418 protein-coding genes, 4 tRNA genes, 3 rRNA genes, 5 pseudogenes and 1 riboswitch (2 of these 431 running past the window's edge) are annotated in these 447778 nt (G+C 73.4%); of the genes and pseudogenes, 277 read left to right on the top strand and 153 right to left on the bottom strand.

The window, feature by feature from the left end; translation table 11 throughout:
* The 3 genes from pta to ACQP12_RS28260 form a co-directional block, all read right to left on the bottom strand.
* Positions 1 to 293, bottom strand: partial view of a phosphate acetyltransferase gene (gene pta, locus ACQP12_RS28270; RefSeq protein WP_433283260.1) — the beginning only. Its footprint begins 1774 nt before the window's first position; only the first 293 of its 2067 coding nucleotides appear in the window; it begins with the start codon at positions 291 to 293; its stop codon lies beyond the left edge, outside the window.
* Positions 294 to 364: 71 nt separating this feature from the next.
* Positions 365 to 529 (bottom strand): hypothetical protein, encoded by a 165-nt coding sequence (locus tag ACQP12_RS28265; protein WP_433283259.1) that lies wholly within the window; start codon positions 527 to 529, stop codon positions 365 to 367.
* Between the two features lie 153 nt (positions 530 to 682).
* Positions 683 to 1186 (bottom strand): GNAT family N-acetyltransferase, encoded by a 504-nt coding sequence (locus ACQP12_RS28260; RefSeq protein ID WP_433283258.1) that lies wholly within the window; start codon positions 1184 to 1186, stop codon positions 683 to 685.
* Positions 1187 to 1235: 49 nt separating this feature from the next.
* On the opposite strand from ACQP12_RS28260, the gene ACQP12_RS28255 reads away from it, so the two are divergent.
* From ACQP12_RS28255 to ACQP12_RS28245, 3 genes are all read left to right on the top strand, one after another.
* Complete coding sequence (locus ACQP12_RS28255; protein ID WP_433283257.1) at positions 1236 to 1811, top strand: TetR/AcrR family transcriptional regulator; 576 nt, start codon at positions 1236 to 1238, stop codon at positions 1809 to 1811.
* Positions 1812 to 1977: 166 nt separating this feature from the next.
* On the top strand, positions 1978 to 2403 hold the full coding sequence (locus ACQP12_RS28250; RefSeq protein WP_433283255.1) for a hypothetical protein: 426 nt from the start codon (positions 1978 to 1980) through the stop codon (positions 2401 to 2403).
* On the top strand, positions 2400 to 2918 hold the full coding sequence (locus ACQP12_RS28245) for a TetR/AcrR family transcriptional regulator (RefSeq protein ID WP_433283254.1): 519 nt from the start codon (positions 2400 to 2402) through the stop codon (positions 2916 to 2918). The genes ACQP12_RS28250 and ACQP12_RS28245 overlap by 4 nt, the downstream gene beginning before the upstream one ends.
* Positions 2919 to 2977: 59 nt before the next feature.
* On the opposite strand, the gene ACQP12_RS28240 is transcribed toward ACQP12_RS28245, so the two are convergent.
* The 5 genes from ACQP12_RS28240 to ACQP12_RS28220 all read right to left on the bottom strand — a co-directional run bounded on the left by ACQP12_RS28240 (position 2978) and on the right by ACQP12_RS28220 (position 9825).
* The gene (locus tag ACQP12_RS28240) at positions 2978 to 3157 is read right to left on the bottom strand and encodes a DUF6104 family protein (RefSeq protein ID WP_091124467.1); all 180 of its coding nucleotides are present in this window, start codon (positions 3155 to 3157) and stop codon (positions 2978 to 2980) included.
* Positions 3158 to 3247: 90 nt separating this feature from the next.
* Positions 3248 to 6985 (bottom strand): multifunctional oxoglutarate decarboxylase/oxoglutarate dehydrogenase thiamine pyrophosphate-binding subunit/dihydrolipoyllysine-residue succinyltransferase subunit, encoded by a 3738-nt coding sequence (locus ACQP12_RS28235; protein WP_433283253.1) that lies wholly within the window; start codon positions 6983 to 6985, stop codon positions 3248 to 3250.
* Positions 6986 to 7240: 255 nt separating this feature from the next.
* On the bottom strand, positions 7241 to 8068 hold the full coding sequence (locus tag ACQP12_RS28230; RefSeq protein WP_357938298.1) for an ABC transporter permease: 828 nt from the start codon (positions 8066 to 8068) through the stop codon (positions 7241 to 7243).
* Positions 8065 to 9003 (bottom strand): ABC transporter ATP-binding protein, encoded by a 939-nt coding sequence (locus ACQP12_RS28225; protein WP_357938296.1) that lies wholly within the window; start codon positions 9001 to 9003, stop codon positions 8065 to 8067. Before ACQP12_RS28225 ends, ACQP12_RS28230 begins: the two co-directional genes overlap by 4 nt.
* A 165-nt stretch (positions 9004 to 9168) precedes the next feature.
* Positions 9169 to 9825 (bottom strand): hypothetical protein, encoded by a 657-nt coding sequence (locus ACQP12_RS28220; protein ID WP_433283252.1) that lies wholly within the window; start codon positions 9823 to 9825, stop codon positions 9169 to 9171.
* 176 nt (positions 9826 to 10001) lie between these two features.
* Here ACQP12_RS28220 and ACQP12_RS28215 point away from each other — a divergent pair, with 176 nt between their 5' ends.
* The 9 genes from ACQP12_RS28215 to ACQP12_RS28175 all read left to right on the top strand — a co-directional run bounded on the left by ACQP12_RS28215 (position 10002) and on the right by ACQP12_RS28175 (position 19212).
* Entirely contained in the window at positions 10002 to 10781 is a 780-nt protein-coding gene (locus tag ACQP12_RS28215) for a GNAT family N-acetyltransferase (protein WP_357938292.1), read from the top strand.
* Positions 10778 to 11689 (top strand): lysophospholipid acyltransferase family protein, encoded by a 912-nt coding sequence (locus ACQP12_RS28210; protein WP_433283250.1) that lies wholly within the window; start codon positions 10778 to 10780, stop codon positions 11687 to 11689. Before ACQP12_RS28215 ends, ACQP12_RS28210 begins: the two co-directional genes overlap by 4 nt.
* A 110-nt stretch (positions 11690 to 11799) precedes the next feature.
* Positions 11800 to 12639, top strand: a complete 840-nt coding sequence (locus ACQP12_RS28205; RefSeq protein WP_433283248.1) for a DUF4097 family beta strand repeat-containing protein — start codon at positions 11800 to 11802, stop codon at positions 12637 to 12639.
* Positions 12636 to 13259 carry a PadR family transcriptional regulator gene (locus tag ACQP12_RS28200; protein ID WP_433283247.1) on the top strand — a complete coding sequence of 208 codons (624 nt, stop codon included), beginning with the start codon at positions 12636 to 12638 and terminating at the stop codon, positions 13257 to 13259. Before ACQP12_RS28205 ends, ACQP12_RS28200 begins: the two co-directional genes overlap by 4 nt.
* A gap of 108 nt (positions 13260 to 13367) precedes the next feature.
* Positions 13368 to 14069 carry a response regulator transcription factor gene (locus ACQP12_RS28195; RefSeq protein WP_151463625.1) on the top strand — a complete coding sequence of 234 codons (702 nt, stop codon included), beginning with the start codon at positions 13368 to 13370 and terminating at the stop codon, positions 14067 to 14069.
* Complete coding sequence (locus tag ACQP12_RS28190) at positions 14066 to 15622, top strand: sensor histidine kinase (RefSeq protein ID WP_433283244.1); 1557 nt, start codon at positions 14066 to 14068, stop codon at positions 15620 to 15622. Before ACQP12_RS28195 ends, ACQP12_RS28190 begins: the two co-directional genes overlap by 4 nt.
* A 62-nt stretch (positions 15623 to 15684) precedes the next feature.
* A complete protein-coding gene (locus ACQP12_RS28185) occupies positions 15685 to 17211 on the top strand; it encodes a trypsin-like peptidase domain-containing protein (protein WP_433283243.1) in 1527 nt (508 codons plus the stop codon).
* Between the two features lie 134 nt (positions 17212 to 17345).
* Positions 17346 to 18017 (top strand): BON domain-containing protein, encoded by a 672-nt coding sequence (locus ACQP12_RS28180; protein ID WP_433283241.1) that lies wholly within the window; start codon positions 17346 to 17348, stop codon positions 18015 to 18017.
* Positions 18018 to 18093: 76 nt separating this feature from the next.
* Entirely contained in the window at positions 18094 to 19212 is a 1119-nt protein-coding gene (locus tag ACQP12_RS28175) for a glycosyltransferase family 4 protein (protein WP_433283240.1), read from the top strand.
* Positions 19213 to 19216: 4 nt separating this feature from the next.
* Here ACQP12_RS28175 and ACQP12_RS28170 read toward each other — a convergent pair whose 3' ends face one another.
* Positions 19217 to 20671: a serine/threonine-protein kinase gene (locus tag ACQP12_RS28170; protein WP_433283239.1), complete on the bottom strand. Its 1455-nt coding sequence runs from the start codon at positions 20669 to 20671 to the stop codon at positions 19217 to 19219.
* Positions 20672 to 20847: 176 nt separating this feature from the next.
* Between ACQP12_RS28170 and ACQP12_RS28165 the strand changes: the two genes are divergently transcribed.
* The 6 genes from ACQP12_RS28165 to ACQP12_RS28140 all read left to right on the top strand — a co-directional run bounded on the left by ACQP12_RS28165 (position 20848) and on the right by ACQP12_RS28140 (position 29318).
* The gene (locus ACQP12_RS28165) at positions 20848 to 21681 is read left to right on the top strand and encodes a patatin-like phospholipase family protein (RefSeq protein WP_357938274.1); all 834 of its coding nucleotides are present in this window, start codon (positions 20848 to 20850) and stop codon (positions 21679 to 21681) included.
* Positions 21681 to 22703 (top strand): 1-acyl-sn-glycerol-3-phosphate acyltransferase, encoded by a 1023-nt coding sequence (locus ACQP12_RS28160; RefSeq protein WP_357938272.1) that lies wholly within the window; start codon positions 21681 to 21683, stop codon positions 22701 to 22703. The genes ACQP12_RS28165 and ACQP12_RS28160 overlap by 1 nt, the downstream gene beginning before the upstream one ends.
* Before the next feature lie 55 nt (positions 22704 to 22758).
* The gene (cutA, locus tag ACQP12_RS28155; protein ID WP_433283237.1) at positions 22759 to 23079 is read left to right on the top strand and encodes a divalent-cation tolerance protein CutA; all 321 of its coding nucleotides are present in this window, start codon (positions 22759 to 22761) and stop codon (positions 23077 to 23079) included.
* Positions 23080 to 23126: 47 nt separating this feature from the next.
* The gene (locus tag ACQP12_RS28150) at positions 23127 to 26840 is read left to right on the top strand and encodes an SCO7613 C-terminal domain-containing membrane protein (protein ID WP_433283235.1); all 3714 of its coding nucleotides are present in this window, start codon (positions 23127 to 23129) and stop codon (positions 26838 to 26840) included.
* A gap of 121 nt (positions 26841 to 26961) precedes the next feature.
* Positions 26962 to 28011, top strand: coding sequence for a fatty acid desaturase family protein (locus ACQP12_RS28145; protein ID WP_433283234.1), 1050 nt, complete (start codon positions 26962 to 26964; stop codon positions 28009 to 28011).
* 158 nt (positions 28012 to 28169) lie between these two features.
* Entirely contained in the window at positions 28170 to 29318 is a 1149-nt protein-coding gene (locus ACQP12_RS28140) for an FHA domain-containing protein (protein WP_357938264.1), read from the top strand.
* A gap of 61 nt (positions 29319 to 29379) precedes the next feature.
* On the opposite strand, the gene rocD is transcribed toward ACQP12_RS28140, so the two are convergent.
* The 3 genes from rocD to ACQP12_RS28125 all read right to left on the bottom strand — a co-directional run bounded on the left by rocD (position 29380) and on the right by ACQP12_RS28125 (position 32503).
* On the bottom strand, positions 29380 to 30594 hold the full coding sequence (gene rocD / locus ACQP12_RS28135; protein ID WP_357939063.1) for an ornithine--oxo-acid transaminase: 1215 nt from the start codon (positions 30592 to 30594) through the stop codon (positions 29380 to 29382).
* Positions 30594 to 31409: a dimethylargininase gene (gene ddaH, locus ACQP12_RS28130; protein ID WP_262284897.1), complete on the bottom strand. Its 816-nt coding sequence runs from the start codon at positions 31407 to 31409 to the stop codon at positions 30594 to 30596. Before ddaH ends, rocD begins: the two co-directional genes overlap by 1 nt.
* 329 nt (positions 31410 to 31738) lie before the next feature.
* Positions 31739 to 32503 (bottom strand): thrombospondin, encoded by a 765-nt coding sequence (locus tag ACQP12_RS28125; protein WP_433283233.1) that lies wholly within the window; start codon positions 32501 to 32503, stop codon positions 31739 to 31741.
* Positions 32504 to 32641: 138 nt separating this feature from the next.
* Here ACQP12_RS28125 and ACQP12_RS28120 point away from each other — a divergent pair, with 138 nt between their 5' ends.
* The gene (locus ACQP12_RS28120; protein ID WP_433283232.1) at positions 32642 to 33451 is read left to right on the top strand and encodes an Fpg/Nei family DNA glycosylase; all 810 of its coding nucleotides are present in this window, start codon (positions 32642 to 32644) and stop codon (positions 33449 to 33451) included.
* 81 nt (positions 33452 to 33532) lie between these two features.
* Here ACQP12_RS28120 and ACQP12_RS28115 read toward each other — a convergent pair whose 3' ends face one another.
* On the bottom strand, positions 33533 to 34372 hold the full coding sequence (locus tag ACQP12_RS28115; protein ID WP_433283231.1) for a helix-turn-helix domain-containing protein: 840 nt from the start codon (positions 34370 to 34372) through the stop codon (positions 33533 to 33535).
* Positions 34373 to 34485: 113 nt separating this feature from the next.
* On the opposite strand from ACQP12_RS28115, the gene ACQP12_RS28110 reads away from it, so the two are divergent.
* Positions 34486 to 35079 carry an NADPH-dependent FMN reductase gene (locus ACQP12_RS28110; protein WP_433283230.1) on the top strand — a complete coding sequence of 198 codons (594 nt, stop codon included), beginning with the start codon at positions 34486 to 34488 and terminating at the stop codon, positions 35077 to 35079.
* Positions 35080 to 35172: 93 nt separating this feature from the next.
* Here the strand turns inward: ACQP12_RS28110 and ACQP12_RS28105 are convergent, their stop codons facing one another.
* Genes ACQP12_RS28105 through ACQP12_RS28090 form a run of 4 tightly spaced genes read right to left on the bottom strand, consistent with a single transcriptional unit; the run spans position 35173 to position 39125 of the window.
* Positions 35173 to 36045: an aminoglycoside phosphotransferase family protein gene (locus ACQP12_RS28105; RefSeq protein ID WP_433283228.1), complete on the bottom strand. Its 873-nt coding sequence runs from the start codon at positions 36043 to 36045 to the stop codon at positions 35173 to 35175.
* Between the two features lie 57 nt (positions 36046 to 36102).
* Entirely contained in the window at positions 36103 to 36537 is a 435-nt protein-coding gene (locus ACQP12_RS28100) for a hypothetical protein (RefSeq protein WP_433283227.1), read from the bottom strand.
* A 19-nt stretch (positions 36538 to 36556) separates the two neighbouring features.
* A complete protein-coding gene (locus ACQP12_RS28095) occupies positions 36557 to 37936 on the bottom strand; it encodes an FAD-dependent oxidoreductase (protein ID WP_433283226.1) in 1380 nt (459 codons plus the stop codon).
* 40 nt (positions 37937 to 37976) lie between these two features.
* On the bottom strand, positions 37977 to 39125 hold the full coding sequence (locus tag ACQP12_RS28090) for a carboxylate-amine ligase (protein ID WP_433283225.1): 1149 nt from the start codon (positions 39123 to 39125) through the stop codon (positions 37977 to 37979).
* 313 nt (positions 39126 to 39438) lie between these two features.
* Between ACQP12_RS28090 and ACQP12_RS28085 the strand changes: the two genes are divergently transcribed.
* The 4 genes from ACQP12_RS28085 (at position 39439) to ACQP12_RS28070 (ending at position 43775) form a co-directional block, all read left to right on the top strand.
* Positions 39439 to 39708, top strand: a complete 270-nt coding sequence (locus ACQP12_RS28085) for a DUF6412 domain-containing protein (RefSeq protein WP_433289498.1) — start codon at positions 39439 to 39441, stop codon at positions 39706 to 39708.
* A gap of 120 nt (positions 39709 to 39828) precedes the next feature.
* Positions 39829 to 40572 carry a YidC/Oxa1 family membrane protein insertase gene (locus ACQP12_RS28080; RefSeq protein ID WP_433283223.1) on the top strand — a complete coding sequence of 248 codons (744 nt, stop codon included), beginning with the start codon at positions 39829 to 39831 and terminating at the stop codon, positions 40570 to 40572.
* 77 nt (positions 40573 to 40649) lie between these two features.
* Positions 40650 to 42074 (top strand): carbohydrate-binding protein, encoded by a 1425-nt coding sequence (locus ACQP12_RS28075; protein ID WP_357938246.1) that lies wholly within the window; start codon positions 40650 to 40652, stop codon positions 42072 to 42074.
* A gap of 135 nt (positions 42075 to 42209) precedes the next feature.
* Complete coding sequence (locus ACQP12_RS28070; RefSeq protein WP_357938244.1) at positions 42210 to 43775, top strand: cellulose binding domain-containing protein; 1566 nt, start codon at positions 42210 to 42212, stop codon at positions 43773 to 43775.
* Between the two features lie 10 nt (positions 43776 to 43785).
* Here ACQP12_RS28070 and ACQP12_RS28065 read toward each other — a convergent pair whose 3' ends face one another.
* Positions 43786 to 44448, bottom strand: a complete 663-nt coding sequence (locus tag ACQP12_RS28065) for a DedA family protein (RefSeq protein ID WP_433283221.1) — start codon at positions 44446 to 44448, stop codon at positions 43786 to 43788.
* 93 nt (positions 44449 to 44541) lie between these two features.
* Positions 44542 to 45141, bottom strand: a complete 600-nt coding sequence (locus ACQP12_RS28060; protein WP_433283220.1) for a DUF1349 domain-containing protein — start codon at positions 45139 to 45141, stop codon at positions 44542 to 44544.
* 71 nt (positions 45142 to 45212) lie between these two features.
* On the opposite strand from ACQP12_RS28060, the gene ACQP12_RS28055 reads away from it, so the two are divergent.
* Together ACQP12_RS28055 and fabG are read left to right on the top strand one after the other, a co-directional pair.
* Positions 45213 to 46865 carry an alpha-amylase family protein gene (locus ACQP12_RS28055; protein ID WP_357938238.1) on the top strand — a complete coding sequence of 551 codons (1653 nt, stop codon included), beginning with the start codon at positions 45213 to 45215 and terminating at the stop codon, positions 46863 to 46865.
* Positions 46866 to 46920: 55 nt separating this feature from the next.
* Positions 46921 to 47679, top strand: a complete 759-nt coding sequence (gene fabG, locus ACQP12_RS28050; protein ID WP_433283218.1) for a 3-oxoacyl-ACP reductase FabG — start codon at positions 46921 to 46923, stop codon at positions 47677 to 47679.
* Here fabG and ACQP12_RS28045 read toward each other — a convergent pair.
* Positions 47652 to 48115 (bottom strand): annotated as a pseudogene (locus ACQP12_RS28045) (hypothetical protein). The gene fabG and the pseudogene ACQP12_RS28045 sit on opposite strands and share 28 nt — an antisense overlap.
* A complete protein-coding gene (locus ACQP12_RS28040) occupies positions 48108 to 48503 on the bottom strand; it encodes a hypothetical protein (RefSeq protein WP_357938234.1) in 396 nt (131 codons plus the stop codon). The pseudogene ACQP12_RS28045 and the gene ACQP12_RS28040 overlap by 8 nt, the downstream one beginning before the upstream one ends.
* 168 nt (positions 48504 to 48671) lie before the next feature.
* Here ACQP12_RS28040 and ACQP12_RS28035 point away from each other — a divergent pair, with 168 nt between their 5' ends.
* Together ACQP12_RS28035 and erm are read left to right on the top strand one after the other, a co-directional pair.
* Positions 48672 to 49571: a Gfo/Idh/MocA family protein gene (locus tag ACQP12_RS28035; protein ID WP_433289496.1), complete on the top strand. Its 900-nt coding sequence runs from the start codon at positions 48672 to 48674 to the stop codon at positions 49569 to 49571.
* A 368-nt stretch (positions 49572 to 49939) separates the two neighbouring features.
* On the top strand, positions 49940 to 50758 hold the full coding sequence (erm, locus tag ACQP12_RS28030; protein WP_433283216.1) for an ErmE/ErmH/ErmO/ErmR family 23S rRNA (adenine(2058)-N(6))-methyltransferase: 819 nt from the start codon (positions 49940 to 49942) through the stop codon (positions 50756 to 50758).
* 6 nt (positions 50759 to 50764) lie between these two features.
* Here erm and ACQP12_RS28025 read toward each other — a convergent pair whose 3' ends face one another.
* Entirely contained in the window at positions 50765 to 50956 is a 192-nt protein-coding gene (locus tag ACQP12_RS28025) for a DUF2795 domain-containing protein (protein ID WP_357938228.1), read from the bottom strand.
* Positions 50957 to 51037: 81 nt separating this feature from the next.
* Here ACQP12_RS28025 and ACQP12_RS28020 point away from each other — a divergent pair, with 81 nt between their 5' ends.
* Complete coding sequence (locus ACQP12_RS28020) at positions 51038 to 52294, top strand: erythromycin esterase family protein (RefSeq protein ID WP_433283214.1); 1257 nt, start codon at positions 51038 to 51040, stop codon at positions 52292 to 52294.
* Between the two features lie 19 nt (positions 52295 to 52313).
* Here ACQP12_RS28020 and ACQP12_RS28015 read toward each other — a convergent pair whose 3' ends face one another.
* From ACQP12_RS28015 to ACQP12_RS28005, 3 genes are all read right to left on the bottom strand, one after another.
* Positions 52314 to 54494: an MMPL family transporter gene (locus tag ACQP12_RS28015; protein WP_433283212.1), complete on the bottom strand. Its 2181-nt coding sequence runs from the start codon at positions 54492 to 54494 to the stop codon at positions 52314 to 52316.
* Positions 54495 to 54528: 34 nt separating this feature from the next.
* The gene (locus tag ACQP12_RS28010; protein WP_357938222.1) at positions 54529 to 55074 is read right to left on the bottom strand and encodes a TetR/AcrR family transcriptional regulator; all 546 of its coding nucleotides are present in this window, start codon (positions 55072 to 55074) and stop codon (positions 54529 to 54531) included.
* An 80-nt stretch (positions 55075 to 55154) separates the two neighbouring features.
* Complete coding sequence (locus ACQP12_RS28005) at positions 55155 to 55550, bottom strand: winged helix-turn-helix transcriptional regulator (protein WP_433283210.1); 396 nt, start codon at positions 55548 to 55550, stop codon at positions 55155 to 55157.
* A gap of 80 nt (positions 55551 to 55630) precedes the next feature.
* Here ACQP12_RS28005 and ACQP12_RS28000 point away from each other — a divergent pair, with 80 nt between their 5' ends.
* A complete protein-coding gene (locus tag ACQP12_RS28000) occupies positions 55631 to 57184 on the top strand; it encodes an MFS transporter (RefSeq protein ID WP_433283209.1) in 1554 nt (517 codons plus the stop codon).
* A gap of 374 nt (positions 57185 to 57558) precedes the next feature.
* Here ACQP12_RS28000 and ACQP12_RS27995 read toward each other — a convergent pair whose 3' ends face one another.
* Complete coding sequence (locus ACQP12_RS27995) at positions 57559 to 58959, bottom strand: PLP-dependent aminotransferase family protein (RefSeq protein ID WP_433289494.1); 1401 nt, start codon at positions 58957 to 58959, stop codon at positions 57559 to 57561.
* A 52-nt stretch (positions 58960 to 59011) separates the two neighbouring features.
* On the opposite strand from ACQP12_RS27995, the gene ACQP12_RS27990 reads away from it, so the two are divergent.
* Genes ACQP12_RS27990 through ligD form a run of 3 tightly spaced genes read left to right on the top strand, consistent with a single transcriptional unit; the run spans position 59012 to position 61284 of the window.
* Complete coding sequence (locus ACQP12_RS27990) at positions 59012 to 59800, top strand: isocitrate lyase/PEP mutase family protein (protein ID WP_433283207.1); 789 nt, start codon at positions 59012 to 59014, stop codon at positions 59798 to 59800.
* Complete coding sequence (locus ACQP12_RS27985; RefSeq protein ID WP_433283206.1) at positions 59797 to 60276, top strand: cupin domain-containing protein; 480 nt, start codon at positions 59797 to 59799, stop codon at positions 60274 to 60276. The genes ACQP12_RS27990 and ACQP12_RS27985 overlap by 4 nt, the downstream gene beginning before the upstream one ends.
* 48 nt (positions 60277 to 60324) lie before the next feature.
* Complete coding sequence (ligD, locus tag ACQP12_RS27980; protein ID WP_433283204.1) at positions 60325 to 61284, top strand: non-homologous end-joining DNA ligase; 960 nt, start codon at positions 60325 to 60327, stop codon at positions 61282 to 61284.
* A 45-nt stretch (positions 61285 to 61329) separates the two neighbouring features.
* On the opposite strand, the gene ACQP12_RS27975 is transcribed toward ligD, so the two are convergent.
* From ACQP12_RS27975 to ACQP12_RS27960, 4 genes are all read right to left on the bottom strand, one after another.
* Positions 61330 to 61401 (bottom strand) — tRNA-Arg (locus tag ACQP12_RS27975).
* A gap of 60 nt (positions 61402 to 61461) precedes the next feature.
* Positions 61462 to 62157: a winged helix-turn-helix domain-containing protein gene (locus tag ACQP12_RS27970; RefSeq protein WP_357938208.1), complete on the bottom strand. Its 696-nt coding sequence runs from the start codon at positions 62155 to 62157 to the stop codon at positions 61462 to 61464.
* 180 nt (positions 62158 to 62337) lie between these two features.
* A complete protein-coding gene (locus ACQP12_RS27965; protein WP_357938206.1) occupies positions 62338 to 63012 on the bottom strand; it encodes a DUF305 domain-containing protein in 675 nt (224 codons plus the stop codon).
* A 10-nt stretch (positions 63013 to 63022) separates the two neighbouring features.
* A complete protein-coding gene (locus ACQP12_RS27960; protein ID WP_433283202.1) occupies positions 63023 to 63844 on the bottom strand; it encodes a DUF3105 domain-containing protein in 822 nt (273 codons plus the stop codon).
* A 99-nt stretch (positions 63845 to 63943) separates the two neighbouring features.
* On the opposite strand from ACQP12_RS27960, the gene argS reads away from it, so the two are divergent.
* From argS to ACQP12_RS27910, 10 genes are all read left to right on the top strand, one after another.
* Positions 63944 to 65608: an arginine--tRNA ligase gene (argS, locus tag ACQP12_RS27955; RefSeq protein ID WP_433283201.1), complete on the top strand. Its 1665-nt coding sequence runs from the start codon at positions 63944 to 63946 to the stop codon at positions 65606 to 65608.
* The gene (gene lysA, locus ACQP12_RS27950) at positions 65608 to 66993 is read left to right on the top strand and encodes a diaminopimelate decarboxylase (protein WP_433283199.1); all 1386 of its coding nucleotides are present in this window, start codon (positions 65608 to 65610) and stop codon (positions 66991 to 66993) included. Before argS ends, lysA begins: the two co-directional genes overlap by 1 nt.
* On the top strand, positions 66990 to 68300 hold the full coding sequence (locus ACQP12_RS27945; protein ID WP_357938198.1) for a homoserine dehydrogenase: 1311 nt from the start codon (positions 66990 to 66992) through the stop codon (positions 68298 to 68300). Before lysA ends, ACQP12_RS27945 begins: the two co-directional genes overlap by 4 nt.
* A 115-nt stretch (positions 68301 to 68415) precedes the next feature.
* Positions 68416 to 69465 carry a threonine synthase gene (gene thrC / locus ACQP12_RS27940; protein ID WP_433283198.1) on the top strand — a complete coding sequence of 350 codons (1050 nt, stop codon included), beginning with the start codon at positions 68416 to 68418 and terminating at the stop codon, positions 69463 to 69465.
* Positions 69466 to 69586: 121 nt separating this feature from the next.
* Positions 69587 to 72853, top strand: coding sequence for an efflux RND transporter permease subunit (locus ACQP12_RS27935; RefSeq protein ID WP_433289492.1), 3267 nt, complete (start codon positions 69587 to 69589; stop codon positions 72851 to 72853).
* 167 nt (positions 72854 to 73020) lie between these two features.
* Positions 73021 to 73842, top strand: coding sequence for a polysaccharide deacetylase family protein (locus tag ACQP12_RS27930; protein WP_357938194.1), 822 nt, complete (start codon positions 73021 to 73023; stop codon positions 73840 to 73842).
* A 9-nt stretch (positions 73843 to 73851) separates the two neighbouring features.
* Positions 73852 to 75096 carry an MFS transporter gene (locus ACQP12_RS27925; protein WP_357938192.1) on the top strand — a complete coding sequence of 415 codons (1245 nt, stop codon included), beginning with the start codon at positions 73852 to 73854 and terminating at the stop codon, positions 75094 to 75096.
* A 71-nt stretch (positions 75097 to 75167) separates the two neighbouring features.
* The gene (gene thrB / locus ACQP12_RS27920) at positions 75168 to 76112 is read left to right on the top strand and encodes a homoserine kinase (RefSeq protein WP_433283197.1); all 945 of its coding nucleotides are present in this window, start codon (positions 75168 to 75170) and stop codon (positions 76110 to 76112) included.
* Between the two features lie 295 nt (positions 76113 to 76407).
* Positions 76408 to 78492 carry a transcription termination factor Rho gene (gene rho / locus ACQP12_RS27915; RefSeq protein WP_433283196.1) on the top strand — a complete coding sequence of 695 codons (2085 nt, stop codon included), beginning with the start codon at positions 76408 to 76410 and terminating at the stop codon, positions 78490 to 78492.
* A gap of 139 nt (positions 78493 to 78631) precedes the next feature.
* Positions 78632 to 82075, top strand: coding sequence for a phosphodiester glycosidase family protein (locus tag ACQP12_RS27910; RefSeq protein WP_433283195.1), 3444 nt, complete (start codon positions 78632 to 78634; stop codon positions 82073 to 82075).
* 95 nt (positions 82076 to 82170) lie between these two features.
* Here the strand turns inward: ACQP12_RS27910 and ACQP12_RS27905 are convergent, their stop codons facing one another.
* Entirely contained in the window at positions 82171 to 83067 is an 897-nt protein-coding gene (locus tag ACQP12_RS27905; protein ID WP_433283193.1) for an AAA family ATPase, read from the bottom strand.
* A gap of 241 nt (positions 83068 to 83308) precedes the next feature.
* On the opposite strand from ACQP12_RS27905, the gene rpmE reads away from it, so the two are divergent.
* Positions 83309 to 83533 (top strand): 50S ribosomal protein L31, encoded by a 225-nt coding sequence (gene rpmE, locus ACQP12_RS27900; protein WP_091262200.1) that lies wholly within the window; start codon positions 83309 to 83311, stop codon positions 83531 to 83533.
* A gap of 111 nt (positions 83534 to 83644) precedes the next feature.
* Entirely contained in the window at positions 83645 to 84733 is a 1089-nt protein-coding gene (gene prfA / locus ACQP12_RS27895) for a peptide chain release factor 1 (RefSeq protein ID WP_433283192.1), read from the top strand.
* Between the two features lie 22 nt (positions 84734 to 84755).
* On the opposite strand, the gene ACQP12_RS27890 is transcribed toward prfA, so the two are convergent.
* A complete protein-coding gene (locus ACQP12_RS27890) occupies positions 84756 to 86309 on the bottom strand; it encodes a GGDEF domain-containing protein (RefSeq protein WP_357950907.1) in 1554 nt (517 codons plus the stop codon).
* A 72-nt stretch (positions 86310 to 86381) separates the two neighbouring features.
* Between ACQP12_RS27890 and prmC the strand changes: the two genes are divergently transcribed.
* The 4 genes from prmC to ACQP12_RS27870 all read left to right on the top strand — a co-directional run bounded on the left by prmC (position 86382) and on the right by ACQP12_RS27870 (position 90809).
* Positions 86382 to 87329 (top strand): peptide chain release factor N(5)-glutamine methyltransferase, encoded by a 948-nt coding sequence (prmC, locus tag ACQP12_RS27885; protein WP_433283191.1) that lies wholly within the window; start codon positions 86382 to 86384, stop codon positions 87327 to 87329.
* A complete protein-coding gene (locus ACQP12_RS27880; protein ID WP_355056294.1) occupies positions 87329 to 87973 on the top strand; it encodes an L-threonylcarbamoyladenylate synthase in 645 nt (214 codons plus the stop codon). Before prmC ends, ACQP12_RS27880 begins: the two co-directional genes overlap by 1 nt.
* On the top strand, positions 87974 to 88585 hold the full coding sequence (locus ACQP12_RS27875) for a phosphotyrosine protein phosphatase (protein WP_433283190.1): 612 nt from the start codon (positions 87974 to 87976) through the stop codon (positions 88583 to 88585).
* Positions 88586 to 88697: 112 nt separating this feature from the next.
* A complete protein-coding gene (locus ACQP12_RS27870) occupies positions 88698 to 90809 on the top strand; it encodes a transglycosylase domain-containing protein (protein ID WP_357950898.1) in 2112 nt (703 codons plus the stop codon).
* A 9-nt stretch (positions 90810 to 90818) separates the two neighbouring features.
* On the opposite strand, the gene ACQP12_RS27865 is transcribed toward ACQP12_RS27870, so the two are convergent.
* Positions 90819 to 92288 (bottom strand): SDR family oxidoreductase, encoded by a 1470-nt coding sequence (locus ACQP12_RS27865; RefSeq protein WP_433283189.1) that lies wholly within the window; start codon positions 92286 to 92288, stop codon positions 90819 to 90821.
* 35 nt (positions 92289 to 92323) lie between these two features.
* Here ACQP12_RS27865 and glyA point away from each other — a divergent pair, with 35 nt between their 5' ends.
* From glyA to ACQP12_RS27795, 14 genes are all read left to right on the top strand, one after another.
* Complete coding sequence (gene glyA / locus ACQP12_RS27860; protein ID WP_357950893.1) at positions 92324 to 93613, top strand: serine hydroxymethyltransferase; 1290 nt, start codon at positions 92324 to 92326, stop codon at positions 93611 to 93613.
* The gene (locus tag ACQP12_RS27855; RefSeq protein ID WP_433283187.1) at positions 93606 to 94037 is read left to right on the top strand and encodes a hypothetical protein; all 432 of its coding nucleotides are present in this window, start codon (positions 93606 to 93608) and stop codon (positions 94035 to 94037) included. The genes glyA and ACQP12_RS27855 overlap by 8 nt, the downstream gene beginning before the upstream one ends.
* A gap of 211 nt (positions 94038 to 94248) precedes the next feature.
* The gene (locus tag ACQP12_RS27850) at positions 94249 to 94485 is read left to right on the top strand and encodes an AtpZ/AtpI family protein (RefSeq protein WP_357950887.1); all 237 of its coding nucleotides are present in this window, start codon (positions 94249 to 94251) and stop codon (positions 94483 to 94485) included.
* Positions 94486 to 94496: 11 nt separating this feature from the next.
* On the top strand, positions 94497 to 95294 hold the full coding sequence (gene atpB / locus ACQP12_RS27845; RefSeq protein ID WP_154228420.1) for a F0F1 ATP synthase subunit A: 798 nt from the start codon (positions 94497 to 94499) through the stop codon (positions 95292 to 95294).
* A gap of 68 nt (positions 95295 to 95362) precedes the next feature.
* The gene (locus tag ACQP12_RS27840; RefSeq protein ID WP_046563803.1) at positions 95363 to 95596 is read left to right on the top strand and encodes an ATP synthase subunit C; all 234 of its coding nucleotides are present in this window, start codon (positions 95363 to 95365) and stop codon (positions 95594 to 95596) included.
* Positions 95597 to 95625: 29 nt separating this feature from the next.
* Complete coding sequence (locus tag ACQP12_RS27835) at positions 95626 to 96165, top strand: F0F1 ATP synthase subunit B (protein ID WP_189195714.1); 540 nt, start codon at positions 95626 to 95628, stop codon at positions 96163 to 96165.
* Positions 96165 to 96986, top strand: a complete 822-nt coding sequence (locus ACQP12_RS27830; protein WP_433283186.1) for a F0F1 ATP synthase subunit delta — start codon at positions 96165 to 96167, stop codon at positions 96984 to 96986. Before ACQP12_RS27835 ends, ACQP12_RS27830 begins: the two co-directional genes overlap by 1 nt.
* 85 nt (positions 96987 to 97071) lie before the next feature.
* On the top strand, positions 97072 to 98724 hold the full coding sequence (gene atpA, locus ACQP12_RS27825) for a F0F1 ATP synthase subunit alpha (RefSeq protein WP_357950878.1): 1653 nt from the start codon (positions 97072 to 97074) through the stop codon (positions 98722 to 98724).
* Positions 98725 to 98727: 3 nt separating this feature from the next.
* The gene (locus ACQP12_RS27820) at positions 98728 to 99657 is read left to right on the top strand and encodes a F0F1 ATP synthase subunit gamma (RefSeq protein ID WP_357950875.1); all 930 of its coding nucleotides are present in this window, start codon (positions 98728 to 98730) and stop codon (positions 99655 to 99657) included.
* Entirely contained in the window at positions 99657 to 101093 is a 1437-nt protein-coding gene (atpD, locus tag ACQP12_RS27815) for a F0F1 ATP synthase subunit beta (RefSeq protein ID WP_357950872.1), read from the top strand. Before ACQP12_RS27820 ends, atpD begins: the two co-directional genes overlap by 1 nt.
* A gap of 215 nt (positions 101094 to 101308) precedes the next feature.
* A complete protein-coding gene (locus tag ACQP12_RS27810; RefSeq protein ID WP_433283185.1) occupies positions 101309 to 102451 on the top strand; it encodes an LCP family protein in 1143 nt (380 codons plus the stop codon).
* Positions 102452 to 102587: 136 nt separating this feature from the next.
* Complete coding sequence (locus ACQP12_RS27805; protein ID WP_091318756.1) at positions 102588 to 102866, top strand: F0F1 ATP synthase subunit epsilon; 279 nt, start codon at positions 102588 to 102590, stop codon at positions 102864 to 102866.
* 12 nt (positions 102867 to 102878) lie between these two features.
* Positions 102879 to 103334 carry a DUF2550 domain-containing protein gene (locus ACQP12_RS27800; RefSeq protein WP_357950866.1) on the top strand — a complete coding sequence of 152 codons (456 nt, stop codon included), beginning with the start codon at positions 102879 to 102881 and terminating at the stop codon, positions 103332 to 103334.
* 872 nt (positions 103335 to 104206) lie between these two features.
* Positions 104207 to 104782, top strand: a complete 576-nt coding sequence (locus tag ACQP12_RS27795; RefSeq protein WP_433283184.1) for a hypothetical protein — start codon at positions 104207 to 104209, stop codon at positions 104780 to 104782.
* Between the two features lie 160 nt (positions 104783 to 104942).
* On the opposite strand, the gene ACQP12_RS27790 is transcribed toward ACQP12_RS27795, so the two are convergent.
* Together ACQP12_RS27790 and ACQP12_RS27785 are read right to left on the bottom strand one after the other, a co-directional pair.
* Complete coding sequence (locus tag ACQP12_RS27790; RefSeq protein WP_357950861.1) at positions 104943 to 105362, bottom strand: VOC family protein; 420 nt, start codon at positions 105360 to 105362, stop codon at positions 104943 to 104945.
* On the bottom strand, positions 105338 to 105910 hold the full coding sequence (locus ACQP12_RS27785) for a cob(I)yrinic acid a,c-diamide adenosyltransferase (protein ID WP_433283183.1): 573 nt from the start codon (positions 105908 to 105910) through the stop codon (positions 105338 to 105340). The genes ACQP12_RS27790 and ACQP12_RS27785 overlap by 25 nt, the downstream gene beginning before the upstream one ends.
* Here ACQP12_RS27785 and murA point away from each other — a divergent pair.
* Both murA and ACQP12_RS27775 read left to right on the top strand, forming a co-directional pair.
* Positions 105909 to 107348 (top strand): UDP-N-acetylglucosamine 1-carboxyvinyltransferase, encoded by a 1440-nt coding sequence (murA, locus tag ACQP12_RS27780; RefSeq protein WP_357950855.1) that lies wholly within the window; start codon positions 105909 to 105911, stop codon positions 107346 to 107348. The genes ACQP12_RS27785 and murA overlap by 2 nt on opposite strands.
* Positions 107349 to 107426: 78 nt before the next feature.
* Positions 107427 to 108275 carry a 3-hydroxyacyl-CoA dehydrogenase family protein gene (locus ACQP12_RS27775; RefSeq protein ID WP_357950852.1) on the top strand — a complete coding sequence of 283 codons (849 nt, stop codon included), beginning with the start codon at positions 107427 to 107429 and terminating at the stop codon, positions 108273 to 108275.
* Positions 108276 to 108315: 40 nt separating this feature from the next.
* On the opposite strand, the gene ACQP12_RS27770 is transcribed toward ACQP12_RS27775, so the two are convergent.
* Positions 108316 to 109128: an alpha/beta hydrolase gene (locus ACQP12_RS27770; RefSeq protein WP_433283181.1), complete on the bottom strand. Its 813-nt coding sequence runs from the start codon at positions 109126 to 109128 to the stop codon at positions 108316 to 108318.
* A 46-nt stretch (positions 109129 to 109174) separates the two neighbouring features.
* Positions 109175 to 110416, bottom strand: coding sequence for an MFS transporter (locus ACQP12_RS27765; protein ID WP_433283180.1), 1242 nt, complete (start codon positions 110414 to 110416; stop codon positions 109175 to 109177).
* Positions 110417 to 110474: 58 nt separating this feature from the next.
* Between ACQP12_RS27765 and ACQP12_RS27760 the strand changes: the two genes are divergently transcribed.
* Complete coding sequence (locus ACQP12_RS27760; protein WP_433283179.1) at positions 110475 to 111428, top strand: ArsR/SmtB family transcription factor; 954 nt, start codon at positions 110475 to 110477, stop codon at positions 111426 to 111428.
* Here ACQP12_RS27760 and ACQP12_RS27755 read toward each other — a convergent pair whose 3' ends face one another.
* Together ACQP12_RS27755 and ACQP12_RS27750 are read right to left on the bottom strand one after the other, a co-directional pair.
* Positions 111429 to 112274: an ABC transporter permease gene (locus tag ACQP12_RS27755; RefSeq protein WP_357950841.1), complete on the bottom strand. Its 846-nt coding sequence runs from the start codon at positions 112272 to 112274 to the stop codon at positions 111429 to 111431. It lies immediately after the preceding gene.
* Positions 112274 to 113119, bottom strand: coding sequence for an ABC transporter ATP-binding protein (locus tag ACQP12_RS27750; RefSeq protein ID WP_433283177.1), 846 nt, complete (start codon positions 113117 to 113119; stop codon positions 112274 to 112276). Before ACQP12_RS27750 ends, ACQP12_RS27755 begins: the two co-directional genes overlap by 1 nt.
* Before the next feature lie 151 nt (positions 113120 to 113270).
* Here ACQP12_RS27750 and ACQP12_RS27745 point away from each other — a divergent pair, with 151 nt between their 5' ends.
* Positions 113271 to 115277 (top strand): protein meaA, encoded by a 2007-nt coding sequence (locus ACQP12_RS27745; RefSeq protein ID WP_433283175.1) that lies wholly within the window; start codon positions 113271 to 113273, stop codon positions 115275 to 115277.
* An 88-nt stretch (positions 115278 to 115365) separates the two neighbouring features.
* Here the strand turns inward: ACQP12_RS27745 and ACQP12_RS27740 are convergent, their stop codons facing one another.
* Positions 115366 to 115662, bottom strand: a complete 297-nt coding sequence (locus ACQP12_RS27740; protein WP_357950833.1) for a DUF1540 domain-containing protein — start codon at positions 115660 to 115662, stop codon at positions 115366 to 115368.
* 607 nt (positions 115663 to 116269) lie between these two features.
* On the opposite strand from ACQP12_RS27740, the gene ACQP12_RS27735 reads away from it, so the two are divergent.
* On the top strand, positions 116270 to 116818 hold the full coding sequence (locus ACQP12_RS27735; protein ID WP_433283173.1) for a hypothetical protein: 549 nt from the start codon (positions 116270 to 116272) through the stop codon (positions 116816 to 116818).
* A gap of 184 nt (positions 116819 to 117002) precedes the next feature.
* Here the strand turns inward: ACQP12_RS27735 and ACQP12_RS27730 are convergent, their stop codons facing one another.
* A complete protein-coding gene (locus ACQP12_RS27730; RefSeq protein ID WP_433283171.1) occupies positions 117003 to 117620 on the bottom strand; it encodes a DUF4126 domain-containing protein in 618 nt (205 codons plus the stop codon).
* A 71-nt stretch (positions 117621 to 117691) separates the two neighbouring features.
* Between ACQP12_RS27730 and nucS the strand changes: the two genes are divergently transcribed.
* On the top strand, positions 117692 to 118351 hold the full coding sequence (nucS, locus tag ACQP12_RS27725; RefSeq protein WP_091269785.1) for an endonuclease NucS: 660 nt from the start codon (positions 117692 to 117694) through the stop codon (positions 118349 to 118351).
* A 14-nt stretch (positions 118352 to 118365) separates the two neighbouring features.
* Here nucS and ACQP12_RS27720 read toward each other — a convergent pair whose 3' ends face one another.
* On the bottom strand, positions 118366 to 119868 hold the full coding sequence (locus tag ACQP12_RS27720) for an aldehyde dehydrogenase family protein (protein ID WP_357941372.1): 1503 nt from the start codon (positions 119866 to 119868) through the stop codon (positions 118366 to 118368).
* Positions 119869 to 120165: 297 nt separating this feature from the next.
* On the opposite strand from ACQP12_RS27720, the gene ACQP12_RS27715 reads away from it, so the two are divergent.
* From ACQP12_RS27715 to ACQP12_RS27685, 7 genes are all read left to right on the top strand, one after another.
* Complete coding sequence (locus tag ACQP12_RS27715; protein ID WP_357941370.1) at positions 120166 to 120624, top strand: FHA domain-containing protein; 459 nt, start codon at positions 120166 to 120168, stop codon at positions 120622 to 120624.
* A gap of 86 nt (positions 120625 to 120710) precedes the next feature.
* Positions 120711 to 121775 (top strand): alpha/beta fold hydrolase, encoded by a 1065-nt coding sequence (locus ACQP12_RS27710; RefSeq protein ID WP_433283167.1) that lies wholly within the window; start codon positions 120711 to 120713, stop codon positions 121773 to 121775.
* A gap of 123 nt (positions 121776 to 121898) precedes the next feature.
* Entirely contained in the window at positions 121899 to 123689 is a 1791-nt protein-coding gene (locus ACQP12_RS27705; protein WP_433283165.1) for a 3-hydroxyacyl-CoA dehydrogenase family protein, read from the top strand.
* Positions 123690 to 123730: 41 nt separating this feature from the next.
* The gene (locus ACQP12_RS27700) at positions 123731 to 124225 is read left to right on the top strand and encodes a SigE family RNA polymerase sigma factor (RefSeq protein ID WP_313718476.1); all 495 of its coding nucleotides are present in this window, start codon (positions 123731 to 123733) and stop codon (positions 124223 to 124225) included.
* On the top strand, positions 124222 to 125271 hold the full coding sequence (locus ACQP12_RS27695; protein ID WP_433283163.1) for a hypothetical protein: 1050 nt from the start codon (positions 124222 to 124224) through the stop codon (positions 125269 to 125271). Before ACQP12_RS27700 ends, ACQP12_RS27695 begins: the two co-directional genes overlap by 4 nt.
* Positions 125272 to 125334: 63 nt before the next feature.
* Positions 125335 to 125667 (top strand): hypothetical protein, encoded by a 333-nt coding sequence (locus tag ACQP12_RS27690; protein WP_357941362.1) that lies wholly within the window; start codon positions 125335 to 125337, stop codon positions 125665 to 125667.
* 66 nt (positions 125668 to 125733) lie between these two features.
* Positions 125734 to 126543 (top strand): alpha/beta hydrolase, encoded by an 810-nt coding sequence (locus ACQP12_RS27685; protein WP_433283161.1) that lies wholly within the window; start codon positions 125734 to 125736, stop codon positions 126541 to 126543.
* 3 nt (positions 126544 to 126546) lie between these two features.
* Here the strand turns inward: ACQP12_RS27685 and ACQP12_RS27680 are convergent, their stop codons facing one another.
* The 5 genes from ACQP12_RS27680 to mce form a co-directional block, all read right to left on the bottom strand.
* Positions 126547 to 127641: an AI-2E family transporter gene (locus ACQP12_RS27680; RefSeq protein ID WP_433289489.1), complete on the bottom strand. Its 1095-nt coding sequence runs from the start codon at positions 127639 to 127641 to the stop codon at positions 126547 to 126549.
* A gap of 475 nt (positions 127642 to 128116) precedes the next feature.
* Positions 128117 to 130099 (bottom strand): hypothetical protein, encoded by a 1983-nt coding sequence (locus tag ACQP12_RS27675; protein WP_433283159.1) that lies wholly within the window; start codon positions 130097 to 130099, stop codon positions 128117 to 128119.
* Positions 130100 to 130272: 173 nt separating this feature from the next.
* Positions 130273 to 131529, bottom strand: coding sequence for a DivIVA domain-containing protein (locus ACQP12_RS27670; RefSeq protein ID WP_357941356.1), 1257 nt, complete (start codon positions 131527 to 131529; stop codon positions 130273 to 130275).
* Between the two features lie 241 nt (positions 131530 to 131770).
* Complete coding sequence (gene ccrA / locus ACQP12_RS27665; protein ID WP_433289486.1) at positions 131771 to 133126, bottom strand: crotonyl-CoA carboxylase/reductase; 1356 nt, start codon at positions 133124 to 133126, stop codon at positions 131771 to 131773.
* A gap of 289 nt (positions 133127 to 133415) precedes the next feature.
* Complete coding sequence (gene mce / locus ACQP12_RS27660; protein WP_357941354.1) at positions 133416 to 133892, bottom strand: methylmalonyl-CoA epimerase; 477 nt, start codon at positions 133890 to 133892, stop codon at positions 133416 to 133418.
* Positions 133893 to 134293: 401 nt separating this feature from the next.
* On the opposite strand from mce, the gene ACQP12_RS27655 reads away from it, so the two are divergent.
* The 8 genes and pseudogenes from ACQP12_RS27655 to ACQP12_RS27620 all read left to right on the top strand — a co-directional run.
* Positions 134294 to 134626 carry a hypothetical protein gene (locus ACQP12_RS27655; protein ID WP_357941352.1) on the top strand — a complete coding sequence of 111 codons (333 nt, stop codon included), beginning with the start codon at positions 134294 to 134296 and terminating at the stop codon, positions 134624 to 134626.
* Between the two features lie 104 nt (positions 134627 to 134730).
* Entirely contained in the window at positions 134731 to 135045 is a 315-nt protein-coding gene (locus ACQP12_RS27650; protein ID WP_357941350.1) for a hypothetical protein, read from the top strand.
* A gap of 142 nt (positions 135046 to 135187) precedes the next feature.
* Entirely contained in the window at positions 135188 to 136381 is a 1194-nt protein-coding gene (locus ACQP12_RS27645) for an acetyl-CoA C-acetyltransferase (protein ID WP_357941348.1), read from the top strand.
* 2 nt (positions 136382 to 136383) lie between these two features.
* Positions 136384 to 137388, top strand: coding sequence for a methylmalonyl Co-A mutase-associated GTPase MeaB (gene meaB / locus ACQP12_RS27640; protein ID WP_433283156.1), 1005 nt, complete (start codon positions 136384 to 136386; stop codon positions 137386 to 137388).
* Positions 137389 to 137473: 85 nt separating this feature from the next.
* Entirely contained in the window at positions 137474 to 137884 is a 411-nt protein-coding gene (locus ACQP12_RS27635; RefSeq protein WP_357941344.1) for an Asp23/Gls24 family envelope stress response protein, read from the top strand.
* A 96-nt stretch (positions 137885 to 137980) separates the two neighbouring features.
* The gene (locus tag ACQP12_RS27630) at positions 137981 to 139669 is read left to right on the top strand and encodes an acyl-CoA mutase large subunit family protein (RefSeq protein ID WP_357941342.1); all 1689 of its coding nucleotides are present in this window, start codon (positions 137981 to 137983) and stop codon (positions 139667 to 139669) included.
* Positions 139670 to 139805: 136 nt separating this feature from the next.
* Complete coding sequence (locus tag ACQP12_RS27625; protein ID WP_357941340.1) at positions 139806 to 140726, top strand: tetratricopeptide repeat protein; 921 nt, start codon at positions 139806 to 139808, stop codon at positions 140724 to 140726.
* A gap of 66 nt (positions 140727 to 140792) precedes the next feature.
* Positions 140793 to 141824 (top strand): annotated as a pseudogene (locus ACQP12_RS27620) (arginase family protein); the annotation flags it as partial.
* 355 nt (positions 141825 to 142179) lie between these two features.
* Here the strand turns inward: ACQP12_RS27620 and ACQP12_RS27615 are convergent.
* The gene (locus ACQP12_RS27615) at positions 142180 to 144147 is read right to left on the bottom strand and encodes a penicillin-binding transpeptidase domain-containing protein (protein ID WP_433283152.1); all 1968 of its coding nucleotides are present in this window, start codon (positions 144145 to 144147) and stop codon (positions 142180 to 142182) included.
* Positions 144148 to 144434: 287 nt separating this feature from the next.
* Here ACQP12_RS27615 and ACQP12_RS27610 point away from each other — a divergent pair, with 287 nt between their 5' ends.
* Positions 144435 to 149498, top strand: a complete 5064-nt coding sequence (locus tag ACQP12_RS27610; RefSeq protein WP_433283151.1) for an NAD-glutamate dehydrogenase — start codon at positions 144435 to 144437, stop codon at positions 149496 to 149498.
* Between the two features lie 175 nt (positions 149499 to 149673).
* Here ACQP12_RS27610 and ACQP12_RS27605 read toward each other — a convergent pair whose 3' ends face one another.
* Together ACQP12_RS27605 and ACQP12_RS27600 are read right to left on the bottom strand one after the other, a co-directional pair.
* Positions 149674 to 150435 (bottom strand): class F sortase, encoded by a 762-nt coding sequence (locus ACQP12_RS27605; RefSeq protein ID WP_433283148.1) that lies wholly within the window; start codon positions 150433 to 150435, stop codon positions 149674 to 149676.
* A complete protein-coding gene (locus ACQP12_RS27600) occupies positions 150422 to 151486 on the bottom strand; it encodes a hypothetical protein (RefSeq protein ID WP_433283146.1) in 1065 nt (354 codons plus the stop codon). The genes ACQP12_RS27605 and ACQP12_RS27600 overlap by 14 nt, the downstream gene beginning before the upstream one ends.
* A gap of 598 nt (positions 151487 to 152084) precedes the next feature.
* On the opposite strand from ACQP12_RS27600, the gene ACQP12_RS27595 reads away from it, so the two are divergent.
* The gene (locus ACQP12_RS27595; RefSeq protein ID WP_433283144.1) at positions 152085 to 153866 is read left to right on the top strand and encodes a glycoside hydrolase family 6 protein; all 1782 of its coding nucleotides are present in this window, start codon (positions 152085 to 152087) and stop codon (positions 153864 to 153866) included.
* A 99-nt stretch (positions 153867 to 153965) separates the two neighbouring features.
* On the opposite strand, the gene ACQP12_RS27590 is transcribed toward ACQP12_RS27595, so the two are convergent.
* The 5 genes from ACQP12_RS27590 to ACQP12_RS27570 all read right to left on the bottom strand — a co-directional run bounded on the left by ACQP12_RS27590 (position 153966) and on the right by ACQP12_RS27570 (position 158128).
* Positions 153966 to 154349: a hypothetical protein gene (locus ACQP12_RS27590; RefSeq protein ID WP_387107265.1), complete on the bottom strand. Its 384-nt coding sequence runs from the start codon at positions 154347 to 154349 to the stop codon at positions 153966 to 153968.
* A 97-nt stretch (positions 154350 to 154446) separates the two neighbouring features.
* A complete protein-coding gene (locus ACQP12_RS27585; RefSeq protein ID WP_357941324.1) occupies positions 154447 to 154770 on the bottom strand; it encodes a hypothetical protein in 324 nt (107 codons plus the stop codon).
* Between the two features lie 16 nt (positions 154771 to 154786).
* Complete coding sequence (locus ACQP12_RS27580; RefSeq protein WP_357941322.1) at positions 154787 to 156442, bottom strand: sodium:solute symporter family protein; 1656 nt, start codon at positions 156440 to 156442, stop codon at positions 154787 to 154789.
* A gap of 131 nt (positions 156443 to 156573) precedes the next feature.
* Entirely contained in the window at positions 156574 to 157521 is a 948-nt protein-coding gene (locus ACQP12_RS27575; protein WP_433283139.1) for a hypothetical protein, read from the bottom strand.
* 13 nt (positions 157522 to 157534) lie between these two features.
* Entirely contained in the window at positions 157535 to 158128 is a 594-nt protein-coding gene (locus tag ACQP12_RS27570) for a hypothetical protein (protein ID WP_433283136.1), read from the bottom strand.
* Positions 158129 to 158584: 456 nt separating this feature from the next.
* Between ACQP12_RS27570 and ACQP12_RS27565 the strand changes: the two genes are divergently transcribed.
* From ACQP12_RS27565 to ACQP12_RS27530, 8 genes are all read left to right on the top strand, one after another.
* Positions 158585 to 161062 carry a nitrate- and nitrite sensing domain-containing protein gene (locus tag ACQP12_RS27565; RefSeq protein ID WP_433283134.1) on the top strand — a complete coding sequence of 826 codons (2478 nt, stop codon included), beginning with the start codon at positions 158585 to 158587 and terminating at the stop codon, positions 161060 to 161062.
* The gene (locus ACQP12_RS27560; protein WP_313718502.1) at positions 161062 to 161478 is read left to right on the top strand and encodes a roadblock/LC7 domain-containing protein; all 417 of its coding nucleotides are present in this window, start codon (positions 161062 to 161064) and stop codon (positions 161476 to 161478) included. The genes ACQP12_RS27565 and ACQP12_RS27560 overlap by 1 nt, the downstream gene beginning before the upstream one ends.
* Complete coding sequence (locus ACQP12_RS27555; RefSeq protein WP_433283131.1) at positions 161468 to 161854, top strand: DUF742 domain-containing protein; 387 nt, start codon at positions 161468 to 161470, stop codon at positions 161852 to 161854. The genes ACQP12_RS27560 and ACQP12_RS27555 overlap by 11 nt, the downstream gene beginning before the upstream one ends.
* A complete protein-coding gene (locus ACQP12_RS27550) occupies positions 161835 to 162437 on the top strand; it encodes a GTP-binding protein (RefSeq protein WP_107078959.1) in 603 nt (200 codons plus the stop codon). Before ACQP12_RS27555 ends, ACQP12_RS27550 begins: the two co-directional genes overlap by 20 nt.
* Before the next feature lie 125 nt (positions 162438 to 162562).
* Positions 162563 to 163597: a lactonase family protein gene (locus ACQP12_RS27545; protein WP_433283129.1), complete on the top strand. Its 1035-nt coding sequence runs from the start codon at positions 162563 to 162565 to the stop codon at positions 163595 to 163597.
* Between the two features lie 177 nt (positions 163598 to 163774).
* Complete coding sequence (locus tag ACQP12_RS27540) at positions 163775 to 165529, top strand: VWA domain-containing protein (protein ID WP_357941309.1); 1755 nt, start codon at positions 163775 to 163777, stop codon at positions 165527 to 165529.
* Positions 165530 to 165742: 213 nt separating this feature from the next.
* A complete protein-coding gene (locus ACQP12_RS27535; RefSeq protein ID WP_357941307.1) occupies positions 165743 to 167227 on the top strand; it encodes a sugar transferase in 1485 nt (494 codons plus the stop codon).
* Positions 167228 to 167836: 609 nt separating this feature from the next.
* Entirely contained in the window at positions 167837 to 168271 is a 435-nt protein-coding gene (locus ACQP12_RS27530; protein WP_357941305.1) for a hypothetical protein, read from the top strand.
* A gap of 393 nt (positions 168272 to 168664) precedes the next feature.
* Here ACQP12_RS27530 and ACQP12_RS27525 read toward each other — a convergent pair whose 3' ends face one another.
* Positions 168665 to 169795, bottom strand: a complete 1131-nt coding sequence (locus ACQP12_RS27525; RefSeq protein ID WP_433283127.1) for a PP2C family protein-serine/threonine phosphatase — start codon at positions 169793 to 169795, stop codon at positions 168665 to 168667.
* Between the two features lie 95 nt (positions 169796 to 169890).
* On the opposite strand from ACQP12_RS27525, the gene ACQP12_RS27520 reads away from it, so the two are divergent.
* The gene (locus tag ACQP12_RS27520) at positions 169891 to 170415 is read left to right on the top strand and encodes a MarR family winged helix-turn-helix transcriptional regulator (protein WP_433283125.1); all 525 of its coding nucleotides are present in this window, start codon (positions 169891 to 169893) and stop codon (positions 170413 to 170415) included.
* Here ACQP12_RS27520 and ACQP12_RS27515 read toward each other — a convergent pair.
* Positions 170380 to 172038, bottom strand: a complete 1659-nt coding sequence (locus ACQP12_RS27515; protein ID WP_433283123.1) for a SpoIIE family protein phosphatase — start codon at positions 172036 to 172038, stop codon at positions 170380 to 170382. The two genes, ACQP12_RS27520 and ACQP12_RS27515, sit on opposite strands and share 36 nt — an antisense overlap.
* Positions 172039 to 172169: 131 nt before the next feature.
* Positions 172170 to 173429, bottom strand: a complete 1260-nt coding sequence (locus ACQP12_RS27510) for an ROK family protein (RefSeq protein WP_433283121.1) — start codon at positions 173427 to 173429, stop codon at positions 172170 to 172172.
* Between the two features lie 52 nt (positions 173430 to 173481).
* Here ACQP12_RS27510 and xylA point away from each other — a divergent pair, with 52 nt between their 5' ends.
* Genes xylA through ACQP12_RS27490 form a run of 4 tightly spaced genes read left to right on the top strand, consistent with a single transcriptional unit; the run spans position 173482 to position 178749 of the window.
* On the top strand, positions 173482 to 174669 hold the full coding sequence (gene xylA / locus ACQP12_RS27505; RefSeq protein ID WP_433283119.1) for a xylose isomerase: 1188 nt from the start codon (positions 173482 to 173484) through the stop codon (positions 174667 to 174669).
* A gap of 11 nt (positions 174670 to 174680) precedes the next feature.
* On the top strand, positions 174681 to 176126 hold the full coding sequence (gene xylB, locus ACQP12_RS27500) for a xylulokinase (RefSeq protein ID WP_433283117.1): 1446 nt from the start codon (positions 174681 to 174683) through the stop codon (positions 176124 to 176126).
* Between the two features lie 43 nt (positions 176127 to 176169).
* Positions 176170 to 177279: a DUF5925 domain-containing protein gene (locus tag ACQP12_RS27495; protein WP_433283115.1), complete on the top strand. Its 1110-nt coding sequence runs from the start codon at positions 176170 to 176172 to the stop codon at positions 177277 to 177279.
* A gap of 54 nt (positions 177280 to 177333) precedes the next feature.
* Positions 177334 to 178749, top strand: a complete 1416-nt coding sequence (locus ACQP12_RS27490; protein ID WP_433283113.1) for an MFS transporter — start codon at positions 177334 to 177336, stop codon at positions 178747 to 178749.
* 55 nt (positions 178750 to 178804) lie between these two features.
* On the opposite strand, the gene ACQP12_RS27485 is transcribed toward ACQP12_RS27490, so the two are convergent.
* The 5 genes from ACQP12_RS27485 to ACQP12_RS27465 all read right to left on the bottom strand — a co-directional run bounded on the left by ACQP12_RS27485 (position 178805) and on the right by ACQP12_RS27465 (position 185036).
* Positions 178805 to 180448 (bottom strand): glycoside hydrolase family 13 protein, encoded by a 1644-nt coding sequence (locus ACQP12_RS27485; protein WP_433289484.1) that lies wholly within the window; start codon positions 180446 to 180448, stop codon positions 178805 to 178807.
* A 36-nt stretch (positions 180449 to 180484) separates the two neighbouring features.
* The gene (locus ACQP12_RS27480) at positions 180485 to 181555 is read right to left on the bottom strand and encodes a LacI family DNA-binding transcriptional regulator (RefSeq protein ID WP_433283111.1); all 1071 of its coding nucleotides are present in this window, start codon (positions 181553 to 181555) and stop codon (positions 180485 to 180487) included.
* 61 nt (positions 181556 to 181616) lie between these two features.
* Positions 181617 to 182576, bottom strand: a complete 960-nt coding sequence (locus ACQP12_RS27475; RefSeq protein WP_433283109.1) for a carbohydrate ABC transporter permease — start codon at positions 182574 to 182576, stop codon at positions 181617 to 181619.
* 1 nt (position 182577) lies between these two features.
* Positions 182578 to 183624: a carbohydrate ABC transporter permease gene (locus tag ACQP12_RS27470; RefSeq protein WP_433283106.1), complete on the bottom strand. Its 1047-nt coding sequence runs from the start codon at positions 183622 to 183624 to the stop codon at positions 182578 to 182580.
* A 71-nt stretch (positions 183625 to 183695) separates the two neighbouring features.
* Positions 183696 to 185036 carry an ABC transporter substrate-binding protein gene (locus ACQP12_RS27465; protein ID WP_433283104.1) on the bottom strand — a complete coding sequence of 447 codons (1341 nt, stop codon included), beginning with the start codon at positions 185034 to 185036 and terminating at the stop codon, positions 183696 to 183698.
* Positions 185037 to 185299: 263 nt separating this feature from the next.
* Between ACQP12_RS27465 and ACQP12_RS27460 the strand changes: the two genes are divergently transcribed.
* Positions 185300 to 186073 carry a peptidoglycan DD-metalloendopeptidase family protein gene (locus ACQP12_RS27460; RefSeq protein ID WP_433283102.1) on the top strand — a complete coding sequence of 258 codons (774 nt, stop codon included), beginning with the start codon at positions 185300 to 185302 and terminating at the stop codon, positions 186071 to 186073.
* A gap of 36 nt (positions 186074 to 186109) precedes the next feature.
* Here ACQP12_RS27460 and ACQP12_RS27455 read toward each other — a convergent pair whose 3' ends face one another.
* From ACQP12_RS27455 to ACQP12_RS27435, 5 genes and pseudogenes are all read right to left on the bottom strand, one after another.
* Positions 186110 to 186604, bottom strand: a complete 495-nt coding sequence (locus tag ACQP12_RS27455) for a TspO/MBR family protein (RefSeq protein WP_433283101.1) — start codon at positions 186602 to 186604, stop codon at positions 186110 to 186112.
* 147 nt (positions 186605 to 186751) lie between these two features.
* On the bottom strand, positions 186752 to 186898 hold the full coding sequence (locus tag ACQP12_RS27450; protein WP_357941275.1) for a GPGG-motif small membrane protein: 147 nt from the start codon (positions 186896 to 186898) through the stop codon (positions 186752 to 186754).
* Positions 186889 to 187666, bottom strand: a pseudogene (locus tag ACQP12_RS27445) (metallophosphoesterase family protein). The gene ACQP12_RS27450 and the pseudogene ACQP12_RS27445 overlap by 10 nt, the downstream one beginning before the upstream one ends.
* Positions 187667 to 187676: 10 nt before the next feature.
* Positions 187677 to 187886 carry a hypothetical protein gene (locus tag ACQP12_RS27440; RefSeq protein ID WP_357941975.1) on the bottom strand — a complete coding sequence of 70 codons (210 nt, stop codon included), beginning with the start codon at positions 187884 to 187886 and terminating at the stop codon, positions 187677 to 187679.
* A 56-nt stretch (positions 187887 to 187942) separates the two neighbouring features.
* Positions 187943 to 188524, bottom strand: a complete 582-nt coding sequence (locus tag ACQP12_RS27435; protein ID WP_091269725.1) for a nucleotidyltransferase — start codon at positions 188522 to 188524, stop codon at positions 187943 to 187945.
* A 103-nt stretch (positions 188525 to 188627) separates the two neighbouring features.
* On the opposite strand from ACQP12_RS27435, the gene ACQP12_RS27430 reads away from it, so the two are divergent.
* Complete coding sequence (locus ACQP12_RS27430; protein WP_433283098.1) at positions 188628 to 189407, top strand: dTMP kinase; 780 nt, start codon at positions 188628 to 188630, stop codon at positions 189405 to 189407.
* On the opposite strand, the gene ACQP12_RS27425 is transcribed toward ACQP12_RS27430, so the two are convergent.
* A complete protein-coding gene (locus ACQP12_RS27425; RefSeq protein WP_433283096.1) occupies positions 189392 to 190078 on the bottom strand; it encodes an SDR family NAD(P)-dependent oxidoreductase in 687 nt (228 codons plus the stop codon). The genes ACQP12_RS27430 and ACQP12_RS27425 overlap by 16 nt on opposite strands.
* A gap of 301 nt (positions 190079 to 190379) precedes the next feature.
* Between ACQP12_RS27425 and ACQP12_RS27420 the strand changes: the two genes are divergently transcribed.
* The 3 genes from ACQP12_RS27420 (at position 190380) to ACQP12_RS27410 (ending at position 193687) form a co-directional block, all read left to right on the top strand.
* Complete coding sequence (locus ACQP12_RS27420) at positions 190380 to 191294, top strand: MurR/RpiR family transcriptional regulator (RefSeq protein WP_357941267.1); 915 nt, start codon at positions 190380 to 190382, stop codon at positions 191292 to 191294.
* Entirely contained in the window at positions 191291 to 192238 is a 948-nt protein-coding gene (gene murQ, locus ACQP12_RS27415) for an N-acetylmuramic acid 6-phosphate etherase (RefSeq protein WP_433283094.1), read from the top strand. The genes ACQP12_RS27420 and murQ overlap by 4 nt, the downstream gene beginning before the upstream one ends.
* A 459-nt stretch (positions 192239 to 192697) precedes the next feature.
* On the top strand, positions 192698 to 193687 hold the full coding sequence (locus tag ACQP12_RS27410; RefSeq protein ID WP_357941973.1) for a sigma-70 family RNA polymerase sigma factor: 990 nt from the start codon (positions 192698 to 192700) through the stop codon (positions 193685 to 193687).
* 69 nt (positions 193688 to 193756) lie between these two features.
* Here ACQP12_RS27410 and ACQP12_RS27405 read toward each other — a convergent pair whose 3' ends face one another.
* Positions 193757 to 194725: a C40 family peptidase gene (locus tag ACQP12_RS27405; protein ID WP_357941263.1), complete on the bottom strand. Its 969-nt coding sequence runs from the start codon at positions 194723 to 194725 to the stop codon at positions 193757 to 193759.
* A gap of 497 nt (positions 194726 to 195222) precedes the next feature.
* Between ACQP12_RS27405 and ACQP12_RS27400 the strand changes: the two genes are divergently transcribed.
* Positions 195223 to 195741, top strand: a complete 519-nt coding sequence (locus tag ACQP12_RS27400; protein WP_433283092.1) for a DUF6232 family protein — start codon at positions 195223 to 195225, stop codon at positions 195739 to 195741.
* Between the two features lie 9 nt (positions 195742 to 195750).
* Here the strand turns inward: ACQP12_RS27400 and ACQP12_RS27395 are convergent, their stop codons facing one another.
* Together ACQP12_RS27395 and ACQP12_RS27390 are read right to left on the bottom strand one after the other, a co-directional pair.
* The gene (locus tag ACQP12_RS27395; protein WP_357941259.1) at positions 195751 to 196080 is read right to left on the bottom strand and encodes a DUF3817 domain-containing protein; all 330 of its coding nucleotides are present in this window, start codon (positions 196078 to 196080) and stop codon (positions 195751 to 195753) included.
* A 25-nt stretch (positions 196081 to 196105) separates the two neighbouring features.
* Positions 196106 to 196525, bottom strand: a complete 420-nt coding sequence (locus ACQP12_RS27390) for a hypothetical protein (protein ID WP_433283090.1) — start codon at positions 196523 to 196525, stop codon at positions 196106 to 196108.
* 122 nt (positions 196526 to 196647) lie between these two features.
* Here ACQP12_RS27390 and ACQP12_RS27385 point away from each other — a divergent pair, with 122 nt between their 5' ends.
* From ACQP12_RS27385 to ACQP12_RS27375, 3 genes are read left to right on the top strand one after another with little or no spacing between them, the layout of a single operon-like run.
* A complete protein-coding gene (locus ACQP12_RS27385; protein ID WP_313718536.1) occupies positions 196648 to 196947 on the top strand; it encodes a DUF6158 family protein in 300 nt (99 codons plus the stop codon).
* On the top strand, positions 196947 to 197270 hold the full coding sequence (locus ACQP12_RS27380; RefSeq protein WP_357941255.1) for a hypothetical protein: 324 nt from the start codon (positions 196947 to 196949) through the stop codon (positions 197268 to 197270). The genes ACQP12_RS27385 and ACQP12_RS27380 overlap by 1 nt, the downstream gene beginning before the upstream one ends.
* Positions 197271 to 197301: 31 nt before the next feature.
* The gene (locus tag ACQP12_RS27375) at positions 197302 to 197841 is read left to right on the top strand and encodes a DUF1360 domain-containing protein (RefSeq protein ID WP_433283088.1); all 540 of its coding nucleotides are present in this window, start codon (positions 197302 to 197304) and stop codon (positions 197839 to 197841) included.
* 59 nt (positions 197842 to 197900) lie between these two features.
* Here ACQP12_RS27375 and ACQP12_RS27370 read toward each other — a convergent pair whose 3' ends face one another.
* From ACQP12_RS27370 to ACQP12_RS27360, 3 genes are read right to left on the bottom strand one after another with little or no spacing between them, the layout of a single operon-like run.
* Positions 197901 to 198110 (bottom strand): hypothetical protein, encoded by a 210-nt coding sequence (locus ACQP12_RS27370; RefSeq protein WP_433283086.1) that lies wholly within the window; start codon positions 198108 to 198110, stop codon positions 197901 to 197903.
* Positions 198111 to 198150: 40 nt separating this feature from the next.
* Positions 198151 to 198384, bottom strand: coding sequence for a hypothetical protein (locus ACQP12_RS27365; protein ID WP_433289481.1), 234 nt, complete (start codon positions 198382 to 198384; stop codon positions 198151 to 198153).
* 40 nt (positions 198385 to 198424) lie between these two features.
* Positions 198425 to 199510, bottom strand: a complete 1086-nt coding sequence (locus ACQP12_RS27360; protein ID WP_357941247.1) for a 3-deoxy-7-phosphoheptulonate synthase — start codon at positions 199508 to 199510, stop codon at positions 198425 to 198427.
* 264 nt (positions 199511 to 199774) lie between these two features.
* On the opposite strand from ACQP12_RS27360, the gene ACQP12_RS27355 reads away from it, so the two are divergent.
* Positions 199775 to 199990, top strand: a complete 216-nt coding sequence (locus tag ACQP12_RS27355) for a hypothetical protein (protein ID WP_357941245.1) — start codon at positions 199775 to 199777, stop codon at positions 199988 to 199990.
* On the opposite strand, the gene ACQP12_RS27350 is transcribed toward ACQP12_RS27355, so the two are convergent.
* Positions 199957 to 200679 carry a phosphodiesterase gene (locus ACQP12_RS27350; RefSeq protein ID WP_433283084.1) on the bottom strand — a complete coding sequence of 241 codons (723 nt, stop codon included), beginning with the start codon at positions 200677 to 200679 and terminating at the stop codon, positions 199957 to 199959. The genes ACQP12_RS27355 and ACQP12_RS27350 overlap by 34 nt on opposite strands.
* Positions 200680 to 200760: 81 nt before the next feature.
* Between ACQP12_RS27350 and ACQP12_RS27345 the strand changes: the two genes are divergently transcribed.
* The 7 genes from ACQP12_RS27345 to ACQP12_RS27315 all read left to right on the top strand — a co-directional run bounded on the left by ACQP12_RS27345 (position 200761) and on the right by ACQP12_RS27315 (position 208186).
* The gene (locus tag ACQP12_RS27345; RefSeq protein WP_433283082.1) at positions 200761 to 202053 is read left to right on the top strand and encodes a M16 family metallopeptidase; all 1293 of its coding nucleotides are present in this window, start codon (positions 200761 to 200763) and stop codon (positions 202051 to 202053) included.
* Positions 202050 to 203396 carry a M16 family metallopeptidase gene (locus ACQP12_RS27340; protein ID WP_357941239.1) on the top strand — a complete coding sequence of 449 codons (1347 nt, stop codon included), beginning with the start codon at positions 202050 to 202052 and terminating at the stop codon, positions 203394 to 203396. Before ACQP12_RS27345 ends, ACQP12_RS27340 begins: the two co-directional genes overlap by 4 nt.
* A 232-nt stretch (positions 203397 to 203628) precedes the next feature.
* Entirely contained in the window at positions 203629 to 204654 is a 1026-nt protein-coding gene (locus ACQP12_RS27335; protein ID WP_433283078.1) for an aspartate-semialdehyde dehydrogenase, read from the top strand.
* 4 nt (positions 204655 to 204658) lie between these two features.
* Positions 204659 to 205099 carry a PPOX class F420-dependent oxidoreductase gene (locus tag ACQP12_RS27330; protein ID WP_433283077.1) on the top strand — a complete coding sequence of 147 codons (441 nt, stop codon included), beginning with the start codon at positions 204659 to 204661 and terminating at the stop codon, positions 205097 to 205099.
* 75 nt (positions 205100 to 205174) lie between these two features.
* The gene (locus ACQP12_RS27325) at positions 205175 to 205591 is read left to right on the top strand and encodes a CBS domain-containing protein (protein WP_357941233.1); all 417 of its coding nucleotides are present in this window, start codon (positions 205175 to 205177) and stop codon (positions 205589 to 205591) included.
* A gap of 163 nt (positions 205592 to 205754) precedes the next feature.
* Positions 205755 to 206126, top strand: coding sequence for an SCP2 sterol-binding domain-containing protein (locus ACQP12_RS27320; RefSeq protein WP_357941231.1), 372 nt, complete (start codon positions 205755 to 205757; stop codon positions 206124 to 206126).
* Positions 206126 to 208186, top strand: a complete 2061-nt coding sequence (locus tag ACQP12_RS27315) for an amylo-alpha-1,6-glucosidase (RefSeq protein WP_433283073.1) — start codon at positions 206126 to 206128, stop codon at positions 208184 to 208186. Before ACQP12_RS27320 ends, ACQP12_RS27315 begins: the two co-directional genes overlap by 1 nt.
* A 54-nt stretch (positions 208187 to 208240) precedes the next feature.
* Here the strand turns inward: ACQP12_RS27315 and ACQP12_RS27310 are convergent, their stop codons facing one another.
* Together ACQP12_RS27310 and ACQP12_RS27305 are read right to left on the bottom strand one after the other, a co-directional pair.
* Complete coding sequence (locus ACQP12_RS27310) at positions 208241 to 208633, bottom strand: VOC family protein (RefSeq protein WP_433283072.1); 393 nt, start codon at positions 208631 to 208633, stop codon at positions 208241 to 208243.
* A 19-nt stretch (positions 208634 to 208652) separates the two neighbouring features.
* Entirely contained in the window at positions 208653 to 209300 is a 648-nt protein-coding gene (locus ACQP12_RS27305) for an alpha/beta hydrolase (protein ID WP_433283070.1), read from the bottom strand.
* Positions 209301 to 209411: 111 nt separating this feature from the next.
* Between ACQP12_RS27305 and ACQP12_RS27300 the strand changes: the two genes are divergently transcribed.
* The 3 genes from ACQP12_RS27300 (at position 209412) to ACQP12_RS27290 (ending at position 211909) form a co-directional block, all read left to right on the top strand.
* Positions 209412 to 210161, top strand: a complete 750-nt coding sequence (locus ACQP12_RS27300; protein WP_433283068.1) for a lysophospholipid acyltransferase family protein — start codon at positions 209412 to 209414, stop codon at positions 210159 to 210161.
* 94 nt (positions 210162 to 210255) lie between these two features.
* Positions 210256 to 210912, top strand: a complete 657-nt coding sequence (locus tag ACQP12_RS27295) for an isochorismatase family protein (RefSeq protein WP_433283066.1) — start codon at positions 210256 to 210258, stop codon at positions 210910 to 210912.
* Between the two features lie 70 nt (positions 210913 to 210982).
* Complete coding sequence (locus ACQP12_RS27290; RefSeq protein ID WP_433283064.1) at positions 210983 to 211909, top strand: GlxA family transcriptional regulator; 927 nt, start codon at positions 210983 to 210985, stop codon at positions 211907 to 211909.
* A 7-nt stretch (positions 211910 to 211916) separates the two neighbouring features.
* On the opposite strand, the gene ACQP12_RS27285 is transcribed toward ACQP12_RS27290, so the two are convergent.
* From ACQP12_RS27285 to ACQP12_RS27260, 6 genes are all read right to left on the bottom strand, one after another.
* A complete protein-coding gene (locus ACQP12_RS27285) occupies positions 211917 to 212660 on the bottom strand; it encodes a hypothetical protein (protein WP_357941971.1) in 744 nt (247 codons plus the stop codon).
* Positions 212661 to 212733: 73 nt separating this feature from the next.
* Positions 212734 to 213450 carry a response regulator transcription factor gene (locus tag ACQP12_RS27280; RefSeq protein WP_433283062.1) on the bottom strand — a complete coding sequence of 239 codons (717 nt, stop codon included), beginning with the start codon at positions 213448 to 213450 and terminating at the stop codon, positions 212734 to 212736.
* Entirely contained in the window at positions 213420 to 214580 is a 1161-nt protein-coding gene (locus ACQP12_RS27275; protein ID WP_433289479.1) for a hypothetical protein, read from the bottom strand. Before ACQP12_RS27275 ends, ACQP12_RS27280 begins: the two co-directional genes overlap by 31 nt.
* A gap of 37 nt (positions 214581 to 214617) precedes the next feature.
* Positions 214618 to 215796, bottom strand: a complete 1179-nt coding sequence (locus tag ACQP12_RS27270) for a sensor histidine kinase (protein WP_433283060.1) — start codon at positions 215794 to 215796, stop codon at positions 214618 to 214620.
* A 109-nt stretch (positions 215797 to 215905) separates the two neighbouring features.
* Positions 215906 to 216745, bottom strand: coding sequence for a class I SAM-dependent methyltransferase (locus ACQP12_RS27265; RefSeq protein WP_433283058.1), 840 nt, complete (start codon positions 216743 to 216745; stop codon positions 215906 to 215908).
* A gap of 138 nt (positions 216746 to 216883) precedes the next feature.
* Positions 216884 to 217747, bottom strand: a complete 864-nt coding sequence (locus tag ACQP12_RS27260) for an alpha/beta fold hydrolase (protein WP_433283056.1) — start codon at positions 217745 to 217747, stop codon at positions 216884 to 216886.
* Positions 217748 to 218033: 286 nt separating this feature from the next.
* Between ACQP12_RS27260 and ACQP12_RS27255 the strand changes: the two genes are divergently transcribed.
* The 8 genes from ACQP12_RS27255 (at position 218034) to ACQP12_RS27220 (ending at position 223412) form a co-directional block, all read left to right on the top strand.
* A complete protein-coding gene (locus tag ACQP12_RS27255) occupies positions 218034 to 218642 on the top strand; it encodes a dihydrofolate reductase family protein (protein ID WP_433283054.1) in 609 nt (202 codons plus the stop codon).
* 102 nt (positions 218643 to 218744) lie between these two features.
* Positions 218745 to 219317: a GrpB family protein gene (locus ACQP12_RS27250; protein WP_433283052.1), complete on the top strand. Its 573-nt coding sequence runs from the start codon at positions 218745 to 218747 to the stop codon at positions 219315 to 219317.
* Positions 219318 to 219410: 93 nt separating this feature from the next.
* Positions 219411 to 219956 (top strand): hypothetical protein, encoded by a 546-nt coding sequence (locus ACQP12_RS27245; protein ID WP_433283051.1) that lies wholly within the window; start codon positions 219411 to 219413, stop codon positions 219954 to 219956.
* A 45-nt stretch (positions 219957 to 220001) separates the two neighbouring features.
* On the top strand, positions 220002 to 220556 hold the full coding sequence (locus ACQP12_RS27240; protein ID WP_433283049.1) for a GrpB family protein: 555 nt from the start codon (positions 220002 to 220004) through the stop codon (positions 220554 to 220556).
* Positions 220557 to 220695: 139 nt separating this feature from the next.
* The gene (locus ACQP12_RS27235) at positions 220696 to 221130 is read left to right on the top strand and encodes a hypothetical protein (protein WP_433283047.1); all 435 of its coding nucleotides are present in this window, start codon (positions 220696 to 220698) and stop codon (positions 221128 to 221130) included.
* Between the two features lie 67 nt (positions 221131 to 221197).
* Positions 221198 to 221944 carry a phosphotransferase gene (locus ACQP12_RS27230; protein ID WP_433283046.1) on the top strand — a complete coding sequence of 249 codons (747 nt, stop codon included), beginning with the start codon at positions 221198 to 221200 and terminating at the stop codon, positions 221942 to 221944.
* 105 nt (positions 221945 to 222049) lie between these two features.
* The gene (locus ACQP12_RS27225) at positions 222050 to 222604 is read left to right on the top strand and encodes an alpha/beta hydrolase (protein WP_433283044.1); all 555 of its coding nucleotides are present in this window, start codon (positions 222050 to 222052) and stop codon (positions 222602 to 222604) included.
* Positions 222605 to 222737: 133 nt separating this feature from the next.
* Positions 222738 to 223412 (top strand): cytidylate kinase family protein, encoded by a 675-nt coding sequence (locus tag ACQP12_RS27220; RefSeq protein ID WP_433283042.1) that lies wholly within the window; start codon positions 222738 to 222740, stop codon positions 223410 to 223412.
* 246 nt (positions 223413 to 223658) lie between these two features.
* Here the strand turns inward: ACQP12_RS27220 and ACQP12_RS27215 are convergent.
* Positions 223659 to 223731, bottom strand: a tRNA-Arg gene (locus tag ACQP12_RS27215).
* A 167-nt stretch (positions 223732 to 223898) separates the two neighbouring features.
* On the opposite strand from ACQP12_RS27215, the gene ACQP12_RS27210 reads away from it, so the two are divergent.
* A complete protein-coding gene (locus ACQP12_RS27210) occupies positions 223899 to 224630 on the top strand; it encodes a hypothetical protein (RefSeq protein ID WP_433283040.1) in 732 nt (243 codons plus the stop codon).
* Positions 224631 to 224646: 16 nt separating this feature from the next.
* On the opposite strand, the gene ACQP12_RS27205 is transcribed toward ACQP12_RS27210, so the two are convergent.
* Both ACQP12_RS27205 and ACQP12_RS27200 read right to left on the bottom strand, forming a co-directional pair.
* Entirely contained in the window at positions 224647 to 225672 is a 1026-nt protein-coding gene (locus tag ACQP12_RS27205) for an alpha/beta hydrolase (protein WP_433283037.1), read from the bottom strand.
* 88 nt (positions 225673 to 225760) lie between these two features.
* Complete coding sequence (locus ACQP12_RS27200; RefSeq protein ID WP_433283035.1) at positions 225761 to 226171, bottom strand: HPF/RaiA family ribosome-associated protein; 411 nt, start codon at positions 226169 to 226171, stop codon at positions 225761 to 225763.
* Positions 226172 to 226447: 276 nt separating this feature from the next.
* On the opposite strand from ACQP12_RS27200, the gene ssb reads away from it, so the two are divergent.
* From ssb to ACQP12_RS27185, 3 genes are all read left to right on the top strand, one after another.
* Positions 226448 to 227245 carry a single-stranded DNA-binding protein gene (gene ssb, locus ACQP12_RS27195; RefSeq protein WP_433283033.1) on the top strand — a complete coding sequence of 266 codons (798 nt, stop codon included), beginning with the start codon at positions 226448 to 226450 and terminating at the stop codon, positions 227243 to 227245.
* Positions 227246 to 227338: 93 nt separating this feature from the next.
* Positions 227339 to 228352, top strand: a complete 1014-nt coding sequence (locus tag ACQP12_RS27190; protein WP_433283031.1) for a cobalamin biosynthesis protein — start codon at positions 227339 to 227341, stop codon at positions 228350 to 228352.
* Positions 228349 to 229890: a cobyric acid synthase gene (locus ACQP12_RS27185; RefSeq protein ID WP_433283029.1), complete on the top strand. Its 1542-nt coding sequence runs from the start codon at positions 228349 to 228351 to the stop codon at positions 229888 to 229890. Before ACQP12_RS27190 ends, ACQP12_RS27185 begins: the two co-directional genes overlap by 4 nt.
* Before the next feature lie 178 nt (positions 229891 to 230068).
* On the opposite strand, the gene ACQP12_RS27180 is transcribed toward ACQP12_RS27185, so the two are convergent.
* Complete coding sequence (locus ACQP12_RS27180; RefSeq protein ID WP_357941967.1) at positions 230069 to 230470, bottom strand: rhodanese-like domain-containing protein; 402 nt, start codon at positions 230468 to 230470, stop codon at positions 230069 to 230071.
* Between the two features lie 116 nt (positions 230471 to 230586).
* Here ACQP12_RS27180 and ACQP12_RS27175 point away from each other — a divergent pair.
* The 4 genes and pseudogenes from ACQP12_RS27175 to ACQP12_RS27160 form a co-directional block, all read left to right on the top strand.
* A pseudogene (locus ACQP12_RS27175) lies at positions 230587 to 231287 on the top strand (uridine kinase family protein); the annotation flags it as partial.
* Positions 231277 to 232629 carry a dipeptidase gene (locus tag ACQP12_RS27170; protein WP_433289477.1) on the top strand — a complete coding sequence of 451 codons (1353 nt, stop codon included), beginning with the start codon at positions 231277 to 231279 and terminating at the stop codon, positions 232627 to 232629. The pseudogene ACQP12_RS27175 and the gene ACQP12_RS27170, both read left to right, overlap by 11 nt.
* Before the next feature lie 79 nt (positions 232630 to 232708).
* The gene (locus ACQP12_RS27165; RefSeq protein WP_151464953.1) at positions 232709 to 232915 is read left to right on the top strand and encodes a hypothetical protein; all 207 of its coding nucleotides are present in this window, start codon (positions 232709 to 232711) and stop codon (positions 232913 to 232915) included.
* Between the two features lie 108 nt (positions 232916 to 233023).
* Positions 233024 to 234607 (top strand): ATP-dependent DNA ligase, encoded by a 1584-nt coding sequence (locus ACQP12_RS27160; protein ID WP_433283027.1) that lies wholly within the window; start codon positions 233024 to 233026, stop codon positions 234605 to 234607.
* A gap of 42 nt (positions 234608 to 234649) precedes the next feature.
* Here ACQP12_RS27160 and ACQP12_RS27155 read toward each other — a convergent pair whose 3' ends face one another.
* Positions 234650 to 235408, bottom strand: a complete 759-nt coding sequence (locus ACQP12_RS27155) for a hypothetical protein (protein ID WP_433283025.1) — start codon at positions 235406 to 235408, stop codon at positions 234650 to 234652.
* 96 nt (positions 235409 to 235504) lie between these two features.
* Positions 235505 to 236320 carry an SURF1 family cytochrome oxidase biogenesis protein gene (locus ACQP12_RS27150; protein WP_357941167.1) on the bottom strand — a complete coding sequence of 272 codons (816 nt, stop codon included), beginning with the start codon at positions 236318 to 236320 and terminating at the stop codon, positions 235505 to 235507.
* Between the two features lie 135 nt (positions 236321 to 236455).
* On the opposite strand from ACQP12_RS27150, the gene ACQP12_RS27145 reads away from it, so the two are divergent.
* Together ACQP12_RS27145 and ACQP12_RS27140 are read left to right on the top strand one after the other, a co-directional pair.
* Positions 236456 to 237820 carry a cobyrinate a,c-diamide synthase gene (locus tag ACQP12_RS27145; protein WP_433283023.1) on the top strand — a complete coding sequence of 455 codons (1365 nt, stop codon included), beginning with the start codon at positions 236456 to 236458 and terminating at the stop codon, positions 237818 to 237820.
* Positions 237817 to 238386 (top strand): GNAT family N-acetyltransferase, encoded by a 570-nt coding sequence (locus tag ACQP12_RS27140; RefSeq protein ID WP_433283021.1) that lies wholly within the window; start codon positions 237817 to 237819, stop codon positions 238384 to 238386. The genes ACQP12_RS27145 and ACQP12_RS27140 overlap by 4 nt, the downstream gene beginning before the upstream one ends.
* Before the next feature lie 118 nt (positions 238387 to 238504).
* Here ACQP12_RS27140 and ACQP12_RS27135 read toward each other — a convergent pair whose 3' ends face one another.
* Complete coding sequence (locus ACQP12_RS27135) at positions 238505 to 240637, bottom strand: transglycosylase domain-containing protein (protein WP_357941160.1); 2133 nt, start codon at positions 240635 to 240637, stop codon at positions 238505 to 238507.
* Between the two features lie 133 nt (positions 240638 to 240770).
* Here ACQP12_RS27135 and cobC point away from each other — a divergent pair, with 133 nt between their 5' ends.
* The 3 genes from cobC to cobA all read left to right on the top strand — a co-directional run bounded on the left by cobC (position 240771) and on the right by cobA (position 244361).
* Positions 240771 to 241853 carry an Rv2231c family pyridoxal phosphate-dependent protein CobC gene (gene cobC, locus ACQP12_RS27130; protein ID WP_433283019.1) on the top strand — a complete coding sequence of 361 codons (1083 nt, stop codon included), beginning with the start codon at positions 240771 to 240773 and terminating at the stop codon, positions 241851 to 241853.
* Positions 241853 to 242923 (top strand): nicotinate-nucleotide--dimethylbenzimidazole phosphoribosyltransferase, encoded by a 1071-nt coding sequence (gene cobT / locus ACQP12_RS27125; protein WP_433289475.1) that lies wholly within the window; start codon positions 241853 to 241855, stop codon positions 242921 to 242923. The genes cobC and cobT overlap by 1 nt, the downstream gene beginning before the upstream one ends.
* Before the next feature lie 160 nt (positions 242924 to 243083).
* Entirely contained in the window at positions 243084 to 244361 is a 1278-nt protein-coding gene (gene cobA / locus ACQP12_RS27120) for a uroporphyrinogen-III C-methyltransferase (RefSeq protein ID WP_433283017.1), read from the top strand.
* 62 nt (positions 244362 to 244423) lie between these two features.
* Here the strand turns inward: cobA and otsB are convergent, their stop codons facing one another.
* Both otsB and ACQP12_RS27110 read right to left on the bottom strand, forming a co-directional pair.
* Entirely contained in the window at positions 244424 to 246985 is a 2562-nt protein-coding gene (gene otsB / locus ACQP12_RS27115; protein ID WP_433289473.1) for a trehalose-phosphatase, read from the bottom strand.
* A gap of 35 nt (positions 246986 to 247020) precedes the next feature.
* Positions 247021 to 248421: an alpha,alpha-trehalose-phosphate synthase (UDP-forming) gene (locus ACQP12_RS27110; protein WP_091269672.1), complete on the bottom strand. Its 1401-nt coding sequence runs from the start codon at positions 248419 to 248421 to the stop codon at positions 247021 to 247023.
* Between the two features lie 306 nt (positions 248422 to 248727).
* Between ACQP12_RS27110 and ettA the strand changes: the two genes are divergently transcribed.
* The 4 genes from ettA (at position 248728) to ACQP12_RS27090 (ending at position 252221) form a co-directional block, all read left to right on the top strand.
* Complete coding sequence (gene ettA / locus ACQP12_RS27105) at positions 248728 to 250404, top strand: energy-dependent translational throttle protein EttA (protein WP_357941154.1); 1677 nt, start codon at positions 248728 to 248730, stop codon at positions 250402 to 250404.
* Entirely contained in the window at positions 250397 to 250840 is a 444-nt protein-coding gene (locus ACQP12_RS27100; RefSeq protein WP_433283014.1) for an acyl-CoA thioesterase, read from the top strand. The genes ettA and ACQP12_RS27100 overlap by 8 nt, the downstream gene beginning before the upstream one ends.
* Positions 250837 to 251505, top strand: coding sequence for a hypothetical protein (locus ACQP12_RS27095; protein WP_433283012.1), 669 nt, complete (start codon positions 250837 to 250839; stop codon positions 251503 to 251505). Before ACQP12_RS27100 ends, ACQP12_RS27095 begins: the two co-directional genes overlap by 4 nt.
* Before the next feature lie 131 nt (positions 251506 to 251636).
* Positions 251637 to 252221, top strand: coding sequence for a YbjN domain-containing protein (locus ACQP12_RS27090; protein ID WP_357941148.1), 585 nt, complete (start codon positions 251637 to 251639; stop codon positions 252219 to 252221).
* A 40-nt stretch (positions 252222 to 252261) separates the two neighbouring features.
* Here the strand turns inward: ACQP12_RS27090 and ACQP12_RS27085 are convergent, their stop codons facing one another.
* From ACQP12_RS27085 to ACQP12_RS27075, 3 genes are all read right to left on the bottom strand, one after another.
* Positions 252262 to 252651 (bottom strand): globin, encoded by a 390-nt coding sequence (locus tag ACQP12_RS27085; protein WP_189197914.1) that lies wholly within the window; start codon positions 252649 to 252651, stop codon positions 252262 to 252264.
* A 79-nt stretch (positions 252652 to 252730) separates the two neighbouring features.
* Positions 252731 to 254116, bottom strand: coding sequence for an MFS transporter (locus ACQP12_RS27080; RefSeq protein WP_433283009.1), 1386 nt, complete (start codon positions 254114 to 254116; stop codon positions 252731 to 252733).
* 249 nt (positions 254117 to 254365) lie between these two features.
* Complete coding sequence (locus ACQP12_RS27075) at positions 254366 to 255523, bottom strand: mechanosensitive ion channel family protein (RefSeq protein ID WP_433283007.1); 1158 nt, start codon at positions 255521 to 255523, stop codon at positions 254366 to 254368.
* A 187-nt stretch (positions 255524 to 255710) separates the two neighbouring features.
* Between ACQP12_RS27075 and ACQP12_RS27070 the strand changes: the two genes are divergently transcribed.
* On the top strand, positions 255711 to 256250 hold the full coding sequence (locus ACQP12_RS27070; RefSeq protein ID WP_355060238.1) for an HNH endonuclease: 540 nt from the start codon (positions 255711 to 255713) through the stop codon (positions 256248 to 256250).
* A gap of 7 nt (positions 256251 to 256257) precedes the next feature.
* On the opposite strand, the gene ACQP12_RS27065 is transcribed toward ACQP12_RS27070, so the two are convergent.
* The 3 genes from ACQP12_RS27065 to ACQP12_RS27055 form a co-directional block, all read right to left on the bottom strand.
* A complete protein-coding gene (locus ACQP12_RS27065) occupies positions 256258 to 257193 on the bottom strand; it encodes a class F sortase (RefSeq protein WP_433283005.1) in 936 nt (311 codons plus the stop codon).
* 12 nt (positions 257194 to 257205) lie between these two features.
* Positions 257206 to 257715: a hypothetical protein gene (locus ACQP12_RS27060; protein ID WP_357941139.1), complete on the bottom strand. Its 510-nt coding sequence runs from the start codon at positions 257713 to 257715 to the stop codon at positions 257206 to 257208.
* A gap of 91 nt (positions 257716 to 257806) precedes the next feature.
* Positions 257807 to 258277: an Lrp/AsnC family transcriptional regulator gene (locus tag ACQP12_RS27055; protein ID WP_357941137.1), complete on the bottom strand. Its 471-nt coding sequence runs from the start codon at positions 258275 to 258277 to the stop codon at positions 257807 to 257809.
* A 142-nt stretch (positions 258278 to 258419) separates the two neighbouring features.
* On the opposite strand from ACQP12_RS27055, the gene ACQP12_RS27050 reads away from it, so the two are divergent.
* The 16 genes from ACQP12_RS27050 (at position 258420) to ACQP12_RS26975 (ending at position 272014) form a co-directional block, all read left to right on the top strand.
* Entirely contained in the window at positions 258420 to 259304 is an 885-nt protein-coding gene (locus ACQP12_RS27050; RefSeq protein ID WP_433283002.1) for a tryptophan 2,3-dioxygenase, read from the top strand.
* Positions 259305 to 259318: 14 nt separating this feature from the next.
* The gene (gene kynU, locus ACQP12_RS27045) at positions 259319 to 260653 is read left to right on the top strand and encodes a kynureninase (RefSeq protein WP_433282999.1); all 1335 of its coding nucleotides are present in this window, start codon (positions 259319 to 259321) and stop codon (positions 260651 to 260653) included.
* Positions 260650 to 261984 carry an FAD-dependent oxidoreductase gene (locus ACQP12_RS27040; RefSeq protein WP_357941131.1) on the top strand — a complete coding sequence of 445 codons (1335 nt, stop codon included), beginning with the start codon at positions 260650 to 260652 and terminating at the stop codon, positions 261982 to 261984. The genes kynU and ACQP12_RS27040 overlap by 4 nt, the downstream gene beginning before the upstream one ends.
* A 20-nt stretch (positions 261985 to 262004) precedes the next feature.
* On the top strand, positions 262005 to 263486 hold the full coding sequence (locus tag ACQP12_RS27035) for a 2-hydroxymuconic semialdehyde dehydrogenase (RefSeq protein ID WP_433289471.1): 1482 nt from the start codon (positions 262005 to 262007) through the stop codon (positions 263484 to 263486).
* 56 nt (positions 263487 to 263542) lie between these two features.
* Positions 263543 to 264337, top strand: a complete 795-nt coding sequence (locus ACQP12_RS27030; RefSeq protein WP_091319063.1) for a 2-keto-4-pentenoate hydratase — start codon at positions 263543 to 263545, stop codon at positions 264335 to 264337.
* Positions 264334 to 265263: an acetaldehyde dehydrogenase (acetylating) gene (locus ACQP12_RS27025; RefSeq protein ID WP_433282997.1), complete on the top strand. Its 930-nt coding sequence runs from the start codon at positions 264334 to 264336 to the stop codon at positions 265261 to 265263. Before ACQP12_RS27030 ends, ACQP12_RS27025 begins: the two co-directional genes overlap by 4 nt.
* A complete protein-coding gene (dmpG, locus tag ACQP12_RS27020) occupies positions 265260 to 266324 on the top strand; it encodes a 4-hydroxy-2-oxovalerate aldolase (protein WP_357941125.1) in 1065 nt (354 codons plus the stop codon). Before ACQP12_RS27025 ends, dmpG begins: the two co-directional genes overlap by 4 nt.
* The gene (locus ACQP12_RS27015) at positions 266321 to 267094 is read left to right on the top strand and encodes a 2-keto-4-pentenoate hydratase (protein WP_433282994.1); all 774 of its coding nucleotides are present in this window, start codon (positions 266321 to 266323) and stop codon (positions 267092 to 267094) included. Before dmpG ends, ACQP12_RS27015 begins: the two co-directional genes overlap by 4 nt.
* On the top strand, positions 267091 to 267513 hold the full coding sequence (locus tag ACQP12_RS27010; protein WP_433282992.1) for a RidA family protein: 423 nt from the start codon (positions 267091 to 267093) through the stop codon (positions 267511 to 267513). The genes ACQP12_RS27015 and ACQP12_RS27010 overlap by 4 nt, the downstream gene beginning before the upstream one ends.
* Positions 267510 to 268034, top strand: coding sequence for a 3-hydroxyanthranilate 3,4-dioxygenase (locus tag ACQP12_RS27005; protein ID WP_262284602.1), 525 nt, complete (start codon positions 267510 to 267512; stop codon positions 268032 to 268034). The genes ACQP12_RS27010 and ACQP12_RS27005 overlap by 4 nt, the downstream gene beginning before the upstream one ends.
* Complete coding sequence (locus ACQP12_RS27000; RefSeq protein WP_433282990.1) at positions 268034 to 269044, top strand: amidohydrolase family protein; 1011 nt, start codon at positions 268034 to 268036, stop codon at positions 269042 to 269044. The genes ACQP12_RS27005 and ACQP12_RS27000 overlap by 1 nt, the downstream gene beginning before the upstream one ends.
* Before the next feature lie 28 nt (positions 269045 to 269072).
* On the top strand, positions 269073 to 269291 hold the full coding sequence (locus ACQP12_RS26995; protein WP_433282988.1) for a type II toxin-antitoxin system VapB family antitoxin: 219 nt from the start codon (positions 269073 to 269075) through the stop codon (positions 269289 to 269291).
* A complete protein-coding gene (locus ACQP12_RS26990) occupies positions 269288 to 269716 on the top strand; it encodes a PIN domain-containing protein (protein WP_357941114.1) in 429 nt (142 codons plus the stop codon). Before ACQP12_RS26995 ends, ACQP12_RS26990 begins: the two co-directional genes overlap by 4 nt.
* Positions 269717 to 269788: 72 nt before the next feature.
* Positions 269789 to 271252, top strand: coding sequence for an amidase (locus ACQP12_RS26985; RefSeq protein WP_433282985.1), 1464 nt, complete (start codon positions 269789 to 269791; stop codon positions 271250 to 271252).
* Between the two features lie 56 nt (positions 271253 to 271308).
* A complete protein-coding gene (ctaJ, locus tag ACQP12_RS26980) occupies positions 271309 to 271614 on the top strand; it encodes an aa3-type cytochrome oxidase subunit CtaJ (RefSeq protein WP_433282982.1) in 306 nt (101 codons plus the stop codon).
* Entirely contained in the window at positions 271601 to 272014 is a 414-nt protein-coding gene (locus ACQP12_RS26975; RefSeq protein WP_357941110.1) for a DUF5130 family protein, read from the top strand. The genes ctaJ and ACQP12_RS26975 overlap by 14 nt, the downstream gene beginning before the upstream one ends.
* 64 nt (positions 272015 to 272078) lie before the next feature.
* On the opposite strand, the gene ACQP12_RS26970 is transcribed toward ACQP12_RS26975, so the two are convergent.
* Together ACQP12_RS26970 and pepN (ACQP12_RS26965) are read right to left on the bottom strand one after the other, a co-directional pair.
* The gene (locus tag ACQP12_RS26970) at positions 272079 to 272642 is read right to left on the bottom strand and encodes a Uma2 family endonuclease (protein ID WP_433282979.1); all 564 of its coding nucleotides are present in this window, start codon (positions 272640 to 272642) and stop codon (positions 272079 to 272081) included.
* A gap of 83 nt (positions 272643 to 272725) precedes the next feature.
* Positions 272726 to 275272, bottom strand: a complete 2547-nt coding sequence (pepN, locus tag ACQP12_RS26965) for an aminopeptidase N (RefSeq protein WP_433282976.1) — start codon at positions 275270 to 275272, stop codon at positions 272726 to 272728.
* A 224-nt stretch (positions 275273 to 275496) separates the two neighbouring features.
* On the opposite strand from pepN (ACQP12_RS26965), the gene ACQP12_RS26960 reads away from it, so the two are divergent.
* From ACQP12_RS26960 to ACQP12_RS26945, 4 genes are all read left to right on the top strand, one after another.
* Positions 275497 to 276120, top strand: a complete 624-nt coding sequence (locus tag ACQP12_RS26960) for a mycothiol-dependent nitroreductase Rv2466c family protein (RefSeq protein WP_357941106.1) — start codon at positions 275497 to 275499, stop codon at positions 276118 to 276120.
* A 120-nt stretch (positions 276121 to 276240) separates the two neighbouring features.
* Positions 276241 to 276603 carry a hypothetical protein gene (locus ACQP12_RS26955; RefSeq protein WP_433282974.1) on the top strand — a complete coding sequence of 121 codons (363 nt, stop codon included), beginning with the start codon at positions 276241 to 276243 and terminating at the stop codon, positions 276601 to 276603.
* 78 nt (positions 276604 to 276681) lie between these two features.
* Entirely contained in the window at positions 276682 to 277881 is a 1200-nt protein-coding gene (locus tag ACQP12_RS26950; protein WP_433282972.1) for a DUF1015 family protein, read from the top strand.
* 72 nt (positions 277882 to 277953) lie between these two features.
* Positions 277954 to 278424, top strand: a complete 471-nt coding sequence (locus ACQP12_RS26945) for a ribose-5-phosphate isomerase (RefSeq protein ID WP_357941100.1) — start codon at positions 277954 to 277956, stop codon at positions 278422 to 278424.
* 36 nt (positions 278425 to 278460) lie between these two features.
* Here the strand turns inward: ACQP12_RS26945 and ACQP12_RS26940 are convergent.
* Positions 278461 to 278676: pseudogene (locus ACQP12_RS26940) on the bottom strand (hypothetical protein); the annotation flags it as partial.
* Positions 278677 to 279102: 426 nt separating this feature from the next.
* On the bottom strand, positions 279103 to 280323 hold the full coding sequence (locus ACQP12_RS26935; protein ID WP_433282969.1) for a GNAT family N-acetyltransferase: 1221 nt from the start codon (positions 280321 to 280323) through the stop codon (positions 279103 to 279105).
* A 99-nt stretch (positions 280324 to 280422) separates the two neighbouring features.
* Between ACQP12_RS26935 and ACQP12_RS26930 the strand changes: the two genes are divergently transcribed.
* Positions 280423 to 280953 (top strand): hypothetical protein, encoded by a 531-nt coding sequence (locus ACQP12_RS26930; RefSeq protein ID WP_433282966.1) that lies wholly within the window; start codon positions 280423 to 280425, stop codon positions 280951 to 280953.
* Positions 280954 to 281100: 147 nt separating this feature from the next.
* Here ACQP12_RS26930 and ACQP12_RS26925 read toward each other — a convergent pair whose 3' ends face one another.
* Entirely contained in the window at positions 281101 to 281352 is a 252-nt protein-coding gene (locus tag ACQP12_RS26925) for a hypothetical protein (RefSeq protein WP_357951196.1), read from the bottom strand.
* Positions 281353 to 281497: 145 nt separating this feature from the next.
* Between ACQP12_RS26925 and ACQP12_RS26920 the strand changes: the two genes are divergently transcribed.
* A complete protein-coding gene (locus tag ACQP12_RS26920) occupies positions 281498 to 283378 on the top strand; it encodes a propionyl-CoA synthetase (protein ID WP_433282964.1) in 1881 nt (626 codons plus the stop codon).
* Here the strand turns inward: ACQP12_RS26920 and ACQP12_RS26915 are convergent.
* On the bottom strand, positions 283368 to 286307 hold the full coding sequence (locus ACQP12_RS26915; protein ID WP_433282962.1) for an Hsp70 family protein: 2940 nt from the start codon (positions 286305 to 286307) through the stop codon (positions 283368 to 283370). The genes ACQP12_RS26920 and ACQP12_RS26915 overlap by 11 nt on opposite strands.
* A gap of 244 nt (positions 286308 to 286551) precedes the next feature.
* Between ACQP12_RS26915 and ACQP12_RS26910 the strand changes: the two genes are divergently transcribed.
* Complete coding sequence (locus ACQP12_RS26910; protein ID WP_433282960.1) at positions 286552 to 286878, top strand: hypothetical protein; 327 nt, start codon at positions 286552 to 286554, stop codon at positions 286876 to 286878.
* A 118-nt stretch (positions 286879 to 286996) separates the two neighbouring features.
* Here the strand turns inward: ACQP12_RS26910 and ACQP12_RS26905 are convergent.
* Positions 286997 to 287070 (bottom strand) — tRNA-Gly (locus ACQP12_RS26905).
* A gap of 150 nt (positions 287071 to 287220) precedes the next feature.
* Here ACQP12_RS26905 and ACQP12_RS26900 point away from each other — a divergent pair.
* The 5 genes from ACQP12_RS26900 to clpX all read left to right on the top strand — a co-directional run bounded on the left by ACQP12_RS26900 (position 287221) and on the right by clpX (position 291785).
* Positions 287221 to 287294 (top strand) — tRNA-Pro (locus ACQP12_RS26900).
* 145 nt (positions 287295 to 287439) lie between these two features.
* Positions 287440 to 288786, top strand: a complete 1347-nt coding sequence (tig, locus tag ACQP12_RS26895) for a trigger factor (RefSeq protein ID WP_433282958.1) — start codon at positions 287440 to 287442, stop codon at positions 288784 to 288786.
* 172 nt (positions 288787 to 288958) lie between these two features.
* Positions 288959 to 289600, top strand: coding sequence for an ATP-dependent Clp protease proteolytic subunit (locus ACQP12_RS26890; RefSeq protein ID WP_088960728.1), 642 nt, complete (start codon positions 288959 to 288961; stop codon positions 289598 to 289600).
* Between the two features lie 10 nt (positions 289601 to 289610).
* Positions 289611 to 290273 carry an ATP-dependent Clp protease proteolytic subunit gene (locus ACQP12_RS26885; RefSeq protein ID WP_013288034.1) on the top strand — a complete coding sequence of 221 codons (663 nt, stop codon included), beginning with the start codon at positions 289611 to 289613 and terminating at the stop codon, positions 290271 to 290273.
* A 216-nt stretch (positions 290274 to 290489) separates the two neighbouring features.
* A complete protein-coding gene (gene clpX, locus ACQP12_RS26880) occupies positions 290490 to 291785 on the top strand; it encodes an ATP-dependent Clp protease ATP-binding subunit ClpX (protein ID WP_357951186.1) in 1296 nt (431 codons plus the stop codon).
* 23 nt (positions 291786 to 291808) lie between these two features.
* On the opposite strand, the gene ACQP12_RS26875 is transcribed toward clpX, so the two are convergent.
* A complete protein-coding gene (locus ACQP12_RS26875; protein ID WP_357951184.1) occupies positions 291809 to 292432 on the bottom strand; it encodes a helix-turn-helix domain-containing protein in 624 nt (207 codons plus the stop codon).
* 41 nt (positions 292433 to 292473) lie between these two features.
* Here ACQP12_RS26875 and ACQP12_RS26870 point away from each other — a divergent pair, with 41 nt between their 5' ends.
* Both ACQP12_RS26870 and ACQP12_RS26865 read left to right on the top strand, forming a co-directional pair.
* On the top strand, positions 292474 to 293307 hold the full coding sequence (locus ACQP12_RS26870; protein WP_433282954.1) for an EamA family transporter: 834 nt from the start codon (positions 292474 to 292476) through the stop codon (positions 293305 to 293307).
* A 40-nt stretch (positions 293308 to 293347) separates the two neighbouring features.
* Positions 293348 to 294145, top strand: a complete 798-nt coding sequence (locus ACQP12_RS26865) for a carbon-nitrogen hydrolase family protein (protein ID WP_433282952.1) — start codon at positions 293348 to 293350, stop codon at positions 294143 to 294145.
* A 22-nt stretch (positions 294146 to 294167) separates the two neighbouring features.
* Here the strand turns inward: ACQP12_RS26865 and ACQP12_RS26860 are convergent, their stop codons facing one another.
* On the bottom strand, positions 294168 to 294395 hold the full coding sequence (locus tag ACQP12_RS26860; protein ID WP_357951175.1) for a hypothetical protein: 228 nt from the start codon (positions 294393 to 294395) through the stop codon (positions 294168 to 294170).
* A 662-nt stretch (positions 294396 to 295057) separates the two neighbouring features.
* On the opposite strand from ACQP12_RS26860, the gene ACQP12_RS26855 reads away from it, so the two are divergent.
* From ACQP12_RS26855 to rrf, 3 genes are all read left to right on the top strand, one after another.
* Positions 295058 to 296572: ribosomal RNA gene (locus ACQP12_RS26855) — 16S ribosomal RNA — on the top strand.
* A 375-nt stretch (positions 296573 to 296947) separates the two neighbouring features.
* Positions 296948 to 300056 (top strand): 23S ribosomal RNA (locus ACQP12_RS26850).
* Positions 300057 to 300131: 75 nt separating this feature from the next.
* Positions 300132 to 300248: ribosomal RNA gene (gene rrf / locus ACQP12_RS26845) — 5S ribosomal RNA — on the top strand.
* The 16S, 23S and 5S rRNA genes sit together here, the layout of an rRNA operon.
* A gap of 46 nt (positions 300249 to 300294) precedes the next feature.
* On the opposite strand, the gene ACQP12_RS26840 is transcribed toward rrf, so the two are convergent.
* Entirely contained in the window at positions 300295 to 300972 is a 678-nt protein-coding gene (locus ACQP12_RS26840) for a hypothetical protein (protein ID WP_433282950.1), read from the bottom strand.
* A 70-nt stretch (positions 300973 to 301042) separates the two neighbouring features.
* On the opposite strand from ACQP12_RS26840, the gene ACQP12_RS26835 reads away from it, so the two are divergent.
* From ACQP12_RS26835 to ACQP12_RS26825, 3 genes are read left to right on the top strand one after another with little or no spacing between them, the layout of a single operon-like run.
* The gene (locus tag ACQP12_RS26835) at positions 301043 to 303661 is read left to right on the top strand and encodes a valine--tRNA ligase (RefSeq protein ID WP_433282948.1); all 2619 of its coding nucleotides are present in this window, start codon (positions 301043 to 301045) and stop codon (positions 303659 to 303661) included.
* A complete protein-coding gene (locus ACQP12_RS26830) occupies positions 303658 to 304992 on the top strand; it encodes a bifunctional folylpolyglutamate synthase/dihydrofolate synthase (RefSeq protein WP_433282946.1) in 1335 nt (444 codons plus the stop codon). Before ACQP12_RS26835 ends, ACQP12_RS26830 begins: the two co-directional genes overlap by 4 nt.
* Complete coding sequence (locus ACQP12_RS26825; RefSeq protein WP_433282944.1) at positions 304989 to 305375, top strand: DUF4233 domain-containing protein; 387 nt, start codon at positions 304989 to 304991, stop codon at positions 305373 to 305375. The genes ACQP12_RS26830 and ACQP12_RS26825 overlap by 4 nt, the downstream gene beginning before the upstream one ends.
* Before the next feature lie 25 nt (positions 305376 to 305400).
* Here ACQP12_RS26825 and ACQP12_RS26820 read toward each other — a convergent pair whose 3' ends face one another.
* A complete protein-coding gene (locus tag ACQP12_RS26820) occupies positions 305401 to 306648 on the bottom strand; it encodes a VOC family protein (RefSeq protein ID WP_357950599.1) in 1248 nt (415 codons plus the stop codon).
* 144 nt (positions 306649 to 306792) lie between these two features.
* Here ACQP12_RS26820 and ndk point away from each other — a divergent pair, with 144 nt between their 5' ends.
* Positions 306793 to 307218: a nucleoside-diphosphate kinase gene (ndk, locus tag ACQP12_RS26815; RefSeq protein ID WP_357950596.1), complete on the top strand. Its 426-nt coding sequence runs from the start codon at positions 306793 to 306795 to the stop codon at positions 307216 to 307218.
* Between the two features lie 55 nt (positions 307219 to 307273).
* On the opposite strand, the gene sigJ is transcribed toward ndk, so the two are convergent.
* The 6 genes from sigJ to ACQP12_RS26785 form a co-directional block, all read right to left on the bottom strand.
* Complete coding sequence (gene sigJ / locus ACQP12_RS26810) at positions 307274 to 308158, bottom strand: RNA polymerase sigma factor SigJ (RefSeq protein ID WP_433282942.1); 885 nt, start codon at positions 308156 to 308158, stop codon at positions 307274 to 307276.
* Positions 308155 to 308595, bottom strand: coding sequence for a carboxymuconolactone decarboxylase family protein (locus ACQP12_RS26805; RefSeq protein WP_357950590.1), 441 nt, complete (start codon positions 308593 to 308595; stop codon positions 308155 to 308157). The genes sigJ and ACQP12_RS26805 overlap by 4 nt, the downstream gene beginning before the upstream one ends.
* A gap of 125 nt (positions 308596 to 308720) precedes the next feature.
* Positions 308721 to 309506, bottom strand: a complete 786-nt coding sequence (locus ACQP12_RS26800) for an ABC transporter permease (protein ID WP_357950587.1) — start codon at positions 309504 to 309506, stop codon at positions 308721 to 308723.
* 11 nt (positions 309507 to 309517) lie between these two features.
* Positions 309518 to 310288, bottom strand: a complete 771-nt coding sequence (locus ACQP12_RS26795) for an ABC transporter permease (protein WP_433282939.1) — start codon at positions 310286 to 310288, stop codon at positions 309518 to 309520.
* Positions 310285 to 311295 carry an ABC transporter ATP-binding protein gene (locus ACQP12_RS26790; RefSeq protein WP_433282937.1) on the bottom strand — a complete coding sequence of 337 codons (1011 nt, stop codon included), beginning with the start codon at positions 311293 to 311295 and terminating at the stop codon, positions 310285 to 310287. Before ACQP12_RS26790 ends, ACQP12_RS26795 begins: the two co-directional genes overlap by 4 nt.
* A gap of 59 nt (positions 311296 to 311354) precedes the next feature.
* Complete coding sequence (locus tag ACQP12_RS26785; RefSeq protein ID WP_433282935.1) at positions 311355 to 312374, bottom strand: ArsR family transcriptional regulator; 1020 nt, start codon at positions 312372 to 312374, stop codon at positions 311355 to 311357.
* A gap of 363 nt (positions 312375 to 312737) precedes the next feature.
* Between ACQP12_RS26785 and ileS the strand changes: the two genes are divergently transcribed.
* Entirely contained in the window at positions 312738 to 315884 is a 3147-nt protein-coding gene (gene ileS / locus ACQP12_RS26780; RefSeq protein ID WP_433282933.1) for an isoleucine--tRNA ligase, read from the top strand.
* Between the two features lie 129 nt (positions 315885 to 316013).
* Positions 316014 to 316715: a lysophospholipid acyltransferase family protein gene (locus ACQP12_RS26775; RefSeq protein WP_433282931.1), complete on the top strand. Its 702-nt coding sequence runs from the start codon at positions 316014 to 316016 to the stop codon at positions 316713 to 316715.
* Between the two features lie 4 nt (positions 316716 to 316719).
* Here ACQP12_RS26775 and ACQP12_RS26770 read toward each other — a convergent pair whose 3' ends face one another.
* Positions 316720 to 318189, bottom strand: coding sequence for a cryptochrome/photolyase family protein (locus ACQP12_RS26770; protein ID WP_433282929.1), 1470 nt, complete (start codon positions 318187 to 318189; stop codon positions 316720 to 316722).
* Between the two features lie 88 nt (positions 318190 to 318277).
* On the bottom strand, positions 318278 to 319960 hold the full coding sequence (locus ACQP12_RS26765) for a hypothetical protein (RefSeq protein WP_433282927.1): 1683 nt from the start codon (positions 319958 to 319960) through the stop codon (positions 318278 to 318280).
* A 217-nt stretch (positions 319961 to 320177) separates the two neighbouring features.
* Between ACQP12_RS26765 and ACQP12_RS26760 the strand changes: the two genes are divergently transcribed.
* The 11 genes from ACQP12_RS26760 to ACQP12_RS26710 all read left to right on the top strand — a co-directional run bounded on the left by ACQP12_RS26760 (position 320178) and on the right by ACQP12_RS26710 (position 333157).
* Entirely contained in the window at positions 320178 to 322163 is a 1986-nt protein-coding gene (locus tag ACQP12_RS26760; protein WP_433282925.1) for a TIGR03960 family B12-binding radical SAM protein, read from the top strand.
* 178 nt (positions 322164 to 322341) lie between these two features.
* Positions 322342 to 322782 (top strand): hypothetical protein, encoded by a 441-nt coding sequence (locus ACQP12_RS26755; RefSeq protein ID WP_357950563.1) that lies wholly within the window; start codon positions 322342 to 322344, stop codon positions 322780 to 322782.
* 13 nt (positions 322783 to 322795) lie between these two features.
* The gene (locus tag ACQP12_RS26750; RefSeq protein WP_433282923.1) at positions 322796 to 324250 is read left to right on the top strand and encodes a hypothetical protein; all 1455 of its coding nucleotides are present in this window, start codon (positions 322796 to 322798) and stop codon (positions 324248 to 324250) included.
* Positions 324251 to 324260: 10 nt separating this feature from the next.
* Entirely contained in the window at positions 324261 to 325634 is a 1374-nt protein-coding gene (gene mycP, locus ACQP12_RS26745; RefSeq protein ID WP_433282921.1) for a type VII secretion-associated serine protease mycosin, read from the top strand.
* A 268-nt stretch (positions 325635 to 325902) separates the two neighbouring features.
* Complete coding sequence (locus tag ACQP12_RS26740; RefSeq protein WP_433289468.1) at positions 325903 to 326598, top strand: TIGR03936 family radical SAM-associated protein; 696 nt, start codon at positions 325903 to 325905, stop codon at positions 326596 to 326598.
* 131 nt (positions 326599 to 326729) lie between these two features.
* Positions 326730 to 329723, top strand: a complete 2994-nt coding sequence (locus ACQP12_RS26735; RefSeq protein WP_433282919.1) for an Rne/Rng family ribonuclease — start codon at positions 326730 to 326732, stop codon at positions 329721 to 329723.
* A 115-nt stretch (positions 329724 to 329838) separates the two neighbouring features.
* The gene (locus tag ACQP12_RS26730) at positions 329839 to 330312 is read left to right on the top strand and encodes a hypothetical protein (protein ID WP_357950553.1); all 474 of its coding nucleotides are present in this window, start codon (positions 329839 to 329841) and stop codon (positions 330310 to 330312) included.
* Between the two features lie 188 nt (positions 330313 to 330500).
* Entirely contained in the window at positions 330501 to 330815 is a 315-nt protein-coding gene (gene rplU / locus ACQP12_RS26725) for a 50S ribosomal protein L21 (RefSeq protein WP_357280013.1), read from the top strand.
* A gap of 11 nt (positions 330816 to 330826) precedes the next feature.
* Complete coding sequence (gene rpmA / locus ACQP12_RS26720; protein WP_357950550.1) at positions 330827 to 331084, top strand: 50S ribosomal protein L27; 258 nt, start codon at positions 330827 to 330829, stop codon at positions 331082 to 331084.
* A gap of 89 nt (positions 331085 to 331173) precedes the next feature.
* Complete coding sequence (gene obgE, locus ACQP12_RS26715) at positions 331174 to 332637, top strand: GTPase ObgE (RefSeq protein WP_357950547.1); 1464 nt, start codon at positions 331174 to 331176, stop codon at positions 332635 to 332637.
* A gap of 70 nt (positions 332638 to 332707) precedes the next feature.
* Positions 332708 to 333157: a GNAT family N-acetyltransferase gene (locus ACQP12_RS26710; protein WP_433282915.1), complete on the top strand. Its 450-nt coding sequence runs from the start codon at positions 332708 to 332710 to the stop codon at positions 333155 to 333157.
* A gap of 9 nt (positions 333158 to 333166) precedes the next feature.
* On the opposite strand, the gene ACQP12_RS26705 is transcribed toward ACQP12_RS26710, so the two are convergent.
* Both ACQP12_RS26705 and ACQP12_RS26700 read right to left on the bottom strand, forming a co-directional pair.
* Positions 333167 to 333826, bottom strand: a complete 660-nt coding sequence (locus ACQP12_RS26705) for a DUF6766 family protein (protein ID WP_433282913.1) — start codon at positions 333824 to 333826, stop codon at positions 333167 to 333169.
* A gap of 122 nt (positions 333827 to 333948) precedes the next feature.
* Positions 333949 to 334431: a DUF4383 domain-containing protein gene (locus tag ACQP12_RS26700; protein ID WP_433282911.1), complete on the bottom strand. Its 483-nt coding sequence runs from the start codon at positions 334429 to 334431 to the stop codon at positions 333949 to 333951.
* A gap of 199 nt (positions 334432 to 334630) precedes the next feature.
* Here ACQP12_RS26700 and ACQP12_RS26695 point away from each other — a divergent pair, with 199 nt between their 5' ends.
* Genes ACQP12_RS26695 through ACQP12_RS26685 form a run of 3 tightly spaced genes read left to right on the top strand, consistent with a single transcriptional unit; the run spans position 334631 to position 336556 of the window.
* Entirely contained in the window at positions 334631 to 335413 is a 783-nt protein-coding gene (locus tag ACQP12_RS26695; RefSeq protein ID WP_433282909.1) for a hypothetical protein, read from the top strand.
* A 31-nt stretch (positions 335414 to 335444) separates the two neighbouring features.
* On the top strand, positions 335445 to 335909 hold the full coding sequence (locus ACQP12_RS26690; RefSeq protein WP_357950535.1) for a phage holin family protein: 465 nt from the start codon (positions 335445 to 335447) through the stop codon (positions 335907 to 335909).
* Positions 335906 to 336556, top strand: a complete 651-nt coding sequence (locus ACQP12_RS26685) for a DUF3618 domain-containing protein (protein WP_433282907.1) — start codon at positions 335906 to 335908, stop codon at positions 336554 to 336556. The genes ACQP12_RS26690 and ACQP12_RS26685 overlap by 4 nt, the downstream gene beginning before the upstream one ends.
* 91 nt (positions 336557 to 336647) lie before the next feature.
* On the opposite strand, the gene ACQP12_RS26680 is transcribed toward ACQP12_RS26685, so the two are convergent.
* Complete coding sequence (locus ACQP12_RS26680; protein WP_433282905.1) at positions 336648 to 337757, bottom strand: glycosyltransferase; 1110 nt, start codon at positions 337755 to 337757, stop codon at positions 336648 to 336650.
* Positions 337758 to 337897: 140 nt separating this feature from the next.
* On the opposite strand from ACQP12_RS26680, the gene ACQP12_RS26675 reads away from it, so the two are divergent.
* From ACQP12_RS26675 to ACQP12_RS26655, 5 genes are all read left to right on the top strand, one after another.
* Positions 337898 to 338539, top strand: a complete 642-nt coding sequence (locus ACQP12_RS26675) for an SRPBCC family protein (RefSeq protein ID WP_357950527.1) — start codon at positions 337898 to 337900, stop codon at positions 338537 to 338539.
* Positions 338536 to 339714, top strand: coding sequence for a zinc-dependent alcohol dehydrogenase (locus ACQP12_RS26670; RefSeq protein ID WP_433282903.1), 1179 nt, complete (start codon positions 338536 to 338538; stop codon positions 339712 to 339714). Before ACQP12_RS26675 ends, ACQP12_RS26670 begins: the two co-directional genes overlap by 4 nt.
* A gap of 63 nt (positions 339715 to 339777) precedes the next feature.
* Entirely contained in the window at positions 339778 to 340308 is a 531-nt protein-coding gene (locus tag ACQP12_RS26665; protein ID WP_433282901.1) for an HPP family protein, read from the top strand.
* A gap of 3 nt (positions 340309 to 340311) precedes the next feature.
* Positions 340312 to 342759, top strand: coding sequence for a molybdopterin oxidoreductase family protein (locus ACQP12_RS26660; RefSeq protein ID WP_433282899.1), 2448 nt, complete (start codon positions 340312 to 340314; stop codon positions 342757 to 342759).
* Position 342760: 1 nt separating this feature from the next.
* Complete coding sequence (locus ACQP12_RS26655; protein WP_357950517.1) at positions 342761 to 343219, top strand: hypothetical protein; 459 nt, start codon at positions 342761 to 342763, stop codon at positions 343217 to 343219.
* Between the two features lie 8 nt (positions 343220 to 343227).
* On the opposite strand, the gene ACQP12_RS26650 is transcribed toward ACQP12_RS26655, so the two are convergent.
* Positions 343228 to 344475: a cytochrome P450 gene (locus tag ACQP12_RS26650; RefSeq protein ID WP_433282895.1), complete on the bottom strand. Its 1248-nt coding sequence runs from the start codon at positions 344473 to 344475 to the stop codon at positions 343228 to 343230.
* 318 nt (positions 344476 to 344793) lie between these two features.
* Between ACQP12_RS26650 and ACQP12_RS26645 the strand changes: the two genes are divergently transcribed.
* Positions 344794 to 345183 (top strand): hypothetical protein, encoded by a 390-nt coding sequence (locus ACQP12_RS26645; RefSeq protein ID WP_433282893.1) that lies wholly within the window; start codon positions 344794 to 344796, stop codon positions 345181 to 345183.
* Between the two features lie 10 nt (positions 345184 to 345193).
* Here the strand turns inward: ACQP12_RS26645 and ACQP12_RS26640 are convergent, their stop codons facing one another.
* Positions 345194 to 345412, bottom strand: a complete 219-nt coding sequence (locus ACQP12_RS26640) for a DUF397 domain-containing protein (protein WP_357950510.1) — start codon at positions 345410 to 345412, stop codon at positions 345194 to 345196.
* A gap of 66 nt (positions 345413 to 345478) precedes the next feature.
* Between ACQP12_RS26640 and pepN (ACQP12_RS26635) the strand changes: the two genes are divergently transcribed.
* The 6 genes from pepN (ACQP12_RS26635) (at position 345479) to ACQP12_RS26610 (ending at position 351756) form a co-directional block, all read left to right on the top strand.
* A complete protein-coding gene (gene pepN, locus ACQP12_RS26635) occupies positions 345479 to 347995 on the top strand; it encodes an aminopeptidase N (protein WP_433282890.1) in 2517 nt (838 codons plus the stop codon).
* A 105-nt stretch (positions 347996 to 348100) separates the two neighbouring features.
* Complete coding sequence (nadD, locus tag ACQP12_RS26630; RefSeq protein ID WP_154228203.1) at positions 348101 to 348697, top strand: nicotinate-nucleotide adenylyltransferase; 597 nt, start codon at positions 348101 to 348103, stop codon at positions 348695 to 348697.
* A 110-nt stretch (positions 348698 to 348807) separates the two neighbouring features.
* Positions 348808 to 349212, top strand: a complete 405-nt coding sequence (rsfS, locus tag ACQP12_RS26625) for a ribosome silencing factor (protein ID WP_030503099.1) — start codon at positions 348808 to 348810, stop codon at positions 349210 to 349212.
* Complete coding sequence (locus tag ACQP12_RS26620) at positions 349209 to 349838, top strand: histidine phosphatase family protein (protein WP_357950500.1); 630 nt, start codon at positions 349209 to 349211, stop codon at positions 349836 to 349838. Before rsfS ends, ACQP12_RS26620 begins: the two co-directional genes overlap by 4 nt.
* Before the next feature lie 48 nt (positions 349839 to 349886).
* On the top strand, positions 349887 to 350738 hold the full coding sequence (locus ACQP12_RS26615) for a DegV family protein (RefSeq protein WP_433282887.1): 852 nt from the start codon (positions 349887 to 349889) through the stop codon (positions 350736 to 350738).
* A gap of 241 nt (positions 350739 to 350979) precedes the next feature.
* Positions 350980 to 351756 carry an SDR family NAD(P)-dependent oxidoreductase gene (locus ACQP12_RS26610; protein WP_433282885.1) on the top strand — a complete coding sequence of 259 codons (777 nt, stop codon included), beginning with the start codon at positions 350980 to 350982 and terminating at the stop codon, positions 351754 to 351756.
* Between the two features lie 58 nt (positions 351757 to 351814).
* Here ACQP12_RS26610 and ACQP12_RS26605 read toward each other — a convergent pair whose 3' ends face one another.
* Entirely contained in the window at positions 351815 to 352450 is a 636-nt protein-coding gene (locus tag ACQP12_RS26605) for a methyltransferase domain-containing protein (protein WP_433282884.1), read from the bottom strand.
* A 405-nt stretch (positions 352451 to 352855) separates the two neighbouring features.
* Here ACQP12_RS26605 and ACQP12_RS26600 point away from each other — a divergent pair, with 405 nt between their 5' ends.
* From ACQP12_RS26600 to ACQP12_RS26585, 4 genes are all read left to right on the top strand, one after another.
* Positions 352856 to 353644, top strand: a complete 789-nt coding sequence (locus tag ACQP12_RS26600; RefSeq protein ID WP_433289466.1) for a helix-hairpin-helix domain-containing protein — start codon at positions 352856 to 352858, stop codon at positions 353642 to 353644.
* An 86-nt stretch (positions 353645 to 353730) separates the two neighbouring features.
* Positions 353731 to 356082 (top strand): ComEC/Rec2 family competence protein, encoded by a 2352-nt coding sequence (locus tag ACQP12_RS26595; RefSeq protein WP_433282882.1) that lies wholly within the window; start codon positions 353731 to 353733, stop codon positions 356080 to 356082.
* Positions 356083 to 356229: 147 nt separating this feature from the next.
* Positions 356230 to 357210: a DNA polymerase III subunit delta gene (gene holA, locus ACQP12_RS26590; protein ID WP_357950482.1), complete on the top strand. Its 981-nt coding sequence runs from the start codon at positions 356230 to 356232 to the stop codon at positions 357208 to 357210.
* A complete protein-coding gene (locus tag ACQP12_RS26585; RefSeq protein ID WP_433282880.1) occupies positions 357207 to 357662 on the top strand; it encodes a hypothetical protein in 456 nt (151 codons plus the stop codon). The genes holA and ACQP12_RS26585 overlap by 4 nt, the downstream gene beginning before the upstream one ends.
* Before the next feature lie 218 nt (positions 357663 to 357880).
* Here the strand turns inward: ACQP12_RS26585 and rpsT are convergent, their stop codons facing one another.
* A complete protein-coding gene (gene rpsT, locus ACQP12_RS26580) occupies positions 357881 to 358147 on the bottom strand; it encodes a 30S ribosomal protein S20 (RefSeq protein WP_151464914.1) in 267 nt (88 codons plus the stop codon).
* 175 nt (positions 358148 to 358322) lie between these two features.
* Positions 358323 to 359294, bottom strand: coding sequence for a phosphotransferase family protein (locus tag ACQP12_RS26575; RefSeq protein WP_433289464.1), 972 nt, complete (start codon positions 359292 to 359294; stop codon positions 358323 to 358325).
* Positions 359295 to 359356: 62 nt separating this feature from the next.
* Here ACQP12_RS26575 and ACQP12_RS26570 point away from each other — a divergent pair, with 62 nt between their 5' ends.
* The 8 genes from ACQP12_RS26570 (at position 359357) to ACQP12_RS26535 (ending at position 366997) form a co-directional block, all read left to right on the top strand.
* The gene (locus ACQP12_RS26570; RefSeq protein ID WP_433282878.1) at positions 359357 to 359893 is read left to right on the top strand and encodes a DUF4240 domain-containing protein; all 537 of its coding nucleotides are present in this window, start codon (positions 359357 to 359359) and stop codon (positions 359891 to 359893) included.
* A gap of 109 nt (positions 359894 to 360002) precedes the next feature.
* Positions 360003 to 361880 (top strand): translation elongation factor 4, encoded by a 1878-nt coding sequence (gene lepA, locus ACQP12_RS26565; protein ID WP_357950474.1) that lies wholly within the window; start codon positions 360003 to 360005, stop codon positions 361878 to 361880.
* Positions 361881 to 362127: 247 nt separating this feature from the next.
* A complete protein-coding gene (locus ACQP12_RS26560) occupies positions 362128 to 362415 on the top strand; it encodes a GlsB/YeaQ/YmgE family stress response membrane protein (RefSeq protein WP_357950471.1) in 288 nt (95 codons plus the stop codon).
* A gap of 261 nt (positions 362416 to 362676) precedes the next feature.
* Positions 362677 to 362961, top strand: a complete 285-nt coding sequence (locus ACQP12_RS26555) for a GlsB/YeaQ/YmgE family stress response membrane protein (protein WP_091269914.1) — start codon at positions 362677 to 362679, stop codon at positions 362959 to 362961.
* 221 nt (positions 362962 to 363182) lie between these two features.
* Positions 363183 to 364475 (top strand): sugar ABC transporter substrate-binding protein, encoded by a 1293-nt coding sequence (locus ACQP12_RS26550; protein WP_357939117.1) that lies wholly within the window; start codon positions 363183 to 363185, stop codon positions 364473 to 364475.
* Positions 364472 to 365458, top strand: a complete 987-nt coding sequence (locus ACQP12_RS26545) for a carbohydrate ABC transporter permease (protein ID WP_433282875.1) — start codon at positions 364472 to 364474, stop codon at positions 365456 to 365458. The genes ACQP12_RS26550 and ACQP12_RS26545 overlap by 4 nt, the downstream gene beginning before the upstream one ends.
* Complete coding sequence (locus ACQP12_RS26540) at positions 365455 to 366285, top strand: carbohydrate ABC transporter permease (protein ID WP_357939122.1); 831 nt, start codon at positions 365455 to 365457, stop codon at positions 366283 to 366285. The genes ACQP12_RS26545 and ACQP12_RS26540 overlap by 4 nt, the downstream gene beginning before the upstream one ends.
* Before the next feature lie 67 nt (positions 366286 to 366352).
* On the top strand, positions 366353 to 366997 hold the full coding sequence (locus tag ACQP12_RS26535; protein WP_433282873.1) for an MOSC domain-containing protein: 645 nt from the start codon (positions 366353 to 366355) through the stop codon (positions 366995 to 366997).
* A gap of 38 nt (positions 366998 to 367035) precedes the next feature.
* On the opposite strand, the gene ACQP12_RS26530 is transcribed toward ACQP12_RS26535, so the two are convergent.
* Both ACQP12_RS26530 and ACQP12_RS26525 read right to left on the bottom strand, forming a co-directional pair.
* Positions 367036 to 367896, bottom strand: a complete 861-nt coding sequence (locus tag ACQP12_RS26530; protein ID WP_357939126.1) for a hypothetical protein — start codon at positions 367894 to 367896, stop codon at positions 367036 to 367038.
* Between the two features lie 101 nt (positions 367897 to 367997).
* Positions 367998 to 368783, bottom strand: a complete 786-nt coding sequence (locus ACQP12_RS26525) for an enoyl-CoA hydratase-related protein (RefSeq protein ID WP_433282871.1) — start codon at positions 368781 to 368783, stop codon at positions 367998 to 368000.
* A gap of 19 nt (positions 368784 to 368802) precedes the next feature.
* On the opposite strand from ACQP12_RS26525, the gene hemW reads away from it, so the two are divergent.
* Positions 368803 to 370026 carry a radical SAM family heme chaperone HemW gene (gene hemW, locus ACQP12_RS26520; protein WP_433282869.1) on the top strand — a complete coding sequence of 408 codons (1224 nt, stop codon included), beginning with the start codon at positions 368803 to 368805 and terminating at the stop codon, positions 370024 to 370026.
* An 81-nt stretch (positions 370027 to 370107) separates the two neighbouring features.
* On the opposite strand, the gene ACQP12_RS26515 is transcribed toward hemW, so the two are convergent.
* Entirely contained in the window at positions 370108 to 370731 is a 624-nt protein-coding gene (locus ACQP12_RS26515) for a DUF4870 domain-containing protein (RefSeq protein WP_357939130.1), read from the bottom strand.
* 231 nt (positions 370732 to 370962) lie between these two features.
* Here ACQP12_RS26515 and hrcA point away from each other — a divergent pair, with 231 nt between their 5' ends.
* The 3 genes from hrcA to ACQP12_RS26500 all read left to right on the top strand — a co-directional run bounded on the left by hrcA (position 370963) and on the right by ACQP12_RS26500 (position 373936).
* Positions 370963 to 371985 (top strand): heat-inducible transcriptional repressor HrcA, encoded by a 1023-nt coding sequence (gene hrcA / locus ACQP12_RS26510; RefSeq protein WP_357939132.1) that lies wholly within the window; start codon positions 370963 to 370965, stop codon positions 371983 to 371985.
* 72 nt (positions 371986 to 372057) lie between these two features.
* Positions 372058 to 373200, top strand: coding sequence for a molecular chaperone DnaJ (gene dnaJ, locus ACQP12_RS26505; RefSeq protein ID WP_189198120.1), 1143 nt, complete (start codon positions 372058 to 372060; stop codon positions 373198 to 373200).
* A gap of 1 nt (position 373201) precedes the next feature.
* Positions 373202 to 373936 (top strand): 16S rRNA (uracil(1498)-N(3))-methyltransferase, encoded by a 735-nt coding sequence (locus ACQP12_RS26500; protein WP_357939134.1) that lies wholly within the window; start codon positions 373202 to 373204, stop codon positions 373934 to 373936.
* Between the two features lie 32 nt (positions 373937 to 373968).
* Here the strand turns inward: ACQP12_RS26500 and ACQP12_RS26495 are convergent, their stop codons facing one another.
* Positions 373969 to 374730: an SDR family NAD(P)-dependent oxidoreductase gene (locus ACQP12_RS26495; protein ID WP_433282865.1), complete on the bottom strand. Its 762-nt coding sequence runs from the start codon at positions 374728 to 374730 to the stop codon at positions 373969 to 373971.
* A gap of 47 nt (positions 374731 to 374777) precedes the next feature.
* Between ACQP12_RS26495 and ACQP12_RS26490 the strand changes: the two genes are divergently transcribed.
* The 8 genes from ACQP12_RS26490 (at position 374778) to ACQP12_RS26455 (ending at position 382233) form a co-directional block, all read left to right on the top strand.
* Positions 374778 to 375128, top strand: coding sequence for a histidine triad nucleotide-binding protein (locus ACQP12_RS26490; protein WP_355665666.1), 351 nt, complete (start codon positions 374778 to 374780; stop codon positions 375126 to 375128).
* 21 nt (positions 375129 to 375149) lie between these two features.
* Positions 375150 to 376526, top strand: coding sequence for a serine hydrolase domain-containing protein (locus tag ACQP12_RS26485; RefSeq protein ID WP_433282862.1), 1377 nt, complete (start codon positions 375150 to 375152; stop codon positions 376524 to 376526).
* Positions 376527 to 376692: 166 nt separating this feature from the next.
* Complete coding sequence (locus tag ACQP12_RS26480; RefSeq protein WP_357939140.1) at positions 376693 to 377751, top strand: PhoH family protein; 1059 nt, start codon at positions 376693 to 376695, stop codon at positions 377749 to 377751.
* Between the two features lie 17 nt (positions 377752 to 377768).
* Positions 377769 to 378242: an rRNA maturation RNase YbeY gene (gene ybeY / locus ACQP12_RS26475; protein WP_151464132.1), complete on the top strand. Its 474-nt coding sequence runs from the start codon at positions 377769 to 377771 to the stop codon at positions 378240 to 378242.
* Complete coding sequence (locus tag ACQP12_RS26470; RefSeq protein ID WP_433289461.1) at positions 378242 to 379627, top strand: hemolysin family protein; 1386 nt, start codon at positions 378242 to 378244, stop codon at positions 379625 to 379627. Before ybeY ends, ACQP12_RS26470 begins: the two co-directional genes overlap by 1 nt.
* A complete protein-coding gene (locus ACQP12_RS26465) occupies positions 379620 to 380006 on the top strand; it encodes a cytidine deaminase (RefSeq protein ID WP_357939142.1) in 387 nt (128 codons plus the stop codon). Before ACQP12_RS26470 ends, ACQP12_RS26465 begins: the two co-directional genes overlap by 8 nt.
* Positions 380003 to 380899 (top strand): GTPase Era, encoded by an 897-nt coding sequence (gene era / locus ACQP12_RS26460; protein ID WP_433282860.1) that lies wholly within the window; start codon positions 380003 to 380005, stop codon positions 380897 to 380899. The genes ACQP12_RS26465 and era overlap by 4 nt, the downstream gene beginning before the upstream one ends.
* Positions 380900 to 381093: 194 nt before the next feature.
* Positions 381094 to 382233 carry an acyltransferase family protein gene (locus ACQP12_RS26455; RefSeq protein WP_433282858.1) on the top strand — a complete coding sequence of 380 codons (1140 nt, stop codon included), beginning with the start codon at positions 381094 to 381096 and terminating at the stop codon, positions 382231 to 382233.
* A 13-nt stretch (positions 382234 to 382246) separates the two neighbouring features.
* On the opposite strand, the gene ACQP12_RS26450 is transcribed toward ACQP12_RS26455, so the two are convergent.
* Positions 382247 to 383026 carry a DUF4097 family beta strand repeat-containing protein gene (locus ACQP12_RS26450; RefSeq protein ID WP_357939150.1) on the bottom strand — a complete coding sequence of 260 codons (780 nt, stop codon included), beginning with the start codon at positions 383024 to 383026 and terminating at the stop codon, positions 382247 to 382249.
* Positions 383027 to 383128: 102 nt separating this feature from the next.
* Here ACQP12_RS26450 and recO point away from each other — a divergent pair, with 102 nt between their 5' ends.
* The 5 genes from recO to ACQP12_RS26425 all read left to right on the top strand — a co-directional run bounded on the left by recO (position 383129) and on the right by ACQP12_RS26425 (position 386195).
* A complete protein-coding gene (gene recO / locus ACQP12_RS26445) occupies positions 383129 to 384004 on the top strand; it encodes a DNA repair protein RecO (protein WP_357939152.1) in 876 nt (291 codons plus the stop codon).
* Between the two features lie 8 nt (positions 384005 to 384012).
* On the top strand, positions 384013 to 384813 hold the full coding sequence (locus ACQP12_RS26440) for an isoprenyl transferase (protein ID WP_357940024.1): 801 nt from the start codon (positions 384013 to 384015) through the stop codon (positions 384811 to 384813).
* A 70-nt stretch (positions 384814 to 384883) separates the two neighbouring features.
* Positions 384884 to 385069, top strand: coding sequence for a hypothetical protein (locus ACQP12_RS26435; RefSeq protein ID WP_254337650.1), 186 nt, complete (start codon positions 384884 to 384886; stop codon positions 385067 to 385069).
* Between the two features lie 140 nt (positions 385070 to 385209).
* On the top strand, positions 385210 to 385431 hold the full coding sequence (locus ACQP12_RS26430) for a thioredoxin reductase (RefSeq protein WP_357939154.1): 222 nt from the start codon (positions 385210 to 385212) through the stop codon (positions 385429 to 385431).
* Positions 385428 to 386195 (top strand): pirin family protein, encoded by a 768-nt coding sequence (locus ACQP12_RS26425; RefSeq protein WP_357939156.1) that lies wholly within the window; start codon positions 385428 to 385430, stop codon positions 386193 to 386195. The genes ACQP12_RS26430 and ACQP12_RS26425 overlap by 4 nt, the downstream gene beginning before the upstream one ends.
* A gap of 6 nt (positions 386196 to 386201) precedes the next feature.
* Here the strand turns inward: ACQP12_RS26425 and gndA are convergent, their stop codons facing one another.
* Entirely contained in the window at positions 386202 to 387644 is a 1443-nt protein-coding gene (gene gndA, locus ACQP12_RS26420) for an NADP-dependent phosphogluconate dehydrogenase (RefSeq protein WP_433282854.1), read from the bottom strand.
* A 352-nt stretch (positions 387645 to 387996) separates the two neighbouring features.
* Between gndA and ACQP12_RS26415 the strand changes: the two genes are divergently transcribed.
* On the top strand, positions 387997 to 388233 hold the full coding sequence (locus ACQP12_RS26415; RefSeq protein ID WP_433282852.1) for a hypothetical protein: 237 nt from the start codon (positions 387997 to 387999) through the stop codon (positions 388231 to 388233).
* An 88-nt stretch (positions 388234 to 388321) separates the two neighbouring features.
* On the opposite strand, the gene ACQP12_RS26410 is transcribed toward ACQP12_RS26415, so the two are convergent.
* Positions 388322 to 389017: a hypothetical protein gene (locus tag ACQP12_RS26410; RefSeq protein ID WP_433282849.1), complete on the bottom strand. Its 696-nt coding sequence runs from the start codon at positions 389015 to 389017 to the stop codon at positions 388322 to 388324.
* Positions 389018 to 389171: 154 nt separating this feature from the next.
* Between ACQP12_RS26410 and ACQP12_RS26405 the strand changes: the two genes are divergently transcribed.
* Entirely contained in the window at positions 389172 to 390368 is a 1197-nt protein-coding gene (locus tag ACQP12_RS26405; RefSeq protein WP_433282847.1) for a sensor histidine kinase, read from the top strand.
* Entirely contained in the window at positions 390365 to 391015 is a 651-nt protein-coding gene (locus ACQP12_RS26400) for a response regulator (protein ID WP_433282845.1), read from the top strand. Before ACQP12_RS26405 ends, ACQP12_RS26400 begins: the two co-directional genes overlap by 4 nt.
* A 6-nt stretch (positions 391016 to 391021) precedes the next feature.
* On the opposite strand, the gene ACQP12_RS26395 is transcribed toward ACQP12_RS26400, so the two are convergent.
* From ACQP12_RS26395 to ACQP12_RS26385, 3 genes are all read right to left on the bottom strand, one after another.
* Positions 391022 to 391822: an energy-coupling factor transporter transmembrane component T family protein gene (locus ACQP12_RS26395; protein WP_433282844.1), complete on the bottom strand. Its 801-nt coding sequence runs from the start codon at positions 391820 to 391822 to the stop codon at positions 391022 to 391024.
* Complete coding sequence (locus tag ACQP12_RS26390) at positions 391819 to 393252, bottom strand: ABC transporter ATP-binding protein (protein WP_433282843.1); 1434 nt, start codon at positions 393250 to 393252, stop codon at positions 391819 to 391821. The genes ACQP12_RS26395 and ACQP12_RS26390 overlap by 4 nt, the downstream gene beginning before the upstream one ends.
* A 114-nt stretch (positions 393253 to 393366) precedes the next feature.
* Positions 393367 to 393945: an ECF transporter S component gene (locus ACQP12_RS26385; RefSeq protein WP_357939172.1), complete on the bottom strand. Its 579-nt coding sequence runs from the start codon at positions 393943 to 393945 to the stop codon at positions 393367 to 393369.
* 74 nt (positions 393946 to 394019) lie between these two features.
* Positions 394020 to 394126: riboswitch (TPP riboswitch) on the bottom strand.
* Positions 394127 to 394203: 77 nt separating this feature from the next.
* Here ACQP12_RS26385 and ACQP12_RS26380 point away from each other — a divergent pair.
* From ACQP12_RS26380 to ACQP12_RS26360, 5 genes are all read left to right on the top strand, one after another.
* Positions 394204 to 395028 (top strand): alpha/beta fold hydrolase, encoded by an 825-nt coding sequence (locus tag ACQP12_RS26380; RefSeq protein WP_433282841.1) that lies wholly within the window; start codon positions 394204 to 394206, stop codon positions 395026 to 395028.
* Positions 395025 to 395837, top strand: a complete 813-nt coding sequence (locus ACQP12_RS26375) for an aminoglycoside N(3)-acetyltransferase (protein WP_433282839.1) — start codon at positions 395025 to 395027, stop codon at positions 395835 to 395837. Before ACQP12_RS26380 ends, ACQP12_RS26375 begins: the two co-directional genes overlap by 4 nt.
* Positions 395834 to 396583 (top strand): sugar isomerase domain-containing protein, encoded by a 750-nt coding sequence (locus ACQP12_RS26370; RefSeq protein ID WP_433282837.1) that lies wholly within the window; start codon positions 395834 to 395836, stop codon positions 396581 to 396583. Before ACQP12_RS26375 ends, ACQP12_RS26370 begins: the two co-directional genes overlap by 4 nt.
* Positions 396584 to 396672: 89 nt before the next feature.
* On the top strand, positions 396673 to 397176 hold the full coding sequence (locus tag ACQP12_RS26365) for a DUF6328 family protein (protein WP_357939181.1): 504 nt from the start codon (positions 396673 to 396675) through the stop codon (positions 397174 to 397176).
* A 117-nt stretch (positions 397177 to 397293) separates the two neighbouring features.
* Positions 397294 to 399330, top strand: a complete 2037-nt coding sequence (locus ACQP12_RS26360; RefSeq protein WP_433282835.1) for an acyl-CoA dehydrogenase family protein — start codon at positions 397294 to 397296, stop codon at positions 399328 to 399330.
* A 39-nt stretch (positions 399331 to 399369) separates the two neighbouring features.
* Here the strand turns inward: ACQP12_RS26360 and ACQP12_RS26355 are convergent, their stop codons facing one another.
* The 8 genes from ACQP12_RS26355 to ACQP12_RS26320 all read right to left on the bottom strand — a co-directional run bounded on the left by ACQP12_RS26355 (position 399370) and on the right by ACQP12_RS26320 (position 403832).
* Complete coding sequence (locus ACQP12_RS26355; RefSeq protein ID WP_167537054.1) at positions 399370 to 399537, bottom strand: hypothetical protein; 168 nt, start codon at positions 399535 to 399537, stop codon at positions 399370 to 399372.
* 9 nt (positions 399538 to 399546) lie between these two features.
* Complete coding sequence (locus ACQP12_RS26350) at positions 399547 to 400152, bottom strand: hypothetical protein (RefSeq protein WP_433282833.1); 606 nt, start codon at positions 400150 to 400152, stop codon at positions 399547 to 399549.
* Positions 400153 to 400200: 48 nt separating this feature from the next.
* Positions 400201 to 400593, bottom strand: a complete 393-nt coding sequence (locus ACQP12_RS26345) for a Fur family transcriptional regulator (protein ID WP_357939185.1) — start codon at positions 400591 to 400593, stop codon at positions 400201 to 400203.
* Complete coding sequence (locus ACQP12_RS26340) at positions 400590 to 400892, bottom strand: ArsR/SmtB family transcription factor (RefSeq protein WP_357939187.1); 303 nt, start codon at positions 400890 to 400892, stop codon at positions 400590 to 400592. The genes ACQP12_RS26345 and ACQP12_RS26340 overlap by 4 nt, the downstream gene beginning before the upstream one ends.
* Before the next feature lie 43 nt (positions 400893 to 400935).
* Positions 400936 to 401808, bottom strand: a complete 873-nt coding sequence (locus ACQP12_RS26335) for a metal ABC transporter permease (protein ID WP_433282831.1) — start codon at positions 401806 to 401808, stop codon at positions 400936 to 400938.
* Complete coding sequence (locus ACQP12_RS26330; protein WP_433282828.1) at positions 401808 to 402569, bottom strand: metal ABC transporter ATP-binding protein; 762 nt, start codon at positions 402567 to 402569, stop codon at positions 401808 to 401810. The genes ACQP12_RS26335 and ACQP12_RS26330 overlap by 1 nt, the downstream gene beginning before the upstream one ends.
* A complete protein-coding gene (locus tag ACQP12_RS26325) occupies positions 402566 to 403504 on the bottom strand; it encodes a metal ABC transporter substrate-binding protein (RefSeq protein WP_433282826.1) in 939 nt (312 codons plus the stop codon). The genes ACQP12_RS26330 and ACQP12_RS26325 overlap by 4 nt, the downstream gene beginning before the upstream one ends.
* A gap of 70 nt (positions 403505 to 403574) precedes the next feature.
* Complete coding sequence (locus tag ACQP12_RS26320; protein WP_433282824.1) at positions 403575 to 403832, bottom strand: DUF6703 family protein; 258 nt, start codon at positions 403830 to 403832, stop codon at positions 403575 to 403577.
* Between the two features lie 27 nt (positions 403833 to 403859).
* Here ACQP12_RS26320 and ACQP12_RS26315 point away from each other — a divergent pair, with 27 nt between their 5' ends.
* From ACQP12_RS26315 to dusB, 4 genes are all read left to right on the top strand, one after another.
* On the top strand, positions 403860 to 404201 hold the full coding sequence (locus ACQP12_RS26315; RefSeq protein WP_357939196.1) for an antibiotic biosynthesis monooxygenase family protein: 342 nt from the start codon (positions 403860 to 403862) through the stop codon (positions 404199 to 404201).
* A gap of 142 nt (positions 404202 to 404343) precedes the next feature.
* The gene (locus ACQP12_RS26310; RefSeq protein WP_357940030.1) at positions 404344 to 404838 is read left to right on the top strand and encodes an Rv0361 family membrane protein; all 495 of its coding nucleotides are present in this window, start codon (positions 404344 to 404346) and stop codon (positions 404836 to 404838) included.
* 113 nt (positions 404839 to 404951) lie between these two features.
* On the top strand, positions 404952 to 406331 hold the full coding sequence (locus ACQP12_RS26305) for a glycine--tRNA ligase (protein WP_357939198.1): 1380 nt from the start codon (positions 404952 to 404954) through the stop codon (positions 406329 to 406331).
* A gap of 132 nt (positions 406332 to 406463) precedes the next feature.
* The gene (gene dusB, locus ACQP12_RS26300; protein ID WP_433289459.1) at positions 406464 to 407555 is read left to right on the top strand and encodes a tRNA dihydrouridine synthase DusB; all 1092 of its coding nucleotides are present in this window, start codon (positions 406464 to 406466) and stop codon (positions 407553 to 407555) included.
* A 65-nt stretch (positions 407556 to 407620) separates the two neighbouring features.
* Here the strand turns inward: dusB and ACQP12_RS26295 are convergent, their stop codons facing one another.
* Together ACQP12_RS26295 and ACQP12_RS26290 are read right to left on the bottom strand one after the other, a co-directional pair.
* Positions 407621 to 408274: a C39 family peptidase gene (locus ACQP12_RS26295; RefSeq protein WP_433282821.1), complete on the bottom strand. Its 654-nt coding sequence runs from the start codon at positions 408272 to 408274 to the stop codon at positions 407621 to 407623.
* Positions 408275 to 409416: 1142 nt separating this feature from the next.
* Positions 409417 to 411180 carry a beta-N-acetylhexosaminidase gene (locus tag ACQP12_RS26290; RefSeq protein ID WP_433282820.1) on the bottom strand — a complete coding sequence of 588 codons (1764 nt, stop codon included), beginning with the start codon at positions 411178 to 411180 and terminating at the stop codon, positions 409417 to 409419.
* 308 nt (positions 411181 to 411488) lie between these two features.
* On the opposite strand from ACQP12_RS26290, the gene ppdK reads away from it, so the two are divergent.
* From ppdK to ACQP12_RS26250, 8 genes are all read left to right on the top strand, one after another.
* Entirely contained in the window at positions 411489 to 414197 is a 2709-nt protein-coding gene (gene ppdK, locus ACQP12_RS26285) for a pyruvate, phosphate dikinase (RefSeq protein ID WP_433282818.1), read from the top strand.
* 125 nt (positions 414198 to 414322) lie between these two features.
* A complete protein-coding gene (locus ACQP12_RS26280; RefSeq protein ID WP_357939206.1) occupies positions 414323 to 414673 on the top strand; it encodes a VOC family protein in 351 nt (116 codons plus the stop codon).
* Between the two features lie 3 nt (positions 414674 to 414676).
* The gene (locus ACQP12_RS26275) at positions 414677 to 415921 is read left to right on the top strand and encodes a deoxyguanosinetriphosphate triphosphohydrolase (protein ID WP_357939208.1); all 1245 of its coding nucleotides are present in this window, start codon (positions 414677 to 414679) and stop codon (positions 415919 to 415921) included.
* Between the two features lie 67 nt (positions 415922 to 415988).
* Positions 415989 to 416828 carry a siderophore-interacting protein gene (locus ACQP12_RS26270; protein WP_433282815.1) on the top strand — a complete coding sequence of 280 codons (840 nt, stop codon included), beginning with the start codon at positions 415989 to 415991 and terminating at the stop codon, positions 416826 to 416828.
* A gap of 72 nt (positions 416829 to 416900) precedes the next feature.
* On the top strand, positions 416901 to 418535 hold the full coding sequence (locus ACQP12_RS26265; protein WP_357939212.1) for a BCCT family transporter: 1635 nt from the start codon (positions 416901 to 416903) through the stop codon (positions 418533 to 418535).
* Between the two features lie 66 nt (positions 418536 to 418601).
* Positions 418602 to 419576 (top strand): ABC transporter ATP-binding protein, encoded by a 975-nt coding sequence (locus tag ACQP12_RS26260; RefSeq protein ID WP_357939214.1) that lies wholly within the window; start codon positions 418602 to 418604, stop codon positions 419574 to 419576.
* Positions 419573 to 420424, top strand: coding sequence for an ABC transporter permease (locus ACQP12_RS26255; RefSeq protein ID WP_357939216.1), 852 nt, complete (start codon positions 419573 to 419575; stop codon positions 420422 to 420424). The genes ACQP12_RS26260 and ACQP12_RS26255 overlap by 4 nt, the downstream gene beginning before the upstream one ends.
* A gap of 10 nt (positions 420425 to 420434) precedes the next feature.
* The gene (locus ACQP12_RS26250) at positions 420435 to 420686 is read left to right on the top strand and encodes a helix-turn-helix transcriptional regulator (protein ID WP_262282095.1); all 252 of its coding nucleotides are present in this window, start codon (positions 420435 to 420437) and stop codon (positions 420684 to 420686) included.
* 59 nt (positions 420687 to 420745) lie between these two features.
* Here ACQP12_RS26250 and ACQP12_RS26245 read toward each other — a convergent pair whose 3' ends face one another.
* Complete coding sequence (locus tag ACQP12_RS26245) at positions 420746 to 421915, bottom strand: low temperature requirement protein A (protein ID WP_433282812.1); 1170 nt, start codon at positions 421913 to 421915, stop codon at positions 420746 to 420748.
* A gap of 152 nt (positions 421916 to 422067) precedes the next feature.
* Between ACQP12_RS26245 and dnaG the strand changes: the two genes are divergently transcribed.
* Together dnaG and ACQP12_RS26235 are read left to right on the top strand one after the other, a co-directional pair.
* A complete protein-coding gene (gene dnaG / locus ACQP12_RS26240; RefSeq protein WP_433282810.1) occupies positions 422068 to 423960 on the top strand; it encodes a DNA primase in 1893 nt (630 codons plus the stop codon).
* Positions 423961 to 424497, top strand: coding sequence for a hypothetical protein (locus ACQP12_RS26235; RefSeq protein ID WP_357939223.1), 537 nt, complete (start codon positions 423961 to 423963; stop codon positions 424495 to 424497). It begins immediately after the preceding gene.
* Positions 424498 to 424501: 4 nt separating this feature from the next.
* Here ACQP12_RS26235 and ACQP12_RS26230 read toward each other — a convergent pair whose 3' ends face one another.
* The 5 genes from ACQP12_RS26230 to ACQP12_RS26210 form a co-directional block, all read right to left on the bottom strand.
* Positions 424502 to 425473, bottom strand: a complete 972-nt coding sequence (locus tag ACQP12_RS26230) for a TAXI family TRAP transporter solute-binding subunit (protein WP_433282808.1) — start codon at positions 425471 to 425473, stop codon at positions 424502 to 424504.
* Entirely contained in the window at positions 425470 to 425862 is a 393-nt protein-coding gene (locus ACQP12_RS26225; RefSeq protein ID WP_357939227.1) for a roadblock/LC7 domain-containing protein, read from the bottom strand. Before ACQP12_RS26225 ends, ACQP12_RS26230 begins: the two co-directional genes overlap by 4 nt.
* Positions 425859 to 428273, bottom strand: a complete 2415-nt coding sequence (locus ACQP12_RS26220) for a sensor histidine kinase (protein WP_433282806.1) — start codon at positions 428271 to 428273, stop codon at positions 425859 to 425861. Before ACQP12_RS26220 ends, ACQP12_RS26225 begins: the two co-directional genes overlap by 4 nt.
* Before the next feature lie 66 nt (positions 428274 to 428339).
* Positions 428340 to 429359, bottom strand: coding sequence for a TAXI family TRAP transporter solute-binding subunit (locus tag ACQP12_RS26215; RefSeq protein WP_433282804.1), 1020 nt, complete (start codon positions 429357 to 429359; stop codon positions 428340 to 428342).
* A complete protein-coding gene (locus ACQP12_RS26210) occupies positions 429356 to 431503 on the bottom strand; it encodes a TRAP transporter permease (RefSeq protein ID WP_433282802.1) in 2148 nt (715 codons plus the stop codon). The genes ACQP12_RS26215 and ACQP12_RS26210 overlap by 4 nt, the downstream gene beginning before the upstream one ends.
* Positions 431504 to 431902: 399 nt before the next feature.
* Between ACQP12_RS26210 and ACQP12_RS26205 the strand changes: the two genes are divergently transcribed.
* From ACQP12_RS26205 to ACQP12_RS26195, 3 genes are all read left to right on the top strand, one after another.
* Positions 431903 to 432835, top strand: coding sequence for an ABC transporter ATP-binding protein (locus ACQP12_RS26205; RefSeq protein WP_357939236.1), 933 nt, complete (start codon positions 431903 to 431905; stop codon positions 432833 to 432835).
* A gap of 46 nt (positions 432836 to 432881) precedes the next feature.
* Complete coding sequence (locus tag ACQP12_RS26200; RefSeq protein WP_357939238.1) at positions 432882 to 433451, top strand: hypothetical protein; 570 nt, start codon at positions 432882 to 432884, stop codon at positions 433449 to 433451.
* Between the two features lie 141 nt (positions 433452 to 433592).
* Positions 433593 to 434000 carry a carboxymuconolactone decarboxylase family protein gene (locus tag ACQP12_RS26195; protein WP_433282798.1) on the top strand — a complete coding sequence of 136 codons (408 nt, stop codon included), beginning with the start codon at positions 433593 to 433595 and terminating at the stop codon, positions 433998 to 434000.
* A gap of 286 nt (positions 434001 to 434286) precedes the next feature.
* Here the strand turns inward: ACQP12_RS26195 and ACQP12_RS26190 are convergent, their stop codons facing one another.
* On the bottom strand, positions 434287 to 434532 hold the full coding sequence (locus tag ACQP12_RS26190) for a flavin reductase (RefSeq protein ID WP_357939242.1): 246 nt from the start codon (positions 434530 to 434532) through the stop codon (positions 434287 to 434289).
* A 284-nt stretch (positions 434533 to 434816) separates the two neighbouring features.
* Between ACQP12_RS26190 and ACQP12_RS26185 the strand changes: the two genes are divergently transcribed.
* The 13 genes from ACQP12_RS26185 to ACQP12_RS26125 form a co-directional block, all read left to right on the top strand.
* Complete coding sequence (locus ACQP12_RS26185) at positions 434817 to 435620, top strand: helix-turn-helix domain-containing protein (protein WP_433282796.1); 804 nt, start codon at positions 434817 to 434819, stop codon at positions 435618 to 435620.
* The gene (locus ACQP12_RS26180) at positions 435611 to 435802 is read left to right on the top strand and encodes a DUF397 domain-containing protein (protein ID WP_433282794.1); all 192 of its coding nucleotides are present in this window, start codon (positions 435611 to 435613) and stop codon (positions 435800 to 435802) included. Before ACQP12_RS26185 ends, ACQP12_RS26180 begins: the two co-directional genes overlap by 10 nt.
* A 179-nt stretch (positions 435803 to 435981) precedes the next feature.
* Positions 435982 to 436776, top strand: coding sequence for an ABC transporter permease (locus ACQP12_RS26175; RefSeq protein WP_433282792.1), 795 nt, complete (start codon positions 435982 to 435984; stop codon positions 436774 to 436776).
* Between the two features lie 10 nt (positions 436777 to 436786).
* The gene (locus ACQP12_RS26170; RefSeq protein WP_433282790.1) at positions 436787 to 437593 is read left to right on the top strand and encodes an ABC transporter permease; all 807 of its coding nucleotides are present in this window, start codon (positions 436787 to 436789) and stop codon (positions 437591 to 437593) included.
* A 63-nt stretch (positions 437594 to 437656) separates the two neighbouring features.
* On the top strand, positions 437657 to 438673 hold the full coding sequence (locus ACQP12_RS26165) for a YihY/virulence factor BrkB family protein (RefSeq protein ID WP_433282787.1): 1017 nt from the start codon (positions 437657 to 437659) through the stop codon (positions 438671 to 438673).
* 212 nt (positions 438674 to 438885) lie between these two features.
* Entirely contained in the window at positions 438886 to 440064 is a 1179-nt protein-coding gene (locus ACQP12_RS26160) for an ROK family transcriptional regulator (RefSeq protein WP_357939256.1), read from the top strand.
* Positions 440065 to 440090: 26 nt separating this feature from the next.
* Positions 440091 to 441677 carry a sugar ABC transporter ATP-binding protein gene (locus tag ACQP12_RS26155; RefSeq protein ID WP_433282785.1) on the top strand — a complete coding sequence of 529 codons (1587 nt, stop codon included), beginning with the start codon at positions 440091 to 440093 and terminating at the stop codon, positions 441675 to 441677.
* A complete protein-coding gene (locus ACQP12_RS26150; RefSeq protein ID WP_357939259.1) occupies positions 441674 to 442783 on the top strand; it encodes an ABC transporter permease in 1110 nt (369 codons plus the stop codon). The genes ACQP12_RS26155 and ACQP12_RS26150 overlap by 4 nt, the downstream gene beginning before the upstream one ends.
* Before the next feature lie 91 nt (positions 442784 to 442874).
* A complete protein-coding gene (locus ACQP12_RS26145) occupies positions 442875 to 443918 on the top strand; it encodes a substrate-binding domain-containing protein (protein WP_357939261.1) in 1044 nt (347 codons plus the stop codon).
* Between the two features lie 20 nt (positions 443919 to 443938).
* Complete coding sequence (locus tag ACQP12_RS26140) at positions 443939 to 445144, top strand: Gfo/Idh/MocA family protein (protein WP_433282783.1); 1206 nt, start codon at positions 443939 to 443941, stop codon at positions 445142 to 445144.
* 257 nt (positions 445145 to 445401) lie between these two features.
* A complete protein-coding gene (locus tag ACQP12_RS26135; protein WP_357939265.1) occupies positions 445402 to 446001 on the top strand; it encodes an EboA domain-containing protein in 600 nt (199 codons plus the stop codon).
* Entirely contained in the window at positions 446001 to 446816 is an 816-nt protein-coding gene (locus tag ACQP12_RS26130; protein ID WP_357939267.1) for a TatD family hydrolase, read from the top strand. Before ACQP12_RS26135 ends, ACQP12_RS26130 begins: the two co-directional genes overlap by 1 nt.
* Positions 446817 to 446868: 52 nt before the next feature.
* On the top strand, positions 446869 to 447778 hold the 5' portion of the coding sequence (locus ACQP12_RS26125; protein WP_357939269.1) for a polyprenyl synthetase family protein. The gene runs 212 nt beyond the window's last position; only the first 910 of its 1122 coding nucleotides appear in the window; the start codon lies at positions 446869 to 446871; the stop codon falls past the right edge of the window.

Here is a 447778-nt window from a genome sequence, read left to right as displayed (position 1 = left end):
TCGACCGCCCGGTAGCGGGCCACGATGCGGGCGATCAGCTCCTCCCGCCGGCCGTCCGCGACCAGGGCGGCGGCGTCGGCGTAGGTCGCGCCGTGCAGGTCGTCGACCGGCAGCCGCACCCGGTAGCGCTCGGTGAGCAGGGCGAGGATCGGGTCGGGGTGCTGGCCGGCGACCAGCGGCCGGAAGGCGCCGATCCGCTCGACCTGCCGGGACAGCAGCTCGGCCAGCCCGAGCGCGACCGTCGACTTGCCCCCGCCCGACCCCACGCTGGTCAGGTACACGCTGCGCGCCACGACCTCACGCTACAAGATCGCGGGGTGCCTCGCTCGGGTCCTTGTGCCCAGGGCGGAGGACCCGTATTCGCTCAGGAGGGAGCGGGGGAGACGGTGCCGCGGTCGCGGTCCGCGCCCGGTTCGTCGCTGGGCTGTGCGGCCCGGAACAGCGCGTCGCTCTTCGCCACCCAGGCGGCGCCGAATGCGAACACGGCCACCGTCTCGCACCAGAGCGCCCCGGCGGCGACCTGGTGCACGAGGCCGACGATCCGACGCCGAGACGCAGGTGGCGGACGGTCACGGCGTCCTGCGGGGGCCTGCGGGGCTCGGGGTTCATCGCCGCCTTCCCGTCGTCGGTCGATGCTCTCTCCAGTGGACGTTGCGGGTGCCGTCCCCGTCAACGGTCGGCGTTAGGCGCCGGCCGCTGCCAGCTCCCGTTCGTACACCTGCCCGGTCAGGTCCGTGCCGAAACTGTGGTGTGGTTCCTCCTCGACGAGGTGGAAGCCGCGGGAGAGGTAGATGCCGCGGGCGGCGACCAGAGGGTGGTTGGTCCAGAGGCGGATGCGGGCGTATCCCGCCCGCCGCGCGAAGGCGAGGCACTCGTCGACCAACCGGGCCCCGAGACGCCGTCCCCGGGCGGCGGGATCGACCAGCAGGATCCGCAGCTGGGCCGTCTGCTCATCGGCCGCGACGCAGAAGACGCAACCGACCCGCTTTCCGTCGAGCTCGGCGATCCAGGCGGCCTCCCGCGCCGGGTCGTGGCCGGCGGCGTAGTCGGCGACGATCCGCGCCACGAGCGCCTCGAAGCTGGTGTCCCAACCGAACTCGGCCGCGTACGTCTCGCCGTGGGCCAGCACCACCCAGCCGAGGTCGCCGGGACGGCCCAGCGGACGAATGAGGACCTGTGCGCTCATCGAAACCCCTCCACTACTGAAACAGTCGTTTCAGTGGCAGAGTAGCGCTGTGAGCCAGCACGAGCGACCCCCCAGCGCCCGCCGCGACGAACTCCTGGAACGGGCGTACCAGTACGTCCTGGCGCACGGGCTGGCCGAGCTGTCGCTGCGCCCGCTCGCCGCCGCCATTGGGTCCAGCCCCCGGGTCCTGCTCTTCCTCTTCGGCTCCAAGGACCAGTTGATCCGCGCCCTGCTCGGCCGGGCCAGGGCCGACGAGCTGGCCGCGCTCCGGCGGGCCCGGGACGCGGGCGGCTCCGACGACTTCGTCGCAGCGGTGCGGACGGCCTGGGGCTGGCTCGTTGATCCGGCGCACCGCCCGATGCTGGTCCTCTGGGTCCAGGCGTACGCCCGCTCGCTCAGCGAGCCGGACGGACCGTGGGCGGGATTCGCCCGGCAGACGGTGGAGGACTGGCTCGGGCTGCTCGCCGAGGTGGGCGGCCGGGCCGACAGCGCGGGCGCTGACCCGGTCCTCGCCCTGGCGCTGCTGCGCGGCGCCCTGCTCGACCTGCTGGCCACCGGCGAGGCCGAACGGACCACCGCGGTCGTCGAGCGCTGCCTGGTCCTGCTCGGAGCGGCGGCCCGCTGAGCCGGGCCGGCGCCGGCCTGCTCTTCGTCGACGAAGGCGTTCCGCCTCTCGGTGGACGAGGCCGCGGTACCCAGCGCCCGAGGGTCGCTGGGTTGCCGCTTGACCCGGCTAACATCATTAGCTAACGTCTAAGCTAACAGCGTTAGCCAAGAGAGGGCGTGCCGTGATGACCGCAGCGACGACCGTGGAGACCCGACCGGCGACGACCGACGGCGGGGGCGTCCGGGACAGGATCGGCCGGGTGCTGCTCTGGCTGGCGGCGGTCGGAGCGCTGGCGGCGGCACTGGGGGCGTACGGCGCGGTCGCCGACGCGGAGCCGGCCGTCAAGGTGGTCGAGACGTGGCGGGCGTACGGCTTCGTGGTCTTCGCCGGGCTCTTCGCCCTGCTGGCCGTGCGTCCACAGGGTCACCGGGGGGTGTGGGCGCTGGTCATCTTCCACAAGGTGGCCATGACGGTGACCGCGCTGGCCTACAGCCGGAACACCGCGATCGAGGGGACCGGCAGCATCCTGGTCTTCGACGGCGCCCTGTCGGTGCTGCTCGTCCTGGCGCTCGTGCTCTGCCGAGGCTGGGTGGCGGAGCCGCGCCGGTGACCCGCCGCGAGGAGATCGTCGACGTGGCCGAACGCCTGCTGGAGCGTGCGGGGCCGGGGGCCGTCACGATGCGCCGGCTCGCCGACGAACTGGGCATCCAGGCCCCGTCGTTGTACAAGCACGTCGCGGGGAAGTCCGAGATCGAGGCCGCCCTGCAGCAGCGGGCGCTGCAGCGGCTCGCCGCGGCCCTGGAGGCGGCGCCCGACCTGCCGTCCCTCGCCGCCGCGTACCGTGCCTGGGCGCTCCGGCATCCCCGGCTGTACGAGATCGCCACCCGACTGCCGCTGGCGCGCGAGCGCCTGGCACCCGGCGTGGAGGCGGCTGCCGCGGCGCCCCTGCTCCGGGTGACCGGGGGTGACCTGACCGCGGCACGCGCGCTCTGGGGCCTGGCACACGGGCTGGTCGACCTGGAGCTGGCCGGCCGGTTCCCGCCCGGGGCGGATCTCGACGCGGTGTGGGCACGCGCCATGGCCGAGCGGGTCGCCGCCGAACCCGGCGCGGGCGCGACGGGCTGACCATCCGGCCGGCGGCGGGCGGGCGTGGTCATCGCCCACCCGAGAGGAAGGTCAGCCGGTCACTCGTCGTCCTCGTCGTCGAGCCGGGCCAGCCAGGTGGCGAACCGCTCGATCGGAGTCTCGAACTCCGGGTTCAGGTCGACGAAGTCACGGAGCCGCTCGCCCAGCCACTCCAGGCTGACCTGCTCCTCGCCCCGGCGCTCGACAAGTTCCTCGATGCCACGGTCGGTGAAGTACATCTGCGTCCTCTCGCGGGAGAAGGGCCGCACGGGACGAGGGGCAGCGGCCGTCGTACGGTCGCTGCCCCTCGTGCCGGCGGTGCGGTCAGGTCACGGGCGGGGGAGAGCCGCCTCGATCAGCGCGTTCTGCTCGACCTCGTGCATCTTCGCCGAGCCGACCGCCGGCGCGGCGGCGGCCGGCCGCGAGATGCGGCGCAGCCGGACCTCGGGCAGGTGCTCCAGCAGGTTGAGCGCGACGAACGACCAGGCGCCCTGGTTGGCCGGCTCCTCCTGGACCCAGGCGAAGTCCTCGGCGTTCGGGTACTGCGACAGGGCGGCCCGGACCTCCTCGACGGGCAGCGGGTAGAGCTGCTCCATCCGCAGGATCACCGTGTCGGTCACACCCCGCTCCTGCCGGGCCTGGAACAGGTCGTAGTAGACCTTGCCCGAGCAGAGCAGCACCCGCTTCACCTGCTCTGGCGCCGGGGCGGCGGTGTCGGCCAGCACCGGCTGGAAGGTGCCCGTGGTGAAGTCCTCCACCTGCGACACGCAGAGCTTGTGGCGCAGCAGCGACTTCGGCGTGAACACCACCAGCGGCTTGCGCTTCGACGACAGGGCCTGGCGGCGCAGCAGGTGGAAGTAGCTCGCCGGGGTGGTCGGGATGGCCACCCGCATGTTGTCCTCGGCGCAGAGCTGGAGGAACCGCTCCGGGCGACCGGAGGTGTGGTCGGGGCCCTGGCCCTCGTGCCCGTGCGGCAGCAGCAGGGTGATCGCGGAGCGCTGGCCCCACTTCACCTCGCCCGACGAGATGAACTCGTCGATCACCGACTGGGCGCCGTTGACGAAGTCACCGAACTGCGCCTCCCAGGCGACCAGCGCGTTGATGTTCTCCACCGAGTAGCCGTACTCGAAGCCCATGGCGGCGTACTCGGAGAGCAGCGAGTCGTGCACGAAGAAGCGGGACCGCTCGCCGTCGGCGGTGAGCGACTTCAGCGGCAGGTAGTCGTCGCCGGTCTGCGCGTCGACCACCGACGCGTGCCGCTGGACGAAGGTGCCGCGGCGGGAGTCCTGCCCGGCGAGCCGGACGGTGACCCCGTCGTGCAGCAGCGCGCCGAACGCGATGATCTCGCCGAAGCCCCAGTCGATGCCGCCCTCGACGGACATCTTGCGCCGACGCTCCAGCAGCTGCTGGATCCGCTTGTGCGGGGTGAAGCCCTCCGGCAGGTTGACGTGCGCCTCGCCGATCGCCTTGACCACGGCGATGTCGGTGGCGGTGTCGACCTGCGGCTCCGGCTCGTCCTCGCGGCGCGGCCGGCTGAGCTGGCGCGGCGTGGTGGCGGCGTCGCGGGTGGCCTTGAAGACCCGCTCCAACTGCGACTGGTAGTCGCGCAGCAGCTCCTCCGCGTCCTCCACGGTGATGTCGCCCCGCCCGATGAGCTCCTCGGTGTAGAGCTTCCGGACCGACCGCTTCGAGTCGATGATCTTGTACATCTGGGGGTTGGACATCGAGGGGTCGTCGCCCTCGTTGTGCCCGCGCCGGCGGTAGCAGACCATGTCGATCACGACGTCCTTGTTGAACGCCTGCCGGTACTCGAAGGCGAGCCGGGCCACCCGGACGACTGCCTCGGGGTCGTCGCCGTTGACGTGGAAGATCGGCGCCTGGATCATCCGGGCCACGTCGGTGCTGTAGAGGCTGGACCGGCTGTATTCCGGGGCGGTGGTGAAGCCGACCTGGTTGTTGACCACCACGTGCACGGTGCCGCCGGTGCGGTAGCCGCGCAGCTGGGACAGGTTGAGGGTCTCGGCGACCACGCCCTGGCCGGCGAAGGCGGCGTCACCGTGCACCGCCAGCGGCAGCACGGTGTAGCCCTCCAGCTTGAGGTCGATCCGGTCCTGCTTGGCCCGGACGATGCCCTCCAGCACCGGGTCCACGGCCTCCAGGTGCGACGGGTTCGCCACCACCGACACCTTGACCGCGTGCGCGCCGTCCGGGGTGGTGAACTTGCCGTTCTGGCCGAGGTGGTACTTCACGTCGCCCGAGCCCTGGGTGGAGCGCGGGTCGAGGTGCCCCTCGAACTCGGAGAAGATCTTCTCGTACGGCTTGCCGACGATGTTGGCCAGCACGTTGAGCCGGCCGCGGTGCGCCATGCCGATCACGACCTCGTCGAGGCCGCCCTCGGCGGAGCACTCCAGGACCTCGCCGAGCAGCGGGATCAGCGACTCGCCGCCCTCCAGCGAGAAGCGCTTCTGGCCGACGTACTTGGTCTGGAGGAAGGTCTCGAAGGCCTCGGCGGCGTTGAGCCGGTTGAGCACGTGCTTCTGCTCGTCCGCGCTGGGCTTCTCGTACTTGCGCTCGACCCGCTCCTGGATCCAGCGCCGCTCCTCCGGGTCCTGGATGTGCATGTACTCGATGCCGACCCGGCGGCAGTACGAGTCGCGCAGCACGCCGAGGATCGAGCGCAGCTTCATCCGCTGCCGGCCGGCGAAGCCGTTGACCGGGAAGACCCGGTCCAGGTCCCACAGGGTCAGCCCGTGCTGGAGGACGTCCAGGTCCGGGTGCTTGCGGATCTTGAACTCCAGCGGGTCGGTGTCGGCCATCAGGTGGCCGCGCACCCGGTACGCGTGGATCAGCTCGTGCACCCGCGCGGTCTTGTTGATCTGGCCCTCGGAGTCGACGGCCACGTCCTGCACCCAGCGCACCGGCTCGTAGGGGAGGCGCAGGGAGGTGAAGATCTGGTCGTAGAAGCCGCGCTCGCCGAGCAGCAGCTCGTGCATCACCTTGAGGAACTCGCCGGACTGCGCGCCCTGGATGATCCGGTGGTCGTACGTGCTGGTCAGCGTGATGATCTTGCTGACCGCGAGGTCGGCCAGGGTCGCCTCGCTCATCCCCTGGTAGGGCGCCGGGTACTCCATGGCGCCGACGCCGATGATGGCGCTCTGGCCCTGCATGAGGCGCGGGATCGAGTGGACCGTGCCGATGCCGCCCGGGTTGGTCAGCGAGATCGTGGTGCCGGCGTAGTCCTCCATGGTCAGCTCGTTGCGGCGGGCGCGCCGGACCACGTCCTCGTACGCCTGCCAGAACTGCCGGAAGTCCATCTGCTCGCAGCCCTTGATGGAGGGCACCACCAGGTTGCGGGAGCCGTCCGGCTTGGCCAGGTCGATGGCGATGCCCAGGTTGACGTGCTCGGGGCGGACCATCGCCGGCTTGCCGTCGACCTCGGCGAAGGAGTTGTTCATCTCCGGGTGCTCGACCAGCGCCCGGACCATCGCGTAGCCGATGAGGTGGGTGAAGCTCACCTTGCCGCCGCGGCCGCGCGCCAGGTGGTTGTTGATCACGATGCGGTTGTCCACCAGCAGCTTCGCCGGCACCGCGCGGACGCTGGTGGCGGTCGGCACGGCGAGCGAGGCGTCCATGTTCTGCACGATCTTGGCGGCGACCCCGCGCAGCGGGGTGGTGCCGGCGGCGCTCGCGGTCGGCGCCTTCGCGGCCGGCTTGGCCGGGGCAGCCTTCTTGGCCGGGGCCGGCTCCGGAGCCTTCGCGGCCGGCTTGGCGGCCGGCTTCGCCGGTGCCGGCGCGGCCTTGGCGGCAGGCTGCTGGTCGACCGTGGCGACGGCCTCCTGCTGCTCGGCCGGCTCGGGACGGACGGCCGGGGCGGCCTGGGCGGCCTGGGCCTCAGGGCGCGGGGTGGCGGCGCCGGGCGCCGGCCGGTAGTCCGCGAAGAAGTCGTGCCAGGCCGAGTCGACGCTCGAGGGGTCGGCGAGATAGCGCTGGTACATCTCCTCGACGATCCACTCGTTCGGGCCGAAACCCGCCAGTGGGTTCTCCTGCGAAGTCTGCTGGGTCGACACGGCCGCTAATCGCCTCTTTCACGCGGTTGTGAATGTCACGCGGGCGCTCCCGGGCCCGTTTCCGGGCGTACGAGAGACGGGTCCCAGGCTACGCCGTGCGATCGACGCAGGCATTCTCGCCTCCGGCTGGTGGTCCGTTTCACAGAAGATGCCAGAAGTTCGGCAAACGCTGCGTGTCCCGTCCACTCCTGCTAGGCAGGACGGCCCCGGCCGGTGACGCTGGGTCACCGGCCGGGGCCGTCCGGGGCAGCCGACTCAGGAGATGTCGCGACGCCGGATGGTCAGCACGCCGATCACGCCGGTCAGCACGGCGTAACCGATCAGCACCGCGGCGCCGGCCCACTGGGGCGGGTTGCCCGGGATGTCCGTGTCGCCGCCCACCATCAGGCCGGACGCCAGCGACGGCACCAGCAGCTGCAGCTTGTTGATCCAGTCACCGAAGCGCTGGGCCAGCAGGCTGATGGCGATGGCGGCGCCGATGGTGCCGCCCAGGTAGAGCAGGATGCCGGTCACCGTGGCGCCGATCTGGCTGCGGATCAGCACGCCGAGCCCGACGCCGAGCACCGACCAGAGCAGGTAGGCCAGCCCGTTGAGCGCGATCGCGCGCCAGATCGCCCCGCTGCCGAGCTGCGAGCCGACGTCCACCGCGTTCAGGATCAGCGGCGCGAAGATCAGGTTGAGCACCGTGGTGGCGATCCAGAAGAACAGCGCCAGCACGCCGGCCGCGGCCAGCTTGGCCAGCATCACCGCGGTGCGGTGGGGTGCCGTGAGGAACGTGGTGGTCACCGTCTGGTGGAAGAACTCGCTGGTCACCACCACGATGCCCAGCAGCATCACGATGAGCAGCCCGAAGAACTGCCCGTTGGTGTAGAGGTTGGCCGCCAGGTTGTCCGCGGCGCCGGCCGCCTGCAACGTGTCGGCCTGGTCGGCCGGCACGTCGCCCACGTTGCCGCTGGTGAGGGCGTCGGTCTGCAACCAGTTGAAGAGCAGCGCGAGCGCCCACAGCGGCACCGTGATCAGCGCGAAGATCCACCAGGTGTTGGTGGAACGGATCTTGAGGAGCTCGGACCGGACCAGATTCATCGGATCTCCGCCTTTCCGGCCGTCAGCTCCAGGAAGACCCCTTCGAGGTCGGGACGTTCGGTGGTCAGCTCGTGCAGCTCCACCTTGGCGGCCAGCGCCACCCGGCCGACCGTCGGCGCGTCCACCCCGCTCACCAGCAGCGCGCCGTGCCCGTCGGCGTCCACCGTGGCCGACTGCTCGCGCAGCGCCGCCGTCAGCTCCTCGGCCTGTGGGGTCCGCACCCGGATCCGTGAGCCGTGCGTCATCGACGCCATCACCTGCTCGACCGGCCCCTGCCGGACCAGCTTGCCGGCCGCGATGATCACGACGTCGTCGGCGAGCAGCTGCATCTCGGAGAGCAGGTGGCTGGAGACCAGCACCGTGCGCCCCTCGCTGGCCAGCCCCTTGAGGAAGCCGCGCATCCAGCGGATCCCCTCCGGGTCCAGGCCGTTGGCCGGCTCGTCGAGGATCAGCACCCGCGGGTCACCGAGCATCGCGGCGGCGATGCCGAGCCGCTGCTTCATGCCCAGCGAGTAGCCCTTGAACTTGCGCTTCGCGGCCGGGGTCAGCCCGACCAGGGCGAGCGCCTCGTCGGCCCGCTGGCGGGGCAGGCCCGCCGCCGCGCAGATCACCCGCAGGTGGTTGATCCCGGTGCGGCCCTTGTGCGCGCTGGACGCCTCCAGCACCGCCCCCACCGTACGCAGCGGGTCGGCCAGGTCGGCGTACCGGTGGCCGCCGATGGTGGCCTCGCCCGCGTTCGGCGTGACCAGGTTGAGCAGCATGCGCAGCGTGGTCGTCTTACCGGCGCCGTTCGGGCCGAGGAAGCCGGTGACCCGGCCCGGCTGGACGGTGAAGGACAGGTTGTCCACCGCCCGGACGTTCTTGTATTGCTTCGTCAGCCCGGACACCACGATCTGGCCGGTCCCGGCGCTGGGGCTTGGCTGCCCGTCGGACATCGTTCTCCTCTCCTACCCCGGCGGGCTCGACGCACGCCGGTGGGGGGCGCCGTTGCGGGGCGCCGTTGCACAGCCTTCCAACCTGGCGCAAGGGGGTCAATCAGGCGGGATGCGTACGCCCTCCTCCCCCGGGGGCAGGAGCGGATCATCCGCAGGTAGGAGAGGTCAGGCCGGCGGCAGCGCGATCCAGGTGGCCCGCGCCTGCCCGAGCAGCGCGCCGTCCGGGCCGTAGAGGCTGGAGTGCACCTCGGCCTTGCGTCCCGCGCCGCCGACCGTCGCCCCGGTCACCACGCACTCGTCGCCGGGGCGCGGCAGCGCGGTGACCTGCGCGGCGATCCGGCCCAGGACGTACGGGCGGCCGGGCGCGATCACCGCCCAGCCGCCGGGGCAGTCCAGCGCCGCCCACACGGTCGCGGGCACCACCTCGGCCGGGGCCCGGAACGGCGCGGCGGTCCGCCCGTCCGGCAGCCGGCCCGGGAAGATCCGCAGCCCCGCCGGGTTCGCCGGCCCGCAGACGTAGCAGCCGGGGAAGGGGTGGTCCACCAGACCCGGGTACGCCTTGGCGGCCGCCTCGGCCGTCGGCCGGTCCACCGGCGGGACCACGGCGTCGACCGGCTCGACCCGGCGTACCTGGGCGATCACCTGGCCGTCCGGGTCGCGGACCTCGCCGTCGACCACGGTCAGCGGGGTCTCCAGCGGCGGCGGCCGGCGCAGGGTGACCTCCACCGGGCCCCGGTCGTCCACCGCGCCCGCGAAGATCCCGGCGCTCCAGCCGCCGTTGCCCGAGCCGTCCGGTCCCTGGAAACGGGCCTCGATGATCACGTGACACCTCCCGGGGGTCCGGCGGGCGGCCTCGGCGCCGGTCCCGCCCGGGCAGCCTCGCACGCCGGTGCCGGCTCGCCGCAGGTGAGGGGGTGTGCCGGAGCGCCGGCCGGCGTTCACCGGATCGACACCCCTCATCCCCGGGGCCGGCACCCGGGCACCTTACACAGATACCCATGGCCGTTCTGCACGCCGCTGGCGCACCCCTCACGACCAGCGGATACACCCTGCTGATCGCCGACGACCCGACCCTGGTCGCGGCCGCGCAACGCCTGCGTCACGAGGTGTTCGCGAGCGAGCTCGGCGCCACCCTGCACCCGGGGGCCGCCGGGCTCGACACCGACGAGTTCGACGCGCACTGCGACCACCTGGTCGTGCTGCGCGAGGGCACCGACGAGGTGGTCGGCACCTACCGGCTGCTGCCGCCCGGACGCACCGACCGCCGGTACGCCGACGGCGAGTTCGACCTGACCCCCCTGGCCCCGCTCCGCGACGGCCTGGTCGAGGCGGGCCGGTCCTGCGTGCACCCGGACCACCGCTCCGGCGCCGTGATCAACCTGATGTGGGCCGGGATCACCCGCTACCTGCACCTGCGCGGCTCCCGCTGGCTGGGCGGCTGCGCCTCGGTGCCGGTGGCCGACGGCGGGACCGCCGCCGCCGAGGTCTGGTCCCAGGTCGCCGCCCGGCACCTGGCGCCGCCGCCGCTGCGCGTGACGCCCCGCCGCCCCTGGTTCGCCGAGCCGGCCGCCCTCGACCCCGGCCGGTCGCCCGAGGGCGCCGAGCGCCGCGCGCTCGTCCCGCCGCTGCTCCGCGGTTACCTGCGGCTCGGCGCCTGGGTGTGCGGGGAGCCGGCGTACGACCCGGACTTCGCCTGCGCCGACTTCTACGTGCTGTTCTCCCTGGACCGGATGAACCCGCGCTACCTGAGGCACTTCCTGGGCGGGGCGGCGTCGTGAGCGGCGACGGGCTCTGGCGCCCCGCGTCGGGCTGCGGGCCGGGCTGCCTGCCGCCGGCCACCGTGCCGGACGTGCCGCTGTCGCGCCGGGTGGGGCGGCTGGTCGGCGTACTCGGGATGCTGTTGGCCGGGGCCGGCCTGGCCGTGCTGCTGCCGTTGCTGCCGCCCCGCGACCGGCGGGCCGTGCTGCGCGGCTGGGCCCGGGGCACGCTGCGCGCCCTCGGCGTGCGGCCGACGGTCCGGGGCCGGCTGCCCCGCGCGCCGGCGCTGCTGGTCGCCAACCACGTCTCCTGGCTGGACATCCTCGCGGTGCTCGCGGTCGCCCCGGCCCGGATGCTGGCGAAGCGGGAGGTCCGCGACTGGCCGGTGCTGGGCCCGCTGGCCGCCGCGGCCGGCACGGTCTTCGTCGACCGGTCCCGGCCGCGCGACCTGCCGGCGACCGTCGGCCGGGTGGCCGGCGCGCTGCGGGCCGGCCACTCCGTGGCGGTGTTCCCGGAGGGCACGACCTGGTGCGGCGCGGCGGCCGGCTGCCGGCCCGGCCGGGGCTTCCGGCCCGCGGTGTTCCAGGCCGCGGTGGCCGCCGGCGCGCCGGTGGTCCCGCTCCGGCTCGCCTACCGGTACGCGGGCGACGCGAGCACCCTGCCGGCCTTCCTCGGCGAGGAGACGCTCTGGGAGTCGGTCCGCCGGGTGCTGGGCGCGCGGGACCTGAGCGTGGCGGTGACGGTGGCCGCGGCGCTGCACCCGGCCGACGGGGCGGACCGGCGGGTGCTGGCCCGGGCGGCCGAGTCGGCGATCCACCTGACCCCGGTCCGCGTGCCCGCCCGGCGTCCGGCGACCGGCGTGCGGGTGGTCCGGCCGGTGGCGCCGGTCCCGGTCGGGGCGGAGGCGGGTCTGGACCTGGTGGCCTGACGCGTACGCGATACAGTCGCGACAGTCTTGTTCAGTCGCGATGTATCGCGTTATGCTTCTCCCGTCACTCGACGCGCCGCCGACCGGCGCGTCACCGAGGGGAGGACGCCATGACCACCTGGATGGTCGACAGCCCGCAACGGCTCACCCTGGACGAGCCGGTCACCCGGCTGGACGTCCGACTCGTCAGCGGCCGGCTCAACGTGGTCGCCGCCGACGGACCGGCCCGGGTCGACGTCACCCGGCTCAGCCGGCAACCGGTCCGCGTCGAGCTGCGCGACGGCCGGCTCACCGTCGGCCACGAGCGGATGCCCCGCTGGCCCGGGGTGCTCTGGTGGCTCGGCCAGCTCGGCCGCCGGTTCCGGGCCGAGGTGTCCATCGCCGTCCCCGCGCACGTGCTGGCCGACCTGCAGCTGGTGGACGGCTCGCTGGTCGCCTCGGGCCTCCGCCGGGACACCCGGGTCGACGTCACCTCCGGCCAGGTCACCCTCATGGGGCTGCGCGGTCGCACCTCCGCGAAGGTCACCTCCGGCCCGGTGGAGGCGCTCGGCGTCGGCGGCGACCTCACCCTGGAGACGGTCTCCGGCGAGCTGATCCTCGCCGACAGCGCGCCCGAGCGGGTGCGCGCCCACGCCGTCTCCGGATCGATCACCTGCGACCTGGACAACCCGCGGGGCAGCGAGATCCGGCTCAGCGCCATCTCCGGCAGCATCACGGTCCGCGTCCGCGAGGACAGCGACCTCACCGTGCACCTGCACACCACCTCCGGCCGGATCACCAGCGGCTTCCCGCAGATCTGCGGCGGCCAGCACGGGTTCGGCGCGGTGAAGGACAGCCACGGGGTGCTCGGCGGGGGCGCCGGTAAGCTCTGGGCGTCCGCGACGTCCGGCAGCATCGCGCTGCTCGCCCGTCCCGTCGAGGACGCCGACGAGGGGGAGGAGCTGCCGTGACCGCCGTGTTCAGTCACGGGCGGCTCCGGCTCTACCTGCTCAAGCTGCTCGACGACGGCCCGAAGCACGGGTACGAGCTGATCCGCCTGCTGGAGGACCGCTTCCTCGGCCTCTACGCGCCCAGCGCCGGCACCATCTATCCCCGGCTGCAACGGCTGGAGGTGGAGGGGCTGGTGAGCCACACCGCCGCCGGTGGCCGCAAGGTCTACGAGATCACCGAGGCGGGCCGGGCCGAGCTGCGGCAGCGCGCCGGCGAGCTGGCCACCCTGGAATCCGACATCACGGCCTCCGTGGAGGACCTCTCCGCGCTGGCCGGCGAGATCCGCACCGAGGTACGCGGCTCGGTGCGCGACCTCAAGCGGGAGCTGCGCGAGGCGGCCCGGCAGACCCGGCAGGCCCGCTGGGCGCCCCCGCCGCCGACCACCCGCCCGCCGAGCAACGGCGGCCCGGGCCGGACCGCCGAGTCGCCCCTGCTGGCCGAGTTCGACCAGCGGCTGGCCGCGTTCACCGTCGAGGTCGGCGCGCTGGTCCGGGCCGGCCGGCTCACCGACACCCAGCTCCGCACGGCCATCCGCCTGCTCGACGGGGCCCTGGACGGGCTCCGCCGGCTGCTCCGCTAGATGCGCCCCGTGGGTGTCTCGCACGGGGGGAGACACCCACGGCGGCTCACAGGTTGTTTCCAGGATCCACCCAGCGCGGGCGCAGCCGGAGCGCGGATGATGGGTGCCATGGTGGCTACCCAGACCGAGGCGCGACTGCTCGTTGTCGAGGACGATCCCAACATCCTCGAACTGCTCTCCGCGAGCCTGCGCTTCGCCGGCTTCGACGTCGCCACCGCGACCAGCGGCAGCGCGGCGATCAACGCCGCCAAGGACCACCGGCCCGACCTGGTCGTGCTCGACGTGATGCTGCCCGACCTGGACGGCTTCGAGGTCATCCGGATGCTCCGCGAGGGCGGCACGCGCACCCCGGTGGTCTTCCTGACCGCCCGGGACGCCACCGACGACAAGATCCGCGGGCTGACCCTGGGCGGCGACGACTACGTCACCAAGCCGTTCAGCCTGGAGGAGCTGACCGCCCGGATCCGGGCCGTGCTGCGGCGCACCGCCACCGGCGAGCACGCGCCCTCCCGGCTCACCTTCGCCGACCTGGAGCTGGACGAGGAGACCCACGAGGTCCACCGGGCCGGGCAGCGGGTGCAGCTCTCGCCCACCGAGTTCAAGCTGCTGCGCTACCTGATGCTCAACGCCAACCGGGTGCTCTCCAAGGCGCAGATCCTCGACCACGTCTGGAACTACGACTTCCGCGGCGACGACAACATCGTCGAGTCCTACATCTCCTACCTGCGGCGCAAGGTCGACAACACCCAGCCCCGGCTGATCCACACCCTGCGCGGGGTCGGGTACGTGCTGCGCAAGCCGGCGGCGTGAACGCCGTCGACGACGCGAAGGGCTGGCTGCGCAGCGTCCCGCTGCGGGTGAAGCTGGTCGCCTCGGTTCTCGCCCTGGTGGCGGTGGCCCTGCTGGTGATCAGCGGGCTCACCGCGTTCCTGCTGCGCGACTACCTGCTCGGACAGGTGGACGAGCAGCTCCGCGGCGGCGCGATGAACGTGGCCCGATCGTTGGACCAGGCCGGCGGCAGTCCGGTCAAGATCAACATTCCTTCGGACTACGTGGCCGCCCAGGCGGCACCCGGTCAGCCGGTGGAAGCACCCACCCGCTACACCGGCCTCCGCGACGAGGAGCTGCCACCGTTCCCCGCCGACTTCGCCGGCTACCGGGAGCAGGTGGGCGATCCGTTCACGGTCCGTTCGCTGGACGGCCGGACCCGGTGGCGGATGCTCTACACCGACCTGCCCGACGGCCGCGTCATCGCCTTCGGGCAGCACCTCACCGCCGTCGACCAGTCCGTCGGGCAGCTCGTCTGGATCGATCTGCTGGTGGGCGGGGCGGTGCTGATCATCCTGGCCTCGGTCGGGGCGGGCATCGTGCGTACCAGTCTCAAGCCCCTCGTGGAGATCGAACGGACCGCGGCGGCCATCGCCGGCGGTGACCTGACCCGGCGGGTGCCCGACCCCGAGGACGGCCGGGCCTGCCCGACCTCCGAGCTGGGCCGGCTCTCCCGGGCGTTGAACGCCATGCTCGCCCAGATCGAGGCGGCGTTCACGGCGCGGGCCGCCTCCGAGGCGGCGGCGCGCAGCGCCGAGGTGAGCGCCCGGGACGCCGCCGCCGGGGCGCAGGCGTCCGAGGCGCGGGCGCGCCGCTCCGAGGAGCGGATGCGGCAGTTCATCGCGGACGCCTCGCACGAGCTGCGCACCCCGCTGACCACCATCCGGGGCTTCGCCGAGCTGTACCGGCAGGGTGCGGCCCGGGAGCCGGAGCAGACCGCCGGGCTGCTGCGCCGGATCGAGGACGAGGCGTCCCGGATGGGGCTGCTGGTCGAGGACCTGCTGCTGCTGGCCCGGATGGACCGGGAGCGGCCGATCGCGCTGGCCCCGGTCGAGCTGCCGGTGCTCGCCTCCGACGCGGTCCAGGCGGCGCGGGCGGTGGAGCCGGAGCGGGGCATCACGCTGGAGATCGAGCCGGGCGCCGGCCCGCTCGTGGTGCTCGGCGACGACGCCCGGCTGCGCCAGGTGATCGGCAACCTCATGACCAACGCGCTCACCCACACCCCGCCGGACGCCGCGGTGACCCTGCGGCTGCGGTCGGAGCCGGGCAACCTGGCCGTGGTCGAGGTGGCGGACACCGGTCCCGGCCTCACGCCGGAACAGGCCGAGCGGGTGTTCGAGCGGTTCTACCGGGTGGACGCGGCGCGTACCCGGCGGGCGGGTGGGCCGACCAGCACCGGGCTGGGGCTGGCCATCGTCGCCGCGCTGGTGGCCGCGCACCACGGCACCGTCGAGGTGGCCGAGACGCCGGGCGGCGGGGCCACCTTCCGGGTGAAACTGCCGCTGCTGCCCGAGGCGCCCGAGCCCGGCGAGTGACTTTCAGAAAACATTCAGGCGGGTTCCAGGCTGATCGCAGTGCCAGGGGAGAAGGTGGAGTCATGACCGACCACGAGACCGATCCGCAGCGGTCGCCGGCCCCCGCCGACGCCGAGCCGTCGCACCCGACCGCCGAGCTGCCCCGCGCCGAGAGCGGGCAGTCGGACCCCACCGTCACGCCGGCCGCCGCGCCGGTTCCGGCCGACTCCCCGGCCGCCGGAACCGCCGCCGCCGGCGGGCACACCGAGGCCACCACGCCCGCCAGCCCGTACGCGCCGCCGGCGACCACGCCGTACCCGGTGTCCGGGCAGCCGCAGCAGCCGCACCCCTGGTACGGGGGACAGCAGCAGGGCGGCTGGGCGCACCAGGGCGGCGCCGGCTACCCGTCGCAGGCCGCCGGGCCGGTCCCGCCGTACCAGCAGCACCAGCCGTACCCGCAGCACCAGGCCGGGCAGCACCAGGCCGGGCAGCAGTCGTACCCGCAGCACCAGGCCGGGCAGCCGGTCCCGCCGTGGGGTCCGCAGCAGCCGGCGCGGCCCAGCCGGGCCGGGAAGTTCATCGGCGCCGGGGCGCTCGCGCTGGCGCTGATGCTCGGCTCCGGCGTGGCCGGCGGTGCCCTGGCCCTCGCCCTCGACGGCGATGGGACGGTGACCCGCACCTACACGGCCGCTCCCGTGCTCAACAGCGCCGACCTGCCGAAGATCGCGGCCGCCGTCCAGGACAGCATCGTCACGATCATGACGGACAGCGGTGAGGGCTCCGGGGTGATCCTCAGCGCCGACGGGTACGTGCTGACCAACAACCACGTGGTCGCCTCCGCCAGCGGCGACACGGTGAAGGTCGTCTTCGCCGACGGCAAGACCGCCCAGGCGAAGATCGTCGGCACCGACCCGAAGACCGACCTGGGCGTGGTCAAGGCCAGCGGGGTCAGCAACCTCAAGGCGGCCAAGTTCGGCGACAGCGACGCCATGCAGGTCGGCGACCAGGTGCTCGCCCTGGGCAGCCCGCTCGGCCTGCAGGGCTCGGTCACCGCCGGCATCCTGAGCGCCCGCGACCGCACCATCCAGGCCGGCGAGGGCGGCCAGCAGCAGCAGGCCCCGCAGCAGGGCGCCAGCTCGATCTCCGGCCTGCTCCAGACCGACGCCCCGATCAACCCGGGCAACTCCGGCGGCGCGCTGGTCAACACCCGCGGCGAGGTGATCGGCATCAACACCGCCATCGCCACCGCCGGGCAGGGCAGCAACGGCAACATCGGTGTCGGCTTCGCCATCCCGAGCAACAAGGCCAAGGACGTCGCCGAGAAGCTCCAGCGCGGCGAGAAGGTCAGCCACCCGTCCCTCGGGGTCAGCGTGACCGGCGCGGAGGACGGCGGCGCGCTGGTCTCCGACGTGGTCGCGGGCAGCGCCGCCGAGAAGGCCGGGCTCCAGCGGGGCGACGTGATCACCAAGTTCGGCGACACGGTCATCAACGACTCCAACGACCTCGTCGGCGCCGTGCAGGCCGGCAAGGTCGGTGACCGGGTCGAGGTCCAGTTCAAGCGGAACGGTTCGGCCGAGACCGCAACCGTGACGCTCGCCGAGACGTCCTAACACCAGACCTGCCTCCTCCACGGGCGGCGGGCGACGGAGCCAAGGGGGTTGGTTCCGTCGCCCGCCGCCCCTTTTCCGTCCCTCACCCGGTCCGGGTGAGCCGGGCTCACCCCGTCCGGCGGCACCCTCGGGGCATGACGACCACCTCTGCCGTCCGAACCGACCAGCACATCCAGCGGGACGTGCTCGCCGAGCTTGACTGGGACGCGCAGACCCGGCCCACCGAGATCGGGGTGACCGTCGCCGACGGCGTGGTCACGCTGACCGGCCAGGTGGACAGCTACGCCCGGCGCTGGGCCGCCGAGCGCTGCGCGCACCGGGTCCGCGGGGTCCGCGCGGTCGCCAGTGACCTGGAGGTACGGCTCTCGGTCGCCGACGAGCGCACCGACGCCGACATCGCGATCGCGGCCAGCCGGGGCCTGGAGTGGGACAGCTTCGTCCCCGCCGAGCGGCTGGACCTGACGGTCGCCGACGGCTGGGTCATGCTCCGCGGCCAGGTCGAGTACGGCTTCCAGCGCCGCACCGCCGAGCGGGAGCTGCGCCGGCTGCGGGGCGTACGCGGGGTGACCAACCTCGTCGAGGTGCGCCCGCCGACCCCGCCCAGCGACGAGCAGAACCGCCGCGACCTGCAACGCGTGCTGTTCCGGCGGACCGGCACCGAACGCATCGACGTGCAAGTCAGCGGGGACACCGTGGTGCTCGACGGGGTGGTCCGCTCCTGGTGGCAGCGGGAGGAGGCGGAACGGGCGGCCTGGGCCACGCCGGGCGTGCGCGAGGTGCACGACCGGATCGTGGTGGCCGGCTGAGCCGCCGTTTACCGCTCGAAGCGTCGGGAAACCGCCCGCCGGTCACCTACGCCGGGGGACCCATCGGGGAGGACTCGTGGCCGTGAACCAGCCGCCGTCGGAGCGTGCCCGGGCCAGGCACCTGCGGATCGCCATGGTGGTGCCGCCCTGGCTGTCCGTGCCGCCGCCCGGCTACGGCGGCCTGGAACACCTCGTGGCCGGGCTGGTCGACGCCCTGGTGGACCGTGGACACGCGGTGACCCTGTTCGGCGCCGGCCGGGAGCACGGCACCGCCGGTGACTTCGTCTCCACCTGCGCGGACCTGCAGTTCCACCGGCTCGGCGAGTCGCTGCCCGAGCTGGCCCACCTGGCCCACGTCAACCGGCTGGTCGATCCGGCCGACTTCGACCTGGTGCACGACCACAGCACCATCGGCCCGCTGCTCGCCGGCCGCCGCCGGGTGCCCACCGTGGCCACGGTGCACGGCAACCCGGTGGGCGAGTACGGCACCGTGCTGAGCAACACCGACGAGGGGGTGGGCCTGGTGGCGATCTCGCACGCCCAGCGCCAGGCCAATCCGGACCTGCCCTGGGTGGGCACGGTGCACAACGCCATGGCGCTGCGGGAGGTGCCGCGCAAGCGGGGCCCCGGCCGCGGCCCGGTGCTCTGGCTGGCCCGGTTCAGCCCGGACAAGGGCCCCGACGTGGCGATCCGCGCCTGCCGGGCGGCCGGCCTGCCGCTCACCCTGGCCGGCAAGTGCAACGAGCCGGCCGAGCGCCGCTACTTCGAGCAGGTGGTCGAGCCGCTGCTGGGCGAGGACGTCACCGTGGTGCTCAACGCCGATCGGGAGGCAACCCAGCGGCTCCTGTACGACGCCCGCTGCCTGATCATGCCGATCCAGTGGGCGGAGCCGTTCGGCATGGTGATGGTGGAGGCGATGGCGACCGGTACGCCGGTGGTGGCGCTGCGCCGGGGCGCCGTGCCGGAGCTGGTCCGGGAGGGGGTGACCGGGTTCGTCCGCGACCGCCCGGAGGAACTGCCGGCCGCGCTGCGCGACGTGTCCAGGCTCGACCCGGCCGACTGCATCATGCACGTGGCGCAGCACTTCTCGGTTGAGCGGATGGCCGCCGGCTACGAGGCGGTCTACCGGGGCTTCCTGGCCGACCGGGCCGCGTGCACCGGGCGGCGTGAGGCCGCGCCGGTCGCCGCCGGTTGACTCCTCAGGTGCGTACCGTCGCCAGTTCCGCGGCGGCGGCGTCGAGCTGGCGGGCGTACTCGGGGCTGATGCTGCCCTCCCGCCGCCGATCGGCGATCTTGCCGCGGAGCCGGTCCACGGCGCCGGTCAGCGCGCCGTCGCCGGTTGTGGCGGTGGCGTTGCGCAGGAGGTTACGCAGGTCCACGCCCACGTCGTCGCGGATCTGGCCGTCCGCCAGCCCGGCCTCGATGAGCCCCTCCACCCGGTGTGCCGCCTCGACCAGGTCGCCGCCGGCGGGCGGGGTCGGCGCGCCGGTCGCCGGCGGCCGGCGGGTCGGGCCGGGCGGGACCGTGGTGGCCGGCGCGTCGCTGCCCGGCGCCGCGGTGGACGGCACCACCATGGGCTCGGCGGTCGGCGACGACCGCGACGGCGGGGCCTGCCCGTCCGGCAGCAGGGCGGGCACCAGCAGCGCGGCGCCGGCGACCACCACCACGCCGGCCGCCACCAGGGGCAGCGCCCGGCGGCGCCGGGACACCCCGGCGGCAACGGGCGCGGGCTCCGCCGGCCCGGCCGGCGGTCGCGCCGGGGCCGGCAGCGCCGGCAGGGCCACGGTAGGGGCCAGCATGGTGGCGGCCTGCGGGTCGGCGGGCAGCAGCTGGTCGCGCAGCACGGCCGCCACCTGGTGCGCGGTGGGCCGCCGGCGCGGGTCGCGGGCCAGGCAGCGCAGGCAGGTCTCCGCGACCGGCGCGGGCAGCCCGGGTACGCCGTCCAGCGTGGGCGCGGCGTCCTCGGCCAGCGCGGCGCTGAGCTGCTCCCAGGTGTCCGCCGGGTAGGGCGGCTGTCCGGTCAGCGTCTCGAACAGCAGCACGCCCAGCGAGTAGACGTCGGTGGCGGGCTGCGCCGATGCCCCGTCCAGCCGCTCCGGCGCCACGTACGCCGGGGTGCCGAACGTCCCGCCGTCCTCGTCCTCGTCGGGCGCGCCGACCCGGGTGGCGATGCCGAAGTCGAGCACCTTCGCGCCGACCCGCGTCATCATCACGTTCGACGGGGTGATGTCCCGGTGCACGATGCCCAGCCGGTGCGCGGCGGCCACCGCCTCGGCCACCTGCGCGCCCGTCTCGACCGCCGCCGGCCAGGGCAGCGGCCCCTCGGTGAGCCGGTGTTCCAGCTCCTCGCCGCTGAGCAACTCCATCACCACGAACGACGTGATCGAGCCGTCCGGCGCCACCGTCTCGCCGTAGTCGTGCACGGCGGTGACGTGCGCGTGGACGAGCTGGGCGGCGGAGCGGGCCTCCTCGCGCACCATGTCCCGGAACCGGGCGTCGGCGGCGAGCGAGGGGGCGAGCACCTTCACCGCCACGACCCGGTCCAGCACCTCGTCGCGGGCCCGCCAGATCACCGACATGCCGCCGGCCCCGATCTGGTCGATGAGCCGGTACCTGCGGGCCAGCAGCCGGCCGGCGTGCAGTGTCGCCTTCACATCGCACCTGCCTGGGCTTGGGAGCGCTATCAGGTTGCGGGAATGTGTCCGGCCTGTCAACGGGTGTCCGTTCTCCGGTCGCGTCGCGCGTCGCGCCGGTCGCGTGCGGTGACGAGGTCGCCGGCTCCGACCGGCTGGGCGGGGCGGACTGTGCGGCGCGTGCCAGGATGAACGGCATGGCAGGCGGTCCGGTGGCGTTCGTGCTCGGCGGCGGGGGAGTGCTGGGCGCCGTCGAGGTGGGCATGCTCCGGGCCCTGTTCCGCGCCCGGATCCGGCCCGACATGGTGCTCGGCACCTCGATCGGCGCGGTCAACGGCGCCCTGGTCGCCGCCGACCCCAGCGAGGCGGTCACCGACCGGCTGGTTCGGCTCTGGGCCTCGCCCGAGGCGAGCGAGGTCTACGGCGACTCGGTCGCCCGGCAGCTGCGCCGCTTCGCGGCGCGGACCCACCTGCACTCGCCCCGGCCACTGCGCCGGCTGCTGGAGAGCGAACTCGGCGAGGAGACCACCTTCGCCGACCTGAAGGTGCCGTTCCGCTGCTGCGCCGCCAACATCGAGCGCGCCGCCGAGCACTGGTTCCACAGCGGACCGCTGGTGCCGGCGGTGCTCGCCTCCGCCTCGGTGCCCGGGCTGCTGCCGCCGACCCAGATCGACGGCCAGCACTACATCGACGGCGGGGTGGTCAACTCGATCCCGGTCGGCGAGGCCGTCGCGGCCGGCGCGACCCAGATCTTCGTCCTCCAGGTGGGCCGGATCGAGCGCGAGCTGAGCCCGCCCCGCCGGCCCTGGGAGATCGCCCAGGTGGCGTTCGAGATCGCCCGCCGGCACCGGTTCGCCCGGGAGATGGCGGCGCTGCCCGAGGGGGTGGAGGTGCACGTGCTGCCGACCGGCGGCCTCGAGCCGCGCGACGACAGCCCCTGGGCGTACCGGGACATCGCGGCGGTGGGGCGGCGGATCAGCCGGGCGTACACGGCCTCCCGCCGCTACCTGGACACCGCGCTGGAACGCTGATGCCGCTGCCACCGCGGTGGGTACGCCGGCTGCTGCTCGCGCCCGGCGTGGTGCTGCTCGCCGTCACCGTGGTCACCACCCTGCCGGCCTGGGCGCTGCTGGCCCTGGCCGCGTCGCCGCTGGTGCCGGGGCGGCTGCGCCCGCTGCGGCTGCTCTGGATCGGCACCGTCTACCTGATCTGGGACGCGGCCGCGCTGCTCGCCCTCTTCGTGCTCTGGCTGGCGTCGGGCTTCGGCGCGCGCAAGCGGTCGCCGGCCTTCCAGCGGGCCCACTACCTGCTCGCCGGCCACTTCCTGCGGGTGCTGTTCTGGCAGGCCCGCTGGACCCTGCGGCTGCGCATCGACGTGGTCGGCACCGACCCGGACACCGCCCTGCCCGGCCGGCCCGAGCTGGTGCTCTGCCGGCACGCCGGGCCGGGCGACTCGTTCATCCTCATCCACGCCCTGGTCAACTGGTTCCACCGGGAGCCCCGGATCGTGCTCAAGGAAACCCTCCAGTGGGACCCGGCGATCGACGTCCTGCTCAACCGGCTGCCCAACCGGTTCATCGCGCCCGGGCCCGACGGGCGGGACTCGGCGATCCGGCAGATCGGCCACCTCGCCACCGGCCTGGACGACGACGACGCGTTCGTGATCTTCCCGGAGGGCGGCAACTTCACCCCGAAGCGCCGCCTGCGGGCCATCGCCCGGCTGCGCACCCTCGGCCTGGAGCGGATGGCGTTGCGCGCCGAGCGGATGCGGCACGTCCTCGCCCCGCAGCCGGGCGGGCTGCTCGCCGCCCTCGACGCCGCCCCGGACGCCGGGGTGATCTTCGTGGCGCACACCGGGCTGGACCAGATGGTCACCGTCGCCGACGTGTGGCGCGAGCTGCCGATGGACAAGCGGATCGTGATGCGGTTCTGGTCGGTGCCGCCCGAGGAGGTGCCGGTCGGCAAGCAGGAGCGCATCGACTGGCTGTTCGACTGGTGGGCCCGCATCGACCGGTGGATCGCCGCCAACCGGGACGGGGCAGCCGCCGGCTGACACCGGTTCGGTGCGTGTGCAGCGGACCGGCCGGAACGCCACGTAGGGTGCGCTGGTGGAGCAGATCTGCGTGGTGACGACGGTGGTGGACGCCCGCTCCGTCGCGGACGTGCTGGCGGCCGCGGCCGTCGCCGGCCGGCTGGCGGCGTGCGCCCAGGTCGGCGGACAGGTGGACAGCACCTACTGGTGGCAGTCGGCGATCCAGACGACCGCCGAGTGGTCGGTCCAGTTCAAGACCGCGCCGGACCGGGTGGACGCGCTGGTCGACCAGCTCCGCACCAGCCACCCGTACGAGGTGCCGGAGATCCTGGTGACCCGGGTGGAGAGCGGCAACCCCGACTACGCGGCCTGGGTGCACGACCACACCCGTCCCTAGGTACGCCTACTCTGTCCGCCCGCTCCTCCAATCAGGATGCTGGCGGGGTGGAGAACACCGGCTACCCCTGCCCCGGCTGCGGCGCCGCCGCCGACCTCGCGTCCGGCTGTCCCGGATGCGGCCGCCCTCCGTACCCGCCGGCCGCCGAGGTGGTCCGGCTGGACCGCGAGATCGCCGGGCTCGCACCGCGGGTCGAGGCGGCGCTCGTCGCGTACCAGGAGCTGGCCGGCCGGCTGTCCACGGCCCGGCAGCGGCGGGCCGACCTGGCCGCCCGGATCCGGCTGGAGATCCCGGCGCCGCGCCCGGTTCCGGTCCCGGCCCCGGTCGCGCCGGCGCCGCGCCCGCTGCCGGCCGCCGTCCCGGCCCGCCCCGGCGGTGCGGAGACCTCCACCCGGGCCGTGCAGAGCCTGCTCTTCGTCCTCGGTGGACTGCTGCTCGGCACCGCCGCCGTGGTCTTCACCGCGGTCGCCTGGGCCGCGTTCGGGGTCGCCGGGCGGGCGCTGATCCTGCTGGCCTTCACCGCCCTCGCCCTCGCCGCCCCGTTGGTGGCCCGGGCGCGCGGGCTGCGCGGCACCGCCGAGACCTTCGCGGCGGTGGGCCTGCTCCTGGTGCTCCTCGACGGGTACGCCGCCTGGTCGGTGAACCTGTTCGGGGTGGCCGGCTGGCCGGGTAGCCGGTACGCCGCGCTGGTCGGGGGGACCGGCGCGGCGGTGGCGGCCGGGTACGCCCGCCTGAGCCGGCTGACCGTGCCCTGGTTCGCGGCGCTGCTGACCGCTCAGCCGGTGCTGCCCCTGGCCGCGGCGGCCGCCCGGCCGTCCGCCGCCGGTTGGGCGCTGGTCCTGACCGCGCTGGCGCTGGGCGACCTCGTGGTGGTGGTCGCCCTGCACCGCCGGTTCGGGCTGGCCGGCCCCGCGGGGGGCGGGGTCGCGCTGGCCGGTCCGTCGGGTGCTGGCGCCGGTCCGGTGGCCGGTACGGGGGCCGGGGTCGGGCTGGCCGGTCCGTCGGGTGCTGGCGCCGGTCCGGTGGCCGGTGCGGCGGGCGGGGTCGGGCTGGCCGGTGGGGGGCCGGTCCAGCCCGACCCGGGGGCGGGGATCGGGGGAGCGGCGGCCGGCGGGGGGCCGGCCGCCGCGCCGCCGCCCGTTCCGGTCCGGCCCGGTGTGCCGTCCGCGCTCCTGGCCGGGTGGGTCCTCGGGTGGGCCGGGCACGGGGTCGCCCTGGCCCTGGCGGCCGGGTGCGCGCTGGTGCCGCTGGCCCTCGGGCGGGCGGCCGGGACGCCGCTGCTGGCCGGCGGTCCGCTGCTGGTGGTGGCGCTCGCCCTGGCCGCCGGGGCCGTGGCGGCGGGCGGCCGGACCTACCGCGCGGTCGCCGCGGGTCTGCTGGTGCCCGCGCTGGCCGCCGCGCTGATCCGGCCGGTCGCCGCGCTGCGCCCCGGCCTGCTGCTGCTGGCGGCGGGCCTCGTGGTGCTCGCGCTGGCCGGCGCGGTCCGGGCCCTGCCGGCCGGGCCGCGGACCGGCCCGCGACTGGGCGCCTTCCTGGTGGCCGCCGGCCTGGGCCAGGTCGCCACCGTCCTCACCGGACTCGTCGCCGCGGCCACCGCGGCCGCCGCCTTCCCCGCCTGGCAGGGCGGGCGCGCCGCCGCGGTCCCGTCCTGGGGGTGGCAGCTCCCGGTGGCCGTGCTCTGCACCGCCGGGGCCGTCGCCCTGCTGGCGCCCCGGGTGGCCCGGCCGCTGGTCGGGGTGGTCGGTGGCGCGCTGGCCGTGCTGGCCGCGCCGGCCGTTGCCGCCACCCCGTGGCCGCTGGTGCTGGTCGCCGATCTGGCGGCGGCCACCGCGCTGCTCCTGGCACTGGTCGCCCGGCCGCGCCGGCGGTACCCGACCGTGGTGGTCACCGCGCTCACCGCGGCCGTCCTGCTCGGGCACGCCCTGCTGGTCGGCTGCGCCGCGCCGGCCGGCGCGGGCGCCGTGCTCGCCGTCCTGCCCGTGCTCGGCCCGGTCGTGGCGGTCCGGGGCCGCCGGGGCGCCGGCGCGCAGCCGGTCGTCGCCGGGGTGGCGTTGGCCGTGGCGCTGCTCGCCGTACCGGCGGGGGTGGCCGTCGCGCTCTTCGGCCTCGGCGCGCCGCCCTGGTGGCAGCTCCGGGGCGCGACCGCGGCCGTCGCGGTGCCGGTGGTCGCCGTCCTCGCCGTCCGTCGCCACTGGCCCGACCTGCACGGGTACGCCTCGACCGGCCTCGCCGTGGCGCTCGCGGCGGTCGGCCTCGGGCCGCTGGTCGTGGCTGGCGGGGAGCCCGTGGCGCTCTACGCGGCCGCCGGTGCGCTGCTGGCGCTGGCCGCCGGCGGTGGCGTCCGGCCCGATCCCGCCCCGCGGGCGGTCGGCGCCGTGTTGGCCGCCCTGGCGCTGCTCGCCGCCGCCCCGGTCGCCCTGGCGGTGCTGCTGGACCTGCCCGTCCGGCCGTGGTCCGGGGTGCCCGCCGTGGAGCCCGTGCCGGCGGCGGGGCGCGCCGGGCTGGTGCTGCTGCTGCTCGGTGCCGTCGCGGCGGCGTACGCCCGGATGGCGCCCGGTCCCGGCGCGGCGCCGGACGCGCCGAGCCGGAGTCGGAGCGGCGACCGCTGGCTGCCCGCGCTGGCCGGGCTGCCGTTCGGCGGGGTGGCCCTGCCGGTGCTGCTGGCGGCGGCCGGCGCGCCCTGGCCGGTGGTGCCCGCGCTGGTCTTCGCGACCGGGGTGGCCGCGCTGCTGCTGGCCGCGCTGGCCGGGCCGCGCCCGGTGGCGCCGCTGGTCCTGCTGCCGCTGGGGTTCGCCCTCACCGCCCCCGGGCTGGGCGGTCTCCTCGCCACCCGGGCCGGAACCCTGGCCGGGCTGGGGGTGCTGGTCGTCGCGGCGGCCGTGGTGGGGGCGGCCGGACGCCCGGCCGAGGTCCGGCTCGCCGGCTGGCTGAGCGCCGTGGTGACGGCCACCGGCTTCGCGGTCACCGCGGCGCTGGCCGGCGGGCTGCCGCTGCGTACCGCCGGGTTCGCGGTGCTGGCCGTCGCGGCCGTGACCCTGCACGCGGTGCCGGCGCTGCGCGCCCGGACCGCCGGCTCGTCCGGGCCGGCCCGGCGGGTGGACGGCGCCGTGGCGCTGGAGGCGGCGGCGCAGGCGGTGGCCCTGCTGGCGCTGCTGCTCACCGGCGGCGCGCTGCGGCACGCGGCGGCGGTCTGCGTGCTGTGGGGCGTGGTGGTGGCCGTCCGGGTGCTGCGCCGGAGCGAGACGCCGGCCCGGCGGTGGGCCCTCGCGGCGGTCGCCGGGGGCAGCGAGCTGCTCGGCGGCTGGCTGCTGCTGGCCGCCGGCGGGGTGGCGGTGCTGGAGGCGTACACCCTGCCGGCGGCGGCGCTCGCCCTCGGCGCGGGCCTGCTGGCGCTGCGGTCCCGGCCGGGGCTGAACAGCTGGCTGGCGCTCGGCCCGGGGCTCGGCGCGGGGCTGCTGCCCAGCCTGGTGTCGGTGCTGGCCGCGCCGGACGCGCAGCCGGCCCGCCGGCTGGCCCTCGGCCTGGTGGCGCTCGGCGCGGTGCTCGGCGGGGCGGTCCGGCGCTGGCAGGCGCCGGTCCTGCTGGGCGCGGCGACCCTCGTCCCGCTGGCCCTGCACGAGCTGGCCCGGGGCTGGGACCTGCTGCCCCGCTGGATCTTCCTGGGCCTGGGCGGCCTGGCGCTGATCGCTCTCGCCGCGACCTACGAGCGGCGCCGGCGGGACCTGGCCCGGCTCCGGGCCGCGGTGGGCGGGATGAGGTAGGGCTAGCACCACCCCGTGCTGGGGGGTTGCCAGGATTACCCAGCGCAGTCGATCTCCGCAGAATTGGTTACGCAGAGTCGCGCCGTCGGCGTGGCGCGCGGACCGAGGAGCGGGGGAGCGGATGACCTCATCGACGTTGACGGCACCGGCACGGCGGGGCAGCGACTACGCGCGGCTGTCCCGCCGGGTCGCCGCCGCGGGCCTGTTCGAGCGGCGGCCCGGCCGGTACGCGGCCCGGATCGCGCTGACCCTGGGCGCCTACGTGGCCGGCTGGGCCGTGGTGGTGGCGGTCGGCGACTCCTGGTGGCAGGTGCCGCTGGCGGTGCTCATGGCGGTGGCCACCACCCAGGTGGCGTTCCTCGGGCACGACGCCGGCCACCGGCAGATGTTCCGCCGGCGCGGCCCGAGCGAGGCCGCCGGCCTGGTCGCCGGGAACCTCGCGGTCGGGCTGAGCTACGGCTGGTGGGTGGACAAGCACAACCGGCACCACGCCAACCCGAACCACGCCGACGAGGACCCGGACGTCGGCGCGGGCGCGCTGGTCTGGACGTACGAGCAGGCGGCGGCGACCCGGGGCCTGAGCCGGTGGATGGCCCGACGGCAGGCGTGGCTGTTCTTCCCGCTGCTGCTCCTGGAGGGGCTGGCGCTGCACGTGGCCAGCGTGCGGGCGCTGGTCGGCCGGGAGCCGGACGGCCGGTGGCGTACCCCGGTCCGGCACCGCGCCGTGGAGGGGCTGCTGCTCCTCGCGCACGCCGCCGGCTACCTCGGCCTGCTGTTCGCGGTGATGTCGCCCGGCCGGGCGCTGCTCTTCGCGGCCGTCCACCAGGGGCTGTGGGGCCTCTACATGGGCTGCGCGTTCGCCCCGAACCACAAGGGCATGCCGATGCCCACCGCCGAGGACGACCTCGACTACCTGCGCAAGCAGGTGCTCACCTCGCGCAACGTGCGCGGCGGGCGGTTCGTCGACGTGGCGCTGGGCGCGCTCAACTACCAGATCGAGCACCACCTCTTCCCCAACATGCCCCGGGCCAACCTCCGGCGGGCCCGGCCGATCGTCCGCGCCTACTGCGCCGAGCAGGGCATCCCGTACGCGGAGACCGGGCTGGTCGAGTCGTACCGGCAGGCGCTGGCGCACATGCACGAGGTGGGCCGCCCGCTGCGGCAGGGTTGAGCGACGAGGTTCGATTTCCGGCGTGCGTCGCGGGGCGCCGGTCGGCACTGCCGGTAGGGTCGTCGCATGGCAGACCTGCTCACCGCGGCGGCGGTGCGAGCCGAGGCGGGGCGGCCGGCCCCGACCCGGCGGACCGACGACACCGTCCGGAGCGCGGCATGAGATTCGAGATCAGCAAGGTGCTGGACGCCATCGAGGGTCGGGTCTGCACCGACCCCTCGCTGGCCCGTGCGGTGGTCGACCTGGCCGAGGTGATCCGCTGGCAGGACCTGGACGGCGGGCGGCCGGCCAGCCTGCTGCGGCTCGGCATGGTGATCGACGCGCTGGCCCGGCAGATGGAGGAGGACAGCGTCCCGGTCTACGCGATCGTGCACCGGGCTCTGCTCTCCGACGCGGACCTGACCTCCAACGAGCGGATGGTGGTCCGGCGCTGGGCCGACGACGGCCTGGTCGAGGTGCTCGACCACCCCGGCGACCGGATGCTGGAGGTGGCCGACCTGCTCGGCCTGCCGGTGCTCAGCCGGGTCCGGTTCGACGGGCTGGGCGGCCGCTGGCCGTGGCTCGGCCAGGCCGGCCGGGTGCTCGCCCCGGTGCCGGGCGCCGGCGGTCCCGTCTTCATCGCGCACGTCGGCGGCGGGCAGACCCCGGCCTCCGGCAGCCGCTCGCCGGTCGGCGCGAAGCTGCTCGCCCGGCAGTGGCGCTGCCCCGAGCCGGGCTGCGCGCTGTTCGGCGCCGGTGGGGGCGGTGGGGCATTCGCCGACCTGGCCCGGGTGGACCGCGCCCCGGCCGGGCAGCCGCCACCCACGCTGCGCAACGGCGTGCCGACCTGCCCCCGGCACGGCGCCCGGCTCGGCGACGCGGGGCCGCGGCCGCGTACCGCCGTGCTGGCGGTGCGGATCGGTGGGCTGGTCCGGCAGCGGTTCGCGCTCACCGAGACCCAGCCGGTCGCGGTCGGGCGGGCACCCGAGGCCACCGGCGGGATCGTGCTGGGCCAGTGGCTCAACGACGAGGCGCGGCGTTGGATCAGCCGCAACCACATCCGTCTCGAGCTCAGGGTGGGCGAGGTGGTGGTCACCGACACCAGCACCAACGGCTCGGGCGTGCGCCCGGGCGGCTCGATGGCCGAGCCGGACCGGATCGCGCTGGCCCCGCAGCAGTCCCGGGTGCTGGGCGAGGGCGACCTCGTCGAGCTCTATCCGGGCGTGCAGATCGGCCGCGCCGACGAGGTGGCCAGCGACGCGAAGTTCAGCCCGACGTCGGTGATGGCCGAGGCGCCGACCATGGCGATGCGGCTGCCGCGCCCCTGACGCGACACGGAAGGGCGCCCGGACCGTCGCGGTCCCGGCGCCCTTCGCGCGCGTACGCGGATCAGCCGGCCAGCACGGCGGCGAGCTGCGCGACCGCGTGGTCGATCTCGTCGGCGGTGATGACCAGCGGCGGGGCGAGCCGGATGGTCGAGCCGTGGGTGTCCTTGGCCAGGACGCCCCGCTCCATCAGCCGCTCGCAGGCCTCCCGGCCGGTCATCAGAGCCGGGTCGATGTCCAGCCCGGCCCAGAGGCCCCGGCCCCGGACCGCGACGAGGCCCTTGCCGATCAGACCGCGCAGGCCGGCGTGCAGCCGCTCGCCCAGCTCGGCCGAGCGGCGCTGGAACTCGCCGGTGGCCAGCAGCCGGACCACCTCGGTGGCGACCGCGCAGGCCAGCGGGTTGCCGCCGAAGGTCGAGCCGTGCTGACCCGGCTTGAGGACCCCGAGCACGTCGGTGTTCGCGGCGACCGCCGAGACCGGGACGATGCCGCCGCCGAGCGCCTTGCCCAGCAGGTACATGTCCGGGACGACGCCCTCGTCCGCACAGGCGAACGTGGCGCCGGTGCGGCCCAGGCCCGACTGGATCTCGTCGGCGATGAAGAGCACGTTCCGCTCGGTGCAGACCTGGCGGACGCCCGGCAGGTAGCCCTCCGGCGGCACCACGACGCCCTGCTCGCCCTGGATCGGCTCCAGCAGCACGGCCACCGTGTTCTCGTCGATCGCGGCGGTCAGCGCGGCCAGGTCGCCGTAGGGGACCACGGTGAAGCCCGGCGTGTACGGCCCGAAGTCGGCGCGGGCGTCCTCGTCGGTGGAGAAGCTGACGATGGTGGTGGTCCGGCCGTGGAAGTTCCCCTCGGCGACCACGATGTTGGCCTGGCCCGGGGTCACGCCCTTGACCTGGTAGCCCCACTTGCGGGCGACCTTGATGCCGGTCTCGACCGCCTCGGCGCCGGTGTTCATCGGCAGCACCAGGTCCTTGCCGCACAGCGCGGCCAGCTCGCGGCAGAAGTCGGCGAACTGGTCGTGGATGAACGCGCGGCTGGTCAGGGTGAGCCGGTCGAGCTGCGCGTGCGCGGCCTCGATCAGCTTCGGGTGCCGGTGGCCGAAGTTCAGCGCCGAGTAGCCGGCCAGGCAGTCCAGGTAGCGCCGGCCGTCCACGTCGGTCAGCCAGGAGCCCTCGGCCGACGAGATCACCACGGGCAGCGGGTGGTAGTTGTGCGCCGTGTGACGCTCCGCGTCCCGTACCGCGGCGGGCGTCCGCAGCATGTCGTCGATGATCACTTGAGTGCCTTTCCCTGACGGAGTCGCAACGTGCAGCACTTCGGTCCGCCGCCGGCCTTACGCAGCTCGGACAGGTCGATACCGATGGTCTCGTAGCCCCGGTCGCGCAGCTTCGCGGCCAGGTCGGTGGCCTGCGCCGGCAGCACCACGTGCCTGCCGTCGCTGACCGCGTTCAGCCCCAGCACCTCGGCGTCGGCCATGGTGGCGTGGATCGCGTCCGGGAAGAGCCGGCGCAGCACCGCGCGGCTGCCCGGGGAGAACGCCTCCGGCAGGTACGCCACGGTCCGCTCGTCGAGCACGGTGAGCGCGGTGTCCAGGTGGTAGAAGCGCGCGTCCACCAGCTGCATGGTGATCACCGGGTAGCCGAAGACCTCCTGGAGCTGCGCGTGCGAGGCGTGCGCGGTGCGGAACCCGGTGCCGGCGAGCAGGTGGTCGCCGACCAGCAGGACGTCGCCCTCACCCTCGTTGACGTGCTTCGGGTCGTACATCTCGAAGCCGGCGGCCTCGAACCAGGCCCGGTAGGCGGGCGCCTCGTCGGCGCGCTGCGGGTCGCGGAACTGCACCGCCATGGCCTTGCCGTCGATCACCGTGCCGCCGTTGGCCGCGAAGACCATGTCCGGCAGGCCGCTGACCGGGTCGATCAGCTCGACCTCGTGGCCCAGGTCGAGGTAGGTGCGGCGGAGCTGCTCCCACTGCCGGATCGCCAGGTCGGCGTCGACCGGGGCGGTGGGGTCCATCCACGGGTTGATCGCGTAGTCGACGGCGAAGTACGTCGGCCGGCACATCAGAAAGCGCTGGCGGGTCGCGTCCATCGTCATGTCGTGCTCCCAGGGGTCGGGCGCGCCCGGCCACCGTCGGCCCACGGGCTGGCGCCGTGGTCCAACGGTATGCGGCCCGGGTAGACGACATCCACCGCCGGAAGTTGCGTTGGGCGACGGATCGTTGCGTGTGGGCCCTCATCACCGAACGATCGTTGCGTTCACGCGCTCGGCTGGCCGACGAGACGTCGCCGGGGTCCGAACCGACCCCGGACATACTTCGGGGGCGGCGAACCGCCGCCCCCGAAAGAGGTGTGCCCGGCTGGTGAACCACCAGAGCTGATCGGGCGTGCCGGCGCTGCCGGCGACCGGAAAACTGCCCGTCAGAAGAGATCCGCAAACTGTGAGTCGAGCCACTCGCGGAACCGGCCGACCCAGTCGCCGTCGGTGGTCGGCCAGTCGAACTGGCCGGTCATCGCCACGACGCCGAGCACCACGGCGGCGAGGCCGACGACGATGCCGATCAGCGCGTCGGTCTTGCCGGCGACGTGCCGGCGGCGGGTGGCGACCAGGCCGAGCACGGCGAGCACCGCGCCGACCGCGCCGAGGCCGATGCCGTAGCCGGCCAGGGTGCCGGAGAGCACGAACAGGGCGCCGACCACCGAGACGATCAGGCCGAGGGTGGCGAGCAGGCTGGCCCGGGGCCGCTTCGTGCGGACCGGCTCCACCCGCTCCGTCGCCGGGTCCCGGTCGACCGGCCGGTCCGGCCGGCCGTCGCGGTTGAGGTCGACGGTGCGCTCCGTGGCGGGCTCCACGTCGGCCGCCGGCCCCGCGGGCCGGGCGTCCACGTCCGGCCGGCCGCCGGTGGCCGCGCGGGCCGCCGCGGCCCGCTCCGCCGCGCGCCGCTCCGAGTCGCCGGTGCGCCCGCTCCGGGTCGTGGTGGCGCCCCCGTCCCCGGTGGTCGAGGCGGCGTCGCGGGCGCGCTCGCCGTCGGAGGCGGTGGCGGCGCTGCGGTACGTGGTCCGCTCCGCGTCCCGGTCGGTGATTACGGGACGGCCGTCGTCGCCCCGGTCGCGCTCGTCGACCACCCCGTCGCCGTTCACGTCATCGGTTCGCGCCGGACCGTTCCGGCGGGACAGAATCTTCACTTCGACACCTCCTGAACTCCGGCGCGGAAACCGCGCGTGACGCTCATGGGGTACCCCGTGGCGGACGCGTCGACACCCGTCGAAGCCGCTGCCGCTCCTGGTCGGCGGCGTCCCGGCCGGCGGGCTACCGTTGCCGTCGTGCCAGAGGGACATTCCATCCACCGCCTGGCGGCCCGGCACGCCGAGCTCTTCGCCGGCGACAAGGTGCACGCCGCCAGCCCGCAGGGCCGCTTCGCCGAGGGCGCCGCCCGGCTCACCGGCACCGTCCTGGACGGCACCGAGGCGTACGGCAAGCACCTGCTGCACCACTACGCGGGCGAGCTGACCCTGCACGTCCACCTCGGGCTCTACGGCAAGGTCACCGACGGCCCGGGCGAGCCGCCGCCCCCGGTCGGGCAGATCCGGCTGCGGCTCATGAGTGACCGGCACTGGTTGGACCTGCGCGGGCCGACCGCCTGCGAGCTGCTGACCCCGCCCGAGGTGGCCGCGCTGCGCGACCGGCTCGGCCCCGACCCGCTGCGCGCCGACGCCGACCCCGACCGGGCGTACGCCCGGATCCGGCGCAGCCCCACCCCGCTGGCGGCGCTGTTGCTGGACCAGTCGGTGGTCGCGGGCACCGGCCTGATCTTCGTGGTGGAGGCGCTGTTCCGGGCCGGGCTGCCCCCGCTGCTGCCCGGACGGGACCTGACTCCGGCCGGCTGGGCCGAACTCTGGGCCGACCTGGTCGCGCTGATGACCGTCGCCGTCGAGCGGGGCCGGATCGACACCGTCCGTGACGTGCACCTGCCGGAGGCGATGGGGCGGGCGCCCCGGGTCGACCGGCACGGCGGCGAGGTCTACGTCTACCGCCGCCCCGGCGCGCCCTGCCACGTCTGCGGCACCGAGGTCAGCCGCGGCGAGCTGGCCGGCCGCAACCTCTACTGGTGCGCCACCTGCCAGGCCCGCTGAGCGGCGGCGGCGCCCTCGGTGGCGAACCGGCCGCCGAGCGCGGCCCGGTCAGCGGACGGCGCGGGTCAGCCGACGGCCCGGTCAGCCGACGGCGCGGAGGGCGCCGTGGCGTCGGTGCCGGAGCCGCTCGACGGCCTGCGCGGTCGCCTCGTCGGCGGGCAGCAGGACGACCAGTTCCTGGGCGTCGATGCTCGGCAGTTCCAGCTTCTCCCGGTGCCAGCGCAGCTCGCCCACGGTGGGATGGTCGAGCCGGAGCGGGACCTGGGGCGGCGGCAGGTGCCGTTGGAGCCGCCGGGTGAACTCCGGCCCGGCGACGGGGGCGAGCTGGACTCTGAACCACTCGGAGCTTTCCGCGGAGGGCCCGAGCCACAGGTCGAAGGCCTGCTCGTCGGCCACCTGGTCCCAGTCGGGGAAGACGCTCCGGGCGCGGGGGTCGGTGAAGACGTAGCGGGTCAGGTTCGGCGGATCGGCGTCCAGCAGCCCGGCCGCGCCCATGACCAGCGCGAATCCTTCCGTGTAAGCGAGCACGTCGCCCAGCCGGTTGGTCACGAACGCGACCCCGGGTTCGAGCAGCCGGAGGGTCTCCCGCACGGTGGGCCGGACCTCGCGGTTGGGCGGCGCCGGCGGCCGGTGCCCCGGGCAGCCCCCGCCGGTGATCTTGGCGAGGTAGCGCAGGTGGTGCCGCTCCCCGGCATCCAGACTCAGGCCGTCCGCGAGCGCGTGCAGCACCGAGTGCGAGGGGTTGCGGTCCCGGCCCTGCTCGATGCGGGTCAGGTACTCCACGCTGATCCCCGACCGGGTGGCCACCTCCGCCCGGGTCAGGCCGGGGGAGCGGCGCCGGCCCCGATCGGGCAGGCCGAAGGACTCCGGCTGGAGGCTGTCGCGCTTGGCGCGGACGAAGTCACCCAGTGGCGTACCCATGGGTCGAAGTCTAGGGCGGGTTCCGGCCCCCCCGGCCGGCGTAGCGTGGCCCTGCGGGGGCCAGCCTCGGCCCGGTCTGGTTGCCGCCGTCGCGGCGGCGGACCGTGGAGCCCATGAACGAGAAGCACAGGTTGGCCATTGTCATCGGAAGCGTCCGCGAGGGCCGGTTCGGGCCGGTCGTCGCGTCCTGGGTCGCCGAGCGGGCGCGCGAGCACGGCGGGTTCGACGTCGACGTCGTCGACCTCGCCGACGTGGAGATCCCGCTGGCGCTGCCGGCGGAGTCACCGAAGTTCGCGGGTGACGCGTACCCGCGCCCGGCGGCCATGGCGCCGCTCACCGCCCGGCTGGCGGGCGCGGACGCGTTCATCCTGGTCACGCCCGAGTACAACCACAGCTACCCGGCCGCGCTGAAGGCGGCCATCGACTGGCACTTCACCCAGTGGACGGCCAAGCCGGTCGCCTTCGTGAGCTACGGCGGCGCGGCCGGCGGCCGGCACGCCGTCCTGCACCTGGAGAACGTGCTCACCGAACTGCACGCGGTGACGATCCGGGATGGGCTGGCCTTCCCGAACTACTACCTGGGCTGGCAGGACGGCCAGCCGCTCGACGCGGCGGTGTCCGGGTACGCCAAGACCCTGCTGGACCAGCTCGCCTGGTGGGCCGGGGCCCTGCGGACGGCACGGGAGGCGGTCCCGTACCCGGCCTGACCGCCGCGTCGGCCTGGCGGGACCGGTCCGGGGGGCCGGTCACGCCGGGCCGAGCAGCCGACGGACGTGACGTGGACCGCCCGCGCGGACCGGTCACGCCATGCCGAGCAGCCAGCGGACCGTCTCGACCTGCTGCGGGAAGACCTGGTCCTCGCCGATGCTCCAGGCCAAGGTCTGACCGACCGCCCAGCCGCGGACCCGTTCCCGGTCCAGGCCCAGCTCGGCGCTGAGCCGGTCGAGCCGGTGCCGCACCGCCGCCGGGGAGTGGCCCAGCTCCGGGCCGCGCACCAGCGGCACCACTGCGAACTCCCGCTCACCGACCAGCGGCTTCGGGTCGATGACCAGCCACGGCTCGCGGCCGGCCGCCAGCACGTTGCCGGCGTGCAGGTCCTGGTTGACCAGCACCTGCGCGCCCTGGGTGGGCGCCAGGTCGGCGAGCATCCCGAGCGCGGCGTCGAGCAGCCGCCGCTCGTACGGCCGGTTCAGGCGTGCCCAGTTGGCCGGCATCCGCTCGGCCCAGCCGGCCGCCTCTTCGGCGAGCGGGGTGAACGGCGGGCCGGCCGGCACGCCGAGCCGGGGGAGCAGCCCGACCGCCACGTCCAGCGCCGCGTCCGGGGGCAGCTCGTGCAGCGGGGTGCCGGGGTCGCAACGCTCGACCAGCAGGGCGCGGCGCTCGGCGTCGTGGGCCAGCAGCCCGATGGCTCCCCGGCCGGCCCAGTGCGCCAGCGCGGTCGCCTCGTGCACGCTGTCGTCGTCCGGGTACTGGAGCTTCAGCACCGCCCGGGTGCCGTCGGGCAACTCCGCCGGCAGGGCCAGCGACGCGAACGCGTACGCGAAGGGCGGGCCGACCGACAACCCCCACCGCGCCACGCAGTCCGCCAACCGGTCGGGCAACTCGGCAAGCCAGGCCCGGCCGACCGGCGTCCGCTCGGTCCAGCGCAACCCCTCGGGGATCTCCATCCGCATCCGGCCATCCTCGTGCCTTCTCTGGCTGCCGGTGAGTCGGGGCACGACCGTCGCGTCTCACCCTGCCACTGGCGCAATGCCGGTTCGCGTGACCATCTCCTGGACGATGCGGGGATCGACGGACGCCGGGGAGCACACGACGAGGTCCTCCGGGGCGTGCACGCCGGCACTCGTCCGGGGATGCCATACGAGCACTCCGCCCACCGGAAGAAATCCCACGATCTGGCCATAGGGATGCTCGACCCTCGCACCGGGGTCATCGGGTGCGGAGTGCCGCACGATCATCCCTTCCCTCAACCAGGGCGGCCGGTCGACGACGAGCGAGATGTCCACTCGCGCGGATCCGTACAGGCGAGCAGCCGCTTCTTCGGCCATCCGCCCGAGGTCCGCCGAACGCCGGGTGCTGCCGACGTCGACCGGGCCGTCCGGCCCGGTGAGCACGAGACGCATGGAGTGGTCCGGGTCGAAGATCACGTGGCCCGTGATGCTCATCCTTTCGCCTCTCCTCGCCCTACCGGCCGGAGTAAGCGAGGGCGTCGACGGCCTTGCGGGCCGCGATCAGCACCGGATCCCAGACCGGGGCGTACGGCGGCGCGTAGCCCAGGTCGAGCGCGGTCATCTCGTCGACCGTCATGTTGTTCCACAGCGCCACGGCCAGCGCGTCGATCCGTTTGGCCGCCTCGGACCAGCCGACGATCTGGGCGCCCAGCAGCCGGCCGCTGGGCCGCTCGGCGATCAGCTTGACCGTCATGGGCCGGGCGCCCGGGTAGTAGCCGGCCCGGTTGGTCGACTCGGCGAGCACGGTGACGAACTCGAAGCCGGCCGCCCTGGCGTCCCGCTCGCGCAGGCCGGTGCGCCCGACCTCCAGCTCGCAGACCTTGGTCACCGCCGTGCCGATCACGCCGGGAAACGTCGCGTAGCCGCCGCCGATGTTGATCCCGGCGACCCGGCCCTGCTTGTTGGCGTGGGTGCCGAGCGGGATGTGCATGGGCATGCCGCTGACCCGGTGCAGGCTCTCCACGCAGTCGCCGGCCGCCCAGACGCCCGGCGCATCGGGCACCCGCATCCGCCGGTCGACACGGATCGCCCCGGACGGGCCGATCGGCAGGCCGGCGGACGCGCCGAGCGCGACGTTCGGGCGTACGCCCAGGCCCAGCACCACGACGTCGGCCGGGATCGGCCCCTCGCTGGTGACCACCGCGGCGATCCGGCCGTCCCGCTCGTCAAGGCCGGTGACGGACAGGCCGGTGCGGATGCCGATGCCGGTGCCGCGCATCGCCTCGGCCACCAGCTCGCCCATGTCCGGGTCCACGGTGGACATGGGCTGGTCGGCCTGCTCGACGAGGTCGACCGAGAGCCCGTGGTGCAGCAGCGCCTCGGCCATCTCGACCCCGATGTAGCCGCCGCCGACCACCACGGCGCGGCGGGGGCGGGGCTCGCGTTCCAGCCAGTCCAGCAGGGCGCTGCCGTCGTCGAGGGTCTGCATGCCGAACACCCCGGCGACTCCGCCCCGCGCCCACTCGGGCTGGATCGGGGTCGCGCCGGTGGCGTAGACGAGGGTGTCGAAGCCGGCGCGGACCTCGCCGCCTCCGTCCAGATCCCGCGCCACCACCTCGCGGCGGTCGAGGTCGATGGCCGTGACCTCGTGCCGCAGCCGGACCTCGATGTCGAACCGGTCCCGGAAGGTGGCCGGGTCGCGGGCGATGAGCTGGTCCCGATCCGGCACGAGCCCGCTGATCCAGTAGGGGATGCCGCAGGACGAGTAGGAGGTGAAGTGGCCGCGCTCGAAGGCGACGATCTCCAGGTCGTCCCGGCCGCGGAGGCGCCGGGCCTGGGACGCCGCCGCCATTCCGGCGGCGTCCCCGCCGACGACGACCATCCGCTCCGCCACGACGCCCATCCTGTCACGCGCGCCGCGCCGGCGGGGGCGCTCAGCCCCGGGTCTGCCGGGCCACGTCCGCGACCACGTCGACCAGCTTGCCGGTACGCGCGAACACCGCCCGCTGCCGGGCCGCCCCGCTGCCGTGCCGGCGCAGCCCGCCGAGCAGGTCGGTCACCCGGTCGAGGTCGCCGTGCCGTTCCAGTTCGGGGCGGACCCGCTCGACCAGCCCGGCCAGCAGTTCCCAGGCGGGGCGCAGCTCGCCGTCGGTCAGGTCGACGCCGTCGCCCTCCAGCCCGTCGTGGGCCGCCCGCCAGTGCGCGGCGACCAGCAGGTGGTGGTCGGTGTTGATGGCCGGCCGGCCCTCGGCGAGCTCTGTCATGGCGGTGGCCACCAGGGCCCGGACCAGGGCGGCGACCAGCACCGCGTCGTCCACGGTCGGGCAGACGTCACCGATGCGGATCTCCACGGTGGGGTACTTGGCGGAGAGCCGGGCGTACCAGTACAGCATTCCCTCGTCGAGCATCACGCCGCTGGCGATGAGCTGGCGGATGAGCCGCTCGTAGTGCTCGTGCGACTCCAGCCAGGGGGTGGGCGCCACCGAGGGCCAGCGCTCCCACTCGACCGAGCGCCAGCTCGCGTAGCCGGTGTCCTCGCCCTTGGCGAACGGGGAGTTGGCGGTGACCGCGTGCAGGATCGGCAGCCAGGGCCGGACGTGGTTGAGCACCTGCACCCCGGTCTCCGCGTCCGGGACGCCGACGTGCACGTGCATGCCGTTGTTGCCCGGGCCCGGCACGAGCAGCCGGAACCGCTCGATCATCCGGTCGAAGCGGGGCTTGTCCACCACCGGCGGCACCGGCCCGTCCACCGGCCCGGTGCCGATGGCCAGCAGCCGGACGCCGGCCCGCTCGGCGGCTGCCGCCAGCTCGGCGCGGAGCATGGCCAGCGAGTGCCGGATCGAGGAGAGTTCCAGCCCGGGCGGGCTGCCGATCTCGATCTGGCTGGTCTGGAACTCCCGTTCCACCTGGCCCCGCAGCTCGGCCGGCACCTGTTCCATGACCAGGTCGACGGCGGGCACCGCGGTCCCGGTGTGCGGGTCGACGAGCAGGAACTCCTCCTCCACGCCGACTGTCAGCAGGTCCGTGCCGCCCGGTGCGGCGCTCCGTTCCCGCTCCGCCACTGACCCGCTCATCGAGACCACCGTCCACTCCGTACCGGCCGCGGCACCGTGCCGCGCGGTCGATGCCCTGTTACCCACCGTGTCGGCGGGGGGAAACGCGCCGGGCGGCGTGTCGTCGGCTACGCGCCGGTTCACGTCCCCCGTTCGTGGGTCACCCGGCCCGGTGCCGAAGGGATTCCGCCCGGCGACGACCGGCCGGGCGGTGGCTGCCGACGGCCGCGCCCGTCCTCGGCGCCACGTCGCGGACGGTGACGACCGGCGCCGGGCGGGCGGTCGCTCCGGCGATCGCGTACCGGGACGTGACAGCGGGTTCTAGAGTCGGCGTGTGGTCGGGATGCTGGTGACGGGGACGTGGGCGTACGCCCTCACCCTGCTCGCGGACCGCCCGGCCGGCCTGCTGGCCGGCGCGGCGGTGGCCGCCGCGCTGCTGCTCGCCTCGCTGCTCGCGCTGCGGGTCCGGGCGCTGCCCACGCCGCGCGCCGGCCGGCTCGCGCTCGCCCTGCGGGCCCGGGCCCGGCAGCGCCGGGTGCCCCGCCAGGTCGATCCGGACGCACCGGGGCGGCCGCGGCCCCGCGCGCCCGGGCTGCGCCCCTCGGCCGCGTAGCCGCCTCGCGCCGGGTTGTCCTCCGGCGCATCCTCGCCGCGCGGCCGGTTCCGTCGTCATCCGTCCCGTGGGACGCGTCGTCCCGCCGGGGCATCCGGAATCGGACCGAGGGGTCTTCCCATGCTCGCCTTCGCACCACTGCACGCCGCGGCGTCCGCCGCCGCCGGCGTCGTCACCTGGCTCGCCGGCACGCTCGCCCCGCTGGCCGGCGGGGCCGCGACGGCCGCCGCGATCGTCCTGTTCACCATCGGGGTCCGGCTGCTGATCTCGCCGCTCACCCTGGCCCAGGTTCGCGGTGAGCGGCGCCGCTCGGCGCTCGCCCCCGAGGTCCGCGACCTCCAGCGGCGGTACGCCGACGACCCCGGCCGCCTGCAGAGCGAGTTGTTCGCGCTCTACCGGCGGGCCGGTGCCAGCCCGGTCGCGGGCTGCCTGCCGGCGCTGTTGCAGGCGCCGTTCTTCCTGGTCATGTACCGCGTCTTCGCCACCGGTGACGGCCACCCTCAGTTGCTGCACGAGCGGTTCGCCGGCGTACCCCTGGGCTGGCATCTCGGCGACGGGCTCACCGGCCCGGTGGTGGCGGTCTTCGGGGTGCTGGTGGCGGCCCTGCTCGTGCTGGCCTGGTGGTCGTCGCGGCGGGCCCGCCGGGCGGCCGCGGCCACGGGCACCATCGCCGGCGCGCCCACCGAGGGCCCGGGCGCCGCGGTGCTGGGCCGGCTCGTGCCGTTGCTGCCCTTCACCACGGTGCTGGTGGCGCTCGTGGTGCCGCTCGCGGCGGTGCTCTACCTGGTCACCACGACGGCGTGGACGGCGCTGGAGCAGGTGGTGCTGCGCCGGCCTCAGCCCGAAGGTATCGACGCACGTTGACAACTGTGGGGGCGGGCGCGTAGAAATCGCTCTCAGAGAGCGCTCTCTCCTGCCCGTCCCCGCAGAGAGGCACCCCGATGAATCCTGTCCCGGCGGCCACGGCCGCCCCCTCCGCCGTGCGCCGGTCCCGCCGGCGGCTCTCCCTGGCGGCCGCCGTGCTCGCCACCACCACCGCCCTCGCGACCGTCACGATGACCGCGCACGCCGCCGTGCCGCCGCCGCCCTCCGGCTGGAGCCTGGTGTGGAGCGACGACTTCACCGGCGCGGCCGGCACCCTGCCCTCCTCCGCCAACTGGATCATCGACACCGGCACCAGCTACCCGGGCGGCCCGGCCAACTGGGGCACCGGTGAGATCCAGACCTACACCGCCAGCACCGCCAACCTGGCCCACGACGGCGCCGGCAACCTGCGGATCACCCCGCTCAAGGACGGCTCCGGGCGGTGGACCTCGGCCCGGATCGAGACGGTCCGCGCCAACTTCAAGCCGCCGTCCGGGGGAGTCCTGGCCCTGGAGGGCCGCATCCAGATGCCGAACGTGACCGGCGCGCAGGCCGCCGGCTACTGGCCGGCCTTCTGGGCGCTCGGCTCGCCCTACCGGGGCAACTACCAGAACTGGCCGGGCATCGGCGAGTTCGACATCATGGAGAACGTCAACGGCATCAACTCGGTCTGGGGGGTGCTGCACTGCGGCGTCGCCCCGGGCGGGCCGTGCAACGAGTTCAACGGCATCGGCGCCTCGCGCGCCTGCCCGGGCAGCGCCTGCCAGTCGGCGTTCCACACCTACCGCTTCGAGTGGGACGCCTCGATCAGCCCCCAGCAGCTGCGCTGGTACGTCGACGGCCAGCTCTTCCACACGGTGAGCCAGAACCAGGTCGGCGAGCCGTACTGGAGCCAGATGACCAACCACAGCGGCTACTTCATGCTGCTGAACGTGGCGATGGGCGGCGGCTTCCCGGACGGGGTGGCCGGGTCCGCCACGCCCACGGCGTCGACCGTCTCCGGCCGGCCCATGGTGGTCGACTACGTGGCCGCCTACACCCGCGGTGGCGGCGGCACGCCGTCGCCGACGCCGACCACGCCGCCGCCGGGCGGAGCGGTGGACGCGTACTCGACCATCCAGGCCGAGGCGTTCAGCGGCCAGAACGGGGTGCAGGTGGAGCCGTGCGGTGAGGGCGGCCAGGACATCGGCTGGCTGGCCAACGGCGACTGGGCCCGCTACGACAACGTGGAGTTCGGCGCCACCCCGCCGAAGGACTTCGTGGCCCGGGTCGCCTCCGGCGCGCCGGGCGGGGTGAGCGGGCTGGTCCAGGTGCGGATCGACAGCCCGACCAGCGCGCCGATCGGCAGCTTCGCGGTTGCCAACACCGGCGGCTGGCAGAGCTGGCGCTCGGTGCCCGGCAACGTCGCCGCCGTCACCGGCCGGCACACCGTCTACCTGACCTTCAGCAGTGGACAGCCGGCCGACTTCGTCAACGTCAACTGGTTCACCTTCCGGCGCTGAGCGGCCGGCCCGGGGGTCCCCGCGGGGGACCCCCGGTCTGCCTCTGGACAGAAACAGTTAACAGTCTTAATAATGAGCGCACGTCGACGGTCGTAAATGCCCACCCTCCACCACAACGGTCCCCTGGAGGACGCCGTGAGACTCCGCTCCACCCGCCTGGCGACATTCGCCGTCGCGCTCGCCGCCGCCCTGGTCGCCGGCACCGTGCTGGCCGCGCCGCCCGCCTCCGCCGCCACCGCCGCCTTCGTCCGCACCTCCACCTGGAGCAGCGGGTACGAGGCCAAGTTCACCGTCACCAACAACAGCTCGGCCGGCATCTCCTCGTGGAACGTCCAGTTCGACCTGCCCGCCGGCAGCACCCTCGGCTCGTTCTGGGACGCCCGGCTGACCACCTCCGGCCAGCACGTCACCGCGGTGAACCAGTCCTGGAACGGCACCCTCGCCCCGGGCGCCAGCACCAGCTTCGGCTTCATCGTCAGCGGCACCGGCGACCCCGTGAACTGCACGGTCAACGGCGGCTCGTGCACCGGCGGGGGCGGCGGCAACCCGGGCGCCCCGGCCACCCCGGGCGGCCTCCGGGTCACCGGCACCACCAACACCTCGGTCTCGTTGGCCTGGAACGCCGTGTCCGGCACGGTCACCGGCTACCGCGTCTACGAGGGCGGCACCGTGAAGGCCACCGTCACCGGCACCTCGGCCACGGTCTCCGGGCTGGGCGCCTGCACCGGGCACAGCTACACGGTGGCCGCGTACAACGCCAGCGGGGAGTCGGCGAAGTCGGCGGCCGTGTCGGCCACCACCACCGGCTGCACGGGCGGCGGTGGCGGCGCGATGGCCGCCGCGCCCTACCTCTACCCGGGCTGGGGTGACCCGCCCGCGCCGTCGACGGTGATGGGCGCGACCGGGATCAAGTGGTTCACCATCGCGTTCGTGCTGTCCGGCGGCGGCTGCACCCCGGCCTGGGACGGCAGCGGCCCGCTCACCGGCGGCGCGCACGCCAGCACCATCGCCGCGATCAAGGCGGCCGGCGGCGACGTCATCCCGTCGTTCGGCGGCTGGAGCGGCAACAAGCTCGGCCCGAACTGCTCCTCGGCCAGCGCGCTGGCCGGCGCGTACCAGCAGGTCATCAACGCCTACAACCTCAAGGCGATCGACATCGACATCGAGAACAGCGACGAGTTCGAGAACGAGGTCGTGCAGGACCGGATCCTGGACGCCCTGAAGATCGTCAAGCAGAACAACCCGGGGATCAAGACGATCGTCACCTTCGGCACCTCGACCACCGGACCGTCGTACTACGGCACCCGGCTGATCAACCAGGCCGCCGCGAGGGGTGCCAACATCGACGTCTTCACCATCATGCCGTTCGACTTCGGCGGCGGCGCGAACATGTACCAGAGCACGGTCAACGCCGCCGAGGGCCTGAAGAACGCGCTGAAGACGGCCTTCGGCTGGTCCGACGCCACCGCCTACGCCCACATGGGCATCTCCGGCATGAACGGCCTCTCCGACCAGCAGGAGTTGACGACGCCGGCCACCTGGACCCAGATCCGGGACTGGGCCAAGGCCCGGGGGCTCGCCCGGTTCACCTTCTGGTCGGTCAACCGGGACCGGCCCTGCCCGGGCGGCGGGGTGGTCTCCAACTGCTCCGGCATCGCCCAGAACACCTGGGAGTTCACCAGCATCACCGCGGGATTCTGATCCCGCCCGGTCAGCGCCCGGCGGTCACCGACCGCCGGGCGCGCCGCCGGCGCACCTTCTTGACCACCCAGCTCGCGATCGTCACGGCGAAGACCGCGAAGATCGCGTAGTTGAACCAGTGGCTGTAGCGGTCGACGTCCTGCCACCGCGAGCCGAGGACGAAACCGGCCCCGACGATCAGCCCGTTCCACACCCCGCTGCCCAGCGTGGTGAGCAGGATGAACTCGCCCAGCGGCATGCGGTTCGCGCCGGCCGGCACGGAGACGAGGCTGCGCACCACCGGCACCACCCGGCCGACGAGGACCGCCCACCGGCCGTGCAGCTCGAACCAGCGGTCAGCCTTCTCCAGGTCGTCCCGGTCCACCAGCGGGATGTGGTCCAGCCAGCGCTTCAGCCGTTCCTCGCCGAGGGCGGCGCCGAGCCAGTAGAGCACCAGCGCGCCGAGCAGCGAACCGGCCGTCGCGGCCAGCACGATCAGCACCACGTTGAACCGGCCCTCGGCGGCCAGGTAGCCCGCCATGGCCAGCACGACCTCGCTCGGGATCGGCGGGACGATGCTCTCCAGGGCGACCAGCAGGGCCACCCCGACCGCACCGAACGAGTCGATCACGGTCGCCACCCAGCCGGTCAGCCCGGTGAACTCGTTCGGGTCGACGTTCTGGGCGAGTGCCATGGGCGTCCTTCCGCGCGGTGCCGGGGATCCGTAACCGGTACCCCGACTCGGGCCGGTCACACCTGCCGGTGATCGGGCCCACCGACCGCGGGGTCAACCCTCCGGGTGCAGCGCGGCGTCCGCCGGCCCCCGCCGCCAGCCGGTGAACCGGACCACCAGGCCACCCCGGCTGGGCGAGCAGCAGTACGGCCCGGCCACCGCCTCGGCCCCCGGGTCCAGCGGGGCCACCCGGACCAGGCGCCACGGCTCGGCCTCCACCCGCGCGCGGACGGTCAGCGCGTCCCCGGCCCGGCTGACCCGGACCGTCACGTCCCGCCCCGACCACTCCGGCACCGGGGCCACCGACCAGTCGGACAGCTCGTCGGTGACCACCGCGCCGACCTGCGGCTGCCCGTCGCTGACCTCCACACCGGCCTTGGTCCACCGCCGCTCGTCCACCCGGACCAGCACTCCGGCCTGGTCGAACTGGGCCGTGTAGTCGAGCCGGAAGCCCACCTCCACGGCACTGTCCACGGGGAACGGAGCGAGCAGCGCCGAGCCGTCGTCGTGCACGAAGCCGTAGCTGGTCCGCCGCCAGAAGTCGCTGCCCCCGCGCGGCTCGACCAGCAGCGCACCGCCGGCCGGTTCGGCCCGTTCCGGAGGGTTGAGCCAGGTGCCGGCGGACCAGTCGAGGGGGTGCGTGTCGGCGGTCATGCCGGCACCGTACCGGGCGCGCGCCGGGCCGTGGGTTTGCCGCAGCCGCCGGCCGGAGAAGTAGACGAGGCATGGGTGACAGGTGGTATCAGGAGGCGGTCGTCTACTGCCTCGACGTGGACACGTTCGCCGACTCCGACGGCGACGGGGTGGGTGACTTCCGCGGCCTGATCGGCCGTCTCGACTATCTCGCCCGGCTCGGGGTCACCTGCCTCTGGCTGCACCCCATCCACCCGTCGCCGAACCGGGACGACGGCTACGACGCCACCGACTTCTACAACGTCAGCCCGAAGCTGGGCACCCTCGGCGACTTCGCCGAACTGCTGCACCAGGCCCGGAACCGGGGCATCCGGGTGATCATCGACCTGGTGGTCAACCACACCTCGGACGAGCACCCCTGGTTCCAGTCCGCCCGCTCCTCGCCCGACTCTCCGTACCGCAACTGGTACGTGTGGAGCGACGAGGCGCCGCCGGACCGGCACCAGGGCATGGTCTTCCCCGGCGAGCAGAACGAGACCTGGAGCTACGACCGCACCGCGAAGGCCTGGTACTACCACCGCTTCTACAAGTTCCAGCCGGACCTGAACGTCGCCAACCCCGAGGTCCGGGCCGAGATCAAGAAGGTCATGTCGTTCTGGCTCCAGCTCGGCGTCTCCGGCTTCCGGATGGACGCCGTGCCGTTCATCATCGAGCTGACCGAGGCCGGCAACCCGAACTCGCCCAAGGACATGGAGTTCCTCACCGAGCTGCGCCAGCACGTGCAGTGGCGGCGGGGGGACGCGGTCCTGCTCGCCGAGGCGAACGTCGAGCCCGACCAGCTGCCGGTCTACTTCGGCGACAGCGGCGGTTCGGCCAACCGGATCCACATGCTCTTCGACTTCATGATGAACGGGCGGCTGATGCTGGCCCTGGCGCGGCAGGACCCGGAGCCGGTGATCGAGGCGCTGCGCGACACCCCGGCCCTGCCCGAGGGCGGGCAGTGGGCCACCTTCCTGCGCAACCACGACGAGATCGACCTGTCGCGGCTCACCGCCGAACAGCGCAACCAGGTGTACGAGCAGTTCGGCCCGGACGAGGACATGCGCCTCTACGGCCGGGGCATCCGCCGCCGGCTGGCCCCGATGCTCGGCAACGACCGCCGGCGCATCGAGCTGGCGTACGCGCTCCAGTTCTCGCTGCGCGGCACGCCGGTGCTGCGCTACGGCGAGGAGATCGGGATGGGCGAGGACCTGTCGCTGCCCGGCCGGGAGGCGATCCGCACCCCCATGCAGTGGTCGTACAAGGAGAACGGCGGTTTCTCCACGGCCGATCCGGAGAAGCTGGTCCGCCCGGTGCTCGACAAGGGCGACTACGGCTACCAGAAGGTCAACGTGACCGCCCAGCGCAAGGACCCGAGGTCGCTGCTGGGCTGGTTCGAGCGGATGATCCGTACCCTCCGGGAGGCCCCGGAGATCGGCTCGGGGAGCACCAGCCACATCGACGTGCCGATGCCGCCCGGGGTGCTGGCGCACCGGGCCGACGGGCCGACCGGGACCATGGTCTTCCTGCACAACCTCGGCACCGAGGACGCCGAGGTCGACCTGAGCGTCCTCGCCCCCGAGGCCGACCTGCCGATCGACGTGTTCACCGACCGCAACTACGAGGAGGTCGGCAAGCTGGACCGGCTGAAGCTCGCCGGCTACGGCTACCGGTGGATCCGGATCTGCCGGGGCAGCGGCCTCTGACGGCGGGCCCGGCGTTAAGCTCCTTCGATCGAGCCCAAGTTACCGGGAGGTAATCATGTCGGAGGAGCCCCGCGTCGCCATCGTGACCGGAGCCGCGCGCGGCATCGGCGCGGCCACCGCCCGGCGGCTGGCCGCCGACGGCATGGCCGTCGCCGTGGTCGACATCGAGGAGTCGGCGACCAAGGAGACCGTGGACGCCATCGCCGCCGCGGGCGGGCGGGCGCTCGGCGTCGGCGCCGACGTGTCCGACCGGGCCCAGGTGGAGGCCGCCGTGGAGCGGGTCGCCGCCGAGCTGGGCGCGCCGACCGTGCTGGTCAACAACGCCGGCGTGCTCCGCGACAACCTGCTGTTCAAGATGACCGAGGCCGACTGGGACACCGTCATGGGCGTGCACCTGCGCGGCGCGTTCCTGTTCAGCCAGGCCACCCAGAAGCACATGGTCGAGCGGAAGTGGGGCCGGATCGTCAACCTCTCCAGCACCTCGGCGCTGGGCAACCGGGGCCAGGCCAACTACTCGGCCGCCAAGGCCGGCCTCCAGGGCTTCACGAAGACCCTCGCCATCGAGCTGGGCCCGTTCGGGGTGACCGTCAACGCGGTGGCGCCCGGCTTCATCGTCACCGACATGACGGCCGCCACGGCGGCCCGGATGAAGGTGGACTTCTCCGCACTCCAGCAGCACGCCGCCGCCGAGATCCCGGTGCGCCGCACCGGCCGCCCGGAGGACGTCGCGCACACCATCTCGTTCCTGGCCAGCGAGGGCGCGTCCTTCGTGTCCGGCCAGGTCATCTACGTCGCCGGCGGGCCCAAGGACTGAGGCCTTGAACGCGTCACCCGGCGCGGCCCCTTCAGGCGGGGTCGTGCCGGGTGCGCCAGAGCCAGAGCAGGCCGAGCACCGGCAGCACCAGCGGGATGTAGCCGTAGCCGCTGCCGAAGCCCGACCAGACCGTCTCGTCGGGGAACAGCTCCTTGTCGGCCAGGCTCAGGATGCCGACACCGACCACCCCGACCAGCTCCACCGAGCAGCAGGCCAGCGCGACCCGGCGGCCGGCGTGCCCGGCCCGGGCCAGCCCGACCGCCGCCACGATGTAGATGAGCGCGGCGAGCGCGGAGAGCAGGTACGCCACCGGCGCCTCGTCGAACTTCGTGGCGATCTGGAGCCCGGCCCGCGAGGTCGCGGCGATGGCGAAGAGGATGTAGACCGCGATCAGCAACCGGCCCGGCCCCCGGTTCGTCGCCCGCTGCTCAGCCACCGACGACCTCCCAGGTCTGCTGCAACCGGACCACCACCACCGGGGTGACCAGGCAGACGGCGCAGACGATCGCCGAGCCCCACCGGGTCGGCTCCATCCGGGCCAGCACCCAGGCCAGCGGCGGCAGGCAGACCAGCGTCACCAGGTAGCCGAAGAACGCCCCCGGCTCGCCCGGCCGCTCGCCGTCGCCGAGCGCGACCAGCGCCACCACGGTGAGCGCCAGCAGGGCCACCTCCAGCACGGCCAGGCCGACGAACTGGAGCCGGTCCGGCGCACGGTGGCGTACGGCCGCCACCAGGGCCCAGACCGCCACGAGGAGCGACAGCACGATCGAGGCCGTCGCGAGGATCCCGTCCACCGGCGAGCCGCCCGCCGCCGCGGTGGTCATCGACGCCGTTCCGGCGCAGTCGAGTTCACCGGCACAGCCTACTAATCGTCGTAGTAGCCACCGTCGACCGGCTCTCCGGCGGGGTCGCGGCGCGCCGGCCCGGCCGGGCGACTAGCGTGGATCACGGCCACCGGCGTACGCCGTGGCGGGGGACGACAGCAGGGGGTCCTGGTGCGGTTCGGCTTGTTCGGCACGGGTCACTGGGCGGCGGAGACGCACGCCGCCGCCATCGACGCGCACCCGCGGGCCGAGCTGGCCGGGGTCTGGGGGCGTGACCCGGCGAAGGCCGCCACGCTGGCCACCCGGCACGGCGTACCAGTCTTCGAGGACGTGGACGCGCTGCTCGACGCCTGCGACGCGATCGCCGTGGCGCTGCCCCCGGACGTGCAGGCCGAGATCGCCGTCCGGGCCGCCAACGCCGGGCGGCACCTGCTGCTGGACAAGCCGCTGGCGCTGAGCCTCGCCGACGCCGACCGGGTGGTCGCCGCCGCGCAGGCCTCCGGCGTGGCCTCGGTGGTCTTCTTCACCCAGCGCTTCCACCCGAACGTCACGGGCTTCCTCGCCGCCACGTCGGCGGCCGGCGGCTGGCAGCACGCCCGGGCGACCATGTTCGCGTCGATCTACCAGCCGGGAAACCCGTACGGGGACTCGCAGTGGCGGCGCGACCGGGGCGCGCTCTGGGACATCGGCCCGCACGCGCTGTCGCTGATCCTGCCGGTGCTCGGCCGGGTCACCCGGGTCGCGGCCATGGACGGCCCGAGCGGCCTCGTGCACCTGCTGCTCACCCACGACGGCGGCGCCACCAGCACGCTCTCCCTCACCCTCGACGCGCCGGCCGAGGCGGTCACCCGGGACTTCGTCTTCTTCGGCGAGAACGGCACCGAGACCGTCCCGCCCGGCGACGGCAGCGTGCTCCAAGCGTTCGGCACGGCCATCGACCAGCTGCTGGAGGAGGTCGAGGCGGGCACCCGCGACCACCGCTGCGATGTCCGGTTCGGGCGTGAGGTCGTGGCGGTGCTGGACGCCGCCGAGACCGCCCGCAGCCAGCGGCGCACCGTCGACCTCTGAGGAAATCCGTCGCGGGCCGGCCGGGCCGCCGCTAGCCTGGCCGGCATGTTCACGCATGCCCTGATCGACGTGGCCGTCGCGCCGGCCGCGCGGGGGCTCCTCCTGGTCGCCCGCCCGCGGGTCCGGCGCCCGGCCCTGGCCGGCCGGGACGCCCACCGCGCCTGACCTGACCGTCCGCACCGCCGGCCCCTGAGCGGGCCGGCCGCCGCCGGCTGCCCGGTGCGCCGCCGCCTGCCCCGATCGGGGGTGGCCGTCGCGTCCCCGCCGAACCTCCAGGGTCGTCCGAGTCCCGATCCGCTCGGACAGGCCCGCCTCCGCGCCGCCTGTCCGTTCCCGTCGCCCGTCCGGGCGACAGACAGGACGATCTTGTGGCGCCCCGCCGAACCCGTACCACCGCGCGCGACCGGTCCCGTCGCGTGCTGTCCCAGAACTTCCTCGCCGACCCGGCCGCCGTCGCGCGGGTGCTCCGGGCGGCCCGCCCCGGCCCGGACGACCTGCTGCTGGAGGTGGGCGCCGGTCGCGGCCAGCTCACCCGGCCGCTCGCCGCGCGCTGCGGCCGGCTGGTCGCGTACGAGGTGGACCCGGCCGTGCTGCCGGAGCTGGCCGCGACCTGCGCGGACCTGCCGCACGTCGAGGTCCGGGCGGCCGACTTCCTGGCCGCCGCCCCGCCCGACGGGCCGTTCTCCGTCGTCGGCAACATCCCCTGGTCGCTGACCGCCGCCGTGGTCCGCTGGTGCCTCGCCGCGCCGGGCCTGCGGTCGGCCACCCTGCTCACCCAGCTGGACTACGCCCGCAAGCGCGCCGGCGACCACGGCCGGTGGAGCCGCCTCACCGTGCTCACCTGGCCCGAGCACCACTGGCGGCTGGCCGGCCGGGTGCCGCGGGGCGCGTTCCGGCCGGTACCCGGCGCCGACGGCGGGCTCCTGCGCCTGGACCGCCGCCCCGAGCCGCTGCTGCCCCGGGCGGCGCTGCCCGCGTACCGGCGGATGGTGGAGCTGGGCTTCGGCGGGGTCGGCGGCTCGCTGGCCGCCTCGCTGCGCACCGGCTACCCGCGCCGCCGGGTCGACGGCGCGCTGCGGGCCGCCCGGCTCGCGCCGGACACCCCGGTCGGGCTGGTCTGGCCCGAGCAGTGGCTGGTGCTGTTCCGGCTGCTGCACGCCGCGGACCCCGGAAGGGCCGGGTGGTGACCCGGCTCAGACCAGGGTGTTGAGCGCCTCGCCCAGCTCGGCGGGGGTGTCGAACTCCTCCATCGGCAACGCCCTCAGCATCTGCAACATCTCGGTGCTGGCACCGTTCTCCTGGCCCCAGCGGACCAGGTCCGCGCGGGAGACCGGGTAGTCGAGCCCGGCCAGGAACTCCTGCAACTGCACCCCGGTGACGGTCATGCCGGCGGGCTACCCGCTGCGCCGGGCGCCATGCCGGCCGGCGTGGCCGTTTGCCCGGACGGGTCCCGGGTAGCCGCTGGCATGCTGGTACAGCGGCTCGGCGCGCCGAGCGACTTCGACCCGCTGCTGGAACGCGTCCGGGACGCGCGGATCGTCATGATCGGCGAGGCGACGCACGGCAGCTACGACTACTACCGGCTGCGCGAGCAACTGACCCGGCGGCTCATCGCCGAACAGGGCTTCGACTTCGTCGCGGTGGAGGGGGACTGGCCGGACTGCGACCGGGTGAACTGCTCGGTGGTGGGCGCACCGGGCGGGTCGGCCGATCCGCAGACCGCGCTGGAGGGTTTCGAGCGCTGGCCGACCTGGATGTGGGCCAACGCCGAGGTGGCGCGGTTCTGCCGCTGGCTGCGGGCGTGGAACCTGGAACGCCCCGAGGGGGAGCGGGCCGGCTTCCACGGGCTGGACGTCTACAGCCTCTGGGAGTCGATGCAGGCCATCTTCGACTACCTGGGCGAGGAGGAGCCCGCCTCGCTGGAGGCGGCGCAGGAGGCGTACCGGTGCTTCGAGCCGTACGGCAAGCGGATCGAGGACTACGGAACGGCCAGCCGGTTCGTCTCGGCCCGGTGCGAGGAGGAGGTGGTCCGGCTGCTTGCGCGTACCCGGGAACAGGCCGCCGCGGACGGCGCGGACCGCTTCGCGGCCTGGCAGAACGCGGAGGTGGTGGCCGGGGCGGAGCGCTACTACCGGGCGATGGTGGGCGGCGGCCCGGAGTCCTGGAACATCCGCGACATCCACATGGCCGACACGCTGGACCGGCTGCTCGACCGCTACGGCCCGCAGGCGCGCGGGATCGTCTGGGCCCACAACACGCACGTCGGCGACGCCCGCGCCACCGACATGGCGGCGGACGGGCTGGTGAACATCGGCCAGCTCGGCCGGGAACGGCACGGCCGGGACGCGGTGGTGCTGGTCGGCTTCGGCAGCCACCGGGGCACGGTGGTCGCCGCGCCGCGCTGGGGTTCGCCGGCCGAGGCCATGATCGTGCCGCCGGCCCGGGAGGGCTCGGTGGAACGGCGGCTGCACGAGCTGATGCCGGAGCGGGCGGTGCTGGTCTTCGGCGGCGAGGACCAGCCGGAGTGGGTCACCGCCGAAGCCGACCACCGGGCCATCGGGGTGGTGTACGACCCGAGCTTCGAGGCCTGGGGCAACTACGTGCCGACCCGGCTGGGCGAGCGCTACGACGCGTTCATCTGGTGCGACGAGGCGACCGCGCTGCACCCGCTGCCGGCGCTGGCCACCCCGGGCGAGATGGAGACCTACCCGGCCGGCGTCTGACCGGCCGGGCAGGCCCTCGTCACAACTGCGCGGGTTCGCGCTCGGCGAGGTGGGCGCGCAGGCCCTCGCCCTCGACGTCCACGTTGGGCAGCACCTTGCCGAGCCAGCGCGGGAGCCACCAGGCGGCGTTGTCGAGCAGCGACATCACCGCCGGGACGATGGTCATCCGGACCACGAACGCGTCGATGGCGACACCGATCGCGAGCGCGAAGCCCATCGACTTGATGACCGGGTCGTCCAGGAAGACGAAGCCACCGAACACCGAGATCATGATCAGTGCGGCGGCGGTCACCACCCGCGCGCCGTGGCCCATACCGTTGATGGTCGCCTGCCGTGCGGTGTCGCCGTGCACGAAGTCCTCGCGCATCCGGGAGACCAGAAAGACCTCGTAGTCCATGGCCAGGCCGAACAGGATGCCGATGAGCAGGATCGGCAGGAAGCTGACCAGCGGCCCCGGGGTGTCCAGCCCGACCAGGCCGGCCAGGTGGCCCTCCTGGAAGACCGCCACCGTGATGCCGAAGGTGGCCGCCACGGTGAGCAGGAAGCCGAGCGCGGCCTTCACCGGCACCAGGATCGACCGGAACACCAGCATCAGCAGCAGCACCGACAGGCCCACCACCAGCAGCAGGTAGACCGGGAGCGCGTCGGAGAGCTTCTCCGACACGTCGATGCCGATCGCCGTGACGCCGGTGAGCAGCACGTCGGCGTTCTGGATGCCGCCGACCTGCGCGCGGATGTCGTGCACGAGCGTCTCGGTGGCCGCGTCGGTCGGGCCGGTCTTCGGGATCACTCCGAGCAGCGCCGTGCGGCCGGTCTGGTCGAGCTGCGGCGGGGCCACCGCCAGCACCCCGTCGGTCTTCTGGATCAGCGCGGTGACCTGCGGCAGGGCGGCCTGGGTGGCCTGCGGCGAGTCGGCGGTGACGACCACCGCGAGCCGGCCCGTGAAGCCGGGACCGAAGCCCTCCCGGATCAGGTCGTTGCTGACCCGGGCCGGGGTGCCCTCGGCCGCGGCGGCGGCGTCCGGCAGGGCCAGCCGCATGTCCTGGGCCGGGATGGCGAGCAGGCCGAGGCCGAGCAGACCCACCAGGATGACCGGGATGCGCAGCCGGGTCACCCAGTGCGCCCAGCGGAACCCGAAGCCCGAGCGGTCCTCGGAGCCGGTGGCCGGGGAGGCCACGGCGTCCCGCCCCCGCAGCTTGCGGGGGAGCACCTTGCGGCCGGCGAAGCCGAGCAGTGCCGGGGCCAGCGTGATGGCGACCAGCACGGCCACGGTGACGGTGCCGGCGGCGGCCAGGCCCATCACGGTGAGGAACGGGATGCCCACCACGGCCAGGCCGGCGAGCGCGACCACCACGGTGGCGCCGGCGAAGACCACGGCGGAGCCGGCCGTGCCGACCGCCCGGCCGACCGCCTCCTCGGGGGAGAGGCCGTCGAGCAGGTTCTGCCGGTGCCGGGAGGTGATGAAGAGCGAGTAGTCGATGCCGACCGCGAGGCCGAGCATCAGGGCCAGGATCGGCGCCGTGCTGGTCAGCTCGACCGCGCCGCTGAGCGCGTACAGGCCGGCCATGCCGACGCCGACGCCGATCAGCGCGTTCAGCATGGTCATCCCGGCCGCGACAAGCGAGCCGAAGGTGATGACCAGGACGATCGCCGCGACCAGCACGCCGAGCGCCTCGGTGGAGCCGACCTCCGGCTCGGCGTTCAGCACCTCGCCGCCGGGGGCGATCTGCCAGCCCTGCGCCTCGGCCTGCGCGCCGACCTTCTCGTACGCCTCGCGCTGGGCGTCGGTCACGTCGTCGGCCCGGCCCTGGAACTGCACCTGGATCAGCGCGAACCGACCGTCCGGGGTGAGCGCCTGCGCCTGGTACGGGTCGACCGCGCCGATCACCCCGGGCAGCGTGGCCGCCTCCTGGGTGACCTGCTTGACGACCGCCTGCCCCTCGGGCGTGGTGAGCTGGCCGGCCTGGGGCGCCTTCACGGCGATGGTGCCGGTCGCGCCGCTGGCCGCCGGGAACCGGTCGGCGAGCAGGTCGATGGCCTTCTGCGACTCGGTGCCGGGCATCGTGAAGTTGCTCGCCGTCGGGCCCTTGAGCGTGGCCGCGGCGAGGCCGAGGCCGACGAGTACGACGAGCCACACGACGGCGACGAGTCGCCGTCGGCGCAACGATGCCCGGCCGAGCCGGTACAGCAGGGTCGCCATGGGGTTTCCTTGTCCTCGGGGTCGGAAAAGGGGATCAGGTCACGGGTTCGAGGGCCCGCCGGACCACGGCCAGCAGGGCGGGCCGCAGTTCGTCGTCGGGGATGTCGATGAACTCGGCGCAGGTCTCGGCGATGCCGGCGAGCACCACGAGCGCGGCGATCCGTGCGGAGGGCCGGTCGGAGTTGCCGGCGAAGGCCGCGACGAGGCGCTCGGAGATCTGCTGGATGTGCGCGAACGCGGGCTGCTGGAGCAGGTCGGGGAACTCGCCGCGGAGCAGCGCGATCTGCCGCCGGAAGCGCACCGCCAGGTCGACGAAGCCCTCGGCGGCGATCTCCTGCGCCGCCGCGCCGGTGGTGCCGGCGAGGCGGGCGTCGAGCGCCTCCAGCACCGCGATGGCGGGTGCCATCAGCTCACTGAGCAGCGCTTCCTTGTTGGCGAAGTGGTAGAGCACCGTCGCCTTCGAGCAGCCCACGGCACGGGCGATGTCCTGGAGCGAGGTGCCCTTGTAGCCGGTGACGGCGAAGCGTCGCGCCGCCGCCGCGAGAATCTCGCCGTGGGTCTCCGGTACCGCTCGTGCCATGCCCTCCAGCATGCCTGACCGATCGGTCAGGACCTGACCGATCGGTCAGACGGATTGGGTGGCCTTCGCCACAGGGACGGTCAGCCGACCGGCGCCCCGTGCTCCCGGTCGTACGCCGCGCGCGCCTCGCTGATCCCCTCGCGGTGCCGTTCCGCCCAGCGGGTGAGTGCCACCAGCGACTCGTAGAGCTCCCGTGCCATCGGGGTGGCCGTGTACTCGACCCGGGGCGGCACGGTGGGGTGGACCTGCCGGTGCAGCAGGCCGTCCCGCTCCAGATTGCGCAGGGTCAGGGTGAGCATGCGGCGGCTGATCCCCTCCACCTGACGCTCCAGCTCGGTGAAGCGGATCGGGCCCTGGGAGGCGGCGATGAGGATGCCGATGCTCCACTTGCCGCCCACCCGGTCCAGCGCCTCCCGCACGGTGCAGGCCCGCGCCTGGTCGGCCTGGATGGACACACACCTGTTCCCCTGGGACATCAAAGTGCCTCCTTCCGCACGGCCTCATGGTCACAGACGATGGCCTCAGTAACAAACCGTGCACCAAGGAGGTGTTCCACATGACGGGGACCAACCGCTGGCCCGCGCTGCTCGTGCTCTGCGCCGGCAGCCTGATGATCATCCTGGACGGCAGCATCGTCGCCGTCGCGCTGCCGGCCGTCCAGGCCGACCTCGGCTTCCCGGCCGCCGGACTGGCCTGGGTGGTGAACGCGTACCTGGTCGCGTTCGGCGGGCTGCTACTCCTGGCCGGGCGGCTCGGCGACCTGCTCGGCCGGCGGCAGGTCTTCCTGGCCGGGGTGGCCCTGTTCACCCTCGCCTCGCTGCTCTGCGCGGTCGCCGCCGGGCCGGGCACCCTGGTCGCCGCCCGGTTCGCGCAGGGCGTCGGGGGCGCGCTCACCACCGCCGTGAGCCTCGGCATGATCGTCCGGATCTTCCCCGAGTCGGCCGAGCGGGCCCGCGCCATCGCCGTGTTCAGCTTCACCGGCGCGGCCGGCGCCTCGCTCGGGCTGCTGGTCGGTGGCGTCCTCACCGACCTGGCCGGCTGGCGGTCGATCTTCCTGATCAACCTGCCGATCGGAGTGGCGATCGTGGCCGGCGCCGTACGCCTGGTCGCGCCGGACCGCGGCGCCGGGCTGCGGGCCGGGCTGGACCTGCTCGGCGCGGTGCTGGCCACGGCCGGGCTGATGGCCGCGGTGCTGGCCATCGTGGGCGCCGGCGGGCACGGCTGGGCCTCGCCGCGCACCCTCGGCGCGGGCGCGCTCGCCGCGGCGCTGCTCGCCGGCTTCGCCGCCCGGCAGCGGCGTGCCGCCACCCCGCTGCTGCCACCCCGGGTGCTGCGCGCGCCCGGCCTGGTCGCCGCGAACGCCACCCAGTTCCTCATGGTGGCCGCCTACTTCGGCTTCCAGTTCCTGCTCGCCCTGCACCTGCAACTCGTCCTCGGGCTGGACCCGGCCGCCACCGGCTTCGCCTTCCTGCCCACCCCGCTGGCGATCGCGGCCGTCTCGCTGGGGCTGGCCGGGCGGCTGATGGCCCGGTTCAGCGCCCGGACCGTGCTGATCGGCGGGCTCGCGCTCGCCGTGACCGGATTCCTGCTGCTGGCCCGCCTCCCGCTGGACGCCCACTACGCGGCCGACGTGCTGCCCGCGCTGCTGGTCTTCGGCGTCGCGGGCGGGCTCACCCTGCCGGCGGTCACCACCCTGGCCATGGCCGGGGCGGAGCCCGCCGATGCCGGGCTCGCCTCCGGGCTGGCCAACACCACCCAGCAGGTCGGCGGGGCGCTCGGGCTGGCCGTGCTGGCCACCCTGGCGGCGAGCCGGACCGACGCGCTGCGCGCCGCCGGCACCGATCAGGTCGCCGCCCTCGCCCTCGGCTACCGGTCCGCCTTCGCGGTCGCCGCCGCCCTGGTGACCGCCGCCCTGCTGGTCGCCCTCCTCACGGGCCGCTCCACCCGCCGTCCCGCCTCGCTTCCCACTCCCGCCTCGCTTCCCACTCCCGCGGCGCGGCCCGTTCCCGCCTCGCTTCCCACTCCCGCGGCGCGGCCCGCTCCCGCGGCGCGGCCCGCTCCCGCGGCGCTTCCCACTCCTGCGGCGCCGGACACATGCCCCGCCCGCTGACGCCTCCCGACGGCGTCAACTGATGCGATCTTGGCGAGTTTCCGTTCGCTGCCAACGGAAACTCGCCAAGATCTGCGCAGACGCCGAGCCGGCCCCGCGTCATCGGCGCGGTGGGCATGTCGCCTTCAGCCGCTAGGAACTTGATGTCGTGAATGAGTCGGTCGGGCCCGCCGGTGGGTCGCCCACGTCATCAGGTTTGTAGCGGGCGAGGAGTCATCCCCGGGCCCACAGCGAAGGCCGTCCCGTCGCGTCCGCTCAGGCGTTATGTCGTGATGAGTCGGTCGAGGCTGCCGGTGAGTCGCCCACGTCATCAAGTCTGTAGTCGGCGAGGAGTCATCGCGGGCCCACAGCGAAGGCAGTCCTGCCGCGTCCGGTCAGGCGTTCAGGTCGTGCAGTACCCCGGCCAGCAGGTCCACGGCGGCGGGGTAGGCGTGCGCGGGCGGGTGGGCGTACCCGACCACCAGGCCGGGCGGCCCGCTCTCCGGGTTGTGCCGGTGCGGTGCCAGCCCGCTGACGGCGAGCCCGCGTGCGGCGGCCGCGGCCAGCACCGCCACCTCGGCCGGGCCGTCCGGTCGCAGGTGGATGGTGGCGTGCAGGCCGGCCGCCACCCCGTCGAGGGCCGACCGGGGGCCCAGCCGCTCCAGCAGCAGGTCCCGTCGCTGCCGGTAGCGGCGCCGGACGGTGCGGATCTGCCGGTCGTAGCCGTGGCCGTCGATCAGCTCGGCGAGGGCGAGCTGGCCGATCGTCTCGCTGTGCAGGTCCAGGTGGCGTTTGGCCTCCACCACCGGCTCGACGAGCCGGGCCGGCAGCACGAGCCAGGCCAGGCGCAGCGCCGGCCCGAGCGTCTTCGCCGCCGTGCCCACGTACGCGACCTGCTCCGGGGCGGTGCCCTGGACGGCGCCGACGGGTTGCCGGTCGTAGCGGAACTCGCCGTCGTAGTCGTCCTCGATCACCAGGCCGCCGCCGGCCCGGGCCCATTCCGCGAGCGCGTGCCGGCGCGCCGGGTGCAGGGTCACCCCGGTGGGGAACTGGTGTGCCGGGGTCACCACGGCGGCACCCACCCGGGCCAGCGGCCCGGCGCCGAGCAGGTCGGTACGCGCGCCCAGCCCGTCCACCGGCAGCGGCAGCACGGCGCCACCGTGCCGGCGGACCACCTCCCGGTGGAAGGCCAGCCCGGGGTCCTCCATGGCCAGCGTCGGCGTACCCGCGTCCCGGAGCACGCCGGTGAGCAGCACCAGGGCCTGGACGTAGCCGGTGGTGACCACGATCCGCTCCGGGTCGGCCAGCACGCCCCGGGCCCGCCCGAGGTAGCCGGCGAGCGCCCGGCGCAGCTCCGGGCGGCCGCGCGGGTCGCCGTACCCGTACGCCTCGGCGGGGGCGACGGCCAGCGCCCGCCGGGTGGCCCGCAGCCAGGCGGTGACCGGGAAGAGCCCGACGTCGGGGCTGCCGGGGCGCAGGTCGTACCGGAAGCCCGGCGGCCCGGGCGGCGGCGCGGCCGGCGGCGGCACGGCCCCGGGCAGCGTGCTCACCTGGGTGCCCGAGCCGATCCGGGCGACCAGCCAGCCCTCGGCGACCAGCTGGTCGTAGGCGGCGCTCACGGTGCCCCGCGACAGGCCCAGCTCGGTGGCGAGGGTGCGGGTGGCCGGCAGCCGGGTGGCCGGGGGGAGCCGGCCGTCACGGATGGCGTCCCGCAGCGCCCGTTCCAGCCCGGCTCGCCGGCCACCGGTGGTGTCCAGCTCCAGGTGCAGGTCGACGCCGAGATCGGCCCAGTCCATCGGCACGGGATTGGAGCTTACGGGTGGGCCGCCGGCCGACGAGACTCACCGCATGACCGAGCCGAGCCGACAGGCCGCCGCGCTGCGCGCGTTGCACCGCCCTGGGGATCCGCTGATCCTGCCGAACGCCTGGGACCCGGGGTCCGCCCGGGCCGTGGTCGCGGCGGGCTTCCCGGCCGTCGCCACCAGCAGCGCCGCGGTCGCCGAGGTGCTCGGCCACGCCGACGGGGAGGCGACACCGGTGGCCGAGATGTTCGCGGCCGTCGCCCGGATCGCCGCCGCGGTGCCGGTCCCGGTCACCGCCGACCTGGAGCGGGGGTACGGGCTGCGCCCGGCCGAGCTGGTCGACCGTCTGCTGGCCGCCGGCGCGGTGGGCTGCAACATCGAGGACTCCGACCCGCGTACGGGGGAGCTGTACGCCGTCGCGGAGCAGGCCGACCTGCTGGCCGGGATCCGGACGGCGGCCCGCGCAGCCGGCGTGGATCTGGTGCTCAACGCCCGGGTCGACGTGCACCTGCGGGCGTACGGCCCGGCCGAGGAGCGGCTCGCCGAGGCGGTCCGCCGGGGACGCCGCTACCTGGCCGCCGGAGCGGACAGCGTCTACCCGATCCTGCTGGCCGACCCGGTGCAGATCCGCGACCTCGTCGCCGAGGTGGACGCCCCGGTCAACATCCTGGCCCGGCCCGGCATCCCCGGTCCGGGCGAGCTGGCCGCCCTCGGCGTGGCCCGGATCAGCTACGGCTCCGGCCTGTACGCGGCGGCCCGCGCCCGTATGGTCGGGATGCTCGCCAGGATCCGGGCGGGCGACGAGGTGTTTCCCAGCGGAGAGGAGCCCCCGTGACCTACCCACCGCCGCGCTACTCCGGGGACAAGGGCGAGCAGTCAGCCACCTACCGCCCGGCGGACCACGCGCCGGAGCTGGTCTACCCCTCCGGCGGTACGGCGCACTACCTGGCCACCGGCGCGTCGACCAACGGCCAGTTCGGCCTCTACCGCTGGGAGATGGGGCCGCAGCCGAGTGGCCCGGCGCCGCACTTCCACCGGTCCATCTCGGAGTCCTTCTTCATCCTGTCCGGGTCGGTACGCATCTACGACGGCCGGCGCTGGATCGACACCGCGCCCGGGGACTTCGTGCACGTCCCGGAGGGTGGTGTCCACGCGTTCCGCAACGAGTCCGGCGAGCCGGCCTCGATGCTGCTGCACTTCGCCCCGGGCGCCCCGCGGGAGGGCTACTTCGAGGGTCTGCTGGACCTGGCCGACCGGAGCGAGGAGGAGCGGGCGGAGTTCTTCCTGCGACACGACACGTTCTGGGTCTGATTCCGCGCCGGGGTTGCCGACCGGAGCCCGGCCCGGGAAGGTGGGCGGATGGGCGCCGCTGACGAGACCCGGGCCGGGGTGTCGCTGACCAACCTGGACCAGCCGCTGTTCGACGGGGCCGGGGCCACCAAGCGCGACCTGGTCGACTACCTGGACGCCGTCCACGAGCGGATCCTCCCCGGGCTGCGGGACCGGCCGCTCTCGGTGGTCCGGGTCCGGCCCGGTCAGGACCCGTTCATGCAGAAGAACCTGCCGAAGTACACACCGGACTGGGTGCGCCGCACCACGGTCTGGGCGGAGGCCTCGCACCGCGACATCTCGTACGCCCTCTGCGACGACCGGCGGACGCTGCTCTGGTTCGCCAACCAGCGGGCGGTGGAATACCACCCGACGCTGGGCCACGCCGGCCACCCCGAGCATCCCACCCACCTGGTGCTCGACCTGGACCCGCCGCCGGGCGACTCGTTCGGCGTGGCGGTCCGCACCGCGCTGCTGGTCCGGCAGGCGCTCACCGAGGCGGGGCTGGCCGGCGCGGTGAAGACCAGCGGGGCGAAGGGCCTGCACGTGATCGTGCCGGTGGATCCGGCGACGACGGCCGAGGAGGCCGCCGCGGCGACCCGGGCCCTCGCGGCCCGCGCCGAACGGCTCGACCCGGCGCTGGCCACCACGGCCTTCATCGTCGAGGACCGGGGCGGGCGGGTCTTCGTCGACTCCACCCGCTCCTACGGGGCGACCGTCGTGGCCGCGTACAGCCCGCGCATCCGGCCCGGCACGCCGGTGTCGTACCCGGTCGGCTGGGCCGACGTCGAGGCGGCCACCCCGGCCGACTTCACGGTGAAGACCGTGCCGGGGCTGCTCGGCGACCGGGATCCGTGGGCCGAGGCGCTGCCCGCGCCGCAGCGGCTGCCGGAGGACCTGGTCGCCGAGGGGCGGACCATTCCGGTGGCCCGGGTGCAGGCCATGCACGAGGGCAAGCGCCGCGCGAAGGCCCGCCGCGAGGCCGGCTGACATAGCGAAAAGCCCGGGCCAGTGGCCCGGGCTTTTTCGTGTCTGTGCCCCCGGCAGGATTCGAACCTGCGCCCCCGCCTCCGGAGGGCGGTGCTCTATCCCCTGAGCTACGGGGGCTCAGCGACCCGAGAAGAGTAGCAAACCCCTTCCCGGATCACCGAATCGGCACCCGGCGGGTCAGGCGGCGGCGACGGGGCGTCCGCAGCTCGGCAGCGGATGCAGGACGATGCGGCGCGGCAGGCGGCGGGGCCACTCGTTGCGGGGCCAGGAGCCGTCGACGATGAGGTGCACGGTGCGCTCCTCGGCGCCGCTGAGCCGCAGCACGAAGTCGCGGGGGAGCGGCGGGTCCACCGAGGGTGTCGTGATCATGAAGCGCACCCGGCCGCGGGACGAGACCGCGGAGATCACGTCGGCCGCCGGCATGGTGCCGCGCAGGCGTACGCGGCCGATCCAGTAGACCTCCGCGGCGTGCTCCTGTGCGGCCCGCGTGATCGACGGGTACTCGCTGCGTACCCAGCGCTCGACCGCGCCGACGCAGAGCCCGCAGGCCCGCTCCCGGGGCTCCCGCGGACCCAACCCCCAGGCCCGCAGGTACGCCCCGACCGTGCCGGCGTCCATGGTCAGCTCGAACTGGCGCTCGATGAGGGTGGTGAGGCTCTGTCGCGTCCAGAGCTCCTCGTCCAGGCCGAACTCGTCGGGGTGGACGCCCCGGAGCGCGTCGATCAGTTCGAGTTCCTGTTCGCGGCTGAGCGTTCCCGGCTCGCCCTGCCGCAGTCCGCGACGGACGGCTGCCACCGCCCCGTCACCGCCGATGGTGTGGCGTCGGCACCAGCTGGTCACCGACCGCCCTGCGTCTCTGAGTGCAACCCCCACGTCCTGCGCAACGAGCCCGAATCGCAACTGGTCACGATATGTGTGGAGAAAAGTCTCCAAGCAGCGGAATGGGTTGTACTTCCCAAACCGTTATAAAGCGGCATAACGGGCAGGTCCGGTCCGGGGTACGCGAAGGGCCCGCGTCGCACACGACGCGGGCCCTTCGGGACGAGCTGGCGGCTACAGGGTGCCGCCCAGGCGCTTGAGCGCCGCCGAGAGGTTGGTCAGATCGTTCTGCTGGGTGTTCTTCATGACCTGGGCGACCTGAAGCACGTCGTCGTCGTGCCCCTGGTCGAGGATCCCGTCGATCATGTGCACCCCGCCGACGTGGTGGCGGATCATCATCTGCAGGAAGAGCACGTCGAACTCACGCCCGGTGGAGCCCCGCAGCTTCGCCATCTCCTCGGGCGTGGCCATGCCCGGCATCAGGCCGTTCTTCACCAGCCCGGGGCCGTCCGACATCCACGCCATCGGCGGCTGGTCACCGGTCGGGTCGAGCTGCCAGGAGCGCAGCCAGGTCTGCATGGTGCCGATCTCGCCCTGCTGCCCGGTGGCGATGTCGCCGCCGATCTGGCGTACCTCCGGGTCCTCGCCCTGCCGGAACGCCAGCAGCCCCATCGCCACCGCCTGCGCGTGATGGGCCGTCATGTCCCGGGCGAAGCCGGCCTCCGCCGAGCTGTCGCCGGGACGGGTGAGCGTCGGGGTGAGCAGGCCGCCCGCGTACCCGAGGAGGAGACCGACCACGACGGCGGCGGCCAGGGCCAGGACGCCGAAGCGCCGCGCGGCCCCCCGGTCACCGGTGTCGGTGACCGCGGCCTCGTCGAGGTCGGTGTCCGTGATCGCGGCAGCGCTCATCGCGGCGTCCTCACTGGGTCGGCTGCTCGGGCATGTTGTTGCCCAGGTTGTCGCGCGGGGTGGTGCCGGTGGCGGTGACGCCCTGGTCGCAGAGCGCCGTCGGGCCCTCCACGGAGGCGTTCACGCGCAGCGTCTTGATGAACTCGTCGATCCGGCCGTCGTCGGCGTTGTCGACCTTGAGCTGGAAGCCCCAGGCCTGGAGCGAGATCGGCTTGTCCAGCCCCTCGAACGGGCTGAGCATCAGCTTCTCCTTGCCCTGCACCTTCTCCTTGAGCTTCGCCACCTGGTCGGCGGGCAGGTCGGGACGGTAGGTGATCCAGACCGTGCCGTGCTCCAGGCTGTGCACCGCGTGCTCGTTGGCGATCGGGGCGTCGTAGACGTCGCCCATGCAGTTCTGCCAGGCCTGGTTGTGCGGGCCGCCGACCGGCGGGAGCACGTCGTACTTGATCGAGCCCGGCTGGTGCTGGCCGCCCTTGACCAGGTCCTTGTCCTTCTTGCGGAAGTCGACGATGCCGTTGATCGCGTCGGCCCGCTTCTGCCAGGGCTGGGCGCCCTGGTAGACCGCCCACGCGCCGACGCCGATGATGCCGACGGCCAGCACGCCGACCGCGACGAAGAGGGCGATCGGACCCCACGCGCGACCCTGGCTCACCTTCACCGGGGTGACCGGCTTGCGGCCCTTGCCGCCGGTCCGCGCCGGGGTGCCCTTGCCGGCACCGGCCTTGCCGCCGGCGGGCTTGTCGGCAGCCGCGGGCCGGCCAGCCGCCGGCTTCTTGCCGGTGCTGACCACGGTCGGGCGGCGTTCCGGGCCGCCCGGGGTGCTGATGCTCATCGTGCCTCGTCAGGTCGGTCGGTCAGGGGAGCCGCGGGGCCGGTTCACATGCTGGGTCGCCGCCGCGGGGACCGAGTCTACCCCCGATAACATGGTTCGGTGACTCCCGCAGAACTCGCCGAGGTCGTCCTCTCCGCAGCCCACGCCGTCTTCGAAGACCGGGGCCTGGATCGCTCCGCGCTGCCCGCGCAGACCACCGTCGAGCGACCCCGCAGCCCCGAGCACGGCGACTACGCCTCGACGCTGGCGCTGCAGCTCAGCAAGAAGGTCGGCGTGCCCCCGCGGGAGCTGGCCGCCGCCCTGGCCGACCAGCTCGGCAAGGCGCCGGGGATCAAGTCGGTGGAGATCGCCGGCCCGGGCTTCCTCAACATCCGGCTCGACGCGGCCGCCGCTGGCCAGCTCGCCAAGGTCATCGTCGAGGCCGGCCCGGCGTACGGCCGCAGCGACGCCCTCGCCGGGCAGCGGATCAACCTGGAGTTCGTCTCGGCGAACCCGACCGGGCCGGTGCACATCGGCGGGGTCCGCTGGGCGGCCGTCGGCGACGCGCTCAGCCGGCTCCTCCGCGCGACCGGCGCCGAGGTGGGCACCGAGTACTACTTCAACGACGCCGGCTCCCAGATCGACCGGTTCGCCCGCTCGCTGCTCGCCGCCGCGCAGGGTCAGCCGGCACCCGAGGACGGCTACGGCGGCGCATACATCGCGGAGATCGCGGCCGAGGTGGTCAAGCGCCGGCCCGAGGTGCTCGACCTCGACGAGGCGGCGGCCCAGGAGGTGTTCCGGGTCGAGGGCGTCCAGCTGATGTTCGCCGAGATCAAGTCCTCCCTGCGCGACTTCGGCGTGGAGTTCGACACCTACTTCAACGAGAAGGACCTGCACGACCGGGGCGAGCTGGACAAGGCGCTCGACCGGCTGCGTGAGCAGGGCCACCTCTACGAGTCCGAGGGCGCCACCTGGCTGCGCACCACCGACTTCGGTGACGACAAGGACCGGGTGCTGCGCAAGTCCAACGGCGAGTGGACCTACTTCGCCGCGGACTGCGCCTACTACCTCGACAAGCGCGAGCGCGGCTTCGAGCGCGTGGTGATCATGCTGGGCGCCGACCACCACGGCTACATCGGCCGGATGAAGGCCATGGCCGCGTGCTTCGGCGACGACCCGGAGCGCAACCTGGAGATCCTCATCGGCCAGCTGGTCAACCTGCTCCGCGACGGCGCCCCGGTCCGGATGAGCAAGCGGGCCGGCACCGTGGTCACCCTGGAGGACCTGGTCGACGCGATCGGCGTGGACGCCTCCCGCTACGCGCTGGCCCGCTACTCCAGCGACTCGCCCATCGACATCGACGTGGAGCTGTGGACCCGGGCCACCCGCGACAACCCGGTCTACTACGTGCAGTACGTGGCCGCCCGCACCGCCAGCGTGGGCCGCAACGCCGCCGAGGTCGGGCTGACCCGGGGCGAGGCCGCCGGCTTCCACGCCGAGCTGCTCGTCCACGAGAAGGAGAACGAGCTGCTCAAGGCCCTCGCCGAGTTCCCCGCCGTGGTGTCCTCGGCGGCCGAGCTGCGCGGGCCGCACCTCGTCGCCCGCTACCTGGAGCGGCTGGCCGGCGCCTACCACCGGTTCTACGACAACTGCCGGATCCTGCCGCGCGGCGACGAGGAGGTCACCGACCTGCACCGGGCTCGGCTCTGGCTCAACGACGCCACCCGGGTGGTCATCGCCAACGGCCTGCGCCTGCTCGGCGTCTCGGCTCCGGAGCGGATGTAATGCGGGCGCACGAGGCCGGTGCCCTGCACGGCGACATCGGCAACCGCGGGCCGGCCTGGCTGCGTACCCCGGTCGACGTCAACGACCTGGTCCCGCAGCTGTGGCCGCGCAACGTGACCCGCGGCGCGGACGGCGCGCTGGCGGTCGCGGGCCTGGACGTCCGCGACCTGGCCGCCGAGTTCGGCACCCCGGTGTACGTGCTGGACGAGGACGACCTGCGCGCGCGCAGCCGCGAGTTCCGGGACGCCTTCCCAGACGCCGACGTCTACTACGCCGGCAAGGCCTTCCTCTGCCGGGCGGTGGTCCGGATGATCGCCGAGGAGGGCCTGTTCCTCGACGTCTGCACCGGGGGCGAGCTGGCCACCGCGCTGTCGGCCGGGATGGAGCCGGCGCGGATCGGCTTCCACGGCAACAACAAGTCCCTGGCCGAGCTGACCCGTGCCGTGGACGCCGGGGTGGGCCGGATCATCGTCGACTCGTTCGCCGAGATCGACCGGCTCACGGCGCTCGCCCGCGAGCGCGGGGTGCGCCCGAAGGTGCTGGTCCGGGTGACCGTCGGCGTGGAGGCGCACACCCACGAGTTCATCGCCACCGCGCACGAGGACCAGAAGTTCGGCTTCTCCCTGGCGGGCGGCGCGGCCGCGGCGGCCGCCTTCAAGATCCTCGACGAGGACGTGCTGGAGCTGCGCGGGCTGCACTCGCACATCGGCTCGCAGATCTTCGACGCCAGCGGCTTCGAGGTCTCGGCCCGCCGGGTGCTCGCCCTCCAGGCGCAGATCCGCGACGCGCGCGGGGTGGAGCTGCCCGAGCTGGACCTGGGCGGCGGCTTCGGCATCGCGTACACGACGCAGGACGACCCGGCCGCGCCGCACGAGCTGGCCAAGCGGCTGCGCAAGATCGTCGACGGGGAGTGCGCGGCGGAGAAGCTGGCCGTCCCGCACCTGTCGATCGAGCCGGGCCGGGCCATCGTCGGGCCGGCCGTGTTCACCCTCTACGAGGTGGGCACCGTCAAGGACGTCGACGGGATCCGCACCTACGTGAGCGTGGACGGGGGGATGAGCGACAACATCCGCACCGCGCTCTACGACGCGTCCTACTCGGCGACCATGGCCAACCGGGCCTCGACCGCCGAGCCGATGCTCGCCCGCGTGGTGGGAAAGCACTGTGAGTCCGGGGACATCGTGGTGAAGGATGAATTCCTGCCCGCCGACGTGCAGCCCGGAGATCTTGTCGCGGTGCCCGGCACCGGGGCCTACTGCCGGAGCATGGCCAGCAACTACAACCATGTCCCGCGGCCCCCGGTCGTCGCCGTCCGTGACGGTCGGGCGCGGCTGATCGTCCGCCGGGAGACCGAAGACGACCTGCTCGCATTGGATGTGGGATGACCTCACCCGTTCGCTTGGCCCTGCTCGGCTGCGGCACGGTCGGCAGCGACGTGGTGCGGCTGCTGCACGAGCAGTCGGCCGACCTCGCCGCCCGGATCGGCGCCCCGCTGGAGATCGCCGGCATCGCCGTCCGGCGGCTCGGCCGGGACCGCGGCGACCTGCCGGTCGACCCCGCCCTGTTCACCACCGACCCGCTCGGCCTGATCAAGCGGGACGACGTGGACGTCGTGGTCGAGGTCGTCGGCGGGATCGAGCCGGCCCGCAGCTGGCTGGTCGAGGCGCTGCGCGCCGGCAAGAGCGTGGTCACCGCCAACAAGGCGCTGCTCGCCGAGGACGGCGCGACGCTGCACGACGCGGCCGCCGAGGGCGGTGCGGACCTCTACTACGAGGCCAGCGTCGCCGGGGCCATCCCGCTGCTGCGCCCGCTGCGCGAGTCGCTGCACGGCGACCGGATCAACCGGGTCACCGGCATCGTCAACGGCACCACCAACTTCATCCTCTCGGCCATGGACGCCACGGGCGCCGGCTTCGCCGAGGCCCTGGAGGAGGCCACCGAACTGGGGTACGCGGAGGCCGACCCGACGGCCGACGTGGAGGGCTTCGACGCCGCCGCGAAGGCCGCCATCCTCGCCTCGCTGGCGTTCCACACCCGGGTCACGGCCGCCGACGTGCACCGCGAGGGCATCACCGAGGTGACCGCCGCCGACGTGGCCAGCGCCAAGGCCATGGGCTGCACCATCAAGCTGCTCTGCATCGCCGCCCGGGGCGTCGACGCGGCCGGGCGCGAGACGGTCAGCGTCCGGGTGCACCCGGCCATGATCCCGCTGGCCCACCCGCTGGCCGGTGTCGGCGACGCGTTCAACGCGGTGTTCGTCGAGGCCGAGGCGGCCGGTCAGCTCATGTTCTACGGCCGGGGCGCGGGCGGCGCGCCGACCGCCAGCGCCGTCCTCGGCGACGTGGTGGCGGTGGCCCGCAACCGCCTCGCCGGGGTGCACGCGGCCAGCGAGTCGGCGTACGCCGACCTGCCGGTGCGGCCCATGGGCGAGGCGCTCACCCGCTACCACATCAGCCTGGACGTGGCCGACCGGCCGGGTGTGCTGGAGGCGGTGGCCGGGGTCTTCGCCCGGCACGAGGTCTCCATCGCCACCGTGCGGCAGGGCCCGGCCGGCGGCGGCTCCGACGCCGAGCTGGTCATCGTGACCCACGTGGCGCCGGACGCCGCGCTCGCCGCCACCGTCCGCGAGCTGCGCGGGCTGGACATCGTCCGCTCGGTGACGAGCGTGCTGCGGGTCGAGGGCGGGGCGTAGCCGACCGTCCCGCCTGATGGTTAACACCAGGTGTGCCGGCGGCCGGTCCGGAAGGCTGGTCCACGCTGGTAGGGGTCCCGCGGCGACCGGGGCGGGCAGAGGCGAGGAGCGCGACATGTGGCGGGGTCTGATCGAGGCGTACCGCGACCGGCTGCCGGTCACCGACGCCACTCCCGTCGTCACCCTGCACGAGGGGAACACGCCGCTGCTGCCGGCGCCGGTGCTTTCCGCCCGGGTCGGCGCCGACGTGTGGCTGAAGGTCGAGGGGGCCAACCCGACCGGCTCGTTCAAGGACCGGGGCATGACGGTCGCCGTCTCCAAGGCCGTCGAGGCCGGTGACAAGGCGATCATCTGCGCCTCCACGGGCAACACCAGCGCCTCCGCCGCCGCGTACGCGGCCCGCGCCGGGATCACCTGCGCGGTGCTCGTGCCGCAGGGCAAGATCGCGCTGGGCAAGCTGGCCCAGGCGCTGGTGCACGGCGCCCGGCTGCTCCAAGTGCAGGGCAACTTCGACGACTGCCTGGCGCTGGCCGGCAAGCTCGCCCAGGACTACCCGGTCGCGCTTGTCAACTCCGTCAACATCGACCGCCTGCACGGGCAGAAGACCGCCGCCTTCGAGATCGTCGAGGCGCTCGGCGACGCGCCCGACATCCACTGCCTGCCGGTGGGCAACGCCGGCAACATCTCCGCCTACTGGATGGGCTACTCGGAGGACCTGCGCGACGGCAACGCCACGAAGGCCCCGAAGATGTACGGCTTCCAGGCGGCCGGCGCGGCGCCGATCGTCACCGGGCAGGTGGTGCCGGAGCCGTCCACCATCGCCACCGCCATCCGGATCGGCAACCCGGCGAGCTGGACCAAGGCCATCGACGCCCGGGACGCGTCCGACGGGCTGATCTCGGCGGTCACCGACCGGGAGATCCTCTTGGCGTACCGGCTGCTGGCCCGCGAGGTCGGGGTCTTCGTCGAGCTGGGCAGCGCGGCCAGCGTGGCCGGCCTGCTCCAGCAGGCCACCGCCGGCCGGGTGCCGGCGGGCGCCACCGTGGTCTGCACGGTGACCGGCCACGGCCTCAAGGACCCGGAGTGGGCCATCTCCACGGCTCCCGCCCCGCTGACGATCGCCAGCGACGCCCTCGCCGCGGCCCGCTCCCTCGACCTGGTCTGACCCGCCCGCGCCGGCCGGAGCGGGCGGCGTCACGCCGGCCGGGGCCAGTGGGTGGGAGCGTGATCGCGTGCGGCAGACTCAAGCCACCCCGTACACCCCTTTCCAGGAGTGGGTAACGCCCATGTCGCTGCTCGCCAGATTCAGTCTCGCCAACCGGGGCCTGATCGCCCTCATCGCGCTGGTGACAGCGGCGTTCGGGGCGTTCGCCGTGCCATCGCTGAAGCAGCAGCTGCTGCCGTCGCTGGAGTTCCCCGCCGCGTTCATCGTGGCGCCGTACCCGGGCGCCGCGCCGGAGATCGTCGAGTCCCAGGTGGCCGAGCCGATCGAGAACAGCCTCCAGGGCATCCCGGGGCTGGAGAAGGTCACCTCCACCTCGCGCGAGGGCTCCGCGACGGTCCAGGTGCAGTACGAGTTCGGCACCGACCTGGACGACGTGGTCAACAAGATGCAGACCGCGCTGAGCCGCATCGACGCCCAGCTGCCCGAGGGCGTCGACCCGCAGGTGATCGCCGGCAGCACCGACGACCTGCCCGCCGTGGTGGTCGCCGCGACCGGAGGCGCCGACGAGCTGGCCCTGGCCGAGAAGCTGCGCGCCACCGTCGTACCCGAGCTGGAGGGGCTGGACGGGGTCCGCACGGTCGACGTGACCGGCGCCCGCGACCAGGTCGTGACGATCGTGCCCGACCCGGCGAAGCTGGCGGCGGCCCGGCTGGCCCCGACCGCGATCGCCCAGGCGCTGAAGACCAACGGCGTGGCGCTGCCGGCCGGCGCGGTGACCGACGGCGGCCGTTCGCTGCCGGTGCAGGTCGGCACCCCGATCCGCACCGTCGACGACCTGCGCGGGATCGTGCTGAGCACCGCCCCCGCCGCACCGGTACGCCTCGGCGACGTGGCCCGGGTGGAGCAGCAGCTCGCCCCGGCCACCGCCTTCACCCGCACGAACGGCAAGCCCAGCCTCGGCATCGCCGTCACCGCCTCGCCCGACGGCAACGCGGTGGCCATCTCGCACGACATCCGGGACCGCCTGGACGACCTGGAGGCCGCCTCCGGCGCCGACCTGACCGTGGTCTTCGACCAGGCCCCGTTCGTCGAGCGGTCCATCGAGAGCCTCACCACCGAGGGCCTGCTCGGCCTGCTCATGGCGGTCGTGGTCATCCTGGTCTTCCTGCTCTCGGTCCGCTCGACGGTCGTGACCGCGGTTTCCATCCCGCTGTCCGTGCTGGTCGCGCTGATCGTGCTGTGGGCCGGCGACTACTCGCTGAACCTGCTCACCCTCGGCGCGCTGACCATCGCCGTCGGCCGGGTGGTCGACGACTCGATCGTCGTGCTGGAGAACATCAAGCGACATCTGGAGTACGGCGAGCCGAAGCGGGACGCCATCCTGGCCGCGGTCCGCGAGGTGGCCGGGGCGGTGACCGCCTCGACCCTCACCACGGTCGCCGTCTTCGCGCCGATCGCCCTGGTGGGCGGCTTCGTGGGGCAGCTCTTCGCGCCGTTCGCGATCACCGTGACGGTGGCCCTGCTCGCCTCGCTGCTGGTCTCCCTGACCGTGATCCCGGTGCTGGCGTACTGGTTCCTCAAGCCGCCGCGTGGCGGGGCCGACGAGGCCGCCGCCCGGCACGCCGCCGCGGAGAAGGAGCTGCGCAGCCCGTTGCAGCGGGGGTACCTGCCGGTGATCGGCTTCGCCACCCGCTCGCGCGGCACCCGCTGGGCGACCGTGGCGCTCGGCCTGCTGGTGCTCTTCGGCACCTTCGGCCTGGCGCAGAAGCTGGAGACCAACTTCCTGGACGACTCCGGCCAGGACACCCTGGCCGTCCAGCAGGAGCTGCCGGCGGGCACCGGGCTGACCGGCACCGACCAGGCGGCCGCCCGGGTGGAGGAGATCCTCCGGCGTACGCCGGGGGTGGAGACGTACCAGGTCAGCGCGGGTGGTGGCGACAACCCGTGGGCGGGCGGCGGCAACGACACCGCCTCCTGGTCGCTGGCGCTCACCGACGACACCGACGCGGCGGAGGTCCGCGAGAAGCTGCGCAAGGAGTTCGACGGGCTCGGCCCGGAGGCCGGCGAGCTGACCTTCGGCGGCGGGCAGAACGCCTCCGCCAACCAGCTCGAGGTGGTCGTGCAGGCCGCCGACCAGGAGACGCTGACCCGCGCGGCCGAGGCCGTCCGGGACGCGATGGCGGGCACGGCGGGCGTCGAGGACGTCACCACCGGCCTGGCCACCCGGGTGCCCCGGGTGGAGGTGACCGTGGACCGCGTCGCCGCGGCGCGGGCCGGGCTCACCGAGGCGGCCGTGGGGCAGGTCGTCGCCCAGGCGTACCGGGGGGCGCCGCTCGGCCAGGTCACCCTGGACGGCACCCCGCAGAACGTGGTGCTGAGCACCGGGGCCCGGCCGCCGCTGAGCGTGGCCGAGCTGCGGGCGCTGCCGGTCGGCCGGGTGACGCTGGACGACATCGCCGACGTCAACCAGGTCGAGGGCCCGCAGCAGGTGACCCGGATCGACGGCGAGCGGAGCGTGTCGGTGACCGGCACGGCGACCGGCTCGAACCTCGGCGCCACCACCCAGGAGCTGCAGAAGAAGCTGGACGCGCTGGACGTGCCGGGTGCGACGTTCGTCATCGGCGGGGTCAGCGCGGACCAGGCCGATGCCTTCGCCGACCTGGGGCTGGCCGTGCTGGCCGCCATCGCGATCGTCTTCCTGATCATGGTGGGCACGTTCCGCAGCCTGACCCAGGCGCTGATCCTGCTGATCTCCGTGCCGTTCGCGGCGACCGGCGCGATCGGGCTGCTGCTGCTCACCGGGACCCCGCTGGGCGTGCCGGCGCTGATCGGCGTGCTCATGCTGGTCGGCATCGTGGTGACCAACGCGATCGTGCTGCTCGACCTGATCAACCAGTACCGGGGTCAGGGCATGGGCGTTGCCGAGGCGGTGGTCGAGGGCGGCCGGCGCCGGCTGCGGCCGATCCTGATGACCGCGGTCGCCACCGTGTTCGCGCTGCTGCCGATGGCGTTCGGCCTGACCGGTGAGGGCGGCTTCATCTCGAAGCCGCTGGCCGTCGTGGTGATCGGGGGTCTGCTCAGCTCGACGCTGCTCACGCTGATCCTGGTGCCGACCCTCTACACGATGGTGGAGCGCACCAAGGAGTCCTTCCGCGAGCGCCGGGCCCGCCGGCGGGGCGGGCCGGCGCCCGCCGAGCGGCCGGCACCGACGCCGGCGCCGGTCCCGGTGACCGTCGGGGGCGGGGAGAGCCGGGCCGAGGACGGGGCCCCGGTCGCCGAGCCGCCGGCCCGCCCGGCGCCGTCGGCCGCGCTGATCGACGGTACGGACCAGTTCGAGGTGCTGCGCCTGCCGAAGAGCCGCCGGTCCCCACTCCCGCCGACGGAGTAACCGCCGGATCCCCGAGAGGTGGCCGTCCCCGCCGGACGGCCACCTCTCCGGTCACGGGGCGGTGGAACGCGCCCCGCGAGCGGTACGGTGAGTGAGCTGACACGCACTGTGAGTGCCAGCCCGTCCCGCCGTGGCGAGGGCGGCCCGGCCGGAGCGGGAGCGGGGCGATGGCGGACGGCGTGGCCCGGTGGGGCAGGCGCAGGGTGCTGCGGCGCACCGCGCTGCTGGCCGGGGGCGCCGCGCTGGGTGTCGCCGCGACCGCGCAGACCACCTGGATCGCCGATCGCCGGCTCCCGCTGGCCGGCGGGCCGGCCAGCGCCACGCTGGGCAGCCGCTACCAGCAGGTCGGCGGCGGCGGGGTCGAGGTCGTCTGGGCGGTCCGCACCGGCGACCCGCTGGTGGCGCTGACGTTCGACGACGGGCCGCAGCCACACTGGACCCCCATGGTGCTGGACACCCTGGCCGAGCACCGGGTGCCGGCCACCTTCTTCCTGGTCGGTGAGCGGGCCCGCCGGCACGCCGCGCTGGTCCGCGACCGGCTGGGCGGGCACGAGGTGGGCAACCACAGTTGGGCGCACCACGACCTGGCCCGGATGGACGCCCACACCGCGTACGACGACCTGCGCCGCAGCCACGAGGCGATCGCGGCGGCCACCGGGGTGGCGCCCCGGCTGCTCCGCCCGCCCTGGGGGCACCTGGGCGGTGCGGTGCTCCACGCCGCCGCCCGGCTCAACTACCGGCTGGTCCTCTGGACGCTCCAGATGGTCGAGGCGGAATACCCGCACGATCCGGCCGGGCACGCCCGGCGGATCGTGGCCGACGTGCGGCCGGGCACCATCCTGCTCGGTCACGACGTCGGCCCCGAGCGTCGGCTGGTCGCCCTCGGCGGCCTGCCCGACATGATCACCGGGCTGCGGGCCCGCGGCTACACCTTCGTCACCGTCTCCGAACTGCTCCGCCGCGCTGCCGCCCTGGGAGCGGCCCGATAGGGTTCCGGCGTGTCACCCACCGTCTCGGTCCTCGTCCGCAACCGCGACTTCCGCAACCTCTTCCTCGCCGAGCTGGTGGTCTTCGGCGCCGACTGGTTCGTCATGGTGCCGCTGCTGGTGCTCCTGCCGGAGTTGACCGGCAGCGGGGTGTGGGGCGCGCTGGTGCTCGCCGTGGACACCGGCATGACCGCCCTGCTGCTCCCGTACACCGGCACCATCGCCGACCGGTTCGACCGCCGGAAGATCATGATGGCGGCCAACCTCGCCGCGCTGGCCGGCATCCTGCTGCTGCTCGGCGTCCGGAGCGCCGGCACCGCCTGGCTGGCCCTGGTGTCGATCGCCGCCGTGGCGGTGGCGAAGGCGTTCTACTCGCCGGCCGCCCAGGCGGCCCTGCCCAATGTGCTCGACCCGGCCGACCTGGCCGCCGGCAACGCGATCGCCGGCTCGGCCTGGGGCACCATGACCGTGGTCGGCGCCTCGCTCGGCGGCATGCTCAGCGCCGCGGCCGGCCCGTACGCCAGCTTCTGGGTGGCGGCGGTCGCCCTGGCCGGGGCGGCGGGCCTGGCCGCGCGGATCCGCCGGCCGTTGCAGGCGCCCCGCGACCCGGCGGCGGTCGTCCCGCGCACCTGGGCGGCGATCCGCGAGGCGCTGGGCTACATCGCGCACCGGCCGCGGGTGCTCGCCCTGGTCACCGTGAAGTCGGCGGTCGGCCTGGGCAACGGCGTGCTGACCGTCTTCCCGCTGCTCGCCGGGCTGTACGGGGTCGGCGCGATCGGCACCGGCCTGCTCTTCGCCTCCCGTGGCGCCGGCGCGCTGGTCGGCCCGATCCTGATGCGCCGGGTGCTCAGCAACCGGGCCTGGCTGCTCACCGGCCTGGCCCTGTCCATGTCCCTCTACGGCCTGGCCTACGTCGGGGTCTCGGTGGTGAGCTGGTTCCCGCTGGTGCTGGTCCTGGTCTTCCTGGCCCACCTGGGCGGCGGCAGCAACTGGGTGCTCTCCAACTACGCCCTCCAGGGCGAGGTGCCGGACCGGTTGCGCGGCCGGGTCTTCGCCACCGACATGATGCTGGCGACGCTGGCCATCTCGGTCAGCCAGCTGGTCGTGGCGCTGGTGGTGGACGCGGTCGACGAGCGTGTCGTGCTGGCCGGCTGCGGCCTGGTCACGGTGGTCTACGCGGTGGGCTGGCGGCTCGCCACCCGGCGGCTGTCGCTCACCGACCCGGTCGAGGAGCAGGAGACCTGCCGCACCCCGTGAGCGGGAGGGCCACCCTTCCCACGGTCCGGGCGATCCGGCGCGCCGTCGGTGGCGGGCCCTAGCATGAGCCCGTGCCGACGATTCTCACCTCCGGCCCGGTCCGGGTCCGGGTGCCCGCGACCAGCGCCAACCTGGGCCCGGGCTTCGATTCGCTCGGGCTGGCCCTCGGGCTGCACGACGACGTGGCGGCCGAGGTGACCGCCGGGGGCGTACGGGTGGCGGTGACCGGGGAGGGCGCCGGCGAGCTGCCCGGCGACGACCGGCACCTGGTGGTGACCGCCATGCGGGCGGCCTTCGACGTGCTCGGCGCGCAGCCGGCCGGTCTGGCGCTGGAATGCGTCAACCGCATCCCGCAGGCGCGCGGCCTCGGGTCCTCCTCGGCGGCCATCGTGGCCGGGGTCCTGCTGGCCCGGGCGCTGGTCGCCGACGGCGCGGAGCGGCTGGACGACGCCGCCGCGCTCCGGCTCGCCTCGGAGCTTGAGGGGCACCCCGACAACGTGGCGCCCTGTCTGCTCGGCGGTTTCACGGTCGCCTGGACGGAGCCGGCCGGCGCCCGGGCGGTCACGCTGCCCGTGGCCGGGGCGGTCCGGCCCACCGTCTTCGTGCCCGGCGAGCGGGGCCTGACCTCGGTCGCCCGGGCGGCGCTGCCGGCCACCGTGCCGCACGGCGACGCGGCGCTGACCGCGGGCCGGGCCGCGCTGCTGGTGCACGCGCTGACCGCCGACCCGGCGCTGCTGCTGCCGGCCACCGTCGACCGGCTGCACCAGGACTACCGGGCCGAGGGGATGCCGGCCACGGCCGCCCTGGTGGCCACGTTGCGTGAGGCCGGTGTGGCGGCTGTGGTCAGTGGGGCGGGCCCGACCGTGCTGGCGTTGTCCCAGGTCCCCGCGGGATTCCAGGCGGGAACAGATTGGCGTCGGTGGGAGTTGCCGATAGACGTCAGCGGTGCCCGGGTCGCCCGGGGTAGACTGGGACACGCCGAGCGGGACCCTGTTGCCGCAGGTCGGAAGAGTTGATTACGCTCTACACCTAGCACAGCCGCGAAGCATGCGATCTCCTGCGGGTCGGCGCACCCCCGAAGCTCTCGGCGGTAAGCCCGTCACCCCTGCCAAAGGCCCACGCCGCGCCGCAGTTTCCACAGGTCGCCGCAGACGGCGAGACCTGCTCACCGATGTTGGTGAGTCGGGAAACCGACCGGCTGCTGTGTCACAGACTCCCGCGACGCGTCCATGCGAGGCGGGTGCACCGAGGCCGCCCGGCCACCTGTTCTTCGACTCCGGGCAGCCCCGGCCTATCGAGGGAAGGAATCCATTGAGCGACACCACCGACGTGACGTCGGATGTTTCCAACGTCGCTGGCGATGCCACCACTGCCGCCCCCACACGCCGTCGGCGCAGCGGCACCGGCCTGTCGGCGATGCTGCTGCCTGAGCTCCAGAGCCTGGCCGCGTCGCTCGGTATCTCCGGTACGGCTCGCATGCGCAAGGGCGAGCTGATCAGCGCGATCACCGAGCGGCAGGGCGGCGCCGCCGCCGGAACCCCTCGACCGCGGGCCGAGGTCGCGGCCGCGGCCGCTCCCGCCCGTGAGGAGGTGCACGCCGAGGTCCGCGAGGAGCGGGCCGAGACCGAGCGTCGCGCCGCCGAGCCGGCGCCGGCCGCCGAGGCGACCGAGGGCCGCACCCGCAGCCGCCGGGGCCGTGCGGCCGCCGCGACCGCCGAGGCGCGGCCGGCCGAGACGCGGGCCGAGGAGGCTCCCGCCGAGACCGGCGAGCGGGCCGAGACCGGCGAGCGGGCGGAGCGCGGTGAGCGTGCCGAGCGCGGTGAGGGCCGGGGCCGTGAGCGTGGCGGCGAGCGGGCCGAGCGCGGCGGCGAGCGGGCCGAGCGTGGCGGCGAGCGGGCCGAGCGTGGCGGCGAGCGGGCCGAGCGTGGCGGTGACCGGGCCGAGCGCGGTGAGCGCGGCGGTGACCGGGCCGAGCGCGGTGACCGGGGCGAGCGCAACGAGCGGGGCGAGCGTGCCGAGCGGGGCGACCGCAACGAGCGGGGCGAGCGCGGTGACCGGGGCGAGCGCAACGAGCGCAACGACCGGGGCGACCGCAACGACCGGGGTCAGCGCGCCGAGCGCAACGACGACGGTGACGACGACGGCGAGGGCGGCGGCCGGCGCGGCCGGCGTAGCCGGTTCCGGGACCGCCGGCGCGGCCGTGGCGACCGCCCCGAGGGCGGCGACGGTGGCGGCCGCGAGCCGCAGGTCGGCGAGGACGACGTGCTCGTCCCGGTGGCCGGCATCATCGACGTGCTCGACAACTACGCCTTCGTCCGGACCACCGGCTACCTGGCCGGCCCGAACGACGTGTACGTGTCGATGTCGCAGATCAAGAAGTACGGCCTGCGCCGCGGTGACGCGATCACCGGCGCGGTCCGGGCCGCCCGTGACGGTGGCAGCGAGCAGCGGCGGGACAAGTACAACCCGCTGGTGCGGCTCGACACCATCAACGGGATGGAGCCGGACGAGGCGAAGCGCCGGCCGGAGTTCTACAAGCTCACTCCGCTGTACCCGCAGGAGCGGCTGCGGCTGGAGACCGAGCCGCACATCCTGACCACCCGGGTCATCGACCTGGTGATGCCGATCGGCAAGGGCCAGCGGGCGCTCATCGTCTCGCCGCCGAAGGCGGGTAAGACGATGGTGCTGCAGGCGATCGCGAACGCGATCACCCGCAACAACCCGGAGTGCCACCTCATGGTGGTGCTGGTCGACGAGCGGCCGGAGGAGGTCACCGACATGCAGCGGTCGGTGAAGGGCGAGGTCATCGCGGCCACGTTCGACCGTCCGCCGCAGGACCACACCACGGTGGCGGAGCTGGCGATCGAGCGGGCGAAGCGCCTCGTCGAGCTGGGCCACGACGTGGTCGTGCTGCTCGACTCGGTGACCCGGCTCGGTCGGTCGTACAACCTGGCGGCGCCGGCCAGCGGCCGGATCATGTCGGGTGGTATCGACTCCACCGCGCTCTACCCGCCGAAGCGCTTCCTGGGCGCGGCGCGGAACATCGAGAACGGTGGCTCGCTGACCATCCTCGCGACGGCGCTGGTGGAGACCGGCTCGATGGCCGACACGGTCATCTTCGAGGAGTTCAAGGGCACCGGCAACGCCGAGCTGAAGCTGGACCGGAAGATTGCCGACAAGCGGGTCTTCCCGGCCATCGACATCAACCCCTCCGGCACCCGCAAGGAGGAGGTCCTGCTCGCGCCGGAGGAGCTGGCGATCATCCACAAGCTCCGCAAGGTGCTGCACTCGCTGGACTCGCAGGCGGCGCTCGACCTCCTGCTGGACCGGCTCAAGCAGTCCCGCACGAACATCGAGTTCCTGATGCAGATCGCGAAGTCCACCCCGGGCGAGTGACCTGAGGAGTTCCGGAGAGGGGCACGGCCTGCGGGCCGTGCCCCTCTTCGCGCGTACGGGTGGGAGAGCGGTGAAGTTTTTCTTCGGTTAAGCCGGAGGGTATTGAAACTTCTGTTCAGTCTCGGGTTGACTGTGGTCCATGCGAATCCGCAGTCGATCCGCCCGTCTCGCCGGCGTCCTGCTGCTGACGCCGCTGCTCACCCTCACCGCTCCGGTCCCGCCCGGCGTGGCGGCCGCGGCCGAGCCGCGTACCCCGGCCGAGGACGCGCCGGCCGCCTCCTCCCGTCCCGACTCCTCGGTCGCCCTCGCCGGCCGGTCCGGCGTGGAGCCGGCCGACGGCCTGGAGACCGCGAAGACCACCCGTCCGGTCGCCCCCGGCCTCGACCTGACCTCCTTCGACCGCTACGACGCCGACGGCTGGCTGCGGGCCGACGCCCTCACAGCCGACCTCTCCGGGGGCGTCACCGTCGACTACGTCAACTCCGGCGCCGTCACCCGCGACGAGCCGCTGCGCGCGGCGGTCGACCGCTCCCGGGCGGTGGCCGCGGTCAACGGCGACTTCTTCGACATCAACGCCTCCGGCGCCGCCCAGGGCATCGGCATCCGCTCCGGCGAGCTGGTCCAGTCGCCGGTGGCCGGGCACACCAACGCCGCCGCGATCAGCGCCGAGGGGATCGGCCGGGTCGTCCAGGTCGGCTTCGAGGGCACGGCGGCCCTGCCCGCCGGGCCGGTGCCGCTGAGCCAGTTCAACAACATGGTGCAGCGCGACGGCGTGGGTGTCTTCACCCCGCTCTGGGGGTCGTACACCCGGAAGCGTGCTGTCGAGGGCGCGGCGCGGGTGGTCGAGGTGACGGTGACCGGTGGCCGGGTCGCGACCGTGGCCACCACGGCGGGGGAGGGCCCGATCCCGGCCGGGACCACGGTGGTCCTCGGCCGCGAGGCCGGCGCCGACGCCCTCGCGGCGCTGCGCCCCGGCGACCCGGTCGACCTGACCTGGCGGCCGAAGGCCTCCGACGGGAGCAGCCCGCGCGCCGCGGTCGGCGGCGGCAGTGTGCTGGTCCGCGACGGCGTGGTGCAGACCATCGCCGACGCCAGCCTGGCCCCACGCACCTCGGTCGGCTTCTCCGCCGACGGCCGCCGGCTGATCATGCTGACCGTCGACGGCCGGCAGGTGGACAGCCGGGGCGTCACCCAGACCGAGATGGGCCGGATGATGGTCGAGCTGGGCGCGTGGAGCGCGCTCAACCTCGACGGCGGCGGCTCCTCCACGCTGCTGGCCCGGGAGCCGGGCGCGGCGGCGGTCCAGGTGGAGAACAGCCCCTCCGACGGCAGCGAACGGCCGGTGCCGAACGGCCTGGCCATCTACGCCCCGCAGGGCAGCGGCCGGCTCACCGGCTACTGGCTGGAGACCGCCAGCGACCCGACGGCCGCGCCGGGCGTCGCCCCGATCCGGGGCGGCCGCCCCGACCGGGTCTTCCCCGGCCTCACCCGCCGGCTCACCGCGGCGGGCTACGACGAGACGTACGGGCCGGCCGCCGGCGCGCCGCGCTGGCGGGCCAACCCGGCCGCACAGGGCACCGTGGACGACGGCGTGTTCCGGGCTGGCAAGGCCGGCCGCAGCACCGTGACCGCCTGGCGCGGATCGGCGCGTGGCACGCTCGACCTGACCGTGCTCGGCCCGCTGGAGCGGATCGACTCCACGGTGGACCGGCTCGGCCTCAACCAGCAGGGCGACACGGGCCTCTTCGGCGTGGTCGGCTACGACGCGGAGGGCAACACCGCGCCGATCGAACCGGCCGACCTGAAGCTGGAGTACGACCACGACCTGCTCGACGTCACCCCCACCGCCGACGGCAACCTTGCGGTGAAGGCGCTCGGTGACGGCTCCGCCCTGGTCACCGTGCGGGTCGGCGCGAAGACCACGGTGCTCCCGGTCACCGTCGGGCTCACCGACGTGCCGGTGGCCGGCTTCGACGACGCCGCCTCCTGGAAGTTCAGCCAGGCGCGGGCCAGCGGGGCGGTCGCCCCGGCCGAGGGGCACACCGGCACCGGCCTGAAGATGTCGTACGACTTCAGCCAGTCCACCGGCACCCGCGCAGCGTACGCGGACCCGCCGGCCTGGATCGACGTGCCCGGTCAGCCGCAGGCGTTCGGCATGTGGATCAAGGCCAACGGCACCGGCGAGTGGCCGAGCCTGCACCTGCACGACGCGCAGGACACCCAGTTCGTGCTCCGCGGCCCCTACCTGACCTGGACCGGCTGGCGGTACGTCGAGTTCACCGTCCCGCCCGGCGTGCAGTACCCGGTGCGGGTGCGCCGGTTCTACGTGGCCGAGACCGACCCGGCCAAGCAGTACAAGAGCGAGGTCGTCATCGACGACCTCGTGGCCCGGGTGCCCCCGACGGTGCAGGCGCCGGAGGAGCCGAACATCACCGACCGGGTGGTGCTGCGCGACGGCACGGTCGACGGTGCGCCCTGGCGCTTCGCCGTCATGTCCGACGCCCAGTTCGTGGCCGCGAACCCGGACAGCGACCTGGTCGCCCAGGCCCGCCGCACGCTCCGCGAGATCCGCGCGGCGAAGCCGGACTTCCTGGTCATCGACGGGGACTTCGTGGACACCGCCTACCCGGCGGACTTCGCGCTGGCCAAGCGGATCCTGGACGAGGAACTGGGCGGCGAGCTGCCCTACTACTACGTGCCGGGCAACCACGAGATCATGGGCGCCCCGATCGACAACTTCCGCGGCGTGTTCGGTGACACCTCGCGGGTCTTCGACCACGAGGGCACCCGCTTCGTCACCCTGAGCACGGCCACCGGGTCGCTGCGCGGCGGCGGGTTCGACCAGGTGGAGCTGCTGAAGGAGACGCTCGACGCGGCGGCCACCGACCCGGCGGTCGGTTCGGTCACCGTGCTCTTCCACCACCCGCCCCGCGATCCCAGCCCGGCCAAGGCCAGCCAGCTCGGCGACCGGAAGGAGGCGGCCCTCGTGGAGCAGTGGCTGGCCGACTTCCAGCACCGCACCGGCAAGGGCGCGCTGATGGTCAACGGGCACGTGGGCACCTTCCACGCCGACCGGGTGGACGGCGTGCCGTACGTGATCAACGGCAACTCGGGCAAGGACCCGTCCACCCCGCCCCAGCTCGGCGGCTTCACCGGCTGGACCGAGTTCGGGGTCGACCCGGTGACCCGGCAGGAGGCGGAGCAGGCCCGCCGGGACCCGCTCGCCGAGGGGCCGCGCTGGATCTCGGCGGAGTTCCACGCCCACGTCGACCGGCTCGCCCTGACCGCACCGGCCGAGGTCGCGGTCGGCGCCCCGGCCGCCGTCACGGCCACGCTCACCCAGCCCGGTGGCCGTACGGTCCCGGTGGCCGCCCCGGTCAGCGCCGACTGGTCCGGCTCGCCGAACCTGCTCATCGGTGGCGCCGGCGGGGTGAAGCCCTGGCACGTGGCCCGGTTCGACCCGGCCACCGGACGGCTGACCGCGCTGCGTCCCGGCGGGCGGGTGCTGCTCGCGGTCACCGTCAACGGCGTCCGCGCCGAGGCGGCGGTGACCCTCACGGCGGCGGAGGCGCCCGCCGCCTGACCGGCCTGGGGCGCGGACGCACCTTCCGCGCCCCGGGCCGGTGGTCCGCCGGCGGGCTCCTCGACCTGGGGGAGGGGCCCGCCGGCGGGCGCGCGTCAGAAGTCGCCCTCGGCGACCTGGAAGACCGTCAGGCCGAGCGACCGCCACATCCGGACCACCTGCTGCCGGTCGTCGAAGACCCCGACGACCCGGTACCGGTCCCGGATCTCCCGCTCGTAGATCTCCCGCTTGACCACGGCGTCCTTGCGGTGGTCGCCGACCGCTCGCAGGTGCAGCGCCAGGTAGGGCACCCGGACGTGCCGGGCCAGCCAGCTCTCCGTGTCGGCCCGGGCGGTGGCGTCCCGACCGGAGCAGAAGACGACCCCGTGCCCGGCCGCGTGCATGGCCCGGATCGCCGCGATCACCGCCTCGTTCGGCGCGTCCTCGCCGACCCGGGTCATGTCGTACGGGCTGCGGGACACGTTCAACGCCACCGTGCCGTCGATGTCGACAAGCACGATGTCCGGCCGTTCGGCGGCCTCCCGCTCGATTCGGGCCGGGCCGCCGGTCCGGGCGGTCGGCACGGGCAGCGGTAACGGGCGGTTCGCCAGGTAGCGCTCGTGCAGCCGGCGGATCGCGGCCTCGCCGACCCGGTCCACCTCGGGGCGCGCGGCGTCCCGGCGCAGGCACTCCTCCAGCGGGACGTCGGTGAAGTCGTGCACCTCGAACGCCGCGCCGTACCGGGCGGCCAGCTCGGCCCAGTCCCGCAGGGTGCGCGAGCGCAGGTTGGTGTCGTCGACGCAGACGCTCACCCGGCCCGCCAGCAGCGTCTCCACCTGGGCCCGCTGCGCCCGGGTGACCTGCCCCTCGGCCCACTGGGTGAAGAGCCGCTCACCGTGCATCATCCGGCGCAGGTCGTCCCGGTTGACCCGGACCACGGCGGGCTGGAGCCGGCGCGCGAAGGTGGTCTTGCCGGAGGCGGGCAGCCCGCGGGTGGCGATCAGGCGGAACATCCCCGTACCTCCCGTTCATCCCGGTGCCGTCTCCACGAATGCCCGCATGGCGGGCGGGAATGCGTGGCGGGAGGTGAGCGTTGCGCATGCCGGACCTGGTGTGCGGCCCGCTCGACGGGTCGGCGGAAGCCCATGGCACACTGGTCAATCGGCCACCGGTTCCGGTTCACGCCCGAGCCCGTCGCGACGACGGGGAGCACGACGGCGACCCGGCGACCACCGACGAAAGGACCGAGGCGACATGAAGCCCAACATCCACCCGGAGTACGTGACCACCGAGGTCCGCTGCTCCTGCGGCAACACTTTCACGACCCGCAGCACCGCCAAGGGCGGTTCGATCAGCGTCGAGACCTGCAGCGCCTGCCACCCGTTCTACACGGGCAAGCAGCGCGTGCTGGACACCGCCGGTCGGGTCGCGAAGTTCCAGCAGAAGTACGCCAAGGTTCAGGCCAAGAAGGCCAAGTAGCTCCGTCGACGACGCCCGTGTCCGGCTCCGTGCCGGGCGCGGGCGTTCGTCCGTTTGTGTGCCCGTTTCCGCCCGTCCCTGCCCGGTCGTCGTCGAAGGAGCATCCGCAGCATGAGCAGTGAGCGCCTGGCCGCCCTCCTCGACGAGTACGCCGAGCTGGAGCAGCGGCTGGCCGACCCCGCCATCCACGCCGACCAGGGCGCCGCCCGGCGGGTCGGCCGGCGCTACGCGGAGCTGGTCCCGCTGCACAAGGCCGCGGGCGAGCTGGAGCAGGCCCGGGCCGACCTGGCCGCCGCCCGCGAGCTGGCCGCCGAGGACGCGGCCTTCGCCGCCGAGGCGGAGGCGATCGCGGCCTCCCTCCCGGCGCTGGAGGAGCGGCTGGCCGAGCTGCTCATCCCGCGCGACCCGCACGACGCCAAGGACGTCATCGTCGAGATCAAGGCCGGCGAGGGCGGCGAGGAGTCGGCGCTGTTCGCCGCCGACCTGCTGCGGATGTACACCCGTTACGCCGAGCGGCGCGGCTGGGTCACCGAGGTGATCGACGCGCAGGACTCCGACCTCGGCGGGGTCAAGGACGTCTCGCTGGCGATCAAGTCCAAGGGTGTGCCGGAGGGTGGCAACGGGGTCTGGTCCCGGCTCAAGTGGGAGGGCGGCGTGCACCGGGTGCAGCGCGTCCCGGTGACCGAGTCGCAGGGCCGGATCCACACCAGCGCGGCCGGCGTGCTGGTGCTGCCCGAGGCCGAGGACGTGGACGTCACCATCGACCCGAACGACCTGCGGATCGACGTGTTCCGCTCGTCCGGGCCGGGCGGCCAGTCGGTCAACACCACCGACTCGGCGGTCCGGATCACCCACGTGCCCACCGGCATCGTGGTGTCCTGCCAGAACGAGAAGTCGCAGCTGCAGAACCGCGAGCAGGCCATGCGCATCCTGCGGGCCCGGCTGCTCGCCGCGGCCCAGGAGCAGGCCGACGCGGCCGCCTCGGACGCCCGCAAGGCGCAGGTGCGCACCGTGGACCGGTCGGAGCGGATCCGCACCTACAACTTCCCGCAGAACCGGATCACCGACCACCGGATCGGCTACACGGCCTACAACCTCGACCTGGCGCTGGCCGGCGAGCTGGACGGGGTGCTCGACGCCCTGGGCGAGGCCGACCGCGCCGCGCGGCTGGCCGGCGAGACCGAGCTGGCCCGGCGCTGACCCGCGGCCGGGCGCCCCGCGGTCAGGAGGCGCGCAGGCGGTCCTTGGCACGCAGCATCTCCCGGTCGGCCAGCTCGAACGCGGCGCCCAGCGCCTCCCGGACGCTCACCCCGGTGCCCCCGTCGACCTCGGCGAAGCCGATGCTCACCCCCACGGGGGTGCCCGGGACCAGCGACTCCCAGTCCTCGGTGTGCACGGCGGCCTGGATCCGCCGGGCCACCTCGGCGGCCTCCGCCATGCCGGTCTCCGGCAGCACCACGACGAACTCGTCCCCGCCGTAGCGAGACACGAAGTCGCCCCGCCGCATCACCCGGTTGATCACCCCGGCGATCCGTTGCAGCACCAGGTCACCGGAGTGGTGCCCGTGCCGGGTGTTGACCGCCTTGAAGCCGTCGAGGTCGCAGACGCCGATCACCACCCGCTCGCCCCGGGCCACCACCGCGCCGATGTAGCGCTCCAGCCGGCGCCGGTTGGGCAGCCCGGTGAGCGGGTCGGTGAGGGCCTCGCCCTCGTAGCGCGCGGCCTCGCGGCGCATCTCCTCGTGGTCGATCCGGGCGGCGATGCCGTCGATGTAGACGTCCCGCAGCCGGTCGCTGCGCTGCGCGGCCAGCCGGAAGGCGTGCCGGTCGGCCCGGTGTGCGGCGGCGTGGTCACCGGCCCGGGCGAGCGCGACGCTGCGTAGCCGGGGCGCCTCGGCGGCGCCCAGCGTCTCGTCGGAGACCTGGATGGTGTCCAGCCGGGTGACGGCCTCGATCGGCCGGCCCTCGGCCACGGCCAGGCAGACCTGGCCGAGCTGGCGCAGGTCACGGGCGCGGGCGCTGTCCCCGCCGTGCCCGAGCAGCCGGGCCGGGTCGGCGTCCCCGCCGGAGTCCACCCGGTCGCCGAGTGCCGCGCGGCGGGCCGCGGCGTAGCCGTAGGCGGCCAGGCTGCTCGGCCGCAGGCTGCCGGCCCGCCCGGCGCGCAGGAACCGGGCCAGGTCGCCGGCGACGTCGCGGAGCACCCGCAGGCAGCCGTCGCTGTCGCCGTTGTGGTCCAGCGCCACCGCGTTGCGCAGCCGGATGCCGGGGGCGGCGAAGGTCTCCTCCGGGATGCCGGCGGTCAGCCCCACCTGCCGGGCGCGTTCGATCGCGCCGAGCGCGTGGCCGTGGAAGCTCAGGTAGGAGTAGGCCATGGCCAGGTCGTGCCAGCCCCAGGCGGTGTCCCGGTCCGGGTCGTCGTCGGCGCCCAGCGCCCGGGCGGCCCGGACCAGGTGGCTGACGCAGCGGTCCAGCGCGCCCTGGTGGTGCGCGGCGAGCGCGGCGAGGGCGTTGAGGTGCCCGTGCAGGTAGGGCTCGGCCAGGTCCCGGACGGCGGCGGAGGCGTCCTCGATGGCCCGGGTGAACTCCGCCGTCCGACCGAGATTGATCAGCGCGGAGAGGCGCTGCACCAGGGCGTCGGCCCGCGCGCACGGGTCGTCGGTGGTGCGGATGACCCGGTCCAGCAGCGCGCACGCCTCCGCCGAGCGGCTGACCTCCTGCAACGCCCGGGCGCGCCGGAGGGCGTCAACCTGGTCCTCGACCCGGTCGAGCCAGCCCACTCGCACCTCCTGTCGGTGTGCTCCCGGACGCACCCGCTCGTGAGGTGACCCGCGACGCTTCATGATTATGTCGTGACCTCCCTCCCGCAACACCCGTCCGAAGGGTCAGAACGCGAGCGCCCCTCACTGGTGGTCGCCCGGGCGGCCCGGGCTCTCGCCGCGGCGGGCGTCGAGGCGGCCCGCGCCGAGGCCGAGCAGCTGGCCGCGTACGTGCTGGACGTGCCGCGCGGGCGGCTGGCGCTCGCCGACGGGTTCACCCCGGCGCAGCGCGACCGCCTCGACACGCTTGTCGACCGGCGGAGGGCCCGGGAACCCCTCCAGCACCTCACCGGCGTCGCCGGCTTCCGGCACCTGGAGCTGGCGGTCGGCCCGGGGGTCTTCGTGCCCCGCCCGGAGACCGAACTGCTCGCCGGCTGGGGGATCGAGCAGGCGGGCCGGTCGGCCGCGCCGCTGGTCGTCGACCTGTGCAGCGGCTCCGGCGCGATCGCCCTGGCGGTCGCCCAGGAGCTGCCGTCGGCGCGGGTGGTGGCCGTGGAGCGGTCCCCGGCGGCGCTGGACTGGCTGCGCCGCAACGCCGCCGAGCGGGCCGCGGCCGGGGACCGGCCGATCGAGGTGGTGGCCGCCGACGTCACCGACCCGGCGCTCCTCGCCGACCTGGTGGGCCGGGTCGACGTGCTGCTCTGCAACCCGCCGTACGTGCCCCGGTCGGTGGTGGTGCCGCCGGAGGTGGCCGGCCACGATCCGGACGAGGCGGTGTTCGGCGGCGCGGACGGGCTGGACGTGATCCGCCCGGTGGTGGTGCGGGCCGCCGCGCTGCTGCGCCCCGGCGGCGTGCTCGGCGTCGAGCACGACGACACCCACGCCACGGCGGTGCCCGCGCTGCTCGCCGCCGACGGACGCTACGAGCGGGTCGAGGAGCACCGCGACCTGGTCGGGCGGCCCCGGTTCGCGACAGCGTCCCGCCGGGCGGACGGCCAGCACGCCGACGTCGCCCCGGCGTGGCAGACTGGCTCCTCGTGATGCTCTACGACTGTCGGTCGCCGGCAGACCGGGACCGCGGCATCGAGGCGGCCATCGAGGCGGTCAAGAACGGGGAACTCGTCGTCCTGCCGACCGACACGGTCTACGGCGTCGGCGCCGACGCGTTCACCCCGTACGCGGTGAAGGCCCTCGCGGACGCCAAGGGTGGCGCCCGGCAGGCGCCGCCCGTGCTGATCGGTTCCCGGCACACCCTCGACGGCCTGGTCTTCTCGCTGCCCCGCTCGGCCCGCGAGCTGGTCGAGGCGTTCTGGCCGGGCGCGCTGACCATCGTGGTGGAGCACTCGCCGAGCCTGGCCTGGGACCTGGGCGACTCCAGCGGCACGGTGGCGGTGCGGATGCCGCTGCACCCGGTGGCGCTGGAGGTGCTGCGGGAGACCGGCCCGATGGCGGTGGCCTCGGCCAACAAGGTCGGCCAGCCCGCCGCCCTCACCGCCGAGGAGGCCCGCGACCAGCTCGGCTACGGCGTGCGCGCCTACCTGGAGGCCGGCCCGGCGCTCGACCCGGTGCCGAGCACCATCGTCGACCTGACCGGCGAGGTGCCCCGGGTGCTGCGCCAGGGCGCGGTGACGCTGGAGAAGCTGCGCGACGTGGTGCCGGACATCCTCGACGAGCGGGGGGTCTGAGTGCCCCCGTTCACCGTGCTGCACGTCTGCATGGGCAACATCTGCCGGTCCCCGATGGCTGAGCGCCTGCTGGTGCTCGCCGTCCGGGAGCGGTTGGGCCGGCTCGGCGTCGACCCGGTTCGCTCCGACGAGCTGGTGCACAGCCACAGCGCCGGCACCGGCGGCTGGCACGCCGGCGAGGAGATGAACCCGCCGGCGGCCCGGCAGGTGACCTCGCGCGGCGGCGCGGTGGACGGGTTCGCCGCCCGCCGGCTCCGCTCCGACCTCATCGACGCCGCCGACCTGGTCCTCACGGCCACCGCCGACCAGCACGAGTACGTGGTGGCGCTGCGACCGGACGCCGCCGGGCGCACCTTCGTGCTGGGCGAGTTCGGCCGGCTGCTCGGCGCGCTGGACCGGGCCGGGCTGCCGCCGGTGGAGGCCACCCCCGACGCGGTGTACGCCCGCGGCGTGGCGCTGGTGGCGGCGGCGGACGCGGCCCGGCAGGGCAGCGCCGCGCTGCCCACCGACGACCTCGACGACCCGTGGGGTCGCGGCGACCAGTGCTTCAGCCGGGTGGCCGACGAGATCGAGGAGACCGTCCAGCCGCTGGCCGCCGCGCTGCTTCCCTGAGGTTCATCCTTTCTCGCGAACTTCCTGCGCGTTTCGCCGAAGATGGCGGCGAAACTGCCGAATCCGGTCATTCTGGACGGGTCCGTACGGCCGGCTCCTGCGGGGAGAGCTGATGAACCGGGCCCAACTCGACAAGTTGTTCACCGTCCTGCTCGCCGGCGTACTCGCCGGACTGGTCCTGGCCGCCGCCGCGCTGCCGGCCGCGCTGGTCTTCGGGCTCGGCTTCAAGAACCTGATGCCCTACGCCGCGCTGCCGGAGTCGCTGAAGACGCCCGAGCCGGCCCAACGCTCCAACCTCTACGCCAGCGACGGCCGCACGCTGATCACGTCGTTCTACACCGAGGACCGGGTGGACGTGCCGGTCGGCGAGGTGGCGCCGGTGATGCGCCAGGCCATCGTGGCCGCCGAGGACGTGCGGTTCTACGAACACCACGGCGTCGACGTGCGTGGCGTGGCGCGGGCCTTCACGGCCAACCGGCGGGAGGGCACCCGGCAGGGCGCCTCCACGCTGACCATGCAGTACGTGCGGAACGCGCTGGCCGGCGACCCCCGGCTCACCGAGGAGCAGCGGGCCAAGGCCACCGAGATCAGCCTCGGCCGCAAGATCCGCGAGATGCGGTACGCGCTGGCCCTGGAACGCCGGATCAGCAAGGACGAGATCCTCGGGCGCTACCTGAACATCGCCTACTTCGGCGCCGGGGCGTACGGCATCGCGGCGGCCAGCAAGCGCTACTTCTCCACCACACCGGACAAGCTCACGCTGGCCCAGTCGGCGCTGCTCGCCGGCCTGGTCCGGTCGCCCGACACCGACGACCCGATCAACGGCGACGCCGACTCGGCGCTGGGCCGCCGGGCGTACGTGCTGGACCGGATGGTGGCGACCGGCCAGGTGGCCGAGGCGGACGCCGCCCGGGCCAGGGCCGAGCAGCTGAACCTCAAGCCCAGCGCCACCCCGAACGACTGCACCGCGGTGCCCGCCGGGCACAACGACTGGGGCTTCTTCTGCGACTGGTTCACCCAGTGGTGGAACGCCCAACCCGCCTTCGGCAAGACGGCGGACGAGCGGCAGCGCACGCTGCGCCGGGGCGGCTGGTCGATCGTCTCCTCGCTCGACGCGGACGTGCAGGCCAAGGCCACCGAGCAGGTGCTGCGGATCTATCCGAACACCAACCAGCGGGCCGCGCCGACCGCGGTGGTGCAGCCGGGCACCGGCCGGGTGCTGGCCATGACGGTGAACCGCAACTACAGCGTGGCCCCGAACCCGACCGCCGGGCAGAACTACCCGAACACGGTCAACCAGCTGGTCGCCGGCGGCGCGGGCATCGAGGGCTACCAGGCCGGCTCGACCTTCAAGCTCTTCGCGGTGCTGGCCGCGTTGGAGTCCGGGCTGCCGCTGAACACCGAGTTCGACGCTCCCAGCGTCTTCGTCACGAAGTACCCGATCGACGGCGGCCCGGCGAGCTGCGGCGGCCACTGGTGCCCGGAGAACGCCAACCCGCCCTGGATGGACGGCGACCGCACCATGTGGGACGCGTTCGGCCGTTCGGTGAACACGTACTTCGCCTGGCTGACCGAGCGGGTCGGCGCGGACCGGGTGGTGGAGATGGCCGAGCGGCTGGGCATCGTGTTCCGCTCGCCGGAGGACGCCAAGCTGGCCCGGGACGGCGCGAAGAACTGGGGGCCGTTCACCCTCGGGGTCTCCTCGACCACCCCGCTCGACCTGGCCAACGCGTACGCCACGGTGGCCGCCGAGGGGACCTGGTGCCGGCCCACCCCGATCACCTCGATCAGCGACCCGACCGGGCGGAAGGTGGCCGCCGGCAACCCGGACTGCCGGCAGGTGCTCGACACCGAGGTGGCCCGGGCGGCGGCGGACGCGGCCCGCTGCCCGGTCGGCGACCAGTCGATGTACCGCCGCTGCTCCGGCGGCACCGCCGAGGAGCTGGCCCCCGGCCTGCACCGCCCGCTGGCCGGCAAGACCGGCAGCTCCGAGCGGAACGCCACGGAGACCGTTGTCGCCTTCACGCCGCAGCTCTCCGTGGCGACCATCGCCGCCAACCCGGACAACCCCCGGGACGCCGTCGGCGGCGGGGTCCAGGTCCGCCAGATCGAGGCCGTGGGCCGCCTCCTCGCGTGGGCCCTGCGCGACCAGCCGGTCCTGGACTTCGTCCCGCCGAGCCAGACGGTGGCCTTCGAGCGCACCAGCCCGCGCACCGGCAACTGACCCCCCGGGTCAGCGGGGGCCGGGGCGCTCGGCGCCGCGAGCGATGTTGCGGGCCATGCCGCCGAAGACGATGGCGTGGAACGGGGCGACCGAGGTCCAGTAGAGGTGGCCGGGGAGGCCGTGGGGAAGGAAGACGGCGCGCTGGACGTAGCGGCTGCCGCCGTCGCCGGACGGCTGGACGCGCATCTCCAGCCAGGCGCGGCCGGGCAGCCGCATCTCGGCACGCAGCCGCAGCAGCTCGCCGGGGACGATCTCCTCGACCCGCCAGAAGTCCAGCGCCTCGCCCACCTGGAGGTGGTGCGGGTCCCGCCGGCCCCGGCGCAACCCCACCCCGCCGACCAGCCGATCCAGCCAGCCCCGCACCGACCAGGCCAGCGGGAACGAGTACCAGCCGTGCTCGCCGCCGACCCCCTCGACGACCCGCCACAGGGCCGCCGCCGGGGCGCCCACCGCCCGTTCCCGCACGTCGGTGTACGCCGTCCCGCCGGACCACTGGGGATCGCTGGGCAGCGGTTCGGCCGGGGCGTCCGGCCCGCTCGCGGTCGACCACCGGGTCTCCACCTGGCCGTCGCGGACCTTCGCCAGCGCCAGAGCCACCGCCTCGTCGAAACCGGTCAACCCGCCGGGCGGGTCCGGCACGTACCGGGCGATGTCGTGCTCGCCGGCGACCGCCTCGTGGACCAGGCTCTCCACGAGCGGCCGGGCGATCGCGTTGGGCACCGGCGTCACCCAGCCGACCCAGTGCGAGGAGAGCGACGGGGTCAGCGGCCGCACCGGCAGGATGACCCGCCGGCGCAGCCCGGCGACCCGGGCGTACCGCTGCATCATGTCCTGGAAGGTGAGCACCTCCGGGCCGCCGATGTCGAAGGCCCGGTTCACCTCGGGCGGCAGGTCGGCGCAGCCGACCAGGTAGCGCAGCACGTCGCGGACGGCGATCGGCTGGATCCGGTTGCGCACCCAACGCGGCGTGACCATGCCCGGCAGCCGCTCGGTCAGATAGCGCAGCATCTCGAACGAGGCCGAGCCGGAACCGATGATCACGGCGGCCCGCAGCACCACCGCCGGCACCCCGCTGGCCAGCAGGATCCGGCCGACCTCCGCGCGGGACCGCAGGTGCGCCGACGGGACGTTCCGGTCCGCCGCCGGCTCCGGCCCACCGAGGTAGACGATCCGGCGTACGCCGGCGGCGCGGGCCGCGGCGGCGAAGTTCTCCGCCGCCTCGCGGTCGGCCGCCTCGAAGCCGCGCTGGCCGAGCGAGTGGACCAGGTAGTACGCCACGTCCATGCCCTCGAACGCGGCCGGCAGCGTCTCCGGTTTCCGCAGGTCGCCCTCGGCGATCTCGGCCCGGGACGCCCACGGCACGTCGCGCAGCCGCCCCGCCTTCCGGGCCAGGCAGCGGACGGTGTGCCCGTCGGCCAGCAGCCGGGGCGTGAGGCGTCCACCGATGTAACCCGTGGCGCCGGTCACGAGGCATCTCACAGCTCCCAGTCTGCGGCTCCGTAGACTCCTTCGCTGTGGAGAACGCGAGGGACACCTTCTGGGGGCCGGACTTCCAGCAGCTCAGCGCCGCCGATCCGGAGATCGCCGAGGTGGTGCTGGGGGAGCTGGCGCGCCTGCGCGGCGGTCTGCAACTGATCGCCAGCGAGAACCTCACGTCGCCGGCCGTGCTGGCCGCCCTGGGTTCCACGCTGACGAACAAGTACGCCGAGGGTTACCCGGGCCGGCGCTACTACGGCGGCTGCGCCGAGGTGGACCGGGCCGAGGAGCTCGGCATCGCCCGGGCGAAGGAGCTGTTCGGCGCCGAGCACGCCAACCTCCAGCCGCACTCGGGCGCGAGCGCCAACCTGGCCGCGTACGCCGCCCTGGTGCAGCCGGGCGACACCGTGCTGGCCATGGACCTGCCGCACGGCGGACACCTCACCCACGGCAGCCGGGTGAACTTCTCCGGCAAGTGGTTCCACCCGGTCGGCTACACCGTCCGGCGGGACACCGAGCTGATCGACTACGACGAGGTCCGCGACCTGGCCCTCGCGCACCGGCCGAAGCTCATCATCTGCGGCGCGACGGCGTACCCCCGGCTGATCGACTTCGCCCGGTTCCGGGAGATCGCCGACGAGGTCGAGGCGTACCTCATGGTGGACGCGGCGCACTTCATCGGGCTGGTCGCCGGCCGGGCGATCCCGTCCCCGGTCCCGCACGCCGACGTGGTCACCTGCACCACCCACAAGGTGCTGCGTGGCCCGCGCGGCGGCATGATCCTCTGCCGGGAGTCGCTGGCCGCCCGGATCGACAAGGCCGTCTTCCCGTTCACCCAGGGCGGCCCGCTGATGCACGCGGTCGCCGCCAAGGCGGTCGCCCTCCGCGAGGCCGCCCAACCCGAGTTCCGGGCGTACGCCTCCCAGGTGGTCAGCAACGCCCAGGCGCTCGCCGACGGGCTGGCCGCCGAGGACATGCGGCCGGTCTCCGGCGGCACCGACACCCACCTGGCCCTGATCGACCTGCGCGAGACCGGGGTGACCGGCGCCGCGGCCGAGGCGCGCTGCGACGCCGCCGGCATCACGCTGAACAAGAACGCCATCCCGTACGACCCGCAGAAGCCGATGGTCGCCTCCGGCATCCGGGTGGGCACGCCGAGCGTCACCACGCAGGGCATGCGTGAGGGGGAGATGCGCCGGATCGCCACGCTCATCGCCCGTGCGGTGCGCACCGACCCGGAGTCGGCCGGGGGCGCGGACGAGCTGGGCCGGATCGCCGGCGACGTGACCGAGCTGGTCGGTGCCTTCCCGGCGTACCCCCGTGGCTGAGCCGGGGACGCGCGCGGCGGAGGCGGCCGCGGACCGCGGTTGGCGGCTGCGCCACCTGCCGGTGCTGGTGTCCGCCTCGGTGCTGATGGCCGCCGTGGCGGCGGTGGCCGGCGGGGTGACCCGGGGCGCCGACGGCGCGCTCGGCGCGGCGGCCGGCGTGGCCGTCACCGCGGTCAGCTACTCGCTCACCACGGTCGTGCTGGCGTGGGCGGACGCCCGGGACCCACAGCTCGTGCTGCCGTTCGGGTTGGGCGTCTACATCGCCAAGATGACCCTGCTCGGCGGGGTGATGGTGCTGGTCGCGTCGACCGGTTGGCCGGGGCTCGTCCCGTTCGCCCTGGGCATCGCCGCGGGCGTGGTGGTCTGGACCGGGGTGCACATCTGGTGGCTGGCCACGGTGCACTCCCGCAGGGTCGCACGCTGATCACCGCGGGCGGACGCCCGCGGGCTCGATCGATGGCGCGGTCCCACCTGTCGGACGGCGCGCCGACGTGTCCGCGATCGGTCATTCTCTCAGTGGCGGGAGGGGAGTAGCGTGCCTCCAGACGACTTCGCCCACCCGTGTCCCACACAACCAGGTTGTGCGGGGGGTGAGGCACAGCCTCTTCGGCTCGACTGATATCGTTCGCCCCGTCATGGCCGGTGACCAGAAACCCCCCAGCACTGGCGGCCCGGGCGACGTTCCGTCCGGTGCCGGTCAGGGTTGGACCGCGCTCTCATACCTCATCGGGGGCATGCTCGTCTGGGGTTTCATCGGCTGGCTGGTCGACCGTTGGCTCGACACCGGCGGCATCGCCACCGGGATCGGGATTGTGCTCGGCATGGCCGGGGGGATCATCCTGGTCGTCCGCCGACTCGGCACGCCTACTTAGGAAGGGACGCGGTGTTCGGACAGGCGAACGTCCTGGCAGCGGGCCAGGCGGAATTCCCACCCAGTGTGGAGGACTTCTACCTGCCCAGCATCCTGCCCTGGGGTGCGCACGACAACTACTGGTTCACCAAGATCACGTTGATGGTCTGGCTGGCCGTCGGGGTTCTGATCCTGTTCTTCCTGCTCAGCTACCGCAACCCGAAGCTGGTGCCGACGAAGAAGCAGTGGTTCGCCGAGTCGATCTACGGCTTCGTGCGGAACAACATCGCCGTCGACATGATCGGGCACGCGGGGGTGCGGTTCGCGCCGTACTTCACCACGCTCTTCTGCTTCATCCTGCTGACGAACGCGTTCGCGATCATCCCGTTCTTCCAGATCTCGCCGAACTCGCACATCGCGTTCCCGGCCTTCCTCGCCGTGATCAGCTACGTGATGTTCAACTGGATCGGCATCCGGCACCACGGCTTCGCGAAGTACTTCAAGAACTCGCTGATCCCGCCGGCGCCCTGGTACATCCTGCCGCTGCTGATCCCCATCGAGTTCTTCTCGACGTTCCTGGTTCGGCCGTTCTCGCTGGCCGTCCGTCTCTTCGCGAACATGTTCGCCGGTCACATGCTCCTGCTGGTCTTCACGCTCGGCGGGTTCGCCATGCTCAGCGCCAACGCCTGGCTGGCCCCGGTCTCGGTGCTGTCCTGGGTGATGACGATCGCGCTGACCTTCCTCGAGTTCCTGGTGATCTGTCTGCAGGCGTACGTCTTCACGGTGCTGACCGCCAGCTACGTGCAGGGCGCGCTCGCCGAAGAGCACTGATCCACTCTTTCGCACCAACCGTTGTCGTCCCGCGTGACCGTCACGCGTGATAACCAGGAGGAACCGCAATGAGCATCCTTGCCGAGGTAACGGGCAGCACCGCTGCCATCGGTTACGGCCTGGCCGCCATCGGCCCGGGCATCGGCGTGGGCCTGGTCTTCTCGGCCTACATCCAGTCGACGGCCCGCCAGCCGGAGTCGTCCCGGATGACCCTCCCGTACGTCTGGATCGGCTTCGCCGTCATCGAGGCCCTGGCGCTGCTCGGCATCGCCTTCGGCTTCATCTGGGCCGGCACCGCCTGATCCAGCCCTTCTGACCGGGAGGTTTTCCCATGTACTTCCTCGCCGCGGAGGGTGGTGAAGCGGCCCACAACCCGATCATTCCCGCCTGGGAGGAGATCGTGGTCGGTGGCATCGCCTTCATCGTGCTCTGCTTCGTGCTGATGAAGTTCGTCTTCCCGCGCATGGAGCAGACGTTCCAGGCCCGGGTCGACGCGATCGAGGGCGGCATCAAGCGCGCCGAGGCCGCCCAGGCCGAGGCGAACCAGCTGCTCGAGCAGTACCGGGCCCAGCTCGCGGAGGCGCGTACCGACGCCGCCAAGATCCGCGACGACGCCCGGGCCGACGCCGAGGGCATCCGCCAGGACATCCTCGCCAAGGCGCGCGAGGAGTCCGACCGGATCATCGCGGCCGGCAAGGAGCAGCTCGCCGCCGAGCGGGCCACCATCGTGCGCGAGCTGCGCACCGAGGTCGGCACCATCGCGGTGGACCTGGCCAGCAAGATCGTCGGTGAGTCGCTCGCCGACGAGGCGCGTCGCAAGGGCACCGTGGACCGGTTCCTGAGCGGTCTCGAGAGCACGGGGGCCCGCTGATGCAGGCCGCCAGCCGGGAGTCGTACAAGGTCGCGGCGGACCGCCTCGACGCGTACGCCCGCGGCGCGGAGCCGTCGGCGGTGGCCTCCACCGCCGACGACATCCTCTCCGTCGCCGCCCTGCTGCGGCGCGAGCCGCGGCTGCGCCGGGCGCTCTCCGACCCGGCCCGGGCCGGGGCGGACCGGAGCGGCCTGCTCGGCGACATGCTGCGCGGCCGGATCGGCGCGGACGCGCTTGACCTGCTCGCCTCGCTGGTCGCCGGCCGCTGGTCGGCCCCGTCGGAACTGCTCGACGGCGTCGAGCGGCTGGGCGTCGAAGCGCTCCTGGCGAGCGCCGACAAGGCCGGCGAGCTGGGCGAGGTCGAGGACGAGCTGTTCCGCTTCGGGCAGGTCGTCTCCGGTTCCCCGGAGCTGTCCACCGCCCTCTCCGACCCGATGGTCCCGGCCGAGCAGCGGGCCACCCTGGCCGACCAGCTGCTCGCCGGCAAGGCCCGACCGGTCACCGGCTACCTCGTCGGTGCCGCACTCGCCGGCTTCGGGGGACGCTCCTTCAGCGGCGCGCTCACCCGGCTGGTCGAGCTGGCCGCGGACCGGCGCGACCGCCAGGTCGCGTACGTGACCGTGGCCGCCCCGCTGAGTGACGAGGAGGAGCGACGCCTGGGTGCCCGCCTCTCCCAGATGTACGGTCGGGAGGTCTCCGTCAAGCAGACGGTGAATCCGGACGTGCTCGGTGGGGTGAGTGTGCGGGTCGGCTCCGACCTGTACGACGGCACCGTCCTGCGCCGCCTCAACGAGACCCGCAACGCGCTCGCGAAGCGCTGATCAGCGACTGAGCAGCCCTGATTCGACGCCATCGGACCGGTCGGTACTAGGTATCCCGGGCCCCTGATACTTAAGGAAGCAGAGGATGGCCGAGCTGACCATCTCGACGGACGAGATCCGCGGCGCCCTGGAGCGCTACGTCTCGTCCTACTCGACCGACGTCTCCCGCGAGGAGGTCGGCACCGTCTCCGACACCGGCGACGGCATCGCCCACGTCGAGGGCCTGCCTTCGACCAAGACCAACGAGCTCTTGGAGTTCGAGGACGGCACGCTCGGCGTGGCGCTGAACCTCGACGTCCGGGAGATCGGTGTCGTCGTTCTCGGTGACTCCGCCAAGCTGGAGGAGGGGCAGCGCGTCAAGCGCACCGACCGGGTGCTCTCCGTCCCGGTCGGCGACGCCTTCCTCGGCCGCGTGGTCGACGCCCTCGGCCGGCCGATCGACGGCCTCGGCGACATCGCCGACGAGGGCTACCGTGAGCTGGAGCTGCAGGCTCCGAACGTGATGGCCCGGCAGTCCGTGTTCGAGCCGCTGCAGACCGGCATCAAGGCGATCGACGCCATGACGCCGATCGGCCGTGGCCAGCGGCAGCTGATCATCGGTGACCGGAAGACCGGCAAGACCACGGTCGCCCTGGACGCCATCCTCAACCAGCGGGACAACTGGCGCTCGGGCGACCCGACGAAGCAGGTCCGCTGCATCTACGTCGCCGTCGGCCAGAAGGCCTCCACGATCGCCTCGATCAAGGGCCAGCTGGAAGCGGCGGGCGCGATGGAATACACCACCATCGTGGCCTCCCCGGCGTCCGACCCGGCCGGCTTCAAGTACATCGCCCCCTACACCGGCTCGTCCATCGGGCAGCACTGGATGTACGGCGGCAAGCACGTCCTGATCGTCTTCGACGACCTGAGCAAGCAGGCCGAGGCGTACCGCGCCGTGTCGCTGCTGCTGCGCCGCCCGCCGGGCCGTGAGGCCTACCCGGGTGACGTCTTCTACCTGCACTCGCGGCTGCTGGAGCGTTGCGCCAAGCTCTCCGACGAGCTGGGCGGCGGCTCGATGACCGGTCTGCCGATCATCGAGACCAAGGCGAACGACATCTCGGCGTTCATCCCCACCAACGTCATCTCCATCACCGACGGCCAGATCTTCCTGGAGACCGACCTGTTCAACCAGGGCGTCCGGCCGGCCATCAACGTCGGCACCTCGGTCTCCCGGGTCGGTGGCGCCGCGCAGGTGAAGCCGATGCGGAAGGTGGCCGGTTCGCTCCGGCTCAACCTGGCCCAGTACCGCGAGCTGGAGGCGTTCGCCGCCTTCGCCTCCGACCTGGACAAGGCTTCCCGGGCCCAGCTGGACCGCGGTGTCCGCCTCGTCGAGCTGCTCAAGCAGCCGAACTACTCGCCGTACCCGGTGCAGGAAGAGGTCGTCTCGGTCTGGGCCGGCGTCGAGGGCAAGCTGGACGACATCCCGGTGGGTGAGGTCCGGCGCTTCGAGTCGGAGTTCCTCCAGTACCTGCGGCACAAGCACGAGGGTGTGCTGGCCGGGATCGCCGACAACAAGTGGGACGACGACATCATCGGCTCGCTCGACTCGGCCATCACCGAGTTCAAAAAGGTCTTCCTGGGCAAGGAGGACGAGGTCCGGCTCAACGAGCCGGCGGCGCAGCCGATGGAGGGCGAGGAGAACCGCGAGTCGGTGACCCGCTTCCGCGACGGCACGACCGACCGCCCGGCAGAGAGCTGAGCCATGGCCGCCCAGGTACGCGTTCTTCGTCAACGGATCCGCTCGGCGAAGTCGATGAAGAAGATCACCAAGGCGATGGAGCTCGTCGCGACGAGCCGCATCGCCAAGGCCCAGGCCCGGGTGGAGGCTTCGCTGCCGTACGCCAAGGCCATCACCGGCGTGCTCACGGCGCTGGCCTCGAACGCGCGGATCGACCACCCGCTGCTCACCCCGCGTGAGCGGGTGCGGCGGGCGGGGGTCCTGCTGGTCACGAGTGACCGGGGCCTGGCCGGCGGCTACAGCTCCAACGCGATCAGGACCGCCGAGTCGCTGATCGCCCGGCTGCGGGCCGATGGCAAGGAGCCGGTGCTCTACGTCATCGGGCGCAAGGGCGTCACGTTCTACCGGTTCCGCAACCGGGAGATCGCGGCGAGCTGGACGGGCTTCTCCGAGCAGCCGTCGTTCACCGACGCCCGCGAGGTGGGCGAGACGCTGATCAAGGCGTTCACGGCCGGAGCGGACGACGTCGACGGCGGCGCCGGGGCGGACGGGGTGCTCGGCATCGACGAGTTGCACATCGTCTACACCGAGTTCCACTCCCTGATGACCCAGACGCCGGTCGCGAAGATCATCGGCCCGATGCAGGTCGAGGACCGGCCGCGGTCCGAGGGCCTGCTGCCGGCCTACGAGTTCGAGCCGGAGGCGGAGGCGCTGCTCGACGCGCTGCTGCCGAAGTACATCAACACGCGGATCTACGCGGCGTTGATCGAGTCGGCGGCGAGCGAGTCGGCGGCCCGGCGGCGGGCGATGAAGAGCGCCACCGACAACGCCGAAGAGATGATCGAGAAGTACACGCGTGAGATGAACACGGCCCGCCAGGCCGGGATCACCCAGGAGATCAGCGAGATCGTCGGCGGCGCGAACGCGCTTGCCGCGTCGGGAAGTGAAGTGTGATGACTGCCCCAGTAGAGACCAAGACGGCCACGGGTCGCGTGGTCCGGGTCATCGGCCCGGTCGTCGACGCCGAGTTCCCGCGCGACGCCATGCCGGCCCTGTTCAACGCCCTGAACGTCGACGTGAGCCTGTCCGGCGGTGAGAAGACGCTGACCCTGGAGGTCGCCCAGCACCTGGGTGACAACATGGTCCGCGCCATCTCGATGCAGCCGACGGACGGCCTGGTCCGCGGCGCGGAGGTGCGCGACTCCGGCTCGCCGATCACCGTGCCGGTGGGCGACGCCGTCAAGGGTCACGTGTTCAACGCGATCGGCGAGTGCCTCAACCTCACCGAGGGTGAGACGATCCAGGCCGACGACCGGTGGGGCATCCACCGCAAGGCCCCGGCCTTCGCCGACCTGGAGCCGAAGACCGAGATGCTGGAGACCGGCATCAAGGTCATCGACCTGCTCGCCCCGTACGTCAAGGGTGGCAAGATCGGCCTGTTCGGTGGCGCGGGCGTGGGCAAGACGGTGCTCATCCAGGAGATGATCACCCGAGTGGCCCGTAACTTCGGTGGTACCTCGGTCTTCGCCGGCGTGGGTGAGCGCACCCGTGAGGGCAACGACCTCATCGCCGAGATGACCGAGTCCGGCGTCATCGACAAGACCGCGCTGGTCTACGGCCAGATGGACGAGCCGCCGGGCACCCGGCTGCGGGTCGCCCTCTCCGCGCTGACCATGGCGGAGTACTTCCGCGACGTGAAGAAGCAGGAGGTGCTGCTCTTCATCGACAACATCTTCCGCTTCACCCAGGCCGGTTCCGAGGTCTCCACGCTGCTCGGCCGTATGCCGAGCGCCGTGGGTTACCAGCCGACCCTGGCCGACGAGATGGGCGAGCTCCAGGAGCGGATCACCTCCGTCCGGGGCCAGGCCATCACCTCGATGCAGGCGATCTACGTGCCCGCCGACGACTACACCGACCCGGCGCCGGCCACCACGTTCGCCCACCTGGACGCGACCACCAACCTGGAGCGGTCGATCTCCGACAAGGGCATCTACCCGGCCGTGGACCCGCTGGCGTCCTCGTCCCGGATCCTCGCCCCGGAGTTCGTCGGCGCCGAGCACTTCCAGGTCGCCACCGAGGTGAAGCGGATCCTGCAGCGCTACAAGGACCTGCAGGACATCATCGCCATCCTCGGTATCGAGGAGCTCTCCGAGGAGGACAAGGTCACGGTGGGCCGGGCCCGCCGGATCGAGCGCTTCCTCTCGCAGAACACCTACGCCGCCGAGCAGTTCACCGGCGTGCCGGGCTCGACGGTCCCGATCAAGGAGACCATCGAGGCGTTCCGGAAGATCAGCGAGGGCGAGTACGATCACTTCCCCGAGCAGGCGTTCTTCATGTGCGGCGGTCTTGAGGACCTCGAGAAGAAGGCCAAGGAGCTGATGGAGGGCTGAGAGCCCGCTCACACTCCACAGAGGCCGCCCCGACTCGCGTCGGGGCGGCCTCTGCCTGTTCGGGCCCCTCGTTACCAGATGCCCGGTTCGCGGACAGGCGGTTCGCCGTACCGCGCGGTACCGTTCGTGACACGGCGTTCACATCCTGGGCGTCGATCTCTGCAACGAAACGGATCCGCTCGCCCGTCTACCAGTCGTGGGCGTGACGATGGGAGATGCTCGTGGGTGAGGCCGGCACGGACCGCGGCAAGCGGTCCCGGTGGCGCGGCGTGCCGCGATGGGCGCGGGTCTGCACCATCCTCGGCGTCGTCATGATGGTGCTCAGCGGCTCCGTGCTGGTGGGCTACCACGCGCTGGTCGCCCGCTACGAGGGCGCGGTCGGCAAGGGCGACCTCTTCGGCGACCAGGCGGCCGGCGCCAAGGAGAAGAAGAGCGACATCAAGGGCCCGCTGAACATCCTGCTGGTGGGTGTCGACCCCCGCAACCCGAAGGCCCGCCCGCTCGCCGACTCGATCATGGTCCTGCACGTGCCGGCCGGCCTGGACCGGGGCTACCTCTTCTCGCTCCCGCGCGACCTGCGGGTGGAGATCCCCGAATTCACCAAGGCCGACTACGCCGGCGGCACCGACCGGATCAACGCCGCCATGTCGCACGGCAGCGTGGTGGCCGGGCAGAACCCGAGCGCGGCGCAGGGCTTCGAGCTGCTCGCCAACACCGTGCAGCAGGTCACCGGGATCGAGCGCTTCGACGCCGGGGCGATCATCAACTTCACCGGCTTCAAGAAGATCGTCGACGCCATGGGCGGCGTCGACATGTACATCGAGCGGGACGTCACGTCCGAGCACCTGCAGCCGGACGGCACACCGCGCCGGCTCAAGCCGGGCGGTGGAAGCTACCTGGGTCCGCAGGCCGAATACAAGAAGGGCAACGCCCACCTCAAGGGCTGGCAGGCGCTGGACTACGTCCGGCAGCGCTACCCGCGCAACGGTGTGCCGGACGCCGACTACGGCCGGCAGCGGCACCAGCAGCAGTTCGTCAAGGCCATGGTGAGCCAGGCGTTCAGCGCCGACGTGGTGACCAACCCGGTGAAGCTGGACCGGGTGCTCCGCGCGGCCGGCCAGTCACTGGTTTTCAACGGCCGGGGCAACAGCGTCGTCGACTTCGCCCTCGCCCTCAAGGGCATCCGGGCCGACTCGATCGAGACGGTCAAGCTGCCCGGCGGCCCGGTCGAGACCAGCCGGGGATACCAGGGTGAGCGCCTGCTGCCGCCCGCCGAGGACTTCTTCGCGGCCCTGCGCAACGAGCAGGTCGACGCGTTCCTGCTGGAGCACCCCGACTTCAAGCAGAAGAGCAAGTAGCGTGAGCGCCAACGGGCCCCGGCGGGTGCCGGGGCCGGTTGGCGTGACCGTGGCGCAGCTCTCGCCACCCGCGTTGGGTGGGCTCCGGGGGCGCGACTAGACTTTCGGCAATCCGCCGCCGCAGCAAGGAGACAGCGTGGCACAGCAGCTTCACGTCGAGCTCGTAGCCGTCGAGGAGAAGGTCTGGTCCGGCGAGGCCGAGATGGTCGTCGCCCGCACGACCGAAGGTGAGCTGGGTGTGCTGCCGGGGCACGCACCCCTGCTCGGCCAGCTCGCGGAGCCCAGCCAGGTACGCATCAAGCAGGCCGGCGGCGAGCAGCTCGCGTACGACGTGGCCGGCGGTTTCCTGTCGGTGTCCGGTGAGGGCGTGACCGTCCTCGCCGAGAGCGCCACCCCGGCCACTCCGGCCCGCTGAGCAGACCCGCCGATGGAGATCGTGGAAGGGATCGGAATCGGCGTCGCGGTCATCTTCGTGGCGCTTCTGATCCTCTTCATCCGGCGGGCCCTGTTCACCCGCAGCGGGGGCATCATCCGGCTCAGCGTCCGGGTCTCCACGATTCTCGACGGCCGAGGCTGGTCACCCGGCTTCGGCCGTTTCGTCGGCGACGAACTCCGCTGGTACCGCATGTTCAGCTTCGCGCTGCGTCCCAAGCGGGTGCTCTCCCGTAAGACCCTCGCGGTGGAGCGGCGCCGGCTGCCGGAGGGCCAGGAGCGGCTCTCCATGCCGGCCGACTGGGTGATCGTGCGCTGCACCAGCAACCACGCCCCGGTCGAGATCGCCATGGCACGATCCACCGTCACCGGATTCCTCTCCTGGCTCGAGGCCGCCCCACCCGGGGCGGCCTCGCCACGTCTGGCCTCTCAGGACTGGCCCGCCGCCTGACCCGCCCGCCCCCACTCCTGCCCGGGCTGAGCCCGGCGGCGTTCGTCGTGGGTGGCCGTCGGCGGGTCGATGAGGGGTAGGTGCTCCACGACCCCTCTGCTCCGCAGCCCTCCCAGGACCGCCTTTGCTCTGCGGCCCTCCACGACCGCCTTTGCTCTGCAGCCCTCCACGCAGCGCTGGCGCTGCGGGGGTGTTGCGTCCGTGGCTGCAGAGCGGCGGTGTTGCTTTCGTGGCCGCAGCGCAGGGAGGGGCGGGCCGGTGGGACGGTGGCCGGGTTGGCGATCCCCGGCCCGGGCCCGCTCGCCGTTCAGTCGTTCTCGACGTCAGGTCGACAGGCGCCGGCGAGGAGACCGGTTTGACGAGACCGATCCGTTCACGTCATCACGTTGGTAGGCGCCACGTGGCGGCCTCGGACTGGGGTGGATGTCCGGTTCGTGCCTTGTCTGGGGCGGTGAGTGGAACTCCATGTATGTCTCCGGGGCCCGGATACCTCCATACCGTTCCACCGACCGTCCGCGTCTGGGCGGGGTGTCCGTTTCGCGCGGTGACCGGCGGCATCGCGGCGGTGGAATGGCCGGCGGGTGGGGGTCGTTGTATCCGGGTGGACGACCGAGGACCACGCCCCGCCCGACGGGGTGACCGGCCTGCGTGACAGCTCGGCCCCGCGTTACAGCCCGCCGAGGCGGGACTGCCCGGCCGGGAATGACGGTGGTCGGCCGGTCGTTGTACATGGTCCCGGCGCGACGAAGAGGCTTCGCCCCGTCCGCTGGATGATCCCCCTAAGACTTTCTTGAGCGCCTGACGGTGCTTGCGCACAGCTGAGCCGACCCCCCCGTTGGCGTGTGCGCCAACCCCCGAATGGAGCTACCCCCATGAACACGATCTTCCGTAAGAGTGTGCTGGGTATTGCTGGTCTGGCCTTCACCGGTGGGATCTTCGCCGGTCCGGTCGCCGCGCACGCCGATGCCCGTGCGGTCGAGGGCAAGCCGGCCGCCGTGGCGGTGCAGGGTGACAAGCTGATCCCGCACGGTGTGCAGGGCGCCCAGTCGAAGATCGACCTCAACGACGAGCAGCTGGCCAACGCCAAGGCGATCATCGCCGCCACGAAGAAGGCCGGACTGCCGGAGCGGGCCGCGGTCATCTCGATCGCCACCAGCCTGCAGGAGTCGAAGCTGGAGAACCTCGGCCACCTCGGCGACGCCAACGATCACGACTCGCTGGGCCTGTTCCAGCAGCGCCCGTCCAGTGGTTGGGGTACGCCGGAGCAGATCACCGACCCCGAGTACTCGACCCTGGCGTTCGAGAAGGGTCTGAAGCAGGTCGACGGCTGGCAGGACATGCCGCTGACCGAGGCCGCGCAGACCGTGCAGGTGTCGGCCTACCCGGACGCGTACGCGCAGTGGGAGCAGCAGGCCGCCGACATCGTCGCCCACAACTGGAACAGCTGAGCCAACAACCGCTGGCCGGCACCCCGACAACGGGGTGCCGGCCAGCGGCGTCTCCGGATCTTGGCGAGTTGCCGTCAGCAGCGAACGGAAACTCGCCAAGATCCGGAGGACGGCCGGCCGCGAAGCACGCGGATCGTGCCCCGGACCGCCCGGGACGCGGTCAGTCGGGGTCGGCGACCAGTTCGACCTCGTACCCCTGGGTGTCGGACAGGTAGGCGGCGTAGGTCTGCGGGCCGCCGGCGTGCGGGTGGCGGTCTGGGAACAGCAGCTCCCACCCGTGCCCCGGCGCGGCGGCGACCAGCCGGTCCACGGCGGCCGGCGGGCCGGCGTGGAAGGCCAGGTGGTTGAGGCCCGGCGCGCGCCGGTCGTGCGTGCGTCCGGTGAGCGCCGGGGACTCCTCCAGGACCAGGTAGGTCGGGCCGAGTCGCCAGGACCGGCCGGCCGGCCAGTCCTGGTATGGCGTCCAGCCCAGCTCGCCGAGGAGCCAGCCCCAACTACGCCTGGCAGCGGCGAGATCGGGTACCCACACCTCCACGTGGTGCAGCGCGCCGACGGTCAGCGCTTGCCGCCCGGCACCCATAGCACATCCCCGTCCGGATTTGCCGTTCTTGACAGGATAAAGAGCAGATCGGAGAGCCGGTTGAGATACTTTGCCGGGAGCGTGCTGGTCCGGTCCGGGTCGTGTGCGACAAGCGCCCACGCCGCACGCTCGGCGCGCCGGGCGGTCGTCCGTGCCACGTGCAGCAGCGCCGCGCCAGCGGTGCCGCCGGGGAGGATGAAGGAGTCGAGCTTGCTCAGGCGCGCGTTGTACTCGTCGCACCAGCCCTCGAGGCGCTCCACGTACTCCTCGGTGACCCGCAGCGGCGGGTACTTCGGGTCCGGCTCCACGGGGGTCGCCAGGTCCGCGCCGACGTCGAACATGTCGTTCTGGATCGACTCCAGCACCGCCCGCAGTTCGTCGGTGAGCTGCCCCAGGGCGAGCGCGACGCCGATCGCGGCGTTGCACTCGTCCACGTCCGCGTACGCGGCGATCCGCGGATCGGTCTTCGGCACCTGCTCGTTGTTGCTCAGCCTGGTCATGCCGGCGTCGCCGGCCTTGGTGTAGATGCGCGTGAGGTGGACGGCCATGACGCACAGCCTACGGATCCCGGACCTGACCATCCCGGCGCGGCCGGCCCGCACCGCCTGGCCCGCCGGAGTGGGGCCGGGCGACGCCGGCGACCCGGCGGTCAACGACGTCGACGTCATCCGGGTGTTCGGTGAGGCCCGGCTGGCCGGAACCGTGCACGTGGTCGGGGCGAAGAACTCCGCGTTGAAGCTGATGGCGGCGGCGCTGCTCGCCCCGGGGCGTAGCGTGATCACCAACGTCCCGCGGATCACCGACATCGCCATCATGGGCGAGGTGCTGCGCCGGCTCGGCTGCGCCGTACGCTTCGCCGCCGACGACCCGGTCGATCCGATGGTGGCCCGCGGTGGCGTGGAACGGTCCCGGTCGGTGGTGATCGACGTGCCGGAGCAACCGGGTGCGGAGGCCGACTACGACCTGGTCCGCCGGCTGCGCGCCTCGATCTGCGTGCTCGGGCCGCTGCTGGCCCGCCGGGGTTACGTGCGGGTGGCCCACCCCGGCGGGGACGCCATCGGGTCGCGCGGCCTGGACATGCACATCGCCGGTCTGTCCCGGATGGGTGCGGAGATCTCCGGCGAGCACGGCTTCGTCATCGCCGAGGCCCCGGACGGGCTGCACGGCGCGGACATCCTGCTGGACTTCCCGAGCGTCGGCGCCACCGAGAACCTGGTGATGGCGGCGGTGCTGGCCCGGGGCACCACGACGATCGACAACGCGGCGCGGGAGCCGGAGATCGTCGACATCTGCACGATGTTGAACCGGATGGGTGCCCGGATCGAAGGGGCCGGCACGTCGACCCTGCACATCGTCGGGGTGCCCGAGCTGCGCCCGGTGCGGCACGCCACGGTGGGGGACCGGATCGTCGCCGGAACGTGGGCGTTCGCGGCCGCGATGACCCGCGGCGACGTGACCGTGACCGGTGTCGACCCGGCGTACCTGGAGGTCGCGCTGGACAAGCTGGTCTCGGCCGGCGGCCTGGTGGAGACCCGGGGCGGCGCCTTCCGGGTACGCATGGACGACCGGCCGAAGGCCGTCGACGTGGTCACCCTGCCCTTTCCGGGCTTCGCCACCGACCTGCTCCCGATGGCGATCGGGCTGGCCGCGGTCAGCGACGGGGGCTCGCTGATCACGGAGAACATCTTCGACGGCCGGTTCATGTTCGCCAACGAGATGATGCGGCTCGGCGCGGACATCAGGACCGACGGCCACCACGCCCTGGTGTGCGGTCACGAGCGCCTCTCCGGCGCCCCGGTACGCGCCACCGACATCCGTGCCGGCGCCGGCCTGATCATCGCCGGGCTGTGCGCCGACGGGATCACCGAGGTCTCGCACGTGCACCACGTCGACCGTGGCTACCCTGACTTCGTGGCCGACCTGCGGGCGCTCGGCGTCGAGGTGGAGCGCGGCACCGCCCCCGAGGAGCCCGACCTCGCCATCTGAGGGGCCTACCCTTAACAGCCGTTCAGCCTCGTTGACTAGGGTGCTCGCAGACACTCATTCGCAGCGAGGGAGAAGCAGATGGCGGGTCGACTCGCGGTCGTCGGTGCCGGGTTGATGGGCTCGGGCATCGCCCAGGTGGCGGCGCAGGCGGGCTGGCAGGTGACGCTGCGCGACCTGGACGAGGCGGCCACCAGGCGGGGCGTCGACGGCATCCGGAAGTCGCTGGAGAAGTTCGCCGAGAAGGGCAAGATCGAGGCGTCCGAGGTCGAGGCGACCCTGGCCCGGATCACCCCGACCACCGAGCTGGAGGCGGCGGCCGACGCGGACATCGTCGTCGAGGCCGTCTTCGAGAAGATCGAGATCAAGCACGAGGTGTTCCGCGCGCTGGACAAGATCTGCAAGTCCGACGCGGTGCTGGCCACCAACACCTCGGCCATCCCCGTCACCCAGATCGCCACCGCCACCGAGCGCCCGGAGTCGGTCGTCGGCACCCACTTCTTCTCGCCGGTGCCCATGATGAAGCTCTGCGAGCTGGTCCGCGGCTACAAGACCAGCGACGCGGCCCTGGCCACGGCCAAGGCCTTCGCCGAGGAGATCGGCAAGACCGTCGTGGTGGTCAACCGGGACATCGCCGGCTTCGTCACCACCCGGCTGATCTGCGCCCTCGCCATGGAGGCGGTCAAGCTTGTCGAGTCCGGCGTGATCTCCGCCGAGGACCTGGACACGGCCTGCAAGCTGGGCTTCGGCCACGCCATGGGCCCGCTGGCCACGGTCGACCTGACCGGCGTGGACGTGCTGCTCAACGCCAGCAAGAACATCTACACCGACACCGCCGACGAGAAGTTCTTCCCGCCGGAGCTGCTCCAGCGCATGGCCACCGCGGGTGACCTGGGCCGCAAGACCGGCCAGGGCTTCTACAGCTACTGACCCGTACGACCTGACGCCCCCGGCCTCCCGGTCGGGGGCGTCACGTCTTCCGGGGTGGGGTGAGGGCCGCGCCGAGCAGGGCGAACGCGTCCGGGATGACGGTGCCCCAGTAGGCGAAGTTGTGCCGGCCGTCGGCCCAGGCGGCGCGTACCGGGGGTTCGGGCAGCGCCCGGGCCAGCGCGCGGACGTCCTTGAGGAAGTTGTCCTGCCGGCCGCACCAGAGGCCGACGGGCGTGCCGCGCAGCCGGTCCACGCCGGTGATGACCGCGTCGCCCGGGCGGACCGCGGGGGAGAAGGCGGCCACCGCGCGCAGCCAGTCCGGGTACGCCTCGGCGAGCAGCAGCGCCCCGAACCCGCCCATGGACCAGCCCCAGGCGGCGAGCCGGCTGCTGTCGAAGCCGCGCCGGGCGCACCAGGTGGGCAGCTCCTCGCGGACCATCCGCTGCGGGTCGTCCTCGCCGGAGCGGCGCCAGGAGAGCCGGCCGCCGGTGGCCCCGGCCAGCGCGAAGGGCGGGGCGCCGCGGCGTACCGCGTCGGTGAGGAACCGCGCCAGCCCGAACCGGCCGTAGTCCCGCGGTGTGGCCGAGGCGCCGTGCAGCACCAGGCAGACGGGGAGGCCGCGACCGTCGCCGTACCCCTCGGGCACGGCCGTCCAGAAGTCCACCTCGCGGCCGCGGGCCCCGGAGGCGATCCGGATCAGCCGCTCGTCCCCGGCCGGCGCGTCCGGCACGGCGGGCCCCGGCCCGGGCCGCGGCTCGGTGAGTTGCCGGGCGGTGAGCCCGCCGACCACCGCGGCTCCGGCCACGCCGGCGGCGGCCCCCAGCAGCGTGCGCCGGGTCAGGATGTGCGCCATGCCGGCGAGTGTGCCATCTGCGGATGGCCACCGGGGCGGTCGTCGTTCACCGGGCCGTCGTGGCCCGCCCCGACCTGGTCGGCTCGCCGGAGTCGCCACCGCCCGCGCCGGGCGGCGGAGCGGGTCGGGGTGCGGTCCGGCGCAGGCCGGGGGTGAGCACGAGGGTGGCGGCCAACGCCGCGGCGGCCACCAGCGCGACGGCGCGAGACGGCGCGACCAGGTCCGCGATCGCCCCCGCGAGCGCGGCGCACACCGCCTGCGCGGCCAGCATGCCGTTGCCGTGCAGGCCGAGCACCTGGCCACGGGCCTCGGGCGGCGAGTGGGCGATCAGCCGCTCCTGCAACGGCAGTGTGGCGGCGTAGCCGACCGACGCGATCAGCGCGACGGCCATGGCCACCGGCAGCGGAGGCGACAGCAGGATGGCCAGGTACGGAACGGCGAGCAGCAGCCGCAGCGGGTGGACCCACCGCTCGCGGCGGGCCGGCGTCAGGAACCGTCCCACCACCACGTCCCCGATCAGCATGCCGAGGGCGGCGGCGGCGAGCAGGAAGCCGGCGCGGTCGCCCGCGTACGGGACGAACAGTGCTTCGCAACCGACGATCAGGCCGCCGGGCACCCAGAGGTTGAGGAGAAGCGACCGGCGACCGGGGTCGGCCCAGAGGGTCCGGTTGACGAGGTGGGTGCGGGCGACCGTCACCCGCCCGGCGGCCCGCGCGGGACGCTCGGTGAGCCCGAACCAGCCCACCGCCGCGGAGACCGCCCGCAGGGCCAGGGCGAGCAGGAACACCTGGTACGGGCTCAGCCAGACGAGCAGGACGCCGGCCAGCCCGAATCCGGCGATCTGCATGACTCCGACGCTGGTGTTCATCGTGGCCCGGGCCAGCACGTAGGCGTTGACCGGCACGATGTCGGTGAGCAGCGCCCACCGGGCGCCACCGGCGACCGAGCCGACGTACGCGTTGACGAAGATGATCGTGAAGCGGGCCCACAGCGGCAGCCCGGGCACGGCCTGCAGCGCCGCTCCGGCGGTGGCCAGCAGGGCGGCGAGGGTCAACGCTCGACGGGGCGGCACGCTGTCGGCGGCGGACAGCAACGTCAGACTGCCGAGGACCCCCGCCAGCGGTGCGCCGAACATGCTCAGCGCGGTGAGCAGGGCCGAGCCGGTCGCCGCGTAGGTCAACGCGCCCAGGGCCAGGGCCGACGTCGTGTGCGCCGCGATCCCGGCGCAGTTCGCCAGGAACAGGTTGCGGAACTCGCGGACCGCGAACAGTTCTGCGTAGGTTCTCACCCCGGCATGGTCCGTAGGCCCGCGGCGGATCCCATAGAGTTACGTCTGGAGGCGAAACGTGGGCGTCTGGCAGGTGCCACCCGATCTGGTCGCGCGGAGCCGGTTCACGGTCTCGCCGATGGCCGACACGGTCGGGGCGCTGAAGGCGCTCCTCTTCCCGCATGTCCCGTGGGAGCAGGCCTGGCGACGACCGCACGTCGACGCCTTCCGGCAGATGCTGGCCGCCCGGCCGGTGGCCCGGGCGTTGGTGTCGGCGTCGTTCAACCTCCGGTGGATCGCGGACTTCCTCACCATCGCGCCCGCCTCGGCGGACCCGACGTTCGCGGCGGAGCTGGCGGCCGTCGAGGGGTTGTCCGACGAGCGGATCCGGGCCGACCTGCGTGCCACCCGCCCGGGGCCGCTCGCGGCCGAGCTGCTGGCGGACGGGCTCACCGGGCAGGCGGTGGACCTCCTCGACTGGGTCTGGACGCACACCGTCGCACCGGAGTGGCCGGAGCGGGAACGCCGGCTGCGGGCGGACATCGTGGCCCGCACCGCCGCCCTGAGCACCCACGGCTGGGCCGGGGCGCTGGCCGACATCAACCGCAACGTGCGGTGGCTGGGTGACGGTCGCCTCCAGGTCAACGACTACGCGGAGCCGCCGGTGTCGCTGCAGGAGGCCGAGCAACTGGTGTTCCTGCCGGCCCACTGCCGCCGCGGCTGGGTGGTGTGGGACATGCCGACCCGGTTCGGGATGGTCTATCCGGCGCGTGGGATCCTCGTCGACCCCACCTCACCGGCGCCCGACGGTCTTGCCCGGCTGGTCGGCGCGAACCGGGCCGACATCCTGGCCCGACTCGACGCGCCACTGAGCACCTCGCAGCTCGTGGTGGTGACCGGGCTGTCCCTCGGCACGGTGAGCGACCACCTGCGGGTGCTGCTCGACGCGGGCGCGGTCAGCAAACGGCGGTCCGGGCGCGAGGTGCTCTACTGGCGTACGTCGCTCGGCGCCGCGCTCGTCGCCGGCGGGTGATCAGCCGTCGCGCTTGGTGGTCCAGCGGAAGGTGGTCAGGCAGAGCACCAGGCCGATCACGCACCAGAGCCCGAGGACCAGGGCGACGCGGCCCAGCTCGAACGAGCCCCCCGGTTCCTGCGCCCCGAAGCTGTCCGGCAGGAAGACCGACCGCAGCCCCTGGCACATCCACTTGAGGGGGAACAGCGCGGCGACCTGCTGCATCCAGCTCGGCAGGCTGGTGAAGACGAAGAACACCCCGGAGATGAACTGGAGGACCAGGGCCACCGGGGTGACCACGGCCGAGCCGCTGCGCGCGGTGCGCGCCAGCGAGGAGATGGCGATGCCGCACAGGGTGCAGGCGGTGACGCCGAGGACGGCGACCCACCCGAAGGTGACCCACCGGCCGACGGTGTCCGGCAGGGTCAGGTCGAACAGCGCGACCGACACGGCGAGCAGCAGCGCGGTCTCCGCGATGCCGATGGCCACCACCATGAGCACCTTGCCGGCGAACCAGACCCACTTCGGCATCGGCGTGCCCCGGTAGCGCTTCAGCACCCCGCGGTCCCGCTCGATCGGGATCCAGATGCCGAGGTTCTGGAAGCTCACCGTCATCAGGCCGGTCGCGATCATGCCGGTGATGAAGTACTGCGTGTAGCTGACGCCCGGCGCGATCTCGTCGTTGAAGATCGCCGCGAAGATCAGGATCATGATGATCGGGAAGCCCATCGTGAAGACGACGGACTCCCGGGAGCGCAGGAACTGGGTGATCTCCAACCGGCCCTGCCGCAGGGCGAGCGCGCCCCCGCCCGGCCGGCGGCCTTCGGCGGCGGCGACCGGGGCCGCCGGCTTCGTCGTGGTCGTCATCAGTGTCCGATCATCCGCAGGTAGACGTCTTCGAGGGTCGGCCGGGTCACGGTGAGGCCGGGGACCTCGCCGCCGAAACGCGCGGCCAGCTCCGCCACCAGCGCCGTCGGCGTCGCGGTCTCCGCCGTCTCCGGCGTCCCATCCGGGGTACGCCAGGAGACCGTCGCCAGCGACTCCTGGCGGTTGCCCAGCCGGTTCGGCGGGGCCACCTCGACCACCCGGCCGGCGGCGATCACGCCGACCCGGTCGGCGAGGGCCTCGGCCTCGTCCAGGTAGTGGGTGGTGAGCACGATCGTCGTGCCGGCGGCGGAGAGGTCGCGGATCAGCTCCCAGAACTCGCGCCGGGCCTCCGGGTCGAAGCCGGTGGTGGGCTCGTCGAGGAAGAGCAGCTCGGGGCGGCCCACGATGCCCAGGGCCACGTCGAGCCGGCGCTTCTGCCCGCCGGAGAGGGTGTGGGTGCGCGCCCTGGCCTTGGCGCCCAGCCCGACCCGCTCGATCACCTTCTCCGGGTCGTCGGCGGCCGGGTAGAAGCCGGCGAAGTGCCGGACCACCTCGCCGACGGTCAGCTCGTCGAACTCGCCGGTGCCCTGGAGCACGATGCCGACGCGGGACCGCCAGTCGGCGTCGGGGTGGGCCGGGTCGGCGCCGAGCACCCGCACCTCGCCGGCGTCGCGTCGCCGGTAGCCCTCCAGGATCTCCACCGTGGTGGTCTTGCCCGCGCCGTTCGGGCCGAGCAGGGCGAACACCTCGCCGCGGTGGACGTCGAGGTCCACCTCCGCCACCGCGAGGTTGTCGCCGTACGCCTTGCGCAGCCTCCGTACGGAGATCGCGAGCTCGTCATCCATGACGTCCAGTGTGCGACTCCGGCGGGCCGGGCGGCGGCCCGGGGTGTGGTGGTGTCGCCCATGTCGCGCCGCTCGTGCCCGTCGGTCCGCTCCATGGACCTGTGTGGTTTTCCACAGCCCGTTTTACTGAACGGTAACTTAAACTCCGGCCATGGACGAGAAGGCTCCTTCGGGGCGGTTGCCGGAGCGCGACCGGCCCTGGGTGATGCGCACCTACGCCGGGCACTCCTCCGCCGCGGCCACCAACGCGCTCTTCCGCCGCAACCTGGCGAAGGGGCAGACCGGGCTCTCGGTCGCCTTCGACCTGCCCACCCAGACGGGCTACGACCCGGACCACGAGCTGGCCGCCGGCGAGGTGGGCCGGGTGGGCGTGCCGGTGGCGCACCTCGGCGACATGCGGGCCCTCTTCGAGGGCATCCCGCTGGCCGAGATGAACACCTCGATGACCATCAACGCCCCGGCCATGTGGCTGCTCGGCCTCTACGGCACGGTCGCCACCGAGCAGGGCGCCGAGCTGGCCCGCTGCGCCGGCACCACGCAGAACGACATCATCAAGGAGTACCTGTCCCGGGGGACGCACATCTTCCCGCCGGCGGCGTCGCTGCGGCTCACCGCCGACGTCATCGCGTACACCCTGCGCGAGATGCCGAAGTGGAACCCGGTGAACATCTGCTCGTACCACCTCCAGGAGGCCGGCGCGACGCCCGTCCAGGAGGTCGGCTTCGCCCTGGCCACCGCCGTCGCCGTGCTCGACGCGGTGCGCGACTCCGGCCAGGTGCCCGCCGAGCGGATGGGCGACGTCGTCCAGCGGATCTCCTTCTTCGTCAACGCCGGCGTGCGCTTCGTCGAGGAGATCGCCAAGATGCGCGCGTTCGGCGCGCTCTGGGACGAGATCACCCGCGACCGGTACGGCGTGGAGAACCCGAAGCAGCGCCGCTTCCGGTACGGCGTCCAGGTCAACTCGCTGGGCCTCACCGAGGCGCAGCCGGAGAACAACATCCAGCGCATCGTGCTGGAGATGCTCGGCGTCACCCTGTCCCGCGACGCCCGCGCCCGCGCCGTGCAGCTGCCCGCCTGGAACGAGGCGCTCGGCCTGCCCCGCCCCTGGGACCAGCAGTGGTCGCTGCGCATGCAGCAGGTGCTGGCGTACGAGTCGGACCTGCTGGAATATCCCGACCTGTTCGAGGGCTCGCACGTGATGACCGCGCTGGTCGACGACATCGTCACCGGGGCCCGGGTCGAACTGGAGAAGGTGCTGGAGATGGGCGGCGTGGTGGCCGCCGTCGAGACCGGCTACCTGAAGAGCGCCCTGGTCGCCTCGCTGGCCGACCGGCGCCGGCGGATGGAGGCCGGCACCGACGTGGTGGTCGGCGTCAACCGGTTCACCGAGACCGAGCCGTCGCCGCTGACCGCGGCCGGCGCCGAGGCGATCGAGCAGGTCGACCCCGCCGTCGAGGCGGCCGCCACCACCGCCGTACGCGAGTGGCGGGCCGACCGGGACGCGGCGGCCGTGGACGCGGCACTCGACCGGCTGCGCGCGGACGCCGCGACCACCACGAACCTGATGGCGGCCACGCTGGAGTGTGTGCGGGCCGGCGTGACCACCGGCGAGTGGGCCGGCGCGCTGCGCCAGGTCTTCGGCGAGTACCGGGCGCCGACCGGACTGTCCGGTGCGGCCGGTGCCGGCGGGGACGCCGGCCTGGTCACGGTCCGGGAGCGGGTCGCCGCCACCGCCCGCGAACTGGGGAGCGGCCGGCTGCGGCTGCTCGTCGGCAAGCCCGGCCTGGACGGGCACTCCAACGGCGCCGAACAGATCGCGGTACGCGCCCGCGACGCCGGCTTCGAGGTCGTCTACCAGGGCATCCGGCTGACCGCCGGGCAGATCGTGGCGGCCGCCGTTGAGGAGGACGTCGACCTGGTCGGCCTCTCGGTGCTCTCCGGATCGCACCTGGCCGCCGTGCCGGCCGTGCTGGACGGGCTGCGCGCCGCCGGACGGGCCGACCTGCCCGTGGTGGTCGGCGGCATCATCCCGGCGGGCGACGCGGACGCGCTCCGGGCCGCCGGGGTGGCCCGCGTCTTCACCCCGAAGGACTTCGCGCTGACCGGCATCATCGACGACCTGGTCACGGTGATCCGCGAGTCCAACGGCCTGTCCTGAGGCCCGTCGGTCCCGCCGTTCCGGGGGTCGGTCGGGTCCGGCCGGGTTCGCGGGTTCGGTCAGCCCTCCGCCGGCCGGTCCGACCCGGTCAGCGGCTCGCGTAGGTCCGGCAGTCGGCCATGTCCATCTCGGGCCCGACGGTGATCGCCGGGGCGTGACACTCCAGGTCGGAGTTGTGCCGGCAGTCCGCGCGCTGGCAGGCGCCGACCTGGGCGATCAGCTGCTCGCCGCCGCCACGCACCGGCAGCTCGATGAACGTGTGGCAGTGCGCGTGGTCGCTGCTGCCGATCGTGATGGCGAACGCATGGCAGTCGTTGGTGTGGTTGTAGGCGCAGGACCTGACGGCGCATTCCTCGACCCGGGGCATCTCCATCGACGCGGTCATCTCTCCGGCCCTCCTCTGGACGTCTGCCCCGAACGTAGGTGTTCGTCCGGGTCTGCACCCCAGGATCCGGCTCCGGGTCATGCAGTCGGGTGCCCCGCCAAGATGACCGCGGCCCGACCAGGGGGACCCGTCTGAGGTCTGGGGCGTCTGTCCGGTTCGCGCGTGGCCGCGACCGCTGAGTGGAACCTCATGTAGGTCTCCCGCGCCCGGATACCTCCATACGGTTCCACCGACCGTCCGCGTCTGGGCGGGGTGTCCGTTTCGCGGGGTGACCGGCGGCATCCCGGCGGCGGAATGGCCGGCGGGTGGGGGTCGTTGTATCCGGGTGAACGACCGAGGACCACGCCCCGCCCGACCGGAGTGACCGGGCCGCGTGACAGCCCCGCCCCCGCGTGACAGCCCGCCGAGGCGGGACTGCCCGCCCGGGAATGACGGTGGACCGCAGGTCGTTGTACATGGTCCCGGCGCGACGAAGAGGCCCCGCCCCGCGCGCCGGGTGATCCCCCAAGACTTTCCCCTTTGAGCGCCTGACGGTGCTTGCGCACACCACCCCTTGCCGACCCCCATCGGCCCGCGTGTGCGCCAACCCCCGAATGGAGCTACCCCCATGAACACGATCTTCCGTAAGAGCGTGCTGGGTATTGCTGGTCTGGCCTTCACCGGTGGGATCTTCGCCGGTCCGGTCGCCGCCCACGCCGACGCTGCCCCCGTGCAGGGCACCAAGCCGGCCGCGGTGAGCGTGCAGGGCGCCCAGTCGAAGATTGACCTCAACGGTGAGCAGCTGGCCAACGCCAAGGCGATCATCGCCGCGACGAAGAAGGCCGGACTGCCCGAGCGGGCCGCGGTGATCTCGATCGCCACGAGCCTGCAGGAGTCGAAGCTGGAGAACCTCGGGCACCTCGGCGACGCCAACGACCACGACTCGCTGGGCCTGTTCCAGCAGCGCCCGAGCTCGGGTTGGGGCACGCCGGAGCAGATCACCAACCCCGAGTACTCCACCCTGTCCTTCCTCAAGGGCCTCAAGCAGGTCGACGGCTGGGACAAGATGCCCCTGACCGACGCCGCCCAGACCGTGCAGGTCTCGGCCTACCCCGACGCGTACGCGCAGTGGGAGCAGCAGGCCACCGACATCGTCGCCCACAACTGGAACAGCTGAGCCAAGTAATTGCTGGCCGGCACCCCGAACAACGGGGTGCCGGCCAGCGGCGTACCCAGGGAAAGCCGCGACGGACGGATGGCGAAGGACCACGACGGGCTGGGGGCGAAGGGTGGCCGGCGCAGGGAGCAAGCCTGACCGCCCGGAGCCGGTCACCCTCGCCCCAGCCTCGACCGCTACCAACTCAGACCCGGAACCCCGCAGCCCGAGCAGCCTGGCGTTCGCGACGCCGCGAACGACGCCGCCGCAGGAACCAGAACAGGAAGGCCACGAACCCGACCAGGAACACCAGCACGAGCACCGGCAGCAGGATCGCCACCACCGACATGACGGCGCTGGTCGCGTCCTCGGCGGTGCTTGCCACCGGGGCGCCGAAGCCGGCGGTGGTCGCGTTGATGACCGGGCGGGCCGCCGACTTGAGCAGGTGCACGCCGAGCGCGAGGAGCACGCCGACCACCACCGGCACCCACTGGTGCGAGGAGAAGAAGGTGTCCGGGTCGCTGACCGTCACCGTCTCCGAGCTGGAGCCGGCGCCGAAGGCCAGGCCGCCGGCGGTCGGCCGGACCACCGTCTGCACCACGTCGTTGACGTGGTCGACCACCGGCACCTTGTCGGCCACCATCTCGACGGCGAGCAGCACCGCGAGGATCAGCAGGACCCAGCCGTTGCCCAGCCACTGCCAGCCGCTCGGCAGCTCCATGAGGTCGGTGTAGCGCGCGAGCAGACCCATGAGCAGAAGGGGGATGTAGGCGTTCAGGCCCGCCGATGCGGCGAGCCCGGAACCGGTGAGGACTTCGAGCACGATCTCAATATCGCACCGGTACGCCAGTGGCGCTCGTCGGCGACCGCCGGGTGCTCCGCTACCCTCGTCGGGTGCGGTTGGTGATTGCGAAGTGCTCGGTGGACTATGTCGGACGGCTCTCGGCGCACCTGCCGCTGGCCACCCGGTTGCTCATGGTGAAGGCGGACGGCTCGGTGTCCATCCACGCCGACGACCGGGCGTACAAGCCGTTGAACTGGATGAGCCCGCCGTGCCGGCTTGAGGAGGCTCCCGGCGTGTGGCGGGTGGTCAACAAGGCCGGCGAGGAGCTGCGCATCACCCTGGAGGAGATCTTCCAGGACACCTCGTACGAGCTGGGTGTCGACCCGGGCCTGCGCAAGGACGGCGTCGAGGCGCACCTGCAGGAGTTGCTCGCCGCCAACCCGGAGACCCTCGGCGAGGGCTTCACGCTGGTGCGGCGGGAGTACATGACCGCGATCGGCCCGGTCGACCTGCTCTGCCGGGACGCCAACCAGGGCGCGGTCGCGGTCGAGGTGAAGCGGCGCGGCGAGATCGACGGCGTGGAGCAGCTCACCCGCTACCTCGAACTGATGAACCGTGACCCGCTGCTCGCCCCGGTCGCCGGGGTGTTCGCCGCGCAGGAGATCAAGCCGCAGGCGCGGGTGCTCGCCACCGACCGGGGCATCCGGTGCGTGGTGGTCGACTACGACAAGCTGCGCGGCATCGAGCGCGACGAGCTGACCCTGTTCTGAGTCGGCCGGGCCGGTCAGCGGCCCCGGCCGTACATCAGCTTGGCGGCCTTGACGAGGCGGGCGACGTCGGCGGGGGTGCGTTCGAAGGTCATCGACGGCAGCAGCGACCGGGCCCGGCGGCGGGTGATCGACTTGGCCCGCCCGAACTCGCGGAGCCCGTCCTCGCCGTGGATCCGGCCGAAGCCGGAGTCGCCGACGCCACCGAACGGCAGCGTGGACATGCCGGCGAAGGTCAGCGTCGAGTTGACCGCGGCCATCCCGGAACGCAGCCGCCGCGCGACCGCAACGGCGCGCTTGCGGCCGAAGACCGAACCCCCGAGGCCGTACGACAGGGCGTTGGCCCGGTCGACGGCCTCGTCCACGTCGCGGACCCGGTTGACGGTCAGCGTCGGCCCGAAGGTCTCCTCGCGCACCGCGGTCGAGTCCTCCGGCACGTCCACGAGCACGGTCGGGTGCACGTACGGCGGCTGGACCGCCTCGGGGCCGCCGAGCACCGGCCGGCCGCCGCGGGCCACCGCGTCGTCGATGTGCCGGCGGATGACGTCGACCTGGGAGGGCATGGTGATCGGCCCGATGTCGGCGCCGTCCGGGCCGACGGTGAGCCGGCCGGCCTTCGTCACCACCTTGTCGACGAAGGCGTCGAAGACCTGGTCGACCGCGTAGACGCGCTCGATGCCGATGCAGGTCTGCCCGGCGTTGGTCAGCGCGCCCCAGACGCACGCCTCGGCGGCGGCGTCCAGGTCGGCGTCGGCGTCCACGATCATGGCATCCTTGCCGCCGGCCTCCAGCAGCACCGGGGTGAGCGTCTCGGCGCAGGCGGCCATCACCTTCTTCGCGGTGGCCGTGGAGCCGGTGAAGGCCAGCTTCGCCACCCCCGAGCGGCACAGGGCCGCGCCGACGTCGCCGAGCCCGTGCACGGCCTGGAGGACCGGCTGCTCCGGCACCACCTCGGCGAACCGGTCCACGAGCCACTGCCCGACGGCCGGGGTGTACTCGCTCGGCTTGAACACCACGGCGTTGCCGGCGGCGAGGGCGTAGGCGGCGGAGCCGATCGGGGTGAAGACCGGGTAGTTCCACGGGCCGATCACGCCGACCACCCCGTAGGGCTGGTATTCCAGGTGGGCGGTGAACTCGGCGAGGATCAGCCGGGAGCGCATCCGGCGCGGCCCGAGCACCCGGCGGGCGTTGCGGGCGGCCCAGTCGATGTGCTCCAGGGCGGTGAGGATCTCCACCACGGCGTCGCCGACCGGCTTGCCGCCCTCGGTGTGCACCAGGTCGGCCAGCTCCTCCATCCGGCGGGCGAGCACGCCGCGCCAGCGCAGCAGCCGGTCGCGCCGGCCGGCGAAGCCCAGCCCGGCCCACCAGTCGGCGGCGGCGCGGGCCCGATCCACGGCGGCGCGCACGTCGGCCTCGGTCGCCACCGGGAGCCGTCCAGCCTCCTCGCCGGTCGCCGGGCTCGTCGACACCAGTCGACCGTCCTCGATGAGCGGGGTCCCGGGGACACGCACAGCCGTCATGGCCGAAGTCTAGACCCGAGCGTTACTCACCGGTAGGTCCCGCGCGGCCCGTACTCTGCCCAGGTCGGCGGTGCCGCGGGCCCGGCGGGCTCCACGGACTCCGCCCAGGTCGGCGGTGCCGCGGGCCCGGTGGGATCGACGGAACGTGCCGCCGGTTGAACCGGCGGCGCCCGCCGAAACGTTGAACAGGAGATGGCCGCCCGGGGTCCCGGGGGTGACCACGCGGTGGTGGGAGCGATTACCGTGAGGTGGCAGGCTGACGCCGCGGAGCGACGGTGGGGTGGAGGTCGACTGTCCATGGAGGAGCATCCGGAACTGATGCCGCTGTTGACGGTGTCGGGTGGGGCGATGCGGGGGCTGAGCTTCCGGGTCGGCCGGGATCCACAGCTGGTCGGCCGGGCGCCGAGCGCCGACATCGTGCTGGCGGACCCGCACCTGAGCCGGCGGCACGCCACGGTGCAGGCCACCTCCGACGGGGTGGTGCTCACCGATCTGGGCTCCACCAACGGCACCTGGCTCAACGACCAGCGGATCGTCGGCAGCGTGCCGCTCACCGACGGCGACGTGATCCGGGTCGGCCGCACCGACCTGCGCTTCTTCGATCCGGGCGTGGCCCGGACCGACCCGGTCGGGATGAGCTTCGGGCAGCCGCGCCGCGACCAGCGGCCCACCCTGCCGTTGCCGGTCCCGCCGACGCCGCGGGCGCCGGTCGAGTCGCGTGGCACGCTGCCGCTGGCGGTCGACGCGCACCGCTGACCCGGCGTTCGGCCACACCGGCCGCCGCCTCCGGATGGTGGTGGCCCACATGGACCGGTCGCGGGCGGCCGTGCCAGCATGCGCGGATGGGAAGCGAGCGACACACGGTCCGGGCCAACGGCATCGTCCAGGCGGTCCGGGTGGCCGGTCCGCCCGACGGGGTGCCGGTGCTGCTGGTGCACGGCAACGTGTCGTCCGCCGCCTTCTGGGAGCCACTGCTGCCCCGGCTGCCGGAGACGCTCCGGGTGGTCGCCCCCGACCTGCGCGGATACGGCGACACCGACACCGCCCCGGTCGACGCCACCCGGGGCCTCGGTGACTTCGCCGACGACGTGGCCGCCCTGCTCGACGCCCCCGGCCTGTTCGCCCCGGGCGCCCGGCCGGTGGTGGTCGGGCACTCGCTCGGCGGTGGGGTGGCGATGCGGCTGCTGGTCGACCACCCGGACCGGGTGGCCGGGCTGCTGCTGGAAGCGCCGGTCTCCCCGTACGGCTTCGGTGGGACCCGGGACCTCGACGGCACCCCCACGACGCCGGACTTCGCCGGCACCGGCGCGGGCACCGCGAACCCCGACTTCGTGGCGCGGCTGGCCGCCCGCGACCGGGGGGCCGACGGCCCGACCAGCCCCCGCAACGTGCTGCGCTCGGCGTACGTGGCCGATCCGGCGTCGCTCGGTGGTGACGAGGAGCTGCTGCTGGAGAGCATGCTGACCACCGCCACCGGCGAGGACAACTACCCCGGCACGGCGGTCGCCTCGGCGCACTGGCCGGGCGTGGCGGCGGGGGAGCGGGGCGTGCTCAACGCCCTGGCGCCCGCGCACTTCCGGCTCGCCGAGGAGCTGGTCGCCGTCGGGACCAAGCGGCCGGTGACGTGGGTACGCGGCGACGCCGACGTGATCGTCTCGGACACCTCGCTGTTCGACCTGGCGTACCTGGGGTCGCTCGGGGTGGTGCCCGGCTGGCCGGGGGCGGCGGACTGCCCGCCGCAGCCGATGATCGGCCAGACCCGGGCGGTGCTCGACCGGTACGCGGCGGCCGGCGGGACGTACCGGGAGGTGGTGCTGCCCGGCTGCGGGCACAGCCCGCACCTGGAGCGGCCGGCCGAGTTCGTCGCCGAGCTGCTGGCGCTCGCGGAGGTGCCCTCCGGGGTCTGAGCGACGCGGTGCGTGAAATATCCCACGGCGTCTCGACAACGCAGCGTCACATGGCAGACTCCGGCGCATAACCTTAGCCGCCGTTCATGTCGGCGACGGCGGAGTCAACCAGGGAGGCCGGTCGTGGCGCGCGAGTTCACCAGTGTGGGTGTGGTGGGTCTGGGCACCATGGGTGCCGGCATCGTCGAGGTGTTCGCCCGCAACGGCATCGACGTGGTGGCCGTCGAGATCTCCGCGGCCGCCCTGGAGCGCGGCCGGGCCACCCTCACCGGCTCCACCGACCGTGCCGTGGCCAAGGGCAAGCTCGCCGAGGCCGACCGGGACGCGCTGCTGGCCCGGATCGACTGGCAGGTCGGGCTGGACGCCCTGCACTCGGTGGACCTGGTGATCGAGGCGGTGCCCGAGCACCTGGACCTGAAGCAGCGGATCTTCGCCGAGCTGGACCGGGTCTGCCGGCCCGAGGCGATCCTGGCCACCAACACCTCCTCCCTGAGCGTCACCGAGATCTCCGTCGCCACCACCCGGCCGAACCAGGTCATCGGCATCCACTTCTTCAACCCGGCGCCGGTCATGAAGCTGGTCGAGGTGGTCCGCACCGTGGTCACCTCCGCCGACGTGGTGGCCGACGTGGAGGCGCTCTGCGCGCGGCTCGGCAAGGTCGACGTCACGATCAGCGACCGCGCCGGTTTCATCGCCAACGCGCTGCTGTTCGGCTACCTGAACCACGCGGTCGGCATGTTCGAGTCCCGGTACGCCACCCGCGAGGACATCGACGCCGCCATGAAGCTCGGCTGCGGCCTGCCCATGGGCCCGCTGGCGCTGATGGACCTGATCGGCCTCGACACCGCGTACGAGATCCTGGACACCATGTACCGGCGCGGCGGCCGCGACCGCCGGCACGCCCCGGTGCCGCTGATCAAGCAGATGGTCACGGCCGGCCTGCTGGGCCGGAAGTCCGGCCGCGGCTTCTACACCTACGAGCGGCCGGGCTCCCCGGTTGTCGTACCCGACGAGCACACCCCGGTGAGCACGGGCGCCGCGCTCGCCGACGGCGCCCGGGCGATCGCCAAGGTCGGCGTGGTCGGCTCCGGGACCATGGCCACCGGCATCATCGAGGTCTTCGCCAAGGCCGGCTACGAGGTCATCTCGGTGACCCGGGGCGCGGAGAAGTCCGCCAAGGTGTGCGAGGCGGTCAAGACCTCGCTGAACAAGGGCGTGGTGCGGGGCAAGCTGAGCGAGGACGACCGGGACGCCGCCCTGGGCCGGGTCACCTGGTCGGCCACCCTGGACCACCTGGCCGACGTCGACCTGGTGGTCGAGGCGGTCGTCGAGGAGCTGAGCGTCAAGAAGGCCCTCTTCGCCAGCCTCGACGAGATCTGCAAGCCGGGCGTCGTGCTGGCCACCACCACCTCCTCGCTGCCGGTGATCGACGTGGCGATGGCCACCCAGCGGCCGGCCGACGTGATCGGCCTGCACTTCTTCAACCCGGCGCCGATCATGCCGCTGGTGGAGATCGTGCAGACCATCCGCACCTCGGCGGAGACCGCCGCCACGGGCCGGGCGGTCTGCGCGGGGCTGGGCAAGACCGGCGTGGTCTGCGGCGACCGGTCCGGCTTCATCGTCAACGCGCTGCTCTTCCCGTACCTGAACGACGCGGTGAAGATGCTGGAGGCCAGCTACTCGACCGCCGACGACATCGACTACGCCATGAAGCTCGGCTGCGGCTACCCGATGGGCCCGTTCGAGCTGCTCGACGTGGTCGGCCTGGACGTCTCGCTGGCCATCCAGCGGGAGCTCTACCTGGAGCTGCGGGAGCCGGGCTTCGCCCCCGCGCCGCTGCTGGAGCACCTGGTCACCGCCGGCTACCTGGGCCGCAAGAGCGGCCGCGGTTTCCGCGACCACACCAAGCGCTGATCCGGGTCAACAACCGGGGCCGGTGACGGCGTCTTCAGGGCGTGACCTTCGAGGAGTACGTCGGCAGCCGCGGCCCGGCCCTGTTGCGCCTGGCCCGGCTGCTGACCGGGGACGCGCACCGCGCCGAGGACCTGACCCAGGACGTGCTGGCCCGCGCGTACGTGCACTGGCGGAAGATCGCCCGGGCCGACCGGCCCGACGTGTACGTGCGGCGGATGCTGGTCAACGCGAACAGCTCGTGGTGGCGCCGGCGGTCCAGCCGGGAGCTGGCCGTCGACACCTTCGCCGAGCGGCCCGAGCGCGGTGACCTCGGCGGCGAGGCGGCCGACCGGGACGAGATGTGGCGGCTGATCCGCGCCCTCCCGGACCGCCAGCGCGCCGTGCTGGTGCTGCGCTACTACGAGGACCTGGACGACGCCACGATCGCCCAGATCCTCGACTGCTCGCCGGTCACCGTCCGCACCCACGCGATGCGGGCGCTCGCCCAGCTCCGGGAGCGCTGCGGCGCCCCGACGACGAAGGGGAGCCGGCAGTGACCGACCTCGACCAGCGAATCTCCGACGTGCTGCGCGAGCGCGCCGAGGGGGAGACCGACACGCATCGCCTGCTGCGGGCCTCCCGGGCCCTCGGCCGGCGCCGGCAGGTGCGCCGCCGGGTCACCGCCGGCACCGCGCTCGCGCTGGTCGGCGTGGTCGCCTTCGCCGGCGTGAACGCCTCCGACGTCGGCCGGCTGACCGGCCGGCTGCCGTGGACGGCCGCGACCCCGACCGCTCCTGCGCCGGTGCCACCCCGGGCCGACGGGGTGCCCGGGGCGGCCGCGGACCCGGCCCGGGTCGGCACCGACCCGCGGGTGCTGCACTTCGGCGTCGACCCGGCGCGGGCCCGGTACCTGGGCTGGGGGGTCGACGCCGGCCAGGTCGAGTCGATCCGGTTCGAGGCCGCCGGAGGACGGCGGGTCCTGGTCGAGGTGGCCCGTTCCGAGACGACCTTCCGTAACCTCGGGATCGAGGCGTTCCAGGAGGGTGTGCCGCGGCCGGCCGCCTTCGACGGCTCGATCCAGCGGGTGGCGGCGGGCAACGGCAACTTCGGGTTCGTGACCTGGTGGCAGCCGGCGGCCGGCCTCTTCGCCCGCGCGAGCATGCTGGGTGGCGACGCGATCGCGCTCCCCCGGTATCTTGCCGCGCTGCGCTGGGACGAGGCCCGCCGGTGCGCCGCGCCGGTGCGGCTCGACGCGCTGCCGGCGGGCGCCACGATCAACTCGTGCCAGGTCGACCTCTCCTCGTACCCGGAGCTGATCACCGCGCAGCTCAGCGTGCGGGGGAACGAGGAGCAGCACATGGCGGTCTGGTACCGGTACGCCGTGCAGGCCGGCACGAGCAACAAGTCGAACCGGACGGTCGGTGGCCGGCCGGCGTACGTGGCGCCGAACGGCTGGACCATCGACCTGGTCGGCATCCCCAAGGTGGAGCTGACAGCCACCTTCGGCTGGCCGGGCCAGGGCTTCACCGAGGCGGACGCGGGCGCGCTGCTGGGCGGGGCGCGGCTGGCGGAGGACCCGACCCGCCTGCAGACCTGGCCGTGACCGGGCGACCGCCGGCCGGAGCCGCCCGACCCGGGGCGCTCCGGCCGGCGGACCGTACGCTTGGTGACCGTGAGCCCCCGTCGCAACCGTCCCCGCCGGGACGAGACCGCCCACCTGGACGCCGAGCGGGCGCGCCAGGGCGTGCCGACCGTCCAGCAGTGGCGCGACGGCGACTGGCAGGTGCGGGGGATCACCGGCGGGGCGTCGGTGAAGACGTACCGCTGCCCCGGCTGTGACCAGGAGATCCGCCCCGGCGTGGCGCACGTGGTGGCCTGGCCGGCCGACGACCGGGGTGACCTGACCGACCGCCGGCACTGGCACAGCGGCTGCTGGCGGGCCCGGGACCGGCGCGGACCGAACCTCCAGCGCGGCCGGGGCGCCCCCCGGCACGGCTGAGCGATCTGGATCACCCTGTTTGCGCCCCGGCGGGCGGCGGGGACGGCCGCGCGGGAGACTGGAGCGGTGAGCACACCGATCCGTGCGTCGTCGATCCTGCCCGGCCGCCGGGAGGACATCGAGCTGCACACCGCCGACGGCCTGATGCTGGTCGGCGAACTGGCCCGGCCGCTGGAGCGGGAGCCGGTCGGCACCCTGGTCTGCCTGCACCCGCTGCCCACCCACGGCGGCATGATGGACAGCCACGTGTTCCGCAAGGCGGCCTGGCGGCTGCCCGCGCTGGCCGACCTGGCCGTGCTCCGCTTCAACACCCGGGGCACCAGCAGCGTCCGCGGCACCAGCGAGGGGGCCTTCGACGGCGCGGTCGGCGAGCGCTTCGACGTGGCCGCCGCCATCGAGTACGCCGAGTTCCACGAGCTGCCGAACATCTGGCTGGTCGGCTGGTCGTTCGGCACCGACCTGGCGCTGAAGTACGGCTGCGACCCGGCCGTGGCCGGCGCCATCCTGCTCTCCCCGCCGCTGCGCTACTCCGCGCCCGCGGACCTGACCGTCTGGGCCGAGTCCGGCCGGCCGCTCACGGCCCTGGTCCCCGAGTTCGACGACTACCTGCGCCCCGAGGAGGCCCGGCAGCGCTTCGCGGCCGTGCCGCAGGCCGAGGTGGTCGGGGTGCCGGGCGCCAAGCACCTGTGGGTCGGCGACGCGGAGACCGTGCTCAACGAGATCGTCAGCCGGGTCAACCCGGCCGTGCCGGTCCCGCTGCCGACCACCTGGGACGGCCCGATGGAGACCGGCGACGTCAGCGCGTACGCCGACCGGACGGTGGCCGCCTTCGCCGACACCCCGGTGCCCGGCCCGGAGCAGCGTCGCGCCGGCTGACGGTCAGCGGGACTCCTGCCGCGGCAGCACCACCTCGCGCAGGATGAGCTGGAGCGCGGCCACCGTGGGAATGGCGATCAGCGCGCCGACCACACCCAGCAGCGACACCCCGAGCAGGGCGGCCAGCAGCGCGGCCACCTCGTTGACCGAGACGGCCCGGCGCATGATCTTCGGGTAGATCAGGTAGTTCTCGACCTGCTGGTAGATCAGGAAGAAGACCAGGCAGGCGATGCCGACCGGCAGGTCGGTGGCGAGCCCGACCAGGGTCACCACCACGGCGCCCAGGGTCGCCCCGATCTGCGGGATGAGGTCGGTCACCGCGACCACCACGGCCAGGGCGAAGGGGTACGGCAGCCCGACCACCAGGGCGAACACGAAGGTGCTCGCCCCGGCCAGCACCGCGATGGCCAGGGCGCCGACCATGTACGCGCCGACCCGGGTCAGGATCTCATCGCCGATCAGGCGTACCCGCTCCCGGCGGGACCGGGGCACCAGCGCGTACCCGAGGTCGCGCAGCTTGTTGAAGTAGGCCAGGAAGTAGATCGTCAGCACCAGCACGGTCAGCGCCCGGAAGATGGTGCCGAAGATGAGCTGCGCCCCGCCGAGCACGCCGCCGAGGGCCCGGCCGATGGTGTCCGCGTTCGCGGCCGACTGGACCCGCCGCATCACGTCGTAGCGCTCGACGAAGTCGTTGACGGTGGGGTTGCGGCGCAGCTCGTCGACGTAGCCGGGTAGGTGCTCGATGAACTGCCCGGACTGGGTCACCACCGGTGGCACCAGCGCCAGCAGCCCGCCGACGATGAGCAGCACGACGGTCAGCGTCACCACCGCCACGGCCAGCCCGTGCGGCAACCCCCAGCCCCGCAACCGGACCACGGCCGGGTGCAGGCCGACGGCGAGGAAGAGCGCGATCACCACCAGCACCAGGATGCCGGCCGAGTTGCGTACGCCCAGGAACACCGCGTACGCGAGCAGCACGCCGAGCGCCCCGGTGAAGCCGATCAGGAAGCTGCTGCGCCGCAGTGGCCGGCCCGGCACGCCGAAGCGGCCGCTCGGCTCGAACTCGGTCGGCTCGGTCTCCACACCGAGTTCGGCCAGCCCGGGCCTGCCGCCCGGTCCTGCGCTGTCGCCCGGTCCCGTGCCGGCTGTTGGTCCTGTGCGGGCTGCTGGTCCCGTGCTGCCGGCCGGTGCGGGGCTGCCGGTCGGTTCCTCGGCGGCGTGGCGGGGTCTGCCGCTCGGGTCGGTGGGATCGGGTTCGGGGCGCAACGGCTCGAGCGGGTCGTCGTCCGGGGCGGCGGATCCCTCCTGCGACACCCGTGCCTCCCCGGCTCCCGCTCCGGCCCGGCGGAGCGCCCCTGCAGCGGACCGTGCGGACCGGATGGATCCGGCCCTCTTCTGCCCCGCAGGTTAGCGGTCGACGCCCGCCCCGGCCATCTCTCCGCCACTTCCCGCCGCCCGGTGCGTGCGTGCTCCGCGTCGCCAGCTCGCCGAGGTGGGCCTTTCCCCGAGCCTCGGACCCTGCCACATCGGCGAGGTGGTGCGTTGCCTCCAGGCGGGCGATGTGGGCTCCGGGTCAGTCCTTGTCGACGGTGACGGTGCTCGGCTTGGCGCTGCGCTCGTCGGTGGTCGGCTTGGTCGGGCGCTTGCCGTTCTCGCCGGTGCTGGTGATCTTCGTGGGGGTGGCGCCCCGGCCGCCCTCGCCGGGCACGGCGGCCACGGTCGGCTCGCCGTCCACCCCGGCGCTGGCGCCGGAGCCGTCCACGGTGGTCACCGGCTCGCCGACCGGGCGGGCCTTCGCGGCGTCCGCCGCCGGCCCGCCGGCCTCCGCGGGAGCGCCACCGTTGGGGGAGACCGCCGTGGTGCCCTTGGCGGTGGCGGGCACCGGGGTCCGGTCGCCCGCCGGAGTGCCGTCCGCGTCGCCGCCGCCCACCGCGGTGGGCAGCTCGGCCGGGTCGACGGGAGTCGCGGCCAGGCCGGCCGAACCGGCCTCCGTGCGCAGCTCGGCGAGCCGGCGCTGGAGGTCGTCGGACTCCTGCCGGGACTTCCAGGTCTCCGTGCGCAGGTCGGCCAGTTCCTGCTGGGCGTTGGCGATCTCCAGCATCACCTGGGCGAGCTGCTGCCGGCCGGCCGCCACCTCCTGCTGGGTGGCCGCGAGGTGCTGCTGGGTGGTGGCCAGGTGCTGCTGCGTGGTGGCCGCGTACTCCTCGAACTGCCGCCGCGAGGCGGCCACGTGCTCGTCGGCCTTGCGGCGCTTGCCGGCGGCGTCCGCCTCGGCCCGGCGCAGCAGCTCGGCGGCCTCCTCCTCGGCCCGCTGGCGCATGGTGAGCGCGTCCTGCTCGGCGGCCTGCCGGAGCTCCGCCGCGCCCTGCTCGATCTCCGCGCGCCGGGCCGTGTACGCCTTCTCCAGCTCGTCCTGCCGCTTGGTGTGCTGCTTGTCCAGCTCGTCGCGGCGCTTGGCGAACTCCTGCTCGGCGGTGGCGCGGCGCTGGGCCAGCTCCTTGTCCGACGTCTCCCGCCGGGCCTTGACCTCCTTCTCCACGCCGGCCCGCCAGGCGCCCAGCTCCTGCTGGGTCTGGGCGCGGGCCTGCTGGACGTACGCCTCGGTCTCGCTCCGCATCCGCTGCACGTACGCCTCGACCTCGGCGCGGTTGCGCTTGCCGGCCTCGGTGGCCTCGGTGGTGAGCCGGTTGGCCTCGGTGCGGGCCCGGCCGCGGGTGACCTTCGCCGCCTCCTCCGCGTCGTCGACGACCTTCTTGGCCTCGGCGAGCGCCTTGGCGTGGGTGGCCCGGCCGGCCTCGGCGGCGGAGTCGGTGAGCCGCTTGGCCTCCTGCTGGGCCTTGGCGTGCACCTCCTTGGCCGCCTCGCGGAGCTGGGTGGCCTCCTGCTGGGCCTTGGCCAGCGCCTCCTTGGCCGTCTCGCGCAGCCGGGCGGACTCCTGCTGGGCGCGGGCGTGGATCTCCTTGGCGGTGTCCCGGAGCTGGGTGGCCTCCTGCTGGGCCTTGGCCAGCGCGTCCTGGGCGGTCTTCCGCAGCTTCTCCGCCTCGGCCTTGGCGGCGGAGAGAGTGGACTCCGCCTCGGCCTTGCGGGCGGCGGTGTGCCGCTCCTCCTCGGCGCGGCGGGCCGCGAGGGCGATCTCGAAGTCCTTGAGGGCCTGGGCCGCCTGCTCCCGGGCCTCCTCGACGATGTGCTCGGCGGCCGCCCGCCGGGCCTCGATCTCCTCGTTGGCGGCGGTCAGGATGTCGTCGGCCTGCTCCTCGGCCATGGTGAGGATCTGCTCGACCCGGGGACCGAGGTGCCGGAACGAGGCCCGGTCCACCACACCCACCTGCTTGCGCACCTGCGCGAGGTCGCGTTGCAGCACCTCGACCTGGCCGGCCAGCTTGTGGATCTGGGTGTACGCCTGTTCCCGCTCGGTCGTCAACGCGGAGATCTCGTGCTCCGCACGAGCGACGTAACGGTCGACCTGTCGTTTGTCGTACCCCCGCAGAGCGGACTCGAAGCTGGGCTCCGTGGTCACGTCCCCGCCGAGGGCGAACAGTTCCTCGCCGTGCGACATGCCCCCATCCTCACACGCATCCGGCCCTGCTGGGGCGATACGGACGCCCCTGTTGGGAGGCACAGTTCACTGAACTGGCGAAACGGGACGGAAAGCGTAACGGCGCGGGGCGACACCGGTCACCCGGTGTCACCCCGCGCCGCGGCTCATGCCCCGTCTGCGGGTGGTGGGGGTCAGCTGGCCGACTCGGCCGTGACCTTCTTGTCGGTGCCGTCGGCCTTCGGCGCCTCCGGCTTGTTGGCGCCCGCCGCCGGCACGCCCGGCACGATGCCGGCGAGACCGGAGAGCATCTGCCCGAGCTGCGAGGTGACCGCGTCCTTCTGCCGGGTGAGGTCCTCGACCTCGCGGCGGGCCGCCTGGGTGGTCAGCTCGGCCTCGGTGCGGGCCTCGTTGAGCAGTCGCTGCGCCTCGGCCCTCGCCTCGGACACCGTCTTGTCGGCCAGCGCCTTGGCCTTCTCCACCGTGTCGGTGGCGGTGCGCTCGGACTCGACCCGGCGGGCCTCGGCCCGCTGCTCGATCTCCTTGGCCCGCTCCTGGGCGGCACGGGCGCGCTGCTCGGCCTCGCTGACCAGCTTCTGGGTCTGCGCGACCTGGGCGGCGTGCCGCTCCGACTCCTCGCGCTCGGCCTTCTCGCGCCGCTCGGCGAGCTGGAGCTCCAGGGCCTGGAGGTCCTTGTCGCGCTTGTCCCGCGCGTCGGTGAGCAGCTTGGTGGCCTCGGCCCGCTTCTCCTCCGCCTCGCGGGCGGCCTTCGCCCGCTGCTGGGTGATCTCCCGCTCGGCGGTGGCGCGCAGGGTGGCGACCTCGCGCTCGACCGTGGACTTCAGCTCGGCCACCTCGTGGGCGGTGACCGTGCGCAGCTGCTTGGTCTCCCGGTCGGCGTCGGCGCGCAGGGTGTCGGCCTCGCGGCGGGCCTGCACCCGGACCTCGGCGGCCTCCCGCTCGGCGGCGGTGCGGACGCTGCCGGCCTCGCGCTCGGCGCTGGCCTTCATGGCGGCCGCCTCGGCGCGCGCCTTGTCGGTGATCTCCCGCGCCTCGAGGCGGGCGGCGGAGAGGATGCCCTCCGACTCGCGCTTGGCCTCGTTGCGGTGGTCGTTGGCCTGCTCCTCGGCCAGCCGGAGGATCTGCTCGACCCGGGTGCCCAGACCGGAGAGGGTCGGCCGGTTGTTCTCCTCGAGCTGCTTGTTGGTCTCGGTGAGCTTCTGCTCGAGCGCGCCCTGGCGCTGCTCGGCCTGGCGCAGCCGGCGCTGCGCGTCGTTCATCCGCTGCTCGGCCTCGGCGCGGGCCTGCTCGGACTGGCTCAGGGCGGCGGTCAGCCGGCCGATGAAGTCGTCGACCTGGTTGGTGTTGTAACCGCGCAGGCCAACGGTGAAATCGGGCTGTGAGTTCGCGTTATCGAAGAACGCAAGAGGGGAGGACTGCTGCTGGGGCATTGGGACATACTCGCAGACGCCCCAGGGTGCTTCGCAAGAGCGGTGCGCAGCTTTCGTGTCCTGTTTACATGGTCAACTTCGCCGCGTGCCGGGACTGGACCAACCGGCGATCTTGGCAGGTCCCGGGCGGGTCGGGCGGCCGAGCGGGGAGAGCGCGAAAGGGCCGCGGGTCGACGCCCGCGGCCCTTTGTCGGACAGCAATCGAATGGTGTTGCGGCCTACCGGAAAGGCAATGCCGGCGTCAGTGCCCGCGGAACCGGTTGATCGCGGTTTCGTGCCGGGCGCGCAGCTCGGTGTCCCGGACGCCGAGCCCGTCGGTGGGCGCCAGGCAGCGCACGCCGACCTTGCCCTGGTGCGCGTTGCGGTGCACCTCGTACGCGGCCTGGCCGGTCTGCTCCAGCGGGTAGGTCCTCGACACGGTCGGGTGCACCTTGCCGAGCGCCACGAGCCGGTTGGCCTGCCACGCCTCGTGGTAGTTGGCGAAGTGGCTGCCGACGATCCGCTTGAGGTGCATCCAGAGGTAGCGGTTGTCGTACTGGTGCAGGTAGCCGCTCGTGGAGGCGCAGGTGACGATGGTGCCGCCCTTCTTGGCGACGTAGACGCTGGCGCCGAAGGTCTCGCGGCCGGGGTGCTCGAAGACGATGTCCGGGTCCTCGCCCCCGGTCAGCTCGCGGATCCGCTCCCCGAAGCGGCGCCACTCGTCCTGGTCCTGGGTCTCCTCGTCCTTCCAGAACCGGAAGCCCTCGGCGGTGCGGTCGATGACCAGCTCGGCGCCCATCTTCCGGCACAGCTCAGCCTTCTCCGGCGAGGAGACCACGCAGACCGGGATGGCCCCGCCGCCCAGCGCCATCTGGGTGGCGTAGCCGCCCAGGCCGCCGGAGGCGCCCCAGATCAGCACCACGTCGCCCTGCTTCATGTTGGCCCCGTGGTGGGAGACGAGCTGCCGGTACGCCGTGGAGTTGACCAGCCCCGGGCTGGCCGCCTCCTCCCAGCTCAGGTGCTGCGGCTTCGGCATGAGCTGGTTGGCCTTGACCACGGCAAGCTCGGCCAGGCCGCCGAAGTTGGTCTCGAAGCCCCAGATCCGCTGCTGCGGGTCGAGCATGGTGTCGTCGTGGCCCGCGGCGTCCTCCAGCTCCACGGAGAGGCAGTGCGCGACCACCTCGTCGCCGGCCTTCCACCGGGTCACGCCCGGCCCGGTCCGCAGCACCACGCCGGCCGCGTCCGACCCGACCACGTGGTACGGCAGGTCGTGCCGGCGGGTCAGCTCGGAGAGCCGGCCGTAGCGCTGGAGGAACTTGAAGGTGGGCAGCGGCTCGAAGATGCTCGTCCACACGGTGTTGTAGTTGATGGCGCTGGCCATCACCGCGACCAGCGCCTCACCGGGGCCCAGCTCGGGGGTGGGCACCTCCTGGACGTGCAGCGCCTTGCGCGGGTCCTTGTCCCGGGTGGCCATGCCGTCGAACATCCGGGTGTCCTCGGCGCGGACCACCACGCCCCGGTAGCTCTCGGGTACCGGCAGGCCGGCGATGCCGGCGAGCTCCCGCTCCGGCTGGGCGGAGCCCTCCGCCGCCATGATCGCTTCGAGGATGTCCTGCACGGTGACCTCCCGTTCGTTGCGCACCCGCACCGGGCGGGCAGGGGTGCTGCCATCGTCGGCGCCGGTGCGACGGGACCGCCATGTCGGCGATCGACACAACCGGCACCGGTCGCACTCCTGTGGGGCCGGACGTTACTGAACGGTAGCTAGGGCCGGAAGTCCTCTGTGAAAAACTGCATCCACCGATGCGTGGAGGTGTCCGTGGGAACGTGAAACCGCGCAGTGCCGCGCCGTGTCCCAGGTGCTGAGAGGGGCGCCGGCCGCCTCGGCCGGCGCCCCTCCGCGCGGTTCAGTGGCCGGTGGCGGCCGGCTCGACCAGCTCGACCAGGACGCCGCCGGCGTCCTTCGGGTGCACGAAGTTGATCCGCGAGTCGGCGGTGCCGCGCCTCGGCTTCTCGTAGAGCAGCCGTACGCCGCGCTCGCGCAGCGCCGCGCAGGCCGCGTCGATGTCGGTCACCGTGTACGCGACCTGCTGCACGCCCGGCCCGTTGCGGTCCAGGAACTTGGCGATCGTCGAGGACGGCGACAGCGGGGCGAGGAGCTGCACGCAGCCGCCCTCGGCGGTCGGCCCGACGGCGAGCATCGCCTCGCGTACGCCCTGCTCCTCGTTGGTCTCGGTGTGCACGCAGCGCATCCCGAAGGTGCGCGCGTAGAAGTCGATCGCGGCGTCCAGGTCCGCCACGGCGATCCCGACGTGGTCGATGCGGCGCAGGCCGATGTCTGTGACATGGTCGGCAGCGGGCTCGACGGGGGAGTTCTCAGCCATGGCGCCAGTCTGATCCAACGATCGTTCGGGAGACAGAGACCTTCCCAGTCGGGCATCTCACTCCGCCGAACGGACCACGCTCGAACGTCCTCGGCGTGAGCCTCGGTCGAACGGCCGGATCCCGAACGGGGTCACCCGGCCCGCATCCTCCGTACGCCCGAGCGGCGGCCGGCGCCGCTCCAATCGTCCTGCTGGACGGGCGATGCCGCGCTGACCAGGTCGCGAGCAGGATTCGAACAGGCACGCACATCAGCAATGGTCGTCCCCCGGCCAGCGCTCGCGGCCCGGGCGCGGGGGCGCGACCGGACTCGGGAGGGTCGAGCCGTGCACACGGCACCGGAGAGGCGCGGCAGCGCACGGGGCGCAACCGTCGCGGGCGGCCGGGCTCGGGAGCGGTCGGCATGACGATGGAGCAGTGGGCGGCGGCAGGCGTCGTGCTGGGCGCGATCCTCAGCGCGCTGACCCTGGCCGTGACGGTGAGCCGGCCGCTGCGCCGCCTGGCCCGGCAGAACGAGGAGTTCCGGCAGGACTGGTACGGGGTGCCGGCCCGACCGGGCCACGACGCCCTCCCGGGGGTGCCGGAGCGGTTGCGGCGGATCGAGACGGAGCTGCACCCGGACGGGCGTGGGACGCTGCGGGACGCGGTCAACGATGCGGAGCGCCGTCTCAAGGACGTGGAGAGCCGCCTCGACGACCACCTCCGGTCACCGCGGGGTGGAACGCCCGGCCGCTGACCCGGTGGCGACCCAGCCCATCGATCGTTCGGCATATGCGAACCCGGACGGCGCACGGTTGATCTGCAACTTGCACACGGTGGAGAGTGCGGATGGTGAGTTCATTGTCACGCCCCGTCGCCGCCATCTGGATCCCCTCCCACGTCGACCCGATCGAACCCCACCTCATGGCCTGCCTGGACCACGCGCGGCGCTGCCGCTACGGCCTCCTCGGCATCATCACCACGGCGCCGTGGGACGAGGTCAGGCAGATGATGATCGACGGGAAGGTCGACGTGGTGGTGGTCGCGGAGCGGGAGCACCTCCCGCCGGACCGGACGCCGCGGATCGAGGTGGCCACCCGCGGGGCGCACCCCTCGCCGGCGTCGTCGCCCAGGGGGCCGGTGCCGCCGCGCCGGCGCCGTCCGCGCCAGGGCTGAACGTGCGGAACTTCATTGATCATCATGACTGGGTCGCATTGCGGACGTGCTCGGGGTCACCGTACTGTCGCCCTTCCCGGCAGATATGGTGCGTCCTAACAATCGTTAAGGCGTACAGGTCGGCACCCCCTCGGAGGCAGGCATGGCTTCGGTGATCGTCAGCGGCGCGCGGACCCCGATGGGGCGCCTGCTGGGCAACCTCAAGGACCTCCCCGCGACGAAGCTCGGCGGCGTCGCGATCAAGGCAGCGCTGGAGCGCGCCGGCGTGGCGCCGGACCAGGTCCAGTACGTGATCATGGGGCAGGTGCTCCAGGCCGGCGCGGGCCAGATCCCGGCCCGCCAGGCCGCCGTCGAGGCGGGCATCCCGATGTCCACCCCGGCGCTGACCATCAACAAGGTCTGCCTCTCCGGCCTGGACGCGATCGCCCTGGCCGACCAGCTCATCCGGGCCGGCGAGTTCGACATCGTGGTGGCCGGCGGCATGGAGTCGATGACCAACGCCCCGCACCTGCTGCTCGGCCAGCGCTCCGGCTACAAGTACGGCGACGTGACCATCAAGGACCACATGGCCCTGGACGGTCTCACCGACGCCTGGGACTGCTGCTCGATGGGCGAGTCCACCGAGCGGCTCGGGGCGAAGCACGGCATCACCCGCGAGGAGCAGGACGCGTTCGCCGCGGCCAGCCACCAGCGCGCCGCCGCCGCCCAGAAGAACGGCCACTTCGCCGACGAGATCACCCCGGTGATCATCCCGCAGCGCAAGGGCGACCCGCTGGTGATCAGCGAGGACGAGGGCATCCGCCCGGACACCACCACGGAGTCGCTGGGCAAGCTCCGCCCGGCCTTCACCAAGGACGGCACCATCACGGCCGGCAGCTCCTCGCCGATCTCCGACGGCGCCGCCGCGGTGGTCGTCATGAGCAAGGCCAAGGCCAAGGAGCTGGGGCTCACCTGGCTGGCCGAGATCGGTGCGCACGGCAACGTGGCCGGCCCCGACAACTCGCTGCACTCGCAGCCGTCGAACGCCATCCAGCACGCCTTGAAGAAGGGCGGCCTCAGCGTCTCCGACCTCGACCTCATCGAGATCAACGAGGCGTTCGCCCAGGTCGGCATCCAGTCCGCGCGGGACCTCGGGGTCAGCACCGACAAGATCAACGTCAACGGCGGCGCCATCGCGCTCGGCCACCCGATCGGCATGTCCGGCGCCCGGCTGGTGCTCACCCTGGCGCTGGAGCTCAAGCGGCGCGGCGGCGGCACCGGCGCGGCCGCGCTCTGCGGCGGCGGTGGCCAGGGCGACGCGCTGATCATCCACGTTCCGAACGGTGCCGAGAGCTGACCGTGGAGGACCGTGCTCAGAACGTCCCGGCGGCGGCCGCCGGCTCGGTGCGCCGCAGCCGGGACGTACCCCTGCTGGTCGAGCGGGCCCGCGCGGGCGACCCCCGCGCGGTGGCCCGGCTGATCACCCTGGTCGAGTCCGGCGACGAGGTGCTGCCGCAGGTCGCGGCGACCCTCGCGCCCTACGCCGGGCACGCCCAGGTGGTCGGCCTGACCGGCTCGCCGGGCGTGGGCAAGTCGACCACCACCAACGAGCTGGTCCGGGCGCTGCGGGCGCGCGGCCACCGGGTGGGCGTGCTGGCCATCGACCCGTCGAGCCCGTTCACCGGCGGCGCGATCCTCGGCGACCGGGTCCGGATGCAGGACCACGCCACCGACCCGGGCGTCTACATCCGCTCGATGTCCAGCCGGGGCCACCTCGGCGGGCTCTCGGCGGCCACGCCCCAGGCGGTGCGGGTGCTGGAGGGCGCCGGCTGCGACGTGGTGCTCGTGGAGACCGTCGGCGTCGGCCAGGCCGAGGTCGAGGTGGCCTCGCTGGCCGACACCACGCTGGTGCTGCTCGCCCCGGGCATGGGCGACGCCATCCAGGCCGTCAAGGCCGGCATCCTGGAGATCGCCGACGTCTTCGTGGTCAACAAGGCCGACCGGGACGGCGCCGACGCCACCGTCCGCGACATCCAGGGCATGATCGCGCTGGGCGAGCGCGGGCCGGGCGAGTGGCGGCCGCAGGTGGTGCGCTCCATCGCCGCCCGCGGCGAGGGCATCGACGACATCGCCGCCGCGATCGACAAGCACCGCGACTGGCTGGAGCGCCACGGCGAGCTGCGCCGCCGCCGGGAGGCGCGGGCCGCCGCCGAGATCGAGGCGATCGCGCTGGGCACCCTGCGGAACCGCATCGGTTCACTGCGCGACGGTACGCAGCTGCCGACCCTGGCCGCCAAGGTGGCCGACGGCGCCATCGACCCGTACGCGGCGGCCGGCGAGCTGCTGGCCCAGCTCGGCGCCTGACGGGTCCACTGGGGAGCACACCCGCCTAGTACGCTCGCACCGCCTCACGGACCCGTGGGGCGGTGCGCGTCTGTGGTGGGAGAGCATGGCTGACGAGACCCAGGAGCTGTCGGTGACCCCGAACGCGGTGGCGGGCGGTGCGACGCACGTCTCCGACGAGGTGGTGGAGAAGATCGCGGTGGCCGCCGCGAAGTCGGTGCCCGGGGTGGCCGAGCTGGGCGGCGACGTGGCCCGCTTCTTCAACGCCGTGCTGGACCGGGTCGGGCTGGACCAGGTCGGCGACGCCCGCCGCGGCTGCTCGGCGCACGTCACCGACGGGGCGGCGGTGGTCAACCTGGTCATCGTCATCGGCGGCGGCCGGCCGGTGCCCGAGGTGACCGAGGCGGTCCGCGTCGCGGTGACCTCGGCGGTCGAGGCGTACGGGCTGCGGGTCGACGAGATCAACATCCGGGTCGACGACGTGGCCCTGGGCGGGCCGGTGGTCCCCTCGGCCTGACCCCGGTTACCGATCGGTAGGCGCAAGCTTAGCGATCGTTCAGGCTGGCGTTCTACACTCGGTCTGCATCCCAGGACTCGAGGAGGAGCTCCGCGCATGGACGCCGACGAGATCGCCGCCGGTCGGGCCCGCTGGCAGGCCCGCTACGACGCCGCCCGCAAGCGGGACGCGGACTTCACCACGCTGTCCGGGATGACCGTTGACCCGGTCTACGGGCCGCCGGAGGGGGTGCCGTACCCGGACTTCGAGCGGATCGGCTGGCCGGGCGAGTTCCCCTACACCCGGGGGCTCTACCCGACCGGCTACCGCGGGCGCACCTGGACCATCCGGCAGTTCGCCGGGTTCGGCAACGCCCAGCAGACCAACGAGCGCTACAAGATGATCCTCGGGGCCGGCGGCGGCGGGCTCTCCGTCGCGTTCGACATGCCGACCCTCATGGGGCGCGACTCCGACGACCCGCAGTCGCTCGGCGAGGTCGGGCACTGCGGCGTGGCGGTCGACTCGGCCGCCGACATGGAGGTGCTCTTCGACGGCATCGACCTGGCCGGCGTGACCACCTCGATGACCATCTCCGGCCCGGCCGTCCCGGTCTTCTGCATGTATCTGGTCGCCGCCGAGCGGCAGGGCGCCGACCTGTCCACCCTCGACGGCACGCTCCAGACCGACATCTTCAAGGAGTACATCGCGCAGAAGGAGTGGCTCTTCGACCCGGAGCCGCACCTGCGCCTCATCGGCGACCTGATGGAGTACTGCGCCCGGGAGATCCCGCGGTACAAGCCGCTGTCGGTCTCCGGCTACCACATCCGCGAGGCCGGCTCGACCGCCGCGCAGGAGCTGGCGTACACCCTGGCCGACGGGTTCGGCTACGTCGAGCTCGGGCTCTCCCGGGGGCTGGACGTCAACGTGTTCGCCCCGGGCCTGAGCTTCTTCTTCGACTCCCACGTGGACTTCTTCGAGGAGATCGCCAAGTTCCGGGCCGCCCGCCGGATCTGGGCCCGCTGGCTGCGCGACGTCTACGGCGCCACCAGCGAGAAGGCCCAGTGGCTCCGGTTCCACACCCAGACCGCCGGGGTGTCGCTGACCGCGCAGCAGCCGGTCAACAACGTGGTGCGGACCGCCGTGGAGGCCCTGGCGGCCGTGCTCGGCGGCACCAACTCGCTGCACACCAACGCCCTCGACGAGACCCTGGCCCTGCCCACCGACGAGTCCGCCGAGATCGCCCTGCGCACCCAGCAGGTGCTCATGGAGGAGACCGGCGTCGTCAACGTCGCCGACCCGCTCGGCGGCTCCTGGTACGTGGAGGCGCTGACCGACAAGATCGAGGCCGAGGCGGAAGAGATCTTCGCCCGGATCCGGCAGCTCGGCGGCGAGGGCCCGCACAAGATCGGCCCGATGACCTCGGGCATCCTGCGCGGCATCGAGGACGGCTGGTTCACCGGCCACATCGCCGAGTCGGCCTTCGTCTACCAGCAGGCGCTGGAGAAGGGCGACAAGCGGATCGTCGGGGTCAACTGCCACACCGGCACGGTCGCCAAGGACCTGGAGATCCTGCGCATCTCGCACGAGGTCGAGCTGGAGCAGCGCCGGGTGCTCGCCGAGCGCAAGGCCGGCCGCGACGACGCCGCGGTCAAGGCCGCCGTGCAGCGGATGGTCGAGGTCAGCCGGACCGGCGAGAACATGATCCCGGCCATGCTGGACGCGGTCCGGGCCGAGGCCACGCTGGGCGAGATCTGCGACGCGCTGCGTGGCGAGTGGGGCGTCTACCGCGAGCCCGCCCGCTTCTGAGCCCCCGGAGGGCCCCGTCCCGACGCTCGCCGTCGGGACGGGGCCCTTTCCCGCATCCCGACCAGGCGTGAGAGTCGCAACTGCCGCCGTGGCGGTTGATCTGACTTCGCGGGGACACGTGCGAGACTAGATAACCATGAGCGACCCACGGATCACCTCGTCGATCTTCACCCGCGGCGCGGTCGACCTCAGCGCGTTGCGCGGCACCCCGGAACCCTCCCGTCCCACCGCCCCGAGCCAGGCCGGCCCGCCGGCCGGCGTGCCCGGCGGCCCCCCGGCGGGTGGCGGCGTGGCCGTCCTCGACGTGACCGAGGCGACCTTCCAGTCCGAGGTGTTGGAACGGTCGCTGACCACCCCGGTGATCGTGGACTTCTGGGCCGAGTGGTGCGAGCCCTGCAAGCAGCTCTCGCCGGTGCTGGAGCGGCTGGCCGCCGAGGGCGAGGGCGCCTGGGTGCTCGCCAAGGTCGACGTCGACGCCAACCCGCGGCTCGCCCAGATGTTCCGGGTCCAGGGCATCCCGATGGTCTACGCGGTGGTCGGCGGGCAGCCGATCGACGCCTTCTCCGGCGTGGTGCCGGAGGCCCAGCTCCGCCAGTGGATCCAGGCCATCCTCAAGGCCGGCGGCGTCACCGTCGCCGAGCCGGAGGACCCGCGGCTCACCGAGGCCGACGACGCCCTGATGTCCGGCGACCTGGAGGCCGCCGAGGCGGCGTACCGGAAGATCCTGGCCGAGAGCCCGGCGGACGCCGCGGCCGAGGCCGGCCTGGCCCAGGTCGGGGTCGCCCGGCGGGTGGCCGGCGCCGACCCGCGCGCCGCGCTCGCCGCCGCCGAGCAGGCCCCCGACGACATCGAGGCCCAGCTCCTGGCCGCCGACATCGAGGTGCTCAGCGGCCTGGCCGAGCAGGCGTACGCCCGGCTCGTCGGCCTCGTCCGCCGGTCCGCCGGCGACGACCGCGAGAAGGTACGCCAGCACCTCGTGTCGCTGTTCACCATCGCCGGCCCGGACGACCCCGCCGTGGCGGCCGCCCGACGTGCCCTGGCCAGCGCCCTGTTCTGAGTTCACCGCACGCCAGCGCGGGCCGGCGTACCGGCCGGCCCGCCCGACCACCGAGGACGGGAGCCCATGATGCGCCGGATCGCCGTCCTCGACGCGCCGACGAACCTCGGCCTGCGCCCACCCACGTCCACCGCCGTCCCCGGCTGCGCCAAGGCGCCCGGCGCGCTGCGCGACCACGGCCTGCTCGCCCGGTTGCGGGCCCGCGACGCCGGCTGCCTCACCCCGCCCCGGTACGACCCCGGCGACTGGCGACCCGGCGACGGGGTCTGCCACGCCCCGGAGATCTCCGGCTACTCGGTGGCGCTGGCCGACCGGATCGGCGCGATCATCGACCGCGGCGAGTTCCCGCTGGTGCTCGGCGGCGACTGCTCGGTCCTGCTCGGCTCGGCGCTGGCCATGCACCGGCTCGGCGAGGCGGTCGGCGGGCGGATCGGGTTGGTCTTCGTCGACGGCCACTCCGATTTCCGGCACCCCGGCAACGCCTCCTACGTGGGCGCGGCGGCGGGGGAGGACCTGGCCCTGGTCACCGGCCGGGGACAGGCCGACCTGGCCGCCATTGAGGGGCGGCGCCCCTACTTCCGGGACATCGACGTGGTGGTGCTCGGCATCCGGGCCCAGGACGAGTACCGGCTCGACCTCCAGGCCGCCGGGATCACCACCCGCCCGGTGCCGGCGCTGCGCGCCGAGGGCGCGGCCCGCACCGCTCAGTGGGCGCACGAGCAGTTGGCCGACTGCGCCGGCTACTGGGTGCACATCGACGTGGACGTGCTCGACCCAGCGGTGATGCCCGCGGTCGACGCGCCGGACCCGGGCGGGATCGCGTTCGCCGAGCTGGAGATCCTGCTCGCCGGCCTGGTGGACACCCCGCACTGCCTCGGCGTCGAGCTGACCGTCTTCGACCCCGACTACGACCCCGACGGGTCGTACGCCGCCGAGATCGTCAACACCGTGGTGGCCGGGCTCGCACCGGTCGCGGCGCCCGGCGCCACACCGCCCCGGCTGCTGCCGCCCGGCCCGGTCGCCCCGGCGCCCCGGCCCGGCAACGGCCGGCCACCGGTGCGGGATGTGCTGCCCGGCCCGGCGGCCGTCCCCGCGCCCGCGGTGGCCGTGGAACCGATCGGCCCGGCCCCGACCCGGGCCGGGGACGACCCCGCCGACACCAACGGCGACGGCCCGGCCGAGCCCTCTCCCGGCCCGTCCGGTCCGGGACTGCTGCGCCGGGAGCCGGACGCGGACGGCCCGGACGGCCCAGAGCCGGTCGGGCCGCTGGCGTCGGCCGGGCCGGGGCGGCTGCGCCGGGCGCCGGATCCGGACGGCCCCGAGCCGGTCGCGCCGCTGGCCTCGGCCGGACCCGGGCGGCTGCGCCGGGTGGCCGAGGCGGAGGAGGCGGACGGGACGGAGCCGTCTCCGACCCGGCCGGGTGTCGACATCGCCTGACGGCGCCGGCCCCCGGTCAGCGGGCGGCGAGGCCGCGGAGGAAGCGTTCGGCGATCGGGACCGCGCTCGTGGTGCTCGACCCACCCTGCTCGACGAAGACCGCGAACGCGACGTCACCCTGCCAGCCGACGAACCAGGCGTGGGTGTGCGCCGGGTTGTTGTCGTACTCGGCGGTGCCGGTCTTGCCGTACACCGGCTCGCCGGGGACGTCCGCCAGGCTGCTGGCCGTGCCGCTCGTGACCACCGCACGCATCATCGCCTTGAGCGCCGTCACCGACTCCGGCTTGAGCGCCGCGCCGGCCGGGGCGGGCTTCGCCGGGGCCGGGTCGAGCAGCAGCCTGGGCTGCTCCCAGTGGCCGCGGGCCACGGCGGCGGTGGCGCCGGCCATGGCGAGCGGGCTGACGACGGTGGTGCCCTGGCCGATCGCGGCGGCGGCCTGCTCGGTGGCCGAGCCGTTGGCGGAGACCTTGCCGGCGAAGACGTCGGTGCCGAGGTCCCAGGGCGCCTCCAGGCCGAGCGTGCGGCCCGCCTGCGCCAGCCCGTCCGGACCGAGCTTCGGGGCCAGGAAGGTGAAGGCGGTGTTGCAGGACTTGGCGAAGTCGGTGGTGAACGGGACGTCGCCCAGCTCGAAGTTGTCGGAGTTCTTGAAGGACCGCCCCTCGACCTCGAACGTCTTCGGGCAGCGCACGGTCGCCTCCGGGGTCACCGCGCTGCGGTCCAGCAGGCCCAGGGCGCTGACCATCTTGAAGGTCGAGCCGGGCGGCACCTGGGCGGTGAAGGCGAGGTTCTCGCCGGCCGCACCGGGACCGTTGGCGGCGGCCAGCACCGCGCCGTCGCTGATCCGGACGGCCACCACCGCCGAACGCCGGGCCTGCCCGCGCAGCGCCGCGTCGGCGGCGTTCTGGGTGGCCGCGTCGAGAGTGGTCTTCAGCGGCTGGCCGGCCTTCGGCTCGCTGCGGTAGACCTCGACCCCGCTGGGTGCGGTGGTGCCGTCCGGCGCCGGGCGCTCGGTGAAGACGGTGACCCCCGGGTTGCCGCGCAGCCGCTCGTCGTAGCGGCCCTGGAGGCCGCCGTGGCCGACCAGGTCGCCCCGGACGTACCTGTCGGGGTGGGCCTTGAGGTCGTCGGCCTGGGCCGGGTCGACCGAGCCGAGCAGGGCCCGGGCGAACTCCCGCGTCGGGGCCAGGAAGAGCTTGTCGGACTGGAACCGGGTGCCGGGCAGGTCGTAGATGCGGGGCTTGATCTGCCGGTAGGCCTCGTCGCGCAGGGTCACCACCTCGACGAGTGCCTCACGGTCCGCCTCGCTCAGGCGTTTCGGCAGGTCGGAGAGGTCGACCGGTGGGGTGAGCGCCGGCCGGATCGCCTTGAACGCGGCGTCGAGCTGCCGGACCAGGGCCTTGGCGTCCTTGACCTCGCCGGGGTTCACCTGCACCCGGACCACCGGGCGCGGCGCCACGACCGGGGCTCCGGCGCCGTCCAGCACGCCCGCCCGGGGCGCGCCCTCCCGGCGCAACGCGAACCGGTCGCCGGCCTCCAGCTTCTCGTGCACGACGGCCGGCTCCCAGATGACCGGCCACTGGTCGTCGGCGCCGTGCCGCAGGCGTACCGGATTCTCGTAGGTCCAGGTGGCGCCGCCCGGCAGCGGCCAGGTGAGCCGGACCCGCGCGGTGGCGATGTCGGCCTCGACCTTCACCTCGCCGGTGCGCTCCAGCTTCGGCGGGCTGCCGGCCAGCTCGCCGGCGAGCGACCGCAGCTCCTTGGTCACCTCGGCCGCCGGGACCTTGGCGCCGGTCGGGTCGATGAAGCCGACCGCCTGAAGGTCGCCCGAGCGCCAGCCCTTCAGGAAGCCGTCGACGCTCCGCTCCGGGCCGTCCTCACCCGAGCACCCGGTCAAGGCGCCCGCCGCCAGCACGGTGGCGGCCAGCGCCACGAGGGCCCGACGGGAAGGGGAGAGGCGGCGGTGGACGGGGTACGACAGGAGCATGAAGCGGTCCCTCCGGTGTGAAACTGCCCTGCACGCTAGTACGACGCGCGCCGCCCCACCGCCCCGGCACGGCCTTTGCGCAGGCAAAGAGTGCCGTGTGGCAGTGTGATGAACAACGCCAGTCCGGGTAATCCGCGACCGGCCGACCACGTACCCGCAACGGGTGAAAGGACAGAGTCCCGATCCGGACGTCCGGCCAGTGGTCCGCCGACGAAGGGGCACAGCGGCAGGCCTAGGCTGGGCGGCAGAGTGACCCACAACGCGGTGGGTCGAGGGGAGTGGCACCGATGGACCGGCGTCCGGCGATCAAACCGGGACCCGACCTCCGGCAGGCTGACACCAGCCGGGACGATGACAGCTTCGATTCGGCGACCGACGGAGACGGTTTCAGCCGTCTCGACACAGGAGTGACCGGGATGACCGGTTCCAGCATCGACACCCTCTACGACCTGGGGCTGCCCGCGCAGGCTCTGGGCGACGAGTCCGAGGACGAGCTGGACGAGCCGGTGCCCAACGCGGAGCGCCTGGTCGCCCAGGCGGTCGCGCTGGCCGGTGACGACCACGACGCGGCCACCCTGGTGGGCCGCTTCTGGCGGTTCGCGCCGGACGAGGAGCTGATCGGCTTCACCGCCGAGGAGATGCTCGACGCGGCCCGGGCCCACCGGGACCTCGCCCAGCAGCGGGTACCGGGCGAGTTGAAGCTGCGTATCCACGAACCGGACGCCGAGCAGCACCACACCGTGATCGAGATCGTCACCGACGACATGCCGTTCCTGGTCGACTCGGTGACCGCGCTGCTGAACTCGCACCACCTCGACGTGCACCTGCTGGTGCACCCGCTGGTCGTGGTCCGGCGCGAGCCGCTGGGCCGGCTCACCGAGGTCTCCGCGGACGTGGAGCCGGACGACGCGATCGCCGGCGACCTCGTCGAGAGCTGGATGCGGATCGAGATCGACCCGGTCCGTGACGCGGCCGAGCGGGAGAAGCTGCGCCGGGAGCTGCAGCGGGTCCTCACCGACGTGCGGGAGGCCGTCGAGGACTGGCCCAAGATGCGCCAGCGCGCCCTGGCCCTGGCCGACGAACTGGCCTCGGCGCGCACCTCGGACAACCGCCCGCCGGTGCCGGAGAAGGACATCACCGACTCGGTGGAGCTGCTGCGCTGGCTGGCGCACGACCACTTCACCTTCCTCGGCTACCGGGAGTACCGGCTCGTCGACACCGACGGCGCGGACGGCGGCCAGGCCCTGGAGGCCGTCCTCGGCACCGGGCTGGGGATCCTGCGGTCCGACTCGCCGGAGGCCCGGTCGCTCAACTCGATGACGCCCGAGGCGCACGAGAAGGTGCTGGAGAAGCGCCTGCTCATCATCACCAAGGCCAACTCGCGGGCCACCGTGCACCGCTCGGCCTACCTCGACTACATCGGCTTCAAGATCTTCAACGACGCCGGTGAGGTGGTCGGGGAGCGGCGCTTCCTGGGCCTGTTCTCCACGGCGGCCTACCGGACCAGCGTGCAGGAGCTGCCGGTGGTCCGGCGCAAGGTCGCCGAGGTGCTGGACCGCTCGGGCCTGAGCCTGCGCAGCCACTCCGGCAAGGACCTGCTCCAGATCCTGGAGACCTACCCCCGCGACGAGCTGTTCCAGATCAAGACCGACGACCTCTACCACGCGGTGATCGGTGTGCTCCGCATGGCCGGCCGCCGGCAGTTGCGGGTGTTCCTGCGCCGGGACGCGTACGGGCGCTTCATCTCCTGCCTGATCTACCTGCCGCGGGACCGGTTCACCACCCAGAACCGGCTGCGCATGCAGGACATCCTGCTGCGCGAGCTGAACGGCGTGGGGGTCGACTACACCACCCGGGTGACCGAGTCGATGCTGGCCCGGGTGCACTTCATCGTCCGGACCGACCCGAGCAGCCCGCCGGGTGAGATCGACGCCGACCTGCTGGCCGAGGAGCTGGCCGACGCGACCCGGCTGTGGGACGACGACTACCGGCTGGTGCTGGAGCGCAAGCTCGGCGACGAGCAGGCCAAGCACCTGTTCGCCCGGTACGCCGACGCCTTCCCCGAGGGCTACAAGGACGGCCACACGCCGTACGAGGCCATGAAGGACCTGGCCAAGCTCGAGCTGCTGGAGGAGCCCGGCCAGCTGGAGATGCACCTGTTCCGCAAGCAGCTCGCCGGGCGCACCAACGGCGCCGGCCGGCCCGTCCAGGTCGACGAGTCCATGGACGTCCGGTTCAAGGTCTACCGGTACGGCGAGCCCATGATGCTCTCCGCCGTGCTGCCGGTGCTGCACTCGCTCGGCGTGAAGGTGGTCGACGAGCACCCGTACGAGGTGGAGCGCGTCGACGGCCGGATCTGGCTCTACGACTTCGGGCTGCAACTGCCCGAGGCGCACCAGGAGCTGGCCGAGGTCCGCCCGCACGTGGAGAACGCCTTCGCCGCGGCCTGGCGGGGCGAGGCCGAGGTGGACGGCTTCAACGAGCTGGTGCTCCGGGCCGGGCTCACCTGGCGGCAGGTGGTGGTGCTCCGGGCGTACGCGAAGTACCTGCGGCAGGCCGGCACCGTGTTCTCGCAGGAGTACATGGAGCAGACCTTCATCGCGTACCCGAAGATCGCCTCGCTGCTGGTGGAGCTCTTCGAGACCCGGTTCGCCCCGGGTGCGTCCACCCTGGACGAGCGCCGGGAGCGCAGCGGTGAGCTGGTCGCGGCGATCGGCGAGGCGCTGGACGACGTGGCCAGCCTCGACCAGGACCGGATCCTGCGCTCCTACCTGACGTTGATCCAGGCCACCCTGCGCACCAGCTTCTACCAGAAGCCGGTCGGGGGGCGGCCCAAGTCGGGCGTGGCGTTCAAGCTGGATCCGCAGGCGATTCCGGAGCTGCCGGCGCCGCGGCCCAAGTTCGAGATCTTCGTCTACTCGCCGCGGTTCGAGGGCGTGCACCTGCGGTTCGGGCCGGTGGCCCGGGGCGGGCTGCGCTGGTCCGACCGGCGGGAGGACTTCCGCACCGAGGTGCTCGGCCTGGTCAAGGCGCAGATGGTGAAGAACGCCGTGATCGTGCCGGTGGGCGCCAAGGGTGGCTTCGTGCTGAAGCAGAAGCCGGGCGACCGGGACGAGGCGGTGGCCTGCTACAAGGAGTTCGTCGGCGCCCTGCTGGACGTCACCGACAACATCTCCAGCGGGCAGATCGTCCCGCCGCAGGACGTGGTCCGGCACGACGCCGACGACCCGTACCTGGTGGTGGCGGCGGACAAGGGCACCGCGACGTTCTCCGACATCGCCAACGAGATCTCCGCCGCGCACAACTTCTGGCTGGGCGACGCGTTCGCCTCCGGCGGTTCGGCCGGCTACGACCACAAGAAGATGGGCATCACGGCCCGGGGCGCCTGGGAGTCGGTGAAGCGGCACTTCCGGGAGCTGGGCCACGACACCCAGACCCAGGACTTCACGGTGGTCGGCGTCGGCGACATGTCCGGCGACGTGTTCGGCAACGGGATGCTGCTGTCGAAGCACATCCGGCTGGTGGCCGCCTTCGACCACCGGCACATCTTCCTGGACCCGGACCCGGACGCCGCCACCTCGTGGGACGAGCGGAAGCGGCTGTTCGACCTGCCCCGGTCGTCCTGGGAGGACTACAACGCCGAGCTGATCTCGGCCGGCGGCGGGATCTACCCGCGTACCGCCAAGTCGCTGCCCGTCTCGCCGCAGGTCCGCGCGGTGCTCGGCCTCGACGACGACGTCACCCAGATCAGCCCCCAGGAGCTGATGAAGGCCATCCTCACGGCGCCCGTGGACCTGTTCTGGAACGGCGGCATCGGCACCTACGTGAAGGCGTCGACGCAGACCAACGCCGAGGTCGGCGACAAGTCCAACGACGCCATCCGGGTGGACGGCAAGGGCCTGCGCTGCCGGGTGGTCGGCGAGGGCGGCAACCTGGGCTTCACCCAGCACGGCCGGATCGAGTACGCGGCGGCCGGCGGCCGGATCTACACCGACTTCATCGACAACGCGGCCGGGGTGGACTGTTCCGACCACGAGGTGAACATCAAGATCCTGCTCAACACGGCGGTCGCCGACGGCGCGCTCGACGTGCCGGAACGCGACGAGCTGCTGGCCCAGATGACCGACGAGGTCGCCGAGCTGGTGCTGCGGGACAACTACGACCAGGCCCGGGCGCTGAACAACGCCCAGGCCCAGGCCGCCTCGCTGCTCCCGGTGCACCGCCGGATGATCAACGAGCTGGAGCGGGCCGGTCAGCTGGACCGCGCGCTGGAGGCGTTGCCGCCGGACGAGGAACTGGCGGTGCGCGGCGAGACCGGGCTGACCGCGCCGGAGTTCGCGGTGCTGCTGGCGTACGTGAAGATCGTGCTGGAGCGGGAGATCGTCGCCGAGGGGCTGGCGGACGAGGAGTGGACGACCGACGTCTTGGTCAACTACTTCCCGACCCCGCTGCGGGAGCGGTTCGCCGACCGGATGGGCCAGCACCGGCTGCGCCGGGACATCGTCACCACGGTCCTGGTCAACGAGGCCATCAACCGGGGCGGCATCACGTTCCTCTTCCGGGTGGTGGAGGAGACGGCCGCCTCGGCGGCGGACGTCCTGCGGGCGTACGTGGTGGTCCGCGAGGTGTTCGGGCTGCGCGAGCTATGGGACGCGGTCGAGGCGCTGGACAACAAGGTCTCGCCCGACCTGCAGACCAGCGTCTACCTGGACACCCGCCGGCTGCTCGACCGCGCGGTGCGCTGGCTGGTCACCAACCGGCGCTCGCCGATCGACGTGCCGGGGGAGATCGCCCGCCTGCGCGACGGGGTGGCCCGGCTCCTGCCGGGGCTGGAGAACCTCTTCTACGGCACCGAGCGGGAGGCCATCGCCGCCCACATCGACTCGCTGACCGGCCGGGGGCTGCCCCGCGACCTGGCCGAGCAGGCGACCCGGCTGATGTACAGCTTCGGCCTGCTCGACGTGGTGGAGACCGCCCAGTCGACCGGCCGGGACGTGAGCGAGGTGGCCTCGGTCTACTTCGTCCTCTCCGACCGGTTCCGGGTCGACGCCCTGCTGTCGAAGATCTCCCTGCTGCCGCGGGAGGACCGCTGGCAGACCCTGGCCCGGATGGCGCTGCGCTACGACCTGTACGCCGCGCTGGCCGCGCTCACCGCGGAGGTCCTCGGCTCCACTCCGGACAGCCTCCCGCCGGTCGAGCGGGTGCAGGAGTGGGAGCAGGCGAACGCCACCTCGATCCACCGGGCGCACCGGGCGATGGGGGAGTTCGACGAGTCCCGCGCCGACCTGTCCGCCCTGTCGGTGCTGCTGCGGCAGATCCGTACCCTGGTGCGGACCTCGGCGGCGGCCTGACACGACACGCACGCCGAGCGCGGCCCGGTGGTCGGGTGACCCGACCACCGGGCCGCGCCCGTTCGCGGCGCCCACCCGGCCTGGCGGGTCGGGTGACCGACCACCGGGCCGCGCTGATTCGCGGCGCCCACCCGGCCTGGCGGGTCGGATGAGCGACCACCGGGCCGCGCCCGCCTCATGACAGGCTGGCGAAGGCGATGACGTTGTCGACGTAGCTGCGGCTGCTCTCGTCGAACGCCCCACCGCAGGTGACCACCCGCAGGCCGGGCTTGTCGGACGGGCCATAGACCAGTTCGGTGGGGAAGGCCGCCTTCGGGTACGACTTCACCTCGGTCACCGTGAACGTGGCGGCCGAGCCGTCCTCCCGGGCGATCGAGATGGTGTCGCCTTTCTGGAGCGCGCCGAGGTTGAAGAAGACGGCCGGCCCGAGCTTGGCCGAGTCGACGTGGCCGACGATCACCGAGTTGCCGGCCTCGCCGGGGCTCGGCCCGGGGGAGTACCAGCCCGCCTTCATGGCCTGCTCCAGCGGGGGCACCTGGACCGTGCCGTCCGGGTTCAGGCCGAGGGTCATGATCTCGGCCTGCACGCCGATCCGGGGGATCGAGATGGACGTCGGGGTCGAGCGGGGCAGTCCGGCGGGGGTGAGGTCCGGGTGCGGCGTCACCGCGGAGTCGTCGTCGACGGACGCCTGGTCGGCGGTTTCCGTGCCGATGCCACCGGCGGGGCCCGGGATGGTGGTCGGCGACGGGGACGGGTCGGCGGGCCCGGCCTGGGCGAGCGGCTGGGGCGGGCGGGCTGGCGGCTCGGTCCGCACCGATGCCCCGATCATGCCGGCGCCCACCATGCCGAGGAGGACGACGACAGCGGCGCCGGCGGCGCGCCACGGTTTCCCGTGACGGCCGCCGGCCCGTGTCGCCGTCCGGTCAGACGAGGTCATCGCCCCGGCGCCGGCGCAGCAGGATCATGCCGCCCAGGGCGGCGGCGCCGATGACGCCCACCCCGCTGGCGGCCATGTTGCGGTCCATGCTGGTGGTGGTCATGCCACCGTCACCGCCGTCGACGTGGCCACGCGGCATGCAGTCCTTGCGGTCCTCGTCCTTGCGGTCGTGGTCCTTCTTGTTGTCGTCCTTGCTGTCCCAGCTCTGGTTGTCCCAGTCCTTGCGGTCCTCGTCCTTGCGGTCGTGGTCCTTCTTGCTGTCGTCCTTGCTGTCCCAGCTCTGGTTGTCCCAGTCCTTGCGGTCCTCGTCCTTGCGGTCGTGGTCCTTCTGGTCCTCGTCGTGCCGGTCCCGGTCCTTGGCGTCGTGCTCCTTGTTGTCCCGGTCGTTGCGCTCGTCGTCCTTGCGGTTCTCGTCCTTGCGGTTCTCGTCCTTGCGGTTCTCGTCCTTGCCGTTCTCGTCCTTGCGGTCCGCGTCCTTGCGGTCCTTCTCGTCGCCCGGCTGGTCGGCGACCAGGCCGCCGCCCTGGCCGTCAGCTCCAGACTGCCAGGACTCGCTGCCCTGCCAGTCCTTGTGCTCCTCGCCCTTGCCGTCGTCGTGCTTGCCGTCCTGGTCCTTGCCGCTCTGGTAGTCCTTGCCGTCGTCGTGCTTGCCGTCCTGGTAGTCCTTGCCGTCGTCGTGCTTGCCGTCCTGGTAGTCCTTGCCGTCGTCGTGCTTGCCGTCGTCGTGCTTGCCGTTCTCGTAGTCCTTGCCGTCGTCGTGCTTGCCGTCGTCGTGCTTGCTGTCCTGGTCCTTGCGGTCGTGGTCCTTGCGGTCCTGGTCCTTGCGGTCGTGGTCCTTGCGGTCCTCGTAGCTGCGGTCCCAGTCCTTGCGGTCCCAGTTCTTGTGGTCCCAGTCCTCGTGCTCCCCAGAGCAGGTACCGGGAAGGCTGATCTGCGGCTTGGCGACGGCGTTCGCGCTTGCCGCGTTCGCCGCCCCGGGCGAGAACAGCAGCAGGGACGCGCCGCCGAGAGCGGCACCCGCAACGAGCTTCCCGAGCATCTTCTTAGCCATGACCTGCGTCACTCCATCCCTTTTTGTCCTGAGCCCGCCTTCAGTCGAGCTACGACCGACGTTAGACCGGTTCATGACTTATCCGGGGAAAGATTCGTGTTTAGGAGTTTATCGGCGGTGGGAGCGATACGGGTGCTACGCCGCTTTTAGTGGGTTCCCGTGCGACAGGGACGGGGCTGTCCCTGCTCGGTTGCTCCCGCGTCGACTGCGTCCGGCCGTACCGTGGCATGGCGGCTCTGCCGGTCTGCCCGGCTTCCGGCTTCGCCGCCGCTTTCGGCGCCGCCTGGGTGTTCGATCCCGGTCGTCCGGGACGAAGCGCATCGAGCCATTGCCATGGAAGCGCTCCCATGCAAGAATCGCTGCACGCGGTTCGGGGAGCCACACCGCGAGTTCAGATGCCGAGGGCAGCCGGGTCACCGGCCGGCGTCCGACTCCTCGACCGGTCCCATGGGCCGGTCGCCACCACCACCATCACGCCCGTCCGGGTCGGGCGCCCCCGAATACACCCGTGGCGCCGACATCCGCCCCCCGGCGGACGTCCGAGCGCCCTTCCACCGGGCCGTACGCGGATCCGGTCTCGCCCAAGGAGATCAGTGGCATGAATCTGTGGAGAAGGCTGTCCGGCCGCAGCCGGGCGCTCGCGCTGACCGGCGCCGGCGTCCTGGCCGCCGGTGGACTGGTGACCCTCCCGGTCACGGCGGCGCAGGCCGCGACCCAGTGCAGCGTGGACTACACCACCAGCGACTGGCCCGGTGGCTTCACCGCCACGGTGACCATCAGGAACCTCGGTGACCCGCTCAGTTCCTGGAACCTCGGCTTCACCTTCCCGAACAGCAGCCAGCGGGTGCAGCAGGGCTGGTCGGCGCGGTGGTCGCAGAGCGGCCAGAACGTCACCGCGCAGAACGAGTCCTACAACGGCTCGCTGGGCACCGGCGCCAGCACCAGCATCGGGTTCAACGGCGCGTGGAGCGGCAGCAACCCGAAGCCGACCCAGTTCACCTTGAACGGGACGGTCTGCAACGGCGGCACCACGACCCCGACGCCGACCAGCCCGACCCCGAGGCCGACGAGCCCCACCCCCACGCCGACCAGCCCGAGCCCGTCGCCGACCACGCCGGGCCAGAAGGTCGACAACCCGTACGCCGGGGCGAAGGGGTACGTGAACCCGGAGTGGAAGGCCAAGGCCGAGTCGGTGAGCGGCGGCAGCCGGGTGTCCAACAACCCGACCGCCGTCTGGCTGGACCGGATCGCCGCCATCGAGGGCACCGACGGCAGCAGCTCCAACGGTTCGATGGGGGTGCGGGACCACCTGGACGCCGCGCTGGCCCAGGGCGCCGGCTACATCCAGTTCGTCATCTACAACCTGCCCGGCCGGGACTGCTCCGCGCTCGCCTCCAACGGTGAGCTGGGCCCGGACGAGCTGCCCCGCTACAAGGCCGAGTACATCGACCCGATCGCCGCGATCCAGAGCGACCCGAAGTACAAGAACCTGCGGATCGTCAACATCATCGAGATCGACTCGCTGCCCAACATCGTGACCAACACCTCGGGCAACGCCGGCGGGACCGTCATGTGCGACACGGTCAAGGCCAACGGCGCCTACGTGAACGGCGTCGGCTACGCGCTGGCCAAGCTGGGCGCGATCGGCAACGTCTACAACTACATCGACGCGGCGCACCACGGCTGGATCGGCTGGGACAGCAACTTCGGCCCGGTGGCCGACATCCTGAAGACCGCGGCCACCGCCTCCGGCAGCACGGTGAACAACGTCACCGGCTTCATCGTCAACACCGCGAACTACTCCGCGCTGAAGGAGCCGTACATCAAGATCACCGACACGGTGAACGGCACCAGCGTCCGGCAGTCCAAGTGGATCGACTGGAACCAGTACGTGGACGAGCTCTCCTTCGCCCAGGCGTTCCGCAACAAGCTGGTCTCGGTCGGCTTCAACAGCAACATCGGCATGCTGATCGACACGTCCCGCAACGGCTGGGGCGGCCCGAACCGGCCCACCGGGCCGGGCGCGACCACCAGCGTCGACACCTACGTCAACGGTGGCCGCATCGACCGCCGGCTCCACGCCGGCAACTGGTGCAACCAGGCCGGTGCGGGCCTCGGCGAGCGGCCGAAGGCGGCGCCGGAGTCGGGCATCGACGCGTACGTCTGGGTGAAGCCCCCGGGTGAGTCGGACGGCTCCAGCACGGCGATCCCGAACGACGAGGGCAAGGGCTTCGACCGCATGTGCGACCCGACGTACACCGGCAACGCCCGCAACGGCAACAACCTGACCGGCGCCCTGCCCAACTCGCCGATCTCCGGCGCCTGGTTCCCGGCCCAGTTCCAGGAGCTCATGGCGAACGCCTACCCGCCGCTCTCCTGAGCCGGCGGCCGGCCCACCCGCGGCGGCGGGAGTGAGGCACCGCCGCGCGGGTTCCCCGGGCCCCTGGTCGACCCCACGTCGACCAGGGGCCCCCGGGCGTCACGGGACCGTTCTCTCGATCGCCGCCCGGCCCAGCTCGGCCAGGTCCCGGCGGGCCTGCTCCAGGTTCTCCGGGGTGAGGTCCTGGCCGCGGGCCATCACCAGGTCCTCGGGATCCCACGGCTGCTCGGCGCCCGTCCGGATGTTGTCGCCGCCCGCACCGGTGCCGGTGCCGGTCGCCCCGGTCCCGGCCGCGTACGGGTCGCCGAGGATGTCCGGCGAACCGGTGTCGGGCACCGCGCCGTCCGGCTCGGTGAAGACGGGATTGTCCGGGTCGGTGCCACCGGTGCGCAGCTGCGGCACCGTGCTGTCGTCGTCCACCGCGGCGGCCACCTCGGGGGTCTCCTCCAGCGGCCGCTCGCCACCGCGGTCACGATCCGTCATGCTGCTGCCCTCCTGTCCCGTTCCGTGATCCCCACGGCGTACCCCGTGCGGGCCCGGCCATGCCGGCGGCCCGGGGGCGGGCGTCCCGGGGCCGTGGTCAGTGTTGGTCGGCGCCGGATGGCTCCGGCGGCTCGGTGGGGCGCAGCCGCTGCCAGAGCAGCATCAGCAGCCCGAAGACGAGCATCACGAGACCGGCCCAGAGGTTGATCCGGACGCCCTGCGCCTTGTCGATCTCGGCGGACGAGTCGAAGAGGCCCATCAGGCCCACGATCAGCCCGTACGCGACGAACAGCCCGCCGATCACCCGGCGGATGTCGAACAGCCGCGCCGCCGCGGACCGTGCCTCCCGCGAGTCCTCGGTCTCGTCGACCAGCGGGTCGTGGGCCTCGCCGTGCTGGTACCGGTCGGCGTTGTCTGCCATGGCGTGCGTCCCTTCCTCAGAAGACCGGGATGTAGAAGAGGGCGGCGAGGACCACGGCGATCACGCCGAGCAGCACCGGCGAGCGGTACCAGGCGGCGTCGCCGGCCAGCGAGTCGTCCTTCAGCGTGGCGTCACTCAGGCCGTAGACCAGGCCGGTCAGCTCGTCGTTCCGCTTCGGTCGGGTCAGCGGGGTGAGGATCGCGGCCACGACGGCGACCGTCACGAAGGCGAGACCGGCGCCCCAGAAGCTCTCCTCCAGGTCGGAGTTGAAGTGCAGGACGTCGGCCAGGTGCAGCAGGTAGGTCCCGATCGCCACCACGGTGCCGGCCAGCAGCGACCAGAAGCCGGCGAGCGGGCTCATCCGCTTCCAGAACATGCCGATGATGAAGGTGCCGAAGAGCGGGGCGTTGAACACCGAGAACAGGGCCTGGATGTAGTTCATGATGTTGCTGAACCCGGCCGCGATGAACGCCGTGCCGATGCCGACCACCACCGCCACCACGGTGGCGATCCGGCCCACCTTCACGTAGTACTCGTCCGGACGGTCGCGCCGGAAGTACGCCTGCCAGATGTCGTACGTGAACACGGTGTTGAACCCGCTGACGTTGGCGGCCATGCCGGCCATGAAGGAGGCCACCAGGCCGGTGACCGCGATGCCGAGCACCCCGTTGGGCAGCAGGTCACGCATGAGCAGCGGGATCGCGTTGTTGTAGACCAGGTCGCCCTCCTCGGCGCCGAGTCCCTTGACGGTGACCAGGGCGATCAGGCCGGGGATCACGGTGACCAGCGGGATGAACAGCTTCGGGTACGCGCCGATGATCGGGGTCCGGCGGGCGGCGCTCATGTTCCGGGCGGACAGGGCGCGCTGCACCTCGGCGAAGTTGGTGGTCCAGTAGCCGAACGAGAGCACGAAGCCGAGGCCGAAGACTATGCCCAGCCAGTGCGCGCCGAGCGGGTTGTCCGTGCTGCCGGTGCCCTGCCAGGCGTGCAGCCCCGCCTCGCCGAGCTTGGAGTCGCGCACCGCGTCCATGAGGCCGCTCACGCCGCCGACCTTCACGAGGCCGAGCACGGTGATCGGCACCAGGCCGGCGACGATCACGAAGAACTGGAGGACCTCGTTGTAGATCGCGCCGGACAGGCCGCCGATGGTGATGTAGGCCAGCACGATCAGCGCGCCGATCACGATCGCCACCCAGAGCGGCCAGCCGAGCAGCGCCTGCATGATCAGCGCGAGCGCGTAGAGGTTCACCCCGGCGATGAGCACCTGGGCGACCGCGAAGCTGATCGCGTTCAGCAGGTGCGTCGGCCGGTTGAAGCGCAGCCGCAGGTATTCGGGGACGCTGCGGACCCTCGAGCCGTAGTAGAAGGGCATCATCACGATGCCCAGGAAAACCATCGCCGGCACGGCGCCGATCCAGTAGTAGTGGACGGTCATGGCGCCGTACTGGGCGCCGTTGGCCGCCATGCCGATGATCTCCAGGGCGCCCAGGTTCGCCGAGACGAACGCGAGTCCGGTGACCCAGGCGGGCAGCGACCGCCCGGAGAGGAAGAAGTCGACACTGGTGCGGATGGCCCGCCGCGCGGCGAAGCCGACGCCGAGGACGGTGATGAAGTAGAGCGCCAGGATCAGATAGTCCAGGGCGTTCATGTCCAACCGGAGACCGACACCCATCCCGCTGCTCCCTCCGTGGCGACGCTGCGCCCGCAGGTACCCACTTTGCGAAATTTCATGCTTGAAGGGCGGTCTTCACACACGGCGGAGCCCCGGCCGTGCACCGGCGCGGGGCTCCGTGCGGGATGTCGTCAGCGGCCGAGGACCCGGTCCAGGAAGTCCCGGTAGCCGCGCACGGCCACCCTGAGCTGCTCCGTGTCGGTCGAGCCGGACTCCTGCCAGCTGCCCAGCTTGGTCTTCTGCTCGCGCAGCGCGGCGGACAGCGCCTCGATGGCCTCCTCGACCAGCGACTGCGCCTCGCCGACCGCGGCCCGCGGGTCGTCCACGAAGCGGAGTTGGACGTCCCGCCAGCGGTCCCGGAAGTCCTGGGCGGTCTCCGCGGCGAAGAGGGTGGCCGCGTCGGCCGGCACGGCGCCCGGTGTGGGCCGGGCCGCGCCGGCCAGCGCGGCGCCCGCCGCGGCGGTGCTGGTGTCCGGGTCGACCATGGCCGGCTCGGCGCTGCCGTACCCGGCCCCGGCGGCGGCCTCCGCGTCGTCACGCGCCGTGCCGGAGTGGGCGGCCTCCCAGCGGTCCGGGTCGTGCAGCCGGTCGCCCGCCGTCGGGTCGGCCCGTTCGTCGTCGAACGCGTCGGTCCGGCCCGGCGCGCCGTCGCCCGGCGCGGCGGTGTCCTCGCCGCGCGGGTCCCGCTCGTCCTCGGGCCGCCCGCTGGCCATCGCGGAGGCGGCCACCGCGTCGCCCACCGAGGTCGCCCCGGCGAAGGAGGTCGGCAGCGGCGCGGGGTCGTGGTACACCGGCCGGTCGTCGGCGTCGGCGGCCTCCGCGTCGCGGATCTCCCGGGCGTCGTACGCCCGGGTCTCGTCGAGTTCCGCCCCCTCGCGGTCGGCGCGCTCGCCGGCGACCGCCGGGTCGTCGAAGGTGCCCCGGTCGTCCAATGCGTCCTCGGGCACCTCGGCCCGGGCGGCCCGCTCGGCGTCGGGCCCGTCCCCGGCGGTCCGGTCGTCCGGCGGCGGGACCGGCACCGGCGCGGACCGGACGGCCTCGGGGTGGTCCTGCGTGACCTGCTGCTTTTCCTGACGCATGGCGGCGGCCTCCTCAGCGGCTCGTGGCGTCGTGCTCGTGGTCGGGGTGGCGCTGCGCCGGCGGCTGGTGCCCGACCGGGTCCTCGCCGAGCAGGTCGGCGAAGAGGGCCCGGTAGTGCACGAGCGCCTGCCGGAGTTCCTCGGTGCCGGCCTCGCCGCGCTCGTTGCGCAGCCGGATGTCGTGGGCGTCGCGGTAGTGGGTCAGGGTGCGGGCGTGCTCGACGGAGAGGTGGGCGATCTGTTCCGAGAAGTCCCCGGTGGGGTATCCGCGTTCCGCGATCAGCCGGCTGACCAGTTCGTCGGCGTCGCCGACGGTTTCGGCGGGGGAGTCGACGAAACGCACCTGGAGCTCCTCCCAGGCGGAGGCGTACCGGGCGCGGGACTCCGGACTGAGCGGGGTCAGCTCCAGCTCGGCGTGGCGGCGTTCCCGCTCCCGCAGCTCCCGCTCGGCGGCGCTCCGGCTGTCCTGCTCCTCGACGGCCCGGTCGTACTCGGGGCCGAAGCGCTGCCGGAGCGCCCGGCGGCGGCTGGCGACCACGGCGACCGCGGCCAGCGCCGCGAGCACCAGAACGACGATGACTATGACGACTACCTGCGTGGGCGACATGGCTCCTCCTTCGCCCGCTGGTATTCCCTCCGGCCGGTGATCGCCAATCCCGATCGGCGGTACTTTCCTGCGCGGTCGCGCCCACGGTGCCTGCCCACGGCACGGCCGGGCACACATCGGGTTCGTGCCGCGAAAGAGTGGACTCGTTCCAGAAACTGCGCCCGGGCGGGTGGCCGGGGCCGCCCGGCGCCTCCGTACCGGGCGGGGCGCGGCGGTGACGGGGGCGGTGAGCCGGTCTTCCGTACGCCCCTTGAGGACGAACGTTCCGGCGGTGGTTCCCGTCCAACGGTGTCCACAGCGAACATTCCGGACCGTAGTGAGGGGCGAGACGGCCGGTAGTGCATCCGGCTGGGATTACGTATCCTGCCCAAGGCGCCCGGGCCGGGGCCCGGCGTCGCGGCCCTTCCGGCCGGTGCCGGCGCCACCCCTGCGACACCTTCCCCCGGGCGAGGTTGGATGAACACCCGAGACTGGCCGATCCGCGCCAAGCTGACCGCGCTGGTCATCGGTCCGGTGACCGGGCTGCTGGCACTGTGGATCTTCGCCACCACGCTGACCTTCGGGCCGGCCCTCGACCTGCTCGCCGCGCGTACCCTCCTCTATGACCTGGGCCGACCCGGCGAGAGCGTGGTCGCCGAGCTGCAACGGGAACGCCGGCTCTCGGTCGTCCAGCTCGCCGGCGACACCGTCCTGCCGGCCCTTGCCGAGCAGCGCGACCGCACCGACCGGGCGATCGCCGAGCTGCGCCGCCGGGTCGACGGGGAGAAGCTCCGCGACGCCGCCGACGACCTGCTCGACGCCCGGCTCGACCAGCTGGTCTCCGCGCTCGACGCGCTGCCCGCCGGGCGGGGCTTCATCGACGGCCGGAAGGTGGACCAGGCCGGCGCCGTCGGGCTCTACAGCGGAATGATCGGCTCCGCCTTCCAGACCTTCTCCGCCATGGCCACGCTGCCCGACGCCCAGCTCAACCGGCAGGCGCTGGCGCTCACCGGGCTCGGCCGGTCCCGGGAGCTGCTCGGCCAGGCCGACGCGCTGCTGGCCGGCGCGGTGACCGCCGGCCGGTACGCCGAGGGCGAGCACGAACAGCTGGTCCGCACCATCGAGAACCAGCGCTTCCTGGCCGAGAACGCGGTGGCCGACCTGCCACCCGCCGAACGGACCGGTTACCAGCGGCTCACCGAGGGGGCGGCGTTCGTCCGGCTGCGCGCCCTCCAGGACACCCTGGTCCGGGCCCCCGGCCTGCCGGCCGGGTTCGACATCCGGGCCTGGGAGACCAGCCACGCCGAGGTCTCGCAGGGCCTGCGGGACTTCGAGCTGCGCGGCGCGGACACCCTCACCGAGCGGTCCGTGCCGATGGCGGTCCAGATCCTGATCCGGCTCGCCGCCGCCGGGGTGCTCGGCCTGGTCGCCATCGTGGTCTGCGTGCTCGTGGCGCTGCGGGTCGGCCGGTCCCTGGACCGCCGGCTCACCGGGGTACGCACCGCCGCGCTGGAGATGGCCGAGCAACGCCTGCCCGACGTGGTGGCCCGGCTGCGCCGCGGCGAGGAGGTCGACGTCGCCCGCGAGGCGCCCGAGCTGGACCACGGCAGCGACGAGATCGGCCAGGTGGGGCGCGCCTTCAACGAGGTGCGTCGCACGGCCGTGCAGGCCGCCGTCGACGAGGTGACCCTGCGCCGCGGCCTCAACGAGGTCTTCCTGAACATCGCCCGGCGCAGCCAGGGCCTCGTGCACCGGCAGCTGGCGCTGCTGGACCGGCTGGAGCGGCGGACCGAGGACCCGGACGAACTGGCCGGGCTGTTCCAGGTCGACCATCTCGCCACCCGGCTCCGGCGGCACGCCGAGGACCTGGTCATCCTGGCCGGCGCCGCCCCCGGCCGGGGCTGGCGCAACCCCGTCGCCGCGGTCGACGTGGTGCGTGGCGCGATCTCCGAGGTCGAGGCGTACGACCGGGTCGACGTCGGCGAGGTCCAGCCGGCCGGGGTGCTCGGCCGCGCCGTCGGCGACGTGATCCACCTGCTCGCCGAGCTGATCGAGAACGCCACCGTCTTCTCCCCGCCGGGCACCCGGGTGGACGTCAGCGGTCGCACCGTGCCCGGCGGCTACACCGTCGAGATCACCGACCGGGGGCTCGGCATGTCGGCGCCGGCGCTGGCCGAGGCCAACCGCAAGCTGTCCCACGCCCCGGAGTTCGACCCGACCGACAGCGCCCGGCTGGGCCACTTCGTGGTCGCCCGGCTGGCCGCCCGCCATGGTGTCCGGGTCGAGCTGCGGCCGGCCGTACCCGGTGGAACCACGGCCGCCGTCTTCGTCCCGTCGGACCTGGTCACCGCCGAGCCGGCGCTCGGTTTGGCCGGCCCGGACGCCGACCGGCCCGGGCGGGACGACCGGCGGATGGCCAAGGTGACCCGGCTGGCCACCGTCCCCCGGACGCGGGCCGCCCGGCCCGGCCGGGACCGCCCCGAGTCGGCGGTCGTGCCGCTGCCCGCCGCCCGTGCCTCCGCCGTCGAGACGCCGGCGGACGTCGACGGCCTGCCCCGCCGGGTCCGCCGGCGCGGGCCGGCGGCCCGCCCCCGGCCGGTCGTCGCGGACAACCCGGCGCACCGCCCGCCCGAGGAGGCCCGGCGCACCATGTCCGCGCTTCAGGCCGGCACCGCCCGGGGCCGCCGTGACGGCTCCCGCGCCGCCGCCGACCCCACCGCCGCGCGCCGCGGGCCCGCCTCCACGGCGGCGAGCGGCGCGCCGGCCGACCCGACCGCCGCGCGCCGCGGGCCCGCCTCCGCGGCGGCGAGCGGACCGGCCGCCGACCCCGCCGCCGGCCCGGGCCGGGCCGGCGCTCCGCCCACCGACGCGGCCCGTGCCCGGGCCGCCGAGCCCTCCCCGCCCGAACCGGCGGCGGCTCCGGACCAACGAACCGCGACTGAGAGGGACGCCTAGTGGTGCACACGACGCGGCAGAACGCCGATCTCGACTGGTTGCTCGACGACCTGGTGGAGCGGGTGCCGGGCGCCCGCCAGGCGGTGGTGCTGTCGGCGGACGGCCTCATGCTCGGCGCGTCCGCCGAGTTGGACCGCACCGACGCGGAACACCTCTGCGCCCTGGCCTCCGGTTTCTCCAGCCTCGCCAAGGGGGCCACCCGGCACGTGGGTGGCGGCGCGGTCCGGCAGACCGTGGTGGAGATGGAGTCGGCGTACCTGTTCGTCACGGCCGCCGGGCAGGGCGCCTGCCTGGCGGTGGTGAGCGACGCCGACGCCGACATCGGGCTCGTGGCGTACGAGATGGCCATGCTGGTCATCCGGGTCGGCGAGAACCTCAGCGCACCGGCCCGCACGGCGGCGACCGATGCGGGCTGAGCCGCCGGGCCCCCACCACGAGTGGCTGGACGCCGCCGCCGGTCCCGTGGTCCGCCCGTACACCGTGACCGGCGGCCGGGTGCGCCCGCCGGTCGACGGCTTCGACCTGGTGGCGTTCGTGCTGACCACGCCGGGGGCCGACCCGACCGGGGTGCCCGGTCTCCAGCCGGAGCACCGACGCCTCGTCGAACTGGCCCGCCGGCCGGTGGCCGTGGCCGACCTCGCCGCGGACCTGGATCTCGCCGTCGGCGTGGTCCGGGTGCTGCTCGGCGACCTTCTCGCCCGGGGGCTGGTCACGGTGCGCCGGCCGGCCGCCGCCCACCTGCCCGACGACAACATCCTCAAGGCGGTGGTCAGTGGACTCCGTGCGCTTTGACCGGGAGCCGGCCGCGCCGCGGGTGCCGCTGGCTCTGAAGATCCTCATCGCCGGTGGCTTCGGCGCGGGCAAGACGACGCTGGTGAGCGCGTTGAGCGAGGTCCGGCCGTTGCAGACCGAGGAGGTGCTGACCGGCGCCGGAATCGGCACCGACGACGTCTCCGGGGTGGAGCAGAAGTCGACCACCACGGTCGCCATGGACTTCGGCCGCATCACCATCAACGACGACCTGCAGGTCTATCTCTTCGGCACGCCGGGGCAGGACCGGTTCTGGTTCCTCTGGGACGAGCTGGCGTTCGGGGCGCTCGGCGCCGTGGTGCTCGCCGACACCCGGCGGCTGGCCGACTGCTTCCCCTCGATCGACTACTTCGAGCAGCGGGGCATCCCGTTCGTGGTGGGCGTGAACTGCTTCGACGGGTCCCGCCGGTTCAGCCTGGAGGCGGTCCGCGACGCCCTGGACCTGGACCCGGACGTGCCGCTGGTGCTCTGCGACGCCCGGGACCGGCAGTCCGGCAAGCTGGTGCTGATCTCGCTGGTCGAGCACGTCGCGCGGCAGCGGGGCGAGCCGGTGCCGGTGGGCTGACCGGCTCCGCCCGCCGGCCCGGCGCGACCGGCCGGGAAGCCCGCGCCGGGAATGACGCCTAACCGGGCGGCTCACCGGGAAGCCTCTGGTTGGATCGACGGTGAGACGGCGGAAGGGTGGGAGCGGTGACCGGGCAGGACACGATCGTCCACATCGGGGGCTACACGGCGGAGGCGGGCGGCCGGGCCGAGGGCATCGTGGCCGCCCGACGCGATCCGGCGACGGGCGCGCTGACCCCGCTCGGCACGGTGGCGGTCACCCCGTCGCCGTCGTTCCTCGTCCGGCACCCGGCGCTGCCGGTGCTCTACGCGGTCAACGAGCTGGCCGAGGGGCAGGTCAGCGCCTTCCGGGCCGGCCCGGGCGGCGACCTCGACCCGCTCGGCGTACGCCCGACCGGCGGCGCGGAGCCCTGCCACCTGGCGGTGGCGCCGGACGGGCGGCACCTGTTCGTGGCGAACTACGGCGGCGGGAGCGTGGCGGTGTTCCCGCTCGACGCCGACGGGACGCCGGGGGAGCGCAGCGACCTGATCCGGCACGAGGGGCACGGCGCCGACCCGGAGCGGCAGGAGCAGGCGCACTGCCACATGGTCTCGCCGGACCCGGCCGGCGGTCCGCTGCTCGCCGTCGACCTGGGCACCGACTCGGTCTACCGGTACGACCTCGACGTCTCCTCCGGGCGGCTGGCGCCCCGCGCCCCCCGGCTGCGGACGCCGGCCGGTACCGGCCCCCGGCACCTGGCCCGGCACCCGGACGGGCGGCGCTGCTGGCTGGTCGGCGAGCTGGACGGGACGGTCACCGCGTACGACCTCACCCCGGACGGGCTGCACCAGCGGGTCCGGGTGGAGGCCAGTGGCCGGGCCGGCCACGTGCAGCCCTCCGAGGTCGCCGTCGGGCCGGACGGCCGCTTCCTCTACGTGGGCAACCGGGGGGTGGGCACGGTCGCGGTGTTCGCGCTGGCCGGGGACGCGCCCGAGCTGGTGGCCGAGGTGGACACCGGTGGCGAGTGGCCGCGGCACTTCGCCCTGACCGGCGAGCACCTCTACGTGGCCGACGAGCGGGCCGGCATGATCAGGGTCTTCCGGGTGGATCCCGGCACCGGTGTGCCGGAGCCGGTGGGGGAGCCGGTGCCGGTGGCGAGCCCCACCTGTGTCCGTCCGTGACCGGACGGTCACCGGAACACCGTCCGCAGTGGACTTTGATCACCTGGGATGACTGATCACTCACTCAACGTAATGATTTGGCGATCAACTGTTTCTCCTGCGTAACTTTCGTCCGAACGGTTGTGGCACTAACCCCACGAGATACGCAAGATGGTCACCGTGTCTGGCCGCCATCGCATGCGTTCGAACCTCCGTGGGGCAGGTGCCGTTGCCGCGGCGACCGCGCTCGTCGTCGTCGTAGCCGGCTCCTGGTTCGGTTATCAGCAGCTGGCGGGCCCGAACTGCTCGGGACGGATCGAGCTGTCCGTCGCGGCGGCGCCGGAGATCGCTCCCGCCGTCCGCGGGGCGGCCGAGCAGTGGGTCTCCGACGGCGCCGCCGTCGGCGAGACCTGCATCGCCGTGAACGTCTCCTCCGCCGAGCCGGTCGACGTGGCCGCCGCGGTGGCGAGCAAGCACGGCGCCACCCTGGCCGGCGTCGGGCAGGCCAGCGGCACCGTGGCCACGCCGGACGTCTGGGTGCCGGATTCCTCCACCTGGCTGCTGCGGCTCAAGAGCGGCGGCGCCACCGCCTTCGCGCCGGCCAACGGCGCCTCGATCGCCCGCAGCCCGGTGGTCGTCGCGCTGCCGGAGCCGGTGGCCTCCCGGGTCGGCTGGCCGGACAAGAAGCTCACCTGGACCGACCTGCTGGGCCAGGTGACCAGCAGCAAGCCGCTGCGCGCCGGGATCGTCGAGCCGACCCAGGACGCGGCGGGCCTGTCCGGGCTGCTCTCGCTGACCGCCGCCGCCAGCGCCACCGGCGCCGCCGGTTCACCGAAGGCGCAGGAGGCGATGGTCGGCGCGCTGCGGGCGCTGGCCACCAACCGTTCCTCACTGCGGCAGGACCTCCTCGCCCGCTTCCCGCGCTCGTCCGACCCGACGGCCATCGCCAACGCGCTGGGCGCCGCGGCGCTGTCGGAAGAGGACGTGATCGCCTACAACAGCACCAAGCCGCCGATCCCGCTGGCCGCGCTCTACCTGGAGCCGGCGCCCATGCCGCTGGACTACCCGTTCGCGGTGCTGCCCGGCATCGAGCCGACCAAGGCGTCGGCCGCCCGGGTGCTCTTCGAGGTGCTGCGTACGCCGGGCTTCAAGAACCGGCTGGCCGGGCAGGCGCTGCGGGCCCCGGACGGCAACTGGGGCGACGGGTTCAAGGCGCCCCAGGGCGCACCGAGTCCGGCCAACGGCGGTGCGAGCGCCGTACCGCCGTCCGGCCAGGGCGGCGCGGCGGACCTGGACCCGGTCGCCATCCAGAAGGCGACCACCACCTGGTCGGTGGCCACCCAGTCCGGTCGCATGCTCTGCGTCATCGACGTCTCCGGCTCGATGAAGAAGCCGGTGGCGACCGCGGGTGGCGCCAGCCGGGAGCAGGTCACGGTCGCCGCCGCGAGCCAGGGCCTCGGGCTCTTCGACGACTCCTGGTCGATCGGCCTGTGGACCTTCTCCACGAACCTGAACGGTCCGCAGGACTACCGCGAGCTGCTTGAGATCAAACCGCTGTCGAGCAACCGCGGCCCGCTCCAGCAGCGCCTGGCCGGGATCCGGCCGTCGGACGGCGACACCGGCCTCTACGACACCATGCTGGCGGCCTACAAGAAGGTCCAGCAGGACTGGGAGCCCGGCAAGGTCAACTCGATCGTGCTGTTCACCGACGGCAAGAACGACGACGACAACGGCATCTCCCAGAAGGCGCTGCTGGACCAGCTGAAGAAGCTGCAGGACGACGAGCAGCCGATTCAGGTGATCATCATCGGCATCGGCACCGAGGTCAGTCGCGCCGAGCTCAAGTCGATCACGGACGTGACCCGGGGTGGCGCATTCGTGACCACCGACCCCAGCAAGATCGGCGAGATCTTCCTGCAGGCGATCGCGCTGCGGCCGCCGGCGCCGCGCTGACCCGACACTCAGCGAACGCATTCCGCCGTACCGGCGAAACCGGTACGGCGGAACGCTTCCCGGCCCGAACGGCCGGGAGAAAACTGACGGCAATGTGTCCGAAGCAATCGGTAACCATAATTGTCGAGGCAAGATGACCGGGTGCTCCGAGCCACGGGATCCCCACCGGGACCGCGCGGCGCGGGGTCGTCCTGAGCGAAGTGGGGAGGGCCGGTGACCTCGGCGACGCTGTTGACCCCCGCCAGCACGTCGTCGCGACCCGGTGGCGACCGCCCCGGACCGACGACGCGCGCCGCGGAGCGGGCCTACATCCGGGTCCTGGCGGTGCTGGACACCGCCGTGCTGACCGTGGCCATCCTGATCGGGTACGTGGCGCGGTTCGGCGACGAGCAGCCGAGCGGCTCCGAGATCCCCTACGTGGTGGTCGCGCCCGCCCTGCTGCTGGTCTGGCTGGTCTCGCTCAAGGCGATGCGCTGCTACGACGACCAGGTGCTCGGCTACGGCGCCGACGAGTACCGGCGGGTCAGCGCGGCGAGCCTGCGGCTGGCCGGCGGCATCGCCATCGCCGGCTACATCGCCGACGTCGGGGTCTCCCGGGGCTTCCTGGCCGTCTCCTTCGCGGTCGGCACGCTCGGTCTGGAGGTGGCCCGGTTCGCCGCCCGCAAGCGGCTGCACCGCGCCCGCGACCGGGGCGCCGGCTGGTCCCGCAAGGTGCTCGTGGTCGGCGACACCGCCCACGTGCTGGAGCTGGTGCACACCCTGCGCCGCGAGCCGTACGCCGGCTACCAGGTGGTCGGCGCCTGCATCCCCGACGCGCTGCTCGCCCCGGTGCCGCAGCGGCTGGGCGACGTGCCGGTGGTGGGCTCGTTCCGGGGCATCCCCGAGGCGGCCACCGCGATCGGCGCGGACACCGTGGCGGTCACCGCCTCGGGCGAGCTGACCGCCGCCCGGCTGCGCCGGCTGGGCTGGCAACTGGAGGGCACCGGGGTCGACCTCGTGGTGGCCCCGGCGCTGACCGACGTCGCCGGCCCGCGCATCCACACCCGGCCGGTGGCCGGCCTGCCACTGATCCACGTCGAGGCGCCCGAGTTCCGGGGCGCCCGCAAGCTGGTCAAGGGGCTTGTCGACCGCTCGATCTCGCTGATCGCCCTGCTCCTGCTCGCGCCCCTGCTGGTGGTGATCACGCTCGCCATCAAGCTGGACAGCCGCGGCCCGGTGCTGTTCCGCCAGACCCGGGTCGGCCAGGGCGGCAAGGAGTTCGGCGTCTTCAAGTTCCGCACCATGGTGGTCAACGCCGACGCCCTGCTCGCCGAGCTGGCCGCGCGCAACGAGACCGACGGCCTCATGTTCAAGATGCGCGACGACCCCCGGGTGACCCGCGTGGGCAAGCTGCTGCGCAAGTGGTCCCTGGACGAGCTGCCCCAGCTGGCCAACGTGCTGCTCGGCCAGATGAGCCTGGTCGGCCCGCGCCCGCCGCTGCCCTCCGAGGTGGCCCGCTACGACGGCGACGTGGCCCGCCGGCTGCTGGTCAAGCCCGGCATGACCGGCCTCTGGCAGGTCAGCGGCCGGTCCGACCTGAGCTGGGAGGACGGCATCCGGCTCGACCTCTACTACGTGGAGAACTGGTCCCTCGCCGCCGACCTGACCATCCTCTGGAAGACCTTCGGCGCGGTGCTCAACAGCCGCGGCGCGTACTAAGCCTTCCCGGTCAATGCCCTGCGGCGGTGCGCGGTTGTCCGGTTCATGTGATTAGTCGTGGCGGCCTCCCTTGCTGCTCCCAGCGTCGAGTGCAGGGCCAGTGCCTGGGTCGCGAGGGCCGCGATGCCCTCGTGCAAGTTGCGTAGCTGGTGGGGTGGCTGATCCGGTTGCCGCGGGTCAGATGGGTCATGGGGTGTCGAGCAGCGAGACGGGGACGGCACGGCCATGCGGAAGCTCGTCGGTGTCCGCCCCTTGCGGCTACTGCGCCGGTGGGCGCTCGTGCCCAGCAAGCCGACGGCACCGCATGGTTTCGTCACGTACGGGCAGCGTGGCGGTGTGGGTGGTTTTACCAGCTGATGCGGGACTCCGGTCACGATGATTTGTCAGAGGACCACTTCGTATCGGAGTTCGGCGCCATCGCTCGTCGATCCCGCCTATTGATGGCACTTCCCCAGTGCCACCGATTCCTGCCTATCACAGCCTTCTCCGAATCGCTCATTGACGTGCACTACCGGCGGCGGTACTTTCAGACCGACCATCGACAGGTGTGACGGGGCCCTGATCGTTTGAGTGCTGTCGCGCGGTCGGGCCCAATTGGAGGGAGACTGCGTGAAGCTTCGGAAAGAGACCCTTGGACGTGTCCTGATGGCAGGGGCGGCCGCGATCGGACTGGTATTGGCCGTGGAGACGCCGGCTCTGGCTTCATCGGACGCGTACCTTGAGTACTACTCCAGTGACGGCATCCTCCGTGGGAAAGGCTACTTCCAAGCCGACCCCTACGCTGGGGATCCTGGTGATGCGATCAAGGCGTGCGACGTCTCCGGTGACGGCTACGGTATCGAGGTCCAGATGGACATCAACCCGGATGCGTCCCCCTACTGGCAAACTGACCGTGTTGCGACAACTCGCGGCCATAACGCGACGTACTGCAGCCCTTGGGTAACCGGGAACATCGCCGACGAGACCAAAGTTGAGCTGAAGATCTGCCTCGTCAAGGGCACGGACTTTGAGGTCTGCACCAGTCCGGTGGTTCGCCGCGCCTAGGGCTCTACAGCGAGTGCAAATTGGATTCGGCGTCCACGTGAACTTCTCTGCCTCGTACAGATTTCCGGCCTGATTAGGTATCGGAATAACGAGCTCGGCAGGTCGCTGGGTTTCACCTGAGGCTCGTCGCGCGGTTGGCGCCTCAGCGGGTCGGTGCCGGACCCATGCGGGTACTGCCGGTGACGGTCGGTGTGCAGCAAGCCCGACAGGCGCAACACGGTTTCGTCCCGTACCGGCAGCGTGGCGGCGTGGGAGATTCTCATAGCTGGTGCGGGACTCCGGTCACGATGATTTGTCAGAGGATCACTTCATCGGAGTCCCGCGCCGTCACCCGTCGATCCCGGCCGTTGATGGCGCTTCCCAGCGCCACCGACTTCCAGATAGCACGCCTGGTCACGGCTGCGGGCCGAGCCAGTCCAGGCAGACCACCACCGCGTCGTCGACCAGGTCGCCGGCCACGAAGGCGCGCAGGTCGCCGATCAGCGACCGGACGGCGTCCAGCGGCTCCATGGGCCCGGTGCGCCGCAGGAAGCGGTCCAGCGCGGTCTCGCCGTAGCGGATCCGCTCCGAGGTGGCGTCGATCACCCCGTCGCTGACCACGAAGAGCCGGTCCCCGCGGTGCAGCTCGAAGCGCTGCTCCCGGTAGTCGGTGCCCTCGAACATGCCGAGCGGGAACTGCTTGTCCAGGACCTGCTCGGTCACCTCGCCGTCGCGCAGCAGCACCAGGCGGGGCGAGCCGGCGTCGACCACGGTCAGCGTCCCGCTCGCCAGGTCCAGCTCCAGCAGGAGCGCGGAGAGGTGCTGCTCGCCCCGGTGCAGCGCGTAGATCGCCTGGTCGGCCAGGGCGGCCTGGTCGGCCAGCCCCAGCTGGGCGCGGCGGGCGTTGCGCAGGGCGTGGGTGGCGAGCGAGGTGAGCATCGAGGCGGCCACCCCCTCGCCCGACCCGTTGACCACCGACAGCCAGAGCCGGTGGCCGTCGTCGGACCAGTCGAAGCCGTCGCCGCGCACGGCGTACGCCGGCTCCAGCTGGCCGGCCAGGCTGAAGGAGGGGCGGATCCGGCTGCGGCCGGGCAGCAGCTCCCACTGCATCTCGGCGGCCAGGGTGAGCCGGCGGCTGCGCCGAGCGGTCAGGTAGATGTCGGTGGTGGCCGCCACAGCGGCCAGCTCGTGCCCGAGCGCGGTGGCGACGGCGTCCAGCTCGCTCAGGGCGGCCGGGTCAGCCGGCAGCGGCGAGACCCGGAGCACCCCGCGCCGCTCGCCGCGCATCCCGACCGGGAACCAGCCGGTGCCCTCCGACACGACGGGCTCCTGATGGTCGAAGCAGCGCCAGGCCGGATGGCCGGGTGTGACGATCGGCTCACCGCCGTCCAGGGGCAGCAGCGCGGCCAACCGATAGTCGACCTGGTACAGCTCGGCGCCGGTGATCCCGTACGACCGTTCCAGCTCGGCGGCGAGCCGGTCGACGAGCTGGTCGGTCGGCGCTTCGGTGAGGCTCCGCCGCGCCCGATCCTCCGGTCCGCTCATCTTTGCTCCTTTGCACAGGTCGTCGGCCTGGTGGGGCGAGTAGTCTCGGGCCCACCATGGCCGAAGAACACGGTCCCCAGGGACCTGATGCGAGTATGGCCGCCGCTCTGGACGAGGCGGCGGGCACCCTGCTGGCTGTCTGGGAGGCGGCCCGGGAGCGGACCACGAGCCGGCTCTCCGGTGCCCAGCTGCGCGCGGTCATGGTCGTGGAGCAGCACGACGGGATCAACCTCCGTCGGCTCGCCACGCTGACCGACATGCTGCTCTCCTCCGCCAGCCGGCTCTGCGACCGGCTGGTGGCGGCCGGCATGCTGGAGCGGGAGCCGGGCCGGTACGACCGGCGCGAGATCGCCCTGCACCTCACCCCGTCGGCCACCCGGCTCCTCGCCGAGCTGCGCGCCGACCGGCGCCACCGGCTGGACCGGATCCTGGTCGGCATGAGCCCGGAGGGGCGGGCGGCGCTGGTTCGCGGGATGCGCGAGTTCGACGAGGTCGCCCGGCGCGGGGAAGCCGCCGCCGCCGAGGGCTGGCCGGTGCTCCAGCCGTCGGGGGAGCGGATCGGTGACCAGCGGGCCGAGCCGGAGTCACCCGGCGAGCCGCCGGTGGCCCGCACCGCCTGACCGGGTCGGGCCGGTCCCTCCCGCCGCCACGACCAGCATGGCGATGTCGTCGTGCACCTGGCCGTCGAGCCACTCGTCGACGAGCTGGAGCAGCCGGTCGACCAGCGCGGCGGGTGGCAGCCCGGCTCCGGACGCGAGCGCCCGCCGCAGCCGGGCGTCGCCGAACATCTCCAGCCGGCTGGGCCCGCCCCGGGCCTCGGTCACCCCGTCGGTGTACGCCACCAGCAGGTCGCCCGGGGCCAGGCGTACCTCCGCCTGCACGAAGCGGGCCGCGGTCAGCGCGCCGACCGGCATGCCGCCCACCCGCACCGGCTCGATCCGGCCGCCGGTGCGGACCACGAGCGGGGCCGGGTGCCCGCCGCCGGCCACCCGGACCAGCAGCCCGCCGTCCGGCTCGCGGGTCAGGGCGCCCAGCAGGAGGGTGGTGAACTGGGCCCGGCGGGCCGCGTCGGGTGCGTCCAGCAGCGCGCGGTTGAGCAGCTCCATCAGCTCTCGCGGCCGCGGCTCGACGAGCCGCAGGGTCTGCAGCGACTGGCGTACGCGCCCGGTCAGCACGGCCGCGCCGACCCCCTTGCCGCAGACGTCGCCGAGGGCGAAGAGGCCGCCGTCGGGGGTGGGGAAGAGGTCGTAGAAGTCGCCCCCGATGCGCAGGGTGTCCCCGGCGGCGCGGTAGCCGCCGGCCAGCGTCATCCCGGGCAGCCCCGGCAGGTCCGGGGGAAGGAGGCTGTTCTGGAGCACGCGGGCCAGGTGGGCCTGTTCGCCGTAGAGGTCGGCGGCCGCCAGGGCCGCTCCCGCCCGGGCGGCGAACTCCCGGGCCAGCTCGACCTCCCGCTGGTCGAAGCCGCCCCGCTCGCGGCGGCGGGCCAGGATGAGCGCGCCGGCCGGGCCGCCCGCGCTGCGCATCGGGCTGATCAGCACGCTGCCGGGCCGGCCGAAGCCCGCGGGCAGCACCTCGGCCAGGTCGGCCAGCTCGGCGTCGAGCCAGGGGCTGGGCCCGGTGACGTCCCCGTCGAGCGCCTCGACCAGCCCGGGGCCCGACTCGACCGTCCGCCACCCGGCGACGCCGGTGACCGGACCGGGTTCGTCGGCGGCGTACCGGACCCAGTGCGGCCGGTCCTCGGCGGGCGGGGACGGGCGGTGCACGACCACGGCGGCGTCGGCCAGGTAGGGCACCGGGAGGGTGACGGCGGCCCGCAGCGTCCCGTCCCGGTGCAGGGAGAGTCCGAGCCGGCTGCCCGCCCGGGCCAGGAACGCGGTGCGGGACCGCTCGGCCAGCAGCGCGTCGGCGCGTGCCTGCTCCTCGGTGACGTCCCGCACGTACCAGGCGCTGGTGCCACCGGCCAGGCCGCGCCGGACGCCGCGCAGCCGCCGGCCGTGGTGCTCGGTGTCGAAGGTGTCGCCGCCGGCGCGCACCGCGCCCGCCAGCGCGGGCACCGCGCAGCCGGCCAGGTCGACGCCGGGGGAGAGCTCGGGGAGGAGCTCCGCGGCCGGCGCGTTGACCAGGGTCACCACGCCGGCCCGATCGGTGGTCACGACGGCCTCGGCGAGACCGTCCAGCACCTCGCGGGCGAGCTGGGAGTCGTCCGGCAGCGCGGCCCCGGCCGGCCGTCGGGCCGTCGTCACCGCCGGTGGCCGGGCGCTTCGGTCGGTCGAACCGTGCGCATGCTGTCGGTGCACTCCTCGGTCGCGGATCCGTTGCCTGGGAGCAAGCGTACCGAGCGGGGGCGCCATGAGCCCGTGGCGGAGCGTCCCGGTCACCCGGAGCGGGCCAGCCAGGCGACCGGCTTGTCGACCACCCGGCGGACCACCGAGGCGGCCCCACCGACCGCCGCGGAGCGGGCCCCGAGCGCCGCCGGGCGCACCGTCACCGGCGACCAGGCGGCGGTGAGCACCCGCCGGGAGATCTCGGCGACCACCGGCGGGCGCAGCCAGGGAGCGAGCGGGGCGTAGCCGCCGCCGAGCACCACGGTGTCCAGGTCGAGCAGGTTCACCACGCCCGCCACGGCCACCCCGAGGGCGGTCCCGGCGTCCGCCAGGGCGGCCAGCGTGGCCGGGTCGCCCGCCCGGGCCAGGTCGGCCAGCCGGGTGGCGGCGGTGTCCGCGGGCAGGTCCGCGCCGGCCAGGCCGGCGGCGGCCAGGATGGCTTCCTGGCCCGCGTACCGCTCCAGGCAGCCCTGGCCGCCGCAGCGGCACGGCCGCCCCTGCGGCTGCACCGGAATGTGACCGATCTCGCCGCTCCAGCCGCGCGCGCCCCGGTAGAGCACTCCGTCCAGCACGATCCCGGCGCCGATGCCGATCTCGCCGGTGATGTGCAGGAAGCTGGTCGAACCGGGCGGGCCGGCGTGCAGCTCGCCGAGGGCGGCCAGGTTGGCCTCGTTGTCGACCACCAGCGGTGGGATGCCGTCGACCGGCTCGGCGAGCGGGTGCCCGGCGAGCAGGGCGGGCACGTCGACGTCCCGCCAGCCGAGGTTGGGCGCGAGCCGGACCAGGCCGCCGCCGTCGACCAGGCCCGGCACGGCGAGCGCCGCGCCGGCCAGGGTCAGCCCGTCGCGTACGGCGGCGGCGCGGGCCTCGGCGGCCAGCGCGGCGAGCCTCCGCAGGGCGTCGGCGGGGGCGACCGGGCGCAGGTCGGCGCGGCGCACCAGGTGGTGCCGGACCGCCCCGGTCAGGTCGACCACGCAGGCGGCCAGGTAGTCGACGTTCACCTCCAGGCCGAGCCCGGCGGGGCCGTCGGCGGCCAGCACCAGCCCGCGGGCGGGCCGCCCGGCCCCGGTGCGCGGCGCGGGTTCGGCCTCGGCGACCAGCCGGCCGGCGATCAGGTCGTCCACCACGGCGGAGACGGTGGCCCGGGTCAGCCCGGTCCCGGCGGCGATCCCGGCCCGGGACGGCGGTCGGTCGGCGGTGGCGATCCGGCGGAGCACGACCGCGAGGTTGAGCTCGCGGAGGCTGCCCTGGCGGACCGCGCCGGCGGTGCTGGCGCTGGTCACCCCTTGACACTGCCACAGCGCCGCCATTTAATTCAACCACTGAACAAATTGTGGACGACACCACCACCCGGAGGTTCCCATGGCGCCCCGTCCCACCCCCGCGGACAAGTTCTCCTTCGGTCTCTGGACGGTGGGCTGGCAGGCCCGTGACCCGTTCGGCGACGCCACCCGACCCGCCCTGGACGCCGTCGAGGCCGTGCACCGGCTCGCCGAGCTCGGCGCGTACGGGATCACCTTCCACGACGACGACCTCATCCCCTTCGGCGCGGACGCCACCACCCGCGACCAGCACATCGCCCGGTTCCGCAAGGCCCTCGACGAGACCGGCCTGGTCGTGCCGATGGTCACCACCAACCTCTTCAACCACCCGGTGTTCAAGGACGGCGGCTTCACGAGCAACGACCGGGACATCCGCCGGTACGCGCTGCGGAAGGTGCTGCGCAACGTCGACCTCGCCGCCGACCTGGGCGCCCGCACCTTCGTCATGTGGGGCGGCCGGGAGGGCGCCGAGTACGACGTGGCCAAGGACGTCCGGGCCGCGCTGGACCGCTACCGCGAGGCCGTCGACCTGCTCTGCCAGTACGTCGTCGACCGCGGCTACGACCTGCGCTTCGCCCTCGAACCGAAGCCGAACGAGCCGCGGGGCGACATCCTGCTGCCGACCGTCGGGCACGCGCTGGCGTTCATCTCCACCCTGGCCCGCCCGGAGCTGGTCGGCCTCAACCCCGAGGTCGGCCACGAGCAGATGGCCGGGCTGAACTTCGCCCACGGCATCGCCCAGGCGCTCTGGCAGGGCAAGCTGTTCCACATCGACCTCAACGGCCAGCGCGGCATCAAGTACGACCAGGACCTGGTCTTCGGCCACGGCGACCTGCTCAACGCGTTCGCCCTGGTGGACCTGCTGGAGAACGGCGGGCCGAACGGCGGTCCCGCGTACGGCGGGCCGCGGCACTTCGACTACAAGCCCTCCCGCACCGAGGACATGACCGGCGTGTGGGCGTCGGCGGCGGCGAACATGCGCACCTACCTGCTGCTCAAGGAGCGGGCCGCGGCGTTCCGGGCCGACCCGGAGGTGGCCGAGGCCCTGGCCGCCAGCAAGGTGGCCGAGCTGGCCACCCCGACCCTGAACCCGGGCGAGGGCTACGCCGACCTGCTCGCCGACCGCTCGGCGTTCGAGGAGTTCGACCCGGACGCGGCCGGCGCGAAGGGCTTCGGCTTCGTTCGGCTCAACCAGCTCGCCGTCGAGCACCTGCTCGGCGCGCGCTGAGGCGGGCCGCCATGCCGCTCGTCGCCGGGGTCGACTCGTCGACCCAGTCCTGCAAGGTGGTGATCCGGGACGCGGAGACCGGCGCGCTGGTCCGGCAGGGCCGCGCGCCGCACCCCGAGGGCACCGAGGTCGACCCGCACGCCTGGTGGGACGCCCTGCGGGCGGCCGTCGCCGAGGCCGGCGGGCTGGCCGACGTGGCCGCCGTCGCGGTCGGCGGCCAGCAGCACGGCATGGTCTGCCTGGACGAGGCGGGGCAGGTGGTCCGCCCGGCGCTGCTCTGGAACGACACCCGTTCCGCCGACGCCGCCCGGGAGCTGATCGAGGAGGCCGGCGGCGGGGAGGCCGGCCGCCGGTTCTGGGCCGACGCGACCGGCGCCGTGCCGGTGGCCAGCTTCACCGCCACCAAGCTGCGCTGGCTGGCCCGGCACGAGCCGGCCAACGCCGACCGGGTGGCCGCCGTCTGCCTGCCGCACGACTGGCTCACCTGGCGGCTGGCCGGCGCACCGGGGCTGGCCGCGCTGCGCACCGACCGCGGCGACGCCAGCGGCACCGGCTACTGGTCTCCGCGTACCGGCGAATACCGCCTCGACCTGCTCGAACGCGCCTTCGGCCGGCGGCTGCGGGTGCCGGTCGTGCTCGGCCCGGCCGAGGTGGCCGGCCACCTCGACCCGGCGGCGCTCGACGCCGACCCGAGCGCCGGCGGCCCGGTCCTGCTCGGGCCGGGCACCGGCGACAACGCGGCCGCCGCGCTCGGCGCCGGGGCCGGACCGGGCGACGTGGTCGTCTCGATCGGCACCTCGGGCACCGTCTTCGCGGTCGCCGACACGCCCGCCGCCGATCCGAGCGGGGCGGTGGCCGGCTTCGCCGACGCGACCGGCCGGTTCCTGCCGCTGGTCTGCACGCTCAACGCCGCCCGGGTGCTCGACGCCGCCGCGACGCTGCTCGGCGTCGACCTGGCCACCCTGAGCGAGCTGGCCCTGGCCGCCCCGCCCGGTGCCGGCGGGCTGGTCATGGTGCCGTACCTGGAGGGGGAACGGACCCCGGACCGGCCCGGCGCCACCGGCGCGCTGCACGGGCTCACCCTGGGCACCTCGACCCCGGCGCACCTGGCCCGGGCCGCCGTCGAGGGCATGCTCTGCGCGCTCGCCGACGGCCTCGACGCGCTCACCGCGCAGGGCGCCCGCGCCGACCGGATCATCCTGGTCGGCGGCGGGGCCCGCTCGGCCGCCGTCCGCCGCATCGCCCCGCAGGTCTTCGGCCGCCCCGTGGTCGTGCCCCCGCCCGGGGAGTACGTCGCCGACGGAGCCGCCCGCCAGGCCGCCTGGGTGGCCCTGGGGGGCGCGGCGCCGCCCACCTGGCCGGCCGGCGACACGGAGGAGTACGCGTCGCCGGGCGTCCCCGCCATCCGCGAGCGCTACGCCCTGGCCCGGGACCGGGTGGTCGACCGGGCGGGGTGATAAACGGGATGCCGGGCGGCCGCCCGGTAGGGATCATCGTGGCGTGTCATCGACTTCCCCGCCCGGAGACGCCGCCCGGCGCAGCCCGCTGCCCGTCTTCCAGTACGACGACGTCGACAGCCCGGGCGACGTCATCGACACGCTGCTGCTGACCGACTTCGTCACCGGCCGCCACCCCTGGGCGCGTACGGTCCGCCTGGCCAAGGTCCGGGCCGGGGCCCGGCTGGTGCCCGAGCGGGCGGTGCTCACTCGGACGGCCATCGAGCGCCACCGGGAGGCCCGCCTCGCCGGTGGCGACGGCTGGACGGTACGGGTGGTGAGCTGGCGCGGCCGGGGCGCGGAGGTGACGGTCACCGCCGTCGACGAGGCGACCGGCGCGGCGGTCCTGGACGAGATCGTCACGGGCGGGGCCGAGCCGGTGCAGCGGGACACCGGCCCGATCGGCTTCTGGCACCAGAACCCCCGGCGCGGCGCCCAGCGGGACACGCGGCGGATCACCACGCCCACCTGGGCCGAGATCCGAGCCAACTATCCGGCCGCGGCGGCGGCCCGGCTGGACGCCCTGATGGTGGCGACCCCCGAGACGATCGCCGGCCGGCTGCTGCTCATGCACGGGCCCCCGGGCACCGGGAAGACCACGGCGTTGCGCGCGCTCGCCCGCGAGTGGCGCGAGTGGTGCCAGGTGGACTGCGTCCTCGACCCCGAGGTGCTCTTCGGCGATCCCGCCTACCTCGCCGAGGTGGCGGTGGGGGAGCACGAGGAGGGCGAGGACGGCGAGGACCGGCGCCGGTGGCGGCTGCTCGTCCTCGAGGACTGCGACGAGCTGATCCGGGCGGAGGCCCGGCAGACGACCGGGCAGGCCCTGTCCCGCCTGCTGAACCTGACCGACGGGCTGCTCGGCCAGGGACGCAACGTGCTGGTGGCGATCACCACCAACGAGGACCTGTCCCGGCTGCACCCGGCGGTGACCCGGCCCGGGCGCTGCCTGGCCCGGATCGAGGTGGGCCCGCTGTCGCACGCCGAGGGGACCGACTGGCTCGGCACCTCCGCCGGCGTCCCGGCACAGGGCGCCACCCTCGCCGAGCTGTACGCGCTCCGCGCCGGAACGGCGCCGGCCGGCGCGGTGCCGGTCGAGATCGGCGGCTACCTCTGACCGGAACGGGGGTCCGTGTTCCGGCCGTGACCCGCACCTGATTGGCTGCCCGGCATGAGCAGCGGCACGAGGGTCTCCCGGCGGGCGAACGCGGCGCACCGGTTCTACAGCGTGGTGGTGTTCGTGGTGCTCGCCTCGCTGGACAACGTGGCCATCGGCCTGGTCCCGCCGCTGTACGGGTCGATCTCCGGCGCGCTGGGGGTGTCGCAGCGGCTGCTCGGGCTGGTCACCGCGGTCAGTTTCCTGGTCAGCGCGGTTGCCGCGGTGGCCTGGGCGTACGTCGGCGACCGCACCGACCGCAAGCCGCTGCTCATGGTCGGCACGCTGATCTGGGCGGCCGGCACCGGGGGCAGCGCCCTCGCCCAGAACTACCCGATGTTCCTGGTCGCGCAGCTCGTCGCCGCGGTGGGGCTGGGCGCCGTCGGCTCGGTCGGCTTCTCGGTGGTCACCGACCTGATCTCGCCCCGCCGCCGGGGCCTGGTGATGAGCTTCTGGGGGCTGTCCCAGGGCGTCGGCACGCTCGCCGGCACGCTGACCGGGGGCCTGCTCGGCGCCACCGACTGGCGGCGGCCGTTCCTGGTGCTCACCGTGGTCGGCCTGGCCGCCACCGTGGCGTACCTGTTCACGTACGACATCCGGCGCGGGCAGAGCGAGCCGGAGCTGGCCGCGGCGCTCGACGCCGGCGGCGAGTACGACTACCGGATCAGCCGCACCGACCTGCCCCGGATCCTGGCCCGGCGGACCAACCGCTGGCTGATCCTCCAGGGGCTCACCGCGCAGGCCGCGTTCGGTTCGCTGGTCTGGCTGCCGGTGCTGTTCAGCCAGCGGGCCGAGGCGCAGGGCTACTCGGCGGCCACCGCCGTGGTGGTGGGCAGCGTCTTCGCCACCCTGTTCCAGCTCGGCGGGGTGCTCTCCATCGTGGGCGGCCTGGCCGGCGACGCGCTGCAACGACGTACACCGAGCGGCCGGGCCCTGGTCGCGGCGGTGGGCATCCTCGCGGCCGTGCCGTTCTACCTGGTCCTGTTCCTCGTGCCGATCCGGATCGACGTGCCGGACGGCGGCAGCGCCGGCGCGGTGATCGCGGCGGTGCTGGCCAGCGTGCTCACCGAGCCCACGGTGGGGCTGAGCCTGCTCACCGCCGTGCTCGCCCTGGCCCTCACCTCGGCCAACTCGCCCAACTGGTTCGCGCTGATCGCCGACGTCAACCCGCCCGAGCACCGGGGCACGGTCTACAGCCTCGGCAACCTGGTCAACGGGGTCGGCCGGGCGGCCGGCAACGGGCTGGTCGGGGTGGCCTTCGGGGCGCTGCGGGCGGCCTTCCCGCCGCCGCTGAACTACGCCGTCGGGCTGGCCGCGTTCCAGCTCTTCTTCATCCCGACCGGGTTCATGTACTGGCTGGCCGCCCGCACCTCGCCCCGGGACATCACCCAGGTCCACGACCTTCTGCACGCCCGCGCCGACCGCCTGTGAGGAGGGGCCCCTTCGCAACGCCGGGCGTTGCGGAGGGGCCCTTCCGTTGCGCAGGTCAGGCGCGGTACCAGACCGTGACGTCGGTGGGGACGGCGTCGTCCGCCAGCGGAGCGCTCGACGTCAGCACCTCGGCGCCGGCGGGCAGCGGCACCGGCTCCGCGCCGAAGTTGGTCAGCACGGTGAGGCCGCCGTTGGTGAAGGTCAGCACCTCGTCGCCGGAGGAGAGCCAGCGCAGCGGCCCCCGGGCCAGGGCGTGCTCGCGGCGCAGCCGCAGGGCCGTCCGGTACAGCTCGTAGGTCGAGCCGTCGACACCGCGCTGCCGGTCGAGCGCGTACTCGGCCCAGCTCGGCGGCTGGGGCAGCCAGCTCGCGTCGGTCGGCCCGAAGCCGTACGACGGGGCGTCGGCCTCCCACGGGATCGGCACCCGGCAGCCGTCCCGGCCGCGCTGGGTGTGCAGGCTGCGCTCCCAGGTCGGGTCCTGGCGGGCCTCGTCGGGCAGCGTCGTGTGCTCCGGCAGGCCCAGCTCCTCGCCCTGGTAGAGGTAGGCGGAGCCGGGCAGGGCGAGCATCAGCAGGCTGGCGGCCCGGGCCCGGCGCAGGCCGAGCGCGGCGTCGGGCTGCGGGTCGCCGATGCCGATGCCGTTCGGGCGGCCGCCGCCGACGGCCAGCCCGAGCCGGGAGGCGTGCCGGACCACGTCGTGGTTCGACAGCACCCAGGTGGTCGGGGCGCCGACGCTGTCGGTGGCCTCCAGCGAGCGGGTGATCACCGCGTACTGGGCGGGTGCGGTCCAGGCGGCGAGCAGGTACTCGAAGTTGAACGCCTGGTGCATCTCGTCCGGCCGCACGTAGCGGGCCAGCCGCTCGGCCGGCTCCACCCACGCCTCGGCGACCAGGATCCGCTCCCCGTCGTAGGAGTCGAGCAGCCGGCGCCACTCCCGGTAGATGTCGTGCACACCGTCCTGGTCCCACATGGGCGGGCGCGGCTTGTCCACGTCCTGACCGGAGAGGATCTCCTGCGGCTCCTGCCAGTCGGCCAGGTCGGCCTGCTTGATGAGGCCGTGCGCCACGTCCACCCGGAACCCGTCGACGCCCCGGTCCAGCCAGAACCGGAGGACGTCCAGGAACTCGGCGCGCACCTCCGGGTTGCCCCAGTTGAGGTCGGGCTGGCCGGTGTCGAAGAGGTGCAGGTACCACTGGCCGTCCGGCAGCCGCGTCCAGGCGGGCCCGCCGAAGACGCTCTCCCAGTCGTTCGGCGGCTCGGCGCCCTGGGGGCCCTTGCCGTCGCGGAAGACGTAGCGCTGCCGCTCCGGGCTGCCCGGCGCCGCCGCGACGGCCTCCTGGAACCAGCGGTGGTCGGACGAGGTGTGGTTCGGCACCAGGTCGACGATCACCCGCAGGCGGCGCGCCTTCGCCTCGGCGATCATCTTGTCGGCGTCCGCCAGGGTGCCGAAGAGCGGGTCGACGTCCCGGTAGTCGGCCACGTCGTAGCCGGCGTCGGCCTGCGGGGACGGGTAGAACGGCGACAGCCAGATCGCGTCGACGCCCAGCTCGCTGAGGTGGTCGAGGCGCGCCGTGATGCCGGGGAGGTCGCCGATGCCGTCGCCGTTCGAGTCGGCGAACGAGCGCGGGTAGATCTGGTAGATGACGGCCTCGGTCCACCAGCCGGTGGCCGGGGTCTCCTGCGTCGCGTCGGTGTTCAGCGCCTTCTCCCTGTCGTGCGTACGGGACGAATCTGTTCAGTTTGCCCGGGGCGGCGCGGTCGATTCGCGCACCACCAGGCGAGTGGGCAGGATCACCGAGGCGGGCGACCCGTCGTCGGCTTCCGCGCCGCGCGGGGCGGGCACCAGCCCGGCGTACGGGCCGGCGACGCGCCCGCCCAGCGGGTCGAGCAGCATCCGGGCGGCGAGCAGCCCCTGCTCCGCGGCCGGCTGGGCGATGGTGCTCAGCCCGAGCACGCCGGCCAGGTCGTGGTCGTCGATGCCGATCACGCTGACGTCCTGGGGCACCCGCAGCCCCGCGTCGCGCAGCGCGGTCATCGCGCCCATCGCCATCTCGTCACAGGCGGCGAAGATCGCGGTCGGCGGCTCGCCCCGGGCCAGCAGCTCGGCGGTCGCCCGGGTGCCGCCGTCGACGGTGAACTGCGACTCGACGTCCAGGCTCGGGTCGGGCCGGAGCCCGGCCGCGCGCAGCGCCTCCTGGTAGCCACGCCGCCGGTCCAGGTGGGTGGTGAAGGCCAGTTCGTCGTCCGGGTCGCCGGAGATGTGCGCGATCCGGGTGTGACCGAGGTCGAGCAGGTGCCGGGTGGCGGTCCGCGCCGCGGCCACGTCGTCGATCCGGACGCGGGGCCAGCCGGGCACCCCGCTGCCGGAGCTGATGGTCACGCCGGGCAGGGCCAGCTTGGTCAGCGCGGTGAGGTCGGCCGGGCGCAGCGGGGTGGCGACCAGAATGATCGCGTCCACCCGCTTGTGCAGGCTGGCCGGCCGCAGCACCCGCTGCCGGGTCTGCTCCCGCCCGCCGAGGTTGTAGAGCAGCAGGTCGTAGCCGTTCTGGTGGAGGTAGTCCTCGACCGCCTCGACCACGGTGCCGAAGAACCAGCGGGTGATCCGGGGGACCACCACCGCCACCGTGCCGGTCTTCCCGCCGGCCAGCCGGGAGGCGCTCGGCGAGACGGCGTACTGGAGCTGCTCGGCGGCGGCGAGGACCCGGCGGCGCGTCGCGGCCGAGACCGTCGGCAGGCCGCGCAGCGCCCGGGAGACGGTGGCCGTGGACACCCCGGCCAGGCGGGCGACATCGTCAATCTTCGTCATTGGTTCCCCGCTCCGAGCCGCGCCCGCCGCCGCCGGGGACCGGCGGCGGCGGAGCAGCGGATCAGCCCTTGACGCTGCCGGCGAGCAGGCCTCGCACGAAGAAGCGCTGGAGGGACAGGAACACGATCAGCGGTACGACGATCGACACGAACGCGCCGGCCGTCAACCGTTGCCACTCGTTGCCCCGGGTGCCGGCCAGCTCGGCGAGCCGGACGGTGAGCGGGGCCGTCTCGTCGCCGCCACCCGCGAAGATCAGCGCGACCAGCAGGTCGTTCCAGACCCAGAGGAACTGGAAGATGCCGATCGCGGCCAGCGCCGGGGTGATCAGCGGCAGGACGATGGTCCGGAAGATCTTGGGGTGGGTGGCCCCGTCGACCCGTGCCGACTCCATCAGTTCGCCCGGCAGTTGCGCGATGAAGTTGTGCAGCAGGTAGACGGCGAACGGGAGCGCGAAGCAGGTGTGCGCGAACCAGACCTGCGCGAACTTCTGCTCGTCGACCAGGTCCCAGGCGGGAAGCACCTGGATCCCGGCGATGGTGACGCCGGTGGAGAAGAACTTCAGCAGCGGCACGAGCGCCATCTGCAGCGGCACGATCTGCAGCGCGAAGATCGCGATGTAGACCCAGTCCCGCCCCTTGAAGTTGATCCACGCCAGCGCATACGCGGCCAGTGAGGCGAAGGCGATCGGGAAGAGCACCGACGGGATGGTGATCGCCAGCGAGTTGATGAAGTAGCTGGCCAGCTGCCCGGACGAGCCGGTGCTGAACAGCACCTCCTGGTAGTTCTCCAGGGTGAACTGCGGGTCGCTGAAGAACGTCCACCAGCCGGTGGTCTTGATCTGGTCCTCGGGCCGGAACGAGGAGATGAACAGGCCGAAGGTCGGGACCGTCCAGAGCAGTGCGAGCACGATCGAGACCAGCGTTGCGGTGCGGCTGTTCAGCCGCTTGCGGACCCGGGCGGCCCGGCCAGGCGTCCCGGTGGCCTGGACACCGGCTCCGACGGTGGGGGTGGCGGTGGTCATCTCAGCCCTCCCGCTGCTGACGCAGGTTGCGGATCTGGTAGATCACGATCGGGATGACCAGGACGAAGAGGAAGACCGCAAGTGCCGAGCCCTGCCCGGGCTGGCCGTAGCGGAACGCCTGGTTGTACATCTCGTTCGCGATGACGCTGGTGTCGTAGTTGCCGTTGGTGGCGGTCCGGACGATGTCGAAGACCTTCAGCGTGGCGATCGAGAGCGTCACCACCACGACGATCACCGCCGGCCGGATGCTCGGCATGGTGATCTGCCAGAACATCTGCCACGGGGAGACGCCGTCGAGGCGAGCCGCTTCGACGATGTCGGCCGGGATGGCCTTGATCGCGGCGGAGAGCACCACCATGGCGAAGCCGGCCTGGATCCAGATCATGATCACGATGAGCAGCAGGGTGTTCAGCGGCGACTCCAGCAGCCACTGCTTGGGTTCGCCGCCCAGGCTCACGACGATCTGGTTGAGCAGGCCGATCTGGTCGCCGTCGCCCCGGTAGGCGTAGACGAACTTCCAGATGATGGCGGCGCCGACGAACGAGATCGCCATCGGCAGGAAGATCAGGGACTTGGCCACCGACTCGAACCGGGCCTTGTCCACGAGCACGGCGTAGATCAGGCCGAACGCGGTGGCCACCAGCGGAACCAGCAGCACCCAGATCAGGCTGTTGATCAGCACCCGGACGATGGAGTCCTCGGAGAACATCCAGGTGTAGTTGGCCAGGCCCACCCAGTTGCTGCTGTCCTTGTCCATGAACGAGAGGAGGGTGGTCCGGATCGCCGGCACCACCAGCCCGACGGCGAGGAACAGCAGTGTCGGCAACAGGAAGAAGAGCGCGAACAGGCCTTCCCGCGGCTTGCGCCGGCGGGGCAGGGGCGTACCGCTCGCCACGGCCGCGACCAGCCTCGCCTCCCGGCGGCGGTCGAACCAGGCCGGCACCACGTCGAGGAGCAGGAGCAGACCGCCCACCACCGCGACGAAAGCGATCAGCCCGTACATCAGCATGAGGAACTTCGGCTGTTCCGCCGCGAAGTCGAACTCCATCGACCCTCCCTCAAGGGTTCGGTTGCGGGCGGTGGCCCGGCCCGCGTCGCGGACCGGGCCACCGCCTCAGATCACTTCCAGCTGCCCTCGATGCCGTTCAGCACCGTGGTGGTGTCCTTGCCGTTGATCCAGTCGACCATGCCCTTCCAGAAGGTGCCCGCGCCGACCGCGGCCGGCATCAGGTCCGAGCCGTCGAACCGGAACTCGGTCTTCGGGTCCTGCAGGATCTGCACGGAGAGCTTGTCCACCGGGTTCGGGACGTTGTTGATGTCGAGCTTCTTGTTCGCCGACAGCCAGTCGCCGATCTTGGCGCGGCTGTTCACGTACTCGCCGGAGGCCAGGTAGGTCTGCACCGCCTGGACCTCGGGACGGTCCGCGAAGGCCGAGACGAACTCGCCGGCACCGAGCACCGGCTTGCCCTTGGCCGGGTCGACGGCCGGGAAGTAGAACGCGAAGACGTCGCCGTCCTCGGCCACCTTGGTGCCCTCCGGCCACTGGTTGGCGTAGAAGGACGCCTGCCGGTGCATGGCGCACTTGCCGGTGGTGATCGGCGTGCCGGCCTCCTGGAAGGACGTGGTGGCGATGCTCTTCACGCCGCCGAAGCCGCCGTTCATGTACTTCTCGTTCTTGAGGATGGTGCCGGCCTTGTTGACCGCGTCGGCGACCTTCGGGTCGTTGAACGGGATGCCGTGGGTGGTCCACTGGTCGTAGACCTCCACCCCCTGGGTGCGCAGCAGCACGTCCTCGATCCAGTCGGTGGCCGGCCAGCCGGTGGCGTCACCGGACTCGATGCCCGCGCACCACGGCTTGGTGCCGCTCGCCGCGATCTTGTCGCTCAGCGCGATCAGCTCGTCCCAGGTGGTCGGAACGGACCAGCCCTTCTCCTTGAAGGTCTTCGGCGAGTACCACACGTAGGACTTCACGTTGGAGCCGAGCGGCACGCCGTAGAGCTTGCCGTCCACGGTGCTGTACTTCAGCCAGTCGGGGGAGAAGTTCTGCTCGGCCAGCGCCTTGGTGTCGGCGCCGACCGTCTTGATCTTGCCCGAGTCGACGAACCGCTTGAGCAGACCCGGCTGCGGGATGAAGGCAAGGTCGGGGGCGTTGCCGCCGTCCACCCGGACACCCAGCTGGGCCTCGAACTCGCCGGAGCCCTCGTGGTCGATCTTGATGCCGGTGCAGTCCTCGAACTGCTTCCAGGACTGCTCCAGGCGGTCGGCCTCGATGTCCCGGATCGACGAGTAGATCGTCACCTTCTTGCCGTCGTGGCCCTGGTACTTGGAGTAAGGGGCGCACTCGGGCTTGCTCGCGTTGCCGCTCTTCTTGTCGTTGCCGGTGCCGCAGGCGGTGACGCCGAGCGCCAGCCCCAGAACGCCGGCGATCGCGAGAGCCTGGCGCGATCTGGCAAACGCCATGCCGATCTCCTTCCTTGCCGGCGCGTGGGGGGAAATCGAACCCGCGCCGGTCCGATGGTCGTCCCCACATGTAAGCGCTTGCATCCCGTCCGGTCCACCCCCTGCCGGACACGGCCCGGTAACAATCCGGAAACCCGCTCACCGGCCGTGGGCGCGCTCCCACGCTGCGCTGATCCGCCCCCGGGGAGACCTCTTCCCATCGATGGAACTTTCTACCACCCTGTCCGTATCAGATCGAAAACTTTCAACATTGGAGGCAGTGGATGCGCAAACGCTGGTTCAGCCTCGCGGCGGTGGCCGCCGTCCTCGTGGCCCTGATCCCGGCGGCGCCGGCCATGGCCGCGCCGACGTTCAAGGTTCCGTTCCCCTGCAACCAGTCCTGGTCCGGACAGACCCGGTCGGACCACAGCCCGGCCTACGCCGTCGACTTCAACCGCACCGACGACCTCGGCGACCCGGTGGTGGCCAGCGCGCCCGGCACCGTCGACCGGGTCACCGACCTCGGCGGCACCAGCTACGGCAAGTACGTCCGGATCGACCACGGCAACGGCTACACCACCTACTACGCCCACCTGAGCAGCTTCAACGTCTCGGTCGGGCAGACCGTCGGCTACGGCCGGGTCATCGGCTACGTGGGCAGCACCGGCGGCTCCACCGGGCCGCACCTGCACTACGAGCAGCGGTTGAACGGCAACGACATCCAGGTCCGGTTCAACGGGGCGCTCGCCCTCTACTGGGGGACCAAGACCTACACCAGCGACAACGGCTGCTCCGGCTCGAACACCGGGGCGGGCACGGTGAACACCGCCGGCGCCGCGCTGACGGTACGGTCCGGCCCGGGCACCGGCTACAGCGCGGTCGGCTCGGTGGCCGACGGCGCCAACGTCACCATCTACTGCCAGACCAGCGGCACCAGCGTCACGGGCACCTACGGGACCAGCTCGATCTGGGACCGGATCGGCTCCGGCCGGTTCATCTCCGACGCGTACGTCTACACCGGCTACGACGGGTACATCCCCGGCGTGCCGCGCTGCTGAGGTCGGGTGGGCGCGGGGCCGGCCGCCCCGCGCCGCTCACCGGTTCAGCTGCCAGATGGCGAGGTTGAGCGCACCCGCGAAGGTCACCCAGGCCCAGTACGGCAGCAGGAGCAGCGTCGCCGGCCGGGAGACCCGCCGGAACAGCGCCACGGTGACCCCGATGGCCAGCCACATGAGAATGATGTCGGCGAACGCCAGCCCGTAACGGCCGGCGCCGAAGAAGAGCGGGGTCCAGATCGCGTTCAGGACCAGCTGGGTGACCCAGGCGCCGAGCGCCGGCCCCCAGCCGGCGCGCTGCCAGACCAGCCAGCCGGCCACCGCGATGAACCCGTAGAGGACGGTCCAGACCGGGCCGAAGAGCCAGGACGGCGGTGCCCACGCCGGCTGTGCGAGATCGGCGTACTCCTCCTGGGTGTTGCGCACGCCGAGCGCGCCGACGGCCGCCGCGACGGTCACCGCGGCGCCGAAGCCCAGCAGTGCCAACCACTTCCGCCCGCGGCCGACGCGCCGGAGGCTTCCCGAGATCGTCATACCACCGGGTGCCCAGCCCCCGGGGTGGGCAAACGGCCCGCGCAGCACGGCGCCGGGGCCGCCGGATCCGGGAGGCTCCTGTCTGGGAGGACGAAGCTCTCGGACCCCGCGACCCCGGCGGGTCCAGGGGTGGTGGGAGGTCGACGGCTAATTGCTGAAGATGCTGACGCCGCCCGGCCCAACGAGCAGGCCGACGATGATGAGGACGATGCCCCACAGGATCTGCCGGCGGAACAGCGCGAGGATGCCGGCGACCACCAGTACGACTGCGAGAATCCAGAGAATCAGCTCCATGTCGGCCGGATACCCGTTCGTCGGATCCGGGAAACCTGCTTCTCAGTCCAGGTGATCACCGAGGTGGAAGATGCTGTAGGCCTGCTTGATGACCGGGTGCGCCACGTTGCGGACGCGTACGCCGCCGGGGGTGGTGCCCCGCTCGGCGCCGTGGTGGGCGTGCCCGTGCAGGGCCAGCGCGGTGGGCGCCGAGTCGATGGCCTGGCCGAGCTGGTAGCAGCCGAGGAACGGGTAGATCTCCAGCGGCTCGCCCGCCAGGGTGTCCGGCACGGGGGAGTAGTGGGTGAGGGCGACCAGCACGTCGCAGTCCAGCCCGAGCAGCGCCGCGGCGAGGGAGTCCGCGCTGTCCTTGGTCGTCTGGACGAACGCCTTCATCTCCGGTTCGCCGAAGTCGCTGGCGCACCGCCCGGCGAACCCGCCGCCGAACCCCTTCACCCCGGCCACGCCCAGCCGGCCCTCGGCGCACTCCACCACGACGCCGTTCCCCTCCAGGACGGTGATCCCGGCGTCCTCCAGCACCTTCACCACCTGCGGCACCTGGTCGCACTGGTGGTCGTGGTTGCCGAGGACGGTGATGACCGGCACGCCGAGGTCGCCGAACTCCTGCGCCACGCAGCGCGCCTCGGACTCGGTCCCGTGCCGCGTCAGGTCCCCGGCGAGCAGCAGCACGTCGGCGCAGTCGGGCAACTCCTCCAGCGCCGGTCGGAACCGGCCGACCACGTCCTCGTCCAGGTGCACGTCGCCGACGGCGGCGATGCGGATCACCATCGAACCCCCCTCACGGCAGCTCCTCGACCTGGGTCGGCGCCTGCTTGCGGATCACCCCGATGTCGCTGGTGACCGGCAGGTTCGGGAAGCGCTCGGCCACCCGGCGCAGGATCTCCTCCCGCCGGTTCGGGCTCTCCACCTCGCCGTAGAGCACCAGGCCGCGCTCGCGGCGCACCACGGTGATGCCCTGCTCGGCGACGTCCGGGTCCTCGGCCAACATGCTCTGGATCTCCGCCTCGACGTACTCGTCGGGCGGCGCGTCGCCGTGGTGTCCGGTCACGGGGTCTCCCTTCCTCCGGACGCGCCGCCGGGCAGCACGTCGAGCCGGTCGAGCAGCACCAGGAACGCCTCGGCGTACGGCGAGTGCTGCGTCTCCTTCCGTACCCGTTCCCAGTCGATCTGTTCCCGCAGCGAGCGGGCGAGCGGCAGGGCCCGGGCGAAGTCGCAGTAGTGCTGCGAGAAGCTCAGCAGCTTGTGGACCATGAGCTGGCTGGCCGAGAGCACCGGCATGTGGATGGCGTCGACCGGCCGCACGATGGTGTCGGCGAAGGTCTCCTCGGTGACCGGCGTCTCGATCGGCCGGTGGATGAGGTCGACCATCCGGCCCTCGTCGTAGACCTTGACCAGCCAGTCCTCCGGCGGGCGCTCGGCGGTGAAGCCGGCCTCGACCAGGGCCTCCAGGGCCCGGTCCACGTCCTGTTGCCGGATCAGGAAGTCCACGTCGTGGTCGCTGGAGTGGCCGCCGTGGGCGTACACGGCGAAGCTGCCGCCCAGCGCGAATGGGATCTCGGACTGCTTGAGCACGGCGGCGACCTTCTTCAGCGTGTGCACCAGGGTCTCGTCCCCGCGCTCGGCCATTCTGGGTCTCCCGTCGTCGTGGGTGGCGGTGGGAATGAAGTTGCGTACCCGGCGAACGGGTCGGCCACACCTGTTGGGGGCGCGCCCCGACGTGCCGGTGACAATGCCGACAAACCGCCAGGCCGAGCACGGGTCGGATAATCTCGGGAGGGTGGCCAGGTCACTGCGGGTGCGGCGCGGCGGGGCCCGACTGCGCGCCGTCGCCCTGATCGGCATCGACGGCTCGGGCAAGACCACCCAGGCCCACCGGCTCGCCGAGGCGCTCACGGCCGCGGGTCATCCCGCCACCTACCACCGCAACGCCGGCGGTCGCCGCTGGCTCGGCCGGCTCGCCCAGCGGGTCGGCCGGCCCGACGCGCAGCGGCTCGTCGGGCGCAACGGGCTGCTCGCCCTGGAGTCCGTCCTCCGCTGGCTGGCCATCGCGCTCGCCCTGCTGACCTGCCTGGTGACCGGCCGGACGGCGGTGATGGACCGCTGGTCCGCCTGCCAGTACGCCAGCATCCGGGCGCACGGCGGGCAGCGCTGGGAACGGCTGGCCCGGGCCGGCTACGGGGTCTTCCCGCAGCCCCGGGTCACCTTCCTGCTCACCCTGGACCCGGCCGAGGCGTACCGGCGGATCGAGCGGCGCGGCACCGACCACGAGAGCATGCGGTGGCTCAGCGCCGCGGCCACGGCGTACCGGACCCTGCCGGAGTACGGCAGCTTCGTGGTGGTCGACGGCAACGGCACCCCGGAGGAGGTGTCCCGGCGGATCCGCGCGCACCTGACCGAGTGGCTCCCGGGCGACCCGCCGCCCCCGGCCGGGCCGGGCCCGACCGGCACCGGCCCGCCGTCGGGCGGGGCGGGGCAGGGTGAACCCGTGCCGGCTCAGGCCCGGCCGTAGACCGGGACGCTCGCCCCGCTGGTCGGCGCCGACTCGTCGGAGGCCAGGAAGCGGATCACCACGGCGATCTCGGCCGGCGGGACCCAGCGGCCGTGGTCGGCGTCCGGCTGGGCGGCCCGGTTGGCCGGGGTGTCGATCACGCTGGGCAGCACGGTGTTGCAGCGCACCCCGCGCGGCCGGTACTCCACGGCCACGGCGTTGGCGAAGGCCTGCACGGCCGCCTTGGCGGTGGCGTAGCCGGCCGCGCCGGGGAAGGGTGCCACCGCGGCCCGCGCCGACACGCAGACCACCGCGCCGCCCCCGGCCGCCACCAGGTGCGGCAGCGCGGCCCGGGTGACCAGGTAGGTGGGCCGCAGGTTGACCCGCAGCATCCGGTCGAACTCCTCGATCGGCGTCTCGTGCACCAGGCCGCCGCTCGCGTACCCGCCGACCAGGTTGACCACGGCGCGCAGCGGCGCGGCCGGCTCGGCGGTGGCGACGGCCACCGCTCGCGCGGCCCCCTCGGGGTCCAGCAGGTCCGCCGCGAGCCGGACCTCCCCGGCCGCCGGCGCCGTCCCGGCACCCTCCCGTTCGGGTACGACCACCCGCCAGCCGGCCGTGCGGAAGGCGGCGGTGACCGCACCGCCCAGCCCGCCCGTGCCCCCGGTCACCAGCACCGTGCGCTCCGCCATGCGCCCACGCTAGCCGCCCGGCCGGGCCGCCGGTGACCGGGGCGGGCATCCGGACCGGTCGATGCCCTCCCGCCTGCGGGTCCGGCCGACCGGTGACCTCGGCGCGGCCGTCCGGCCGATCCGGCAGGCGCGACGGCGGAGCCGCCCGTCGCCCGGCTCGGCGGAGTCGACCGGAGCGGAGGAGGCGGCCGGGCTGCGGGAATGGGACCCTTGGCGCGGGGGGCGGGCGCGGAAGGCGGTACTTTTCCCGATACGCGCCGTCATGGTTGACGGTCACGCCTCATGAAAGTAAGTTTCATCCGTGGCGAAGAGTCCGAAGATTTCTGCGAGTCACGAGCCCGGTGGACTGATCGTCCACATCAGCGGGCTGCTGCCCTCGCTGTCCCCGGCCGAGCAGCGGGTGGCCCGGCTGGTCGTCGCCGACCCGGCTGACGCCGCCCGGCGCACCATCACCGACCTCGCCACCGCCGCCGAGACATCCGAGGCCACCGTCATCCGGTTCTGCCGGTCGGTCGGCATGGACGGCTACCCCCAGCTGCGCATCCGGCTCGCCGCCGAGGCCGCCCGCCGGATCGAGCCACCGGACGCCCGGGTGGTCGGCGGCGACATCCCGCCCGGCGCCGACCTGGCGCAGATCATCGCCACCATCGCGTTCAACGACGCGCGGGCCGTCGAGGAAACCGCCGAGCAGCTCGACCCGGCCGTCTGCGAGCAGGTGGTCGAGGCGATCGTCGCGGCCGGCCGGATCGACGTCTACGGGGCCGGCGCCAGCGGCTTCGTCGCCTCGGACTTCCAGCAGAAGCTGCACCGCATCGGCCGCACCGCCTTCTACTTCCCGGACGTGCACACCGCGCTCACCTCGGCCGCCCTGCTCGGCCGGGGCGACGTCGCCGTCGGCATCTCGCACACCGGCACCACCTCGGACGTCATCGAGGTGCTCGACCAGGCCCGTGCCCGGGGCGCCACGACGGTCGCGCTGACCAACTTCCCCCGCTCGCCGATCACCGAGGTCGCCGACCACGTGCTGACCACCGCGGCCCGCGAGACCACCTACCGCTCCGGCGCGATGGCCAGCCGGCTGGCCCAGCTCACCGTGGTCGACTGCCTCTTCGTCGGGGTGGCCGCGCGGAACCGGGCCAAGGCCCGCAAGGCCCTGGAGGCGACCGCCGAGGCGGTCCAGTCGCACCGGGTGGGCGCCGGCCGGAGGCGGGCATGACGGCGGGACGGGTGGAGCGGGACGAGATGCCCGCCGTGCGGCCCGTGGTCCGGGTGGGCGCCCCCACCGAGCGGCGCAACCCGCAGAGCCTCGACCTCGACCTCATGTCGACCCGGGACGTGCTCACCGTCATCAACGAGGCGGACCGGCGGGTGCCCGCCGCGGTGGCCGCCGTCCTCGACGAGATCGCCGAGACCGTCGACCTGGCCGTCGCCGCGCTGCGCGGTGGAAACCGGGTGCACTACTTCGGCGCCGGCACCTCCGGCCGCCTGGGTGTGCTCGACGCCGCCGAACTCGCGCCCACCTTCAACTCGCCGCGGCACTGGTTCTGCTCGCACCTGGCCGGCGGCCCCGAGGCCATGTGGCGGGCCGTCGAGGACGCCGAGGACGACGAGCGCGGCGGCGCCGCCGACGCCGCTGAGTGCGTACGCCCCGGCGACCTGGTGGTCGGGCTGGCCGCCAGCGGGCGCACCCCGTACGTCCTCGGGGCGCTCGCCGCATCCCGGGCGCAGGGGGCCGCGACGGTGCTGCTCTGTGCCAATCCGGAGGCCGACGCCGCCGGGTCGGTGGACGTCTTCATCGGAGTGGACACCGGACCCGAGGTGGTCACCGGGTCGACCCGCATGAAGGCGGGCACCGCGCAGAAGCTGGTGCTGAACACCTTCTCCACTGCAGTGATGGTGCGTCTCGGCCGGGTCTACTCGAATCTGATGATCGACATGGTGGCCACCAACGCGAAACTGCGCGGCCGGATGATTTCGATTCTCATGGAGGCCACGGGCTGCGCCGAGGAGGTCTGCCGCGGCGCCCTCAACGAGGCCGACGGCGACCTCAAGACCGCCCTCGTCTCGCTGGTCTCCGGCGCCGAGGTGTCCGCCGCCCGGGCCGCCCTGGCCCGCTCCGCCGACCAGGTACGCGGCGCGCTCGCCCTGCTCGCCTCCTGACGCCCCCGCCGGCCGGATCCCTCCCGGCCGCGTCCGCACCACGGGTGCGACGCGCGTCACGCGGCGGGAGGGGACGTCCCTGGCGCTGCGGATTGTTCAACCAGCCGTGGGGTAATCCTCACCCGTGGCTGAACCGACCGGCCTGCCGACGCGTATCTCGCAGTGACCAGGATCGCAATCACGCGGTGACGCGGGTCGCTGTGTTCATGGAATTCGCAATGGTGCGATTTCCTGAGCGGACGACGATTCCGCTGCTCCGACGCCCTCCGACCGGGGCGTGCGCGAGCCACCCGGGCAGGGGTCCTGACAGCAAACATGGACCGGGCTCTCAGCTACTACTCAGGCATTCGTGACAGTTTCGACTCACGACATGGAATCCCCGACGCGTCTCATCTGTTGTGTAGGTGTCAGCACCTACGGGCACAGCGGAGGTTACGGGGAGGGCTGATGAACGTGGGGATGGCAAGGAACCGGGCAACCGGCGCGAGCGAGGGGACCGTGGCAATCGTGGACAAGAACATCGGCATGCGTACCGACGAGGTCGCCGAGGAGCGGGACCTGGTCGGCGTCTACCTGCACGAGATCTCCCGGACGCCGCTGCTGGACGCCGCCAAGGAGGTCGATCTCTCCAAGGCGATCGAGGCCGGCCTCTACGCCGAGCACCTGCTCGGCGAGGACCGCGTCCCCGCCGGCGTCGACCGGGAGGACCTGGAGCGGCTGGTCGCCGAGGGTGAGCGCGCGAAGGATCTGTTCATCCGCGCCAACCTGCGACTGGTCGTCTCGATCGCCCGCCGCTACGTGCGGTCGGGCATGCCCATGCTGGACCTGATTCAGGAGGGCAACACCGGCCTCGTCCGCGCGGTCGAGAAGTTCGACTACGAGCGGGGCTACAAGTTCTCCACCTACGCGACCTGGTGGATCCGCCAGGCGATCAGCCGGGCGATCGCCCAGCAGGAGCGCACGGTGCGACTGCCCGTGCACCTGGTCGAGGACGTCAACCGGATGCGGAACGTGGCCCGCCAGCTCACCCGTGAGCTGGGCAGCGACCCGGAGCCGGAGCAGATCGCGGCCGCGCTCGGCGTCACCGTCGAGCGGGTCAACGAGCTGCGCCGCTGGTCGCAGGACACCGTCTCGCTGGACACCCCGGTGGGCGACGACGGCGACACCAACCTCGGCGACCTGGTCGCCGACAGTGACGCCCCGTCGCCGGAGGAGATCGTCCTCACCGGTCTGGAGCGGCAGCGGATCGAGGGTCTGCTCAACCACCTCGACGACCGTTCGGCCGGCATCATGCGGGCCCGCTACGGCCTGGAGGACGGGCGCGAGCACTCGCTGACCGAGGTCGCCTCGCGGTTCTCGCTCTCCCGGGAGCGGATCCGCCAGCTGGAGATCCAGGCCCTCGGCCGGCTCCGTGAGCTGGCCCGCGCGGAGGGGCTGCAGGCGGCCTGAGCTGGTAGTAATGGATTCGACGAACGGCCGGCGTCCGATAGGGGGACGCCGGCCGTTTCGCCGTCCGGGTCAGCGCACCCGGCCGTAGCCGGCGATGCTCATGATGTCCATGTCGCGCTTGTTGACGTTGCGGCCCGCGCTGGGCGCGTCGATGATCTGGCCGCTGCCCACGTAGAGGGCCACGTGCCCGAGGCCGGAGTAGAACACCAGATCGCCGGGTTTCAGCGAGCCGCGGCTGATCCGGGAGGTGGCGTCCCACTGCATGGCCGCGTTGTGCGGCAGGGACTTGCCGGCGGCCCGCCAGGCCGCCAGGGTCAGCCCGGAGCAGTCGTAGCTGCCGGGGCCGTCGTCGCCGTAGCCGTAGGGCTTGCCGATCGCGCCGTAGGCGTAGCGCACGGCCACACCGGCGGAACCGGAGATGGCCGGGGCGCTGCCGGCGGAGCTGGACCGGGCGGGCGCCTCGGTGGCCCGGCCGTACGCCTTGCGGCGCAGCTCGTAGAGGCGGGCCAGGTCCGCCTCGATCTTCTTCTTGCCGGCGACCAGCTGCTTGGCCTGCGCCGCCTCCCGGGCCAGCGTGGCGTCGAGCCGGGTCTTCTGGTCGATCAGCCGGCGCTGGCTCTCGGTGAAGCCGGTGATGGTCTGCTGCCGCTGGCGGGTCAACTGGTCCAGGGTGCCCAGCCGGTCCGGCAGGGTGGCCGGCCCGCCCGGCTCCAGCAGGGCCTGCACGGTGCGCATGCCCCCGGTCTTGTAGGCCGTGGCGGCGATGGCGCCGACGTCGGCGCGGCTCCGCTCGGCCTGCTCCTGCAACGGGCCGATCTTGGCCTGCAACGCGGCCGCGGTGGCCTTGTTGGCCTTGATCTCCTCGTTGAGCTTGTTGTACGACTCGACGATTCGCTCCAGCTCAGTCGAGGACTTCTCGATCTGCTTCGTCAGCTCGGCGGGGGTGGGCTCGGCCCGAGCCACCGACGCCGGGGCGAGCAGTGCGGCCGAGAGGCCCGCCACCGCCAGCGAGCGCAGCAGGATCCGTAAGGACGACAAGAGCGGAAAGCTCCTCTCCGACACCTCGCCGGCGCGGGCGTGCCACCCGGCGACACCGGCCCGGGGCCATCCGGCTGGATGGCGGTCGACCAGACCGGCCTGCCCAACCTAACCCGTGACCGGAGTGACGGGGAGTTGAAGCAGGGGCGAAAGTTGGCAAAGTGCCAGGAAGTGCCGCCGGTGCCGGTGACGCTTGGTGACCGGTTCGCGGGCGGGCCGTCGCGGCGCCGGAGCCGGGTGGGCGGATCGCACCAGTGGCCCGATTCGTCGTTCTGGGCGGATGTCGCCAGGCAACGCGCCGCAAAGTCATGACAAAGACGGAAATCACTCCTGTTTCCCGGCGCGGCACCCGCGCGGCGGCAGGCCCGTGGGCAGGGAAAACGTCCGGCCCGGGTGGCGCGCCCGCAACACAATGAAGCGCGGAGTCCGGGAATCCCGCCGCGCGGCAAGGGCGTCGCGCGCCGGCGGTCCCGGCCCGCGAACCCCGGGAGGCCGCCATGCAGACCGATGGCTCCACCACCCGACCGCCCCGGTCGCCGGGCGCGGCCGCGTCCACCCTGCTCTACGCCCGGCCCGGCATCGTGGTCACCGGCGAGCGCTTCACCGTGGGCCGCAACAGCTGGCCGATCGCCGAGATCACCCAGCTCTGGACCGCCCGCGGCCCGCACGACCGGCTCGCCCTCCGGGCGGTGGCCGTCTCCGCGGCCCTGATCGGCGCGGTCGGTGTGCTGCTCGGCTTCACCGGCGGCCTGCAACGGCTCACCGCGGCGGCGTACCTCACGCTGGGCGCGGTCGGGCTGCTGCCGCTGCTGCTCGTGCTGATCGGGGACCGCTGGCGCCCCCCCTCGCACGAGCTGTGGGGCCGTGTCCGCGGCACCGAGGTGCTGCTGTTCAGCAGCGACAACGAGCGGCAGTTCGGCCAGGTCACCCGGGCCCTGCTACGCGCCCGGGAGGGTGCGCGTCACGGCGGCTGGACGGCCCCGCCGGCGGCCGAGGCGTGGCGGCCGAACCGCTGACCCGCCGGGTCAGCCGGCCACCGGCTCCGGGGTCCGCGTCGCCTGCTCGGCGGCCATCCAGTGGCTCACCCGGCGCTCGGCGTAGAAGGAGACGAACGGCACGGTGCCCGCGAGCATCACGAGCAGCATCCGCTTGAGCGGCCAGTCGGCCCGGCGCGACAGGTCGAAGGTGAGCGCCAGGTAGATCATGTAGAGCCAGCCGTGCGCGGTGCCGACCACGGCCACCACGGTCGGGTTGTCGAAGCCGTACTTCAGCGGCATGCCGATCAGGACCAGCACCACCAGCGCCACGCCCACGATCCAGGCGATCACGCGGTACCGGGTAAAGGCTCCGCCCACCGTCGTCCGTCCTTCCGCACCGGCCTCAGCCGGGATAGTCGCCGGGCCTCGCGCCCGGGTTGGCGTTCAACCATGCAAGGTAGCGGTTGTACGCGGCCAGTTCGCCGTCGTCGGCCCCGCCGGTCGGGGCGACCGGCACCCGGCTGACCCGCACCGGCCGGCGTACCGCCGGGGTGGCGACGGCCGGTTCGGCGCCGTCGGCCGCCGACGGCGCCGGTGTGGTCCGCTCCTCGCGCGCGGCCCGCAGCGTGTGCCGCAGCTCACGCCACCAGACGAAGACCACGAAGGCCGCGAAGACCGGCCACTCGATCGCGTAACCGAAGCTCAGCGTGTTGCCCCCGGCGGCCCGGGTGACCTGCCACCAGCCCAGCCCGAGAAAGCCCACCACCAGCACGACCATGGCCACGTGGCGGGCGATCCACGCCGGTGTCCAGAGCCGCTTCATGCCATCGAGGGTACCGGGCCCACCGGCCGTCTCCGACGCGGTGTCGTAGCCGGGTCGGGTTTGGTGACACCCCGGCTGGGCATCCGTCTAGACGCCAGCCCGAACGAGACGAGGGGGCGACGATGACCGAATCAGTACGCCGGGACGCCAGCCCGGAGCAGCGGGTGACCGAGTGGGACGGCGACCACGCCCGCACCCACGAGGTCGACGGTGAGCTGCTCGGGGTGGACCCCGCCGAACTCGGCGACGAGGACCTGATCCGGGAGATGCAGAGCCTGCACCGGACCCGCCTGGACACCCTCCGGCACGCCACCGACTCGGCGCTCGCCAACCACCTGCGCCGCACCGCCGAGCTGGAGACCGAGTACCTGGCCCGGAACCCGGGCCGGGAGGTCGACCCGAGCCGACTCCGGGACGCCTGATGAGCAACCACGCCGAGCGCGGCATGTCCGCGCCGCCCGAGGTGGTGTTCAACACGGCCACCGACCCCGACCGGTCATCGGCCTGGCTGCCCGAGGAGCTGCGCCGCTCCGGCACGCACCAGGTGGAGGTGGTCGACGCCGAGGACATGCGGGCCCGCTGGAGTTCCCAGTCCGCCGGCTGGTCGGCGGACATCGACGTGGAGCCGGCCGACGCCGGGGGCGCCCGGGTCCGGCTCGACCTGACCGGCACCGACCACGGGATGGCCGACGAGATCCTGTCCAACCTCGCCCGTGAGGTGTCCGACAACCTGAACGCCGGCTGAGCCGGGCGCCACGACGAGACGAGGAGGCCGGGTGACCGGGAGTGGCCTGAAACAGAAGGTGGCGCGGCTGCGCCAGGCGTACGCGCCGCACGAGTACCGCCCGCTGGGCGGCTACCTGGCGGCCATGGGCACGTACGGCGCCGTCACCGCGTCGCTGGTCGGCCTCGTCAAGGCGACCGGCCGCCCGGTGCCGGAGCGGCCCGCACCCTCGGACGTCGTGCTGCTCGCCATCGCGACCCACAAGCTGAGCCGGCTGCTCTCCAAGGACGCGATCACCAGCCCGCTCCGCGCGCCGTTCACCCGGTACGACCACCCGATCGGCAGCGGCGAGGTGATGGAACAGGTCCGTGACCAGGGCAGCCCCACCCGGCACGCCGTCGGCGAGCTGCTGAGCTGCCCGTTCTGCCTGGCGGTCTGGGTCGCCACCGGCCTCACCGGCGGGCTGGTGCTGGCCCCCCGGCTGACCCGCCTCGTCGCCACCGCGCTGACCGCGGTGGCCGCCTCGGACTTCCTCCAGATGGGGTACGCGATGGCCCAGCAGGCGGCCGAGGGTGGGCACCGGAAGGAGTGACACGACGCGAGAGGGGGGCCGGCGCGACGCGCCGGCCCCCCTCTCGCCTTCTCCCGGTCTCAGGTGGGGGTCGTGCCGTGGTCCTCACCGGCCCAGCCGCGCGACGACTCCGGCTCCCGCTCGTCGCGGTCCTCACCGGTGATCACGTCGTCGGACACCGCGGTCTGGTCGTGCTCCCCGGCGAAGTCCGGTTCCGGCAGCGTGTCCGTGCCCTCGGGCGGCTGGCCGAGGGCCGGAGGGTGCTCCTGTTCCTCGTTGCGGTCGGTCATGGCGCTGTCCTCTCCGTCCTCGGGCCGCCTCGCCGGTGGCTCAGGCCACCGTCCCGCCGAGCAGGTCGGCCGCCTCATCGACCGCGTACTCGCCCTCGGGCAGCGCGTCGATCCGGGACAGCAGGTCGGCGGGGAGCTCGGCGGACACCGCCCGGCGGTAGATGTCCGCCTGGCTCATCCGCTCCTGGCCACGGAAGATGTCGTCGAGCAGTTCGTCGAGCTGCCGGGTGTCCGGCTGCTCGGTCACGGGCGCGTCGTCGGTCACGCCGACCAGCTACCCGGGCCCGAATCGGTCAAACGTCCCCAGCCGCCGCTCACGCGGGGGTGGGGAGGGTGGCCCGGCGGGTGCGGACGGCCTGGGCGAGGTGGTCGAGGACCTCGGCCGTGGTGTCCCAGCCGATGCAGGCGTCGGTCACCGACCTGCCGTACTCCAGCTCGCGGGTGGGGTCGAGGTCCTGGCGGCCGGGCTGGAGGAAGCTCTCCAGCATGATGCCGACGATGCCGCGCTGGCCGGCGGCGAGCTGGGCGGCCACGTCGGCGGCGACCAGCGGCTGGTTGCGGTGGTCCTTGCCGCTGTTGGCGTGGCTGGCGTCGATCACCACCCGCTCGGGCAGTCCGGCCGCGCGCAGCAGGTCCAGCGCTCCCGCCACCGACTCCGCGTCGTAGTTGGGCCGGCCACCGCCGCCCCGCAGCACCAGGTGACCGTCGGCGTTGCCCCGGGTGTGCATGATCGCCGGGGTGCCGGAGACGTCGATGCCGGGGAAGACGTGCGGCACGCCGGCCGCCCGGATGGCGTCCACCGCGGTGGCGATGCTGCCGTCGGGGCGGTTCTTCATGCCGATCGGCATGGACAGGCCGGAGGCGAGCTGGCGGTGCACCTGGCTCTCGACCGTCCGGGCGCCGATCGCGCCCCAGGCCACCGTGTCGGCGATGTACTGCGGCGTGATCGGGTCGAGGAACTCGCAGCCCACCGGCAGGCCCAGCCGCAGCACGTCGAGCAGGAGCGCCCGCGCGGTGCGCAGGCCGGTGTTCACGTCGCCCGAGCCGTCCAGGCCCGGGTCGTTGATCAGGCCCTTCCAGCCCACGGTCGAGCGCGGCTTCTCGAAGTAGACCCGCATCACCACGAGCAGGTCGTCGGCGAGGCGGTCGGCGACCTGGCGCAGCCGGCCCGCGTACTCCAGGGCGGCGGCGGGGTCGTGCACCGAGCAGGGGCCGACCACGACCAGCAGCCGGTCGTCGGCGCGGTCCAGCACCCGGCCGACGGCACGGCGGCCGGCCACCACGGCCTCGGCGAGGGAGTCCTCCAGGGGCAGGTGGTGGTGCAGCAGCGCGGGGGTGGTCAGCGGCACGACACGGTCGATCCGCTGGTCGATGACCCGATGGGCGTCCGGGGTCGTCACGGTGGGGTTCCTTCCGCCGACCGTGCCCGGGGCCGGCGCCCGGGATCGAGCCGGCTGCTCGTATGCAGAAGGGCAGGGAATCATCCCTGCCCGGCCGGCTCGAAGAGGAAGTGACGTCAGCTCATGGTCGAGTCACCGGCTCCTCCAGCCGGCTGCCTAAACCATCGATACGACCGCGTCACGCCCGCCAGCGTACCCGACGTCAGGGACGGGTCCCACCCGCTCGCCGGGTACGCCGCGGCCCGGCGGGGGTATGGGGACTGCATGAGTCACCACCAGAGCGACCAGGACCGGATCGAGTCCCGCGCCCACCTGCTGCCCGAGGAGGCGGCGGTGGGCAGCGAGGACCCGGAGGCGCAGGCCGACGCGATCCTCGCCGAATCGGACATCCGGGAGGAGGACCGCAACGCCGCCCCGGACACGGTGCTGGAGCACCGGACCTCCGATCAGACCGTCACCCCCGTCGAGCCCCCCGACTGAGCGGTGGCGCCCCGGGCCCGCCGCGAGCCCCGGTAGGTGGTGTCCCGCAGCCAGGCGAGCGGACCGGCCAGCCGCAGGCCCGGCGGCACGTTCCCGACCGGGTCGAAGGCCAGCGCGGCGTCCTCCGGGGCGCCGCGCCGGCCGCCCAGCCGGACCTCGCCGAACGGCCGCCACGGCCCGACCGCGGACGCGACCGCCAGCACCAGCCGCGGCCCGTCGTCGCCGGCCGCCGCCGGGAGTTCGGCCAGGCCGCGGCCCAGCTCCGGCGAGTCGGGGTCGGCCAGCACGGCCAGGTACAGCCGCCGCCGGCCCGCCCGGTAGGACATGATCGAGGTGTACGTCCCCGTGAAGCCGCGGCGGGGCAGCGGCAGGTGGCGCAGCACGGGTGCGGCGGCGCTGGAACTGGCCAGCAGATCCACCGGCGGCTCCGGGTCGCGGTGCAGGCGGATCCCCACCCCCAGCACGTCCGGCCAGCGTCCCGGGGTGGGCACGCCCTTCGACAGGCGGACCGTGGCCGGCCACCGGCCGGGCAGGTCGAGCAGCGGCACGCCGGCCGGCGGGCCCGGCGTACCCCAGATCATCGCCTCGGCGGAGAAGGTGCGGCCGGCGGGATGCAGCAGCCGGGCACGCCGGAGCCGGGCGAGCAGGAGGGCGGCGCGTTCGACCGCGGACGATGCGGGGGTGGACATGCCGGGCGAGTACCCCGGCGCGCGGCGACGATGCTCCCCGCACGTCACCTTTCCACCCGCGAGATCGGATAGCGTCGTGCCATGCCCGACAGCGGTTACCCCTGGCCGATCGAGACGACCCGACTGGACAACGGTCTGCGCGTGGTGGTGAGCGAGGACCGCACCGCCCCCGCCGTCGCCGTGAACATCTGGTACGACGTGGGTTCCCGCCACGAACCGGCGGGTCAGACCGGCTTCGCCCACCTCTTCGAGCACCTGATGTTCGAGGGCTCGGTCAACGTGGCGAAGACCGAGCACATGAGGCTCATCCAGGGCTCCGGCGGCTCGCTCAACGCCACCACCAACCCCGACCGGACCAACTACTTCGAGACGGTCCCGGCCGAGCACCTGGAGCTGGCGCTCTGGCTGGAGGCCGACCGGATGGGCGGGCTGGTCCCCGCGCTGACCCAGGAGACGCTGGACAACCAGCGGGACGTGGTGAAGAACGAGCGCCGCCAGCGCTACGAGAACGTGCCGTACGGCGACGCCTGGCTGCGGCTGCTGCCGCTGCTCTATCCGCCCGGGCATCCCTACCACCACGCCACGATCGGCTCGATGGCCGACCTGAACGCCGCCGACCTGGCCACCTTCCAGGCGTTCCACCGCACCTTCTACGCGCCGAACAACGCCGTGCTGACCGTCGTCGGCGACACCACCGCCGCCGAGGTGTTCGCGCTGGCCGACAAGTACTTCGGCGGGCTGCCGCCGCGCGAGGACATCCCGGCGGCCCCGGACGGGCGCGCCGTCCCGGCCACCGGCCGGCCCGCGGTGGAGACGGTCACCGCCGACGTGCCCGCGCCCCGGGTCTACGTCGCGCACCGCACCCACCCGTTCGGCACCACCGGCTACGACGTGACCACCGTGCTCGCCACCGTGCTGGGCAGCGGCCGGGGGAGCCGGCTCTACCAGCGGCTCGCCGACGGCGAGCGGATCGCCCAGCCGGACCTGGTCGGGGCGTACGGGGTGGACCTGGCGCACGCGCCGGCGCCGCTGATCGCGACCGCCACGGCCCGCCCCGGGGTGTCCGCCGACCGGCTGCGCGACGGGCTGGCCGAGGTGGTCGACGAGCTGGCCACCGTGCCGGTGACGGCCGCCGAGCTGGACCGGGCCAAGGCGTTGCTGAGCACCATGTGGTGGCGGCAGATGTCCACCGTGGACGGCCGGGCGGACACCCTCGGCCGGTACGCCACCCAGTTCGGCGACCCGGCCAGCGCCGGCGAGCGGCTGCCCGCCTGGCTCGCCGTCACCGCCGAGCAGATCGCCGAGCAGGCCAGCGAGCTGCTCGGCGCGGCCGACCGGGCGACCCTGACCTACCAGCCCGAGGAGACCCCATGACGCTGATCGCCACCCGTCCCGGGCCCGGCGCCGCCCGCCCGTACCGGTTCCCGCAGGTGGTCCGCCGGTCCGCCGCCGGCGGGCAGGTCGTCGCCGCGCACCTGCCGGGGCAGAACCTCGCCGTCGCGCTGCTGCTGCTCGACGGCGGCGCCGGCCGGGAGCCGGTCGGCAAGGAGGGGCTCGGCGGGGTGCTGGCCAAGGCGCTGGAGGAGGGGACCGCGCAGCGGGACGCCACCGCGTACGCCCTGGCCATCGAGGCGCTCGGCACCGAGCTGGTGACCGGCCTGGACTGGGACTCGTTCCAGGTCAGCGTGCAGGTGCCGGTGGACCGGCTGAGCGCGGCCGTGGAGCTGCTCGCCGAGGCGGTGCGGACGCCGAAGCTCGACCCGGCCGACGTGCGGCGGGTCCGCGACGACGAGGTGACCGCCCTGCGGATGGACTGGGCGAACCCGGGCCCCCGGGCCGACGCGGTGCTGCGCGCCGAGCTGTTCGGCGCGGACAACCGCTGGGGCCGCCCGATGTACGGCGACCCGGAGAGCGTGGCCGGCCTCGACGTTGACGACGTGACCGTCTTCCACTCCGAGTGGTTCATCCGCCCCGGCACGCTGATCGTCGCCGGTGACCTGGACCGGATCGACCTCGACGCGCTCGCCGCGACGGTGTTCACCGGGGCCGGCGGCGCGGCGGCGGACAAGGGCGGCCCGATCGAGGTGCCGCTGTCCGACCGGCGGCGGATCATCCTGGTCGACCGGCCCGGCTCGGTGCAGTCCACGCTCCGCCTCGGGCACCCGTCGCCGCACCGCGCCCACCCGGACCACGTGCCGATGACGCTGGCCGGCACGGTGCTCGGCGGTGCCTTCACCTCCCGGCTCAACCACCTGATCCGCGAGGTGCGCGGCTACACGTACGGGATCCGCGGCGACTTCGCCTCGTCCCGCCGGTTCGGCCGGTTCGCCATCAGCTCCGGGGTGCAGACCGCGGTGACCGCGCCGGCCCTGGTCGAGGCGGTCGGCGAGGTGTCGCGTACCCGGCTGACCGGGGTGACCGAGGACGAGCTGGCGGTGGCGCGCTCCTGGCGGGCCGGCCAGCTCTCCGTCGAGCTGCAGAGCCCCCGGGCCATCGCCTCGGCGCTGACCACGCTGGTCGTGCACGACCTGCCGGACGACTACCACGCCCGGCTGCGCGAGGCGCTGCTCGCCGCGACCGTCGAGGAGGTCTCCGCGGCGGCCGCCGCCCACCTGCACCCGGAGTCGCTCACCCTGGTCGTCGAGGGCGACTCGGCGGTGATCCGGGACGAGTTGGTGGCCGCCGGCCTCGGCGAGGTGGTCGACCACACGTCCTGACCGGCAGGGATGTGATTCCCGTCGCGTCCAGCGGTCGCGTGCGCCCGGGCCGCGGGCGCGGATGCTCCGGCCCGGGCCGCGGACAGCCGGGGATTCTCCGTCGGCAGCCCGTCGAGCGCCCGTGTCGTTGCCGGTCGACGGCCCGATCGCCGAAGGGCGCCCCGCTGGTCGGCGGCCCGCGCGCTGGGAAAGACTTCCCGCCGGCCCCGCCCGGCTGGGTAGCCTCGCGGGCATGAGGATCGGCATTGTGGGGGCCACCGGCCAGGTCGGTGGCGTGATGCGGCAGGTGCTGGCGGAGCGCGAGTTCCCGGCGGAGCAGCTGCGGCTGTTCGCCTCGGCCCGGTCGGCCGGGCGCACGCTGCCCTGGCGCGACGGCGAGGTCACCGTCGAGGACGCGGCCACCGCGGACTACCGCGGCCTGGACGTCGTGCTGTTCTCGGCGGGCAAGGGCACCGCCCGGGACCTCGCGCCCCGGGTCGCCGAGGCCGGCGCGGTCGTCATCGACAACTCCTCGGCGTACCGGATGGACCCCGCGGTGCCGCTCGTGGTCGCCGAGGTCAACCCGCACGCCCTCGCCAACCGGCCCAAGGGCATCGTCGCCAACCCGAACTGCACCACCATGGCCGCCATGCCGGTGCTGCGCCCGCTGCACCAGGAGGCCGAGCTGATCAGCCTGGTGGTCGCCACCTACCAGGCGGTGTCCGGTGCCGGCCTGGCCGGCGTGGCCGAGCTGGACGAGCAGGTCCGCAAGGTCGCCGAGCACGCCGCCGGGCTGGCCTTCGACGGGTCGGCCGTGGAGTTCCCCGCGCCGCGCTCGTTCGCCCGCCCGATCGCCTTCAACGTGCTCCCGCTGGCCGGCTCGATCGTCGACGACGGCTCCTCGGAGACCGACGAGGAGCAGAAGTTGCGCAACGAGAGCCGCAAGATCCTGGAAATCCCCGGGCTGAAGGTCTCCGGCACCTGCGTCCGGGTGCCCGTGTTCACCGGCCACTCCCTGCAGATCAACGCGCGTTTCGCCCGCCCGATCACCCCGGCCCGGGCCCGTGAGCTGCTCGACGGCGCGCCGGGTGTGGCGCTGCACGAGGTGCCGACCCCGCTGGAGGCGGCCGGTCAGGACCCCACGTTCGTCGGGCGGATCCGGGCCGACGAGACCGTCGAGCACGGCCTCGCCCTGTTCTGCGCCAACGACAACCTGCGCAAGGGCGCGGCGCTCAACGCCGTGCAGCTCGCCGAGCTCGTCGCCGCGGAAGGGCGCTGACCCCATGGCGGACGAGCGGACGCGGCAGGCCCTGACCGACCTCGTGGCGAGCCGCCGGCTCGGCGTGCTCGCCACACTGAAGCGCGACGGCCGGCCCCAACTGTCCACCGTGGTCCACTCCTTCGACCGGGATGCCGGGCTGATCCGGATCTCGGTGACCGACGGCCGGGCGAAGACCGCGAACCTGCGCCGCGACCCCCGGGCCAGCTTCCACGTGAGCAGCGAGGACGGCTGGGCGTACGCGGTGGCGGAGGCCCGCGCCGAGCTGACCCCGGTGGCGGAGCGGCCGGACGCCCCGACCGTCGAGGAACTGGTCGGGCTCTACCGGGCGGTGCAGGGCGAACACCCGGACTGGGACGACTTCCGGCGGGCCATGGTGGCCGAGCGGCGGCTGGTGCTCCGGCTGCACGTCGAGCGGCTCTACGGGATGCCGCCGCGCGGCTGACCGCCGGCGCCGGCCCGCGTTACCTCGCCCCGGGCGCCGGGTAGACCGCGGTGCCGACACCGAGAGGGGAGCACCATGACAACGGTCGGAGAGTTCATGACGACCCGGTTGGTGACGATGGCCGGCAGCGACACCCTCACCGCCGCGGCGCAGGAGATGCGTGACAGCGCCATCGGCGACGTGGTGGTGACCGATGGCGACAACGTGGTCGGCATCGTCACGGACCGGGACATCACGGTTCGGGGCGTGGCCGAGAACCTTGATCCCAGCGCGACGAAGCTCGACCAGATCACCAGCAAGGACGTGGTGACGGTCAGTCAGTACGACGACGCCGTGGCCGCCGCCGACCTGATGCGCACCTACGGGGTACGCCGGCTGCCGGTGACCGAGGACGGCCGCCTGATCGGCCTGGTGTCGATGGGTGACCTGGCCGTGGAGCGGGAGCCCCAGTCCGTGCTCGCGGACGTCAGCGCCGACGACCCGAACAACTGATTCGTCCGCCGCGGTGACGCCGGCCCCCGATTCGGGGGCCGGCGTTCGCACGTCCGGGGCTCCGGGCGGGTGACTCACCCGAACCGGGCGAGGTTGAGCCCGTACCCGGGCGGGGACCCGTCCTCGGACGTCGGAGGGTGCGGATCGCGGGAGGAGTCGCCCGATGGACATGACCACGACCAGATTCTTCGAGGACCTGGACCGGCGGGGGTTCGAACCGCTGTTGGCCAAAACCTCCGGAACGCTCCGGTTCGACCTGCACGAGGGACCGCAGACCACGCACTGGCTGCTGGAGATCGACCGGGGCAACCTCCGGGTCCGTCAGGAGGACCAGGAGGCCGACACCGTGGTGGGTGCGGAGCCGCGGCTCTTCGGCGAGTTGGTCAGCGGCCAGGAGAACACCATCGCGGCGCTGCTGCGCGGGGACATGACGGTCTCCGGCGACCTGCGTCTGGTGTTGCAGGTGGAACGGATCTTCCCTGGTCCGTCGGATTCGCGCGGGCCGCACCACTCGTTTCAGAGGAGGGCTGCCTGATGCCCGGGAGCAACACCGTCCGGATCCTGGACGGCAACACGTTCGTGGTCTCCGAGGACACCGGTGACATCGAGGCCACGCCGACCGAGCCGACCGGCCTCTTCTCGATCGACACGAGGTTCCTGTCGAAATGGGTGCTGACCGTCAACGGTGAGCGCCTCAACGCGCTCTCCTACGACGACCTCCAGTACTACGAGGCCCGGTTCTTCCTGGTGCCGGGCATGGCGACGCACTACATCGACGCCAAGTTGTCGATCATCCGGGAGCGGGCGGTGGGCGGCAGCTTCCGGGAGACGCTGACGATCCTCAACCACGACGAGAAGGCGGTGGACCTGGAGATCCGGATGGACGCCGGCTGCGACTTCGCCGACCTCTTCCAGGTCAAGGACGAGATCCTCAACAAGAAGGGCGAGACCTACGCCGAGGCGGAGTCCGACAAGCTGCGGCTCGGCTACCGACGGGGCAACTTCCGGCGGGAGACGGTCATCGCCGCCTCCCGGCCGGCCCGCTACGACCGCAACGGGTTCGCCTGGACCATCCACCTGGAACCCAACGAGCAGTGGGACACGGCCATTGACGTGCAGACCCACGCCGTCGGGCCGGGCGGCCGGGACCTGCGGATGGGGCTGCGGGCGCACGGCACCGAGCGGCTGGCCCTCCAGCACGACCTGGAGCAGTGGATCGCCAAGGCGCCGAAGGTGAACAGCGAGCACGGCAAGGTGGCCTCGACGTACCGGCGCAGCCTGATCGACCTGGCCGCGTTGCGGTTCTCGCCGCTCTCGCTCGGTGGGCAGACCCTGCCGGCCGCCGGCCTGCCCTGGTTCATGACCATGTTCGGCCGGGACAGCATCTTCACCTGCCTCCAGGCGCTGCCGTTCGCGCCCGAGATGTCGAAGACCACGCTGCGCATCCTCGGCGCGTTGCAGGGCACCCGGTTCGACGACTTCCGCGACGAGGACCCGGGGCGGATCCTGCACGAGATGCGCTACGGCGAGACGGCCGCCTTCGAGGAGCAGCCGCACTCCCCGTACTACGGCTCGGTGGACGCGACGCCGCTGTTCATCGTGCTGCTCGACGAGTACGAGAAGTGGAGCGGCGACGTCGCGCTGGTCAAGGAGCTGGAACGCGAGTGCCGGGCCGCGTTGAAGTGGATCGACGACTACGCCGACCTGGTCGGCAACGGCTACATCTGGTACGAGCGGCGCAACACCGACACCGGCCTGGAGAACCAGTGCTGGAAGGACTCCTGGGACTCCCTCTCGTACTCCGACGGCACGCTGCCGCCGTTCCCGCGGGCCACCTGCGAGGTGCAGGGGTACGCGTACGACGCGAAGGTGCGGGCCGCCCGGCTGGCCCGGGAGTTCTGGGGCGACCCCGCGTACGCCGACCAGCTGGAACGCGAGGCGGCGGAGCTCAAGGAGCGGTTCAACCGGGACTGGTGGGTGGCCGACGGCGGCTTCTACGCCCTGGGGCTGGACCCGAACGGCCGGCAGTGCGACGTGCTCAGCTCCAACATCGGTCACCTGCTGTGGAGCGGCATCGTGCAGGAGGACCGGGCGGGGCAGATCGCCGCGCACCTGGTCGGCCCGCGGCTCTTCTCCGGGTGGGGCGTACGCACGCTGGCCGAGGGCGAGGTCCGCTACAACCCGATCGGCTACCACAACGGCACGATCTGGCCGTTCGACAACTCCTTCATCGCCTGGGGCCTGCGCCGGTACGGCTTCGCCGAGGAGGCCGCCACCGTCGCCAACGGCATCCTGGACGCGGCGCGGTACTTCGACGGGCGGCTGCCGGAGGCGTTCGGCGGCTACCAGCGGGAGCTGACCAAGTTCCCGGTGGAGTATCCGACGGCGTGCAGCCCGCAGGCCTGGTCGACCGGGACCCCGCTGCTGCTGATCCGGACGATGCTGGGGCTGGAGCCGCACGAGGGGCACCTCGCGGTGGACCCGCGGCTGCCGGTCGGCATGGGTCGCATCGAGGTGCTGGACATCCCGGGCCGGTGGGGCCGGGTGGACGCCTTCGCCCGGGGCCGGCTGGACCTGCACAACCTCGCCTCCTGACCCGAGGCGCCCGCGCGCCGCCGGCCGGGAGGCCGGCGGCGCGCCGCCGTGGGCTCAGTGCCCGGGCAGCAGCGCGTCGCCGTGCGCCTCGCTGCGGGGGAGCAGGCAGAACTCGTTGCCCTCCGGGTCGGCCAGCACGGTCCAGCGGGGAAGCTCGCGCACCACCGTGGCGCCCGCCTCCAGCACGGCGGCCCGTTCCTCCGCGTCGCCGACCAGGTCCAGGTGGATCCGGCCGGCGCCGGGCAGGTCGTCGACGGGGCTGATCCAGACGTCGGGCCGGCGGCCGGCGGGGTCGCGCAGCAGCACCGACTCGTCCGGCTCCAGCGACCGGTCGGCCAGCTTCGCCCGGTCCTCCTCGACCACGGGCAGCCCGGTCACCGTGCTCCAGAACGGGGCGAGCAGGTAGGGATCCCGGCAGTGGATGACGATCGCGGTGAGATCGGGCATGCCCTGCACCGTAGTCGGCTCAGGCGGGCGGGAGGACGGTGTCCAGGAACGCGGCGGTGACCGCCCGGATGTCGGGGCGGGCCAGGTCGAGCGCGTGCCCGCCGTGGGTGAGCCAGAGGTGCGCCGGGTGGCCGGCGGCGAGCAGCCGGGTGGCCAGCCCGACCGACTGGGCGGCCGGCACGGCGGCGTCGTCGCGGCCGTGCACGAGCAGCACCGGCACGCCCGAGCCCAGGTGGCTGGCGACGGTGGCGTCGACGGTCGCCGGATCACCGGAGGCGGGCGGGTGGCCGAGCAGGCCCGCCCACGGGTCGTCGTGCCGGCGCAGCCGCCGCCACTGAGGTTCCAGCGGGTCGACCGGCGCCCAGTAGGCCAGCACGCCCCGGACGTCGCCTGGCCGGTCCACCCCGCGCAGGCCCAGGTGCAGGGCCAGCATGGCGCCGGCCGAGTCCCCGCCGACCAGCAGCGGCAGCCCGCCCGCCGCGGCCCGGGCGGCCCGCGCGGCGGCGCGTACGTCGTCGAGCTGGGCCGGCCAGCCGGCCTCGGCCGCGAAGCGGTAGGTCGCGGGCACCACCCGCAGCCCGAGCGGGGCGAGCGCGGCCCCGTCCTCCTCGGAACGGGCCCGCCACCCGCCGCCGTGGATCCAGAGCAGTACGCCGCGATCGGTCATCCCGCCATGCTGGCCGCACCGGCGCGCCGCCCGCCACCCGCTCTGCCGACGGCAGAGCGAGGGGACTTCCGCCCCTACGGTCCCGTAACCTACTCGGGGTAAAGTTGGCGGATGCCGGAACTCGTGTACCCGCCCGTGATCCTCGCCGCCAAGACGATGTTCCGCGCTCTCGACCTGCGCCTGCGCGTCGACGGCAGCCACCACGTGCCGCGCACCGGCGGGGCGGTGCTGGCCTCGAACCACGTCAGCTACCTCGACTTCATCTTCTGCGGGTACGGCGCCCGGGACTCGGGCCGGCTGGTCCGGTTCATGGCGAAGGACTCGGTCTTCCGGCACAAGGTCTCCGGCCCCCTGATGCGGGGCATGAAGCACATCCCGGTGAACCGGGCCGCCGGCGCCGGCTCGTACGCCTCGGCGGTGAGCGCGCTGCGCCGCGGCGAGGTGGTCGGCGTCTTCCCGGAGGCGACGATCAGCCGCTCCTTCATGGTCAAGGACCTCAAGAACGGCGCGGCCCGGATGGCCCAGGAGGCCGGCGTGCCGTTGCTGCCGGTCGCGCTCTGGGGCACCCAGCGGCTGTGGACCAAGGGGCGGCCGCGCACCCTCACCCGGCGGCACACCCCGGTCACCATCCTGGTGGGCGAACCCATGGACCCGGCCGCCTACCCGGACGGCAACGCCCTGACCGCCGAGCTGCGCACCCGGCTCACCGCGCTGGTCGACCGGGCCCAGCGCGAATACCCGGACCAGCCCGCCGGCCCGGACGACACCTGGTGGCAGCCCGCCCACCTGGGCGGCACCGCGCCCACCCCGGAGCAGGCCGCCGAGCTGGACCGTCCGGGTCGCCGCGCCCCCACCTCCTGACCCGCGCCGGCGCACCCGCACCTGGCCGGATCGTTCCGCATCCCGGCATGATGGTGTCTGCCGGCCGGGCGCCCGCCCGGCCAGGATCGAGCCCATGAGCAGAGCAGCACTCGTCGTCATCGACGTCCAGGAGTCCTTCCGGCAGCGCCCGATCTGGGCCCACGCCTCCCAGCCGGACATCGTCGACCAGGTGAACCGGCTCGTCGACGCGGCCCGGCGCCGGGGCGACCTGGTGGTCTGGGTCCTGCACGCCGAGCCGGGCACCGGTGGCGTCTTCGACCCGGCCTCCGGGCACGTCCGGCTGATCGACGGCCTCGCCCCGGCGCCCGGGGAGCCGACGCTGGTCAAGACCTCGCACAACGCCTTCACCACCACGAACCTCCAGCAGATGCTCACCTTCGCCGGGATCCGCGCGGTCACGGTCTGCGGCATCCGCACCGAGCAGTGCGTGGAGACCACCGCCCGCGTCGGCTGCGACCTCGGGTACGAGATGACGTTCGTGACCGACGCGACGGTCACCTTCCCCACCCCGCACCGGGACCTGCCGGCCGACGCCCCGCTGGAGCGGATCCTGGCCGACCCGCGCACCCTGTCCACCGCCGAGATGACCGCCCGCACCGAGTACGCCCTGGCCGGCCGGTTCGCCACCGTGCGCACCGTTGCCGACGTCGTACGACAACTCCAGCTCGGCGCGTCTGACGCCGCGCCGCGACCTGGAGCTGTCGTGGACGCGCTCCCGGTCGGCGCCTGATCCCATGAGCCGGGTCGACCCGCGACTCCAGCCTGGCGCGCCGGGCGCCGCGCCGCGACCGGGAGCCGTCGTGTTCCTCCTGGTGCCGCAGCTGCACCTGCTGGATCTCGCCGGGCCGGCCCAGGTCTTCTCCGCCGCCGCCGACCTCGGGTACGACTACCGCCTGCACTACGTCGCCGCCACCACCGAGGTGCCGACCGTGCAGGGGGTGTCGCTGCGGGCCACCGTCGACTGGCCCGCGCTGCACCGCGACGACCTGGTCGTCGTACCCGGGTGGCGGCTGTCGGCGCACGGCCCGGCGGGGCCGGTCGGGCCGGACGAGCTGCGGCGGCTGGCGGAGCACCACGCGGCCGGCGGCACCGTGGCGAGCGTCTGCGCGGGCGCCTTCGCGCTCGCCCGGGCCGGCCTCCTCGACGGGCGGCGGTGCACCACCCACCACGACGTGCAGGACGAGCTGGCGCGGCGGCACCCGGCGGCCCGGGTGGTCCGGGACGTGCTCTACGTGGTCGACGACCGGGTGGTCAGTTCCGCCGGCATCGCCAGCGGCATCGACGTGGCGCTGCACCTGGTCGCCACCCGGCACGGCCCCGCCGTGGCGGCCCGGATCGCCCGCACCCTCGTCGTGTACGCCCGCCGCAACGGCCACGAGCAGCAGGCGAGCGCCATGATGCGGCACCGGTCGCACCTCTCCGACGCGGTGCACCGGGCGCAGGACCTGATCGACGCGCACTACGCCGAGCCGCTGCCGCTGGCCGAGCTGGCCGCCGCCTGCGGGGTCGCCGAACGCACCCTGAGCCGGCTGTTCCGGCAGGCCACCGGGCTGACCCCGCTCGGCTACCAGCAGCTGCTGCGGGTGGAACGGGCCGAGCACCTCATCGGGCACGGCGCCACGGTGGACGCCGCCGCCCGCACGGTCGGCTTCACCGACGCCCGGATGCTGCGCCGGCTGCGCGCCCGGGGACGCACCGACCCGGCCGCGCTGCGGCTGGCCGGCTGAGAGCGGGTCAGCAGGCGGAGCCGGGGCGGTCCCGCGCCGGGACGTCCTGGCGGGGCCAGGCCGGCGGCTCGGCCACCGCCGGGCGGTAGTAGTCCTCCCGGGACAGGAACTCGACCGGCAGCGAACCCGGCAGGGTCACCGCACCCCGGGTCGGGCCGGGCGTCGGGCTCACCCGGACCGCCAGGGTGTCCCGCTCCGGCGGGGAGAGGTCGACCAGTTCGGGGCGGGCCAGCCGGAACGCGGCCACCGAGCGGCGTACCTGCCGGGTCAGCGCGGCGACCAGGTCGACCGGGCCGGCGAGCGCCAGCGCCGGCTGCCGGATGGTGCGCAGCGCGTCGCAGACCACCCGCAGCTCGCCGGTGCCGTCGGGGCTCTCGGCCAGCTCCAGCCGGGACGGCCACTGCCAGCGGATCTGGCCGCTGACCAGGCGGGACAGCCGGACCGGGCGCCGGTGCCGGGCGTCCGTCCGGCCGTCCCGCCCGGAGACCAGGGACAGCTCGGAGCCGGTGCAGACGTACGCCAGCCGCCGGTCGGTCACGGTGACCGTCGCCGGGGTGGGCAGCGCCCAGGACCGGAGGTCGTCGGTGGGGCCGAGCAGATGACCGGCCACCAGCAGCCGGTGCTGCCCGAGCCGCCGCTCGCCCGGCTCCGGGAGCAGCGCGTAGCGCCGGTCGAGCAGGGGATGGGTGGGATCGTCATCCGCGTCGAAGCGGTGCGGCCCGATGAAGAAGGGTGCGGCGTCCTCCTGCACGGTCACGACCTCCCGGTGGCGGTTGGCGATACGTCGAGCCTGGCCCACCCGGGGGTGGCTGTCATGACACCCGTTAGGGGGTCGGCCGGTCGGCGGACGCCTGTGACCGGTAGATGCCGATATCTTCCGGCCGGACGAGGCCGTCCTCAATCGCCCGGGCGAGCAGCGCCGCCTTCGTGGCCGCCGGCCGCCCCGCCCGGGTGTACTTGATCCGCGCCCGGTCCACGTACTGCTTCACGGTGTGCTCGCTGATCCGCATCCGGCGCGCCACCGACGCCTTCGACATCGACTGGAACCACAGCAGCAGCGCCTCGCGCTCCTTGTCCGACAGAGCCGGCCGGTCGGGGCGCGGATCGCCCACGATCGCCCCGGCCAGCGCCGGCGGCACGTACGGGCGGTCACTCGCCGCGGCGAGCACGGTCGCCACGCAGTGCTCCCGACCCTCGTGCTTGGCCAGGAACGCCACCGCGCCGGCGTCCAGCGCGGCCAGCATCGTCTCCGGGTCGGTGTGCTCCGAGTAGACCACCACCCGGCGGCCCGCCGTGCTCAACTCGGCGAGCTTGTCGAGCACCATCCGCCCGTGCAGCCGCAGGTCGAGCAGGACCACCGCGGCCTCCGGGGCGGCCCGCAGCACCATGTCCGGATCGTCCCCGGTGGCCAGCACGCGCAGCCGCGGCTCCCCGGCCAGCCAGGCCCGTACCCCGTCGATCACGACCGGATGGTCGTCCACGATCGCCACGCCCACCGGCTGCCCGCCGGTCACGTCCTCCGCCACCGGGTCTGCGTCCATCTGATCTCCCCGTCCCGCTCGTGCAGGTGTTCCACCGGCCCGTCCCCGTCCCCGTCCCCGCCGGGCGGGCCGGTCGCGTCCGGCCCCTCGTGGTCGGGGGTGACGAGGCTGACCACGACCTCGTCCGGGCCGGCCACCACGGTCAGCCGGGCCCAGCCCCGGGCACCCGCGAGCGCCGCGGTCGCCGGGTCGGCCAGCCGCCGGCGGACCTCGACCGGCAGCTCCGGCGGCGCCCCGACGGCGACCAGCTCGATCGGCAGGCCGTTCCGTTCCGCCAGGTCCGCCGCGGCACGCAGCTCGTGCAGCAGCGGATCCGGCACGTCGTCCGACTCGGCGATCAACCGGCGCAGCCGGGCCGCCGCCAGCACGGCGCGGCGGCGTACGGCCGGGTCGGCCGGGTCGGCGTCACCGGCCGCCAGGGCGGCCAGCACCTCCTCGGCGGTGCCGCTGGCCAGAGCCAGGCGCGCCTGCCGCTCCCGCTGGGCCCGTTCCGCCGCGTCCCGTTCCGCCGCCACGGCCAGAGCCGCCGCGGCGGTGGAGGCCCGGTCCCGGGAAAGCGCGGCGATCGCCGCCGCCCCGGCGAAGACGGCCAGCGGCAGCGACGAGGTGCCGTAGACGTACATGGCGTAGCGGCTGAGGTCGGCCGGGGCGGTCGCGCCGTGCAGGACCGCCGCGGCCAGGGCGATCGTCGCGTGCGCGGCGAGCAGCGCGAGCAGCCAGCCCACCGGCCGCCGCCAGAGCACCAGCAGGAAGAACCACGCCAGCCCGCCCCACACCCAGTTGCCCGCGGTGAAGAGCTGCCGCTCACCGGCCGCCGCGAAGACCACCCCGTCGACGACCAGCAGCGCCACCGCCAGCAGCCGGGCCGGCGGCAGCCCGCCGCGCAGCAGGCGTACGCCGGCCGCGACGCCGACCGCGGCGGTCACCAACCAGCCGGCGGCGACCACCGGCGGGGCGGCCAGCCGGGACCAGGAGGTGAGCAGCCCCGGCAACCCGATCGCCAGGTGCCAGGCCAGCGCGATGACCACCGCCGCGATCCGGGCGCCCCGGTCCGAGGCGTCGCCCACCGCGTGCGCCGCGGTCGCGGCCGCCCCCGGGCCGGCGCGCTCCGGCGCCCGCTGCCGCACGATCGCCGGAACCGCCGTGCCGGTCCCGAGCGCTCCCGAGTCAGTGGCCACCGGATGACCACTCCAGCCGGATCCGGGTGCCGGCGCCAGGGGCGGAGGTCACGACCGCGTGGCCGCCCACCGAGGACATCCGGCCGTGGATCGACTCGCGCAGCCCGTACCGGTGGGCCGGGACGGTGGCCGGGTCGAAGCCGGGGCCGTCGTCGGCCACCTCGACCACGAGGGTGTCGGCGTCCCCGGTCAGGCGCAGCGTGGTGGCGGCGCCCGGCGCGTGCCGGACCACGTTGGCCAGCGCGGCGGCGGCGCTGTCGGCGAGCGCCGCGGCGACCGTCGCCGGCACCCGGCACGGCGCGAGCGCCGCGTCCACGGTCAGCTCGGGCAGCCGGGTGAGGACCGCCCGCAGGCGCTCGTCGAGGGCCACCGCGCCGGCCGGCGTCGCGCGCGCGTCGGCCAGGGCCGTGAGGGTACGCAGATCGGCCGCGCACCGCTCGCGCAGCGCGGCGGACGGGCCGGGCACCGCGCCGAGGCCGACCATGGTGAGCGTGGCGAGGACGGTGTCGTGCAGGTCCCGGTTCTGCCGCCGCTCGGCCTCCCGGGCGGCCCGCCCCACCACGGCCTCCCGCGAGAGCCGCTGATAGTCGGCGAACGCGGCGTCGGCGCGCCCGATCCGGCGGCGCATGACCGCCGTCATCACGGCCGCGCAGCCGGTCTGCACCAGCAGCGTCCCGGCGTGCGCGCGCGCCTCGACCGGGTTGCCGGCCAGTACGGCGCCGGTCGCGTAGGCGGCGGTGACCAGCAGCCCGGCCGGGACCGACCAGCGGGCCGGGGCGGTGGCCTGCGCGTTGATCACGGTGGTGCTGGCCAGCACCGCCATCCAGCTCCCCTCGCCGGGCAGCACCTCCGGCGCGACCAGCCAGGGGATCGCCAGCCCGGCCGCGGTGGTCAACGCCACGTCGCCGGCCACCAGCGCGCCGGTGAACCCGTACCGGAGCGCGCGGGCCGCGTACCAGACGGACCAGGCGGTGAGCGCGACGATCGCCGGAACTAGCAGGGCCACCCGGACCGGCGGGGTGCGCACCGACAGCGCGACCACCGCGGCGACCAGCCCGCAGGTGAGTCGGAGCAGTGCCGGCAGCGTCGTGAAGATCAGGGTGAACGCGCCGCCCGCCGGCCGGTCCAGCGGGGACGGCGGCAGGGTCGTGGCGGCTACGACCGGCATCGGGGGAGGTGTCCTTCCGGCAGCGACCCGGTCGGGTCCGCACGGTAGATCGACGCCGGAGAATAACACGCCTACCGGGACCTGGTCACCCTCGGTACGCGGCGCGTCGCTATACAGATGTCCCGCCGGCCGGCCGGCTCCGGTCCGCTCCGGTGTGGGCCACGGCGAGCAGGTGGGCGCTGGCCCCGAGCACCGCCGGATCCCGCTCGAACGCCTCGGCGCACGCCACCGCGTCGGCGAAGAGCCGCTCGGCCGGGCCGGTGCCGAGCGCGTTCAGCACCGGCCACAGCGGACCCTCCACCCCGTACACCGCCGGGACCGGCAGGCCGGCCGCGACGAACTCGTCCACCACCTGCGCGGGCCGGTGGAAGTAGGCCGTCGTGAAGCCGCTCCGCGGGTCGTTCACCCCGGTGGCGTACTCCTCCCGCAGCAGCGCACGATTGTGCTCGTCCACCCGCCCCTGAACGGTCAGGTCCATGAGGGCCGCGTTGCGGCTGATCACGGCCGCGAGCACCGGACCACCGGACCGGGTCAGCCGAGCCGCCTCGCGCAGCGCCGCCACCCGGTCCGGCCGGTCGGGCAGGTGGTAGAGCGGGCCGAGCAGCAGGGTGGCGTCGGCCGCGCCGTCGGGCAGCGGCAGCCTCCGCGCGTCACCCACGGTCGCGGTGATCCCCGGGTACGTCGCCCGGGCCGCCGCGACGTGCGCCGGCACCAGGTCGACCAGGTGCACCCGGTGCCCGGCCGCGGCGAGCCAGCCCGCGTACGCGCCCGGGCCACCGCCGACATCCAGCACCTCAGCCGGCGGCGCCGGCAGCAGCCGGGTGAGCAGGTCGCGCGTGCGCCACGCCTCCAGCCGTCCCTGCGGCGACCGGTCCAACCGGTCCGCCTCGACGAAGACCTCCGTGTAGTAGCGCGTGATGTCCGGCTCGGCGGGTCGATGCTGCGGCATCCGTCGATGGTGGACGCCCCTCGGCGGCCGGTCACCCGGTTTTACCGTCCGGGCCGCTGGCCCGGTGCTCCTACCCCTGCTGACCTGACCTACCAACCGGTGCTGGTGGCGTCCAGGAAGTCGAACCCGACCGGACCCTCACCCACCGCCACCTACCGGGGGCGCCTCGTCGGCGCGCCCGCGCAGCCACTCCAGCGCCGGCCCGGCGTGGCGCAGCACCGAGATGTGCCCGTCCTCCGGGTAGCGGCGCAGCTCGGCGTCGGGACACCGGCCGGCCAGCCACTCGGCGTGGGCCACCGGCGCGACCCCGTCCCGTTCCCCGTGCACCAGCAGCACGGGCGGCGTCACCTCGGCGGGATCGAAGCCCCACGGGTGCACGTATGCGAGGTCGTCGTCGATCAGCCCGCCCGGGCCGGCCCGCACCGCCGGGCCCACCACACTGTCGAGCCAGGACCACTCGCCGTGCAACGCGGCCAGGTCGGCCGGGGTGAACTCCGGGTCGTACGCGACGCCCGAAGCCTCATGCGCCTCCTTGGCCGCCCGCCCCGCGGCGGCCGCCCGCAGCGACGCCACCCCGGCGGGCACCATGCCGGCGAACCAGTCCAGCCCGGCCGCGCCGTACGGAGCCAGGCACGCGCCGACCACCACCGCGACCACCCGGTCGGGCAGGAGCGCGCCGCAGGCCAGGGCGTGCGGGCCGCCGCCCGAGTGGCCCATCACCGCGAACCGGTCGAGACCCAGCGCGTCGGCCACCGCCGCGACGTCGGCGGCCGCGGAGGCGATGTCGCGCCCCGGAAGCGGCGTCGACCTGCCGTAGCCGGGGCGGTCGTGGGAGACCCAGCGGAGACCGAGCCGGTCGGCCGCCGCGAACAGCGGCGCGGGCGGGGCGCCGATGTTCGGCGTGCCGTGGTGCCAGAAGACGGGGAGCCGGTCGGGCCCGCCGGTGTCGTAGACGTGCAGCGTGCGGCCGTCGCCCAGGCGGAGCTCCGTCTCGGTCACCATGAGCGGAGACTACGTCGACCCGACTCCCGCCGCCGACCCGTCTCAGCGCACGAGCGGATCGACACCGATACGGTCGGGGCGTGACCGAGCCCGTCCACCTGGCCGAAACCCGGGCCGCGTACGACAGGGTCGCCGTCGGCGTCGACGCGTTCTGCGCCGACCTGTCGTCGAGGCCCGTCTGTGGCTTAGGTCACACCCTCGGCGCGGCCGGGGTGTCGAATCGGTTGTTCCTCGGCCGTCGGCAGGGTGGAGGCCGGCGCGGGCCGGCCACGAAGGAGGGACAGTCATGCGACTCACCATCACCACGTTCCTGACCCTGGACGGCGTCATGCAGGCCCCGGGCGGGCAGGAGGAGGACCGCACCGGCGGGTTCGACCTGGGCGGCTGGCTGCCGCCGCACTTCGACGAGACGGTCGGCGGGTGGATGGGCGAGACCTTCGAGCGGGCCGAGGCCCTGCTGCTCGGCCGCCGCACCTACGACATCATGGCCGCCTACTGGCCGCACGTGACCGACCCGGCCGAGGGCGGACCGGACAACCCCCTGAACCGGCTGCCGAAGTACGTCGCCACCACCCGCGACGACGAGCTGACCTGGTCGGGTTCGCACCGCCTCGACGGCGACCTGGCCGCCGCGGTCAGCGAACTCAAGAACCGCCCCGGAGGTGAGCTCCAGGTGCACGGCAGCGGCGCGCTCGCCCGGTCGCTGATGCGGGAGGGGCTCATCGACACGTACCAGCTGCTGGTTTTTCCGGTGGTGCTGGGACGCGGGCAGCGACTCTTCGCCGACGGCGTGCCCCCGGCGGGCCTGCGCCTGACCGGCACCCGCACCTCCGGCACCGGGGTGACCATGCTGACGTACGACGGCACCGGCGCGCCGGCCTTCGGCAACGTCTGAGCGCGCGGATGTGGGTCGGTCGACGTTGGACGTGGCGCGGTTGGTGTCCCGCCGACCCGCCACGCCCGCACCGGGATCCCCGGTGCCGGTATGAAGGGGTGCATGGATGCGACCACCCCGCCCCCGGCCGGCGCGGCCTGGTACCGGCAGGCTCCCGTTCGCCTACGTCCGTATGACCCGGCCTGGCCGGGGCGGTATGCCGAAGAGGCGGAGCTGTTGCGACACACGCTGCGCGGTTCACTGATCGCGATCGAGCACGTGGGCAGCACGGCGGTTCCGGATCTGGCGGCGAAGCCCGTGATCGACATCCTTGCCGCCGTGCCGAGCTTCGACGATATTCCAGCGGTCATCGCACGCCTGGAAGGCATCGGCTACGTCTACACACCCGAGTCCGAGGCTGACGACCCGAGCCGCCGCGTCTTCCGGAAGGGTCCGCAAGACCCCGCCACCTTCCGGACGCATCACCTGCACGTCACCGAGCACGGCGGCCGCTACTGGCGTCGTCTCATCGCCTTCCGCGACCACCTCCGCTCGCACCCGGAGGACGCCGCCGCCTACCTCGCGCTCAAACAGGGCCTCGCGGCCCGGCACGCCGGCGATCCGGCCCGGTACACGAGGGAGAAGCGGGACTTCGTCAGGGAAATCGAAAGGAAGGCCGGCATTCCGACCGGGTAGCGGGTGCACCTCCGGCACCGGGTGCCGGGTGGCTGCGGACCACACGCGGACGGCGGCGAACCCTACGCTGACGCGCATGTCGCGGAGCATGCAGTGATCGACCTGGACGAGCAGCACCACCAGCCGGCGCAGTCGGGCAGCACCACCGCCGACCGCCTCCTGACCGTGCGGCTCGTCGCTGCCTTCGTGGTCGGCGCTGTGCTGGGCGGCCTCGCCGTCGGAGAGTGGCGAGACTCGCGCGCCGAGCGGGAGCGGAACGCTGTGGTCGCTCTCGTCGCCCTACCGGTATCGGCGAACCTGGGAGGCTCGTCCGCCCAGGGATCGGTCGAACTGTCCGGGCAGCTGACGTTGATCAACACCGGCCCGGCGCCCGTCACGGTACGTCAGGTCCATGCGGAGAGGCCGGGCGTCGTGGTGCGCAGCACGGGAGAAGGGCCAATGTTGCCCCCGGGCGGCGCCCGTCAGCTCCTGGTCGAGCTGAACTTCGAGTGTGCGATCGCATTTCAGCCGGAGCCGTTGTCGATACGGTTCTCCGTCGAGAGCGGGGACAAGCAGGTCAGGGAGATCGGCTACCCCGTCGCCCTGGTGGGAAGCGACTGGGAGCGCGATGCCCGGAGCATGTGCGCGCCCCACGCATAGCGACAGGGGTCGGCTCGGCCCGACCCGGGCCGTTACGGTACCGACGTGACGGACGACGCGCGCGTGGTCGAGGTGGTGCCCTACGACCTGGCCTGGCCGGAGCGGTTCGAGGCCGAGCGGCGGCTGTTGTCGGAGGCCCTGCCCGAGGCGCTGAGCGTCGAACACATCGGCTCCACAAGTGTTCCCGGCCTGGCGGCCAAGCCCATCATCGACATCATGGCGGTGGTGCCGGAGGTCGACGCGATCGTCGCCAACCTCCGGCCCCTCGAACAGCTCGGGTACGTCTATCGTCCGATGGTCTTCCCCGAGGACAGCGACCACCTGTTCTTCGCCAAGGACACCGCCGGGAAGCGGAGCCAGCACCTCCACGTCTTCGGCGTCGCGTCGCTCGTGCCGCAAGAGAACCGGGTCTTCCGCGCCTACCTTGAGGCCAACCCCGCCGCCGCCCGCCGGTACGAGGCGGCGAAGAGGCGTGCCGCCGAGCTGCATCCCGACAGCCGGGCCCGCTACGGCGCCGCGAAGGAGGAGACGACGACCCAGCTGTTGGCTGAGGCGCGCCTGTGGAACGAGTCCGCTCGGCGGCAGTCGCCGCAGAGCTGACACGTACTACCGCCCGCTCGATGCGTCTTCCTCGTTCCAAATGGATATGACGTGCCCTTCTCTGTGCTCCTCGGTGACGCGCGACCTCGCCTCATCGAGAGACGTGGCAAGAATGCGCAGGCGCACTAACGTCCGGGTCATGGGAGCCAGGGCAGCGGGGGCGTTTCGTCGGACGGCAATCGAGCGGTCCGATCAGCGCGTCGCCTGGGAACGCACGGACCAGGCGTTCTTCGCTGCCGGTGCGTGTCACGTCCTCGCCTGGGCCTGCCGAGATTCCTATCCCGACCGGCCGATCGAGATTGCGGCGGTGCGGCTCGCGGGTGAGTGGCAGGTCTTCCACACCTACGCGGTCTGGGATGGCTGGGCGTTCGACCACTCGGGCTGGAATCCCGAGCCGCTTCTGTTGGCGGTCAACACCGACTTCGAAGGCCACCCACTGGAGCGCGTCAGGATCACGAACAGTCTCGCGGAATTCTGCGCGGAGCAGCACCACCGCATGCCGGACCAGTACTGGCATGACCCGCTCCCTCGCGCGCGCGACTACGTGAGCCGATACACCCCACCCTGGGCGTAGCGCCGCCGGCCGACAGCGGGCGGGACTTTGCGGTGATGCGGTCTGCACGGCCCGTTAGGGTCGCGAGATGGGTCATGACCGCGAGCATGGCGTGGAACGACCCTTGGCCGGGGGCCGCTTGACGGCCGGTGTGGTCCGGGTCGGAGACACGGTCCGTCGCCCGGCCTCGCCCGCGTCGCGTTTCGTGGCGCGGCTGCTGGTTCATCTCGCCAAGACGGGCTTCGACGGCTGCCCTCAGCATCTGGGGTGGGACCAACACGGCCGTGACATCCTGTCGTTCGTGCCCGGCCACGTTCCTCCACGATGGCGGCATTTCACCGACGACCAGGTCGGACAGGCGGCGACGCTGCTGCGACGACTGCATGAGGGCACGCGTGAGCTGGCGTCCGGTCTCGGGGGTGAGGTGGTGTGCCATCACGACCCCGGTCCGAACAACACGGTCTTCCGCGACGGTCGGCCGGTGGCGTTCATTGACTTCGACTTCGCGGCGCCCGGCCTCCCGTTGGAGGACGTGGGGTACATGGCGTGGGCCTGGTGCATATCGTCGCGACCCGACCGGGGACCCGCGACAGAACAGGCCCGCCAGGTGCGGATCCTGGCGGACGCCTACGGCTTGAGCCCGGCGGACCGTGGCCGCCTACCAGCCGCGATCCGCGAGCGCCTACGTCGCAATGAGGCGTTCTGGCGGGACATCCTCGATGACCAGGCGGCCTCCGTTCCCCGCGCACGCTCTGCCGAAGTGCTCGCCTGGACCCGACGCGAACTCGCCTACCTCGAGGTGAGCCAGGAGACGTTCGTTGCCGCACTATGGTGATCGTCCCGACCGGGAGCGCGAAGCCGCTGGCCTGCGGTGACGGCGGTGCGTCCGCAGGATTCGAACCTGCGGCCCTGGCGGGTTCCAGCCAGCGGAGAGGATGACATGACGACGCAGCGCACGGTGTTGGTCATTCCGGGCAGCGGTGGGTGCTGGCACGTTCCCCACCAGTTGTTCGCCGTCGATGCCGCACGAATGCGCGGCGCGCAGATGCACCACATGTCATGGAGCGGCGATGTTCCACCAGAGCCGGAGGCACGGGGACCGTGGGCAGTTGAGCAGATAACGACGGCACTTCGTGGACTACCGGAGCCGTTGATCATTGCCCACTCCCTCGGCACCCTCGCCACAGGTCTTGCCGCCGACCACGAGCTGCCGGCGATCTGGATCACGCCGTTGCTGCACCGTTCAGAGGTGGTTGACGGTCTGCGCCGGGCCTGCGCTCCCTGCCTGCTCATTGGCGGCACGGCGGACAGCAGCTGGCGTCCGGAACTTGCTCGCGAGCTGTCACCGCATGTGTTCGAGGTAGAGGGCGCTGATCACGGGCTCCGCGTCCCGGGGCCACTTGCCAGGTCTGCGACGGTGCTGGGTGACATGGCCACGGCGATCGAGGGCTTCCTCGACCGGGTTCTCTGGCCCGCGCCGTCCCATATCCGTTGACCGGCGAATCATGAGATCGAACCGCCCGTCCCGATCCCATAGCGGTCATGACCCGATCCCACGGACTCAGCGGCGGTGTTCACTCCCAGCCCTCAAACACGGCGACCTTCGCGAGACCATGACGGAGCAGCACATGGACCACGGCACCCGCGACGAGATGCTCGGCCGCCTGGCTGAGGCAGTCGGGTCCATCGCCGTCGCACACCCGACGCGGGTTGCCATCGACGGACCGCCCGCCGCCGGCAAGACCACCCTCGCCGACGAACTGGCCGTCGCCCTGCGCACACAGGGCCGCAACGTCATCCGCGCGACGATCGACGATTTCCTCTTCCCACGGGCGCAGCGCTATCCGCGCGGCGAGTACTCAGCCGAAGGCTGCTATTTCGACACCCACAACTACGACGCGCTGAACCGGGTTCTGCTCGATCCGCTCGGCCCAGGCGGAGACCGGCGCTTCCAACACGCGGTCTACGACCGCACCGCGGACACGGCGATCTCCCCGCCGGTCACGACTGCCCCCGCCGACGCCGTGCTGGTCTTCGACGGCGTCTTCCTCATGCGCCCGGAACTGATTGATCGGTGGGACCTGCGCATCTTCGTGTCGACAGCATTCGAGAAGACCGTGGATCGCGCCGCCGTCCGAGACCGCCGGGTGTCATCTCGAGCCGACGTCGAGAGGCGCTGGCGCGAGCGTTACATCCCCTCCCAGAGGCTCTACTTCGCTACGGTCCGCCCGACCCGTCACGCCGACATCGTCGTGCACAACGACGAGCCCCAGCAGCCGGCCTGGTTCTTCCGTCCAGCGTAGGAACGCCGATGGACCGGGACCCGCGGCGTTCCTGCTGGTCTCCGGTGCCTCGCCCCGGACCGTGATGGTGCTCGGTCACAGCCAGATCGGGCTGACGATGAACACCTACGCCTACGTTCTGCCGAAGATCGAGTAGGCCCCCGTGGAGGAGGCCGCGAAGCACCTGTTGGGCTGACCTCGCCGCACGGGAGCCGTGGTGATCGGCCTGGCCGGCAACGCCAAGCCGTTGACCTGCGGTGGGAAGGGTGCGCCCGGCAGGATTCGAACCTGCGGCCTTGGGATTAGAAGTCCCCTGCTCTATCCGCTGAGCTACGGGCGCGCGTCGACGGTGTCGCGCCAAGAGGGTACCGCCGACCCCGGGCTCGCCGGGGGAACGGGTGGGCGCGGCCACGTCCTGCTCAGCGTCCCACGGCCCGGCCGCCGCGGGCATCCCGGATATCCGGGTCACGGGCCACCGCCGCCCGGCCGGTTTGTACCCTCGGCGTCGTGCTGCTCGACCAGGAAACCGAGAACGAGATCGCGTACGAGCTGTGCCAGCTCCTCGGCCGCGCCATCCTCCCCGTGAGCGGGTCGGACGGGCCCGGTGCGCGGGGCACGACCTTCGGCACCGCCTTCTTCTACAGCGAGCTGGTGGGCGCGACCGACGACGGTGAGGTGGTGCACGAGTGGCTGCTCACCGCCTCCGCGACAACCCGGACACCGTACGGGGAGATCGGCCTGCGGCCGAGCCTCACCGAGCCGGCCGAGGCGGCGGCGGAGCCGATCGAGCTGCCCGACTTCGCCGACCGGTGGCTGCACCTGCCGGAGATCGGCCTGGCCGCCATGCCGACGGGCGGGCTGCACGGGCACGCCGAGGACGGGGGCTGGAGCTGGCGTACCCAGCAGGTGACCGACGCGGTCGCCGCACCGGCCGACGCGGTCGCGCGGGTCGGCGCGGAGCCCGGCTCGGCGTTCGTGCTGGCGCTCGGCCTCGGCGACGACGGGTCGCGCCCGTTGGAGGCGGTGATCGAGCGGGTGGCCCGGGCCGGCGGCGAGGTGCGCGTCACCACCGAGCTGCCGTCCGGGTACGTGGGCGCGCCCGTGTTCGGCGTCGAGGCGCTCGACGGGGAGCTCTCGCTGCGCTGCCTGGGCCTCCTGCTGCCGGCGGATGGCGGTGGTCACCCGGTCGCGACGTTCGACCGGATCCGGTCGGCCCTGGCGGCCGCGACCGCCGAGTAACGCGGACCGGCCCAGCTCAGCTCTCGGCGGTCGTGCCGGCCGGCTCGTCGGCCGGCCGCCGCGGCGCCGGCGCGGCCGGCTCCGGCTCGGTCGGCCCGGCCCCGAGGAAGCCCTCCGCCCATCGCCCGACCTCCGTGAAGACCGTCTCGCGTACGGCGGGGCCGGACAGGGTCAGATCGTGCAGCCCGCCGTCGAAGCGGGCCAGGGTGACGTGCCGGCCGAGGCGGGGCGCCCAGCGCACCATGTGCTCCACGTCGAGCACCGCGTCGGCGAGGGTGGCCGAGTCGTGCCACTTCGTGCCCCGGTAGCTGCGGGTGGAGCACGCCAGCAGCACCGGCACGGGGATGTCCAGGCCGGCCCGGAGCTGGCGCTGGCCGGCGCGGATCGCGTTGATCCAGCCGGCCCGCACCGGGAACCCGGCGAGCGGCTTCCAGGCCAGGTCGTAGCGCCACTCGCCGCGGTGGTCGGCGTGCAGGCTCTCGCCGTACACGGTGCCCAGCCCGAAGGGGAGGATGCGCTGCGGCGCCCGGCGGCCCAGCCGAGAGACGGCGGCCGCGAGGGGTCGGCGGACCAGCCAGGGCGCGTTGATGTCGAAGAAGGGGCTGTTCAGGACGATCCCGTCGACCAGGCCGGCCTCGCGGCGGGCGTGCGCCCAGAGCGAGATGATCAGGCCGCCGGTGGAGTGGCCCATGGCGAGCAGGGTGTCGTGCCCGTCGTCCTCGCGGATGATCTTCGCGGCGGCGTCCAGCTCGGGGAAGTAGTCGCTCAGGTCGCGGCAGAAGTTCGGGGTCTGGTGCGGTTGCAGGCTGCGGCCGTACTTGCGCAGGTCGAGCGCGTAGAAGTCCCAACCGCGCTCGGCGAAGAAGTCGGCGACGTGGGTCTGGAAGAAGTAGTCGACGAAGCCGTGCACGTAGAGCACGGCCCGGCCGGTCGGGCGCTCCGCCCGCCGGCGGACCAGGGTCGCGACGACCGGTCCCTCGTCGTCGGTGCCCAGGTCGATGGTCTGCCGCTCGTACGGCGGTCCCAGCACGTCGGGTTCCACGACCGCGACGGTACGCCGCCAAGCTACCCGGCGGTAGCCCCCGCCCCCGCCCGCCGGCACCGGGTGCGGGCGGGGGCGGGGGACGGCCTCAGGCGGTTTCCGCGTCGGCCCGCTCGGCGGCCTGCGCGGGGACGCCCTCGGGCTGGTCGACCTCGCGCAGGTGCTTGTTGTGGCGCGGCTCCTGGCGGGTCTTCGCGTCGTTGAGCCGGCGGCGCAGGTCGTCCCGGACGTCGTTGAGCGCGGCGTGCAGGTCCTCCTCGGCGGAGGTGGTGACGATCTTCTGCCGGCCCGCGATCCAGCACTCCAGGGTGACCTTCTGACCCCGGGCGTTCCGGTCCTTGACCGTCACCTCCAGCTCGGTGGCGTCGGCGTGGAACCCGGCGAGCCGGGCGTCGAGGGTCGCGAACTGCTCCGCGATCCAGGTGCGGTCGCCCTGGGAGAACCCGGCGCCGACCCGCAGGCACTCGGCCACGGTCGCGGGGTTCGCCACGGCGCTCATCGCCGGGCCTCGCAGGCGTCTCGGAGAAGCATCGTCGCTCCCTTTCTCTCGGTTGATCAAGTCCATACCCATTCCGGGCGCGTCCGGAACCCGGCCTGCTGATCATGTTCCTTCGCAGGTCAGGGCCATAGGGCCACTGGTCCTAGCAGACGGGGACCTTGATCAGGTGGTTGTCCACAGCCGGCCCGGTCGTCCACAGCCCGGCCGGCGACGGTCGCCCCGCGGCCGGTGCCCGGCCGAGGCTCGCCACACAAGCCGAGTTCCCTGGGAGGGGCGATGTTCGATACGTACGTCACGATCGTCGGCAACGTGCTGACCGCGCCGGAGTGGCGCCGGACCACCCAGAGCAACACCCTGGTGGCCAACTTCAAGGTTGCGTCGACCGCCCGCCGCCTCGACCGGGAGAGCGGCCGCTGGGTCGACGGCAACAGCCTGCGGGTGCGGGTGAACTGCTGGCGGAAGCTGGCCGAGGGGGTGGCCGCCTCGGTGGCGGTCGGCGACCCGGTGGTGGTGGCGGGCCGCCTCTACACCCGCGACTGGACCGACGACGCCGGCAACCACCGCACCCTCTACGAGCTGGAGGCGGTCGCCGTCGGGCACGACCTGTCCCGGGGCCGGGCCCGGTTCCTGCGCAACCGGCCGAGCATGACGACCAGCACCGTCGAGGACGCCGAGGCGGAGAGCCGGGTGCACGGCGAGGCCACCGAGCCGGTGCCGGTCGGGCAGGCCCCCGCGTCGCTCGACGACCGGCCGTTCGACGACGAGTTCCCGCCGCCCGGTTACGACACCCCGCGGGTCGGGCTCTCCGCCGGGCTGGACACGACGGCCGGCGACCTCGACGAGCTGGCCGACCCGTTCGACGAGCGGCTCGACGGCCCGGCGACCGAGCCGGACGAACTGGCCGCCGAGCCGGACGACCAGCCGGCCGACGACGAGCTGGGCGCCGAGCCGGTCCGCGGGAAGCCGGGCGCCGAGCCGGCCACCGGCGAGCCGGACCCCGCCGGGGCGGCTGCCGGCGTCACCGGGACCGGTCGTGGCCGGCGGGGCCGCGGGCGGGCCCCCGTGCCCGCCTGAGCAGCCCCGGATCGTGCAACGGGGGAGCGGGGTGGCGACGCCGGCGTGGCCACCCCGCCGTACGGCTAGGCTGGCCGGCCGGAGGTGGTGCGGGTGCGGCAGGCGACCGCCATGGCGAACGCGGCGGGACTGGTGGCGGGCTACGCCCTGGACTCGCTGCTCGGCGATCCCCGGCGGTGGCACCCGGTGGCCGGCTTCGGCCGGGCGGCCGGCGCCCTGGAGCGGCGCGTCTACCGACCCGAGCGATCGGCCGGCGCGGCGTTCACCGCGCTCGCGGTGGGGGCTCCGGTGCTGCTCGGGGCGGTGGCCGGCCTCGCCACGCGGCGGCACCCGGTGGCCCGGGCCGCGCTGGTGGCCGCCGGCACCTGGACGGTGCTGGGCGGGCGCACCCTGCGGCACGAGTCGCGGCTGATGGCCCGGGCGTTGCAGTCCGGTGACCTCCCGGCCGCCCGGGACCGGCTCAACCACCTCTGCGGGCGCGACCCGTCGGCGCTCGACGAGCCGGAACTGGCCCGGGCCACCGTCGAGTCGGTCGCCGAGAACACCTCCGACGCGGTGGTCGCCCCGCTGGTCTGGGGCGCCGTCGCCGGGCTGCCCGGCCTGCTCGGCTACCGGGCGGCGAACACGCTCGACGCCATGGTGGGCCACCGCTCACCCCGCTACGCGCGCTTCGGCACGCCGGCCGCCCGCCTCGACGATCTGCTCAACCTGATCCCCGCCCGGCTGACCGGGCTGCTCACCGTCGCCGTGGCGCCGACCGCGCACGGGGACCGTGCCGCCGCCTGGCGGGTCTGGCGACGGGACCGCAACGACCACCCGAGTCCGAACGCGGGCCAGTGCGAGGCGGCGATGGCCGGGGCGCTCGGCGTCCGGCTGGGTGGGCGCAACGTCTACTTCGGACGCGAGGAGACCCGGCCGTTCCTCGGGGACGGGCCCCGGCCCGAGGCGCGGCACCTGAAGCGGGCCGCCCGGATCTCCGGCGCGGTCGGCCTGGCCGCGCTCGGCCTCGCTGCGGCCTACCCGGTGACGGCCGGTCGCCTCGCCGGCGCGACCGGCCGCGCCGCCCTGCGCGCCCTCGCCCGGCCGCGACGGGGGAGCGGGCGATGAGCGGCGGGCTGCTGGTCGCCGGGACCACCTCCGACGCCGGCAAGAGCGCGCTCACCGCCGGCATCTGCCGCTGGCTGCGCCGCCGGGGCGTGTCGGTGGCCCCGTTCAAGGCGCAGAACATGTCCAACAACTCGGCCGTCGTGGTCGGGCCAGACGGGCGCGGCGGGGAGATCGGCCGCGCCCAGGCCATGCAGGCCGCCGCCTGCGGGCTCGCCCCGGACCTGCGCTTCAACCCGGTGCTGCTCAAGCCGGGCAGCGACCACGCCAGCCAGGTGGTGCTGCTCGGCGAGGCGGTCGACACGGTCACCGCCGGCAACTACCGGGAACTGCGTCCCCGGCTCGCCGGTACCGCGTACGCGGCGCTGGCCGAGCTGCGTGCCGAGTACGACGTGGTGATCTGCGAGGGCGCGGGCAGCCCGGCCGAGATCAACCTGCGGGCCGGCGACTACGTCAACATGGGGCTGGCCCGGCACGCCGGCCTGCCCGCCATCGTGGTCGGCGACATCGACCGGGGCGGGGTGTTCGCCTCGATGTTCGGCACGGTCGCGCTGCTCGACCCGGCCGACCAGGCCCTCGTGGCCGGCTTCGTGATCAACAAGTTCCGGGGCGACCTCGGGCTGCTCCGGCCGGGGCTGGACATGCTGCACCGGGTCACCGGCCGCCCGACCCTCGGCGTGCTGCCCTGGGCGCTCGACCTCTGGCTGGACGCGGAGGACTCGCTCGCGTACGGGCGGGTGCTCGGCCGGCCGGCGGCCCCCCGGGGCACCGAATGGCTCGACGTGGCGGTGGTCCGGCTGCCCCGGATCAGCAACGCCACCGACGTCGAGGCGCTGGCCACCGAACCCGGCGTCCGGGTGCGGCTCACCATCGAGCCGGCGGAGCTGGCCGCCGCCGACCTGGTGGTGCTGCCCGGCTCCAAGTCGACCGTGGCCGACCTGGCCTGGCTGCGGGAGAGCGGCCTGGCCGACGCCGTCCTGGCGCACGCCGCCGCCGGAAAGCCGCTGCTCAGCATCTGCGGTGGGTTCCAGATGCTGTCCCGGGCCGTCCACGACCCGGTGGAGAGCCGGCAGGGCAGCGTGCCCGGCCTGGGGCTGCTCCCCGTCGAGATCACCTTCGACCCGCGCAAGACGGTCCGGCGCGTCGCCGGCACCGCCGCCGGTGACGTCCCCGTCCACGGCTACGAGATCCACCATGGCCAGGTCTCGGCCGCCGATCCCGGGCTGCCGCCGCTGCTCCGCTACGCCGACGGCACCGGCGAGGGAGCCCGGCTGGGCGCGGTGCACGGCACCCACTGGCACGGCGCCTTCGAGTCCGATGCCTTCCGGCGCCGGTTCCTCAGCGAGGTCGCCGCGCTGGCCGGGCGGACCGGGTTCAAGGTCGCCCCCGACACCTCGTTCGCCGCCGCCCGGGAGCGGACGCTGGACCTGCTCGGCGACCTGGTCGAGGAGCACCTCGACACCGACGCGCTGTGGCGGCTGATCGAGTCCGGCCCGCCCGCGGGCCTGCCGTTCATCCCACCCGGCGCGCCGAAGGCCTGACCGGGACGGGCGCGCCCTCCGGTGGGCGCAGGCTGGGTGCCGGCGGCCTGAGCGGGCTGGGCGCGTCCTCGGTGGGAGCAGGCTGGGTGCCGGCGGCCTGAGCGGCTGGGCACGTCGCAGGTGGAGCAGGTCGGGCGGCGGTGGCCCCGACGGGCCGGCGCGCCGGGCGGGTGGGGGGTCAGTAGCGGACGTCGGCGGGGCGGTCGGACATTGGCAGGCCCGCCTCCCGCCAGCCCTGCACGCCGCCGATCATGTCCGTGGCGTGGCGCAGGCCGAGCGCCTGGAGGCCGGCGGCCGCCAGGCTGGAGCTGTAGCCCTGCCGGCACACCAGCACGATCTGCCGGTCGTAGCTGGTCGACTCCGGGATGCGCCAGGCGCTGGCCGGATCCAGCCGCCACTCCAGCACGGTCCGGTCGATGACGATCGCCCCGGGCAGCTCACCCTGCTCGCGGCGCTGCGCCTCGGTGCGCGTGTCGACCAGCAGCGCCCCGGTACGGACCGCCTCGACGGCGTCGTGCGGGGTGAGCCGGCGGAGGCCGGCCCGAGCCTGTTCGAGGAGGGCGTCGACGCCCGGACTCATCACGTCATGGAGCACCTCCCGATGATGCCCACGGCACGGCGGGCCCGCCCGGCGAACGGCCTGCTGGTGCCGCAGGATCCAGCGGACGGGGGACGGCTAACGTCGGCCGGGTGACGGTGGCGGTGGCGGTGGTCGAGGCGTACGCCGGGTTGGCCCGGCGGGTGCTGGCCGGGCCGGCGCGGTTGGGGCGTACCCGGCTCGTGGCGGTCGACGGGCCGAGCGGCGCGGGCAAGAGCGTCTTCGCGACGCGCCTCGCGGACGCCCTCGCGGCGCTGCCCGGCGGCGCCCGGCCGCCGGTGGTCCGCACCGACGACCTGCTCGACGGCTGGAACGACCAGCTCACCTTCTGGTCCCGGCTGGAGGAGTGGGTGCTCGGACCGGTCCGCGCGGGACGGCCGGGGGCCTACCGCCGGTACAGCTGGGTGCGCCGGCGCTTCCTGGACCGGCCGGTGCCGGTGCCGGCCGGGCCGGTGCTGATCGTGGAGGGGGTGAGCGCCGCCCGGGCGGCGATCCGGCCGGAGCTGACCCTGTCGGTGCTCGTCACCGCGCCGGCCGGGCTGCGGCTGTCCCGGGCGCTCGCCCGCGACGGTGCGGAGGTGCTGCCCGAGCTGCGCCGCTGGCACGCCGGGGAGCGGGCGCACTTCGCCGCCGACGGCACCCGGGCCGCGGTGGACCTGGTGGTCGACGGCGCCCCCGACCTGCCGCACGACGCGGACCGCTACTACGTCCGCCGGTCCGGGTGGGCGGGCTCGGACGGCGAGGCCAGGTAAGGCCGGCATACGATTCCGGTCATGACCACACCGATCATGTCCGAGTCCGAGGTGCGGGCCGCCGTCGAGCGGGAACTGCCCGGCGTCCGTGCCGACCTCGAGCGACTCGTCCGCATCCCGGGCATCGCCTTCGAGGGCTTCGACCACTCGCACGTCGAGCGTTCCGCCGAGGCGGTGGCGGAGCTGCTGCGCGGCTGCGGCCTCGACACGAAGATCGTGCGCTCCGGCGGCCAGCCGGCGGTGATCGGGACGAAGCCGGCGCCGCCCGGCGCGCCCACCGTCCTCCTGTACGCCCACCACGACGTCCAGCCGGTCGGCGACCTGTCGCTGTGGGAGTCCGACCCGTTCGAGCCGGTGGAGCGGGACGGCCGCCTCTACGGCCGCGGCGCCGCCGACGACAAGGCCGGCATCATGGCGCACATCGCCGCGCTGCGCGCGTACGGCGATCAGCTTCCGGTCGGCGTGGTCCTCTTCATCGAGGGCGAGGAGGAGTACGGCTCGGACTCGCTGGAGCAGTTGCTCGTCGCGCACCGCGACGAGCTGGCGTCGGACGTCATCGTCATCGCCGACTCGACCAACTGGGACGTCGGCGTGCCCGCGCTGACCACCTCGCTGCGCGGCATCGTCAACTGCTTCGTGGAGGTGCGCACCCTCGACCACGCCGTGCACAGCGGGATGTTCGGCGGCGCGGTGCCCGACGCGCTCACCACGCTGGTGAAGCTGCTCGCCACGCTGCACGACGACGCCGGGAACGTGGCCGTCGACGGTCTGGTCGGCCGCGAGGGCGCCAGCGTCGACTACCCCGAGGACCGGTTCCGCGCCGAGGCCGGGCTGGTCTACGGCGCGCAGCTCTTCGGCACCGGCCGGATCACCGACCGGCTCTGGACCAAGCCGGCCCTCGCGATCCTCGGCGTGGACGCCCCGGCCACCGGGGAGGCGCCGAACGCGCTGGTCCCGGCCGCCAAGGCGAAGCTGAGCGTGCGGCTGGCGCCGGGCGACGACCCGAAGAAGGCGTACGCGGCGCTCATCGCGCACCTGGAGAAGCACGCCCCCTGGGGCGCCCAGGTGACGGTGACGTTCGAGCACGACGGCGCGCCCTGTGTCATCGACGCCACGGGGCCGATGTTCGAGGCGGCGCGGGCGGCGTTCCGGGGCGCCTGGGACGGCACCGACCCGGTGGACATCGGCGTGGGCGGGTCGATCCCGTTCATCGCCACCTTCCAGGAGATGTTCCCCTCCGCGGCGATCCTGGTGACCGGTGTGGAGGACCCGCACGCCCGCGCGCACGGGCCGAACGAGAGCCTGCACCTGGGCGAGTTCGCCCGGGTCTGCGTGGCCGAGGCGCTGCTGCTCGGGAAGGTCGCCGAGGTGGGCGCGAACCGCCCCTGAGGGTGTCGAAACCGTAACTTCGGGGCCGATGTCGGAGTTTGCGGTGTGTCGGGCGACGGGGTGTTATAGCCTCTCGAACATGCGTACGAACGACGAGATGTCGCGGCTCCAGGCCGCCGTCAGTGCTCTGGGGGACGTCGATGTCTCCGCGTGGCCCGAGGACACGCTCAAGGACCAGCTCGGTGAGCTCTCCGCCGTGCTGGTCGCGCTCGACACGCTGCTCACCCGGGTCGCCGACGAGGTGCGCGCCCGCGGCCTCCGCATCGAGGAGCCCGTCTCGGCCTGAGCCGGCCGCCGTTTCGCCGATCGTGGAGAGTTGACGCCCTGGGGGGACGCCGACTCTCCGCGATCGGGAATCGCCCCGGTGTCGGGGGTGGCTGGCAGGATGAGGGACGTGCGCTTCCTTGAGCTGGCGGCCACGTCGGCGGCGGTGGGCGCCACCAGCGGCCGACGGGCCAAGGTGGAGCTGCTGGCCGCCGCCCTGCGGTCGCTCGATCCCGACGAGGTGCCGGCGGGCGCCGGCTACCTGGCCGGCGAGCTGCGGCAACGGCAGACCGGGGTGGGCTGGGCGAGCCTGCGTGACCTGCCCCCGCCGGCCGCCGAGCCGAGCCTGACCGTGGGTGGTGTCGACGCGGCGATCGAGGAGATCGCGGCCGTCGGCGGCGCGGGCTCGCAGGCCCGGCGGCGTGAGCTGCTCGGCCGGCTCTTCGCCGCGGCCACCGCCGACGAGCAGCGGCTGCTGGTCGGCCTGTTCCGCGGCGAGCTGCGCCAGGGCGCCCAGGCCGGCCTGCTCACCGAGGCGGTGGCCCGGGCCGCCGACGTGCCGGTCGCCGCCGTGCGGCGGGCCCTGCTGCTCGCCGGTGACCTGCGGGCGGTGGCGGTCGCGGCGCTGGCCGGCGGGGCGGCCGCACTGGCCGGGTTCGGGCTCCAGGTGGGCCGCCCGCTCGCCCCCATGCTGGCGCAGAGCGCGCCCTCGGTCGACGAGGCGCTCACCGCCACCGGCATCCCGGCGGTGGTCGACGTCAAGCTCGACGGCATCCGCATCCAGGTGCACCGGTCCGGCCGGGACATCGCGGTCTTCACCCGCAGCCTCGACGACATCACCGGCCGGCTGCCCGGGGTCGTGGCCGCCGTCCGCGCGCTGCCCGCCCGCGAGCTGGTGCTCGACGGCGAGGCGATCGGGCTGGACGCCGAGGGCCGGCCGCTGCCCTTCCAGGAGACCTCCAGCCGGGCCGCCCGGCGGATCACCCCGAGCACCACCGGCGGGACCCCGGTGGCGCCCGCCGTGCTCGCCGCGGCCGAGCGCACCGGCGAGACGGTGCTGACTCCGTACTTCTTCGACCTGCTGCACCTCGACGGCGTCGACCTGATCGACCTGCCCGGCCGGGAGCGGTGGGCCGCGCTGGCCCGCGTGGTCGACCCGATGCTGCTGGTCGGCCGGGTCGAGGTGGACGACCCCGAGCAGGCCGCCGCGGCGTTCGCGGCGGCGGTCGACGCCGGCCAGGAGGGGGTGGTGGTCAAGGATCCCGCCGCGCCCTACGACGCCGGCCGGCGCGGCGCGGCCTGGGTCAAGGTGAAGCCGCGGCACACCCTCGACCTCGTGGTGCTCGCCGTCGAGTGGGGCAGCGGCCGGCGGCAGGGCTGGCTCTCCAACCTGCACCTGGGCGCCCGGGACCCCCGCACGGGCGAGTTCGTCATGCTCGGCAAGACGTTCAAGGGGCTCACCGACGAGCTGCTGCGCTGGCAGACCGAGCGCTTCCTCGGGCTGGCCGTGGAGAAGGGTGACTGGGTGGTCCGGGTCCGGCCGGAGCAGGTGGTCGAGATCGCCTTCGACGGGGTGCAGACGAGCAGCCGCTACCCGGGCGGGATGGCGCTCCGCTTCGCCCGGGTGATCCGCTACCGGGACGACAAGACCGCCGCCGAGGCGGACACCATCGACGCGGTCCGGGCCATCCACGCCGGCCGGGTCACCGGCTGACCCGGCGGGCCGGAGGCGGCGCGGGCACCTCCGGCGCGCGGTTCAGGCGACCGACAGCGACCGGGCGTAGTTGACCTGGTTGTTGATCTGCTGCACCTGGAACTGGTCGGCCACCGGGATCCGGGCCACGTACTGGTAGCCGCCGTTGGTCACCGTCACCTGCACGGTGCCGTGGTGCCGCGTCTCCTTGATCAGCAGGAAGAGGAGGCTGAACACGGTCAGGCAGAAGAAGCCCAGGACCGCGGCGACCACCGCCCAGGTGGCCACCTTCTCCTCCTTCTGCCAGTGGTCCATCACGTGCCAGGAGGCGCCGGCGAGCGGCAGGACGCCGGCCGGGGTGCGGATCACCGGCGGCGTCACCATGATCTCGCCGATCTGCACGGCCACCACCGACTGCGCCGGCGGCAGCGGACCCGCCGGCAGAGCGGGCGGCGCGGAGAACTGCGCGGGCGGCGCGGAGAACTGCGCGGGCGGCGCGGAGAACTGTGCGGCCGGCGCGGGGAACTGCGCGGGCGGCGCGGAGAACTGCGCGGGTGGCGCCGGGAACTGCGCGGTCGCGGGCGGCGCGGAGAACGGGGCGGTGGCCGGCGGAGCGGCGAACTGCGGGGCCGCCGGTGGCGCCGGGGTCGGGGCCGGCGCCGGGAACTGCGCGGTGGTGACCGGGGGATCCGCCGGTGGCGCGGCCAGCGCCGGGAACCGCTCGGTAGGCGGCGCGACGGCCGGCGGCATGGCGGCCCACGGGTCGTACGTCGCCGGGGTCGGGGGCTCGGCGGGCAGCGGCATCGTGGGATCAGGGGTCACCGCGACCCCCCACGGTTCACGATCATGGGCGGACCCTACAGCGTCCCCGTCGCCCGGTGTGCCCGCCGAAGGTCCGGTCCGGACGCCTCGACCGGCTCAGGCGGAGGCCGGTTCGGCCGCCCGGTCCACCGGCTCGCGCGGCCCGTCCAGGCCGGCCAGCCGGCGCGCCTCGCGGCGGGCGACCCAGCCGTAGCCGACCAGGCTCATGGCGGCGAAGAGCCACCACTGCACCACGTAGCCGAAGTTCTGCCAGTTGTTGGTGTGCCCGATCGGCACCGCCTGGAACGCCGGGTCGGCGGCGGGCGTCTGCTGGTCGAGCAGCACGTAGCCGCCGGAGACCGGGTAGGGAAGCTGCTTCGCCAGGCGGGGGATGCTGATCCGCCGGGTCTCCAGCTTGCCGTCGCGCCGGTCGACCGCGCCGCCGCCGCTCTCGCTGGACACCAGCCGGCCGGTGACCGTCACCTCGCCGGCCGGCGCGGCCGGCACCTCTGGCTGGGTGGTGGCGTTTCCGCCGGGGACGGGCGGCACCCAGCCGCGGTCGACCAGCACGGCGCTGCCGTCGGCGAGGACCAGCGGGGTGAGCACCTCGAAGCCGACCTTGTTGTCGACGGTGCGGCCGCGGACCAGGACGACGTTGGCGCTGTCGTACCGGCCGGTGGTGGTGACCCTGGTCCAGGTGAGCCGGTCGGCCGGGGCCGGGCCGGTGGTGCCCGGGCCGCCGGTCGGGGCCGGCAGGGCGTCGCGCAGCGGCGCGGGTGCCATGGTGGCGCCGGCGTCGATCCGCTCGTTGATCGCCGTCCGGCCCCGGTAGCGGTCCAGCTGCCAGTTGCCCAGGAACACCATCACCGCGGCCGCGACCAGGGTCAGCGCGAGATAGCCGAGCCAGCGCGGGGTCAGCAGGAACCGGTACACGTTGGCCAAGGCTACCCGTATGAGCGGCGCCACTGGCCCGCACCGGGCCGGAACGGGCCGGTCGCCGGCCGCCGCGCGTCGGTCGGGGCGGGTATGGTCACGCGGGCGGAAACCACCCCAGAGCAGGAGTCGATGATGACCGTCGTGCCGCGCGTCGTGCTGAGCGCGCCCTCCTCGGGGCACGGCACCGGTGCCCTCTCGCTCGGCCTGCTCGCGGCCCTCGCCGACCGCGGGCTGGACGTGGCCGGGTTCAAGATCGGGCCGGACCAGGTCGACGCGGCCTACCTGGGGTTGGCCGCCGGGCGGCCGGGGCGCAACCTCGACCCGCGGCTGGTCGGCCCGGAGCGGATCGCCCCGCTGTTCGCGCACGGCGCCGCCGACGCGAGTTTCGCGCTGGTCCAGGGCACCATGGGGCTCTACGACTCGATCGCCGGCCGGCCGGAGACCGAGTCCACGGCGGCCGTCGCGACCGCGCTGCGCAGCCCGGTGGTGCTGGTGGTCGACGTGGCCGCGATGGGCCAGTCGGTGGCCGCCCTGGTGCACGGCTTCCGGGCCTACGACGAGCAGCTCTGGCTGGGCGGCGTGATCCTCAACCGGGTGGCCTCGCCCCGGCACGAGGCGATGCTGCGCGAGGCGCTCGACGACGTGGGGGTGCCGGTCTACGGCGCGCTGCGCCGGCACGAGCTGCCCCCGGTGCTGCCCGCCCGCCGGCACGGCCTGGTGCCGGTGGTCCAGCGCGACGCCGAGGCCCAGCGGGCGGTCCGCCGGCTCGGCGAGGCGGCCGCCGCCACGGTCGACCTCGACCGGCTGCTGGCGCTGGCCCGGTCCGCCCCGGAGCTGGCCGCCGCGCCGTGGTCGCCGGAGCCGGCGGGTCCGCCCGCTGGGGAGCGGCCGGTGGTCGCGCTGGCCGGCGGCCCGGGCGGCAGCTACAGCCACCCGGAGACCGCCGAGCTGCTGCGCGCTGCCGGCGCCGAGGTGGTCACCGTCGACCCGCTGCGCGACGAGTCGCTGCCCGCCGGCACCCGCGCGCTGGTCGTCGGCGGCGGGCTCCCGGAGACGTACGCGGAGCAGCTTTCCGCCAACCGCCGGCTCTGCATCGCGGTGGCCGAGCTGGCCCGCACCGGCCGTCCCGTGATCGCCGAGGGGGCCGGCCTGCTCTGGCTGGCCCGGGAGCTCGACGGCCTGCCCATGTGCGGGGTGCTCGACGCGGTCGGCGCCAGCCGGGACGGCGTGGTGGTCGGCTACCGGGAGGCGACCGCGGCCGTCGACAGCGTGGTGGCCCCGGCCGGCACCACGGTGGTGGGGCACAAGCAGCACGCCGCGGTGCTCACCCCGCGGGCGGGCGAGCGGGCGGCCTGGCGCTGGGAGGGCGGCGCTCCGGAGGGCTTCGTGTGGCGGGGCGTGCACGCCTCGCAGCTCGTGCCGCACTGGGCCGCGTACCCGGAGCTGGCGGCCCGGCTGGTCGCGGCGGCCCTGGCCCCCGCGGAGGCTCCGGCGTGATCGGGCAGGTGGCGGTGCGCCGGTTCCCGGCGCTGACCGTCTCCACTCCGCGCACTGAGGTGCGCCAGCTCGTCGCGGCGGACGCCGAGGCGGTCGACGAGGTGTTCGCGGACCGGCAGACCCAGCGCTGGCTGCCGCTGGCCGACGCGTCGGGGCAGATCGACGGGCGCGCCTGGTGCACCGAGCTGGCCCGGCAGCGCCGCGACAGCGGCGACGGCGACCACTGGGCGGTGATCCGCCGCGAGGACCGGCGGGTGATCGGCTGCCTCTGGACCCGCCGCACCGACTGGGGCGCCCGGCTGACCGAGGTGTCCTACGCCATCGCCCCGCACGCCCGCGGCTACGGGCTGGCCGCCGAGGCGGTGGACGCGGTCGCCATCGCGCTGATCCTGGAGCACGGCTTCCAGCGCGTCGAGCTGCGGGTCGCCCCCGGCAACGTCGCCTCCCGCCGGGTGGCGGAGAAGGCCGGCTTCAGCTACGAGGGCCTGCTCCGCAACGCCGGTTTCGTCCACGGCGCCCGCGTGGACCTGGAACTCTGGTCCTTCGTGAGCGCCGACCTCCGCTGACCCCGCCCCGCCCCCGGGCGGAAGTTGATCAAGAGGTTTGCGTCGGGAATCGAGGGACTCCGCGCGCAAACCTCTTGATCAACTGGCCCGGGCGCACCCCCGGGCGGCTCGGGGAGGGTCAGCCGACTATCTGGTCGGACGGTGGGGTGAACTGGCGGGTGGGTTGGCCCTTCAGGGCGTCGCGCAGGGTCATCGCCACCGCGTTGACCGGCACCTGGGACAACCCGTCACCCACCGCGTTGAACGGGTTGTCCGGGTCGGCGATGAAGCTCGCCGCGGCCAGTTCCGGGGTGTAGCCGGCGAACCAGGCGGACCGGGTGCTGTCGGTGGTACCCGTCTTGCCGGCGACCGGGCGGCCGACCGTGCCCCGCACGCTGTCCGCGGTCGACCAGCCGCCGCAGCCCCCCTTGGCCGGGGTGTCGCCGGTCGGGCAGCGGGCCGCGTCGGTGGCCGCCCGGGCCGCGTCGGCGCTCACCACCTGCCGGCAGCGCGGCTTGGCGACCTCCCGCTGGACCCCGCCCGGCGTGCGGTACGTGGCCGGCGTGCCGTCCCGGTTCATGATCGAGTTGACCGGGATCGCCTCGCAGTACCGACCGTCGGCCGCGACCGCGGCGTACGCGTTCGCCACCTCCAGCGGGGTGGCGTCGGAGACGCCCAGGGTGAACGCTCCCCACTTGTTCGCCTTGTCCGGCGCGGCGTGCTCGCGGTCCACATCGGTACGCCAGCGCAGCCCGAGCTGCTCGGCCAGGCGCACTCCCTTCTCCGCGCCGACCTGCTCCTCCAGCTGTACGAAGAAGGTGTTCACCGACTTGCCGAAGCCGGACCACATGGTCTGCACGCCGGTCATCGCGCCGCTGGCGTTCGAGGGCGCCCACCCGTCGTAGACCTTGGACTGGTAGCGGTACGGCGAGTTGATGGTGTCGGAGAGCTTCGTCCCGGAGTTGAGGGCGGCGAGCATCGTGAACATCTTGAACGTCGATCCGGCCTGGTACCCGGGGAGGGTGCCCCCGCCGAGCAGCGGCGCGACCGTGTTCGGATAGTTCGCCTTGATGTTCGGGCCGGCCTCCGGGTTGGAACTGTTCGGGTTCTCGCTCAGGTCGAGCGAATAGTTCCGGTTCACCGCCATCGCCTTGATCCGACCGGTGCCCGGCTCGGCGACCACGATGCCGTTGGCGAACGGGCTGCCCGTGCCGTCCTTCGCGCCCACGTTCTTCTCCGCCGCCGCCTGGATCTTCGGGTCGAGGGCGAGCACGATGCGATAACCGCCCCGGCGCAGCTTGTCCATCCGTTCGAGCCGGTTCTCCCCGAACGCGGGCTGTGCGCTCCACCAGTTCTTCAGGTAGTCGCAGGCGAAGCCCCAGGTGCGGTACTGGTTGTTGATCGAGGCGCAGTCGTTCGGCGGGTCGGTGAGCCGCAGCTTGATCGGCTCGGCCTTCGCCGCCGCCGCCGCGTCGGGCGAGAGATAGCCGAGGCGGCTCATGTTGTCGAGCACGTAGTTGCGCCGGGCGGTGGCGTCCTTCTGGTCGGAGGTGATCGGGTCGTACTCCGAGGGGGACTTGACCAGGCCGGCGAGGGTGGCCGCCTCGACCGGGGTGAGGGTGGCCGGGGTCTTGGAGAAGAAGATCTGCGAGGCCGCGTAGATCCCGTACGCCCGGTGGCCGAAGTAGGCCGAGTTGAGATAGCGCTCGAGGATCTGCTCCTTGCTGACGTGCTTCTCGATGTCCAGCGCCATGCGCATCTCCTTGACCTTGCGCAGGCTGGTCTGCTGGGTGGCCTCCTGGACCTCCTTCGGCGTCTTCGCGCTGTCCCGCAGGGCCATCCGGACGTACTGCATCGTGATCGTCGAGGCGCCCTGGGAGACGCCGCCGGACCGGGCGTTGGACACGAAGGCGCGGGCCACGCCCTTCGGGTCGACGCCGTGGTGCTGGTAGAAGCGGTTGTCCTCGGCGGCGACGATCGCCTGCTGGATGTTCGGCGACATCTCGTCGATCTTGGTGTACTGCCGGTACTCCTCGTAGAACATCGTCAGCACGGTCTTGCCGTCCGGCGCGTACAGGTACGAGGTCTCGGCGGGTAGCGCGGTCTTGAGGATGTTCGTCTTCTGCTCCACTGCGTGTGCGGTGGCCTTGGCCCCGATGCCGGTGACGGCGGCCAGCGGATAGGCCGCGGCGGCGACCACGATGCCGGCGATGAGTCCGGCGCGGAGGAGGGGCACGGCACGACCAGCGGAGGCAAGGGGTCGGTTGCTCACATGGTCAAGCTATGACATTTCCGATTCGGAAATGAGAAGAATTCATAAACGGGCGAGGGGGTTCAGCGGTGGTGACGCGGCCCACGCCGGGATGCGCTGTCCCGGGCGGCGGCTTCCCGGCAGGATCGCGGACATGCGTGCTCAGCTGATCGGGACCGCCGCCGCGGCGGCCGAGCCCGACCTCGGCCACCACGGGGACGCCGAGGCCACGCCGGGTCTGGTGGACCTGGCGGTCAATGTCCGCCGCGCCCCCATGCCGGAGTGGCTGGCCGACCCGCTGGTCGCCGCGATGGGCGCGCTGGCCGCGTACCCGGATCCCGGCCCCGCCCGGGCCGCCGTCGCCGCCCGGCACGGGCGTCCCCCGGAGGAGGTACTCCTCACCGCCGGCGCCGCCGAGGGTTTCGTGCTGATCGCCCGGGCGCTGCGCGAGGCCCGGCGGCCGGTGGTGGTGCACCCGCAGTTCACCGAGCCGGAGGCCGCCCTGCGGGCCGCCGGCCACACCGTCGAACGGGTGCTGCTCGACGCGGGCGACGACTTCCGGCTGGACCCGGCCCGGGTGCCCGCCGACGCCGACCTGGTGCTGGTCGGCAACCCCACCAACCCCACCTCCGTGCTGCACCCCGCCGGGGCGCTCGCCGCGCTGGCCCGCCCCGGCCGGGTGCTGGTGGTCGACGAGGCGTTCGCCGACACCACCGCGGCCCCCGGCGTCGAGGGCGAGCCCGAGTCGCTCGCCGCCCGCCGCGACCTGCCCGGCCTCCTGGTGGTCCGCAGCCTCACCAAGACCTGGGGACTGGCCGGGCTGCGCATCGGCTACCTGCTCGGCGACCCCGCGCTGCTCGCCCGGCTCGCCGCCGCCCAGCCGCTCTGGGCGGTCTCCACCCCGGCGCTCGCCGCCGCGACCGCCTGCGCGTCCCCCGCCGCCGCCGCGGCCGAGCGCGAAATCGCCGCCGGGCTCGCCGCCGACCGCGACCACCTGGTGGCCCGCCTGTCCGGCCTGCCGGGGGTACGCGTCGTCGGCCGCCCCGCCAGCGCCTTCGTCCTGGTCCACCTGGCCGGTGCCGCCGAGGTCCGTGAGCGGCTGCGCGAGCGTGGCTGGGCCGTGCGCCGCGGCGACACCTTCCCCGGGCTGGGCCCGGACTGGCTGCGGATCGCGGTGCGCGATCCGGCGACGACCGACGCCTTCACGGACGTGCTGGCGGAGATCCTGGAGGCATGATGTTGGAGTCCACCGTCGCGGCGATCCGGCCGCTCGACGAGGCCGCCATGGCGGCGGCCCGCGACCTCCAGGGCCGGCTGACCAAGCCCGCCGGTTCGCTCGGCGCCCTGGAGCCGCTCTCCGTACGCCTCGCCGGCCTCGCCGGGACCTGCCCGCCGCCGCTGCCCGAGCCGGCCGCGGTGGCGATCTTCGCGGGCGACCACGGCGTGCACGCCCAGGGCGTCACCCCGTGGCCGCAGGAGGTCACCGCCCAGATGATCGGCAACTTCCTGGCCGGCGGCGCGGTGGTCAACGCGTTCGCCCGGCAGGCCGGCGCCTCGGTCACCGTGGTGGACGTCGGCGTGGCCACCCCGCTCCCGGCCGACCCCGCCGCCGACCCCGCCGGCCCCCGCCTGATCGCGGCGAACGTGCGGCCCGGCACCCGGGACCTGACGGTCACCGCCGCGCTCACCCGCGACGAGGCGCGCGCGGCCGTGGAGACCGGCATCCGGGTCGCCGGGGAACTTGTCGACGCCGGGGCGGGCATCCTGCTCACCGGTGACATGGGCATCGGCAACACCACCCCGGCCGCCGCGCTGATCGCCGCGTTCACCGGGGTGGACCCGGCGGCGGCGACCGGGCGGGGCACCGGGGTGGACGACGAGACGTACGCCCGCAAGGTCGGCGTGGTGCGGGCCGCGCTGGACCGGCACGCGCCCGACCCGGCCGACCCGCTCGGGGTGCTGGGCACGGTCGGCGGCCTGGAGCACGCCGCGCTGGCCGGGCTGGTCCTCGGCGCCGCCGCGCGCCGGGTGCCGGTGCTGCTGGACGGCGTCATCGCGGTCAGCGCCGCCCTGGCGGCCGCCGCGTTCGCGCCGGACGCCGTCGGGGCCATGGTCGCCGGGCACCGCTCGGCCGAGCCGGGCGCCACGGCCGCGCTGCGGCACCTCGGCCTGGACCCGCTGATCGACCTCGGGCTGCGGCTCGGCGAGGGCACCGGGGCGCTGCTCGCGCTCCCCGTCGTCATCGGCGCCGTCCGGGTGCTGCACGAGGTCGCCACCTTCGACTCGGCGGGAGTGGCCGAGAAGTGAGCGAGCGCAGCCCGCGGGCCAGCGTGCCGCATCGCGGTGCGCCGACGGGACCGCTCAGCGTGCCGCGTCGCGGTGCCCCGGCAGGAGGGCTCAGCGTGCCGCGTCGCGGCGGTGCCGGGCCGGTGGCGCGGCCGGCCCGGTCCGGCGGGGAGGCGGTCACGTGAGCGGCAACCCGTACCCCCTCGGGTTGCGGCTGGCCGGCCGGCGGGTGGTCGTGGTCGGCGGGGGAGCGGTGGCCACCCGGCGGGTGCCCGCGCTGCTCGACGCCGGCGCGGACGTCCTGCTGGTGGCGCCGGAGCTGACCCCGGCGCTGCGGGCGCACGTGGACGCCGGCCGGCTGCGTTGGGAGCCGCGCCGGTTCGCCCCCGGCGACCTGGACGGCGCCTGGCTGGTCCAGGTCGCCGTGGACGACCGGGTCGCCGCGGCCGCGGTGAGCGCCGCCGCCGCCGAGCGCCGCGTCTTCTGCGTCCGCGCCGACGATCGGGCCGCCGCCACGGCGTGGACCCCGGCGGTGACCCGGCACGGCCCGGTCACCGTGGCCGTGCTGGGCGGGGGCGACCCCCGCCGCGCCATGAGCGTCCGCGACGCGGTCCGCGAACTGCTGGCCGCCCGCGCCGGGCAGCCGACCGCTGAGCTGGGCGCCGCTGCCGCGCCGGCTCGGCCGGCCGAGCCGGGCGCCGGCGGGTCCGAGGCCGCCGCGGTCACGCCGTCGGTGGGGCGGGTGGCGCTGGTGGGCGCGGGGCCGGGCGACCCCGAGCTGATCACCGTGAAGGGCTGGCGGTTGCTCACCGAGGCCGACGTGGTGGTCGCCGACCGGCTCGTCCCCGGTCTGCTCCTCGACGAGCTGCGTGCCGACGTCGAGCTGGTCGACGCCTCCAAGATCCCGTACGGGCCGGCCCGGGCCCAGGAGGAGATCAACCGGATCCTGGTCGACCGCGCCCGGGCCGGGAAGGTCGTGGTCCGGCTCAAGGGCGGCGACCCGTACGTCTTCGGCCGGGGCGGCGAGGAGCTGCTGGCCTGCGCCGAGGCGGGGGTGCCGGTGACCGTGGTGCCCGGGGTGACCAGCGCGATCTCGGTGCCCGCCGCGGCCGGGGTGCCGGTCACCCACCGCGCGGTGGCGCACGAGTTCACCGTCGTCTCCGGGCACGTCGCGCCCGACTCGCCCGACTCCCTGGTCCGGTGGGAGTCGCTCGCCGGCCTGCGGGGCACGCTGGTGATCCTCATGGGCCTGCGGAACCTCGCGGCGATCAGCGCCACCCTCGTGGCGCACGGCCGGCCGGCGAACACCCCGGCCGCGGTGATCCAGGAGGGCACCACCAGCGGCCAGCGGGCGCTCCGCTCGACCCTCGGCGCGGTCGCCGCCGACGTCGAGTCCGCGGGTCTCCGCCCACCCGCCATCGTCGTGGTGGGGGACGTGGTCGGGACCCTCGACGCCTGATCCACCGGCAGGCAGGCGGCCCGGGACCAGTCGGTCCCGGGCCGCCGTCGTGGCCGGTCAAGTCACTGCTTGAGCATGTTGTCCAGCAACAGCGCGCAACGGATCAGCCCGAGGTGGCTGTACGCCTGCGGGTGGTTGCCCAGCCCGCGCTCGGCGAGCGGGTCGTACTGCTCGGGGAGCAGCCCGGTCGGCCCGGCCGTGTCGACCATCTGGACGAACAGCTCCTCCGCGTCGGTCCGCCGGCCGGTGCGCAGGTACGCCTCGATGAGCCACGCCGTGCAGATGTGGAAGCCGCCCTCCCGGCCGGGCAGACCGTCGTCCCAGTGGTAGCGGTAGACGACCGGGCCGCTGCGCAGCTCCGCCTCGATCTTCAGCACCGTGGACAGGAAGCGCGGGTCGTCCCCGGCGAGCAGCCCCGAGATGCCGATCCAGAGCGACGAGGCGTCCATCTCCTCGTAGCCGTAGGCGACGCTGTAGGCCTCCGCCTCCGGGTGCCAGCCGTGCTCCAGCACGTTGTCGGCGATCCGGTCGCGCAGCTCGACCCACTCCGGCCGGTCCTCGCCGCCGTGCTGCCGCACCACGTGCAGCGCCCGGTCGACGGTCATCCAGAGCATGACCTTGGAGAAGACGTGGTGCCGGGGCGGGAGGCGGGCCTCCCAGATGCCGTGGTCGGGCTCGTGCCAGCGGCGGCGGACCGCCTCGACCATGTTCTCCAGCACCCGCCACTCGTCGTCGCGCACCGAGCCCCGGGCGTCGGCCACCGCGGCGATCAGGTCGGCGACCGGGCCGAAGACGTCGAGCTGGAGCTGGTGGTTGGCGAGGTTGCCGACCCGGACCGGCCGGGAGCCGGCGTAGCCGGGCAGGGTGTCGATGACCGCCTCGGCGCCCAGCTCGTAGCCGTCGACCGTGTAGAGCGGGTGCAGCCGTTCCGGGTGCCCGCCGGTGCGGTCGATGACGCCGTCGACCCAGCGCAGCAGGCCCTCGGCCTCCTCGGTGGAGCCGAGGTCGACCAGCGCGCGGGCGGACATGGCGGCGTCCCGCAGCCAGCAGTAGCGGTAGTCCCAGTTGCGGACGCCGCCCAGCTCCTCGGGGAGCGAGGTGGTCGCCGCGGCGAGGATCGAGCCGGTCGGCTCGTGGCAGAGCCCGCGCAGGGTGAGCGCGCTGCGGGCCACCAGGTCCCGGGCGCTGGCGGGCAGCCGCAGCGAGGCCACCCAGTCCTTCCAGGGCTGCTCGGCGGCGGCCTGCCGCTCGTGGATCGGCACCCGGTGGTGTTCCAGGCTCTGCGTGCCGAAGCGCAGCTCCAGCACCACCTGGCCGCCGGCGGCCGACAGGTCCACCACGGCCTTGGCGGTCTCGTAGCCGGCGTCGCTGGTGACCTCCCACTCGACGCCCGGCGAGTAGAGGGCCACCGGCTCGTTGGAGCCGAGCACCAGCAGCCCGTCGTCCAGCGGCTGGAGCTGCACGGCCACCTGGCCGAACTCGGGGCGCGGGGCGAACTCGATCCGGGCCCGCCCGGTGCCGCTGAGCACCCGGACCAGGGTCGAGTCGCCGGTGACGACCACCGGGCCGTCCGGCGTGGTCTCCTTCGCCGGCAGGTCCAGCCAGTCGGTCACGGTGAGGCCGGACCAGCGGGTCTCCACGGTCATGGTGTTGCTGCGGTAGCGCTGGCCCAGCGGGATGCCGCCCCGCTGCGGGCCGACCGTGAAGTGCCCGGCCGGGCTGCCGCCGACGAGGTCGGCGAAGATCGCCGCCGAGTCCGGCTTCGGGTGGCACAGCCAGGTGATCTTGGCTTCGGGGGTGAGCAGCGCGACGGTACGGCCGTTGGCCAGCATCGAGTGCCGCTCGATCGGCACCGCCCGCTCGCCGAACAGCCAGTGCCGCCGGGTCTCCAGCAGCAGGCCCAGCGCCCGCGCCGCCTCGATCGGCTCGGCCACCCGGTAGTCGGCCCGGGTGTCACCCGGACCGATCTTGATGCCGACGTCCGGCCCGTGCAGGTTGCCGAAGGCGTTCTCGTCGGTGACGTCGTCGCCGATGAACAGCACCGCGCTGGCCGCGAGCTGGGTGCGGAGCTGGTCGACCGCGGTGCCCTTGTGGGTCGCCACCACCGACAGCTCGATGACCTCCTTGCCCTGGGTGACGGTGACGTCCTCCCAGGTGGCGGGGCCGCTGCGGACCGCGTCGATGGCCGCGGCCGCGATCTGCGGGTCGACCCCGCGGGTGTGCACGGCGACGCTGGCCGGCTTGCGTTCCAGGCGGATGCCCGGGTGGGCCGCGGCGATCTCGCGCAGCTCGTTGCGGAGCCGGTGCCGGACCGCGATCAGCTCCGGGGTGAGCCGCTCCACGAAGCCGATGTCGAACTCGGAGCCGTGGCTGCCGACCAGGTGCACCTCGCTGGGCAGCCGGGAGAGCGTGGCCAGGTCGCGCAGCGCGCGGCCGGAGACCACCGCGACGCTGGTCTGCGGCAGGGACGCGAGGGCACGGACCGCGGCCACCGACTCGGGCAGCGGCACGGCCTTGCTCGGGTCCTCGACGATCGGCGCGAGGGTGCCGTCGTAGTCGCAGGCGACCAGGAGCTGGGGGACCCGGGCGATCCGGCCGATGGCGGCGCGCAGCTCGGGATCCATCACCCCGCCGGGCGGAGTGGTGGTGGCGTTCGGGCTCACGCAGCCTCCGCATCGGGCACGCCGAGTTCGGTCAGGAAGGACTTGGCCCAGTGGCCGACGTCGTGGCTGCGCAGGTGGCGTTGCATTATCCGCATCCGGCGGCGGGCCTCGGGTTTCTCGACGTGCACGGCGCGCAGCAGCGCGTCCTTGACCGCGTCGGGGTCGTGCGGGTTGCACAGGAAGGCCTGGCGCAGCTCGGTGGCGGCGCCGGCGAACTCACTGAGCACGAGCGCGCCGCCCTGGTCGGCGCGCGATGCGACGTACTCCTTGGCCACCAGATTCATTCCGTCTCGCAGCGGGGTCACCATCATCACGTCTGCCGCGACGTACATCGCGGCAAGTTCGGAGCGACTGTACGACTGATGCAGATAATGCACCGCCGGCACGCCGACCCGTCCGAATTCGCCATTAATCCGGCCGACCTCGCGCTCGACCTTCACCCGAAGTGCCTGGTAGTGCTCCACCCGCTCGCGGCTCGGGGTGGCGACCTGCACCATGACCGCGTCGGGGACTGTCAACTTTCCGTCAGCGAGGAGTTCGCGGAAGGCCTTCAGCCGGAGCTCGATGCCCTTGGTGTAGTCGAGCCGGTCGACGCCCAGGATGATCGTCTTCGGGTTGCCCAGCTCCTCGCGGATCTGCTTGGCCCGGGCCTGGATCGCCGGGTCCTCGGCCAGCCGCTCCATCTCGCGGGTGTCGATCGAGATGGGGAACGCCCCGGCCTTCACCTGCCGGCCGTCGACCTGGATCATCTGCCCCTCGTAGCGGAGGCCGAGCAGGTGGCGGGCCAGCCGGACGAAGTTCTGCGCCGCCAACCGCTGCTGGAAGCCGACCAGGTCGGCGCCGAGCAGCCCGCGCAGGATCTCGGTGCGGAACGGCATCTGCATGAACAGCTCGATCGGCGGGAACGGGATGTGCAGGAAGAACCCGATCCGCAGGTCCGGCCGCAGCTCGCGGAGCATCGCCGGCACGAGCTGGAGCTGGTAGTCCTGCACCCAGACCGTGGCGCCCTCGGCCGCCACGTCCGCCGCGGCCTCCGCGAACCGGGCGTTGACCAACCGGTACGCCTCGCGCCAGCGCCGCTTGTAGGCCGGGGTCTCGACCGCGTCGTGGTAGAGCGGCCAGATCGTCGCGTTGGACTGCCCCTCGTAGTAGCGCTCCAGCTCCTCGGCGCTCAGCGGCACCGGGTGCAGCCGGATCCCCTCCAGGTCGAATGGCTCGGGGGCGGCGCCGGTGCCGCCGGCCCAGCCCACCCAGGTGCCCTGGTGCTCGGCGAGGACCGGGTGCAGCGCGGTCACCAGGCCGCCCGGGCTGCGTCGCCACTGCCGCCCTTCGGGTGTGCTCACCTCGTCGACCGGCAGTCGGTTCGCCACAACGACAAAGGAGCTACGGACGGTCACGATCGGCCACCTCCGGTTGCTGACGGGTCCACCGCGCTGAGCGTACTGAGCGTAGCTGCGGCCTCTGTTGCCCCGTGCCGGAGTTCCCTACCCGTCCCGGAAGCGCCGAACCCACATCGTGATCTTGTCGACAGCGGCGGCGCGCGGCGTCCTCGGGGGCGGGGCGATGTGGGCGGAGCGGGCCGTACCTGTCAGGATTGACGATGGCGTGCGCGCGGCCGGCCCGGCCGGCGGCGGCGGGCGGACCTCGAAGCCCGCGCCCGCGCCCGCAGCTCGCGATCGCAACCGACGGAGGTAGCCCGCACCGTGGCCCAGTTCATCTACGTCCTGGAAAAGGCGCGCAAGGCGCACGGCGACAAGGTCGTGCTCGACAACGTGACGCTGAACTTCCTGCCGGGGGCCAAGATCGGTGTGGTCGGCCCGAACGGCGCCGGTAAGTCCAGCCTCCTCAAGATCATGGCAGGTTGGGATCAGCCGAGCAACGGCGAGGCCCGGCTCATGCCCGGCTACACCGTCGGCATGCTGGCCCAGGAGCCGGCGCTCAACGACGCCAAGACCGTCCTCGGCAACATCGAGGAGGCGGTCGCGGAGACCAAGGCCAAGCTGGAGCGGTTCAACAAGATCGCCGAGCAGATGGCGACCGACTACACCGACGAGCTGATGGAGGAGATGGGCAAGCTCCAGGAGGAGCTCGACCACGCCGACGCCTGGGACGTCGACTCCAAGCTCGAACTGGCCATGGACGCGCTGCGCTGCCCCCCGCCGGACGCCGACGTGATCCAGCTCTCCGGCGGTGAGCGCCGCCGGGTGGCGCTGTGCAAGCTCCTGCTGGAGGCGCCGGACCTGCTGCTGCTCGACGAGCCCACCAACCACCTGGACGCGGAGAGCGTGCAGTGGCTGGAGCAGCACCTGGCCAAGTACGCCGGCACGGTGATCGCCATCACCCACGACCGGTACTTCCTCGACAACGTGGCCAACTGGATCCTGGAGCTGGACCGCGGCCGGGCCTACCCGTACGAGGGCAACTACTCCACCTACCTGGAGAAGAAGGCCGCCCGCATGGCGGTCGAGGGCCGGCGCGACGCCAAGATGAAGAAGCGCCTCGACGACGAGCTCGAATGGGTCCGCTCGAACGCCAAGGCCCGGCAGACCAAGTCCAAGGCCCGCCTCGACCGCTACGAGGAGATGGCCACCGCCGCCGAGCAGACCCGCAAGCTGGACTTCGAGGAGATCCAGATCCCGCCGGGCCCGCGCCTGGGCAGCACCGTGATCGAGGCCAAGGACCTCGTCAAGGCGTTCGGCGACCGGGTGCTGATCGACAACCTCAGCTTCTCGCTGCCGCGCAACGGCATCGTCGGCGTGATCGGCCCGAACGGCGTCGGCAAGACCACCCTGTTCAAGACCATCGTGGGCCTGGAGGAGCCGACCGGCGGCTCGGTCCGGGTCGGCGAGACGGTCTCCCTGTCGTACGTCGACCAGAGCCGGGCCGGCCTGGCCGGGGACAAGACGGTCTGGGAGACGGTCTCCGACGGGCTGGACCACCTCCTCGTGGGCAAGGTCGAGATGCCGTCCCGGGCGTACATCGCGGCGTTCGGCTTCAAGGGTCCGGACCAGCAGAAGCCGACCAAGGTGCTCTCCGGCGGCGAGCGCAACCGGCTCAACCTGGCGCTGACCCTCAAGATCGGCGGCAATGTGATCCTGCTCGACGAGCCGACCAACGACCTCGACGTCGAGACGCTCGGCAGCCTGGAGAACGCGCTGCTGGAGTTCCCCGGCTGCGCCGTGGTCATCTCCCACGACCGGATGTTCCTCGACCGGGTCGCCACGCACATCCTGGCCTGGGAGGGTGACGACCAGAACCCGGCGCGGTGGTTCTGGTTCGAGGGCAACTTCGAGGCGTACGAGAAGAACAAGATCGACCGACTCGGGGCGGAGGCCGCCCGGCCGCACCGGGTGACGTACCGCAAGCTCACCCGTGACTGACCGGTTCGTCTACGACTGCGCGCTGCGCTGGTCCGACCTGGACGCGTACGGCCACGTCAACAACTCGCGCTTCCTCACGCTCTACGAGGAGGCCCGGGTGGCGATGATGTTCGCCGGCGGCCGGGCGTGGGGAGTGGGCTCGTTCGCCGACGGGGTGGTCATCCGCCGGCACGAGGTCGACTACCTGCGCCCGGTCGACTACGCGCTGGGCCGGGCCACCGCGGAGGCGGCCCCCACGGTCCGGATCGAGCTGTGGGTGGAGGAGATCCGGGCGGCGTCGTTCACCGTCGCCTACGAGCTCTACGACCGCGACGTGCTGGCCAGCCGGGCCCGCTCGGTCCTGGTCCCGTTCGACCTGGCCGCGCAGCGGCCCCGCCGGATCTCCCCGGAGGAGCGGGCCTTCCTGCTCCGGTACGCGCCCGGGCTCGCGGCATGACCACGCCGGCCGCACGGCACGGGCTGGACGGGGTGCCCGACGCGGGCGCGTTCCTGGCCCGCCTCGTCCGGCTGGACCCGGGCACCCTGGTCCGGCTCCGGCCGGTGCCGGAAACCGGGCACACCGCCCTGTGGGCCCGGCTGCCGTGGGACGTGCTCGTGGTCCGGACCGTCTCCGGCACGGCGCCGGGCGACGCCACGGTGGCGGCGGGGGAGCTGCTGGCGGAGCTGTCGGCGGGTGGCGACGCGCTGCCCCGGCGCCGGGACGACGGGTGGCGCTGGCCGCTGCCACCGGCTGCCAGCCGGGCGGTGGAGGCGCTGCCCGCCGCCGAGGTCCAGCGGATCGCCGCCGCGGCGGCCGGGACGCTGCGCGAGGCGGCGACCCGCGGCGTGGCGGGCCGGGCGGTGGGCCAGCGGGCGCTGCGGGACGCGCTGCTGGACCACGTCGCGGTGGTGGTGACCCCGGACGAGGCGCCGGACGCCCCGGTGGAGGTGCCGCAACGGCTGGTGCAGGGGCTGGTCCGGATGGGCTTCCTCGGCGCCGGCGACGTTCAGGTGCGTGTCGCCGGCCGTTGGGTCGGCCTCGTCGGACCGTACGGAGCGGCCTGGTCGCGGAAGGTCGCGGACCTCGCACTGAGGCCCATCGGAGTTCATCCGAACGGATGACCCATGGTCATTCTTCCGGTTTGGGGCGACCGTTGGGGGGATGCCTCCTGCCGGCTGTCCGGGTACCGTCCATCCTCGGATCCAACGCACCGTAGGCGGCTGGATCCGCTGGGGAGTGAGGTGCGCGAGCGATGCCGTGGTGGTCATGGCGCCCAGGTGCCGCCGGAGGCGGCGACCCGGAAACTCGAAGCGGGATCACAGTGGATGACACCGTCCGGGTCGGACCACCGACCCCCCGTCAGCCGGCGGACGACGCGGCGGCCGCCGAGCGGCCCGTGATCGCCGACATGCCGGCAACCGTCGCCCCGGTCACCCTCCGCCGGGTCTGCGACGCGCTCGACCTGCTCGACGTGCGCTACCTGGCCGACGGCGACGGGAACCTGCTGGCCATGTGGGAGCGGCACGCGGTGCTGGTCACCCTGGAGGGCCCCGAGGACGAGATCCTGGTGATGCGGGCCCGGCCGCACGCGACGGTCCCGCCGGACTGGGCCGACCGCGCCTACCGGGTGGTCAACGAGTGGAATCACACCCGGCGGTTCTGCAAGGCCTACATCGGCGACCCGACCGAGCGCGGCCAGCTGCCCATCTACGCGGAGCTCCAGGTCCCGCTCGGCGCCGGCACCCACGACGCGCTGCTGGTCGAGATGCTCGACTGCGGCGCGGCGGTGGCCACCACCTTCGTCGACTGGCTGCACGACGAGGGCGCCCTGCTCTGACTGCACCGGGCGGCCGTCACGGCCCGCCCACCGCGCCCGGTCAGCCCTCGGCCGCCGGGTCCTCCATCACGTTCACCATGAAATAGGCGGCCCGCTCCAGGTAGTCCCAGAGCGCGGCGGCGAGCTGCGGCGGCAGGTCCAGCCGGTCGACCGCCCGGCGCATGTGGCGCAGCCAGGCGTCCCGCTCGACGGCGCCGATCCGGAACGGGGCGTGCCGCATCCGCAGCCGCGGGTGGCCGCGCTGCTCCGAGTAGGTGTGCGGGCCGCCCCAGTACTGGATGAGGAAGAGGGTCAGCCGGTCGGCCGCCGGGCCGAGGTCCTCCTCCGGGTACATCGGCCGCAGCAGCGGGTCGGTGGCGACACCGGCGTAGAACTCGTCCACCAGCTTGCGGAAGGTGGGTTCGCCGCCGATCGCCTCGAAGAGGGTCATCGACTCGCCTGGGGAAGTCACGCCGCCCATCCTGCCAGGTGCCGCCCGGGGACGGCCGACGCCCACCTGCCGGCGGGAGTCAGGTCACCGCGTGCCGGCGCCGGCCGCGCTCGCCGGACCGGTCGCCCGCCGCCGCCCCGCGGCCCGGAGTGTGCCCGCTCCGCCCGTCGGGGGCGGCCGTGGCGGCGGATTCCGCCCGGGCGGAATCGACGGCCGCCTGTACGGTCGCCGGGCGCGGCCAGGTGAGCACCGCGAGGACCATGAGCAGCACGCCGGCGGCGCTCCACACGCCGACCACGGAGGGAATGGAGAACCGCTCGGCGAGCGCCCCGGTGGCCAGCACAGCGGCACCCTGGATGATCTGGGTCCCGCTGGCCATCACGCCGAACGCGCGGGCCCGGTAGCCCTCCGGCAACGCCTGGACGAAGAGCCCGTTGGCGACGGGGATGAGCCCCGCCACCGCGAAACCGCACGCGGCGGCGAGGAGCGCCACCACGACCGGCGGCGGGTCGAGCAGCGCCGGGACCAGCACCGCCGGCGCGATCACCGCCAGCGGGCGCATCAGGGCCAGCCGGCGGGCCGGGCCGACGAGCCGCCCGACGGCGAGCCCGCCGAGCACGTACCCGACCGGGTTGGCGGCCATGATCACCGCCTGGGCGGTGCCGGTGTCCATGCCGTCCCCGGCCCGCTCGGCGGCCCAGGCCGCGGCGAGCCCTTCGGGGACGATCGAGAAGACCATCGCGCTGAACACCAGCACGGCGATGGCCCGCAGCACCGGGCGGCCGAAGACGAGCCGGAACCCCTCCGCGGTCTCCCGCAGCAGGTGGCTACGGTGCGCCTCGGTCATGGCCGGCGGCCGGTCCCGCAGGCCGAAGCGGACCAGCGCCGCGGAGAGGCCGAAGGTGGCCGCGTTGATCAGCAGCGCGGCGGCCGGGCTGACCGCGGCCACCGCCGCGCCGAGCAGGTAGCCGAGGACCTGGGCGGCCTGGCCGCTGCTCACCGAGACCGACAGGCCGACCACCAGCCGGTCGCCGGCGAGGATCTGCGGCATCAGCGCGGACCGGGCGGCCTGGCTCGGCGGGTTGGCCAGCGTGGCCGCGAAGATCAGGGCGAGGACCGCCCAGGGCGGCATCCCCGGCAGGGCGACCAGCACCATCAGGAGCATCCGGACCACGTCGCAGGCCACCATGACCTGCCGGTACCGGTAGCGCTCGGCGAGCGCGGAGAGCAGCGGGCCGCCGACCAGCCAGGGCAGGTAGCTGGCCGCGAACGCGGCGGCGGACAGTGCCACCGAGTCGGTCTGCCGGTAGACGAGGACGGTTACCGCGGCCTTCGCGACGTAGTCACCGATCCAGGACAGAGCGCTCGCCGTGAAGAGGACACGGAACTCCGCGAGGCTGAACACGTCGCGGAAGGTGGCCGGCCCCTCCTGGGCGGGTCGCTCGTCGGACACCGTCGCCTCCATCGTTTCCGGATCGACCACTCGTGATGGCGCGACCTGGAAACCGTCGTCAGATCTACGGATCAGCGAGGACACCAGCACGCTCCTTTGGGGAGCGTGTTCACCGGATTCTGCCCGATCGTCTGACAACTAGCTAGGGTGAACGGATTGATCGTCACATCTCCGACTGAACGAACGGACGATACCCGAGGGGCCGCGCGGTGCGCGACCCCCGAAAATCGTCCGGCCCGTCGAGCCGACCGGCGACGCGGGTCAGGTGGCCCCGCCGGTGCCCGTCTCGCCGCCGCCAGCGGTGCGGGTCGGCGGGGCGGCATAGAGCCGGGCCGCCGCGATCCGCGCGGTGATGCCCGAGTTCTCCAGTGCCTCGGCGAGCCGGCGGCGCAGCTCGCGGCCGACCGCGAACTGCCCGTCCGCGGTGGTCTTCACCACGGTACGGATCACCGCGCCGTCGACCGTCATCTGCTCGACGCCGAGCACCTCCGGCTCCTCGACGATCTGCGGCGCCAGCTCGGGGTCCAGCGCCACCGAGGTGGCCGCCGTACGCAGCACCGCCGTGGCCTCCTCGGTGCCGGCGAAGCCGATCGGCAGGTCGACCACGACCAGGGCCCAGCCCTGGCTCTTGTTGCCCACCCGGACGATCTCGCCGTTGCGGATGTACCAGAGCACGCCCCGGCCGTCCCGGACCGTGGTGACCCGCAGGCCCACGGCCTCCACCACGCCGGTCGCCTCACCCAGGTCGACGGTGTCCCCGACGCCGTACTGGTCCTCGATCAGCATGAACAGGCCGGCGATCAGGTCCTTGACCAGGCTCTGCGCGCCGAAGCCGAGGGCCACACCGGCGATGCCGGCGCTGGCCAGCAGCGGGGCCAGGTCGAAGCTGAACTCCTTGAGCACCATGAGCAGGGCGATGCCGAAGATGAACGCGGTGACCATGCTGCGCAGCACCGAGCCGATCGCCTCGGCGCGCTGCCGCCGCCGCTCCGGCACGAACTGCTCCGGTTCGAGCGTGGCACTGGGGATCCGCTCCCGCAGCGGGCGGAGCATGGTGGGCACCGCGCCCTCGGTGGTGGTCCGGACCAGCCGGTTGATGGTGCGGTGCAGCGCCCAGCGGGCGGCCACGGCGAGCAGCAGGATCAGCACGATCCGCAGCGGCTTCAGCAGGATCCAGAAGCTGCCCTCGGCGAACCAGACCGAGTTGGTGGTCTTCCAGACGACCCGGCAGAGTGCCTCGTCGAGGCATTCGGGGCTCGGGGTCGGACCGGGATCGGGCAGAACAGGTTCGGCGAGGAACATCAGGTTGGCGGGACTCACCCTGCCTTCGTACCGCAACGCCCCTGGACGCCGACTGGCGACCCGCCAGGCTCCCGCCGACGGGGCCGCGGACCGATCATGCCGGGCGGAACCGGTCATCCTGGCACGGGCGGAAAAAGCTTCACGAGGGTACCCCGGATTAGTGCGTGCAATCCGGGGCGCGATCAGGGACTATTGGCGCAACGGACGTCGGTGATCCGGCCGGCGTCGGTGTCGTTCCCCGCTGCCCGCGGGGCGCGCCCGGCGCCATGGTGGCCGGAGCGGCTGGACCGGGAGGGTGAGCGCGATGCCTGACATACGACCCGCGGCGGGCTCCGGTGCGCTCGTTCTCAACGCCACCTATGAGCCCCTGTGTGTCGTGTCGGTGCGTCGCGCGGCGATCCTCGTGCTCTCCGCCAAGGCCGTCTGCGTGGCCGACGGCGAGGGCATCCTGCACAGCGCGCGCAACGCGCTCCCGGTCCCCTCGGTGGTCCGGCTGACCCGCTACGTCCGGGTCCCCTACCGCACCCACGTCGGGCTCTCCCGCCGGGCGATCTTCGCCCGGGACGGCTGGCGCTGCGCCTACTGCCGCGGCCCGGCGGAAACCATCGACCACGTCTTCCCGCGCAGCCGGGGCGGCCGGCACGCCTGGGAGAACGTGGTCGCCGCCTGCGCCCGCTGCAACCACACCAAGGGCGACAAGACGCCGGCCGAGCTGGGCTGGCGGCTGCACAACCTGCCGGCGGCCCCGAAGGGCACGGCCTGGCGGGTGCTCGGCCACCGGGCGCCCGACCCGCGCTGGGCGGACTGGCTCGACCTGCGCGAGCCGGAGCCCGAGGCGGCCTGAGCGGCGCTCACCGCGCCTTCACCAGCGAGGCGTAGACCACCAGGTTGTCCGCGTACCCGGTCTCGCCGCCCACCCAGCGGCCGCCGCAGGTGATCAACCGCAGGTTGGGCCGGCTGAAGTCGCCGTAGACCTCCCGCACGGGCAGCCGCTCCTTGCCGTACCGCTCGATCGAGGTCACCTCGAAGACGGCCACCGAGCGGTCCTGCCGGGTCACCTCGATCCGGTCGCCGTCGTCGAGGTTCTTGAGGTCGTGGAAGACCGCCGGCCCGGTGGTGGTGTCGACGTGCCCGACGATGACGGCCGGGCCGTACTGCCCGGGGGTGGGCCCCTGCTCGTACCAGCCGGCCTCGCCGGCCTGGCCGACGTCCGGCACCGCGATGCTGCCGTCCGGGGCGATGCCGACTCGGTGCACCGGCGCCCGCAGGTCGATCTTGCCGATGGTGAGGTCCGTCGGCGGGCTCCCGGACAGCACCGGGAACTTCTTCGGCGGCGGGCGCAGCCCCGCGGTGAGCTGCTCCGGCAGCATGCTGATGCCGGTCAGCCGTTCCACCCCGAGCATCGCCACGATCAGCGCCATGAGCGCCGCGACCACCAGCACCGGGGCGCCGGGGCCGCGCTGGGCGGCGTACCGCCAGCGGCCGGCGGCCTGTCGTGCCGGCGGCACCGGGCGGGCCTGCGGGTCCGCGGTGGTGACGCTGGCGGAGAAGGCGTGGCCGGCGACGCGGGCGAACCGGCGCGAGGCGCGGGACACCAGGCGCAGCCCGGCCCCGAACCGGGACCCGGCCCGGTGCCGGCCCCGGCGCTCCCGGCGGCCCGCTGGAGCGCGAGCGGTGTCCTCTGGAGCGCGAGCGGTGTCCTCGGTCTCCCGGCGGTCGGCGCCGGCGGCCCGGCGCGGGTCCGGCCGGCGGCCGGTGCGGTCGTGGCGGCGCGGTGAGCGGGCCATGGACGCACCTCGTCAGACGCGGCTTCCGGTCTTGCGGCGGGCACCCACCCCGGCCACCACGGCCACCACGACCAGGCCGCCGACCAGCAGCAGCGAGCCGGGACCCCGGCCGCCCGCCGTGCCCCCGCCGCCGGTCGCCGGGCCCTTGCTGGGCTGGGCCATGTTCAGCACGGTGAGCATGGTGGAGGCGGTCTTCCCGTTGGAGCAGTCCAGGTTCACCGGGTAGTCACCGGGCGCCTTGTTGCCGGGAATGGTGACCGCTCCGGTGAGGAAGCCGTTGTCCGGCCGGAGCATCACCCGCCCGAAGGCGTCCGAGGTGACCTGGGCCTGCCGGTCGTTGTTGTCGTCGCAACTGGCCCGGATGCTCACCCGGGAGCCGGCCTGGACGCTGTTCGGCGTGACCTCGACGAAGACGTTCTCCCCGGCGCGGACCGGAGAGGCGGTGGTCAGGACGAACGCCGCGACCAGGCCGAGCAGGCCCAGAACGGCCCAGAGCGCGCGGTGTGACAGGAGCCCTCGCATGATTCCCCCCTTCCGGTGCGGCGCACCGGAATCCTGCTGACGGGCAGCGCGGGATGCATTCCCCCTGACCTGGGGGCAAACCCGGGGCGGATCAGCGGCGCCGGCCGGTAGGGGACGCGCCGGGCGGCGGGAGCGGGGTGACCGGGTGCCAGTCCAGCGGGGTGGAGAGCACCATGGTGCTGGACGGCTGGCCGTACGGGGCGAGCCGGTCGATGACCCCCTCGAACTCGCCCATGGTGCCGGCCGCCACCTTGAGCATGCTGCACGCGTCGCCGGTGATCCGGTGGATCTCCATGATCTCCGGCCAGTCCGCCACGGCGGGGTCGTTCAGGATGCAGCGGGACCCGTAGCAGGACATCCGGATCAGCGCGAGCACGGTCCGGCCGGCCCGGGTCAGGTCCACGTGGGCGTGGTAGCCGGTGATCACCCCGGACTCCTCCAGCCGCCGTACCCGCTCGGCCACGGCGGGCGGGGACAGGTGCACCCGGCGGGACAGCTCGCTGTACGAGAGTCGGGCGTCGGCCTGGAGTTCGCGCAGCAGCGCCCAGTCCATGTCGTCCACGCGGTGACCTTTCTTCCGTGAAGTCGAGGGCCGAAGACGCCTTCGGCGCGACAGGTGAGACCACCGTAGCGCCGTCGAACAGGCATTCCATCTGCGGATCAACCAGCGGCATCATGTCGTCTACCCCGGCGTACGAAGGGAGATGACGGTGGAACAGACGACGGCGGTGCGGCCGGCCACCCCGCAGCAGCGGGCGGCCCGGGCGGCGCGCAACGGTGGCAAACCCACCCTGGAGTTCGCCGACCGGGTGCCCTACGACGCGTATGTGCACGCGAGCACGCTGCACCAGCTTCAGCAGCCGCTCAGCGACGATCCGGGCGAGATGTCCTTCCTCATGGTCAGCCAGATCATGGAGCTGTACTTCGGGCTGACCTGCCACGAGCTGCGGCACGCCCAGCGCGAGCTGCGGGCCAACCGGATCTGGGACGCGCTGCCCCCGCTGCGCCGCGCCGCCCTGCACCTGGAGGGGCTCAACGCCGCCTGGCAGGGGCTGCGCTGGATGACCCCGGCCGACTTCAACCGCTTCCGCGACCGGCTCGGCGAGGGCTCCGGCTTCCAGTCGGCCATGTACCGCCAGCTGGAGTTCCTGCTCGGCCTGCGCGACCCGGCGCTGATCCGCCCGTTCCGCCGGCAGACCGAGGTGCACGCCGAGCTGACCGCGGCGCTGGCCACGCCGAGCCTCTGGGACGACGTGGTGGCGCTGCTCGCCCGGCGCGGCTTCGAGCTGCCCGCCGACCTGCTGGAGCGGGACGTGGCGACCGAGCACGAGTCGCACCCCGCCGTCGAGGCGGCCTGGGTGCGGATCTACGCCGACGGTGGCCCCGACAACCACCTGCGCCTGCTCGGCGAGGCGCTGACCGAGGTGGCCGAAGGGTTCGGCGACTGGCGCTGGCACCACATCAAGGCGGTGCAGCGCTCGATGGGCGCCAAGGTCGGCAGCGGCGGTTCCGCCGGGCTGGCCTGGTTGCAGCGGAGCATGGCCCGGGTGGTCTTCCCGGAGCTGTGGTCGGCCCGTACCGTGATGTGACCGGAGAGAGCAGCATGCACACCCCTGAAGAAGGCGCGCGCGCCCGCGACGCCGCCGACCCCGGCCACCGGCACCTGTTCCTCGTGCCGCCGGCCGAGGGCGGTCGCTATCCCGAGGTGGCGTACCTGGCCGGCAACTCGCTGGGCCTGCAGCCCCGGGCCACCCGGGAGGAACTCCTCGCCGACCTGGACGCCTGGCGGCGGCTGGGCGTGGAGGGGCACCTGGAGGCGGAGCGGCCCTGGCTGCCGTACCACGAACTCCTGACCGCGCCGGCCGCGCGACTGGTCGGCGCCCGCCCCGCGGAGACCGTGGTGATGAACTCCCTCACGGTCAACCTGCACCTGCTCATGGTGAGCTTCTACCGGCCGGCGGGCGAGCGGACCCGGATCGTCATCGAGGACAGTGCCTTCCCCTCGGACAGCTACGCGGTGCGCAGCCAGGCGCGCTTCCACGGCCTCGACCCGGACACCGCCGTCGTCCGGCTCGCGCCGCGCCCCGGCGAGGACACCCTGCGGACCCAGGACGTCCTGGACTTCCTGGCCGCCGAGGGGCACACCGTCGCGCTGCTGCTGCTCGGCGGGGTCAACTACCTGACCGGCGAGCTCATGGACATCCCGGCGATCACCGCCGCCGGGCGGGCCGCCGGCGCGGTGGTCGGCTGGGACCTGGCGCACGCGGCGGGCAACGTGCCCCTCGCCCTGCACGACTGGGACGTCGACTTCGCCGCCTGGTGCTCCTACAAGTACCTGAACTCCGGGCCCGGCGCGCTGGGCGGCGTCTTCGTCCACGAGCGCCACCTCGGCGACCCCGAGCTGCCGCGCTTCGAGGGCTGGTGGAGCACCGAGGCGGCCACCCGGTTCGAGATGACCCCGGTGTCCCGGCCGCCGGCCACCGTCGAGGCGTGGCAGATCTCCAACCCGCCGATCTTCGCGATGGGCCCGGTGCGCACCTCGCTGGAGCTGTTCGACTCGGTCGGCATGCCCGCGCTGCGCGAGCGCAGCCTCCGGCTCACCGGCTACCTGGAGCGGCTGCTCGACGAGGTGACCGCCGACCGGCCGCTGACCGTGGTCACCCCGCGCGACCCGGCCCGCCGCGGCTGCCAGCTCTCCGTGCGGATCGGCACGGGCAGCGCCAACGAGCTGACCAAGCGGCTGCGGCACGAGCACGGCGTGATCGCCGACGCCCGGGAGCCCGACATCGTGCGCTTCGCGCCCGTGCCGCTCTACTCGACGTACCACGACTGCTGGCGGGTCGCCGACGCGCTGGCCGCGACCGTGCCGGTGAGCGCGAGGAGTGAGCCGGGTTTGCGAGCCCCGCAGTCGCGAACGAAAGGCGGGCATGCCTCATGAGTACGGAACGCGAGGAGATCGCCGTCGTCGGCGCCGGGCTGGCCGGCTGCCTGCTGGCCTGCTTCCTGGCCCGGCGCGGCTACCCGGTCGCCCTCTACGAGCGGCGGCCGGACCCGCGCGCCGGGAAGGTCGAGCGGGGCCGCTCGATCAACCTGGCGCTCTCCGAGCGCGGCCTGGACGCGCTGCGCCGGATCGGCCTGGACCGCCAGGTCATGGCCGACGCGCTGCCGATGCGCGGCCGGATGATCCACCCGGTGGAGGGTGAGCCGCAGTTCCAGTCGTACAGCGTCTCCGGCGACCGGGCGATCAACTCGATCAGCCGGGGCGCGCTGAACAACGCGCTGCTCGACGCCGCCGCCGCGCTGCCCGGCGTGCGGATCGCCTTCGACCACCGGCTCGTCGGGCTCGACCCGGTCACCGGCGAGATGACCTTCGAGACCCCGCAGGGCAAGGTCGGCGAGACCGCCTCGGTGGTGCTCGGCGCGGACGGCGCCGGCTCCGCGGTGCGCGGGCAACTGCTGGCGTACGGGGCGGTGAGCGAGAGCCTCGACTTCCTCGACTACGGCTACAAGGAACTCACCATCCCGCCGATCGGCGGCGAGTTCGCCCTGGACCCGGGCGCGCTGCACATCTGGCCGCGCGGCACCTCGATGATGATCGCGCTGCCCAACCCGGACCGCTCCTTCACCTGCACGCTGTTCTGGCCGACCCACGGCACGCAGAGCTTCGCCTCGCTGGGCAGCCCGGCCGCCATCGAGACGTACTTCGCCACCCACTACCCGGACCTCGTGCCGCTCGCCCCGAACCTGGTGGACGACTACCAGCACAACCCCGTCGGGGTGCTCGGCACGGTCCGCTGCACCCCGTGGCAGGTGGCCGGCAGGGTCGGCCTGCTCGGCGACGCGGCGCACGCCATCGTCCCGTTCTACGGCCAGGGCGCGAACTGCGCCTTCGAGGACGTGGTCGAGCTGGACCGCTGCCTGGACGAGTGCGGCGACCAGTGGGCGTCGGCGCTGCCGCTGTTCCAGCACCGCCGGCAGGCCAACGCCGAGGCGATCGCCCGGATGGCGCTGACCAACTTCGTGGAGATGCGGGACAAGGTCGCCTCGCCGGTGTTCCAGACCCGCAAGAAGATCGAGCACGCGCTGGAGCGCGCCCTGCCCGGCCGCTACGTCTCGCAGTACGAGCTGGTCTCGTTCTCCACCACCCCGTACGCCGAGGTGCGCCGCCGGGTGCGCCGCCAGTACCGGGTGGTGGGCGCGGTGGCCGCCGGCGCGGTGGCGGCTCTGGCCGGCGTGGCCGTGGCGCTCGGCCGAGGGAGGCGAGGATGACCCTCTGGGATCCCCGGCTGATGGCCGGGCACGCGCCGGACGGCCCCGGCCTGCTGCGCAACTTCGTCGGCGGTTCCTTCACCGACGCCGGGCCGCGGTTCACCAAGCGCAGCCCGGTGACCGGCGAACCAGTCTTCGAGGTGGTCGAGGCCGGTGAGTCCGTGGTGGACGACGCGGTGACCGCCGCCCGGGCGGCGCTGCGTGGCCCGTGGGGCCGGATGGGGGAGCGGGAGCGCGCCGAGGTGCTCCGCCGGGTCGCCGACGAGCTGGAACGCCGCTTCGACGACCTGGTCGCCGCCGAGGTCGCCGACACCGGCAAGGCCATCTCCCAGGCCCGCACGCTGGACATCCCGCGCGGTGCGGCCAACTTCCGGGCGTTCGCCGAGATCGTGGCGACCGCGCCGACCGAGTCGTTCACCACGGTCACCCCGACGGGCGGTCGGGCGCTGAACTACGCGGTCCGCAAGCCGGTCGGCGTGGTCGCGATCATCGTGCCCTGGAACCTGCCGCTGCTGCTGCTCACCTGGAAGGTCGCCCCGGCCCTGGCCTGCGGCAACGCCGTGGTGGTCAAGCCCAGCGAGGAGACCCCGGCGTCGGCGACCCTGCTCGCCGAGGTGATGGACGCGGCGGGCGTGCCCGCGGGCGTGTTCAACCTGGTGCACGGCTTCGGCCCCGGCTCGGCCGGCGAGCACCTCACCCGGCACCCGGGTGTCGACGCGATCACCTTCACCGGGGAGTCGGCCACCGGCAGCGCCATCATGCGGGCCGCCGCCGACGGGGTGAAGGCGGTCAGCTTCGAACTGGGCGGCAAGAACGCCGGCCTGGTCTTCGCCGACGCCGACCTGGACGCGGCGGTCGCCGGCTCGGTCCGGTCCAGCTTCACCAACGGCGGCCAGGTCTGCCTCTGCACCGAGCGGATCTACGTGCAGCGGCCGGTCTTCGAGGAGTTCACCGCCCGGCTGGCCAAGCGCGCCGACGAGCTGGCGTACGGCTGGCCGGCCGACGAGGCGACCGTGAACATGCCGCTGATCTCGCACGCCCACCGGGACAAGGTGCTCGGCCACTACGACCTGGCCCGCACCGAGGGCGCCGAGGTGCGTGTCGGGGGCGGGACGCCGCGCTTCGGAGACGCCCGTGACGGCGGCGCGTACGTGCAGCCGACGGTGCTCACCGGGCTGGGCCCGGACGCCCGCACCAACACCGAGGAGATCTTCGGCCCGGTGGTGCACGTCGCGCCGTTCGACGACGAGGACGAGGCGTACGCCCTGGCCAACGGCACCGACTACGGCCTGGCGGCGACGGTCTGGACCCGGGACGTGGGGCGGGCGCACCGGGCCGGGTCCCGACTGGACACCGGCATCGTCTGGGTGAACACCTGGTTCCTGCGCGACCTGCGCACCCCGTTCGGCGGGGTGAAGGCCTCCGGCATCGGCCGGGAGGGCGGGGTGCACTCGCTCGACTTCTACTCCGAACTCACCAACGTCTGCGTGGACCTCTCATGAGTGCGCACTCGGGGCAGAATGGCTCGCGCCGTAAGCGTTCGCAGCGAGGAGCCGGGATGACCGTCGACATCGAAGCCGCCAACCGGGAGCTGGCCGTGGCCCGGCAGGAGGAGAAGCCGTGCCCGCCGCTGCGCGGGCGGCTGCTGCCGGAGGGCGACATCGAGGCGGCCTACCAGGTGCAGCAGGTCTACACCCGGCAGCGGCTCGGCAAGGGCCACCGCCGGGTCGGCGCGAAGATCGGCCTCACCTCGCGCGCCGTGCAGGAGAACTTCGGGGTCTTCCAGCCCGACTTCGGCGTGCTCTTCGACGACATGGCGGTCGGCGACGGCGTCGAGGTGCCGATGAGCCGGCTGCTCCAGCCCCGGGTGGAGGCGGAGATAGCCTTCGTGCTCGGCGCGGACCTGCCCGACGAGCGGGTCACCACCGTCGACCTCATCCGCGCCGTCGACCACGTGCTGCCGGCCATCGAGATCGTCGACTCCCGGATCGCCGGCTGGGACATCTCCATCGTGGACACGGTGGCGGACAACGCCTCCAGCGGGCTGTTCGTGCTCGGCACCGCGCCGCGCCGGCTGGCCGACGTGGACCTGCGGCTCTGCGGCATGGTGCTGGAGCACGCCGGCGAGCCGGTCTCGGTCGGCGCCGGGGCGGCCTGCCTCGGCAACCCGCTGCACGCGCTGGAGTGGCTGGCCGGCACCATGGCCCGCGCCGGCGACCCGTTGAAGGCCGGGGACGTGGTGCTGTCCGGGGCGCTCGGCCCGATGGTGCCCGTGACGCCCGGCGCCGCGTACGAGGCGCGCATCTCCGGGCTCGGCTCGGTGCGGACCTGTTTCTCCAAGGAGGCCTCATGACCGTCGGCGTGGCGGTGCTCGGGTCGGGCAACATCGGCACCGACCTGATGATCAAGGTGCTGCGGCTCAGCACCGAGCTGCGGATGGTGGCGATGGCGGGCATCGACCCGGCGTCCGACGGCCTCGCCCGGGCCCGCCGGCTCGGCGTGGCGACCACCGCCGAGGGCGTGGACGGCCTGGTCGCCATGCCGGAGTTCGCCGACGTCGAGCTGGTCTTCGACGCGACCTCGGCCGGCGCGCACCGGCACCACGACGCGGTGCTGCGCGCGCACGGCCGGACCGTGGTCGACCTGACGCCGGCCGCGATCGGCCCGTACGTGGTGCCGCCGGTCAACCTCGACGAGCACCTGCAGGAGCCCAACGTGAACATGGTGACCTGCGGCGGGCAGGCCACCGTGCCGATCGTGCACGCGGTCGGCCGGGTCACCCCGGTCGCGTACGGGGAGATCGTCGCCTCGATCGCCTCGAAGTCGGCCGGGCCGGGCACCCGGGCCAACATCGACGAGTTCACCGAGACCACGGCCCGGGCCATCGAGGTGGTCGGCGGCGCCGAGCGCGGCAAGGCCATCATCGTGCTGAACCCGGCCGACCCGCCGCTGCTCATGCGGGACACCGTCTACTGCCTCTGCCCGGACGCCGACGCCGACCGGACCGCGATCGCCGCCTCGGTGGCCGACATGGTGAAGACCGTGCAGGAGTACGTCCCGGGCTACCGGCTCAAGCAGGACGTGCAGTTCGACCGGGTGGACACGTACGCGCCGGTGCTGGGCCGGCACTTCGCCGGGCTCCAGGTGTCGGTCTTCCTGGAGGTCTCCGGCGCCGGGCACTACCTGCCCGCGTACGCCGGGAACCTCGACATCATGACCTCGGCCGCGCTGCGCACCGCCGAGCGGCTGGTCACGCTCCGGAAGGCGGACGCGCGATGACCGACCTCTACATCCAGGACGTGACGCTGCGCGACGGCATGCACGCCATCGCGCACCGGTACACGGTGGACCAGGTGCGGACGATCGCCGCCGCGCTGGACGCGGCCGGCGTGGCCGCCATCGAGGTGGCGCACGGCGACGGCCTGGCCGGCTCCAGCGTCAACTACGGTCACGGCGCGGCCGGCGACGCCGACTGGATCGCCGCCGCCGCCGAGGTGCTGACCGGCGCGCGGCTCACCACCCTGCTGCTGCCCGGCATCGGCACCATCGCCGACCTGAAGGCGGCCAAGGCGCTCGGGGTGACCAGCGTGCGGATCGCCACCCACTGCACCGAGGCGGACATCTCCGCCCAGCACATCTCCTGGGCCCGCGAGAACGGCATGGACGTCTCCGGGTTCCTCATGATGTCGCACATGAACGACCCGGCCGGGCTGGCCGCCCAGGCCAAGCTCATGGAGTCGTACGGGGCGCACTGCGTCTACGTCACCGACTCCGGCGGGCGGCTGCTCATGTCCGACGTGGCCGCGCGGGTCGACGCCTACCGGCAGGTGCTCGACCCGGAGACGCAGATCGGCATCCACGCCCACCACAACCTGTCGCTCGGCGTGGCCAACAGCGTCCTCGCTGTCGAGCACGGCCGCATCCCCGGCCCCGGACCGGCCGGCGCGGACGCCCCGCACGGCCGGACCGTCCGGGTGGACGCGTCGCTGGCCGGCATGGGCGCGGGCGCCGGCAACGCCCCGCTGGAGGTCTTCGTCGCGGTCGCCGAACTGCACGGCTGGAAGCACGGCTGCGACGTGTTCGCGCTGATGGACGCCGCCGACGACCTGGTCCGCCCGCTCCAGGACCGGCCGGTCCAGGTCGACCGGGAGACGCTCTCCCTCGGGTACGCGGGGGTCTACTCCAGCTTCCTCCGCCACGCCGAGCGGGCCTCCGCGAAGTACGGGGTGGACGTCCGCTCGATCCTCGTCGAGCTGGGCCGGCGCCGCATGGTCGGCGGCCAGGAGGACATGATCGTGGACGTGGCACTCGACCTGGCCGGCAAGGGGGACGCGGCATGATCGGACCGGACATCGCGGGAATCGCCGAGAAGCTGGGCGCGGCCGCCGACACGGCCACCGCGATCCCGCAGCTCGCCGCCGAGACCGGCCTCGACGTGGACGCCGCGTACGCCGTGCAGGAGGCGCTGCTGCAGCGTCGCCTCGACCGGGGCGAGCGGCTCGTCGGGTTGAAGATGGGGCTGACCAGCAAGGCGAAGATGGCCCAGGTCGGCGTCGACGAGGTGATCTGGGGCCGGCTCACCGACAGCATGCGGGTGCCCGACGGCGGCACGGTCGACGTGGCCGGCTTCATCCACCCCCGGGTCGAGCCGGAGGTGGCGTTCCTGCTGGACCGCCTCCCCGAGCCGGGCGAGCCGGTCGGCGCGTTCACCCGGGCCGTCCGCGCCGTGGCGCCGGCCATCGAGCTGATCGACTCCCGGTACGCCAACTTCACCTTCTCCCTGCCGGACGTCGTGGCCGACAACACCTCGGCCGCCGCGTTCGTCGTCGGCCCCTGGTCGCCCGTGCCCGAGGGCCTGGACAACCTCGGCGTGCTGCTGGAGATCGACGGCCGGGTCGCCCAGGTCGGCTCGACCGCGGCGATCCTCGGCGACCCGCGCCGCGCGCTGGACGAGGGCATCCGCCTGGCCGGCCGGCACGGTGTCCGGCTGCGCAAGGGCTGGGTCTTCCTGGCCGGCGCGGCCACCGCCGCCGTGCCGCTGCGCCCCGGCGCGCACGTCCGCGCCGTCGTGGAGAAGCTCGGCACGGCGTCGCTGAAGGCGGCCTCATGACGGCCCGGGTGGTGGCCGGGAAGGCCGTGCCGCGCGGCGCGTTCCCGCACGTCAAGGTCGCCGGCGGGTTCGTCTTCGTCTCGGGTACGTCGTCGCGCCGGCCGGACAACACCTTCGCCGGTGTGGCGGTGGACGAGTTCGGCACCACCGACCTCGACATCCGGGCACAGACCCGGGCGGTGATCGAGAACATCCGGGACCTGCTCCAGTCGGCCGGCGCCGACCTGAGTGATCTGGTGCAGGTCACCAGCTACCTGGTCAACATGAACGACTTCGGTGGCTACAACGAGGTGTGGGCGGAGTTCTTCGACGCCACCGGGCCGACCCGGACCACGGTGGCCGTGCACCAGCTTCCGCACCCGCACCTGCTCATCGAGATGCAGGCCGTGGCCCTACTTCCGTCGGGAGGTCCGTCATGAGTGAGATCGCCGAGCCGTTCAGCTTCTCCGGCTGGATCGGAGAGAACCAGCACCTGCTCAAGCCGCCGGTGGGCAACAAGGAGATGCTGCCGGGCAGCGACGACTTCATCGTCATGGTGGTCGGCGGCCCGAACCAGCGGACCGACTTCCACGTCGACCCGTACGAGGAGTTCTTCTACCAGGTCAAGGGCAACATGCACATCAACCTCATGCTGCCCGAGGGCCCGCGTACGGTGCACGTGCGCGAGGGTCAGATGTGGATGCTGCCGCGCAACACCCCGCACTCGCCGCAGCGCCCCGAGGCCGGCTCGATCGGCATGGTGATCGAGCGGGTCCGCGAGGAGGGCACGCTGGAGAAGTTCCAGTGGTACTGCACCGAGTGCAGCCACAAGGTGCACGAGGTGGAGCTCCAGGTGCGCGACATCGCCGCCGACCTGCCGCCGGTCTTCGCGGCGTTCTACGCCGACGAGAAGGCCCGCACCTGCACCAACTGCGGCGCGCTGCACCCGGGCAAGGGCTGATGCGCCCACCCGTCGTCGACGTGCACACGCACGTCGTACCCAAGGGGTGGCCGGACCTCGCCGCGGCCTGCGGCGGGTCCGGCTGGCCCTGGCTGCGGGTGGACTCCGAGCGCGCCGCCATGATCATGGTGGGGGAGACGGAGTTCCGGCCGGTCGGCGCGGAGTGCTGGGACCCGGAGACACGGCTCGCCGACATGGCCGCCGACGGCGTCGACGTGCAGGTCGTCTCGCCCACCCCGGTGTTCTTCAGCTACGACCGCCCGGCCGACCAGGCCGTCAAGGTGGCCCGGATCTTCAACGACCTCACCCTGGCGGTCACCGCGGGCGGCGGGGACCGGCTGGTGCCGTTCTGCCAGGTGCCGTTGCAGGACCCGGACGCCGCCTGCGCCGAGCTGGACCGCTGCCTGGCCGCCGGGCACGCCGGGGTGGAGATCGGCAACCACGTCGGCGACCGTGACCTCGACGACGCCGGCATCGTGCAGTTCCTGACCCACTGCGCCGAGGTGGGCGCGCCGGTCTTCGTGCACCCGTGGGACATGCCGGGCGGGCCCCGGCTGGACCGGTGGATGGCCCGCTGGCTGACCGGGATGCCGGCCGAGACGCACCTGTCGGTGCTGGCGCTGATCCTCGGCGGGGTCTTCGACCGGGTGCCCGAGACGCTGCGGATCTGCTTCGCGCACGGCGGCGGCAGCTTCCCCTTCTGGCTGGGCCGCGCGGACAACGCCTGGCACCGCCGCGGCGACCTGGTCCGCGGCGCGTCCAGCGCCCCGCCGAGCGCCTACGTCGACCGGTTCAGCGTCGACTCGGTGGTCTTCGAGCCGGCGGCGCTGCGGCTGCTCGTCGACACCATGGGCGAGGACCGGGTGCTCGTGGGCAGCGACTACCCGTACCCGCTGGGGGAGCGCCCGGTCGGGCAGGTGGTCCGCAAGGCGGACTTCCTCACCGACGCGCAGCGGGCCAAGCTGCTCGGCGGCAACGCCCTCCATTTCCTCGGCAAGGTCAGTATATAGAGCTCGCCACGTCGTATATACTTGCTGGGTGAAGACTGTTATCGATCTTGATGATGAGCTGCTCGAACGAGCGCGACGGGAGCTCGGCACCAAGAGCAAGAAGGACACGATCCATGCGGCCCTGCGGCTGGTCGCAGAGCGAAGTGAGCGGATGGAGGCGATCCGGGAGCTCCTGTCGATCGACCGCGACTGGACGGGCATCGTCGACGACGACAAGACCCCCGACAGTGAGAAGGACGCCGCGTGACGGTGCCTGCCGGCCTCTACCTGGTCGACACCTCGGCGTGGGCACGGCTGCGTCTGCCCGTGGTCGCGAAGCGGGTGACCGTGCTGCTTGAGGAGCGGCTGGCGGCGACATGTCTTCCGCTGGATCTCGAGGACGGGCGTAGCGCGCGCGATTTCCGCGACGCCATGACGATTCGCGCCCGCCGCGCTCAGGTCATGGTCGACCTGCCGATAACCCCCGCTGTCCCGACCCGCGCCAGGGACCTGCAGTTGGCGCTGACCGCGCGTGGCCATCATCGGGCCGTCAGTCCGGTCGACCTCACGGTTGCCGCAGTGGCCGCCGAGTACTCCGCGACCGTTCTGCACTACGACCGCGACTTCGACCTGTTGGCGGCGGTCGGTGGTCCTCGATCTGAATGGGTGGCGCCACCCGGAACCCTGTCCTGACCGCTTGGAGCGAGTCGTGCCCGACGGTCGTGTCGCCCGATTATCCGGCCGCCGACCGGGCAGGATGACGGCATGGCCGAGCCGCACGACCTGACCGCCTTGGAGCAGGCCGCCGCGATCCGCCGGGGTGAGCTGTCCAGCGTGGAGTTGGTCGAGCACCACCTGCGGCGGGTGGACGCGCTCGCCGACACCCTCGGCGCGTTCGTCACCGTCACCCCGGAACGCGCGCGGGCCGCCGCGGCCGCCGCCGACGCGGTGCCGGCCGACCGGCGCGGCCCGCTGCACGGGGTGCCGACCGCCATCAAGGACCTCACGCTCACGGCCGGAGTCCGCACCACCTTCGGCTCGGTGGCGTTCGCCGACTTCGTGCCGCCCGTCGACGCCGACGTGGTCCGGTTCATGGCCGCCGCCGGAATGGTCAGCCTCGGCAAGACCACCACCTCCGAGCTGGGCTGCTCGCTCTACTCCGAGGGCCTCGTCGCGCCGCCGGCCCGCAACCCGTGGGGCCTCGCCAACACCGCGGGCGGGTCCAGCGGCGGGGCGGCGGCCGCCGTGGCCGGCGGCCTGGTGCCCGTGGCGCAGGGCTCCGACGGTGGCGGCTCGCTGCGCATCCCGGCGGCGCTCTGCGGCCTGGTCGGCTACAAACCCAGCCGGGGCCTGGTCTCCGGCGGCCCGGTCGGCTTCGGCGCGTTCGGCCTGCCCATCAGCGGCCCGCTCGGCCGGACCGTGACCGACGCGGCCGCGCTGCTGGACGTCCTGGCGCAACCGGTGCCCGGCGAGCCCTACCTGCCGCCGGCCGCGCCCACCGGCGGCTACCTGGGCGCCGCCCGGGCCGCCGCGCCGGGCCGGCTGCGGATCGGCCGGTTCACCGCACCGATGCTCGCCGACGAGCCGGTCCACCCCGACTGCGTGGCCGCCGTCGACCGGGCCGCCGCGCTGCTCACCGAGGCCGGCCACGAGGTGGTCGACGTCCCCGCGCCGCTCGGCCCCGAGGCGTGGCCGCTCTTCGAGACCGTCTGGTACGTGCTGGCGCTCGCCCCGGTGCCGACCGAACGGGAGAGCGACCTGCTGCCGCTGACCCGCTTCCTCCGGGCCCGGGGCACGGCCGTCGGGGCCGGCCCGCTGATGACCGCGCTCGGCGAACTCCAGGCCCAGGTACGCCGTGGCGTGCGCCGTACCGCCGGCTGCGACCTGCTGCTTTGCCCGACCCTGGCCGCCCCGCAGGCGCCGGTCGGGGCGTTCGCGAGCCTCGATCCGGCCGAGGATTTCGACCGGCAGCGGCGGTTTTCGCCGTACTGCGCCATCTTCAACGTCACCGGCGACCCGTCCGTTTCGCTGCCGGTGGGCCGCACCGGCGACGGGATGCCGGTCGGCGTGCTGCTCACCGGCCGGTACGGCGACGACGCGACATTGATAGGCACTGCCGCGCAAGTGGAGCACGGCTGTGGCGGGTGGGATCAGCACCCCGCAATCTGGCGGGCCGTCGACTCCGCTAACGTGAACAGCACAAGCGGAGTCGGGCGCGCGTCGTCATGACCGTCCACCCGACCCGGAACATTCCTGGTCTCTCTTTCCGCCTGGGGGCGTTGGGATTGTCTGTTACCGAGACGTTGCTGGTCTTCGTCGGCATCCCGGCGGCCGCCGTGCTGGTGATCGCCGGACTGGCGGCCGCCGGCAGTCGCGGCGGCGGCGGTGGCGGCGCGAAGCGCTACCGGCCGGGCCGGCCCTTCGACTTCACTCCGGTCTGGTTCCTGGGCCGTCCGGAGCAGCTGGCCGACTCGGCCGGCACCGCACTGGCCGCCGGCGCGCAGGCGCCGGCGCTGACCAGCCGCAAGCAGGAGCAGGCCGGCCGGGAGGCACCGGCCGGTGGAACCGGAGGCGCAAGTGACCGTTGGTGAGAAGCAGGCCGCGACGGGGACCGGTAACCCGCCGGAGGTCCTGGACGGGCCGTTCTCGACCCGTCAGCTGCTCCGCATCGACGAGGCGCTCCGCCTGGCCGACCAGGGCACCGGCCTGGTGTTCTCGGTCTACGTGGGCGGCCTCGACGAGCCGATCCGGGAGCACGCCGGGCGGCTGCACCGCCAGCTCGCCGAGCCGGACAAGTCGGTGCTGATCGCCGTGTCGCCCAACCAGCGGCAGCTCGAGATCGTCACCGGCCGCTACGCGCGCAAGCGCATCCCGGACACGTACGCCAAGCTGGCCGCGCTCTCCATGGTGGCCTCGTTCGGCGGCGGCGACCTGGCCGGCGGCATCATCCAGGGCCTCGACCAGCTCGCCAGCCACGCCGGCAAGGGCTGAGCCCTCCCGCACACGACGAAGCCCGGCCCGCGTCTCGCGGGCCGGGCTTTCCCGTGTCGTCGATTCAGCGCGGCCAGGTGGACGGGTCGAGCCGCATCGGCCACGGCTCCGTGACCTCGACGGGATCGTCCGGGCCGACGGTGCCCAGCAGGTCGTAGTGGAGACCCTTGGTCAGCTCGTAGCGGTACGCCACCGGCCCGAAGTCACCCCGCTCGATCCGCCAGTACGCCGGAATCGCGGCCTCGGCGTAGAGGGCGGGCTTGGTGAAGCGGTCGTGCCGGCGGCTGTTCGGCGACTCGACCTCGACCACCAGTGCGACATCCGTCGGTTGCGCCCACATCCGGTCCCGCGGGGCGCCGGGCTTGAGCACGGTGACGTCCGGGATCAGATTGCCGCCCGGCACTCGAACGCCGATCTCCCGGATCACCCGCCATCCGTCGGGCGCTGCCTGGCGCAGTGCCATGCGGATGTCGTCCGCCGGCTCGTGATGGTCGGGCCCGGCCGGAGGGGTCACGTGCAGGCTCCCGTCGATGATCTCGTAGCGGTTTCCGTCCTCGGGCAGGTCGAGCAGGTCCTGCTCCCGCCAGTCGCGCTCGGGTGGGCGCCATTCGTAGGTCGGGTGTGCCATCACGTCCACCTCCTCTCCACACGATAACGGCCGGGGCCGGCGCGGGTTCCCACCCGCGCCGGCCCCGGCCGCGTGCTCCTCGGTCAGGCGGTCCGGGCGTCCCGGGCGCGGGCCTTGAGGGCCCGGGCCACGCCGTCGCGGCCCTCGGCCACCAGCCGGCGCAGCGGCGCCGGCTGCCCCTCCTGGGTTAGCCACTCGTCGGTGGCGGTCACCGTGTCGTCCTCGACCAGGTACGCCGGGTAGGCGAGCTGGACGAACTCCTGCGCCGGCTCGCTGTCCCGCTGCGCCCACACCTGCGCCACCGCGGCGAAGTACTTCTCCCGGTAGGGCGCGGTGAGCTCCACCTGCGCCGGGTGGGTGAAGCCCTGCAGCAGCGCCCGGTTGCGCCAGTTCGGCAGCGCCTCCGGGCCGGTGAGCTGCGCCCACACCGCGGCCTTGTTCTCGGCGGTCGGCACGAGCGCGTGCGCGTACGCGGCCTCCCGCTCGCCGCTGGCGGTGCGGTCGCGGGCCAACTCGGCCTCCACCTCGGCGGCCCCGGCCGCGCCGTTGGCCACCAGCGACTGCAGGACGGTCCAGCGCAGCTCGGTGTCCACGGTCAGCCCGGCCGGCACCTCGCCGCCCTCCAGCCAGCCGCGCAGCGTGGCCAGGTCCTCGCCGGAGCGGGCCGCGGAGGCGTACGCCCGGGCCCAGGCGAGCTGGAAGCCGCTGCCCTCCTCGGCCGCGGCGAGCGCCGTGCGGGCGGCGCGGGCCAGGTCGGCCCAGCCGGTCGGCGCCCAAGCCGGGTCGGCGTAGAAGGTGAGCGTGGTGGTGGCCTGGCGCAGGGTGGCGGTGACCAGGTTGATGTCGGTCTCCGCCGGCAGCCCGGCCAGCACCAGCGCCACGTAGTCGCGGGCCGACAGCTCGGCGTCGCGGGTCATGTCCCAGGCGGCGGTCCAGCACAGCGCCCGGGCCAGCGACGACTCGAACCCGGCGATGTGCTGCACCACGGTCGCCATCGACCGCTCGTCCAGCCGCAGCTTGGTGTAGGTCAGGTCGTCGTCGTTGAGCAGCAGCACGTCGGCGGCCGGCTTGCCGTGCAGCACGGACAGCTCGGTCAGCTCACCGGTCACGTCGACCTCGACCCGCTCCCGCCGGACCAGCCGCCCGCCGGTCAGGTCGTAGAGGCCCACCCCGATCCGGTGGGTACGCAGCGTCGGGTGCCCGGCCGGGGCTTCCTGCCGCACCAGCACCTGCTCGTACGCGCCGTCGGCGCCGACGACCACCTCGGGGCGCAGCGTGTTGACCTGCGCGGTCTCCAGCCACTGGGCGGCGAACTTGCGCAGCTCCCGGCCGGAGGCCGTCTCCAGCTCGGACAGCAGGTCGTCGAAGGTGGCGTTGCCCCAGGCGTGCTTGCCGAAGTAGGCCCGCAGGCCGGCCAGGAACGGCTCCTCGCCCACGTACGCGACGAGCTGCTTGAGCACGCTGGCGCCCTTGGCGTAGGTGATGCCGTCGAAGTTGACCTCGACCGCCTCCAGGTCCGGCATCTCGCAGTAGACCGGGTGGGTGGAGGAGAGCTGGTCCTGCCGGTAACCCCAGTTCTTCCGGATGGACAGGAAGGTCGTCCACGCGTCGGAGAAGCGGGTGGCGTGGGTGTTGCACCAGTGGCTGGCCCACTCGGCGAACGACTCGTTCAACCACAGGTCGTTCCACCAGCGCATGGTGACCAGGTCACCGAACCACATGTGCGCCAGCTCGTGCAGGATCGTGTTGGCCCGCTGCTCGTACTCGAAGTCGGTGACCTGCGAGCGGAAGATGTAGTGCGACTCGGCGTGCGTGACGCAGCCGAAGTTCTCCATGGCGCCGGCGTTGAAGTCCGGCACCCAGAGCTGGTCGTACTTGGGCAGCGGGTAGCGCACCTGGAACTTCTCGTGGAAGAAGTCGAAGCCCTGCTTGGTGATGAGGAACAGGTCGTCCGCGTCCATGTACTGCGCCATCGAGGCCCGGCAGTAGACGCCCAGGTCGATGCCGTCGTGGCTGTCGCGCACCTCGTGGTACGGGCCGGCGCAGAGCGCGGTGATGTAGGTGCTCATCCGCGCCGACTCGACGAAGTGGACGGTCTTGAGCGCCTCGCCGGCCGGCTCCTCGCGCTCCACCGGCATGTTGGACACCACCCGCCAGTGCTCCGGGACGGTGGCGTGCCAGGTGTAGACGCTCTTCAGGTCGGGTTGGTCGAAGCAGGCGAACACCTTCTGCGCGTCGGCCGTCTCGAACTGGCTGTAGAGGTAGGTCTCGCCGTCGACCGGGTCGACCGTGCGGTGCAGGCCCTGCCCGCTGTTGGAGTAACCGAAGTCGGCGTCGACCACGAGGACGTTCTCGGCGGCCAGACCGGTCAGGGTGAGGCCCTTCTCCGCCGACCAGCCGGACAGGTCGACCGGCGTGCCGTTCAGCGTCGCCGACCGCACCGACTCGGCGGCCGTCTCGATGAAGGTGCTCGCCCCCGGCTCGGCACAGCGGAACCGGACCTCGGTCACCGACCGGAACGTGCGGCCGTCGGCCTGCACCGCGGTCGACAGGTCAAGCTTGATGTCGTACCCGGTGACGTCGAGCAGGCGGGCCCGCTCGGTGGCCTCGACCTGGGTCAGGTTGCGCACTCCCGGCACTGTTCGTCTCCATCCCACTCGTCTCGCCGCGCCCCGCGGCACCGGCCTCCCGGCCCGCTCGTGACGGCCGTCCGAAACCGAGTCTTCCATGCACGGTCACCCTTCGGTGGCCGAGGTCACGCTCTCATTCCGGTACCGGTCGATGCCGCATGGGGTGAGGATCGGAGGGGAAGGCGCCGGAGCTCCGGCGCGTGAAGTCGTGAAGGGATGACACCGTGACCGAACGTGTCGCCGTGGACATGTGGTTCGACCCGCTGTGCCCGTGGGCGTGGATCACCTCCCGCTGGCTGCTGGAGGTCGAGCAGGTCCGGGACGTGGAGATCCGGTTCCACGTGATGAGCCTGTCCGTGCTCAACGAGGGCCGGGACCTGCCGGAGCAGTACCAGGATCTGATGAAGAAGGGCTGGGGCCCGGTGCGGGTCTGCATCGCCGTCGAGCAGGCGCACGGTGGGGAGACGCTGGGCAAGCTCTACACCGCGATGGGCACCCGGATCCACCTCGGCAAGGAGGAGCTGGGCCGGGAGATGCTGGCCGGCGCTCTCACCGACGTCGGCCTGGACCCGGCGCTCGCCGACGTCGCCGAGTCGACGGAGTACGACGAGGCGCTGCGGGCCAGCCACGAGGCGGGCATGCGGCCGGTCGGCACCGACGTGGGCACCCCGGTGATCCACGCCCCGGGCCCGGACGGCCGCCAGGTCGCCTTCTTCGGCCCGGTGATCACTCCGGCGCCGAAGGGCGAGGCGGCCGGCCGGCTCTGGGACGGCGTCCTGCTGGTGGCCGGCACGCCCGGCTTCTACGAGCTCAAGCGCACCCGTGAGGTCGGCCCGGTCTTCGACTGAGCCGCGCCGGACGAGCCCCGCGCCGCCCCGTCACCGGGCCGGTGCGGGGCTCGTTTCACCGGGTGTCCCAGCCGGCGGCCCGCCCGGGGCCGCAACCCGGCAGCTCCTGGAGGCGTTCCCATGGGTAAGCACCGCCACCTGTCCGACGAGGCGCCGGAGCCGGCGACCGGGGACTCCGGTGCGACGTACTGGTCGGTGGCCGAGGGCGACTGGCCGGCGGTCCCGGCCGAGATGGCCGACCTGCTGGCCCCGCCCATCGTGGTCGGCGTCGCCCGGGTGGTGGCGACCTCGCGGATGACCCCGCCTGCCGACGCCGGCCTGCCCGCGCGGGCCCCCGGCGCGGTCCGCACCGGCGCCGCGGCCGGCCGCCCGGCCCCGGCCGGGACGACGACGGTCCGACTCACCACGTCCGGCGGCGGCGCCCGCCCGGCCGCCCCGACGCCGGGCCGCCGCCCGGCCCCCGGCCGGCACCGCACCGGCTGACCGGGTCGCCTTTCATCTGGTGGACGGCGTGCGGGTCCGGCACCGGCGGTCCCGACGGCGCGGGTAGCGTCAGCGGGCATGACGGTCGTGCATCCGATCGCCCGGGCCTGGATCACCACTGGCGGCACCGGCGCGCAGAACTACGACGAGTTCGCCGACGACGCGGAGATCACCGCCATCGTCGAGGCGAATCCGCACAGTGCCCTGGGCATCGAGATGCCTCACCGGGCGCCGGGCAGCCTCGGGAAGTCCTTCCTCGACGCGCTCCCCGACGCGGTGGCCCGCCTCGCCGAGGCCAAGGCGGACGGCAGCTACACCCCCGCCGAGCAGGTCGTGGTCCTCTACCGGATCAGCGCGCCGGGCGAGGAGAACGCGTACGGGCTGTTCGCCATGGTCGACACCGACCAGATCTCCACCCGCGCCGACGAGCCCGGCCTGGTGATCCGCAACGAGGACGTGTTCATCGCCAAGGTGCGGGAGCGGGTCGCCCTGGCCGAGACGCTGGGCCACCTGCTCTCGCCCGTACTCCTGCTCCAGACCGGGCGCGGCGACGAGCTGCACGCGGCGCTCGCGGCGGCGACCGAGTCGGCCGGCGCCCCCGCCGCCACCGACGTGGACCAGGCCGGCCGCACCCACGCCATCTGGCTGCTCGGCCCGGGCCCGGCGCAGGACGAGCTGACCGCCCTGGCGGGCGGCGGCGAGCTGGTGGTCGCCGACGGCAACCACCGCAGCCTGGCCGCGCAGACCGGCGGCTTTCCGCGCTTCCTGTCGGTGATCACCACGCCGGCCTCGGTCGCCATCCAGCCCTACAACCGGCTGGTCAGCGAGTTGACCACCACCCCGGACGAACTGCTCGACCGGCTCCGCGCCGCCGGCGCGGAGATCACCCCGGTCGCCGGCCCGGCCGGTGTCCCGGCGACCGGCGGCGCCGTGCACCTCCACCTCGCCGGCCAGGGGTACGCGGTGCGCCTGCCGCACGTCGGCGGCGGCCGGCTGGAGAACCTCGACCACGCCCTGGTCGAGCGGCTGCTGCTGCGCGACGCGCTCGGCCTCGATCCGGGCGACAAGCGGATCACCTACGTGGGCGGCGACTACCCGGCGAGCTGGCTCACCGGCGAGGTCGACGCGGGGCGGGCCGAGCTGGCCGTCCTCGTGGCGCCGGTGACCGTGGACGACTTCGTCGCGGTCAACCTGGCGCGGGAGAAGATGCCGCGCAAGAGCACCTGGTTCACCCCGAAGGCGCGGGCCGGCCTGGTCGTCGCCGAACTGCCCCGCTGACCGTGTGACGAATCCGCCTCCGTGCCGCCGCCCGCGCGCCGGCACGGGGGCGGGCCTGTCAGACTGCGCGGTATGCGCGTCTACCTGGGATCCGATCACGCCGGCTTCGAGCTGAAGGTGCACCTCGCCAACCACCTGGCCAAGCAGGGGTACGAGGTGGTCGACGTGGGCCCGCACGCCTTCGACCCGGACGACGACTACCCGGCGTTCTGCCTGCACACCGGGGACCGCGTGGTCGGCGACCCGGGCAGCCTCGGCGTGGTGATCGGCGGGTCCGGCAACGGCGAGCAGATCGCCGCCAACAAGATCGCGGGAGTCCGGGCGGCGCTCGCCTGGAACATCGACACCGCCCAGCTGGCCCGCGAGCACAACGACGCCAACATCATCGCGGTCGGAGCCCGGCAGCACACCCTCGACGAGGCCACCGCCCTGGTGGAGGCGTTCCTCACCACCGCGTTCTCCGGCAACCCGCGGCACGCCCGCCGGATCGCCCAGGTCGCCGACTACGAGCAGAGCCGCGAGCTCCCCGACCTGCCCGCCTGACGCGCCGCCGACGGTGCGGCCGTCGGGTCGCGCCCGTCACCGCCCGGTGCGGGGAAGCTCCTCGCGGGGCACCCAGTTGCGGCGGACGATGACCACCCGGGCCTCGGCCTCGGCCAGGTCCTCGTCGGTCGGCCGGGCGGCGTCCCGCGCCCGCAGCGCGGCGGTCACGCTCACCTGCGAGGAACCCGAGCCTACCAGGCCGCGCAGCCCCCGCTCGCCCTCCTCGGCGGGCGGGCCCGCCCGCCGGCCCCGATGCTCCGACGTCTCCGGCTCGGCGCGTCTGACGCCGCGCGGCGACCTGGAGCCGTCGTCCGACGTCTCCGGCTCGGCGCGTCTGACGCCGCGCGGCGACCTGGCGCCGTCGTCCGACGATGTCTCCGGCTCGGGGCGTCTGACGCCGCGCGGCGACCTGGAGCCGTCGTCCGACGATGTCTCCGGCTCGGGGCGTCTGGCGCCGCGTGGCGGGCGGGGGGCGTCGTCGTGCACGGCTGCCGTGCTCGCGCTCGCGCCCTCGCGCTCCGGTGTCCCGGTGTCGCCGTGGTGCCGCAGCCGCCGCCGGCGCCGATCCGCATCCCCCATCAGCCGACCGTACCGCTCGGGCGGTCACGCTTCGACCCGAGATGTTGGCGACCTGCCGTCCGGAACTGACGGCAGGTCGCCGAGATCCGGGGCGGTCGGTCAGAAGACCTCCATGGGAGCGGGGGCCCGGTGCCAGCCGAGCGCCGGTGCGCTCGCCGCCGCCGTGCCCGGGACCAGCTCCCGCACCCGCCCGGCGGCGGTGAGCGCGGCCAGGCCGGCCCCACCCAGGTAGAGCTCGCCGAGGGCGCGGACGTCGCAGGCCAGCGCGGCCGGCGCCGAGGTGGCCGTGCACTCCGCCCCGGACGGTCCGCCGACCAGCCGCCACCGGCCGCTGTTCTCCGGCAGCAGGTCGTCGGTGACCTCGACCACGACGTCGACGTCGGTGGCGTACCGCCGGGCGGCCAGCGCGGCCGGCACGTCCACGACGCGGACCCAGAGGGCGTCGGCGAGCCGGGCGTTGAGCTGCCGCGGCTCGTCCACCAGCCGGAACAGCGGCTCGTCCACGGCGGCGATCGAGAAGGACACCCGGCGGGTCAGGTCGATCGAGAGCAGCAGCCGCCACAGCGCCAGGTACGCCTCCGGCCGGGCGGCCACCACCTCGCCCACCTGGACCTCGGCGCGCGGCCCGGTGTCGGCCCACTCCTCCTTCGTCCGGTAGAGGGCGTACCCGTCGAGGCCGTCCGGCCCCTCGTGCAGCAGCACCCGGCGCTCGGTGGCGCCGCCCCGCAGCCCCTTCACGTCGGCCAGCACGTACGCCCACCAGCGCTCGTCCCGGCGCGACCAGCCGGGGCGGTCGGCGCGCACCCGCTCGTACAGCCGGGCCAGCTCGGCCCGGTGCGGCGCCGGGCGGTCCAGGCGGAGGGTGCCCTCGGCGGGCGTCGGGTCCGGCAGGCGCAGCCCGGGGGTGTCGCCGGCCAGGACGAGCCGCTGCGCGGCCAGGCCGTAGCCGAACCGGGGATAGATCCGGCCCTCGCTGGCCCACAGGACGGCGAGCGGCTCGCGGCCGGCGTCGTGGATCTCGCGGAGCTGCCGGCGCATCAGGCCGGTGAGCAGCCCTCGCCGGCGGTGTGTCGGGGCGACCGAGACCATGGTCACGTGCGCGGCGGGCACGCTGGCCCCGGGCACGGCCAGCTCGCGGCTGAACGCGCCGGCATGCGCCACGGCGGTCCCGCCGTCACGGACCAGCAGCGACCGGTCCGGTTCGAAGACGACGCGCTCGACCTCCCGCAGTTCGGGGTCGAGATCGCCGTGGAAGGCCAGCGTCAGCAGTGCGGAGATCTCGTCGAAGTCCTCGGCCCGGGGGACCAGCGCGTCGGTCATCCGGTGTGTGTAACCCATCACCGTCGTGGTCGGCACCCGATTTGCCGGCTCGCTACCCTCGGAACCGTGGCCGGCGTCGGTCGAGGGGGAGGACACGAGATGGCGGACGAGACACAGCCGTGGGCCGAGCGGACGGTCGAGGTGCCGCCGCAGCCCGCCGTGGTGCCCTCGCAGCGGGACGCGTTCCGGCGCGGGGTGGCGGCGGTCGGCCAGTCGCGTACGCCCCGGACCGAGCCGTTCCCCACCGTCGACGCGGGCGACTGGACCGCCGAGCCGGCCCCCCGCCGGCCGGTGGGCTGGCATGTCGCCCAGCTCCGCAAGGGCGGGGAGTGGAGCGCGGCCGGCGCGCTGTTCGCCTTCGTCTGCTGGGGCATCTGGGCGATCTCCGGCCGGGGCGATCTGACCGCCCCGCTGCTCACCTTCGTGCTCAGCCTGCTCACCGCGGCCGGCCTGTTCGCCCTGGCCCGCCTGCTCGGCAGGCTGGTCCTGGAGCGGCAGCTCGGCCGGGTGCGGCGCAGCGCCCGCGGTGCGCACCTGGTGACCGCACTCTTCCTGGTGGGCGTCGGGGTGGCCTACCTCCAGCAGACCGAATGGGTGGTCTCGGCCTGGAACTGGGTGACCGGCAACTGAACCACCGTGGCCGCGGGCGGGGCGGCCCCCGCCGCCCGCCCGCGCGCCCGGTCGCGGAACGCCGCGACGCCGGTCGTCACTCCACCAGGACGGCGCTCGCATTACCCGGCCCGGCGCGGTTCATCCGTCGCCCGGTCGGCTGAGCGGTCACCGCCCCTCGGCGTCGGCCTTCGGGGAGGCGACCCGCGCGGCGGGGTCCTCGACGCCCGGCTCGCCGCCGCCCGGGGCCACCATCCCGTCGTAGTTGTAGACGGTGCCGCCGTCGTGCTGCTTCGTGGTGCGGATGTAGCGGTGGATCATGCCGTCGATCTCGATCTCCAACAGGGCCTGGTCGCCCGCGTCCTGGCTGCTGCTGTCCCGGGGACCGCCCACCAGGTACGCCTTCGTGTTCGTCTCCATGCGCCAGCCGTACCCGTGGCGGACCGGGCGGAAACGGCGACCTCCACCGGCGGAGCCGGGCCGTTCACCGAGCCGGGGCGTGCTTCCGGCGCACCCGACCCGGTGAGCCGTTGCGCCGGCCCGGGCCTGCGGCCAGCATGACGGGATGGGCGCGTATCGATCAGCGTACGAGCGGAGCATCGCCGACCCGGCCGGCTTCTGGCGGGAGGCCGCGGCGGACATCGACTGGCACCGGGCACCGGAGCGGATCCTCGACGACGACGGCGCGCCGCTGTACCGCTGGTTCCCCGACGGCGTGCTGAACACCTGCCACAACGCGCTGGACCGGCACGTGGCCGCCGGCCGGGGCGACCAGCCCGCGGTGATCCACGACAGCCCGGTCACCGGCACGGTCCGCACCCTCACCTACGCCGAGCTGCTCGCCGAGACCGCCCGGTTCGCCGGTGCGCTGCGCCGGCTCGGCGTCGGCCGGGGCGACCGGGTGCTGCTCTACCTGGCCATGGTGCCGGAGGCGGTGATCGCCATGCTGGCCTGCGCCCGGATCGGCGCGGTGCACTCGGTGGTCTTCGGCGGCTTCGCCGCCCACGAGCTGGCCGTCCGGATCGACGACGCGCGGCCGGCCGTGGTGGTCGCCACCTCCTGCGGCATCGAGGTGGACCGGGTGGTGCCGTACCACCCGATCCTCGCCGCCGCACTGGACGAGGCGACCCACGCCCCGGCGCACTGCGTGATCGTGCAGCGCCCCCAGGAGCCCGCTCCGCTGCTCCCCGGCCGCGACCTGGCCTGGGACGAGGTGATGGCCGACGCCGAACCGGTGGAGTGCGTGCCGGTCGCCGCCACCGACCCGCTCTACGTCCTCTACACCTCCGGCACGACCGGCCGGCCCAAGGGCGTGGTCCGGGACAACGGCGGGCACGCCGTGGCGCTGCGCTGGTCGATGCGGAACGTCTACGGCATCGAGCCGGGCGACGTCTTCTGGGCGGCCTCCGACGTGGGCTGGGTGGTCGGCCACTCCTACATCGTGTACGCGCCGCTGCTCACCGGCGCGACCACCGTGCTCTACGAGGGCAAGCCGGTCGGCACCCCGGACGCCGGGGCGTTCTGGCGGGTGGTCGCCCAACACCGGGTGGCCGCCCTGTTCACCGCGCCCACCGCGATCCGGGCGATCCGCCGGCAGGACCCGGACGGCGCGCTCCTGGCCGGGTACGACCTGAGCAGCCTGCGCACCCTCTTCCTGGCCGGCGAGCGGCTCGACCCGGACACCTGGGCGTGGGCGGGGGAGCGGCTCGGCGTGCCCGTGGTGGACAACTGGTGGCAGACCGAGACCGGCTGGCCGGTGGCGGCGAACCCGCGCGGCCTGGAACCGCTGCCGATCAAGCCCGGGTCCCCGTCGGTGCCCGTCCCCGGGTACGACGTCCGGGTGGTCGACGGCGGCGGCCGGGAGGTGCCGCCGGGCACCGACGGCTCGATCGTGATCCGGCTGCCCCTGCCGCCCGGCTGCCTGCCCACCCTGTGGGGCGACGACGAGCGCTACGTCCGGTCCTACCTGGCCGCCTTCCCGGGTTACTACCTGACGGGCGACGGCGGCCGGTTCGACGACGACGGCTACCTCTACGTGATGGGCCGCACCGACGACGTGATCAACGTGGCCGGGCACCGGCTCTCCACCGGGGCGATGGAGGAGGTGCTGGCGGCGCACCCGGCGGTCGCCGAGTGCGCGGTGATCGGTGTGGCCGACCCGCTCAAGGGGCAGGTGCCCAGCGGGTACGTGGTGCTCAAGGCCGGCGCCGGGGCGGACCCGGACGCGCTCGCCGGCGAGCTGGTCGCCCTGGTGCGGCAGCGGATCGGGCCGGTGGCCGCGTTCCGCCGGGTGACCGTGGTGCCGGCGCTGCCCAAGACCCGCTCCGGCAAGATCCTCCGCCGGACCATGCGCGGGCTGGTCGAGGGCCGGGACGAGCCGGTGCCGCCGACCATCGAGGACCCGGCGGCGCTGGCGGTCTTCCGTGACCTCGGGGCTACTCCTTGACGAAGCGGTGGATGACGAAGTCCTTCTCGGAGCCGCAGGCGATGACCTCGGTGTTCCACGAGCAGGAGTCGCCACGCACGTCCTTCAGCTCGCCGAGCGGGGCCATCCTGCCCGATCCGGCGCCCACCCCGGCCACGCTGCGGTCGTCCACCCCGCTGCCCAGCGGGTCGGCGAAGAGCAGCAGGTTGCCGGCGTCGACCCGGACGGCCACCCCTTCCTCGTCGTCGAGCACCCGCGTGCCGTCCGCCGCGAAGAGCGTCGCCGCCGGCTCCGGGTAGATCCGCCGGGCCAGCACCCGCTCGCCCACCGGCACGAGCTGCGTCATCCCGGGCGCCGCCCACTCCTTGACGCCCTGGCCCTCCCCGGCGGCCACCACCTGCGCCGTCTTGTCGTCGGAGCCGGTCACCTCCAGCAGGCAGGCCCGGTGCTCCCCGCAGGGCGCCAGCGCCTTGGCCCGCCGGTCGTCGTCCTCGGCCCGGTAGAGCACGCTCGGCTGCGCCTGCTTCCCCAGGTCGTACGCGAGCAGCCGCCCGTCGTCGCCCGCCACGTAGAGCCGGTCCTCGTGGGCGGCCACCAGGTCGTCCGGCTCGGCCACCGCCTTCCACCGGCGGATCTCACCACCGGAGCTGAGGTCGATCAGCCGGACCGACTCGTCCGCGCTCACCTGCACGAGCTGCTCGACCGGGCCCTGCTCCGGGTCGCGGGGCGACCCGTCGCCGTACCCGGGGCCGGACACCGCCTCGTCGGTGGTCACCGGGTGCACGCTGTTGCGGGTGTTGCGGTACTGGTCGGTCACGTCGAGCTGCTCCCAGCGCTCGGTGCCCTGGCGCAGGTCGAGGCCGACCAGGCGATTCCGCTCGTGGTCGGTGAGCGCCACCACGTCCTTGCCGACGAACATCTCGTCGTCCCCGCGCACGGTGTGCTGCCAGCGCGGCTTCCCGGACCCGCCGTCGAGCACCTCGAGCTGCCGCGGGGTGCTGCTGCCCGCGGCGTCCGCGAGCAGCGCCACCGCGCCGGGCAACGCGACCACGCCGGCCCACTGGTCGGCCGTGGTGGCGCTCTCCCCGTGCCACAGCTCCTTGCCGCTGCCAGCCTCGACGGCCACCACCGCCAGCCGTTTGTCCTCGCGCGGATAGGCCAGGTAGGCCCGGTCGCCCGCGACCGCCGTGAACATCTCCACGGGCCGCTCGGTGGCACCCGCGACCCGGATGCCCTTGCCGAACGCCGCGAAGTCCAGCTCCGGGTGGCGGTCCCAGGTGAGGTAGAGGACGCTCGCCGTGACCACCCCGGCCAGGGCGGCCGCCGCGCCGACCGAGATCCAGAGGGCTCGCCGCCGCCGGCCCTCGCCGGACCGGAACCCCGGCGTCCCGTTCCCGGGTACGCCGGGCCAGCCCGGCGGCCCGCCCGGCTGGTGCGGGATCCCGGGCCCGTGCGCGGGTACGCCCGCCGGCGAGCCGTACGGCGGCAGGGCAGGGTCCGGCGTACCCGGGGCGGGTGAGTGCGGGGCGACGGCCGTGCCGTTGGGCCCGGCGGCGAGCGGCGCGCCGGCGGCGACCGGATGCGGCGGTCGCGCGGCGACGGTGGTGCCGTCCGGGGCCGGCGCGCTGCCGGCCGGGAGAACGGGAGTCTTCTGGTCGGCGGCGGGTGGCATCCCGGCGGGCAGCGTGCCGGCGGGGCCGAGACCGGGCAGGGTGCCGGCCGGGCCGGCGTCCGGGGTCGCTGCGGCCGGCGCACCGGCGGGCGCCGCCCCGACGGGGGCCAGCGGTAGCGGCGGGGTGGCCGGCCGGTTCCGCCGCAGCGGCAGGTCGGTCAGCGCACCCTCGGCGACGGGCAGCTCGGGCTGCTCCAGCACGGTCGGCGCGATGCCCAGCTCGGCGTGGAGCAGCCGCGCCACCAGCGGGATCCGGGACGAGCCGCCCACCAGGAACAGCCCGGCCAGCCGCTCCGGGGTCAGCCCGGCCGCGGCGATCACCCGCCGGGTCTCGGCGACCGCCCGCCGCAGCAGCGGGGTGGCCACCCCCTCCAGCTCCGCCCGGGTCAGCGACACGGCGGCCGGGACACCGGGCACCGCCACCGGGGCCGCCGTGGCGCGGGACAGCATCTCCTTCGCGCCCCGGACGTGCTCGACGAACTGCAGCCGCTCCCGCCACTGCGTGGTGTCGGCCGGCTCGCTCAGCCGCGCCCACTGCGCGGGGTGTGTGGCGGCGACCCGCTCACCGACCAGCGCGAGCAGGGCGGCGTCCAGGTCCAGCCCGCCCAGGTCGTCGAGGCCGCCGCAGGAGATGACCGTGAAGCCGGAGTCACCCCACGGGTCCGCGCCCTCGTTGCGGACCACGGCGACGTCCAGCGTCCCGCCGCCGAAGTCGAAGACGGCCACCGACTCGCCCACCGGAACCGGCCGGCTCAGCACCTCGGTGTAGTAGCGCGCCGCCGCGACCGGCTCGCGCAGCAGCCGGGTCCCGGGCGGGATGGGGCCGGAGAGGGTGTGCTCGGCCGCCGACGGCCAGCCGGCCAGGGCGAGCGCCTCGGCGAGCACCTGTCGCCGGCCGGCGTCCCAGGTGGCCGGGCAGGTGACCACCGCGGGCGGCAGGAACCCGAGCGCACCGACGGCGGCCTCGCCCACCGCGCGCAGCACCGCGCCCAGCAGTTCGGCCGGCGCGTGCCGGCGGTCGCCGAGCGTCACCTCAGCCTCGTCGACGCGGCGCTTCGGGTTCGGCTCGTAGCGGTCCGGGTCGGCGTGGGCGAGCCGCAGCGCGTCCCGCCCGACGTGCAGGCGCCCGTCGGTGTCGGCGTACACACCGGACGGAAGGATCGGCCCACCCTCCACCAGCAACGGGCGGGTACGCCCGTCCGGCCAGCGCAGCACGGCCACCGTGTTCGAGGTGCCGAGGTCCACGCCGAGGGCGAAACCGTCCCGCTGGCCTGACATCCTTCGCTACCTCCACCCGACGAGGGGATGTCCGGCCCCGCATCGTACGCAGCCCTCGCCGCCCGCCGATCCCCGGCGCGGCCGACGCCGGGCCGCCGGGACGGCATGCAGGTGACCGACCCCGACAATCGGGACTTGCCCGCGCGCAGCCTCGCGCCGGGAAGCGGTCGACCGGCCCGGGACCCGTCCGTCGTCGTCCGGGCGGGGATTGTCTCCGGCTCTCCCGGAAGGCCACAATCCCGCCGTGGAAGGGCTCGGTTACCTCCTGTGGGTAGTGCTCCTGTTTGTCACGTGGGCCGGTGTGATCGGTGCCTGCCTCGGGCGGCTAGACCTCCGGGAGGCCGTACCAGGGGCATCGCCGTGGCGGCTGTGGGGACCGGGCGTGCTGGCCTGGTCCTGGACGGTGCCGTTGGCCGCGGGATTTCTCCTGGGGACGAGGCCGTGGGCGACCTACCTGGTGTTCGTACTGCCGCTGGGACCGCTGATCGCCACGGCGTTGACCGTGCTGGAGTTCCGTCGCAGACGTGCGGAGGATCTGGTCGCCGGAACGCCCCGACGACTCAAGCTGTGATGTCGGAACGTCGTCACCTGCCGGCCGGCGGCCCACGGATGGCCCCAAGATCAGAGCGGGGGAGTGGGCAAACGGCCCAGGATGGGGGATGCGGTCTCCGACCTGGGCCGGAGATGGGTGGAGCGGGCGACGGGAATCGAACCCGCACCGTCAGTTTGGAAGACTGAAGCTCTGCCATTGAGCTACGCCCGCGATCATCCCGCTCTCGCGGGACGCGCCCGACAGCCTACCGAATCCCCGAACCGGACGCGCGGCCCCGTACCGTGCGTCGCTCCGAACCACCGGCGACGCGCCCCCGGTGACCGTCCGGCGGGCCTGGACGGCATAGACTCTTCGTCGCCACGGGGTGTGGCGCAGCTTGGTAGCGCACTCGCTTTGGGAGCGAGGGGCCGTGGGTTCAAATCCCGCCACCCCGACTGTCGTTCGCGACCGGGTCGTCCGGGAACCGCCGACTTTTTCCGGGCGGTACCCGGGCGCTGCCGATGCCGCAGGCCGGCTCGCCTACACTCGATGCGCGCAAACACGCCCAGACTCAACTGAGATCCGTCAAGGAGTACGCCTGTGAAGAGCACCGTCGAGACTCTGAGCCCGACGCGCGTGCGGCTCGCCATCGAGGTGCCGTTCGTCGAGCTCGAGCCGAGCCTCAGGAAGGCGTACCGGGAGATCGGCCAGCAGGTCCAGGTTCCCGGCTTCCGCCGGGGCAAGGTTCCCTCCGCCGTGATCGACCAGCGGGTGGGCCGGGGCACCGTCCTCAACGAGGCGGTGCAGGAGGCCATCCCGGAGAACATTCTGGCCGCGGTCCGGGAGCACGACCTGAAGACGCTCGGCCGCCCGGAGGTCGAGATCACCGAGTTCAACGACGGTGACTCGCTCAACTTCACCGCCGAGGTGGACGTCCGTCCGGAGATCACCCTGCCGGACCCGGCCACCATCGAGGTGACCGTCGACGAGATCCAGATCGCGGACAGCGAGATCGACGAGCAGGTCAACAGCCTGCGCGAGCGGTTCGCCACGCTGAAGACCGTCGAGCGGGCCGCCCAGGAGGGCGACTACGTCCAGATCGACCTGAACGCCACCGTCGACGGCGAGGACGTGCCGGGCGGGCAGGCGAGCAACATCTCGCACGAGGTCGGCAGCAAGCAGCTCCTGCCGGGCCTGGACGAGGCGCTGGTCGGCCTGGCCGCCGGCGACAGCACCACCTTCTCCACCCAGCTGGTCGGCGGCGACTACGCCGGCCGGGACGCCGACGTGGCGGTGACCGTCCGCACGGTCAAGGAGAAGGAGCTGCCCGAGCTCGACGACGACTTCGCCCAGCTGGCCAGCGAGTTCGACACCATCGAGGAGCTGCGCAACGACCTGCGCGAGCGGGTCAGCCGCGGCAAGCAGGTCGAGCAGATCTACGCCGCCCGGGACAAGGCCCTGGAGCAGATGGTCGCCGCCGCCGAGGTGCCGGCGCCCGAGGGTGTCGTCAAGGAGGAGGTCGAGAGCCGCAAGGCCGCGATGATCGACCAGCTCGAGCGCATCGGCGCCTCCCTCGAGGAATACCTCGCCGCGGAGGAGAAGACCGAGGAGCAGATCGACACCGAGCTGACCGAGGCCGCGACCGAGGGCGTCAAGATCCAGCTCCTGCTGGACACCCTGGCCGACGCCGAGGACGTCCAGGTCTCCGACGACGAGTTCGGTCACGAGATCGTCCACCGCGCCCAGCGTGCCGGGATGGCTCCGCAGCAGTACTACGACCAGCTGGTCCGCTCCGGCGCCGCGCAGGCCGTCTTCGGCGACGTCCGCCGGGGCAAGGCGCTCGCCGCGGTCATGGAGAAGATCAAGATCAAGGACTCGGCGGGCAACGAGGTCACCCTCGACGCGCTGCGTGCCCAGAACGAGGCCGAGCACGACCACCAGCACTGATCGTCGGTGTCGGCCGCCGTCCCGCGCTGAGCGCCGGGCGGCGGCCGAAACCCTTTTCCGGGTACGCCCGAAGGGTGACTGCGCTGAGAGCGAACAGTGCCCCGACCGGGAGTACGCCTCCCGGCTGAGCGGTTAGTGTCGGGTAGGACGGTACGGAGAGCGAAGGGCTGCCATGACCGACATGCACATCCCCAAGAAGTCGCTCCGGGCGATCGAGGCCCGTGGTGGCGACTCCATTGGCAACCTCGACGACTCGGTCTACAACCGGTTGCTCAAGGAGCGGATCATCTTCCTGGGCAGCGAGGTGACCGACCAGGTCGCCAACCGCATCTGCGCGCAGCTCCTGCTGCTCGCGGCGGAGGACCCGGACCGCGACATCAACCTCTGGATCAACTCGCCGGGTGGCTCGGTCTACTCCGGCATGGCGATCTACGACACCATGCAGTTCATCGACAACGACGTGTCGACCGTGGCCATGGGCATGGCCGCGTCGATGGGCCAGCTCCTGCTCTGCGCGGGCACCAAGGGCAAGCGCTACGCCCTGCCGCACGCGCGGATCATGATGCACCAGCCCTCCGGTGGCCTCGGCGGCACCGCGTCGGACATCGCGATTCAGGCCGAGCAGATGCTCTACACGAAGCGGATGTTCCAGGAGCGGGTCGCCCACCACACCGGCCAGAGCCAGGCGCAGATCGAGGCGGACTCGGACCGGGACCGCTGGTTCACCGCCCAGGAGGCCATGGACTACGGCTTCATCGACAAGGTGATCATCGGGGCCGCGCAGGTTCCGGATGGCGCCGGGACCCTGAGCTGAGGAGCTGACGATGACCGACCTGAGCCTGCCGCCCCAGTTCGCGGCCGTGCACAACCGCTACGTGCTGCCGTCGTTCGTCGAGCGCACGTCGTACGGGATGAAGGAGTCCAACCCGTACAACAAGCTCTTCGAGGACCGGATCATCTTCCTCGGCGTCCAGGTGGACGACGCGTCGGCCAACGACGTGATGGCCCAGCTGCTGACGCTGGAGGGCACCGACCCGGACCGCGACATCATCATGTACATCAACTCGCCGGGTGGCTCGTTCACCGCCATGACGGCGATCTACGACACCATGCAGTACGTCCGCCCGGACATCCAGACCGTCTGCCTGGGCCAGGCGGCCAGCGCGGCGGCGGTGCTGCTCTCGGCGGGCACCCCGGGCAAGCGGATGGCGCTGCCCAACTCCCGGATCATCATCCACCAGCCGGCCACCGAGGGCGGCTACGGGCAGGGGTCCGACATCGAGATCCAGGCCCGGGAGATCCTGCGGATGCGGACGCAGTTGGAGGACATGCTGTCCCGGCACTGCAACCGCCCGATCGAGCAGGTCCGCAAGGACATCGACCGTGACAAGATCATGACGGCCGAGGAGTCCAAGGAGTACGGGCTGGTCGACACCATCCTGACCAGCCGCAAGAAGGGTCTGCTGGCGTCTCACGCCGCGGGCTGAGCAGTGCGAGGTCGGAGGTCGGCCGGGGCATCGTTCCCGGCCGACCTCTGACACACCCGTTTTGGGGGTCGGAGAAACCTCCGGCAGCGGGTAACGTCGGGTCTGTGCCGCTTCGTTGGGTCGGACCGGCGAGGTGGGACGACAGGACGGACGGGCGCATCGGCGCCCGCAGGTCAGGGGCCGGCGCACCGGCCGACGAGTGCAGGGAGAACGTAGGTGGCACGGATCGGTGACGGCGGCGACCTACTGAAGTGCTCCTTCTGTGGCAAGTCGCAGAAGCAGGTCAAGAAGCTCATCGCGGGCCCCGGGGTCTACATCTGCGACGAGTGCATCGATCTCTGCAACGAGATCATCGAGGAGGAGCTGGCCGAGTCCGGCGAGGTGAAGTGGGAAGAGCTTCCCAAGCCGATGGAGATCTGCCAGTTCCTCGACAACTACGTCGTCGGTCAGGAGCAGGCCAAGAAGGCGCTCGCCGTCGCGGTCTACAACCACTACAAGCGGATCCAGGCCGAGTCGGCCGGCGCCCCGGGTTCGGGCAGCGACGGCGTCGAGCTGGCCAAGTCCAACATCCTGCTGCTCGGCCCGACCGGGTGCGGCAAGACCCACCTGGCGCAGACCCTGGCCCGGATGCTCAACGTCCCGTTCGCGATCGCCGACGCGACGGCGCTCACTGAGGCGGGCTACGTCGGTGAGGACGTGGAGAACATCCTCCTCAAGCTGATCCAGGCGGCCGACTACGACATCAAGCGCGCCGAGACCGGGATCATCTACATCGACGAGGTCGACAAGATCGCCCGGAAGTCGGAGAACCCGTCGATCACCCGGGACGTCTCCGGTGAGGGCGTGCAGCAGGCGCTGCTGAAGATGCTGGAAGGCACGGTGGCCAACGTGCCGCCGCAGGGCGGGCGCAAGCACCCGCACCAGGAGTTCATCCAGATCGACACGACCAACGTGCTGTTCATCTGTGGCGGCGCCTTCGCCGGCCTCGACCAGATCATCGAGGCCCGCACCGGCTCCGGCGGCACCGGCTTTGGCGCCCGGCTCCGGTCGGTCTCCGAGCGGTCGACCGACGACATCTTCAGCCAGGTCATGCCGGAGGACATGCTCAAGTTCGGGCTGATCCCCGAGTTCATCGGCCGGCTCCCGGTGATCACCAACGTGCGCAGCCTCGACCGCAGCGCGCTGGTCCGCATCCTCACCGAGCCGCGCAACGCCCTGGTCCGGCAATACCAGCGGCTCTTCGAGCTCGACGGCGTCGAGCTGGAGTTCGAGCAGCCCGCGCTGGAGGCCATCGCCGACCAGGCCATGCTCCGCGGCACCGGTGCCCGCGGCCTGCGGGCGATCATGGAAGAGGTCCTGCTCTCCGTGATGTACGAGGTGCCGAGCAACCCCGACGCCGCCCGGGTGCTGATCACCCGCGAGGTCGTCCTGGAGAACGTCAACCCGACGATCGTGCCCCGCGAGTTCACCGGCCGGCGGGCCCGCCGGGACCGCGAGGAGAAGTCGGCCTGACCGCCACCGCGACCGCGCCCGGGTCAGCTCGGGCGCGGTCCGCGTGACCGGGTCCGCCGGTCCCACTCGCCCGACGGGGTGACCGCCACCATCATCAACCGCGCCGGCTCGTCGCCCGCGGTGCGGTAGCCGTGCTCGCGGTCGGCGTGGAACTCGACCGTCTCGCCGGCGCGTACCTCGTGGTCGACGCCCTCGACGGTGACCGTGACGGTCCCGGCCAGCACGTGCAGCACCTCCCGGGTGCCGCGCGGATGGTCGGGGGAGCGGTGCGCCTCGCCGGGCTCCAACCGCCACTCCCAGAGCTCGACCAGGTCCGGCTCGCCGAGCCCGCTGAGCAGCCGCGCCGTGCCGCCGTGCTCGCCCCGCCACAGCACCGGCGCGTCGCCGGCCCGGGAGACCCGTACGGTGCTCTCCTCGGCCGGCTCCAGCAGCCGGGCGATGTTGACGCCGAACGCGTCGGCCACCCGGCAGAGGGTGCCGACGCTCGGGTTGGTCCGCGCCCCCTCGATCTGCACGAGCATGCCCTTGCTCACCCCGGAGCGGCCGGCAAGCTCCTCGAAGGACCAGCCGCGGGCGGCCCGCAGCTCGCGTACCTGTCGGGCGACCGCGGAGGTCACCGCGCCCACCCGCCCTCCGGCGTCGGTCATCACACTATCCTTCGCGGTCAATATTGTGGTACGACTGCCTGATGTTCCCCATTGTGCTCGCGGCGGTCTCCGCGGTCGCGTTCGGCACGGCCGACTTCTCCGGCGGCAAGGCGTCCCGGCACGCCGACCCGGTTGCGGTGACCGTGGTGTCGCAACTGCTCAGCGTCCCGCTGCTGCTCGCGCTCGTGCTGATCGTGCCGGGCACGCCCGGCTCGCTGGACCTGACGTGGGGGCTGCTCGCCGGCGTGGCGGGCGCGGCCGGCGTGATGCTGCTCTACAAGGCCCTGGCCGGCGGCATGATGGCGGTCGTCGCACCGATCACCGCGATCACCGCCGCGGTCGTGCCGATCGTCGCCGGGCTGGTCACCGCCCACTCGCCGGGTGCTCTCGCGCTCGCCGGCGCCGGGCTGGCCGTCGTGGCCATCGCGCTGGTCAGCCTGGGGGAGGGCGGCGCCACCGGCCGGGTGCCCGGCCGGCTGATCGGCATGGCGCTCGGCGCCGGGCTGCTCTTCGGGATCTTCTTCGCGCTGCTCGGCCAGGCCGACGAGGGCGCCGGCATGTGTCCGGTGGCCGCGGTACGGGTCAGTTCGATCGCGTTCGGCCTGGCGCTCGCCCTGCGCACCCGCGTACGCCTTCGGCTCGAACCTCGGGTGCTCCGCTGGGCCGCGGCGGCCGGCCTGCTGGACTCGGCGGCCAACGCGCTGTTCCTCGCCGCCGCCGGCCGGGGGCACCTGAGCGTGGTGGCCGCCATCGCCGCGCTCTACCCGGCGAGCACGGTGCTGCTCGCGCTCGCGGTCGACCGGGAACGGCTCCGCCCGGTGCAACTGGCCGGGCTCGGCTTCGCCGCCGGCGCGCTCGTCCTGGCCAGCATCTGAGCCCTGTCGCCGCCCGCCGTCCGACCGTACGCTGAGCCTCATGCGCGTCGCCGTCTGCCAGCTCAACACCCGTGCCGACCGGACCGCGAACCTCGCCGCCGCGGAGGCCCTGCTGGCCAGGGCCGCGGCGGCCGGCGCGGATCTCGCCGTCCTCCCGGAGTACGTCGACTACCTCGGCCCGGCCGCCGGCATGCCGCCGGCCGAACCGGTCGACGGGGTGGTGGGCCGGTTCTTCGCCGACGCCGCCCGGCGGCTCGGCATGTGGGTGATCGCGGGCTCGTTCCACGAGGCCGGGCCGGACCCCGAGCACACCTGGAACACCTCGCTGGTCTTCGACCGCGACGGCGCGCTCGCCGCCAGCTACCGCAAGATCCACCTGTACGACGTGGAGATCCCCGGCCGCGTCTCCTATCACGAGTCCGCCACCGTGGCGCCGGGGGAGAAGCCCGTGGTGGTCGACGTCGAGGGCCTCCGGGTGGGCCTGTCGATCTGCTACGACCTCCGGTTCCCCGAGCTCTACCGGCAACTGGCGGTCGAGGGCGGTGCGGAGCTGCTGGTGGTGCCGGCCGCGTTCATGATGCACACCGGGCGCGACCACTGGGAGGTGCTGCTCCGGGCCCGGGCCATCGAGAACCAGTGCTTCGTGGCGGCCGCCGGCCAGACCGGTGACCACGAGCCGGGGCGGACCTGCTTCGGGCGCAGCATGGTGGTGGACCCGTGGGGGACCGTGCTCACCCAGGTCGCCGACGGGCCGGGCGTGGCCGTCACCGACCTGGACCGGGACCGGCTGCGGACGATCCGCGTCGAGCTGCCCAGCCTCGCCAACCGGCGGCTCTGACTCCGCTCCGCTTCCGAGCCAGTCAGCCTTCCAGCAGCACACCGACGACCGTGAAGCCGGCGATGGCCACCGCGGTGACGAGCAGGGCCGTGGTCATCCGTGAGGGACCGCGTCGGACGAGACGTCCCACCGACGCCAGGACGACGGCGAGCACGAAGGCGCCGATGACCAGCTGCCAGAACGGCAGCAGGAGCCCGAGCAGGGCTTCCTCGGCGAGCGTCTCCGCCGGCAACCGGGACACGTCATCCATGCCGAACACTCTGGCACGGATGGGCCCGCGGTGGTCCCGTCCGAGCCCGGCGGTCTTCCGGCCGGAGCCGTCGCGACGCACGGGAACGACAGTGACGATCACTGATTTGCCTTCTCGGAGCCGTCCGCGTAACTTTCTCTCTGCACGCGGGAGGCCGGACAAACTGGCCGAGAACGGGCGCCAGGCTGGTGGCGGGCAACGCCGAGCCAGACTGAGGATCCGGGCGGTGCGAGACACTCCGAGAAACACGGGGTTGCGATCGCGAAGCCGACCGGGTAGAGTTCGAAAGCCGGCAGGGAGCCGGGCGGGTGGCCGCGAAAGCGGCGATCGGCCGGTCCGCCGGAATCCACGAACAGCAACGACCGCCGGATACGGCGTGCGTCAGCGTGGATCGGGCTGAACCAAGTTGATCACCTCAAACACGAGGTTGACAGCGAAAGTCGGACCGGGTAAGTTGGAGAGGTTGCCCCAGACGGGGGTCCTGCTGATGCGGGGTTTCCGAATGGTGTGTGGTTGTTCTTTGAGAACTCAACAGGGTGCTTGATAAGCCAGTGCCAAATTGATTTATACCCCGGACTGGCAGCTCTTCTTTGGGAGGGTTTGCTGGTTGGGATTCCTTTGGCAACACTTTTGTTGTCAGGATGATTGTTCAACAAAGATTTTTGTTGGAGAGTTTGATCCTGGCTCAGGACGAACGCTGGCGGCGTGCTTAACACATGCAAGTCGAGCGGAAAGGCCCTTCGGGGTACTCGAGCGGCGAACGGGTGAGTAACACGTGAGCAACCTGCCCTAGGCTTTGGGATAACCCCGGGAAACCGGGGCTAATACCGAATATGACCTTTCCTCGCATGAGGTTTGGTGGAAAGTTTTTCGGCCTGGGATGGGCTCGCGGCCTATCAGCTTGTTGGTGGGGTGATGGCCTACCAAGGCGACGACGGGTAGCCGGCCTGAGAGGGCGACCGGCCACACTGGGACTGAGACACGGCCCAGACTCCTACGGGAGGCAGCAGTGGGGAATATTGCACAATGGGCGGAAGCCTGATGCAGCGACGCCGCGTGAGGGATGACGGCCTTCGGGTTGTAAACCTCTTTCAGCAGGGACGAAGCGTAAGTGACGGTACCTGCAGAAGAAGCGCCGGCCAACTACGTGCCAGCAGCCGCGGTAAGACGTAGGGCGCGAGCGTTGTCCGGATTTATTGGGCGTAAAGAGCTCGTAGGCGGCTTGTCGCGTCGACTGTGAAAACCCGCAGCTCAACTGCGGGCCTGCAGTCGATACGGGCAGGCTAGAGTTCGGTAGGGGAGACTGGAATTCCTGGTGTAGCGGTGAAATGCGCAGATATCAGGAGGAACACCGGTGGCGAAGGCGGGTCTCTGGGCCGATACTGACGCTGAGGAGCGAAAGCGTGGGGAGCGAACAGGATTAGATACCCTGGTAGTCCACGCTGTAAACGTTGGGCGCTAGGTGTGGGGGGCCTCTCCGGTTCCCTGTGCCGCAGCTAACGCATTAAGCGCCCCGCCTGGGGAGTACGGCCGCAAGGCTAAAACTCAAAGGAATTGACGGGGGCCCGCACAAGCGGCGGAGCATGCGGATTAATTCGATGCAACGCGAAGAACCTTACCTGGGTTTGACATGGCCGCAAAACTGTCAGAGATGGCAGGTCCTTCGGGGGCGGTCACAGGTGGTGCATGGCTGTCGTCAGCTCGTGTCGTGAGATGTTGGGTTAAGTCCCGCAACGAGCGCAACCCTCGTTCGATGTTGCCAGCGCGTTATGGCGGGGACTCATCGAAGACTGCCGGGGTCAACTCGGAGGAAGGTGGGGATGACGTCAAGTCATCATGCCCCTTATGTCCAGGGCTTCACGCATGCTACAATGGCCGGTACAATGGGCTGCGATACCGCGAGGTGGAGCGAATCCCAAAAAGCCGGTCTCAGTTCGGATCGGGGTCTGCAACTCGACCCCGTGAAGTCGGAGTCGCTAGTAATCGCAGATCAGCAACGCTGCGGTGAATACGTTCCCGGGCCTTGTACACACCGCCCGTCACGTCACGAAAGTCGGCAACACCCGAAGCCGGTGGCCCAACCCTTGTGGAGGGAGCCGTCGAAGGTGGGGCTGGCGATTGGGACGAAGTCGTAACAAGGTAGCCGTACCGGAAGGTGCGGCTGGATCACCTCCTTTCTAAGGAGCACCATCCGTCGAAAGACGGTATGGAGCCCGCACTGCCCGAATGTGGTGGTGGGGTGCTCAATGGCGGAGACACTGGCGAGTCCTTTCCCTGGCAACGGCCGGGTTCCTTCTAGTACGGCCACCTTCGCGGGTGGTGTGGAACGAAGTCCTGGTGCGGCTGGGGAGGATGGAGAGCACCCTGTTGGGTCCTGAAGGAACAACCACTGGTTGTCTTTCAGAGCCTTGGAGGCGGGCGTGAGCTCGTCGAGGCGCCAGGCATGGCCTGGCCTCGCATACCGCCGGCGGATGTCGGGTTTGGTGTGGGGCGTGTCGGGTTGTGGGTTGGTCGTTTGTTGAGAATTGCACAGTGGACGCGAGCATCTTTGTGGTCAAGTTGTCAAGGGCGAACGGTGGATGCCTTGGCACCAGGAGCCGATGAAGGACGTGGGAGGCCGCGATAGGCCTGGGGGAGCTGTCAACCAAGCTGTGATCCCAGGGTGTCCGAATGGGGAAACCCGGCACCAGTCATGTGGTGTCACCCACACCTGAACACATAGGGTGTGTGGAGGGAACGCGGGGAAGTGAAACATCTCAGTACCCGTAGGAAGAGAAAACAACAAGTGATTCCGTGAGTAGTGGCGAGCGAAAGCGGATTGAGGCTAAACCGGCTGCGTGTGATACCTGTCAGGGGTTGCGTGGTCGGGGTTGTGGGACCCTGCTGAGTGTGCTGACACACGCTCGAGAAGTTACAAAGTCAGTGGCTAGTCGAACAGTCTGGAAAGGCTGACCGTAGACGGTGATAGTCCGGTAGGTGAAAGTTGCTGACCTTCTGTGGGTGTTCCCGAGTAGCGGCGGACCCCTGAAATCTGCCGTGAATCTGCCAGGACCACCTGGTAAGCCTAAATACTTCCTGGTGACCGATAGCGGACGAGTACCGTGAGGGAATGGTGAAAAGTACCCCGGGAGGGGAGTGAAATAGTACCTGAAACCGTTCGCCTACAATCCGTCGGAGCCTTGCGGGGTGACGGCGTGCCTTTTGAAGAATGAGCCTGCGAGTTAGTGGCATGTGGCGAGGTTAACCCGTGTGGGGGAGCCGTAGCGAAAGCGAGTCTGAATAGGGCGTATTCAGTCGCATGCTCTAGACCCGAAGCGGAGTGATCTAGCCATGGGCAGGCTGAAGCGCGGGTAAGACCGCGTGGAGGGCCGAACCCACCAACGTTGAAAAGTTGGGGGATGACCTGTGGTTAGGGGTGAAAGGCCAATCAAACTCCGTGATAGCTGGTTCTCCCCGAAATGCATTTAGGTGCAGCGTCGCGTGTTTCTTGCCGGAGGTAGAGCACTGGATGGTCTAGGGGGCCCACAAGCTTACCGAAATCAGCCAAACTCCGAATGCCGGTAAGTGAGAGCGCGGCAGTGAGACTGCGGGGGATAAGCTTCGTAGTCGAGAGGGAAACAGCCCAGATCACCAGCTAAGGCCCCTAAGCGTGTGCTAAGTGGAAAAGGATGTGGGGTCGCATAGACAACCAGGAGGTTGGCTTAGAAGCAGCCACCCTTTAAAGAGTGCGTAATAGCTCACTGGTCAAGTGGTTCCGCGCCGACAATGTAGCGGGGCTCAAGCACACCGCCGAAGCTGTGGCATTCACATTTTAACCTCGCTTGGACTTGATTCCTTGTGCAGGTGTGTGGATGGGTAGGGGAGCGTCGTGCCGCGAGTGAAGCAACGGGGTGACCTAGTTGTGGACGCGGCACGAGTGAGAATGCAGGCATGAGTAGCGAAAGAAGGGTGAGAAACCCTTCCGCCGGATGACCAAGGGTTCCAGGGCCAGGCTAATCCGCCCTGGGTGAGTCGGGACCTAAGGCGAGGCCGAGAGGCGTAGTCGATGGACAACGGGTTGATATTCCCGTACCCGCGAAAGAGCGACCCTGACGAACCTCGTTGTGCTAACCACCCGAACCTCGGGAGGTCTTCGGACCGAACGAGGCGAGCGTGGGAACCTGGCGGGTAGTAGTCAAGCGATGGGGTGACGCAGGAAGGTAGCTGAGCCCGGCCGGTGGTTGTGCCGGGGTAAGCGTGTAGGCCGTGCCGTAGGCAAATCCGCGGCGCATGAAGGCTGAGACGTGATGCCGAGCCGATTCAGGTGAAGTCAGTGATCCTATGCTGCCGAGAAAAGCCTCTAGCGAGTTCTTAGCGGCCCGTACCCCAAACCGACACAGGTGGTCAGGTAGAGAATACCGAGGCGATCGGGCGAACTGTGGTTAAGGAACTCGGCAAATTGCCCCCGTAACTTAGGGAGAAGGGGGGCCGGAGACGTGAAGCCCCGCGCGGGTGGAGCGTTGTATGGCCGCAGAGAGCAGGGGGAAGCGACTGTTTACTAAAAACACAGGTCCATGCGAAGAAGTAATTCGATGTATATGGACTGACGCCTGCCCGGTGCTGGAACGTTAAGGGGACCTGTTAGCTCTTCGGGGCGAAGCGGAGAACTTAAGCGCCAGTAAACGGCGGTGGTAACTATAACCATCCTAAGGTAGCGAAATTCCTTGTCGGGTAAGTTCCGACCTGCACGAATGGCGTAACGACTTCCCCACTGTCTCAACCACAGGCCCGGCGAAATTGCACTACGAGTAAAGATGCTCGTTACGCGCGGCAGGACGGAAAGACCCCGGGACCTTTACTATAGCTTGACATTGGTACTTGAGTTAGCTTGTGTAGGATAGGTGGGAGCCGGTGAAGTCCATACGCCAGTATGGGTGGAGGCAATCTTGAAATACCACTCTGGTTGATTTGGGTATCTAACTTCGGACCGTTATCCGGTTCAGGGACAGTGTCTGGTGGGTAGTTTAACTGGGGCGGTTGCCTCCTAAAGGGTAACGGAGGCGCCCAAAGGTTCCCTCAGCCTGGTTGGCAATCAGGTGTTGAGTGCAAGTGCACAAGGGAGCTTGACTGTGAGACTGACAGGTCGAGCAGGGACGAAAGTCGGGACTAGTGATCCGGCACTGGCATGTGGAAGCGGTGTCGCTCAACGGATAAAAGGTACCCCGGGGATAACAGGCTGATCTTCCCCAAGAGTCCATATCGACGGGATGGTTTGGCACCTCGATGTCGGCTCGTCGCATCCTGGGGCTGTAGCAGGTCCCAAGGGTTGGGCTGTTCGCCCATTAAAGCGGTACGCGAGCTGGGTTTAGAACGTCGTGAGACAGTTCGGTCCCTATCCGCCGTGCGCGTAGGATACTTGAGAAGGGCTGTCCCTAGTACGAGAGGACCGGGACGGACGAACCTCTGGTGTGCCAGTTGTCCCGCCAGGGGCACGGCTGGTTAGCTACGTTCGGAAGGGATAACCGCTGAAAGCATCTAAGCGGGAAGCTCGCTTCAAGATGAGGTATCCCACCCACTTTGTGGGGTAAGGCCCCCAGCTAGACGACTGGGTTGATAGGCCGGAAATGTAAGCCCGGTAACGGGTTCAGTTGACCGGTACTAATAGGCCGAGGACTTGACTACCAAGCTGCTACGCGTCCACTGTGCAACTCTGAACGAGCGAACAACCTGTTGGTTGTTTTGACATGTTCATAGAGTTACGGCGGTCATGGCGGAGGGGAAACGCCCGGTCACATTCCGAACCCGGAAGCTAAGCCCTCCAGCGCCGATGGTACTGCACTCGGGAGGGTGTGGGAGAGTAGGACACCGCCGGAAGGGCCACCCTTCGGGGTGGCCCTGACTGCGTTTGTGGCCCGCATTGTCAGCGGTGCTGGACGCCCTCGCGGAGCTGGCGGAACAGCACCGCGGAGTCGTCCACGGACCGGCCCGGAAACATCCCCATCGCGACGCTGCCGTGGTCGGCCCAGCCGCAGACCGCGAAGTCGCCGCCGTCGCCGCTGGTCGTGCCGCACTTCATCACGCCGCCCAGGGCGCCGGCGTCCACCTCGCGCAGGCCGGTCACCTTGCCGGTCTCGTCGGCCATCAGCCCGAAGAGGCTGTCCAGGTCCCGCTCCGGCTGCCACAGCAGCGTGGTGCCGCCGAAGAGGAGGACCGACCGCTTGGCGTCCGCCGGGTCGGTGTAGACGGTGCCGAAGCTCCGGTCCAGCTCGATGTCGGCGGCGAAGCCGTCGCGCAGGTAGTCGGCGGTGCTGCGGGCCCGGTCGCTGTCGTCCCGGGTGAGCCCGGCCACCGTGGCCGGCGTGCTCAGCTCGGTGTCCTTCTCCGCCAGCACCCGCCAGCCGCCGAGACCGAGCGCCCCGGCGCCGGCCAGGCCGACCGCCAGCGCGGCCGCGAGCGCGATCTTCCGCCGCCGGGAAACGGGGCGGCGCTCGGGCTCCTGGGCAGGGTCGCGGCGGCTCAGCCGGATCGGCTCGTCGGTCAGGTCGACCGGCTCGGGACCGTCGTCGACCGGACGCTCGGTGAGGTGCGCGTCGGACATGTCCGCCACCGTACGCGAACTAACAGGTGGCGCACGCCGGGTCTCCGAAAGCGCTCCGTAGACTTTCAGGGTGACCGAGAGACTGGATGCCCGACGCCCCGACGCCCCGACCCTTGCCGGCCAGTACCAGCCCGGCGAGGTAGAGCAGCGACGGTACGAGCAGTGGGTAGCCGCCGGCCACTTCCGGGCGTCGGCGGACAGCGACAAGCCGCCCTTCACCATCGTCATCCCGCCGCCGAACGTGACCGGCTCCCTGCACATGGGCCACGCGTTCGAGCACACCCTCATGGACGCGCTGAACCGGCGTAAGCGGATGCAGGGCTTCGAGGCGCTCTGGCTGCCCGGCATGGACCACGCCGGCATCGCCACCCAGAACCTGGTCGAGCGGCAGCTCGCCGGCGAGGGCCTGTCCCGGCACGACCTGGGCCGCGAGAAGTTCGTGGAGCGGGTCTGGCAGTGGAAGGCCGAGTCCGGCGGCGCCATCCTGGGCCAGATGCGCCGCCTCGGCGACGCGGTCGACTGGGACCGTGAGCGCTTCACCATGGACGAGGGCCTGTCCCGGGCCGTCCAGACCATGTTCAAGAAGCTCTTCGACGACGGGCTCATCTACCGGGCCAACCGGATCATCAACTGGTGCCCGCGCTGCCTCACGGCGCTCTCCGACATCGAGGTCGAGCACACCGACGACGAGGGTGAGCTGATCTCGATCCGCTACAGCGACGAGGTCGTGGTGGCCACCACCCGGGCCGAGACCATGCTGGGCGACACCGCGGTCGCGGTGCACCCGGACGACGAGCGCTACCGGCACCTCATCGGCACCGAGGTGGACCTGCCGCTCACCGACCGGCGGATCCCCATCGTGGCCGACGAGCACGTCGACCCCAGCTTCGGCACCGGCATGGTCAAGGTGACCCCGGCGCACGACCCGAACGACTTCGAGATCGGCCAGCGGCACGACCTGCCGCAGCTGACGATCATGGACGAGCGCGGCATTATTACGGCGCCCGGCCCCTTCCAGGGCCTGGACCGCTACGAGGCCCGCCCGGCGATCGTGGCGGCGCTGCGCGAGCAGGGCCTGATCGTCGCCGAGAAGCGGCCGTACGTGCACGCCGTGGGGCACTGCTCCCGGTGCAAGACGACCGTCGAGCCGCGGCTGTCGCTCCAGTGGTTCGTCAACACCGCCCCGCTGGCCAAGGCCGCCGGCGACGCGGTGCGCGACGGCCGGGTGAAGATCGAGCCCGCCGAGCTGGCCAAGCGCTACTTCGCCTGGGTCGACAACATGCACGACTGGTGCATCTCCCGGCAGCTCTGGTGGGGTCACCGCATCCCGGTCTGGTACGGCCCAGCCGGCGAGATCGTCTGCGTCGGCCCCGACGAGGAGCCGCCGACCGGCGCGGGCTGGCGGCAGGACGAGGACGTCCTCGACACCTGGTTCTCCAGCGGCCTGTGGCCGTTCTCCACGCTCGGCTGGCCGGAGCGCACCCCGGACCTGGCGAAGTTCTACCCGACCAGCGTGCTGGTCACCGGCTACGACATCCTCTTCTTCTGGGTCGCCCGGATGATGATGTTCGGCCTCTACGCCATGGACGGCGTGCAGCCGTTCGACGTGGTGGCCCTGCACGGCATGGTCCGCGACGAGCACGGCAAGAAGATGTCGAAGTCGTTCGGCAACGTGGTCGACCCGCTGGACTGGATCGACCGGTTCGGCGCCGACGCCACCCGGTTCACCCTCGCCCGGGGCGCCAACCCCGGTCAGGACGTGCCGGTCAGCGAGGAGTGGTGCCAGGGCTCCCGCAACTTCTGCAACAAGCTCTGGAACGCCACCCGGTTTGCGCTGCTCAACGGCGCGCACACCGACGGGCCGCTGCCGGCCGCGACCGAGCTGTCGACCGTCGACCGGTGGATCCTCTCCCGGCTGGCGCACGTCACCGCCGAGGTCGACGAGCAGTTCGAGGCGTACGAGTTCGCCAAGGTCTGTGACCTGCTCTACCACTTCGCCTGGGACGACGTCTGCGACTGGTACGTGGAGCTGAGCAAGCCGGTGCTCGCCGAGGGCGGGCCGGCCGCCGACGCCACGCGCCGGGTGCTGGGGCACGTGCTGGACCAGCTGCTGCGGCTGCTGCACCCGGTGATCCCGTTCGTCACCGACGAGCTGTGGACCGCGCTGACCGGTGGCGAGACCGTGATGACCGCCGCCTGGCCGGCGGCCGACCGTACCCTCGTCGACGACCCCGCGGAGGTCGAGGTCGGCACCCTCCAGCGGGTGGTGACCGAGATCCGGCGGTTCCGTTCGGACCAGGGGCTGCGCCCGACGCAGCGGGTGGCCGCCCGGCTCGACGGCCTGACCGGCGCGGGCATCGCGGCGCACGAGCCGCTGGTCCGCTCGCTGGTCCGGCTCGACGCGCCGGGCGACGACTTCCAGGCCAGCGCCACCCTCGCCATGCCGGGCGAGGTCAGCGTGGCGCTGGACACCCGGGGTTCGATCGACGTGGCCGCCGAGCGGGCCCGGCTGACCAAGGACCGGGCGGCCGCCGAGAAGGAGGCCGCGCAGGCGCGGGCGAAGCTGGACAACCCGGCGTTCGTCGGCAAGGCGCCGGAGCCGGTGGTCGCCAAGATCCGCGAGCGGCTGGCGGTGGCCGAGGCGGACCTCATCCGGATCGACGCCGCCCTGGAGGCGCTTCCCTCGTGACCGACCGCACCGAATTCGCCGAGGTGGAGGCCGCGCTGAACGCGCGCGGCTTCACCCGCATCCGCTTCGAGCTGGAAAAGATCGAGAGCCTGCTCGACCTGCTCGGCAGCCCGCAGCGGGCGTACCCGTCGATCCACCTGACCGGGACCAACGGCAAGACGTCGACGGCCCGGATGATCGACGCGCTGCTGCGGGCCTTCGGGCTGCACACCGGCCGCTACACGAGCCCGCACCTGGAGACCGTCCGGGAGCGGATCAGCCTGGACGGCGAGCCGGTGAGCGAGGACCGCTTCGTGGCCACGTACCGGGAGGTGGAGCCACTCGCGGAGCTGGTCGACCAGCGCTCCGAGGAGCCGCTGACCTACTTCGACCTGACCACCGCGCTGGCCTTCGCCACCTTCGCCGACGCCCCCGTCGACGTGGCCGTGGTGGAGGTGGGGCTCGGCGGCGCCGAGGACGCCACCAACGTGATCCAGGCCGGGGTCGCGGTGATCACCCCGATCGGGCTGGACCACACCGAGTGGCTCGGCGACACCATCGAGGACATCGCGTTGCACAAGGCGGGCATCATCCACCCCGGCGCCACCGTCATCGCGGCGGCCCAGGAGGAGGAGGCCGCCCGGCCCGTCCTGGAGCGCTGCGCCGAGGTCGGCGCCACCGTCGCGCGGGAGGGCGCCGAGTTCGGCGTGCTGCGCCGCGCGGTCGCGGTCGGCGGCCAGGTGCTCACCATCCAGGGCCTCGGCGGGGTGTACGAGGAGATCTTCCTCCCGCTGCACGGCGCGCACCAGGCGCAGAACGCCGCCGTGGCGCTCGCCGCGGTGGAGGCGTTCCTCGGCGCGGGCGCGCGGCGGCAGCTGGACATCGAGGCGGTCCGGGAGGGCTTCGCGGCGGCCAGCTCGCCGGGCCGGCTGGAGAAGGTGCGTACCGCCCCGACGGTCCTGCTCGACGGCGCGCACAACCCGCACGGGATGGCCGCCACCGTCACCGCCCTCCAGGAGGAGTTCGCGTTCAGCAAGCTGGTCGGCGTGCTCGCCGTGCTCGGCGACAAGGACGCGTCGAGCCTGTTGGAGCTGCTCGAACCGGTGCTCGACTCGATCGTGGTCACCGCGAACAGCTCGCCCCGGGCCATGCCCGTCGACGAGTTGGCCGAGCTGGCCCGGGAGGTCTTCGGGCCGGACCGGGTGCAGGCGACCGAGGGGATGCCGGACGCCATCGAGGCGGCCGTCGCCGAGGCCGAGTCGGACGTGCCGGGCGAGCTGTCCGGGGTGGGTGTGCTGATCACGGGATCGGTGGTGACCGTGGCCGACGCCCGCCGGCTGCTCAAGCGATGACCGGCCCGGTGGACGAGCACCCGCCGGACGGGGTGGAGCAGCCGCGGCGCTCAGGGCTGCGCGACCCCGCCAAGGCCGTGCGCGGCCTCGGCGCCGGCACCCTCGCGCTGGAGGCGCTGGTGCTGCTGCTGGCCATCCAACCGATCCGGGTGGTCGGCGGGGACCTCAGCGGCGCGGCCGTCGCCGCGATCGTCGCGCTGGCGGTCGCCTGCGTGGTGGTCGCCGGCCAGATGAAGCGGGCGTGGGCCTGGAACGCCGGCACGGTCCTTCAGGGCCTGCTGCTGCTGTCCGGGCTGCTGCACTGGTCGCTGTTCGCGCTCGGCGTCATCTTCGCGCTGGTGTGGGCGTACGCGCTGCACGTGCGGCGGGTCATCCTCCGCTGAGCCGGCCCGGGGTGCGCGGCCGGGGTCAGGCGTCGGCGAGGGTGCGCCACTGGGTGAGCGCCACGCCGTGCCCGTCCGGGTCGCGGAAGGCGGCCGCCCACACCTCCAGCTTGGTGCCGCGGTTCACCACCCGCGGGGCGTACGTGAACCGGACGCCGGACCCGCGCAGCCGCTGGTAGGCCGCCTGGATGTCGTCGACCTCGAGGTTGACGTGGACCAGCCGGCGGCTGATCGGGGCGGCACCGGTCACCCGGCGCAGCACGAGGCGGGTCGGCCCGGACGAGAGGACGGCGTTGCCCTCGCCGCGGTCCATTTCGGCGAAGCCGAGGTCCCGGTAGAAGTCGAGGGACCGGTCCAGGTCGGTGACGAGCAGGGTGATGCCGACGCCGCTGATCGGGCTCGCCGCCTCGGCCGGCTCGTCGTCGCCGGCGGGGCCGAAGATGGCCTCGTCCAGTTCCTCCGGGGTGGGCGGCGCCTCGCCGACCGGCTCGTCCAGCGGGACGTCGATCGGGTCCACCGGCATGGTGTCGAACCGCTCCTCGGCGGGCGGGCGGGGCGTCGGGGCCCGGCGGGGGAGCGGGCCGCCCGTGGCCGGCTCGACCAGTTGCCCCTCCAGCACGACCCCGCCGCCGGGGCGCTGGTGCAGCACCACCGGCTCGCGGTCCTCCGGCAGCCCGCCGAGGTCGTCGAGGAGCGGGTCCGGCGCGGGCGGGAAGTCGTCGCGGAAGTCGTCCTCCGGGGCCCGGTCGGCCCACGGCGGGGCCTCCTGCCCGATGAGCACCTCGTCGACCGGATCCGGGTCGGCGTACTCGGGCGGGAGGTCGGCCACCGCGGCGGCCGTCTCGGCGTGGGTGGGCACCTCGTCCCAGAGGACACGGACGTGCCGCTGGTCGTCGAGGGCGACCCGGACGGGCAGCGCCTGGCCCAGCGACGGCCACTTGGCGACCGGGACCCGCGGCTCGATGATCTTCTTGGACCGGGGCGGCAGGCCGGGCGCGTCGATCACCAGTTGCAGCTCGCAGCGGCCGAAGGCGTACTGGGTGGGTGGCTCGGAGGCGCTGTGCACGTGGCCAAGCCCGACCACCCAGGTGCGGCCGCCGCCGCGGACCGTGGCCAGGGCGATCGCCAGCACCAGCAGGGCGACCCCGAGCGCCACGATCGCCCAGCTCGTCATGCCCAGCCCGAACAGGGTCACGAACGTGGCCAGGGTGCCCAGCACCGCGCCGATCAGCTTGCGCACCGGCGCGATGGGTCGGTTCCCGCCATTCGCCACAGTGGACCTCCCAGGGGTTCCAGGGCCAGGCTAGGCCGCCGCGGCGACCCAGGGAAGGAGCAGGCGCCGCGCCGGCGCCGGGACCGGGTCGCTACGCTGACCGTACCCAGCCCGACCCGGTTCCGCGCACAGGAGGAAACCAGCGTGTCCAGCAGCAGCCCGGACGAGCGCACGCTCGTACTGATCAAGCCCGACGCGGTCCGCCGCGGTCTGGTCGGGGAGATCCTCGGCCGTTTCGAGCGCAAGGGCCTGCGGATCGACGCGCTGGTGATCCGCACCATGGACGGCGACTTCGCCGACCAGCACTACGCCGAACACGTGGACAAGCCGTTCTACCCGCCGCTGAAGGCGTTCATGACCGGCGGCCCGCTGGCGGCCCTGGTGCTCTCCGGCGACCAGGTGATCGAGGTGGTCCGCGGGATGATCGGCAGCACCGACGGCCGCAAGGCCGCCGCCGGCACCATCCGCGGCGACCTCTCCCTCTCCAACCGGGAGAACCTGGTGCACGCCTCCGACTCGGTGGACAGCGCCAAGCGCGAGATCGCCCTCTGGTTCCCCGAGCTGGGCTGACCGGGCTTCCGACGGCCCCGGTTCCGCGCGTGCGGGCCGGGGCCGTCGCGCGTGCTCAGCCCGGCACGCCGAGCAGTTTGTCCGGGTTGCCGATGAGGTAGACGCCGGTGATCCGGCCCTCGGCGGCGGCCACGGAGAGGATGTAGCGGGCACCGGGCCAGGTCAGCAGCAGCGCGGGTGCGCCGTTGAGCTCGACCGGGACGCCCCGGACGTCGGGGTGGCGCTGGTGGTAGAGGCCGGCGAAGAAGCGGGCGATCCGCTCCGCCCCGTGGACCGGGTTGCGGGCCGCGGAGACCCGGCCGCCGCCGTCGTTCCAGGAGGTGGCGTCGGCCGCGACCAGGCCGGTCAGCCGGGCCAGGTCGCCGTCGCGCGCCGCGGCCAGGAACGCGTCGAGCAGCCGGCGCTGCTCGGCCGGGTCGGCGGTGAACCGCCGCCGGCCCTCGGCGATCCGGGCCACCGCGCGGTGGTGCAGTTGCCGGCAGTCCGCCGCGGACCGGTCCAGCACCTCGCCGATCTCGGCGTACGGCAGGGCGAAGGCGGTGTGCAGCACGTACACGGCACGCTCCGGCGGGGTGAGCCGTTCCAGCAGGTGCAGCAGCGCGGTGGAGAGCGTCTCCCGCTGCTCGACCGTGTCGAGCGGGCCGAACGGCGACGGGTCGGTCGGCACCGGCTCGGGCAGCCAGGGCCCGACGTACGTCTCCCGGGCGGCCTGCCGGGCGCGCAGCCGGTCCAGGGCCAGCCGGGTGACCACCCGGGACAGGTAGCGGCGCGGCTCGGCCACGCTGTCCCGGTCGACGTCCAGCCAGCGCAGGTACGCCTCCTGGAGCACGTCCTCGGCGTCGTGCAGGCTGCCCAGCAGCCGGTACGCCAGCCCGAGCAGCATCGGCCGGTGCGCGGTGAGCGCACCGGCCGCCTGCGCCGCCGCCGAGGGTGAGGTCACACCTCGACCGGCGGTTCGGTACGGGTGCTCACCGAGATCCGGTTCCACACGTTGATTGTGGCGATCGCGACCAACAGATCGGCGAGTTCCTTCTCCGACCAGACCTTCGCGGCGGCGTCCCACACGTCGTCCGGCACGCCGTGCTCGCCGAGCCGGGTCACCGCGTCGGTCAGCGCCAGCGCCGCCCGCTCCCGCTCGTCGAAGAAGGGCGCCTCCCGCCACGCCGCGACGGCGAACAGCCGCCGGCTGGACTCGCCCGACCCCAACGCGTCCCGGCTGTGCATGTCGACGCAGAACGAGCAGCCGTTCAACATCGACGCCCGGAGCTTGACCAGCTCCAGCACGGTGTGGTCCACGTTCTTCTGGACGTACTTCTCCAGGCCGAGAACCGCCCGGTACGCCTCCGGCGCCACCGCCGCCGTGTCCATCCGGCTCATCGCCGCCTCCTTCATGTCGGTAGGTACGCCCACACGACGGATCGGGACCGGCCCGGTGTGACGGCGCGGCGTTGTGACGGTGGTCATGGTGATCCGTGCCCTTCCTGGCCCGCGGGGTGGGTGGGTCAGAGGGTGTCCAGGGAGGCGCGGCGGCGGGACTCGGCCTCGAAGACCTTGAGGAGGACCGCGGCCAGGACCGCGTACCCGAGTCCGACGGCGACCTCGGCGGCGAGTGCCGGCCCGGCCGCCGCGAAGCCCTCGCCGGCCACCAGTTGGCGGGCGGCCCGGACGGCGTGGGTGATCGGCAGGCCCTCGCCCACCACACGCATCCAGCCGGGCAGCCCGGCGGCCGGCACGTTCACGCCGGTGAGCAGGAGCAGCAGCGCCACCGAGACGTTGGAGACCACCCAGACGTCGCGGAACCGCAGGCCGAGCGCACCCAGGGTGAGGCCGAAGAAGCCGCAGGACAGCGCCGCCACCGCCAGGGTGGCCAGCAGCCCCGGCAGGGCTTGCGGTGGCACCCGCAGGCCGAGCAGGAGCGCGCCGACGGTCAGCGTGCTCACCGCGATGAGCAGGCCGTTGCCGGCGTACGGGAGGACCCGGCCGAGGAAGACGGCGGTGCGGCTGCGCGGGGAGAGCAGCACGTGCCCGAGGGTGCCGAAGCGCCGTTCGTTGGCGACCGCCATGGTGCCGCCGAAGACGCACGAGAGCGAGGCGGCGAGCACCGCGTTGCCGACGATGTAGAAGCGGTCGTCGGCGACCCCGAGCTGCCGGCCCAGATAGGCGAAGAAGAGCAGCTGGAAGATCGGCCCCACCAGCAGGGAGCCGATGAACATCGCCGGGGTGGTCCAGTTGAACAGGGCCCGGTAGGCGATCACGCCGCCGGTGCCGATCAGCCGGAAGAGTGCCATCGTCGTTCTCCTCAGGCCAGCGCGAGGGTCGCCGCGGCGCGGGCCCGTCGCTCGACGTACGTCATCATCAGGGCGCCGGCGGCCAGGCAGCCGAGGCTGATCGCCAGGCAGATGGCCAGGGACGGCCAGACCGGGCCACCGCCGGCCGCCTCGTGCACCGCCCGGGCGCCCCAGGTGGTGGGCAGCGCGGCGGCGATCGGGCCGGTCCAGCCGGGCAGCACCGTGAGCGGCACCAGCATCCCGGAGACCAGCCAGATCGGGTACTCCAGTGTGTTGGCCAGCGCGTTGGCGTTGCGCATCAGCACGAACGTGCTGGCGAGCAGCAGGCCGAACATGCCCAGGCCGAGCACGCAGCCGGGCGCCGCGACCAGGAAGAGCAGCGGGTGCGCGAAGGTCAGCGGCACGCCGTAGAGCAGCCAACCCCAGAGCAGGGTGGCGAGCATGGCGTAGGTGCCGGTGACCGCGGTGGACAGGGTGATCGGGAAGATCACCAGCGCGGGCGGGCGCGGCGCCAGCATGAGCATCTCCAGGGTGCCCTGCCAGCGCTGGTTCTGGATGGCGCCGCCGGACCCGAAGAGCACCGACGACCAGACCCCCATCAGCCCGGCGCCCACCGCGGCCTCCAGCAGCCGGCCCGGCTCGCCGCCGGCCCGGAAGAGGTACACCGCAAGGGTCGCCTGCACCACGGGCACGATCAGCGCGGTCGCGATCTCGAACGGGGAGCGGCTGAGCTGCCTGGTGTGCAGCAGCGCCCCCACCCCGATCATGCGGAGCAGGCTCACGCGGCCACCGCCTCGACCGGGCGGGCCGGGGTGTCGACCCGGTTGACGATCGCCACGTACGCGTCCTCGAGGGTGGGCTGGCGGGCGGCGACCCGCCCCAGCCGTACGCCGTCCAGCTCGCGGAGCACGCCGGCCTGCACGTCCACCCCCGCGTCGGACTGCACGGTCAGCACCTGCGCCGCGCCGGTGACCGTCACACTCGCCTCGCGTACCCCGGGCAGGGTGTGGATGGCGGCGAGCTGAGCGTCGGTCACCCCGTACGCCTCGACCTCCAGCACCTGCCGGCCGTCGGCGTGGCGCCGCAGCTCGGCCGGCGTGCCGAGGGCCTGGATGGTGCCGTTGGCGATCACCGCGATCCGGTCGCAGAGTTCGTCCGCCTCGGCCATGTAGTGGGTGGTCAACAGCACCGTGGTGCCGGTGGCGGCCAGGTCGGCGACGGTCTGCCGCAGCTCCCGGGCGGCCACCGGGTCCACCCCGATCGACGGCTCGTCGAGGAAGAGCACCTGCGGCCGGTGCAGCAGACCCCGGGCGATGTGCAGGCGCTGCCGCATGCCCCGGGAGTAGCCCTCCACCCGCTCGCGCTCCCGGCCGGCCAGCCGGACCAGCTCCAGCAGCTCGGCGATGCGCCGCCGCTGCTCCCGCCCCGGCACGCCGTACAGCTCGGCGAAGTAGCGCAGGTTGTCCAGGGCGGACAGCCGTTCGTACAGGCCCCGGTCACCGCCGAAGACGTACCCGATGCGGCGGCGTACCTCCCGCGTCTCGGTGACCACGTCGTGGCCGCGGATCCGCGCGCTGCCGGCGGTCGGGATCAGCAGCGTGTTCAGCAGCTTGATGGTGGTGGTCTTGCCCGCGCCGTTCGGTCCGAGCAGGCCGAACAGCTCCCCGTTGCCGACCGTCAGGTCGACGCCGCGGACCGCTTCCACCTCCCGGCGCTGGGGTCGTAACCATCCCGTCCGGCTGCGGTAGGTGCGCCGCAGCCCGACCGCCTCGATCGCGTAATCGCTCATGCCGGCGAATCTAGGGACGCCGGCGGGGCGGGAAAACGGATTCGGCGCGCGCCGAATCCTCAGGCGGAGGCGGACGCCGTGCCGGCGCCGATCAGCGTGACCAGCGCCAGACCCGCCGGTTCCAAGCCGTAGAGCACCCGTCGGCCCACCCGGCGGCGGTGCACCACCCCGGCCGCGAGCAGCGCGGCGAGGTGTTCGGAAACGGTGCTCGGGGCGAGCCCGAGGGTCGCGGCGAGCCCGGCCGTGGTGGCCGGCCGGGCCAGCGCCCGGAGCACCTGGGCCCGGCCCCGCCCGACCAGCACCGCGAGGCGGTCGGTGCCGGGCTCGGCCGCCGCCGGAGCGGGCCGTCCCTCGGCCAGCAGGGCCGAGCCCCGGGCCTGGTACGACACCGCGATGACCTCGGGGTGGTCGGTGGAGTGGGTCAGCGCACCCCGGGAGAAGATCAACGGGATCAGCAGCAGCCGTTGGTCGACCGCCCGGAACGCCCGGTCCGACGGCTTGACCAGGGTCAGCACCGGCCGTTCCCAGCGGACCCGCTCGTGCAGGTCGGCCAGGAGCGCGTCCGGGCCGTCGGCGGCCAGGGCCCGCGCCCGGTGCAGCACCTCCTCGTCCAGCGCCGCCCGCATCGCCGGCCACCAGGGCGCGAGCGCCGCGTCCCAGTACGCCTGGACGCCGTCGGCCAGCCGGTCCAGCGCCGCCTGCCGCTCGGTGACGAACGGGCGCAGCCACTCCGGCAGGTCGTCCGGGTCGTGGTAGCGGGGGATCTGCTCGGCGATCACCTCGGCCGGGGTGGCGCGCAGCGCGGCCAGCTCCTCCTCGATGGTCGGGCTGGCGCTGGGCGGCACCGGACCGAGGAAGTCCGGGTACCACGGGCCGGTCCGCGTGTAGAGCCGGACCGGGGCCGTCGCGGGCTGCTCGGCGAGCACCCGCCAGGCGTGCCGGGCCCAGCCGGTGTACGGCCAGGGCGCCTCGTCCCGGTAGCGCTGCAGGAGGTAGAGGCTGCACTTGGCCTCCCACAGCGGACTGGTGGCGATCCGGGTGCGGGTCAGCGTGGGCTCGTCCAACTCGATCCGGATCACCCGGGCAGCCTAGTCAGGGGCGTGGCCGTGCCGGCCGGGCCGCCAGGTGTCCGGAGGAACCCCTCCTGTCCCGCGGATACTCGGCGGCGGGCCACCCGTCCGGTCGAGTACGCTTGACGCCACACAGGCGACGACCCGGCCATCACCGGTGAGCCTCCGGAAGAACGGCCGGGCGACCGGCTCAGTAGAACCGGACGGGACGGCCCGTCACAGCCGGCCAACGAGCGGGCGGTCGCACCTCTGACCGCCAAGCGGGGTGGTACCGCGGGCCTTGCCCCGGGCGCGCCGGCACGGCGCACCGGGAACGGGTTCGTCCTCGCAGACCCACACGGACATGTGAGCTGCTGAGGAGAGCGACCCCCGATGGCCTATCCGTTGCACGACCCGACCGCCGCCGGCGTCCCGGCGAGCCCGGACCTGCCCGCGGTCGAGCGCCGGGTCCTGGAGCACTGGACGGCCGACAAGACCTTCGAGGCGTCGGTCGAGGCCCGCCCCGCCGGCGAGGACGGGAAGAACGAGTTCGTCTTCTACGACGGCCCGCCGTTCGCCAACGGCCTGCCGCACTACGGCCACCTCTTCACCGGGTACGTCAAGGACGTGGTGCCGCGCTACCAGACCATGCGCGGCCGGCACGTCGAGCGCCGGTTCGGCTGGGACTGCCACGGCCTGCCGGCCGAGGTGGTCGCCGAGAAGCAGCTCGGCATCACCACCAAGGCGGAGATCCTCGACCTCGGCGTGGCCCGGTTCAACGAGGCCTGCCGCACCTCGGTGCTGGAGTTCACCCAGGACTGGGAGCGGTACGTCAGCCGGCAGGCCCGCTGGGTCGACTTCGCCAACGACTACAAGACGCTCGACCTGGACTACATGGAAAGCGTCATGTGGGCCTTCCGGACCCTGCACGACAAGGGTCTGGTCTACGAGGGCTTCCGGGTGCTGGCGTACTGCTGGCGGTGCGAGACCCCGCTGTCGAACACCGAGACCCGGATGGACGACGTCTACAAGGACCGGCACGACCCGACGCTGACCGTCTGGTTCGAGCTGACCGCCGACGCGTCCGCCCCCGAGCCGGTGCGCGGCCCGGTGCGGCTCGGCGTCTGGACCACCACGCCGTGGACCCTGCCGTCGAACCTGGCGCTCGCCGTCGGCCCCGACATCGAGTACGCGGTGCTGGAACGCGACGGCGACCGCTACCTGGTCGGCGCCGCGCGGCTCGGCGCGTACGCCAAGGAGCTGGAGGGGTACGAGCAGGTCGGCACCGTGCACGGCCGCGACCTGGTCGGGCGCCGCTACACCCCGCTCTACGACTTCCTCCTCGAGCAGGCCGGCGAGAACGCCTACCAGGTGCTCGGCGCCGAGTTCGTCACCACCGAGGACGGCACCGGAATCGTCCACCTGGCCCCGGCCTTCGGTGAGGACGACCAGAACACCTGCAACGCGGCCGGCATCCCGACCGTCGTCACGGTCGACGACCACACCCGGTTCACCGGGCTGGTCCCGCCGTACCAGGGCGAGCAGGTCTTCGACGTGAACAAGCCGGTGATCCGGGAGCTGAAGGAGCGGGGGGTGGTGCTCCGGCAGGACACCTACACCCACTCCTACCCGCACTGCTGGCGCTGCGACACCCCGCTGGTCTACAAGGCGGTGTCCTCGTGGTTCGTCGCGGTCACCCGGGTCAAGGACCGGATGGTCGAGCTCAACCAGCAGATCAACTGGACGCCGGCGCACATCAAGGACGGCTCGTTCGGCAAGTGGCTGGCCAACGCCCGGGACTGGTCGATCAGCCGGAACCGGTTCTGGGGCTCACCGATCCCGGTGTGGAAGTCCGACGACCCGAACTACCCGCGGGTCGACGTGTACGGCTCGCTCGCCGACATCGAGCGGGACTTCGGCGTACGCCTGACCGACCTGCACCGGCCGGCGGTGGACGACCTCGTCCGCCCCAACCCGGACGACCCGACCGGGAAGTCGATGATGCGCCGGGTGCCGGAGGTGCTGGACTGCTGGTTCGAGTCCGGCTCGATGCCGTTCGCCCAGGTGCACTACCCGTTCGAGAACCGCGAGTGGTTCGAGCACCACTACCCGGGCGACTTCATCGTCGAGTACATCGGGCAGACCCGCGGCTGGTTCTACACCATGCACGTGCTGGCCACCGCGCTGTTCGACCGGCCGGCGTTCCGCAACTGCCTCAGCCACGGCATCCTGCTCGGCTCCGACGGGCGCAAGATGTCCAAGAGCCTGCGCAACTACCCGGACGTCTACCACGTGTTCGACGCGTACGGGTCGGACGCGATGCGCTGGATGCTGATGTCCTCGCCGGTGCTGCGCGGCGGCGACATGGCGGTCACCGAGACGCTCATCCGGGACGCCGTGCGTCAGGTGCTGCTGCCGCTGTGGAACGTCTGGTACTTCTTCTCGCTCTACGCCAACGCGGACGGCTACACCGCTAAGCGGCGCACCGACTCGACGCACCTGCTCGACCGGTACGTGCTGGCGAAGACGAACGAGCTGGTGTCGACGGTCCAGGGTCAGCTCGACGCGTACGACATCTCGGGCGCCTGCGCCACCGTCCGGTCCTACCTGGACGCGCTGACCAACTGGTACGTGCGCCGCTCGCGGGACCGGTTCTGGGCGGGCGACGCCGACGCGTTCGACACGCTGTGGACGGTGCTGGAGACGCTCTGCCGGGTGGTGGCGCCGCTGGCGCCGCTGACCGCGGAGGAGATCTGGCGCGGGCTCACCGGCGAGCGGTCGGTGCACCTGACCGACTTCCCGTCGGCGGAGGAGTTCCCGGCCGACCACGAGCTGGTGGCCGCCATGGACAACGTGCGGGCGGTCGCCTCGGCGGCGCTGTCGCTGCGCAAGGCCAAGGGGCTGCGGGTGCGGCTGCCGCTGTCGAAGCTGACCGTGGCCTCGCCGGTCGCGGCCCAGCTGCGGCCCTTCGCCGACCTGGTCGCCGACGAGGTCAACGTGAAGGCGGTGGAGTTCACCGACGAGGTGTCCGCCTACTGCCAGCAGGTGCTGACCGTGGTGCCCCGGGCGCTCGGCCCGCGGGTCGGCAAGGCGGTCCAGCAGGTGATCAAGGCGGTCAAGGCGGGGGAGTGGGAGCTGGTCGACGGCGCCCCGGTCGCCGCCGGGGTCACCCTCGCCGAGGGCGAGTACGAGCTGCGCCTGGTCGCCGCCGACGCCGAGCACTCCGCGCCGCTGCCCGGCGGCGAGGGCGTGGTCGTGCTGGACACCGAGGTCACCCCGGAGCTGGCCGCCGAGGGGCTGGCCCGGGACGTGGTCCGGGTGGTCCAGCAGGCCCGCCGGGACGCCGACCTGGATGTCTCGGACCGGATCGTGGTGGCCGTCTCCGCCTCGGAGGAGGTCCGCGCGGCGGTCGCCGCGTACACCGAGTTCGTGGCCCGGGAGGTGCTGGCCGACACGGTCGACTTCGCCGAGGGCGTCGACGGCTTCGCCGGCGAGGTCGGCGAGGGCGAGCGGGTGACGGTGGCGGTCCGGCGGGTATGAGGTCGTGGCAGGTCCGGCGGCGTCCGCGCCGCCGGACCACCCCGCGGACGGCTGACCACCCGATCCGCCGGATGCCGACCCGTCCGCTACCGTGACAGCGCCTGCTCACGTACGACCGCCGGAGGACCCGTGCCCCTGCTCTACACCATCGGCAAGCTCACCGTGGCGCCCACGCTGCGGTTGGCCTTCCGTCCGCACGTGGAGGGGTTGGAGCACATCCCGGCGACCGGCGGCGCGATCTTCGCGGGCAACCACCTCTCCGTGGCCGACGAGCTGCTGCTCGGCACCGTGGTGCCCCGGCACCTGGCCTTCTGGGCCAAGTCGGAGTACTTCAAGGGCACCGGCGTGAAGGGCGCGTTCTCGAAGTTCGTGCTCACCGGGCTGGGCGCCATCCCGGTCGAGCGGGCCGGCGGGCGGGCGGCCCTGTCCGCGTTCGACGCCGCCATCCCGGTGCTCAAGGCTGGCGACCTGGTGGCCGTCTACCCGGAGGGGACCCGCTCGCCCGACGGCCGGCTCTACCGGGGGCGCACCGGCGCGGCCCGCCTGGCGGTGGCGGCCGGCGTGCCGATCATCCCGGTGGGCGTGACCGGCACCGACAAGGCGCAGCCCATCGGCACGCGGGTGCCCCGGCCGGGCCGGGCGGAGATCACCATCCGGTTCGGCAAGCCGCTGGACTTCACCGGCCGCTCGGACGACCGCACGTCGCTGCGGGCGATGACCGACGAGATGATGGCCGAGATCCAGAAGCTCACCGGCCAGGAGTACGTGCCGCGCTACGCGCCCAAGCGCCCCGAGCCCCCCGCCGAGCCCCCCGCCGACCCGGCCGCCTGAGCCGTCACGGCGGGTCGCCGCCGCGCCGCCCCTCCTGGGCGACCACCGCGTCCAGGTCGCCGAGGAGCGCCAGCTGCTTCATGGCCCGCGCCATCCGCGCGTTCGCGGGGATCCGGTCGCGGTTGCCCGCCAGGAACGCCCAGTAGCCGGCGGTGAACGGGCACGCGTCCGCGCCGAGCCGCTGGCGCGGGTCGTAACGGCAGCCGCCGCAGTAGTCGCTCATCCGGTTGATGTACGCACCGCCGGCGACGTACGGCTTGGTGGTCATCCGGCCCAGGTCGGCGTACTGGCTCATGCCGACCACGTTGCCGGTCATCACCCACTCGTAGCCGTCCACGAACCGGGTGTGGAACCACTCGACCAGCTCCGACGGGCGCCAGCCGCGCTGGAGGGCGTAGTTGCCGAGCACCATGAGCCGCGGGATGTGATGGACCCACCCGCGGTCGCGGACGCCGGTGAGCACGTCCTGCAGGCAGCGCGCGTCGACCGAGTCCGCGTCCAGGTCGCGCCACCACTCCGGCAGGGAGCCGCGGGCGCCCAACTCGTTGCTGTTCCGCCAGCCCTTCTCGAAATACCAGTAGGTGTGCCAGATGTAGTCCCGCCAGCCCATCACCTGCCGGACGAACCCCTCCACGGCGGCCAGCGGCGCCTCCCGCCTCCGGTACGCCCGCTCGGCGTCCCGGACCGCCGCCACCGGGTCCAGCAGGCCCAGGTTGAACGAGGACGACAGCACGCTGTGCGCCAGCCAGGGGTCGGTGGAGAGCATGGCGTCCTCGTACCGGCCGAACGCGGCGAGCCGGTGCCGGAGGAAGTGCCGCAGCCGCGACCTCGCCTCGGCGGTGGTGGCCGGGAAGCGGCGCGGCCCGTCCCGCCCGGCGAACCGGATGCCCTCCCGCGCCCAGCGGTCCAGGTCGGCCCGGACCTCCGCGTCGATGTCGTCCTCCTTCGGCATCGACGGGGCCGGGACGTCGAGCCGGCCGTCCCTCGGCGGCGGATCCCGGTTCTCGGTGTCGAAGCTCCACCGGCCGCCGGCCGGCTCGTGGCCGTCCATGAGCACCCCGTGTTGCTCCCGGGCGAACCGGTAGAACGCCTCCATCCGCAGCGCGCCCCGCCGGCCGTCGGCCCAGTCGGCGAAGTCCGCCAGGCTGGTCACGTAGCCGCGCGCCGGCAGCACGGTGACCGCGTCCTGCTTCCGGACGAACTCCAGCGCCCGCCGCGAGGTGGGATGACACACCTCCAACGGCTCGCGGACCTGCTCCAGCGCCTGCCCGTACGTCTCGCCGCGCAGGAAGATCGCCTGGTCGCCCAGCTCGGCGGCGCGGTGCCGGAGCGCGGAGAGGACCAGGTGGGCCTTCTGCCGGTGGAAGACCCGCCGCCGGAAGACCGCCTTGGACTCGATGAGGAGAACCGGCTGCTTCCGCTCGTCGAGGAAGTGCGGCCCCAGCTGGTCAGCGAAGAGCCAACGCCGCGACATGTCCTGATTGTCACCCCTCGGACCGATCCGACCCGGGAGGAAGACGGAACCTTTACGTGTTCGATACGTTGCGAACGGTGACGATCGCTCAGGACTGCTCGGGGGTGACCACCTTCTGGCGCAGGTCGTCCAGCAGCCGGCCGCTGTCCTCCACGGACAGTCGAGTGAAGACGCCGGTGGCCAGGCTGCCGTGGTCGACCGAGGTGCACACCACCACCGAGTCGCCGTCGGACCGGCCCACCGCGCAGCGCTCGTACCGGCCACGGACACCGGTCTCCACCGCCACCGAGGGTTCGAGGGCGTACCGGTCGGTGAGCCGTACCAGCTCGGCCTTCGCGTCCGACTCCGGACTCAGCCGGAACCCGGTGCCGCCGAAGAGCGTCACCCGCTTGCCGTCGCCCGTCGTGTAGATGCCGGCGAAGGTGTCCTCGGCGAGCAGATGCGCCTGGCGTACCTGCTGCTTCAGCTCCGCGGCGGCGGCCTGGCTGCGCTCGTCCTGGCGCAGCCGCATCGAGCCGAGCTGGTCGGGCAGGCTCGCGCTGGCCGGGTACTGGGCGGAGAGCGGCTGGGCCCACCAGAGCGGCACGCCGCAGCAGCAGGCCACGCTGAGCAGCAGCACCCACGGCCAGCGGCGCCGGCGGCGGACCGGCACGGCCACGTACCCCTTGGGTGGCCCCCACCCGGGCGGCGCGGCCACCGGCGGCGGAGTCTTCCTCGCGCGGCGCTGCTTCGGCGGCGCGGGCGGCGGGCCCGGCGGCGGCGACACCGGCCGGGGCGGCGCGACCGCCGGCGGCCGGGCGGGGACGGCCGGCGGGCCGAGCGGCGGCCCCGCGGCGACCGGCGGGGCGGGGTGCGGCACCGGGTAGGGCGCCGTGTAGGGCAGGGTCGGCGGCAGCGCCGGGAAGTCGGCGGAGTGCAGGTCCCAGCCGGTGGTGTCCACGCCCGCCCACGGGTCGACCGGCACCTGGTGCTCCGGCGAGTCGACCGGCGGCACCGGGGTGGGCTCGGCCGACTCGCCCCAGGCGCGTTTGCGCGGCGGCGGGGGCGGGACCGCGGCGGAGCCGCTCCAGCGGGGCGCGGGCGGCTGGGCCGGCGTCTCCACGCCGGCCTGGTTCTCGACCCGGGTGGGGTCCGGCCGCCGCTCCACCCGGGTCGGGTCGGGGCGGGGCGCGACCGGGGCGGACCCGGCGGCGCGGGCGGGGCCGGGCACGGCGGCGGAACCTCGGGCGGGCCGGGCCGGCGAGACCGGCGTGGTGTCGGGGTCCAGGGCGGCCGGGGGCCGGGGCGCGGCTTCGGCGTCCGGCGCGGCCTGCTCCTCGGTCGCGGCCTGGGCGTCGGGGTCGGTCTGCGCGTCGGGGTCCTGCGCGGCTCGGTCGGTCTGCGCGTCGGGGTCGGCTTGTGTGCCGGGTTCGGCCGGCGCGTCCGAGTCGGCGTCCAGGGCCGAGTCGGCCTCCACGGCCGGTTCCGGCCGCACGTCGGATGCGGCGTGCGCCGGCTCGTCCTGCGGGGCGGCCTCGGGTTGTGGTGCGGCCTCGGCCCGCGCGGTGGTCTCACCCTCCGGCGCCGGCTCGGCCGGTGCGCCGGCCCGGGCCTCCGTGTCGGGTGCCGCGGATTCCGGCGCGGACGACCCGTCCGTGGTGGGCGGGAGCGCGGCGTCGGCCTGCGGTGGAACGTCGGCCGGAGGCTCGGTGACCGCCGGATCCCCGTTCCGGCCGGTGGCCGGGGTGCCCCCGTCGGCCGGCCGGTCCGCGCCGGGCTGCGGCTGCGACATCGCGGCAATCTCCTCTCGCGCCCGTTGCGAGGTTAGTACCGCCCCGCCACCCCCGACGAATCCCCAGCACCACCCACCCCGCTCGTCGATCAAGAGGTTTGCGTCGGGGTCGGCCCGGATCCCGACGCAAACTTCTTGATCAACCCAGGCAGGGGGTGGTGGGGTGGGTGGCGGTGCGGCGTGGTCGGTGGTCGGGGACCGCGTACCCTTGGGCATCATGAGTGCCCCGTCGACGACTCCGCGCCCGACCGCGGCCAATTCCGTGTGGCCCCGGCTGGAGCCGCTGCTGCCCCAGGTGACCAAGCCCATTCAGTACGTCGGTGGCGAGCTGGGTGCGGTGGTCAAGGACTGGGACGCGGCGACCGTCCGGTGGGCGCTGATGTATCCCGACGCGTACGAGGTGGGCCTGCCCAACCAGGGCGTGCAGATCCTCTACGAGGTGCTCAACGAGCTGCCCGACGTGCTCGCCGAGCGGACGTACGCGGTCTGGCCGGACCTGGAGAAGCTGATGCGCGCCCACGGCGTGCCGCAGTTCACCGTCGACGCCCACCGCGCGGTGCGCGACTTCGACGTGTTCGGCGTCTCCTTCTCCACCGAGCTGGGCTACACCAACCTGCTCACGGCGATCGACCTGGCCGGCATCCCGCTGCTCGCCGCCGACCGCACCGAGGCCGACCCGGTGATCGTGGCCGGCGGCCACGCCGCGTTCAACCCGGAGCCGATCGCCGACTTCGTCGACGCCGCCGTGCTCGGCGACGGCGAGGAGGCGGTGCTGGAGATCACCGCGATCGTCCGGGACTGGAAGGCCGAGGGCTGCCCGGGCGGCCGGGACGAGCTGCTGCTGCGGCTGGCCCGCACCGAGAGCATCTACGTGCCGCGTTTCTACGACGTGGACTACCTGCCCGACGGCCGGATCCAGCGGGTCGTGCCGAACCGCCCCGACGTGCCGTTCCGGGTGCACAAGCGCACGACCATGGACCTGGACGCCTGGCCGTATCCGAAGAAGCCCCTCGTGCCGCTGGCCGAGACGGTCCACGAGCGGTACGCGGTGGAGATCTTCCGCGGCTGCACGCGGGGTTGCCGGTTCTGCCAGGCCGGCATGATCACCCGCCCGGTGCGGGAGCGCTCGATCACCACGGTCGGCCAGATGGTGCAGCAGGGTCTGGAGTTCTCCGGCTTCCACGAGGTGGGCTTGCTGTCGCTGTCGTCGGCCGACCACTCGGAGATCGGCGACATGTGCTCCGGGCTCGCCGAGCAGTACGAGGGCACCAACGTCTCGCTCTCGCTGCCGTCGACCCGGGTGGACGCCTTCAACATCGACCTGGCGCAGGAGCTGTCCCGCAACGGCCGGCGGACCGGCCTGACCTTCGCCCCCGAGGGCGGGTCGGAGCGGATCCGCAAGGTCATCAACAAGATGGTGTCGAAGGACGACCTCATCCGCACGGTGGTGACCGCGTACACCAACGGCTGGCGGCAGGTGAAGCTCTACTTCATGTGCGGCCTGCCCACCGAGACCGACTCCGACGTCCTTGAGATCGCCGACATGGCGCACGAGGTCATCCGGGCCGGCCGGGCGGCCACCGGGTCCAAGGACATCCGCTGCACCGTCTCGATCGGCGGCTTCGTGCCGAAGCCGCACACCCCGTTCCAGTGGGCCGCCATGGAGCGCCCGGAGGTCATCGACGGCCGGCTGAAGCTGCTCAAGCAGGCCATCAACAGCGACCGTTCGCTGGGCCGCGCCATCGGCTTCCGCTACCACGACGGCGAGCCGTCGCTGATCGAGGGCCTGCTGTCCCGGGGTGACCGCCGGATCGGCGCGGTGATCCGCCGGGTCTGGGAGAACGGTGGCCGGTTCGACGGCTGGAGCGAGCACTTCTCCTACCAGCGCTGGGTGGACGCGGCGGCCGAGGTGCTGCCCTCCTTCGGGGTGGACCTGGACTGGTTCACCACCCGGGAGCGTGACGAGCTGGAGGTCCTGCCCTGGGACCACCTCGACTCGGGCCTGGACAAGGACTGGCTGTGGCAGGACTGGCAGGATTCGCTCGCCGAGTACGAGCAGGACGACTGCCGCTGGACGCCCTGCTTCGACTGCGGCGTGTGCCCGGCCATGGACACGGAGATCCAGATCGGCCCGACCGGCCGGAAGCTGCTGCCCTTGACCCCGGTGAACGGTTTGAAGCTGCCCGCCGGCGCGCAGCAGTAGCACCGCCGACGCACAGCGGAGCGCGGAACCCTTCGGGGTTCCGCGCTCCGTCACATTCCGGGACGCGTCGCCCGTCGATGTCCCGTGACGCGGGGTGGGGGTGCCCCGACTGGCCGTCTCTCGATACGCTGCGTCCGTATTGGACCGGCCGGGGGCCGGCAGCGGGGAGGGCAGCAGCATGGGTGACATCAGGCCGCCGGACACCGGCGATCTGCACGTCAGCGTCGAGGACCTGGACGCCGCGGCGGACTACGTCGAGCGCCTCAAGCAGTATGTCGACGACACCATCAGCTACGAGATGGAACGCATCAAGGAGCGGATGAAGGGCGACAGCAACAACGCGCAGACGGTGCCCAACGGCACGCCGTTCGGCGCGTACGAGGACGCTCGCATGCAGTGGCAGGCGCTGACCAGGTCGACGGCGAACATGGAGGCGCACCTCAAGGCGCTCTCCACCAAGCTGGCCACCCTGCGGCAGGGCACCGAGGACATCGCGAAGGCGTTCCGCGACACGGAGGCCCGCAACGCCGCCAACGGCAAGGAGATCGAGCGGTTGCTGGAATCGGCCGCCCCGCCGCCGGCGACGGGCGAGCAGCCCACCTACCCGTACACGGCCTGAGGGGGAGAGGGTCATGGCTGGAGGAACCTGGGAGCGGTGCGTCCGTGAGGTGACGCTGTCGGCGGACCCGGAGACGGTCGGTACGGTCGGGGTGGGGTGGAGCAACCTCTCCACCGGCCTGGGCTACCTGCGCGACGCGCTCGTCGGGCGGTCGTTCGTCGGCCCGATCGCGCCCGGCCAGGAGCGCCCGCACAGCGGCGGCCTGCCCGGCCTGCTCAGCGGGTGGAAGGGCAGCGGCGGCGACGCGTACCGCGAGCACCTGGGCGACATCGGCAAGGAGATCGAGGATCTGATCACCCACGCGAGCAACGTCAGCGGGGCGCTGTCGCGGATCGAGGGCGACATCCGCAAGTCGGTCGCGAGCATCCCGATCCCGCTGATGGACGACTTCGGCTGGAACGAGTGGAGCCTGCCCAACGGCACCGAGCTCGACGACGCCCGCGACGGTGAGAGCGCGTCGGGCTTCCTGGCCGCGCTGCGCAAGGACTACCAGAGCAACCCGGCCTCGTACGCCGACGGCGCGTTCCGCGACAAGGCCGACGACCTCGAGGCGACCATGAAGGTCGACGGCAACGCCAGCGACAGCAAGCGCGGCGGCTGGTGGGACACCAAGTCGCACCTGGACAACTGGTACCGGGACAACCAGCAGGCGGCCAACTCGGCGATGTCGCCGCTGCCCGCCGCGGTGGAGACGGAGCGGCCGAAGCTGGTCGTGCCGAACCCGAAGACCGAATCCGACGGCTACCGTCCCGACGACCGCAAGCCGCCGTCCGGCCTGCCGGGCGGTGGTGGCGGCGTCGGTGGGGGCGGCGCGGGCGGTGGCTTCGGCGGCGGCGGGCCCTCCCTGGGCAGCACCGGCATCGGTGGTGGTGGCGGTGGTGGCTCCTTCGGGGGCGGGTCGCTGACGCCCCCGCCCACGACCGGCGGCCCCGAGTTCGGTGGCGGGGGCGGTGGCGGCACCTACACCCCGCCGTCCACGGGCGCCGGCTACCCGGGCAGCGGGACCGGCGACCACGACTACGGCAGCGGCCTCGCCGGCGCCGGCGGGCCGAGCATCGGCGGTGGCTACGGCGGCACCGGCGGTCTCGGTGGCGGCGTCAACTCCGCGGGCCTCGGCGGCGCCGGTGGCGGCTTCGGGGGTGGCGGGGCCGGCCTCGGCTCGGCCGGCGGCATCGGTGTCGGCGCGGCCGGCGGGGTCGGCATGGGCGGCATCCCCGGCATGGTCGGTGGCGGCAACGGCAAGGTGCCCCCGATGACCAGCGCGGCCAGCGCGCTGCGCAACGCGGCCGGCGCGGGCGCGGGTGCGGGTGGCGTCCGTGGCGGCGCCGGCATGATGGGCGGCGGGATGATGGGCGGGCACGGCGGCGCGGGGCACGGCGGCTCGGGTGGCGAGCACTCGTCGTGGTTGACTGAGGACGACGATCCGTGGGGCAGCGGTGACGCCGCGTCCCCGGGCATCCTGCGCTGAGGACGGACGGATGAGGTTGCACATGGGCGCGCTCCGGCCGGTCGCGGCCGGCCTGGTGGCCGGGCTCATGGTGCTGGGGGCCGCCCAACCGGCGGCCGCCGCGCCGCGACGGGCCGAGCAGTGGTATCTGGACGAGCTGCGCATCGACCAGGTGCACCGGCTCTCCACCGGGCGCGGGGTGACCGTCGCCGTGGTGGACAGCGGCGTCGACGCCACGCACCCGGAGCTCGCCGGCCAGGTGCTTCCCGGCGGCCGCAGCTACGGCGCTCCCGGCGACGGGCGTTCCGACGTGGACGGCCACGGCACCCACATGGCCGGCATCATCGCGGCGCGCAACGCCGGCCGGGACGGGGTGACCGGCATCGCGCCGGGCGTGCGGATCCTGCCGATCAAGACGAAGCCGGGCGACGGGGAGATCAGCGAGGCGGCGTCGGCCCAGGGCATCCGGATGGCCGTCGACGGCGGCGCCAGGGTGATCAACCTGTCCTACGGCGCCGCGGGCGCGGCCTCCGCCGACGAGGAGTCCGCGATCAAGTACGCCCTGGACCGGGACGTGGTGGTGGTGGCCGCCGCGGGCAACACCGCCAAGGGCGAGGTCGACGTGACCAGCCCGGCGAACGTGCGCGGGGTGATCGCCGTGACCGGCACCACCCGGGGCGGGCGCTTCTGGTCCGGCTCCACCCAGGGGCCCGAGGCGGTGGTGGCCGCACCCGGCGACGCCATCTACAACGCCGGCCCGGACCACGGCTACGGCTGGGGTGACGGCACCTCCGACGCCACCGCGATCGTCTCCGGCATCGCGGCGCTGATCCGGGCGAAGTACCCGGACCTCTCCGCGCCCAACGTGATCAACCGGATCATCCGCACCGCCCGGGACGCCGGCCCGCCCGGCCGCGACCCGCAGTACGGCTTCGGCCGGATCGACCCGGTGGCGGCGCTGAGCGCGAAGGTGCCGGCGGTTTCGGCGAACCCACTGCTGGACCCGGCCGCGGCCAGCCCGGCACCGCCGCAGGCGGCCGGGGACGACGACTTCGACGTCACCGAGCACGGCGACCGGGGTGGCCCCACGGACCAGCAGGTCATGGTCATCGGCATCGGCATCGCCGTGGTGCTCCTGGTGCTGGTGGCGCTGGTGGTCTTCCTGATCTGGAACCGGCGCCGCTACCGCCGGGAGGCGGCCCGGGCGGCGGCCGTGCCGGATCACCTGCTCGACCAGGGCGCCGGGGGTGGCTACGGCACCCCGCCGGTCCCGGCCGGCTACCACGCCCCGCCGGGCGCGCCGGGTGGCCAGGCCCCGCCGGGCGCCAGCCCCTACGCTCCGCCGCCCGGCCACGTGCCGCCGCCGGGGTCGTACCCGCCACCGGGCGGCGGCAACCGGTCCTGAACGTCGGTGGCCGGCCGGGTGACCTGTGCGTCGCCGGCCGGCCACCGTCGTCTCCGGGCGGGCGGGCAGCCCCTCGCCGACCGGTTCGGGCCGGTTCGTCCGGCCGCTTCCGCCGCCCCGGCTGCGGGCCGTGCCGGCCGCTGCGCCAGGATGGAACCGACACGCAGGCACAGCCGAGGAGCTCACGATCGCCAGAAAGCCTCAACCCGAGGGCGGCCAGGCGCCGGTCGTCCAGCGGGTCCGGATCCGGTACGCCAAGCGTGGACCGCTGCGGTTCACCTCGCACCGGGACTTCGCCCGGGCCTTCGAGCGCGCGTTGCGCCGGGCCGGCGTACCGATCGCCTTCTCCCAGGGTTTCACCCCCCACCCGAAGATCTCGTACGCCTCGGCCGCGCCGACCGGCGTGGCCAGCGAGGCCGAGTACCTGGAGATCGGCCTGCGCGAGCCGGTCGACCCGGGGCAGCTGCGGGCGGCCCTGGACGCCGCCCTGTCGCCCGGACTCGACGTGCTGGACGCCGTGGAGGCCACCGGCGGGAGCCTGGCCGACCGGATCGAGGCCTCCCGCTGGCGGATCGAGCTGCCCGAGGTCGACCCGGCCGCCCTGGAGCGGGCCGTGAGCGCCTTCACGGCCGCCGAGGAGATCCAGGTCGAGCGGATGACCAAGCAGGGGCGGCGCACGTTCGACGCCCGCGCCGCCGTCATGACCATCGATACGCTGCCGCCATCCGAGACGCCTTCCGGGGCGACGGCCGTACCGTGTGCGATACTCGAACTGGTCGTGCGGCAGGTCACCCCCTCCGTACGACCCGATGACGTCCTTTCCGGCCTCCGCGTGGTGGCCGACCTGGAGCCGCCGGTCTCCCCGAGGGTGATCCGGCTGGCACAGGGCACGCTGACCGCGCAGGGCGAGATCGTCGATCCGTTGGACGCGGATCGCGACGGGGCAGCCATCGGAGAACGCTGACCGTCGGTCAGTGTTCTGGCAGGCAGACTTCGGCGGTCGCGCGCCTGCGCGACCGGCGGAAACACCTTTTGCGGCGACCCTGCGTGGCAGCGCTCACCCGCGCCCGGGGCAGCCAGAACTGGAGAACGTCCATGCTCGAGAACGAGCCCGAGGGCGGCGAACGGACCGGCGCAGAGCCGGCCGAGGCAACCGCCACCAGCAGCACCGACAGCACCGCCGAGGTCAAGCCGCCGGCGCGCAAGCGGGCCAGCCGCCGCAAGGCCGCGCCGCTGAACCAGCCGGAGCAGACCGACGCGCCGGTCGAGGCGCACACCACGGCGACCGGCACCGGCGAGACGCCGCAGGCCGAGGTGTTCGCCCCGGTCGCGGGGGACCTGGAGGCCGCGCCGAAGACCCGGCGGCGGCGCAAGGCGACGCCCGCCAAGGCGGCCGAGGAGCCGGTGGTCGCGGCCGGGGCGGAGGCCGCCTCCGACGAGGTGGTGCCGCCGGTCAAGGTGACCCGCACCCGCCGCCGCAAGAGCACCCCGCCGGCGGCCGAGGCCGCCGCGGACGAGGCGCCGACCGACACGCCCGCCGGGGCGGCGGCCGAGCCGCACGCGGTCGCCGAGCCGCAGGCCGACACCGAGCCGCCCGCCGCTCCGGCGCCCGCCAAGGGCGAGTTGGAGGACGAGGACGCGGTCGGCGAGGACGCCGAGGACGAGCCGACCGCCGACGAGGCCGTCCTGGCCCGCGCCGGCGGTCCGGAGGACCGGACCGGTGAGGTGTCGCCGGGTGCCGCGGTGCCGGGTCCCGTCGAGGAGCCGGCCGAGGAGCCCGCGCCGACCAGCCGTCGTCGCCGCGCCGCGCTCTCCGCGCCGACCGTCCTGTTCATGCCTCCGCAGCCCGAGGAGGCCCCGGTCGTCCGGGTCACCTACCCGGTCGCCGAGGAGCCGGTCGAGGAGCCGGCGGAGACCGGCCGGCGCCGCCGCCGGGGCCGCCGCGAGGCCGAGCCGGTGGAGGCCGAGGTCGAGGTCGAGGTCGAGGAGGAGCCGACCGTCGAGGCCGACGAGGTCGCCGAGGCGGAGGAGGACGAGGACGAGGCCGCCATGCGGCGCCGTCGCCGTCGGGGCCGCCGGGGCCGTGGCCGCGGCCGGGGCGCCGAGGAGGCGGAGGACGAGGAGGCCGAGGAGGCCGTCCGGGCCGAGTCCGCCGAGGCCGAGGCCGAGGAGGCCGAGGACGAGGAGGAGGCCGAGGGCGAGGGGATGACCCGCCGCCGCCGTCGGCGCCGCCGCCGGGGCGCGGGCGAGGCGGAGACCGCCGCCGAGGACGGCGTACCCACCGTCGTCAAGATCCGCGAGCCGCGCAAGGCCGTCGACGAGGTGCAGGGCGTCTCGGGCTCGACCCGGCTGGAGGCCAAGCGGCAGCGCCGCCGGGACGGCCGCGAGCAGCGGCGTACCCGCCCGCCGATCCTCAGCGAGTCGGAGTTCCTGGCCCGCCGCGAGGCGGTCGACCGGGTGATGGCCGTCCGCCAGCGGGGCGACCGGACGCAGATCGCGGTCCTCGAGGACGGCGTGCTGGTCGAGCACTACGTGACCCGCAACTCGTCCGGCACCATGGCCGGCAACGTCTACCTGGGCAAGGTGCAGAACGTCCTGCCCAGCATGGAGGCGGCCTTCGTCGACATCGGGCGTGGCCGCAACGCCGTCCTCTACGCCGGCGAGGTCAACTGGGACACCACCGGCCTGGAGGGCCGGGCCCGCTCGATCGAGCAGGCGCTCAGGTCCGGCGACTCGGTGCTGGTGCAGGTCACCAAGGACCCGATCGGGCACAAGGGCGCCCGGCTGACCAGCCACATCGCGCTCTCCGGCCGGCACCTGGTCTATGTGCCGAACGGCAACGCCTCCGGCATCAGCCGGAAGCTGCCGGACACCGAGCGCAAGCGGCTGCGCGACATCCTCAAGAAGCTGGTGCCGGACGGCGCCGGGGTGATCGTCCGGACGGCTGCCGAGGGCGCCAGCGAGGACGAGCTGGCCCGGGACGTCAAGCGGCTCCAGGCGCAGTGGGAGGAGATCCAGGCCAAGGCGGCCGAGGGTGGCGCCCCGGTGCTGCTCTACGAGGAGCCCGACCTGGTCATCCGGGTGGTCCGGGACCTGTTCAACGAGGACTTCCGCGAGCTGGTCATCGAGGGCGAGCCGGCGTACGACCTGGTCGAGTCCTACCTGTCGCACGTCTCGCCGGACCTGGTGGCGCGACTGCGCCGGCACGCCGGCACCACGGACGTGTTCGCCGAGTACCGGATCGACGAGCAGATCCTCAAGGGGCTGGACCGGAAGGTCTTCCTCCCGTCCGGCGGCTCGCTGGTGATCGACCGGACCGAGGCGATGACCGTCATCGACGTGAACACCGGCAAGTACACCGGCTCCGGGGGCAACCTGGAGGAGACGGTCACCCGGAACAACCTGGAGGCGGCCGAGGAGATCGTGCGCCAGCTCCGGCTGCGCGACCTCGGCGGCATCGTGGTGATCGACTTCATCGACATGGTGCTGGAGTCGAACCGGGAGCTGGTGCTGCGCCGGCTCACCGAGTGCCTCGGCCGGGACCGCACCAAGCACCAGGTCACCGAGATCACCTCGCTCGGCCTGGTGCAGATGACCCGCAAGCGGATCGGCGCGGGCCTGCTGGAGGCGTTCAGCGAGACCTGCGAGTGCTGCAAGGGCCGGGGCGTCATCATCCACACCGAGCCGGTGCCGGAGAAGCCGCGCGGTGGCGCGGGCGAGAAGGTCAAGGCGGTCGCCTCGGCCGTCACCAGCCCCGCCACCGAGGAGAAGGGCCGCCGCCGGGGCCGCAAGGCCGCCGCGGAGAAGCCCGCCGCGGAGGCCGCGGAGCAGCCCACCCCGGCCGCGCCGGAGAAGGCCGTGGCCGAGGTGTCGGACGACGACTACTACGACACCCAGGGCTACGACCTGTCCCGGTTCGAGACTCAGACGGCGGCCGCCCCGGCGGTCGCGGACAGCCAGGAGGGCGACTCGGCCCGGCTGGCCGCCGCGGACGACCCGGACGCCATCGGTGACGACGAGGGCGCCGAGGCTGGCGCCGGCCGCCGGCGCTCCCGGCGCGGCGGCGCGCGGCGGCGTACCCGGCCGTGAGCCGCTGACCTGCACGGCGTTTGACAGGGCCCCTGCACCGGCAACAGAGTCCGGGGCAGGGGCCCTGCCGTCTCCGTCGACCCCCGGTCGGGACGGCCGCCCCGGAGGAGGAGACATGCGTCGTGTGTTCGTGGTCACCGCGCTGACCGGGGTCCTGCTGGCCGGCGCCGGCTGCGCCGACCGGGGCCAGGACCCGTTCGCGGTGGGCTTCGCCTCACCGGCCCCACCGCCCACCGCCCCCACACCGGCCCCGACGGTGACCGGGGACCCGGGTGTCTGCGCCCGCGCCAAGCAGGCCGGGTCCGCCGCCGTGCAGACGTACGTGTTCAAGCTGGCCGAGATGCTGCGCGCCACGGGCCGCGGCGACCGCAAGACCGCGGACGCCGCCCGGAAGGACGCGGAGACGGCCCTGGCGGGCTGGCGGGACACGCTGCGGGAGCAGTCCGGGCAGGCGGCCGACCCGCGGCTGCGTACCCTGTTGGCGGACCTGGCCACGGAGGTCGGCAGGCTCGGCACGGACGTGCAGTCGATCGACGAGACGGAGTTCGACCGGCTCCAGGGGCGGCTCGACGAGCTCTGTCCGGCCTGACCGGGCGGCCCGGTTTGGGTGGCGGGCCGGGTATGGCGTACGCTTGCCTGCGGCGCACTTTGGTGTGCCGAGTTCCCGCGTGCCCGCGCCGCCGGTGTCACGGCTCCCGGCGAGACGCCGTGGGAACAACCGACCGGTAACGGTGGGTGAAGACGCCAGCAGCCTCAACGACAGGGAGTCCGCCTCCGATGTACGCGATCGTCAAGACCGGCGGCAAGCAGTACAAGGTCGCCGAGGGCGACGTGATCGAGGTCGAGAAGCTCGCCGGTGCCCCCGGCGACGCGGTGAAGCTCACCGCGGTGCTCCTCGTCGACGGTGACGACCTGGTGACCGACGCGGCGAAGCTTGCCACGGTCGCGGTGTCCGGCGAGATCGCCGCGCACACCAAGGGCCCGAAGATCCGGATCCACAAGTTCAAGAACAAGACCGGCTACCACAAGCGCCAGGGTCACCGCCAGCCGCTGACCCAGGTCAAGGTGACCGGCATCTCCAGCGGGAAGTAGGTCGTCCTCCAATGGCTCACAAAAAGGGTGCGTCCAGCTCGCGTAACGGTCGCGATTCCGCGGCCCAGCGGCTCGGCGTGAAGCGCTTCGGTGGTCAGGTCGTCAGCGCGGGTGAGATCCTCATCCGTCAGCGTGGCACCAAGTTCCACCCCGGTGACCTGGTCGGCCGTGGCGGCGACGACACGCTGTTCGCGCTGGCCGCCGGTTCGGTCCAGTTCGGCACCAAGCGCGGTCGCAAGACCGTCAGCATCATCGTGCCGCAGCAGTAATTTTCCGGCGAAGCGGGCCGCGGACCTCGTGTCCCGGCCCGCTTCGTCTTTTCGCACGCGGGGGCGTGCCCCGCTGGAAGGATTGCGTCGTGACGACGTTCGTTGACCGGGTCGTCCTGCACATGCAGGCCGGCGACGGCGGGCACGGCTGTGTCTCCATCCACCGGGAGAAGTTCAAGCCCTTCGGCGGCCCCGACGGCGGCAACGGCGGGCACGGCGGCAGCGTCTCGCTGGTCGTCGACCCGCAGGTGACCACGCTGCTCGACTTCCACTTCCGGCCGCACATGAAGGCCGAGAACGGCAAGGGCGGTGCCGGTTCGAACCGGGACGGGGCCAACGGCCGCGACCTGGTGATCAAGGTGCCGAACGGCACCGTGGTGCAGACCCTCGACGGTGAGGTGCTGGCCGACCTGGTGGGTGTGGGCACCACGTTCGAGGCGGCCCGGGGCGGTCGTGGTGGCCGGGGCAACGCCTCGCTGGCGAACGCGCGGCGCAAGGCCCCCGGCTTCGCCGAGTTGGGCGAGCCCGGCGACCGGCTCGACGTGGTGCTGGAGCTGAAGAGCGTCGCGGACGTCGGCCTCGTGGGCTTCCCCTCCGCCGGCAAGTCCTCCCTGATCTCGGTGATCTCCGCTGCCAAGCCGAAGATCGCCGACTACCCGTTCACCACGCTCGTGCCCAACCTGGGCGTCGTCCGGGTGGACAACCACACCTTCACGGTCGCCGACGTGCCGGGGCTCATCCCGGGCGCGGCCACCGGCAGGGGGCTGGGCCTGGAGTTCCTCCGCCACGTCGAGCGGTGCGCCGTGCTGGTGCACGTGGTCGACACGGCGACGCTGGAGCCGGGCCGGGACCCGCTCGCCGACATCGACGCCATCGAGTCGGAGCTGACCCAGTACGGCGGTCTGACCGACCGCCCCCGCCTGGTGGCGCTGAACAAGATCGACGTGCCGGACGGGCGGGACCTCGCCGACATCGTCCGGCCCGACCTGGAGGCCCGCGGCTTCCGGGTGTTCGACGTCTCCACCGCCACCCGCGAGGGGCTGCGGGAGCTGACGTACGCGATGGCCGAGCTGGTCGACCAGTCGCGCCGCGCCGCGCCGCCGGCCGAGCCGACCCGGATCGTGCTCCGCCCGAGGGCGGTCGACGACGCCGGCTTCACCATCGAGGCGGAGGACGACGGGTCCTTCACCGTCCGGGGCAGCCGCCCGGAGCGCTGGGTCAAGCAGACGAACTTCGACAACGACGAGGCGGTGGGCTTCCTGGCCGACCGGCTGGCTCGCCTCGGCGTGGAGGAGAAGCTGGCCAAGGCCGGCGCCCAGGCGGGCGACCTGGTCCGGATCGGCGACCGGGAGTTCGACTGGCAGCCCACCCTCTACGCCGGGGTGGACTTCGTTCCCGGCAACCGGGGCACCGACGTCCGGCTGGAGGACAAGTCGACCCGGGTCTCCGCCGCGGAGCGGCTGGCCGCGCGCAAGGCGCGCCGGGTGCGCCCGGAGGACGAGCTGGAGGCGGCCGCCCCGCAGGACGACGCCGACGACGAGGACTGGGACTAGTTCCGCTCCGTCCGCGTTCGGGATGTTCGTCGGAAACCTCCGCGAAATCCGGCCGACCTACCGTGACGGGATGCTGATCGAATCCCGTCCCGCCACCGATCCCGAGGTCGCCGCCCTGGTCGTCGCGCAGCAGCGGGAGCTGCGCGAGGCCGACGGCGGCCTGGACGGGCAGGCGACGATCACCCACGACGACATCCGCTACCTGGCGGTGGTCGAGGGCGGCCGGGCGGTCGCCTGCGGCGGCCTCCAGGCCCTCGGCGCCGACACCGGCGAGTTGAAGCGGATGTACGTCCGGCCGGCGTACCGGGGGCGGGGGATCGCCCGGCAGTTGCTGGCCGCCCTGGAGGAGCTGGCCTTCCAGCAGGGGCACACCACCGTGTGCCTGGAGACCGGGAGCTACCTGCCGGCCGCCATCGGCCTCTACCGGTCCTGCGGCTACCGGCCCATCCCGGTGTACGGGGAGTACGTCCACAACCCGTACAGCGTGTGCTTCGCCAAGCGGCTCCCGGTCGCCGCCTGAGGCGGACCGCTACGCGCCGGTCTCGGCGTGGGCCGCCGTGACCGGCTTGGACTCGGGGCTGGCGTGCTGGCGAAGCACGATGCTGAGCAGGATCAGCACGCCCACGGCGAGGAACTCGCTCTGCCAGTTCTGCATGGACTGGAACCAGAAGTCGCTGGTGCCGAGGAACTGCGAGGCGCTGATGGGTGCGGCGCCGCTCTGCAACGCCTGCTCCTGGTTGTAGGCGGCCACGCCGCCGAACAGGTGACCGAGGAACGAGCCCGCGAAGATCATGAACAGCGCGATGGAGAGGCTGTTCCGGTAGATCACCAGCGGCAGGCCGCCGGCCCGCACCGGCCAGGGGGAGTCCGGGGTCCCGTGCCGCGGGTCGTCCTCGGGGCGGTCCGTCTGGCCCTCCGGCTTCGACTCGGCCGAGCCCTTCTGCACGAGGTACGCGGTGAGCAGCACGTAGCCGCCCATCTGGAGGAACTCCGACTCCCAGTTCTCGAAGACCGCCTCGGCGAAGTGCCCGGTGCCCAGGTACGTCCACCAGCTCAGCGGCGCGGCGCCGTTCTCGGCCAGATCCTCGTTGTGCACGTGCCAGCCGAACACGCTCTGCAACACCAGGAAGATCACAAACGCGCCGAGCATGGCGACCGTGAGCGCGTTGTCCCGCAACCACCGTGGCATCGCCGGACCTCCTCGTCCCACCGGGGTCACTCCCCGTGGTGGTCCTGATGCCCCAGGCGCTGAGCGGGCAAACGCCGGCCCGGTGTCTCGCGGCCGACGCCGCTCGAACGGGTGACGGCTGGTCAGGGCCGGTCGAGGGGAGTGTCCGGCCGACCGCCGGTGCCCACCTCGTTGTTGAGCAGCAGGCCCAGCGCGAGCATGCCGAAGCCGAGGAAGAGGTGCAGCCAGTTGTCGGCGTCGTTGAACGGCACGAAGTTCGCCGCGGTCTCCCGGTCGATGGCGAAGCCGTACAGCCAGAGGCCCAGGTAGGCGGCGCCCCCGCCGGCCAGGAACAGCCGCGCCCCGGCGACCCGCCGGGCCAGCACGAGGCCGGCCAGGCCGAAGAGCAGGTGCAGCAGGTTGTGCAGGATCGACACCTGGAACAGGCCGATGAGCTTGGCCTCGGAGTGGTGGCCGGCGAACCGGAGGTCGCCGTAGTGGGTGGTGAAGCCGGGGACGAAGCCGAGCACACCGATCAGCACGAAGACGGCGGCCACGGCGAGGGCGACCTTCTGGATCGGCGGCCGGGACCGGGCCGCGGCGCGTCCGCGCACGTCACGTGCCATCGCTGTCACCTCCGTGGAGCACACCACCACCCGGGCGGGCAGACCCTCCATTGTGTGACCGGCGCGGGGCGGCTCCGCAGAGAAATGACGAATCAGGCATGGACCCGGCGACCGGGGGTAGGGATTCCGACACGCCGGCAGCAACGCCGGCGTGATCCCCCCAGCACAACCGCTACGAATTCCGAGCGGAAGGGACATCATGACTTACGATCTCTCATCCACGTCCGGCACGTACCAGTCGACCAACGGCGGCGGGGTCCGCGACCAGGCCCGCCAGGTCGGCAGCGAGGCCGCCGACGCGGGCGGCGCGGTCGCCCAGACCGCCAAGGAGCAGGGCCAGGAGGTCGTGGGCGAGGCCAAGCGCCAGGCCCGCAACCTCTACGGCGAGGCCCGGAACCAGGTCACCGCCCAGACCAGCCAGCAGCAGCAGCGCGCGGCCAGCGGGCTGCGGTCGCTGGCCGAGGAGATGCGCTCGATGGCGCAGAACGGCGGCGGCGCGGGCCCGGTCACCGAGCTGGCCCACCAGGCCGCCGACCGGGTGCACGGCGTGGCCGGCTGGCTGGAGCAGCGCGAGCCGGGCGACCTGCTCCACGAGGTGAAGAACTACGCCCGCCGCAACCCGGGGACCTTCCTGGTGGGCGCCGCCCTGCTGGGTGTGGTCGCCGGCCGGCTGACCCGGAACATCGCGGCGGTCGGCGACGGCAACGGCGTGCAGCCGTCGTACGACCCGGACCGGACCGCGGTCATCCCGACCTCGCGGGCGGTGCCGGAGCAGGTGCCGCCGGGCGGCTACCTCGACCCGACCCCCGGCACGTACGCCGAGCCGGACCCGGGCTACTCCGCGCCGGGTGCGACCTACCCGGGTGGCGGCGCCCCGAACACCTGGGCCGACCCGGAGGGTGGCACCGGCCAGCCGCTGCCCCCGCCGAGCCGGACCGACCCGCTGCCGGGCGTGCCGTCGAGCGGCGTCAACCGTCCGTGAACGGCCGAAGCGGCAGAAGGGAGGCGACGGCATGAGCATGCCGACGCAGGGGTCCGGGCTGGACTCCGGCTACGACGCGGCGGGCGCGCCGCACAGCGCGGACGAGGTCCGCGGCAGCTCCCTCGGTGAGCTGATGCGCCAGGTCACCACCGACCTCTCCACGCTGATGCGCCAGGAGGTCGAGCTGGCCAAGGCCGAGATCCGCCAGGAGGGGAAGAAGGCGGGCAAGGCCGCCGGCCTCTTCGGCGGCGCCGGCTTCGGCGGCTACATGGTGGCGCTCTTCGTCTCCATCGCGCTGTGGCAGTTCCTGGACAACGTGATGGATTCGGGCCTGGCCGCGCTGATCGTGGCCGTGATCTGGGCCGTGATCGCCGCGGTCCTCTACTCGATGGCCAAGAAGAACGCCGAGCGGATCCGCGGCCTCAAGCAGACCAACGACAGCGTGCAGCGCATCCCCGACGCGCTGAAGCCGCACCCGGAGGGAGTCACCCGATGAGCACCGATCCCGACCAGATCCGCCGGGAGATCGAAGCCACTCGCAGCAACCTGAGCTCGGACGTGGACGCCCTGGCGTACAAGGTCAGCCCGGGCCGGATCGTCGACGACCGCAAGCAGCGCGTCCGCAGCGCGCTGACGAACGTGAAGGACAAGGTGATGGGAACCGCATCGGACCTCGGCCACAGCACCGGCCACGCCGCCCACTCGGTCGGCGACCACGCCTCCTCGGCGGCGTCCACCGTCGGCGACAAGGCGCACGCCGCCGCCTCGACCGTCGGCGACGCCGCCCACCGGGCCCCGCAGGTGCTGCGGGAGAAGTCCGAGGGCAACCCGATCGCGGCCGGCGTGATCGCCTTCGGCGTCGGCATGCTGGTGTCCTCGCTGATCCCGGCCACCCGCCGCGAGCAGCAGGTCGCCGCGCAGGTCAAGGAGAAGGCCGCCGAGCACGGCGGCGTGGTGAAGGAGAAGCTCACCGAGGTCGCCGGGGAGCTGAAGGAGGAGCTGCGCGAGCCGGCGCAGCGGGCCACCGAGTCGGTGAAGTCCACCGCGCAGGACGCCGTGCACGCCGTCAAGGACGACACGAAGTCCGCCGCGCAGGACGTCAAGGACACCGCGCAGCAGTCCCGCGACCAGGTGCGGTACTGACCGCCGACATCCGCACGCCGCAGCTCGCGGCCACTCCCGGCAGCACGCCGGGGAGTGGCCGCGAGCTGTCGTGTGCGGGGTCGTCGCCGGTTCAGCCCGGCAGCCGGTCCGACCGGGCCGGGGCCGGCGCGGCGCCGGTCTCCACCCAGAGCACCAGGTCGTCGGGGCGGCGCTCGGCGAGCCGCCGGCGCAGCGCCCGGATGGAGTGCGCGGCCTGACCGGCGTCGGGGCCGGGCGCGCCGCCGCGCAGCCGCCGGCCCACGGCGAGCCAGGCGCCGACCCCGCGTTCCAGCAGCCAGAGCGGCGCCGCGAGCGAGGTGTGCGCCGGGAAGACGCGGGCGCCGCCGGCCCGTCGCCGGCCCAGCTCCGCCACGGCCACCGTCGCCACCCCGGCCCGCAGCAGCAGCCCCGGCCGGCGGGCGGCGAGCGCGGCCGCCGCGGCCGGCAGCACCGCCAGCGCGGCCGGCAGCCATCCCGGCCGGGCCACCTCGTCGTACGCCTGGCGGCGCGCGGCGGCCGGCGGGAGCCGGCGGACGTACAGCCAGGCGGGGGTACGCGTGGCACCCCCGTACGCGCGGACCGTCCGGACCAGCTCCAGGTTCCCGGCGAGCACGTCCGGGTCGTAGCCGCCCATGGCCAGGAAGGTGCTCCGGCGCACCGCGAGGGTGCCCGGCCGGTCGCCGCCGAGCGCCCGGCGCAGCAGCGTCCCGCCGGTGTCCCGCCAGGCGTGCCAGGGCAGCGGGTCGACGTGGTGCTGCGGCCGGACCAGGTCCACCCGGTCGAGCAGCCCGTGCACGGCGCGCAGCCCCGCGAGGTCGTAGCGGACGTCGTCGCCGGCGATCACCACGTGCTCGTGACGGGCCAGGGCGACGCCGGTCAGCACGCCGAGCGCCGTGGGGTTGCGACCGCGCAGCGCGGGATCGGGCGGGACGTGCCGGACCAGGCCCCGCCACGCGGCGGCGTGCCGGGCGAACAGCTCGGGCGGCGACCCGTCGACCACGATGACGTCCACCCACCGGCTCAGCTCGCGCAGGTACCCGGTCAGCCCGCCGCCGCTGTCGGAGTCCGCCCGCAGCGGCAGGACGTACGCCAGCGGCAGCCGGTCCGGCGTGGACGCCGCGCCGGGGTCGAGGCGGGCGGGCGCCTCCTGGATGCCGCCGGCCGGACGGTGCCGGCCGGACTGGCGGGGGTCGATGACCACGGGTGCGCCCCTCTCGGTCGGCAGGGACGGCAGCGTGCCCGAAATTTCGGTGATCAAACCGTTTCGCCGTTTCGACGCCGCCGGGCCGGGTAGCGCACCGGGATGCGGGCGGTCCGAGGCGCCCCGGCGGAGGAGACGTGATGAGCAGCAGCAACGCGACGAGGTGGGCACTGGCCGGCGCGGCCACGGTGACCGCGCTCGGGGTCGGCCGGGTGGTGGCCCGCCGCCGGCGCCGGCATCAACCCGACCGGGCGGACGGCTGGTACGTCGTCCACCGCGGAATCACCGTGGACCGGCCGCTGGAGGCGGTGATCGGCTTCTGGACCGACCGGGAACGGCTGGACCGGGGTCTCGCCGAGTGGGCGACGCTGGAGCAGCTCGACGACAACCGTTGGAGCTGCGTGGCGAGGGACCCGGCCGGCGGCGGCACCGAATGGCGGGCCGAGATCACCGTGGCCGGCCCGGGCCGGCTGAGCTGGCGGGTCACCGAGGGACCGGTGGCCCAGGAGGGGCGGGTCGAGCTGGTGCCCGCGCCGCAGGACCGGGGCACCGAGATCCGTGCCGAGATGCGCTGGCGGTCCGGCCCGGTACGCCGGGCGCTCGGCCTGACGGGCGGGGACGACCCGGATGTCGCGCTGCGCAGCGGCCTGCGCCGGATCAAGTCCCTCATCGAGACCGGCCAGGTGCTGGACACCCGGCACGACCCGTCGGGGCGCAGCCCGAAGCAGGAGCAGGCGACCGACCGGGTCCGCGAGAAGCTGATGGCGGGAGGCCGGCCGTGAGGGCGCTGTGCTGGGAGGGCGTCGGCAAGCTGGCCGTGCGCGACGTGCCGGAGCCGACCATCCGGTCCGGCGGCGACATCATCGTCAAGGTGCGGGCCAGCAGCGTGTGCGGCTCCGACCTGCACCTGATCAACGGGTACCTGCCGGCGATGCGCGAGGGTGACATCCTCGGCCACGAGTTCATGGGCGAGGTGGTGGAGACCGGCCCCGACGTGCGGCGGACCAAGGTCGGTGACCGGGTGGTGGTCGGCTCCGTGGTGGCCTGCGGCGGCTGCTGGTACTGCCGCACCGAGCAGTACTCGCTCTGCGACAACTCGAACCCGCAGCCGGTCTTCACCGAGAAGCTCTGGGGCCATTCGCCGGCCGGCATCCTCGGCTACTCGCACGCGGCCGGCGGCTACTCGGGCAGCCACGCCGAGTACATCCGGGTGCCGTTCGGCGACGTCGGCGCGTTCACCGTGCCGGACGGGGTGCCGGACGACTCGGTGGTGTTCGCCTCCGACGCCATGCCGACCGGCTGGATGGCGGCCGACTTCTGCGGCCTCAAGGGCGGCGAGGTGGTGGCCGTGTGGGGCGCCGGCGGGGTGGGTCAGATGGCCGCCCGGTCCGCGCAGATCCTCGGCGCCGAGCGGGTGATCGTCATCGACCGGCTGCCGGAGCGGCTGGCCACGGCCACGCAGCGGCTCGGCGTCGAGACGATCAACTACGCGGAGACCGACGTGCTGGAGGCGCTGCGCGAGCTGACCGCCGGGCGCGGGCCGGACGCCTGCATCGAGGCGGTCGGCATGGAGGCCCACGACGTCGGGCCGGTCTACGCGTACGACAAGGCGAAGCAGAGCGCCCGGCTGCAGAGCGACCGGCCCACCTCGATCCGGCAGGCGATCATGGCGTGCCGCAAGGGCGGCACGGTGAGCATCGTGGGGGTGTACGGCGGCCTGGTGGACAAGTTCCCGCTCGGCGCGGCCATGAACAAGGCGCTCGTGCTGCGGATGGGGCAGATGCACGCCCAGCGCTACATCCCGATGCTGCTGGACCGGGTCGCGATCGGCGAGATCGACCCGGCCTACCTGGCCACCCACCCGATGTCGCTCGAGGAGGGGGCCCGGGGCTACGAGATCTTCCAGAAGAAGAAGGACGGCTGCCTGCGGACCGTGCTGCACCCGCAGCCGGCCTGACCGGACGCGCAACGGCCGGGACGCGCGTCGATTCGAAGTTTCACGGCGGGGTACAGCAACCACATGCCCGCCGAGATCGATGAGACGCCGTCCCGGCCCGCCGCGCGGGCCTTCGCCGGCAGCGCGGTCGCCGTGGTGGTGGCCGGCGCGGTGGCCCTGCTGACCCGGCAGCCGTGGCTGTTCCCGAGCCTCGGACCGGCGATCATGCTGCACATCGAGCAGCCCGGCAAGCCGGAGTCCTCGCCGCGCAACACCGTGATCGGGCACCTGGTGGCGCTGCTCGCCGGGTACGCCCTCCTGGTGGTCACCGGGCTGGCCGACCACCCGTCCGCCCTCCAGGAGGGGGTGTCCGGGGCGCGGATCGTGGCCACGGCCGGCTCGCTCGCCGTCACCGCCGCGGTGCTGGTGCTGCTGAAGGCCGCGCATCCACCGGCCGGCGCGACCACACTGATCGTGAGTCTCGGGCTGTTGCACACCCCGGTCCAACTCGTCGTGGCGTTCGCCGCCGTGCTGCTGGTGACCGCGGTGGACCTGCTGGTCAACCGGGCGACCGGCCGGTCGATGCCGCTGTGGGCGGCGCCGAAGGAGGGATGAGCCGTGGTGGACCGGATCGCCGACCCCTGGGGGCCGCGCACGCCGTACGGGCCGGGGGAGCGCTGGCCGGTGCGGGTGGACACCTTCCTGGCCGACGGGCACACCGAGGCCGACGTGCGGCGCTGGGTGCCCAGCGCCTCCATCCTGCACTCGAACGGCGACGCCATGGACATCGCCGTCATGGACGACCGGATCGTCGGTGTCCGCGGCCGCTCCGGCGATCGGATCAACCACGGCCGGGTCGACCCGAAGGACCTCTACGGCTGGCAGGCCAACCACAGCGCGGACCGGCTGCGCCGGCCGCTGGTCCGGGAGGGGGACCGGCTGGTCGAGACGGACTGGGACACCGCGATGGGCCGGATCGTGGCCCGGTCGAAGGAGCTGCTGGACGGCCCGGGGGGCTGGGGGCACTTCGGCTTCTACACCAGCGGGCAGCTCTTCCTGGAGGAGTACTACACGCTCAGCGTGATCGGGAAGGCCGGGATCGGCACCCCGCACATGGACGGCAACACCCGGCTCTGCACCGCCACCGCCGCGGCGGCGCTCAAGGCGTCCTTCGGCACCGACGGGCAGCCCGGGTCGTACACCGATGTGGACCACTGCGACGCCATCGCGCTGTGGGGACACAACGTCGCGGAGACCCAGACCGTGCTCTGGATGCGGATGCTGGACCGGCGGCGCGGTCCGAACCCGCCGGCCATGCTCGCGGTCGACCCGCGCGCCACCCCGGTGGCCCGGGAGGCCGACGTGCACCTGGCGCTGCGCAACGGCACCAACCAGGCGCTGCTCAACGGCCTGCTCCGCGAGGTGATCCACCGCGGCTGGTACGACGAAGCGTACGTCCGGGAGCACACGCTCGGCTTCGAGGAGCTGTGCCAGGTGGTGGAGGACTACCCGGTCGCGAAGGTCGCCGACATCTGCGACCTGCGGGCCGCGGACATCGAGCGCGCCGCCGAACTGCTCGGGCGGTCGGAGCGGCTGCTCTCCACCGTCCTCCAGGGCTTCTACCAGTCCAACCAGGCCACCGCGGCCTCCTGCCAGGTGAACAACCTGCACCTGATCCGGGGCATGCTCGGGCGGCCCGGCGCCGGGCTCTATCAGATGAACGGCCAGCCCACCGCGCAGAACAACCGCGAGTGCGGCGCCGACGGCGACCTGCCCGGCCTGCGCAACTGGGCCAACGAGGAGCACATCGCCGAGCTGGCCCGGCTGTGGAACGTCGAGGTCGACAAGATTCCGCACTGGGCGCCGCCGACGCACGCCATGCAGATCTTCCGGTACGCCGAGCAGGGCTCGATCAAGCTGCTGTGGATTTCGGCCACCAACCCGGCGGTCTCCCTGCCCGACCTGGCCCGCATCCGCCGGATCCTGGCCAACCCGGAGCTGTTCGTGGTGGTGCAGGACCTCTTCCTGACCGAGACCGCCGAGCTGGCCGACGTGGTGCTGCCGGCGGCCACCTGGGGCGAGAAGACCGGCACGTTCACCAGCGTCGACCGGACCGTGCACATCTCCGACAAGGCCGTCGAGCCGCCCGGCGAGGCCCGCCCCGACCTGGACATCTTCCTCGACTACGCGCGCCGGATGGACTTCCGCGATGCCGACGGCAACCCGCTGATCACCTGGACCGGGCCGGAGGAGGTCTTCGAGGCCTGGAAGGAGTGCTCCCGCGGTCGGCCCTGCGACTACACGGCGATGACCTACGACAAGCTGCGCACCGGCGGTGTCCAGTGGCCGTGCACCGACGAGCACCCGGACGGCACCGAGCGGCTCTACACCGACGGGGTGTTCAACACCGACCCGGACTACTGCGAGTCGTACGGCCACGACCTCGCCACCGGCGCCGAGCTGCTGCCGGAGGAGTACCGGGCCAAGCAGCCCGCCGGGCGGGCGTTCCTGCACGCCACCCCGTACCAGCCGTCGCCGGAGGTGCCGAGCGGGGACTTCCCGCTGCTGCTGACCACCGGGCGGACCGTCTACCAGTTCCACACCCGGACCAAGACCGGCCGGGCCACCCAGCTCGTGCACGCCGCCCCCGAGTCGTGGGTGGAGCTCAACCCGGCCGACGCCGAAGGGCTCGGCGTCGGCGAGGGGGACCTGGTCCGGATCGAGTCGCCGCGCGGCGTCGTCCGCGCCCGGGCCCGCATCTGCGGGGTACGCCCCGGCGTGGTCTTCCTCCCCTTCCACTACGGCTACTGGGACGCGGCCGACGGTGCCGCACCGGGTGCGGGGCGCCACGACCGGGCGGCCAACGAGCTGACCATCACCGCGTGGGACCCGGTCTCCAAGCAGCCGATCTTCAAGGTGGCGGCGGTGCGGGTGGTGAAGGAGGCCGACTCGGGCGGCTGGCCCTCGCCCGCCCCCACGGTGGGCGGCTCCGCCCCGCCGGAGGGTTCGGGGATCCCGGCCACGGTCGGCGGGCCCGCCGCCGAGGCGTCGTCGAGGGGGGAGTGACATGCACCTGGCGCACTATCTGGGCCTGCTGCACAAGGCCCAGGAACGGCTCGGGGACGCGTTCACCGAGGTGGGCGAGGCGCACGGGGACGAGCCGGACGTCTTCCACACCTGCGAGAAGCTGGCCACCCAGTGCCGTGCCCACGCGGAGAAGCTGGCCCCCTTCGCCCGCCGGTACGCCGAGGAGGCCCCGGCCGAGCCGGACCGGCTGCACTCCGAGCTGTTCGCCGGCACGCGTACCGGGCCGATCGGGCTGCTCCGCGACCTCCAGGACCTCTACCTCATGGCCGCCGAGTGCGACATCTGCTGGACCGTCGTCGGGCAGGCCGCGTACGGGGCCCGGGACGAGGACCTGCTCGGGGTGGTGCGGGCCTGCGAGCAGGAGACCGCGATCCAGCTCAAGTGGCTGCGCACCCGGATGAAGCAGGCCGCCCCGCAGGCGCTCGTGGTGGCGTCGTGACGCGCTGATCAGGCGGTACGGCGGACGCCGTCGAGGACCAGACCGCTGGGTGGCAGGGCGGGCATCCGCCCGAGGTCCAGGGCCAGGTCCTGCGGCGGCAGCCGGTAGCTCATCGCGCCGGTGAGGTTGCCGACCGCCCGCTTCATCAGCTCGATCGTGATCCACTCGCCGGCGCACCGGTGGCCGGTGAGGTGGTCGCCGCCGCCCTGCGGGATCAGCCGGAACGGGTCATCCCGCCAGCCGTCGAACCGCTCCGGCCGGAACCGCTCCGGCTCCGGCCAGAGCCGCGGGTGGTGGTTGGTGCCGTAGAGGTCGAGCAGCACCCGCCGGCCCTGCGGGAAGGTGTACCCCTGCCACTCGAACGAGCGCCGGACGCGGGCCGCGGCGACCGGGAAGAACGGGTAGTACCGGCGTACCTCCTGCACGAAGCTCTCGGCGGCCGCCTCGTCGTCGCGGACCCGGTCGCACCAGTGCGGGTGGTCGTGCAGCGCCAGCGCCGCGAAGACGACGAAGCGGTCCACCGCGACGGTCGGGCGGAGCACGTTGAGCAGCTCCACCGCGGCGATCCGGCGGGGCAGCGGGGTGCCCCGCTCGTCGCGCTGCTCGGCGACGACCCGCAGCGCGCTGCCCTCCGGCGCCGGCAGCGTGCCGGAGCGCACCCGCTCGATCACCTCGCCGGCCCACCGCTCGGCCCGGCGGCGGGCGAGCCGGCCCCGCCAGTGCCCCGGACCGAGCACGGCCGGTCCCTCGATCATCGCGTGCATCTCGGCGGTCCGGCGGGGCACGTCGGCGTCGGCCAGCGGCACCCCGGCCCAGGCCCAGACCGCCCGGGTCAGCATCCGGCCCACCTCGTCGTAGAGCACCACCGGCCCGGACTCCGCCCAGGCCGGGATCCGGGCCCGCCACTCGTCGTCGAAGAGCTGCCCGAGGTGGCGGACCGCCGCCGGCGTCATGATCGACATGAACATGGCCTTGCGGTTCCGGTGCTCGGCGCCGTCGAGGCCCTGGACGCCGCCCACGCCGGTCAGGGTGCGCTGCCCGCGCATCGGCATGGCCCCGCGCCGGACGAAGCGCTCGTTGTCGTAGAACAGCTCCGCCGCCGGGCGGCCCCGCAGGCAGACCGTCGGTTCCAGCAGCAGCCGGGTCTGGAAGATGTCGCTGCCGAGCCGGTCGCACCGCGTGCCCACGAACCGGTAGCCCTCGCGGAGGAACGCCAATGTGCTCTCCGGGCTGCGGTCGCTGGGGATGGTGCTCATCGGCTGCTCCTGACGCGGCTCGGCGGCCCTGTGCGGTCGCTGCGCTACCTACCCGTGCCGGCGTGCGCAAATCCTCGCCCGCGACCTCGTGACCGGGGAATCCGTGCCCCCACGACCCGCGATCGGCGCGTGCCGCGCCGCCCGGGCCCGGGTCCGGCCGGCGGAGCGCCGTGGAGGGGGCCGGCGGCGAGCGCGCACGCTGGCCCCTCCCAGGACGCGGAAAAGCTGGTTCGCTTCGGAACGGGGCCGGCGGCGGCCGGCCCCGCACCCGCCGGCGGGACTCCCGGCGGGGCGACCACCGGCGACGGGGGAGGACGGATGCGGGACAACAGGGCAATCCACCGGCGGCACCGGCGGGCGGTGACCGGGCTGCGGCCCGGCGATCGGGAGGAGCCGCTGGTCGGGCCGCCGCGGCGTGCCACGGCCCGGCCACCCCGGCACTTCACCGTGCACCTCGGCTTCGAGGCGGCCGACCCGGGCACGGCGCGGGAGTTGGCGGTCGCGTACGCCGAGGCGCTCGGCCTGCTCCGCCCGGAGTTGGCGCTCGGCGCGGCGGCGCTCTCCCCGGCCGACGCCTGGCACCGCGCCGAGCGGCTGTTCTGCGGGGCGGTCGGCCCCGACGGCGAGCGCTGCGCGGACGTGGCGGGTCACCCGGGCTTCCACCACGCGTCCGGCCCCGGCGGGCTCGGCTGGGGCGACGGTGACTGAGCGCGGGGGCTCAGTCCAGGTCGAACTCGCCGTCCTGGGCGCCCGCCACGAAGGCGTCCCACTCGTCCTGGGTGAACACCAGCACCGGCCCGTCCGGCTCGGCCGAGTTCCGCATCCCGATCAGGTCGCCGACGAAGGCCACCTCGACCGCACTCTCGGACGTGTCGCCCTCGGCCCGCTGCCAGACCGCCCGAGACAGGTCGAAATCGCCCTTGGGGTGCTGACCCATCGTTGTTCCTCCATCGCCACGCGTATCGGGGGAGCCCGCTCGGACCCCATCGGGCAGGATAAGCGGATGCCGAGCCTGACCCGTGTAGAGGCGACCGCGCGTGGCGCGTCGATTACCGTCGAGTCCTACCACGTGGACCTCGACCTGACCGGCGACGCCGAGCGGTTCCGCTCCACCGTCACCATCCGGTTCCGGGCGACCCCCGGCACCGAGACCTTCGCCGAGGTCAAACCCCTGCGACTGCTCGGGGCGCGCCTCAACGACCGGGACCTCGACCCGGCCCTGCTCGACGACAACCGCCTGCCGCTGACCGGGCTGGCCGCGACCAACACGCTGACGGTCGGCGCCGAGATGGCCTACTCGAACACCGGCGAGGGGATGCACCGCTTCGTCGACCCGGCCGACGGCGAGACCTACCTCTACGCCATGTCCTTTCTCGACGACGTGCAGCGCATCTTCGCCGCGTTCGACCAGCCCGACCTCAAGGCCCCGGTGACCCTCGCGGTGACCGCACCGCCGGAGTGGACGGTGGCCGCCAACGGCCAGGTCGCCGACCGGCCGGCGCCGGGGCGCTGGGAGTTCGCGCCCACCGCGCCGCTGGCGACGTACTTCGTCACGCTGATCGCCGGCCCCTGGCACGTCCGGCAGGACGAGCACGACGGCATCCCGCTCGCCGTCTACTGCCGCAGGTCCCTCGGCGCGCACCTGGACGCCGACGCCGACGAGATCTTCACCGTCACGAAGCAGTGCCTCGACCGGTTCCACCAGCTCTTCGCCGAGCGCTACCCGTTCGGCAAGTACGACCAGGCGTTCGTCCCCGAGTTCAACGCCGGCGCCATGGAGAACCCGGGCCTGGTGACCCTGCGCGACGACTACATCTTCCGCTCGGCCGTGACCGACAGCCAGCGGGAGCTGCGGGCCACCACCATCGCGCACGAGATGGCGCACATGTGGTTCGGCGACCTGGTCACCATGCGCTGGTGGGACGACCTCTGGCTCAACGAGTCCTTCGCGGAATACCTGGGCACCCGGGTCACGGCCGAGGCCACCCGCTTCACCGGGGCGTGGACGACCTTCGCCATGCGCCGCAAGGCCTGGGGCTACGCGGCCGACCAGCGCCCCTCCACCCACCCGGTGGCCCCGGAGGAGGTGGCCGACGCCGCCCAGGCGCTGCTCAACTTCGACGGCATCTCCTACGCCAAGGGCGCCAGCGTGCTGCGCCAGCTGGTGGCCTGGGTGGGCGACGAGCCCTTCCTGGCCGGCCTGAACGCGCACTTCGCCAAGCACCGGTTCGGCAACGCCACCCTCGCCGACCTGCTGGAGAGCCTCAGCGCCGCCAGCGGGCGCGACCTGGCCGACTGGGCCGAGCGCTGGTTGCGCCGCCCGCAGGTCAACACGTTGCGGATGGAGACCGCGGTCGACGCCGACGGCCGGTGGAGCGAGGCGGCGGTGGTGCAGACCGCGCCGGAGACCCACCCGGTGCTGCGCCCGCACCGCATCGGCGTGGCCCGGCACGCCCCCGACGCCCCGGTGCGCCGCTTCGAGGTCGACCTCGATCCGGCCGCCGACCGGGGCCGCACCGTGCTGGCCGAGCTGGTCGGGCAGCCCGCCACCGGCCTGCTGCTGCCCAACGCCGGTGACCTGACCTTCGCCAAGATCCGGCTCGACCCCGCCTCGGCGGACGCGGTGCCCATGGTCCTCCCGGGGCTGGCCGACCCGCTGTCCCGGGCGCTGCTCTGGGGCGAGGCGCTGGACGCGGCCACCGACGGCGAGCGGCCGGTGACCTCGGTGGTCGCGCTGATCGAGGCGGCGCTGCCGGCCGAGACCGAGGTGATCATCGCGGAGGACGTGCTCAGCCTCAGCCGCAACCTGGTCGACCGCTACCTGGACCCGCTGGCCCGCGACGCGGCCCTGCTCCGCGTCGCCGGGGCCTGCGCCACTCTGCTGGCCGGCGCCCCGGCCGGCGGCTCGCTGCAACTCGCCGCGGCCCGGGGGCTGATCGGCGCCACCACCGATACCGGGCTGCTCGCGGGCTGGCTGGCCGGCGAGGGCGTGCCGGCCGGGCTGGCGGTCGACGCCGACCTGCGCTGGGCGCTGCTGCACCGCCTCGTGGTGCTCGGTGCGGCCGGCGAGCCCGAGATCGCCGCCGAGGCGGCCACCGACCGCAGCGCCACCGGGGCCGAGCGGGCCGCGAGCTGCCGCGGGGCGCTGCCCGACGCCGACGCCAAGCGGGCCGCCTGGGAGATCGTCACCCGCAACACCGACCTCTCCAACCGCCTCGTGGAGGCGACCGCCGAGGGCTTCTGGCAGCCGGAGCAGGCCGAGCTGACCGCCGCCTACGTCGAGCGCTACTTCGCCGACATGCCGGCCGCCGCGCGGCTGCGTACCCCCTGGACGGCGGACCGGGTCGCCACCCTGGCCTTCCCCCGCTACGCCGTGGCGCAGACCACCCGGGAGCTGGCCGCGGCGCTGCTGGCCCGCGACGACCTCACGCCGGGGCTGCGCCGGCGGGTCGTCGACCTCGACGACGACCTGCGTCGCGCCCTGGTCGCGCGGACCGCGGTGGCCGCTGCGGGCGCCTGACCTCGGTGACCGCGCCGGGCGGGGTGTGACCCCCGCCCGGCGCGGTCCGTGGGACGCCCGGCGGCCCCGCCGGACCGCCGGCGGGCCCCGGCCTACGATCGCTGGGTGGAGGAAGACATCCGGCGAATCGGGATCATGGGCGGCACCTTCGACCCCATCCACCACGGGCACCTGGTGGCCGCCAGCGAGGTGGCGGACCGGTTCGGCCTGGACGAGGTCGTCTTCGTTCCCACCGGGCAGCCCTGGCAGAAGGCTGACGAACCGGTCAGCTCGGCCGAGGACCGCTACCTCATGACGGTGATCGCCACGGCGTCGAACCCCCGCTTCCAGGTCAGCCGGGTCGACATCGACCGGGGCGGCCCCACCTACACGGTCGACACCCTCCAGGACCTGCACGACGAGTACGGCCCCAAGGTGCAGCTCTTCTTCATCACCGGCGCTGACGCCCTCGAACGCATCCTGTCCTGGAAGGAAGTGGACCGGATGTTCGAGCTGGCCCACTTCATCGGGGTGACCCGGCCCGGCTTCGAGCTGTCCGACAAGCACCTGCCCGCCGACACGGTGAGCCTGGTGCAGGTCCCCGCCATGGCCATCTCCTCGACCGACTGCCGGGCGCGGGTGGCCCGGGGTGAGCCGGTCTGGTACCTGGTGCCCGACGGTGTGGTGCAGTACATCGCCAAACGGCGGCTCTACCAGCGCTGAATCCGCCCGGAACGTGTGCCTTTGTCCGCGTAATCGACCAGAACTGACAAGTCGTCGCCCGCCCGGGTGTGAGAGGCTTGGAGGGTCGCACGGTTGATCGAAGGAGAACGGTGACAGTTTCCGAACGCGCTCACGAGCTGGCGATGGCCGCCGCCCAGGCCGCGGCCGACAAGAAGGCGCAGGACATCGTCATCATCGACGTGGGCGACCAGCTCGCGATCACCGACGCGTTCCTGCTGGCCGCCGCTCCGAACGAGCGTCAGGTGCTCGCCATCGTCGACGCCATCGAGGAGCGCCTGCTGGAGCTGCCGGAGAAGGCCAAGCCGGTCCGCCGCGAGGGCGAGCGGGGTGGCCGCTGGGTGCTGCTCGACTACGTCGACATCGTGGTCCACGTGCAGCACACCGAGGAGCGCGAGTTCTACGCCCTCGACCGGCTCTGGAAGGACTGCCCGCAGATCCCGTTCGTGGACCGGGACCTCGCCGACTCGGCAGCCGGCACCGCCACCGCGGAATGACCCGACTGATCATCTGGCGGCACGGCAACACCGACTGGAACGCCGCCAGCCGGGTGCAGGGGCAGACCGACGTGCCGCTCAACGACCTCGGCCGGGAGCAGGCCCGGGTGGCCGCCCCCGTGCTGGCCGCGCTGCGCCCCGACGCCATCGTCGCCAGTGACCTGCGCCGGGCCGCCGACACCGCCGCCGCGCTCGCCGCGCTGACCGGGCTGCCGGTCCGCTCCGACGCCCGGCTGCGCGAGCGGCACTTCGGCCAGTGGCAGGGCCTCGCCCTCACCGAGGTCGCCGAGCGCTTCCCCGACGAGTACGCCCGCTGGCGGGCCGGCGACCCCGACCCCGGCGCGGGCATCGAAAGCCTCGACGACCTGGGCCGGCGGCTCGGCGCCGCGTTCCAGGAGGCGGCCGACCTGGCCGCCGGCGGCACCGTGGTGGTCACCACGCACGGCGGCGGCGCCCGGCAGGGCGTCGGCCACCTGCTCGGCTGGGACCACACGGTGCTGCGCAGCCTCGGGTCGCTGGCCAACTGCCACTGGACCGAGCTGCGTCACGACGACGTCCGGGGCTGGCACCTGCGGGCACACAACGTCGGGCTGATCACCCAGCCCGCGCTCACCGACGCGGTCTGAGCCGTTCGGCCCCGGCGCGCCGCCGTGAGATCGGCTAGCGTGCCGGGCATGCCCGTCGCGGTCGTCACCGACTCCACCGCCTACCTGCCACCCGAGCTGGTCCGCGCGCACCGGCTCACCGTCGTCCCGCTGACCGTCGTGCTCAACGGCGCCGAAGGTTTGGAAGGCGTCGAGACGCTCCCGGAGGACGCCACCCGCGCGCTCAGCGGCCGGCGGGTCACGGTGAGCACCTCGCGGCCCGCCCCGGAACAGTTCGCCCAGGTCTACCGGGAGCTGCTCGCCGCCGGCGCCGACGGGGTCGTCTCCGTGCACCTCTCCGCCGAACTCTCCGGCACCGTCGAGGCGGCCCGGCTGGCCGCCGCCGAGGTCGGCGACGACCGGGTCACCGTGGTCGACAGCCGCTCCACCGGCATGGGCCTGGGCTTCCCGGTGCTCGCCGCCGCCGCGGCCGCCGCGCAGGGCGCGGACCTGTCCGGGGTACGCCGGGCGGCGCTCGACGCCGTCGACCGCACCACCATCTTCTTCTACGTCGACACGCTGGAGTTCCTCCGCCGGGGCGGCCGGATCAACGCCGCCGAGGCGCTGCTCGGCACCGCCCTCTCGGTCAAGCCGATCATGCACATGCCCGACGGCGCGATCGTGGTGCGGGACAAGGTCCGGACCGCCAGCCGGGGCGTGGCCCGCCTGGTCGACCTCGCGGTCGAGGCGGCCGGCGACGCCGACATCGACCTCGCGGTGCACCACCTGGCCGCGCCGCAGCGCGCCGAGCAGTTGCTCGCGGCGCTGACCGAACGGCTGGGCGACCGGCTGCACGACACGTACGTCTCCGAGGCGGGCGCGGTGGTCGCCGCGCACGCCGGCCCCGGCCTCGCCTGCGTCGTCCTCCACCGCCGCCCATGACCGTGTCCGCTGCCGCAGCTGCCGCCCTGGTCGGCGTGGGCGGTGCCCTGGTCGCCGCCGTGCTCGGTGGGGTCGGCGCGAGCTCGGCGGGGTGGGCGAGTCCGCGGCCCTGGCTTGCCGCTCCTTCGCCGACCCGGCGGGGAAGACGACTGGCTGCCGCGCCCCGAATTGTCGGATCTTGGCGAGTTTCCGTCCCTCTCGAACGGCAACTCGCCAGGATTGCCGGGACTCGGGTGGCCGGATGAGCGCACTGTCCTACGTGGTGACCGGCGGGGGCCGGGGCGTCGGGCGGGCCATCGTTGAGCGGCTGGCCGCCGGTGGTGGCACGGTGGTCGTCGTCGAGCGGGACGAGGCCGCGCTGGACTGGGTGGGCGGGCATCCGGCCGCCGACCGGCTGCGCGCCGTGGCCGGCGACGCCGCCGACGAGGACGTCACCGGGCGGGCCGCCGACCTCGCCGAGGCGGCCGCCCGGCTCGCCGGCTGGGTCAACAACGCCGCCGTGTTCCGGGACGCCGCCCTGCACCGCGCGCCGGCCGGGGAGGTGTTCGACCTGATCGCCGCCAACCTGCGCCCTGCCGTGGTCGGCGCCGGCACCGCCGTACGCCGGTTCCTCGCGGCCGGCACCAGCGGCGCCATCGTCAACGTCTCCTCCCACCAGGCCCGCCGGGCCGTGCCGGGCGCCCTGCCGTACGCCACCGCCAAGGCGGCCGTCGAGGGGCTGACCCGGGCCCTCGCCGTGGACTACGGCGGCCGGGGGATCCGCACCAACGCGGTCGCGCTCGGCTCGATCCACACCGAGCGGCACGCCGCGTACCTGGCCGGCCTGGACCCGGCCGAAGCGGACCGGGTCGGGGCGGAACTCGCCCGGCTGCACCCGGCGGGCCGGATCGGGCGTACCGGGGAGGTCGCCGAGGTGGTCGCCTTCCTGCTGTCGGCGGGAGCGGCCTTCGTCAACGGGGTGACCCTGCCGGTCGACGGGGGCCGGGCGGCGCTCGGCCTGGATCCGGAGGCGGACTGAGCACACTGGAAGGTGGTCTGGTCACCGGACCGTGATCCGGGTTTCAGTGTGCGGGTCGCTATCCCAGGTCCGGGCGGCGCAGCGTCAGCGACTGGAACCGGTAACCGCGGCCGACGTCCACGGGATGGAAGTCCACGACGTCGAACGACGCGGCGGCGAACGTGAGCAGTTGCTCGTCGGTGCGGAATGAGAAGAAGCGCGGCGGCTCGTGCTCGTCGTCGCTGATGGGGCCTTCGGCGCTCTCGGTGCCCCCGTACACGCCGACGAAGAACAACCCGCCGGGGCGCAGGATCGCCCGGATCGCCGCCAGGACCGCGGGCAGGTCCTGGTTGGGCACGTGCAGCAGGCAGTTCATCGCGAACACCGCGTCGAACGAGCGGGCCGGGAAATCCAGCCGCAGGAAGTCCATGACGTGGGCCTCGATGCCCTTGGCCCGGCAGTGCTCGACCATCGCCGGCGAGAGGTCAGCCGCGACAACGCCGAAGCCCTCCCGCTGGAACCAGGCGCTGTCCTGTCCGGTGCCGGCACCGATCTCCAGCAGCCGCGCGCCCGCCGCCAGCCGGTCACGAAACGCCTGCCGTTCGGCTACCTTCCACGGCTCCTTGGTGAGCCCCTCACGCCATGCCGCGCGCGTGTCGTACGCCTCTCGTAGCGGGCGGAGCACCTCGGCGTATCGGACCGTCATGTCGACCATTATCAACGGGACGGGGCGGTCGCGACGTCCCGGCGCCTGCCCCACAAGGGCCCGGGTAGCACACATGGGGATGGTCCGGGGGGTCGTCCACAAGGCTGTTCGTCGTCCACAGGCGAGCGCTGACGTCCGCCCCAGGCCGGGTTGGCGCCGTAGCTTCCAGCCGTGCCAGACGACGAGGAGACGACGGTACGGCGGCGGCTGTCCCGGCTGTTCGAGCCGGTCGACGGTCTTGCCCCGCCCGCCGGTGCCGCCATGCCGGCGGAGGGCTCCCAGCTCGGTTGGGATCTCGACCCTGACCCGCCATGGGCTTCGCAGCAGGCCTTCTTCGCCGATCTTCGACCACTCGCGGCGGTCGCGGGTTCCGTTCCCGTGCGTCCGTCCGGCCGCCCGCCCGATTCGGGCCGGATGAACCCGGACCCTGACGCGGGCGGGAGGCGGCCGTTGACAAGCATTACCGATGAGGCCCTGCCGGTGGAGGGCGAAGGTGGTCGACGCGGGCACGAACCTGGGGGCGCTGCCGACGAGACCGGCGGGCGCCCTTCTCTGGCGTCCCGGCTGCCCGGGCCGGGCGCCTTCGATCCCGGCCGGCGAGGCGTCCGGGCCCTCGCCGCCGTGGCGGTCGTCGTGGTGCTGGTCGCCGGAGTCTGGGCCTGGCGCTCCCGGCCACAAGCAGAGCCGGTCCGTCCGGTCGCGGCGGCCGGCGCACCGGAGACCTCCGCGCCGGCGCCCACCGCCTCCACCGGCCAGGTGGTGGTGGCGCTGGCCGGCAAGGTCCGCCGCCCCGGCCTCGTCCGCCTCCCGGCCGGTGCGCGGGTGGCCGACGCCATCGAGGCGGCCGGCGGGGCCCTGCCCGGCGTCGACGTCGCCCTGCTCAACCCGGCCCGCAAGGTGACCGACGGCGAGCTGATCCTGGTCGGCGTCAGCGCGGCGCCCGGCCAGGCCGCCCCGGCCGGCCCGGCGGCCGGTGGTGGACCCGCCGCCGGTGGCGCCGCGCCGGGCGGCGGCCCGGTCAACCTGAACACGGCCACCCTGGCCCAGCTCGACGCCCTGCCCGGCGTGGGTCCGGTGCTCGCCCAGCGGATCCTCGACCATCGCGACCAGCACGGCGGCTTCCGGTCGGTCTCGGACCTGCGCCAGGTCGACGGCATCGGCGACGCCCGGTACGAGCAGCTCAAGGACCTGGTGACGGTGTGAACGGCCGGCGCATCTCCGAACCGGAGCGGGACCTCGGCAGTCGAGGCGGACCGGAGGCCGGAGGCGGCGGCGCGACGGTCGGCGACGTGCCCGACCTGAGATTGGCCGGGCTGGCCGTGGCCGCCTGGCTCGCCGCGCTGGCCGGCCTGCATCTCACCGCGACGGCGAGCGCCACCCTGGCCGCCGTCGCCGCGGTCCTGGCCCTCCTCACCGCCACCCACCTGTGTGGCCTGCTCGGCCGCCCGGCCGCCCCGGTCCGCCGCCACGGCTGGATCGCGGTCGCCGTGCTGCTCGGGGTGGTCTGCGGCGCGACCGCCACCGCCGCCCGCGTCGCGGTCCGCGACGCCGGCCCCGTGCGGGCACTCCTCGCCGACCGAACCCTGGTCACCGCCGACCTGGTGGTCCGCGACGACCCCCGCCCGATCCGGGGCGCCGCCGGCCGCCCCGCCACCCTGTTGGTGCTCGCCGACCTGAGCCGGCTCACCGACCCCACCGGCCGCCAGGTCACCGGCACGGTGCGCGGCCTGGTGCTGGCGACCGATCCGGCCTGGCGCACGCTGCTGCCGGGGCAGCGGGCGACCGCTCGGGGTCGGCTGTCGGCCCCGCGCGGCGGGGACCTGACGGCGGCGGTGCTGTCGGCCACCGGGCCGCCGAGCCGGCACGGTGCCGCCCCGTGGGCGCAGCGGGCGGCGGGCACACTCCGCACGGGGCTGCAACGGGCCTGCGCGCCGCTTCCCGACGCGCCGGGTGGGCTGCTGCCCGGCCTCGTGGTGGGGGACACCAGCCGGCTGCCGCCGGAGGTGGAGGAGGACTTCCGGGCCACCGGCATGACCCATCTCAACGCGGTGTCCGGGTCCAACGTGGCCATCGTCGTCGGGGCGGTGCTGCTGCTCGCCCGCTGGGCCCGGGCCGGGCCGCGGACGGCTGCCGCGCTGTGCGTACTCGCCCTGGTCGGGTTCGTGATCCTGGTCCGGCCCTCCCCGAGCGTGGTCCGGGCCGCGGCGATGGGGGCGATCGGGTTGGCCGCGCTCGCCACCGGGCGGTCCCGGGCCGCGCTGCCCGCCCTGGCCGCCGCGGTCACCGTGTTGGTGCTCGTCGACCCGGAGTTGGCCGGCGACCCCGGGTTCGCGCTCTCGGTGTGCGCCACCGGTGGGCTCCTGCTGCTCGCCCCCGGCTGGCGGGACGCGCTGCGCCGGCGGGGCGTACCGCCCGGGTTGGCCGAGGCGCTGGCGGTGCCGGCGGCCGCGCAGCTCGCCTGCGGTCCGGTGATCGCGGGGATCTCGGGGACGGTGAGCCTCGTCGCGGTGCCGGCGAACCTGCTGGCCGTGCCGGTGGTCGCGCCCGCCACCGTGCTGGGCGTGACGGCGGCGGTGCTGTCGCCGGTCTGGCCGGCCGGCGCCGAGTTCGCCGCCTGGCTGGCGAGCTGGCCGGCGCGCTGGCTCGTGCTGGTGGCCGCGCAGGGCGCCGGGATGCCCGCCGGGACGCTGCCCTGGCCGGGCGGGGTGACCGGCGCCGTGCTGCTGGCCGCCGTCAGCGTGGCGCTGCTGGTGGCCGTGCGGCGTCCGGTGGTGCGACGGCTGGTCGCGGTCGTCGTGGTCGCGGTGGTGCTCGGCACGCTGCCCGTCCGGCTGCTCGCCGCGGGTTGGCCACCGCCGGGCTGGGTGATCGTGGCGTGCGCGGTGGGGCAGGGGGACGCCGTGGTGCTGCCGGTCGACGCCGGTCGGGCGGTGGTGATCGACGCCGGCCCGGATCCGTCCGGGGTGGACGGGTGCCTGCGCCGGCTCGGCGTGCGCGAGGTGTCGCTCCTGGTGGTCAGCCACTTCCACGCCGACCACGTGGGCGGGATCGCCGGGGTGTTCCGGGGCCGGCGGGTCGCGGCGGTGGCCACCCCGCAGTGGACCGAGCCGCCCTACGGGGTCGCCCAGGTACGCGACGCGGCGCGCCGGGGCGGGAGCGTGCTGGCGCCGGTGCCGGCGGGCTGGCGTTGGCGGGCCGGGGCGGTCGAGCTGGTGGCCGTCGGGCCGCCGTACCCGCTGCGCGGCAGCCGGTCGGACCCGAACAACAACTCGCTGGTGCTGGCCGCCACGGTGCACGGGGTGCGGATCCTGCTGCCCGGCGACGCCGAGACAGAGGAGCAACGGGCGCTGCTGGAGGCGGTGCCGGCCGCCGCGATCCGGGCCGACGTGCTGAAGGTGGCCCACCACGGGTCCGCGTACCAGGATCCGGAGTTCCTGGCCGCGGTCCGCCCGGCGGTCGCGCTGGTCTGCGTGGGCGCCGGCAACGACTACGGGCACCCCAACTCGGGCCTGCTGGACCGGCTCACCCGGGCCGGCGCACGGGTGCTGCGCACCGACACCGACGGCGACGTCGCGGCCGTCCACAGCGCCGCCGGGCTGGCGGTGGTGGCCCGGGGAATTGGTCCGGGGCGGCGGCCGTGAGACCGGTTCGGGAAATCTCCCGGCGATCGAGGGAGCTTGTTGGTATAGCTGATAGATCGACTCGAATGTCGGGATTTGCGCTGACTGCGGGCTCTGCCGTCACAGTCCTCGATGAGCAGGCACGATCCGGTCGGGGGCCGTGCGAATATGGGCGACGTGACCCCCGCCAGCCTGCCCCCTATTCTGCTCGTTCTCGGCGACGAGGAGCTGCTCGCCACGCGAGCCGTCTCCGAAGCCGTCGCCCGGGCCCGCAGCGTCGACCCGGATGTGGACGTGCGGGAATACCAGGCCGGCTCGCTGGCGGTGGGGGAGATCGCCGAGATGCTCAGCCCGTCGCTGTTCGGCGGGCACCGGGTGCTCGTGCTCCGCTCCGGCCAGGACGCCCGCAAGGACCTGGTCACCGCCCTGCTCGGGTACGCGAAGAACCCCGACCCGGAGGTGCAGCTCGTGGTGCTGCACCTGGGCGGGGCCAAGGGCAAGGCGTTCGCCGACGGGCTGCGGGCAGCGGGCGCGACAGTGGTGCCGGCGGCGAAGCTCAAGGGCCACCGGGAGCGGGTCGCCTTCGTCCGGGACGAGATCCGCCGCCTCGGCGGAAAGTGCACCGAGGACGCGGCCGAGACGCTGATCGCGGCCGTCGGCGCCGACCTGCGTGAGCTGGCCGCCGCCTGCTCCCAGCTCGTCGCCGACACCGACGGGCGGATCGGGGCGGACACGGTGTCCCGCTACTACCGGGGGCGGGTCGAGGTGACCGGCTTCACCGTGGCCGACGCGACGATGGTCGGCGACGTGCCCGGGGCGCTGGAGGCGCTGCGCTGGGCGCTGCACGTCGGTGTCGACCCGGTGCCGATCGCCGACGCGCTCGCCGACGGCGTGCGGACCGTGGCCCGGGTCGCCTCGGCCGGGCGGGGCAGCCCCTACCAGCTGGCGAGCAGCCTGGGCATGCCGGCGTGGAAGATCGAGCGGGCCCAGCGGCAGGGCCGGGGCTGGACGCCGGAGGGCCTCGTGGAGGCCATGCGGGCGGCCGCCGAGTGCAACGCCGCGGTCAAGGGCGGTGCCGACGACCGGGCGTACGCGCTGGAGCGGGCGGTGTTCTCGGTGGCCGCGGCGCGGCAGGGTGGCGGCCGGTGACCCGAACGTGGTCGACGGTCCCGGCGGACGAGGAGCGGTACCGGCCGCTCTACGCCCGGGTCCTCGGGCTGCGTTTCGTCAACCCGGGCGGCGTGCTCTGCTTCCTCTTCTTCGAGGGCGCCGTGGCGCTGGCCGTGCTGCTCGCCCTCGCCGAGCTGGTCACCTGGTGGGCCGTGCTGGTGCTGCCGGCGGCCGTGGCGGCCATGGTGAAGCTCAACGACCTGGTCGCCGAGATCGTGATCCGCGGCGCGGCGCAGGTGCCGGAGCAGGAGCGGGACCGCTTCCGCCGGCAGATGGAGCCGGTCGTCGGGCGGGCGAGCGTGCCGTCCACGGCCCGGGCCCTGCCGGGCGGAGTCACTCTGGCCGGCGACCCGACGCTCCGGGCGGCCCACCCCGCCGACCCACAGAGCAAGGGCGACCCCCGGCCAACCCACCACAACCCGTACCGCTGACCCGCCCCCGACCGACCACCGCCGCGCCGGCGCCCGCGCCGCCTCAGGCGTTGATCATGAAGTTGTTGTCGCGACACGCCGAGGTGCAGGGCAATAACTTCATGATCAACCGGGTGGGCTGGCGGTGGATGGCCGAGGGCCGGTCGGCTGGGGAACGCAGACGGCCGGAAGCCCCGGGGGAGGTCCCCCGGGGCTTCCGGTCAGGTCTTAGGCGCTGGTCAGGCCGAGAACGAGGCGACGCGCTGGGCGATCGCCGACTTCCGGTTGGCCGCCTGGTTGGCGTGGATGACACCCTTGCTGGCAGCCTTGTCCAGCTTGCGGGTGGCCTCACGCATCAGGGTGGTGGCCTTCTCGGTGTCGCCCGCCTCGGCAGCCTCGTTGAACTTCCGGATGGCGGTCTTCAGCGACGACTTGACCGACTTGTTACGCAGCCGGCGCTTCTCGTTCTGCCGGTTGCGCTTGATCTGGGACTTGATGTTCGCCACGCGACAGCCTCGTCTTGATAGCTCGGGTTGGTCTGCTTTCGTGCACGACGGACATGCGTCATCGCCGCGCGAAAAGCCAGGTTACCAGGTCGCCCGGCGGCGAGCCAAAACGCCTCCGGTGCCCCGGGGCGTCCGCCCTGCTCAACCCGGCCCGGCACCCTGGTCGGGAACACGCTCACGTCCAGCCCTGGCGCACGCCGAGCCAGGACAGCGCCTGCTCGCCGCTCCAGCGTTGGTGCGCGCGGATGTGCGGCGAGGCGGTGGACGGGCCGGCGGCGGCGCCGGTGAGGAAGTAGCCGGCGAGTGCGGCGAGGGTCACGTCCAGCGCGTCGGCCGGGGCGCCCGCGGCGGCCGGGTGGCGGGCGAAGGCGGCGTCCGCGTCGAGGCCGCTGGCGTGTGCGGTGATCAGCAGGCTGACCAGGTCGAACCAGGCCGGCCCGTGGCAGAGCCAGTTCCAGTCGCAGATCCAGGCCCGGCCGGCGGCGTCCAGCAGCACGTTGTCCACCCGCAGGTCGCAGTGGGCCAGGCCGGGGGCGGCGTCGGCGTACCCCGGGAGGCGGGACTCCAGCGCGACCAGCCCGGGCAGCGGGGCCCAGGGCGGCAGCGCCGGCGCGGGTTCCCGGCCGGCGGCCACCTCGCCCCACCAGAGGATGTCGTCGCGGGCCAGGTCGGCGAGGCGCGGCAGCCCGAGCGCGACGAGGTCCGCGGGCGGCGCGGCGAGCGCGGTGGCCACCTCGGCGTACGCGGTGAGGGCGGCGTCCAGCTCGGCCGGGTCCCAGGGCAGCCGGGGGGTGTGCCCGTTGACCGCGTCCAGGGCGAGCGCGTACCAGCCGGCCTCGGTGAGCGCCCAGCGCGGGCGGGGGACGGGCAGGCCGGCGGGCAGCCGGGCCAGGACGGCGGTCTCGTGGGCGTACCAGTCGACCAGGTGCCGCTGCTCGGCCAGGGCCGCCGCCTTGACGAAGACCGGCTCGCCGGACGGGCCGGCGAGCACGGCGGCGAAGCCGCGGGTGAAGCCCGCCCCGGCCGGGCGGACCGTCACCGGGGTGCCGCCGAGCCGGGCGGCCAGCGCGGCACGCAGCCCGGCCGGCAGTTCGGCCCAGTCCGGCCGGTCGGCCGTGGCGTCGTACGGCACCGGGGGCAGGGACATGGCGGGCACGCGCCCATGTTGCCGCACCGGGACGTCGGTGCGCTCTGCCAGACTGCGAGGCCATGAGGACCGACGAGTTCTGGCAGTTGATCGACAGCGCCCGGGCCGGGGGCGGGGGCGAGCCCGCGGCGGTCGCCGCCCGCGCGGTCGCCCTGCTGGCCGAACGGGACCCGGAGGAGATCGTCGGGTACGCCCACCACCAGCAGCGGGTGCTCGCCGCGTCGTACAAGGTCGACCTGTGGGGCGCGGCGTACCTGATCAACGGCGGCGCCTCGGACGACGGCTTCGAATACTTCCGGGGCTGGCTCATGACCCAGGGCCGGGCCGTGTTCGCCCGGGCGGTCGCCGAGCCGGACTCCCTCGCGGAGCTGCCGCAGGTCCGGGCCGCCGCGCTCAGCGGCGAGGAGTTCGAGTGCGAGGACATGCTGGCGGTGCCGTGGGAGGCGTACCGGAAGGCCACCGCGGCCGACCTGCCGGCGGACCGCGAGCCGGTCCGGGCGCCGGACCTGAACGACTTCTGGGACTTCGACGACGAGGACGAGGCGCGACGCCACCTGCCGAAGCTCGCCGCGCTCTTCGTCGAGCCGCCCGAGGAGTGACGCCGGAGGAGTGCCGGGGGAGCACCGGCGCGCCCCGGGCGACGTGGGAGCATAGAGGGGGCCGGCGGCGCGCCGGCCCGCTCACGTCAGCCGACCAGAACGGACCGCTGTGCCACCGACGCTCGATCCCGGCGCGAACGCTCCTGGTGCCACCGACCCGGCGCGCATCCGGAACTTCTGCATCATCGCTCACATCGACCATGGGAAGTCGACCCTGGCCGACCGGATGCTGCAGCTCACCGGCGTGGTCGACCCCCGGCAGATGCGCGCCCAGTATCTCGACCGGATGGACATCGAGCGCGAGCGCGGCATCACCATCAAGAGCCAGGCCGTCCGGATGCCGTGGACCATCCGGGAGGGTGACCGGGCCGGCGAGTCCGCCGTGCTCAACATGATCGACACCCCGGGCCACGTGGACTTCACCTACGAGGTGTCCCGGTCGCTGGCGGCCTGCGAGGGCGCCATCCTGCTGGTCGACGCCGCCCAGGGCATCGAGGCGCAGACGCTGGCCAACCTCTACCTGGCGCTCGAGAACGACCTGCACATCATCCCGGTGCTCAACAAGATCGACCTGCCGGCCGCCCAGCCGGAGAAGTACGCCGAGGAGCTGGCCCACCTGATCGGCGGCGACCCGGCGGACTGCATCCGGGTCTCCGGCAAGACCGGTGAGGGCGTGCCGCACCTGCTCGACGAGATCGTCCGGCAGTTCGTGCCGCCGGTCGGCAAGGCCGACGCCCCGGCCCGCGCCATGATCTTCGACTCGGTCTACGACGTCTACCGCGGCGTGGTCACCTACGTCCGGGTGATCGACGGGCTGATCAGCGCCCGGGACCGGATCAAGATGATGTCCACGGGCGCCGTCCACGAGCTGCTGGAGATCGGCGTCATCTCCCCGGAGATGGTGAAGGCCGACGCGCTCGGCGTCGGCGAGGTGGGCTACCTGATCACCGGCGTGAAGGACGTCCGCCAGTCCCGGGTGGGTGACACGGTCACCATCAACGCCAACCCGGCGAAGGAGGCCCTCGGCGGCTACAAGGACCCGAAGCCGATGGTCTACTCCGGCCTCTACCCGATCGACGGGTCCGACTACCCGAACCTCCGTGAGGCGCTGGACAAGCTCAAGCTCAACGACGCCGCCCTGGTCTACGAGCCGGAGACCTCGGGCGCGCTCGGCTTCGGCTTCCGCTGCGGCTTCCTCGGCCTGTTGCACCTGGAGATCATCCGCGAGCGGCTGGAGCGGGAGTTCAACCTCGACCTCATCTCCACCGCGCCGAACGTGGTCTACCGCGCCATGCAGGAGGACGGCGAGGAGATCGTGGTGACCAACCCGAGCGAATACCCGACCGGCAAGATCGCCGAGGTGTACGAGCCGACGGTGCGGGCCACCGTGCTCACCCCGAACGACTACGTCGGTGCCGTGATGGAGCTGTGCCAGGGCCGCCGGGGCAGCCTGATGGGCATGGACTACCTCTCCGCCGACCGGGTGGAGCTGCGCTACACCCTGCCGCTGGCCGAGATCATCTTCGACTTCTTCGACCAGCTCAAGAGCCGCACCAAGGGCTACGCGTCGCTGGACTACGAGCCCTCCGGCGAGCAGGCGTCCGACCTGGTCAAGGTCGACATCCTGCTGCACGGCGAGCCGGTGGACGCGTTCAGCGCGATCGTGCACAAGGACAAGGCGTACAACTACGGCACGACGATCGCGGCGAAGCTGCGCACGCTGATCCCGCGCCAGCAGTTCGAGGTGCCCATCCAGGCGGCCATCGGCAGCCGGGTGATCGCCCGGGAGACCATCCGCGCCATCCGCAAGGACGTGCTCGCCAAGTGCTACGGCGGTGACATCAGCCGGAAGCGCAAGCTGCTGGAGAAGCAGAAGGAGGGCAAGAAGCGGATGAAGATGGTGGGCCGGGTCGAGGTTCCCCAGGAGGCCTTCATCGCCGCGCTCTCCTCCGACTCCGGCGACGGCAAGGCCGCCGGCAAGAAGTAACGCCTCCGCGCCGACGACGGCCGGCTCCCCGCACGGGCGGGGGGCTGGCCGTTGCGCGTACCCGGAGATTTTTTTCTTCCGGGCGGGCGGCCCGGGACCGCTCCCACCTGCGCGATCACCGTCGGGGGCGCGAAACGGCGCGCGGCGGCCCGGGGGTGGGCCGGTTTCGTTTTTTGGCGGGTCGGGAACTTAGCGGTCACGACAGGAACCACACAGACCGTGTGAAACTTCTTAGAAGGAGAAGACCGTGGACCTCACCGTCTGGGGCATCATCACCGCGCTCGTCGTTGGTCTGATCGTGGGCGCGCTGGGCCGCCTGGTCGTGCCGGGCCGCCAGAACATGCCGATGTGGCTGCACATGCTGATCGGCGTCGGCGCCGCGCTGCTGGGCACCGTCCTGGCCCGCGCCATGGGCATCGCCACCGAGACCTCCGGCATCGACTGGATGGAGCTGCTGGTCCAGGTCGTGCTGGCCGCCATCGCCGTGGCCCTGGTGGCCGGCGTGGGTCGCCGCCGCAGCGTCTCGCGCTACTGACGCACCTCGCCAAGCGCCTCAGCGGGCGCCCGACCGACAGGTCGGGCGCCCGCTGGCGTTCGGGCATTGAACGCGGTCAGCCGCGAAGGGCCGGCAAAACCCTTTCCCCGCGCCCGGATCCGGCCAGGAAATGCCAGCTCAGAGCCGTTGCGAGCAATTCGTCACCGGAGTCGGTTTGGATTTTCGGCGGGTCGGGAACTTAGCGGTCACGACAGGAACCACACGACATCGTGTGACTCATTCAGAAGAAGGAGGGCGACCGTGGAGCTCACCGTTTGGGGCATCATCACCGCGCTCATCGTTGGTCTGATCGTCGGCGCTCTGGGCCGCCTGGTCGTCCCGGGCCGCCAGAACATGCCGATGTGGCTGCACATGCTGATCGGCGTCGGCGCCGCGCTGCTGGGCACGATCGTCGCCCGGGCGTCGGGCTTCGCCGACACGGCCGGCATCGACTGGCGGGAGCTGCTGCTGCAGGTCCTGTTCGCCGCCATCGGCGTGGCCCTGGTGGCCGGTGTGGGGCGCCGCCGCGGCGTCTCGCGCTACTGACCCCATCCCCCAAGTGCGCCGGCGGGCGCCCGACCAATCGGTCGGGCGCCCGCCTCCGTCTTCACCCTGAGCTGCCCGGACGGCACCCCTGCCGCCCGGGCGTCCGGCTGCGATACCGTCGCCTCGGCCGCCCGCCGCGAGTACCCCCTGTTGTAAAGGAAATTTTCCTACTAAGGTGCGGCGGAGAAGGTTAATGCCAAACGCCCCGAGGGAGATATGGCGTGAACAGGTGGAAGCGGCTGGCCCCGGTCACCGCCATCGTGGCCTCGGCCGCGATGGTGCTCTCCGGGTGCGGTGGCTCGGGCGACGACGACAAGGCCGGCGACAACAGCAAGCTGACGGTCTGGATGATGGGTGAGGGCGGCGACGCCCAGACCGCGTTCCTCGACGGCGTCGAGGCGGAGTTCAAGAAGAAGCACCCCGAGACCGACGTCGTGGTGCAGTACATCCCCTGGCTCGAGGCGCCGAAGAAGTTCCAGGCCGCGCTCGCCGGCGGGGAGGGACCCGACGTCACCGAGCTGGGCAACACCGAGACGCAGGGCTGGGCGGCGCAGGAGGCCCTCGCCGACGTCACGGAGAAGTTCAACGGCTGGTCCGAGGGCAAGGACATCCTTCCCGACCTCGTGAAGAACGCCCAGCTCGACGGCAAGCAGTACGGCGTCCCGTGGTACGCCGGCGTGCGGGCCATCTACTACCGCACCGACTGGTTCGCGGAGGCGGGCGTGAAGCCGCCGACGACCTGGGACGAGCTGGTCGCCGCCGCGAAGGCCGTCCAGGCCAAGAAGCCGGGCACCTACGGCATCGCCCTACCGGGCAACTCGGAGCTGCCGTTCTACTCGTTCCTCTGGGCGGCCGGCGCGGAGATCGCCACCAAGGACGGCGACAGCTGGAAGTCCGGCTACAACACGCCGGAGGCGCAGAAGGCGGTCAAGTTCTGGACCGACCTCGTGACCGTGCACAAGGTGGCCCCGCCGGCCGCCGCCGCCTGGAACGAGGTCGACGCCCGCACCCAGTTCGCCACCGGCAAGGCCGCCATGGCATTCGCCGGTAGCTGGCAGGGCGGCGCGATGAAGAAGGACAACCCCGACATCGAGAAGGTGTGGGGCACGTTCCCGATCCCGGGTCCGGACGGCAAGGCCGCCCCGGCCTTCGCCGGTGGCTCCGACATCGCCCTCTGGAAGGACAGCAAGCGGCAGGCCCTCGCCTGGGACTACCTGACCGTGCTGCTCAGCAAGCAGAAGGACCAGGAGTTCGCCAGCAGCCTCGGCTTCTTCCCGGTCTACAAGGACCTGGTCGGCGGCGGCAACTACGCCAACGACAAGGTGATGGCGGCGTTCGCCACCACGATGCAGAACACCAAGCTGACCCCGCTCACCCCGAAGTGGGTGGAGGTGAGCCGGACCAAGACGGTGACCCAGGCCATGAACAGCTCGGTCATCAAGGGCCAGAAGACGGTCGAGAAGGCCACCGCCGACGCGGCCACCGAGATGGAAAGCATCCTCAACGCCAAGTGACCACGCTGACCGAGGCCACCGGCGAGGCCGCCGCGCGGGAGACCCCCGCGCGGCGGCGCCGCCGTGTGGACCGCCTTCCGTACCTGCTGCTCCTGCCCTGCCTGGCGATCATCGCGGTGCTGCTGCTCTGGCCGCTCGGCCAGGTCGTGATGATGTCCTTCTACAAGCTGGACAGCGTCCGGCAGCTGCGGGGCGACCGCGAGTGGCCGTGGGTGGGCCTGGCCAACTACGCGCAGATCCTCGGCGACCCGTTCTTCCGTACGGTGCTGCGCAACACCGTGCTCTTCGCCGTGGCCAACGTGGTGCTCACCATGATCCTCGGCACCCTGGTCGGGCTGCTGCTCAACCGGCTCGGCAGGAAGATGGCCACCTTCGTGGCGAGCTGCGTGATGCTGGCCTGGGCCACCCCGGCGCTGACCGGCACCATCGTCTGGAAGTGGATCTTCGACGACACCAGCGGCCTGGTGACCTGGCTGTTCAACAAGCTTCCGGACGGGCTCTCCACGGCCCTGTTCGGGCGCAGCGACTGGACCGGCTACGGCTGGTTCAACGACCCGCTGCTCTTCTTCGGCATCCTGACCCTCGTGGTCGTCTGGCACTCGTTCCCGTTCATCGCCGTCAGCGTGCTGGCCGGGCTGAAGAGCGTGCCGAGCGAGCTGCAGGAGGCCGCCCGGGTCGACGGGGCCGGCCCGTGGCGGGTCTTCTGGTCGGTCACCTTCCCGATGCTGCGGCCGGTCTTCGGCATCCTCGTGGTGCTCTCCACGATCTGGGACTTCAAGGTCTTCACCCAGCAGTTCGTGCTGGCCGGCGGCACCCAGGACCGGTCGACGTTCATGCTGTCGATCTACTCGTACGCGGAGGCGTTCTCGCCGCCGCCCAAGTACGGGCTGGGCTCCGCCATCGCCGTCATCCTGACGCTGATCCTGCTGGTGGTGACCGGCGTGTACGTCCGTATGGTGCTCCGGCAGGAGGACGAGTCGTGAAGAAGATCGCCCTCAACGGCGCCGGCCTGCTGGTCGCGCTCTTCGCGGCCTTCCCGGTCTACTGGATGGTCGCCACCTCGCTGAAGCCCAACAAGGAGATCTTCTCGGCCACGCCGCGCCCGGTCCCGGCGGAGCCGACCCTGGAGCACTACCGGGAGATCCTCACCGGCAACCTCATCCCGGGCGTGACCTTCACGGACTTCTTCCTCAACAGCGCGCTGGTCGCGGTGGCCACCGTGGTGTTGAGCGGGCTTGTCGCGCTGCTCGCCGCGACCGCGGTGGCCCGGTTCCGCTTCAAGCTGCGCACCACCTTCCTGATCCTGCTGCTGGTGGTGCAGATGATCCCGCTGGAGGCGCTGGTCATCCCGCTGTTCCTGATGATCCAGCGGCTCGGGCTCTACAACACCCTGCCCAGCCTGATCCTGACCTACCTCGGCTTCTCGCTGCCGTTCGCGGTCTGGATGCTGCGCGGCTTCGTGGCCGCGGTGCCCAAGGAGCTGGAGGAGGCGGCGGCGATCGACGGGGCCAGCCGGGCCCAGACCTTCCGCAAGGTGCTCTTCCCGCTGGTCGCGCCCGGCCTGGTGGCCACCAGCATCTTCTCCTTCATCACCGCCTGGAACGAGCTGATCTTCGCGTTGACCTTCGTCAACGACCAGAGCAAGTACACGCTGCCGGTGGCCATGACGTTCTTCTTCGGGCGGGACGACACCGCCTGGGGTTCGGTGATGGCGGCCTCGACGCTGTTCACCCTGCCGGTGATCGTCTTCTTCCTGCTGGTCCAGCGCCGGATGGTGTCCGGCCTGGTGGCCGGCGCGGTCAAGGGCTGACCCGTCCGCCGGGTGCCGGGAGGAACCCGTTTTCCCGCACCCGGCGGCGGCACCTAGGCTGACCGCCATGACGGGCAGGCTGGCGGCGGTGAACATCGGCGGGGTGACCGAGGCGGAGTGGGCGGGCGACCCGAGCGGTCGCAGCGGTATCGACAAGCGGCCCGTCGACGGCCGGGTGGAGATCCGCTTCGCCGGCGTCGCCGGGGACTTCATCGGCGAGCGGGCCCACCACGGCGGCCCCGACCAGGCGGTCTACGCGTACGCCGAGGAGGACGCCGGCTGGTGGGCCGGCGAGCTGGGCCGGTCCCTGCGGCCGGGCGCCTTCGGCGAGAACCTCACCACCTGGGCGGTGGACGTCACGGGCGCGGTGATCGGCGAGTGCTGGGCGGTCGGCTCCGCGCTGCTGCAGGTGACCAAGCCGCGCACCCCGTGCACCACCTTCGTCGGCTTCTGGGGCGTGCCCGACCTGATCAAGCGGTTCACCCTGCGGGGTGCGCCCGGGGCGTACCTGCGGGTGCTGCGGGAGGGTGACGTGGGCGCCGGCGACCCCGTCGAGGTGGTCGACCGGCCGGCGCACGGGGTGACGATCGGCCAGGTGTTCCGGGCGACCACCCTCGAACCGGAGTTGCTGCCGCGCCTGCTCGACGTGCCAGAGCTGCCCGAGTCGGTGCGGGCCAAGGTCCGCCGCCGCCTCGGCGCCGCCGCCGGCTGACCACCCCGACCGCTCGGGCCGGCCCGGGCCGCGCCGGGTCAGGCCGCGGCGAAGACCTCGGCCAGCACCTGGGTCGCCGGGTCGCCCTTCACCTTGGCCCAGGTGCCCTGCTCGGCCGTCCACTCCAGGCCGCCGAACCGCACCAGCTTCACCCCGTGGTCATCGGCGTGCGAGACCAGCCAGTGGGCGTACCGCCAGCCGTTGCGGCTGTCGGCGGCCGGCACGGTCAGCCCGGTCAGGTCGGTGCCCGAGCTCAGCTCCGGCAGGCCCCAGTCGAGGGCCAGGCTCTGCATCAGGGCGCTGGCGGCGGCCGGGCCGCGCATCGTCGGCGTCGGGCCGACCGTGCAGGCCACCGCCCCGGTCGCGTTCCCCAGCAGGGCGCGGGTGAGCACCTGCGACTCGTCCGCCCACTTCTCGTACGCCTCGGGGTAGGCCGACCGCTGGACCCGCTGGGCGGCCTCGGTGACCCGCAGCTTCTCCCAGCCCTTGACCTTCTTCAGCGCGGCGTAGAACTTCTTGGCCGCGTAGCGCGGGTCGCGGATCTCGTCGGGGGTGCCCCAGCCCTGGCTCGGGCGCTGCTGGAACAGGCCGAGGGAGTCCCGGTCGCCGTGCGCGATGTTGCGCAGGTGCGACTCCTGGTAGGCCGTCGCCAGCGCCACCACCACGGCCCGCTCCGGCATCTTGCGCTGCACCCCGATGGCCGCGATGGTGGCCGCGTTGGCCATCTGGTCGGCGCTGAGCACGACCTCGCCGTCGGCCTTGACGGTGCAGGTCCGGCTGGCCATCGGCAGCCGCAGCTGGTGCCCGAACTGCTTCGCGACGAACCACACGCCGAGCAGGGCCAGGACCGCCACCACCACACCCGATGCCACGATCGCCGCTCGCGTTCGCACCCGCACCCCCAGTCCCGACAGCCCGCCAAGCGTACGTCGCCCACTCCCGTCCCCGGGTCGGCCGACCGGATGCCTCACGGTCCGTAGCCGACCCCGCACCTCCGGCCTCAGTCTGCGGCGGGCACCCAGGCCGCGGGCCGCTTCTCCCGGAACGCGAGGACGCCCTCCCGGCCCTCCTCGGACAGGAAGTACCCGGTGGAGAGCGCGGCCAACTCGGCGATCTCGGCGCGCAGGTCGGTGGCGGCCGGGCGGCGCAGCAGCTCCTTGGTGCCGGCGAGGGCCTTCGGTGCGCCCTTCACCAGCGAGGCGCAGTACCGGTCCACGGCGTCGTCCAGCGCGTCCGCCGGCACGGCGGCGGTGACCAGGCCGATCTCGGCGGCCCGCCGGCCGTCGAACGTGTCGCCGGTCAGGTACAGCTCGGCGGCGGCCCGGGGGTGCAGCCGCGGCAGCACGGTCGCCGAGATCACCGCCGGGATCACCCCGATCCGGACCTCGGTGAAGGCGAACGTGGCCTCCTCGGCGCAGACCGCCAGGTCCGCGGCGGCGATCAGGCCCAGCCCGCCGGCCCGCGCCGGCCCGGCCACCCTCGCGAGCACCGGCTTCGGGCACTCCCGGACCGCGACCAGCACGTCGCCCAGCATCCCGGCCGGCACGGAACCGCTGGCGTACGCGGCGGCCGTCTCCTTCAGGTCGGCCCCGGAGCAGAACACCGGGCCGGTGTGGTCCAGCACGACGGCCCGGACCGCGTCGTCGGCGACCGCCGCGGCCAGCCCGGCCAGCAGCTCGGTCATCAGCGGGGTGGAGAGCGCGTTGCGGTTGTGCGGGCTGTCCAGGGTGAGGGTGGTCACCCCACGGGCCGTGGCGACCCGCACGAGAGCGTCCGGAGAGGTCATGCCGGGCACACTAGTGGCCATGCCCGGCGTCCTTCCAGAAGGCGAACCCGTCCCGCGCGACGGGGCGCTGCCCCCTGCCGCCCGCCGCGCCGTCGGCGCACGCGGCTTCGGCGTGTACGTGCACGTCCCGTTCTGCGCCAGCCGGTGCGGCTACTGCGACTTCAACACCTACACGGCCGCCGAGCTCGGCGGCGGCGCCAGCCGCGAGACGTACGCCGACACCGTGCTGGCCGAGCTGGCTCTCGCCGGCCGGGTGCTGGGCGACACCCCGCCGCCCCGGGTCGACACCGTCTTCGTCGGTGGCGGCACGCCCACCCTGCTCCCGGCCGACGACCTGGCCCGGATCCTCGACGGCATCGACCGCACCTGGGGGCTGGCGGCCGACGCCGAGGTGACCACCGAGGCCAACCCGGAGACGGTCACCCCGCAGTCGCTCAAGACGCTGCGGGCCGCCGGCTACACCCGGATCTCGCTGGGCATGCAGTCCGCGGCGCCCGGCGTGCTGGCGATCCTCGACCGGCAGCACAGCGCCGGCCGGGCCACCGCCGCCGCGCTGGAGGCGCGGGACGCCGGGTTCGACCACGTGAACCTGGACCTGATCTACGGCACGCCGGGGGAGTCGGCCGAGGACTTCGCCGCCTCGCTGGACCAGGTGGTCGCGGCGGGGGTGGACCACGTCAGCGCGTACGCCCTGATCGTCGAGGACGGCACCCGGCTGGCCGCGCGGATGCGCCGCGGCGAGCTGCCGTATCCCAGCGACGACGTGGCGGCGGACCGTTACCTCGCGGCGGAGGCGGCCCTCGGCGCGGCCGGCTTCTCCTGGTACGAGGTCTCCAACTGGGCCCGCTCCGAAGCGGCCCGGTGCCGGCACAACCTGCTCTACTGGACCGGCGCCGACTGGTGGGGCCTGGGCCCGGGGGCGCACAGCCACGTCGGCGGGGTGCGCTGGTGGAACGTCAAGCACCCGACCGCGTACGCCCAGCGGCTGGCCGCCGGGGAGTCGCCCGGCCTGGCCCGGGAGGTGCTCACGCCGGACGAGGCGCACATGGAGGACGTGATGCTGCGGCTGCGGCTCGCCGACGGGCTGCCCCTGTCCGGGCTCGACGAGGCGGGCCGGGCGGGCGCCGAGCGGGCCCGGGCCGGCGGCCTGCTCGACGCGGGCGCGTACGCCGCCGGGCGGGCGGTGCTCACCCTGCGCGGCCGGCTGCTCGCCGACGCGGTCGTCCGCGACCTGCTGCCCTGACCGGACCCGGCCGGCCCACGCGGTCGCCCCCGACGCTGCCCGGACGGGCCCGGCCGGCCCTCCGGGCCGGCCGGGCCGGGCTCACTTGATCAGGTTGGCCGACATCGGGTAGCGGTAGGGCTGCCCCTCGTTGGCCTTCACTCCGGCCATGATGCCGAAGATCACGCCGATGATGACGGCCGCGCCGACGGCGAGGAAGCCGACGAGGATGCAGCTCAGGATCCAGCCGACGAGGCCCACGATCGACCACACGAGCTGGAAGTTGAGCGCCGACACCGCGTGCTGGCGCACGGTCGGGGACTGGTTGCCCCGCGCCAGCATGGCGACCAGCGGCGGGAGCCACCCCAGCACACCGCCGCTGACGAACATCGCCGCCGCCCCGCCGAAGTGCGCGACGAGGGCCCAGGTCTTGTCGTCGTTGTTGGCGTAGCCGGCGGGCGGCCCGTAGGCGCCGCCGCCCGGGTAGCCGCCGCCCGGCGGGGGATAGCCGCCCGGGGGTGGGTAGCCGCCCGACGGCGGCTGGCCGCCGGGAGGTGGGGGATAGCCACCGGGCGGGGGATAGCCGCCCCCGGCCGGCGCCCCGGACAGTGGTGCGGTGGGTGGTTCGCCGGCCGGCGACGAGCCGTACGGTGCCGACGGCGGGGTCGGCTCCGGCGGCGGTGCGCCGGAGTCCCCCGCTCCGGGAGGGCGAGGAGGTTCAGTCATGGACGTCACGGTAGGTCCCGGGGGCAAGGGCACACCAGAGCGAGATCGCCCGGGATGTCCGGCTGTTCGGCCCTGGCGGGTCGGATGTGCGGCGGGCCGCACCGGAGGTACGTCGCTGATCATCGCGTCGGCGGGTCGGCCGACGTAGACTGGCACTCGCTACAGTCGAGTGCCAGACGCCCGGCGGACGCCGCGCGCCGGGGCGGACGAGGTGCGTCAGGAGGTGGGGAGATGGGTCTCGACGACCGCAAGCTCGCCGTGCTGCGCGCGATCGTCGAGGACTACGTCGCCACGCAGGAGCCGGTCGGCAGCAAGGCCCTGGTCGAGCGCCACCAGCTGGGCGTCTCTCCGGCGACCGTCCGCAACGACATGGCGGTGCTGGAGGAGGAGGGCTACATCCGGCAGCCCCACACCAGCGCCGGCCGGGTGCCCACCGACCGCGGCTACCGGCTCTTCGTCGACCGGCTCTCCCGGGTCAAGCCGCTCAGCCCGGCCGAGCGCCGGGCGATCGAGCGCTTCCTGGTCGGCGCGGTCGACCTGGACGACGTGGTGCACCGCACGGTCCGGCTGCTGGCCCAGCTCACCCGGCAGGTCGCCGTGGTGCAGTACCCGAGCCTGGCCCGCTCCAAGGTGCGCCACCTGGAGCTGGTGCCGATCTCCACCACCCGGCTGATGGTCGTCATGATCGCCGACACCGGCCGGGTCGAGCAGCGGCTGGTCGAGATGCCCGGGCCGGTCGCCCCCGACGACGTGACCGACCTGCGCCGGGTGGTCAACGAGAAGCTGGTCGGCTCCCGGCTCTCCGACACCCCGCCGCTGGTGCAGGCCCTGGTCGACGAGTCGACCCCGCAGCTGCGCCCGGCCATGGCCACGCTTTCCAGCGTGCTGCTGGAGACCCTTGTCGAACGGCACGAGGAGCGCATCGCGCTGGCCGGCACGGCCAACCTCACCCGGGGCGGCCTGCTCGACTTCCAGGGTTCGCTGCGCCCGATCCTCGAGGCTCTCGAGGAGGAGGTCGTGCTGCTCAAGCTGATCGGGGAGGCCGAACCGAGCACCACCCGGGTGCTCATCGGCGACGAGAACGAGATCGACAACCTGCGCGCCGCCTCGGTGGTCAGCACCGGGTACGGCCCGGGCAGCACGATCGTCGGTGGGCTCGGCGTGCTCGGGCCGACCCGGATGGACTACCCCGGCAATATCGCCATGGTGAGGGCCGTGGCACGCTACGTGGGCGAGTTGCTGGCCCAGAACTGACCAGTCAGACCGACGGCCGGCTCCGGCCGACGACCGGCGCAACGCGAGACGAACATGAGGACACCGAACGCAGTGGCCAGGGACTACTACGGCATTCTCGGCGTGAGCCGGGACGCCTCCGATGACGAGATCAAGCGCGCCTACCGCAAGCTGGCGCGGCAGTTCCACCCGGACGTCAATCCGGACCCGGAGGCACAGGAGAAGTTCAAGGACATCAACGCCGCGTACGAGGTGCTCTCGGACGATCGGAAACGGCAGATCGTCGACCTGGGCGGCGATCCGCTCGCCCCGGGCGGCGGGGGCGCGGGTCCGGGCGGTCCGGGCGGCGCCGGCCCGTTCGTCGGCTTCCAGGACATCATGGACGCCTTCTTCGGCGGGGCGGCCGGCGGCAGCCGGGGCCCGCGGCCGCGTACCCGGCCGGGCGCCGACGCGATCCTGCGCCTGGAGCTGGACCTGAACGAGACGGCGTTCGGCGTCGAGGCGCCGATCACCGTCGACACCGCCGTGCTCTGCACCACCTGCTCCGGCGCGGGCACCGCGGCCGGCACCCACCTGGCCACCTGCGAGGCCTGCGGCGGCCGGGGCGAGGTGCAGTCGGTGCAGCGGACCTTCCTCGGCCAGGTGGTCTCCGCCCGGCCCTGCACGGTCTGCCAGGGCTACGGCACCACCATCCCGCACCCCTGCCCGACCTGCGCGGGCGACGGCCGGGTGCGCACCCGCCGCTCGCTCACCGTCAAGATCCCGGCGGGCGTCGAGGACGGCATGCGGATCCGGCTGGCCCAGCAGGGCGAGGTCGGTCCGGGAGGCGGCACCGCCGGCGACCTCTACGTCGAGATCCACGAGCGCCCGCACGACGTCTACTCGCGCAAGGGCGACGACCTGCACTGCCGGGTCACCGTGCCGATGACCGCGGCGGCGCTCGGCACCCGGCTGACCATCAAGACCCTCGACAGCGAGGAGACGGTCGACGTCAAGCCGGGCACCCAGCCGGGCAGCACGCTGCGGCTGCGCGCCCGGGGCGTGCCGCACCTGCGCGGCACCGGCCGGGGCGACCTCTACGTCCACCTCGACGTGCGGACCCCGACCAAGCTCGACGCCGACCAGGAGCGGATGCTGCGCGACTTCGCCAAGACCCGCGGCGAGGAGGTCGCCGAGCTGACCAAGCAGGGCGGCTTCTTCTCCCGGATGCGCGACGCCTTCAACGGGCACGCCTGAGGTGTCGGCGCCGCTGTTCCTGGTCGAGGCGCTGCCCACCGGTGACACGCTGACGCTGGACGGCCCCGAGGGGCACCACGCGGCCACCGTGCAGCGGCTGCGCGTCGGCGAGGAGCTGCTGCTCGCCGACGGGCGGGGCGGCACGGCCGGCGCGGTGGTCACGGCCGTCGGCAGGGGCACCCTCGACCTCCGGGTCACCTCCCGGGGGTACGCCGACGCGTCCGTCCCCCGGCTGGTCGTGGTGCAGGGCATCGCCAAGGGCGACCGGGGCGAGCTGGCCGTGCAGGCGATGACCGAGGTCGGGGTGGACGAGATCGTCCCCTGGGCGGCGTCCCGCTCGGTGACCCAGTGGCGCGGGGACCGGGGCGTACGCGCGCGGGAGAAGTGGGCGGCCACCGCCCGGGAGGCGGCCAAGCAGGCCCGCCGGCCGTGGCTGCCGGTGGTGGCGGGCACGCCCGACGAGTCGACCACCACGGTGACCCGGCGGATCGCCGGGGCGGCCGCCGCGTTCGTCCTGCATGAGGAGGCCGAGGAGCGGCTGACCACGGTCGAGCTGCCCGACGCCGGCGAGATCGTCCTGGTGGTCGGCCCCGAGGGCGGCATCACCGACACCGAGCTGTCGGCCTTCGGGGAGGCCGGCGCGCGCCCGGTCCGCCTGGGCCCGTCGGTGCTCCGCACGTCAACAGCCGGCGTGGCCGCGCTGACCGTCCTGTCCACCCGCCTGTCCCGCTGGTAGACCCGCCCCGCACGGCGCTGCGAGTGGGCGTGTCAGGTGCGGAGGTAGGAGGCGCCGTTCAGGTCGACGATCGTTCCCGACGCCCACTCCGCTTCAGGGCTGGCCAGCCAGTGCACCGCCGCGGCGATCTCCTCGGGGCGGGCCACCCGGTTGAACGGGGACTGGGCGCGGATCGCGTCGCCCCGCTCGCCGCTGAGGTGGGTCGTGGTCATGTCGGTCGCCACGAAGCCGGGCGCGACCGTCGCCACGGCGATGCCGTACGGGGCCAGGGCCAGCGCCAACGACTGACCGAGCGCGTTCAGCCCCGCCTTGCTCGCCCCGTACGCGGGCTGCTCGGGCTCACCCCGGAAGGCGCCCCGGGACGACACGTTCACGATCCGGCCGCCCCGCTCGCGCATGTGCTGGGCGGCGCACCAGGTGGCGTTCGCGGCGCCGGTCAGGTTGGTCTCCAGGACCAGCCGCCACTGCTCCCGCCACTGGTCGTACGTGTTACCGAAGACCGGGTGGGGCAGGTCGCGGGGCCCGTAGACGCCGGCGTTGTTGACCAGGACGTCGAGACCGCCCAGGCGCTGCGCCGCCTCGTCCACCATGGCCCGCACGGCGTCCGGGTCGGCCAGGTCGGCACGGACCATCACGTGCCCGTCGCCGGGCAGTTCCGCCCGCAGCGCCTCGGCCAGCTCCGCGGAGTCCCGGTGGTGGATCGCCACCCGGTCCCCGCCCGCCGCGAACGCCCGCGCCACGGCGCGGCCGATGCCGCGCGAGGCCCCCGTCACCAGTACCGCCCGAGAAGTCACGCGGCACATCATGCCTCAGCCGGTACGGCACGATTTACCATGCCCCGATGGGAACCGACTGCCTGTTCTGCCGGATCGTCGCCGGGGAGATCCCGGCCACCATCGTCCGCGAGACCGCCACCACGCTGGCCTTCCGCGACATCGACCCGAAGGCGCCCACGCACGTGCTGGTGATCCCGAAGGAGCACTACGCGGACGTGGTCACCCTGGCCGAGGGCGACCCGGGGCTGGCCGGTGAGCTGCTGGGCACCGCGGCCGTGGTGGCCGAGGAGGAGGGGCTCACGGTGGACGGCTTCCGGCTGATGTTCAACACCGGCCCGTACGGCGGCCAGGAGGTCTTCCACGTGCACGCGCACCTGCTGGGCGGGGCCCCGCTCGGCCCGATGCTGTGCCGCTGACGGGCTGCCTAGACTGCCCTCATGATCACGGTGCATGACCGGCTCGGCCGGATGGTGCGGCAGGCGCAGGCCCACGGGCGGATCCCGGCCGTCTCGGTCGCCCTGCACCGGGCCGACCGGCCGCTGTGGACCTGCGCGGTCGGCGGGACCGGCAACGACACGGCGCTCGGGCCGGAGTCGGTCTTCCGGATCGGCTCGGTCACCAAGACCTTCACCGCGGTGCTGGTCATGCAGTGCCGTGACGAGGGGCTCCTCGACCTGGACGACCCGATCGGGCGGCACCTCGACCTGCCGGCGCACGGCGAGCTGACCGTACGCCGGCTGCTGTCGCACACCGCGGGCCTGCAGCGCGAGCCGCACGGCGACGTCTGGGACAGCCTCCGCGCGCCCGACGTCAGCGAGCTGCTCGCCGACCTGGCCCGGGTGGAGCGGGTGCTGCCCACCGGCCGGCGCTACCACTACTCCAACCTCGGCATGGCCCTGCTCGGCGAGCTGGTCGCCCGGCTGCGCGGCGGCACCTGGGCCGAGGTGCTGGCCGAGCGGGTGCTCGCCCCGCTCGGGCTGGCCGCCACCGGCACCGCGCCCGGCGACCGGGCGGCGACCGGGTTCCTGGTCGACGCGTACTCCGACGAGGCCCGTCCGGAGCCGCCGACCGACTTCGGCGCGGTGGCCCCCGCCGCGCAGCTCTGGAGCACCGCGCCGGACATGGCGCGCTGGGCGGCCTTCCTGGCCGACCCGGCGGCGCTGGACCCGGCCGGCGCCGTGCTCGCGCCGGCCACCCTCGACGAGATGCGCTGGCCGCTGACCACCACCGACGAGACGCTCTGGGCGGGCGGTTTCGGCCTCGGGCTGATCCTGGTGCCGCAGCCGGGGCGGGTGATGCACGTGGGGCACGACGGGGCCATGCCCGGTTTCCTGGCCGCCGTCTACGGCCGGCACGGCGGGGACGGCACGGCCGGCGCGATGGGCTGCGCGGTGCTCGGTTCCTCCGGCACCGGCGTGGAGGTCTTCGAGCTGCCGCACCGCCTGCTCGCCGCCGCCGCCGAGCACGACCCGGCCGACGTCGAGCCGTGGCGGCCCGGCGCGCCCGCCCCGGAACACCTGCGCGGCCTGCTCGGCCGCTGGTGGGGCGAGGGCTTCGAGTACGTCTTCTCCTGGCACGACGGGGCGCTGCGGGCCCGGGGCGCGGACGACCCGGCCGGCAAGCCGCCCTCGGTGTTCGCCCCGCTGCCGGACCGGCCGGACGTGTTCCGCACGGTCGCCGGCCGGGAGGTGGGCGAGCTGCTCCGGCTGACCCGGGACGAGCGCGGCGCGGTGGTGCGCCTGCACTGGGCCACCTACCGGTTCACCCGGCACCAGGAGACCTTCGAGGGGTACGACTTCCGCGCCGGCAGCTGATCTCCACGGCGACGGCGAGGGCTCTGTTCCGCCGGCTCGCGCCCGACGGAAATGGACACGGTGCCGCGGGTGTTGACCCGATACGATGGGAGTCACGACCGCCGCGCCAGCAGGGCCCGGCGCCGAGTTCGAGAGCAGGTGGCGCAGGGCCCGACGGGCCCGACCTATGACCGGCACCCCACCTCCCGGCCCGCCCCGGGTGCAGACCAGGATCACGGTCCCCGACCAGAAGATCATGGTGAATCTGCTCGGCGCGGGCGACGAGATCCTGCGGCTCGTCGAACGCTCGGTCAACAGTGACGTCCACGTGCGGGGCAACGAGATCACCATCACCGGCGCGCCCGCCGACAACGCCCTCGCCGAGCGACTCTTCAGCGAGCTGCTCGAACTGATCGAGAAAGGCGAGACCCTGACCACTGACGCAGTCCGGCGTACGGTCGGGATGCTCGAGCAGGGCGGCACCGAGCGGCCCGCCGAGGTCCTGACGCTCAACATCCTCTCCCGGCGCGGCCGCACCATCCGTCCCAAGACCCTGGGCCAGAAGCGCTACGTCGACGCCATCGACGCGCACACCATCGTCTTCGGCATCGGCCCGGCGGGCACGGGAAAGACCTACCTGGCCATGGCGAAGGCCGTCCAGGCGCTCCAGGCCAAGCAGGTCAACCGGATCATCCTGACCCGGCCGGCGGTCGAGGCGGGGGAGCGGCTGGGCTTCCTGCCCGGCACCCTGAACGAGAAGATCGACCCCTACCTGCGCCCGCTCTACGACGCGCTGCACGACATGCTCGACCCGGAGTCCATCCCGAAGCTGATGGCCGCCGGCACGATCGAGGTGGCGCCGCTGGCGTACATGCGGGGTCGCACCCTCAACGACGCGTTCATCATTCTCGACGAGGCGCAGAACACCACGCCCGAGCAGATGAAGATGTTCCTCACCCGGCTCGGGTTCAACTCCAAGATCGTGGTCACCGGTGACGTCACCCAGGTCGACCTTCCCGGCGGGACGACGAGCGGCCTGCGGGTGGTCCGGGAGATCCTGGGCAACGTCGAGGACGTGCACTTCGCCCAGCTGTCCAGCTCCGACGTGGTGCGCCACAAGCTGGTGGGCGAGATCGTCGACGCGTACGCCCGCTGGGACGCCGAGCGGGAGAACCAGCAGGCGCAGAGCGTGCACGCCGTGCCCGGGCGGACCGCCCAGGGCGGCCGGGCCGGCCGGCGCCGCTAACCATCAGAGGAAGACAGTTGTCCATCGAGATCGCCAACGAGTCCGGCGCCGACGTCGACACCGACGCCGTGCTCGCCGTCGCCCGGCACGCCCTCGACGAGATGGGGGTCAACCCCCTCGCCGAGCTCTCCGTGCTGCTGGTCGACATCGAATACATGTCGGAGCTGAACCACCGCTGGATGGGTGGCGACGGCCCGACCGACGTGCTCGCCTTCCCCATGGACGAGGGCAGCGTCGACCACGGCCCGGGGGAGAGCTCCCCGGCCGGCGGTGAGCCGGCCCTGCTCGGCGACATCGTGCTCTGCCCGGAGGTGGCGGCCAAGCAGGCGGCCACCGCCGGGCACACCACCGCCGACGAGCTGCACCTGCTCACCGTGCACGGCGTGCTGCACCTGCTCGGCTACGACCACGCCGAGCCGGAGGAGGAGCGGGAGATGTTCGGTCTCCAGGCCCGGCTGCTGGCCAGCTGGCGGTCGACCCGATCGCAGTGATCACCACCCTGGCGGCCGGCGGCGCGCCCGCCGGCCTGCCCGATCTCACTCTCCTCGCCGTCGCGGCGGGGCTGGTGGTGCTCGCCGGCCTGATCGCGATGACCGAGGCCGCGCTGGCCGCCGTCTCGCCGGCCCGGGCCGCGGAGCTGGCCCGGGACGGGGCGCGCGGCGCGCGCACCCTCCAGGCGGTCGCCGGCGACGTGGTCCGCCACCTCAACCTGCTGCTCCTGCTCCGGCTGCTGGCCGAGCTGACCGCCACCACGCTGGTCGCGCTGGTGGCGGTGGACACCTTCGGCGCCGGTTGGCGGGCCGCCCTGGTCACCGCCGTGGCGATGGCCGTGGTCAGTTTCGTGGTGGTCGGCGTCGCGCCGCGCACCCTGGGCCGGCAGCACGCCTACGCGGTGGGCCGCGCGGTCGCGCCCCTGGTGCGCTGGCTGGGCCGGGCGCTCAACCCGCTGGCCTCGCTGCTGATCCTGATCGGCAACGCGGTCACCCCAGGGCGCGGCTTCCGTGAGGGGCCGTTCGCCACCCAGGTCGAGCTGCGCGAGCTGGTCGACCTGGCCGAGCAGCGCGGCGTGGTCGAGCACGGCGAGCGGCAGATGATCCACTCGGTCTTCGCGCTCGGCGACACCATCGCCCGTGAGGTGATGGTGCCCCGCACCGAGATGGTGTGGATAGAGGAACGCAAGACGCTCGCGCAGGCGCTGGCGCTCTTCCTGCGTTCCGGCTTCTCCCGGATCCCGGTGATCGGCGAGAACGTCGACGACGTGCTCGGCGTGCTCTACCTCAAGGACCTGATCCGGCGGATCCAGGGCGCACCGGAGGCCCGGCAGATGCCGGTGGCCGAGCTGATGCGCCCGGCGACCTTCGTGCCCGAGTCCAAGCCGGTCGACGACCTGCTCTCGGAGATGCAGGCGGCCCGCAACCACCTGGTCATCGTCGTGGACGAGTACGGCGGCACCGGGGGCCTCGTCACGATCGAGGACATCCTGGAGGAGATCGTCGGCGAGATCACCGACGAGTACGATGTCGAACGCCCGCCGGTCGAACGCCTGGCGGACGGGGCCGTGCGGGTGACCGCCCGGCTGCCGGTGGAGAATCTGGGCGAGCTGTTCGACACCGAACTGCCCACCGACGAGGTGGAGACGGTCGGTGGCCTGCTGGCCCAGGCGCTCGGCCGGGTGCCGATCCCCGGTTCCGGGGCCGAGGTGGCCGGGCTGCGGCTGATCGCCGAGGGCACCACCGGGCGGCGCAACCGGATCGACACCGTGCTGGTCAGCCGGGTCGAGCCGGGCGACGCGCCGGACAGCGCGGGGCGCGGCGAGCAGGCCGATCCCCGCGGCAACCAGAACCGTTCCGAGGAGAGGCAACCCGCCGATGCCTGAGTCACCCGCCGTGCCGGCCGCCCGGCCCACCCCGTCCGACCCGGGCGAGTTGAGCGCCGAGGACGGCAAGCTGGTCGTCCTGGCCCGGGGCGCGCGGGGCCGGGTCGGCGCCGTGGAGGGCGCGGCGGTCCGCGACCAGGACGGCCGGACGTACGCGGCGGCCAGCGTGGCGCTGCCGTCGCTGACCCTGACCGCGCTCCAGCTCGCGGTCGCCTCGGCGGTGGCGGCGGGCGCGAGCCGGCTGGAGGCGGCGGTCGTGGTGACCGAGGCCTCGACGCTGGACGGCGCGGGGCACGCCGCGGTCCGCGACCTCTCCGCCGACGCGCCGATCCACGTGGCCGCCCCGGACGGCGCCGTCCTCGGCACGGTGGTCGAGTGAGCGAGGCCCAGCAGCGTCCCTACCGGGCGGGTTTCGGCTGCTTCGTCGGGCGGCCGAACGCCGGCAAGTCGACGCTGACCAACGCGATCGTCGGCACCAAGATCGCGATCACCTCGAACAAGCCGCAGACCACCCGGCACATCATCCGGGCGGTGCTGCACCGGCCGGAGTCGCAGCTCGTGCTGGTCGACACCCCGGGCCTGCACCGTCCCCGCACGCTGCTCGGCGAGCGGCTGAACGACCTGGTCCGGGAGACCTGGAGCGAGGTCGACGTGATCGGCCTCTGCATCCCGGCGAACGAGCCGATCGGGCGGGGCGACCGGTTCATCACCGGCGAGCTGGCCAGCCTGCGGGCCACCGTGCTGGCCGTGGTCACCAAGACCGACCTGGTGGACAAGAAGCGGCTGGCCGAGCAACTGCTCGCCGTGAGCGAGCTGGGCGAGTTCGCCGACGTGGTGCCGGTGAGCGCGGTCTCCGGGCACCAGGTGGACACCCTGGTCGACGTGATGACCGGCTACCTGCCGGAGTCGCCGCAGCTCTACCCCGACGACATGCTCACCGACGACCCGGAGCAGGTGCTCGTCGCCGAGCTGGTCCGTGAGGCCGCTCTGGAGGGGGTCCGGGACGAGCTGCCGCACTCGATCGCCGTGGTGGTCGAGGAGATGATCCCCGAGGGCAACGTCACCAAGATCTACGCGGACGTGTACGTGGAGCGACCCAGCCAGAAGGCGATCATGATCGGGCACCGCGGCAGCCGGCTCAAGCAGGTCGGCATCACGGCGCGCCGGCAGATCGAGGAGCTGCTCGGCACCCGGATCTACCTGGACCTGCACGTCCGCGTCGCGAAGGACTGGCAGCGCGACCCGAAGCAGCTGCGCAAGCTCGGCTTCTGACCCCGTACGCCCCGAACCGCCGGCCCCGAATCCTCGGTGCCGGCGGTTCGCGTTGCGGAGTCGCCGGGATGGTCCGGATCGGTCTGCTTTATGGAATGTTTCACTTTTGACCCCGGCCCGCGCATCGTTTCGTCCGGGCGGATCGGAGGGTAGGGGAGGAGTTAGCCCCCCGCCCCCGACGCCCCCGCGAGCTGATGCGAAACCGATATCTCGACCTGCTCCGCTCCCTGGCCATCATTCGAGTCGTCGTCTACCACGTCACCGGATGGGCGACGCTGACCCTGGTCTTCCCGGCCATGTCGGTGATGTTCGCGCTCGCGGGCTCGCTGATGGCCGCGTCGCTGGACCGGAGCGGCGTACCGGCCGTGGGGCGGCGACTGCGCCGGCTGCTGCCGTCGCTCTGGGTGCTCGCCGCGGTCTTCGTGCCGGCCATGCTGCTCACCGGGCTGCCGCTCACCCCGAAGGTGCTGCTCTGGCTCTTCCCGGTCAGCGACCCGCCGGCCAACCACTGGGGCGCGCTCGCGCTGAGCCCGATCTGGTACCTGCGGGACTACCTCTGGTTCGTGCTGGCCTCGCCGGCGGCGCTGTGGCTGTTCCGCCGGGCCCCGCTGCCCACCCTGCTGGCCCCGTACGCGCTGCTGGCGGCGATCGAGTTCGGCGTGCTGGCGGACCCGCCGACCGTGCTGCGCGAGTTCGGCCTGTACTTCGGGGCCTGGGTGCTCGGCTTCGCCCACCACGACGGCCTGCTGCGCCGCACGGCCAACCGGGTGCTCGTGCCGCTCGCGCTCGCCCTCGGCGCGGCCGGGCTGGGCTGGATCTTCACCCACCCCGGGCCGCGCGGCCACGACCTGAACGACATCCACCTGGGCAATGCGCTGTGGTCGGCGGCGTTCATCCTGGTGGCGATCGGCCGGGCGCCCGCGGGTGCGGCCTGGGTCGACCGCACGCCGGTGCTGGGCCGGGTGGTCACCGTGCTGAACCGGCGCGCGCTGACCGTCTACCTCTGGCACATGCCGTTCGTGGTGGCGCTCACCCCGCTGGTCGACGTGGTCGGCTGGTCGCACCAGGACCTGCTCGGGCTGGCGATCCGGGTGGCGCTGGTGTTCGCGCTGGTCGGCGTGGTCACCCTGCTGGTCGGCTGGGTCGAGGACCGGGCTGCCCGGCGTACCCCGGAACTGGTGCCTGGCCGTCCCCGGCGGACCGTGGCCGAGCGGGCGGCGGCCGCACCGGCCAGCCCGGCGCCCGCCGGCGCGGGCACCGAACTGGCGACCGCGGGCGCCCGGGTGCCGGGCCCGCGCCGGGCGCCGGAGCGGGCGGGACGGGCCCCCGGCTGACCCGCGACCGCCCTCAGCGCTGCTTGACCGTCACGTTGCCGCTGGTGGCGGAGACGTCGAGCAGCAGGGACGCGCCCGGGTCGTTCGGCACGGCGAGATCGGTGTCGCCGGACTTCGCGTCCGCCCGCACCCGGTACCGGCCCTCGGGCACGGTCAGGTCGACGTCGCCGCTGGTCGCGTGCAGCCGGGCCGCGGCCGGCTGGTCCAGCTCGACGACGAGGTTGCCCGAGGTGGCCTCCGCGTCCACCCCGCCGGCGAGCCGGCGGGCGCTGATGTCACCGGAGGAGGCGCGCAGCCGGACCGGGCCGGTCGCGTCGACCACCTCGATGTTCCCCGACGTGGTGGCGGCGCGGACCTCGCCGCGGGCCTCGGTCACGTTGATGTCGCCGGACTTCAGAGTGAAGTCCACCGGGCCGACCCGGTGCAGCGAGACGTTCCCGGAGCTGGTCTCACCCCGCACCGTCACCCCCTCCGGGGCGGTCACCTCCCAGGAGACCGTGCACCGGGAGCCGCAGTCGCTCGGCAGCACCAGCTCGTCGCCCTTGATCTCGTAGCGGGTGTTCGGCTCCCCGCCCTCGTAGCGGACGATCCGCTTGATCCGCACCTGGTCGGCCGAACCGGTGGCCCGGATCGTCACGTCACCCGCGCCGCCGGCCGGCAGGGTGATCTTGGTGATCTTCACCTGCTCGGTCTGGTCGTAGTCGAGGCGGCGGAACGACAGGGTGTCACACCCGGCGAGGACGATCAGGGAGGCGGCCGCGGCGGCGGCCACGGCGGTCCGGTGCAGAGCCATGGCCAGGACGCTACGGCCGACCGTGCGGGCGGCGCATCCGGGTTCGACCGCCGATCCACCCCGAGGAGACCCTGAGATCGCACCCCGAGGGAGAATGGACCGATGGCCGGATACCGCCGACAGCTCTACCGCGACGACGCGGTGGTGCTGCGCGTGCAGAAGCTGGGGGAGTCCGACCGGATCATCACCCTGCTCACCCGCCGGCACGGCCGGCTGCGCGCGGTGGCCCGGGGCGTCCGCCGCACGACCAGCAAGTTCGGCGCCCGGCTGGAGCCGTTCGGGCACGTCGACCTCCAGCTCGCCGGCGACCCCAAGGGCAACCACGGCAGCTCTCTGCACACCATCAGCCAGGCCGAGGGGATCGACCTCTACGGCAAGCGGTTCCTCGGCGACTACCCCCGCTACACCGCGGCCAGCGCGATCGCCGAGACCGCCGAGCGGCTCACCCCGATCGAGCGGGAACCCTCGCTGCGGCTGTTCCAGCTCACCCTCGGCGCGCTGCGCTCGCTGGCCACCGGCGAGCACGCCACCACCCTGGTGCTCGACGCCTACCTGCTGCGCGGCATGGCCTTCGCGGGCTGGGCGCCGGCGCTGATCGCGTGCGCGGTGTGCGGCACCCCGGGGCGGCACCGGGCGTTCTCCGTGCCGGCCGGGGGCGCGGTCTGCCCGGACTGCCGGCCCCCGGGCGCCGCCCATCCCGCGCCGGCCACCATCGAGCTGATGTCCGCGCTGACCACCGGCGACTGGGTGTACGCCGACGCCACCGAGACCGGCGTGCGCCGCGAGTGCAGCGGCCTGGTCGCGGCGCACCTCCAGTGGCACCTGGAACGCGCGCTACGCTCGCTGCCGCTGGTCGACCGGGGTGCCCCGGCGTCCCGCGCGGTCCCGCCGCCCGGCGGCGCGGGGCCGGGTGTGGTCCCGCCGCGCACCGGCGACGGGCCCGCCGTCGCTGGTGTGAACAGGGAGATTACCGAGTGATCCGATCGATGAGGGCCGGCCGGCGCGAGCCGGTGCCACCGACTCCGCACCCCTCCGGCGCCCGCCCGCCGGCCCTGCCGGCCGAGGCCCTGCCGAAGCACGTCGCCGTGGTGATGGACGGCAACGGCCGCTGGGCCAAGGAGCGTGGGCTGCCCCGGACCAAGGGTCACGAGCAGGGCGAGCACAGCCTGTTCGACACCATCGAGGGCGCGATCGAGCTGGGCATCCCCTACCTGTCGGCGTACGCCTTCTCGACCGAGAACTGGCGGCGCTCGCCGGACGAGGTCCGCTTCCTCATGGGCTTCAACCGGGACGTCATCCGGCGCCGCCGCGACCAGCTCGTCGACCTGGGCGTCCGGGTTGTCTGGTCGGGTCGGGCCGGGCGGCTCTGGAAGAGCGTCATCTCCGAGCTGCAGACCGCCGAGGAGATGTCCCGGGGCAACTCGACGCTGACCCTCCAGTTCTGCGTCAACTACGGCGGTCAGGCGGAGATCGCCGACGCGGCCGCCGCGATCGCCCGCGACGCGGCCGCCGGCCGGATCGACCCGGGCAAGGTCACCGAGAAGACCATCGCGAAATACCTCTACCACCCGGAGGTCCCCGAGGTTGACCTCTTCCTCCGCCCGTCCGGGGAGCAGCGCACCTCCAACTTCCTGCTCTGGCAGACCGCCTACGCGGAGCTGGTGTTCCTCGACACCCTCTGGCCGGACTTCGACCGCCGGCACCTCTGGTACGCCTGCGAGCTCTACGCCCAGCGGGACCGCCGCTTCGGCGGCGCGCTGCCCAATCCGGTGGCCCCCACCACCTGAGGTCGCGCTTACCGACGCCACCTGCTGGGTATCAATCCGGACAGCAGGCAGATTGCGGAGGTGAACCCACATGATTCAGAAGCGGATTGCCCAGTGGGCGGTCATGGCGGTCGCCGTGCCGCTGGCGGCGGCCGGCGCGCGCCGGCTCAGCCACTCCCTGGAGGCCCGTCGCGGCCCGACCGGGGTGAGCCGACTGCTCACCAAGGGCGCCGACATGCTGCGGCCGCAGAAGGCCAAGCGCCGTCGGTTCTGGTGACGTCCACGGTCCGCCGCGGTGTTGCGGCGGCCCGTGTCGCGGGCGCCCCGCATCCGGCTTTCCGGCTGGGAGCGGGGCGCCCGCGCGTACGATCGGCGCGAGGGCGCGCCGCCGGGACGCGCCCGCCACGGGGGTGGAGGATGCACGATCTCCGGTTCAAAATGATCATGGCGTTGAACGCGGCGGACCTGGGCAGCCCGATCTGCGAACAGGTCGCCGAGATCTGCGCGGAGATCGCCGAGCAGCACTGCGACGAACTCGGCCACGCCCCCGCCGTCCGCGCCGGGGAGATCGGCGAGCTGGCCACCGGCGAACCGGCGCTGACCTGGGCGCCCACCGAGACCGGGCAGCGTGCCTGGTGACCGCTGTCGCACCCGCCCCGGCCGTGGACGTACGCCGGGCCGCCGACCGGTTCGCCACCCGGTTGTCCTGGCTCGACTCCAAGCACTCCTTCTCGTTCTCCCGGCACTACGACCCGGCCAACACCCACCACGGGCTGCTGCTGGTCAACAACGACGACGTGGTGCACCCGGGCACCGGGTTCGAGACCCACCCGCACCAGGACATGGAGATCGTGACCTGGGTGCTGCGGGGTTCCCTCGTGCACCAGGACTCCACGGGCCATTCGGGCGTCATCTACCCGGGCCTGGCCCAGCGGATGAGCGCCGGCACCGGCATCCTGCACTCGGAGAAGAACGACTCGTGGCGGCTGGAGAACACCGCCCCGCACCAGGACCCGGTCCACTTCGTGCAGATGTGGGTGCTCCCCGACGAGGAGGGGATCGACCCGGGCTACGAGCAGTTGGAGATCGGCGACGAGCTGCTGCGGGGCGGCCTCGTGCCGGTCGCCTCCGGGATGGACCGGTACGACGGCGCCTCCGCCATCCGGATCCGCAACCGGTACGCCACCCTGCACGCCGCCCGGCTCGCTCCCGGCGACTCGGTGAACCTGCCCGACGCGCCCTTCCTGCACCTCTACGTGCCCAGCGGCGGCGTGACCCTGGAGGCGGCCGGGCGGCTCGACGAGGGCGACGCGGCCCGGATCACCATGGCCGGGGGCCAGCGGGTGACCGCCGCCGAGCCGGCGGAGATCCTCGTCTGGGAGATGCACGCCGGGCTCGCCTGAGCGCGCTCAGCCCGCCACCTCCGAGCGGTCGCCCGCCCACAGGGTGTGGAACGACCCCTCCCGGTCCACCCGGTGATAGGTGTGCGCGCCGAAGTTGTCCCGCAGCCCCTGGATCAGCGCGGCCGGCAGCCGCTCGGCCCGCAACGCGTCGAAGTAGGCCAGCGACGACGAGAAGGCCGGGGTGGGCACGCCCGCCCGGGCCGCGTCGGCCACCACCCGCCGCCAGGCCGGGACCCCGGCGCCGACCCGGTCGGCGAACCAGGGGGCGACCAGCAGCGTCGGCAGGTCCCGCTCCGTGTCGTACGCCTCCCGGATCCGGTCCAGGAAACGGGCCCGGATGATGCAGCCGCCCCGCCAGATGGTGGCGGTGCCGCCCAGGTCGATGTCCCAGTCGTACTCCCGGCTGCCGGCACGGATGTGGTCGAAGCCCTGCGCGTACGCGACGATCTTGCTGGCCAGCAGCGCCCGCCGGACGTCCTCGACGAACGTGTCCCGGTCGTCCACCTGCCACTTCTCGCCCGCGTCGGGGAACGCGCGGCGGGCGGCGGCGCGCTGGTCGGCGTGCCCCGAGAGCGACCGGGCGAACGTGGCCTCGGCGATGCCGGTGATCGGGATGCCGAGGTCCAGCGCGCTCTGCACGGTCCACCGGCCGGTGCCCTTCTGCTCGGCCTGGTCGAGCACCACGTCCACGAAGGGCCGGCCGGTGGCCGCGTCGCCGTGCCCGAGCACCTCGGCGGTGATCTCGATGAGGAAGGACTCCAGCTCGCCGCCGTTCCACTCGCGGAAGACCTCCGCGATCTCCGCCGGGCTCGCCGACAGGCCGGCCCGGAGCAGGTCGTACGCCTCGGCGATGAGCTGCATGTCCGCGTACTCGATGCCGTTGTGGACCATCTTCACGAAGTGGCCGGCGCCGTCCGGTCCGATGTGCCGGCAGCACGGGACGCCGTCCACCTGAGCGGCGATGCGCTCGAAGATCGGGCCGAGCTTCCGGTAGGACTCGGCCGAGCCGCCCGGCATGATGCTCGGCCCGCGCAGCGCGCCCTCCTCACCGCCGGAGACGCCGGTGCCGACGAAGTGCAGCCCGTGCCCGCGCAGCGCCTCCTCCCGGCGGCGGGTGTCGGCGAAGTGCGCGTTGCCGCAGTCGACGACGATGTCCCCCTCCTCCAGCAGCGGGACCAGCTCGTCGATCACCGTGTCGGTGGGGGCGCCCGCCTTCACCATGACGATCACGGCGCGGGGGCGCTCCAGCGAGGCGACGAAGTCGGCCATCGACTCCGAGGGCACGAACGTGCCCTCGTCGCCGTGCTCGGCCACCAGGCTGCGGGTGCGCTCCGGCGAGCGGTTGTGCACCGCCACGGTGAAACCGTTGCGGGCCAGGTTCCGGGCCAGGTTGCGGCCCATCACCGCCAGACCGGTGACCCCGATCTGCGCCGTCGCCTGCTGTGCCATGCGTACCGCCACCCCTCGTCTCCGCTGCCCGTGCTGCGACCGTATCGCGGGTGGCGCGGGGCCGGGCCGGGACGTCGACGGCGGGTGAGGGCATGGTCGCGGTCGGTCCTCGCCGGTCGTGCCCGTAATTCGGCTGCGGGCGGCCCGGGGGTGGGTTAGCGTGCTCTCATGCGTAACTGACGCCCACCTCTCGAAGGCCCGGTCCACCGTGCGTACCGCCGTGGATCGTGCGCCCCGGGCGTCCCGCATTCTCCGCGCCACCGTCGGGTGGCGGCGTCGCATGCCTCGTCGGACCGCCCGGGTGTTCCCCGCTCGCCGTGCCCACGGGTGCCCGACAGTCAGGAGGCAGCGTATGCCCGCCAAGCGCAGTCCGAAGAAGCTCCAGAAGCCCGCGCCGTCCCCGGTGGACCTCAGCCCGCCGGATCTCGACGCGCTCACCGTGGCGCCCGTCGCGCCGGTGACCCTGCCCGGCCGTGCCGACACGCCGCCGCCGCCGAAGGCCGGCCCGCCGGCCGGTCGCGAGGCCCGGCTCGGGGGGCGCAGCCAGCGCGCCGGTCAGACCCGGTTCTACGCCTTCCGGCGCAGCTGAGGCCGTGTCGGGTGCAGTTGTCGCCGCTGCGGCGACGACAACTGCACCCGAAACCGCGGGCGGTGCCCCCCGCGCCCGCGTTCGCCCCTCAGGCGGCGGCGGTCGCCGGGGTCGCCGTCCCGGCCGGCGCCTCGACACTGCGCCGTCGCGCCACGCCGAGAGCCAGGCCCACGAAGCCGGCCACCATGAGCGCGCTCACCGCCAGCTTCACCGGGACGCCCGAGCCGACCAGGTCCAGCACCTGCCCGGCGGTGAGCAGCAGCGGCACCCAGAGGGCCACGAGGCGGGCCCGCCACGCGCCGAAGGCCAGCACGAGGAGGCCGACCAGCCAGCCGAGCAGCCACACCGCGAACGACGCCATCACGAACGGATCCCCGTCGATCGCGGTCGTCACCGGGCGGGCGGCGTCGGCGTCCACACCGCCGCCGGCCAGGGCCCCAAAGAAGGCGTTGTACTGCCACAGGTGGACGGTGGCGAAGTAGAGCCCGAGCAGCGCCGTGGCCCCGCCGATCATGGCGGCCACCGGCTTGCGCGGGTGCAGCGTGGCGGCCAGCCCGAGCGTCGCGGGCAGCAGCAGCAGGTGAGCCAGCGCGAACAGCACGGTCTCCACCCGCCACGCGCCCAGGTTCCCGGCGGCCACCGCCACGTTCCCCGCGGTGTCGGCCACGTCGTCGGGGAACATCACCCAGTAGAAGGCGTTGGCGACGCCGTACACCACGCCGCCGCAGAGCAGGGCGCCCGCGGTGAGCCGCCGACCGGTCCGCCCGCCAGTGCTGTCGTCCATCAGTGTCTCCTCTCGAAGTCGTGGGAGGGACGCTAGGAGCCACACCCGGCCCGGGTCGTCGGCGCGGAAGTTGAGCCCCGGGTGGAGTGTCGGCGGCCGTCGCTACACCCGTGGGTGGACGCGGAGAGCTGCCCGCCGTGGCTACCCTTCCGGCATGTCTGCCCTCGACGTCCGGGCCCGGTGGCGCGGTGTGGCCACCTCGCTCGCCGGGGCCGCGCTGTTCGCGTTCGGCCTGGCCGAGCTGTACGTCCCGCTGGCCGGCTACGTCGAGGGGGAGGGGCCGGACCTCGCCGCGCTCTCCACCGGCTGGCTCGCCGTCCTCACCGTGCTGCTGGTCGGTTACGGCCTCGCGGTGGCCGGCTGCACGGCGTACCCCCGGACGGCCGCCGTGGTCGCCGGGGCCTGTTTCACCGCGCAGAGCTTCACGCCGGTCCTGCCGGAGTGGCCGGTCGTGCCGCTCCTGGCGCTGGTGGCGGCCACCTTCGCCTGCGTCGCGGTGGGTGGCCGGGCCGCGGTCCCGGTCGCCGCGGCCGGCTATCTCCTCCCGCTCGGCATCGAGAACGCCATGGCCGGCGACTCCGACTGGGTCTTCATCCTGTTCGTGGGGCTCGCCGTGCTCGGCCCCGGATACGCCGTGCGGATGCGGCGGGCGCAGGCGGCCCGGCTGGTGGCGCTGGCCGCCGAGCGGGAGGCCGCCGCCCGGACGGACGAACGGCTGCGCGTGGCCCGTGAACTGCACGACATCGTGTCGCACGGGGTCTCGGTGATGGTGCTGCAGGCCGCCGCGGCGCAGGCGGTGCTCGACTCGGACGCGGGTCAGGCCCGGACGTCCCTCGACGCGGTGCAGGAGGTCGGGCGCGAGGTGGTCACCGAGCTGCGCCGGCTGCTGGTGATCCTCCGCGGCGCGGAGGCGGCCCCGGAGGGGCTGCCGTCGTTGCGGCGGATCGACGGGCTGACCGCCGGGGTGACCCTGGCCGGCGGGCGGGTCGACGTGACCGTCACGGGTGACCTCGACGCGATCCCGGCCGCCGCCGACGTCAGCGGTTACCGGATCCTCCAGGAGGCGCTGACCAACGCCGCCCGGCACGCGCCGGGCGCGGCCGTCGCCGTGTCGATCGAGGTGGCCGGCGACGCCCTCCGGCTGCACGTGACGGACGACGGTGCCGGCCCGGCCCGGCGGAACGCCGGCACCGGCCACGGCCTCACCGGCATCCGGGAGCGGGCGGAGCTGTTCGGCGGCACCGTGAACGCCGGTCCCCGCCCGCGGGGCGGCTTCGAGGTACGCGTCACGCTGCCCTTCGACGCCGAAGCGTCGGCCGGCGCACTGGCCACGGCAGGGACCACCCGATGACCCGGGTCCTCATCGCCGACGACGAGGCGCTGGTGCGCGGCGGGCTCCGCCTGATCCTCACCGCCCAGCCGGACCTCGAGGTGGTCGCCGACGCGGCCGACGGCGAGGAGGCCGTGCAGTTGGCGACCCGCTTCGCTCCCGACGTGGTGCTGATGGACATCCACATGGCACCGGTGGACGGGATCGCCGCCACCGAGCGGATCCTGGCGGCGCGGAGCGACATCCGGATCATCATGCTGACCACCTTCGACCTCGACGAGTACGTCTACCGGGCGCTGCGCGCCGGCGCCTCCGGGTTCATGCTCAAGACCACTCCGCCCCGCGAGCTGGCCGAGGCGGTGCGGACCGCGGCCCGGGGCGACGCCCTGCTCTCCCCGTCGATCACCCGCCGTCTGATCGACCACTACACCGCGACCGCGTCGGTGGTCGCCCACCCGAGCCTCGCCGACCTGACCGCGCGCGAGACCGAGGTGCTGCGGATGATGGCCCTCGGCCTGTCCAACCGGGAGATCGCCGACCGGCTCTTCGTCGGCGAGGCGACCGTGAAGACGCACGTGAACCGCATCTTCGCCAAGCTCGGGGTGCGGGACCGGGTGCAGGCGGTGGTGCTGGCGTACCGGAGCGGGGTGGCCCAGCCGCGGCGGTAGCGGGGCTCAGCCGATCAGCGGGCGGAAGGTGCCCAGCAGCACGCTGACCGTCAGCGCCGCCGCGCCGAGCGCCCCGGCGGCGACGACCAGCAGGGTGTCGGCCCGGGTGAAGCGCTGCCGCCGGGCGACCGTACGCGGGGTGCCGGCGTCGAAGCCCCGGGCGTCCATGGCGACGGCCAGCCGGGTGCCCCGCCGGATCGCCCCGACCAGCAGCGCGAACGCCGTCGACCCGAACAGCCGCAGCTTGGCCACCGGGTTGCGGCCGGCGTCCACGCCCCGGGCCCGGCGCGCCATGCTGATCATCCGCCACTCCTCCTCCAGCAGCGGCACCAGCCGGAACGCGGCCAGCGCCCCGATGGCGAACCGGGCGGGCGCCTTCGCGTTCTGGATCAGCGCGTCGGCCAGGTCGGTCGCGTCGGTGGTGGCGAACACGATGATCCCCGGCAGCGCCACCGCGAGCATGCGCAGCACCAGGCCCAGCGCGGTGACCAGCACTCCCTGGGTGACCAGCAGCGGACCAACCGTGAGCAGCACCGGACCGGACCGGTCGGCGGCGAAGAGCACCAGGGTGACCAGAATGCCGCCGGCGCCGGCCAGCAGGGGCCAGGCCCGCCGGGCCAGCACCCGGTAGCGGATGCCGAACAGCGGCAGCACGGCCAACTCGACCGCGATGGCGATCGCCGGGGCGACCGGGTCCAGGGTGGCGATCAGGACGACCGAGAAGAGCAACGCGGCGGCCAGCTTCGCCACCGGGTTGCGCCGGGCCAGCGGCGCGCCCGCCGCCGCGACGGGTTCGACGCCGATCACGACCGGCCTCCGGGCGTCCGGCGCTCCAGGGTGAGGGTCCGGTCTGCGAGCGCGGCCACGAAGTCGGGATCGTGGGTGACCGCGACGACGCCGTGGCCGGCGTCGCGCAGCTCGGCGAAGAGGTCGATGAGTTCCCGCCAGGTCCGCCGGTCCTGGCCGAAGGTGGGCTCGTCGCAGATCAGCAGGCGGGGCGCGGTGGCCAGGGCGGTCGCCACGCTCAGCCGCCGGGCCTCGCCGCCGGAGAGGGTGTACGGGTTGGCCCCGGCCAGCCGGTCCAGGCGCAGCCGCGCCAGCAGGGCGTCCACCGTCGCCGTCACGGCGGGCTCGGGCTGGCCGGTGCGGCGGGGTCCGAGGGCCAGCTCGTCCCGGACGGTGCCGGTGACGAACTGGTGCTCCGGGTCCTGGAAGACCGAGCCGATCCGCCGGGCCAGGGCGGGCGCCCGCCAGCGGTGCGGGGGAGTGCCCGCGTCCCGGCCGGCCAGGGCCGGGGTGGCCGTGACCGTACCGGTGCCGGGGCGGAGCAGCCCGCCGAGCAGCAGGGCCAGGGTGGACTTGCCGGCGCCGTTGGGGCCGAGGACGGCGAGCGCTTCGCCGGCGCGTACCCGAAGGTCGGTGGGGGCCAGCCGGGGCGGCAGGCCGAGCCGGTCGGCGGTGAGCAACACCTCGCCGGGCGGCGTGCTGGCGTGCCGGGGCGGCACGGTGTGGCCGGGCACCCAGACCCCGGCGTCGGCCAGCGCGTCGCCGTACGCGGCGAAGACCGCGTCGGGGCGCCCGTCGGCCCGCACGCCGCCGCCGGGCTCCAGCACGACCACCCGGTCGACCAGCGGCAGCGCCTCGGCGACCCGGTGCTCGACCAGGATCAGGGTGGTGTCGGCGTCGACGGCGTCCGCGACGGCCTGCCGGACGAGGGTGGCGCCGGCCGGGTCGAGATTGGCGGTGGGCTCGTCGAGCAGCAGCAGTCCCGGCCGCAGGGCGAGCGCCCCGGCCAGGGCGAGCCGCTGCTGTTCGCCGCCGGACAGCGCGGCCGTGGGCCGGTCCCGGTGGTAGGGAAAGCCGACGCGGCGCAGCGCCTCGTCCACCCGGGGCCAGATCTCGTCGGCGGGCACCCCCCGGTTCTCCAACCCGAACGCCACGTCGTCGCCGCAGCGGGCCATCACCAGTTGGCTCTCCGGGTCCTGGAAGACGACGCCGACGCGTTCCCGGGCCTTGCGCGGGTCGAGCCCGTCGATCTCGACGGTGCCCTCCTGCTCGCCGGAGTCCTCCGGCAGCAACCCGGCCAGCGCCGCCAGCAGCGTGCTCTTACCGGCCCCGGAAGCCCCGAGCAGCAACACCCGCTCGCCAACCTCGACGCGCAGGTCCACCCCGCGCACGGCCCAGCCCTTCCGCCCGGCGTGCCGCCACCCGAACCCCCGCAGGCTCACGGCTCCCACCGCGCCACCTCCCTCCGGCCCTTCCGGCCCCAGCTTGGTTGATCAAGGAGTTCGCGTCTGGAAAACCGCCTCGGCCGACGCAAACTCCTTGATCAACGCGGTCGGCGGGGGCGGTCAGACGGCGGCGCGTTCGCGGCCGGCGGGGAAGCGGTCAAGGACACCCGTGTTGGCCAGGGCCCGGGTGAGGGCGACGCTGCCCAGTCCGGCCACCACCAGCGAACTGGCGGCGGTCAGCAGGATGTAGGGCAGGCGGAAGCTGCCCCACGCGGTGCCCGGGTACCAGACGAAGACGTCGTAGATCGCCGCCGCGAGACCGGCCAGCGTCGCGGCGAGCAGCGCCACGGGCAGCCGGTAGCTGCGGTACGCGAAGAGCGCGAAAGCCAGCTCGGCGGCGGCCGCCTCCAGCGGGCCCTGCACGACGATCGTCCAGCCCCAGCTCGTGCCCAGCGCCACAGAGACCAGCGCGGCCAGGGTGAGGGTGAAGAGCGCCGCGCCCGGCTTCCGGACGACGAGGGCGCCCAGCACGGCCGGCACCAGCCAGACGCCGTACAGGACGGCGCGACCGGGCAGCGGAACGGCGTCGGCCGGCCCGTTCCAGAGCAGGCCCCAGGCCCAGAAGATGATGCCGAACGCCACCGCGAGCACGGAGGCCACGACGATGTCGATGGTGCGCCACCGGTTGGTGCTGTCCATGGTTGCTCCCAGTTCTGTGAGGCGAACCAGGAGAAGACGCACGCCGCGCCCGGTGGTCACCGGACGGCGGCGCGGCTGGAGGTCGACCGAACTCCCTGCGCTGGCATTACCCAGATCAGGTTCGAGGGTCTGCGGGCACCGGCCCGCACTCTCAGCGCTGTGCGCTCCCCTGTCGGATGTGAAGTTGTCTCGTCGCAGACGCTAGCACCGACCCCGCCGTCGGGCCCAGCAGGGCGATCGCCCGTTAGGGTGGCGGCCATGCGGGTCGAGGCGCGAGGGCTGACGTTCGAGGTACGCACCGGCGGCCCCGAGGGCGGTGAGCCCGTCCTGCTGCTGCACGGCTTCCCGCAGCACTCCGGTGAGTGGGACGAGGTGACCCCCGCGCTGCACGCGGCCGGGCTGCGCACCTACGCGCTCGACCAGCGCGGCTACTCGCCCGGCGCCCGGCCGGCGGACGTCGGGGCGTACCGGATTCCGGAGCTGGTGGCCGACGCGGCCGCCGTGCTGGACGCGCTCGGGGTGACCGCCGCCCACCTGGTCGGCCACGACTGGGGCGCGATCGTGGCGTGGGGACTGGCGGCGGCGCACCCGGAGCGGGTGCGCACGCTGACCGCGGTGTCGGTGCCGCACCCGGCCGCCATGGGGCATGCGCTCGCCACCGACCCGCGGCAGAAGGCCCGCTCCTCCTACATCGCCCTGTTCCGCAAGCCGGGCAAGGCGGAGAAGGTGCTGCTGGCGTTCCGCGCGGCGACCCTGCGCCGGATGCTGTCCGGGGCGGGTGACGCCGACCGGGTGGCCCGCTACGCCGACCCGATGCGCGAGCCGGGCGCGCTGACCGCGGCATTGAACTGGTATCGGGCCATGACCGGGGCGGACATGAAGGCCGTCGGGCCGGTGGGCGTGCCGACCACGTTCGTCTGGAGCGACCGGGACGTGGCGATCGGGCGGACCGCCGCCGACGCGTGCGCGGCCCACGTCACGGGCGACTACCGCTTCGTGGTGCTGCCCGACGTCACCCACTGGATCCCGGACGAGGCGCCCGGCCCGCTGGCCGCGGCGATCCTGGCCCGCGCCGGCCGATGACCGCGAGCCCCGCGCCGGCCCGGCCGCACACCCGCGCGTCGCTCGCCGCCCAGCTCCGCGACCTGGGGGTACGCCCCGGCGGGACCGTTCTCGTGCACGCCTCCCTGCGCCCGTTGGGCTTCCTCTGCGGCGGCCCGGAGGCCGTGCTGCTCGCCCTGCGCGACGTGCTCGGCCCGGCCGGCACGGTGGTGGTGCCCACCCACACGCCGGAGAACAGCGACCCGGCGGGGTGGAGCAACCCGCCGGTGCCGGCGGACTGGTGGCCGGTGATCCGCGACGAGACGCCCGGCTTCGACCCGGCGGTGACACCGAGCCGGTTCATGGGCGCGCTGGCCGAGCTGGTCCGCACCTGGCCGGGGGCGCGGCGCAGCGACCATCCGTTCGTCTCGTTCGCCGCGCTCGGGCCGGCCGCGGCGCGGATCGTCGACGGCCATGCGCGGGCCGACATGCTGGGCGAGGGCTCCCCGCTGGCCCGCCTCTACGATCTCGACGCCGACGTGCTGCTGCTCGGCGTGGACCACGGCAGCAACACGTCCCTGCACCTGGCGGAGTACCGGCAACCGGCGCCGCCCCGGCAGCGCTGCGGCGCGGCCGTGCTGACCGGCGACGGCGGCCGGGAGTGGGTGTGGTGGGACGACGTGGACCTGGACGAGGAGTGTTTCGCCCGGCTCGGCGCCGACCTGGAGGCCACCGGTGCGGTGCGGCTCGGGCCGGTCGGCGACGGGACGGGCCGGTTGATGAGGCAGCGGGTGGCGGTCGACTTCGCGGTCGAGTGGCTGGCCCGACCCCGAGGGACGGAGGAAGCATGACGGTGAGCGCCGAGGCGTACCTGGCGATCGTGACCGAGACGATCGCCCGGGTCGCCGCCGACCAGCGGGAGAACGTGGCCCGGGCGGCCGACCTGATCGCCGCGTCGCTGCGCGCCGACGGGGTGGTGCACGCGTTCGGCACGGGCCACTCGGAGGCCCTCGCCATGGAGATCGCCGGCCGGGCCGGCGGTCTGGTCCCCACCAACCGGATCGCCCTGCGCGATCTGGTGCTGCACGGCGGCGAGCCGGCCGACGTGCTCGGTCCGAAGCTGGAGCGTGAGCCGGCCGTGGCGCACCGCCTCTACGAGCTGGCCCCGGTCCGGCCGCAGGACGTGTTCGTGCTCGCCTCCAACTCCGGGGTGAACGGCGCCATGGTCGAGTTCGCCGCCGTCGTCAAGGAGCGTGGGCACGGGCTGGTGGCGATCACCTCGGCGCAGCACTCGGCCCGGATGACCTCGCGCCACCCGTCCGGGCGCAAGCTCGCCGACTTCGCGGACGTGGTGCTGGACAACGGCGCCCCGTACGGCGACGCCACCCTGCCGCTGCCCGGCGGCGGCGCGGTGGGCGCGGTGTCCTCGATCACTGCCGCGCTGCTGGCCCAGCAGATCGTCGCGGAGGTGGTCGCCCGGCTGCTCGCGGCGGGGGAGCAGCCCCCGGTCTACCTGTCCGCCAACATCACCGGCGGCGACGAGCACAACGCGGAGCTGGAGGCCCGGTACGCGGGCCGGATCCGCCGCGGGTCCTGAACCGGTTTCACGCCCGGCGCGACGGGGCACAGGCGGTACTGCCGGTGGGGAGCCCTCACCGGCAGTAGCGTCTTCCCTGGAGGTAGCGGGTGTCCAAGGAAACCGAGAAGCAGCGCTGGCAGCGCAACTTCGCCGACCTCCTCCAGGAGTTGCGGGTCGCGCAGACCGGGGTGCAGATCCTCTTCGCCTTCCTGCTGACCCTGCCGTTCAGCAACGGTTTCACCCGGACCTCGGAATTCCAGCGGGACGTCTACATCGTCGCCCTGCTGTCCGCCGCCGCGGCCACCGCGATGATCATTTCGCCGGTCGCCTTCCACCGGGCGCTGTTCCGCCAGGGCCGCAAGCCGGAGCTGGTCCGCTTCGCGCACCGGATGGCCACCGGCGGCCTCGCCTTCATGCTGATCTCGATGGTCAGCGCGGTCCTGCTGATCACCGACTTCGTGCTGGACCGCCCGATCGCGTTCCTGCTCAGCGCGCTCACCGGGCTCTGGTTCCTGATGTTCTGGGTGATCCTGCCGTTCGCCCGGCGCGGCTGGGGCGACGAGGACATCGACGACGAGGACGACGATCCGCGGTCGCTGGCCGGCGACTGACCGCGCGGACCTGCCAAATCGGACGTGCGCGCGAGGCTACCCCTGGGTAACACCCGGGGGTAGCGTCGTTTCCGTCGCACGTCGACGCAGCCGGACCGAGGTCTCCAGGAGGCAGCCGTGACCACGACACAGAACAGCCGACCCGACCCCGCCGGACACGGCGGCCCGACCGGGCGGGTGGCGCCGATCGACGACCCGCAGCCACCGGCCGGCGCGGACGGGGCCGGGCCGCTGCCCGCCGAGGCCGGCCAGGTCTCCGAAAAGGAGGCGCGGCAGGTCGCCGAGGCGGCCCGCGAGTCGGCCTGGGACCGGCCCAGCTTCGGCAAGGAACTGTTCCTCGGCCGCTTCCAGCTCGACCTGATCAACCCGTGGCCGCGCCTCGACCCGGCGGAGGCGGCGCGGGCCGACGAGTTCCTCGCCGCGTTCGGGGCGTACCTGGACTCCGAGGTGGACGGTGCGGCCATCGAGCGGGACGCGCGCATCCCCGACGAGGTGTTCCACGGCCTGGCCCGGCTCGGCGCGTTCGGCATGAAGATCGACCGGAAGCACGGCGGCCTCGGGCTGAGCAACCTGCACTACTGCCGGGCGTTGATGCGGGCCGGCTCGGTGAACCCGTCGATCGGCGCGCTGCTCTCCGCGCACCAGTCGATCGGTGTGCCGCAGCCGCTGAAGATGTTCGGCACCCCGGAGCAGAAGGAGCACTTCCTGCCCCGGCTGGCCGCCGGCGAGGTCTCCGCCTTCCTGCTCACCGAGCCGGATGTCGGCTCCGACCCGGCCCGCCTGGCCACCACGGCCGAGCCGACCGAGGACGGCACCGGCTACCGGCTCAACGGGGTGAAGCTGTGGGCCACCAACGGCACGGTCGCCACCCTGCTCGTGGTGATGGCCCGGGTGCCGGCGGCGGAGGGGCGGCGCGGCGGCATCACCGCCTTCGTGGTGGAGGGCGACAGCGAGGGCATCACCGTCGAGCGGCGCAACGCCTTCATCGGGCTGCGCGGCCTGGAGAACAGCGTCACCCGGTTCCACGACGTCTTCGTGCCGAAGGAGAACGTGATCGGCGGCGAGGGCAAGGGCCTGAAGATCGCGCTGACCACGTTGAACACCGGCCGGCTCTCGCTGCCGGCCATGTGCGTGGGCGCGGGCAAGTGGGCGTTGAACGTGGCCCGTGAATGGGCCGCCGACCGGGTCCAGTGGGGCCGGCCGGTCGGCGAACACGAGGCGGTCGCCAAGAAGCTGGCCTTCATCGCCGCCACCACGTACGGCATGGAGTCCATGCTGGACCTCTGCTGCCTGCTCGCCGACGACGACCGCAACGACATCCGCATCGAGGCCGCGCTGGTGAAGCTCTACGCCAGCGAGATGGCCTGGAAGATCGCCGACGAGCTCATCCAGATCCGGGGCGGGCGCGGCTACGAGACGGCCGACTCCCTGGCGGCTCGGGGCGAGCGCCCGGCCGCGGTCGAGCAGCTCCTGCGCGACCTGCGGATCAACCGGATCTTCGAGGGCTCCACCGAGATCATGCACCTGCTGATCGCCCGCGAGGCGGTCGACGCGCACCTCTCGGTGGCGGGCGACATCATCGACCCGGACGCCGGGCTGGGCCGCAAGGCGAAGGCCGGCGCGCGGGCCGGCGTCTTCTACGCCAGGTGGCTGCCCACCCTGGCCGTCGGCAAGGGCCAGGCGCCCGGCGCCTACCACGAGTTCGGCCCGCTCGCCGGGCACCTGCGGCACGTGGAGCGCACCTCCCGCAAGCTGGCCCGGTCCACCTTCTACGCGATGTCCCGCTGGCAGGGGAAGATGGAGCGCAAGCAGGCGTTCCTCGGCCGGGTGGTGGACATCGGCGCGGAGCTGTTCGCCATGTCGGCGGTCTGCGTCCGGGCCGTCGCCGAGCGCGCCGAGCACCCGGAGAACGTCGAGCTGGCCGACCTGTTCTGCCGGCAGGCCCGGCTGCGCGTCGACGAGCTGTTCACCGGCCTGTGGTCCAACACCGACGCGGTGGACGTGGCCGCCGCGAAGCGCATCCTCGCGGGCCGCTACGCCTCGGTCGAGGAGGGCGTGGTCACCCCGCCCGCCGATCAGCCCTGGGTGGCCCGCTGGGAGCCCGGCCCGTCCACGGCGCAGGACGTGCGCCGCCGCATCCCGCCCACGGCGTGACGGTCGGAGGCCCCCGCCGGTCGCGGCGGGGGCCCGCCGTCAGCGGGCGACCGCCCAGGCGATCACGCCGGCCAGGATGAGGCCGTTCAGGCCGGCCAGCACCAGGTACGCGGCCGGCGGGATCCGGCGGCCCTTGCGGACGAAGCTCACCAGGACGCCCGCGTAGATCAGCAGCAGGACCGCGACGACGATCAGGAAGTACAGCACCGGCACACCTTACCGGCCGGTGCGCAGCCCGAGTCCGCGCAGCTCCAGCGCGGCGAGAGCGTCCACCGTCGCGTCGTCGCCGCGGCGCCACGCCTCGGCCACGTCCGGCGCGATCCGGTTCAACTTGGCGAGGGGCTGCCCGGCCAGCGCGCGCAGCGCCAGCAGGTCCCGCCCGGCCGGGGCGGCGGCCAGCGCCTTCGCCGCGCCGGCCCGGCGCATCCAGCGCACCCGCAGCGGCAGCCAGCCGAACAGCACCAGCCCGAGCGGGAAGACCAGCACGGCGACGGTCAGCGCCAGGGCCAGCTGGCCGACCAGTTCCTGCTGGTCGCGGCCGGCCTCGGCGACGGCGCGGGCGGCCTCGGCGGCCTTGGTGAACGGGCCGGTCAGCTCGTCGCCGACCAGCGGCACCCGGCCGACCTTGCCGCCGGCGTCGGCCAGGTTGTCGGCGAGCCCGCCGCCGGCCCCCTCCAGCTTCTGTCCCGGTACGGCGAGCTTCTCGACCAGGTCGTGCAGCCAGAGCGCGAAGCGGATCGCCGCGTACACCCAGACGACCACGAGCAGATCGGTGAGGAGCTGACGGAGGGCGGTCGGAAAACGGTCGGCGTAGATCTTCACGCCGGACAGCGTGCCACGGCCCGGCCGCCCGGGCACGGGTCGGTTTTGTCAGCCGGCGCAGGCCGGGCAGGTGCCGAAGATCTCCAGGGTGTGGCTGACCTGCACGTACCCGTGTTCGGCGGCGACCCGCTCGGCCCAGCTCTCCACCGCGGGGCCGGCCACCTCCACGGTCCGGCCGCAGGCCCGGCAGACCAGGTGGTGGTGATGGCCCTCGCTGCACCGCCGGTAGAGGTGCTCGCCGCCGGGCGGGCGCATCACGTCGATCTCGCCCGCGTCGGCCAGCCCCTGCAGGGTCCGGTAGACGGTGGTCAGCCCGACCCGCTCGCCGCGCTGGCGCAGCATGGCGTGCAGGTCCTGGGCGCTGTGGAAGCCGTCGACCTCGGCCAGCAGGGCGCTCACCGCGGTCCGCTGCCGGGTGTTGCGCAGCGCCCCCTCGGTCACGACGGTCCCTCCCCGGCGTGGCTCACGGCGTCCGCCACGATGTGCGCGACGTGCTCGTCCACCAGCGCGTACGCGATCTCCCGGCCGCGCCGCGAGCCGCGCACCACGCCGGCGCCGCGCAGCACCCGCAGGTGCTGGGAGACCAGGGGCTGCGGGGCGCCGAGCTTCTCCACCAGCTCGTGCACGCAGCGCTCGCCAGCGGCCAGTTCGCTCACGATCGCCAGCCGGATCGGCGCCGACAGCGCGCGCAGCAGGTCACCCGCGCCCTCGAAGGCGTCGTACCCGTTCGTGACCGTCACCCCGTAACGGTAACCAATGCCAGCAGCGGCGGCCCGGACGGCCTCACCGCAGGACCACCTCGTGCTCCGGCGGTTCGGCCACCGGCGCGGCGGCCGGGCGGGTCCGCCGGCGCAGCGCCCGCCGGCCGGCCGCCAGCAGCGCCACCACGAGGAACGAGCCGATCGCCAGCAGCACGACCGAGGCGCCGGGCGCCGTGTTCGCGGTGGCGGCCACCCAGACGCCGGCACCGGCCGCGAACAGCCCCAGCGCCATGGCCGCCGCCATGGTGGCCCGGAAGCCCCGGGTCACCTGCTGCGCGGTGGCCACCGGCACCACCATCAGCGCGCTGATCAGCAGCACCCCGACCGCCCGCATGGCGATGGTGACGGTCACGGCGGTGCCGACCGCGAGGAGCAGGTTCAACGCCCGCACCGGCAGGCCGGAGACCCGCGCGTACTCCTCGTCGTGGCAGACCGCGAAGAGCGCCGGGCGCAGCGCCAGCATGGTCACCAGGATCGCCACGCCGAGCACCAGGATGGTGATCAGGTCGGCCGGCGACGTCGTGGTCAGCGACCCGAAGAGGTACGCGTTGAGCTTGCCGCTGCCGGCGTCGGAGAGCCCGACCAGCATCACGCCGCCGGCGATGCCGCCGTAGAACAGCAGGGCCAGGGCCAGGTCCCCGGAGGTGCGCCCGCGCGAGCGGACCAGCTCGATCACGATCGCGCCGAGCGTGGCCGCGACGACCGCGACCAGCACGGGGGAGCGGTTGAGCAGCAGCCCGGCGCCGACGCCGGTGAGCGCCACGTGGCCGATGCCGTCGCCGATCAGCGCCAGCCGGCGCTGCACCAGGTAGATGCCGAGCGCCGGGGCGGCCAGCCCGATGACCAGCGCGCCGACCAGGGCGCGCAGCATGAAGTCGTACTGGAAGAGGTCCATCACATGCTCCACAGCCCGGCGGGCTCCTCGTCGCAGTGCGGGTGCACGTGGTCGTGGCCCGGCTCGGCGTGGTGCCCGGCCGGCTCCGGCACCGGGCCGTCGTGGCAGATGGCGCCCTGGTGGACGACGACGGCCCGGCCGATCAGCGGGCGCAGCGGCCCCAGCTCGTGGGCGACCAGCAGCACGGTGCCGCCGCCGTCGCGGAAGCCGCGCAGCGCGCCGGCGAACGCCTCCTGGCTGGCCGCGTCCACCCCGGCGGTCGGCTCGTCGAGCACGAGCAGCTCGGGCCGGCCGGCCAGGGCCCGGGCGATGAGGGTGCGCTGCTGCTGGCCGCCGGAGAGCGTGGCGACCGGGTCGCCGGCCCGGTCGGCCAGCCCGACCGCGCGCAGGGCCGCGGCCACCGCCTCCCGGTCGGCCCGCCCCGACGGGCGCAGCACGCCCCGGCGGGCCAGCCGCCCGGACGCCACCACCTCGCCCACCGTGGCGGGTACGCCGCTGCCCGCGCCGAGCCGCTGCGGGACGTACCCGATGCGGTGCCACTGCCGGAAGCGGCGCTGGGGCGTGCCGAAGAGGGTGACCGAGCCGGCGCCCAGCGGCACGAGGCCGAGCACGGCACGGATCAGGGTCGACTTGCCGGAGCCGTTGGCGCCGAGCACGGCGACCACCTCGCCGGCGGTGACGGTCAGTGAGACGTCGCGCAGCACCGCCCGGCCGTCGTAGCCGACGGCGGCGTGTGCGACCTGGATGACGGGGTCGGTCATGAGCAGTCCAAGGCGGTCCGCAGGGTCTGGAGGTTGGTGCGCATCGCCGAGAGGTAGTCGCCGTCGGCGGGCCGGCCCTCGATCGGGTCGAGCACGGCGGTCCGCGCCCCGACCTCCCGGGCGACGGTCTCGGCGATCTTCGGGCTGACCAGCGTCTCGAAGAAGATGGTGGTGGCGCCGTGCTCCCGGGCCTCCTCTGCCACCTCGGCGAGGTGCTGCGGGGCTGGCTCGGCGTCGGGGCTGAGGCCGGTGATGCCGACCTGTTCGAGCCGGTAGTGGTCGGCCAGGTAGCCGAAGGCGGTGTGGCTGGTCACGATCTCCCGGCGCTGGCAGGTGGCCAGGCCCCGGGTGTAGTCGGCGTCGAGCCCGGTCAGCTCGGCGCGCAGCGCCGCCGCCCGGGCGGTGAAGTCGCCGGCCCGGCCCGGGTCGGCCTTGCCGAGCCGCTCGGCGAGCCGGTCGCCGGCGGTCGCCAGCCGGGTCGGGTCCAGCCAGAGGTGCGGGTCCTTGCCGCCGGACTCCTCCTCGTGACCGGCCTCACCCTCGTGCTGGTGGCCGCCCGCGGCGGCGTCGAGCAGCGGCTGCACGCCCGCCACGTCGAACGCCCGGTCGCCGCCGTTCTGCTCGACCGCCTCGTCCACGGCCGGCTGGAAGCCGGAGAGGTAGACGATCAACTCGGCGTCGGCCACCTGGCCCACCTGCCGTGGGTTGAGTTCCAGGTCGTGCGGCTCGGCGCCGGGCTTGGCCAGGCTGGTGACGGCGACCGCGTCGCCGCCGATCTTCTCGGCGAGGAACTGGAGGGGGTAGAACGCGGCCACCACGTCGACCCGGTCCGGGTCGCTCCCGCCGCCGTCGCCCGAGCAGGCGGCGAGGCCGCCCAGGGTGAGCAGGGCGGCGGTGGCGGCGGCGAGGGCGCGGGAGGCTGAGCGGACGGTCATGCCACTACTGTCCGCGATAACGAAATTGATTGTCAAAAACGCATGATTGCATGTCTGCGCAGGTCAACGGTCAGAGCAGCTTCGCCAGCGCGATCGCGATCAGCAGGGTCAGCATCACCAGCCGCAGCATCCGGGTGGCCCGCGCCTGCACCGCCCAGGTGACGGTCATCAGCCACACCAGCCCCGCGGCCAGCGCCAGCAGCAGCACCCCGCCCGCCACACCGGGCGCGAAGAGCCCGACCAGCACCAGGACCAGCGCGGCCAGGAACACCGTCGTCGGGTTGAGCCGGGCCAGCCGGGACAGCACGGGAGTCTGCGTACGCTGCATGGCACAGACTCTACGAGGAGGAACCCGGTGCTGGTCACCAACCGGTTCGTGGTGGACGCCGACGAGGCCGACGAGTTCACCCGGCAGGCGCACGCCGCGCTCACCGCGCTCGCCGCCCGCCCGGGCTACCTGCGCGGCGAACTGCTCCGGGCGCTGGACGACCCCGACCACTGGTGCCTGCTCACCGAGTGGGAGTCCGTCGGGGCGTACCGCCGGGCGCTCGGCGGGTTCGACGTCAAGGTCACCGCGGTGCCGCTTCTCGCCCGGTCGGTGGACGAGCCCTCGGCGTACGAGACGCTGGCCAGTGCCGCGCCGGACGGCGAGATCGTCGTGGTGGCCAGTGATCGGGCCGCAGGTCCTTACCGGTGAGGCCGGGGGCACTACCCTGGCGCGTATGACCGCTCCCGGGCCGGCTGCCCCACCACCCCCGCCCGTGCCCTCCGGCGTGCCGCCGGCGCCGGGATCCCCGGCCGAGCCCGGCGTCCCCGCCCCGCCGCCCGGTGTCCCGCCGGTGTCGCCGGGCGAGCCGGGCGTCCCCGCGCCGCCGCCCGGCCCCGGAGTCGCCCCGCCGTTCGCCGCGCCGCCCACCGAGGGCGGCCGGGCCCGGCTCTGGCTCGGCCTGGGCGTCGGCGCGCTGGCCGTGCTGCTCTGCTGCGGCGGGGGCGGCGCGGCCGTGGTCGGGCTCGCGGTGAGCAACGTGCAGGCCGTCGAGGAGCAGGGCCGGGCGGTCACCGACGACTACTACCAGGCGCTCGTCGTCAAGGACTGGTCCAAGGCGTACGACCAGCTCTGCGACGACGCCCGGCGGCGCGAGTCCCGGGCGGAGTTCGAGCAGCGGGTCGCCACCGAGCCGCAGGTCTCCGGCTACCGGGTGGGCGACGTCGACACCACGACGCTGACCGTGCCGGTGGACGTGACCCTGGCCGGCGGCCGGCGGGAGGCGCAGACCGTCACGCTGGCGCCCGACCAGCAGACGGGCGGCATGGAGGTGTGCGGGGTGAGCTGACCGCGCCCCGGTATTCTGCTGGGCCCGGGACCTCGGTGGTCGTACCGTTGTCCCGAACCGTCCGGTTCCACTCACATCGCCCCCGCCGACCGCCAGCCGGCGTAGGAGGAAACATGCCAGCCGACCGTATCGACGCCGTCGTCAGCCTCGCCAAGCGCCGAGGCTTCGTCTTCCCCTCCAGCGAGATCTACGGGGGCACCCGGTCGGCCTGGGACTACGGTCCGCTCGGCGTCGAGCTCAAGGAGAACGTCCGCCGGCAGTGGTGGAAGACCATGGTCCAGCAGCGCGACGACGTCGTCGGCCTCGACTCCGCGGTCATCCTGGCCCGCAAGGTCTGGGAGGCCAGCGGCCACATCGCCGAGTTCGTCGACCCGCTCACCGAGTGCCAGTCCTGCCACAAGCGGTTCCGCGCCGACCACCTCGAAGAGGCGTACGAGGCCAAGCACGGCAAGCCGCTCACCTCGCTGACCGAGCTGAACTGCCCGAACTGCGGCAACAAGGGCACCTTCACCGAGCCGAAGATGTTCAACGGCCTCATGAAGACCTACCTGGGCCCGGTGGAGAGCGACGAGGGCATGCACTACCTGCGCCCGGAGACCGCGCAGGGCATCTTCGTCAACTACAAGAACGTGGAGACGGTCGCCCGCAAGAAGCCGCCGTTCGGCATCGCCCAGACCGGCAAGTCGTTCCGCAACGAGATCACCCCGGGCAACTTCATCTTCCGGACCCGCGAGTTCGAGCAGATGGAGATGGAGTTCTTCGTCGAGCCGGGCACCGACGAGCAGTGGCACGAGTACTGGCTCTCCGAGCGCTGGAACTGGTACCTCGACCTGGGCCTCTCCGAGGAGAACCTGCGCTTCTACGAGCACCCCAAGGAGAAGCTCTCCCACTACTCGAAGCGCACCGTCGACATCGAGTACCGGTTCCAGTTCGGCGGCACCGAGTTCGCCGAGCTGGAGGGCATCGCCAACCGGACCGACTTCGACCTGTCCACGCACAGCAAGCACTCCGGCGTCGACCTGTCGTACTTCGACCAGACCAAGGGCGAGCGCTGGATGCCGTACGTGATCGAGCCGGCCGCCGGCCTCACCCGCGCGGTGCTGGCCTTCCTGCTCGAGGCGTACGACGAGGACGAGGCCCCGAACACCAAGGGCGGCGTGGACAAGCGCACCGTCATGCGCTTCGATCCACGGCTGGCCCCGGTCAAGGTGGCGGTGCTGCCGCTGTCGCGCAACGAGGCGCTCTCGCCGAAGGCCAAGCAGCTCGCCACCGACCTGCGCAAGCGCTGGGTGGTCGAGTTCGACGACTCGCAGGCCATCGGCCGCCGCTACCGCCGGCAGGACGAGATCGGCACCCCGTTCTGCGTCACCGTCGACTTCGACACCCTGGACGACAACGCGGTGACCGTGCGGAACCGGGACACGATGGGCCAGGAGCGCATCTCCCTGGACCAGGTCGAGCGCTACCTCATCGAGCGCCTGCCCGGCTGCTGACGCTGGTCACGGGGCCCCGACCGGTCGGTCGGGGCCCCGTACACTTGTGCGGTGACCGCCCCGACCCTGCCCGCGCTGCGCCCGCTGACCCTCGGCCCGCACGAGGTGTGGCCGCCCGTGGTGCTCGCGCCGATGGCCGGGATCACCAACGTCGGCTTCCGCCGGCTCTGCCGGGAGCAGGGCGGCGGCATCTACGTCTGCGAGATGATCACCACTCGCGCGCTGGTCGAGCGGAACCCCAAGACGCTCCGCATGATCGCCTTCGGCGCCGACGAGCAGCCCCGCAGCCTCCAGCTCTACGGCACCGACCCGGAGATCACCGCCGCCGCTGTGCGGATCGTGGTCGAGCGGAATCTCGCCGACCACATCGACCTGAACTTCGGCTGCCCGGTCCCCAAGGTCACCCGGCGCGGCGGCGGGTCGGCCCTGCCGTGGCGGCGCCGGCTCTTCGCCCGGCTGGTCCGGGCCGCGGTGGCCGCGGCGGCACCCGCCGGGGTGCCGGTCACCGTGAAGATGCGCAAGGGCATCGACGACGACCACCTGACGTACGTCGAGACGGGCCTCGCCGCCCAGGACGCCGGCGTCGCCGCGGTCGCCCTGCACGGGCGTACGGCCGCGCAGCGCTACTCGGGCACCGCCGACTGGGACGCCATCGCCACCCTCAAGCAGGCGCTCGACGTGCCGGTGCTCGGCAACGGCGACATCTGGGAGGCCGACGACGCGCTGCGGATGGTCGCCCACACCGGCGTCGACGGCGTGGTGGTCGGGCGCGGCTGCCTGGGCCGGCCCTGGCTGTTCGCCGACCTGGAGGCCGCCTTCAACGGGCGCACCGAGCGGCGGCTGCCGAACCTCGGCGAGGTGGCGGCGACCATGCGCCGGCACGCCGAGCTGCTGGTCGACCAGTTCGTGGCCGGCGCCCGCAACCCGGCCCGGGGCGAGCGCGACGGCTGCACCGACTTCCGCAAGCACGTCGCCTGGTACCTGAAGGGCTTCCCGGTCGGCAGCGAGCTGCGCCGCTCGCTCGCGATGATCGACAGCCTGGCCCAGCTCGACGACCTGCTCGGCAAGCTCGACCCGACCGTGCCGTTCCCCGTGGAGACCCTGGGCCAGCCGCGCGGCCGGACCAACTCCCCGGGCAGGGTCGCCCTCCCCGACGGCTGGCTCGCCAGTCGCGACGACGACACCCCGCCGGACGGCGCCGAGCTGGACGACTCCGGCGGTTGACGAGACGCGCAAAAGGGCCCGACCCCTGGTGGGGTCGGGCCCTTTTGCTGGTTGGTGCTGCTGGATCAGGAAGCCGAGTAGCCGCGGGTGGCGATCCAGTCGGCGAGGTTGTCCACGCTGATCCGGTAGGACGCGGTGTTCGGGTTGGCGCTGTCGGCGATGGTCACGGTGTGGCCGTTGTCCTGGTAGCCGACGACGCTGATGTAGTGGCCACCCTCGAAGGAGTGGGTGTTGCCGTCGGTGTCGGTGGCGGTGCCGGCGATGTTGGCGACCACGGCGCGGCCGTCGTCGACGGTGCGCACGATGTCGGCGCGCAGGGTGTCGGTCTGCTTGTCGTCGGCCTTGCCGTCCTTGATCTCGACCGAGTGGTAGCTCTTACCGGTCTCCTTGTTCAGGACGGGGGTGATGTCGTTGATGCTGTTGGTGCCGTTCTCGGTGGTGCCCATTTCCTTGGCCATGGCGTCGACGTCGATGTTCTTGCCGAGCACCGAGATGGCGTTGCGGGTGGCGGCGGGGCCGCAGTAGTAGAAGTTGGGCTGCGCCTCGTAGCGGACGTCGAGTTCCCGCTCGCCGTGGCCCTTGCGGTCGGTGGTGACCTGGGCGGTCTTCTCGGCGGGGGTGGCCTGCGCGGCGATGGCGGGCCCGGCGATACCGACGGTGGTGGCGGCGAAGCCGGCGGCGGTCAGAACGGTGTTTCGCAGCATGGTGTTGGTACGCATGATGAGTCACGCCTTTCTGTCGGGGGTTCACAGCACACGCTGATAGGGGGTGCGGTGCTGCGTGGTGAAAGTCTGTGAAGGTGCCGGGCGATCGGGGGGTGACCTGCTCGGGCGGTCCGGGGGGTGTAACCATCGGCGGCGGGGAAGTGATTCCCACACGCCTGATCCGATGTCCCGGGGATGTAACGACCGGCGGCCTGCGGTCATTCCCTGGCGCGGCCGGTGCGGACCGGTGGTGCGTGGTCCGGGGGATGTAACGGCCGGGGTCAGCGGATGATTCCCTGACTCGACCGGTGCGGGCCGGTGGTGCGTGGCCCGGGGGATGTAACGACCGGGGTCGCGGGGTGATTCCCTGCGGCCGACCCGGTGTGGTGGACCGGTGGTGCGCGGTCCGGGTGGTGTAACGACCGGCGGGGGCCGGTCATTCCGACCGGGCTGCCTCGCTCGGGGGCGGGGTGCTGCGCGGTCTGCCATGTACAACGACCCCGGCCCCGGCATGATTCCGCCCCGACGGTGGCGCCGACCACCCGCCACGACCGGCCGAAACCGGACACCCCCGGCTGAACCTGCCGGCGCAAAACGGACGGGCACCCCAGGGCGCGCACGGCGACGGCGCGGATCTTGGACAGTTACCGTTCGCAGCGAACGACAACTGTCCAAGATCCGCAGGGTGGGCGGGGTGGAGTGGGCGGAGCGGGCGACCCGGCCGGGCGGGGCCGGGTGGGCCGGTGGGCCCCATGAGCCCGGTGGGCCCCATGAGCCCCGGTGGGCCCGGTGAGCCCGGTGAGCCCGGTGAGCCCCCTGAGCACGGCGAGCCCGGTGAGCCCCCTGAGCACGGCGAGCTCGGCGAGGTCGGGGACCCGGCGACATCGGCGACCCCGGACGCCGACGTACCGGTACCGGCGTCCCGCCCCTACCACGCCCGGCACCTTGATCAAGAGGTTTGCGTCGCGGCCGGGTCGAATCCCGACGCGAACTTCTTGATCAACAACCAGCGGTCCAGGACGTCGCGCATGGCGGGCCGGTCACCTGCGGTGCGGGGTCGGGCGGGGCGGTGGGTGGAACGCCATGGGTGTCTCGGGGACGGCTGAGACACCCATGGCGTTCCACTGAAGCGCGGGGGCGCGTAGCGCCGACGCCGCTCAGTGCGTGGGGGCGGTGGTGTTGCCGGTGGGTTGGGTGGGGATGGCGGTGGTCGGCGTGGGCCACGGGACGTCGGGGGAGGGGTGGAAGGTGATGCCGGCGGCGGTCCAGCGCGGGCCGTGCCCGGCGAGCCGCTCGCGGAAGCCGGCCCAGTCGTGCGTCGACCGGGGCGACCAGCCCAGCTCGGCGACGGCGGGCAGGCGGGGGAAGAGCATGAACTCCACCTCGGCGAGGGCGGTGACCGATTCGGTCCAGAGCGGCGCCTCCACGCCCAGGACGGCCTCGGCGGGTACGCCGGTGAGGTGCGTCCCCGGATCCCAGTCGTAGGCACGGCGTACGTCGATGAGGCCCGCCCAGTCGTGCCCGATCGGGGTGTCGGCGGCGTACTTCATGTCCAGGTAGACGCGGTTGCCGGGGGAGAGGATGAGGCGGGCGCCCCGGCGTACCGCATCGGCGGTCTCGGGGTCGTCGCCGTTGGTGCCCCACCACTGGAGCACCCGACCGTCGACGTGCCCGGCCGGGGCGAGCTGGTGCCAGCCCACCACGGTCTTCCCGGTCGCCGCGACGATCGTCTGAGCCCGCTCGACGAACGCGCGGTAGGTGTCGGCCGACACCTTGAACGCCTCGTCGCCGCCCAGGTGCAGCCAGGGGCCGGGGGTCAGGGCGGCCACCTCGCCGACCACGTCGGCGACGAAGGCGTACGTCCGCTCGTCGGCGGGGTCGACGTAGCTGAAGCCGACCTCGGTGCCGGTGTACGGCGGCGGCGGGACCTTGCCGGGCGCCAGCTCCGGGTAGGCGACGAGGGCCGAGTTGGTGTGCCCGGGCAGGTCGATCTCCGGCACCACGGTGACGTGGCGGCGGGTCGCGTACGCGACGATGCGCCGGTAGTCCGCCTGCGTGTAGTAGCCGCCGGCGCCGCCACCCACCTCGGTGGTCCCGCCGACCTCGGCGAGCCGGGGCCAGGAGTCGACGGCGATCCGCCAGCCCTGGTCGTCGGTGAGGTGCATGTGCAGGTGGTTGAGCTTGTACCGGGCCAGGTGGTCGACGACCCGCAGCACGTCTTCGACGGGGAAGAAGTGGCGGGCCACGTCGAGCATTGCGCCACGGTAGGGGAAGCGCGGGCGGTCGACGATGCTGCCGCCGGGCACGGTCCAGCGTTCGGTGACCGGGGCGGCGCCGTCGATCGCGGCGGGCAGCAGCTGCCGCAGGGTCTGCGCGCCGTGGAACAGCCCGGCGGGGGTGGCGGCCGTGATGCGCACCCCGGCGCCGGTCACGTCGAGCCGGTAGCCCTCGTCACCCAGCCCGCCGGCCACGCCCGCCGCGTCGCCCGGACCCGCCGCGTCGCCCGGACCCGCCGCGTCGAACCGGCCTGCCGCGTCGGCCGAGCCTGCCGCGTCGGTCAGGGGTGCCTCCGACAGGGTCAGCACGAGCGGGCCGTCGGCGGTGGTGGTGTCGGTGACCGGCAGGGGGAAGCCGGTGGCGGGCCGTAGCCACTCGGCGAGCTGCTCGGCGACGTCCCGGCCGGCCGGGCTGACCCGGATCGCCGCGTCCGGGGACAGGGTGAAGTCCACCGCCGGGTCGGGGCGCACCTGTTCCGGGGCGGGCACCACGTCGCCGAGGCGGACCGGCGCGGGCGGCGCGAGCAGGTCGCCGGCCGCGCGGGCGGCGGTGCGGGCCAGGTCGGCGGCGGCCGGTTGCCGGTCGGGGAGGCGGTCGAGCGGCTCGGGACCGGTTTCGGCTGGGGTGGTGGGGATGGTCGGCACGGCAGCGGCTCCGGGGTGTATTTGCGCCGGATATGGCAATGGTCAGGTTCAGCAGAACCAGTGCCGTCAAGCGTACGAGGGGAATCGGAATTGCGTGATAGTGCGCGTGGAAGCGTTCCCAAAAACCGGTACGGACGCGGATAGTGGTGACTGTTGTGCCGATTGTCACCGAACGGTCCCAGGCCACTCGAAGTTCGCTTAACCTTCGCCCACCGATCGCTGACGAGCCGGGATTACCGGTGGTCGCTCCCGGGGTATGTCCGAACTGAACCTTCGTTAAGTGTCAATGGCGCGCGTGGGAGGCTCTGGTGGCAGCGCAAGAGACGGTCGAGCACAAGTACGTCTACGACTTCGCCGAGGGCAACAAGGACCTCAAGGACCTGCTCGGCGGCAAGGGGGCCAACCTGGCCGAGATGACCAATCTCGGCCTGCCGGTCCCGCCCGGCTTCACCATCACCACCGAGGCCTGCAAGGCGTACCTGACGACCGGCCGGGAGCCGGACGGGCTGGCCGCCCAGATCGAGGCGCACCTGGAGTCCCTGGAACGGGAGATGGGCCGCAAGCTCGGTGACCCGCAGGACCCGCTGCTGGTCTCGGTGCGCTCGGGCGCCAAGTTCTCCATGCCCGGCATGATGGAGACCGTCCTCAACGTGGGCCTCAACGACCGCAGCGTGGTCGGGCTCAGCGCGCAGGCCGGCGGGAACGACCGCTTCGCCTGGGACTCCTACCGCCGGCTCATCCAGATGTTCGGCAAGACCGTCTGCGAGGTGCCGGGCGAGGAGTTCGAGCACGCGCTCGACGACGCCAAGCGCGCCAAGGGTACGCAGAACGACCTCGACCTGGACGCCGACGACCTGCGCGGGCTGGTCGACGCGTACAAGAAGATCTTCGCCAAGCACACCGGCCGGGAGTTCCCCCAGGAGCCGCGCGAGCAGCTCGACCTGGCCATCCGCGCGGTCTTCGAGTCGTGGAACGCCGAGCGCGCGGTGGTCTACCGCCGGCAGGAGCGGATCCCGGCCGACCTGGGCACCGCGGTCAACGTGGTGGCCATGGTCTTCGGCAACCTCGGCGCGGACTCCGGCACCGGCGTCGCCTTCACCCGGGACCCCGCCAGCGGCGCCCAGGGCATCTACGGCGACTACCTGGCCAACGCCCAGGGCGAGGACGTGGTGGCCGGCATCCGCAACACCGTGCCGTTGCAGGAGCTGGAACAGCTCGACAAGAAGTCCTACGACGAGCTGCTCGACTACATGGCCCGGCTGGAGGAGCACTACAAGGACCTCTGCGACATCGAGTTCACCATCGAGCGCGGCAAGCTCTGGATGCTCCAGACCCGGGTCGGCAAGCGCACGGCGGCCGCCGCGTTCGTCATCGCCGGGCAGCTCGTCGACGAGGGCCTGATCGACCTGGACGAGGCGCTGCACCGGGTCAACGGCGCGCAGCTCGCCCAGCTCATGTTCCCGCGCTTCCAGCTCGACCACGAATTCCAGCCGGTCGCCAAGGGCATCGGCGCCTCGCCCGGCGCGGCCTCTGGCAAGGTGGTCTTCACCTCGGCCCGCGCCGTCGAGCTGGCCGCCGAGGGCGAGTCGGTGATCCTGGTCCGCCGGGAGACCAACCCGGACGACCTCAGCGGCATGATCGCCGCCAAGGGCATCCTCACCTCGCGCGGTGGCAAGACCAGCCACGCCGCGGTGGTGGCCCGGGGCATGGGCAAGACCTGTGTCTCCGGCGCCGACGAGCTGGACGTCAACGTGCCGGCGAAGAAGTTCACCGTGGCCGGGCAGACCGTCAACGAGGGTGACGTGGTCTCCATCGACGGCACCACCGGCAAGGTCTACCTCGGCGAGGTGCCGGTCATGCCGTCCGAGGTGGTGCAGTACTTCGAGGGCAGCCTCGACCCGGAGCACATCGACAACCCGCTGGTCCGCGCCGTACACCGGATCATGACGCACGCCGACGCCACGCGGCGGCTGCGGGTCCGGACGAACGCCGACACCGGCGCGGACGCGGCCCGGGCGCGGCGGTTCGGGGCCGAGGGCATCGGCCTGTGCCGCACCGAGCACATGTTCCTCGGCGACCGGCGCGAGCTGGTCGAGCGGCTGATCCTCGCGTCCACCGACGAGGAGCGGCAGACGGCGCTCGCCGCCCTGTTGCCGCTGCAGCGGGACGACTTCGTCGAGATCTTCCGCGAGATGGACGGCCTGCCGGTCACCGTGCGGCTCATCGACCCGCCGCTGCACGAGTTCCTGCCCCCGCTGGAGCAGCTCGCGGTCAACGTGGCGGTCGCCCAGGAGCGCGGCGAGGACGTGGCCAAGGAGGAGGCGCTGCTCGCCGCCGTCCGGCGGATGCACGAGGAGAACCCGATGCTGGGCCTGCGCGGCGTCCGGCTCGGCCTGGTCATCCCCGGCCTGTTCGCCATGCAGGTCCGCGCGATCGCCGAGGCCGCCGTCGCGGTCACCCGGGACGGCGGGTCCGCCTGCCCGGAGATCATGGTCCCGCTGGTCGGCGCGGTGCAGGAGCTGGAGACGGTACGCGCCGAGGCCGAGAAGATCATCGCCGAGGTGGTCGGGGACAGCGGCGTCGAGGTGCTGATCGGCACCATGATCGAGGTGCCCCGGGCGGCGCTGACCGCCGGGCAGATCGCCGAGGCCGCGCAGTTCTTCTCCTTCGGCACCAACGACCTCACCCAGATGGGCTGGGGCTTCTCCCGCGACGACGTCGAGGGCGCGTTCTTCTGGCGCTACCTGGAGCTGGGCATCTTCGGCATCTCGCCGTTCGAGTCGATCGACCGGGACGGCGTCGGCCGGCTGGTCCGGATCGCCGCCGACGAGGGCCGGGCGGCGCGCCCGGGGCTGAAGCTCGGCGTGTGCGGCGAGCACGGTGGCGACCCGGAGTCGGTGCACTTCTTCCACGAGGTCGGCCTCGACTACGTCTCCTGCTCGCCGTTCCGGGTCCCGGTCGCCCGGCTGGAGGCCGGCCGCGCGGTTCTCACCACCACCGGTTCCGACTCCCGCTGACGGCGTGACGCTTCCGGGGCCGCCGACGCTCAAGTCGGCGGCCCCGCGTGCGTCCGGGCGCGCCATTCCGGCCCGCCGGGCGTAACCTGGGCTCCCGCGTACGTGTCGATCAGGAAGGTGGCCGCATGACCAGCGTCTGGGAGAACCTGACGGTCGACGCCCAGGACCCGTCCCGGCTCGCCCACTGGTGGGCGGAGGCGCTCGGCTACCAGGTGATCAGCGACAAGCCGGACGAGGTGGAGATCCGCCGCACGGCCGACACGCTGCCCGGCATCGTCTTCGTCCCGGTCAGCGGCCCCAAGGAGGGCAAGAACCGGCTGCACATCGACCTGCGCCCGGCCGACCTGGAGGCCGAGGTCGAGCGCCTCGTCGACATGGGCGCCCGGCACGTCGACATCGGGCAGGGCGAGGTGGACTGGACCGTGCTGTCCGACCCGGAGGGCAACGAGTTCTGCGTCCTTCGGCAGCGGGGATGAGGGTTGGCCGCCGGTTCCGGCGCTGACGACGCGGCGCGCCTGGTCACCGAGGCGCCCAAGGACACCGGGTACGGGCGGTCGCCGTACGAGCGGGACCGGGCCCGGGTGCTGCACTCGGCGGCGTTCCGCCGGCTCGCCGCGAAGACCCAGGTGCACACCGCGGGCACCGACGACTTCCTGCGTACCCGGCTGACCCACTCGCTGGAGGTGGCGCAGATCGCCCGGGAGATGGGCGCCCGGCTCGGCTGCGACCCGGACGTGGTGGACACCGCCGGGCTGGCGCACGACCTGGGTCACCCGCCCTTCGGGCACAACGGCGAGGACGCCCTGGACACGCTCGCCGCCGACTGCGGGGGCTTCGAGGGCAACGCGCAGACGCTGCGGGTGCTCACCCGGCTGGAGGCCAAGGTGCTCGCCCCCGACGGCGGCTCCGCCGGGCTGAACCTGACCCGCGCCTCGCTCGACGCGGTCGCCAAGTACCCGTGGGAGCGCCGGCCCGGCCGGCGCAAGTTCGGGGTGTACGCCGACGACCGTCCGGTCTTCGCCTGGCTGCGGGAGGGCGCCCCGCCCGGCGACCGGCGCTGCCTGGAGGCGCAGGTGATGGACTGGGCCGACGACGTGGCGTACTCGGTGCACGACGTCGAGGACGGCATCCACGGCGGCTACGTCAGCCTGCGCCCGCTGCTGGTCGACGCCGACGAACGGCGGGCGCTCTGCGCCGACGTGGCGGCCGCCTACTCCGGGGAGGCCCCCGAGGACCTGGGCGAGGTGCTGGCCGAACTGCTCGCCGATCCGGCGCTCGCGCCGCTCGCCGCGTACGACGGCAGCCACCGGGCGCTCGCCGCCCTGAAGACCACCACGAGCGTGCTCACCGGCCGTTTCGTGTCGACCGTGGTGGCCGCCACGCAGGAGCGCCACGGCCCCGGGCCGCACCGCCGGTACGCCGCCGACCTCGTGGTGCCGCGCCGCATCCGGGCCCGGTGCGCGCTGCTCAAGGGCATCGCGCTGCGCTACGTGATGCGCCGCCCCGGCGCCGGCACCCGGTACGCGCAGCAGCGGGAGATCCTCGCCGACCTGGTCGCTGCCCTGCTCGACCGGGCTCCGGACGCGCTCGACCCGGTCTTCGCCCCGCTGTGGCGGGCCGCCCCGGACGACGCCGCCCGGCTGCGCGTGGTGGTCGACCAGGTGGCCTCGCTCACCGACCCGGCCGCCCTGGCCTGGCACGGCCGGCTGGCGGCGGGCCGCTGACCCCCCGACGGTCGGCAGCCGGACAGCCCGGTGGGAGAGATCAGCGACTTAGGCTAGCCTAAGAAGCATGACGGAGCAGCGCCCGAAGAAGCTCACCGCCGCCACGGTCGTCCGGACCGGGCGGCCCACCCCGCACCTGATCCGCCTCGTGCTCGGCGGTGCGGAGCTGACCGGCCTGCCGGTGGGCGCCTACACCGACCACTACGTGAAGTTCGTCTTCCCGCCCGCCGGGGTGAGCTACCCGCACCCGACGGACCTGGCCACCATCAGGCGCGAGTTCCCGGCGCAGCAGTGGCCGCGGCTGCGGGCGTACACGGTGCGGGCCTGGGACGCGGCGGCCGGCGAGCTGACCGTGGACGTGGTGCACCACGGCGACGAGGGGCTGGCCGGGCCGTGGGCGGCCGCGCTGCGCCCCGGCGACCGGGTGCTGTTCGCCGGCCCCGGCGGCGCGTACGCGCCGGACCCGGCGGCCGACTGGCACCTGCTGGCCGGGGACGAGAGCGCGCTGCCGGCGATCGCCGCCGCGCTGGAGCGGCTGCCCGTGGGCGCGCCCGCCAAGGTCTACGTCGAGGTGGGCGGTCCCGCCGACGAGCTGCCGCTGGCCAGCGCGGGCGCGGTCGAGCTGCGCTGGCTGCACCGCGCCGGCCGTCCCGTGGGTGAGCCGCTGGTGGAGGCGCTCCGCGCGCTGGACTTCCCGGCCGGCCGGGTGCACGCCTTCGTGCACGGCGAGGCCACCGCGGTGAAGGAGCTGCGCCACCTGCTGCGGGTCGAGCGTGGTGTGCCCCGGGGCGACCTGTCGATCTCCGGCTACTGGCGGCGCGGCATGGATGACGAGGGCTGGCGCTCCACCAAGGCGGCCTGGAACGCCCAGGTCGAGGCGGAGGAGTCGGCCGTCCTCCCCGTCTGATCGACCGCCGGCCCGCGACGGTCCTGCGTCGTTCGGCCCCGGCGGGGTCACCCGCCCGCTGAGGATGGGGCCATGGCGGAGCAGGTGCGGCAGGACCGGCCGGTGCAGCGTGCCGACCGGGTGGTGCTCGGGCTGGGCGTGGCCGGCGTGCTGGCGGTGGTGGCCTGGGGTGTGCTCGGCGGCGGATCCCTGGCGGCGTTCGGGAAGTCCGGGCTGGCCTGGGTGATCGGCACGTTCGGCTGGTTCTTCGTGGTGGCCGCCGACGCTTTCCTGGTGCTGTCCGTGGTGCTCGCCGCGTCCCGGTTCGGCCGGATCCGGCTCGGCGCCGACGACGACGAGCCGGAGTTCAGCACGCTGGCCTGGGTGTCGATGATGTTCAGCACCGGCATGGGCATCGGCCTGGTCTTCTACGCCGTCGCCGAGCCGATTCAGCACTACGCCGCGCCGCCACCCGCCGCCGGGGTGCAGCCGCAGACCGGGCCGGCCGCCGCGGCGGCCATGCAGTACACCCTCTTCCACTGGACCCTGCACCCGTGGGGCATCTACGCGGTCGCGGCGCTGGCCCTGGCGTACTCGACCTTCCGCAAGGGGCGCGGCAGCCGGATCTCGGCGGCGTTCGTGCCGCTGCTCGGCGCCCGGGCGTACGGGCCGGTCGGGCAGGCGATCGACCTGCTGGCGGTGTTCGCCACCGTGTTCGGTTCGGCGACCAGCCTCGGGCTCGGCGCGCTCCAGGTCACGGCGGGCCTGGACAGCGCGACCGGCGTGCCGGACAGCACCGGGGTCGAGCTGGTGGTGATCGCCGCGCTCACCGCCGCGTTCGTGATCTCCGCGTTCACGGGCCTGCACAAGGGGATCAAGTGGCTGTCGACCAGCAACGTGGTGCTGGCGGTGGGTCTGATGGTCTTCGTCTTCGTGGCCGGCCCGACCATCTACACGCTGGAGGTGCTGCCCGCCTCGGTCGGCGACTACCTCAGCCACCTGGTGGTCATGTCCACCCGCACCGGAGCCTTCACCGACCCGGCCTGGCTGGGCTCGTGGACCATCTTCTACTGGGCCTGGTGGATCTCCTGGGCGCCGTTCGTCGGCATCTTCATCGCCCGGATCTCCCGTGGGCGCACGGTCCGGGAGTTCGTCACGGGGGTGCTCCTGGTGCCCAGCGGGGCCAGCGTCGTCTGGTTCGCGATCATGGGCGGCACCGCGCTGCGGGTGCAGCAGAGCGGCACCCGGGACCTGGTCGCCGACGTCGGGGCGAGCGCCGAGAACGCCCTCTTCGGGCTGCTGCACGCGCTGCCCCTGGCGACGGTCACCACGGCGGTGGCGGCGGTGCTGGTGGCGCTCTTCTTCATCACCGGCGCCGACTCGGCCGCCCTGGTGCTCGGCTCGCTGAGTTCCCGGGGCGCGCTGCGGCCGCACCGGGGGGTGGTGGTGCTGTGGGGCGTACTCATCGGGGCGGTCGCGGCGGCGCTGCTGCTGGCCGGCGGCCTGGCCGCGTTGCAGCAGGCCACCATCCTGGTGGCGCTGCCGTTCGTGGTGGTCATGCTGGGCCTGGCGGTCGCCCTCGTGCGGGAGATGGCCGCCGACCCGGCGGTGCGGCCGCGGCCCGGCCCGCGCCGGTCGGGCCTGGCCGCCGCGGTGCGTGCCGCCCGGTCGTACGAGGAGGAGAACCCGCCGCCGGTGACCCGCTGGTTCCACCGGCCCGGACGCTGACCTGACCGGTTTCCGACGCGGAGCGGGTATACCTCGGGTTGTAGTAGAGGTGCTACATTTCGCGGTATGACTGCGGTCGAACTACCGGGGGCCGCGACGGCTCCCCACCCGCCCGACGAGGATCTGGTCCTCGACGTCCGCGACCTGCGCATGCGGTACGGCACCGTCGACGTGCTGCACGGGGTCGACCTCACCGCCCGGCGCGGCGAGGTGCTCGCCCTGCTCGGCCCCAACGGCGCCGGCAAGACCACCACCATCGAGATCCTGGAGGGCTTCCGGCTGCGTTCGGCCGGGTCGGTCCGGGTGCTCGGCGTCGACCCCGGCCGGGGTGACGAGCGCTGGCGCGCCCGGTTGGGCGTGGTGCTCCAGTCCTGGCGTGACCACGGCAAGTGGCGGGTCCGGGACCTGCTGGCCCACCTCGGCGACTTCTACGCGCCGTACGCCACCGACCGGATCGCCCGGCCGTGGCCGGTCGACGACCTGCTGGACACCGTCGGCCTCACCGCGCAGGCGGACCAGCGGGTGGCCCGGCTCTCCGGCGGCCAGCGCCGCCGGCTCGACGTGGCGGTCGGCATCGTGGGCCGCCCGGAGCTGCTGTTCCTGGACGAGCCGACGGTCGGCTTCGACCCGGCCGCCCGGCGGGAGTTCCACGAGCTGGTGCACCGCCTGGCCGACGACGACGAGACCACCATCCTGCTCACCACCCACGACCTGGACGAGGCGGAGAAGCTGGCCGACCGGATCCTCATCCTGGGCGGTGGCCGGATCATCGCCGACGGTTCGCCGGACGAGCTGTCCCGCCGGGTCGCCGGTGACGCGGAGATCCGCTGGACCCTGGACGGCGAGCGGTTCGTGCACGCCACGGGCGACGCCACCGCCTTCCTGCGCGACCTGCTCCGCGAGCACGGCGACCGGGTGCAGGAGCTGGAGGTCCGCCGGGCCAGCCTGGAGGACGCGTACATGGCACTGGTCTACGAGGAGGAATCCGGGGTCCGGACCGGCCGGGCCGACCGGGTGTGGCAGCAGGGGAGCGACCGATGAACCCGACGATGGCGGCCGTCCGGGCCGGTGTCCGGCGCGGCCTGATCGAGCTGCGCAACACCTTCAGCAACGGCCAGGACCTGTGGAACTACCTCTTCCCGACGGTGGCGCTGCTGGTCACGATGTTCTTCATGCGCGGCTCCACCGTGCCCGGGACCTCCTTCTCGCTCGGCGCCCGCACGCTGCCCAGCGCGCTCGGCATGGGCCTGGCCTTCGGCGGCATGCTGGTGCTCGCCTCACAGCTGGTCATGGAGCGCGAGGACGGCACCCTGCTGCGCGCCAAGGCCACCCCGAACGGGATGCTCGGCTACCTGATCGGCAAGGTCACCCTGATGTCGACGGTGGCGCTGCTGAGCATGCTCCTGCAGCTCGTCTCGGCGCTGTTCTTCCTGGACGGGCTCCGGCTGGGCAGCGCCTCGGCCTGGTTCACCCTGCTCTGGGTGGCGGTGCTCGGCCTGGTCGCCACCCTGCCGATGGGCGCGGTCCTCGGCTCGCTGATCGAGAACCCGCGCAACCTCGGGCTGGTCATGCTGCCGAACATGGGCCTCATCGCCCTGTCCGGCATCTTCTACCCGATCAACGGCTACCCGGGGTGGCTGCAGGCCGTCGCCCAGGTCTTCCCGATCTACTGGCTAGGGTTGGGCATGCGCTCGGCGCTGCTGCCCGACGGCATGGCCGCGGTCGAGCTCGGCGGCTCCTGGCGCCACCTGGAGACGTTCGGCGTGCTCGGCGCGTGGGCCGTGCTCGGGCTGGTGCTGGCCCCGGTGGTGCTGCGGCGGATGGCCCGGCGGGAATCCGGCTCGCGGGTGGCCGCCCGCCGCGAGCGGGCCATGCAGCGGGTCGGATGAGAGGGCGCCGATGAGCGAGGTCGTGCACAACCGGATCGCCGTGCTGCGTGCCGAACGGGGGATCTCCCGGCGGCAGCTCGCCGACGCGCTGGGCGTGCACTACCAGACGGTCGGCTACCTGGAGCGGGGCGAGTTCCGGCCCAGCCTGCACCTGGCGCTGCGGATCGCCGCCTACTTCGAGGTGCCGGTCGAGGTGGTCTTCTCCATCGAACCGTTCCCGCGGATCGGCGACGCCGCCGCCGGGGCCGGCCGCTCGGCGTGACCGCCGGCGCCCGCTCGGTGCTCCGCGGCGAGCCGAGCGGCGCGCCGGATGCCGCCCGCTCAGTCGGGAGTGGTGAGCGCCATCCCCTGGTCCCTCCGTTCCCTGCCCAGCACGGCGGTGAACAGCACTGCGTACGTGGCGATCGCCGCGCTCAGCAACACCAGCACCAGGAACGGCGAGGAGACGGCCAGGGCGATCGCCCAGACCGAGGCGATGCCGTACCCGGCGCCCAGCGCGGCGGGCCGCGAGACCCGGATCGCCAGCCAGTACAGGCCCAGCCCGCAGACGAGCCAGAGGGTGGCCGAACCGGCCAGCAGCAGGCGTACTTCCCTGGTCAGGACTATGTCGCCGTGGACCGCCCGGACCGTCTGCCCGAGCGCCCACCCGAGCAGCAGCAGGCCGCCGCTGAGCAGGTAGTGCAGGTAGGTGTAGGGCTGACCGCCGCGTAACCGCTGGATCGGGATGCCGCCGCCGATGTAGCTGGCGTAGATCCACCAGATCGCCGCCGGCACGACGGAGGCCACCGCCGCGGTGAGGACCATGGTCCGGTCCGGGTAGTCCGGCACCGTGGCGAGCAGATTGGCCACGGTGCTGCCGAGCACGATGATGACGAACTGGCCGACCCGCTCCGGCAGGTGCCGGACGTCCACCGGCCACCGGCTCAGCCAGCGGTAGCCGACCCAGGGCGTGGCGAGCTCGACCACCGTCCCGGTGATCCAGAACACCGGCCGCAGGTGCGCGGGGACGGCCAGTGAGGTCAGCCAGATCAGCCAGCCGAGCCCGAATCCGATCAGGTAGACCAGGGTGCCCGCCCGAGCCACTCCGGGGGGCGGGCGGCCCCGGAGGTAGAGCAGGAGCAGCACGCCACGGACGATCAGGTAGCCGATCGGCAGCATCGGGCCGCGGGGCACCTCGTCCACCCCGAGGGTGATCGCCCCGGCGCCGAGCAGCGAGAGCAGCATCAGCAACCGGTGTGGCAGGTCGTCCGCCTCGTACCGGGTGGCGTAGAAGGCGTGGCCCACCCAGGCCCACTGCACCACGAGGAAGAGCCCGAACGCGGCGAGCACGCTGCGCGGCCGAGGGCTCGGGTCCTCGCCGAGCCGGCTCACCACCTCCGCCAGGGCGAAAACGAAGATCACGTCGAAGAAGAGCTCGAACCAGGTCGCGTGCCGGTGGCTGGCCTTGTCGGCGACCGTCACCGGCCGACGTACGCCCAGCCTGCCAGCCAACCGGTCCCACCATGCTCCGCGGTCCTGTCTCCCCCGCATCTGCTCATGATCGGCGCACCGGCGCGGCAGCGGAGGCGAAAACGGCCGAGTCGGTCGCGATCCGGCTCACCCGGCGTGCCCCCGGGCGCGGATCGTCGGTCCGGCAGGGCAGGATGTACGCCGAGGAGGTGGCGGAGATGGCGGGGCGGATCCGGGACGAGGACATCGCGCTGGTCCGCGAGCGCACCTCCATCGCCGAGGTCATCTCCGACACGGTGACGCTCAAGTCGGCCGGCGGCGGCAACCTCAAGGGTCTCTGCCCGTTCCACGACGAGAAGAGCCCCTCGTTCAACGTCTCGCCGGCCCGCAACGTCTGGTACTGCTTCGGCTGCGGTGCCGGCGGGGACGCGATCAAGTTCCTGATGGACGCCGAGCACCTGAGCTTCGTCGAGTCCGTCGAGCGGCTGGCCGGCCGCACCGGCATCCAGCTGCGCTACGTCGAGGACGACCGCTCGGCCCCACGCCCCCGCCCGCAGCAGGGCCAGCGCCAGCGCCTCGTGGCCGCGCACGCCGCCGCCGTCGAGTTCTACCGCGCCCAGCTCACCACGGCCGGCGCCCGGGCCGCGCGGGAGTTCCTCGCCCAGCGGGGCTTCGACCGGGCCGCCGCCGAGCGCTACGGCTGCGGCTTCGCCCCCGACGCCTGGGACCTGCTCACCAAGCACCTGCGCCAGCAGGGCTTCACCCACGACGAGCTGGTCACGGCGGGGCTGTCCCGCCCGTCCCGCTCGGGCAGCCTGATCGACCGGTTCCGGCGCCGGCTGCTCTGGCCGATCCGCGACCTCACCGGCGACGTGATCGGCTTCGGCGCCCGCAAGCTCTTCGACGACGACGACGGCCCGAAATACCTCAACACCCCCGAGACGCCGATCTACAAGAAGTCGCACGTCCTCTACGGCATCGACCAGGCCAAGCGGGAGATCGCCAAGCAGGGCAAGGTGGTGGTGGTCGAGGGCTACACCGACGTGATGGCCTGCCACCTGGCCGGCGTGCCGACCGCCGTGGCGACCTGCGGCACCGCGTTCGGCGCCGACCACATCGGGGTGCTGCGCCGGCTGCTCATGGACACCGACGCCGTGGCCGGTGAGATCATCTTCACCTTCGACGGGGACGCCGCCGGCCAGAAGGCCGCCCTGCGCGCCTTCGAGGACGACCAGCGCTTCGTCGGGCGCACCTTCATCGCGGTCAGCCCCGACAACATGGACCCGTGCGAGCTGCGCCTGGCCAAGGGTGACCTCGCGGTCCGCGACCTGGTCGCCCGCCGGGAGCCGCTGGTCGACTTCGCGCTCCGCCACATGATCAACCGCTACGACCTGGACACCGTCGACGGCCGGGTGGAGGCGATGCGCCGGGCCGCCCCGCTCGTCGCCAAGATCAAAGACCGGGAGAAGCGCCCCGAGTACGTCCGCAAGCTCGCCGGCGACCTCGGCATGGAGATCGAGCCGGTGCAGCGCGCGGTGCTGGCCGCCGCCAACGGGCAGCCCGCCGGCGCGGCGGCCGCACCCGCCCGCCCCGCGCCGGCCGCGCCCAGCGTGGACAGTCCCCAGTCGATGGTCGAGCGGGAGGCGCTGAAGCTCGCCCTCCAGGAGCCGGTGCTGGCCGGCCCGATGTTCGACGCGGTCGAGGCGGCCGAATACCGGCACCCGGTGCACGTGGCCCTCCGCGCGGCCATCGCCGCGGCCGGCGGCGCGGCGACCGCCCCCGGCGGCGCGGTCTGGATCGAGCAGGTCCGCGACGCCTGCGACGACCTGGCCGGCCAGGCGCTCGTCGGCGAGTTGGCCGTGGAGCCGCTGCGCATCGACGGCGAGCCCGACCCCCGATACGTCTCGATCACCATGGCCCGCCTCCAGTGGGGCTCGGTGACCGGGCGGATCAAGGACCTCAAGTCGAAGATCCAGCGGATCAACCCGGTGAGCAACAAGGACGAATACTTCGCCCTCTTCGGGGAACTGCTCTCGCTGGAGCAGCACGCGCGGGCACTGCGCGAGCAGGCCGCCGGAGGGCTCTAGATGGGACTGTTCAACCGCAAGCCCAAGCTGCCGCCCGCCGACCGGCCGCCGCTGCACGACGACGAGCGGGTGCTCGCCTGGGCTGCCGTCGGCAACGGCGAGGGCGACGGCATCGTGGTGGCCAGCAACCTCGGGCTGTGGCTGCCCGGCCGCGGGGAGCGGATCGGCTGGCACGACGTCCTCAAGGCGGTCTGGTCCGGCCGCGAGCTCACCGTCACCCCCGCCGACCGGGTCGGCGAGCGGGCCGGCTACCTCGTGGTCGCCGACTGCCCGGCCGAGACCTACCTTCTGCTCGACCCGGGCGACCTGCCCCACCAGGTGCGGGCCCGGGTCACCCGCTCGGTCGCGTACACCGCGCACCATGCGGTGCCCGGCGGCGCCGGCCGGATCGCCGCCCGCCGGGTGCCCGGTGTGGACGGGCTGACCTGGACGGTGCGCTACGACCCGGGCACGCCCACCGACGACGAGGCGGTGGCCGCCGAGACCGACCGGCTCGTCGCCGCAGCCCGGGCCGCCACCGCCCCCGCTGACCTCTGAGCCGTCAGCCGCTGCGGTAGAAGCGCGCCGCTCCCGGGTGCAGCGGGATGGGGTCGCTGGCGGCGGCGCTGTCCCGGGTGAAGTTCGCCGCCTCCGGGTGCACCCTGATCAGCTCGCCCTGCCAGGTGAAGAGCACCCGGGTCAGGTCGTACGCGAGCTGGTCCGGCATGTCCGCCGCCACGAGGATCACGTTCGCCACCGTGATGGTCGGGGTGGCCGCCGGGCTGCCGTAGATCTCCTTGGGCAGGATGGCCGTCGTGTAGACCGAACCGTACCGGGCGGCCAGCGGCTCGATCAGCTCGCTCAGCGGGAGCAGCCGGAACACCCCGGGCGCGCTGGAGAGCAGGTCCTTGACGCCCGGGGTGGGCAGGCCGCCGGAGAAGAACATCGCGTCGAGGCTGCCGGCCCGCATCCGTTGCACCGTCTCCGGCAGCGACAGGTTGAGCCGCTGGATGTCGCGGTCGGGGTTGATCCCGCCGGCGGTGAGCAGCCGCCCGGCGATGATGTCCGTGCCGGACTTCGGCGAGCCGGTGGAGATCCGCTTGCCGCGCAGGTCGGCGAAGCTGCTGATCTTGCCGTCGGCGCGGACGATCACGTGGGTGTAGTTGCTGTAGACCCGGGCCAGCGCGCGTACCGGCTGCGGCCGGCCCTCGAAGCCGCCCCGGCCGTTGACCGCGTCCGCCGCCGTGTCGGCCAGGCTGAAGGCGATCTCCATGTCACCACCGGCGAGCCGGGTGATGTTCTCCACCGAGGCGCCGGTCGGCTCGGCGCGCGCCTCGTAGCCGGGCAGGTGCCGGCTGATCAGGTCGGCGTAGCCGCCGCCGAGCTGGTAGTAGACGCCGGTGGTGTTGCCGGTGGCCAGGAAGATCCGGCCGTCGTGCCAGGCCCTCGGCCCGGGGTCGGCCCCGCCGCAGCCCGCGACCACCAGGACGGCCAGCAGGAGGGCGGCGACCACCCGCGGCGGGCGGGCGGTCACGGGCGGGCCGCCGGTTCCAGCGCCTCCGCCACCCGCTGCACCAGCGTCGCCGTCTCGTAGCCGATCTGGCCCAGGTCGCAGCCCGGCGCGGCGAGAACCCCGAGCAGCGCGCGCTCGCCGACCGCCATCACCAGCATCACCCCGCCGTCCATGTCGACGATCTGCTGGCGTACCCGGCCGGCGGACATCAGGCGGGCCGCGCCCACGGTCAGGCTCGCCAACCCGCTGATCACCGCGGCGAGCTGGTCCACCTGGTCGGGCGCGAGGTCGGGGGACGCGGCCAGCCGGAGGCCGTCCTCGGACACCGCGAGGGCGTGCGACACGTCCGGCACCTGCTCGGCGAAGTTCGCCAGCAGCCAGTCGAGCCCGGCGGTCACGGGTGGGGTCATGGATTTCTCCCGGTGGGTGTGGTGTTCGGGGCACGGCGCATCGCGCTGGCCACCCCCTCGGCGAGGGCGGACAGGCGGGCGCGTACCACCTCGGGGTCGAGCAGGTCGTCCGCGGGCCGGGGCGGCGGGGCGGTGGTGGGCAGCGGCGCGGGAAGCTGCCCGCCCCGGGTCCGGCGTGGCAGGCCGGCGCCGGTGGTGCCCGAGGGCGCCGGGGAACTCGCCGGCCGGATCCGGGCGGCGCTCGGCGCCAGCAGGGCCGCGCCCGGTGGGCGTACGGCGGCGACGCCCCGGACGGCGCCGGCGGGCAGGGGTGGTCCGCCGGCCACGGGCCCGGCGACGGTCGGCGCGGGGGTGGTGGCGACCAGATCCCGGGCGCCGGTGGCCGGCCGCGCCGGGGCCGGGCCGCTGGCGCGGGGCCGGAACCAGGGCGCCGGCCGGCCGGCCGGTCGGCCGTGCTCGGCGGCCGGGCGCCGGGTCACCGACTCGACGCGGGTGAGCACCGACTCGGGCACCTCCACCTGGGCGACCGTGCCGGTGCCGGTGTGGTGCAACTGCACCCGGATCCCGTGCCGGGCGGCCAGGTGGGCCACCACGTGCAGGCCCATGCTGCCGGCCGCGGCGCTGGACAGCGTGGCCGGCGCGGCGAGCCGCTCGTTGATGGTGGCCAGCCGGGTCTCGCTGATGCCGATGCCCTGGTCGTGCACCCGCAGGGTGAGGCCGTCCACGGTGCGCCGCCCGTCGACCAGCACCCGGGCGTCCGGCGGCGAGTAGACGGTGGCGTTCTCCAGCAGCTCGGCCAGGAGGTGCACCAGGTTGCCGGCCGCCGCGCCGTGCACGGCGGCGGTCGGCACGTCGATCTCCACCCGCGGGTAGTCCTCGATCTCGGAGGCGGCCGCCCGGATCACGTCGTCCAGGAGCAGCGCGCCCTCGTGCCCCCGGCCGGGCTCGCCACCGGCGAGGACCAGCAGGTTCTCCCCGTTGCGGCGCAGCCGGGCGGCAAGGTGGTCCAGGGCGAAGAGCCGGGCCAGCGCGTCCGGGTCGGTCTCCTCGCGTTCGAACTCGTCGAGCAGGCGCAGCTGGCGGGTGATCAGCGTCCGGATCCGGCGGGCCAGCGCCTCCGCCATCCGGGTCACGTCCAGCCGCAGCTCGGCCTGCTCACCGGCGAGCCGCAGCGCGGCCTTGTTGACCGTGTCGAACGCCTCGGCCACCTGGGCCACCTCGTCGCGGCCCCGGCGGATCCCGTCGGTCAGCCGGGTCGCCGTGCCCGCGCCCGGCGCGCCCTCGCCCGCCGCGATCGCGGTGATCCGGTCCGGCAGCTCCCGGTTGGCCATGGTGAGCGCCGCGACCCGCAGCCGGCGCAGCCGCCGGCTGGTCCGGACCGCCAGCAGCACGGCGGTGAGCAGCGAGCCGAACGCCACCGTGCTGGTCGCCCCGGCGGTGAGCAGGGCCCGCTGCCGGGCGGTCCGGGCCAGTGCGGCGGCGTCGCGGTCCAGCCCGTCGGAGAGTTCCCGGCCGAGCAGGTTGTAGCGGCGGATGGTGCCGCTCTGCGCCACGTACCAGGCGTCGCCGTCGGTCTTCAGCGACTCCGGCCCGCCGTCGCTGTCCAGGACGCCGTCGCGCATCCGCCGGGCCGTCTCCACGTCGGCCCCGCCGACCAGCCGGTACCAGGCGGAGTTGGCCGGGCCGGCGGCGATCCGGAGGAACTCGGCCTGGCGCTGCTCGCGGGCGCCCCGGAGCCGGCCGAGCCGGGCCAGCTCGCCCCGGACCAGCGTGCCCCGCACGAACACCCCGCGCAGCAGGTCGCGTTCCAGCGCCGAGAGGTGCTCCTGGGCGGCCACCGCGGCCACCTCGCGCGCCTCGTTGGCCAGTTCGGCGTCACGGAGCTGGGCGGGCAGCGCGTCGGCGACGGCGAGCAGCGACTCGACAAGACTCGCGTACGCCGGGTCGCCGCGGTCCCCGCCCAGCGCCAGGTCCCGCGTCGGCGCGAGCTGGCCGAGCCGCCCGTCCGCGTCGTTGAGCACCGGCGCCAGGTCCGGTGCGGCCCGCCGGGCGTCCCCGCTGGCCGTGCGGTACCGGGTCACCGCGGCGTCCACCCGGCGCCGCTGCGCGTCGACCAGTGGCCGGCCGGCGTTGCCGCCACGCTGGCGCAGCGCCGCCGTCTCGCCCAGTTCGCGTTCCAGCTCGTGCACCAGCCGCACGGTGGCGGTGGCGGTGCCGGCGAGCACGCGGGCCCGGTCGGCGTCGGCGGAGGCGTCCAGCGCGGCGCCGGTCTGGGCGGCGCCCAGCACCACCAGGCCGACCGTGGCCACCAGGATCGGCGCGAGCAGTTGCACCCGGACCGAGCGGAGGTGCCCGGTGCGGTCCGCGGGCCGGTGATGCCGGCGTACGCGGGCGGGGTGGGGCAGCGGCACGGGGGTCTCCCGGGTCGTTGTCGGGTGGCCGGGCCCGGACGGTGGGTCCGGGCCCGGCTCGTCGGGTCAGCTCGCGCCGAGGTCCTTGAGCGCCCGGTCCGCCCCGCGGTGCAGCCCCACCGGGTCGGTCTTGCGGGCGTTGGCCAGGTCGATGCCCTTGGCGGCCGGGTTGGCCTGGGCCAGGGTGTCCTTCTTCTCGAAGACCGTCTTCGTGATGGCGCAGGCCACGTCGGCGTCGAGGTTGTCGCGGACCAGCAGCACGTTGGGCACCACGATGGTGGGCACGTCGGCGGCGGTCCGGTAGACGTCCTTGCCGATGGTGCCGGCCTGGTACGCGGGGTTCAGCTCGGCCATCTTCGGCAGCAGCGGGCTGATGTCGATGAACTTCACCTTGTCGCCGGACGTGGTGAACAGGTCGGTCACCCCGCCGGTGGGCACGCCACCGGACCAGAAGAAGCCGTCGATGCTGCCGTCCTTCATCCCGTCGACGGTCTTGGTCAGGTCGAGCCGCTGCGCCTGGACGTCCTTGGCCGGGTCCAGCCCCGCGGCGGTGAGCAGCCGGTTGGCGATGACCTCGGTGCCGGACTTGGGCGACCCCGTGGAGATCTTCTTGCCCTTCATGCCGGCCACCGAGGTGATCCCGGAGTCGGCCCGAACGACCACCTGGGTGTAGTTGTCGTAGATCCGGGCGAGCGCCTTGACCGGCTGCGGGGACGTGAAGCTGTCCTTGCCCTGCACCGCGTTGACCGCGGTGTCGAAGAGGGAGAACGCCACGTCGTACTGGCCGGCCACGAGCTGCTCGACGTTCTGCACGGAGGCGCCGGTCTCGGCGGCGGTGCCGGTGAGCTTGCCACCGGTGGCCGCCGAGAGCTGGCCGGCCAGCGCGTTGCCGACCACGTAGTAGACGCCCGTGGCGTTGCCGGTCGCGATGCCGACCCGGGTGTCCTTGGTGACCTTGCAGGTGATCTCCCGGGCGGCGTCGTCCTTGGCCGCGCCGTCCTGACGGCCCCCGCATCCGGCGGCGCCGGCCGCGACCAGGGCCAGCGCCCCGACGCCCGCGGCGATCCGCACGTCGATCCGTCTCACTCTTTCTCCTCCCGGTGGTCCACCAATTCAGGGACCGACGGGCCGCCGGCGCGACCGGCGGAGCCACGTCGGACGAGCACGCCCGCGACGGCGAGCGCGGCGAGCACCGCGCCGACCGCGACGGGCAGGGGTTCCAGCCAGAGCAGCACCAGCCCGGCGACCGCGCCGAGGAGCCGCTCCGGTGTGCCGGCCGGACCGACGCCGGGCAGCCAGCCGCCCGCCGCCACGGCCAGCACGGTGACGCCGAGCGCCGAGACCACCGCGGCCACCGCGATCCGCCCGACCCCGCCGATGCCGAGCAGGCCGAGGCCGGTTGGCGTGATCACGAAGGCGATCGGGATGAGGTACGCGGGCAGCGCGTACCGCAGGGTCTGCCACATGGTCGGCACCAGCCGGCCGCCGGTGACGGCGGCGGCGGCCACCGCGGCGAGCGCGGTCGGCGGGGAGACCTCGGACAGCACCGCGAAGTAGAAGACGAACATGGCCGCGGCGGGGGCGGCGACGCCGAGGTGCAGCAGCGCCGGGCCGATGATCACCCAGCCGATCACGAAGGAGGCGGTGACCGGCACGGCCAGCCCGAGCAGGCTGAGCGCGACCGCGGCGAGCAGCGCCGTGAGGGTGAGCACCACGGCGGGCTCGGAGCTGACCTTCTGCGCCCCGCCGACCAGCAGCGCGGCGGCCTGCGGGCCGAGGCCGGTCTTGGTGGTGGTGGCGGTGATGATGCCGGCCGCGGCGCAGACCGCGCTCACCGCGAGCACCCCGCGTACGCCGCCGCTGAGCGCCTCGACGAGGCGGGCGGGGGTGAGCCGGTGCCGGCGGTCCAGGAAGGAGAGCGCGGCGGCCAGCACGGTGGCGATCACCACGGCCCGGGTGGCCGAGAGACCCAGGGCCAGCACCACGATGATCACGATGAGCGAGAGGAAGTGGTAGCCGAAGCGGAGCAGCAGCCGCCCGGCCGAGCCGGTGTCGATGACCACCGGGCGGACGCCGGAGCGCCGGGCGTCGATCTCGACGGAGAGCAGGATGCCCAGGTAGTAGAGGATCGTCGGCACGGTGGCCCAGCCGAGCACCTGCAGGTACGACACACCGAGGTACTCGGCGATGATGAACGCCGCGGCGCCCAGCGTGGGCGGGGAGAGGATCGCGCCGACGCCCGCGGCGGCCAGCATGCCGCCGGCCCGCTCGGGCGGGTAGCCGGCGCGGCGCAGGATCGGCCAGGTCACCGCCCCGATGCTGACCGTGGTGGCGGCGCCCGAGCCGGAGACCGTGCCGAGCAGGAAGCCGGAGGCGACGGCCGTGCGCCCGGCGGCGGTGCGGGAGCGGCGGAACGCGGCGGCGGAGAGTTCGACGAAGAACCGGCCGGCGCCGGAGAGGTCCAGCACCGCGCCGTAGATGGTGAACAGCACGATGTACGAGGCGGCCACGTCCAGCGGGGTGCCGTAGAAACCGCTGTCGGAGTTGTAGAACGCGTCGACCAGCTGGGCGAAGTCGAGCCCGGCGTGGGCCACCGGCCAGGACTGCGGCAGCAGCCCGCCGTAGTAGCCGTAGGCGAGGAACAGCAGGCAGACGGCCGGGAGGATCCAGCCGGTGGTGCGCCGGCACGCCTCCAGCAGCAGGAGCAGCAGCACGGTGCCCAGCACCACGTCCAGCGGCACGAGCAGGCCCTGCCGGTCGAGGAACGCGTCGTAGCCGCCACCGCCCGCGCCGAGGGTCACCGGCAGCACGGGGTAGAGGCAGGCGAGCAGCGCGACGGCGGCGAGCAGCCAGTCGGCCGGGCGGGGGCCGCGCCGCTCCGCCGGCTCGTCGTCCGCCGGCCGGCGGCGCAGCCGCACCCCGGAGGGGTACGCCAGGAACACCATCGGCAGCACGCCGGCGAGGAAGAAGATGAGGTAGTACTTGCTGCCCTGGGGAAGCGGGAAGAACACCTGCCAGAGCGCGAGCAGGGCGACCGCGAGGGTGCCGCCGGTGAACAGCAGCGCCACCGGTCCGGACAGCACCCGCCCCGGTTTCTCGTCCTCGAACCGGGCCGCCAGTTCCCGGGTGTCGTGGTGCGTTTCCACCGGCCCGTCGTCGGCCCACAGCGGGTCGGCGACCGCGCCGGAGTCGGGCGGGAGCGGCACCGGGGCGGTGTCCCTTTCGGACACCGGGGATTCCGCCGCGGGGGACCGGGGCGGCGGGGGAGTGGCGTCGGACGGGCGAACGGGCGGCACGAGGGGGCACGATACGCGAATCGTCTACATCATGGGAACATTGCCGGACGTGATTGCTTTGAGTGATCGGAATGAAGGGTTGCTCACTCACCGCACGCCAATTCCGAGCTGCCTTCACAATTGTCGCGGAAAAGCCGCAACAATGTTCCGGCAATTGCCCCGAGGGGGGCGGCAATCCGTCCACTATGGCGAGTTTTGGTCCGGTTCAACGACCACCCGGGCCCACCGGCCGGATGATCACCTTCCGTAGCGGGCGTCACACGCCGTGGCGGCCCGCCCGGGCCGGCGCGTTAACCGGTCGAGCCTGTCGGACCCGGCGGTTAGGGTCGGCCGGTGACCAGCGCGCAACCACTCATCCAGGCGCGGGGGCTGGTGAAGCGGTTCGGTGACTTCACCGCCGTCGACGGCATCGACGTCGAGGTGCGCCCCGGCGAGGCGTTCGGCTTCCTCGGGCCCAACGGCGCCGGCAAGTCCTCCACCATGCGCATGATCGGCTGCATCTCGCCGCCCTCCGGCGGGGAGTTGCGCATCCTCGGCATGGACCCGGTCCGCGACGGCCCGGCGATCCGGGCGCGGCTGGGGGTCTGCCCGCAGCTCGACAGCCTCGACCCCGAGCTCACCGTCCGGGAGAACCTGACCACCTACGCGCGCTATTTCGGCATCCCGCGCCGGGTGGCCCGCGAGCGGGCCGCCGAACTGCTCGACTTCGTCCAGCTCACCGAGCGGGCCGAGAGCAAGGTGGAGCCGCTCTCGGGCGGCATGAAGCGGCGGTTGACCATCGCCCGCGCGCTGGTCAACAACCCCGAGATCGTGCTGCTCGACGAGCCCACCACCGGTCTCGATCCGCAGGCCCGGCACCTGGTCTGGGAGCGGCTGTTCCGGCTCAAGCAGCAGGGCGTCACGCTGGTCCTCACCACCCACTACATGGACGAGGCCGAGCAGCTCTGCGACCGGCTGGTGGTGATGGACGGCGGCCGGATCGTCGCCGAGGGCTCGCCCCGGGCGCTGATCGAGCAGCACTCCACCCGCGAGGTGGTCGAGCTGCGCTTCGCGGCCGAGTCGCAGGAGGCGTTCGCCGGCAAGCTCGGCGGGCTGGGGGAGCGGGTCGAGGTGCTGCCGGACCGCATCCTGCTCTACGTTCCCGACGGCGACGCCGCGCTGGCCGAGGTGACCGCGCGCGGCCTCGTCCCGGCCAGCGTCCTGGTCCGGCGCAGCAGCCTGGAGGACGTCTTCCTCCACCTCACCGGCCGCACCTTGATCGACTAAGGTGGCGGGGTCCAGGGCGGATGGTCAACGGGGGTGTTCGACAGTGATGGGTCTGCCGCGGCGTCAGGCCGGGCTCACGGCGCTCTACCTCGGCGTGTTCGCCGCCGTGTGGTTCAGCGTTCCGAAGGCCGACCCGCCCTTGCGGTCGCTGCTGGTGGTGGGCAGCGTGGGTGCCCTGCTCGCGGCGGCCGTGGGCGCCGTGCTCGTGATCCGGGCCGGGCGACCGGCCGCGGGCGAGCGCGACCGGTCCGCCGACCGCCGCTACGGGCTCGTCGTCATCGCCGAGGTCGTCGTCGGCCTGGTCGGCGCCCTGATCCTGGCCGCCGCCGGGCTCACCGGCTACATCCCGGTGCTGGTCTGCGCCGTGGTCGGCATCCACTTCGTGCCGCTGGCCCCGGTGCTGCGTGACCGGCTGCTGGTGCCGCTCGGCGTGGCCGTCACGCTGGTCGCCCTCGCCGGCCTGGTCGTCGACCTCGTCTCGGGGGTGTCGGCCGGGCTGGTCGTCGGCACCGGCGCGGGCACCCTGCTCCTGGCCTACGCGATGCTCGCCCTGTTCCGCACGCGCGGCCGCGACCACCAGGCCGTCGGAGCTGAAGCCGAGCGCCAGGTCGCCTGACCGGCCGGCCGCCGGAAGCTGCGCCGTTTGTCCGGCCCGACCGCACCGGCCGGCCCGGCGGAAGCTGTGCCGTTTGTCCGGCCCGACCGCGGGTAACCGCGGCCAGCCGACCGGACGACTGGGCAGAGGTAGGACAGGGCCATGACCGGAGACGAACAATACGAGCGAGGTCTGGAGGCGCTGCGGGAGGCCGACAGCGGCGCCGGGCAGAAACTCCTGGAGGCGCTCGCCGACGTCTCACCCGAGCTGAGCTACCGGTCGGTCGCCTGGTCCTACGGCGACCTCTACGTCCGGCCCGAACTGGCGCGCCGCGACCGCGAGCTGATGTGCCTCGGCGTCCTCACCGCCCTCGGCGACACCGGGGCCCAGCTCGAGGTGCACGTCAACGGCGCGCTCAACGCCGGTCTCACGCCCTCCGAGATCGTCGAGGCGCTGCTCCAGGCGGTGGTCTACTGCGGGGTGCCACGGGCGGTCAACGCGACCCTCGTCGCCAAGAAGGTCTTCGCGGAACGCAACCTGCTCCCCGTCCGCCCCACCCCGGCCCGCTGACGCGGCAGCGGTTCCGCCAGCGCCCGGACCGGACAGGCGCCCCACGTCACGTCGGCCGGGCGGCGCGGATCTTGGAGAGCTATCGTCCGCAGCGAACGACAACTCGCCAAGATCCCCACGGCCGAGCGGGCAGGGCGACCGGCAAGGCCGAGGACCAGCCATCGACGGCGACCCCGTCGATCAAGAGGTTTGCGTCGCCCTCCGAGCGAATCCCGACGCAACCTTCTTGATCAACACCCCAGCGGGCCGAGGTTTCGCGCAGTGGCCGACGGTCGTCGAAGGGTTGTCACCGCGCCCGGGCCCAGGTGACGAAGCGATCGGCCAGCCGCTGCGGCGCGTCCCGCTCGTGCGGACCGGCCAGGTCCGCCGTCGCCTCGCACAGGAGCGTGCCGAGGTAGACCAGCAGGGCGATCCGGTCCTCGCGATACTCCCCGAGCAGCGCGAGCCGGGCCGGCGAGCACGGCCACGGGGCCCCGCACGCCCGGCAGCGCCAGGACGGCCGCGCCGCGACGTGCGGGCGGTAGCGGGGCATCAGCGCACGCCCTTCCCGCCGCCGCGCGGCGGCGGCGGCACGGTCGGGCGCCGCCAGAACCTGAGTCGCATGAGCTGGGCCTCCGTCGTGGGATGGGGGTGCCCGCGCACCTCGTCGTGCGCGGGCACCCCCGGCCTGGTTCCGCCCGCCGTCCGGTGCCCGTGAGCGGTTCCGCTGCGTGACAGTCTGGTGATCGGGCGACTACGGTGGGAGATCCCGCGCGCCGACGACCGGGGCGTACGGCGGCCGGCCCGGAGCGGTACGAGGATGTACGGAGGCTGTCCGTGGACCGTTCGTCCATGCTGGACCACTTCGCCGAGGAGTTGCGGCTGGCCCGCGCCACCAGTGGCCTGTCCCAGAGCGCGCTGGCCGAGGCCCTGAGCTACTCGGGGGCGCTCGTGGCCAAGGTGGAGACCTGCGAGCGCCGGCCGGGCCTCGACTTCGCCCGCCGGTGCGACACGGTGTTCGGCACGGAGGGGCGGTTCGAACGGATCCAGCGGCGGATCAGCCGCGAGACGGTGGTGCCGTGGTTCCGCGACTGGGCCGGCATCGAACAGGAGGCTCGTGCCCTGCGCACGTTCGAGCCGCTGTGTGTGCCTGGCCTGCTGCAGACCGAGGGCTACGCACGAGCCATCCACGCCGGCGGCGGCCTGTTCGCGGCGGACGAGATCGAGCGGCAGGTGGCGACCCGGTTGGACCGGCAGGCTGTGCTCACCCGTGACCGGCCGCCACTGCTCAGCGTGGTCGTGGACGAGTATGTGCTGCGCCGCCGGATCGGCGGGCCGGAGGTGATGCGTGAGCAGTTGCAGCACCTGGTGAAGCTGGGTGCCGCGCTGCCGCGGGTCCGTATCCACGTCGTGCCGATGTCGGCTGGCGCGTACCCTGGGCTCGCCGGACCCTTCGTGATCGCCACCTTGCCCGCCGGGGAGGACGTCGTCTACCTGGAGGGGCAACGTCACGGCCAGGTCGTGGACCGAACCGACTTCGTCCAGCAGATGGTCGAGGTGTGGGAGTCGATCCGGGGCGAGGCACTATCCCACCAGCAGTCCCTCGACCTGATGGCGGAAGTGGCGGAGACATGGACCTGAGCGGCGCCCGATGGCGCAAGAGCACCCGCAGCAGTGGCCAGGGCGGCAACTGCGTGGAGGTGGCGGGGAACCTTCCCGGCGTGGTCGCCGTCCGCGATTCCAAGGACCCGGCCGGTCCCGTGCTGACGTTCGGCCCGGACGCGTGGCGCGCGTTCATCACGCGGGTCGCCGTCCGGCCGTAGCATGCCCCCACCGATCTTGGACAGTTTCCGTTCGCGATGAACGGAAACTGTCCAAGATCCTCGTCGCGCGACCGAAAACCGTGGCGACACCCCTCCGTCGCCCGTCGTAGGGTGACCGGCGTCCTGTCGTACCCGAGCGGTAGGAAGGGCGACGTGGGCGGAGAACGGGGGTGGTCCGCGTGACCCTGGTGGCACGGTCCGGTCGGGCGCTGCCCCGGGTGCCGGCCCTGGCGGTGCTCTCCCACCACCTGGTCGGCTACCGCCGCACCTGGCGGGCCGGCGTCTTCTCGTCCTTCCTGCTGCCGGCGCTCACCGTGCTCGGCTTCGGCGTCGGTGTCGGCGCCTACGTCGACCGGGGCGTGGACGGCGTGCCCTACCTGGCCTGGCTGGTGCCCGGCCTCATCGCCTCCACCGCCTTCCAGGTCGCCGTCGGAGAGTCGACCTGGCCGGTGCTCAGCAACTTCCGTTGGATCCGCACCTACCACGCGCAGGTCGCGGCGCCGCTGCGGATCGGCGACATCCTGGCCGGGCACCTCGCCTTCGTGCTGTTCCGGGTGCTCACCAGCACGCTGGCGTTCCTGCTGGTGACGGCGCTGTTCGGGGCGCTGCGCTCGCCCTGGGCGGTGGCCGTCCTGCCGGTGAGCGTGCTGCTGGGCCTGGCGGTGGCCGCGCCGACCTTCGCCTACGCCGCCGCGGTGCCCGGCGACAGCTACCTGGCGCTGCTGTTCCGCTTCGCGATCATCCCGATGGCCCTCTTCGCCGGGGTGTTCTTCCCGGTCGAGTCGCTGCCGGTGGGGCTGCGCCAGTTCGCCTACGCGACCCCGCTCTGGCATGGGGTGGACCTGTGCCGGGCCGCCACGCTCGGCGTCGCTCCGCAGTGGTCGGTCACGGGCCACCTGCTCTACCTCGCGGTCTGGGCCGGCGCCGGCTGGTGGCTGGCCCGGCGCGTGTTCCAGCGTCAGCTCGTCGTCTAGGAAGGGTGTCGTGGTCGCTCTCGTCCTGCCCCGGCTGGTCAACCCGGCGGGGGCCCGCCGCTCGGCCTCGGTCGCCGAGCGGAACTTCACGGCCCTGCGCAGCGCCTACTGGCTGGTGCTGCTCTCCGGCTTCCTGGAGCCGGTGCTCTACCTCTTCTCGATCGGCGTCGGGGTGGGCGCGCTGGTCGGCGACCTGACCCTGCCCGGCGGCCAGGTGGTCTCCTACGCGGCGTTCGTGGCCCCGGCCATGCTCGCCTCGTCGGCGATGAGCGGGGCGCTCTCCGAGACCACCTTCAACTTCTTCGGCAAGATGAAATACATGAAGCTGTACGACGGGGTCATCGCGACCCCGGTGCAGCCGTTCGAGATCGCCCTCGGCGAGCTGGGCTGGGCGATGGTCCGGGGCAGCCTCTACTCGGCCGCGTTCCTGGTCATCATGGTGGCGATGGACCTGACCACCGCCGGCCGGGCCCTCGCCGCGTTCCCGGCCTCGGTGCTGGTCGGCTTCGCCTTCGGCGCGCTCGGCATGACCGTCTCCACGCTCATGCGCAGCTGGCAGGATTTCGACCTGATGGGGTCGGCCCAGTTCACCCTCTTCCTCTTCTCCGGCACGTTCGTCCCGGCCGAGGCCTACCCGGCGGTGCTGCGCTGGCTCGTCGAGCTGACCCCGCTCTACCGGTCGGTGCACCTGATCCGGGGCATCTCCGTGGGTGGGTCCGGCTGGTCCTGGCTGCTCGACGTGGCCTACCTGGTGGCGCTGACCGTCGGGATGCTCGCGCTCGCCTCCCGGCGGATGAGCAGGTTGCTGTACAAGTAGGTGGTTAAGCGGCCCTCCCCTCGGGGCATGTCGTGGGACGACACAGACGATGAGGGAGGGGCGATGGCCGCCGACGAGTCTTCCGCCCGGCACGGGCGCGACCGCACCGGGCCGGTGAGCCCGGACGAGGGGCCGGACAGTCCCACCGATCTGCCCGCCACGGGGTGGGTGGCGACGCTCAAGCGCACGGTGCGGGAGTTCCAGGACGACAGCCTGACCGACTGGGCCGCCGCGCTCACCTACTACGGGGTGCTGTCGATCTTCCCGGGCCTGCTGGTGCTGATCTCCCTGCTCGGCCTGCTCGGTAACAAGGCCAAGTCGGGGGTGCGCGACACCGTCGGCCAGGTGGTGCCGGAGGAGAACATCCGGACGATCATCGAGACGGCGATCGACCAGGCCGGCGCCTCCGGTGGCCTGGCCAGCATCGCGGCGATCATCGGTCTGCTGGCCGCCTTCTGGTCCGCCTCCGGCTACGTCGCCGCCTTCATGCGCGCCTCGAACAGCATCTACGACGTGCCGGAGGGGCGACCGATCTGGAAGACGCTGCCGATCCGGCTCGGCGTGACCGCGGTGATCGGCGTGATGCTCCTGGTCAGCGCGGTGATCGTGGTCTTCACCGGTGGTCTCGCCGAGCAGGCGGGCAACGCCATCGGGCTGGGCTCGACCGCCGTCACGGTGTGGAACATCGTCAAGTGGCCGGTGCTGCTCGTGCTGGTCAGCCTGATGTTCGCGATCCTCTACTGGGCCTCGCCGAACGCCCGGCACGGCGGGTTCCGCTGGGTCAGCCCCGGCGGGATCCTGGCCGTGGTGATCTGGCTGGTCATCTCGGGCCTGTTCGCCCTCTACGTCAGCAACTTCGCCTCGTACAACAAGACCTACGGCGCGCTGGCCGGCGTGATCGTTTTCCTGGTCTGGCTCTGGCTCAGCAACATCGCCATCCTGCTGGGCGCGGAGTTCGACGCCGAGCTGGAGCGCAGCCGCGCCATCGAGGCCGGGCACCCGGCCGACGAGGAGCCGTACGTCGAGCTGCGCGACGACCGCAAGCTGAAGAAGAAGCGCAACGCCGCCACCCGGCGCTGACCGGCGGGCGACGCAGGCCGCCCCCACCGCGCTCGGCGCGGCGGGGGCGGCCCCTTTTCATGATCCACTCTTTGCTTTTGCTCAGATGGACAAAAGTTTCGACCGGATGTGCCGAAGCTATGGACACGTGACCCGGAAGACTCCTACTGTGTCGGACACGACACATCGCCGTTGCGCCGATGTGAACGACTCCGATGCGGAGGTGAGTCCCGGTGCGGACGGTCGACCCGCTGCACGTGCAGCTCCTGCGAACGCTCCGGGACGAGGGGGCGGTCTCCCGCGCCGAGCTGGGCGACCGGCTCCAGATGCCCCGCCCGCGCCTCCTCGCCGAGCTGGAGCGGCTGGTCAACCTCGGCTACGTGGCCGAAGCCGGGCTGGCCGCCTCCCGGGGCGGGCGCCGGTCCACCCTTGTCGAGCTGAGCCCGCACCTGCGCTTCGCCGCGGTCGACCTGGGCGCCAGCTCGATCGACGTCGAGGTCGTGAACGGCCGGCTGGAGCCGGTGGCCGCCTACACCGAGCCCGCCGACATCCGCTCCGGCCCGAAGGTGACCCTCCAGCGGGTCAACGAGCTGCTGCACAAGGCCAAGGTGGACGGCGCGTACGAGCGGCTCGACGCCATCGGCATCGGCGTGCCGGGACCGGTCAGTTTCCGGGACGGGGTGCCGGTCTCGCCGCCCATCATGCCGGGGTGGGACCGCTACCCGGTGCGGGAGCTGCTCACCCGCGAGCACGGCTGCCCGGCGGTGGTCGACAACGACGTCAACATCATGGCGATCGGCGAGCGGCACGGCGGCGTCGCCCACTCGGTGGACGACTTCCTGTTCATCAAGATCGGCACCGGCATCGGCTGCGGCATCTACCTCAACGGCGAGGTCTACCGGGGCACCGACGGGTGCGCCGGCGATATCGGCCACATCCAGGTCGACCCGAACGGTCCGATGTGCTCCTGCGGCAACCTCGGCTGCCTGGAGGCGGTGTTCAGCGGGGCCGCGCTGGCCCGGGCGGCCACCGCCGCGGCCCGCGCCGAGGTGTCGCCCGCGCTCACCGAACGGCTCGCCGCCCGGGGCGCGGTGACCGCGCTGGACGTTGCGCAGGGGGCGGTCGAGGGGGACGTCACCTGCATCCAGCTCATCCGCGACGGCGGGCGGCGGGTCGGCAGCGTGCTGGCCGGCCTGGTCAGCTTCACCAACCCGTCGATGATCGTGATCGGTGGCGGGCTCGCCCAGCTCGGCCACATCCTGCTCGCCGAGATCCGCAGCGTGGTCTACCGCCGCTCGCTGCCGCTGGCCACCGGCAACCTGCCGGTCGTCCTCTCCGAGCTGGGTCCTCGCGCCGGCGTCGCCGGCGCCGCGGTGCTCGCCAGCGACCTCGCCTTCGGCGAAGCCGCATGAGCGCGAGGAGCGAGCCGGGAGGCGACATGAACGACAGCGAGGAGGCCGAGGTGACAAACGAACCGCTCGTCGAGGCGCCCGCCGACACCGTCGCGGGCGAGGTCGTGCTGCGCCTCACCGACGTGGTCAAGACCTTCCCGGGCGTACGCGCGCTGGACGGGGTGCAGCTGGAGGTGCGGGCCGGCGAGGTGCACTGCCTGCTCGGGCAGAACGGCGCCGGCAAGTCCACGCTCATCAAGGTGCTCGCCGGGGTGCACCGGCCGGACTCCGGCGAGGTGGTGTGGCGCGGCGAGCCGGCGGCCTTCGCCAACCCGCAGGCCGCCATGCGGGCCGGGATCGCCACCATCTACCAGGAACTCGACCTGGTCGAGGACCTGTCGGTGGCGGAGAACGCCTTCCTCGGCCACGAGCCGCGCCGGCTCGGTTTCGTCCGGCGGGGGCACATGGCCCGGCGTACCCGGCAGATCCTGGCCCGGCTCGGCCACCCGGAGATCCCGCCCGGCCGGCTGGTCCGCCACCTGCCGGCCGCCGGCAAGCAGATCGTCAGCATGGCCCGGGCGCTCTCCCACGAGGCCCGACTGATCATCATGGACGAACCGAGCGCGGTGCTCGCCCACGACGAGGTGGGCAACCTGTTCCGCATCATCCGGGAGCTCACCGCGCAGGGCATCGCGGTCATCTACATCTCCCACCGGCTGGAGGAGATCCGCGAGATCGGCGACCGGGTCACCGTACTCAAGGACGGCCGGACCACGGCGGCGAACCTGCCGGCCCGCGAGACACCGACCCGCGACCTGGTCGCCCGGATGACCGGCCGGACCATCGAGTACGTCTTCCCGGACCGCCCCGCCGACGACCCCGACGGCACGGAGCTGCTGCGGGTGGAGGGGCTGACCCGGCACGGCGAGTTCGCCGACGTGTCGCTCGACGTGCGGGCCGGGGAGATCGTCGGCATCGCCGGGCTGGTCGGCTCCGGCCGCTCCGAGCTGCTGGAGACGATCTACGGGGCCCGCCGTGCGCAGGCCGGCACGGTCCGGATGGGCGGCCGGACGCTGCGCCCGGGCAGCGTCGGCGCGGCCGTGAAGGCCGGCATGGGGATGGCCCCCGAGGAGCGCAAGAGCCAGGCCCTGCTGCTCGGCGAACCCATCTACCGCAACGTCACGCTGGCGACCTTCGGCCGGTACGCCCGCCTCGGCTTCACCGACGCCGCGCGGGAACGGGCCGCGGCGGACCGGATCGCCGCCTCGCTGGACCTGCGCCCCCGCGACGTCCGGCGGGCGGTGCGCACCCTGTCCGGCGGCAACCAGCAGAAGGTGGTGGTCGGCCGGTGGCTGCTCGGGAACACCCGGCTGCTGCTGCTCGACGAGCCGACCCGGGGCGTGGACGTGGGCGCCCGGGCCGAGCTCTACCAGGTGATCCGGGAACTCGCCGCGCGGGGCGTCGGGGTGCTGCTGGTCTCCAGCGAGGTGCCCGAGGTGCTCGGCCTGGCCGACCGGGTGCTGGTGATGCGGGAGGGCCGGGTGGTCCGCGAGGCCCCGGCCGGCGAACTCGACGAGAACACCGTGCTCGACCTCGTCATGGCGGGGTCCCTCATGGAAGGCGCGCCAGCATGAGCGACACGACACCCACGGCGACGCCGGAGCGGGCGGGCGAACTGCCGGCCCAGTCGCCGCCGGTCGACCCGGCCGAGACCGCGAAGGCCGGCGCGTCGGCGCGGCTCTCCTGGTGGCGGGGCGACGGCGGGGAGGGCGCCAAGCGCAACCTCGGCCTGCTGGCGACCCTGGTGGTGCTGGTGGTCATCGGCATCCTGACCCGCCCCGACCTCTACGGCGATGCGAGCTGGGTGTGGGGCAACACGCTCACCATCCTGAAGCTCGCCTCGGTGGTCGGCGTGGTCACCGTCGGCATGACCTTCGTGATCATCGGTGGCGGCATCGACCTCTCGGTCGGCGCGATCGTCGCGCTCGCGGGGGTCTGGTGCACCACGGTCGCCACCCAGAGCTACGGCGCCGGCGGCATGATCTTCAGCGCGCTCACCGTCGGGGTCGCGGTCGGCGTGGTCAACGGCCTGCTCATCTCGTACGGGCGGCTGGTGCCGTTCATCGCCACGCTGGCCATGATGGTCGCCGCCCGCGGCCTGGCCGCCGAGATCTCCGACAAGCAGACCCAGGTCTCCAACGACAGCTTCATCAACGGCATCGCCACCGTGAAGCTGCTCGGCATCCCGCTGCTGGTCTACATCCTCGCCGCGGTGGTCCTGGCCGGCTGGGTGCTGCTCAACCGGACCACCTTCGGCCGCCGCACGGTGGCCGTCGGCGGCAACCCCGAGGCGGCCCGGCTCGCCGGCATCGACGTCCGCCGGCACACCGTGCTTCTCTACGCGCTCTCCGGCCTCTGCTGCGGCATCGCCGCCATCATGCTGACCGCGCAGGCCACCTCCGCCCAGGCGGCGATGGCCAACCTCTACGAGCTGGACGCGATCGCCGCCGCGATCATCGGCGGCACGCTGCTCAGCGGCGGGCGGGGCACCATCATCGGCTCCCTGCTCGGCGTGATCATCTTCTCGACGATCACCAACCTCTTCGCCATCAACGGCCTCTCCACCGAGGCCCAGAACATGGTCAAGGGCGGCATCATCGTCGCGGCCGTCCTGGTCCAGCAGGTGCAGTTCCGCAGCCTCTCCCAGTTCCTCGCCCGCAACCGCGCCACCACCACCTGATCCCATCGCGTCCGCCAGGCCGCCGTCATCCGACGGTGGCCCGGCCCGCCGCACCCGAAAACACCCCACCACCTCATTTCAGGAGGCCGTCATGACAAGTGACCTGTCGCGCCGCCGGCTGCTCTTCGGCGGCGCCGCGCTCTCCGCCGGCGTGCTGCTCGCCGGCTGCACCAGCAACGAGAAGACCCCGACCGAGGCCCAGACCAAGGCCGCGGCGACCGGCGCCAACAGCGAGCCGGGCAAGAAGGTGACCATCGGCTTCTCGGCCCCGGCCGCCGACCACGGCTGGATCGCCGCCATCACCAACAACGCCAAGGCACAGGCCGGGGCGTACTCGGACGTGGAGCTGAAGAGCGTGGAGGCCGGCGCGGACGCGGCGGCCCAGCGCGCGGCGCTGTCCACCCTGATCTCCCAGAAGCCCGACGTGATCGTGCTGCTGCCGCACGACGGCAAGGAGCTCAACGCGTTCGGCCTGGAGGCCATGAAGGCCGGCATTCCGGTGGTCAACCTCGACCGGGCCTTCCCGGACGCGCGGGCCTACCGGCTCCAGATCAAGGGCGACAACTACGGCATGGGGGTGGCCGCCGCCACCTACATCGCCGAGCAGCTCAAGGCCAAGGGCGTCAGCAACCCGGTCATCGGCGAGATCCCCGGCATCGACTCGCTGGAGCTGACCCAGGAACGTTCCAAGGGCTTCGCCGACACGCTGGCCTCGCTCGGCTTCAAGGTGGCCAACCGCCGCCCGGCCGAGTTCACCGCCGACTCGGGCCAGCAGGCCGCCACTGGCCTCTTCCAGGCGCTCCCCAAGATCGACGCGCTCTGGAACCACGACGACGACCAGGGCATCGGTGTGCTCGCCGCGGTCAACCAGGCCAACCGCAAGGAGTTCTTCATGGTCGGCGGCGCCGGCTCGAAGAAGGCCATGGAGGACATCGCGGCCGACAACACGGTGCTGAAGGCCACCGTCACCTACAGCCCGTCGATGGCCTCCTCGGCCATCTCCCTGGCCCGCCTCATCGGCCAGGGCAAGGGCATGTCCGACCTGGTCGAACTCCAGGTACCGAAGGAGATCGTCCTCGCCTCCGAGACGATCACCAAGGAGAACGCGAGCAGCTACCTGAAGCTCGGGTTCTGACACACGGGGGGAGACCCACCTTGTCCACTCACGACAACGTCCTGCGCGTCGGCATGGTCGGCTACGCGTTCATGGGCGCCGCGCACTCCCAGGCGTGGCGCACCGTGAACCGCGTGTACGACCTGCCGGCGCAGGTGCGGATGGCGCTGGTCTGCGGCCGGGACGAGCCGAAGGTGGCCGAGGCCGCCAGCCGGCTCGGCTGGGACGGGCACACCACGGACTGGCGGCGGCTCGTCGAGTCCGACGAGATCGACGTGGTCGACATCTGCACACCGGGGGACAGCCACTGCGAGATCGCCCTCGCCGCGCTGGCCGCGGGTAAGCACGTGCTGTGCGAGAAGCCGCTGGCCAACACCGTCGAGGAGGCCCGGGAGATGGCGGCCGCCGCCGCCCGGGCCCGGGCCGCCGGGGTACGCGCCATGTGCGGCTTCAACTACCGCCGCGTGCCCGCGGTCGCCCTGATGCGGCAGCTCGTCGCCGACGGGCGGCTCGGCGAGATCCGGCACGTCCGGGCGGTCTACCTCCAGGACTGGATCGTGGACCCGCAGTTCCCGCTGGTCTGGCGGTTGCAGAAGGACAGGGCGGGCTCCGGCGCGCTCGGCGACATCGGCGCGCACATCATCGACCTGACCCAGTACGTGACGGGGCAGCTCATCACCGGGGTCAGCGCGGTCACCGAGACGTTCGTCAAGGAACGGCCGCTGCCGGTCGGGTCGAGCGGCCTGGCCGCGCAGGCCGACGGCAACGGCCGGGCGACCGGCCGGGTCACCGTGGACGACGCGGCCGCCTTCGTGGCCCGGCTCGACGGCGGTGCGCTCGCCACCTACGAGGCGACCCGCTTCGCCACCGGACGCAAGAATGCCCTGCGTGTCGAGATCAACGGCTCGCTGGGCAGCGTGGTGTTCGACCTGGAACGCCTCAACGAGCTGGAGTTCCTCGACGCCACCCGACCGGCGGCCGAGCAGGGCTTCAGCCGGATCCTGGTGACCGAACCGGAGCACCCGTACCTGTCGGCGTGGTGGCCGCCCGGCCACATCATCGGCTACGAGCACTCCTTCACCCACCAGATGCGCGACTTCGTCGAGGCGGTCGCCACCGGCGTCGACCCGACGCCGTCGTTCGCCGACGCGTTGCAGGTCCAGCTCGTGCTCGACGCGGTGACCCGCTCCGCCGAGCGGGCCGCGTGGACGGAGGTGGAGCCCGCGCTGGCCGAGGTGGCCGCCTGACCGACCCGTACCCGCGGCGCCCCGCGCGCCGCCCGAAGGGCTTTCCGGTGCCGACCGGCGAGGGCCCGCCGCGGTTGCGCCCCGCGGCGGGGACGAGGTCGGCCCCGGGGAGCGTGCCGCCGCAGGAGAACCCGCGGCCGGTACGACACAGCACGGCCGTCCGGTGCGGCCGGACCGGGATTCCCCGGCCGCACCGGCCGACCGGCCCGACGACGCCGGGGCGAACACCTGTCGCCCGGCTCAGAGGGGAGGACGGCATGACACCCCACCGACTGCGCGCCGCGCTGCGGGGCGTACCCGATCCGCGCTGGCTGGACGCGGCCCTGCGCCGCGTCGCGACCGATCCCGCGGCGATCCCGCGGCTGTTCGCCGCCGCGGCCCGCAAGTGCGGCCGGGGGCCGCTGCCCGACCCGCCGGGCTGGACCGTCGACGAGGCCGCCCGGGCGCTGCTGCTCGCCGCGCTCCCCGCCGACCACGCGGGCGCGGCCGAGGCGCTCTACCGGCACGGCGACGCCGCCGAGAAGCGGGCCGTGCTGCGGGCCCTGCCGCTGCTGCCCATCGGGGCGGAGTGCGTGCCGCTGCTGCACGACGCGATCCGCACCGACGACACCCGGCTGCTGGCCGCCGCCCTCGGACCCTACGCGCGGCACCTGGAGCAGCCGGCCTGGCGTCAGGCGGTGCTCAAGTGCGTCTTCACCGGCGTGCCGCTGGCCGTCGTCGACGACCTGGCCGCCCGGGCCGACGGCGAGCTGGCCGCCATGCTGGCCGGGCTCGCCGCGGAGCGGCACGCGGCCGGCCGGAGCATGCCGGCCGACGCCGCCGAGCTGCTCGACCGGCTCGGCGCCCGGGAGGCCTGATGCGCATCTTCGACCCGCACGTCCACATGACCTCGCGGACCACGGACGACTACGAGCGGATGGCCGCCGCCGGGGTACGCGCCGTCGTGGAGCCGGCGTTCTGGCAGGGCCAGCCGCGCACCAGCGTGGACACCTTCGTGGACTACTTCGACTCGCTGGTCGGGTGGGAGCCGTTCCGGGCCGGCCAGTTCGGCGTCCGGCACCACGCCACCGTGGCGCTGAACCCGAAGGAGGCCAACGACCCGCGCTGCCGCCCGGTCCTCGACGTGCTTCCGCGCTACCTGGACAAGGACGGCGTGGTGGCGGTCGGCGAGATCGGCTACGACTCGATGACCCGGGCCGAGGACGCCGCCTTCGCCGGGCAGCTCGCCCTGGCCGTGGCGCACGACCTGCCCGCTCTCGTGCACACCCCGCACCGGGACAAGGCGCGGGGCGTCGAGCGCACGCTGGCCGTGGTCGCCGAGTCCGGCATCGACCCGGGGCGGGTGCTGGTCGACCATCTCAACGAGGTCACCGTGGAGCTGGTGCGGGACACCGGTTGCTGGCTCGGCTTCTCGATCTATCCGGAGACGAAGATGTCGCCGCCGCGGATGGTCGAGCTGCTGCGGGCGTACGGGACCGAGCGGATGCTGGTCAACTCGGCCGCCGACTGGGGGCGCTCGGATCCGCTGCTCACCCGGGCCACCGGGGAGGCCATGCTGCTCGCCGGTTTCACCGAGGACGACGTGGACCGGGTGCTGTGGCGCAACCCGGTCGAGTTCTACGGCCAGTCCGGCCGGCTGGACCTCGCCGACCTGGGTGGGCTCGGAGGCTGAACGGGGCTGTCCGGTGGAGTCCACGGGACAGGCACACGCGGTATTGTCAGCCATGGATACCGACCGGCTCGGGATCTGCCTGGAAGCGGCGCCTCGGAAGGCGCCGACCGTCACCGCCGAACCGACCGATCCGGCCCTGCTGCGGGCCCGCTTCGACGCCGCGCTCGCCGCGTTCCTGCACGAGCGCCGGCCGGGCCGGCCGGGCGACGACGGCACCGACCCCGTCCACACCGTCCTCCGCCGGTTCGTGCTGGCCGGCGGCAAGCGGCTGCGGCCCCTGTTCTGCTACTGGGGCTGGCGGGGCTTCGGCGGCACCGACGGCACCCCGATCGTGGTGGCCGCCGCGGCGCTGGAGCTGTTCCACGCCTTCGCGCTGATCCACGACGACATCCTGGACCGCAGCGACCGCCGGCGCGGCCGGCCCACCGTGCACCGGGTCTTCGCCGAGCAGCACGCCCGGGCCGGCTGGCGCGGCGACCCGGAGGCGTACGGCCGGCAGGCGGCCCTGCTCTGCGGCGACCTCTGCGCCGCCTGGTCCGGGCAGATGTTCCACGGCTGCGGGCTGGACGCCGAGCGGCTGCGCCGGGGACACGCCCTGCTCGCGCGGATGCGGGCCGAGGTGATCGCGGGGGAGTACCTCGACGTGGTGGCCGCGGCCGGTGACGGCTCGGTGGAGAGCGCCCTCGCGGTGGTGCGGCTGAAGACGGCCCGCTACACGGTGACCCGCCCGGTGCAGCTCGGCGCGGCCCTGGCCGGGGCGGCCCCGGACGTGGTGACCGCGCTGTCCGGGTTCGGCGATCCGCTCGGGGACGCCTTCCAGCTCCGCGACGACGTGCTCGGCGTCTTCGGTGACCCGGCGGTGACCGGGAAGTCCAACCTGGACGACCTGCGGGAGGGCAAGCCGACCGTGCTGCTGGCGCTGGCCCGGGCGGCCGCGGGGCCGGCCGGGGTGGCGCGGTTGC

This window comes from Micromonospora sp. CA-244673 (assembly GCF_050948395.1).
In the GTDB taxonomy this organism is placed as follows: domain Bacteria; phylum Actinomycetota; class Actinomycetes; order Mycobacteriales; family Micromonosporaceae; genus Micromonospora.
This window is presented reverse-complemented; position numbering and strand designations above follow the sequence as displayed.

What these genes read in the sequence shown, in the direction of transcription:
- ACQP12_RS26875 (WP_357951184.1), bottom strand. Translation starts at nt 292,432, where the DNA reads ATGACCGACGCCGGAGGGCGGGTGGGCGCGGTGACCTCCGCGGTCGCC.
- ACQP12_RS26710 (WP_433282915.1), top strand. Translation starts at nt 332,708, where the DNA reads ATGCTGATCGAATCCCGTCCCGCCACCGATCCCGAGGTCGCCGCCCTG.
- ACQP12_RS28080 (WP_433283223.1), top strand. Translation starts at nt 39,829, where the DNA reads ATGCTCGCCTTCGCACCACTGCACGCCGCGGCGTCCGCCGCCGCCGGC.
- ACQP12_RS26790 (WP_433282937.1), bottom strand. Translation starts at nt 311,295, where the DNA reads ATGAGCGATTACGCGATCGAGGCGGTCGGGCTGCGGCGCACCTACCGC.
- ACQP12_RS27645 (WP_357941348.1), top strand. Translation starts at nt 135,188, where the DNA reads ATGGCTTCGGTGATCGTCAGCGGCGCGCGGACCCCGATGGGGCGCCTG.
- ACQP12_RS26685 (WP_433282907.1), top strand. Translation starts at nt 335,906, where the DNA reads ATGAGCACCGATCCCGACCAGATCCGCCGGGAGATCGAAGCCACTCGC.
- recO (WP_357939152.1), top strand. Translation starts at nt 383,129, where the DNA reads ATGGCCGGATACCGCCGACAGCTCTACCGCGACGACGCGGTGGTGCTG.
- ACQP12_RS27015 (WP_433282994.1), top strand. Translation starts at nt 266,321, where the DNA reads ATGATCGGACCGGACATCGCGGGAATCGCCGAGAAGCTGGGCGCGGCC.
- ACQP12_RS27380 (WP_357941255.1), top strand. Translation starts at nt 196,947, where the DNA reads ATGAGCAACCACGCCGAGCGCGGCATGTCCGCGCCGCCCGAGGTGGTG.
- ACQP12_RS26270 (WP_433282815.1), top strand. Translation starts at nt 415,989, where the DNA reads ATGACGGAGCAGCGCCCGAAGAAGCTCACCGCCGCCACGGTCGTCCGG.
- ACQP12_RS26370 (WP_433282837.1), top strand. Translation starts at nt 395,834, where the DNA reads ATGACGGTGAGCGCCGAGGCGTACCTGGCGATCGTGACCGAGACGATC.
- ACQP12_RS27400 (WP_433283092.1), top strand. Translation starts at nt 195,223, where the DNA reads ATGCAGACCGATGGCTCCACCACCCGACCGCCCCGGTCGCCGGGCGCG.
- ACQP12_RS26865 (WP_433282952.1), top strand. Translation starts at nt 293,348, where the DNA reads ATGCGCGTCGCCGTCTGCCAGCTCAACACCCGTGCCGACCGGACCGCG.
- rplU (WP_357280013.1), top strand. Translation starts at nt 330,501, where the DNA reads ATGTACGCGATCGTCAAGACCGGCGGCAAGCAGTACAAGGTCGCCGAG.
- ACQP12_RS27095 (WP_433283012.1), top strand. Translation starts at nt 250,837, where the DNA reads ATGACCACGCCGGCCGCACGGCACGGGCTGGACGGGGTGCCCGACGCG.
- ACQP12_RS26695 (WP_433282909.1), top strand. Translation starts at nt 334,631, where the DNA reads ATGACTTACGATCTCTCATCCACGTCCGGCACGTACCAGTCGACCAAC.
- ACQP12_RS27325 (WP_357941233.1), top strand. Translation starts at nt 205,175, where the DNA reads ATGACAACGGTCGGAGAGTTCATGACGACCCGGTTGGTGACGATGGCC.
- ACQP12_RS27525 (WP_433283127.1), bottom strand. Translation starts at nt 169,795, where the DNA reads ATGAGCGGACCGGAGGATCGGGCGCGGCGGAGCCTCACCGAAGCGCCG.
- ACQP12_RS27305 (WP_433283070.1), bottom strand. Translation starts at nt 209,300, where the DNA reads ATGACCGATCGCGGCGTACTGCTCTGGATCCACGGCGGCGGGTGGCGG.
- ACQP12_RS26165 (WP_433282787.1), top strand. Translation starts at nt 437,657, where the DNA reads ATGGCCGCCGACGAGTCTTCCGCCCGGCACGGGCGCGACCGCACCGGG.
- ACQP12_RS26130 (WP_357939267.1), top strand. Translation starts at nt 446,001, where the DNA reads ATGCGCATCTTCGACCCGCACGTCCACATGACCTCGCGGACCACGGAC.
- ACQP12_RS26640 (WP_357950510.1), bottom strand. Translation starts at nt 345,412, where the DNA reads ATGGGTCAGCACCCCAAGGGCGATTTCGACCTGTCTCGGGCGGTCTGG.
- kynU (WP_433282999.1), top strand. Translation starts at nt 259,319, where the DNA reads ATGCACACCCCTGAAGAAGGCGCGCGCGCCCGCGACGCCGCCGACCCC.
- ACQP12_RS27025 (WP_433282997.1), top strand. Translation starts at nt 264,334, where the DNA reads ATGACCGTCGGCGTGGCGGTGCTCGGGTCGGGCAACATCGGCACCGAC.
- ACQP12_RS27450 (WP_357941275.1), bottom strand. Translation starts at nt 186,898, where the DNA reads ATGGAGCTGATTCTCTGGATTCTCGCAGTCGTACTGGTGGTCGCCGGC.
- fabG (WP_433283218.1), top strand. Translation starts at nt 46,921, where the DNA reads ATGTCGGAGGAGCCCCGCGTCGCCATCGTGACCGGAGCCGCGCGCGGC.
- ACQP12_RS26335 (WP_433282831.1), bottom strand. Translation starts at nt 401,808, where the DNA reads ATGGACCTCTTCCAGTACGACTTCATGCTGCGCGCCCTGGTCGGCGCG.
- dusB (WP_433289459.1), top strand. Translation starts at nt 406,464, where the DNA reads ATGGCCGGGATCACCAACGTCGGCTTCCGCCGGCTCTGCCGGGAGCAG.
- ACQP12_RS28205 (WP_433283248.1), top strand. Translation starts at nt 11,800, where the DNA reads ATGACCACCTGGATGGTCGACAGCCCGCAACGGCTCACCCTGGACGAG.
- ACQP12_RS26870 (WP_433282954.1), top strand. Translation starts at nt 292,474, where the DNA reads ATGTTCCCCATTGTGCTCGCGGCGGTCTCCGCGGTCGCGTTCGGCACG.
- ACQP12_RS26615 (WP_433282887.1), top strand. Translation starts at nt 349,887, where the DNA reads ATGCCCGTCGCGGTCGTCACCGACTCCACCGCCTACCTGCCACCCGAG.
- ACQP12_RS27170 (WP_433289477.1), top strand. Translation starts at nt 231,277, where the DNA reads ATGTCCGAGTCCGAGGTGCGGGCCGCCGTCGAGCGGGAACTGCCCGGC.
- ACQP12_RS28075 (WP_357938246.1), top strand. Translation starts at nt 40,650, where the DNA reads ATGAATCCTGTCCCGGCGGCCACGGCCGCCCCCTCCGCCGTGCGCCGG.
- ACQP12_RS27035 (WP_433289471.1), top strand. Translation starts at nt 262,005, where the DNA reads ATGGCCGGGCACGCGCCGGACGGCCCCGGCCTGCTGCGCAACTTCGTC.
- ACQP12_RS27590 (WP_387107265.1), bottom strand. Translation starts at nt 154,349, where the DNA reads ATGACGGATCGTGACCGCGGTGGCGAGCGGCCGCTGGAGGAGACCCCC.
- ACQP12_RS26570 (WP_433282878.1), top strand. Translation starts at nt 359,357, where the DNA reads ATGAGGACCGACGAGTTCTGGCAGTTGATCGACAGCGCCCGGGCCGGG.
- holA (WP_357950482.1), top strand. Translation starts at nt 356,230, where the DNA reads ATGGGCGACGTGACCCCCGCCAGCCTGCCCCCTATTCTGCTCGTTCTC.
- ACQP12_RS27480 (WP_433283111.1), bottom strand. Translation starts at nt 181,555, where the DNA reads ATGACGAAGATTGACGATGTCGCCCGCCTGGCCGGGGTGTCCACGGCC.
- ACQP12_RS27345 (WP_433283082.1), top strand. Translation starts at nt 200,761, where the DNA reads ATGCCCGACAGCGGTTACCCCTGGCCGATCGAGACGACCCGACTGGAC.
- ACQP12_RS27795 (WP_433283184.1), top strand. Translation starts at nt 104,207, where the DNA reads ATGAACACGATCTTCCGTAAGAGTGTGCTGGGTATTGCTGGTCTGGCC.
- ACQP12_RS27425 (WP_433283096.1), bottom strand. Translation starts at nt 190,078, where the DNA reads ATGGCGGAGCGCACGGTGCTGGTGACCGGGGGCACGGGCGGGCTGGGC.
- ACQP12_RS26320 (WP_433282824.1), bottom strand. Translation starts at nt 403,832, where the DNA reads ATGCAGCGTACGCAGACTCCCGTGCTGTCCCGGCTGGCCCGGCTCAAC.
- ACQP12_RS27720 (WP_357941372.1), bottom strand. Translation starts at nt 119,868, where the DNA reads ATGACGGCTGTGCGTGTCCCCGGGACCCCGCTCATCGAGGACGGTCGA.
- ACQP12_RS26690 (WP_357950535.1), top strand. Translation starts at nt 335,445, where the DNA reads ATGAGCATGCCGACGCAGGGGTCCGGGCTGGACTCCGGCTACGACGCG.
- ACQP12_RS27520 (WP_433283125.1), top strand. Translation starts at nt 169,891, where the DNA reads ATGGCCGCCGCTCTGGACGAGGCGGCGGGCACCCTGCTGGCTGTCTGG.
- ACQP12_RS27435 (WP_091269725.1), bottom strand. Translation starts at nt 188,524, where the DNA reads ATGGCCGAGCGCGGGGACGAGACCCTGGTGCACACGCTGAAGAAGGTC.
- ACQP12_RS27185 (WP_433283029.1), top strand. Translation starts at nt 228,349, where the DNA reads ATGAGCGGCGGGCTGCTGGTCGCCGGGACCACCTCCGACGCCGGCAAG.
- ACQP12_RS27370 (WP_433283086.1), bottom strand. Translation starts at nt 198,110, where the DNA reads ATGACCGACCGCAACGAGGAACAGGAGCACCCTCCGGCCCTCGGCCAG.
- ACQP12_RS27085 (WP_189197914.1), bottom strand. Translation starts at nt 252,651, where the DNA reads ATGACCCTCTTCGAGGCGATCGGCGGCGAACCCACCTTCCGCAAGCTG.
- ACQP12_RS27800 (WP_357950866.1), top strand. Translation starts at nt 102,879, where the DNA reads ATGGAGATCGTGGAAGGGATCGGAATCGGCGTCGCGGTCATCTTCGTG.
- ACQP12_RS27300 (WP_433283068.1), top strand. Translation starts at nt 209,412, where the DNA reads ATGCCGGAACTCGTGTACCCGCCCGTGATCCTCGCCGCCAAGACGATG.
- ACQP12_RS27580 (WP_357941322.1), bottom strand. Translation starts at nt 156,442, where the DNA reads ATGGGTGTCGGTCTCCGGTTGGACATGAACGCCCTGGACTATCTGATC.
- xylA (WP_433283119.1), top strand. Translation starts at nt 173,482, where the DNA reads ATGGCGCCCCGTCCCACCCCCGCGGACAAGTTCTCCTTCGGTCTCTGG.
- ACQP12_RS27630 (WP_357941342.1), top strand. Translation starts at nt 137,981, where the DNA reads ATGGACGCCGACGAGATCGCCGCCGGTCGGGCCCGCTGGCAGGCCCGC.
- ACQP12_RS26750 (WP_433282923.1), top strand. Translation starts at nt 322,796, where the DNA reads ATGGCTGGAGGAACCTGGGAGCGGTGCGTCCGTGAGGTGACGCTGTCG.
- ACQP12_RS28195 (WP_151463625.1), top strand. Translation starts at nt 13,368, where the DNA reads ATGGTGGCTACCCAGACCGAGGCGCGACTGCTCGTTGTCGAGGACGAT.
- ACQP12_RS28115 (WP_433283231.1), bottom strand. Translation starts at nt 34,372, where the DNA reads ATGGGTACGCCACTGGGTGACTTCGTCCGCGCCAAGCGCGACAGCCTC.
- ACQP12_RS27880 (WP_355056294.1), top strand. Translation starts at nt 87,329, where the DNA reads ATGCTCTACGACTGTCGGTCGCCGGCAGACCGGGACCGCGGCATCGAG.
- ACQP12_RS26935 (WP_433282969.1), bottom strand. Translation starts at nt 280,323, where the DNA reads ATGACCGACGCGCTGGTCCCCCGGGCCGAGGACTTCGACGAGATCTCC.
- ACQP12_RS27455 (WP_433283101.1), bottom strand. Translation starts at nt 186,604, where the DNA reads ATGACGATCTCGGGAAGCCTCCGGCGCGTCGGCCGCGGGCGGAAGTGG.
- ACQP12_RS27065 (WP_433283005.1), bottom strand. Translation starts at nt 257,193, where the DNA reads ATGGCCCGCTCACCGCGCCGCCACGACCGCACCGGCCGCCGGCCGGAC.
- ACQP12_RS26885 (WP_013288034.1), top strand. Translation starts at nt 289,611, where the DNA reads ATGACCGACCTGAGCCTGCCGCCCCAGTTCGCGGCCGTGCACAACCGC.
- ACQP12_RS27410 (WP_357941973.1), top strand. Translation starts at nt 192,698, where the DNA reads ATGGCAAGGAACCGGGCAACCGGCGCGAGCGAGGGGACCGTGGCAATC.
- ACQP12_RS26985 (WP_433282985.1), top strand. Translation starts at nt 269,789, where the DNA reads ATGGCCGAGCCGCACGACCTGACCGCCTTGGAGCAGGCCGCCGCGATC.
- ACQP12_RS27220 (WP_433283042.1), top strand. Translation starts at nt 222,738, where the DNA reads ATGGACCACGGCACCCGCGACGAGATGCTCGGCCGCCTGGCTGAGGCA.
- ACQP12_RS28105 (WP_433283228.1), bottom strand. Translation starts at nt 36,045, where the DNA reads ATGCGGATGGAGATCCCCGAGGGGTTGCGCTGGACCGAGCGGACGCCG.
- ACQP12_RS27040 (WP_357941131.1), top strand. Translation starts at nt 260,650, where the DNA reads ATGAGTACGGAACGCGAGGAGATCGCCGTCGTCGGCGCCGGGCTGGCC.
- ACQP12_RS26840 (WP_433282950.1), bottom strand. Translation starts at nt 300,972, where the DNA reads ATGTCCGACGCGCACCTCACCGAGCGTCCGGTCGACGACGGTCCCGAG.
- rpmE (WP_091262200.1), top strand. Translation starts at nt 83,309, where the DNA reads ATGAAGCCCAACATCCACCCGGAGTACGTGACCACCGAGGTCCGCTGC.
- ACQP12_RS28055 (WP_357938238.1), top strand. Translation starts at nt 45,213, where the DNA reads ATGGGTGACAGGTGGTATCAGGAGGCGGTCGTCTACTGCCTCGACGTG.
- ACQP12_RS27225 (WP_433283044.1), top strand. Translation starts at nt 222,050, where the DNA reads ATGACGACGCAGCGCACGGTGTTGGTCATTCCGGGCAGCGGTGGGTGC.
- ACQP12_RS27635 (WP_357941344.1), top strand. Translation starts at nt 137,474, where the DNA reads ATGGCTGACGAGACCCAGGAGCTGTCGGTGACCCCGAACGCGGTGGCG.
- cobT (WP_433289475.1), top strand. Translation starts at nt 241,853, where the DNA reads ATGTTGGAGTCCACCGTCGCGGCGATCCGGCCGCTCGACGAGGCCGCC.
- ACQP12_RS27565 (WP_433283134.1), top strand. Translation starts at nt 158,585, where the DNA reads ATGAACACCCGAGACTGGCCGATCCGCGCCAAGCTGACCGCGCTGGTC.
- ACQP12_RS27775 (WP_357950852.1), top strand. Translation starts at nt 107,427, where the DNA reads ATGGCGGGTCGACTCGCGGTCGTCGGTGCCGGGTTGATGGGCTCGGGC.
- ACQP12_RS27540 (WP_357941309.1), top strand. Translation starts at nt 163,775, where the DNA reads ATGCGTTCGAACCTCCGTGGGGCAGGTGCCGTTGCCGCGGCGACCGCG.
- atpA (WP_357950878.1), top strand. Translation starts at nt 97,072, where the DNA reads ATGGCCGAGCTGACCATCTCGACGGACGAGATCCGCGGCGCCCTGGAG.
- ACQP12_RS27080 (WP_433283009.1), bottom strand. Translation starts at nt 254,116, where the DNA reads ATGGAGGCGACGGTGTCCGACGAGCGACCCGCCCAGGAGGGGCCGGCC.
- ACQP12_RS26255 (WP_357939216.1), top strand. Translation starts at nt 419,573, where the DNA reads ATGAACCCGACGATGGCGGCCGTCCGGGCCGGTGTCCGGCGCGGCCTG.
- ACQP12_RS27385 (WP_313718536.1), top strand. Translation starts at nt 196,648, where the DNA reads ATGACCGAATCAGTACGCCGGGACGCCAGCCCGGAGCAGCGGGTGACC.
- ACQP12_RS26450 (WP_357939150.1), bottom strand. Translation starts at nt 383,026, where the DNA reads ATGGCTCTGCACCGGACCGCCGTGGCCGCCGCCGCGGCCGCCTCCCTG.
- ACQP12_RS26930 (WP_433282966.1), top strand. Translation starts at nt 280,423, where the DNA reads ATGGCGGACGAGACACAGCCGTGGGCCGAGCGGACGGTCGAGGTGCCG.
- ACQP12_RS26455 (WP_433282858.1), top strand. Translation starts at nt 381,094, where the DNA reads ATGCGAAACCGATATCTCGACCTGCTCCGCTCCCTGGCCATCATTCGA.
- ACQP12_RS28165 (WP_357938274.1), top strand. Translation starts at nt 20,848, where the DNA reads ATGGCAGGCGGTCCGGTGGCGTTCGTGCTCGGCGGCGGGGGAGTGCTG.
- ACQP12_RS26515 (WP_357939130.1), bottom strand. Translation starts at nt 370,731, where the DNA reads ATGACTGAACCTCCTCGCCCTCCCGGAGCGGGGGACTCCGGCGCACCG.
- ACQP12_RS28100 (WP_433283227.1), bottom strand. Translation starts at nt 36,537, where the DNA reads ATGAGCATCACGGGCCACGTGATCTTCGACCCGGACCACTCCATGCGT.
- ACQP12_RS26610 (WP_433282885.1), top strand. Translation starts at nt 350,980, where the DNA reads ATGAGCGCACTGTCCTACGTGGTGACCGGCGGGGGCCGGGGCGTCGGG.
- ACQP12_RS26755 (WP_357950563.1), top strand. Translation starts at nt 322,342, where the DNA reads ATGGGTGACATCAGGCCGCCGGACACCGGCGATCTGCACGTCAGCGTC.
- ACQP12_RS28000 (WP_433283209.1), top strand. Translation starts at nt 55,631, where the DNA reads ATGACGGGGACCAACCGCTGGCCCGCGCTGCTCGTGCTCTGCGCCGGC.
- ACQP12_RS28240 (WP_091124467.1), bottom strand. Translation starts at nt 3,157, where the DNA reads ATGTACTTCACCGACCGTGGCATCGAGGAACTTGTCGAGCGCCGGGGC.
- ACQP12_RS27335 (WP_433283078.1), top strand. Translation starts at nt 203,629, where the DNA reads ATGAGGATCGGCATTGTGGGGGCCACCGGCCAGGTCGGTGGCGTGATG.
- ACQP12_RS27575 (WP_433283139.1), bottom strand. Translation starts at nt 157,521, where the DNA reads ATGCGTCAGGAAAAGCAGCAGGTCACGCAGGACCACCCCGAGGCCGTC.
- ACQP12_RS26650 (WP_433282895.1), bottom strand. Translation starts at nt 344,475, where the DNA reads ATGAGCACCATCCCCAGCGACCGCAGCCCGGAGAGCACATTGGCGTTC.
- ACQP12_RS26800 (WP_357950587.1), bottom strand. Translation starts at nt 309,506, where the DNA reads ATGGCACTCTTCCGGCTGATCGGCACCGGCGGCGTGATCGCCTACCGG.
- ACQP12_RS27295 (WP_433283066.1), top strand. Translation starts at nt 210,256, where the DNA reads ATGAGCAGAGCAGCACTCGTCGTCATCGACGTCCAGGAGTCCTTCCGG.
- ACQP12_RS27995 (WP_433289494.1), bottom strand. Translation starts at nt 58,959, where the DNA reads ATGGACTGGGCCGATCTCGGCGTCGACCTGCACCTGGAGCTGGACACC.
- ACQP12_RS27735 (WP_433283173.1), top strand. Translation starts at nt 116,270, where the DNA reads ATGAACACGATCTTCCGTAAGAGCGTGCTGGGTATTGCTGGTCTGGCC.
- ACQP12_RS27060 (WP_357941139.1), bottom strand. Translation starts at nt 257,715, where the DNA reads ATGCGAGGGCTCCTGTCACACCGCGCGCTCTGGGCCGTTCTGGGCCTG.
- ACQP12_RS26225 (WP_357939227.1), bottom strand. Translation starts at nt 425,862, where the DNA reads ATGACCCCACCCGTGACCGCCGGGCTCGACTGGCTGCTGGCGAACTTC.
- ACQP12_RS27600 (WP_433283146.1), bottom strand. Translation starts at nt 151,486, where the DNA reads ATGGCTAAGAAGATGCTCGGGAAGCTCGTTGCGGGTGCCGCTCTCGGC.
- ACQP12_RS27605 (WP_433283148.1), bottom strand. Translation starts at nt 150,435, where the DNA reads ATGACCTCGTCTGACCGGACGGCGACACGGGCCGGCGGCCGTCACGGG.
- ACQP12_RS26955 (WP_433282974.1), top strand. Translation starts at nt 276,241, where the DNA reads ATGGGTAAGCACCGCCACCTGTCCGACGAGGCGCCGGAGCCGGCGACC.
- ACQP12_RS26805 (WP_357950590.1), bottom strand. Translation starts at nt 308,595, where the DNA reads ATGAGCCGGATGGACACGGCGGCGGTGGCGCCGGAGGCGTACCGGGCG.
- ACQP12_RS28020 (WP_433283214.1), top strand. Translation starts at nt 51,038, where the DNA reads ATGCTGGTACAGCGGCTCGGCGCGCCGAGCGACTTCGACCCGCTGCTG.
- ACQP12_RS27850 (WP_357950887.1), top strand. Translation starts at nt 94,249, where the DNA reads ATGGCCGGTGACCAGAAACCCCCCAGCACTGGCGGCCCGGGCGACGTT.
- ACQP12_RS27200 (WP_433283035.1), bottom strand. Translation starts at nt 226,171, where the DNA reads ATGAGCGCCGTGGCGAACCCCGCGACCGTGGCCGAGTGCCTGCGGGTC.
- ACQP12_RS27235 (WP_433283047.1), top strand. Translation starts at nt 220,696, where the DNA reads ATGGGAGCCAGGGCAGCGGGGGCGTTTCGTCGGACGGCAATCGAGCGG.
- ACQP12_RS27670 (WP_357941356.1), bottom strand. Translation starts at nt 131,529, where the DNA reads ATGCCCCAGCAGCAGTCCTCCCCTCTTGCGTTCTTCGATAACGCGAAC.
- ACQP12_RS28160 (WP_357938272.1), top strand. Translation starts at nt 21,681, where the DNA reads ATGCCGCTGCCACCGCGGTGGGTACGCCGGCTGCTGCTCGCGCCCGGC.
- ACQP12_RS26375 (WP_433282839.1), top strand. Translation starts at nt 395,025, where the DNA reads ATGACCGCGAGCCCCGCGCCGGCCCGGCCGCACACCCGCGCGTCGCTC.
- ACQP12_RS27930 (WP_357938194.1), top strand. Translation starts at nt 73,021, where the DNA reads ATGGCGGACGGCGTGGCCCGGTGGGGCAGGCGCAGGGTGCTGCGGCGC.
- ACQP12_RS27615 (WP_433283152.1), bottom strand. Translation starts at nt 144,147, where the DNA reads ATGCTCCTGTCGTACCCCGTCCACCGCCGCCTCTCCCCTTCCCGTCGG.
- ACQP12_RS27430 (WP_433283098.1), top strand. Translation starts at nt 188,628, where the DNA reads ATGCCGACAAACCGCCAGGCCGAGCACGGGTCGGATAATCTCGGGAGG.
- ACQP12_RS27145 (WP_433283023.1), top strand. Translation starts at nt 236,456, where the DNA reads ATGACCGTCGTGCCGCGCGTCGTGCTGAGCGCGCCCTCCTCGGGGCAC.
- ACQP12_RS27755 (WP_357950841.1), bottom strand. Translation starts at nt 112,274, where the DNA reads ATGACGACCACGACGAAGCCGGCGGCCCCGGTCGCCGCCGCCGAAGGC.
- ACQP12_RS27710 (WP_433283167.1), top strand. Translation starts at nt 120,711, where the DNA reads ATGGGAAGCGAGCGACACACGGTCCGGGCCAACGGCATCGTCCAGGCG.
- ACQP12_RS26260 (WP_357939214.1), top strand. Translation starts at nt 418,602, where the DNA reads ATGACTGCGGTCGAACTACCGGGGGCCGCGACGGCTCCCCACCCGCCC.
- ACQP12_RS27945 (WP_357938198.1), top strand. Translation starts at nt 66,990, where the DNA reads ATGACCTCACCCGTTCGCTTGGCCCTGCTCGGCTGCGGCACGGTCGGC.
- ACQP12_RS26485 (WP_433282862.1), top strand. Translation starts at nt 375,150, where the DNA reads ATGATCACGGTGCATGACCGGCTCGGCCGGATGGTGCGGCAGGCGCAG.
- ACQP12_RS26665 (WP_433282901.1), top strand. Translation starts at nt 339,778, where the DNA reads ATGCCCGCCGAGATCGATGAGACGCCGTCCCGGCCCGCCGCGCGGGCC.
- ACQP12_RS27070 (WP_355060238.1), top strand. Translation starts at nt 255,711, where the DNA reads ATGCCTGACATACGACCCGCGGCGGGCTCCGGTGCGCTCGTTCTCAAC.
- murA (WP_357950855.1), top strand. Translation starts at nt 105,909, where the DNA reads ATGACGCACAGCCTACGGATCCCGGACCTGACCATCCCGGCGCGGCCG.
- ACQP12_RS26250 (WP_262282095.1), top strand. Translation starts at nt 420,435, where the DNA reads ATGAGCGAGGTCGTGCACAACCGGATCGCCGTGCTGCGTGCCGAACGG.
- ACQP12_RS26380 (WP_433282841.1), top strand. Translation starts at nt 394,204, where the DNA reads ATGCGGGTCGAGGCGCGAGGGCTGACGTTCGAGGTACGCACCGGCGGC.
- ACQP12_RS26490 (WP_355665666.1), top strand. Translation starts at nt 374,778, where the DNA reads ATGGGAACCGACTGCCTGTTCTGCCGGATCGTCGCCGGGGAGATCCCG.
- ACQP12_RS27905 (WP_433283193.1), bottom strand. Translation starts at nt 83,067, where the DNA reads ATGTTCCGCCTGATCGCCACCCGCGGGCTGCCCGCCTCCGGCAAGACC.
- ACQP12_RS27000 (WP_433282990.1), top strand. Translation starts at nt 268,034, where the DNA reads ATGCGCCCACCCGTCGTCGACGTGCACACGCACGTCGTACCCAAGGGG.
- ACQP12_RS27075 (WP_433283007.1), bottom strand. Translation starts at nt 255,523, where the DNA reads ATGACCGGTTCCGCCCGGCATGATCGGTCCGCGGCCCCGTCGGCGGGA.
- ACQP12_RS27870 (WP_357950898.1), top strand. Translation starts at nt 88,698, where the DNA reads ATGAACCGGGCCCAACTCGACAAGTTGTTCACCGTCCTGCTCGCCGGC.
- hrcA (WP_357939132.1), top strand. Translation starts at nt 370,963, where the DNA reads ATGGGTCTCGACGACCGCAAGCTCGCCGTGCTGCGCGCGATCGTCGAG.
- ACQP12_RS26305 (WP_357939198.1), top strand. Translation starts at nt 404,952, where the DNA reads ATGCCAGCCGACCGTATCGACGCCGTCGTCAGCCTCGCCAAGCGCCGA.
- ACQP12_RS26760 (WP_433282925.1), top strand. Translation starts at nt 320,178, where the DNA reads ATGAGTGCCCCGTCGACGACTCCGCGCCCGACCGCGGCCAATTCCGTG.
- ileS (WP_433282933.1), top strand. Translation starts at nt 312,738, where the DNA reads ATGGCCTATCCGTTGCACGACCCGACCGCCGCCGGCGTCCCGGCGAGC.
- ACQP12_RS26440 (WP_357940024.1), top strand. Translation starts at nt 384,013, where the DNA reads ATGAGGGCCGGCCGGCGCGAGCCGGTGCCACCGACTCCGCACCCCTCC.
- ACQP12_RS27350 (WP_433283084.1), bottom strand. Translation starts at nt 200,679, where the DNA reads ATGTCCACCCCCGCATCGTCCGCGGTCGAACGCGCCGCCCTCCTGCTC.
- ACQP12_RS27935 (WP_433289492.1), top strand. Translation starts at nt 69,587, where the DNA reads ATGTCGCTGCTCGCCAGATTCAGTCTCGCCAACCGGGGCCTGATCGCC.
- cobC (WP_433283019.1), top strand. Translation starts at nt 240,771, where the DNA reads ATGCGTGCTCAGCTGATCGGGACCGCCGCCGCGGCGGCCGAGCCCGAC.
- ACQP12_RS27585 (WP_357941324.1), bottom strand. Translation starts at nt 154,770, where the DNA reads ATGGCAGACAACGCCGACCGGTACCAGCACGGCGAGGCCCACGACCCG.
- ACQP12_RS28230 (WP_357938298.1), bottom strand. Translation starts at nt 8,068, where the DNA reads ATGAATCTGGTCCGGTCCGAGCTCCTCAAGATCCGTTCCACCAACACC.
- ACQP12_RS26330 (WP_433282828.1), bottom strand. Translation starts at nt 402,569, where the DNA reads ATGACCGACCCCGTCATCCAGGTCGCACACGCCGCCGTCGGCTACGAC.
- ACQP12_RS27965 (WP_357938206.1), bottom strand. Translation starts at nt 63,012, where the DNA reads ATGAGCGCTGCCGCGATCACGGACACCGACCTCGACGAGGCCGCGGTC.
- ACQP12_RS27030 (WP_091319063.1), top strand. Translation starts at nt 263,543, where the DNA reads ATGACCGTCGACATCGAAGCCGCCAACCGGGAGCTGGCCGTGGCCCGG.
- ACQP12_RS26195 (WP_433282798.1), top strand. Translation starts at nt 433,593, where the DNA reads ATGACCGGAGACGAACAATACGAGCGAGGTCTGGAGGCGCTGCGGGAG.
- otsB (WP_433289473.1), bottom strand. Translation starts at nt 246,985, where the DNA reads ATGGATCCCGAGCTGCGCGCCGCCATCGGCCGGATCGCCCGGGTCCCC.
- ACQP12_RS26265 (WP_357939212.1), top strand. Translation starts at nt 416,901, where the DNA reads ATGGCGGAGCAGGTGCGGCAGGACCGGCCGGTGCAGCGTGCCGACCGG.
- ACQP12_RS26655 (WP_357950517.1), top strand. Translation starts at nt 342,761, where the DNA reads ATGCACCTGGCGCACTATCTGGGCCTGCTGCACAAGGCCCAGGAACGG.
- ACQP12_RS27265 (WP_433283058.1), bottom strand. Translation starts at nt 216,745, where the DNA reads ATGCCGCAGCATCGACCCGCCGAGCCGGACATCACGCGCTACTACACG.
- ACQP12_RS27655 (WP_357941352.1), top strand. Translation starts at nt 134,294, where the DNA reads ATGACGATGGAGCAGTGGGCGGCGGCAGGCGTCGTGCTGGGCGCGATC.
- ACQP12_RS26860 (WP_357951175.1), bottom strand. Translation starts at nt 294,395, where the DNA reads ATGGATGACGTGTCCCGGTTGCCGGCGGAGACGCTCGCCGAGGAAGCC.
- ACQP12_RS27960 (WP_433283202.1), bottom strand. Translation starts at nt 63,844, where the DNA reads ATGAGCATCAGCACCCCGGGCGGCCCGGAACGCCGCCCGACCGTGGTC.
- ACQP12_RS27390 (WP_433283090.1), bottom strand. Translation starts at nt 196,525, where the DNA reads ATGAAGCGGCTCTGGACACCGGCGTGGATCGCCCGCCACGTGGCCATG.
- ACQP12_RS27625 (WP_357941340.1), top strand. Translation starts at nt 139,806, where the DNA reads ATGAGCGACCCACGGATCACCTCGTCGATCTTCACCCGCGGCGCGGTC.
- ACQP12_RS27010 (WP_433282992.1), top strand. Translation starts at nt 267,091, where the DNA reads ATGACGGCCCGGGTGGTGGCCGGGAAGGCCGTGCCGCGCGGCGCGTTC.
- ACQP12_RS27280 (WP_433283062.1), bottom strand. Translation starts at nt 213,450, where the DNA reads ATGGACGCAGACCCGGTGGCGGAGGACGTGACCGGCGGGCAGCCGGTG.
- ACQP12_RS27840 (WP_046563803.1), top strand. Translation starts at nt 95,363, where the DNA reads ATGAGCATCCTTGCCGAGGTAACGGGCAGCACCGCTGCCATCGGTTAC.
- ACQP12_RS27810 (WP_433283185.1), top strand. Translation starts at nt 101,309, where the DNA reads ATGCTCGTGGGTGAGGCCGGCACGGACCGCGGCAAGCGGTCCCGGTGG.
- ACQP12_RS27595 (WP_433283144.1), top strand. Translation starts at nt 152,085, where the DNA reads ATGAATCTGTGGAGAAGGCTGTCCGGCCGCAGCCGGGCGCTCGCGCTG.
- hemW (WP_433282869.1), top strand. Translation starts at nt 368,803, where the DNA reads ATGCCCGGCGTCCTTCCAGAAGGCGAACCCGTCCCGCGCGACGGGGCG.
- ACQP12_RS27180 (WP_357941967.1), bottom strand. Translation starts at nt 230,470, where the DNA reads ATGAGTCCGGGCGTCGACGCCCTCCTCGAACAGGCTCGGGCCGGCCTC.
- ACQP12_RS28065 (WP_433283221.1), bottom strand. Translation starts at nt 44,448, where the DNA reads ATGGCACTCGCCCAGAACGTCGACCCGAACGAGTTCACCGGGCTGACC.
- prfA (WP_433283192.1), top strand. Translation starts at nt 83,645, where the DNA reads ATGAGCAGTGAGCGCCTGGCCGCCCTCCTCGACGAGTACGCCGAGCTG.
- pepN (WP_433282890.1), top strand. Translation starts at nt 345,479, where the DNA reads ATGCCGAGCCTGACCCGTGTAGAGGCGACCGCGCGTGGCGCGTCGATT.
- dmpG (WP_357941125.1), top strand. Translation starts at nt 265,260, where the DNA reads ATGACCGACCTCTACATCCAGGACGTGACGCTGCGCGACGGCATGCAC.
- ACQP12_RS26295 (WP_433282821.1), bottom strand. Translation starts at nt 408,274, where the DNA reads ATGCGTACCAACACCATGCTGCGAAACACCGTTCTGACCGCCGCCGGC.
- ssb (WP_433283033.1), top strand. Translation starts at nt 226,448, where the DNA reads ATGTTCGATACGTACGTCACGATCGTCGGCAACGTGCTGACCGCGCCG.
- ACQP12_RS26190 (WP_357939242.1), bottom strand. Translation starts at nt 434,532, where the DNA reads ATGCCCCGCTACCGCCCGCACGTCGCGGCGCGGCCGTCCTGGCGCTGC.
- ACQP12_RS28140 (WP_357938264.1), top strand. Translation starts at nt 28,170, where the DNA reads ATGAGATTCGAGATCAGCAAGGTGCTGGACGCCATCGAGGGTCGGGTC.
- ACQP12_RS28250 (WP_433283255.1), top strand. Translation starts at nt 1,978, where the DNA reads ATGACCGCAGCGACGACCGTGGAGACCCGACCGGCGACGACCGACGGC.
- ACQP12_RS27440 (WP_357941975.1), bottom strand. Translation starts at nt 187,886, where the DNA reads ATGTTGGCCGAGGACCCGGACGTCGCCGAGCAGGGCATCACCGTGGTG.
- ACQP12_RS26915 (WP_433282962.1), bottom strand. Translation starts at nt 286,307, where the DNA reads ATGTCAGGCCAGCGGGACGGTTTCGCCCTCGGCGTGGACCTCGGCACC.
- ACQP12_RS27260 (WP_433283056.1), bottom strand. Translation starts at nt 217,747, where the DNA reads ATGGTGACCGAGACGGAGCTCCGCCTGGGCGACGGCCGCACGCTGCAC.
- ACQP12_RS26235 (WP_357939223.1), top strand. Translation starts at nt 423,961, where the DNA reads ATGGGACTGTTCAACCGCAAGCCCAAGCTGCCGCCCGCCGACCGGCCG.
- ACQP12_RS26480 (WP_357939140.1), top strand. Translation starts at nt 376,693, where the DNA reads ATGACCGGCACCCCACCTCCCGGCCCGCCCCGGGTGCAGACCAGGATC.
- mce (WP_357941354.1), bottom strand. Translation starts at nt 133,892, where the DNA reads ATGGCTGAGAACTCCCCCGTCGAGCCCGCTGCCGACCATGTCACAGAC.
- ACQP12_RS28180 (WP_433283241.1), top strand. Translation starts at nt 17,346, where the DNA reads ATGACGACCACCTCTGCCGTCCGAACCGACCAGCACATCCAGCGGGAC.
- ACQP12_RS27255 (WP_433283054.1), top strand. Translation starts at nt 218,034, where the DNA reads ATGCGACTCACCATCACCACGTTCCTGACCCTGGACGGCGTCATGCAG.
- ACQP12_RS27820 (WP_357950875.1), top strand. Translation starts at nt 98,728, where the DNA reads ATGGCCGCCCAGGTACGCGTTCTTCGTCAACGGATCCGCTCGGCGAAG.
- ACQP12_RS28040 (WP_357938234.1), bottom strand. Translation starts at nt 48,503, where the DNA reads ATGACCACCGCGGCGGCGGGCGGCTCGCCGGTGGACGGGATCCTCGCG.
- ACQP12_RS28110 (WP_433283230.1), top strand. Translation starts at nt 34,486, where the DNA reads ATGAACGAGAAGCACAGGTTGGCCATTGTCATCGGAAGCGTCCGCGAG.
- ACQP12_RS27830 (WP_433283186.1), top strand. Translation starts at nt 96,165, where the DNA reads ATGCAGGCCGCCAGCCGGGAGTCGTACAAGGTCGCGGCGGACCGCCTC.
- ACQP12_RS27785 (WP_433283183.1), bottom strand. Translation starts at nt 105,910, where the DNA reads ATGGCCGTCCACCTCACGCGCATCTACACCAAGGCCGGCGACGCCGGC.
- ACQP12_RS26735 (WP_433282919.1), top strand. Translation starts at nt 326,730, where the DNA reads ATGCTCGAGAACGAGCCCGAGGGCGGCGAACGGACCGGCGCAGAGCCG.
- ACQP12_RS26150 (WP_357939259.1), top strand. Translation starts at nt 441,674, where the DNA reads ATGAGCGACACGACACCCACGGCGACGCCGGAGCGGGCGGGCGAACTG.
- ACQP12_RS28225 (WP_357938296.1), bottom strand. Translation starts at nt 9,003, where the DNA reads ATGTCCGACGGGCAGCCAAGCCCCAGCGCCGGGACCGGCCAGATCGTG.
- ACQP12_RS27490 (WP_433283113.1), top strand. Translation starts at nt 177,334, where the DNA reads ATGAGCAGCGGCACGAGGGTCTCCCGGCGGGCGAACGCGGCGCACCGG.
- ACQP12_RS26535 (WP_433282873.1), top strand. Translation starts at nt 366,353, where the DNA reads ATGACGGGCAGGCTGGCGGCGGTGAACATCGGCGGGGTGACCGAGGCG.
- ACQP12_RS27270 (WP_433283060.1), bottom strand. Translation starts at nt 215,796, where the DNA reads ATGCCGGTCGTAGCCGCCACGACCCTGCCGCCGTCCCCGCTGGACCGG.
- dnaG (WP_433282810.1), top strand. Translation starts at nt 422,068, where the DNA reads ATGTACGCCGAGGAGGTGGCGGAGATGGCGGGGCGGATCCGGGACGAG.
- ACQP12_RS26430 (WP_357939154.1), top strand. Translation starts at nt 385,210, where the DNA reads ATGCACGATCTCCGGTTCAAAATGATCATGGCGTTGAACGCGGCGGAC.
- ACQP12_RS26405 (WP_433282847.1), top strand. Translation starts at nt 389,172, where the DNA reads ATGTCTGCCCTCGACGTCCGGGCCCGGTGGCGCGGTGTGGCCACCTCG.
- gndA (WP_433282854.1), bottom strand. Translation starts at nt 387,644, where the DNA reads ATGGCACAGCAGGCGACGGCGCAGATCGGGGTCACCGGTCTGGCGGTG.
- ACQP12_RS27610 (WP_433283151.1), top strand. Translation starts at nt 144,435, where the DNA reads ATGGACCGGCGTCCGGCGATCAAACCGGGACCCGACCTCCGGCAGGCT.
- ACQP12_RS26945 (WP_357941100.1), top strand. Translation starts at nt 277,954, where the DNA reads ATGCGCGTCTACCTGGGATCCGATCACGCCGGCTTCGAGCTGAAGGTG.
- ACQP12_RS26415 (WP_433282852.1), top strand. Translation starts at nt 387,997, where the DNA reads ATGCCCGCCAAGCGCAGTCCGAAGAAGCTCCAGAAGCCCGCGCCGTCC.
- thrC (WP_433283198.1), top strand. Translation starts at nt 68,416, where the DNA reads ATGTGGCGGGGTCTGATCGAGGCGTACCGCGACCGGCTGCCGGTCACC.
- ACQP12_RS26400 (WP_433282845.1), top strand. Translation starts at nt 390,365, where the DNA reads ATGACCCGGGTCCTCATCGCCGACGACGAGGCGCTGGTGCGCGGCGGG.
- ACQP12_RS26600 (WP_433289466.1), top strand. Translation starts at nt 352,856, where the DNA reads ATGAACCCGGACCCTGACGCGGGCGGGAGGCGGCCGTTGACAAGCATT.
- xylB (WP_433283117.1), top strand. Translation starts at nt 174,681, where the DNA reads ATGCCGCTCGTCGCCGGGGTCGACTCGTCGACCCAGTCCTGCAAGGTG.
- ACQP12_RS27555 (WP_433283131.1), top strand. Translation starts at nt 161,468, where the DNA reads ATGCGGGCTGAGCCGCCGGGCCCCCACCACGAGTGGCTGGACGCCGCC.
- ACQP12_RS27740 (WP_357950833.1), bottom strand. Translation starts at nt 115,662, where the DNA reads ATGACCGCGTCGATGGAGATGCCCCGGGTCGAGGAATGCGCCGTCAGG.
- ACQP12_RS27835 (WP_189195714.1), top strand. Translation starts at nt 95,626, where the DNA reads ATGTACTTCCTCGCCGCGGAGGGTGGTGAAGCGGCCCACAACCCGATC.
- ACQP12_RS26145 (WP_357939261.1), top strand. Translation starts at nt 442,875, where the DNA reads ATGACAAGTGACCTGTCGCGCCGCCGGCTGCTCTTCGGCGGCGCCGCG.
- ACQP12_RS26825 (WP_433282944.1), top strand. Translation starts at nt 304,989, where the DNA reads ATGACCGGCCCGGTGGACGAGCACCCGCCGGACGGGGTGGAGCAGCCG.
- ACQP12_RS27005 (WP_262284602.1), top strand. Translation starts at nt 267,510, where the DNA reads ATGAGTGAGATCGCCGAGCCGTTCAGCTTCTCCGGCTGGATCGGAGAG.
- ACQP12_RS26645 (WP_433282893.1), top strand. Translation starts at nt 344,794, where the DNA reads ATGCGGGACAACAGGGCAATCCACCGGCGGCACCGGCGGGCGGTGACC.
- ACQP12_RS27330 (WP_433283077.1), top strand. Translation starts at nt 204,659, where the DNA reads ATGGCGGACGAGCGGACGCGGCAGGCCCTGACCGACCTCGTGGCGAGC.
- ACQP12_RS26950 (WP_433282972.1), top strand. Translation starts at nt 276,682, where the DNA reads ATGACGGTCGTGCATCCGATCGCCCGGGCCTGGATCACCACTGGCGGC.
- ACQP12_RS26770 (WP_433282929.1), bottom strand. Translation starts at nt 318,189, where the DNA reads ATGTCGCGGCGTTGGCTCTTCGCTGACCAGCTGGGGCCGCACTTCCTC.
- ACQP12_RS27910 (WP_433283195.1), top strand. Translation starts at nt 78,632, where the DNA reads ATGCGAATCCGCAGTCGATCCGCCCGTCTCGCCGGCGTCCTGCTGCTG.
- ACQP12_RS26180 (WP_433282794.1), top strand. Translation starts at nt 435,611, where the DNA reads ATGGACCTGAGCGGCGCCCGATGGCGCAAGAGCACCCGCAGCAGTGGC.
- ACQP12_RS27460 (WP_433283102.1), top strand. Translation starts at nt 185,300, where the DNA reads ATGCGCAAACGCTGGTTCAGCCTCGCGGCGGTGGCCGCCGTCCTCGTG.
- ligD (WP_433283204.1), top strand. Translation starts at nt 60,325, where the DNA reads ATGGGCGCCGCTGACGAGACCCGGGCCGGGGTGTCGCTGACCAACCTG.
- ACQP12_RS26920 (WP_433282964.1), top strand. Translation starts at nt 281,498, where the DNA reads ATGGGCGCGTATCGATCAGCGTACGAGCGGAGCATCGCCGACCCGGCC.
- mycP (WP_433282921.1), top strand. Translation starts at nt 324,261, where the DNA reads ATGAGGTTGCACATGGGCGCGCTCCGGCCGGTCGCGGCCGGCCTGGTG.
- ACQP12_RS26730 (WP_357950553.1), top strand. Translation starts at nt 329,839, where the DNA reads ATGCGTCGTGTGTTCGTGGTCACCGCGCTGACCGGGGTCCTGCTGGCC.
- ACQP12_RS27315 (WP_433283073.1), top strand. Translation starts at nt 206,126, where the DNA reads ATGCCCGGGAGCAACACCGTCCGGATCCTGGACGGCAACACGTTCGTG.
- ACQP12_RS28060 (WP_433283220.1), bottom strand. Translation starts at nt 45,141, where the DNA reads ATGACCGCCGACACGCACCCCCTCGACTGGTCCGCCGGCACCTGGCTC.
- ACQP12_RS28145 (WP_433283234.1), top strand. Translation starts at nt 26,962, where the DNA reads ATGACCTCATCGACGTTGACGGCACCGGCACGGCGGGGCAGCGACTAC.
- ACQP12_RS27745 (WP_433283175.1), top strand. Translation starts at nt 113,271, where the DNA reads ATGGACGAGAAGGCTCCTTCGGGGCGGTTGCCGGAGCGCGACCGGCCC.
- ACQP12_RS27715 (WP_357941370.1), top strand. Translation starts at nt 120,166, where the DNA reads ATGGAGGAGCATCCGGAACTGATGCCGCTGTTGACGGTGTCGGGTGGG.
- ACQP12_RS26705 (WP_433282913.1), bottom strand. Translation starts at nt 333,826, where the DNA reads ATGCCACGGTGGTTGCGGGACAACGCGCTCACGGTCGCCATGCTCGGC.
- ACQP12_RS26325 (WP_433282826.1), bottom strand. Translation starts at nt 403,504, where the DNA reads ATGACCGTCCGCTCAGCCTCCCGCGCCCTCGCCGCCGCCACCGCCGCC.
- ACQP12_RS26410 (WP_433282849.1), bottom strand. Translation starts at nt 389,017, where the DNA reads ATGGACGACAGCACTGGCGGGCGGACCGGTCGGCGGCTCACCGCGGGC.
- ACQP12_RS27320 (WP_357941231.1), top strand. Translation starts at nt 205,755, where the DNA reads ATGGACATGACCACGACCAGATTCTTCGAGGACCTGGACCGGCGGGGG.
- ACQP12_RS27790 (WP_357950861.1), bottom strand. Translation starts at nt 105,362, where the DNA reads ATGGGTGCCGGGCGGCAAGCGCTGACCGTCGGCGCGCTGCACCACGTG.
- ACQP12_RS27675 (WP_433283159.1), bottom strand. Translation starts at nt 130,099, where the DNA reads ATGTCGCACGGCGAGGAACTGTTCGCCCTCGGCGGGGACGTGACCACG.
- ddaH (WP_262284897.1), bottom strand. Translation starts at nt 31,409, where the DNA reads ATGGACGCGACCCGCCAGCGCTTTCTGATGTGCCGGCCGACGTACTTC.
- ACQP12_RS26890 (WP_088960728.1), top strand. Translation starts at nt 288,959, where the DNA reads ATGACCGACATGCACATCCCCAAGAAGTCGCTCCGGGCGATCGAGGCC.
- murQ (WP_433283094.1), top strand. Translation starts at nt 191,291, where the DNA reads ATGACGGCGGGACGGGTGGAGCGGGACGAGATGCCCGCCGTGCGGCCC.
- ACQP12_RS26280 (WP_357939206.1), top strand. Translation starts at nt 414,323, where the DNA reads ATGACCAGCGTCTGGGAGAACCTGACGGTCGACGCCCAGGACCCGTCC.
- ACQP12_RS26675 (WP_357950527.1), top strand. Translation starts at nt 337,898, where the DNA reads ATGAGCAGCAGCAACGCGACGAGGTGGGCACTGGCCGGCGCGGCCACG.
- ACQP12_RS26200 (WP_357939238.1), top strand. Translation starts at nt 432,882, where the DNA reads ATGGGTCTGCCGCGGCGTCAGGCCGGGCTCACGGCGCTCTACCTCGGC.
- ACQP12_RS28215 (WP_357938292.1), top strand. Translation starts at nt 10,002, where the DNA reads ATGGCCGTTCTGCACGCCGCTGGCGCACCCCTCACGACCAGCGGATAC.
- ACQP12_RS26620 (WP_357950500.1), top strand. Translation starts at nt 349,209, where the DNA reads ATGACCCGACTGATCATCTGGCGGCACGGCAACACCGACTGGAACGCC.
- atpD (WP_357950872.1), top strand. Translation starts at nt 99,657, where the DNA reads ATGACTGCCCCAGTAGAGACCAAGACGGCCACGGGTCGCGTGGTCCGG.
- ACQP12_RS27475 (WP_433283109.1), bottom strand. Translation starts at nt 182,576, where the DNA reads ATGACCACCGCCACCCCCACCGTCGGAGCCGGTGTCCAGGCCACCGGG.
- ACQP12_RS27570 (WP_433283136.1), bottom strand. Translation starts at nt 158,128, where the DNA reads ATGTCGCCCACGCAGGTAGTCGTCATAGTCATCGTCGTTCTGGTGCTC.
- ACQP12_RS26605 (WP_433282884.1), bottom strand. Translation starts at nt 352,450, where the DNA reads ATGGTCGACATGACGGTCCGATACGCCGAGGTGCTCCGCCCGCTACGA.
- ACQP12_RS28005 (WP_433283210.1), bottom strand. Translation starts at nt 55,550, where the DNA reads ATGTCCCAGGGGAACAGGTGTGTGTCCATCCAGGCCGACCAGGCGCGG.
- ACQP12_RS27770 (WP_433283181.1), bottom strand. Translation starts at nt 109,128, where the DNA reads ATGGCGCACATCCTGACCCGGCGCACGCTGCTGGGGGCCGCCGCCGGC.
- ACQP12_RS27050 (WP_433283002.1), top strand. Translation starts at nt 258,420, where the DNA reads ATGACGGTGGAACAGACGACGGCGGTGCGGCCGGCCACCCCGCAGCAG.
- ACQP12_RS27340 (WP_357941239.1), top strand. Translation starts at nt 202,050, where the DNA reads ATGACGCTGATCGCCACCCGTCCCGGGCCCGGCGCCGCCCGCCCGTAC.
- ACQP12_RS28185 (WP_433283243.1), top strand. Translation starts at nt 15,685, where the DNA reads ATGACCGACCACGAGACCGATCCGCAGCGGTCGCCGGCCCCCGCCGAC.
- ACQP12_RS26575 (WP_433289464.1), bottom strand. Translation starts at nt 359,294, where the DNA reads ATGTCCCTGCCCCCGGTGCCGTACGACGCCACGGCCGACCGGCCGGAC.
- ACQP12_RS26465 (WP_357939142.1), top strand. Translation starts at nt 379,620, where the DNA reads ATGCCTGAGTCACCCGCCGTGCCGGCCGCCCGGCCCACCCCGTCCGAC.
- ACQP12_RS26525 (WP_433282871.1), bottom strand. Translation starts at nt 368,783, where the DNA reads ATGACCTCTCCGGACGCTCTCGTGCGGGTCGCCACGGCCCGTGGGGTG.
- ACQP12_RS26135 (WP_357939265.1), top strand. Translation starts at nt 445,402, where the DNA reads ATGACACCCCACCGACTGCGCGCCGCGCTGCGGGGCGTACCCGATCCG.
- ACQP12_RS26925 (WP_357951196.1), bottom strand. Translation starts at nt 281,352, where the DNA reads ATGGAGACGAACACGAAGGCGTACCTGGTGGGCGGTCCCCGGGACAGC.
- ACQP12_RS26970 (WP_433282979.1), bottom strand. Translation starts at nt 272,642, where the DNA reads ATGGCACACCCGACCTACGAATGGCGCCCACCCGAGCGCGACTGGCGG.
- lysA (WP_433283199.1), top strand. Translation starts at nt 65,608, where the DNA reads ATGCGGGCGCACGAGGCCGGTGCCCTGCACGGCGACATCGGCAACCGC.
- ACQP12_RS27470 (WP_433283106.1), bottom strand. Translation starts at nt 183,624, where the DNA reads ATGGAGTTCGACTTCGCGGCGGAACAGCCGAAGTTCCTCATGCTGATG.
- ACQP12_RS27355 (WP_357941245.1), top strand. Translation starts at nt 199,775, where the DNA reads ATGAGTCACCACCAGAGCGACCAGGACCGGATCGAGTCCCGCGCCCAC.
- ACQP12_RS27510 (WP_433283121.1), bottom strand. Translation starts at nt 173,429, where the DNA reads ATGGCGGCGCTGTGGCAGTGTCAAGGGGTGACCAGCGCCAGCACCGCC.
- ACQP12_RS27250 (WP_433283052.1), top strand. Translation starts at nt 218,745, where the DNA reads ATGGATGCGACCACCCCGCCCCCGGCCGGCGCGGCCTGGTACCGGCAG.
- ACQP12_RS26435 (WP_254337650.1), top strand. Translation starts at nt 384,884, where the DNA reads ATGATTCAGAAGCGGATTGCCCAGTGGGCGGTCATGGCGGTCGCCGTG.
- ACQP12_RS26155 (WP_433282785.1), top strand. Translation starts at nt 440,091, where the DNA reads ATGAACGACAGCGAGGAGGCCGAGGTGACAAACGAACCGCTCGTCGAG.
- ACQP12_RS28085 (WP_433289498.1), top strand. Translation starts at nt 39,439, where the DNA reads ATGCTGGTGACGGGGACGTGGGCGTACGCCCTCACCCTGCTCGCGGAC.
- ACQP12_RS26385 (WP_357939172.1), bottom strand. Translation starts at nt 393,945, where the DNA reads ATGGACAGCACCAACCGGTGGCGCACCATCGACATCGTCGTGGCCTCC.
- ACQP12_RS28025 (WP_357938228.1), bottom strand. Translation starts at nt 50,956, where the DNA reads ATGACCGTCACCGGGGTGCAGTTGCAGGAGTTCCTGGCCGGGCTCGAC.
- ACQP12_RS27990 (WP_433283207.1), top strand. Translation starts at nt 59,012, where the DNA reads ATGACCGAGCCGAGCCGACAGGCCGCCGCGCTGCGCGCGTTGCACCGC.
- ACQP12_RS26765 (WP_433282927.1), bottom strand. Translation starts at nt 319,960, where the DNA reads ATGTCGCAGCCGCAGCCCGGCGCGGACCGGCCGGCCGACGGGGGCACC.
- ACQP12_RS26700 (WP_433282911.1), bottom strand. Translation starts at nt 334,431, where the DNA reads ATGGCACGTGACGTGCGCGGACGCGCCGCGGCCCGGTCCCGGCCGCCG.
- ACQP12_RS27310 (WP_433283072.1), bottom strand. Translation starts at nt 208,633, where the DNA reads ATGCCCGATCTCACCGCGATCGTCATCCACTGCCGGGATCCCTACCTG.
- ACQP12_RS27465 (WP_433283104.1), bottom strand. Translation starts at nt 185,036, where the DNA reads ATGGCGTTTGCCAGATCGCGCCAGGCTCTCGCGATCGCCGGCGTTCTG.
- rpmA (WP_357950550.1), top strand. Translation starts at nt 330,827, where the DNA reads ATGGCTCACAAAAAGGGTGCGTCCAGCTCGCGTAACGGTCGCGATTCC.
- ACQP12_RS27230 (WP_433283046.1), top strand. Translation starts at nt 221,198, where the DNA reads ATGGGTCATGACCGCGAGCATGGCGTGGAACGACCCTTGGCCGGGGGC.
- ACQP12_RS27165 (WP_151464953.1), top strand. Translation starts at nt 232,709, where the DNA reads ATGCGTACGAACGACGAGATGTCGCGGCTCCAGGCCGCCGTCAGTGCT.
- ACQP12_RS28010 (WP_357938222.1), bottom strand. Translation starts at nt 55,074, where the DNA reads ATGGCACGAGCGGTACCGGAGACCCACGGCGAGATTCTCGCGGCGGCG.
- ACQP12_RS27750 (WP_433283177.1), bottom strand. Translation starts at nt 113,119, where the DNA reads ATGGATGACGAGCTCGCGATCTCCGTACGGAGGCTGCGCAAGGCGTAC.
- ACQP12_RS28260 (WP_433283258.1), bottom strand. Translation starts at nt 1,186, where the DNA reads ATGAGCGCACAGGTCCTCATTCGTCCGCTGGGCCGTCCCGGCGACCTC.
- ACQP12_RS27090 (WP_357941148.1), top strand. Translation starts at nt 251,637, where the DNA reads ATGCCGTGGTGGTCATGGCGCCCAGGTGCCGCCGGAGGCGGCGACCCG.
- ACQP12_RS28015 (WP_433283212.1), bottom strand. Translation starts at nt 54,494, where the DNA reads ATGGCGACCCTGCTGTACCGGCTCGGCCGGGCATCGTTGCGCCGACGG.